334 protein-coding genes, 3 tRNA genes and 2 pseudogenes (2 of these 339 running past the window's edge) are annotated in these 461,373 nt (G+C 60.1%); 173 read left to right on the top strand and 166 right to left on the bottom strand.

What is annotated here, in order from left to right; all coding sequences use genetic code 11:
* Nucleotides 1-1,021, bottom strand: partial view of an alpha/beta hydrolase family protein gene (locus AC3RLQ_RS08240; RefSeq protein ID WP_493036062.1) — the 5' portion only. 998 nt of this gene lie to the left of the window's left edge; the window shows 1,021 of its 2,019 coding nt (coding positions 1-1,021); the start codon lies at nt 1,019-1,021; the stop codon falls past the left edge of the window.
* 582 nt (nt 1,022-1,603) lie between these two features.
* Here AC3RLQ_RS08240 and AC3RLQ_RS08235 point away from each other — a divergent pair.
* The 3 genes from AC3RLQ_RS08235 to AC3RLQ_RS08225 all read left to right on the top strand — a co-directional run bounded on the left by AC3RLQ_RS08235 (nt 1,604) and on the right by AC3RLQ_RS08225 (nt 9,694).
* A complete protein-coding gene (locus tag AC3RLQ_RS08235; RefSeq protein WP_493036060.1) occupies nt 1,604-5,212 on the top strand; it encodes a hypothetical protein in 3,609 nt (1,202 codons plus the stop codon).
* Nucleotides 5,213-5,295: 83 nt separating this feature from the next.
* A complete protein-coding gene (locus tag AC3RLQ_RS08230) occupies nt 5,296-8,784 on the top strand; it encodes a hypothetical protein (RefSeq protein ID WP_493036058.1) in 3,489 nt (1,162 codons plus the stop codon).
* A 46-nt stretch (nt 8,785-8,830) separates the two neighbouring features.
* A complete protein-coding gene (locus AC3RLQ_RS08225; RefSeq protein ID WP_493036056.1) occupies nt 8,831-9,694 on the top strand; it encodes a hypothetical protein in 864 nt (287 codons plus the stop codon).
* Between the two features lie 288 nt (nt 9,695-9,982).
* Here the strand turns inward: AC3RLQ_RS08225 and AC3RLQ_RS08220 are convergent, their stop codons facing one another.
* The 4 genes from AC3RLQ_RS08220 to AC3RLQ_RS08205 form a co-directional block, all read right to left on the bottom strand.
* On the bottom strand, nt 9,983-10,882 hold the full coding sequence (locus AC3RLQ_RS08220) for a hypothetical protein (protein ID WP_493036054.1): 900 nt from the start codon (nt 10,880-10,882) through the stop codon (nt 9,983-9,985).
* A 113-nt stretch (nt 10,883-10,995) separates the two neighbouring features.
* Nucleotides 10,996-12,885, bottom strand: coding sequence for a hypothetical protein (locus AC3RLQ_RS08215; RefSeq protein WP_493036052.1), 1,890 nt, complete (start codon nt 12,883-12,885; stop codon nt 10,996-10,998).
* A gap of 74 nt (nt 12,886-12,959) precedes the next feature.
* A complete protein-coding gene (locus AC3RLQ_RS08210; RefSeq protein ID WP_493036050.1) occupies nt 12,960-14,066 on the bottom strand; it encodes an exo-alpha-sialidase in 1,107 nt (368 codons plus the stop codon).
* Nucleotides 14,067-14,076: 10 nt separating this feature from the next.
* A complete protein-coding gene (locus AC3RLQ_RS08205; protein WP_493036049.1) occupies nt 14,077-14,856 on the bottom strand; it encodes an ABC transporter ATP-binding protein in 780 nt (259 codons plus the stop codon).
* A gap of 335 nt (nt 14,857-15,191) precedes the next feature.
* Between AC3RLQ_RS08205 and AC3RLQ_RS08200 the strand changes: the two genes are divergently transcribed.
* From AC3RLQ_RS08200 to AC3RLQ_RS08175, 6 genes are all read left to right on the top strand, one after another.
* Nucleotides 15,192-18,107 carry a tetratricopeptide repeat protein gene (locus AC3RLQ_RS08200; RefSeq protein ID WP_493036047.1) on the top strand — a complete coding sequence of 972 codons (2,916 nt, stop codon included), beginning with the start codon at nt 15,192-15,194 and terminating at the stop codon, nt 18,105-18,107.
* A 28-nt stretch (nt 18,108-18,135) separates the two neighbouring features.
* Entirely contained in the window at nt 18,136-19,074 is a 939-nt protein-coding gene (locus AC3RLQ_RS08195) for a tetratricopeptide repeat protein (RefSeq protein WP_493036045.1), read from the top strand.
* Nucleotides 19,075-19,085: 11 nt separating this feature from the next.
* A complete protein-coding gene (locus AC3RLQ_RS08190) occupies nt 19,086-19,946 on the top strand; it encodes a MotA/TolQ/ExbB proton channel family protein (RefSeq protein ID WP_493036043.1) in 861 nt (286 codons plus the stop codon).
* 48 nt (nt 19,947-19,994) lie between these two features.
* Nucleotides 19,995-20,423: an ExbD/TolR family protein gene (locus tag AC3RLQ_RS08185; protein ID WP_377169339.1), complete on the top strand. Its 429-nt coding sequence runs from the start codon at nt 19,995-19,997 to the stop codon at nt 20,421-20,423.
* An 11-nt stretch (nt 20,424-20,434) separates the two neighbouring features.
* A complete protein-coding gene (locus AC3RLQ_RS08180; protein ID WP_395734991.1) occupies nt 20,435-20,914 on the top strand; it encodes an ExbD/TolR family protein in 480 nt (159 codons plus the stop codon).
* 81 nt (nt 20,915-20,995) lie between these two features.
* Nucleotides 20,996-23,134: a prenyltransferase/squalene oxidase repeat-containing protein gene (locus AC3RLQ_RS08175; RefSeq protein WP_493036040.1), complete on the top strand. Its 2,139-nt coding sequence runs from the start codon at nt 20,996-20,998 to the stop codon at nt 23,132-23,134.
* Nucleotides 23,135-24,041: 907 nt separating this feature from the next.
* Here the strand turns inward: AC3RLQ_RS08175 and AC3RLQ_RS08170 are convergent.
* The gene (locus tag AC3RLQ_RS08170; RefSeq protein ID WP_493036038.1) at nt 24,042-24,932 is read right to left on the bottom strand and encodes an alpha/beta hydrolase; all 891 of its coding nucleotides are present in this window, start codon (nt 24,930-24,932) and stop codon (nt 24,042-24,044) included.
* A 68-nt stretch (nt 24,933-25,000) separates the two neighbouring features.
* Here AC3RLQ_RS08170 and AC3RLQ_RS08165 point away from each other — a divergent pair.
* The 4 genes and pseudogenes from AC3RLQ_RS08165 to AC3RLQ_RS08150 all read left to right on the top strand — a co-directional run.
* Nucleotides 25,001-25,291 (top strand): annotated as a pseudogene (locus tag AC3RLQ_RS08165) (DUF1501 domain-containing protein); the annotation flags it as partial.
* 1,107 nt (nt 25,292-26,398) lie between these two features.
* Entirely contained in the window at nt 26,399-27,277 is an 879-nt protein-coding gene (locus tag AC3RLQ_RS08160) for a hypothetical protein (RefSeq protein ID WP_493036036.1), read from the top strand.
* A gap of 4 nt (nt 27,278-27,281) precedes the next feature.
* The gene (locus AC3RLQ_RS08155; RefSeq protein ID WP_493036034.1) at nt 27,282-28,178 is read left to right on the top strand and encodes a hypothetical protein; all 897 of its coding nucleotides are present in this window, start codon (nt 27,282-27,284) and stop codon (nt 28,176-28,178) included.
* Nucleotides 28,179-28,820: a DNA/RNA non-specific endonuclease gene (locus AC3RLQ_RS08150; RefSeq protein WP_493036032.1), complete on the top strand. Its 642-nt coding sequence runs from the start codon at nt 28,179-28,181 to the stop codon at nt 28,818-28,820.
* A gap of 30 nt (nt 28,821-28,850) precedes the next feature.
* Here the strand turns inward: AC3RLQ_RS08150 and AC3RLQ_RS08145 are convergent, their stop codons facing one another.
* From AC3RLQ_RS08145 to AC3RLQ_RS08115, 7 genes are all read right to left on the bottom strand, one after another.
* Complete coding sequence (locus AC3RLQ_RS08145; protein ID WP_493036030.1) at nt 28,851-29,096, bottom strand: RNA recognition motif domain-containing protein; 246 nt, start codon at nt 29,094-29,096, stop codon at nt 28,851-28,853.
* A gap of 214 nt (nt 29,097-29,310) precedes the next feature.
* A complete protein-coding gene (locus tag AC3RLQ_RS08140; protein ID WP_493036028.1) occupies nt 29,311-30,411 on the bottom strand; it encodes a hypothetical protein in 1,101 nt (366 codons plus the stop codon).
* Between the two features lie 210 nt (nt 30,412-30,621).
* Nucleotides 30,622-30,942 (bottom strand): type II toxin-antitoxin system RelE/ParE family toxin, encoded by a 321-nt coding sequence (locus AC3RLQ_RS08135; protein WP_493036026.1) that lies wholly within the window; start codon nt 30,940-30,942, stop codon nt 30,622-30,624.
* Nucleotides 30,902-31,114 carry a hypothetical protein gene (locus AC3RLQ_RS08130; RefSeq protein ID WP_493036024.1) on the bottom strand — a complete coding sequence of 71 codons (213 nt, stop codon included), beginning with the start codon at nt 31,112-31,114 and terminating at the stop codon, nt 30,902-30,904. Before AC3RLQ_RS08130 ends, AC3RLQ_RS08135 begins: the two co-directional genes overlap by 41 nt.
* 295 nt (nt 31,115-31,409) lie before the next feature.
* Nucleotides 31,410-32,297: an N-acetylmuramoyl-L-alanine amidase-like domain-containing protein gene (locus AC3RLQ_RS08125; protein WP_493036022.1), complete on the bottom strand. Its 888-nt coding sequence runs from the start codon at nt 32,295-32,297 to the stop codon at nt 31,410-31,412.
* A gap of 6 nt (nt 32,298-32,303) precedes the next feature.
* Nucleotides 32,304-32,819 (bottom strand): TPM domain-containing protein, encoded by a 516-nt coding sequence (locus tag AC3RLQ_RS08120; RefSeq protein ID WP_493036020.1) that lies wholly within the window; start codon nt 32,817-32,819, stop codon nt 32,304-32,306.
* Nucleotides 32,820-33,163: 344 nt separating this feature from the next.
* The gene (locus AC3RLQ_RS08115; protein ID WP_493036018.1) at nt 33,164-33,967 is read right to left on the bottom strand and encodes an SDR family NAD(P)-dependent oxidoreductase; all 804 of its coding nucleotides are present in this window, start codon (nt 33,965-33,967) and stop codon (nt 33,164-33,166) included.
* Nucleotides 33,968-34,269: 302 nt separating this feature from the next.
* Here AC3RLQ_RS08115 and AC3RLQ_RS08110 point away from each other — a divergent pair, with 302 nt between their 5' ends.
* The 4 genes from AC3RLQ_RS08110 to AC3RLQ_RS08095 all read left to right on the top strand — a co-directional run bounded on the left by AC3RLQ_RS08110 (nt 34,270) and on the right by AC3RLQ_RS08095 (nt 39,473).
* Nucleotides 34,270-35,835, top strand: a complete 1,566-nt coding sequence (locus tag AC3RLQ_RS08110) for a sensor histidine kinase (RefSeq protein WP_493036016.1) — start codon at nt 34,270-34,272, stop codon at nt 35,833-35,835.
* Nucleotides 35,813-38,398: a PAS domain S-box protein gene (locus AC3RLQ_RS08105; RefSeq protein ID WP_493036014.1), complete on the top strand. Its 2,586-nt coding sequence runs from the start codon at nt 35,813-35,815 to the stop codon at nt 38,396-38,398. Before AC3RLQ_RS08110 ends, AC3RLQ_RS08105 begins: the two co-directional genes overlap by 23 nt.
* Before the next feature lie 195 nt (nt 38,399-38,593).
* Nucleotides 38,594-38,950, top strand: a complete 357-nt coding sequence (locus tag AC3RLQ_RS08100; protein ID WP_493036012.1) for a cupin domain-containing protein — start codon at nt 38,594-38,596, stop codon at nt 38,948-38,950.
* A gap of 25 nt (nt 38,951-38,975) precedes the next feature.
* Complete coding sequence (locus AC3RLQ_RS08095; protein ID WP_493036010.1) at nt 38,976-39,473, top strand: phosphatase domain-containing putative toxin; 498 nt, start codon at nt 38,976-38,978, stop codon at nt 39,471-39,473.
* A gap of 51 nt (nt 39,474-39,524) precedes the next feature.
* On the opposite strand, the gene AC3RLQ_RS08090 is transcribed toward AC3RLQ_RS08095, so the two are convergent.
* The 5 genes from AC3RLQ_RS08090 to AC3RLQ_RS08070 are packed head-to-tail and all read right to left on the bottom strand — an operon-like array spanning nt 39,525 to nt 47,418.
* On the bottom strand, nt 39,525-40,964 hold the full coding sequence (locus tag AC3RLQ_RS08090; protein ID WP_493036008.1) for a Gfo/Idh/MocA family oxidoreductase: 1,440 nt from the start codon (nt 40,962-40,964) through the stop codon (nt 39,525-39,527).
* Nucleotides 40,965-41,009: 45 nt separating this feature from the next.
* A complete protein-coding gene (locus AC3RLQ_RS08085; RefSeq protein ID WP_493036006.1) occupies nt 41,010-42,275 on the bottom strand; it encodes a hypothetical protein in 1,266 nt (421 codons plus the stop codon).
* Nucleotides 42,276-42,297: 22 nt separating this feature from the next.
* Entirely contained in the window at nt 42,298-43,563 is a 1,266-nt protein-coding gene (locus tag AC3RLQ_RS08080) for a hypothetical protein (RefSeq protein ID WP_493036004.1), read from the bottom strand.
* On the bottom strand, nt 43,560-44,942 hold the full coding sequence (locus tag AC3RLQ_RS08075; RefSeq protein ID WP_493036002.1) for a DUF1552 domain-containing protein: 1,383 nt from the start codon (nt 44,940-44,942) through the stop codon (nt 43,560-43,562). The genes AC3RLQ_RS08080 and AC3RLQ_RS08075 overlap by 4 nt, the downstream gene beginning before the upstream one ends.
* A 31-nt stretch (nt 44,943-44,973) precedes the next feature.
* Entirely contained in the window at nt 44,974-47,418 is a 2,445-nt protein-coding gene (locus AC3RLQ_RS08070; RefSeq protein ID WP_493036000.1) for a DUF1592 domain-containing protein, read from the bottom strand.
* Between the two features lie 266 nt (nt 47,419-47,684).
* Between AC3RLQ_RS08070 and AC3RLQ_RS08065 the strand changes: the two genes are divergently transcribed.
* The 7 genes from AC3RLQ_RS08065 to AC3RLQ_RS08035 all read left to right on the top strand — a co-directional run bounded on the left by AC3RLQ_RS08065 (nt 47,685) and on the right by AC3RLQ_RS08035 (nt 58,246).
* Nucleotides 47,685-49,844 (top strand): TonB-dependent receptor, encoded by a 2,160-nt coding sequence (locus tag AC3RLQ_RS08065; protein ID WP_493035998.1) that lies wholly within the window; start codon nt 47,685-47,687, stop codon nt 49,842-49,844.
* 7 nt (nt 49,845-49,851) lie between these two features.
* The gene (locus AC3RLQ_RS08060; protein ID WP_493035996.1) at nt 49,852-53,790 is read left to right on the top strand and encodes a cobaltochelatase subunit CobN; all 3,939 of its coding nucleotides are present in this window, start codon (nt 49,852-49,854) and stop codon (nt 53,788-53,790) included.
* The gene (locus AC3RLQ_RS08055) at nt 53,787-54,386 is read left to right on the top strand and encodes a MotA/TolQ/ExbB proton channel family protein (RefSeq protein ID WP_493035994.1); all 600 of its coding nucleotides are present in this window, start codon (nt 53,787-53,789) and stop codon (nt 54,384-54,386) included. The genes AC3RLQ_RS08060 and AC3RLQ_RS08055 overlap by 4 nt, the downstream gene beginning before the upstream one ends.
* On the top strand, nt 54,383-54,706 hold the full coding sequence (locus AC3RLQ_RS08050; protein ID WP_493035992.1) for a DUF2149 domain-containing protein: 324 nt from the start codon (nt 54,383-54,385) through the stop codon (nt 54,704-54,706). Before AC3RLQ_RS08055 ends, AC3RLQ_RS08050 begins: the two co-directional genes overlap by 4 nt.
* Nucleotides 54,707-54,800: 94 nt before the next feature.
* Nucleotides 54,801-57,047, top strand: coding sequence for a S9 family peptidase (locus AC3RLQ_RS08045; protein ID WP_493035990.1), 2,247 nt, complete (start codon nt 54,801-54,803; stop codon nt 57,045-57,047).
* Between the two features lie 76 nt (nt 57,048-57,123).
* Nucleotides 57,124-57,600, top strand: coding sequence for a hypothetical protein (locus tag AC3RLQ_RS08040; protein ID WP_493035988.1), 477 nt, complete (start codon nt 57,124-57,126; stop codon nt 57,598-57,600).
* Between the two features lie 46 nt (nt 57,601-57,646).
* Nucleotides 57,647-58,246, top strand: a complete 600-nt coding sequence (locus AC3RLQ_RS08035) for a hypothetical protein (RefSeq protein ID WP_493035986.1) — start codon at nt 57,647-57,649, stop codon at nt 58,244-58,246.
* A 24-nt stretch (nt 58,247-58,270) separates the two neighbouring features.
* Here AC3RLQ_RS08035 and prfA read toward each other — a convergent pair whose 3' ends face one another.
* Both prfA and rpmE read right to left on the bottom strand, forming a co-directional pair.
* Nucleotides 58,271-59,350, bottom strand: a complete 1,080-nt coding sequence (gene prfA / locus AC3RLQ_RS08030) for a peptide chain release factor 1 (RefSeq protein WP_493035984.1) — start codon at nt 59,348-59,350, stop codon at nt 58,271-58,273.
* Between the two features lie 96 nt (nt 59,351-59,446).
* Complete coding sequence (gene rpmE / locus AC3RLQ_RS08025) at nt 59,447-59,716, bottom strand: 50S ribosomal protein L31 (RefSeq protein ID WP_422320899.1); 270 nt, start codon at nt 59,714-59,716, stop codon at nt 59,447-59,449.
* A gap of 308 nt (nt 59,717-60,024) precedes the next feature.
* On the opposite strand from rpmE, the gene AC3RLQ_RS08020 reads away from it, so the two are divergent.
* The 7 genes from AC3RLQ_RS08020 (at nt 60,025) to AC3RLQ_RS07990 (ending at nt 66,244) form a co-directional block, all read left to right on the top strand.
* Nucleotides 60,025-61,848, top strand: a complete 1,824-nt coding sequence (locus AC3RLQ_RS08020) for an arylsulfatase (RefSeq protein ID WP_493035982.1) — start codon at nt 60,025-60,027, stop codon at nt 61,846-61,848.
* 64 nt (nt 61,849-61,912) lie between these two features.
* On the top strand, nt 61,913-62,338 hold the full coding sequence (locus AC3RLQ_RS08015; RefSeq protein ID WP_493035980.1) for a hypothetical protein: 426 nt from the start codon (nt 61,913-61,915) through the stop codon (nt 62,336-62,338).
* Between the two features lie 114 nt (nt 62,339-62,452).
* Nucleotides 62,453-63,874, top strand: coding sequence for a hypothetical protein (locus tag AC3RLQ_RS08010; protein ID WP_493035978.1), 1,422 nt, complete (start codon nt 62,453-62,455; stop codon nt 63,872-63,874).
* Nucleotides 63,875-63,944: 70 nt separating this feature from the next.
* The gene (locus AC3RLQ_RS08005) at nt 63,945-64,415 is read left to right on the top strand and encodes an NfeD family protein (RefSeq protein WP_493035976.1); all 471 of its coding nucleotides are present in this window, start codon (nt 63,945-63,947) and stop codon (nt 64,413-64,415) included.
* Between the two features lie 37 nt (nt 64,416-64,452).
* Nucleotides 64,453-65,463: a flotillin-like protein FloA gene (floA, locus tag AC3RLQ_RS08000; RefSeq protein ID WP_422316261.1), complete on the top strand. Its 1,011-nt coding sequence runs from the start codon at nt 64,453-64,455 to the stop codon at nt 65,461-65,463.
* A gap of 21 nt (nt 65,464-65,484) precedes the next feature.
* Entirely contained in the window at nt 65,485-66,141 is a 657-nt protein-coding gene (locus tag AC3RLQ_RS07995) for a hypothetical protein (protein ID WP_493035974.1), read from the top strand.
* A gap of 19 nt (nt 66,142-66,160) precedes the next feature.
* Nucleotides 66,161-66,244 (top strand) — tRNA-Leu (locus AC3RLQ_RS07990).
* Between the two features lie 381 nt (nt 66,245-66,625).
* Here the strand turns inward: AC3RLQ_RS07990 and AC3RLQ_RS07985 are convergent.
* Complete coding sequence (locus tag AC3RLQ_RS07985) at nt 66,626-67,309, bottom strand: alpha-N-acetylglucosaminidase C-terminal domain-containing protein (protein WP_493035972.1); 684 nt, start codon at nt 67,307-67,309, stop codon at nt 66,626-66,628.
* Nucleotides 67,310-67,452: 143 nt separating this feature from the next.
* Between AC3RLQ_RS07985 and AC3RLQ_RS07980 the strand changes: the two genes are divergently transcribed.
* From AC3RLQ_RS07980 to AC3RLQ_RS07970, 3 genes are read left to right on the top strand one after another with little or no spacing between them, the layout of a single operon-like run.
* Entirely contained in the window at nt 67,453-73,857 is a 6,405-nt protein-coding gene (locus AC3RLQ_RS07980; protein WP_493035970.1) for a DUF1800 family protein, read from the top strand.
* Between the two features lie 6 nt (nt 73,858-73,863).
* The gene (locus AC3RLQ_RS07975) at nt 73,864-75,417 is read left to right on the top strand and encodes a DUF1501 domain-containing protein (RefSeq protein WP_493035969.1); all 1,554 of its coding nucleotides are present in this window, start codon (nt 73,864-73,866) and stop codon (nt 75,415-75,417) included.
* Between the two features lie 29 nt (nt 75,418-75,446).
* The gene (locus tag AC3RLQ_RS07970; protein WP_493035967.1) at nt 75,447-75,935 is read left to right on the top strand and encodes a hypothetical protein; all 489 of its coding nucleotides are present in this window, start codon (nt 75,447-75,449) and stop codon (nt 75,933-75,935) included.
* Here the strand turns inward: AC3RLQ_RS07970 and AC3RLQ_RS07965 are convergent.
* From AC3RLQ_RS07965 to AC3RLQ_RS07945, 5 genes are all read right to left on the bottom strand, one after another.
* Complete coding sequence (locus AC3RLQ_RS07965) at nt 75,925-76,719, bottom strand: DNRLRE domain-containing protein (RefSeq protein ID WP_493035965.1); 795 nt, start codon at nt 76,717-76,719, stop codon at nt 75,925-75,927. The two genes, AC3RLQ_RS07970 and AC3RLQ_RS07965, sit on opposite strands and share 11 nt — an antisense overlap.
* 67 nt (nt 76,720-76,786) lie before the next feature.
* Nucleotides 76,787-79,288, bottom strand: coding sequence for a PQQ-dependent sugar dehydrogenase (locus tag AC3RLQ_RS07960; RefSeq protein ID WP_493035963.1), 2,502 nt, complete (start codon nt 79,286-79,288; stop codon nt 76,787-76,789).
* A gap of 104 nt (nt 79,289-79,392) precedes the next feature.
* Nucleotides 79,393-84,657, bottom strand: a complete 5,265-nt coding sequence (locus tag AC3RLQ_RS07955; protein WP_493035961.1) for a beta strand repeat-containing protein — start codon at nt 84,655-84,657, stop codon at nt 79,393-79,395.
* Nucleotides 84,658-84,679: 22 nt separating this feature from the next.
* Nucleotides 84,680-85,276 (bottom strand): RNA polymerase sigma factor, encoded by a 597-nt coding sequence (locus AC3RLQ_RS07950; protein ID WP_493035959.1) that lies wholly within the window; start codon nt 85,274-85,276, stop codon nt 84,680-84,682.
* Nucleotides 85,277-85,414: 138 nt separating this feature from the next.
* On the bottom strand, nt 85,415-87,661 hold the full coding sequence (locus AC3RLQ_RS07945; protein ID WP_493035957.1) for an Ig-like domain-containing protein: 2,247 nt from the start codon (nt 87,659-87,661) through the stop codon (nt 85,415-85,417).
* A gap of 172 nt (nt 87,662-87,833) precedes the next feature.
* Here AC3RLQ_RS07945 and AC3RLQ_RS07940 point away from each other — a divergent pair, with 172 nt between their 5' ends.
* The 5 genes from AC3RLQ_RS07940 to AC3RLQ_RS07920 all read left to right on the top strand — a co-directional run bounded on the left by AC3RLQ_RS07940 (nt 87,834) and on the right by AC3RLQ_RS07920 (nt 119,819).
* The gene (locus AC3RLQ_RS07940; protein WP_493035955.1) at nt 87,834-88,514 is read left to right on the top strand and encodes a response regulator transcription factor; all 681 of its coding nucleotides are present in this window, start codon (nt 87,834-87,836) and stop codon (nt 88,512-88,514) included.
* 4 nt (nt 88,515-88,518) lie between these two features.
* Entirely contained in the window at nt 88,519-89,907 is a 1,389-nt protein-coding gene (locus AC3RLQ_RS07935; protein ID WP_493035953.1) for a sensor histidine kinase, read from the top strand.
* Nucleotides 89,908-90,806: 899 nt separating this feature from the next.
* The gene (locus AC3RLQ_RS07930) at nt 90,807-118,103 is read left to right on the top strand and encodes an autotransporter-associated beta strand repeat-containing protein (RefSeq protein ID WP_493035951.1); all 27,297 of its coding nucleotides are present in this window, start codon (nt 90,807-90,809) and stop codon (nt 118,101-118,103) included.
* A gap of 45 nt (nt 118,104-118,148) precedes the next feature.
* Entirely contained in the window at nt 118,149-119,051 is a 903-nt protein-coding gene (locus AC3RLQ_RS07925) for a DUF4159 domain-containing protein (protein WP_493035950.1), read from the top strand.
* A 153-nt stretch (nt 119,052-119,204) separates the two neighbouring features.
* Nucleotides 119,205-119,819, top strand: coding sequence for an RDD family protein (locus tag AC3RLQ_RS07920; RefSeq protein WP_493035948.1), 615 nt, complete (start codon nt 119,205-119,207; stop codon nt 119,817-119,819).
* 21 nt (nt 119,820-119,840) lie between these two features.
* On the opposite strand, the gene AC3RLQ_RS07915 is transcribed toward AC3RLQ_RS07920, so the two are convergent.
* Nucleotides 119,841-120,593, bottom strand: coding sequence for an IS5 family transposase (locus AC3RLQ_RS07915; protein WP_493035946.1), 753 nt, complete (start codon nt 120,591-120,593; stop codon nt 119,841-119,843).
* A gap of 100 nt (nt 120,594-120,693) precedes the next feature.
* Nucleotides 120,694-121,434, bottom strand: coding sequence for an IS5 family transposase (locus tag AC3RLQ_RS07910; protein ID WP_493031932.1), 741 nt, complete (start codon nt 121,432-121,434; stop codon nt 120,694-120,696).
* A gap of 234 nt (nt 121,435-121,668) precedes the next feature.
* Here AC3RLQ_RS07910 and AC3RLQ_RS07905 point away from each other — a divergent pair, with 234 nt between their 5' ends.
* Entirely contained in the window at nt 121,669-122,898 is a 1,230-nt protein-coding gene (locus AC3RLQ_RS07905) for an IS481 family transposase (RefSeq protein ID WP_493030338.1), read from the top strand.
* Nucleotides 122,899-123,340: 442 nt separating this feature from the next.
* Here the strand turns inward: AC3RLQ_RS07905 and typA are convergent, their stop codons facing one another.
* The 3 genes from typA to AC3RLQ_RS07890 form a co-directional block, all read right to left on the bottom strand.
* The gene (typA, locus tag AC3RLQ_RS07900; RefSeq protein WP_422316255.1) at nt 123,341-125,182 is read right to left on the bottom strand and encodes a translational GTPase TypA; all 1,842 of its coding nucleotides are present in this window, start codon (nt 125,180-125,182) and stop codon (nt 123,341-123,343) included.
* Nucleotides 125,183-125,420: 238 nt separating this feature from the next.
* Nucleotides 125,421-130,403, bottom strand: coding sequence for a beta strand repeat-containing protein (locus tag AC3RLQ_RS07895; protein WP_493035944.1), 4,983 nt, complete (start codon nt 130,401-130,403; stop codon nt 125,421-125,423).
* A gap of 78 nt (nt 130,404-130,481) precedes the next feature.
* Nucleotides 130,482-130,631, bottom strand: coding sequence for a hypothetical protein (locus AC3RLQ_RS07890; protein WP_493035942.1), 150 nt, complete (start codon nt 130,629-130,631; stop codon nt 130,482-130,484).
* 284 nt (nt 130,632-130,915) lie between these two features.
* On the opposite strand from AC3RLQ_RS07890, the gene AC3RLQ_RS07885 reads away from it, so the two are divergent.
* Nucleotides 130,916-131,494, top strand: coding sequence for a hypothetical protein (locus AC3RLQ_RS07885; RefSeq protein ID WP_493035940.1), 579 nt, complete (start codon nt 130,916-130,918; stop codon nt 131,492-131,494).
* 20 nt (nt 131,495-131,514) lie between these two features.
* Here AC3RLQ_RS07885 and AC3RLQ_RS07880 read toward each other — a convergent pair whose 3' ends face one another.
* Both AC3RLQ_RS07880 and AC3RLQ_RS07875 read right to left on the bottom strand, forming a co-directional pair.
* Nucleotides 131,515-132,777, bottom strand: coding sequence for a glutamate racemase (locus AC3RLQ_RS07880; RefSeq protein ID WP_493035938.1), 1,263 nt, complete (start codon nt 132,775-132,777; stop codon nt 131,515-131,517).
* 68 nt (nt 132,778-132,845) lie between these two features.
* Nucleotides 132,846-134,270: a nucleoside recognition domain-containing protein gene (locus tag AC3RLQ_RS07875; RefSeq protein ID WP_493035936.1), complete on the bottom strand. Its 1,425-nt coding sequence runs from the start codon at nt 134,268-134,270 to the stop codon at nt 132,846-132,848.
* A 98-nt stretch (nt 134,271-134,368) separates the two neighbouring features.
* Between AC3RLQ_RS07875 and AC3RLQ_RS07870 the strand changes: the two genes are divergently transcribed.
* The 7 genes from AC3RLQ_RS07870 to AC3RLQ_RS07840 all read left to right on the top strand — a co-directional run bounded on the left by AC3RLQ_RS07870 (nt 134,369) and on the right by AC3RLQ_RS07840 (nt 139,218).
* Nucleotides 134,369-135,328 carry a MerR family transcriptional regulator gene (locus AC3RLQ_RS07870; protein ID WP_493035934.1) on the top strand — a complete coding sequence of 320 codons (960 nt, stop codon included), beginning with the start codon at nt 134,369-134,371 and terminating at the stop codon, nt 135,326-135,328.
* 43 nt (nt 135,329-135,371) lie between these two features.
* Complete coding sequence (locus tag AC3RLQ_RS07865) at nt 135,372-136,199, top strand: fumarylacetoacetate hydrolase family protein (RefSeq protein WP_493035932.1); 828 nt, start codon at nt 135,372-135,374, stop codon at nt 136,197-136,199.
* Nucleotides 136,200-136,297: 98 nt separating this feature from the next.
* Complete coding sequence (locus tag AC3RLQ_RS07860; protein ID WP_493035930.1) at nt 136,298-137,074, top strand: hypothetical protein; 777 nt, start codon at nt 136,298-136,300, stop codon at nt 137,072-137,074.
* A gap of 67 nt (nt 137,075-137,141) precedes the next feature.
* Complete coding sequence (locus AC3RLQ_RS07855; protein WP_493035928.1) at nt 137,142-137,327, top strand: hypothetical protein; 186 nt, start codon at nt 137,142-137,144, stop codon at nt 137,325-137,327.
* A complete protein-coding gene (locus AC3RLQ_RS07850) occupies nt 137,312-137,488 on the top strand; it encodes a type II toxin-antitoxin system RelE/ParE family toxin (protein WP_493035926.1) in 177 nt (58 codons plus the stop codon). Before AC3RLQ_RS07855 ends, AC3RLQ_RS07850 begins: the two co-directional genes overlap by 16 nt.
* A complete protein-coding gene (locus AC3RLQ_RS07845) occupies nt 137,478-137,621 on the top strand; it encodes a type II toxin-antitoxin system RelE/ParE family toxin (RefSeq protein WP_493035924.1) in 144 nt (47 codons plus the stop codon). Before AC3RLQ_RS07850 ends, AC3RLQ_RS07845 begins: the two co-directional genes overlap by 11 nt.
* A gap of 13 nt (nt 137,622-137,634) precedes the next feature.
* Entirely contained in the window at nt 137,635-139,218 is a 1,584-nt protein-coding gene (locus AC3RLQ_RS07840) for an aldehyde dehydrogenase (NADP(+)) (protein WP_493035922.1), read from the top strand.
* Between the two features lie 215 nt (nt 139,219-139,433).
* On the opposite strand, the gene AC3RLQ_RS07835 is transcribed toward AC3RLQ_RS07840, so the two are convergent.
* Nucleotides 139,434-140,870: an AAA family ATPase gene (locus AC3RLQ_RS07835; protein WP_487688974.1), complete on the bottom strand. Its 1,437-nt coding sequence runs from the start codon at nt 140,868-140,870 to the stop codon at nt 139,434-139,436.
* A 351-nt stretch (nt 140,871-141,221) separates the two neighbouring features.
* Here AC3RLQ_RS07835 and AC3RLQ_RS07830 point away from each other — a divergent pair, with 351 nt between their 5' ends.
* Nucleotides 141,222-141,704: a hypothetical protein gene (locus AC3RLQ_RS07830; protein WP_493035920.1), complete on the top strand. Its 483-nt coding sequence runs from the start codon at nt 141,222-141,224 to the stop codon at nt 141,702-141,704.
* A gap of 80 nt (nt 141,705-141,784) precedes the next feature.
* On the opposite strand, the gene AC3RLQ_RS07825 is transcribed toward AC3RLQ_RS07830, so the two are convergent.
* A complete protein-coding gene (locus AC3RLQ_RS07825) occupies nt 141,785-144,211 on the bottom strand; it encodes a DEAD/DEAH box helicase (protein ID WP_493035918.1) in 2,427 nt (808 codons plus the stop codon).
* A 367-nt stretch (nt 144,212-144,578) separates the two neighbouring features.
* Here AC3RLQ_RS07825 and AC3RLQ_RS07820 point away from each other — a divergent pair, with 367 nt between their 5' ends.
* From AC3RLQ_RS07820 to AC3RLQ_RS07805, 4 genes are all read left to right on the top strand, one after another.
* Entirely contained in the window at nt 144,579-146,366 is a 1,788-nt protein-coding gene (locus AC3RLQ_RS07820; RefSeq protein ID WP_493035916.1) for a 2-oxoacid:acceptor oxidoreductase subunit alpha, read from the top strand.
* 50 nt (nt 146,367-146,416) lie between these two features.
* Nucleotides 146,417-147,325: a thiamine pyrophosphate-dependent enzyme gene (locus AC3RLQ_RS07815; RefSeq protein WP_493035914.1), complete on the top strand. Its 909-nt coding sequence runs from the start codon at nt 146,417-146,419 to the stop codon at nt 147,323-147,325.
* 179 nt (nt 147,326-147,504) lie between these two features.
* The gene (locus AC3RLQ_RS07810) at nt 147,505-148,392 is read left to right on the top strand and encodes an MBL fold metallo-hydrolase (RefSeq protein ID WP_493035912.1); all 888 of its coding nucleotides are present in this window, start codon (nt 147,505-147,507) and stop codon (nt 148,390-148,392) included.
* A 152-nt stretch (nt 148,393-148,544) separates the two neighbouring features.
* Nucleotides 148,545-151,673: a hypothetical protein gene (locus tag AC3RLQ_RS07805; RefSeq protein WP_493035910.1), complete on the top strand. Its 3,129-nt coding sequence runs from the start codon at nt 148,545-148,547 to the stop codon at nt 151,671-151,673.
* A gap of 42 nt (nt 151,674-151,715) precedes the next feature.
* Here AC3RLQ_RS07805 and AC3RLQ_RS07800 read toward each other — a convergent pair whose 3' ends face one another.
* The 3 genes from AC3RLQ_RS07800 to AC3RLQ_RS07790 form a co-directional block, all read right to left on the bottom strand.
* Complete coding sequence (locus tag AC3RLQ_RS07800) at nt 151,716-152,681, bottom strand: hypothetical protein (RefSeq protein ID WP_493035909.1); 966 nt, start codon at nt 152,679-152,681, stop codon at nt 151,716-151,718.
* Nucleotides 152,678-153,412, bottom strand: coding sequence for a DUF695 domain-containing protein (locus AC3RLQ_RS07795; RefSeq protein WP_493035907.1), 735 nt, complete (start codon nt 153,410-153,412; stop codon nt 152,678-152,680). The genes AC3RLQ_RS07800 and AC3RLQ_RS07795 overlap by 4 nt, the downstream gene beginning before the upstream one ends.
* 78 nt (nt 153,413-153,490) lie before the next feature.
* Nucleotides 153,491-156,604, bottom strand: coding sequence for a DUF3604 domain-containing protein (locus AC3RLQ_RS07790; protein WP_493035905.1), 3,114 nt, complete (start codon nt 156,602-156,604; stop codon nt 153,491-153,493).
* 342 nt (nt 156,605-156,946) lie between these two features.
* Here AC3RLQ_RS07790 and AC3RLQ_RS07785 point away from each other — a divergent pair, with 342 nt between their 5' ends.
* The 3 genes from AC3RLQ_RS07785 to AC3RLQ_RS07775 all read left to right on the top strand — a co-directional run bounded on the left by AC3RLQ_RS07785 (nt 156,947) and on the right by AC3RLQ_RS07775 (nt 172,226).
* Nucleotides 156,947-157,303 (top strand): hypothetical protein, encoded by a 357-nt coding sequence (locus AC3RLQ_RS07785; protein WP_493035903.1) that lies wholly within the window; start codon nt 156,947-156,949, stop codon nt 157,301-157,303.
* A gap of 103 nt (nt 157,304-157,406) precedes the next feature.
* Nucleotides 157,407-158,531 (top strand): Ldh family oxidoreductase, encoded by a 1,125-nt coding sequence (locus AC3RLQ_RS07780; protein WP_422320815.1) that lies wholly within the window; start codon nt 157,407-157,409, stop codon nt 158,529-158,531.
* A 153-nt stretch (nt 158,532-158,684) separates the two neighbouring features.
* A complete protein-coding gene (locus AC3RLQ_RS07775; protein WP_493035901.1) occupies nt 158,685-172,226 on the top strand; it encodes an RCC1 domain-containing protein in 13,542 nt (4,513 codons plus the stop codon).
* 44 nt (nt 172,227-172,270) lie between these two features.
* On the opposite strand, the gene AC3RLQ_RS07770 is transcribed toward AC3RLQ_RS07775, so the two are convergent.
* Nucleotides 172,271-173,524, bottom strand: coding sequence for a TIGR03943 family putative permease subunit (locus AC3RLQ_RS07770; protein WP_493035899.1), 1,254 nt, complete (start codon nt 173,522-173,524; stop codon nt 172,271-172,273).
* A 6-nt stretch (nt 173,525-173,530) separates the two neighbouring features.
* On the bottom strand, nt 173,531-174,520 hold the full coding sequence (locus AC3RLQ_RS07765; protein ID WP_493035897.1) for a permease: 990 nt from the start codon (nt 174,518-174,520) through the stop codon (nt 173,531-173,533).
* 194 nt (nt 174,521-174,714) lie between these two features.
* On the opposite strand from AC3RLQ_RS07765, the gene AC3RLQ_RS07760 reads away from it, so the two are divergent.
* The 3 genes from AC3RLQ_RS07760 to AC3RLQ_RS07750 all read left to right on the top strand — a co-directional run bounded on the left by AC3RLQ_RS07760 (nt 174,715) and on the right by AC3RLQ_RS07750 (nt 176,968).
* Nucleotides 174,715-175,518 (top strand): hypothetical protein, encoded by an 804-nt coding sequence (locus tag AC3RLQ_RS07760; protein WP_493035895.1) that lies wholly within the window; start codon nt 174,715-174,717, stop codon nt 175,516-175,518.
* 115 nt (nt 175,519-175,633) lie between these two features.
* Nucleotides 175,634-175,861, top strand: a complete 228-nt coding sequence (locus AC3RLQ_RS07755) for a hypothetical protein (protein WP_422318155.1) — start codon at nt 175,634-175,636, stop codon at nt 175,859-175,861.
* Nucleotides 175,862-176,182: 321 nt separating this feature from the next.
* The gene (locus tag AC3RLQ_RS07750; protein WP_493035893.1) at nt 176,183-176,968 is read left to right on the top strand and encodes an SDR family oxidoreductase; all 786 of its coding nucleotides are present in this window, start codon (nt 176,183-176,185) and stop codon (nt 176,966-176,968) included.
* 5 nt (nt 176,969-176,973) lie between these two features.
* Here the strand turns inward: AC3RLQ_RS07750 and AC3RLQ_RS07745 are convergent, their stop codons facing one another.
* Nucleotides 176,974-178,128, bottom strand: coding sequence for a substrate-binding domain-containing protein (locus tag AC3RLQ_RS07745; protein ID WP_493035891.1), 1,155 nt, complete (start codon nt 178,126-178,128; stop codon nt 176,974-176,976).
* On the opposite strand from AC3RLQ_RS07745, the gene AC3RLQ_RS07740 reads away from it, so the two are divergent.
* Genes AC3RLQ_RS07740 through AC3RLQ_RS07720 form a run of 5 tightly spaced genes read left to right on the top strand, consistent with a single transcriptional unit; the run spans nt 178,127 to nt 183,441 of the window.
* Nucleotides 178,127-178,888 (top strand): RraA family protein, encoded by a 762-nt coding sequence (locus AC3RLQ_RS07740; RefSeq protein ID WP_493035889.1) that lies wholly within the window; start codon nt 178,127-178,129, stop codon nt 178,886-178,888. The two genes, AC3RLQ_RS07745 and AC3RLQ_RS07740, sit on opposite strands and share 2 nt — an antisense overlap.
* A gap of 15 nt (nt 178,889-178,903) precedes the next feature.
* Nucleotides 178,904-180,007 (top strand): sialidase family protein, encoded by a 1,104-nt coding sequence (locus AC3RLQ_RS07735; RefSeq protein WP_493035887.1) that lies wholly within the window; start codon nt 178,904-178,906, stop codon nt 180,005-180,007.
* 7 nt (nt 180,008-180,014) lie between these two features.
* Nucleotides 180,015-181,217 (top strand): SGNH/GDSL hydrolase family protein, encoded by a 1,203-nt coding sequence (locus AC3RLQ_RS07730; RefSeq protein WP_493035885.1) that lies wholly within the window; start codon nt 180,015-180,017, stop codon nt 181,215-181,217.
* A gap of 9 nt (nt 181,218-181,226) precedes the next feature.
* Nucleotides 181,227-182,042, top strand: a complete 816-nt coding sequence (locus tag AC3RLQ_RS07725; RefSeq protein WP_493035883.1) for an HpcH/HpaI aldolase family protein — start codon at nt 181,227-181,229, stop codon at nt 182,040-182,042.
* Between the two features lie 28 nt (nt 182,043-182,070).
* Complete coding sequence (locus tag AC3RLQ_RS07720) at nt 182,071-183,441, top strand: hypothetical protein (protein WP_493035881.1); 1,371 nt, start codon at nt 182,071-182,073, stop codon at nt 183,439-183,441.
* Nucleotides 183,442-183,461: 20 nt separating this feature from the next.
* Here AC3RLQ_RS07720 and AC3RLQ_RS07715 read toward each other — a convergent pair whose 3' ends face one another.
* Nucleotides 183,462-183,797, bottom strand: a complete 336-nt coding sequence (locus AC3RLQ_RS07715; RefSeq protein WP_493035879.1) for a type II toxin-antitoxin system RelE/ParE family toxin — start codon at nt 183,795-183,797, stop codon at nt 183,462-183,464.
* Nucleotides 183,794-184,063 carry an addiction module protein gene (locus AC3RLQ_RS07710; protein ID WP_493035877.1) on the bottom strand — a complete coding sequence of 90 codons (270 nt, stop codon included), beginning with the start codon at nt 184,061-184,063 and terminating at the stop codon, nt 183,794-183,796. Before AC3RLQ_RS07710 ends, AC3RLQ_RS07715 begins: the two co-directional genes overlap by 4 nt.
* A 156-nt stretch (nt 184,064-184,219) precedes the next feature.
* Between AC3RLQ_RS07710 and AC3RLQ_RS07705 the strand changes: the two genes are divergently transcribed.
* From AC3RLQ_RS07705 to AC3RLQ_RS07650, 12 genes are all read left to right on the top strand, one after another.
* The gene (locus AC3RLQ_RS07705; protein ID WP_493035875.1) at nt 184,220-185,170 is read left to right on the top strand and encodes a phosphotransferase family protein; all 951 of its coding nucleotides are present in this window, start codon (nt 184,220-184,222) and stop codon (nt 185,168-185,170) included.
* Nucleotides 185,167-186,459, top strand: a complete 1,293-nt coding sequence (eno, locus tag AC3RLQ_RS07700) for a phosphopyruvate hydratase (RefSeq protein WP_493035873.1) — start codon at nt 185,167-185,169, stop codon at nt 186,457-186,459. Before AC3RLQ_RS07705 ends, eno begins: the two co-directional genes overlap by 4 nt.
* Nucleotides 186,456-187,307, top strand: a complete 852-nt coding sequence (locus AC3RLQ_RS07695; RefSeq protein WP_493035871.1) for an aldo/keto reductase — start codon at nt 186,456-186,458, stop codon at nt 187,305-187,307. The genes eno and AC3RLQ_RS07695 overlap by 4 nt, the downstream gene beginning before the upstream one ends.
* A complete protein-coding gene (locus AC3RLQ_RS07690; RefSeq protein ID WP_493035869.1) occupies nt 187,304-188,041 on the top strand; it encodes a phytanoyl-CoA dioxygenase family protein in 738 nt (245 codons plus the stop codon). Before AC3RLQ_RS07695 ends, AC3RLQ_RS07690 begins: the two co-directional genes overlap by 4 nt.
* Nucleotides 188,038-189,222, top strand: coding sequence for a hypothetical protein (locus tag AC3RLQ_RS07685; RefSeq protein WP_493035867.1), 1,185 nt, complete (start codon nt 188,038-188,040; stop codon nt 189,220-189,222). Before AC3RLQ_RS07690 ends, AC3RLQ_RS07685 begins: the two co-directional genes overlap by 4 nt.
* A gap of 73 nt (nt 189,223-189,295) precedes the next feature.
* On the top strand, nt 189,296-191,812 hold the full coding sequence (locus AC3RLQ_RS07680) for an alpha/beta hydrolase fold domain-containing protein (RefSeq protein ID WP_493035865.1): 2,517 nt from the start codon (nt 189,296-189,298) through the stop codon (nt 191,810-191,812).
* Nucleotides 191,813-191,960: 148 nt separating this feature from the next.
* Nucleotides 191,961-193,448, top strand: a complete 1,488-nt coding sequence (locus tag AC3RLQ_RS07675; RefSeq protein WP_493035863.1) for a hypothetical protein — start codon at nt 191,961-191,963, stop codon at nt 193,446-193,448.
* Nucleotides 193,445-195,112 carry a phosphate ABC transporter substrate-binding protein gene (locus AC3RLQ_RS07670; RefSeq protein WP_493035861.1) on the top strand — a complete coding sequence of 556 codons (1,668 nt, stop codon included), beginning with the start codon at nt 193,445-193,447 and terminating at the stop codon, nt 195,110-195,112. The genes AC3RLQ_RS07675 and AC3RLQ_RS07670 overlap by 4 nt, the downstream gene beginning before the upstream one ends.
* Before the next feature lie 301 nt (nt 195,113-195,413).
* The gene (locus tag AC3RLQ_RS07665) at nt 195,414-196,925 is read left to right on the top strand and encodes a glycoside hydrolase family protein (protein ID WP_493035859.1); all 1,512 of its coding nucleotides are present in this window, start codon (nt 195,414-195,416) and stop codon (nt 196,923-196,925) included.
* Nucleotides 196,926-196,930: 5 nt separating this feature from the next.
* Nucleotides 196,931-199,213: an aminotransferase class III-fold pyridoxal phosphate-dependent enzyme gene (locus tag AC3RLQ_RS07660; RefSeq protein ID WP_493035857.1), complete on the top strand. Its 2,283-nt coding sequence runs from the start codon at nt 196,931-196,933 to the stop codon at nt 199,211-199,213.
* A gap of 14 nt (nt 199,214-199,227) precedes the next feature.
* On the top strand, nt 199,228-200,202 hold the full coding sequence (locus AC3RLQ_RS07655; protein ID WP_493035855.1) for an amidohydrolase family protein: 975 nt from the start codon (nt 199,228-199,230) through the stop codon (nt 200,200-200,202).
* Nucleotides 200,180-200,941 (top strand): SDR family NAD(P)-dependent oxidoreductase, encoded by a 762-nt coding sequence (locus tag AC3RLQ_RS07650; RefSeq protein ID WP_493035853.1) that lies wholly within the window; start codon nt 200,180-200,182, stop codon nt 200,939-200,941. Before AC3RLQ_RS07655 ends, AC3RLQ_RS07650 begins: the two co-directional genes overlap by 23 nt.
* On the opposite strand, the gene AC3RLQ_RS07645 is transcribed toward AC3RLQ_RS07650, so the two are convergent.
* Nucleotides 200,898-202,394 carry a sodium:solute symporter family transporter gene (locus AC3RLQ_RS07645; RefSeq protein WP_493035851.1) on the bottom strand — a complete coding sequence of 499 codons (1,497 nt, stop codon included), beginning with the start codon at nt 202,392-202,394 and terminating at the stop codon, nt 200,898-200,900. The genes AC3RLQ_RS07650 and AC3RLQ_RS07645 overlap by 44 nt on opposite strands.
* 129 nt (nt 202,395-202,523) lie before the next feature.
* Between AC3RLQ_RS07645 and AC3RLQ_RS07640 the strand changes: the two genes are divergently transcribed.
* The 3 genes from AC3RLQ_RS07640 (at nt 202,524) to AC3RLQ_RS07630 (ending at nt 204,659) form a co-directional block, all read left to right on the top strand.
* Nucleotides 202,524-203,042, top strand: coding sequence for a hypothetical protein (locus AC3RLQ_RS07640; RefSeq protein ID WP_493035850.1), 519 nt, complete (start codon nt 202,524-202,526; stop codon nt 203,040-203,042).
* Nucleotides 203,039-203,590, top strand: coding sequence for a hypothetical protein (locus AC3RLQ_RS07635; protein WP_493035848.1), 552 nt, complete (start codon nt 203,039-203,041; stop codon nt 203,588-203,590). Before AC3RLQ_RS07640 ends, AC3RLQ_RS07635 begins: the two co-directional genes overlap by 4 nt.
* A gap of 157 nt (nt 203,591-203,747) precedes the next feature.
* Complete coding sequence (locus tag AC3RLQ_RS07630) at nt 203,748-204,659, top strand: Kelch repeat-containing protein (RefSeq protein ID WP_493035846.1); 912 nt, start codon at nt 203,748-203,750, stop codon at nt 204,657-204,659.
* A gap of 186 nt (nt 204,660-204,845) precedes the next feature.
* Here AC3RLQ_RS07630 and AC3RLQ_RS07625 read toward each other — a convergent pair whose 3' ends face one another.
* From AC3RLQ_RS07625 to AC3RLQ_RS07605, 5 genes are all read right to left on the bottom strand, one after another.
* Entirely contained in the window at nt 204,846-205,622 is a 777-nt protein-coding gene (locus tag AC3RLQ_RS07625) for an SDR family oxidoreductase (RefSeq protein WP_493035844.1), read from the bottom strand.
* A gap of 5 nt (nt 205,623-205,627) precedes the next feature.
* Nucleotides 205,628-206,437 (bottom strand): HpcH/HpaI aldolase family protein, encoded by an 810-nt coding sequence (locus AC3RLQ_RS07620; protein ID WP_493035842.1) that lies wholly within the window; start codon nt 206,435-206,437, stop codon nt 205,628-205,630.
* On the bottom strand, nt 206,434-207,396 hold the full coding sequence (locus AC3RLQ_RS07615; protein WP_493035841.1) for a Gfo/Idh/MocA family protein: 963 nt from the start codon (nt 207,394-207,396) through the stop codon (nt 206,434-206,436). Before AC3RLQ_RS07615 ends, AC3RLQ_RS07620 begins: the two co-directional genes overlap by 4 nt.
* On the bottom strand, nt 207,393-208,382 hold the full coding sequence (locus tag AC3RLQ_RS07610; RefSeq protein WP_493035839.1) for a Gfo/Idh/MocA family protein: 990 nt from the start codon (nt 208,380-208,382) through the stop codon (nt 207,393-207,395). Before AC3RLQ_RS07610 ends, AC3RLQ_RS07615 begins: the two co-directional genes overlap by 4 nt.
* Nucleotides 208,383-208,603: 221 nt before the next feature.
* Complete coding sequence (locus tag AC3RLQ_RS07605; protein ID WP_493035837.1) at nt 208,604-211,306, bottom strand: DUF1592 domain-containing protein; 2,703 nt, start codon at nt 211,304-211,306, stop codon at nt 208,604-208,606.
* Between the two features lie 143 nt (nt 211,307-211,449).
* Between AC3RLQ_RS07605 and AC3RLQ_RS07600 the strand changes: the two genes are divergently transcribed.
* The 3 genes from AC3RLQ_RS07600 (at nt 211,450) to AC3RLQ_RS07590 (ending at nt 214,542) form a co-directional block, all read left to right on the top strand.
* Nucleotides 211,450-211,854, top strand: a complete 405-nt coding sequence (locus tag AC3RLQ_RS07600) for an FKBP-type peptidyl-prolyl cis-trans isomerase (protein WP_493035835.1) — start codon at nt 211,450-211,452, stop codon at nt 211,852-211,854.
* 17 nt (nt 211,855-211,871) lie between these two features.
* Entirely contained in the window at nt 211,872-212,624 is a 753-nt protein-coding gene (locus tag AC3RLQ_RS07595) for an SDR family NAD(P)-dependent oxidoreductase (protein WP_493035833.1), read from the top strand.
* A gap of 502 nt (nt 212,625-213,126) precedes the next feature.
* On the top strand, nt 213,127-214,542 hold the full coding sequence (locus AC3RLQ_RS07590) for a N,N-dimethylformamidase beta subunit family domain-containing protein (RefSeq protein WP_493035831.1): 1,416 nt from the start codon (nt 213,127-213,129) through the stop codon (nt 214,540-214,542).
* Nucleotides 214,543-214,548: 6 nt separating this feature from the next.
* Here AC3RLQ_RS07590 and AC3RLQ_RS07585 read toward each other — a convergent pair whose 3' ends face one another.
* The 8 genes from AC3RLQ_RS07585 to AC3RLQ_RS07550 form a co-directional block, all read right to left on the bottom strand.
* Entirely contained in the window at nt 214,549-215,031 is a 483-nt protein-coding gene (locus AC3RLQ_RS07585) for a hypothetical protein (protein WP_493035829.1), read from the bottom strand.
* Nucleotides 215,028-216,377 (bottom strand): DUF1501 domain-containing protein, encoded by a 1,350-nt coding sequence (locus AC3RLQ_RS07580; protein WP_493035827.1) that lies wholly within the window; start codon nt 216,375-216,377, stop codon nt 215,028-215,030. Before AC3RLQ_RS07580 ends, AC3RLQ_RS07585 begins: the two co-directional genes overlap by 4 nt.
* Nucleotides 216,374-216,817, bottom strand: coding sequence for a hypothetical protein (locus AC3RLQ_RS07575; protein ID WP_493035825.1), 444 nt, complete (start codon nt 216,815-216,817; stop codon nt 216,374-216,376). The genes AC3RLQ_RS07580 and AC3RLQ_RS07575 overlap by 4 nt, the downstream gene beginning before the upstream one ends.
* Before the next feature lie 12 nt (nt 216,818-216,829).
* Complete coding sequence (locus AC3RLQ_RS07570; protein ID WP_493035823.1) at nt 216,830-218,743, bottom strand: DUF1549 and DUF1553 domain-containing protein; 1,914 nt, start codon at nt 218,741-218,743, stop codon at nt 216,830-216,832.
* A gap of 197 nt (nt 218,744-218,940) precedes the next feature.
* Entirely contained in the window at nt 218,941-220,410 is a 1,470-nt protein-coding gene (locus AC3RLQ_RS07565; RefSeq protein WP_493035821.1) for a polysaccharide lyase, read from the bottom strand.
* A gap of 63 nt (nt 220,411-220,473) precedes the next feature.
* The gene (locus tag AC3RLQ_RS07560) at nt 220,474-220,890 is read right to left on the bottom strand and encodes a hypothetical protein (RefSeq protein WP_493035819.1); all 417 of its coding nucleotides are present in this window, start codon (nt 220,888-220,890) and stop codon (nt 220,474-220,476) included.
* 21 nt (nt 220,891-220,911) lie between these two features.
* Nucleotides 220,912-222,675, bottom strand: coding sequence for a M56 family metallopeptidase (locus tag AC3RLQ_RS07555; RefSeq protein ID WP_493035817.1), 1,764 nt, complete (start codon nt 222,673-222,675; stop codon nt 220,912-220,914).
* Between the two features lie 7 nt (nt 222,676-222,682).
* The gene (locus tag AC3RLQ_RS07550) at nt 222,683-223,087 is read right to left on the bottom strand and encodes a BlaI/MecI/CopY family transcriptional regulator (protein WP_493035815.1); all 405 of its coding nucleotides are present in this window, start codon (nt 223,085-223,087) and stop codon (nt 222,683-222,685) included.
* 138 nt (nt 223,088-223,225) lie between these two features.
* On the opposite strand from AC3RLQ_RS07550, the gene murA reads away from it, so the two are divergent.
* The 6 genes from murA to AC3RLQ_RS07520 all read left to right on the top strand — a co-directional run bounded on the left by murA (nt 223,226) and on the right by AC3RLQ_RS07520 (nt 231,758).
* Entirely contained in the window at nt 223,226-224,491 is a 1,266-nt protein-coding gene (gene murA, locus AC3RLQ_RS07545; protein WP_493035813.1) for a UDP-N-acetylglucosamine 1-carboxyvinyltransferase, read from the top strand.
* Between the two features lie 937 nt (nt 224,492-225,428).
* Entirely contained in the window at nt 225,429-226,331 is a 903-nt protein-coding gene (locus AC3RLQ_RS07540; protein ID WP_493035811.1) for a sugar phosphate isomerase/epimerase family protein, read from the top strand.
* A 171-nt stretch (nt 226,332-226,502) separates the two neighbouring features.
* Entirely contained in the window at nt 226,503-227,078 is a 576-nt protein-coding gene (locus AC3RLQ_RS07535) for a DJ-1/PfpI family protein (protein WP_493035809.1), read from the top strand.
* 43 nt (nt 227,079-227,121) lie between these two features.
* Entirely contained in the window at nt 227,122-229,278 is a 2,157-nt protein-coding gene (locus tag AC3RLQ_RS07530) for a c-type cytochrome (protein WP_493035807.1), read from the top strand.
* Between the two features lie 80 nt (nt 229,279-229,358).
* Entirely contained in the window at nt 229,359-230,828 is a 1,470-nt protein-coding gene (locus AC3RLQ_RS07525; protein WP_493035805.1) for a DUF7133 domain-containing protein, read from the top strand.
* Between the two features lie 54 nt (nt 230,829-230,882).
* Nucleotides 230,883-231,758, top strand: coding sequence for a DUF4159 domain-containing protein (locus tag AC3RLQ_RS07520; protein ID WP_493035803.1), 876 nt, complete (start codon nt 230,883-230,885; stop codon nt 231,756-231,758).
* A 229-nt stretch (nt 231,759-231,987) separates the two neighbouring features.
* Here the strand turns inward: AC3RLQ_RS07520 and AC3RLQ_RS07515 are convergent, their stop codons facing one another.
* From AC3RLQ_RS07515 to AC3RLQ_RS07480, 8 genes are all read right to left on the bottom strand, one after another.
* Nucleotides 231,988-234,030, bottom strand: a complete 2,043-nt coding sequence (locus AC3RLQ_RS07515) for a M56 family metallopeptidase (RefSeq protein ID WP_493035801.1) — start codon at nt 234,028-234,030, stop codon at nt 231,988-231,990.
* A gap of 108 nt (nt 234,031-234,138) precedes the next feature.
* Nucleotides 234,139-234,522 (bottom strand): BlaI/MecI/CopY family transcriptional regulator, encoded by a 384-nt coding sequence (locus tag AC3RLQ_RS07510; protein WP_493035799.1) that lies wholly within the window; start codon nt 234,520-234,522, stop codon nt 234,139-234,141.
* Between the two features lie 87 nt (nt 234,523-234,609).
* The gene (locus tag AC3RLQ_RS07505; protein ID WP_493035797.1) at nt 234,610-235,551 is read right to left on the bottom strand and encodes a hypothetical protein; all 942 of its coding nucleotides are present in this window, start codon (nt 235,549-235,551) and stop codon (nt 234,610-234,612) included.
* A gap of 42 nt (nt 235,552-235,593) precedes the next feature.
* Nucleotides 235,594-236,763, bottom strand: coding sequence for a class I SAM-dependent rRNA methyltransferase (locus tag AC3RLQ_RS07500; protein WP_493035795.1), 1,170 nt, complete (start codon nt 236,761-236,763; stop codon nt 235,594-235,596).
* A 363-nt stretch (nt 236,764-237,126) separates the two neighbouring features.
* Nucleotides 237,127-238,125: a zinc-binding alcohol dehydrogenase family protein gene (locus AC3RLQ_RS07495; RefSeq protein WP_493035793.1), complete on the bottom strand. Its 999-nt coding sequence runs from the start codon at nt 238,123-238,125 to the stop codon at nt 237,127-237,129.
* A 243-nt stretch (nt 238,126-238,368) separates the two neighbouring features.
* Complete coding sequence (locus AC3RLQ_RS07490; RefSeq protein ID WP_493035791.1) at nt 238,369-239,313, bottom strand: L,D-transpeptidase family protein; 945 nt, start codon at nt 239,311-239,313, stop codon at nt 238,369-238,371.
* 12 nt (nt 239,314-239,325) lie between these two features.
* Nucleotides 239,326-240,276 carry a polymer-forming cytoskeletal protein gene (locus AC3RLQ_RS07485; protein WP_493035789.1) on the bottom strand — a complete coding sequence of 317 codons (951 nt, stop codon included), beginning with the start codon at nt 240,274-240,276 and terminating at the stop codon, nt 239,326-239,328.
* 215 nt (nt 240,277-240,491) lie between these two features.
* Nucleotides 240,492-240,857, bottom strand: a complete 366-nt coding sequence (locus AC3RLQ_RS07480; RefSeq protein ID WP_397382798.1) for a bactofilin family protein — start codon at nt 240,855-240,857, stop codon at nt 240,492-240,494.
* Between the two features lie 280 nt (nt 240,858-241,137).
* On the opposite strand from AC3RLQ_RS07480, the gene AC3RLQ_RS07475 reads away from it, so the two are divergent.
* The 3 genes from AC3RLQ_RS07475 to AC3RLQ_RS07465 are packed head-to-tail and all read left to right on the top strand — an operon-like array spanning nt 241,138 to nt 244,220.
* Nucleotides 241,138-242,283 (top strand): beta-ketoacyl synthase N-terminal-like domain-containing protein, encoded by a 1,146-nt coding sequence (locus AC3RLQ_RS07475; RefSeq protein WP_493035786.1) that lies wholly within the window; start codon nt 241,138-241,140, stop codon nt 242,281-242,283.
* The gene (locus AC3RLQ_RS07470) at nt 242,255-243,109 is read left to right on the top strand and encodes a glycosyltransferase family 2 protein (protein ID WP_493035784.1); all 855 of its coding nucleotides are present in this window, start codon (nt 242,255-242,257) and stop codon (nt 243,107-243,109) included. Before AC3RLQ_RS07475 ends, AC3RLQ_RS07470 begins: the two co-directional genes overlap by 29 nt.
* A gap of 7 nt (nt 243,110-243,116) precedes the next feature.
* Entirely contained in the window at nt 243,117-244,220 is a 1,104-nt protein-coding gene (locus AC3RLQ_RS07465; protein WP_493035782.1) for a glycosyltransferase family 4 protein, read from the top strand.
* Nucleotides 244,221-244,261: 41 nt separating this feature from the next.
* On the opposite strand, the gene AC3RLQ_RS07460 is transcribed toward AC3RLQ_RS07465, so the two are convergent.
* The 10 genes from AC3RLQ_RS07460 to AC3RLQ_RS07415 are packed head-to-tail and all read right to left on the bottom strand — an operon-like array spanning nt 244,262 to nt 254,084.
* The gene (locus AC3RLQ_RS07460; RefSeq protein WP_493035780.1) at nt 244,262-245,488 is read right to left on the bottom strand and encodes a type II secretion system F family protein; all 1,227 of its coding nucleotides are present in this window, start codon (nt 245,486-245,488) and stop codon (nt 244,262-244,264) included.
* Nucleotides 245,489-245,530: 42 nt separating this feature from the next.
* The gene (locus AC3RLQ_RS07455; RefSeq protein ID WP_493035778.1) at nt 245,531-245,989 is read right to left on the bottom strand and encodes a hypothetical protein; all 459 of its coding nucleotides are present in this window, start codon (nt 245,987-245,989) and stop codon (nt 245,531-245,533) included.
* Entirely contained in the window at nt 245,986-247,608 is a 1,623-nt protein-coding gene (locus AC3RLQ_RS07450) for a hypothetical protein (RefSeq protein WP_493035776.1), read from the bottom strand. Before AC3RLQ_RS07450 ends, AC3RLQ_RS07455 begins: the two co-directional genes overlap by 4 nt.
* An 11-nt stretch (nt 247,609-247,619) precedes the next feature.
* On the bottom strand, nt 247,620-248,603 hold the full coding sequence (locus AC3RLQ_RS07445; protein ID WP_493035775.1) for a PulJ/GspJ family protein: 984 nt from the start codon (nt 248,601-248,603) through the stop codon (nt 247,620-247,622).
* Complete coding sequence (locus AC3RLQ_RS07440) at nt 248,600-249,463, bottom strand: hypothetical protein (RefSeq protein WP_493035773.1); 864 nt, start codon at nt 249,461-249,463, stop codon at nt 248,600-248,602. The genes AC3RLQ_RS07445 and AC3RLQ_RS07440 overlap by 4 nt, the downstream gene beginning before the upstream one ends.
* A gap of 3 nt (nt 249,464-249,466) precedes the next feature.
* Entirely contained in the window at nt 249,467-250,069 is a 603-nt protein-coding gene (locus AC3RLQ_RS07435; RefSeq protein WP_493035771.1) for a hypothetical protein, read from the bottom strand.
* 20 nt (nt 250,070-250,089) lie between these two features.
* Complete coding sequence (locus tag AC3RLQ_RS07430) at nt 250,090-250,644, bottom strand: hypothetical protein (protein ID WP_493035769.1); 555 nt, start codon at nt 250,642-250,644, stop codon at nt 250,090-250,092.
* A gap of 13 nt (nt 250,645-250,657) precedes the next feature.
* Entirely contained in the window at nt 250,658-251,527 is an 870-nt protein-coding gene (locus AC3RLQ_RS07425; RefSeq protein ID WP_493035767.1) for a hypothetical protein, read from the bottom strand.
* A complete protein-coding gene (locus AC3RLQ_RS07420) occupies nt 251,514-252,578 on the bottom strand; it encodes a type IV pilus twitching motility protein PilT (RefSeq protein ID WP_422320712.1) in 1,065 nt (354 codons plus the stop codon). The genes AC3RLQ_RS07425 and AC3RLQ_RS07420 overlap by 14 nt, the downstream gene beginning before the upstream one ends.
* 6 nt (nt 252,579-252,584) lie before the next feature.
* The gene (locus AC3RLQ_RS07415; RefSeq protein ID WP_493035765.1) at nt 252,585-254,084 is read right to left on the bottom strand and encodes a choice-of-anchor K domain-containing protein; all 1,500 of its coding nucleotides are present in this window, start codon (nt 254,082-254,084) and stop codon (nt 252,585-252,587) included.
* 265 nt (nt 254,085-254,349) lie between these two features.
* Between AC3RLQ_RS07415 and AC3RLQ_RS07410 the strand changes: the two genes are divergently transcribed.
* Complete coding sequence (locus tag AC3RLQ_RS07410; protein ID WP_493035763.1) at nt 254,350-256,398, top strand: type II secretion system protein GspD; 2,049 nt, start codon at nt 254,350-254,352, stop codon at nt 256,396-256,398.
* 1 nt (nt 256,399) lies between these two features.
* Here the strand turns inward: AC3RLQ_RS07410 and AC3RLQ_RS07405 are convergent, their stop codons facing one another.
* From AC3RLQ_RS07405 to AC3RLQ_RS07390, 4 genes are all read right to left on the bottom strand, one after another.
* A complete protein-coding gene (locus tag AC3RLQ_RS07405; protein ID WP_493035761.1) occupies nt 256,400-257,374 on the bottom strand; it encodes a ThuA domain-containing protein in 975 nt (324 codons plus the stop codon).
* A 79-nt stretch (nt 257,375-257,453) separates the two neighbouring features.
* Nucleotides 257,454-259,874, bottom strand: a complete 2,421-nt coding sequence (locus AC3RLQ_RS07400) for a DUF1549 domain-containing protein (protein WP_493035759.1) — start codon at nt 259,872-259,874, stop codon at nt 257,454-257,456.
* Between the two features lie 157 nt (nt 259,875-260,031).
* Nucleotides 260,032-261,036 (bottom strand): hypothetical protein, encoded by a 1,005-nt coding sequence (locus AC3RLQ_RS07395; RefSeq protein ID WP_493035757.1) that lies wholly within the window; start codon nt 261,034-261,036, stop codon nt 260,032-260,034.
* Nucleotides 261,037-261,063: 27 nt separating this feature from the next.
* Nucleotides 261,064-261,468 (bottom strand): hypothetical protein, encoded by a 405-nt coding sequence (locus tag AC3RLQ_RS07390; protein WP_493035755.1) that lies wholly within the window; start codon nt 261,466-261,468, stop codon nt 261,064-261,066.
* A gap of 175 nt (nt 261,469-261,643) precedes the next feature.
* Between AC3RLQ_RS07390 and AC3RLQ_RS07385 the strand changes: the two genes are divergently transcribed.
* The 5 genes from AC3RLQ_RS07385 (at nt 261,644) to AC3RLQ_RS07365 (ending at nt 266,209) form a co-directional block, all read left to right on the top strand.
* The gene (locus AC3RLQ_RS07385) at nt 261,644-262,513 is read left to right on the top strand and encodes an alpha/beta hydrolase (protein ID WP_422320603.1); all 870 of its coding nucleotides are present in this window, start codon (nt 261,644-261,646) and stop codon (nt 262,511-262,513) included.
* 107 nt (nt 262,514-262,620) lie between these two features.
* On the top strand, nt 262,621-263,499 hold the full coding sequence (locus AC3RLQ_RS07380; protein WP_493035753.1) for an SMP-30/gluconolactonase/LRE family protein: 879 nt from the start codon (nt 262,621-262,623) through the stop codon (nt 263,497-263,499).
* A 110-nt stretch (nt 263,500-263,609) separates the two neighbouring features.
* On the top strand, nt 263,610-264,974 hold the full coding sequence (asnS, locus tag AC3RLQ_RS07375; protein WP_493035751.1) for an asparagine--tRNA ligase: 1,365 nt from the start codon (nt 263,610-263,612) through the stop codon (nt 264,972-264,974).
* 24 nt (nt 264,975-264,998) lie between these two features.
* Nucleotides 264,999-265,880: a protein-disulfide reductase DsbD domain-containing protein gene (locus tag AC3RLQ_RS07370; protein ID WP_493035749.1), complete on the top strand. Its 882-nt coding sequence runs from the start codon at nt 264,999-265,001 to the stop codon at nt 265,878-265,880.
* A 137-nt stretch (nt 265,881-266,017) separates the two neighbouring features.
* Nucleotides 266,018-266,209, top strand: a complete 192-nt coding sequence (locus AC3RLQ_RS07365) for a hypothetical protein (RefSeq protein ID WP_493035747.1) — start codon at nt 266,018-266,020, stop codon at nt 266,207-266,209.
* Nucleotides 266,210-266,222: 13 nt separating this feature from the next.
* Here AC3RLQ_RS07365 and AC3RLQ_RS07360 read toward each other — a convergent pair whose 3' ends face one another.
* Nucleotides 266,223-267,239 carry an IS630 family transposase gene (locus tag AC3RLQ_RS07360; protein ID WP_493032190.1) on the bottom strand — a complete coding sequence of 339 codons (1,017 nt, stop codon included), beginning with the start codon at nt 267,237-267,239 and terminating at the stop codon, nt 266,223-266,225.
* Nucleotides 267,240-267,403: 164 nt separating this feature from the next.
* Between AC3RLQ_RS07360 and AC3RLQ_RS07355 the strand changes: the two genes are divergently transcribed.
* The gene (locus AC3RLQ_RS07355) at nt 267,404-267,829 is read left to right on the top strand and encodes a transposase (protein ID WP_493035745.1); all 426 of its coding nucleotides are present in this window, start codon (nt 267,404-267,406) and stop codon (nt 267,827-267,829) included.
* 113 nt (nt 267,830-267,942) lie between these two features.
* On the opposite strand, the gene AC3RLQ_RS07350 is transcribed toward AC3RLQ_RS07355, so the two are convergent.
* Nucleotides 267,943-269,154, bottom strand: coding sequence for a radical SAM protein (locus AC3RLQ_RS07350; protein WP_493035743.1), 1,212 nt, complete (start codon nt 269,152-269,154; stop codon nt 267,943-267,945).
* A gap of 139 nt (nt 269,155-269,293) precedes the next feature.
* On the opposite strand from AC3RLQ_RS07350, the gene AC3RLQ_RS07345 reads away from it, so the two are divergent.
* The 4 genes from AC3RLQ_RS07345 to AC3RLQ_RS07330 all read left to right on the top strand — a co-directional run bounded on the left by AC3RLQ_RS07345 (nt 269,294) and on the right by AC3RLQ_RS07330 (nt 277,343).
* Nucleotides 269,294-271,141 (top strand): tetratricopeptide repeat protein, encoded by a 1,848-nt coding sequence (locus AC3RLQ_RS07345; protein WP_493035741.1) that lies wholly within the window; start codon nt 269,294-269,296, stop codon nt 271,139-271,141.
* Entirely contained in the window at nt 271,138-273,801 is a 2,664-nt protein-coding gene (locus AC3RLQ_RS07340) for a hypothetical protein (RefSeq protein ID WP_493035739.1), read from the top strand. The genes AC3RLQ_RS07345 and AC3RLQ_RS07340 overlap by 4 nt, the downstream gene beginning before the upstream one ends.
* A 98-nt stretch (nt 273,802-273,899) precedes the next feature.
* Nucleotides 273,900-275,828 carry a DNA polymerase III subunit gamma/tau gene (gene dnaX / locus AC3RLQ_RS07335; protein WP_493035737.1) on the top strand — a complete coding sequence of 643 codons (1,929 nt, stop codon included), beginning with the start codon at nt 273,900-273,902 and terminating at the stop codon, nt 275,826-275,828.
* A gap of 54 nt (nt 275,829-275,882) precedes the next feature.
* Nucleotides 275,883-277,343: a peptide MFS transporter gene (locus tag AC3RLQ_RS07330; RefSeq protein ID WP_493035735.1), complete on the top strand. Its 1,461-nt coding sequence runs from the start codon at nt 275,883-275,885 to the stop codon at nt 277,341-277,343.
* A 94-nt stretch (nt 277,344-277,437) separates the two neighbouring features.
* On the opposite strand, the gene AC3RLQ_RS07325 is transcribed toward AC3RLQ_RS07330, so the two are convergent.
* On the bottom strand, nt 277,438-280,305 hold the full coding sequence (locus AC3RLQ_RS07325; protein ID WP_493035733.1) for a DUF1549 domain-containing protein: 2,868 nt from the start codon (nt 280,303-280,305) through the stop codon (nt 277,438-277,440).
* 87 nt (nt 280,306-280,392) lie between these two features.
* Nucleotides 280,393-281,625 (bottom strand): M48 family metallopeptidase, encoded by a 1,233-nt coding sequence (locus AC3RLQ_RS07320; RefSeq protein WP_493035731.1) that lies wholly within the window; start codon nt 281,623-281,625, stop codon nt 280,393-280,395.
* A 114-nt stretch (nt 281,626-281,739) separates the two neighbouring features.
* On the opposite strand from AC3RLQ_RS07320, the gene AC3RLQ_RS07315 reads away from it, so the two are divergent.
* On the top strand, nt 281,740-282,651 hold the full coding sequence (locus tag AC3RLQ_RS07315) for an alpha/beta hydrolase (protein WP_493035729.1): 912 nt from the start codon (nt 281,740-281,742) through the stop codon (nt 282,649-282,651).
* 23 nt (nt 282,652-282,674) lie between these two features.
* On the opposite strand, the gene dusB is transcribed toward AC3RLQ_RS07315, so the two are convergent.
* Entirely contained in the window at nt 282,675-283,709 is a 1,035-nt protein-coding gene (gene dusB / locus AC3RLQ_RS07310; RefSeq protein ID WP_493035727.1) for a tRNA dihydrouridine synthase DusB, read from the bottom strand.
* Between the two features lie 37 nt (nt 283,710-283,746).
* Here dusB and AC3RLQ_RS07305 point away from each other — a divergent pair, with 37 nt between their 5' ends.
* On the top strand, nt 283,747-283,938 hold the full coding sequence (locus tag AC3RLQ_RS07305) for a hypothetical protein (protein ID WP_493035725.1): 192 nt from the start codon (nt 283,747-283,749) through the stop codon (nt 283,936-283,938).
* 41 nt (nt 283,939-283,979) lie between these two features.
* Here the strand turns inward: AC3RLQ_RS07305 and AC3RLQ_RS07300 are convergent, their stop codons facing one another.
* The 3 genes from AC3RLQ_RS07300 to AC3RLQ_RS07290 all read right to left on the bottom strand — a co-directional run bounded on the left by AC3RLQ_RS07300 (nt 283,980) and on the right by AC3RLQ_RS07290 (nt 290,343).
* The gene (locus tag AC3RLQ_RS07300; RefSeq protein WP_493035723.1) at nt 283,980-284,708 is read right to left on the bottom strand and encodes a segregation and condensation protein A; all 729 of its coding nucleotides are present in this window, start codon (nt 284,706-284,708) and stop codon (nt 283,980-283,982) included.
* A 133-nt stretch (nt 284,709-284,841) separates the two neighbouring features.
* Nucleotides 284,842-287,241 carry a hypothetical protein gene (locus AC3RLQ_RS07295; protein ID WP_493035721.1) on the bottom strand — a complete coding sequence of 800 codons (2,400 nt, stop codon included), beginning with the start codon at nt 287,239-287,241 and terminating at the stop codon, nt 284,842-284,844.
* A gap of 165 nt (nt 287,242-287,406) precedes the next feature.
* Nucleotides 287,407-290,343, bottom strand: coding sequence for a DUF7133 domain-containing protein (locus AC3RLQ_RS07290; RefSeq protein ID WP_493035719.1), 2,937 nt, complete (start codon nt 290,341-290,343; stop codon nt 287,407-287,409).
* A gap of 50 nt (nt 290,344-290,393) precedes the next feature.
* Between AC3RLQ_RS07290 and AC3RLQ_RS07285 the strand changes: the two genes are divergently transcribed.
* From AC3RLQ_RS07285 to AC3RLQ_RS07275, 3 genes are all read left to right on the top strand, one after another.
* Nucleotides 290,394-290,663 (top strand): Precorrin-3B methylase, encoded by a 270-nt coding sequence (locus AC3RLQ_RS07285; protein ID WP_397384293.1) that lies wholly within the window; start codon nt 290,394-290,396, stop codon nt 290,661-290,663.
* Complete coding sequence (gene rlmF / locus AC3RLQ_RS07280; RefSeq protein WP_493035717.1) at nt 290,660-291,568, top strand: 23S rRNA (adenine(1618)-N(6))-methyltransferase RlmF; 909 nt, start codon at nt 290,660-290,662, stop codon at nt 291,566-291,568. Before AC3RLQ_RS07285 ends, rlmF begins: the two co-directional genes overlap by 4 nt.
* Nucleotides 291,569-291,705: 137 nt before the next feature.
* Nucleotides 291,706-293,277 carry a hypothetical protein gene (locus AC3RLQ_RS07275; RefSeq protein WP_493035715.1) on the top strand — a complete coding sequence of 524 codons (1,572 nt, stop codon included), beginning with the start codon at nt 291,706-291,708 and terminating at the stop codon, nt 293,275-293,277.
* A gap of 9 nt (nt 293,278-293,286) precedes the next feature.
* Here AC3RLQ_RS07275 and AC3RLQ_RS07270 read toward each other — a convergent pair whose 3' ends face one another.
* From AC3RLQ_RS07270 to AC3RLQ_RS07240, 7 genes are all read right to left on the bottom strand, one after another.
* On the bottom strand, nt 293,287-293,583 hold the full coding sequence (locus AC3RLQ_RS07270; RefSeq protein ID WP_487688118.1) for a type II toxin-antitoxin system RelE/ParE family toxin: 297 nt from the start codon (nt 293,581-293,583) through the stop codon (nt 293,287-293,289).
* A gap of 6 nt (nt 293,584-293,589) precedes the next feature.
* A complete protein-coding gene (locus AC3RLQ_RS07265; RefSeq protein WP_493035713.1) occupies nt 293,590-293,877 on the bottom strand; it encodes a hypothetical protein in 288 nt (95 codons plus the stop codon).
* Between the two features lie 73 nt (nt 293,878-293,950).
* Nucleotides 293,951-295,015 (bottom strand): cytochrome-c peroxidase, encoded by a 1,065-nt coding sequence (locus AC3RLQ_RS07260; protein WP_493035711.1) that lies wholly within the window; start codon nt 295,013-295,015, stop codon nt 293,951-293,953.
* 6 nt (nt 295,016-295,021) lie between these two features.
* Complete coding sequence (locus AC3RLQ_RS07255; RefSeq protein WP_493035709.1) at nt 295,022-298,099, bottom strand: fused MFS/spermidine synthase; 3,078 nt, start codon at nt 298,097-298,099, stop codon at nt 295,022-295,024.
* A 201-nt stretch (nt 298,100-298,300) separates the two neighbouring features.
* Nucleotides 298,301-299,596 carry a Gfo/Idh/MocA family protein gene (locus AC3RLQ_RS07250; protein ID WP_493035707.1) on the bottom strand — a complete coding sequence of 432 codons (1,296 nt, stop codon included), beginning with the start codon at nt 299,594-299,596 and terminating at the stop codon, nt 298,301-298,303.
* Between the two features lie 105 nt (nt 299,597-299,701).
* On the bottom strand, nt 299,702-299,890 hold the full coding sequence (locus AC3RLQ_RS07245) for a hypothetical protein (protein ID WP_493035705.1): 189 nt from the start codon (nt 299,888-299,890) through the stop codon (nt 299,702-299,704).
* 671 nt (nt 299,891-300,561) lie between these two features.
* The gene (locus tag AC3RLQ_RS07240; RefSeq protein ID WP_493035703.1) at nt 300,562-301,185 is read right to left on the bottom strand and encodes a hypothetical protein; all 624 of its coding nucleotides are present in this window, start codon (nt 301,183-301,185) and stop codon (nt 300,562-300,564) included.
* Between the two features lie 63 nt (nt 301,186-301,248).
* Between AC3RLQ_RS07240 and AC3RLQ_RS07235 the strand changes: the two genes are divergently transcribed.
* Nucleotides 301,249-301,857: a hypothetical protein gene (locus AC3RLQ_RS07235; RefSeq protein ID WP_493035701.1), complete on the top strand. Its 609-nt coding sequence runs from the start codon at nt 301,249-301,251 to the stop codon at nt 301,855-301,857.
* A gap of 71 nt (nt 301,858-301,928) precedes the next feature.
* Here the strand turns inward: AC3RLQ_RS07235 and AC3RLQ_RS07230 are convergent, their stop codons facing one another.
* The 4 genes from AC3RLQ_RS07230 to AC3RLQ_RS07215 all read right to left on the bottom strand — a co-directional run bounded on the left by AC3RLQ_RS07230 (nt 301,929) and on the right by AC3RLQ_RS07215 (nt 304,450).
* The gene (locus tag AC3RLQ_RS07230) at nt 301,929-303,035 is read right to left on the bottom strand and encodes a prenyltransferase/squalene oxidase repeat-containing protein (protein ID WP_493035699.1); all 1,107 of its coding nucleotides are present in this window, start codon (nt 303,033-303,035) and stop codon (nt 301,929-301,931) included.
* Nucleotides 303,036-303,063: 28 nt separating this feature from the next.
* A complete protein-coding gene (locus tag AC3RLQ_RS07225) occupies nt 303,064-303,783 on the bottom strand; it encodes a metalloprotease (protein ID WP_493035697.1) in 720 nt (239 codons plus the stop codon).
* 73 nt (nt 303,784-303,856) lie between these two features.
* Nucleotides 303,857-304,153 carry a type II toxin-antitoxin system RelE/ParE family toxin gene (locus tag AC3RLQ_RS07220; RefSeq protein ID WP_422316893.1) on the bottom strand — a complete coding sequence of 99 codons (297 nt, stop codon included), beginning with the start codon at nt 304,151-304,153 and terminating at the stop codon, nt 303,857-303,859.
* 3 nt (nt 304,154-304,156) lie between these two features.
* Nucleotides 304,157-304,450, bottom strand: coding sequence for a ribbon-helix-helix domain-containing protein (locus AC3RLQ_RS07215; protein WP_493035695.1), 294 nt, complete (start codon nt 304,448-304,450; stop codon nt 304,157-304,159).
* 109 nt (nt 304,451-304,559) lie between these two features.
* On the opposite strand from AC3RLQ_RS07215, the gene AC3RLQ_RS07210 reads away from it, so the two are divergent.
* From AC3RLQ_RS07210 to AC3RLQ_RS07200, 3 genes are all read left to right on the top strand, one after another.
* Entirely contained in the window at nt 304,560-308,573 is a 4,014-nt protein-coding gene (locus AC3RLQ_RS07210; RefSeq protein ID WP_493035693.1) for an outer membrane protein assembly factor BamB family protein, read from the top strand.
* 4 nt (nt 308,574-308,577) lie between these two features.
* Entirely contained in the window at nt 308,578-309,600 is a 1,023-nt protein-coding gene (locus AC3RLQ_RS07205; protein ID WP_493035692.1) for a hypothetical protein, read from the top strand.
* A gap of 195 nt (nt 309,601-309,795) precedes the next feature.
* On the top strand, nt 309,796-310,671 hold the full coding sequence (locus tag AC3RLQ_RS07200; RefSeq protein ID WP_493035690.1) for a hypothetical protein: 876 nt from the start codon (nt 309,796-309,798) through the stop codon (nt 310,669-310,671).
* 84 nt (nt 310,672-310,755) lie between these two features.
* Here AC3RLQ_RS07200 and nth read toward each other — a convergent pair whose 3' ends face one another.
* The 6 genes from nth to AC3RLQ_RS07170 form a co-directional block, all read right to left on the bottom strand.
* The gene (gene nth, locus AC3RLQ_RS07195) at nt 310,756-311,409 is read right to left on the bottom strand and encodes an endonuclease III (protein ID WP_493035688.1); all 654 of its coding nucleotides are present in this window, start codon (nt 311,407-311,409) and stop codon (nt 310,756-310,758) included.
* Between the two features lie 24 nt (nt 311,410-311,433).
* The gene (locus tag AC3RLQ_RS07190; RefSeq protein WP_493035686.1) at nt 311,434-311,913 is read right to left on the bottom strand and encodes a 3D domain-containing protein; all 480 of its coding nucleotides are present in this window, start codon (nt 311,911-311,913) and stop codon (nt 311,434-311,436) included.
* A 207-nt stretch (nt 311,914-312,120) separates the two neighbouring features.
* A complete protein-coding gene (locus AC3RLQ_RS07185; RefSeq protein WP_493035684.1) occupies nt 312,121-312,570 on the bottom strand; it encodes a thioredoxin family protein in 450 nt (149 codons plus the stop codon).
* 64 nt (nt 312,571-312,634) lie between these two features.
* Nucleotides 312,635-313,330, bottom strand: coding sequence for a CDP-alcohol phosphatidyltransferase family protein (locus AC3RLQ_RS07180; RefSeq protein WP_493035682.1), 696 nt, complete (start codon nt 313,328-313,330; stop codon nt 312,635-312,637).
* Nucleotides 313,331-313,355: 25 nt separating this feature from the next.
* Entirely contained in the window at nt 313,356-313,844 is a 489-nt protein-coding gene (locus AC3RLQ_RS07175) for a hypothetical protein (protein ID WP_493035680.1), read from the bottom strand.
* A 45-nt stretch (nt 313,845-313,889) separates the two neighbouring features.
* Nucleotides 313,890-315,230 (bottom strand): MFS transporter, encoded by a 1,341-nt coding sequence (locus AC3RLQ_RS07170; RefSeq protein ID WP_493035678.1) that lies wholly within the window; start codon nt 315,228-315,230, stop codon nt 313,890-313,892.
* Between AC3RLQ_RS07170 and AC3RLQ_RS07165 the strand changes: the two genes are divergently transcribed.
* The gene (locus AC3RLQ_RS07165) at nt 315,214-316,185 is read left to right on the top strand and encodes a hypothetical protein (protein ID WP_493035676.1); all 972 of its coding nucleotides are present in this window, start codon (nt 315,214-315,216) and stop codon (nt 316,183-316,185) included. The genes AC3RLQ_RS07170 and AC3RLQ_RS07165 overlap by 17 nt on opposite strands.
* Before the next feature lie 32 nt (nt 316,186-316,217).
* Here AC3RLQ_RS07165 and AC3RLQ_RS07160 read toward each other — a convergent pair whose 3' ends face one another.
* Nucleotides 316,218-316,856 (bottom strand): DUF2490 domain-containing protein, encoded by a 639-nt coding sequence (locus AC3RLQ_RS07160; protein ID WP_493035674.1) that lies wholly within the window; start codon nt 316,854-316,856, stop codon nt 316,218-316,220.
* Between the two features lie 8 nt (nt 316,857-316,864).
* Nucleotides 316,865-317,239: a group I truncated hemoglobin gene (locus tag AC3RLQ_RS07155; RefSeq protein ID WP_461527902.1), complete on the bottom strand. Its 375-nt coding sequence runs from the start codon at nt 317,237-317,239 to the stop codon at nt 316,865-316,867.
* A gap of 157 nt (nt 317,240-317,396) precedes the next feature.
* Here AC3RLQ_RS07155 and AC3RLQ_RS07150 point away from each other — a divergent pair, with 157 nt between their 5' ends.
* Nucleotides 317,397-319,064 carry a putative transporter gene (locus AC3RLQ_RS07150; protein WP_493035672.1) on the top strand — a complete coding sequence of 556 codons (1,668 nt, stop codon included), beginning with the start codon at nt 317,397-317,399 and terminating at the stop codon, nt 319,062-319,064.
* 77 nt (nt 319,065-319,141) lie between these two features.
* Complete coding sequence (locus AC3RLQ_RS07145) at nt 319,142-320,083, top strand: tetratricopeptide repeat protein (RefSeq protein WP_493035670.1); 942 nt, start codon at nt 319,142-319,144, stop codon at nt 320,081-320,083.
* Between the two features lie 140 nt (nt 320,084-320,223).
* Here AC3RLQ_RS07145 and AC3RLQ_RS07140 read toward each other — a convergent pair whose 3' ends face one another.
* The 3 genes and pseudogenes from AC3RLQ_RS07140 to AC3RLQ_RS07130 form a co-directional block, all read right to left on the bottom strand.
* Nucleotides 320,224-320,964: an IS5 family transposase gene (locus AC3RLQ_RS07140; RefSeq protein WP_493031932.1), complete on the bottom strand. Its 741-nt coding sequence runs from the start codon at nt 320,962-320,964 to the stop codon at nt 320,224-320,226.
* Nucleotides 320,965-321,053: 89 nt separating this feature from the next.
* A pseudogene (locus AC3RLQ_RS07135) lies at nt 321,054-321,593 on the bottom strand (IS630 family transposase); the annotation flags it as partial.
* Complete coding sequence (locus AC3RLQ_RS07130) at nt 321,575-321,991, bottom strand: transposase (protein WP_493031933.1); 417 nt, start codon at nt 321,989-321,991, stop codon at nt 321,575-321,577. The pseudogene AC3RLQ_RS07135 and the gene AC3RLQ_RS07130, both read right to left, overlap by 19 nt.
* Nucleotides 321,992-322,240: 249 nt before the next feature.
* On the opposite strand from AC3RLQ_RS07130, the gene AC3RLQ_RS07125 reads away from it, so the two are divergent.
* Both AC3RLQ_RS07125 and AC3RLQ_RS07120 read left to right on the top strand, forming a co-directional pair.
* Nucleotides 322,241-322,618 (top strand): BlaI/MecI/CopY family transcriptional regulator, encoded by a 378-nt coding sequence (locus tag AC3RLQ_RS07125; protein WP_493035668.1) that lies wholly within the window; start codon nt 322,241-322,243, stop codon nt 322,616-322,618.
* 12 nt (nt 322,619-322,630) lie between these two features.
* Complete coding sequence (locus tag AC3RLQ_RS07120) at nt 322,631-324,520, top strand: M56 family metallopeptidase (RefSeq protein WP_493035666.1); 1,890 nt, start codon at nt 322,631-322,633, stop codon at nt 324,518-324,520.
* Between the two features lie 42 nt (nt 324,521-324,562).
* Here the strand turns inward: AC3RLQ_RS07120 and surE are convergent, their stop codons facing one another.
* Nucleotides 324,563-325,252, bottom strand: a complete 690-nt coding sequence (surE, locus tag AC3RLQ_RS07115; RefSeq protein ID WP_493035664.1) for a 5'/3'-nucleotidase SurE — start codon at nt 325,250-325,252, stop codon at nt 324,563-324,565.
* 4 nt (nt 325,253-325,256) lie between these two features.
* Entirely contained in the window at nt 325,257-326,240 is a 984-nt protein-coding gene (locus tag AC3RLQ_RS07110; protein ID WP_493035662.1) for an MDR family NADPH-dependent oxidoreductase, read from the bottom strand.
* 160 nt (nt 326,241-326,400) lie between these two features.
* On the opposite strand from AC3RLQ_RS07110, the gene AC3RLQ_RS07105 reads away from it, so the two are divergent.
* Nucleotides 326,401-327,174, top strand: a complete 774-nt coding sequence (locus tag AC3RLQ_RS07105; protein WP_493035660.1) for a leucine-rich repeat domain-containing protein — start codon at nt 326,401-326,403, stop codon at nt 327,172-327,174.
* 36 nt (nt 327,175-327,210) lie between these two features.
* Here AC3RLQ_RS07105 and AC3RLQ_RS07100 read toward each other — a convergent pair whose 3' ends face one another.
* Entirely contained in the window at nt 327,211-329,736 is a 2,526-nt protein-coding gene (locus AC3RLQ_RS07100) for a right-handed parallel beta-helix repeat-containing protein (RefSeq protein WP_493035658.1), read from the bottom strand.
* A 225-nt stretch (nt 329,737-329,961) separates the two neighbouring features.
* Between AC3RLQ_RS07100 and ileS the strand changes: the two genes are divergently transcribed.
* Together ileS and AC3RLQ_RS07090 are read left to right on the top strand one after the other, a co-directional pair.
* Nucleotides 329,962-332,799, top strand: coding sequence for an isoleucine--tRNA ligase (ileS, locus tag AC3RLQ_RS07095; protein WP_493035656.1), 2,838 nt, complete (start codon nt 329,962-329,964; stop codon nt 332,797-332,799).
* A gap of 14 nt (nt 332,800-332,813) precedes the next feature.
* Nucleotides 332,814-333,287: a DEAD/DEAH box helicase family protein gene (locus tag AC3RLQ_RS07090; protein WP_493035654.1), complete on the top strand. Its 474-nt coding sequence runs from the start codon at nt 332,814-332,816 to the stop codon at nt 333,285-333,287.
* On the opposite strand, the gene AC3RLQ_RS07085 is transcribed toward AC3RLQ_RS07090, so the two are convergent.
* Nucleotides 333,284-334,147, bottom strand: a complete 864-nt coding sequence (locus tag AC3RLQ_RS07085) for a hypothetical protein (RefSeq protein WP_493035652.1) — start codon at nt 334,145-334,147, stop codon at nt 333,284-333,286. The genes AC3RLQ_RS07090 and AC3RLQ_RS07085 overlap by 4 nt on opposite strands.
* Nucleotides 334,148-334,364: 217 nt before the next feature.
* Nucleotides 334,365-335,579: an alpha-hydroxy acid oxidase gene (locus AC3RLQ_RS07080; RefSeq protein WP_493035651.1), complete on the bottom strand. Its 1,215-nt coding sequence runs from the start codon at nt 335,577-335,579 to the stop codon at nt 334,365-334,367.
* A 179-nt stretch (nt 335,580-335,758) separates the two neighbouring features.
* Here AC3RLQ_RS07080 and AC3RLQ_RS07075 point away from each other — a divergent pair, with 179 nt between their 5' ends.
* Both AC3RLQ_RS07075 and AC3RLQ_RS07070 read left to right on the top strand, forming a co-directional pair.
* Nucleotides 335,759-336,814: an ROK family protein gene (locus tag AC3RLQ_RS07075; RefSeq protein ID WP_493035649.1), complete on the top strand. Its 1,056-nt coding sequence runs from the start codon at nt 335,759-335,761 to the stop codon at nt 336,812-336,814.
* An 8-nt stretch (nt 336,815-336,822) separates the two neighbouring features.
* Entirely contained in the window at nt 336,823-337,284 is a 462-nt protein-coding gene (locus AC3RLQ_RS07070; RefSeq protein WP_493035647.1) for a CYTH domain-containing protein, read from the top strand.
* On the opposite strand, the gene AC3RLQ_RS07065 is transcribed toward AC3RLQ_RS07070, so the two are convergent.
* The gene (locus tag AC3RLQ_RS07065) at nt 337,271-338,155 is read right to left on the bottom strand and encodes an ADP-ribosylglycohydrolase family protein (RefSeq protein WP_493035645.1); all 885 of its coding nucleotides are present in this window, start codon (nt 338,153-338,155) and stop codon (nt 337,271-337,273) included. The genes AC3RLQ_RS07070 and AC3RLQ_RS07065 overlap by 14 nt on opposite strands.
* A gap of 207 nt (nt 338,156-338,362) precedes the next feature.
* Here AC3RLQ_RS07065 and AC3RLQ_RS07060 point away from each other — a divergent pair, with 207 nt between their 5' ends.
* Entirely contained in the window at nt 338,363-339,106 is a 744-nt protein-coding gene (locus tag AC3RLQ_RS07060) for a dienelactone hydrolase family protein (protein WP_493035643.1), read from the top strand.
* A gap of 6 nt (nt 339,107-339,112) precedes the next feature.
* Here AC3RLQ_RS07060 and AC3RLQ_RS07055 read toward each other — a convergent pair whose 3' ends face one another.
* Together AC3RLQ_RS07055 and AC3RLQ_RS07050 are read right to left on the bottom strand one after the other, a co-directional pair.
* Nucleotides 339,113-339,472, bottom strand: coding sequence for an SH3 domain-containing protein (locus tag AC3RLQ_RS07055; RefSeq protein ID WP_493035641.1), 360 nt, complete (start codon nt 339,470-339,472; stop codon nt 339,113-339,115).
* Nucleotides 339,473-339,516: 44 nt separating this feature from the next.
* A complete protein-coding gene (locus tag AC3RLQ_RS07050) occupies nt 339,517-341,253 on the bottom strand; it encodes an ABC transporter ATP-binding protein (RefSeq protein ID WP_461527880.1) in 1,737 nt (578 codons plus the stop codon).
* Nucleotides 341,254-341,323: 70 nt separating this feature from the next.
* Between AC3RLQ_RS07050 and AC3RLQ_RS07045 the strand changes: the two genes are divergently transcribed.
* Nucleotides 341,324-342,091 carry an RDD family protein gene (locus AC3RLQ_RS07045; RefSeq protein WP_493035639.1) on the top strand — a complete coding sequence of 256 codons (768 nt, stop codon included), beginning with the start codon at nt 341,324-341,326 and terminating at the stop codon, nt 342,089-342,091.
* Here the strand turns inward: AC3RLQ_RS07045 and AC3RLQ_RS07040 are convergent, their stop codons facing one another.
* Both AC3RLQ_RS07040 and AC3RLQ_RS07035 read right to left on the bottom strand, forming a co-directional pair.
* Nucleotides 342,092-342,442: a hypothetical protein gene (locus AC3RLQ_RS07040; RefSeq protein ID WP_397384852.1), complete on the bottom strand. Its 351-nt coding sequence runs from the start codon at nt 342,440-342,442 to the stop codon at nt 342,092-342,094.
* 82 nt (nt 342,443-342,524) lie between these two features.
* Nucleotides 342,525-344,087 (bottom strand): glucose-6-phosphate isomerase, encoded by a 1,563-nt coding sequence (locus AC3RLQ_RS07035; protein WP_493035637.1) that lies wholly within the window; start codon nt 344,085-344,087, stop codon nt 342,525-342,527.
* A gap of 88 nt (nt 344,088-344,175) precedes the next feature.
* Here AC3RLQ_RS07035 and AC3RLQ_RS07030 point away from each other — a divergent pair, with 88 nt between their 5' ends.
* The gene (locus AC3RLQ_RS07030) at nt 344,176-344,547 is read left to right on the top strand and encodes a Dabb family protein (RefSeq protein WP_487688029.1); all 372 of its coding nucleotides are present in this window, start codon (nt 344,176-344,178) and stop codon (nt 344,545-344,547) included.
* Nucleotide 344,548: 1 nt separating this feature from the next.
* On the opposite strand, the gene AC3RLQ_RS07025 is transcribed toward AC3RLQ_RS07030, so the two are convergent.
* From AC3RLQ_RS07025 to AC3RLQ_RS06965, 13 genes are all read right to left on the bottom strand, one after another.
* Nucleotides 344,549-345,295 (bottom strand): HesA/MoeB/ThiF family protein, encoded by a 747-nt coding sequence (locus AC3RLQ_RS07025; protein ID WP_493035635.1) that lies wholly within the window; start codon nt 345,293-345,295, stop codon nt 344,549-344,551.
* 245 nt (nt 345,296-345,540) lie between these two features.
* A complete protein-coding gene (gene ispE, locus AC3RLQ_RS07020; protein WP_493035633.1) occupies nt 345,541-346,383 on the bottom strand; it encodes a 4-(cytidine 5'-diphospho)-2-C-methyl-D-erythritol kinase in 843 nt (280 codons plus the stop codon).
* A 6-nt stretch (nt 346,384-346,389) separates the two neighbouring features.
* On the bottom strand, nt 346,390-347,034 hold the full coding sequence (locus AC3RLQ_RS07015) for a purine nucleoside phosphorylase YfiH/LACC1 family protein (protein WP_493035631.1): 645 nt from the start codon (nt 347,032-347,034) through the stop codon (nt 346,390-346,392).
* Between the two features lie 102 nt (nt 347,035-347,136).
* Entirely contained in the window at nt 347,137-347,583 is a 447-nt protein-coding gene (locus AC3RLQ_RS07010) for a MarR family transcriptional regulator (RefSeq protein ID WP_397383518.1), read from the bottom strand.
* A 230-nt stretch (nt 347,584-347,813) separates the two neighbouring features.
* On the bottom strand, nt 347,814-349,352 hold the full coding sequence (locus tag AC3RLQ_RS07005; RefSeq protein WP_493035628.1) for an MFS transporter: 1,539 nt from the start codon (nt 349,350-349,352) through the stop codon (nt 347,814-347,816).
* A 125-nt stretch (nt 349,353-349,477) separates the two neighbouring features.
* Complete coding sequence (locus AC3RLQ_RS07000; RefSeq protein WP_493035626.1) at nt 349,478-351,199, bottom strand: SUMF1/EgtB/PvdO family nonheme iron enzyme; 1,722 nt, start codon at nt 351,197-351,199, stop codon at nt 349,478-349,480.
* Nucleotides 351,200-351,315: 116 nt separating this feature from the next.
* Nucleotides 351,316-352,092 (bottom strand): formylglycine-generating enzyme family protein, encoded by a 777-nt coding sequence (locus AC3RLQ_RS06995; protein ID WP_493035624.1) that lies wholly within the window; start codon nt 352,090-352,092, stop codon nt 351,316-351,318.
* A gap of 174 nt (nt 352,093-352,266) precedes the next feature.
* Complete coding sequence (locus AC3RLQ_RS06990; protein WP_493035622.1) at nt 352,267-353,256, bottom strand: tRNA dihydrouridine synthase; 990 nt, start codon at nt 353,254-353,256, stop codon at nt 352,267-352,269.
* A gap of 90 nt (nt 353,257-353,346) precedes the next feature.
* A complete protein-coding gene (locus AC3RLQ_RS06985; protein WP_493035620.1) occupies nt 353,347-354,237 on the bottom strand; it encodes a hypothetical protein in 891 nt (296 codons plus the stop codon).
* Nucleotides 354,238-354,261: 24 nt separating this feature from the next.
* Nucleotides 354,262-357,237: a Kelch repeat-containing protein gene (locus AC3RLQ_RS06980; protein ID WP_493035618.1), complete on the bottom strand. Its 2,976-nt coding sequence runs from the start codon at nt 357,235-357,237 to the stop codon at nt 354,262-354,264.
* Between the two features lie 405 nt (nt 357,238-357,642).
* Nucleotides 357,643-358,761: an iron-containing alcohol dehydrogenase gene (locus tag AC3RLQ_RS06975; RefSeq protein ID WP_493035616.1), complete on the bottom strand. Its 1,119-nt coding sequence runs from the start codon at nt 358,759-358,761 to the stop codon at nt 357,643-357,645.
* 72 nt (nt 358,762-358,833) lie between these two features.
* Nucleotides 358,834-360,264, bottom strand: coding sequence for an aldehyde dehydrogenase family protein (locus tag AC3RLQ_RS06970; protein WP_493035614.1), 1,431 nt, complete (start codon nt 360,262-360,264; stop codon nt 358,834-358,836).
* Between the two features lie 96 nt (nt 360,265-360,360).
* A complete protein-coding gene (locus AC3RLQ_RS06965; protein ID WP_493035612.1) occupies nt 360,361-361,344 on the bottom strand; it encodes a lysophospholipid acyltransferase family protein in 984 nt (327 codons plus the stop codon).
* 174 nt (nt 361,345-361,518) lie between these two features.
* Here AC3RLQ_RS06965 and AC3RLQ_RS06960 point away from each other — a divergent pair, with 174 nt between their 5' ends.
* Together AC3RLQ_RS06960 and leuS are read left to right on the top strand one after the other, a co-directional pair.
* Nucleotides 361,519-362,520, top strand: a complete 1,002-nt coding sequence (locus AC3RLQ_RS06960; protein WP_493035610.1) for a M20/M25/M40 family metallo-hydrolase — start codon at nt 361,519-361,521, stop codon at nt 362,518-362,520.
* Between the two features lie 329 nt (nt 362,521-362,849).
* A complete protein-coding gene (leuS, locus tag AC3RLQ_RS06955; protein WP_493035608.1) occupies nt 362,850-365,528 on the top strand; it encodes a leucine--tRNA ligase in 2,679 nt (892 codons plus the stop codon).
* 22 nt (nt 365,529-365,550) lie between these two features.
* Here leuS and AC3RLQ_RS06950 read toward each other — a convergent pair whose 3' ends face one another.
* Nucleotides 365,551-366,036, bottom strand: coding sequence for a hypothetical protein (locus AC3RLQ_RS06950; protein WP_493035606.1), 486 nt, complete (start codon nt 366,034-366,036; stop codon nt 365,551-365,553).
* A gap of 35 nt (nt 366,037-366,071) precedes the next feature.
* A complete protein-coding gene (locus AC3RLQ_RS06945; RefSeq protein ID WP_493035604.1) occupies nt 366,072-366,602 on the bottom strand; it encodes a hypothetical protein in 531 nt (176 codons plus the stop codon).
* Between the two features lie 547 nt (nt 366,603-367,149).
* On the opposite strand from AC3RLQ_RS06945, the gene AC3RLQ_RS06940 reads away from it, so the two are divergent.
* From AC3RLQ_RS06940 to AC3RLQ_RS06930, 3 genes are all read left to right on the top strand, one after another.
* Entirely contained in the window at nt 367,150-368,130 is a 981-nt protein-coding gene (locus AC3RLQ_RS06940) for a glycosyltransferase family 4 protein (RefSeq protein WP_422321015.1), read from the top strand.
* A gap of 9 nt (nt 368,131-368,139) precedes the next feature.
* On the top strand, nt 368,140-370,311 hold the full coding sequence (glgB, locus tag AC3RLQ_RS06935) for a 1,4-alpha-glucan branching protein GlgB (RefSeq protein ID WP_493035601.1): 2,172 nt from the start codon (nt 368,140-368,142) through the stop codon (nt 370,309-370,311).
* A gap of 63 nt (nt 370,312-370,374) precedes the next feature.
* Nucleotides 370,375-370,926, top strand: a complete 552-nt coding sequence (locus AC3RLQ_RS06930) for a glutathione peroxidase (protein ID WP_493035599.1) — start codon at nt 370,375-370,377, stop codon at nt 370,924-370,926.
* A 373-nt stretch (nt 370,927-371,299) separates the two neighbouring features.
* Here the strand turns inward: AC3RLQ_RS06930 and AC3RLQ_RS06925 are convergent, their stop codons facing one another.
* From AC3RLQ_RS06925 to purH, 5 genes are all read right to left on the bottom strand, one after another.
* Nucleotides 371,300-372,487, bottom strand: a complete 1,188-nt coding sequence (locus AC3RLQ_RS06925) for a S1C family serine protease (protein ID WP_493035597.1) — start codon at nt 372,485-372,487, stop codon at nt 371,300-371,302.
* A gap of 40 nt (nt 372,488-372,527) precedes the next feature.
* A complete protein-coding gene (locus tag AC3RLQ_RS06920; protein ID WP_493035595.1) occupies nt 372,528-372,989 on the bottom strand; it encodes a hypothetical protein in 462 nt (153 codons plus the stop codon).
* The gene (locus AC3RLQ_RS06915; protein ID WP_422321020.1) at nt 372,986-373,561 is read right to left on the bottom strand and encodes an RNA polymerase sigma factor; all 576 of its coding nucleotides are present in this window, start codon (nt 373,559-373,561) and stop codon (nt 372,986-372,988) included. Before AC3RLQ_RS06915 ends, AC3RLQ_RS06920 begins: the two co-directional genes overlap by 4 nt.
* Nucleotides 373,562-373,640: 79 nt before the next feature.
* Nucleotides 373,641-374,606, bottom strand: coding sequence for a prolipoprotein diacylglyceryl transferase (gene lgt / locus AC3RLQ_RS06910; RefSeq protein ID WP_493035593.1), 966 nt, complete (start codon nt 374,604-374,606; stop codon nt 373,641-373,643).
* A gap of 165 nt (nt 374,607-374,771) precedes the next feature.
* Complete coding sequence (gene purH / locus AC3RLQ_RS06905) at nt 374,772-376,310, bottom strand: bifunctional phosphoribosylaminoimidazolecarboxamide formyltransferase/IMP cyclohydrolase (protein ID WP_493035591.1); 1,539 nt, start codon at nt 376,308-376,310, stop codon at nt 374,772-374,774.
* Nucleotides 376,311-376,482: 172 nt separating this feature from the next.
* Here purH and AC3RLQ_RS06900 point away from each other — a divergent pair, with 172 nt between their 5' ends.
* Together AC3RLQ_RS06900 and AC3RLQ_RS06895 are read left to right on the top strand one after the other, a co-directional pair.
* A complete protein-coding gene (locus tag AC3RLQ_RS06900) occupies nt 376,483-377,037 on the top strand; it encodes a hypothetical protein (RefSeq protein ID WP_493035589.1) in 555 nt (184 codons plus the stop codon).
* Nucleotides 377,038-377,052: 15 nt separating this feature from the next.
* Nucleotides 377,053-377,586, top strand: a complete 534-nt coding sequence (locus AC3RLQ_RS06895) for a metalloprotease family protein (RefSeq protein ID WP_493035587.1) — start codon at nt 377,053-377,055, stop codon at nt 377,584-377,586.
* 111 nt (nt 377,587-377,697) lie between these two features.
* Here the strand turns inward: AC3RLQ_RS06895 and AC3RLQ_RS06890 are convergent, their stop codons facing one another.
* Nucleotides 377,698-378,138: a hypothetical protein gene (locus tag AC3RLQ_RS06890; protein ID WP_493035585.1), complete on the bottom strand. Its 441-nt coding sequence runs from the start codon at nt 378,136-378,138 to the stop codon at nt 377,698-377,700.
* Nucleotides 378,139-378,162: 24 nt separating this feature from the next.
* A complete protein-coding gene (locus AC3RLQ_RS06885; RefSeq protein ID WP_493035583.1) occupies nt 378,163-378,585 on the bottom strand; it encodes a hypothetical protein in 423 nt (140 codons plus the stop codon).
* 340 nt (nt 378,586-378,925) lie between these two features.
* On the opposite strand from AC3RLQ_RS06885, the gene AC3RLQ_RS06880 reads away from it, so the two are divergent.
* The gene (locus AC3RLQ_RS06880; protein ID WP_493038831.1) at nt 378,926-379,999 is read left to right on the top strand and encodes a Gfo/Idh/MocA family protein; all 1,074 of its coding nucleotides are present in this window, start codon (nt 378,926-378,928) and stop codon (nt 379,997-379,999) included.
* A 138-nt stretch (nt 380,000-380,137) separates the two neighbouring features.
* Here AC3RLQ_RS06880 and AC3RLQ_RS06875 read toward each other — a convergent pair whose 3' ends face one another.
* The 7 genes from AC3RLQ_RS06875 to AC3RLQ_RS06845 form a co-directional block, all read right to left on the bottom strand.
* Nucleotides 380,138-380,551, bottom strand: a complete 414-nt coding sequence (locus tag AC3RLQ_RS06875) for a hypothetical protein (RefSeq protein ID WP_493035581.1) — start codon at nt 380,549-380,551, stop codon at nt 380,138-380,140.
* An 877-nt stretch (nt 380,552-381,428) separates the two neighbouring features.
* Nucleotides 381,429-382,343 carry a YegJ family protein gene (locus AC3RLQ_RS06870; RefSeq protein WP_493035579.1) on the bottom strand — a complete coding sequence of 305 codons (915 nt, stop codon included), beginning with the start codon at nt 382,341-382,343 and terminating at the stop codon, nt 381,429-381,431.
* Between the two features lie 251 nt (nt 382,344-382,594).
* The gene (locus AC3RLQ_RS06865) at nt 382,595-383,047 is read right to left on the bottom strand and encodes a hypothetical protein (RefSeq protein ID WP_493035577.1); all 453 of its coding nucleotides are present in this window, start codon (nt 383,045-383,047) and stop codon (nt 382,595-382,597) included.
* Between the two features lie 826 nt (nt 383,048-383,873).
* Complete coding sequence (locus AC3RLQ_RS06860) at nt 383,874-384,359, bottom strand: FMN-binding protein (protein WP_461527148.1); 486 nt, start codon at nt 384,357-384,359, stop codon at nt 383,874-383,876.
* 116 nt (nt 384,360-384,475) lie between these two features.
* On the bottom strand, nt 384,476-384,787 hold the full coding sequence (locus AC3RLQ_RS06855; RefSeq protein ID WP_493035575.1) for a hypothetical protein: 312 nt from the start codon (nt 384,785-384,787) through the stop codon (nt 384,476-384,478).
* Nucleotides 384,788-385,410: 623 nt separating this feature from the next.
* Nucleotides 385,411-386,130 (bottom strand): hypothetical protein, encoded by a 720-nt coding sequence (locus AC3RLQ_RS06850; RefSeq protein ID WP_493035573.1) that lies wholly within the window; start codon nt 386,128-386,130, stop codon nt 385,411-385,413.
* Nucleotides 386,131-386,285: 155 nt separating this feature from the next.
* The gene (locus AC3RLQ_RS06845) at nt 386,286-386,639 is read right to left on the bottom strand and encodes a hypothetical protein (protein WP_493035571.1); all 354 of its coding nucleotides are present in this window, start codon (nt 386,637-386,639) and stop codon (nt 386,286-386,288) included.
* 167 nt (nt 386,640-386,806) lie between these two features.
* On the opposite strand from AC3RLQ_RS06845, the gene AC3RLQ_RS06840 reads away from it, so the two are divergent.
* A complete protein-coding gene (locus AC3RLQ_RS06840; RefSeq protein WP_493035569.1) occupies nt 386,807-388,936 on the top strand; it encodes a right-handed parallel beta-helix repeat-containing protein in 2,130 nt (709 codons plus the stop codon).
* A 39-nt stretch (nt 388,937-388,975) separates the two neighbouring features.
* Here the strand turns inward: AC3RLQ_RS06840 and AC3RLQ_RS06835 are convergent, their stop codons facing one another.
* The 3 genes from AC3RLQ_RS06835 to AC3RLQ_RS06825 form a co-directional block, all read right to left on the bottom strand.
* Entirely contained in the window at nt 388,976-389,623 is a 648-nt protein-coding gene (locus tag AC3RLQ_RS06835; protein ID WP_493035567.1) for a dihydrofolate reductase family protein, read from the bottom strand.
* Between the two features lie 34 nt (nt 389,624-389,657).
* The gene (locus AC3RLQ_RS06830; protein ID WP_493035565.1) at nt 389,658-390,038 is read right to left on the bottom strand and encodes a DUF3997 domain-containing protein; all 381 of its coding nucleotides are present in this window, start codon (nt 390,036-390,038) and stop codon (nt 389,658-389,660) included.
* A 125-nt stretch (nt 390,039-390,163) separates the two neighbouring features.
* Entirely contained in the window at nt 390,164-390,817 is a 654-nt protein-coding gene (locus AC3RLQ_RS06825; RefSeq protein ID WP_493035563.1) for a DUF3592 domain-containing protein, read from the bottom strand.
* Nucleotides 390,818-391,373: 556 nt separating this feature from the next.
* Here AC3RLQ_RS06825 and AC3RLQ_RS06820 point away from each other — a divergent pair.
* The 3 genes from AC3RLQ_RS06820 to AC3RLQ_RS06810 all read left to right on the top strand — a co-directional run bounded on the left by AC3RLQ_RS06820 (nt 391,374) and on the right by AC3RLQ_RS06810 (nt 393,006).
* Nucleotides 391,374-391,691 carry a hypothetical protein gene (locus tag AC3RLQ_RS06820; protein ID WP_493035561.1) on the top strand — a complete coding sequence of 106 codons (318 nt, stop codon included), beginning with the start codon at nt 391,374-391,376 and terminating at the stop codon, nt 391,689-391,691.
* A gap of 215 nt (nt 391,692-391,906) precedes the next feature.
* A complete protein-coding gene (locus AC3RLQ_RS06815) occupies nt 391,907-392,644 on the top strand; it encodes a hypothetical protein (RefSeq protein WP_493035559.1) in 738 nt (245 codons plus the stop codon).
* A 170-nt stretch (nt 392,645-392,814) separates the two neighbouring features.
* Nucleotides 392,815-393,006, top strand: a complete 192-nt coding sequence (locus tag AC3RLQ_RS06810) for a hypothetical protein (RefSeq protein WP_493035557.1) — start codon at nt 392,815-392,817, stop codon at nt 393,004-393,006.
* A gap of 735 nt (nt 393,007-393,741) precedes the next feature.
* Here AC3RLQ_RS06810 and AC3RLQ_RS06805 read toward each other — a convergent pair.
* Nucleotides 393,742-395,025 (bottom strand): Gfo/Idh/MocA family protein, encoded by a 1,284-nt coding sequence (locus AC3RLQ_RS06805; protein ID WP_493035555.1) that lies wholly within the window; start codon nt 395,023-395,025, stop codon nt 393,742-393,744.
* 46 nt (nt 395,026-395,071) lie between these two features.
* Between AC3RLQ_RS06805 and AC3RLQ_RS06800 the strand changes: the two genes are divergently transcribed.
* Complete coding sequence (locus AC3RLQ_RS06800) at nt 395,072-397,183, top strand: alpha/beta hydrolase family protein (RefSeq protein WP_493035553.1); 2,112 nt, start codon at nt 395,072-395,074, stop codon at nt 397,181-397,183.
* Nucleotides 397,184-397,207: 24 nt separating this feature from the next.
* Entirely contained in the window at nt 397,208-398,419 is a 1,212-nt protein-coding gene (locus tag AC3RLQ_RS06795) for an MFS transporter (RefSeq protein ID WP_493035551.1), read from the top strand.
* A 99-nt stretch (nt 398,420-398,518) separates the two neighbouring features.
* On the opposite strand, the gene AC3RLQ_RS06790 is transcribed toward AC3RLQ_RS06795, so the two are convergent.
* Nucleotides 398,519-398,595: transfer RNA gene (locus tag AC3RLQ_RS06790), tRNA-Pro, on the bottom strand.
* Nucleotides 398,596-398,771: 176 nt separating this feature from the next.
* Here AC3RLQ_RS06790 and AC3RLQ_RS06785 point away from each other — a divergent pair.
* The 8 genes from AC3RLQ_RS06785 (at nt 398,772) to AC3RLQ_RS06750 (ending at nt 408,957) form a co-directional block, all read left to right on the top strand.
* On the top strand, nt 398,772-399,848 hold the full coding sequence (locus AC3RLQ_RS06785; RefSeq protein ID WP_493035549.1) for an ABC transporter ATP-binding protein: 1,077 nt from the start codon (nt 398,772-398,774) through the stop codon (nt 399,846-399,848).
* The gene (locus AC3RLQ_RS06780; RefSeq protein ID WP_493035547.1) at nt 399,845-401,542 is read left to right on the top strand and encodes an ABC transporter substrate-binding protein; all 1,698 of its coding nucleotides are present in this window, start codon (nt 399,845-399,847) and stop codon (nt 401,540-401,542) included. Before AC3RLQ_RS06785 ends, AC3RLQ_RS06780 begins: the two co-directional genes overlap by 4 nt.
* Nucleotides 401,543-401,554: 12 nt before the next feature.
* Nucleotides 401,555-403,249, top strand: coding sequence for an ABC transporter permease (locus AC3RLQ_RS06775; protein ID WP_493035545.1), 1,695 nt, complete (start codon nt 401,555-401,557; stop codon nt 403,247-403,249).
* Between the two features lie 143 nt (nt 403,250-403,392).
* Nucleotides 403,393-405,720 (top strand): hybrid sensor histidine kinase/response regulator, encoded by a 2,328-nt coding sequence (locus AC3RLQ_RS06770; RefSeq protein ID WP_493035543.1) that lies wholly within the window; start codon nt 403,393-403,395, stop codon nt 405,718-405,720.
* Between the two features lie 89 nt (nt 405,721-405,809).
* Entirely contained in the window at nt 405,810-406,367 is a 558-nt protein-coding gene (locus tag AC3RLQ_RS06765; protein WP_493035542.1) for an AlkZ-related protein, read from the top strand.
* On the top strand, nt 406,364-407,341 hold the full coding sequence (locus AC3RLQ_RS06760) for a helix-turn-helix transcriptional regulator (RefSeq protein ID WP_493035541.1): 978 nt from the start codon (nt 406,364-406,366) through the stop codon (nt 407,339-407,341). Before AC3RLQ_RS06765 ends, AC3RLQ_RS06760 begins: the two co-directional genes overlap by 4 nt.
* Before the next feature lie 82 nt (nt 407,342-407,423).
* Nucleotides 407,424-407,882, top strand: a complete 459-nt coding sequence (locus AC3RLQ_RS06755; RefSeq protein WP_493035540.1) for a VOC family protein — start codon at nt 407,424-407,426, stop codon at nt 407,880-407,882.
* A gap of 226 nt (nt 407,883-408,108) precedes the next feature.
* A complete protein-coding gene (locus AC3RLQ_RS06750) occupies nt 408,109-408,957 on the top strand; it encodes a hypothetical protein (protein ID WP_493035539.1) in 849 nt (282 codons plus the stop codon).
* 209 nt (nt 408,958-409,166) lie between these two features.
* Here AC3RLQ_RS06750 and AC3RLQ_RS06745 read toward each other — a convergent pair whose 3' ends face one another.
* A complete protein-coding gene (locus AC3RLQ_RS06745; RefSeq protein ID WP_493035538.1) occupies nt 409,167-410,333 on the bottom strand; it encodes an NAD(P)/FAD-dependent oxidoreductase in 1,167 nt (388 codons plus the stop codon).
* On the bottom strand, nt 410,330-411,385 hold the full coding sequence (gene mnmA / locus AC3RLQ_RS06740; protein ID WP_493038829.1) for a tRNA 2-thiouridine(34) synthase MnmA: 1,056 nt from the start codon (nt 411,383-411,385) through the stop codon (nt 410,330-410,332). Before mnmA ends, AC3RLQ_RS06745 begins: the two co-directional genes overlap by 4 nt.
* 154 nt (nt 411,386-411,539) lie before the next feature.
* Between mnmA and AC3RLQ_RS06735 the strand changes: the two genes are divergently transcribed.
* The 7 genes from AC3RLQ_RS06735 (at nt 411,540) to AC3RLQ_RS06705 (ending at nt 417,278) form a co-directional block, all read left to right on the top strand.
* The gene (locus tag AC3RLQ_RS06735) at nt 411,540-413,237 is read left to right on the top strand and encodes an FAD-dependent oxidoreductase (protein WP_493035537.1); all 1,698 of its coding nucleotides are present in this window, start codon (nt 411,540-411,542) and stop codon (nt 413,235-413,237) included.
* 62 nt (nt 413,238-413,299) lie between these two features.
* A complete protein-coding gene (aroQ, locus tag AC3RLQ_RS06730; protein ID WP_493035535.1) occupies nt 413,300-413,827 on the top strand; it encodes a gamma subclass chorismate mutase AroQ in 528 nt (175 codons plus the stop codon).
* A gap of 64 nt (nt 413,828-413,891) precedes the next feature.
* On the top strand, nt 413,892-414,548 hold the full coding sequence (locus AC3RLQ_RS06725) for a hypothetical protein (RefSeq protein ID WP_493035533.1): 657 nt from the start codon (nt 413,892-413,894) through the stop codon (nt 414,546-414,548).
* Nucleotides 414,549-414,565: 17 nt separating this feature from the next.
* Nucleotides 414,566-415,129 (top strand): NUDIX domain-containing protein, encoded by a 564-nt coding sequence (locus tag AC3RLQ_RS06720; RefSeq protein ID WP_493035531.1) that lies wholly within the window; start codon nt 414,566-414,568, stop codon nt 415,127-415,129.
* A gap of 66 nt (nt 415,130-415,195) precedes the next feature.
* Nucleotides 415,196-415,438: a DUF4404 family protein gene (locus tag AC3RLQ_RS06715; protein ID WP_395732524.1), complete on the top strand. Its 243-nt coding sequence runs from the start codon at nt 415,196-415,198 to the stop codon at nt 415,436-415,438.
* A gap of 98 nt (nt 415,439-415,536) precedes the next feature.
* Nucleotides 415,537-416,025, top strand: coding sequence for a 50S ribosomal protein L9 (gene rplI / locus AC3RLQ_RS06710; RefSeq protein WP_422314894.1), 489 nt, complete (start codon nt 415,537-415,539; stop codon nt 416,023-416,025).
* Between the two features lie 200 nt (nt 416,026-416,225).
* Nucleotides 416,226-417,278 (top strand): Gfo/Idh/MocA family protein, encoded by a 1,053-nt coding sequence (locus AC3RLQ_RS06705; protein WP_493035529.1) that lies wholly within the window; start codon nt 416,226-416,228, stop codon nt 417,276-417,278.
* Nucleotides 417,279-417,371: 93 nt separating this feature from the next.
* Here the strand turns inward: AC3RLQ_RS06705 and AC3RLQ_RS06700 are convergent, their stop codons facing one another.
* The 5 genes from AC3RLQ_RS06700 to AC3RLQ_RS06680 all read right to left on the bottom strand — a co-directional run bounded on the left by AC3RLQ_RS06700 (nt 417,372) and on the right by AC3RLQ_RS06680 (nt 423,204).
* Nucleotides 417,372-417,941 carry a GNAT family N-acyltransferase gene (locus tag AC3RLQ_RS06700; RefSeq protein WP_493035527.1) on the bottom strand — a complete coding sequence of 190 codons (570 nt, stop codon included), beginning with the start codon at nt 417,939-417,941 and terminating at the stop codon, nt 417,372-417,374.
* Between the two features lie 324 nt (nt 417,942-418,265).
* A complete protein-coding gene (locus AC3RLQ_RS06695) occupies nt 418,266-419,438 on the bottom strand; it encodes a hypothetical protein (protein ID WP_493035525.1) in 1,173 nt (390 codons plus the stop codon).
* Nucleotides 419,435-420,673 (bottom strand): hypothetical protein, encoded by a 1,239-nt coding sequence (locus AC3RLQ_RS06690; protein ID WP_493035523.1) that lies wholly within the window; start codon nt 420,671-420,673, stop codon nt 419,435-419,437. The genes AC3RLQ_RS06695 and AC3RLQ_RS06690 overlap by 4 nt, the downstream gene beginning before the upstream one ends.
* A gap of 13 nt (nt 420,674-420,686) precedes the next feature.
* Nucleotides 420,687-421,730, bottom strand: coding sequence for a zinc-dependent alcohol dehydrogenase (locus AC3RLQ_RS06685; RefSeq protein WP_493035521.1), 1,044 nt, complete (start codon nt 421,728-421,730; stop codon nt 420,687-420,689).
* Nucleotides 421,731-421,800: 70 nt separating this feature from the next.
* The gene (locus AC3RLQ_RS06680; RefSeq protein ID WP_493035519.1) at nt 421,801-423,204 is read right to left on the bottom strand and encodes a phenylacetate--CoA ligase family protein; all 1,404 of its coding nucleotides are present in this window, start codon (nt 423,202-423,204) and stop codon (nt 421,801-421,803) included.
* 167 nt (nt 423,205-423,371) lie between these two features.
* On the opposite strand from AC3RLQ_RS06680, the gene AC3RLQ_RS06675 reads away from it, so the two are divergent.
* The 7 genes from AC3RLQ_RS06675 (at nt 423,372) to AC3RLQ_RS06645 (ending at nt 435,663) form a co-directional block, all read left to right on the top strand.
* A complete protein-coding gene (locus tag AC3RLQ_RS06675) occupies nt 423,372-424,271 on the top strand; it encodes a sterol desaturase family protein (protein WP_493035517.1) in 900 nt (299 codons plus the stop codon).
* A 75-nt stretch (nt 424,272-424,346) separates the two neighbouring features.
* Nucleotides 424,347-424,421 (top strand) — tRNA-Arg (locus AC3RLQ_RS06670).
* A gap of 120 nt (nt 424,422-424,541) precedes the next feature.
* Nucleotides 424,542-425,342 (top strand): SOS response-associated peptidase, encoded by an 801-nt coding sequence (locus AC3RLQ_RS06665; protein ID WP_493035515.1) that lies wholly within the window; start codon nt 424,542-424,544, stop codon nt 425,340-425,342.
* A gap of 161 nt (nt 425,343-425,503) precedes the next feature.
* Nucleotides 425,504-426,451 (top strand): FecR family protein, encoded by a 948-nt coding sequence (locus AC3RLQ_RS06660; RefSeq protein WP_493035513.1) that lies wholly within the window; start codon nt 425,504-425,506, stop codon nt 426,449-426,451.
* 87 nt (nt 426,452-426,538) lie between these two features.
* Entirely contained in the window at nt 426,539-431,701 is a 5,163-nt protein-coding gene (locus AC3RLQ_RS06655) for a beta strand repeat-containing protein (RefSeq protein WP_493035511.1), read from the top strand.
* 37 nt (nt 431,702-431,738) lie between these two features.
* Entirely contained in the window at nt 431,739-433,487 is a 1,749-nt protein-coding gene (locus AC3RLQ_RS06650; RefSeq protein WP_493035509.1) for a ShlB/FhaC/HecB family hemolysin secretion/activation protein, read from the top strand.
* Between the two features lie 7 nt (nt 433,488-433,494).
* On the top strand, nt 433,495-435,663 hold the full coding sequence (locus AC3RLQ_RS06645) for a CHASE2 domain-containing protein (protein ID WP_493035507.1): 2,169 nt from the start codon (nt 433,495-433,497) through the stop codon (nt 435,661-435,663).
* Nucleotides 435,664-435,752: 89 nt separating this feature from the next.
* Here the strand turns inward: AC3RLQ_RS06645 and AC3RLQ_RS06640 are convergent, their stop codons facing one another.
* A complete protein-coding gene (locus AC3RLQ_RS06640) occupies nt 435,753-436,271 on the bottom strand; it encodes a hypothetical protein (RefSeq protein ID WP_493035505.1) in 519 nt (172 codons plus the stop codon).
* A gap of 98 nt (nt 436,272-436,369) precedes the next feature.
* On the opposite strand from AC3RLQ_RS06640, the gene AC3RLQ_RS06635 reads away from it, so the two are divergent.
* The 3 genes from AC3RLQ_RS06635 to AC3RLQ_RS06625 all read left to right on the top strand — a co-directional run bounded on the left by AC3RLQ_RS06635 (nt 436,370) and on the right by AC3RLQ_RS06625 (nt 441,697).
* Nucleotides 436,370-439,480 (top strand): PVC-type heme-binding CxxCH protein, encoded by a 3,111-nt coding sequence (locus AC3RLQ_RS06635; RefSeq protein WP_493035503.1) that lies wholly within the window; start codon nt 436,370-436,372, stop codon nt 439,478-439,480.
* 45 nt (nt 439,481-439,525) lie between these two features.
* Nucleotides 439,526-441,001 (top strand): hypothetical protein, encoded by a 1,476-nt coding sequence (locus AC3RLQ_RS06630; RefSeq protein ID WP_493035501.1) that lies wholly within the window; start codon nt 439,526-439,528, stop codon nt 440,999-441,001.
* A gap of 72 nt (nt 441,002-441,073) precedes the next feature.
* Nucleotides 441,074-441,697: an LON peptidase substrate-binding domain-containing protein gene (locus tag AC3RLQ_RS06625; protein WP_493035499.1), complete on the top strand. Its 624-nt coding sequence runs from the start codon at nt 441,074-441,076 to the stop codon at nt 441,695-441,697.
* Here AC3RLQ_RS06625 and AC3RLQ_RS06620 read toward each other — a convergent pair.
* From AC3RLQ_RS06620 to AC3RLQ_RS06610, 3 genes are all read right to left on the bottom strand, one after another.
* Entirely contained in the window at nt 441,694-442,497 is an 804-nt protein-coding gene (locus tag AC3RLQ_RS06620; RefSeq protein WP_493035497.1) for a fumarylacetoacetate hydrolase family protein, read from the bottom strand. The two genes, AC3RLQ_RS06625 and AC3RLQ_RS06620, sit on opposite strands and share 4 nt — an antisense overlap.
* Nucleotides 442,498-442,541: 44 nt before the next feature.
* Nucleotides 442,542-443,315 (bottom strand): phosphoribosylformimino-5-aminoimidazole carboxamide ribotide isomerase, encoded by a 774-nt coding sequence (hisA, locus tag AC3RLQ_RS06615; protein ID WP_493035494.1) that lies wholly within the window; start codon nt 443,313-443,315, stop codon nt 442,542-442,544.
* 97 nt (nt 443,316-443,412) lie between these two features.
* Nucleotides 443,413-445,857: a VIT domain-containing protein gene (locus AC3RLQ_RS06610; protein WP_493035492.1), complete on the bottom strand. Its 2,445-nt coding sequence runs from the start codon at nt 445,855-445,857 to the stop codon at nt 443,413-443,415.
* Between the two features lie 293 nt (nt 445,858-446,150).
* On the opposite strand from AC3RLQ_RS06610, the gene leuA reads away from it, so the two are divergent.
* Together leuA and AC3RLQ_RS06600 are read left to right on the top strand one after the other, a co-directional pair.
* Nucleotides 446,151-447,815, top strand: a complete 1,665-nt coding sequence (leuA, locus tag AC3RLQ_RS06605) for a 2-isopropylmalate synthase (RefSeq protein ID WP_493035490.1) — start codon at nt 446,151-446,153, stop codon at nt 447,813-447,815.
* Nucleotides 447,816-447,940: 125 nt separating this feature from the next.
* Nucleotides 447,941-448,534 carry an HAD family hydrolase gene (locus AC3RLQ_RS06600; protein WP_493035488.1) on the top strand — a complete coding sequence of 198 codons (594 nt, stop codon included), beginning with the start codon at nt 447,941-447,943 and terminating at the stop codon, nt 448,532-448,534.
* A 9-nt stretch (nt 448,535-448,543) separates the two neighbouring features.
* Here AC3RLQ_RS06600 and rsmA read toward each other — a convergent pair whose 3' ends face one another.
* Nucleotides 448,544-449,890, bottom strand: a complete 1,347-nt coding sequence (gene rsmA / locus AC3RLQ_RS06595; RefSeq protein WP_493035486.1) for a 16S rRNA (adenine(1518)-N(6)/adenine(1519)-N(6))-dimethyltransferase RsmA — start codon at nt 449,888-449,890, stop codon at nt 448,544-448,546.
* A gap of 71 nt (nt 449,891-449,961) precedes the next feature.
* Between rsmA and AC3RLQ_RS06590 the strand changes: the two genes are divergently transcribed.
* Nucleotides 449,962-450,333: an aspartate 1-decarboxylase gene (locus tag AC3RLQ_RS06590; protein WP_493035484.1), complete on the top strand. Its 372-nt coding sequence runs from the start codon at nt 449,962-449,964 to the stop codon at nt 450,331-450,333.
* 2 nt (nt 450,334-450,335) lie between these two features.
* On the opposite strand, the gene AC3RLQ_RS06585 is transcribed toward AC3RLQ_RS06590, so the two are convergent.
* Nucleotides 450,336-451,118, bottom strand: a complete 783-nt coding sequence (locus AC3RLQ_RS06585) for a putative polyvalent protein kinase domain-containing protein (RefSeq protein WP_493035482.1) — start codon at nt 451,116-451,118, stop codon at nt 450,336-450,338.
* Nucleotides 451,119-451,265: 147 nt separating this feature from the next.
* Between AC3RLQ_RS06585 and AC3RLQ_RS06580 the strand changes: the two genes are divergently transcribed.
* From AC3RLQ_RS06580 to AC3RLQ_RS06550, 7 genes are all read left to right on the top strand, one after another.
* Nucleotides 451,266-454,367: a PVC-type heme-binding CxxCH protein gene (locus tag AC3RLQ_RS06580; RefSeq protein WP_493035480.1), complete on the top strand. Its 3,102-nt coding sequence runs from the start codon at nt 451,266-451,268 to the stop codon at nt 454,365-454,367.
* A gap of 66 nt (nt 454,368-454,433) precedes the next feature.
* Entirely contained in the window at nt 454,434-455,348 is a 915-nt protein-coding gene (locus AC3RLQ_RS06575) for a dihydrodipicolinate synthase family protein (RefSeq protein ID WP_493035478.1), read from the top strand.
* Nucleotides 455,349-455,504: 156 nt separating this feature from the next.
* Nucleotides 455,505-456,398 carry a sugar phosphate isomerase/epimerase family protein gene (locus tag AC3RLQ_RS06570; RefSeq protein ID WP_493035476.1) on the top strand — a complete coding sequence of 298 codons (894 nt, stop codon included), beginning with the start codon at nt 455,505-455,507 and terminating at the stop codon, nt 456,396-456,398.
* Nucleotides 456,399-456,485: 87 nt separating this feature from the next.
* Entirely contained in the window at nt 456,486-457,283 is a 798-nt protein-coding gene (locus tag AC3RLQ_RS06565) for a PIG-L deacetylase family protein (protein ID WP_493035474.1), read from the top strand.
* A gap of 94 nt (nt 457,284-457,377) precedes the next feature.
* Entirely contained in the window at nt 457,378-457,812 is a 435-nt protein-coding gene (locus tag AC3RLQ_RS06560) for an NYN domain-containing protein (RefSeq protein WP_493035472.1), read from the top strand.
* Nucleotides 457,813-457,839: 27 nt separating this feature from the next.
* The gene (locus tag AC3RLQ_RS06555) at nt 457,840-458,553 is read left to right on the top strand and encodes a tetratricopeptide repeat protein (RefSeq protein ID WP_493035470.1); all 714 of its coding nucleotides are present in this window, start codon (nt 457,840-457,842) and stop codon (nt 458,551-458,553) included.
* Nucleotides 458,550-461,373 carry the 5' portion of a hydantoinase B/oxoprolinase family protein gene (locus tag AC3RLQ_RS06550; RefSeq protein ID WP_493035468.1) on the top strand. It continues 752 nt past the right edge of the window, so 2,824 of the gene's 3,576 nt are visible here — the first part of the coding sequence; its start codon is at nt 458,550-458,552; the stop codon falls past the right edge of the window. The genes AC3RLQ_RS06555 and AC3RLQ_RS06550 overlap by 4 nt, the downstream gene beginning before the upstream one ends.

The following is a 461,373-nucleotide window of genomic DNA, read 5'->3' as shown; positions in this document are numbered from 1 at the left end:
CATTGTCCTTCTTGCCAAAGGTCGTGTACAGCTTCTGCAGATCCGGAAAGCCCTTCGTCGCCATCTCCTTCGTCCAGTCGTTCGCCGTGTTCATCCCTTGCGGTTTCGGCGCAAAGAGCCCCGCAAATTCCACATTCCCCGTGCCGATCCGCAGCAGCGAAGTGTTCTCGCACGTGCAGCCACCCTGCATCGCCGTGCTCACCATCACACACGGAAAGGAAAGCTTGATGCGGTCATCGATCGCCGCCAGCAGCATCGTCTGCGTCCCACCACCGCTCGCACCCGTGATCGCCGTGCGCTCCGGATCCACCTCTGGCAAAGACAGCAGGAAGTCCAGCCCCCGCACCGCGTTCCACGTTTGCAGACCCATGATCGACTGCAAATGAGCCTCCGCCTGAGGACTGTACAGCCCCCAGTTCTCCGCCGTGTTCATCTCCGGCCGCTGCTTCGCAAACGTGTGCACGATCTCGCGCGGGATCTGCACCGAGTCCGAATCACTCAGCATGTCCCACTGCCACACCACGCAGCCCATCCGCGCCAGTTGCACGCAGAGCGATTGAAAAATGCTCTTCCCGCCCCGCTCAAAGCGTTCGCCCCCCGCCGCGATCTCCGCCCGCACCTTCGCATCCGTCTCAATCGAAAGCCGCGCATCCTTCCAGTGCCCGTGCGCAAACATCACCCCCGGCACCTTGCCCTTGATCACCTTCGGCTTCCACAGGCTCCCCGTCACAAAAAATCCCGGCGCGCTCTCAAAGTAAACCTTCTCCACCGTGAAGCCATCCCCCTCCACCTTCCCATGCACCACCGCATTCAGCGGCGTCTTCGTCGGCATCGGCCACAGCCCCTCCGCCACCAGGATCTGCCTCCTCACATAATCCCTCCGCGCATCCCACTCACTCAGCGAAGACGGCGGATTGAAAGGAAAATACCCGTTCAGATCCTTCGGCGCCTGCAGACGGCTGTCCTCAGCACGGACAATGGACGACGCGAGAACGGCAAGGAGAAGCAGCTTGGATTTCATGGTTGGGAAAAAGAGAGAGCCCAAACAAACGCCCCAAACCCGCCAAGTTCATCACCAAGCTCACAAACAAGCCATCACGCCGCATTCACTAGTTCCCAGCTGCGTTTCCACCTGCTGAGATGCTCCATTATATATCCCCGCCAAATCCCTTAAGAATTGCAGTTGTTAATAAAAAGATTGGGGAGAGGCCGAGGGATGGGCTGCGGTAAAAAGACCGCTGCATTTTACATGATTTATTGTCAATAAGATAAAGATTTATTTTAGTTGACACAAATATTTGATGTATTTTTGGTTTGAAAAACATAACTCACATGAGAATGGATACGCCCTTTGCCTAGACCTATGAAACAACACCGTGTAGATTTCCTTTTATTTCTAATCAGTATTTTGTTGTGGGTGACCCCTTCTTATGCTGGTCCCACCTTCGGTGGCACCACTTTCGTGGTGCCCGTTGGAGGGTTCAACTATACTTACGCTTGGTACACATCCAATTCGGCTTCTCCCCAGCGTAACGATGGCTACAGGAATACGGCGGGTGGAGTTTACACACTCATTGTGACGGGATTAGTCGCTAACCCGACTTTGGCGACGGTCACTGGCAGCAGGGGCGCGGTGCCCATCAATGGCTACCTGCAAAACGGTGTCTATCATGACAAGGCGCAGGTGACCACCAGTGACATTGCATTGACATTCAATGGTGTAAACTACACTTCAGTAACCACCACCACGAACAATGTAGTTTCTCTTTCTGCAGGTACTGTTGACACAACCACGACGCAGGTCTACACAGGACAGGGCACTCTTAACGTGGCTGCCGATGGGAAAGTTACCGGAACGGAGACGGGTTACTTTGTGAATGGCACGTGGTATCTAAACAATCACGTTACCAACTCAGCAAATTTGACCTTGCCCAATGGGCATGTTTACACTTGGTACGACTACTTCACCAATTACATTAAAGATGCCAGTGGTCAGGTTGTTCCCGTCGTTACCGAAACCTACAGCCACTACGATGGCAACCAGACTAACCAGTTCACCGTCGCAGCAGACGGCACTCTCAGTGGCTCTGAGAGCGGCTGCGTGGTGAATGGAATGTGGTACGTGAATTACGCGCACGATACCGAGACTGTCGATTACACTGCACCAAATGGGGCGCATTACATTTCACGTACCCTGCTCACTTCCTACGTGCCAGATGGCAATGGCGGAGTATCCAGCAGCGTTTCGGAGGCCTATTCAATGTCGGCCTCCTACAACGGCCCCTACGTCGGCACCTTCATCGTGGATCCCAATGGCCGTATTACAGGCGATCTGACGGGCTACAAGATCAATGGAAACTTTTATATCAATGGCTACTCAGCAGCACCCATTTCAGGGCTTGCCAGCCTCAATTTGCTTGGAGCCACTTACACTTTTAGCCAGGGGTCGGCTAGCTACGCCTTTGACGCTCAAAACAATCCCACGTCCACCCACTGGACGGACAACTATTCCAGCCCGGCTGGCGACCAGGTCCAAATCACCTATTCATGGGCTGCGGGTGATGCGCAGCCGACACAGCGCATTACCGGATCAGACCCCTATGCAGGCAGTTTTTCCGCTGATTTCACTGGGGGTATCAACAATTTAGTGTGGCAGGCACGCACCGCGCCCAGTTTCACTCAGGCGACGCTCTATCTCAACGGCACACTGCTGAGCTGGCAATCCGGGGCGATCGATACGGCCGGTGTGGTCACCGACACCTATGGGCCTGACTCCAATGGCAGGACGCTGGTCTTTAAGGGATCAGTGCGCGATTTCATGCAGAATGCAGGCAGTGCTGATATCAGCCTCAATGGTACCAGCGTAGGCAGCTATGCGCACGGCGCTCCGCTTAGCATCGCTGGCTGGGATGTCGAGGTCAGCGCGCCGAACCGCGAAACCCCTTTCTTCACGGTCGCCACGCTTTGGGTGGACGGCACTCCCTACTCCTTCAGCAATGGCTACGGTGATGCCGGCGGCAATCGCAAAGACGTTTACCTGACCAGCGGTGGGACGGTGAGCATCAGTGGAAACACCGCATCTGTTCCCAATGCGAGCGTGCAGGTAAACCACAACGGAGAAATCCACACGGGCACTGCTTATTTCCAAAAGGGCGGCAGTTTTACCGTGCAGGGGGTGGCCATCTCAGCCATTGCGCCCGATTCCGGCCCCCCGGCGTTTTGGGTTGGAGACGTGTTTTACCGGCGCACCGCAGGCACCAATCAATACACCTCCTTTCCCACAGCGGGCGACAGCCTGAGCTTGGACGGTACAGATCCTGCAGCAATGCGTGTTTCAGGCACCCAGGGAGAAAGTCCCATTTCTGGCACATTTGATCCCTCTGTGGGAGTCTTTCTTGTTTACCTGCAAAATACCCAGAGTCGTCTGCCAGCATGTCCCTCTCATACAGATGGCTCGCAGATTCCCACTGGCAATGAGTCTCCCTTTGCGCCCGCTGTGCATGTGGGCACCGAAGTATGGAATTTCCTCGGAACAACGATGGATGACGGCGCTCCCGCCAGCACGGCCGCCTATTATGGCAATACACGGAATGCCGTGTACACCGCCGATCCTGTAGCGGCACCCCTCACACCAGATGACCATCGCCGTCTGCTCAAAATTAGAATTGACCCAGTGACGAATGTTCCGGGTCCTGTGACATTGACCGACTACCGCACAAACACCAGCGCCAGTGGTATATATCTTAGTACCAACGGCATCTTTCAAACTGGCACCTCCAACTCGTTGCCGATGCCCATCTACAGCGTTGACCCCAATGCCAACGACACGCCTTGGCAGCCAAATCCGGCTCCCACTGCAGGCAGCGGCGCACCCGGCAGCGGTCCCGCCACGATACTCGTCGGCAATCAAGTATGGCGATATAATTATCAATACGACGGTAATGCTTACTATATGGGTTATTACGATGGTCAGCAGCTGGCCCTCAGCGCCCCCAATGCCGGCGGCGTGCGCACCATCACCGTCACCGATCCCGTCAATGGCAATGCCACCGGCATGCTCAATGACGTCAACGGCAGCACCACACTCAGCAATGGTCAGACCATCAATTCCGGAACTCCGACAGGAGCTCAGGTTCAGCCGCAAAACCTCGCCACCGTCGGCGGTGATCTCGGCGTTCCCGGCAACATCATCAGCATCGGCAGTTTAAACGGAGCTCCAACCACCGCAGGGGCCATCCTGCAATTCAGCGATTCCGGCACCCAGGCCATGTTTGGCACTGCGCTCGGCCGTAGTGCCGCCCAGTGGGTCTGGTGGCGCGTGGATCCCGCCAATGCCGCCAGCTTTGTCCCCACCATGGTGGTGGACAGCGCCTTCGGCCTCGTTCTCTATGATCCAGCCCATCCTTCCACCTCCACCGTCAAGCTCAACCCCAGTGCCAGCACGGCCTCCGAGCTCCCCAAGCTCAAGCTGACCAACCAGACGCTGGATGAGTCAGGCAGCGTTGTCACCCAAGCTCTTGGAGATGAGCGTTACTTACGTGTTTCGGGTTCCAATATAGCGATTGGGGACTTTGATGTCAGAATAGGGTCAGGAGCCAATGCCGAGAATACTGGTATAAGCATCGGTCAGGGTGCCTATGCGGGGCAATACGCTATCTCTATTGGCATGGGTGCTGGTTCAGGTAATAGTTCTGGATTACGTTCCATCGCTCTTGGTACTTCGTTTGCCGGGGGCGAAAAATCCTTCGCTTCAGGATACGGAAGTATTGCTGCACAGCGAGGTGGCATTGCCATTGGCGAGGCTGCTTATTCAAATCACGTGGGACAGGTGGTGCTTGGATCATTTAACGAAGTTAACATTGGAACAGACACCCCAGAAGCCAGCGACAGCATCTTCATCATCGGCAACGGAACCGCAGAAGACGCCCGCAGCAACGCCTTCGTCATCAAGCGTAACGGCGACACTCAAGTCTTCGGCACCCTCACCGTAGGCGGCAAAACCGTCCTCACTCAGGACGCCGCAGACACCCGCTACATCCAGACCAGCCAGGTCGGCGGCGGGGGAAACAGCGCCATCCTCACCCAGGACGCCGCAGACACCCGCTACCTCCAAAAAGGCCAGCCCATCCGCGTCGCCCCCGCCGGAGACATCCCCATGAGCGACGATTTCAAGGCCCTCCCCCCCGGAGTTCCGGACCCCACCGCGCCTTGATCCACCGCCTCCGCCACACCCACGGCATTCTCCCCAGCCTCGCTACGAGTGATTGCTGACCCCGGACCTTTTTCTTGGACTCCATGAATTCAAATTCCCTCCGCACCCTGCGCGGACAACTCCTGCGCGAAGTCATCACCCTGCTGCTTTTCGCCGGGCTCATGCTGCAAAGCGCCACCGCCGTTGCCCCGGACTGGTGGAGCACTCGCGGCGCTCTCATGCCCGATGCTGACTCGGATGACTTTGCTGTCGCCAATGTCGGTCAGCTCAAAACCATCGCTCAAAAGGCGGCACAGGAAATGAATGATGCTTTTCCCGGCGGTGCTGGCACCGCGCTCAATGCCATGGTCAACGACTGGCTCGCTCCGCCCGCCTCCGGCGTCTCGCGGGATGACTACGCCGCCCTCACCCTCGGCCAGCTCAAGACCATCGCCAAGCCCTTCTACGATCGCCTTGCCGCAGTAGGCTTGCGTCCTGCCAATACCTATCCATGGACCGGCACGAATCCTGACGACTACGCCTTGGCAAATCTCGGTCAGGTGAAAACGGTCTTCGCCTTTCAAGTCCCCCCCCTTGTGCAGCTCGCCACCCAGACGGGCATACCATCCTCTCAGCTGCTGGCGGCAGTGCAGGTATGGCTAAACATCTCCTTGGACCAGCGCGCCGAGGATGCCACGCTCGATGATCTGGATGGCGACGGCATTTCCAATCTGCAAGAACACCTCATGGGCACGCCCATCTTCGATCCAGCCGACATCGACGGCGACCGCATCCCCAACACCGTGGAGGATCTCTATCCCGGCATCCTCAGCAAAAGCCGCTTTGCGGATGCCGTGGAGGACTACGATGGCGACGGCGTGATGAATTTCGAAGAAATCCAGCTCGGCCTCAGCCTCAGCGCCGCAAGCTCCGGCCGCAGCGATGGCTTGAACGATGCCCAGGTCCTCGCCACCCACCTCAAGCAGACCCTTCCGGGCACCGTGCGCGAGATGGCCCAGCGCCAGCTCTGGGACTTCAGCATCTACCTCCTCACCGACTTTGACACGGACGACGGTCTGCTCACCGACCACCCCGAGTGGCAGATCCAGGCAGATGCCAATGCCAATGGCCTGCCCGACGGCTGGGAGGCCTACATAGCCGCGTATGTGCCACCGATCATGCGCACCTCCTACACCGACTGTGATGGCGATCGCATGCCCGACTCTTGGGAGTACCGCTACCAGCTCGATCTGCGCGATACGGGCGACGCAGGCTATGCTCTCTTCTATTCCGTCACTGTTCCTCAGGCCCCGGTGGCCCCAATCCCAGCGGACTACAGCCCAGAGGACTACACGGTGGCCCTTGCACAGTATCAGAGCGCCCTCGCCGACTACACCTTCACGGTCCAGACAGACCCCGATCTCGACCGTTTGTGCAACCTGCGCGAGTACTACCTCGGAAGCAATCCCCGCCTAGCCGACACCAACGGCGATGGCACCGCTGATGAAGCCACAGTCCTCGCCGGAAACGACCCCAGCGGCGGAGGTCCCAATCAGGGTAAAGAAGCTCAGGCCGACGATGACGGCGACGGCGTCCCCAACGCCCAGGAGCTAAAGCTCGGCATCGATCCTTCCCAATCCAATGCCGGACAGGATCAGGACAACGACGGCTTCACGGATGTCGAAGAAGCTCTTGCTGGCAGCGGCATCTTTGATTCATCCAGCAGATCAGGCCCTGCAATCTTAGCCTCAATAAAAAGCTATGGTTTCCTTTATGACGAAACCCAACCTTTTCCCGGCGGAACAATATACAAAAGGTTTAGTGGTAGAGCATATAATGACTATGGTGTAGAATTCATAAGTATTTCGGAGTGGGATGCTGGAAATTCATCTGATCAAGGCGATGCTGTGCGAGGTGCATTCAATACAGGAACTTTTGGAGGCACCGAACAACTCACGCAACAGGCATTTCCCCAGATTTTCTTCGGAAATATGGAGCTCTATAGGACGTGGGTCAGCGCTTCCACCGGCGGGTCATTCACCCATGAGGGTGGCGGGGATGCCACGAAATTCACCATCGTCAAAGCCACGATTCCTAACCCACCGAAGGTCCCTTGGACCCGACTGTATCTTGTAAAGAAATACACTGGAAGCACTCAAGACTATGCGTCTGAGAGCGATATGATTTTTGGCGATGAGATGGGTATCGTAGTATTTAGTCAGGACGCTGAAGGCAATCAAAGCGTCACATATCAACCCACTGTCGCTGACCCAGCGATCTCCAACGACGGAAATAGTCTGATTATTACCCCTCCCCAGGTGGAGAACCAGATTATCAGCTACCGGCTGATGCCCTTAGAAATTGAATTCTCTGTTCCCGACCTGCCCGAAGAGTATGTAACGCCCCTTCCGGGTGCACCTCTGCAAGACAATGTTTACGCAGACGAAGTGGGAGCTGAGAGTTCTCAAGAAAAGGTTGCAACTGCAGGGGGGCCTGAACCTATAATATTTAAGGGAACTAATCGTTTGAACATTGCTAAATTGGAAAATTCTTTGAACGATGGACCTCCGCCTACAATTGATTTTGCCAGCACTGAGCCGGAACAGTTTAAAATTAGAATCAGGGCTAAAGATGGTAGCACGATACAAAATTGTTCGATTATAGTTCAAACGTATGATGCGGACGGAGATCCAGATATAACACCCAATGTCGTATCCTTACAGTGGGATGACTATAATAAGGTGTTATCAAGTAAATCATTGTTGTTGGTTAGTGACTACTATGACCGGGATCAGGCGAGAGATTGGAATGGAAGAGGGCTGTTATACAACTCAAGCACCAAAGAATCTCGTGTCTTCAAGGCTTCTGGCGGCGGATTTTTAAAAATCAAGAGTCTTACGTGGGCGGGTAATTCAAATCCGGTTCCTATAGAATATCAAGTTGATGTGGCGAAAGTTTTTAAAACGATACCTGTGACTTTTATTGTGTTAGATAGTGCGAGTGCGGACAAAGGATTAAGTGCAGTTGCCAGAGTTTATAGTGATATTCAGGTTGCAAACGAAAGATTACTGCAATCAGGAATTCAAATTAAAGGTGTGGTGATAGGACCTGTGGCAACTCCGGATAGTATCAAGAGTAACACCGGAACGGTGGAGGCTCCAAGTAACGCTGATGGTCCAACTGAATCTCCCGATGAATTAGCTCTTGGAAAGATAGGTACGCCCGAAAATGGTGATGATTATGTTGTATTTTATGTGTTCAATTTAAAATACCGAGGTGATACCACGGGAGGTCATTTGCGAGGCATTGCGCGCAATGTGCATCCCAACAAAGTTGTGTTAGGCAATGCTATAATTAATTTTTCGCAAACAGCAGGTGTTCCTTATGTGCTGGCGCATGAGTTATTTCATTTATTTAGCAAAAGAGGGCATTATGGAGGTCCTTTAAAAGGGGACTATCTTGGAGGTGTAAATAAGGTTCATAATTTGATGTTGCCGGGTGGGACTAGTGAAAATATGGATATAAATGGCACCAAGAGGATTTTTCCTGTTCAGCAGATTATGATTGATAGTAACTTTAAATTTCACTATTAATGCTTAATGAAGCGAGTCTGTGATTAGAACAATAAATAAATCTGAAATGCGACTCATCATAATAGTGTTAATATGCTGTTTGGGGCGGCTTTCTGCGCAGCTTTCGCGTGCGGATCCATTTTTGGATGAGGCGAAAATGCGACATGTTAAAATGCTGGTGGATCTTTCGTATGACGATTCTAGGCCGGCGGATGCCAAAGAGTTAGAGTTGATGGAAAAAATTCGGGAGGCAAAAGAACTGCGTCGCTTACAAGCCATTCAAACCGAGCCTAATCTTGGTCCGTATTTGATTGCCCTGGCTGGAAAAATTTCAATGGAGAAGTCAGGCGGATTGACGGGTGTTCTTCAAGCAATGGCTATGAGGAAAGATATAGACGCGGAGGTTATTCAGTTATACACTCAAAAAGCTGCTGATTTGGTCAAAAAAAATCCTAAGAATTTGACAGGTTATGAGTATGATCTTTTGCTTGGTGTTCCTGACTTGCTTAAATTGCATGCGTCGGCTGAAAACGAAGATGCACTGGTCGGGATATTAAAATTGGGGGAAAAAATGAATGACATTGGGCTGGCGTTTTCAGTGGCAAGGGCGCTTGCCAAGATAGGCACAAATCGTTCTCAATTACCCTTCGAGGAAGCGTTGGAGTGGCTTCGGTTGCTTCGAAGTAGCCCGGATGATGCGGGGCTCCTCGTGGAATTCCGAGGATATTTGCTTGAAATGATCGATCGGATCAAGAGTAGCAAAAATGCTGAGTCAAATATGAATGGAGCCTCCCCTGCAACAAGGGGTAAGCAGGTGGTAACAGTGGATGCGAGAGTTCAGCAAGCCACCTTATGGATGGCCTCACTTGGCATCATTTTTTGCTTCTTTTTGGTGATTGTTTTTCTGCGCATTCGAAAACCAGGCAAATAAATGACTTCACGATTCTAGCAATACAAGAAATGGGGATAAAAAACATGCAGGCATTTATTAGATTGACTGCACTCGCTTGCAGATTGAAAACAAAAGTTCACCGAGAAAAACATGCCAGACATCATGTGTTCCATTCATAACGTAGAGGATTGTGGTGCAATGCTAAATCGAAGCATGCGCGCCCATCAAAGAAGCTCGTGATCTCGCAGTCCCCGTTTCCCCGCTCAGCACAAAGACATCTCCATCTCATCCCACCTCCCTCACCGAAGTCCGCATTCGCGATCCCCCTCAAGCCACCGCCTCCACCACCTTCGTCTTATCAATCTTCGCCACGTTCGAGTTCGACACCTTTTTATCCTCCGTGTAATTAAACAGGTTCAAGTCCAGGTGGTGCGCATCACACCTTGGGCACTTCTTCAAAGTGTAAGTAATGCGTGCCGCAGCATCCTTCTGAATCGTCTGATCCAGCGTGGCAAGGGCCGCTTCCGTCTCCGCCAGCGGCGCAGCGGCAATCGGCGCGGTGAACTCATTCGCGCGTGCAATGAGCTCTTTGATCGATGCCTGCAGCGCCGCGAGCCGTTCCTTCTTTTTCAGCTTCTTCACCACCGACCACTGCTCCGGCGCATGCAGGTATCCGGTGCGGTGTTTCTTGAGGTACTGCTGGCAGTCCTTGCAGTAAGGCATGCCAAAGACCAGCGCCGAAGGCACCATCGCACCGCCCGCGTAGCCGCAGATCTCCAGCAGCTTGTAGAAGTAGCCCCACATCCCCAGCGGACTGCCTGCCTCACCCGAGCTGCGGCTCTTGAAGGACATCCCTTCACTGATCTCGCGGAAGTAATCGATGAACCCATAGCGCTCCGCCGGAATGTGATGCAGCTCGATGATGCTCAGGTAGGTCAGATAGTGCGCGGCGAAGTAATCCACCACCGCCGTGGTCAGCATCCCAAGCACAAACGCCTTGCTCAGCTTCACCTGCAGCAGTCGCGATCCCACGGCATAGCCCACACCGCTCGCGATCCCCACCAGAAACGCCCCCGCTGGAATGATCCCATTCGCATACCAGCCCATGATATTTTCACCGTTGTCATTCGCGATCTGCACCAGCCACAGCGCCAGCGCCGATGTGCCGAGACCGCAGAGGTAAACGATGAGACCGGGTTGACGAAGAGGCTGGCTGGGCGTGCTCATGGAATCCGCCCGAATTATCAGGTGGCGAAAATAATGACAAGCCTTTTGTCGTTTCACCGTGCACGGCATCAAAATTTCATTGATTCGCCACGCACGTCACCAGCCCCCTCACCTCAAGGCCCGATCCTCTTGTAGTACCCGCCGCTTTCACTCAGCACACTGCCATCAGCCTTCGTCGTCTTGGAGTGAAACTCAATGCGCTCCGGTGAAAGAATCCGCCGCGTCCCGCGATGCTGCACGCCCGCAGCCCCTGGCACCGCATTCTTGACCATGGAATAAGTCTGCGTCTTCGCATCCCATTCCACCTCCTGCCTTGCGTCCCCCTTGAGGGAGGAGGAGTAAGTCTCAGCATATTTCTGGGTCGCTGGATCATAAGTCGTGAGCGAGGCCTCCACATACGGCTTCGATTTCCCCTGCGTCGCGCCGCCCGTGCCCGTGAGGATGCCCTCCGGCAGATGCACCTCGCGCCACAGTCCCGTACCGTCGTTGCTCCAGAAGTAATGCACGGTGATTTTGTCATTCCGGTCCCGGCCCGGACCCGTCGTCCAGTGCATGCTCCATTCGCCAATGAAGGCCGAAAGCGCGCGCATCGCATCGGTGCTGGGCAGCGCCACAGACCCTTCCGCCGGTGGCTGATACTCCTCCGCCAGCGCCGCCGGAAACTCATACGTCGTGCCAGGATTGAGCCGCTTGGCAAGACGCAGCGCCAGCTCCCAGTCATCGTCACGCGTGTGATGGATGTTCACCTGCCGCTGATCCACCCGCTCCACCGTCGCTGTGAACGAGTTCGCATTGAACTCAATGTGAGTGACCTTCCCGCGAAACGGCGGCAGCTCGCGCATCTTGAAAAGGTCCGTGTAAATCACAGGCTCCATCAGCGCATGCGGTGCCATCACCTTCTGCGGCGGGGTCACCAATCCAGAGGTGCTGGAGATCGCCGTGTAGCTGCCGTTCCCGCTGATAGGCTGCACCGCAAGCACGGCCTTCGCGCCAACAGTCCGTAGTTTCACCGGCGGCACCTTCTTGGCCGTGCGCACATAGCTGCCTCGCTTCGTCGAGATCACTTTGCCGCTTGCATCCTGCGTCACCGTTTTCCAGTCGATCCGGGCCTCCGTGGTAAAGGTGGCCGAGTTGATGCGCGTCTGCCCGTTCATCGGCGTGGGCAGCGCTGTGGTGAAAGTCCGTGTCGCCTCATCCCAGGTGCTGCTCAGCGCCCCGGCACCGCCCACCGCAGGATCCGCGCTCACGTAAGCCTTCGCTCCCGCATCATAACGGATACGCGCAATGTCCAGCGTGGGAGCTTCCTCGCTCCCCTCATGGTCAAAGCGCAGCTCCCGCCAGATGCCCGTGCCATCCGCCAGCCAGTGGCAGTTCATCTGTACCTTCGCCGTCGCATCACTCTCCAGCGTGCCGCTCCATGCTCCGATGTACCGTCCCAGCACCGCGATCTCGGGCGATTTGGGCCGCGCCTTCGCCGCGCGTTGATCTTCGGAGAGCAGCACATCCTCCAGCGCTGCGGGAAACTCATACATCTCACCCCGCTTCAGCTTCTCGGCGATCTTTTGGGCCGTGTCGCTCGTGTACGGGCCGCTCGCAAGATACAGCCGCGAATCCGCGCCCTGCAGCACCATCGCGCAGCTTTTTTCACCCAGGCCCGGATCCAGCACCGTGGCCCGGAAGGGATGCTCGCGCCCCAGATCCATCAGCCCGCTCGGCACACTCGGCGTTGAGGGAAAGAAAGAGGCCCTGCTCGGCAGCGTGCGCATCAGCCTCACCGTTTCATCCAGCCCCAGGAAATCCATCAGGCACTGCGGGAAGGCGTAGCGCTGGTGCGCCTTCAGCTGCGCCACAAACTGCTGCTCTGGCGTCGGGATGGAGCTCAGGTACTCAAACTTGCTCTCACCGCCATCATCCGCCCGCAGCGCCAGCTTGAAGCCGCTCGCACCGCTGCTCACGCTCGTCACCTCCGCCACAAAGGGCTTCGTGTGCAGCAGCGTGAACACTCCGCTCGGAGACTGTGCCCTCAGAGAAGTGGCAAACACACAGCAAAGGAGGATGACCGCGCGCATGACTGTTATTAATAGAGAATGACAAAACGATCGCCCTCCGCATAGGCCGCAGTGAAGCCCCAGACGGGAACACCCGGCTTGATACCACGCCTGTCTGTCGCTTGGCCAGAAGAATCCAGCACCAGCCAGCCAAGCTGCCCGCCCTTCTGCCATCCCGTGCCCACGCTCCAGGTGATCAGCGTCTCACCCCGCGCATTCACCGCCAGAGCAGGGTGCCTTGCCTTGTCTTCTGAAACAGCCAGCGCCGCAGACGTCTCATCCAGCAGGGAAGTGTGGACCTTGCCCTCCGCCTCCCACGCCGCCCGCGTTTTTGCTCCAGCCGCGATCACGCTCGCACTGCTCATCGGGCACGCGTTGATCGCCCAAGGTCCTACGTTCCGGTGCTGAAAAGTCGCCCCGCCATCCGTGGAAATCATGAGCGTGATGTCCCGCTGCGCCACGCTCCGTGCCGCCCGGTACAGCGTGATCAGCTCCCCCGTCGGGCTCACAAACGTCTTCAGCGAGCAGCACGCGCACACCCCGGGATCATCCCCGTTCGCAATCCGCGGCTTCGAAAACGTCCCGCCATTGTCCGTCGATTTCAGCACAAACACCCGCCGGTTGATCTCCCCCGGCGCCGCGCCCGCCGGCGCACCATGCCAGACGATGTACACCTCCCCCTTCGCGCTCGCCGCGATGGAGGCCCCGCCATCCAGCCCCTGTGTGTCCGCCCGCAGATCACGCTGCTTCTCAAACGTGCCTCCATGATCCAAAGACCGCGTGTAAAGCAGCGGCGCAGGCTGGTTTTTGCCCCCGGGTCCGTTCCACACCACATGCAGAGTATCATCTTTCCCCACCGCGATCTGCGCTCCACGGATCGTCCCGGCAGCCACCGCCGTGGCTGGTGTGCTGTTAAGAGTACGCGGCGCGCTCCATCCGGCGGCACCGCTCTTTTTAGTCACATAGCGCACATCCCCGCCACCGGGATTGCCTGTAAGGTACACCAGATGCAGCGTGCCATCCCGCGTGGTGGCCACCTGCGGTTGCACCCCTCCCTCCGGCACCCGCTCAAAGCGCACCTCCTCCGCTCCATGGGTGAAAACCGTCAGCAGCAGGAAGGCGATGCATCTTTTCATGGCAGTGGGTTCAGGCAAGTCGCAGCGAATAACGCTCCCCACGCCGGCCCAGTTTCACGCGCGCACCATAGATCTCGCTCAGGTTCCGGCTCTTCAGCACCTCCGCCTTCGGCCCGGACGCATGCACCTGCCCGTCTCTCAGCAGCAGGCAGTGGGTGATGCTCGGCAGGATTTCCTCCACATGATGCGTCACCAGCACCAGGGAAGGGGAGTGCGGCTGCACCGCCAGGGACTGCATCCACTGCAGGTACTTCTCCCGCGCCACCGGGTCCAGCCCCGCGCAGGGTTCATCGAGAATCAGTACATCAAACTTCGCCATCAGCGCGCGGCAGATCAGCACCTTCTGCTTCTCCCCCTGAGACAGCGGTCCCCACAGGGCCTCGCTCAGGTACGCGCAGCCCACCTGCGCCAGCAGCCCCGCCGCCTGACGCAGCACCGCCGCCGGCGGCTCGTCGATCAGGTTCAGCTTCGCCTCCCGGCCGCTCGCGATCACGTCGATCACCGGCTCTCCGCTCTCCAGGTACGTGGTCAGCGTGTTCGTCACCAGCCCCACTCGTCGCCGCACCTCGCGCCAGTCATCCTCGCCAAACACACTCTCGCCGATCCTCAGGCTCCCGCCCGTCGCACTGTCATACCCCGTGATCAGGTTGATGAGCGAGGTCTTGCCGCAGCCGTTCGGGCCCAGAATGCACCAGTGCTGGCCGGGATCCACCCGCCAGGAGATGCCTTTGAGGATGGGACGGCCGCGGCGGAAAGTGAGATCAGAAACTTCGAGTACAGGATTGGACATGTGGGTGCATGATTGAATGACGAACAGAGAATGTCGAGTCGTCTTGAACGACTCCCTCTAAATGCTAATGCCGGCGCTTCCTGGCCACGAGATCTTTGAAAGGACTTTCATTCTCAAACACTTCTTTGTGTGGATAGAATTTGTCCTTTTGATTTTTCTCCCGTGACAAAAATGACCATCCTGCTAATCTCAAATCCCTTTCTCAAAAAATGTCAGTTTCCCCAGATGCCCAACCACATTGCGCCATCACATCCAATGAAGTGCGTAAAATCAAGCTTGTGCATCACCGTAGTTTTTTAGTACCTTGTGCTGATGTGCAACGCACCCTGCAACTCATGAGACCCATTTTCTGTGCCGCCCTGGCTCTGGCCGCTGTCACACCTGTGTTTTCACAGGCTCCTCCGCCTGCACCTCCTGCACCTCCAGCAGCCCCTGCCGCTCCCGCCGCGCCTGCAGCCCCCGCTGCTTTGAACATCCAGCAGGAAACTGAGGCCCTCATCAATGCTGCCAGCGCCCTCTTTGCCGAGGCCAAATACCAGGAGGCCCTTTCCAAGCTCGCCATCGCCAAGAAAAACCTCAACAACAAGCCCTTCGAGAGCATCCTCTTCACCGAAGGCGCCTGTTACTACAATCTCAACGACTACCCGAAGGCCATCGAATCCCTCGAAGCCTACGTGAAGGAGTTCCCGCAGGGCTCCGCCATTATCGATGTCCGCATGGCTCTGGGCCGCTCCTACATCGCCAGCAAGAAGGAGGACAAGGGCATCGAAGTGCTCACCAACGTCGTTCGCGATTCACCCGAGAAGAAAGCCGAGGCCGGTCTCATCATCGCCGACACCCTCAACAAGCAGGACAAGAAGGACGAGGCTCTCAAAATTCTCACCAACGTCCTCGCAGACGGGATCCGCAGTGCGGAGTCCATCCAGGCCGCCATGCTCGCAGCCAACATCTACGTCAGCAGCGGCCAGCTCGATCAGGCCACCGCCCTCATGGACAAGGTGCGCAACTTCGCCTCCGGTGGCGACAGCATTGCTCAGATGAACAACATCTATCTCAAGCTCGGCGATGAGATGATGGAAAAGAAGTCCTACAAGGAGGCTCTCGGCGCCTACCAGCTCGTCCGCAAGAAGAACGAAATCTCCCGCATCCAGACCGAGCAGGTGGCCAAGCTGGAAGCCCAGCTCAAGACCGCCAAGGGCGTGCGCAAGGACGAGATCGAAACCAAGCTCAAGGCCAACAAGGAAATCATGGCCGAAATCGAGAAGCGCACCGATTACGATGCCTCTCTTTACTACCGCCTCGGCCGCTGCTACTATGAAATGGGTTCCCCCACCGACGCCGGCGCGGGCGATCCCTCCCGCCTCTGGCAGGCCATTCTCGCCTTCGAAGTCGTCGTCAAAGACTTCAAGCAGTTCGCCCAGCGCGACAAGTGCATGTACGGCCTCCTCATGGTCAACGCTTCCTTGAAGCGCATCAAGGAGGCCCGCGAGCAGTGCTTGGAATTCATCGAAAACTTCCCGGACAGCGACATGGTCGGCGAGGTCTCCATGATGTTCGGCATGCTGGCCTACCAGAACAAGCAGCTCAAGGAAGCCATCGCCGCCTGGAAAAAAGCCCTCAGCTTCCCCAAGGCCGACAAAGAGCGCCTCTACTTCCTCATCGGCAGCGTCCAGTTTGAACTCCAGAGCTTCGACGAGTGCCGCACCACCTATGAAAAGGTGCTCCAGGACTTCCCACAGACCACCTACAAGGACGATCTCCAGTACCGCATCGCTCTGACTTACTTCTATCAGAACGACTCCAAGAGCGTGACCAAGGCCCTCAAGACATACATCAAGGACAACCCCAAGGGGCAGTATGTCGTCGATGCACGCTACCGCCTCGCCTTCATTGATTTCCAGGGCGGCGACAAAAAAACTGCGGAATCTGAACTCCTCAGCATCGTCAAAGACTCTCCGAACGATCAGAACATCGGTCAGGTGCATGCCCTCCTCGGGGACATCTACAATCAGCGCGCCGACTATGAGAACGCGATGATTCAGTTCGCCCTCGCTGTGGACAAGGCCAAGACCGATGACGTGCTGACCTACGCCATGGATCAGCTGACGGATCTCTACGTCGGAGCCAACAAGTGGAAGGAACTGGCGGAAATGTGGCAGCGTTACTACAACACCCACAAGGACAACGACGACCTCGCCCTCAAGGCCATCCTCTGGATCAGCCGCGCTCTCATCAAGGAAGCCAAGGTGGAGGAAGCCAAAAAGCTCCTCGCTGAACACATCAAAACCCGCATCCCCATCGTCGCCAATCAGCAGGTGGAAGGCTTGATCCAGCAGCTCGTTTCCATCAGCGCTCCAAAACGCCGCCGCGTCGCCGCAGCTTCTGCTCCCACCACACCGCCTGCGGATGGTGCCAAGGCCGCCGAAAAAGCCCCTGTGGTCGCTGCCGCTCCCGCGCCAGAGGTCACTTTTGAAGACGTCGAAAAACAGCTCGAAACGCTGCTCAGCCCGCCGCAGGCCGCCATGAACGGCACCGCTCAGATGCGCATTCTCTTTGCCAAGGCATGGCTCGCCAAGACCATGAAGCTGCCTGAAAAGGCCGAGAAGTTCCTCACCATCATCGTCGAAGTCGCCAAGCCGGATGACCTCAGCCCCATGCTCCTCAGCATCGTGGGTGATGCCGCCCGCAAGAAAGGCGATCTCGAGAAAGCCAATGGCTGCTACGTCCGCCTCAGAGACTTCTTCAAGACCAGTGAATTCTCAGACGGCGCTCCTGTCGGTCTGGCTGAAATCGCCTTCGAAAAGGGCGAATATGACAAGGCTCTGGAACTCTTCCGCGATGCCCTCAACAACTATCCCGGCAGCTCCCACGTGCTTGATGCCACGCAGGGGGAGGCCAAGACCCTCGTCAAACTCAAGAAGTATGACGAAGCCAAGAAGATCTTCGAGACCATCTCCAACACCAAGGAATGGCGCGGCCACGCCACCGCCAATGCCCTCCGCATGCTTGGCGAGATCGAGGCTCTTCAAGGCAAGCACGAAGCTGCCATCGCCTACTTCCAGCGCGTCTTCATCGCCCACCAGAAATGGAAGGACGAAATGGCCAAGGCCTACCTCCTCTGCGGCAAGTCCTTCAAGGCTCTCGGCAAGAGCGAGGAGGCCAGAAAAACCATCCAGGAGATGATCGAACGCAAGGATCTTGAGGCGCAGCCGGAAAAGAAAGAGGCTGAGAAACTCCTCCCCACCCTGTAATTTCACGCGAACCCACTCCACGATTTTCATGCACTCGTTCGCCCGCTTTTTGCTCGCTTTCGCCGTCCTCGCCGCTGGTTCCGCCTTCGGCCAGGCCATCGTCCTCAAGGACGGCAACCGCGTCTTCTCCTCCGAGTTCTCCATTCAGGACGGCAAGATTGTCCGCACCGTTCAGATCGGTGAAAACAAAGCCACCACCATCCTGGAAAAGAAAAACATTGATTCCCTCGAGTGGCCCTATCCGGCTGAACTCACCGAATCCGCCGACCTCCTCGCCAAAGGCAAGACCGATGAAGCCATCGCCGTCCTCAAGAAGGGCCGTGACTTCTTCGAGCATTTCGAAGGCATCGAGGGCAACTGGTACATCGACATCTACTTCGCCTACATCGAAGCGCTCAATCAGGGCGGCAAGTTCGACGAAGTCGTCAAAGCCCTCCCGTCTCTCCGCGCCCTCAAGCTCACCGACGCTCAGAAGATGCGCCTTCGCATCATTCAGCTCGACATCGAGCGCCAGACCTCCTCGGACTACGCCGGCATCCTCGTGGAAGCCCAGAGCATCCTCAAGGAAACCGACGACTCCGCCATTGGCGCCTCCCTCTGGGCCCTCATTGCAGACGTCTACTCCCGCAAGAAGGAGTGGGAAAAAGCCCTCCTCGCCTACCTCCGCATCCCCGTCTTCTACGGCACCCAGATGCAGCGCGTCCCTGAGGCCGAGCTCAACGCCGCCAAGATCCTCATTAAAATGAAGCGCTATGAGGACGCCAACGCCTTCCTCGCCCGCATCAGTGAATCCTACCCCGGTTCCCCGGTCGCAGAATCCGCCACCAAGGAGAAAGCCGCGATTGCCGGAATGAAGAATGTCCCCGAGGAAGAGGCTGACGCCGCCGCTGCCGATGGCAAGTCGGACGCAGCCAAACCCAAGGAAGGCGAGCCCGCCAAACCCACCGACTCCAAACCCAAAGCCTGATCCATTTCCCCATGCAAACCAACACTGCCACCATCATGACCCGCCACATCCCCAACGGCCCTGCCCGCGCGTTCCTTTGCGTCCTGCTGGCTCTGGGTGTCCTCACCTCCTTCAACCTGTATGCTGAAGACGCCGCTCCCCCTGCGGAAGGTGCTGCAGCTGAAGTTCACACCGAATCGATGATCGATCGCTTCATCGAAGGTGGCTGGGTTATGTATCCCATCACCGCCTGCTCCATCGCTCTCGTCTGGCTCACCGTCGATCTCTGGATGCGCACCGGCATCAAAAAGGCCGCCCCTCCTGCCCAGGTCGCCCAGGTTCAGGATCTCTTCCGCGCTGGTGACTACGTCGGCGCCTACCAGTTCTGCAAAGGCAATCCTTCCGCCTTCACCAACACCACCCGCGTCGGACTCAGCTTCCTCGGAGACGGGCATGACGCCACCGAAGCCGCCCTTTTCAGCGAGCTCAACAAGGTCAACGCCGCCGTTCAGACCCGCATCAACTACCTCTCCGTTATCGGTGTTTGCACCCCTATGATCGGTCTCACCGGCACCGTGACCGGGATGATGCGCGCCTTCTCCACCCTGAAGACCAGCGGTGCAGGGGACCCCGCCAAGCTCTCCGGTGCTATCGGTGAGGTGCTCATCGCCACCGCCTCCGGTCTCTTCATCGCCGTTCCTGCCTTCATGTTCTTCTACTTCCTCCGCAATCGCCTCCAGGTCAGCATGAGCGATCTCCAGGAAATCGTCATGGCCCTCTTCCGCAAGATGCCCTACGCTCATCTCAAGGACGCCCACGTCGGCGAAGAAGAATTCTACGCCGCCATCCCAAATTGGGTCGCTGGCGACGTTCAGCCTGCCACTGCAGCCTGATTCATCCTCCTCTTATCTCTTATACTCAACCCTTGACCTTCTAACACTATGGGCGGCGGCGGCGGCGGTGGTGATGGCGAACCGGAGTTTCAGATTGCTCCGATGATTGACGTGCTCTTGGTGTTGCTCATTTTCTTTATGAGCATCACCTCGGCGCAGGTGTTGAGTATCGACAAGGAGATTCAGCTCCCTGTCGCCAAAGATGCCAAGAAAAAGGAAAAAGACGTTCAGAACGAGGCAAACATCAATGTGCGCTGGACCAATGGCAAGGCGACCATCCTCTTTGAAAACAGCTCTTATGACGTCGTGGAGCCGCTCGTGGAAAAACTCCGCGCCCGGCACGACGCCAACGCCAAGTACCGGGCGGTCATTCGTGGGGACAAACGTCTCCCTGCGATCGAAATCCAGCGCGTCATGAGCGTCATTGCCCAGGCGGGCATTGATGACATTTCCTTCTCTGCCTTGAACAAAGAGTAACTCTTCCCCTCATGTCTGAACCCGGCAAAAAAAAGCATCGCGAAATCGAAACTGAACAGCTCGCTGTCGGCTTCCAGATCGCTCCCATGATCGACGTCGTGTTCGTCATCATGCTCTTCTTCATGGTCATGGTTGGTTCCGTGAAGGTCGAGCGCGAGCTCAAGAGCCAGCTCCCCGGCCTCGCCCCGCCCAGCGCCGATGCCCCCACCGAAATGCCGGACGAAATCATCGTCGGCGTTGAAGAATCTGGTGCCGTCACCCTCAATGAAGAGGAATTCGACAGCAACCGTCCCGACAAAGCTCTCCCTGACTTCATCAGCACGCTCAAGCGTCTCAAGCAGGAGGCTGACAACCGCAACGCCAAGGTCATCGTGACCATCCAGGCGGAGGAACAGGCCACCTATGAGCGTGTCATCGATGTGCTCAACGCCCTCGCAGTCGCGAAGGTCGCCAACGTGACCTTCACGGTTGGCGGCGACGAAGGATTCTGATTTTTTTGTCAGTGTTTGAATGTCTGCACCCCAAGAAAAGGGGGCGCAGTTCCGTCCTCGTACTCTGAAAAGGTCATCTTCATGAATCCGTCGCAGCCAGGAACCCCGGAAAATCCGCAGAATCCCCAGCAGCCACCACCCCCACCGGGTGTCACCCAGCCGCTGCCGCAGGGGCATCCCCAGGGCTATCCGCCCCCGCACGGCTACCCGCCGCAGATGCCCGGCTATCCACCCGGCTACCCCATGCCGCAGGGCTACCCGCCGCAGATGCCCGGCTATCCCCCAGGCTACCCGCCGCCTCAGGGGTACCCACCGCAGATGCCAGGTTATCCCCCTGGCTACCCCATGCCGCAGGGCTACCCCCCGCAGATGCCCGGCTATCCGCCCGGCTACATGCCGCAGATGCCCATGCCGGCCATGATGCCGCCGCCCGCACCTTCCACCGGCACCGTCCCCACCGCCGCCCCGGCCCCACGGCCCGCCAGCGCCGCCGTCCCCGTGGCCATGCCCGTGCCCGCCGCAGCGGCCCCCGCCATGCCAGCTCCTTCCGGTGCCCCCGTGATGCCCGCCCCTAGCGTGCCCGTGGCAGCCGCCGTCCCGACCGACGACGCCGGTGAAGCCGCCGCCGTCATCCCCGAGCACATCGAAGGTCAGGTCTATCACCCACCAGCCCTCACCCACATCGAAGTGGGCAAGCCGCCAAACAAGTTCGTGCAGCTCTGGCGCAAGGCCGGCGCCAGCTCCCTCCTCCTCAGCATCCTCATCCACGCCGGTCTCGGCGTCCTCGCCCTCTTCATCGTTTTCCAGAGCGGTGTCATGGATAAGCAGGTGGACTTCCTCCCCGGCGGCGGCACTGCGCAGGGCGCGAAGGCCAGCGCCGATCTCCAGCACAAAGTGCAGCAGAAGAAGCGCAGTTCCATCAACAAGACCATGCCGATGAAGAAGCTGGTCAGCGCCAGCACCAATTCAGCCATCACCCTCCCAGAAGCCCCGCCCGACTCGCTCGACATGCCCGACGTCAGCGCCATGATGGGCGGCGGCGCCCTCGGCGGCGCAGGCGGTTTCGGCATGGGCGGAGCCGGAGGCGGCTTTGGCAAAGGTCAGGGACTCGGAGCCGCAGGCGGCTTCGTCACCCTGCCACCCTCCATGCGCAGCCGCTGCTCCACGCAGGAGCGCCTTGAAAAGCTCCGTCAAAACGGCGGCTCACCCGAGTGCGAGGCCGCCGTCAGCGCCTCCCTCGAATGGCTCAAGACCAAGCAAAACCCCGACGGCTCCTGGGGCCGCACCACCAAGTGCGCCTTCACCGGCCTCGCGCTGCTCTGCTACCTCGGCCGCTGCGAGACGCCCGAGTCCCCCTTCTACGGCGACAACGTCACCAAAGGCATCATGTTCCTCATCGAGGCCCAGAAGAAGAACAAAAACAAACTCTTCAGCCAGGCGGAAAAAGGCAACGCCCCCGTCTACGAGCACGGCATCGCCACCTACGCCCTCGGCGAAATGTACACCCTCGCCCGCCTCGGCAGCAAGAGCCTTCCCGGCATGCGCGAAGCCTTCGAGGCAGGCGTCAAGATCATCATCGACAATCAGCAGGACAGCGGCAGCTGGGTCTACGACACCGAAACCGGTTTCTATGCCGGCAAAAAAAGCCGCGAAGACCTCTCCGTCGCCGGCTGGCAGTTCCAGGCCCTCAAGGCCGCCAAGAACTCCGGCCTCAAGATTGATGGCCTCCACAGTGCCATCACCAAGATGACCAAATACCTCGAAGACAAGCAGACCAAGGACGGCGGCTTCGGCGTCGCCAATCGTGACGCCCATTACAATCAGTGGAGCCTCTCAGGCGTCGGCATCCTCGGCCTCCAGACCATGGCCAAAGGCAAGACCACCCCCATCAAAAAAGGCATCAAATTCCTCACCGATTTCCTCACCGCAGAGCCCCTCGACTGGAACAAAAACTGCAATCTCTACTGCTGGTACTACTACACCCAGGCCTTCTTCCAGCAGGGCGGCGAAGACTGGAAATTCTACAATCAGCAGTTCCTCCCCCAGATCCTCGGCGCCCAGCAGGCCGACGGCTCCTTCAAGCGCGGCCGCCCCAACTGGCCCGCCGGAGACGCCGCCGACGAAATCTACCGCCAGTGCCTCTGCACCCTCCAGCTCGAAGTCTACTACCGCTACCTCAAAGTCGGCGACCGCGAAGAAGCCAGCTTCTTCGAAAAGTAACAGCGAGCCTCTGAAAGTACGATGGGCATTGCCTCACGGCGTTCGCCCTCCGGGCAGCCTGCGGCTGGCCATCTCCGCTGCGCTACGGTTCCTGCCCGTCGGCCCCCAGCGCTCTCATTGACTCGCTGCTCCCTGTCAACGTCAGGTGCGTTTCGGAGAGCAGGGCTGAGGTCTTTTGCCTTGATCAGTTAAAACGAGTTGGAAGATCAGCGAGAAGACAGGCAAAGGCCGTCGTAGGATGGGTGTGGCGACAGCCCGCCCGTCCATCAGCGTGCAGCAAACGTACCATGGCGTCCGAACGCCCTCGAAGTCGGGCCGTTTGGCGGAGAGTGCTGTGAGCACGATACGCGCCCGACGCCAAACACACCCAACCCATGGGCCCTGGGTGTCGCGCTGTTCACCTGTTCGATTGCAGCCTCTGCTACACCTGCAGCGCGCACTTCCAGTCCGCCCTGGCCTTCGTAGCCTCGGCGTAGAAGGCAGCACTCCGCAAACACACCCACCTCCACATGTCTCGTCAGCTTCCCAGCCTCCAGCGCCCCCTCCCCATTTGTACTGCGGTCGCGCACCGAGGCACAGCCTTTCCTCCGCAACTCGTAGAGCCAAGGAGGAAACGCAGCCTGCCCTTCGTAGCTTCAGCGAAGAATGGGCCACCGCGTTCATCGTCGCCACACGCCCATGCATACCAGAAAATACCCGAATGCGGCAGCCCCCCAGTCTCCGCTAGCCCCCAAACATCCGCCCACCCCAGCCCGGGTAGGGCGGCTTGTCCCCAAGCCGCCGCCACACCCAAATCTACCACCCCTCCAGCACCGCCGCATTCCTCCCACCACACACGCGCACCACACCCCTAATCCTGAAATTCTGCCATCCTGTTAATCCTGTCCATCAACCTCGCCCACCCCCTTTACTTGCCACCCGCCTTCGGCTGCGCCTCCGCCTCCCCCTTCGCCAAAAACCCATTGTCCCCCAGCCAGTCCGTCAGCCGCTGCGTCCACGTCCGGATCGAAGCCAGCTTCGATCGTCCCCCCATCCCAAAACCATGCGCACCCCGCGCATACAGGTGCACCTCCACCGGCCGCTTCGCCTCCTCATACTTCGCCAGTTGATCCAGCACCGGCTTCACGTGGCTCGTGTCATCATTCGCCACCAGGAAAAACGCCGGCGGCGCATCCGCCGGGATCGGCCCCGCAGGCACCCCCAGCGGCCCCGGATAAATCGACACCTGAAAATCCGCCCGGCAGCTCGCCCGGTCGATCACATCCGCCGCCCCTGCATCACCCCCCGTCGGGCCGTACACCACCATCGCCACCACCTCACCACCCGCAGAGAATCCCAGAATCCCGATCCGCTTCTCATCCAGGTTCCACTCCGCCGCACGACTGCGGATCACCCGCATCGCCCGCTGCCCGTCCTGACGCGGATGAATGTCGATATTGTAGGGCGATCCCTCCTCACGCGGCAGCCGGTGCTTCAGCACAAAGCACGTCACCCCCAGCCCGTTCAGCAGCTTCGCCGGCTCCACCCCCTCGCCACCAAACCCCAGCTGCCGGTGCCCGCCCCCCGGCACGATCAGCACCGCCGCACCATTCGCCTTCTCCTTTGGCGCCGGAAACACCGTGATCGATGGATTGTTCACATGCGTCACCGAGCTCCCCTTCATCACCTCCGGCTCATCCCGCAACTTCTCAAACCCCGGTGCCCCTTTTTCCCACAAAGGAATAACCTGCGGCTCCTCCGCGCAGAGCGGGCCGTGCAGGACGAGTGCGAGAGACAGAAGAAGTTGGAGGTGTTTCATGAGGTTGGTTGTGACGAACGGATTGATCGAAGGAAAATGAAAAAGTTACCAGCAATATTGCAGATGACGGCGAATTCTGCCGCACATCAGACTCCCAGGGCAGCGTCGGCCGCGATCACAACCCCAAAGGCTTCACCATCTGGATGGCCGGCGGCAGCATCAAAGCCGGCGTCCACCACGGTGCCACCGATGAGTTCGGCTACAAAGCCGTCGAAGACAAAGTCCACGTGAATGACCTCCACGCCACCCTCCTCCACCTCCTCGGTCTCGATCACGAAAAACTCACCTACCGCCACAACGGCCGCGACTACCGCCTCACCGACCTCGGCGGCCGCGTGATCCACGAGATTTTAGCGTGAACGGCTGGAGACGCTAAGCCGAGTCGCAGTACTTTTGCAGCCTCCCTTCTTCAGCCCCAACGGAGCATCGTAATTCAGCCCAGGTGACAGGCAGCGCATGTATTGTAGTCCCGGCTTTAGCCGGAATCTGGGAAGCACAGTTCGTGCAAACGTCCCTCCTGCAACACTCCGCTCCACAATCCAGCCGCCTTGAGTTCAGGTGCTTCGAAGCATGAGGCGATGTTTGTAACCCGTGCTCAATGCCCGGAGAAAGTTCATGCCATCTTATGGTAGACTCCAGTCCACACACTCTCCCTCCGAAAGCCCGTAGGGCTGGCACAACCGTAGCCGTGGGTGCCAACCCACGGAACCTCATCACCCACCCCTCTCAAAGGTCATGTAACCGCATAGCGGTGACACAAAACGCCGCCCCATCCAAACGTGACATCGTCAGCGACAAAAACACGTCTTCAAACATCGCCCAATGACGCATCCTTTTTTTTTTCCCCACTGCACTCCTCCGCCATGTCGCCACCAGACGCGCCGCGTCATGCGCAACTCTTGACTGGGTGCGCCGACATTTTGTCGGCTCCGGGGGGGGAACCTCACCAGAATACCCTCAAACACACACACACACTTTCTTCTCCGATCCAAAAAATCCATGCCCGTCCCACAGCCAAGGCGGTTCGTCCCAAAATGAAGTCTTGCCGCGATCAGCGGTATCTTCCACTGGCGGGCGGTGGATGAGTCCACACACCGCGCATTTGGAGTGTTCAATCGGAAGTCGATGCGCGTGACGCCGTGATCAGCGTCGTCGTACTCACGCGCCTTATCTGCCGGCGCCTCCGTCTTAATTTAGCTTTGACTGACAATGTTTTACGTCAGTTTATGTGTACATAATGCCCGACATGTTTTTTTTGTGGCAGCCTACCGCTCATATAGTCAGAAAAAGAAAGAAGCGCAAAAAGAGCTCAACCGTTGCAATTGACTGTCCATCAGGTGAAGAGTTTTCACTAGGGCGAAGGCGTTGTGGTGGATTTTGCCTTACCGAAAATGGCCTCAAATGCCGCTGCATGCCACAATTTCCTATTTTGCATCAAACCGACAACGGTTCAAGTTTGCCAGATAATGAACAAGACTCCTTCAAAAAGAACAGGCGTGCATAGCGTTCTTGCCACCGGCATCGGTCAATCAATAAGCCAAATGAGTAGCCTGTTCCAGCCAGGCGGATCTCTTTCTGAGAAGAAGACGTCTCTGTATGGAGCACCTGCTTTTGTGTCGGCCATGACAGCGCTTCCGGCAATTGGAAGTGCCTTTTCACTCCCTTCGCAAATGGGAAAGGCTTTGAAGTCTCTTAGCAAAACCACATCGTTGTTTGAAAAACTAGACCGGCACGTGGCGAAGTTCCGGGAAGCGATGGAAGAGCATGAAAACGAACTGCCAAATGTATTGGAAGTCATGATTGAACATTCTTGGTATCCAGACTTTGAATTTGATCTTTTCAACATGCGACAATTGGAAGAACCGGCAAAGGTTCGTGACATTGCCGCAATGGAAGTTTGGCTCATTGAGCATTTTCAGGCGCGACGAAAATCTTTGGAACAAGACCTTGTGGCCGAATTCCCAGAGAGAGAAAAGCCGATTAATGCGGCTTTTGAAGCCTATGATGCAGAAAAGTATCTGCTCGCGATTCCTGTGTTCCTTGCACAAGCCGATGGAATTAGCATGTCGATATTGGAATCTAAAACCTTTTTCTCATTTGGGAAGTCTGAAGCACCAGCGAAACGGCGGAGAAATTCAGAAGTTGGGAGCTACGCGAGAATTCTGCTTGAACCGCTAGTTCAACGTGGAACGCTGCGAACCGGCACAGACCGCCTCCATAACATTGCCTTCGATTTCAACAGGCATGCAGTCATGCACGGAATTGCCAGCGATTATGGCACAAGGATTAACGCGTTAAAGGCAATATCGCTGCTTGCGTATCTACACTATCTAGTAAAAAAATAGAAAAGTGAATTCAAATTTGCCAAGGCATGGCTGTTCAGTTCTAAAAAACAGATTGTGCATCTATTGCGGGAAGGATTTGGCGGAAAATGAAGTAACGAAAGAACATGTCGTTGGTCGCAACTTTGTACCTAAAGGCAAGTTGTTTGCCCAGTGGAACTTGATAGCGAATTGCTGTGAAAGCTGTAATCGGAAAAAGGGAGATCTTGAAGATGATATTTCTGCCATAACGTTATTCACGCTGGCGTCAAACAGTCCCAATGATCACGTCATAATTGAGGAGGCGCTGCATAAAGCTAAAAAAAGTCTCAGTAGAAAAACAAAAACTGTGGTGGCCAAGAGCCAGCAGCGTTTGACTGTGAATGCACAGTTTGGAGGCTGCCAAATGTCTTTCAGCTTCGTTGGGCCGCCCGGAATGGAAAAAGAGCGCATCGAAGAGCTATGCCGATTCCATGTAACGGGATTTTTTTATTGGATGACATTCAGCCAAGAAAATCAGGCAGGAAGCCTTTTGCCTGGAACGTTTACCCTCGTCCAGGAAACATCCAGACTTGATTGGGGAAACACTATCAAAATCGGGTTTATGAAAGCCGTTATAAAATGGCAGCCAAACGTCTTAATTCATACAGCAAACGAGCATTTTAAAATCATAATTCGTCAACACCCATTGAATAGGTTGTGGGCCTGGGCGCTGGAGTGGAATAAAAGTTCACGCTGCATAGGATTTTTTGGAGATGATGCAGATGTAAAAGGTATTATTGATTCTCTGCCTTCACGTGTATTCCAAGATCCAATTTCAAATGGAAATGAAACCATTGGAATGTCGGCAGAAGTGGCGCTTGATGAAGCCGAGGACATTCTCTTTTTAGAAAATCAAACATTGCATAACAAACTAAATTCATAAATGGCATCTGAAGATCCAATTCTGGATGCATGGAAAGTAGACAGCCATGCACGTTGGGAAAGCGTAAAAGATAATCCACATGAAGAGGCGGTTGAATTCGCTCTCGAAGATCTAAAATGGGATTGGAAAGAGGCATACGTGGCCAACACAAAACACGAAACTGAGATTTTTGAATCCCCTGAAGGAAGTCTCTTTTACCAGTTCGACACGTTGTACGTGGAAGAAAACGAAGTGAATTTGAAATCCGCCCGGCTAGTGGCGGTGTATGGCAGAGTTGGAGATTTGGCAGGCTTGAAATTGCCTTCGGCAAAACTGCGGCAACGCTTTATGGGACCGACGGAGAAATGGATCGGCCCGGTTGACAAAGGGCACTTCATTGCTCACACGCTTGGCGGTTCATCAAACATGAATATTTTTCCGCAGGTGCGGGCAACAAATCGTGGATGGAATGAGGAAGGCCGGAAATACCGAGAAATGGAACGCCTCGCTGCCAAATGTCCAGGCACGATGATATTCAACCGGCCGATCTATTCCGATGGAACGTATTGGCCGCGTTATTTCGAATTCGGTGTTCTGAGGCCGGATGGTCAGCTTTGGGTTGAAACCTTCGACAATGAGAGGCCAGCGGGGGCAATTGTCTGAGAGTGGTTGATACGGTTGCGACTTTCAGGACTAAAGCGCAGCAGTCGAAATTTTTATCGCAATGTCACTCCCATCAAGATCTTTACCATTCCACATGGAAACAATGGCTTCTGCCGCGGCTGGATCTTGTATATCAGCTATGGCAAAGCGCTTTGAGCGTCCTGTATCTACATCAATATACAAATGGACAGATTCCACTGGGCCGGCTTGTTCCAACGCTTCGGTAATTGACTGCTGCGTCGTGCAATAGGCTAAATTATTGATGTATAGTCGCATAGAACAATGGATGGCCGCTATTACAGCCCAGAAATCGACTTTTCGCAACATGTCATGCCTCAGCATAAATTGAGGCCGACTTCCGTTATTTGCTGCTGAATCGACTCCGCCCTGTGCAGGCTCCTGCTAGTTGTCCTCAAAACTAGAGCCGGTCGTGAATTCGGGCATATGAAAGCCGCTTCAAAAGATTTTCAGCAAGTTTTGTCCTGCTGCGTCAATCATCGTTGTTTACAGTTTCTTTAATTTTGGAGATCAGGAAGTCTTTAATGGTGTCATCTTTCGCTCCGGCTTTAGCCATTCTGTGAATGATTTCCCAAAGCTGGTTGAGATCTTCTTGGAATTTGTCAGGGAGAATTTCAGGCGGATCATATTGAGCGCACAGAGTATCGTAGGATATTCCGAGGCTGTAGAAACGGTAGTCAGTCTCTGGCGGAATTGGTGGTAAGGGCTCTTGTCCGCTGCCCGGCTGTGTGCACTCCGCCGCCCAATCGCTGACATAAGGCGCTATTTGATTGAAGATGGGGAACCGGTTGGCGATCCATGAAAATCTTTGCCTGGTGGTGGAATAAGGATGGTCAGATCCAAAAACAGGCAAGGCCCACGGTCCTTCTGAGTTCACTCGTTTGCAGGAAACCACTTTTCTTGTGTATACTTTATTGTTACCGCAATACGCTATCACCTTGGGAAAAACTGGCTTTGAATTCCAGCCGTTTGCCAAATCCTGCATTTTGATCAATGGCATGAAAAAAATGTGAGGATCTACACATGAAGCGAAGTCATAAAATTGATCTTTGTAATGTGGATGGACCTGGAGACACGGCACGATATGGATCTCTGGATGATTTTCGCTAAGCCCGTCAATGAAGTTCAGGACCTCAGTGAAACGATAAAACTTTTTCCTTCCAGATGAACTGCCTTTGCAAACACTCGCGATGAGCTTTTTGTGATCATTGCTCCCCTTGAACTCAATCACGAAGTTCCTGCGGCTATCGCTGCGGTCGGACACGTGGTTCATTACGACAAAACAAATGAGCTGATCCTGGCAGTGTTCCACCAAATTTGGACCAAACTGCCCACAAGTAATGGTTCCTTCTGCCATGAGTATGCTCTCGCCTGATTCCAGGGTGATTTTATAGCCGGTGTGCTTCTTCTTCGATGTGCGAACCTCACCTGTAGGAAAATACCACGTGCTACCCACCTGACCAAGCAGATCGCTAGGTTTAAGCGCAGACAGCTTTTTATGATAAACTTTTTTCTTTGCGGATAATATCTCGACCTTTGAATTTGGGTCTACGCCTCCATCGAATGAACTCATAGTGATTTGTCGGAACGTTGAGCGGGATCAGGCTGGCGCAAGCGTACTTGAAAAAGATGCCAAGAATTATATGCGCATCTCAAGAAGTATATAATTGAAAATCAACGGCCAACTGACGCAACCGCTCCGACCGATCAGGCGCGTGAGCGCAGCAAAAATGGCTGGGCATGATATAGCAACGCCCGACTTCTTGCCCATGGCACACTCCCGTTAAAAGCGCTTCAAGCCCCAGCTTGGATTGCGGCGGTTGTGTCTCACAACCCAGATGCGGGCGTAGTCGCCCCGAATGTCGTAGAGAAAGTGATAGGGAAAACGGTCGAAGTTGCAGCGCCGCAGTCCACAGGCGTCGAAATGGAAAAAGCGTGGATTCTCCGCCACCTTCAGAAGTCCCGTTTGGAACTCAGCAAAGAAGTCCTCCGCCAGGGGTTCTGCGATCTCCCCGTACTGTTCTAAAATTTCGTCCAGGTCGGCTTGAACCCGTTGGTGAAACCTAACGCGCACGGAAGCGAAGCCCTGAAACGAGTTGGTCAAAAGTGATCATCACATCAGGGTTGGCCTCAGCCTCACGCACCCGGCTCAGCACCTCCTCATCGGAAACGCTGTAGTGGGGTTTCTCCAAGCCATGAAGCAGGCGGGCCGCCAATGAAGCCCGTTCATCCTCCGGCAGCTTGTCCGCCTCTGCGCTGAGCTCATCCAGTTTCATGAGCCAAGAACTACCCCACCACCGCTCTTTTGCCAGTGAGTTTTATGGGTTGGCTTTTGAATGGCAAAGAGCCTCCCCATCAGCGCCCCACCCAGGGCCGGACCCTGATTCTGAATCAGCGTCCTATCAGCAGTTAAAAACTCTGATCTTCAATCACGTCAGTGACAGTCCGTGTCCCATCAGTGTTTCAAAATCCGACTCCGTCTTTTTGGATCGGTTCTGTTTTTTTTTGCGGCCACTCCACCATTCCGACGAACCAACAACAAAGAACAAAGAACCAAAAACAACGCCCCCCTCACCTCGGCCGTCCCACCACGATCCCCGCATGGCTCTTCACCGAGTTCAAATACTCATGAATCGTCTTGTCCACCACGACCTTCTTATAAGTCGCCGAGGCATGCATGAAATGGCAGGCCCCGTCACCCGTCCGTAGCGCCAGCCCCACGTGCGAGCAGTACACATGCGCCCGGTTCGTCACGATGCCGATGATGTCGCCGCTTTGAATGCGCGACTCACACGCCGCCACCTGGTCCTTCGGAATGAAATCAAACGGCACCTTCTCCAGCCTCGCCTCGAACTGCCTCAGCTGCGGCACCAGCGCCGGATTCGCCCGTAGATAGCGATACAGCTTCGGATTCAGCGACATCTCATCATTGCCACGTCCCGTCAGCCTCACCACCGGCCCCACCTCACGCGTCACATTGCGGATGTTCCCACGCGCCGCGTTGTCCGTGTACCACTCATCCAGGTAATGAATGCGGTCCAGGTAGTTCCCACGGCACACACCCCCGCGATACCGCGTCTCCTCAATCTCCCTTAACAGATCGCTCGGCGCATAAGCACGCTGCCTCTTCCCAATCATCCGCGCCAGCCCCAGTGAAATCTCAAAAAACGTCCAGCAGTCCAGCCCCGTGAAATTCGCCGAAGGCGACTCAATGCGATCATCAATCTCCAGCGTCCAGCCCACATATTTGATGCCCCGCAGCGCCTGCCCGAACTGCGCCACCCGCGCACCCATCGGCAGCGCCGCCCAGTCACCCGCCACCGCCTGCGCCACCACCTGCTGAAATTTATCCACCCCTTTGAAAGTCACCGACTGCGGCAGAAACTCCGCAGCGCGGAGCAGGGGAGAAGCCCCTCCACTCAGAAGGCTCAAAGACAAAAAGTGGCGACGTGTCAGCATGCCACATCAATACAGATTTTCCGCCATCCCCAAAGCATCTTCTCCCGCAGCACAGGCATTCAGCCACTGCTCTTCTTTCACCAGACCAAACTGCTTTGGCACCAGACGGCACAGCTCCACCAGCTGCCGGTCCAGCTCCCGCGCAAAAGACTCAATCGCCTGCGCATACCGCCTCCGCCGCAGCGGCTGCTCCGCCGCCTGCAGGCACGATTGCAGATGCACCTCCTGCATGAACGGCTCCAGACCATAGCCCACCATCGTGATCGCACGATCCGTGCTCGTATCAATCAGCAGCATCACCAGATGATTCGCCCCACCCTTGTCCACCGCACTCGATAAACTGCCACGGTTGAACAACCAAAACGCATACGGCAGCAGCGGCGCCTGCGCCGGCACATCCATCAGCACCACCGCGATGCTCAACTGCGGAAACCGCCGCTCCACCTCCGCAATCACATGCGCCGCACGCCTCAGAGAAAACGCCCCCAGCACCCCCGTCATGTCCGCAATCGGACGATGCAACGCCGGAGCAATCCCAAACGCCCGGTCTGCCGCCTCCAGCGAAAACCCGCACTGCCCGCAGGCAGCATCAGTTTCAATCGCAGGAGCTCGGCAGGCAGGACAACGCACACCTTAAATGTACATCACTCCACCACCCCCGCGCAACGATCATTAAAAAGCTTCTCACCTCACGATCCATAGAAACAAACCCGCTCTCTCCAAAAGGATGTCTCCCGAAGCCATCAATCCAAATCATTTGACCCTCCATCATTCTACCAATCCGTCACTCCTCCCATCTGGACCAAACTCTCGCATAACAATCTCATTCCACACACACGGCATACACCCCGAATCCCATCACCAGCTTAATCCTTCGCACTCCGTCTCCGCAGCACCCACCTCATGATCCCCCGCGGCATCAGCCGAAACACCCGCCCCGCAATCGCCACACCCACACCCGGAAACACACATGCCCGCCCCGCCTGCAGCGCCCCCAGCGCCTCACGCACCACCTGCGCAGGCGGAATCCGCAGCAAAGCCTGCCCATCCCGGTTCGTGTCACTCCCGTCCGACCGTTTTGCCGTCTGACTAAAATTTGTCGGCGTCGGCCCCGGGCACACACAGCTCACCGTGATCCCCTTCGTCGCCAGCTCAATAGCCAGCGCCTCCGAAAAACTCGTCACATACGCCTTGCTCGCCGCATACACCGCCAGGTCCGGCATCGGCAGCGTGCTCGCCAGCGAGCTCACATTCAAGATCCCCCCCGGTCTCTGCATCAGCGGCAGCAGCGCATGCGTCAGCATCGTCAGCGCCGTGATGTTCAGCTCGATCAGTCCCCGCGTCTTCTCCGCCGCCGAATCCGCAAAGCACCCGTAGTCACCCATCCCGGCATTATTGATTAGCAGGTTCGGTTCCACCCCATTCGCGGCGAGAAACGCGCACACCTCACTCCGCCCCCCCTCCGTTGCCAGATCCGACACACAGCACAGCACTTTTGTCCGCGTCCCCGCCACCTCCATTTTCACCTTTTCCAGCGCCTCCGCCCGCCGCGCCACCAACACCAGCACCTCCGCACCCGGTGCCAGCTGCCGAGCAAACTCAGCCCCCAGTCCGGAAGACGCTCCCGTAATCACGGCACGGCACTGTTCGAGGGAAAATCCATGAGGCATAACTCAAGGAGTAGCCAGCAGCCACGCTCCCATCAACTCGCATTCCTCTCAATGCCGCAGGCTGCCGTCTTTTTCCAAACCCCGCAGAGCCGCGACCGAACGCGCTTAAGGCAGAACCAACTCAATCGCTAAATGGAAATTTAGCAGCTGAATCATGGTTAAAATTTGGGCAAAGCAATGCTTATATTAATTTACAGTAATTATAAGTAATGCTAAATTTACAGGCAAAACATGCCGAAAGTCACCCTCCATCGAGCTGAAAAAGGATTGCTTGCGAACCACTACACGCAAGGAGGGGCTGCATGTACTCGATAGTCGGTCGCAACAATGCCGAACTGGCATCGGTCGAGGAGGATCGCACCGCCCGACTTTACCGCATTTCCCAACGCCGCAATCACATCCTCACCGACCGCCTGTTTGCCAAGCTGATGGTCATGCAGTGGCTGGGCGGGATCGTCATTGCCATGTGGATCTCCCCCATGGCTTGGAGTGGCTCAAAAATCCAGCCCCTGTGGCATGTCTGGGCGGCCATTTGTCTTGGAGGCGCCATCAGCGCTGCCCCCGTGCTGCTGGCCTGGCGCCGTCCAGGGCGGGTGGTCACCCGCCATGTCATCGCGGTGGCGCAGATTCTCACCTCCGCGCTCCTGATCCATCTCACTGGCGGTCGCTTTGAGACTCACTTCCACATCTTTGGTTCGCTCACCTTTCTCGCGTTTTATCGCGACTGGCGCGTGCTCGTCACAGCCACCCTCGTGGTGGTGGTGGACCACGTGGTGCGCGGGACGATGTGGCCACAGTCCATCTTTGGCGTGATGGATGCCGGCCAGTGGCGGTGGCTGGAGCACGTCGGCTGGGTGCTGATTGAAGACGTCTTCCTCATGATTTCGATTCAGCAAAACCTCACCGAGACCCTCGAAGTAGCCAAACGTCGCAGCAGGCTGGAGAGCATCAATGCGCAGATCGAAAACCAGGTGGTCGAACGCACGGCAGAGCTGACCGAAGCGCACAAGCAACTCGTCAAAACCTCACGGCAGGCCGGCATGGCAGAGGTTGCCACGAATGTCCTGCACAATGTGGGTAACGTGCTCAACAGCGTGAATGTCTCTGCAGAGACCGTTGCTGGAAAAATACGGCACTTCAGGATCTCCAGCTTGAAGAATGTGGCCCAGCTGCTGCGGGAGCATGAGCACCACCTCCCGGTTTTTCTCACGCAAGACTCCCGTGGCAGAGAGCTGCCCAGTTATCTCGTCCAGCTGGCGGACAATCTCGCAGAACCCCAGAAAGCGATCTTGGATGAAGTGCGGCATCTGCAAAACAACATCGAGCACATCAAGCAGATCGTCTCCATGCAGCAGAACCACGCACGTGTGGCGGGTGTCCTTGAAACACTCGACGTGGTGGAAATCATCGAAGACGCCATCAATATGACAAGCACCAGTCTTTCGCGTCACGGAGTATCCCTGGTGCGTGAGTTTGAGGAGGTGCCGCCCGTCGTGGTGGACCGGCACAAAATGATGCCGATTTTGGTAAATCTCCTCAGCAATGCCACGCAGGCGCTCGCTCCGCAGGAATATGCCAAACAGATGAAGGTACGAGTCGCGCGGAGTGGTGAAGACAGCGTTCAGATCAAGGTCATCGACAATGGCACCGGCATTGCGCCGGAGAATCTGACGCGGATTTTTCAACACGGATTCACCACCAAAAAAGACGGCCACGGCTTCGGCCTGCACAGCGGCGCCCTGGCGGCCCGTGAAATGGGCGGAAAGCTCACCGCCGAAAGCGACGGCGTCGGCTGCGGCGCTGTATTCACCCTGGAACTTCCCCTGTTGCCTTTAACCAAACAATATGATGAAAAAAACGACCGATAATCTCAACCGCCGAATTCTTGTCATCGATGACAACCAGGCCATCCATGACGATTTTCGGAAAATCCTAAGCGAGTCTGATTCTGAAGACGCCGCACTGCGGGCGGCTGAGGCCCGGATTTTTGGCGCTCCTGCGGCCATGCTCTTTGAGATCGACACCGCCTCCCAGGGAGAGGAAGGCCTGAAAATGGTGGAGAGGGCGCTGGCTGAGGGCCGCCCCTATGCCATGGCATTTGTGGATGTGCGAATGCCCCCGGGCTGGGACGGCATCGAAACCACGCAACGCATCTGGAAGGTCTGTCCGGACCTGCAGGTGGTCATCTGCACGGCCTTTTCCGACTGCTCATGGAATGACATGCAGGACCAGATCAATCCGCAGGACCGCCTTCTCGTATTGAAGAAGCCCTTTGATACCATCGAGATCCTGCAGATGGCCAATGCGCTGACGCAGAAATGGCTGCGGCTGCAGGAATCGAAGGTCGAGTTTGGTGATCTACACCACATGGTGAGTGAACGCACCCGCGAACTGGAGGAGTCACAAGCCGCAGCCGTCAGCATGATGGCGGATGCCGTGCGCCATCGTGAAAAAGCGGAGCAGGCCTACGAGGAGCTGAAACGCGAGATGGCAGAGCGGCGCATGCTTGAGGAGAAATTCCGCGAGCAGGCCTCCCTCCTCGACAAAGCGCAGGACGCGATCCTTGCGCATGATTTGGAACAGCGCATCACTTACTGGAACAAGGGTGCCGAGCGGCTGTATGGCTGGAGCGCGCAAGAGGTGGCGGGCCGCCCGCTGGCCCAGCTGCTCTACAAAGATCCGGAGGCGTTTTACCGCGCCAGCGAGCAGGTCATTCAGACCGGCGAATGGGTGGGGGAACTGCAGCAGATCGGCAAGGACGGACGCGGTTTGGTGATCGTCGGTCACTGGACTCTCGTACGCGATGCCGCAGGCCAGCCCAAGTCCGTGCTCGCCATCAACACCGACATCACCGGACGCAAAAAGACGGATGAAGCCCTGAAGATGCAGGGACGGGTGCTGGAAAGCATGGCCGAAGGTGTGACCGTCTGCGATGAAGACGGAATCATTGTTTTCAGCAATGACTCCTGCAACACCATGTTTGGCTACAAGAGCGGAGAGCTGATCGGTCAGCACTACTCAGTGATCAGAAGCCTGCCGCAGGATGAAGGCCGGCGTGCCATGGATGAACTCTTCGGAGTCCTGCGTGAGAAGGGGGCCTGGATGGGGGAAATGAACTCCCGGAAAAAAGACGGCACTCCATTCATCACACGCTCACGCATCAGCGTTCTGGAAATGGATGGCGTGAGATCCTTCGTCGCCGTGGTGGAGGACATCACCGAGAAGAAAAACATGGAGGCGCAGTTCCTGCGCTCTCAGCGCATGGAAAGCGTGGGGCGGCTGTCCAGCGGCATCGCCCACGACATGAACAACATTCTGACGCCCATCTTCATCTCCTCCTTCATGCTGCGCCGCAAGCTGCCGCCGGAGGACTTTGAAAAAATGCTCGGCAACATCGAGACCAACGCCCAGCGCGGTGCGGATCTCATCAAGCAGCTGCTCACAGTGAACTGTGACATGAGCGGCCAGCGTCACGTCGTGGAGACCAGCCAGCTAGCCTCGGACATGATGAAGATCATGTCAGGCACATTTCCCAAGAACATCACCCTTTCGGCCAGCACGCCCGAAGACGTCTGGCCTGTCATTGGCGATCCGACGCAGCTCCATCAGGTGCTGCTCAATCTCTGCGTCAATGCGCGTGATGCCATGCCCGCCGGCGGTGTCCTGACACTCACCACGGAAAACACCCGGCTGGATGAAAACTTCGCCGCCATGAACGTGGATGCCATGCCCGGCCCCTATGTGGTTATCCGTGTTTCCGACACCGGAGATGGCATCCCGGCCGATGTCATTGACAAGATCTTTGATCCCTTCTTCACCACCAAAGAGACAGGCAAAGGCACCGGCCTTGGACTTTCCACCGTGATGGGCATCGTCAAAAGCCACCAGGGATTCGTCAATCTGCGCAGCCGTGTGGCGATGGGCAGTGTGTTTGAGATCTATCTGCCCGCCGCCCCGGATGCAGTGGCAGCCAGCAGCGCCGCACCCGCCATGCAGGCCCCGCGCGGTCAGGGAGAGCTCATTCTCGTGGTGGACGATGAAGAGGTCATCCGTGAAGTCGTGCAGAAGACTCTGTGCGCGCACGGTTACCGTGTCATCACCGCAGGGGACGGCACGGAAGCCATCGCCCAGTTCTCCCAGAACCGCGGAGAGGTCAAAGCCGTGCTCACCGACATCATGATGCCCTTCATGGATGGCGTCACTCTGTCGCGCACTTTGAAAAAGATGGACCCCAACATCCAGATCATCGCCACCAGCGGCATGGGAAGCGCGAAGGGCCGTCAGGACAAGGCTGCTGCGCTGGCCTCCCTCCAGATCAATACCTTCTTGAACAAGCCTTACTCGGCCAACGAAATCCTCACCGCCATCGGCGACTTGCTCGCATCCGACCGCTCATCCCATGCTTGTTCGGAGCTCGGGCTGGTGGCCTGAGTTTGAGATAGAAGAGAGAGACTGAAGATTGACTACTGAAGACACGGAATACACGGAAGAAGAACCAGACTCTGGTTTCTGTGTGCTCTGTGTCTTCCGTGGTTGATCCCATCTGATTTACTCTGCGGCCTTCAAATCTGACGGCATGCAAATCCGTGTTTTCCAGCCTCTCGATTGGGGCTAAGAGTGCGCCGCATGACCCTCAACCAGCTTTCCCAGCAGACGCCTTTCACCACCAAGGACGGCAGTACCATCCGCAGCATCCTGGACCGAACCAACGCGCCGGTGCAGAACCAAAGCCTTGCCGAGGCCACCGTCCCCGTGGGACAACCCACCGACCGCCACTACCACAAGCTCAGCGAAGAATTCTACTTCATCCTCGAAGGGCAGGGGATCATGGAGATCGACGGCGAAACCCGCCTCGTCGCCCCCGGCGATGCCATCCTGATTCCGCCGAACGCGTGGCATCAGATCACTGCGTCACAGACCTTGCGCTTTCTCTGCTGCTGCGCGCCGCCTTATGCGCATGAGGATACCTACTTCACGGCCTAGCTGAGTTTTAGAGAAGTCGAACCCTATGTCGTCATTGATCCGCCCCTGGTACTGGCCTGAACGAGGTCAGCCTGAACGCACCGATCCCTTCACCTGGATTGTGGAGGGGGTGATCGCGGCGTCGTGGTGGCCGGATCCGTATGTGTTCGATCTTTACGACGAGCATGGCATCCGGGCGGTGGTGAACTGCTGCGAGTTTGACAACCGCAAGGACGTGCCGCCTCACTTTGCCTACCATCACATCAATGTGCCGGACTACGGGGTGCCCACGGATGAGCAGATGGAACGCTTCATCACGCTGATGGATGCGCACCATGCGGCCCGGGAGCCCGTGGTGGTGCACTGTGTCGCGGGCTGCGGGCGGACGGGGCAGTTTATCGTGGCCTGGTGTGCCAGGGCTGGGTTGATCCCCGCTGGCAGCGATCCTGTGCAGTGGATTCGCGCGCGCCGGAAGTGCTGTCTGGAAACCCGCGAGCAGACGGACTGCGCGAAGCGGTGGATGAGCAAGTATCGGGTCAAATAAGGAGATCATCCTCTGGACCGCCAAGGAGCAGTCCAGAGGCGTCATGCTCCTTTATGCCAGCTTGTAGCAGTCGGCCCACTCGGCGCGCGGGGGCGGGCCTGCCAGGCGGGCGTTGGCGGCGTCGTTGTTGATGAAGCGCTTGGTCTTCGGGTCGAACTGAAGATCGACGTTCAGATACTCGGCGATGGTGCCGAGGTTCAGCACCTGGGTGAGCGCGCCGCCGATGCTGAAGGGAGACTCGGTGCTGCCATTGCCCATGCAGGCCTGGACGAAGCTCTGGAAGTGATTGTACTTCGGCGGATGGAGGGCCATGGCGTCCTTGAACTCGACCATCTTGGCGCGTGGATACACGATGGAATGCCGGTCATGGGAGCCGCGCTGAACGATGTAGTCGTTCTGTTTCCGATAGAGCAGGGAGCCGGCGCTGCCGAGGTTTGGGGGGATCAATTTGCCGTCCGAGTCGCGATCGAGGAATTTTTCCGCGAGGTCGATCTTGGTGTCGCCGCCGGCTTTCCAGTGCAGCTCCACGGCGGGCAGTTTCTCGCCGCGCTCAGGGAATTCGAAGCGGATGTCAGAGCTCAGCGGGTAGCTGATCTGATTGTAGTCGGCGAGCGCAATGGGCGTGATGCGCGTGGGCAGGCCGAGCTTGAGGTGGTGATGGGCGAAGTCGATGATGTGTGCGCCCCAGTCGCCAAACATGCCGCCGCCATAGAGGTGGAAGCCGCGCCAGTTGAAGGGATGGTACATCTTGCTGAAGGGCTTGACCTCCTGCGGGCCGCACCAGAGGTCCCAGTTCAGGGACTCGGGCTTTGGCTCTTCGGACGGATAGCCTTTGACGAGCGCGCGCTCGGCGGCGTTCATGAACCACAGCGAGGGGGACTTCCAGGCGTCAATTTTGACGATGTCATCAACGATGCCCGCCGCGAGCATTTGCTTGAACTGGTCCGCACCGGCGGAGGTGTGGCCTTGGTTGCCCATCTGGGTGACCACCTTGAACTTCTTCTCCGCGCGCATGAGGATTTCCGCTTCCTCAAAGGTGTGGGTGAGGGGTTTCTCCACATACACATGCTTGCCCAGTGCCATGGCGTGAATGGCGGCGGTGAAGTGGGTGTGGTCAGGAGTAACGACGCTGACGGCGTCGATGTCTTTGCCCATCTTGTCGAGCATCTCGCGGAAGTCGGCGAAGCGCTTCACGTCCGGGAAGGACGTGAGGTTTTTCTCCAAGCCCTTGGCGGTGGTGAAATCGACATCCGTGAATGCCACGGGGACGGCGGTGCCGCCTTCAGTGAGCCCGGGGATGACGCTGCCTGCACGCCCGCCGATGCCGATGCAGCCGAGATTGATGCGTTGGCTCGGTGGCAGTTTGGGATTGTCCGCGGCGCGTGCGCTGGTCAGGTAAGCAGGCAGGAAATTGAAACTCAATCCTGCGGCGACAGATTGTTTGACGAAACCGCGGCGGGTTGAGATGGGAGAGTTTTCAGGTGTGTTCATGGTTTGGAAAAGGGGCGAGACTATATAATGGAGAACGCAGAGGACTCAATATTTGGGAAAGATTGAGGGCGTTGGGAAGCGGTCTTCGAGGCTGAAGTTTCCGCTGTCGAGGTACTCTTCCCGTGGCAGGTGGAGGTCGGGCCAGGTGGCGGGGCGGATGCGGATGACGCGGGTGGGGCGGAGGCCTTCGGTGATGAGGTCGGTCTCAAAACGGATCTGGATGCCGCTGCTGCCGAGAGGGGCTTCTCCGGGGGTTTTGGTGACGTCGAGGATGGAGCCGCGTGCGGCCATCTGAGAGGGGCCTGCGGTGCCGCCTTCGGTGTGCTTCAAGGTGTTCTCGACGCCATTCACCAGCACCGGGCTGCGTTTCTGGAAATCGGCGTAGAGGGTGGGGTCCATGCCGCCGAAGAGGGTGGCGGTGACTGTCGCGCGGCCGAACTTGCCGTACTCGACGGCGTCCACCCACGCGGGCATCCAGCGACTGCGAATGAAAGTTCTGTGGGTCTCGGTCTGGCTTTGTGCGGCGCGCTGCGTGGCGGCATCGTCCAGCCAGATGTCGGAGATGTGGAAGCGGGTGAACACAGCGCCGGGCGTGGGCTTCCACATGAGGCCGAGCAGGACGGACTGGCTGCCGAGTGATTTCTTGCCGCTGCCGGGCCAGAGGCCTTCAGCGATGAGGTCTGCCGGTGCCAGGCATTCGCGACCGCGCCAGATGCGGGTGGCGGCGTCGAAGGTCAGCGTTTCGTCGGTGGCCTTGCCGTCTGCGCCAGACTTGGGTTCGCGGCTGGCGATGACCATGCCTTCGTTGTTTTTGAGGTCGAGTTCTTTGAGCTTCCAGACCAAGCCCTCGCGCTGGCAGTGGCTGGGTTCGTCTTCAAGCAGGAGGACGTGGTTTTCGGCGGGGGCGATGCCGACGCCGCGACTATGGTTTGCGTCCTTGTCCTTGTTGTTGACCGGCAGCACCGGCACGGCGGAGATCTGCGGGTCAGGCGGAAGAAAGGCCCGGACGTGGAGAACGGTGCCGAGCGGGATGTCCCGCAGATCGGCCGGTGCGCCGTGATAGCAGACCATGCCATAAGGCAGCATGGCGAAAGGGTGCGGATCGTTCCGGCGAAACACTCCATTGCCCGCCACGCGGATGCTGCCGCGACGGTTGGCATGATCCACGAATACGAGTTCGCCCCGGTAGGAGTGTGCTTTTTCCAAAGGCGGAAACTGGCCAGCCACAGGCCGGAAGGGCTCGTCTGCAGCAGGTGCGGCGGTGCTGAGCACGCACCCTAGGGCGGTGAGGAGGGCAGGGGCGAATCTCATGTCTTGGGGGCTTCGTTCCGCCTTAATATTTCGTGAAGATGGATGGCGTCGGGAAGCGCTCGTCGATGCTGGTGGAGCCGTCGCTGAGGTATTCTTCGCGGGGGACGTTGACGAGTGGCCAGGTGCCGGGGCGGATGCGCACCGTCCTGCCGGGGCGAATGCCTTCGATGATGAGGTCGGTCTCAAAACGGATCTGAATGCCGCTGCTGCCAAGAGGGGCTTCTCCCGGTGTCTTGATGACTTCCTGAATGGTGCCGCGCGAAGCCATGTGACCGGGGCCGTAGGCACCATGGGTGTGCTTCAAGGTGTTCTCGACCGCGTTCATCATGGCAGGGCTGCCTTTGGTGAAATCGGCGTAGAGCGCGGGATCCATGCCGCCGAAGAGGGTGGCGGTCACCGTTGCGCGGCCGAACTTGCCGTACTCGACGGCATCAATCCAAGCGGGCATCCAGCGGCTGCGGATGAAGGCCTTGTGTGTTTCGGTCTGGTGGTGGGCGCTGCGCTGCATGGAGGCATCATCCAGCCAAATGTCCGAGATGTGGAAGCGGGTGAAAATGCCATCGGGGGTGGGTTTCCAGGTGATGCCGAGCTGCACGGCCTGGCCACCGAGGGATTTCTTTCCTTCCGCAGGCCAGGTGCCTTCGGCGACGATTTCTTCGATGCTGAGGGCTTCTTTGCCGCGCCAGACACGCGTGGCGGCATCGAAGGTCAGTTTTTCCTCCGCAGCCTTGGCGTCGCCGCCTTTCTTGGGCTCACGGGTGGCGATGATCATTCCCTCGTTGTTTTTGATGTCGAGGTCCTTGAGTTTCCAGACCAGGCCCTCGCGCTGGCAGTGGCTGGGCTCGTCTTCGAGGAGGAGGACGTGGTTCTCGGCGGGAGCGATGCCAGCTCCTCGATTGTGGTTGGCGTCCAAGGTCTTGTTGTTGACGGGCAGCACCGGCACGGCGGAGTTCTTGGGGTCCGGGGGAAGGTAGGCCCGGACGTGGAGCACGGTGCCGAGCGGAATGTCCCGCAGATCCGCCGGTGCGCCGTGATACCGCACCATACCATAAGGCAGCATGGCGAAGGGATGCGGATCGTTGCGGAAAAACATGCCCGAACCCTGCACACGAATGCTGCCGCGGCGGGTTGCATGATCCACGAACACGAGCTCGCCGCGGTAGGAGTGTGCTTTTTCCAAAGGAGGAAACTTGCCCGCCTCCGGACGGAAGGGCGCGTCCTCCGCAGATGCGGCGCATCCACCAAGAACCAAGAACGAGGAGCCAAGAACAAGGAGGAAGTGCTTCATAGTGCGATCACTTGATTACTGTCGCCGAACTGGTCGATCTCCACGCCAAAGCGCTGGGCCATGAGGAGGAGGAGATTGCTCATGTGGGCGTCGGAGTTCGCCGGGCGGCTGCAGAGCTGGTAGTGCGCGGTGGTCAGCGCGCCGTCCGCACCGAGCGCGTAACCTTGGAAGCTGGTGCTCTTTTTGTTGAAGTCGAGATGGCTGCCGTGCTTCAGGCCGAGGTCCGTGCCGCCGGCGAACACCAGCGGGAGGTTGGCGTTGCCATGGCTGTGGCCGTAGGACATGCCGCTGCCGAAGAGCGCCATGGTGGTGCCCAGAAGCGGCTTGCCACTGAGGTCATTCGTTTCCGCGAGGCGGGTGAGGAAGTAGCCGAACTGCTCGATGGCGAAGGTGTCATAATTGGTGAGCTTCTCCATGTAGCCGAAATCGCCGCCATGGTGACTGAGCTGATGGCGCGACTCGGTGATGCCGATCTCAGGAATGGAGATGGCGTCTCCCTCACCGCCGAGACTGAAGGTGGCCACGCGTGTGACATCGGTCTGGAAGGCGAGTACCATGAGGTCATAGACCGTGCGGAAGTAATCGCCCGCCCGGGTGGCGGCGATGTCGCGGTTGGTGCGCTGGCGGTCGGCCTCGGAGATGACGGGCAGGGGAGTGTCGAGCCAGGCATCGGCCCTGCGCGTGCGGATTTCCGCCTCACGCACGGAGGTGAGGTACTGTTCCAAACGGCCCTTGTCTGCGGAGCCCATCTTTTTCTCGAGCTGGCGCACTTCCGCGAGGTTGGCGTCCAGCACGCTGCCTTTGCGGCGCAAGGCTCTGCGCTGGACTGCTTTTCCGCCTTTCGGCTCTTCAAAGAGGGAGGCGAAAATCTCGCTACAACGACGCATCGCGGGCAGGCGCACGCCGTCCGCCGTCCACGCCAGGGAGTCCTGCGTGATGGCGACCTCCATGGAGGGGTAGCGCGTGTGGGGCGCGGAGACCTCGGCCATCTTTTGGTCCACCGAGATGGTGTTGCGGTCTGACGGGCCCAGCTTGCCGCCGGTGAGCCAGACCGAGATGCAATTGTGGTGATGGCTCAGCGCTCCTGGATGATGGAGACCGCTGATGGGCGTGATGACCTCACGGTGCTTTTCCAGAGGCATGAGCGACCGCGAGAACTTGTAGTCCTTTCCAGCCGTGGTGATCTGGTAGTTCAGCGAGTGCACGCCATTGGCCAGATAGATGAACGCGCTGCGCTTCGGCGTTGCCGTGATCTTTTCCGCTGCCGCCGCCTTCAGCGGCACCATGCACTCAAGCAGGGGAAGCGAGATGAAGCTGCCCAGCGCCTTGAGAGCGTGACGGCGATCGATCAGCCAGTTTTGGGAGAGATAGTTGCTCATGGTATGAATGGGTGGCGTGATGGTGGTCGGTTCAGCGTTTGCGGATGAGGTCTGAAAGGGCGACGGCGCGGATGATGTCTTTAATACGATAGCCGTTTTTCTTTGATTCAGTCTGGATGGCTTTGAGGTCGTCTTGGTCGTCGAAGGAGAGGGCGCGGCGGAGGCCGTAGGTGCAGAGGTGTTCGATGAAGGCGAGGGCGACTTCATCACGATCTTCGAGGAGCAGGCGTTTGAATTCGGCGGCGTCCTTGAAGGCACGGCCATCGGGCATGGTCCCAGATGGATCGATCAAGGGATCTTCGCCGACACCGGCGGGGACTTTTTCACGGGTGCGCCACTGGCCGATGGCATCGTAGTTGTCCCAGGCGAGGCCCAAGGGATCGATCTTGGCATGGCAGGCGGCGCAGTTCGCGTCACTGCGGTGGGCTTCGATTTTTTGGCGGAGGGTTGCCTTGGGGCTTTGCGCCGTTGGGGGTTCGATGGCGGGCACGTTCGCCGGGGGTGGGGGCGGCGGCTTGCCGAGGACGACCTCGCTGAGCCACACGCCGCGATGCACCGGACGATGGCGCGTGCCATCGGAGGTCAGTCCGAGCACCGCGCCCATGGTGAGCAGGCCGCCGCGACGATCTTCGGGCTTCAGCGACACACGCTGGAAGGCGCCGGACTTGGGCTCGGGCAATCCGTAGAATTCACAGAGCCGGGCATTGGCCATGGTCCACTGGGAATCGATGAAACTGTCGAGGGAGAGGTTCTTGCTATACATCTCGCGGAAGAACTCCACCGGCTCTGAGCGCATGCTTTCCTCCAGCCACGCGTCGTAGGCGGGGTAGAGCTTCTTGTCCGGCGGGAACATGCCCACGCGGTTCAGTTGCAGCCACTGCCGTGCGAAGTCGTCGATGAAGCGGCTGGCCTTGGCGTCCGTGAGCATGCGATCCACTTCTTTCGCGAGGGCATCGCCCTTCAGCGCGCCGCCTTTCGCTGCGGTGGAGAGCGCGTCATCCGGCATCGAACTCCAGAGGAGGTAGGAAAGACGGGTGGCGAGTTCCGAGTCGGTGAGCTGCTCGCGGGCCACGGTGTCGCCCTCGACGATGTAAATGAAGTGACGGGAGGTCAGCACACCCTGCAGCGCAACACGATAGGCATCGGCCATTTTTTCGCCTGCCGCGCGTTCATCACTGTAGGATTTCAAATACTCAGCCAGCTCTTCGGTCTTCACCGGACGACGCCAGGCGCGCTCGGCGAAGCGCTGCAAATGCTCCGCGACCACTTCAGGCGTGGCATCATCAGGCGGCACCACATCCTTGCGCCGTGCTTTTTCCGCGTCCGACACCAGCGGGCCCTCCCATTCGATCCAATCGAGCAGTACGGTGGAGAAAAGGCCGTTTCCTTTGTCATCGAACATTTGCGGCGCGTTCGGATTCAGGAGTGTGGTCTCGCTGCTGTGGGTGAAAATGTATCCGCCCCGGCTGCTGAGCGCATTGCGGAAGGCGGCGCCCTGCCGGCGGTCCACCACATCTGTGGCCACCACGCAGAAGTCCAGCGTTGCGGGCATTTCGAGAAACACCTCGAACTCATAGACCTGGGGCTTGTCTTCCGTCGCGGTGATGTCGAACTCCACCATGCCATCCACCGTTTCTTCCCCCGTGCGTTTGCCGATGCTCAGATGGGCGGTCTGGCCGCCGAGCGGGCGGATGCCGCTGGCCTGGATGCGGAGCTTGTAGAGCCCGCTGTGCTCCGGCCCGACCTTGCCGAACCAGTTGGGCGAAAGCGCATTTTGAGTGTTGCCAGGAAACATCAGGTAGCGCAGCGGGCGCTTGATGCCGAAGCGGTCCAGCGCCGCCTGCTGGTCCTTGCCGCCATTGTAGCGGATGTCGGCAGCGGTCTTGTGGACTTTGCGCGACTCGGCCGAGGAGGCAGTGGGAAAGGCGCGGTCCAGCACCAGTTCCGCCGCGCGGTAGTAGCGATCCACATGCGATGGCGAGAGCGAAAGCTCCGAGCCGATGCGCTCAAAACCGTGCCACAGTGTGTCCTCATTCAGCTCCCCGGGTTTGGCCGGATCATAGCGCACGCCGAGAAGATCATAGACGGTGTTTTGATACTCCTTCCGGCTCAGCCGATACAGCGCCACAGCCGGCCGTGCCGCCATGCGTGTCGCACGGCCTTCTTTGATGTGCGCATCAAGACTCGTCACAAACACCGCGATCTCCTCCTGCGTCGGTTGCTTCTCCTTCTTGGGTGGCATCTCGCCGGAATTGACCTGCTCGATCATCTCCGCCCAATGATGGGTGTCGGCACCCAGTTTGAAATCGCGCGAGAGCTGGTCGATCCGCAAATCTCCCTTTTCCTTTTTGGGGCCATGGCAGCTGATGCAGTGTTTCTGCAAGAAGGCGTCATACGGCTCGGCTGCGAGGACGGCGTCTGGCAGGCCAGTGCTGACGATGAGGAGGGTGGAGAGGCTGAAAACGTAACGGGTCATGGAGTCTTGATCAATACGTAGCCGGCTCAGCCTTTGTGCGACGACCCCGAGTTTTCGGGGGGGGGCGGAGAGGGTGAGGTTCGTTTAACGAGCCTACTGGGGCAATTTTGCTGAGACTGGGATGGAAAGGAATGGCTCTTTCTCCAGCCTGCAGTGGGCGATTTTTGTCCATACCTGCATTTTCGACCAGCGCCCGCATTGCACCTTCTCCTAGTGCTGCCAAAGCGTAAGGAATGGCTGTCTCCCATTTTCGTTTTCCCAGACTGATGTTTTCGCTGAGCGCGCTCCTTGCTGCGCATTTGCAGGCGGCTGAAAAGCCGAAGAAGAATGAGGCCGAAGAGCTGCCCACGATGGTGATCACGGCGTCCCGCACGGCACAGGATCAGAAGAAGGTGCCGCAGTCCACCAATGTGGTGGAGCAGAAGCGCATCGAGCGCTATCAGGCGACGAGCCCCTCTGAAATGCTGCAGGAGCAGCCGGGGGTGTGGGTGAATCAGGTGGCGGCGCAGGGCTCGCCGGTGATCCGCGGCCAGATGGGCAACAAGCTGGTGTATCTGTGGGATGGCGTGCGCATCAACAACGGCGGGATCTTTTCGGGCCCGAATCCGTTTTTCAATCAGTTTCCCATCGATGCCGTGGGCCGCATGGAAGTGGTGCGCGGTGCAGGCTCCGTGCAGTACGGCAGCGATGCCATCGGCGGGGTGATCAATGTGTTTTCCAAGCGGGGCGAGTTTTCCGAAAGCCTGAACGTGGGCGGCGATGTGTACTCGCGCTACGGCAGCAACAACACGGAGTTCACCAACGCAATGAATGTGCATGCGAGCAATGACATGTGGGCGTTTGCGGCGGGGTGGTCGGTGCAGGATGCGGGGAATTATCACAGCTCCTCAGGCCCCTTGCAGCCCACCAGCTTTCACACCAGCGGTGGGTATGCGAATCTGGCGTTTCAGCCGGTGAAGGGGCATGTTTTCCGCCTGTCATGGGTGGGCAATGAACGCACGGACGTTAACAGCTACGTGCAGTCAAAGCTGAATGCGAACGGTGTGCCGCGCATCTACAGCCCGCTGGAGCGCCGAGGCATTGTGAAGCTGGACTACACCGCGCAGGATCTGGGATTCCTGAGTGATGAGCTGAAGGTGTACGGCTACTACCAGTACTACGATCAGCTGCGCGAGCGGCGGGTGCAGACGGCGACGCAGTTTAACAATACCATCACGAATTCAGACCAGGATGTGTGGGGCGTAGGTATTCAAAATGCAGCGACGTTTGGCCGGAACAAGAACACGCGGCTGGTCTATGGCATGGACTACCGGCATGAGAATTTGTCTTCGGCGCAGACGCTGAATTCCACCGTGCTGGCTACGGGCGTCACCACCGTTTCCCAGCCGGCAGGCATCACGCCGGACGGCACGTATGAGGTCTTTGACACGTTTGTGACGCTGGACTTCAAGCCTGTGGAAAAGCTTCTGATGAATGTGGGGGCACGCTATGAGAACACGCATCTGCACTCGCGGCCTGAGGCACTGGATGTGATTCCCGGAGCAGGCTACACTGTGAATGATCTGGCGGCGAACAAGTATTGGAATGCGGTGACGTGGAACGTGGGTGCCGTTTATCAGGCAACCAAGTCCTTTGATCTGGTGGCCAACGTCGCCACGGGGTTTCGTTCGCCCACTTACAGTGATTTGCTGAGCGCTGGCACGCCGGTGTTTTCTAGCCTGACGGCATCGCTGCCCAGCACGATGATCAACCCGGAGAAGAGCATCACGTATGAGATCGGGGCGCGCGTGCACACGGACAAGCTCAAGGGATCGCTGACGGGATACCTGACGAAGCTTTCGGATCTGATCACGTCCACGACTTCGGGGACAGTGGTGATCGGCGGCGTGACTTACAATGCGACACGGAATTCGAATTCGGCGCAGGGTTACATCACCGGCGTGGAGTTTGCGCTGAGCTATGATCTGGACCGCCACTTCACGATCTTTAACAACACGACGTGGACCTATGGACAGAACCAGTCGCAGAATGTGCCGCTGCGTTTCATTCCGCCGTTGTACGGGAATTTTGGTGTGCGCTTTGAAAGCGACGAGAAGCGCTACTGGGTGGAGCTCTCCGAGCTGTGGGCGGGGCCGCTGATCCGGCACAATCCGAGCGATGAAATCGACGCGGGTTTCTCCACCGATCCGGCCTACGGCTCTCCCGGCGCGACCAACCCGCCGATCAATCAGAACTTCCAAATCCCGGGTTTCTTCGTGACGAACATCCGCACCGGGTGGAAGGTCTGGGAAGAGGGGAACCGTTCGTTCTCGCTCACCGTGAATCTGAACAATGTTTTCGACACCAAATACCGCCAGGCATACTCCCAGCAGCAGCGCCAGGCGGCGGGCTTCAATGTGGTGGTGGGCGGACGTCTTACTTTTTAAACGAGTCATGCGTGGCATCTTCTGCTGGCTGAGTTGTTTCCTGCTGCTGGCCGGGCAGATGGTTGCTGCGGAGCCCCTGGACTGGGCCTTCATCGGTGTGTGGGATCGCTCGATGCCGCAGGTGGAGGCGGCGTGCCGTGAGAACGGCATTCGTGCGGAATTTTTCAAAGGGCAGAAATTCAATGAGACGCAGAAGGCGGAGTTGGCGGCGCGGTTTCGGCTGGTGTTTGTGCTGAACCTGGAGGCGGAGCAGGCGCCTGCTCTCACGCAACGGCTCAAGGAGTCGCGTGCTCTGAACGCTGAGCAACGTGTGATCCCGCTGGATACGCGCGGCAGCCAGATGGATCTGGAAAAAGCGGGGCTGCTTCTCAAAGACGAAGCGGTGCCGGCGTACTGGCGGCCGAATGGCACGGTGAATGTGCGGCGGCTGATCCGCTACGGCATGGTGAAGTACTGCGGACAGCCGGGGGAGATCGAGCCTCCGGTGCTCATCCCGGATTCAGGTTACTATGATCCGGCGCGTGAGGAGTCCTTTTCAGACATCGGCGAGTTCATCGGCTTCAAACGCGGGAAGCAGCGCTGGGTGGAAGGGGCGTCTGTGGCGGTGCTGCTGCTGCAGCAGTCGTTTTGGATCACGCATGATTTGCGGGTGATCGATGCACAGATCGCCGCGTTGGAGAAGCGGGGGCTGAATGTGGTGCCGGTGTTTGGTGATCGTGAGGAGAACGTCACGAAGCTGACGCGTGCGGCTGCGCCGACTATTCTCATCGAGGATCGCCATGGAGCGATGTGGCAGAGCACCGCCTTGCTGAAGGAACTGGATGCGCCGTATCTGCGGCCCATTTCGATGCTGGCCACCACGAATGAGGAATGGCTGAAGGATCCGCGCGGGCTGTCGCATCGGGACGTGGGAATGTTCATGGCCTTGCAGGAATCCTGGGGAACGCTGGAGCCGGTGGTGGTGGGCGGATTGAAGGAGAACATCCAGGGCTTTAGGCTGCATGAGCCGATCCCGGATCGCATCGAGGCGTTTGCTGCACGCGCGGCGCGCTGGGCCTCCCTGAAGCGCAAGAGCAATGCGGAGAAGAAAATCGCGCTGATCTATTACAACAAAGGGCTGGGACAAGATGATCTGATGCGGGGAAGTCCCACGGGCGGATTTCTCGATGCGCCGGAGAGTTTCATGCGCTTCCTGCCACGCATGCAGGGGGCGGGCTTCGCGCTGAAGAACACTCCGGCGAACACGGCGGCGTTGATCGAGGCTATGAAGCGCGGCGGTCGCAACATCGGCCCGTGGGTGCAGGGTGATCTGGAAAAGCTGGTGGATGAATCGCAGCCGGTGCTGGTGCCGCTGCATCAGTATATGGAGTGGTTTAACACGAAGCTGAGCGAAGCGGCGCGGAAGACGATGGTGGAGAAGTTTGGCCCGCCGCCGGGACGCATCATGGTGGTGAAGCGCAACGGCGAACCGCACATCGTTTTGCCGAAGCTGGAGATGGGAAATCTCATCCTCATGCCGCAGCCGGAGCGTGGCGAGAAGCAGGATGAAAATCTGCTGCACAACCGCGACGTGCCCCCGCCGCACAACTATCTCGCCTTCTACTGGTGGCTGGAGGAGCAGTATCATGCGGATGCCATTGTGCATTGGGGCACGCACGGCACGTTGGAACTGCTGCCGGGCAAAGAGGCCGGGCTTTCCAAGGACTGCTGGAGCGACATCTGCGTGGGGCACATGCCTGTCGTTGATTTGTGGATCACTGACAATCTGGGCGAGGCCACGCTGGCGCGCCGCCGCTCCTACGCCGCGCTGGTAGATCACCTTCCGCCGCCCACGCTGGCTGCGGGACTGGATGACGAATTCAAAAATCTGCATGAGGACATTCACAAGTTCCGCACCCTGGAAGATGGATTGCTCAAGGAGGAATATCGCAAGCGTGTGAGCCAGCAGGCGCGTGATGCAAAGCTGCATGGCAGTGGTGCTGAGGTGCTGGATGATGCGGCGGTCACACGGCTGGATGAGCATCTGCACAATCTGTTTGAGTCACGCACGCCGCTGCGCCTGCATGTGCTGGGCGAAGGACCGCATGAAGCGGAGATGGTGCCCTATCTGGCGCAGATCCTTGGTGAGCCGCTGCTGGATCATCTGGCCGCGACGCGTGGGATTCATCGTGCCGCTTTGGAGCACAAGCAGCAGGATCGCGCCAAGGCGGTGGAATTTCTACGCGCCGCGCTGGACCGTGCACCGCCTGCAGACGTGCGCATGACGACAGAGTTGCAGAAGGATGTGGAATTCGCACGTGATGTGCGCGCCCGTCTGCTGGATGCAGGCAAGGAACACGCCGGTTTGCTGACGGCGCTGGGTGGTCATTACATCGAGCCAGGCCCCGGTCCTGACCCAATCCGCAATCCGGCGACAGCTCCTGGCGGGCGTAATTTGTACTCGCTCAATCCTGAGGAAATCCCGACGCGGCCCGCGTGGGAAACCGCGCGCAAGCTGGTGGATGAACTGCTGCGCACGCGGAAGCCGAAGAAGATCGCGATGGATCTCAATGGCATGGAAACGATGCGCGACTTTGGCGTGATGGAGGGGCAGATCCTCGCGCTGCTCGGCGTGCGTCCGATCTGGAACCAGAACAACCTTGTCATCGATGTGGAGCTGATTCCTGCGGAAGAACTGGGGCGGCCGCGGGTGGAGGTTTTCATCGCCATGGGTGGTCAGTACAAAGAGAACTTTCCCACGCGGGTGGCGCTGCTGGACAAGGCTGTGCGTCTGGCTGCCACGGCCTCGGAAAGTGTGAATCCGGTGCGTGAAGCAGTGGCGGCAACCAAGGAGCGTTTGCTGAAGCGCGGCTTCTCCGCTGCGCGTGCGGATCAGTTTGCCGCGGCTCGCATCTTTGGCACGAAGCCGGGAAACATGAGTGGGACGCACATCCTCTACCTCGTGCCGCGCTCCGGTGTGTGGGACAAGGATGATGAGATCACTGATGTGTACACGGACAACATGAGCTTTGTATACACGCAGGACACGTGGGGAGAGAAGGTGGAAGGGCTGTATGAGGAAGCGCTGCAAAACACGGACACCGTGCTGCGCGTGTGGGCCTCCAACATGACGAGCCAGCTTTCCAATCACCACGCCTATGAGTATCTGGGCGGTCTCAGCATGGCAGTGAAGAAGGTCACCGGTAAATCGCCTGCTGCTGTCATCTCTGATGTGCGCGATCCCGCTGGTGCGCGGGTGCGCGACTTTGAGGAAGTGCTGGCAGCCAATTTGAAATCCGAGCTGCTGAACCGCCGCTGGCTGGAGGGTATGAAGTCGCATGATTACGCCGGAGCAGGGCACATCGCCGAGTTGGTGAAAAACACCTTTGGCTGGTCGGTCACGCGGAGGGAGAGCGTCACGCAGGAAACGTGGGATGAGGTCTATGACGTGCTCGTGAAGGACAAGCACAAGCTGAACCTGCCTGAGTGGTTTGAGCGCGTGTCGCCGCATGCCATGCAGGAGATCAGCGCCACGCTGATCGAGGCTGCGCGCAAAGACCTGTGGAAGGCCACGCCGGAGCAGTTGCAGACATTGACAAAACTTTATGCCACCTCGGTGAAGGCACATGGCGACTCGGGCGGACTTGTCAGCGGTGGAAACACACGCATGGCGGACTTTGTGAGTGCCAAGCTCACCGCGCCGGGAGATCAGGAATCCGCCGCGCTGGCGCAGGAGATGAAGGCGAAGCTGCAGCAAAGCGCCGCCGCACCGGATGCGAAGGTCGAGAAAGTAAGCGGACCGCAAATCGGTGAGGCGAAGGAGCAGGCACCGCCCGCTGAAAGCAAGCCGCAGCCTGAGGGACCCGTGCTGGAACCGGCGTGGAATTCATTCGCTTGGTTGATCGGAGCCGCAGCTGTGCTTTTGATGATGTTCGGCTTCTTCAAGAGGGCCGGATCCACTTCATGAAGCTGCTCGAACAACTCCTTTCCCTGATCTCCGAGGCCGTGCTGCTGCCCACGCTGGCGGCCATCATCATCCTCGTGGCGTGGAGCGCCATGCTGCTGGGCGGGCTGCTGCGCGAGTGGCTGGGGCGTCGGCAGGTAGGAGCCGTCATCACCGCCTTGCGCCGCGCTCATGTGGAAGGTGGGGATCAGGTGCGGATGCTGAGCATTCTCAGCACCGCCACTACAGGGCTGCCAGCGCGCCTGCATCAGCTCCTCGCGCAATGGGGCGGGGCGGGGGATCTGGCGCATTGTTTGGTGGATCTGGAGATCGAGGTGGCGGCTACGCTGTCGCGACTCACATGGATGACACGCATCGCGCCCATGCTCGGACTCATGGGCACGCTCATTCCGCTTGGGCCGGCGCTCACAGGTCTGGCCTCTGGGGATCTCGCCACGCTTTCCAGCAATCTCGTGGTTGCTTTCACCGCCACCGTCGTGGGTGTGCTGTTGGGCTGCTGCTCTTATACGATGAACCTCGTGCGCAAGAACTGGTATCAGCGTGATCTTAGCACGTTGGAGCATCTCTTCACCAACGCCAACAAGCCTGCTCTGCCATGAAGAAGCGCCTGTGGGACGACTCCGAAGGGGATGACCCCGCCGCCGGTCTGATCAATCTCTTTGATGTGTGGATCGCCTTTGCCGCCGCGCTGCTGCTGGCCGTGGTGAGTTTTTTCAATCTGCCCAAGACTGCGCCCACTGCATCGACAGATGCGCAGGCTGACAAATCGCCCACGGCAGAGAGCATCGATGCCGCGCGCACGAAGATCGAGCGCTTCCAGGAAAGCAAAGCCAGCAAGAGCGGCGAAGGTGAACGACTGGGCACCGCCTATCGCCTGAAGTCCGGCGAGATCATCTACGTGCGGGACAAGCAGAAGTGATGAGGCGGATCGCTCCGGCAGCATCCTGCATCCGCTGCACGGGCCCAATTCAAGGATTGATGCGCGGCGTTCAATGTCGCTAAATGGCGGCTTTATGCACTTCCGCCTGCTTTGTCTCCTGCTGGCTGCCCTCCACGGGGCCACATTCACCCATGCTGCGGCTGATCCTGCGCAGCTGACCCTGGCCGCCATCTTCACAGACGAAGTGTACAAGGATGACAAGATGGAGGCGCTGCACTGGAGCAAGAAGGGGGCGTATTACTTTGCGCTCGAACCGCTCGGTAAAGACAAAGATGGAAAGGACATTCCCGGCAAAGATCTGGTCCGCCATGATGTTGCCCCGGGCCTGCAGACGGTCATTGCTTCCGCAAAAACTCTGACCGCTCCCGGCGAGAAGAAGCCGCTGAGCGTGGACAGCTTCGAGTTCTCCAAGGACGAGTCGCAGGTGCTGCTGTTGGCCAACACGCGCAAGGTGTGGCGAAAGAACACGCGTGGCGACTACTGGGTGCTGAATGTGGCGACCGGAGCTCTGCGCAAGCTCGGCGGAACTGCCGCGCCCGCGACGCTGATGTTCGCCAAGTTTTCACCCGAAGGCAGCCATGTCGCCTACGTGCAGAAGAACAACCTGCACGTGCAAAGCCTGGCGGACATGAAGATCACTGCGCTGACGGCGGATGGCTCCACCACACTTATCAATGGATGTTCTGACTGGGTGAACGAAGAGGAACTGGACCTGCGCGACGGCTTTCGCTGGAGCCCCGATGGCGCGCGCCTGCTGTTCTGGCAGTTCAATACCCAAGACGTGAAGCGCTTCACGCTGGTGAATCATGCCGATGACCGCTATCCGCGCATCACCACCTTTCCTTATCCCAAAGCAGGAGAGAAAAACTCCGCCACGCGCCTCGGTGTTGTCTCTGCGGCAGGAGGTGCCATTACATGGCTGGCCGTGCCGGGAGATCCGCGTGAGCATTATCTGCCCCATGCGGAATGGACGCCTGATGGCAAAGCGGTGCTGCTGCAGCAGTTCAATCGTCTTCAAAACACGCTGCATGTCATGCGCGCAGATCCTGCCACGGGTGCCACGCAGATGGTGTTCACCGAGACGGACAAGGCCTGGGTGGACAACAAGAACAGCATCCGCTGGATCGGTGATGACTTCCTCTGGCTCAGCGAGCGCAGCGGCTGGCGCCATGCCTATTGCGCCACCCTGGCGGGTGAAGTGACACCCATCACGCAGGGTGAGTTTGATATCATTGATGTGAAGCAGGTCGATGCCAAGGGTGGCTGGCTGTACTATTACGCCTCTCCCACCAATGCCACGCAGCGGTATCTCTATCGAATCAGTCTCAAGGGTGGTGAGCCGCAGCGGCTCTCGCCTGCGGATCAGCCGGGCACGCATGGCTACGACATGACCGAGGATTCGCAGTTGGCCGTGCATACGTACTCGACTGCGATCTCGCCACCTGTGATTCAACTGGTCTCGCTACCAGATCATCACACAATGCATGTACTCAGGACTCAGAAGAACCTGCGTGATAAGCTGGAGGCGCTCAAGCTGCCGAAAGTCGAGTTCATGCGCGTGGACATTGGCGGAGGCATTTCGTGCGATGCTCTCTGCATCACCGCGCAGGACATGGACAAGTCACGCCCGCATCCGCTGCTCATGCACGTCTATGGCGAGCCCGCCGGGCAGACGGTCCGCGATGCCTGGAGCGGGCAGCGCGGGCTTTGGCACTGGATGCTGGCGCAGCAGGGCTATGTGGTCGCCAGTGTGGACACACGAGGCACGCCGAGTCCGCGCGGACGTGACTGGCGCAAGAGCATCCATCTTCAACTCGGCATCATAAACTCCCGGGAGGAGGCGGCCGCCACGAAAGCATTGCTGGAGCGCTTCACGTTTCTCGACCCGCAGCGTGTGGGCATCTGGGGCTGGAGCGGCGGTGGCAGCAGCAGTCTGGATGCCATCTTCCGCTATCCCGATCTTTATCAAACGGCCATGGCAGTGGCACCCGTGCCAGACCGCCAGCTCTATGACACCATCTATGAGGAGCGCTACATGGGCCTGCCCAAAGCCAACGCAGAAGGCTATCGGCTCGGGTCTCCCATCACCCATGTGGCGGCTTTGAAGGGGAATCTCCTCATCGTGCACGGCACGGGCGATGACAATGTGCACTACCAGGGCACGGAGAAGCTCATCAATGAACTCGTCGCGAAAAACAAACACTTCACCGTCATGCCCTATCCGAATCGTGACCACGCCATCAACACCGGCAAAGGCACCCAGCGTCATTTGTATGAGCTGATGACGAACTATCTGCATCAGCATCTCCCCGTGAATTGATTTTCCAACTCATGAACAGGACACGCGCCTGTCAGAACGAGGTTGAATGTTCAAGGGCAGGGCAGAAGATGGCATCATGAATGAGTCCATTTCACCTCCTGCCACGCTGCGCTGCATGACGGTAGTTTTCATGGGGGCGCTGCTTGTCTTTCTGTGCAGCTGCATGCAGGGCCCGGCAGATCCAGGATCAACGTTTCACAAAGGCCTGCAGCGAGATGCCTGGAGAACTCTGTCGGCATACGATGCAGCGCTCCTGACACATCGCGAACGAAACCGAACTGAAGTCCCTCCCGCCTATTGGGATCCCGGCATCCAGCAGCTGCAACCCCTGAAGGTGTATACGCATCGGGGGAACCTCGTCGTCGTTCAGAGCGTGGTCGATGGTGTGGAGCACGGGAAATACATTGACCTGCCGGTCGCGCCCTTTCACCCCGTCTCCGCCTGGTTTTCCCACAAACACGCCGTGGACGGCTTTGTCTTCCTCCCGGCTCCGGGGAAAGGGGTGTTTGATTATACGCGCACGCTGCCAGCGGGGCCACACCACGGGCGCTGAAGGGCTGGCAGCCGGGAAGGTAAAGCAGGCAAAACATCCAATTCTCATGAGTGAATACAAAAATATTTGGGCGGATGAATTGCGGGGTCTGGTGCAGGAGTGCTTCAAGCTGGAGCCGATCCCTGCACGGGAGAGCCTCACGCCGTTGCAGGAGATGCAGTGCCGCATTCTCGGGGGGCATCTTTTGAACTGGCTCGACAACTGGGGGCCTCAGCTCATTCTGGAGCGGAATGTTTATGCGGACCTGCGCCCCCCGGATGAAAGGCCGGAGGACAAGGAACCAATCATCGTTTTTGTCATGGATGAGCCTGGCTTGGTAGCCGCCCGGGAGATCATCCGGGATACCAGCGGAAGGTTGGTCTATGTCCGAAAGAAGGATTTTGACTTCTGCATGGCGATCAACCCTGACCCTGGGTATGTCTGCCACTGCGTGCTGCAGTCGCTCTTCTTGGAGGAAGGTGAGCAAGGCGTGGATTTCACGGCGCTGCGCGAGCGGTTTAACCTGGACGCGGACACCCCCATCGGCGTGCACTATGACTGCTCCACCATGGGTCCGCTGTTTGCCCGGGGCGGGCTTCACCTGTGGGCCTTCACCGAGGACGGCCCCAAGCTCATCGAAGAAGCCTTCGAGAGCTGGGTTTCCTGATCAGGGTTTGAACGCCCGTCTCTATCAAGACAGCCCGGCTTCTGCCAGCCGCTCCTTGAGGTCGCTCGCCAGCAAGGCTTGAAGGATGCCTTCGATGCGGCCTTCCATGAACTGATCGAGGTTGTACAATGTCAGCTCGATGCGGTGGTCCGTCACACGATTCTGCGGGTAGTTGTAGGTGCGGATTTTCTCCTCTCGGCCACCGCTGCCGATGAGGTTTTTGCGGTTCGCGGAGTACTTGGCGGCTTCTTCCTGCTGCTTCTTTTCCAGCAGGCGTGAGCGCAGAATGCTCAGGGCCTTTTCCTTGTTCTTGATCTGGCTGCGGCCGTCCTGACAGCGCACGATGGTGCCGCTGGGAATGTGCAGCACCTGCACGGCGGAGTCCGTGGTGTTCACGCCCTGACCGCCTGCGCCGGAGGAGCGGCAGACTTCGATGCGGACCTCGTCTGACTTGAGTTCGAAATCGACTTCCTCGGCCTCGGGCATCACGGCCACGGTGGCGGCGGAAGTGTGGATGCGGCCCTGCGCTTCGGTGGCCGGCACGCGCTGCACGCGGTGCACACCGCTTTCGTATTTCATCACGCGGTACACGTCTTCACCGCTGATTTTGACGATGACTTCCTTGAACCCGCCGACTTCGGAGGGGCTGGTGTCGAGGGATTCAATCTTCCACCCACGGCCTTCCGCAAAGCGCGTGTACATGCGCAGCAGATCGGCGGCAAACAGGGAGGCTTCATCACCGCCGGTGCCGGCGCGGATTTCGAGAATGATGTCGCGGCCTTCGAGCGGATCGGGCGGCAATATGGATTCCTGGATGGCCTTTTCGAGATCGACGAGGCGCTGCTCCAGCACGGGGATTTCTGCAGCGGCCATCTCGGCGAATTCCTTGTCCTCCTGCGACTTGGCCATCACACGGCTCTCGGCCAGTTCCACCTGGGTTTTCTCAAACGCATCCCATGAGGTCAGCAGGTTTTGCAGGCTGCGGTGTTCGCGCAGCATGTCGCCCGCCTTCTTGGCATCGTCGTAGAAATTCGGGCGGCCGATGATGTCTTCGAGATCCGCGAAGCGGGTGCGTTTGCCGGCGATGACGCCTGAGTAGTCCATGTGGGGGGAAAGAGAAGGGAGGGAGCAGAGACAAAAAGAAAACGGTGCCCAGCACGAGGCATGGACACCGTTTGACTAAAAGGAGGGGGCTGTGAGCTACGCTTCGGCAGGAGCTTCGGCGGCGGCAGGAGCAGCGGCTTCGAGCTTCGGAGCAGTGCGGCGGGCGCGGACGGAACCGTAGCGCTGGGCGAACTTGTCCACACGGCCGGCGGTATCAATGAAGCGCTGTTCACCGGTGAAATACGGGTGGCAGGCGGAGCAGATGCCGATACGGAGGTTTGGCACGGTCGAGATCGTGTTGTACACGGCACCGCAGGTGCAGGTGATCGTCGTCTCGGTGGTCTTGGGATGGATGTTTTCTTTCATGGTGGTGGGGAACCACGTGGTCGGGCGAGGCGCGGAATGCAGCTTTCGCCGGAGCGTGGGGATGAGCAGATTAGTGGAAATTGAGGCGGGGTCAAGGGGGAGTGAAGGAGGAAATAGGGCGACGGATGGGGCGTGGCGAACGTAGAAGGGCGGAGTTTGTTCGTGTGGCGGAGCTACCCGGAGCCGTTTAAAAAACGGCGCTCCCAGTACAGAATGGTGTTGGCGAGAGCTGTGACGCCCGAATGCGGCTCATGGCGCATTCAACCCGCTGATAGCATCACTCCCTTGGCTGCGTTACCGCGCACACCATGATCCACCGACTTTGTCTCCTCCTCACCCTCGTCGTTTGCACCCAACTCCATGCGGCGGGGCCGAATGTGGTGGTGATGCTGGCGGATGATTCGGGGTGGGGGGATTATTCGATCAATGGAAACACGAATCTCAAAACACCGAACATTGATTCGCTGGCGCAGTCGGGGGCGCGGTTTGATCGCTACTTCGTTTGTGCGCTTTGCGCGCCCACGCGGGGCGAGTTTCTCACTGGGCGCTACCATTCGCGCGGCGGTGTGAAGGGGGTGTCCACGGGGCTGGAGCGGCTGAACGCGGATGAAAAAACCATCGCGGACGCCTTTCTGGCTTCGGGGTACGCCACGGGGGCCTTTGGGAAATGGCACAATGGCAGCCAGTGGCCCTACCACCCGAATGCGCGCGGGTTTCAGGAATACGTGGGCTACACCTCGGGGCACTGGGGCGAGTACTTTGACCCGCCGCTGGAGCACAATGGGAAGATGTTTCGCGCCAAAGGCTTCATCGTGGATGTGCTGGTGGGCAAGGCGATGGAGTTCATCGAGACCAACCGAGAGAAGCCGTTTTTTTGCTACATCCCGCTGACGACGCCGCACTCGCCTTTCAGCGTGCCGGACGAGCATTGGAACAAGTTCAAAGACTCACCGGTGACGATGCGGGGTGCGGATGGTGAAAAGGAAGACCTCGCCGTGAGCCGCACGGTGCTGGCGATGATGGACAACATCGATGTGAATGTGGGGCGGGTGCTGAAGAAGCTGGATGATCTGAAGCTGAGCGAGAACACCATCGTGGTCTATTTCAGCGACAACGGCCCCAACAGCGTCCGCTGGAACGGCGGCATGAAGGGGAAGAAGGGCGTCACGGATGAAGGCGGGGTGCGTTCCGTGCTCTTCGTGCGCTGGCCGGGCAAGATCAAGGAAGGCAGCACGATCACACGCATCGCAGGGGCGATCGACCTGCTGCCCACTCTGACGGCACTCGCTGGCGTGAAACCCGTGAGCACCAAGCCGCTGGATGGCTGGGATTTCTCCACCCTGCTGCTCGGAGGCGAGTGGAAGCGCGGGCCGCGCGAACTTATGAATTACAACGGTGGCAAGCTCAGCGTGCGTTCGGAGACCTATCGCCTTGATGCGAGTGGCGTGCTGTTTGACATGGTGGCTGATCCGAATCAGACCAAGGACATCACGGCCGAGCAACCGCAGATCGCCGCTGACCTGGCGGCCAAGGCCACGGCCTGGCATCAGGAAGTCTTTGGGAAACCCTATTTTCCCACTCCTGCCGGTGCCAAAGGCAAGGGGCAGGGGAAGGCCAAGGGGAAAAATCCGGGGGCTGAACCCTTCGCGGATGACCGGCCCTATCCGGTGGGTTACGCCGAGTTTCCCATCACGATGCTGGAAGCGCGCGATGGCATTCCGCATGGCGAGGTTAAGCGCAGCTCGAATGCGCCAAACTGCTCCTACTTTGTGAACTGGAAGACCAAGGAAGATGCCATGACCTGGGACATCGACGTGCACACCGCCGGTGAATATGAGGTGAGCATTGATTATGCCTGCCCGGAGGCCGATGCCGGATCGACCGTGGAACTCAGCTTCGACACCGCCAAAACGACTGGCAAAGTGACCCCCGGCTGGTTTCCGCGTCTGCTGGATGACCAGGACCGCGCCCCACGCAAAGGCGAGAGCTACATGCGTGATTTTCACAGCCTGTCACTGGGCACGATCAAGCTGCCGGCCAAGCGCGGACTGCTGACGCTGCAGGCGCTGGAGATCTCCGGGCAGACGGTCATGGAGGTGCGGCGTGTGACGCTGACCCTGAAGACAAAGTGATTCATGGCATGAATCCTGATGTTGCAAGCTGTCTCCGGCCTGTAAGAGTTCCCACCCATCCCGTATGAAATTGACACGTGCTTTCTTTCTTGCCCTCGTCCCGATGCTCATGACCGCCTGCGGCTCCTTTACACCAGCGACAGCCAGTGGGGGCCCGGGGATCGTGGTCGGTGCGGGAGAGATTCGTGAATGCGGACAGGGAAGGGTGCAGTTCCCAGGCGGGGTGTACACAGCGGAGCTGGTGTCAACCCGAGGCACCTACTATCTGGCTCCCGAGCCGCTCAAGACTCTGGGGGTGCTGCTGGGCCGTGCAGAGCGTGGCGGCATTTATGTTTCCAACGGTCCAGGCAATCCGCAGTCTGCCTGGTTTGGCGATCTGAGGGACGCTGCGACTGCCACCAAGCCCAGCACCTTGTTTGAGGCCGTCGGAGCCCATTCGACGAGACTGTGGCCTTACGCGCCGCAGATTCCCTTTCAGGTGAAAAAATAACGACGGCACCGTGAGCAGTCCCCCCGCAAGTGGAGGATTCAAACGTAAGTACTTTGTCTTAGCGCCCGGTTTTCGTTGCGCGCAACGTTATAAAAACTATAATTCGGGGCGTTTATGAACAGCCGCCTCATCACATGGTCAGTCGCCTCCGCCGTCCTGCTGGCGGGGGGGATCGTCGCAGTGAAGGAGGGCTGGCTGAATGGCTGGGAAATGCGGCTGGGCGAACTGATGACGAGCCCCGGCGCCCAGTATTCGGCGGCCAAATTCCGCCTCGATCTGGTGGACCAGTTCAATTATTCCCGCATGGCGGAGAAAACGCCGACCCTGCGGGTGGATCCTGAAATGGAGGCCTGGCTGGCCCGTGAGTTTCCGAAAATCGACACGACCAACCTCGATAAAGTCACCGAACTGGTGCAGGAGGGCATGCCACGCTACTACCGCGTCTCCGTCTGCTCCGCCAGCAGTCCCAGCCTGCGGGAACTGCTGCAGCGCTTTCATGAGTATTCGCATCGCTCCCAGCCGGAGATGACGCATATGGCCATCGCCCTGCGCCCACGCGCCAGCGGACTGATGCATGAGGCACTGCTCGTGCTGGGCCAGCGCCTGCGTGATTTCACACCTGAGGAACTGACCCAGTCCGGCGATGAACCGTTTTTCAGCACCTGCGTCCACTGCAAGCAGCCGCACTTCATGAAGCTCTCACGAGCGCAGCGCAGCATGGCCCTCGAGTGCCCGAAGTGTCACCGCAAGTACGCCGTGATCGCGGCGGACAGCGCAGGCCGCTTCCACTATGTGAACGAGTTTCTGACGGGCTACGCGCCCCCGGCGGCGTTTGCGAAAAACCAGTCGCGGGTGCAGCAGCTTTTCACCATCTGGTCCGCCGTCCATGCCAACTGCCGCTACACCAATGACCCCGGTGCCAAGGCGGGCAGCAGCTTTGCCAAGCCGGAGCAGACGGACTGCTGGCAGTTTGCGGATGAAACTCAGCGCCTGCAGCATGGCGACTGCGAGGATTCCTCCATCTTCCTGGCCGACTGGCTGATGTCCCGCGGTTTCCAAGTGCGGGTGGCTTTGGGCCGTTATGGCGATCTCGGCGGGCATGCCTGGTGCGTGGTGAAGATCGAGGACAAAGAGTATCTGCTGGAATCGACGGAAAGCCGTCCGGATCCGAGCGATCCGCCGCTGGCGAGCCGCGTGGGCAGCCGATATGTGCCTGAGGTGCTGTTTGACCGCTTCGCCATCTATGTGCCCACCAGTGCCAATCGCTCATGGAAGGGCGACTACTGGTCCGCAAACACCTGGACACGGGTGGAACCACGTGCCGAGCTGGGTGGCGATCCGATCCTGGCCCGGGCCCCGCTTGGCAGGGGTAAACCGGGGCAGAATGTTCTCGATCCTGCCACTTCAGCCGATGCCACCCGCCTCGCGCGCACGACCTTCGCCAGCCCCGCTTCACCCACGTTTCTCAACATGGGGGACATCCCTGTAGGGGCCAAAGACTGGCGGCAGTCCATGGTGCCGAAGCGCACTCCCTGAGCCAAAGTGGAGCGCGGGGGCGTCATCATAAGTTGACGCCCTGTCATGACGCATCCAGCATCTTGTTCTCATGCTTGCCAGTATTGCCATCCTTACGCTGTTCGGCATCCTGCTCATCATGCTGGAAACCTTCCTGCCCGGCTGGGTGGCTGGCATCCTAGGCACCCTTGCCATATTCGCCGCCATCTGGCTTGCCTTGATGTCAGAAGAGCTGGTCGGCTGGACTTCCAACCAGCGGGTGGGGCTTGCGCTGGCCATCGTGGTGTTTGCCATGGCGGTCTTGATCATCTGGCTGCGCTGGTTTGCCGTGAAGTTTTTCCGGCGTGCGCTGACTCTCACTACGAGCATTGAGACCCCGCCTGCTCTCGGAGCCGCACCAGGCACCCAAGGTGTGGCGCTCACGGAGCTTCGCCCGCTGGGCCGTGCTGAAATTGACGGCCAGCGCTACGAGGTGCGCTGCCAGAACGGCCTCGCCGCCGCCGGCACCCGTGTCGAGGTGATCGCTGCCGAACCCGGCAATCTCCTGGTCCGCATCGTCTGAAACATTCTTCCATCTTCAACCCACATACCACCCACTCATGTCCACTCTCGAAATATTCCTCATCGGCGCCGTCATCATTGTCGCGCTCGTCCTGTTCCTGATGGTTGCGAAGTTTTTCAATCTCTGGCTGCGTGCCCGCATCGCCAATGCGCCGGTCAGCTTTCCCACCCTGCTGGCCATGTGGCTGCGGGGTGTGCCGAATGCCTTGATCGTCGATACCCGCATCACGGCTGCCAAGGCCGGCATCCCCATCGGCACCGATCAGCTGGAAGCGCACTTCCTCGCCGGTGGTGAAGTGACTCACGTCGTGCTCTCCTTGATCGCCTCCGACAAGGCCGGCATCCCGCTCGATTTCAACCGCGCCTGCGCCATCGACCTCGCCTGTAAAGGCACCAGCAAAACGGTGCTCGAAGCCGTACGCACCAGCATCAATCCCAAGGTCATCGACTGCCCGCACCCCGACATGGGCCGCGGCGGCAAGATCGACGCCGTTGCCAAGGATGGCATTTCCCTGCGCGTCCGTGCGCGAGTGACCGTGCGCACGAACCTCGACCGCTTTGTGGGTGGTGCCACGGAGGAGACCGTCATCGCCCGTGTGGGGGAAGGCATCGTCACCTGCATTGGTTCCTCGTCCTCTTATAAGGACGTCCTCGAAAATCCGGACGCCATCTCCAAACTCGTGCTGCACAAAGGCGTAGACGCCGGCACCGCCTTTGAAATCCTTTCCATCGACATTGCCGACATCGACGTCGGCGAAAACGTCGGTGCCAAGCTCCAGACCGAGCAGGCCGAGGCCGACAAGAAGATCGCTCAGGCCATGGCCGAAATGCGCCGCGCCGCCGCCGTGGCGCTGGAGCAGGAAATGTCCGCCCGCACCCAGGAAATGCGCGCTCGCGTGGTGGAAGCCGAAGCGCAGGTGCCGCTAGCGATCGCCGAAGCCTTCCGCAACGGCCAGCTCGGCGTCATGGACTACGCCAAGTATAAAAACGTGCTCGCCGACACGGACATGCGCAGCAAGATCGCCGGGGAATCCTCCGGCGCCAAATAACCACGCAGGCGTTTTTTGACCATGCATCCACTACTGCTGAGCAGCGAGTTCGATCCTTTCCAGGTGGCGATCATTGTCATCGCGGTCTTGGCAGGCTTCGTGAAATGGCTGTGGGAGACCTTTCAGCAGAAGACCGGCGCTGCACCCGCACCACCGCCCGACCCCGAAGAGCAGCGCCTGCGCGAAGCCGCCTGGCGCAAGCAGACCGGGCAGCCATCGGCCGCTCCGCCCCGCCCTCCCCCCTTGGCAGCGCCGTCCCCCTGGGATGAACTGCGCAAGGCATGGAAAGAGCTTCAGGATGTGGCCAAGTCCAGCCAGGCACCATCCCAGCCCCGCCGACCGCAACCCCAAGCCCAGCGCCAGCAGCCGCAGCGTCCAGCGCCACCCCTGCCGGCCCAGCGACAGCAGCCCCAACGCCAGCGCCAGCGTCAGCAGCCGCCCGCCCTTGCGGCTGCCGCACCCGTGGAAGTGCCCCCAGTTGCCGCCGTCAAAACTCCCGCTGTGACGCCCGAACCGCCAGCGGTTGTCCTGTCCAAGCCCGCAGCTCCCGCGGGGTCCATTCTGGCCAGCTTGCGTCAGCTTCGCCAGGATCCCGCCCTCATGCGGCAGGCAATTTTGATGCAAGAGATACTTGGTCCGCCAAAAGCCTTGCAATCCTCCCGCGATTTAGCTATCTAAGGATCCTTCTTTGAGAAATGCCGGCGTGGTGAAATTGGTAGACGCGCTAGACTCAAAATCTTGTATCCGTGAGGATGTGTCGGTTCGAGTCCGACCGCCGGTACTCTAAGAAGCTGTAGCTGGGGTTTTGAGGGGACGAAAATTGGCCTGAATCAGGTGGTGGCAAAAAACCTGATGGCAGATTTGGAAGTCCCTGTGCGACGGTGCATCCGCACATTGTGTTGGAGAAAAGGACTGGCTTATCGAGCCGTGGTGAGCACTTCAGCCAGGGAAAGACTGCCATGCCGCCTTTGACGCTGCCAAAAACTGGACCTTTAAAAGTCGCCGCCAATGGTTGAAAAAAGCCGGGTATCAGCACCATGAGGGCGGGCTTGGTGCTTCTTTGTCTGCTGCGGCGATCATCTCCCGGTAATGGTCAAAAAGCTTTGTTGCCAGAGCTACAGCATCATTACCGTGGTTGCGTGGTATTCACCCACTCAAGCTCCTACTCACCTAATGCCTTGCTGAAGTCGTTCGCAAGAAAGCCTTCGCGGCCATACGCCATGGGCAGTTCTTCGTCACTGTAAGTGGTTCCGGCTGCAAGATGGCCGCGGAGAAAGGTGTGAAACTTCTGCCAGCGCGCGAGGTAGTAATCTTTGACGAGGCCATTCCACTCGCGCCAAGAGTAGTCGAAGATGGTGAGAGCGTTGTCTTTTTGCAACGGTCCCCCAACGGTGACCAGACCGCGAGCATTTGTTTCATAAAGGTTCTTCTCTTCGGTGCTGCTGCCCCAGAAGCGAGCGTCATTAATCAACTTGGGGAGGGATGATCCGGGACGCGATGAGAGGAGCGCATCCAGATCAACGAAGAGCTGCTCGAAGTCCGCCACCGCCTTGTCGAAGGTTGCGAGGTCTCTTTTAAACCAGGCATTGCGCACGCGGGGCTGGAGAGGCTGCGCGTAGTTGCTGAGTGCTTCGCGGCCAATGTCCTCGATGTCGTAAAGATATGCGTCAGACGGTTTCAGCCTGTCCTCAACTGCAAGAAGCAGTCTGAAAAATTCCATAACATAACGATGATTACGTAGGGGATGGTTGAGAGCCCACTCAATGAAGGTGTTTGTCAGGGCAGGAAGGACGTAATGCCGCGGATGCCTGCCAGGGGTCCGCCCAAGCTCATTGGCAGGCAGCATGCCGCCGTTCTTTAAATTATAACCTCGACTTTGAAGGGCCGTTTTGTTTTTATCTTCAAGGTTCTCAGCCGCTGCCCATCCAACCTAAATATTCTGCGTCGAGAAATCCAGAGAAACCACGCAGAACCGATTTTTGTACACCCATGTCGTCATTCACGCATCCTTTGATTCGCCGCAGCCCGGTGTGGGCGCTGCTCCTGTCGGCCTGCCTGTTCTGTGCGTGGAGCCTGAGAGTGATGGGAGATCCCGACATGAACGTCACCAAGGCGGTGTGGAAGTCGCTGTATGGCGTGACGGACGCACAAATCAATGACCAGGCGTGGCTGGGGCGCGATGATGACGGCGACGGTATGAGCAACGGGTCGGAGATCATTGCGGGCACCCATCCCTTCCGCTCCGGCTCCGTTCTGAAGGTCTCTTCAATGAATTTGACCGGCGGCATGGTGAACGTGGTTGTCCCCACGCAGATCGGCAAGCTCTACATCCTGCAGGCCTCTTCCAGCCTGACGGGCGCGAGCTGGGCCGCTCTGACGCCCAATGTTCAGATCATCGGCGATGGCAGCACGCAGACGCTCTCCGGGGCGGCGTCCGGCACCAGTTCCTTTTACCGTGTGCTGGTGCAGGATGTGGACTCCGCCGGTGACCAGGTGGGCGACTGGGCCAAAAAGGTGCTCGGCTATACGCCCGGCACGCCCATTGGCTCGCAGTCCAGCTACGACCACACGCAGCTCGCGACGAACCTGCAATCACAAAACGTGGTCAGCCTGACGGCGGTGGATGCCTCGACCACGCAGCCGGCAGACGCCGCGACGCCTGCGGGCGACGTAGGCGTGATCACCGTGCAGCGCACCGGCTACAATCTGCTGAATCCCATCACGGTGCCTCTCAGCAAGGCAGGCTCAGCGGTCGAGGGGACGGATTACGCGGCCATTCCCTCAGCAGTGACTTTTCCTGCAGGAGTGAACTCGGTGGACATCAAAATCACGCCGCTCTACAACGCCAGCCGGATGACGAGCTGTGTGGTGTCTTTGACGGCGGGGGCTCCGGGCACGGCGGGGGCCTCGGGGAATTACTCACTCAGCCCGTTGTCGATCAGCGCCGGGGTGACGATCAACCCATCCGGCAATCCCACGGGCACAGGGCTCACGGGCAATTACTGGGTCGGAGCCAGTACGAACTATGCCAGCAGTGCGAACTTCGGCGGCAACGGCGCGACCTACACCTACACCAAGTTGACGGGCACGACCGGCACCGCCGTGATCACCTACACCGGCACGACCGGTTTTTCGACGACCTCTCCGAACAACCGGGTGAACATGACCTTTTCTGCCGGCAGTCTCGCTGGCGGCACGTATGATGGCATCAAGACGATCACTTCAGTCTCCGGGCAGACGATCACGGTGTCCATCACGGGGGCCACGGTGCCCAGTTCGCAGACTGGCAGCGCTGCCTGCCTGCTAAACCCTCCGGTCGTGACACGGCTGGACCCGACGGTCGCGTTCAGCTGGCTGTATGGCTCACCCAACGGCACCAACTTCGTCGGGGCGGACAATTATTCCGTGGCCTGGGATGGCTATCTCTCGCCCTCCACTGCGGGCACTTATGTGTTCCAGCTCGATGCGGATGACAAGGCACGCGTGTATCTCGACACCGGCAGCGGGCTGACCCAAATCCTGGAGAATGGCTGGGACACCACAGCGACGGGAGCTTTCAAACAGAGCGGCCAGTTCACTCTGGCCGTGCCTGCTGCTCCAGCCAACCGCTACCACATGCGGGTCGAGTTTGTGGAAACCACTGGGAACGCGAAGTGCAAATTGCAGTGGCAGATCAATGGCGGAACCTTCGCAAACATTCCCAGTACGAATGTTTACACCAACAACACCGGCAGCACGACGGGCTGGGCTGCCAGCTACTACGCCAATACAACTCTGACAGCACCTGCGGCAGGGACGCAGACGGACAGCGCCATCACCAACGGCAACAACGGCGACTGGGGGACGGGGTCGCCCGACCCACTGATCTACCACAATTACTTCTGCTGCCGCTGGACCGGGCAGATGCTTCCTCAATATAGCGAGACCTACACTATCACCGTGAACGCCGATGATTCGGCCAAACTGTGGATCAACGGCCAGCCGATGGTGCTGCGGCGCCTGACGAATGACAATCCCAGCGTCACCTACACCTACACGCAGAACTCCTCAACCAGCGGCACCATTGTGCTGCCTTACACCAGCGCCGCCGTCAATGTGGGGGATGTGATTCCGTTGAAGTTCACCACCGGCAATCTCAGTGCGAACTACAACATCTCTCTGCCCTACACCGTCAGTGCGGTCACAGCAGGGGTGAACTTCACCACCGCACTCTCAGGCATGAGCCTGCCTGCCTCGGGCACGGGAAGCGGTACCCTCGACACCACCAATCTGCCCATTGACTGGCCGGTGTATTCCGGAGCCGACCGCTACGTCACCCTCGCCCTGCAGGCAGGGGTGCTATATGACATCAAGCTGGAGACTTGCGAATTCAGCAGCGCTGCAGGCGCAACGCTCTCTTGGTACAGTCCGAGTCAGTCGAAGCAGGCCATTCCCACCGCGCGCCTGTTCCCGACGATGACCGGACAGACGCCACTTGCGGGCAATCCACCTGCCGGGCCGCCCGCAATCACCAGCCCGACGAATGTGATCACGATGCTGAATTCCGGCTCGCCGTTCAGTTTGACCCTGACAGCGAGCAATGGCGCAGGGACATTCACCGCCAGCGGGCTTCCTGCCTGGCTCACACTCACCAATGGTGTGCTTAGCGGCACTCCGCCGCAGGCAGGCATCTACCAGTTCACGGTTTACGCCTCAAACAGTGCCGGCAGCACCAGCGCCGTGGTCACAATACAAGTGAAGGACGGTGGGGGCCAGTTCACGCGTGAACTCTGGACTGCGGGAGTCACGGGGGCGACGCTCAACGATGTGCCCTGGGGCTCCGCACCGACGACCACCAATACCATCACCAGCGTCGAGGACAACACGACAACCTATGGTGCCAACACGGGGGAAAGGCTGCGCGGCTATTTCACCCCGCCCATGACGGGGAACTACTATTTCTGGCTGTCAGCCGCCAATGTTGCTGAGCTGTGGATTTCCAACAACGGAGAGCCCGTCAACAAAGTCCGCCGTGCTTATGTGACCGGCCCTGCTGGAACCTCCACGCGCACGTGGAACACGAATGCCAGTCAAAAATCCGGCTGGCTCGCGCTGACAGCAGGGCAGCCGTATTACATGGAGGTGCTGCACAACACCGGAGCCAGCGGCGGTGCAAACAATCTCTCGGTCGGGTGGTTTCTGGATCCCACCGGGAACTCAACAGCGATCTCTAACGGCAGCGGACCTGCGGATGCTTCGTCGGGAGGGGTGGTTCCTGGCTTCGTGCTCTCGCCATGGGACAATCCGCCCACCACCGCCATCCCGGGAGCCTTGTATGTCACCAATCTTCAGGGAGCGGCCGGGCTTTCAAACATCACCGGCAACGGCGGCGCGTTCATGCGCGTCAGCGGTTCCACGGCGGTGGTGCATCTGAATTACTCGGGGCTCACCTCCGGCAGCATTTCCCGCCGCATCTATGCGGCGCAAAGCGGTGGAAATCCGGTGATGCTGTTTGATTTCGACGCGCAGGACCGGAACTACCCCACGCAGCGAACCTCAGATGGCGGCTACACCTGGAACATGCAGGCATCCGACCTCACCGCGCTGGGAGACGGCACCGTTTTTGTCAGCATAGGCACCGTCAACAATCCCAACGGTGAGCTCACCGGCACGTTCGGGGCGGTTCCAGGCTCGCAAACCCCGCCTGCGCTGCCCAGCTACCCCGCCTGGACGGACGACCATGGAACGGATGCCGGAGCTGTGCGCTTTCTCACGCAGGCCACGTTTGGCCCCGGACCGGATGACATCACGTATGTCAAGGCGAACGGCTACCGGAGCTGGATTGAAAATCAGTTCGGCCTGTCCGCCACACACAACGTTCCCTACATCCTCTCCAACCTCAGCAGCGACCCGCAGAACCCGTACAACAGTTCGCTCTTCTTCAACTCCTGGTGGAAGAACTCCGTGACCGCGTCGGATCAGCTGCGTCAGCGTGTCGCCTTCGCGCTGAGTGAAATCCTCGTCGTGTCAGACACCGGCCCGCTCAACAACAACGGCCGCATTCTTGCCGACTACTATGACAACCTCGTGGACTCCTGCTTTGGCAACTACCGGGACATCCTCAAGCAGGTCACGCTCACTCCTGCCATGGGCCTGTATCTGGACATGCGCGCCAATGACAGGGGCAGTGATGCAACGGGCATTCACCCCAATGAAAACTACGCGCGTGAAATCATGCAGCTCTTCTCCATCGGACTGTACCGCCTGTGGCCGGACGGCTCGCTCGTGCTCGACTCGAATGGCAACGCGGTGCCGACCTATGATCAATCCGTCATCACCGGCATGGCCCGCGTCTTTACTGGCTGGACCTGGGGGCAGGCGATGAGCAACGGCAGGCTGCCGACCAACTTCTTTCCCAGCGCCAACTACCTGGACCCGATGGTTCTGGTGCCCTCGCATCATGAGCCGGGTCCCAAGGTGCTGCTCGACAATGTGGTCATCCCTCCTGCTGCCGTCACCTTTGTGAACGACTCCTCGCAGGATCCAAACCCAAACCCGATCACGATTCAATCCACGGACCCCGTGCTCGGTGCCGGCAATCTTGTCAGCACATCGATCACCAATTCCTATGATCTCAATGGACTGCGGGACTTGGAAATGGCTCACGACAACATCATCAACAACTCCGCCGTGGGGCCCTACATCTGCCGCCAGCTTATCCAGCGCCTCGTCACCAGCAATCCCAAGCCCGCCTACGTCCAGCGGGTCGTCCGTGCGTTCAATGGTGAGCGCAACGTCGATGGGGTGGCCACCGGGGTGCGTGGAGACATGAAGGAGGTTGTGCGTGCCATCCTGCTCGACTACGAGGCGCGCAGCACCACTGCCGCAGCAGATGTCGGATTTGGCAAGCAACGCGAGCCGCTGCTGCGCCTCACCGGTCCTGCGCGAACCTTCCCGGCCTCGGGCATCGCCGGCTCCCGCTATCGCCAGATCGGCTACCAGCAGATTCTCATCACCACTCCCACAGCGCACAACCTGATCAATAATGACGTCATCCTGCTCGACAGTTTTGTTGATGACGGCGCTTTGACGAACAAACTTCCCAGCGTGGGTGGATACAGCGTCACAAACATCACGCCAAGCTATAGCACCAACAGTTCCACCGGTGTCGTGACGGTGACCGCGCCGGGTTTCCAAGCAGGTGACAGCGTGACGCTGCAGTTCACCTCGGGGACGCTTGGCACCACCACGCCCTACAACTCTGCAAACACGTACACGGTGGCCAGCGCGACCGCGACCAACTTCACGGTCAACATCGGCGCCAACAGCGTGAGCGGCAACCCCACCGGCAATGCCCTTCTGCCCAACAACTTCACCGTCAACACCACCGGCCTCGTCACTCCGAGCTACAATGGCGTGAACAACATCGTCACCATCACCGCCTCCGGCTACACCGCCGGTCACCAGGTTTATGTGAAGTTTTACAACAATGGTCTGGCCGGTGGTGCCTACGACGGCGTTTATACGATCACCTCGGCCACGAGCAGCACCTTTACCATCACACTCACAGGCAGCCCGCCGGCCACCAGCAGTGGCACGGCTTACATCCCGCGCTTCACCGGCGGCTACAACATCACCACCACAGGGGGTGTTTCGACCATCAGTCTGCAAACCAGTGGCAATCACAATCTCAAGGCCGGTGATCAGGTGTGGATCGACATTCTGGTGGCCAACGCCGGCACCCCCGCGCCGAGCCAGGTGTACACCGTGGTCAGCGCACCGCTGCCCAATCTGTTCACCGTCACCACTCCCACAACGGTGTCGAACGGATCTCAGAGCACGTCCGGCCAGGCGGTCTATCCGCTCTCCATCGGCCAGTGGACGCGCTCCGGCGGCTGCGCGGTGCAGAAGGGGACCTGGAACATGGGCTACAGTCAGAGTGACCTGACGCAGACACCGCTCGACTCCACCACGGTCTTCAACTTTTTCTATCCCGACTATCATTATCCTGGAGAGATGGCGAAGGCGGGCATGACGACGCCGGAGTTCCAGCTCACCAATGATTCGAACACCATGAACCTCACCAACACGGTGGCCGTTGGATTCCTCAACGGTGGCAACACCAACGGCTTCCAGAGCTTCCGCAACGGCGGCGGGGCCATCCCCATGGACATCAGCCCTTACATGACCGCAGGCCAGACCAGCAACGCAGGCATTCCCACGCTCGTGGACACGCTCTCCACACGTCTCATCGGCGGCAGTCTCAATTCAACCGCGCGCACGGCCATCATCAACTACGTGGCCAATACCACCAATTTCCCTTACACCACCCCCACCACGACCCAGATGCGTGACCGGGTGCGCGCCATCATCCATCTCATCGTCACCTCTGCCGAATACGCGATTCAGAAGTAACTCCGCATGAACAAGCCACTTCACGCCCCCTTCATTCCACGTCGCCGTTTTTTGCAGCGCTACATTCCCGCCGCCATCGGCCTCGGCGCGCTTGGCAATTCGCTCCGCGACCTCAAGCTGATGAGCTCGGCGATGGCCGCCGGTTCATTCTCCGACTACAAGGCGCTCATCTGTGTCTTCCTCAACGGCGGGAACGATTCGAACAACATGATCATCCCCACCACGGCGGCGGACTGGGCCAATTACAGTGCAGGGCGTGGCACGCCGCTCGCTATTCCCAACACTGACGGTGGACCGGCGACGGCGCAGGCGCTGAACTCACGCAATGGAACGACCGGCTATCCCGCCAGCGACGGACGCACCTACGGCTTTCATCCGGCGATGGCGGAACTTGCCACCCATTTCAACAACGGCATCGTCGCGCCCGTGTTCAACATGGGCACGCTCAGCTTTCCGCTGACCAAGGCTCAGTACAGCGGCAAGTCCGTGCCAAAACCACCGCAGCTTTTTTCCCACAGCGACCAGCAGACGCAGTGGCAGACCTCGCTGCCGGACCAGCCCTATATCAGCGGCTGGGCCGGGCGCATAGCAGACCTTTTCTCATCTCCGCCAGATGTGAACTCGGGCGGCCAGGTGTCGATGGCGGTGACGCTGGCCGGCTCGAACATTTTTGAGGTGGGCTCGCAGAACTACGCGCCTCAGTATGCCATCACCACTGGCGGTGCCGTGCAGCTCAGCAGCGTCACCGGAGCCAGGCAGACCGCCATGCAGTCCATCCTGAATGCCGACAAGCTTTCCGCCGACCTGCAGACCAAAGCCTATGCCGGCGTGCTGGACCACGCCATCACGGAGGCGAACATCCTCAGTACAGCGCTTTCTGCGCAGGGCAGCCCGGCCTGGTTCAGCCGCTTCCCCACCACAGTCACCACCCCGAACGGCGGCTCCACCTTCACCTCCTCGCTCATGTCGCAGATGAAAATGGTGGTGCGGCTCATTGAGCTGGGCAGCAAGGCCGTCGCCAGCGGTGGTCTTGGCATGAAGCGGCAGGTTTTCTTCATTCAGGTGGGTGGTTATGACACGCATACAGGCCAGACCAGCAATGCAGGATCGAGCACTCCCGACGACACCAAGGTCATCATTGGCGCCCAGGCCAATCTCCTGGCCGAACTGAGCCAGACACTCAACGGCCTCATCCTGTCATTGGGGGACATCGACACCCTGCGCGGCGGCGGCTCCAACCTCAAGAGCGCTGTCACCGCCTTTACCGCGAGCGATTTCGCCCGTACTTTCCCCACCAACGGCTCTGGCAGTGATCACGGCTGGGGCGGGCATCATCTCGTCATTGGCGGCGCGGTGAAAGGCGGCGCCACGTATGGCAAATTCCCCACGCTCGCTGTGAACGGGCCGGATGACACCGGCATCGGCCGCTGGATTCCCACCACCGCCGTGGATCAATATTCGGCCACTTTGGCCTCCTGGTTCGGCGTGGACGACACCAATCTCAGCACCATTTTCCCCAACCTTGGCCGCTTCTCATCCTCCAATCTCGGATTCCTCTGAGACCGCATGCTAAGTTCCATTTTCATCCGATGAAGCGGACGCAGTTTTTTTTGACCATTGGCTTGCTCGTGATGCTGGCGGCCGCCGTCTGGCTGGTGACGCGCTCAGCGCAGGAACCTTCAAGCAAGGTTCCCTCACCGGCGCTGCCCAGACCCGCAGTGCCGGTTGCTGCACAGCCGCAAGCTCAGGCCCCGCTGCCCATGCAGCCGGATGTCGGCGTCGAAAACGAGGCCGCCTCAGATCTTCAGCGCATCACCATCATGCTGCGGGATTACCGCACCATTGCGGGAGACAACCCCATCGGCTCCAATGCCGAAATCGTTCAGGCACTTTCTGGCGACAACCCAAGGCAGGCAAAAATTCTGCCGGATGATCTGCCCCGCAACAGCAGCGGTGAACTGGTGGACCGCTGGGGCACGCCCTATTTTTTTCATCAACTCTCCCGCAACAGCATGGAGATCCGCTCCGCCGGTGCTGACCGCCGCATGTGGACCAGTGACGACGTCTTCACTCGCTGAGGCGTCTGGAAGTGCGGCGGCGGAAGGTTGCGGCAGCAGCACCGATGAACAGCAGCAGCATCCTGTCAGGTTCGGGGGCCATTTCGTATGTCACGCTCAGCGTTGGTGCCGGGATGCCTCCGCCCGGCTGCTCAGCCGAGGCAAAGCGCCGGGCCGTGCCAGCCACGTTCTCACTCTCGCTGATGAGGGCGAAACCATAATTGGTGGACGGAGAGCTCAGCCACGACTGCACATCCGCGACCAGTTCGGGCGATGATCCCCAAAGATAGAGACCCACGTCGCCCACGGAGGTCGTGGCGCTGGGAACGCTGGCAAAGTCCGTGCCGATTTGACCTCCGGGAGTGGCCCAGTTGTCTCCCGTGGTATTGTAGTGGAGATCGTTCCATGTGGTGTCACCTGTGGCGGCCGGAGAGCCGGTCACTGCACTGCCTGTGCCTTCGGTCCAGCTTTGCAGCGCACGATAAAGGCTGAAGTCAGAGTTCACCGGCCCGCCGTGCTGGTCTGGATCAGGACGGCGGGTGACGTAGAGCGACACCTGCACGGACGTCACGATAGCGCCCGCCGGAAGAGCGCTGAGATCGAAACTAAACAAGGCGCGCGAGTTCGAAAACTGCTGGTTGGTGCCGGAGACGAGTGTTGTACCGCCCAGATTGTAGTCAGGGTGGTTCTGGTAGATGGAGGTGTCCGCCGCTGCAGTGGCGACGAAGGTTGCACCCATGGCCGGCATGCCAAGCAGTCCCATGACCAAGCACAGCCGCACGAGCGGTGGCAGGAAGGGATTCATGAACAGCGCGACGTTTGGCACGCGGGCAAGGTAATACAGTCGAAGTCCCTATCAATGTGGAATCCCGTCATTGCGAGACGCGGATGAGCCGGAGCCGGGCGAAGCGCCGTGTGTTTCCGCTCAAGGTTTCCGAGACAGTGACGTTTTTCACCGGAGCCTCGCCCGGTGCGTCAGATTCAGACACAAACCCGGCCCCCGAAGGTGTGGCCCCCCCTGCACTCTGCGTGATCGTGTTCCAGACCACCAGATCATCGCTGGTCTGCATCTGGTAGGTGAGGTCGGTCGCTCGCGGATCACGGCGGAAGGTGAGCGTAAACATCGTGGTGCCGACAGCCGTGGCCACGCCAGCCTGCATGCCAGCACCGGGGCTGTTGGGACTCAGCGGTGAAAACGCAAAGGCGTACTCAAACAGGTTCGTGATGCCATCTCCGTCCGCGTCAGCGTTGTCGTCCAAAAAGGTGCCTGGGGTCGGATAATACTGCCGCAGCCATGAATCACGCCTGTTAAGGGCTGGAGCCACCGGATTGTAGCTGATGACCAGCTTCGGCTGCACGGACGCACTGCCTTCGCGACTGTTGAAGCCCCGTGCCGTTGAAGTGGTGCTTTCATCCCCCACGAGAATCCAGCCGAAGTTGTTCGCGGGTGTGCCAAACCAGCTCTGCACGTCCGCCGCCATCTGCTGCGAACTCCAGGAATAAGAACCCAAGGTGGTGCCCACCGTCGTGGTGGCAGATGCCGTTGCATTGAAAACACCACCCGCAGTGCCCCAGTTCGTGGGATTCGATGCATCATAAAAACGTGCGTTCCAGGTGGCATCACCCGTCGTCGCCGCCGTGCCAGAGCCGCCCCCGCTCCCTGCCAGGGAGGTGCCCTCTCCCCAGCTTGTGCTCAATCGGTAGAGCGACATGGTCGCGTTTGGGTGGCCCGGATTGTTTGCAGCAGTTTTTAAATTCAGCATCATGGACGCCGAGGTCACCTGCGCTCCACCTGGCAGCCCGCCGCTGACATCAAAGGACAGCACCGCACGGCGTGGCGCCCCATTGGCATTGTCCCCGGAGAAGAGATCACCCAGCGCGTTGCTGTTGTTCGGAAAGTCCGAGTAGATCGAGTTGTCATGTGAGGGAGCCAGTGTGGCTGTGGAAACCTGCGCCTGTACGATCTTGTAAATGCCACCGGTCGGTTTGCCGTTCGAGTCGAGCTCAAAGGGCCCTCGCGTGATTTTGGTCGCCACGTAAAGCTCTCCAGCCTCATCACGTCCGAAGGCATAAACACGTGTCGTGAGCGGGTTGCCGCCGGCGATCACCAGGCTGCTGAAGTTCCAGATGCCAGAGCCTGGGGAGGTCTCCTCCACGCCGAGCAGCGTGCCGTTGGCAGAGGCGATCGACTGGCTGTAGTCGCCAAACACATACTTGCCCTGCAGCGCAGGAATCGCCGTGCCACGATACACGAACCCGCCAATGATCGAGGCGCCGATCTGTGGCAGCGCGGGTGAGCCGGCAATGACACCGATGTGAGCATACTGGGCGATGGGCGAGATCAGCGGCAGCCCGCTGTTTGGCGCCGTGCCATCGTGGGTGAGTGTGCCTTCCATCACGCGCCAGCCGTAGTTTCCGCCAGCGGTGATGATGTTCACCTCCTCCACTTTGTCCTGCCCCACGTCAGCCTCAAAAATTCTGCCGCTTCCTCCCGGCCCGTCATCAAAGGAAAAACGCCACGGATTACGCACACCAAAAGCATAGATCTCCTCGCGCACGCCGCCGCCGGCACCCACGAAGGGGTTGGCCGGAGGAATGCCATACTGGCCGCCGGGCCCGTTGGTTCCCAGCGGATCGATGCGCAGAATTTTTCCCAGCAGCACCGTCTTGTCCTGCGCATTGCCGAGCACCCCGGATGGACCCGGTGAACTCGTGCCGCTGCCACCTGTGTGGCCGTATTGATTGTCATGCTGGCCACCGCCGTCACCCACGCTGATGTAGAGCAGTCCCTCCGGCCCAAAGCGCAGCTGGCCGCCATTGTGGTTCGACTGCGGCTTGTCATAGGCCAGCACCACGCGCTCTGAACTGACGTCAGCTGCGTTTGGATCCGTCGCGGAAACAGAAAATTCGGAGATCGTGCTCCGACAGTTCACCGGGCTGCTGCCGCCCGCCGCGTTCGGGGATGGGGCGCTGTAAAAAAGGTAGAACTTGCCAAAACCCGGGAGCGGCTGGCCCAGCCCATCACGCTGGCTGAAGTTGGGATGAAACGCGATGCCCAGCAGCCCGCGCTCCTCGTAGCTCGAGCTCAGCGGGAAAGGGTAGGTGGTAGGGGCCTTGGGCACCAGTTTGGCCCGCACATCCAGAAAGGGCTGCGGCAGCACCATGCCATCGCGAATGATGTAAACGATCCCTGCTTGATCAGCGACGAACAACCGGCCCGAGCCATCCCCCGCATTCGTGATGTCCGTGGGTGACACGATCTGCTGCAGGCTCACTGCTTTAAGCGCCAGCGGTGGAAAATCCGCCCGTCCTGCCGTGGTCAGCATATAACTCAGCCATAGGATCAAGGCCCCGGCGGTATTTCGTGAATTCATTCCAAGTACATTCTCCCAACATCCGGGTGCCGCTGCAAGCCATTATCGCCAGAGCGGCCCCTGACCGCCTTGCCCGTCAGGCGCTAATCAGCAGGCAACAGGCTCTAAGGCCGCACCAGTCTGAAGAACTTTGAGCCAGAGTTGATGGGAACCAGCACGCTGTTGTAGCCGCCCGACGATGTCATCGGACGAGTTGAATTAACCCAACTCGATGGATTTAGATCCACCGCCTCCTGCAGAGTCCAGCCTGTGAACGAATCGGGCCAGGTCACGTTAAGTGAACCAGGAGTGGAAAGGGAAATCTCCACCTGTGGCTTCACGACCACGTCATTCACTCCGAGCACAAAAGGAGAGAGGCTGGGAGTGATGGCCTCGATGACATTCTTCGCAGCGTCCACTTTGCAGCTCAGCTTCTCCCATGTGCCGTTGCGGAAGTGGTAGATGACGAGTTGGTTTTCATCATACCCTGCCGGCAGCAGGCTCGGATCGTAGGCAAATTTAAGCTTGATGTTGCCCGTGTGAACGCCGTTGTAACTCAGCTTCCATAACTGTCTGCGTGTGGTGTTCGGAGTCTGAACCGTTGGCAGCACGAATTCACCCTCTGCTTCTCGTTCCGCCATTTCTGCGTCATCAGCCTCGGAATGTTCACCGAAGAAGGTGCCCTCCTGACTGATGTCGTCGAATTCGAAATCGACCCCTCCAACATGCGAGGATCCGCCGTTGCAGCTGCCTCCACCGCCTTTGCCGCCGGAACCGCCGCCGGTAATGACCACCTTCGTGCCGGTAAGCAGGCTTAACACGATGTCCAGGCTCGCACTTTGCCCCGGAGCCAACGTGCCCAGGTCCCAGCGCTGGCCGCCAGCAATCCAGCGGTTGGCTGGAGCGAAAGAGTCACGTCCCACTCGCGCGGCATACGGGGCGCTCTGCCAGTTGTTCTCAATCGACAGATGAACCCCGTCCGAAGGCTTGCCCGTGACGTGATCGTCAACGCCATTGCCCTCGGTTCCATAGCTGCCGATCTCGAATGCCGTAGGTGCCACTTTGGCATGGAACCCGATGAGATCCTCAAGCCCGATGCTGGAGCTGTCAGTTCCAGCCGCGCTGGTGTCCACTCCCGACATGGTGGCGTCGTATCGATACTCCGAAAGCTTCCCCGCATAGCTGCGGTTGTCATACTGACCATGCTGCGAGATGAAACCATGCAGGAGTTGGAACAGCTGCAGATTGGTGATGCTGTCGCCACAGATGTTCTTCACGATGAATGTCTGATTCATCACATATCGATTGCTCTTGATCGCTGCGCCCGCATTGGCCGCGCTTGCTGGCGTGACTCCCATGGGCGTGCCCACGACCGTGTCCACCATCTCAAAACGCAGTGTGATTTCGAGATCGTTGTTGGCGATGACTGATTCCGCAATGGGCAGGCCATCCAGGTTTCTGCCCGCCAGATGAATGCCCGTGACGACATGGAAGTTCGAGTTCGTCTGCCAGTCGGGATAGAGAAAATTGGGATCCAGCCACGTGGGTGTCTGAGTCTGTCCGTTGCGTTGGTAAGCCACGGCGCTGCCCCACTCGCCAGAGAGATACTCACGCCCGACAAAACCGGGCGTGTTGTCGAGCAGGAAATCCGAGTAGCCGAAATCTGTAAGCGTGATGTTCCAGTTGGGATTGGTCAGTGTCAGGGTGCCTCCAGTACTCGAGGCGGGACTCACCTGGATGTTGTCCACCAGGAACCGAACCGCTCCAACCGGCGCGTCCGGCAGTTGCAGCACGACTTTGTCAAAGGCTCCGCCTGTTGAATTAAAATTAATCGTGCCGGCCGGCAGCGTGTCACCTGCCGTCACAGTGCCGTGCGCGATGCCCGTGCCCACGCTCACCGGTGCACCACTGCTGGTGTCGTAGGCCGTGATCTGCACATTCGAAGGCACCGCCACGTTCAGCGCTTCCACCGTGGCAAAATCAATGCTCACACCTGTGACGGGAACGTCAAGCTGAAGCACGAGCGTGGCATTGTCCGCGAGCGGTTCCAGATAGTTCCCGCTAAACAATGACAGCACACGCCCGCTGGCGCCCTCCGTGGTGATCTTGAAGGCATCTGCCGCCGGTGAGCTGAACGTGACCGTGTAGCCCGCCTTCGTCTGGACGAGCGGCAGCGGTGCATTCTCCGCTGGCACAGGCGCTGCCGTGTCGAAATCAAAATCAATGCTCAGCGGTGCCGCGACAAAGTTCGCCGTCAGCGTGGCGTTGTCATTCGCGGTGAATGTATAGCTCGCGCTGCTGCTCACCTCCGTGCCAGTCAGGTCCGTCCAGTTCACAAAAGTGTAGCCGGGATTCGCCGCCGCAGAAAGTGTGACGCTCGTGCCCGGATTGACGATGCCCGCTCCATTGATGCTGCCCGCATAAGTGGGACTAGGAGCGGCTGAGATCGTGTAGCCCGAAACAAAATGAGCCACCAAGGTGCGGTTGGCGCTCACGGTGAAGGTGTAGGACGCGCTCGTGCTCGCAATGGTCGTGCCATCCGTCCAGTTGAGGAAACTGTAACCAGCCCCTGGCGTCGCGGTGACGGTGACGCTCGCGCCGCTTGCATAATCTCCACCGCCGCTCGTGGTCCCGCCGATCGCTGGCGCAGAACTGGTTGTGATCGTATTCGCCGTCGCGAAATTCGCCACGAGCACTCGGTTCGCACTCGCGGTGAAAGTATAACTCGCGTTCGCGCTGACAACGGCCGCACCTGAAGTCCAGTTCACGAAAGCATATCCTGCATTCGGCACCGCGTTGACGGTCACACTGTCCCCAATCAAGTAGCTGCCGTCACCGCTTGTCGAACCTCCCGCCGCCGGACCCGCACTCGTGGCGATGTTCACCCCGCCTGTCAGTGCGAAGTTCGCCACATAGCCATGGTTAGCCTGCACATTAGTAAAACTAAGCGTCGTCCCTGTGCCAACGATGTTGCCATTCTCCGTCCAGTTCACAAACTGCCAGCCGGCGGTGGGAAAGGCGATGATGTTGCCGCCATCACCCGGATTGTAGCTGAGACTGTCCGCCTCCGTGGTGCCACCTGCGGGCGGATTCGACGTCCCGGTGACGTAATAAACGGGTGTGAAGGTCGCCACGAGCGCACGGTCTGCGTTGGCGGTAAAGGTGTAGCTCTCAGCGCTGCTCACATTGCTTCCGCCCTGTTTCCATTTGCTGAATTTGTAGCCCGGTGCCGCCGTCGCCACCACGGTGACGCTTGTGCCATCACCATACGAGCCACCACCGGTGGTCGTGCCTGAGTTTGCCGGCGTAACAGAGGTCGAGATCGTGCGGAGAACGGTGCCTATGACGGAGAAGTTGGCCACCAGCGTACGGTTGGCCGTCACATTGAAAGTGTAGCTCGCATTCGTGCTTACCTGCGTCCCGTTCTCTGTCCAGTTCACAAAAAAGTAGCCCGCATTGGCCGTGGCCGTCACCGTGGCGCTGCTGCCGCTGATGAACCCGCCGTCACCGCTCGTTGTGCCACCCGCCACTGGCGCAGCGCTGGTGCTCACAGTATAGGACGGCAATGCGGCGAAATTCGCCACAAGCACGCGGTCCGCGGTCGCATTGAAGGTGTAGCTCGCGCTGCTGCTCACGATCGCCGCGCCCTCAGTCCAGTTCGTGAAACCGTAGCCCGCGTTCGCGGTGGCTACGACCGTGGTGCTCGCACCATCATTGATGAGACCATCTCCCGTTGTGGTGCCGCCCGCCGCAGGGGCGGCGCTCGTCGTGACGGACCACTGCACCACGTCCGGCACGAAGTTCGCCACCAGCGAGTGGTTCACATCCATGGCCAGCGTGTAGCTGCTGTTCGTGCTGACGATCTGACCGTTGTCCGTCCAGTTCTGGAACAAGTAGCCGGCGGCGGGCGTGGCGGTGACGGTGGCATCTGCACCGACGCCGAAGGAACCATCGCCGGTGGTCGTGCCCGCACCCACAGGGGCTGCAGCCGTGTCCAGCAGGCTCTGCGCAGGCAGCGCCGCACCCGCCGCCGCGATGGTCATCGTGTAGTTCTTCTGCACGTCGGGATTCACACCATCGCTGGCAGTCACGGCAAAACTAAAGGTGCCCGCGCTGCTCGGCGTGCCGGAGAGGACGCCTGTTGCCTCGTTGAAGGTCAGCCCCGGCGGCACGGTTCCCGATTTCGAAGCAGTGAATGGCAGTGCGCCTTCCACCACCACCGTGCGTGGCGCAAAGGCCTTGCCCACCTTGCCTTCGCCTGCGTGATCAATGAGACCCACTGCGGCATTCACATCCACCGCAGCCATTTGCGATCCGGTGAAATCCCCCACCACCACTTTCGTGGTCATGTCTGTGGTGACAGTGACCCACTCTCCCAGTGCGCCGTCAAAATGATCCGCATACGTCGCGGAGCCAGAGCCATGCTGCCCGTCTGCTCCCACCGCCGTCGCCATCGCCTCGCCCGTCTCCGCATCCAGCGGCCCGGTGTATTTGTAAAATTCGTAGCGCCGTGTCACGACTTCATTGCCGTTCGGCAAATCTTCAGCGGCAGCAGCAACGTTGTTGTTCGGGCCACCATCAGCCGCACCACTGTTCTTCTGCAGGATGCGCCATTCCGTCTCGACCTCATCGGGTTCGCCGTTCTTCCAATTCTTGTCGTTCGCGTTGTCGGGGTCATCGGAGACTAGTTCGCGCAGTTTGACCTTGTTGGCGTTATGCGTCTTGGTTTTGATCTCTTTCACCCACACCGCTTTGCCAAACTGCAGCGGTGGCGGAACTGGCGGTGGTGGCGGGACGATCACCGCCTGCACCTGCGCCGGCGCTGCGGCCGCTGGAGGATAGTAAGTAAACGTCGGCGTCGAAACCTGCACCGCGCCACCATGCACCAAGGCACCAGCTCCGTTGTCGATCAGCCAGTTGTAGAGCACCGCACTGGGTTGCGCCCGATAGCCAACTCCAAAGTGCTCCCCGCCAAAGTTCACCGCAGGGTTGGTAAACTGATGCCCCTGCGTTGGCGGGATCGGCGCCGCAGGAATGGCCGTATAGGCCGCCCAGGTGCCATCGGCATTCTTCTTGCTCTGCCAGCGAATGAACACCTTCGGATGCCCCGCCACCGAGTTGTCCTCCGTGATCTCCGGCACTCCGTAATGGTTGTAGTTATAGGTGTACGTGATGTCCGTGCTGTGGATGTCATCGAGTTCGATCTCAAACCCGTGGGCCTCGCTGCCGGTATCATTCACCGTGTCAAAGTTGTTGATGCTCCCGTAGGCGATGCTGGCCTGTGCCGCATCTGAGCCGAAGGTCAGCATGATGACCGTGATCAAGCATGCAAAGAGGTGTCCCTGAGACATCTTCCTGGTGGTTGGCTGGCTGTGAGCAGTGTGTTTCATAAAGGGTTGGATCGTTAGACAATCAGGCTGCTAACTTCTTGGACTCATGGCAGGCACGGCCCCGCCTTTGTGAAGACTCGATGTCCGTGCGCAGCTTCTGGCAGAGACGGTGCAAATGGACCGCCACAGCGCTCCGCGAACGGCCATGCATCTCCGCAATCGCCCGGCTGGTTTTTCCTTCGAGATAATGAAGCTCCAGCAGTTCGCGCTCAGGAGCAGGCAGCGCCGCGAGAGAAGACTCCAACCTCTCAAGATACGGCGATGACTTGTACTCCTCATCCTCACCCGCCTGCTCCAGTTGCAGATAGGCCTGCTCGCGTGCCCTTCTCCGCGAGTCATTGCGCAGGATGTTCAGCGCACGGTGCCAGGCCAGTGTGCGTAGCCAGACTCGAAAAGAATGCCCCGGCTTGAAGCGGTCACCGTTGCGAAATGCCAGCACCATCGCCTCATGCGCCATCTCTTCTGCGGCATGGGCGCAGATGCGCTGCGCAAGCCATCCCGACAGCGGCGGCACGCATTGGGCATAGAGCTGCGTCGCGGCATCAGCATCCCCGCGCAGAGCTTGCGCAAACAAGCGGCTGCATTCGTCGCTGACAGCATGGGGGACCGTGTTGTTCATGGCTTGGTGGTTGTGCCCCCATTGTCGCCACACACCCTGCCGCTCAGCACGTTATCGTTTGGTAATGAACAACCGCCTCACTTTGCGTGCCTCTACGCCTGCCCATTCCTGGGTTGGCATTTGCTGTGCATATCTTGCTCACGGACCAGGTGTTGTGCGGACAGCCTCGACGCGAATGAATCGCGCAGGCGCGGCATTGGCTGGTGTCGTATCGCGTGCCTTCAGCTCGACTGCAGAATTGGTGATGACGGCGGCAGGCGTCCAGTGGATCAGGTCCCCGGAGACCTGGATGCGGGTGCTCATGTCAGCCGGCAGCAGCGGCCCGCGAAACACACGCAGCGTGAGATATGACGTGCCGTTGGCACTCTCAAACAACTGCTGCGGCAAAAGACTCGTGCGCAACAGCGGATCGAGCCCCAATGCGTATTCGATCCAGTCACTGAGACCGTCGCCATCCGAATCTCGGCTGTAATCCGTTCCTCCCACCGTGACGGAAACCGTTGCGGGTTGTGAATCGACAAAGCTGCCCGAATCACTCGCGATATACGTGAACACATCCGGTCCTTGATAGGCCGCATCCGGGAAATACGTCGCCACCTTTGCCGCGATGCCCACGGTGCCATGCGTGGGTTGCTGAATGACGCGAAGCTGTGGATTCGTGCCGCTGGCGGTGAGCGCTATGCTCGTGGGCGTGTCCTTCGGTACCGTCAGCTGCGCATTCGCGACCGTCGGGCCCACATGCGTGCTGGCGTTGCTGCTGCCCGGACCGTTGTGGCAGTAGTAGCAGCTTACCTCCATGCCGCGCTTCAAGGTGAACGGACCGAACTTGGTGCTCAACGCCCGGTCCGCCTGCGCACGCGACAACGCTGTGCCGCGCAAGTCGGCGCCGTGGCATTCACGGCACGCGGTGTAGTTGGGGCTGATGGCCCGCGCAATGTCGGCATGATCCTTCACCCATGTCTGGCTGCCGATGGGATGGATGCCGTGCGGGCCGCCGACACTGTTCGTGGGCATCGATGGATGACACACCGTACAGTCCGCGAGCTTGCCGCGATGCCCTTGCTTGTTCCATGAGTAGAGATTGTCGTCACGATGCAACGATGGGTACTCCGCATGCGTGCTGCCATGGCACGCGCTGCACACCAGTCCACCATGCCCTTTTGAAAAACGAAACAGCGAGAGCCCCGCCGCCGGCGTGTTTGCATTCGTGGCAAATCGCTGATTCGCCGGCACGCGCATCACGCCTGGCGCAGTGAAGACGGATGTGAAGCGGATCGCGCCTTCATTCGCCTCCGCATCGCCGCTGTGGCAGGCCTGGCAGTTCGGCTCCATGAGCCAGCCCGTGCGCGCGGTGCTCCCCACATCACTCATCTGCCCGTGACAGCTCTGGCATTGCATGACGAGCGATCCGTCGCTCGCGTTCACCGCGCCGCCCATCGCGCCGCGCAGGCAGCGTGTGGTCGAGCCGGGATGGCAGAGGTAGCACGAGTTGCGGCTGAGAACGTTGTCCAGCTGCAGTCCGTTCGTCGGGTTGGTGACGGCCGCGTGCTTAGAATGCATCGCCGCCGTCAGCGCCTTCACTCCCGCCGCACCGCCCGTGCCCAGCGCCTCGGAGGCATGACACGCGGCGCACAGCACCTGCTTGTTCGCGTTAGTGACGCTGTGATACAGCCCCTGCGGCGGATATCCCATCACCGCGAGTGCCGCCGCGTAGTTGGGATCAGCCGCATTTTTTTCATCATGCAGCCGCAGGATGTTCAGCCGGAAGTCACGCTTGTCGTTCGGGTCATTGACCCAGCCTGCGGCAGGCATGGCCGCGGCACCGGATCCGGACTTGTGGCACGCGCGGCAGTCCATCTCATCCGACACCGGCACCACGATGTCAGCGCTGGCCAGCACGACGTTCGAGGAATTTTTCACCGTCACTCGCATCAGCGGATACGGATTCTTGTTCCCCGCATCGTCCTTCGGGCACAGCGGAATGCCCGCCGCCTCAAACCAGTTCATGCCCGCCACCCAGTTCATCGTCTGCGGCGTGTTGCCCGCGCCCGGCATCGCCTTGCCGGCCAGTCCCTGGTCCATGCCCACGTTCGCCCCAAAGAGCACCGCTGCGTAGTCATAGAAGTTCGTCTTGCCAGCCGATGTCGTGTTGATCGACCCATCCGGATTTGCGACGGCATGATACGTGACCGTGACACCTGCGGTCGTCGGATCGGTGATCAATTTTCCCGCCGCGTCCATCACCTGCGCATTGATCGTGTTGAACGGCGGCAGGATGGAGAACACCGAATAATCGTCGTCCATGCAATGCATGCCGAGATTGTTCCAGGCTACGACCGTCCACTGTCCGCCCCCTGCCAGCAGCAGGGACGGAAACAGGAGCACCAGTACGGCGCTTGCAGCACCTCGGCTTCTCCAACAATGAAATGACCTGTTCATGCCTGCGTATTGCTCCACACCCCCAGCCGCTCGGCACGTTATCGTTTGGTAATGAAGTGAAGCCCCGGCTCAATTTTCGTGCCTTTTTTCCAGCCCCATGCCTATGTTGGCTCTGACCATGCATATCCTGCTTGTTGAAGACGATGCCGAACTCGCGCGCCAGACCCTCCTGTGGTTGCAGGAGGCAGGTCACACCTGCACTCATTGCACGGACGGCATCACCGCACTCTCACGCCTCACCCAGCAGGCCTTTGATGCAGTCATCCTCGATGTCGGCCTCCCAGACATGGATGGCTTCACCGTCGTCGAACAAATGCGCGCACGCGGGTTCGGCCTCCCGGTACTCTTTCTCACCGCCCGTGACAACGTCACCGATCGCGTGCGCGGCCTCAAAGCCGGCGGAGATGATTACGTGACCAAACCCTTCGCCATGGAGGAATTGCTCGCACGGCTGGAGGCGCTCCAGCGTCGCGCCGCAGGCAGCGCCGCCGCTCCTGCCGCACGCCACATTGGCAAATGGACGCTCGATCCCATCAAGCGCCGCCTGCTCCATGCCGACGAAAAAATCGAGCTCCAGCCCCGCGAATGGACGCTCCTGGAGGTGCTGCTCGCCAATGAAGGCCGCACCCTCACCAAAAAATTCCTGCTCGAAAAAGTCTGGGACATCCAGTTTGACCCCGGCACCAATGTCGTGGATGCGATGATCTGTCGCCTGCGCCGGAAGATCGACCCACCCGGCCAGCCGTCCCACCTGCAAACCGTCCGAGGCAAAGGCTATGTTATCAAAACTGTTCCCTGAGCGCATGCCGTCCACCTGGCGGCTGGGTCTGCTGCTGGCAGTGCTCATGGCCATCAGTACCGCCCTCTGCATCACCGTGGCCGGTTGGGCCATGCGGCAAAATCTCAGCAGCATCGCCCGTGCCGTCGTGCTCGATGACCTGGGTGAGTACGCCGTGCTCTACAACCGCAACGGCCTCAAGGAACTCACCGAAGTTTTTGCCGCTGGCAAACACGAGGAAAGCCAGGCCGTCCGCATCACCAATCCTGCGGGCGAGACCATTTTCGAGCAGACCCCGGACGCCGTCGCAGGCTACAACTGGCCCAAACGCCCGCCCAAAAAATTGAAGCCATCCGAGACCTGGCTCATGACCATTCCACACACCGAACGCCAGCAGCAGCTGCTCGTCGGCTGTCAGATTCTCGATGATAAAAATGCTCTCTGGTTCGGTCGCACCGACGCCGAAGACCTCGCCTACGTCGATCACATCCGCCGTCATCTCTGGTTCGCCGGACTCGCCTCCACCGTCCTCATGCTCCTGCCCCTCTGGTGGTTCGTGCGTCACGTGCTGCGCCCCGTGCAGGAGATGATGCTCAGCACCCGCAAGCTCGCCCAGGGCAGCACCGAGGCCCGGCTTCAGGCACCCGGCGCCGTCCCCGAACTCCAGGCCTTCGCCACCGCCTTCAACACCGGCCTCGACCGCATCGATGCCCTCACCGCAGAGCTGCAAAGCGCCAATGACAACCTCGCCCATGAGCTGCGCACCCCGCTCGCCCGCATCCGCGGCAATCTCGAAACCTTCCACGATCACATCGACAACCCCACCGCCCGCGACGCCGCCGCTCGCGGCCTCGAAGAGCTCGACCGCGCCACCGAGCTCGTGCAGACCATTCTCACCACCCGCGCCGCCGAGCACAAAGCCCTGAAGCTCCACCTCGAAATCATCGACCTCCGCCAGCTGCTCGCCGATCTGTTCGAACTCTACAAAGCCGCCGCCGATGAACGCGGCCTCACCTTCATCTTCGAAGCCCCCGACACCCGCTGGGTGCTGCTCGACCGCCAGCGCATCAACCAGGCCGTCGCCAACCTCCTCGACAACGCCTTCGCCTACACCCCGCGCGGCGGCATCATCACCCTCGCGCTTAGCATCCATGGCGAACAGGCACGCATCTCCGTCCGCGACACCGGCCCTGGCCTCACCGCCGCCGATCAGACCAAAATCTGGCAGCGCTACATGCGCGGTTCCGCCGCCAGCGCCAACACCCCCGGCATGGGCCTCGGCCTCAGCCTCGTGCAAGCCCTCGCCCACGCCCACAACGGCAGCACCGGCTGCCGCAACCTGGATGAATCCGGCGCCGAATTCTGGATCGACCTCCCCGCCGGCGATCCCCTCGCCTCAGCCAACGTCGTCTGATTTGAAAACAAAGCGCGCTTCTCTTTCAACGCGTGGCTGCCCGCGACCGAAATGGATGAGTTGGCAAAAAGAGCAGCGCGTGCGCTTTCCGATATTCTGCTCATGCATGCATGGGACCTGAACCATCTGCAGCAGGATTCCCGTTAAAGTTGGAGAAAGCTGTGGGGCTAGAATGGATGTACTCCCTGACGCTCGATCACTCGGATGACGTAGTTTGGATTGGCGATTTAGATGATTCAGGGAGAGCAGCCCACCGACACCGCTTTAAAAAGGTTTCCGGATGGCTGGAAGCAGGGCTGCATAAAGCTCCAGGGTCATTTATTTGTGCTTCCACTTGAAGCTGATCATCGACAATGCCCATCTACCTGGCATCACACGCCAGGGACCGCTGCCCTTCAACTGCAGACTCAAAATCTTGTATCCGTGAGGATGTGTCGGTTCGAGTCCGACCGCCGGTATCATCAAAGAAGAGAGGCTGAGGTGCGCGGGCCGCGCCTCAAGGTGCTGCCAGATGAGCAGCACTCGTTTGGAAGGAGGAACTAAAATACCTCGCCCGGGTTTCATAAATGAGGCTCATACTTGCTCTGAAGAATTGGCACGGGTGCACAGGCGAACTGCAAAGAGGCACAAAAGTACCAAGGTGCACAAATAGCGTCTAATTAGCGGTATTCGGGGTCTTGGAGAACCGGGGATTGGATCAGCGTATGCTCAGGTGAGATGCGCTCGTCCACCCCACTATGAAGCGCTTTTCTTCTGTTTTTACCCGGCATGCTCATGCCTTGCACAGCTTAACACTGTTCAAGAAAAGAGGCCTTTTGCACCGTCCAAAGTCTTTGGATGCCCGTCTTTCTCCACTGGCCCGTTTGACTGGCATCTGCCTGTGCTTGCTGATTCCTTTGATGACGCTGCCTGTCCCACTGAATGCAGCGATCTTCGTTTGGGATCCGGCTCAAGATCAGACAGGCAGCGGAGGTGCCGGCACCTGGGACCTGTCCACTTCCAACTGGCTGACCGGTGGAGCCGATGACCTTTGGACGAATGTCGGCGGCAACACGGCGGCCTTTCAGGGCACGGGTGGTCTGGTCACGTTGGCCGCAGGCATCACTGCTGGCGGGCTGAGCTTTGATGCCCCCGGCTACACGCTGGTCAGCAACGGCTCGGCGCAGGTGCTCACTCTTGGAGCGGGCGGGATTGTGGTGGGGGCCTCCAGCGGAATGATCACGATCGGAGACAGCAATCTGACTTTGACGCTGGGGGCAGCCGGATCATTCACCAACAGCTCCAGCGGTCTGCTCTCCATTGCCGGGAGCCTCAGCAATGGCGGCAATCTGCTCACTCTCAGCAACACATCCAGCGGTGGCATGACGCTCAGCGGTGGCATCAGCGGAACGGGTGGTCTCACCGTCAACAGTTCGGGCGCGGGCATCGTGACACTTTCTGGTATCAATTCCTACACGGGTGCCACCAGCATACTGGCGGGTACTTTGAAAGCAGGAAGCGCCTACTCTCTCAGTTCGGGCTCGGCGCTGTCGCTGGCCAATGTCGCCGGAGCCACGCTGGATCTCAATGGCTTCAATCAATCCGTGGGCTCTCTCTCTGGCGGCGGTGCTCTGGGTGGCAATGTGGTGCTCGGCAATGGCGCAGTGCTCACGCTCGGCGGCGCGCTCACCTCGGCGGTGGGCGGTTATTCAGTGAACACCAACATCGCCAACTCCAGCTCATGGAACACCTTTGCCGGCCTGCTCTCAGGCAGCGGTTCCATCGCGCTCACGGGAGGGGGCGTGGTTTACCTGACCAACAACAACAACAGCTACACCGGCTTTACCAACGTCCTTGGCGGCACCCTCGTCGTCAGCAACATGGGGCAGCTCGGGGCTTCCACCACGACGATCACGGTTTCAGGCTTGAACAGCTCGCTGGCCGGTGGTGCGCTGGTGGTTCAAGGCGGCACCACCGGCATGAACTTCACGCGGAATCTCAGCGTTGCCGGTTACGGCATCAGCGGTGCCAACAACAGCGCCGGTTATGCGTTGGTAAACATCGGCAACAACACTTACAGCGGCATCTTCACCTCGGCGTCGAACACTGAGACGCGTGTGGGGTCTGTCGCCGGCACCATGACGTTTAGCAATACGTCCACCATCAACATTGCAGGCAGCACTGACCTGATGGTCAATGGTTACGGCAATTTCCTCTTCAACGGTTTCGTGACCGGGGGGGCGGTGGGCGCGCTTTCTTTCTACCGCTGGAGCGGTGGTGGCCTGCTCGGGCAGGTGACCCTGGCCAATCCCTACAACAACTTCCTCGGTGCGGTGGAAGTGACAGGCTCGTTTCTGCGCACCTACTCCCCGGGTGCCTTGGGCGCCGCCGTTGACAACAAATCCATGTATTCCTACGCCGGCACCTACGAGCTGCGCGTGGACCCAGGCAACACGGATTTCTCGAAGAAGACAGTTTCCTATGTCAGTGCCTCAGGCACCGCTATCTATGCAGGTCGCGCCGTGGGCGGCGTGGGCATCAATCAAACCGTCGCCCTTGGTGGCGCTAGTGTGAACGGCGTCATCTCACCAGGTCTCAATGAAGCACTGACATCCACCAGCGCGCTCGTCACCACTTTCAACGGCAATGACGGCTATGGAATCACGATCGGATCCGGTGGGACGATCGCTTACGGCTTCTCTGCCACGACAGGCAACAACCACAGCTATACCAGCAACCTTAACGGTTTGCTCACCCTGAACACCAGCTTTCTATCCCAGGACAGTTCCGCCACCCGAACCTACACCATCACCGCCAACGGTGATGTTCTGCTGACGGGTAATCTCCTGAGCTCCGTGGGCAATGTGGATCAGATCTGGTCCAAGGCCGGGTATGGCGCACTGGCCATTCAAGGCACCGCCTCCACGAACGTCGGTGCCTTCAACATCACCAACGGCAGCGTGTACGTCAATGCGCTGAGCGCGCTCAACGTGAACACCACCACGGGCACAGGCAGCGGCGGCATCCAGATCGGCAGCACCACCACCAATGGCATTCTGAATTATCTGGGATCAGCCGCAGGCGGTGTCGGTGAAACCTCCAACAAGGCCGTCATGTTGTCAGGCACGTCAGGGGGCGCTGTCATTTTTGCCAATCAGCAGCAGGCAGCCTCAAACACGGGCGCCACGGCACTCGTGCTGACCAGCAACATCGCCGCTCCAGGGGCGGGTGCCAAGACACTCTACCTCGAAGGTTACAACAACACCCTCAACACTCCTGCGGTGATCAATCAGATCACCGGTGTCATTCTGGACAACGGCGCTCTCGCGACCAACCGGACATCATTGATCAAAGGTGGCTCCGGCACCTGGCTCTATGCGCCCACGGCCTCTTCTTATGCGGCCGCGGCAGTCGCGGCAGGCGCCACGGTGGCGACAAACAACACCACCTCCAGCGGCGGAACGGTGCTGAATTTTGCCAGCACCACCGGTCTGGCGGTCGGGCAGCAGGTTTTCGGCACCGGCATCGCTGCGGGGACTTATATCAGTGCGCTGACCACCAACACGGTCACGCTGAGCGTGGCCACCTCCGGTGCCATCAGCAGCGGTGCCTCGATCGTCTTTGGTGGAGAGGCCTCGTCGGCGTCCACCATTTCCACCATCAGCACCAGCGGCAGCACGGCCTCTGGCAGCACCACGGTCACGCTGGCCAGCACGGCGGGGCTCAATGTGGGGATGGTTGTCACCGCAGGTGCCGGACTTCCGGCGGGCGCTTCCATCATCGCGATCAACAGCGCCACCAAGACCATCACGCTCAGTGCCGCGACGACCGCAACCATCGCCACCTCCACCGCGCTGACCTTCAACGGCGCCGCCAACACCAACGTGGTCACCCTCACCAACGCCTCGGGCCTGGTCGTCGGCCAAAGCGTGACGGGAACCAATGTGCCTGCCGGGACGGTCATCACGGCCATCTACGGCAACAATGTGGTGCTCAACAACACCATCGCCACCGCCATCGGTGCAGGCAGCACGCTTTACTTTGGCAGTGTCGGGGCCGCAGGTGTGGCGCAGAGTTTCAGCGGTACTGTCACGGTGGCCGGGGGCACGCTCCAGGTCCAGCCCACCGCAGCCAGCGGCAGCGGCTCCGCCCCGCTGACCAGCAGCAACAACCTCGTGTTTGCCACGGATGTACTGACTGGAAACGGCTATGCTGGCGGTACTTTCCAGATGCTCGGATCAGCCGATGCAGGCACCACGGCGATGACCGTCGGGCAGCTCATCCCCACCGCAGGGCAGGGGAACATCATCACCACGGCCAATGGTGGCACGCCCACGCTCACCTTTGGCAATGCCATCCCCATCGGCGCGCGCGGTGCGGGTGCGGTGCTGAACTTCAGTCCAGGCGCTGGCACCACCATCCGCTTCACCACAACGCCCACTCTGGTGAACGGCATCATCGGACTCACCGCCAACAACGGCTTCGCCTACTACACCAATCCCACCACGAGCGCGGTGGACTTCGCCACGGTCACCGGCACCGGGCCCTACGTGGTTTCAGCCTACTCGGGTTATGTGTCCGGACTGCCCACCTCGCTCTCCACCGCCACCAGCACCTACTGGCTGAGCAGTGGCAGTGTAACCACCACGGCGGCGGAAACGATCAATGCGCTCAAGATCTCCGGCAATAATACCACGCTGACCCTCGGCGGCGTGCTGACACTCGGCACCGCAGGCAGCACCAGCGGCGTACTGTTTGACAACTCCAACGGTTCCGCAACGATCAGCTCCAGCTCCTCGGCATTCACTCTTGGCGGAGCAGGCAGTGAAATCATCGTCTACACCGGTGGCAGCACCAATGCCAACACCCTCACCATCAGCGCGGCCATCAGCAGCGGCGCAGGTTCGCTCACCAAAGCAGGCGCAGGCAAGCTGATCCTCAGCGGGGCCAATGCCTTCACCGGCAACGTCAACATTGCCGCGGGTACTCTGCAGCTTTCGGGTGCAACAGCTACGCTGGGCGCCATCACCACTGCTGGCAACATCACCGCCGTCCGCCAGGATGCCGTGCTGGATCTCAATGCCGCAGGCGCAGGCAACACCATCACGATCGGCGCGCTCACCGGTGCGGGCACCATCACCAACAGCGGTGGCGGCAGCAACACCGCAGCCACGTTAAACATCGGATCATACAACGTGACCACCACGGCCAGCGCCACTTTCTCCGGCCTGCTGAAGGATGGTGACGGTGTGCTCAATGTCACCAAAAACGGCTCGGGCACCCAGTATCTGAATCCTCTCAACGGCGCAGTCGCCAGCACCTCTCCCACCGGTCAGACCTTGGGTAGCATTGGCTACAACACTTACAGCGGCGTGACCACCATCGCCCAAGGGACTCTGGCCGTGACTCTGCTGGCCAACTACGGCAGTGCCAGCAGCATCGGCACCGGCAGCGCCCAGGGCAATGCAGCCAGCCTCGTGCTCGGAAGCTCTGCAGGCACTGCGGCAGGGGTGCTTCAATACATCGGTCAGAACAACAGCTCCTTCCTCACCACCATCCAGTCACCGTCCGTGCAGACGAACCGCCTGTTCACTCTCGCGGGCAATGGTGCCTTGGATTCCTCCGGCGGCTACGGGAACGCAGCTGTCGGCAGCGGCACCAGTAACAACGCAGCCATCTGGTTCACCAACACGGGCTCCATTGCCTTTTCCACCTCCGGAGCCAAGACGCTGACGCTGCAGGGCACCTCCACCGGAGACAACGAGATCGATCTGAAACTCATCAACAACACCATCGACAGCACGGCGCTCAGTGTGACCAAGGCGGGCACGGGCTTGTGGATCCTCGGCAACACCGCGAACACCTACAGCGGCGCCACCACCATCTCGGCGGGCACACTGCGCGCTCAGGATGCAGGCTCCACCCTCACCACCGCCGCCACCGTTTCCAACGCCATCGCCTCCACGGTGCTGGATCTCGCCAGCACAGCGGGACTCGCGGTGGGCCAGACCGTTACAGGGCTCGGCATTGCACCCGGAACCACGATTGCCAGCATCCTCGGGCCTTTGCAGATCCGCTTGAGCACCGCGAACACCGTGGCCAGTGGAACGTCGCTGACCTTTGGCAATGTGGGCAGTCTGTCTGCCAACAGCAATCTGGTGCTGGCAGGCGGCGTGCTGGAAACCTCCGGCACTTTCACCCGCAGTCTCGGCACCGGGGCAGGGCAGGTGCAGTGGCTCTCGGGCACCTCCAGTGGTGGCTTTGCGGCATCAGGCTCGGCGCTCGTCGTCGCCATCGGGGGCGTTTCCACTCTGTCGACGCTGACTTTCGGCAGTACCAGCTTCACCAACGGCACCTTGCTGCTGGGCTCTGCCACAGCCCTCTCAGACACCACCATTCTGAATCCCATCGATCTCAACGGCGGAGCCAGAACCATCACCGTCACGGACAATGCCACCACCGCCGCAGACATCTACACGCTGGCTGGTAACATCAGCGGGGCCAGCGGCAGCTCGCTGACAATGTCCACGCCCGCCGGCTCCATGCTCCTCATCAACGGCGCCAACACCTACACCGGCAACACCTTCATCAGCGGAGGTGGAGCCTTTGCGGTTCAAAGCATCGGCGCAGGCGGCGCATCGAGCTCCTTTGGGGATGCCACCGGCCAGTTAAACCTCGGCAACGGCACCACCGCCGGCGCTTACCTCCTCTATGTAGGCACGGGCGAAACGGTCACCCGCACCATCAATCTGAACACGACCACCGCAACCAACACCATCGACTCCAGCGGCAGCGGTGCCTTGAATATCACCAAAGTCGTCACTCTTGGCACTGGCACGAAGACCCTGACTCTCACGGGCGAAAGCCGCGATGCCAACATCGTCACCTCCGTGCTCGCTGACAACGGTGGAGCTCTCACTGTGACTAAAGGAAACGGCGGTGTCTGGATTCTGAATGCCGCCAACACCTTCACCGGTGGTGTGACTGTCTCCGACGGTTTCCTCGGCATTGGCCCCGGCTGGAGCAACATCTCCTCCACCACGGCCAATCCCTTGGGCATGAGCACCGGCACTCTGCTGACCTTGGGGGCCACAGGCGGGATGTTCACGCTCACTGCAGGCGGCACCACCATCGCCAGCACCGTTTCGCTCACCGGCACTTCCGGCATCAACTTCACCTTCAACGGTCTGAACTCCATTGCCTTCAGCGGCTCTACCATCATCAACCTGGGAGCTGCAGGCTCCATCTTCAACAACATCGCCCCCAGCGGTACTCTCACCTTCGGCGGCCCCTTTAGCGTCGCCGCCAGTGCGGCGCTGACTCTGGGCGGTACAGGAAACACCGTCTTCAATGCAGGCCTGCCTTCCAGCTACACTTCACTGCTGACCTTCAACACCCTCGGCAACGTCACTTTAAATGCGAGCAATGCGCACCTCGGAGGTGTGACCTTGTCACAGGGCAACGTCGTCGTGAACGCCAAGAATCCCTTCGGCACCGCGGCGGGCACCTTCACCTTTACCGGTGGTACGCTCAGCGCCGGATCTCTGGCGCTGACGGGGACCAATGCCATCGTCAATCCTGTGGTTCTCTCCTCTTCGGCGGCGGTGCTCTCCGGGAGCAATTCCATTGAGTTTGCCGGTGTCGTGGCCCTGGCAGCCAGCCGTGTGCTGACCAACAACATTGCCAGCGGATCCTCATTGATTCTTTCCGGCGGGATCACCAATACCGCCGTCTCAACACTGACCATCGCAGGTTCTGGCAATGCACTGATCAGTGGCGTTTATAACGCAGGCACCGGCGCTAACGCTCTCGCCTACTCAGGCACAGGCACACTGACGCTCACAGCCACGAATCTCTACACCGGCGCGACCACGCTGAACGGCGGCACGACGGTGATCAGCGGTGCGGCCGGAGCTCTGAATGGCACGTCCGCCATCACCGTGAATCCTTCCGCGACGCTCACGCTGGACAACAGTGGTTCCGCCCTGACCAACCGTCTGGCCAATCATGCGCTGACACTCGCCGGCGGCACGCTCAACTTCATCGGCAACAGCGCCGGATCCATCGAAGGCACGGCAGGCACCGGTGCTGGTGCCCTGATCATGGGGGGCAGCGGTCAGAGCGCCATCAACATCACCAGCAACGGCGGCACGACCAAGCTGAACTTCTCCTCATTGACCGTCAGCGCCGGCAGCACGCTGGACGTCACCTCCAATGTGGCTCTCGGTACCGCCACCAATCAGGTGAACTTTGGCAGCTTGTTGAACACAAGCGCGGCCGCTGTGACAGGGACCACTTTGACCTTTGCCTCGACCACGGGCCTCGTTGCGGGTCAGGCTGTGACGGGTGTGGGCATCTTGAACGGCACCACAATTGCCAGCCTTACCAGCACCACGGTCACGCTGAGCCAGGCCGTGGCCGCCTCTGGCGTGGCCTCCGGCAGCGCGATCACTTTCGGCGTGCCCTCCTATGGAGCGATCACCACCTCCGCCAATTCGCTCCTTCCCCGCATCACCATCGGCGGCACCTCCTGGGCTTCCATGGGGGCCAGTGGTCTCGCCACCTTCACGAACTACAGCACGCCTACAGATGTCACCCTCGCCAGCCTCATCGCCACACCGACGGTCACGTTGCAGGTGTCTGGCACCACCACCAATGCGCTCTACTCCGCCGGGGCTGCTCCTGGTAGCCGCGTTCTCAATGCGCTCTCCATCAACGGCAGCGGCCTCACCGTGGGCGTGGGCAACGATGCCGCGACAGGTCTGGCCAGCGATCTCTCACTCACCCTGAGCAGCGGGGGCATTTTGGTGAACGGCGGCACGAACACACTGAACGCCACACGCATCGTGCTCGCGCCGGTGAACGTCACCACCACTGTCAATCCTAGCACGACAGGTACAGAGGCCATCATCCAGGTCGCCAGCGGTGCCACCTTGAATCTGGGCGGCACTCTCGTGGGCACTCTGATGGTCAATCAAAATCTGGCGGGCACCAATTTCTTCCAGAACAGCGCGAGCCCCGTGGCCAGCGTGGCCACGGGTGGCCTGACCAAAGGACTCAGCGGGAACCTCAACATCACCGCCCGGCAGTTCTACACCGGGGCCACGATCCTCAACGGCGGCACCACGAAGCTCTCAGCCGGGAACAACACCTTGTTCGACAACGGCGGCGCACTGACGGTGAACTACGGAGCCACGCTCGATCTGAACGGCACAGTCCAATACGTTGGCAACTTCACCAGCAACGGCGGTGTGGTTCCTGGAGCCGGCGGTACAGTCACCAGCAGCAACGGTCCCGCTCTGCTGGTCACAAACGCCACCACCAGCTTCTGGGCCGGCAGCATCACCGGAAGTCTGGCCAACGCCATCACCTTTGCCCGGGTCAACGGCGGCACGACCACGATGCTCTCGGCCAACAACTACTACGGTGCCACGATCATACTCGGCGGCGGACTCACGCTCCAGGACAACGCCACGCTTGCGAACACATCTTCCATCACGTTGAACTATGCGAACCTCAGCCTGAACAACAACATCGACCTGTTCATCAACAACAATGACCGCGTCAACGATGCCGCGTCGATCTTCATGAATGGCGGCAACCTCTTTCTCACCGGACGTGCCAACACCTACACTGCAGAGAGTCTGGGGGCGCTCACGGCGGCTTCTGGCGTCAACAACATCACTGTGGCGGTCGGTGGCACGGGGGCCTACACGAATGCGGATTTGGGTTTCGCAAGCATCACGCGCACTTCGAATGCCATCTTGAACTTCATCGGCACCACGCTAGGCGCTGATGGCTCCAATCCGCGCATCCTCGTCAGCAACAGCGCCAGTCTTGGTTACAGCACCGCCACAGGCGTCATCGGTGCCTGGGCCATTGCCAACACCGATACTTGGGCTGGTTACAATCCCTCCATGGGCATCGGCGCGGTGGGAACCGTCGGTTATCAGGGCTACGCCGGTGGCTACATGTCCGGCGGCACGGTCACCACCACCACGGCTCTGCTGGGAGCCAATGTGCTGAACACCTACTCCGGCGGCACGCTCAATGGCTTTGGTGCGGGCAATGTGACCAACATTCTTAACGGCATCACCGGCATCAATCAGGTGATCACCTTGAATGCAGGCGGGGCCACCACCGACTACCTGCGCTTTGCCGGTGCCACTGAAAATGACCTGGCCTTCACCAGCGAGGACGATGTGCTCAACATCATCAAGGGCGGCCTCCTCCACAGCAACAGCGGCGTGGGCTCCACCATGATCGGCACGCCCGCCACCCGCGGCTTCCTCACCACCGGTGGCACGGACACCTCGGGCATCACCGAGCTCGTGGTATACAATACCACCAATGCGGTCACCGGGACAGGCGTCGTGGGCACCGGCACCGTGGCCAACAGCAATGTGGTCACCGTCACTTCGACCACCGGCCTCTTTGCGGGCATGGCGATCAGCGGCACGGGCATCCCCAACGGCGCTTACATCACCCAGGTGCTGAATGGAACCCAGTTGTCCATCAATTACAATGCCCTCTCCACCAGCGGCGGGCAGACCTTGACCTTTGTCTCCGACATGGTGATCAACTCCATCATCCAGGACAATGGCTTTGGGAATGTGACGCGCCTGAACAAGGCGGGCACCGGCACCCTCACGCTCACCGCTGCGAACACCTACACCGGCGGAACGATCATCAATCAGGGCACTGTGAACCTTGCGGCCGCCACTGCGGGCACCATCGTGATTCCCGGGGGCGGGCTCACGCTCGTGGGCGGCACCACCGGCGTCACCGCCACCACGCTGAATATCGGCGTCAGTGCTTCCGGCGGCAATGCGGTCGGCATCGGCGGCCAGATCGATTCCAGCAACACGCTGACCATCATCGGCAAGTCCACGGTGAATCTGGCCGGCACGCAGACGCTGAACAGTCTTGTGTTCAACAACAACGGCGGTGAAGCCGCTCCCACCGTGACCACGGCCGCCACCATCCCCGTCAGCGTGCTCAATCTGTCCAGCTCCGCTCCCATCACGGCGAGTTCAAGCAATCCTGCCACCGTGTCGATTATCAGTGTCGCATCCCTTGGTCTGGCTGCGGGCAACAACACCATCACGGTGAACCCCATCCAGATTGCGGGCAGCACGATCACGCAACTCACGGCGGCACTTTCCATCACCTCGCCGATCATTGGCATCGGCACCACCGGCACGGGCGTCGGCATCACCAAGGCGGGCAATGGCCTGCTGCAGTTGAGCGGTGCCAGCACCTTCGATGGCGGCGTGAACCTTTCCGCAGGCGGCATCGCCATCGGTGGCAGCAGCATCACTGCCGGCCTGGGCGGTCCGGTGCTCAGCGGCCCTCTCGGCACGGGCACCTTCACCATCGGCACAGGCACCTATCTGACTTCGACAGCAACCACCAATGTGATCTCCAACGCGCTGGTGCTGGGTGGCAATGATCTCAGCTACAAGGGGCCAAACGGCCTCACGCTCAACGGCTCCTTGACCCTCAATTCTGGCAACACCACCGTCAATGTGGATGTGCCCGGCAGCTTCCTCACGCTTGGCGGTGTGATCACCGACAACGGCGGCGCAGGTGGCGGAACTTCGGGCATCATCAAGACCGGTCTCGGCACCTTGGCTTTGACCAACAACAACAGCTTTGGCGGCTCCATCATCGTCAACGAAGGCGTCATGGTTCTTGGCGGTGCCACGGGCAATGCTCCACTGCCTCTGGCCAATGCCAATGTCACCATAACCAGCAACGGCACACTCGCACTTGAGAACAACGGCCTCAGCAACAGCGGCCTCATTGTTTATCAGGGCCTGTCCATCACCGTCAATCCGAACTCCAACTATGCGAACCTCTTCGTCAGCAATGCCTCCAGCATCGGCGTGACCGTCTCTGGCAATGGCACCGGCAACGCCATCAAAATTCCGCAGCTGACCATGAGCGGCACTCAGGTGCTGAATCTCGCCAGCGCGAATGCCTATTCGATCATCTTCCAAAACGTCACCGACACCACCGGCGCTCCTCGTTTCAACGTCGCGGCTGGCACGACCGCCTACGTCTACGGCTACACGCCGGGCAACAAGCCGATCAACATCGGCCTGGGCTCCCTCTATTTTCCCGACATCGTGACTCAGGGCACAACGACCGCCGTCTCCACCAATCCCATCGAGCTTTCCAGTTACAATGGCAGCAACTACTACCCGCTGCTGATTCAGGCTCCCGCAACCGCGCCATCTTCCACGCCGTCGGGTTACTCAGTCGGTGGCTTGAATGCGGCCTACAGCAGTCTGGCCGCCGCGCAGGGCGCTCTCAATGTCAACGTGGCGGGCATTGGCTTCTCGGGCACTGGCACCGTGAGTCAGATGAACGACGCCGGCATGAACAATCGTGCGGCGGCGACCACCTCCTCAAACACCAACGGCATCATCACGCTGCAAGGTCTGCTGATGATCAACACAGCCGGCACCTACACCTTCCGCAGCGCCTCGGATGACGCCAGCCTGCTTTACATCGACGGGCAGCTGCTCATCAGCGACCTCGGACCTCATGCCGGACTCACCGAGGCCACGGGCAATGGGCAGATCACTCTGAGCAGCGGCTACCACACCATCACTTACACCGCCTACAACGCCACTAACTCCGGCTCCTACCGTCTGCTCTACGCAGGCGCTGACACCTCCGGCAATGGCGTCGGCAATACCGTGGCAGGCTCCACCGGCGGCTTCCAGTCCATTTCCTCCAGCAATCTGTATTATGCCGCTGCCGCGCCGACTTCGGCCAACAGCTACAACTTTGCGGCGATCATCAACAACAACTACACCCTCGCCGCCGGTGCTTCGGCCACCATCGACACGCTCGCCTCGCCGCTGGGCGCTGTGATCGCTCCGACTTCAGGCACGGCCATGGTCTTGAACAACAACTCGATGCTCAACATCGTCAACGGCACCAATGGCATCCACGGTGCTGGATGGGTCGGCGTGGATGGAGCCATCACGATTGGAAACGGCGTGGTTGTTGCCACAACCAACACCGCCAGCCAGGGCGCGGGCACGCTCAATTTGATCGGCACCATCACCCATGCCGGTGCAGGCGCAGCCAATGCCATGTTCAAGGCTGGAACCGGCACATTGATCCTCGGTGGCAGCAACACCGGCTTCACCGGTGACCTCGTCATCCAGTCCGGCTTTGTTCAGCTCAACAACGCCGCTGCCCTGAGCACTGGAACCACAGCCAGCCTCGGCGGCACGCTCATTCGCAACGTCAACACCGCGACGACATCTCTGCCAACCGTCGCCAGCGGTTCCACCACGCTCACGCTGGCAGGCGCAGACACCGCCAGCAATCTCTCCCTGCAGGTCGGCATGAGCGTTTCCGGTGCAGGCATTCCCGTCGGCACCTACATCACCGCCATAAGCGGAACCACGGTGACGCTCTCCCAGGCCGCCACCTCCAGCTCTTCGGGCACCTATTACTTCAATGCCTCCGGCATGCTGGATCTCAATGGTCAGTCCGCAGTCGCTGGCAATGTGACCATCAATGGCGCGGGCGCTCTCATCCCTTCAGCTTCCGCCACACCCACGGTCGTTCTCGCCGCAGGCTCCAGCGGCGCGCTGTGGAACAGCAGCCTCACCGCCGCCAGTTTGAGCGGCATTCTCACCTTGGGCTCCAGCTCCACGGTGGGCGGCAATGGCGACCTCACCCTGAACTCCATCGTGGGCGGCAGTGGCATCACTTTGACGAAGCAGGGGACCAACACCCTGACTCTCAATGCCAGCAACGGCTCCCAGGTTTTCAACACCAGCATCGCACTCGGCACGCTCAAGCTGGGCAACGCCGGAGCCCTCGGCGCTGCCTCCAACACGCTCACCATCGCCAGTGGTGCGGTCCTCGATTTGAACGGCATGACTGTGGCCAATGCCAACGCACTGACCATCACCGGGGTCGGCTACGGTGGCAGCGGCACGATCACTGGCTTCGGCAGCGTCAGCTCACTCGGCGCATTGATCAACACCTCCACCACTGCGGCCAGCTATGCAGGCGCCGTCACGCTCGGGGGCGCGACCAGCATCGGCACGAACTACATCAACACCACCAGCGGCCTCGGCAGCACCACCTTTGGCGATCTCACCCTGGGCGCGCAGGTGACTGGCAGCGCCACGCTCACCAAAGTAGGCGCGAACACCCTGAAGCTCACCGGCGTGACCGCCGCCTCCACCGTGACAGGTCTCACCGTGGCCATGGGTAAAGTGGTGATCTCCGGTGCATCCACCACGGTGCTGGGCACCGCCACCACGGCCATCAATATCAACGGAGGCCCCGTCTCCGGCCTCGTTCCTTCAAACACGCTGCAGCTCGACTACACCGGACTCGGCGCCACTTCGGTGAACCGGCTCAATGCCCACGCCATCACCATGAACGGCGGCACCCTGCTGCTCACCGCCAATACCGGCAATATCACCGCACAGAATGAATCCCTGGGGGCCAACAGCCTGACCATTGCCGGCGGCTTCAATCTGATCACGCTGGATGTCAATACCACCTCCACCCTGGCGCTTTCCACCACCGGTGCGGGCACCATCACCCGTGCGGCCAACACGGGCACCGTGCTCGTGCGCGGTACCGGTTTGGGCACCGCGGCTGTTCTCACTGTGGGCAAGACCAATGTGGTGCTCGCCACCGCACCTACGGCCATCGGTCAGGCGGGAGCCGCCGGTGCCAAGACCGCCGCCATCCTTCCGTGGATGATCGTGGATGACACCGGCAGCGGCGGCTCAGGCGTTAGCTTCGCCTTCAACGGATCGAATGGAATCCGTGCGCTGGTGGCCGGCACCGAAATGGACACCGCCTTCACCGCCAACAACAACATCCTGCTCAACACGACGACGGCGCTCACCGCAGGTGCCGCCATCGCTTCTTATGCAGGCACGGCAGCGACTGCTTACACATCGACGAATGTCAACTCCCTGACCTTCAGCACCGCCTTGAATCCAACGCTGACGATCAACTCCGGCCGCAATGTGACCGTGGAGAGCGGCGGCATCCTGGCCACCGTGAGCTCCACCATCGGCGTGGTCGGCGGCGGCTTCATCAATGCGGCCAATGCCAGCGGCACCACTCGTGAAATCATCATCCACACCGCAGGCAGCAGCACGGTGCTGACGGTCAATGCAGCCCTCGGCGGCATCATCGCTCCATCCACCAGCGGCCTGACCAAGAGCGGTAATGGCACTCTCGTTCTGGGCGCAGCGCAGAACAACTACACCGGTCAGACACGCATCAATCTGGGCACGCTGCAACTCGCCGCACCGACTGCCACGACCAACAGCCTCTTCTATCTCCTCACCACTGGCCCGACGATCTCCACGCTCACCTCCACGCTGAATGCCAGCGCGCTCACCGTGAATGCAGGCGGCACGCTTGACCTGAATGGCAACACGCAGACCACCGGCAATTTCACCAGCGTGGGCGTTCTCCCCGGCACCGGTGGCATCGTGACGAACTCCTCCACCACGGCCTCCACCCTCACTGTCGCCAGCAGCGCCGCCGCCGACTGGGCGGGGCAGATCACCGGAGATGCCTCTCACGTCATCAACTTCGTCAAGACCGGTGCTTTCACGCTCTCCATGCGTGACAACAACAGCTACGCAGGCAGCACCACGATCCAAGGCAATGTGGTATCCTTGATCGATCAGGGCAGGCTCTCGGGCACCAGCGGCATCTTCATCCGCAATGCCGTCCTGCAGTGGAACGACACCGGCATACAGGCCATGAGCAATCGCCTCGCCTCAAACGTGCCGCTCACTCTCGATGGCGGCGCCTTCCAGTTCATCAGCCGCAGCGGTGCTGCAGGCTCTGCTTCCATTGGAAATCTCACTTTGACCGGCGGGGCAAATGAGCTGCGGCTGGATGTGGGCGCCAGCGCCGGGGCAGGGACGGGCATCGGCACGGCCATCTTGAACATCACCGGCAGCTTCTCACGCAGCCTCGGTGCTACCCTGAACTTCTACGCAGGCTCCGGCACGATGGGTGACAATCCATCCATCCTATTCACGGACACACCCGTTTTGACCAATGGCATCATCGGCGGCTGGGCCACCGTCATCGGGCTGGATTCCACCGTGGCCAGCACCACGGCTAATGCTGAATTTGCCACCTACGATCCCGTCGCCGGTGTGCGTGGGCTGACGGCCGCCATGCAGACCACCAGCTTCGCCACCTCCACCAGCACCAGCAATCTGCGCTTTGGAGATACGGCCATCACCGTGCCGCTCGGCGGCGCCATCGTGAACACACTGACCTGGAACGGACTCAGCACCACGCGCGCTCTTTCCTTCGCCGCTGGCACCGATACGCTGACGCTCACCAGCGGCGGCCTGCTTGTCGGCACCAACAACGCTGCGACGTCGATCGGCAGCACGAGTGTTCGCGGCCAGCTCACCGCTGGCTCCGATCAATCGGAACTCTTCCTTCATGTGGGAGCCAACGTTCTCACGGTGAACTCCGCCATCATCGACAACGGCGTGAGCGGCGGTTTGAACCTCGTCATGGATAGCCTCAGCCAGAGCACCAGCACACCGACGCTGACACTCGCTGGAGCCAACACCTACCTGGGCACCGCTTATGTGAACGCCATGGTGGTGAACCTCAACAACCTCACCGGCGCGGGCAATGCCATCACCGGCAATCTGACCATCAGCGGCGGCAACAACAACGCCACGGACTCCATGCCCATCGCCAACGCCGCAGTCGTCAATCTGGCCTCGCAGCAGGTCGCCGACACCGCCACCGTGACCGTGCGCGGAGGCGCGCAGTGGACGCTCAATGGGTTCAATGAAACCATCAGCAATCTTGTCTTCAACAGCCAGGGCGGTGGCACTGCCGGGAATGGCCCCATCGTCCTCACCGGCGCTGGCACGCTGACTCTCACGGGCGGCATCACTTCCACCAACCTTGATGATGTGCGCGCAGTTCCGGCCTTGCTTGGTCTGCTCAGCCTCGCCAGCACCACCACCACTGTCACCGTGGATCCTGTCACCAATGCCGCCGTGAATGGCAACAACCAGCTCGGCCTCACGATCAACAGCAACATCCTCTCCAGCGGCACGATCCTCAAGGCCGGCACCGGAGCAATGCAGTTTGGCGGTGTCAGTTATACCACGAACACTTTCGGCTTCACCGACGGCTCCAGCGGTGTGATCGTCCTCGGCGCAAATTCCAACTACGCCAGCACCACGATCAATCTCGGCTACAGCGGCAACATCCTCGACATGCGCGGCCAGACCAATCTGCAAGTCGGCACCATCACCGGCGTCGCCGGATCCATCATCAAGAACTTCAGCGTGGTCACGGCGGGCACGCTCGTCACCGGCGACAGCACCGGCGGCACGTTCGCGGGCACGTTCAACAGCGACTACTTCACCACAGGCTCCACAGGCGGCGTGCTCAATGTGACCAAGATCGGCTCTGGCAACTGGGTTCTCACCGGCGACAGCAGCGCAGGCGTCAGCGGCACTTTGCTGGTGAATGCCGGCACAGTCACGGTCAGCGGCACTACCGGCAAGCTTGGCTTCGCCGTTGAAACTCTCTCCCAGGGCGGCGTGCTCACATTGGATAACAGCGGCGCGGTCACCAACGCAATCAGCAACCGACTCGGTGGCGCGGTGGCGATCTCCGGCACCACCCGCATCCTGAATTTCCAGGGCGGCACGCTGAACTACCTGGGCAACAACAACGCGTCGCTCACTGAAACTCTCGGCACCATGACTCTCGTGGCAGGCCAGAGCCTCTTCAATCTCACGCCAAGCACGGGCGCCTTCGGCACGACGGTGAGCATCTCCACCGTCACAGCCCAAAGCGCCACCAACACCGGCACGCTTGTCATTTCTACCACGGGCATCCTCGGCGGTGCCACAGCCGGCACGGGCCGCGTCAATGTCTTCGCCACCACGCCTACTTTGGTGGGCAACATTCGTCCCGACATCATTGGCTCGGACAGCACCGGTGCTGGCCTCGTCACTTCGGATGCCAACGGCTTCCGCCTCCTCACCTCTGCGGACACCGCTCTCGGTTACTTCGCGCCCACTGGCAGCTATCTGGGCACCGTCACACCAGGAGCCATCACCGCACTGGGCGGCACGGCCTCCAGTGCGGCTGCCGGATCGAATGTCTTTGCCACTTCGCAAAATCTCAATCTCTACACATCGAGCACCATCAACTCGCTGACTCTGAACAGTGGTGGTGGCGTGACCTCGACCGGCGGTGGCATCGCCGTGAACTACGCCACCAGTCTTGCCACCGGCTCCATGCTCTTCAATGCCTCGGGCGCCCTCAACACGCTGACAATCACCAGCGGGGCCGTCGTCTCCAAAACGGGCAACGTCGGCTTCACCGGCGGCGCGCTCACTCAGGGCTCGGCTGGTCTCATCTTCCACACCCTGGACACGCTCAACGTGAACTCCTACCTCGTTGGCAGCGGAGCGCTGGTGAAGGCAGACAGCGGCATTCTCAATCTGCAAAAGTCCAGCCTCATCTCCGGTGCCACCTTTGTGAACGCCGGTGAACTCGATCTCACCAGCGGTGCCAACACCCTGCTCGTCATCCCAACTTCCACCGTCGTCACCACCGCCGCGCTCAACCTCAACGGCGGCACCGTGGATCTCAATGGCTTCAACCAGGCCATCGCATCCCTCACTCAGACCAATGGCAACATCCTTCCGGGTGGTGCTGGCACAGTGACCAACACGGGCACGACCTCCACGCTTTACACCATCCCCAGCACGGCGACGACGATCTTCCTCGGCACGATTGCCGGAAACATCACTCTCGATAAATCAGGTGCGAACAACCTGGTGCTGACCAATGCGGACGGTCGCAACGCGGACATGCTCACCAACATCCGCGGCGGCACGCTGACTCTCAAGGACAGCGGCACGATCACCAATGGCGGTGCCATCACGGTGTATAATTCCACGCTGACCTTGGACAATGCAGGCTACTCTGCTCTGGCTTCGCGCACGGGCTCCTCCTCCATCAGTCTGAACGGTGGCACGCTGACGTTTGCATCGAAGCAGGGCACGGATGCCATGAGCATTGCCGGCGCTCTCAATCTGGTCTCCGGTGGCAGCATCATCACCGCGAATCTTTTTGGTGCCAGCGCCACCGGCACTGGGTCTGCGGTTTGGACGCTCGCCAGCCTCAATCAAAGCGGCACCGCGACTGTCAACTTCACCGTGGGTGGTGGTACGCTCGGGGCTTCCGTCCTCGGCATGAATGGTCTCTCGCCCGCCTCGGCGTCGTCCAATTCCCAGATCATCATCACTTCTGCACCGACTCTGGTGAATGGCATCATCGGTGGCTGGGCGGTGGTGGGCGGCGCGGACTTCGCCACCTATCGCTCCACCGTTGATCCCGTAACCGGAGCCATGGGCGTGGGTGCGCTGGGTCTCTCGCTCAATGGCACCAATCCGTTTGGCGCTTACTCCGCCAGCCTGCTCACCGCTGGCGTTGCCACCGACAACATCAGCATCGCTGCGAGCGTCTCCAACGTCACCAGCCGCACGATCAATTCTCTGCGCATCTCCGCCGTCTCCACCGTGACGCAGAGCACTCTGGGGGATGCGCTCGACATCGCCTCAGGCGGTCTGCTCACCAACGGCGCGGCCAGTGTCATCGCCGGTGGGCGTCTCACCGCCGGAGCCCCGACCAACACGACCTCCACTCTTTACAATTACGCCAACAACACGGCCACCATCAACAGCGCCATCACCAACTACAGCAACAGCAACCTGCTCACGCTCGTGAAGTCCGGTGCCAGCACCACGACGCTCAATGTTCTGCCGACGGTGTGGACGACCGCAACCACCACCGGTTCGAACATCGTGACGGTGACAGGCACCGCCGGTCTGGCAATCGGGCAGGTGGTCAGTGCCGGTGTGGGGCAGACCGCAAGCGCGGTGATCATCGGCATCACGGACGCCACGCGCTATACCCTCAGTGCCAATGTCGTCACGGGCAGCACCACGGCCGCCAGCACACAGTTCTCTCTGCCCACCTCGCAGGTGTTGACGATTTCAAACAGCAGCTTCACCAGCAACACGATCACCGTTCCTGCCGGCAGCGTCATCTATCCCGGCATGAACGTGAGCCTCGCAGCCGCCGCTGCTGGCGGTGGTGCGCTCACCGCCACCACGGTGGCCAGCGTCTCGGGAAACACCGTGACGCTGAATGGTTCCTTCACGACATTGCCCACCAGCGCGGCCACGGTGCTGTTTGGTGCCATCGCTGCGGCAACCCCCACCAGCACACTCGCCAGCACCACCGCCGGTAGCAGTGTCGTGACGCTTTCTTCTTCCACCAGCGGTCTCCACATCGGCGAGGTCATCACCGGCAATGCCAACATCCCGAATGGTGCGACGATCACTTCCATCACCAGTCCGACCACGTTCACCATCTCCGCTGCCGCCACCGGCACCGGCAGCAGCGTGGCCACCACGATCACCACCGCAGCCACGGCCCCGGCTGCACAGTCACTCACCGCGAGCACGGTCAATGGCAGCAACACCATCACCGTTCTAGGTACGCCCACCTTGTTCATCGGTCAGCCGGTGCAGGGGAATGGCATCCCTCAGGGAGCCACGGTCACCGGCATCGTTCAGGGCGCGGGCGTCACCATGGTCACTCTCTCCCAGAACGCCACGGCGACCGGTGCTGCGAATGAGTACTTCGGTCTGCAGCCTGTGGGCCTCACGGTAGCGGGCGCCACGCTCGCTTCCAGCGCCACGGTCACCGTGGCGAGCACTGCCGGTCTCGTTCCAGGGCAAAGCATCAGTGGCGCGGGCATCCCCATCGGGGCCACGGTCAGCAGCATCACCGACAGCACGCACTTTGTGCTCTCCGTTCCTGCGCTCATGACCGTCTCGTCAGCTCCGTTCACCATTGGTGCCGCGCTCAATCCCTCCAGCGGCAGCATCACCGGAGTGCAGGCCAGCACCACGGCAGGCTCTGCCATCGTCACGGTGGCCAGCACCAGTGGTCTCTATGTCGGCATGCCGGTCACTGGCAATCCCAGCATTCCAGCCGGTTCATTCATCACCGCCATCACCAGCGCCACCACCTTCACCATCACCACGGGCGTGGGCGTCACTGCGGGGACCAACGTGGCCACCACGATCGGTGCGCCTGCTGTGGGCGGTTATTCCAATTCCTACTCGGGACCGACGATCGTGAATCAGGGCGCAGGCTCACTGACCTTGAGCGGCACTCTGGGCAGCGTCCAGGTGCCAGGAGATTTGATCCTCAACAACGGCAACGTCACGGAAACTCTCAACGGTCAGATCGCCTCCAGCAGCAACATCACCTTCAATGGCAACGGTGGCCTGCTGACCCTCGTCGGCACCAACACCTTCGCCTCCCTGACCTTCAACGGCACCGGCGGCACGCAGATCGCTACGAACATCACGGGCGGTACTTTTGTTCTCAGCGGCACAACGAATGCCATCACAGCCGTGAACGACAACTACGGCGGCACGCCCACTCTCTCAAACACCACCATCTGGGAGCTCGCGGCCCTGAACCGCACCATCACCACCTCCGGTCTCTCGCCGATCAATCTGATTTTGAACAACGTCATTCAGAACCTCATCGGCGGCACCAGCACGGCGGCAGGCATCATCAAGGCGGGCTCAGGTTCGCTCGTGCTCGGCGGTGCCAGCACCTTCAATGGCGGCGTGCAGCTTACTGAGGGCACGCTCATCCTTGGCACCAGCAGTTCGCTGACGGCGGCGGGTGTTCCGCTCATTCAGAGCAGCACCGGTCCGCTGGGCATCGGCACGCTGACGATCGCCGGTGGGACCACCCTGCAGTCCGGAGCCGCCATTCAGACCGTTTCCAACAACGTGACCGTCAATGGCGACTTCACCTTCGGTGGCATGGTGGCCGCCAATGGCGTGATCCTCAATGGCGCTGTCAATCTGGGCAGCACCACGCGCACCATCACTGTCAACAGCCCGCAGACCACCTCCACGCTTGGCGGCGCGATTTCCGGTTCTGCCGGACTGAGCAAGGCGGGCAACGGCATTTTGAAACTCAGCAGCGGTGGCAACAATTACACCGGCACGACAACAGTCAGCGGCGGTCTGCTCCAGATGGGCGTGGCCAATGCGCTGCCTCTCACCGGTGCTGTGTCTGTGGGTGCGGGCGGTGTCTTTGACATCGCCAGTGTGGCCACCACCATCGGCTCTCTCACGGGCTCTGGCCTTGTCACCGCCTCAGGCACGGCGACCCTCACCGTGGGCAATGGAGCGAGTGGCAGCTATCAGTTTGATGGCATCCTGGCGCAGGGCACTTCACTCGGACTCACCAAGATCGGCAACGGCACGCTGACCCTGACGAACCTGAACACCGCCACCGGCAACATGACCGTTTATCAGGGCGGAGTGACGCTCAATGGCGCCTTCGGCATGATCTCCTTTGCAAACACCGTGGCCTCCACCGGCACGCTGACCCTTGACAACACCTTGAGCAATCTGACCAATCGTCTCGGTGGCAAGGCGCTGACCATTCAGGGCGGCACGGTGATTCTGAACGGCACCAACGTGGCCGGCACCAACACCGCTGAAACCATCGCCACTCTGACCGTCTCCAATGGCGGCGGCGTCCTGACCCTCAACGGCGGCACTGGCGGAAACACCACCTTCGCCGCCACCGCGCTGACAGCAGAAGCCCTGACCAGCGGCGGCAGCCTGCTCATCCGCGGCCTGTCCACCACCACAGGAACTGGCCTGGCAAACATGACCACGGCCAGCGCCTTCAGTGCCACGGCCGGCGCGGCCATCACGGGTGTGACTCAAGGCGGCGGCGCCAATGGAACCACCACCATGACCATCCGCGCGGACATCATCGCTGACGCTTCCGCCACCGGCATGGGCACCGGCTTCCTCGTGAAAGACACGGGCACAGGCACCTACCTGCGCGCCATGGCCACCAGTGAACTGGCCTCCACGCTCACTAGCAGCCTGACCACCAACTTCGGCAACTTCAGCGCCACACAGACCTACAACTCTGCGACATCGCTGAACAGCCTCACCTTGAACACCGCCTTTGGTATCACCTCCACCGGCGGTGGCCAGGTGGCCCAGGGCTCGGTCATTCAAAACTACACCAACACCGGCCTGCTCAGTTTGCTGACCCTCAACACTGGCGGCATCCTCGATACCTACGACGGCACCAGCACGATCAACGCTGGTTCCATCAACACCTCTGGAAACGTGCAGTTCCAGATTCACGTCACCGGCACCTCGGTCCTCAACATGAATGCCTTCCTGCTGGGCACCACCGGCGGTCTGGTCAAGGCGGATGGCGGCACGCTGAATCTGAACAACGCCGCCTACTACGCCGGACCCACGACGATCAACGGTGGTGTGCTCAAGCTCAACAGCGGCTTCGCCAACACCCTTCTCGTCGCCCCCACGGCCACCGTGGCCACGCTGCAGAATCTCTTCGTCAATGCCGGCACGCTGGATCTCAATGGCAATGATCAAGCCGTGGCCAATCTGAGCAACAACAACACTGCTGGCGGCAGCGGTGGCTCAATCATCAGCGCGACCACGGCCAACCTCTTCACCTCCTCTGGCACTGCCACCACCTTTGGCGGTGTGATCGGCGGCGGCGCGGACAACAACGCCATCAATCTCTACAAGGCGGGCACTGGTTCACTCACGCTCACCAGCGCCAACACCTACACCGGCACGACCAATGTACAAGGCGGCTCCCTTGTGCTGCAGGACAGCGGCACACTCGCCAGCACCGCGTTCACCGTCAGCGGCGCCACGCTCTCTCTCGTGAACAGCGGCCTCTCTGCCAGCAACAATCGCATCTCCAACACAGCGGCGATCACTCTGAACTCCGGCACCATCAACCTCACCGGCGCTAATCAATCATCCACCGCTGAAACCATCGGCACCGGCACGGGCGTGGCGCTCAATCAGGGACTCAACACGATCACCGTCACCGCTCCTTTGGCCGCCACCAACAACGCCGCCGCGCTGACCATCGACAACCTCACGCGCAGCATTGGCACCGGCGCTCTTGCTGTGTTCAGTGGCACGACCCTTGGCCAGACCCTGCCCGGCAGCGCGCAGATCTTTGTGAACAGCCTCAATGGCAGCACGCTCGCCAGCGGTCTGCTCGGTGGCTGGGCCACGGTAGGCGCGACAGCCGCGACCAATGACAACTGGGCCACCAACGTCGCCGCTCAGACGCTGACCGGAAACGTCGCAACGATTTTCAACAGCAACACCGTGACCCTTACCTCAGGGAACACCACCAACATGATCATCGGCCAGCAGATCACCGGCACGGCGATCCCCGTTGGTTCCTACATCACGGGCATCACCAGCGCGACGGTGTTCACGATCTCGCAGAACGCCTCCGCAACCAACGCCACCGGCAATGCCGCTCTCACCGCCGCAGGAATCTCCGCCCTGAACGCTGCGGCCTACACAGTCATGAGCACCACTGGCGCGCAAATCACCACCACCGCCAGCGGCAACTACCAGTTCAGCGGGATCACCGCTGCGATCACTCTCGCCGCTGGTGGCAACACGGTGAACTCCCTGCAACTGACCGGGGCCGCCGCCGGAGCGCAGATTCTCGATCTGGGAGCCGGCAAGCTGACCATCACTTCAGGTGGCATCATGCGCACCAGCATCGGCACCACGGGGACAACGACCCTGCAAAACGGAACTCTGACGGCGGGCTCAGGCAACGGCACCGCAGCGGAACTGGACATCTATGCCAACAACACCGGCCTCATGACGCTCGCCACCGGCCTGGTCATCGCCGACAACGGCACCTACAGCGCAGGCGTCAGCGGAAACATGGTCACCCTGGTCAAATCCGGCACGGCAGGCCTCACGATCACCAGCGTCAGCAACAACACCTACACCGGCGGCACGGTGGTCAATGCCGGCACGCTGACCCTCAGCAACGCCAGCGCGAATGGCACCAGCAACGTTTCGATTTCCGCCGGTGCGGGCACGAATGGCAGCTCCACCCTCACGGGTTACAGCCTGGTCATCAACAACAGCGCAACGGTCACGGAAACAGTCGCCAATCAGATCGCCCAGAGCGCCAGCGTGCTGATCAATGGCGGCGGCACGCTGACGATGTTCGGCACCAACACGCTCGCCAGCCTGACCTTCAGTGGCAACGGCGGCACGGCCACACCGACGGTCGCCACCGCCACCCAGCTCAATCTCAGCGCCGCCAACGCCATCACCGTGACCAATGACAATCTGGCCAGCACACCGACCATCAGCGGCACGGGTTTGACGCTGACGAATGCGGCTCCCGTCATCACCGTGAATGGCCTCTCACCCGAAGGCCTCATCATCTCCGCACCGCTGACTACCACGGGCGGTGGCACAATCAAGAAGCGCGGCACCGGCTCGCTCGTCCTCAGCGGCGCCACGGCCAATGTGTTGACCGGCGGTCTGAACATTGAGCAGGGCACGGTCATCTTCGACAACACCGCAGGCACGACTCCCTACGGCACGGGAACCATCACGATCGGCACCGGCACCACCATCATGGCCGGGACTGCCGCGCGCAGCATTGGCAATGCCACCAGCGTCGTCGGAGACTTCACCTTCGGCGGCACGGCCACCACGAACAATCTGACTCTCGTCAACACCATGAACCTGGCGGCCGGTGCTCACACCATCACCGTCACCAGCCCGCAGGTCACCGCCACCATCAGCGGTCAGATCACCGGCGGCACAAACCTGACCAAGGCGGGCGCGGGCACATTGATCCTCAGCAGCGCCACCGCCAACAACTACGGCGGCTCCACCACCGTCTCCGGCGGCGTGCTCCAGCTCGGCCTCGCAGCGGTGATTCCAGATGCTTCGGCACTCATCGTGGCCGCAGGCGCTGCACTTGATCTCAATGGCAAGTCTGAAACCCTCGGCTCGCTCGCTGGCGACACCACCACCACGGGCGGCATGATCACCAGTTCAGTCACCGGCACCTCGGCCACGCTGACCATCGGCGCAGACAACACCAGCACGACCTACGCAGGCATTCTCACCGACACCAAGGCTGGCGTGGCCACCTCCGGGAATCTCATCCTGGTCAAGACCGGCACGGGCCTCCAAACACTCACCGGAAGAAATACCTACAGCGGAGCCACCACCATCGGCGGCACCGCAGGCGGATTGCAGATCCAGAACACCAGCAGCAGCAACACCTTCGCCACACTCGGCAACACCGCCATCACCGTCGGCTCCGGTGTCTCACTCATGGCCACCGTGGCCAGCGGCGCTCCCACCACCGTGATCAATATCGGCAGCACCACCGTCAATACTGAAGGGGCCAGCGTGAACCTGGGCGCAGGTTCCAAGCTCGACATGCGCGACAACGCTCTCGGCACTTTCAACATCATCGAAGGCTCCACCTTCGCGCTGACCGGCCTGACGGCGGCCGCCACCTCAAACCTCTACTTTGACATCGGCAGCGTGGCCGCCTTGTCAGGCACCTATGGCGGTGCTGACAAGATCACCGTCACCAAGAGCGCCGCCATCACCTCCGGTGCCACCATCAATCTCAACGCCGTTACCGGAGCCACGGGCATCACCACGGGCGTCATTCAGCTCATCACCGCAGGCAGCGGCTTCACCGGCACGGGCACCAACAACTTCACCCTCGCCAATCCGACCCTCACGCTTTCCGGTGCCTGGGGCAGCAAGACCTACAACCTGACACTCGAAGGCGCACAGAACACCACCACGCAGACCGCGCTGAACGTCTCCATCGTGGCTCCCACCACGGCCTACTGGTCCGGCGCTCTCGATGGCAGCTGGAGCACCAACAACGCCGGTGGCGTCACCAACTGGCGCACCGATGCCACCAGCGACGTGGACACCCAGGCCACACCGGATGCGACCACCAATGTGTTCTTCAACACCACCACTCCCGTGGCCTCCAATCTCACCACGAGCAACCTCACCTCCGCCACCTCCATCGCCAGCCTCACCTTCACCAGCTCCGCCACCGGCGCTGTGACCATCGGCAACAACGGCAACAGCGCCAACACCCTCACCATTGGCGCAGGCGGCATCACCCACAGCAGCAGCTCAGGAACCAGCACCCTCGGCATGAGCGTCATTCTCGGCGCCTCACAAACCTGGACCAACGACAGCACCAACGCCCTCGCCGTCAACGGCTCCACCATCACCGGAGAAGGCATGAACCTCACCGTGGCAGGCACCGGAGACACCACCATCGCTGCCGCAGTGCAGACAGTCGGCGGCGGTGTCACGAAGCAGGACTCCGGCAAACTTCTCCTCACCGCGACCAACACTTACACGGGAGCCACTCAGGTCACCGGCGGCAATCTTCAGGTCGGTTCAGCTGGCGTCGGCTCGGCCTCCTCCTCCGCCGTCACGGTCTCTGGCACAGGCACCACGACCACCGTTTCCGGAGTCTCCGGCACACCGGTGACCACATCTACTCTTTCGGCAAACCAGCTCGCCGCTCCCACTCTCTCCGGCACCGGTTCCGTCGGTGCAGTGACCTTGGGCAGTCTCTCCACCGTGGGCGTTCTCCGTCCGGGGGATGCCGCCGGCACACCCGGCACGCTCACCCTCACCGGGGCGCTCACGGTCAATTCCGGTTCGCAGATCCAGTTTGAAGTCACCTCCAGCAATCACAATGCTGTGACCCTGGACTCCGGCTGGAGCTCGGACGTGACGGCCGCCACTTACCTCGGCACGCACGCCACGGCTTTAGCTGGCACACCCGATTCCATCTACACCCAGTGGAACACCGTCAGCGGCACCTACAGCTCGCTCAGCCTCGCAGGCCAGACCGTGAGCCTCGGGGCCAGCATCGGTGGCACTCCCACCGTCCTGATTCAGACCGCAGGAACTCCCACCATGGCCTTTGGAGACATCTTCAAGCTGATGGACTGGTCCTCCGTCGGCTCCGGCACCGCAGGCAGCATCGGCACCCCATCCGGCAGCTCCGCCTTCGACACCGCCAATGACCTGGTCCTTCCCGAGCTCACCTCCGGCCTCTTCTGGGACACCTCCGCCTTCGCCACCTACGGCATCGTCGTCATCGTCCCCGAACCCGGTCGCATGGTGCTCATGCTCTTCGGACTCACCGCCCTCTTCCTGCGCCGCCGCCGGACTCAGGCAAGATCCATCGGATGAAAAAGAAGTGCGCAGGAGTCAGCGACGAGCCACGTTATCAGACTCATGCGAAAACCTCGAGCCACCCCCGTTCTTCTCCTCACCCTAGCTTTGCTGGGCTGTGTCGTCTGGGCGGTGGAGCAGGGCAGGGAAGGCGGGCGTCCCACCCAGTTCGGCGTCAAGGATGGCAGCGTGCCCGAAGATCCGCGCGACACCCGTCGCGGCCAGGAGGAGGGCTACCCCACATGGCCGGTGAACAAAGAACTGCCCAACGACACCTTCACCTTTGCCCGCATCCGCTACAATTCGATGAGCCATGGCGGGCGCGGCTGGGGCAGGGGAAATCGCAAATGGTCCACGGACTATCCCGATTCCGACATGAACATGTCCTACCGCCTCCAGCAGCTCACCTCGCTGCAGGTGAATCCGAACGGGGCCATTGTCGACATCGATCCCGAGCAGTTTCGCCACTTCCCCTTCCTCTACATGATCGAGGTTGGCGACATCGACATCACCGATGACGAAGCCAAGACCATGCGCGAGTACATGCTCAACGGCGGCTTCATCATGGTCGACGATTTCTGGGGCACGCGTGAGTGGGACAACTTCGAAGTCGCCCTCAAGCAAATCTTCCCCGACCGCAAAATGGAGGAGATCCCGCTGGAGCACGAAATCTTCCACATGGTCTTCCCCATCAAGGTGAAGCCGCAGATCCCGCACATCCGCTTCGCCGAGTATGTGATCAACCAGGGCATCACGTATGAGTTCGACAAGCCCGGCTCCGAGCACGTCCACTATCGCGGCTACTTCGACGACAAACGCCGCCTCATGATGGTCATCTGCTGGAACACCGACACCGGCGAAGGCTGGGAGCAGGAAGGCAGCGATCCCTGGTACTTCCGCGAATTTTCTGAGAAGTATGCGTACCCGCTGGGGATTAACATTATCTTCTACGCGCTGACGCATTGAGGATGGAATGGATGAACTGTTGCTGTCCTCAAATCTGCGCGCAGGCTTTCTGTGCTGGGAGCGCCGGTTTTTAACCGGCTCCGGCTTCGCCCTATGTGGCACTAAATACCAGCATGCTTCATTTCTTCACGCTTAAGCGGCAGGCCTGTTGGAATGGCAAACATCCGCCTTAACGAAGGGGCATTTCGGAATGGTGTTTTGTTAGACTCTGTTCTGGGTTGTATTAACCTTTTTAGAATGAATCCAGAAAATGTTAATCCCTACGCCGCGCCTAAATCCAATCTGGAAACCTGTGCGTCTGCCGCTTTCGTAGAGGCGCCGAACGCAGGTCTGGGGAAACGCTTTCTCAACTCGTTCCTCGATTTTATCGCGGTGCTTGGCGTTGTTTTCGTGCTCTTCTTCGTGCTGGCTGTGATCGAGGAAATGGGATATCGCATAAATAGTGAAGAGTTGTTCGCCAATGCCGGCGAATTTCAGCAAACGGTTATCGTCTATCTTCTGTTCTTTGGGTATTACACTTGTTGCGAAGGTTTTTTTGGCAGGTCGTTCGGCAAGCTGATCACCGGAACAAAAGTAGTCACTTTGTCAGGAGCAAAGCTAACCATCCGCAGTGCAATGCTTCGCAGTTTCATCCGGCTTCTGCCATTTGAGGCGCTTTCATTTTTTGGAAGCTTTGGTTACGGCGTAGGCTCGGGCTGGCATGATAAATGGACCAGCACCCGCGTCGTCGATCTGCGCGCCATACCCGTGATAAGCCACGGCGCATGAGCACTGGGAGCTTGTTACGCATTACATGCTCTCAGAATGCCGGCGAATAGCAATGTGCCGTCGCCGCGTTAGCGATACGTCAACCACGCCACCTAGGCGGTGTTTGAAAACCCTCATCGGCCGTATTGAAGCCAGTCGATGACGGCAGAAGTAGTTCTCAATGCGATAGCGCTGTCGGTAAAGTTTACGGCTGACCTTGCGCTGGATTCCACATCTGGCTCTGCGTGGAATGCAATGGGTTGCCCCGAGCAGTTGAAGCTGCTGACGTAGCTTGTCACTGTCGAAGCCTTTGTCGCCAACCACGCACAGCCCTGCAGGGTTTCCCAGCAGCGGCAGAACATGGTGCCCTTCATAGGCCTGTCCTGCGATGAGCAGCAGGTTCACTGCAAGCCCCCGCCCATCAGTAAGGGCCATGATCTTGGTATTGCGGCCTCCTCGCGTTTTGCCCATGGCCTGCTTGTCTGCGCCACCTGCAGGATTTGCAGCACACTGATGAACCACCACATGCGTGCCATCCACAAGCCTGATGCGGTTCCTGGTTTTGCGGGAGACCATGGTGAGCATGCGCTTCCAGAGACCTTCGCGCGCCCACTGCCGATGCCAGCCATAGATGGTGCGCCAAGGACCAAAACATTCGGGCAGGTCACGCCAAGGACCCGCGTTGCGCAGCCGGTAAAACAAGCCTTCAAGAACAAGATCCAGCGACGCTCGCGGACGGCCGCCAATGTTCAAAGCACCATTTTTTTGAGTCGCTTTTTGAGCGGCTCCCACCATGCAAAGCGTTGTGTTTTCATCGGTTTTCTCTCATGCCACAAATGCTTTCCTTGGGCAATCGAGGGTTTTCAAACACCGCCTAGGCGGTGTTTGAAAACCCTCATCGGCCGTATTGAAGCCAGTCGATGACGGCAGCAAACTCGATGAGCGAGAGGAAATGTGCGGCGAGTTTGTCTCGCCGAGTGCTGGCACAAGCCCAGCGCTTCAGACGGCAGAAGTAGTTCTCAATGCGATAGCGCTGTCGGTAAAGTTTACGGCTGACCTTGCGCTGGATTCCACATCTGGCTCTGCGTGGAATGCAATGGGTTGCCCCGAGCAGTTGAAGCTGCTGACGTAGCTTGTCACTGTCGAAGCCTTTGTCGCCAACCACGCACAGCCCTGCAGGGTTTCCCAGCAGCGGCAGAACATGGTGCCCTTCATAGGCCTGTCCTGCGATGAGCAGCAGGTTCACTGCAAGCCCCCGCCCATCAGTAAGGGCCATGATCTTGGTATTGCGGCCTCCTCGCGTTTTGCCCATGGCCTGCTTGTCTGCGCCACCTGCAGGATTTGCAGCACACTGATGAACCACCACATGCGTGCCATCCACAAGCCTGATGCGGTTCCTGGTTTTGCGGGAGACCATGGTGAGCATGCGCTTCCAGAGACCTTCGCGCGCCCACTGCCGATGCCAGCCATAGATGGTGCGCCAAGGACCAAAACATTCGGGCAGGTCACGCCAAGGACCCGCGTTGCGCAGCCGGTAAAACAAGCCTTCAAGAACAAGATCCAGCGACGCTCGCGGACGGCCGCCAATGTTCAAAGCACCATTTTTTTGAGTCGCTTTTTGAGCGGCTCCCACCATGCAAAGCGTTGTGTTTTCATCGGTTTTCTCTCATGCCACAAATGCTTTCCTTGGGCAATCGAGGGTTTTCAAACACCGCCTAGAGCATTTTAAAATATATTATAGCCTTCTCGGCTCATAACTTTGCGCTGGCATAAAAGCGAATCCCCTCTCCCCACCGATGGCAGGGCAATGGGTATGTTCCGGGCACGTTGGTGACACTTTCTCCCGGGGACATGGGTGACAGGGTGACTGATGCCCTGGAACCAAACAAACGAGATGAAGGAACGGTTGAAGATGATCGGCGAGTATTTGAGCGGCGGCTATGGGCCAGCGGAGCTGGCCCGGCGATACGGCGTGAGCCGCAAGTCCGTCTACAAGTGGATCGCTCGCTACGAGCAGGCAGGAGCGGAGGGATTGCAGGAGCGATCCAGCGCACCGCATCACCATCCCAACGCCACGGAGTTGGAGGTCGTCGAGCATATCCTGCGGCTCAAGGCTCGCTGGCCACACTGGGGCGCGCCAAAGCTTCTGGCACGGCTGCAGCGCGAGTCTGAAGTGGGGCCGCATCCTGCGGAGAGCACGGTCAGCGACATCTTGCGCAGGCATGGGCTGTCCAATTCGATCAAGCGACGCGCGCATGCCAGCGCAGTGCCCAGCAGCCAGCCGCTGGGGCATGCACGTGCACCCAACGAGGTGTGGTGCGTGGACTTCAAGGGATGGTTCCGCACGGGCGATGGCAGCAAGTGCAGTCCACTGACGCTCACCGATGCCAGCAGCCGTTACCTTCTGCGCTGCCAGTGCCTGGGCAGCAAGACCGGAGGGCCGCTGGTGCAGCCCATCATGATCAGCGCGTTCCGGGAACATGGGATGCCGTGCGCGATACGCTCGGACAACGGGCCGCCCTTTGCCAGCCGCACGCTCGGCGGGCTCAGCGCACTGAGCGTGTGGTGGTTGCGGCTGGGCATCAGGTTGGAGCGCATCGAGCCGGGCAAGCCGCAGCAAAACGGACGGCACGAGCGCTTTCATCGCACGCTGGAACAGCACACCGCATCACCGCCAGCACGAACGCTCAAGGCGCAGCAGCGCTGCTTTGACGAGTTCCGCCGCGAGTACAACCACGAGCGCCCGCACGAGGCGCTGGGCCAGACCACACCTGCGGAACACTACAGGCCATCGAGCCTTGAGTATCCTCAGCGACTGCCTGATGCGCGGGAGTTCCCTGAGGAGTGGCACCGGCGCAAAGTGAAGCCAGGAGGCACGATCAAGTGGAGCGGCCATGAGGTGCATCTCACACAGGTGCTCAGCGGCGAAGATGTGGGGCTGGAGCCGGTGGGAGACGGGCGCTGGGCAGTGTGGTTCCAAGACCTTGAGCTGGGCGTTTTTGATGAGCGCACCATGAAGGTCAAAGGGCATAAAAATCTGCCAAAACAGGCTGGGGCCAAGCCACGTGAAGCCGAGGATGGGAGGGGCGGTGTTTTGTGAGCCTGCGCTACGGGCGTCTTCCCGGCTCGGCTGAGGCCTCGCTCGGAAAGCCACCCTGCGCGCAGGCTCACAAAAACAAGGTGCTGCATGCGCTTGGATGAGCCGCCCCAGCCATAAAAAAGTGTCACCTATGTGCCTGGGAGAAAATGTAACCCTTGTGCCCGAGTGCACAAACGTCCAAGACGTCCTTTGGGGAGAGGTAAGGGTGAGGGGCATCCCATGCAGGCGAAGAGTGCCAGTCGTCCCCCTCACCCCGACCCTCTCCCCGAAGAGAAATATTCGGTGTCGTCGTATGTCATGGACGGGGAGAGGGAGAGCCGCTTTTGGCGCCCTGGATTTATAGAACACATAATTATTTAAAATGCTCTAAACGCAAAAAAGCCCGACGGACACGAAGGTCGGTCGGGCTTCAGAGGTGGTTTGCTCTGCTGTCAGCGGGCGGTTACGCCGCGCCTTCGAGCTGGGCTTCGCTCTTCTTCTTCTCGCGCTGACGCTGGCTGCTGTCGAGGATGCGCTTGCGCAGGCGGATGCTCTTCGGTGTGCACTCGGCGAGTTCATCGGGGGCGATGTACTCGATGGCGCGCTCGAGGCTGAAACGGACTGGTGGTGAAAGCGCGATGGCCTTGGTGCCGCCGGCTTCACGGAAGTTCGTCAGGTTCTTGCTGCGCGTCGGGTTCACCGGCAGGTCGTCTGCACGTGGGTTTTCACCGATGAGCATGCCGTCATAGACGAGCTCACCCGGGCCGATGAAGAGCTTGCCGCGGATCTGGATCGTATCCAGAGCGTAGCTGGTGGCTTCGCCGCCTTCGGTGCTGACGAGAGTGCCCGTGGAGCGAGTCTGCATCGGTCCGGCATGCGGGGCGTACTCCTTGAAGAGATGGCTGTGAATGCCGTGACCACTGGAAAGGTTCATCAATTCAAACTCAAAGCCGATCAGGCCACGAGTCGGCACCACGGCCTGCAGGGTGGTGCGTCCGGCGTGGGCGCTCATGTCCTCCAGCTTGCCTTTGCGCTCGTTGATGCACTTCATGATCGGGCCGAGGTATTCATCCGGCACGTCAAGGAACAAAGTTTCAAACGGCTCGCACAGCACATCGTTGATGCGCTTCATGATCACCATCGGGCGTGAGACCAGCACTTCGAAGCCTTCACGGCGCATCTGCTCAACAAGCACGGCGATCTGCATCGCACCACGCGCGCTGACATCAAAAATGCCGGCGGTGTCGGTGTCCTTGACGCTGATCGTCACGTTCATCTTTTGCTCGCGGTCCAGGCGGTCGCGGATCTTGCGGGAGGTCACGTGTTCGCCTTCGCGTCCGGCCAGCGGGCCGTCATTCACCGCGAACTGCATGACGATGGTCGGAGGATCGATGGCCACGAAAGGCAGGGCGGGGGCGTCAGGGGATCCGGCCACGGTCTGGCCGATGTCCACGTCTTCAAAGCCTGAGATGCCCACGATGTCGCCAGCGGTGCCTTCCACGGAGTCACTGGTGGTCAGCGTGGTGTATTGGAAGACCTTGGTCACCTTGACCAGCTTGGCCTTTTCTTCCGGCGTCTTGCCGAGGAGGTAAACGCGATCGCCCAGCTTCACGCTGCCGCGGGTCACTTTGCCGATGGCCACACGGCCCACGAAATTGTCCCAGTCGATGTTCGAGACCAGCATTTCAAAGCTGCCTTCGACTTCCGCCTTCGGCGCCGGGATGTGCTCCACGATCTTGCCCAGCAGGAAGGTCATGTCATGCTGCTCGCCTGTTGGGGAATCCGTCACCCAGCCGGCGCGTGCGCTGCCGTAGAGGAAGGCCGCATTAAACTGCTCTTCCGTGGCGTCCAGCTCAAGGAACAGTTCGAGAACCTTGTCATGAACTTTCTTCGGCTCGATGTTCGGGCGGTCCATCTTGTTGATGAGCACGATGGGCTTGATGCCCTGCTCCAGCGCCTTCTTCAACACGAAACGCGTCTGCGCCTGCGGGCCGTCATAGGCGTCCACCACGAGCATCACGCCGTCCACCATCTTCATCACGCGCTCCACTTCGCCGCCGAAGTCGGCATGGCCGGGAGTATCGACGATGTTGATGATGTGGTCGTTCCAGTGAACGGAAGTGTTCTTCGCCTTGATGGTGATGCCTTTTTCTTTTTCGAGATCCATGGAATCCATCGCGCGTTCAGCGATGGCTTGGTTTTCGCGGAAATTGCCACTGGAGCGCAGCAGGCCGTCAACGAGCGTGGTTTTGCCGTGATCGACGTGGGCAATGATGGCGATGTTGCGAATTTTATCAGGGGTCATGGGCAGTTTTGAGGGAAGGGGGGGTCGAGAGAATAGCAGCCCCAGAGCCATAGGCAACCACTTCGCTGCACCCGTTTTGTCGCTTTTGAAAGACCGGGGGCGGGTTTGGGGGGACTGCAGGGGCCGGTTTCTGCCCAAAAATTCAAGCTGCGCCGCAGTGATTGCGGCGATTTCGTGCGGTCACCGCGCTTGGCCTGCACGGTGGTTTTTTCGCATTCCAAGCGTTCGAAAAGCGTCTTCAGCGGCGGCGTCTCGTCACGAGCAGCGCCAGGCTCAGCCCCAGCAGCAGCGCCCGGGAAGGCTCGGGAGCATTGGCCACCACGATGGAGAGATCCCCCGCGGTGGTGAAGGCGCTGAAGTCCCAAGCAAAGCCGGTGCCGGTGAGGTCTGGCAGGATCAGCCCGGCAGGGGTGTCGCCACTTCCATACACCAGACCGGTGTAGTTGTAGCGGCTGTCAAACGTCGGCGCAGCTCCCAGTCCGGACCAGTCCAGCAGATGGAACGTGGCCGTGGCAGTCGGAATGAAGGCTTCGGCTGTGATGGTGAGGTTCCCGTTGAAATTGACGAGGGTGCTCCCCGTGCCGGTGATCTGCAGCATGTCCGAGACCCCGCCGGGATTGATGCTGAGGATGATCGTGCTGCCCGCCTGGAAGTCGATGCTGCCCGAGCCCGAGGCGGGCGTAAAATGCAGTGTGCCGTAGCTGCTTTGAGCCGTGCTGTCTCCCACCTGCACGGTGGACCCGCTCGCTGCGGTGAAGCTGCTGCCCTGCAGATACCCGGTGCCCAGCAGCATGCTGCCTGATTGCACATCGACGGCTCCGGTGCCGGTCTGGCCTGCGCCATTCGCGCCGACCTGCAGCGCACCGCCGCTCACCACCGTTGCGCCGGTGTAGGTGTTGGCGCCTGTCAGAGTGGTTGTGCCCGTGCCCACTTTCGTCAGGCCATACGCACCGGAGATGACGGCATTCACCGTCAGGCTCCCGCTGCCACCGATGCTGGAGTCGGATACCAGCGCCACCGAGGTGACGTTCGCCGTGGCTGTCGCCGTGCCGCCTGTGACTGTCACCGTGGGCGCATTGCTGTAACCGCTGCCGCTGTCCGTGAGATCGACCCCGTTGAGCACGAAGTTGCCGTCCACCACCGTGGCTGCCGCGCCTGTGCCGCCGCTGATGCTCACTGTCGGCAGCGAGGTGTAGCCCGTGCCACCATTGATCACATTGAGACCCACGATGGTGAAGTGCGTGCTGTTGCCAGAGCCGGTGGGATCGGTTCCTTGAGACAGCACCGTGCCGCCGGTGAACTTGATCGTGGGCGTGCCGGTAAAGCCGCTGCCTGCTGTCAGCAGCGTGATGCTGGTCACCTTGCCGTTGGCGTCGAGGTTGGCCGTGGCCGTGGCCCCGTTGGAAAGCGTGACCGTCGGCGCGGAGCTGTACGTCGTGGTGCCCGACGTGACCGTGTACGAGGCCGTGGTGACGCCCATGTTCGCCGTGACCACCGCGCCCGTGCCCCCGCCTCCCGAGACGGTGACCACCGGCGCAAGCACATAGCCGCTGCCGCCTGCAGTGAGGTTCAGGCTGGAAGCAGAAAGCCCCAGCAACGCCGTGGCTGTGGCGTTTGTTCCCGTCGTCGGTGCATCCAGGCTCACCGTCGCTCCCACGGACCATCCCGCCGTGGTGGCGGAGGGAACGGTCAATGCCGCAATGCCGTTGCCGATGCTGGCCGCAGTGTCGCTGTTGTTCACCAGCGCCCCGCCGTTGCTCACGCCCGTGCCGTTTAGGGTGATCACTCCCTGCACATTGGACTGCCCATTCAGATCCAGCGTGGCACCGGCGTTCACCACCGTGCCTGTCGCGCTGGTGGCCAAAGTGGCGCCGTTGTTGCCCAGTGCTGCGGCATTGCCCAGGGCCAGCGTGCCCTGCGCCACCGTGGTGCCGCCCGTGTGGTTGTTTGCTCCGCTGAGCACAATGGTTCCTGCTCCATTCTTGATGAAGCCGAGATTGTTGTTCGCGCCCGTGTTGTTGGTGCCCACACCGCCCAGCGTGCCGCTGTAGGTCTGTGTGCCTGACGACACGTTGACGTTGAGCAGACTCGTGCTCGTGCTGCTGCCGCCGAGCACCGAGTTCGCCGTGCCTGTGCCCGAAGTGCCGAGTCCGGCGATGCTCTGAGAGAAGCCGTTGAGCTGCAGGATGCCGGAGTTGCTGCCACTGCCCAGCGTCACGCTCGTGCCCGTCGGCAGGCGGTCATTGCCCAGGTTCAGGATCAGCATGCCGGCCTCCACATTGGTGGCTCCGGAGTAGGTGTTGTTGGCACCGCTCAGGATCAGATTGCCCTGTCCCGATTTGCTCAAGTTCCCCGTGCCGCTGACGGTGCCGCTGAGCGTGAGCACGGAGAGGCTGCCCGCCACGCTCGCCGTGCCGGTATAGCTGGTATTGTCCACCTGAATCAGTGAATCGGTCTGCAGCACGATCTCATTGCCGATGGTGGTCCGGGGGTCCAGTAGCGCGGTGCCACTGCTCTGGTCCGTCAGTCGCAGCGCGCCATTGCCGCCCAGCCCCCGGCCGTTCAGAAGAATGCGTCCGCCGGTGGCAATGTTGAAGGTGCCGATGCCATCATCCTCGACGCCCCACGTCGCTCCGCTGGCCACCGTGACCGAGGCTGCGGATGTGAGCTGAGAGCTGTTCGAGTAGATCGCTGCATTGATGAGAAAAATGTTCCCGGTGAAAGTGCTGACAGAAGAGCCGGTGGTGAATCCGCCTCCGCCTGTCACCGTCAAATTCCCGCTGCCACTGAGCGCGGCGCCAGAGATCCCCTGCACGGTGGCAAAGCTCAGGGTGCCGCCTGCCGGACCGATGTAGATGGTGTGCAATGCGGACGTGGGCGTGGTGAACGAGAGGTTGCCGGTGGTCTGCTTCAGGGTGCCGCCATTCAGCGTGATGGCAGTCGTGGCCGCGCCCAGATTTCCATTCGCACTCACCGCCACCGTGGCTCCATTGTTGATGACAAGACTGCCGGTGAACGTGTTGGTGGCCGTCAGTGTGACCGTGCCTGTACCAGACACCGTCAGTCCGCTGCCGCTGATGACCGAGTGGATGGTCAGCGGGCCTGAACTGCTTTGCTGATGAATGATCACTTCACCCGTGCTGCTGGTCAGTGTGCCTCGTGTGGTCGAGCTGCCGATGCTGGTGGCTCCCGCCGTGCTGGCAATAAGAATGCCGCCGCTTTCCAGTGTTAGCGTGCCGGGCGTGGTGGCATTGAAAGTCAAAGCCCCGCCGCTGGTGAAGCGCAGCGTGTTCGTGGTGGCACCTCCGCTGGCCAGCGCGGTGCTGCCGCTCAGGCTCGTGGCCAGTCCGCTGCCAAAGGAAGTGGTGTAGCTGCCTGCCGCCAGCGCCGTGATGTTGCCCGCGCCGTCATTCACCGCCCAGTCATCGAGCTTGTAGGTGGCATAACCGCCCAGGATGCCGCTGGCCGTGTTAGCGGTCGTGGTCGTGATGCTGGCCACGCCAGCGCCAGTGTTGCTGGCGGAGAAATCCACCGTGGCTCCCGCGTTGCGCGTGATCGCCCCCAGATTGAGCGTGGCATTTTGATCCGTGCCACTGGTCACATTGATCTGCGCGCTGCCGCTCAGTGGGGTGGCACTGTTGCCCAGCGTGAGACCAGCCACCGTCTGTGTGGTGGCCGTCGTGCTGCTGCCGCTGAGGCTGAGCGAGCCGCCGTTCAAAACCAGCGCCGCCGTGCTGCTGAGCTTGGCGTTGTTGGACACGGAATGGTCCAGCAGCAGCGTGCCGCCGCTGACCGTCGTGTCACCTGTGAAGGTGTTGCCACCGCCCTGCAAAACCACCGTGCCACCCCCGGTGACGGTGAGTGTGTCCGTGGTGCCCGTGGCTGAGACCGCACGCAGCAGGTTGCCGGAGATCTGCACCGTGCCACCGCTGGCCGAGTAAAGCGTCAGCCCCTTGGCCGCAGCACTGCCGCTGCCCAGCGTGATGCTGCCGCTGTAGGTCACCGTGCCGGAGGTGTTGAGCCCGCCCACCGTGGCGGTGCCGGTGTTGCCAGATTGCAGGGTGATGTTGCGGCCGATCGTCACTCCCTCGGTGTCCATCAGCAGTCTGGCTGAAACAGCACCGCTCGTGTTGCCCACCAGTACGAAGGTGGAGGCATTGCCCAGGGCACCGGCGCTGCCGCTTGGAGCATTGGCCGAGACGATCAGGGTGCCGCCCAGCACAGAAGTCGTGCCGGTGTAGTTGCTCGTCGAACCAGACAGCACCAGGGTTTCCGTGCCTGCAGAGACCGCAAGAGCACCCGATCCCGTCAGCTTCCCGGAGAAGACGTAGTATCCGGCCAGATTGGTGGTGATGCTGGCCCCCGAGGTCATTGCGATGGTCCCAGCCCCGGCGATGGCGCCCATGGTCTCGCCATTGCCATTGAAGTCAAACGTCGCCCCGCTCTGCACTGTCAGCAGCTGGGCGGCGCTGAAGAGATCGGCGTTGATGCTGCCGGAGAAGCGCACCGTGCCGGTGCCGCCGATGTTAAGATAAAATAGATTGGAGCCACTGCCCAGTGCTCCCAGATTGCCCACGTTGAAACTGCCGGTCGCGCTGTTGTTGTTGATCAGGTTCAGCACGATGCCACCGCCGCTCACGCCGCCCGTGTTGGCATAGGTGACCGCATCCGCCAGCGTGATCGTGCCGGTGCCGCTGTTGATGAAGGTCTGCTTGGTGCCGTTGTTGTAGGTCTGGTTGCCATTGAACAGCAGCGTGCCAGAGCCCGAGTTCGTCACCGCCGTCTCGCCGCTCCAGGTCATCGGTACGGAAACCGTGGCATTCCCCGCGCCCGTGAGCGCCAGCGTGGGCAGCACCGTGTTGCCATTGAGCGGATTGACCACGTTGAGCGCATTGCCTGCGAGCGTGACCGTGCCTGCGCTGTTGTTAAACAGCAGCCGGTTGAATTGAAACGTCCCGCTCAGGTCATTCGTCGCGGTGTAGCTGGAGCTGCCGCCGAAAGTCAGCGCTGCCGAGTAGCCGCTCACGGGCGTTGTGGCCGGCAGCCAGCTGGCCGCGTTGCTCCAGTTGTCAGCGCCTGTGTTCCAGACAGATGACTGCGCCCTGATCTCAGCGGCGCATAAAACAGCGGCCAAACCTGTGCACCAGAAGAGCCAGGTTTGAAGTTTGCGGCGGTTCGCGGGCGTGGACTTCCAAGCCCGGGTGAGGGGGGGGGGTTTCATGGGAGATGATGCCGCGTGCGGTTCCGATCTTGGGGGCAAGACTCGAAGCCAGCATTGAGGGGGGGATTTGCGGCGCGCCTACATCGCGATTCCAAGGATGTACTCAAACAACAAGATCGTCACAATGCCCCGCCGCATAAGCGTTTGCGCTTCAACAGCTTCGGCATTCAACCAAAGCCAGGTTGTTGCGACTGTGAACTCATGCATCAGGCAATCGGCGAAACGCATTTCCGAAAAGTTCGCCGGGAGTCTCAGAGCGCTGGCAATACCCACGGGAAGTTATCTTAGCCGTTGATTACCCAGGGTCAGGGTCACTAGGGCCAAAATGGGGTCATTTGGCCCTCATGGCCCTGCGCGGGTTTGGCACCTTGGCACCAAACCCTACCTCTCCAATGGGGATTTAAACTCGCCGCCGGTGCCCCGCTGCCATCTCTGATTTCACTTCCTGCTGGGCGTTGCGGGGGCGCCCGCAAAAAACAGTGGCATCCAATGTGAAATCATTAACTTCCATCATGGACACTTCGCTCAAAGACTTCCTCATGAGTCATCCTCCCGGCTCCGATCTCGACCGGGAGCAAATCGAATTCCTGTTGGCGGACGCCTGGCCATCTTTACGCGGTTCGCGCGCAGGTGGCATGCAGCCGCACAAGATCCGGGGACGCACGGAAGGCTTGTGCTGGAACCCGCCGCAGCTGACTTTCGAGATTGAGCGCCACGGCGGCACCGTGAACGGCTCCACTCGTGCCGAGATGCAGCAGTGGTGTGTGGACGTCTCAGCTCATACCGCAGAGATCGTATCCACCCGCAGACGCCAGCTCCACGCCATGGCCAGCAGAGTGAACGTCAAACAGCCCGCCGCGATCATTGCCGAGGCCATCTTGAAAAATCAGGAGTCACCTTCTCTCAAAAGGTATCCGGATGGCCGCGTGAAGGTCTTGATCAGCGCACTCTTCCCGCATGGAGAAGACTTCAAACAGACCGTGTCCGGCCGACGGAAGCGATTCCGCGCTGCGCTGGAGGCCCTCATTCAGCCCCACGGCTGGTCAGAGGTGTCCACCAACACCTACCAGCAGCGCCCATCGGGATCTTGATCCTTGTCCGCGCCGTCACCTCACTTCCCCATACTCTTCCACACCGCAGGCAGTCTCTCCCTCACCAGCTTCGCGCTGTTCACTGGAATCAGCTCTGCCGTCAGCGGTACGTTCTTCGTGTCTTCAAAGTCCAGATGGCCCGGGCTGCGTGAGTACTTGTAGTCCTTGTCCAGGCTGCCATCGCCGGAGAGCTGGATGCCCACTTCCTCCACACGCGGCACGGAGAGGTAGAACAGGCCCTGTTCAAGAACGCATTTCTCACCGGACTTCAGTCGCAGCTTCGCCTGCGCCAGTTCGCGAAACAACTCACGGGCCGTCGCTTCAGCAGGATTCACAAAGGTGCGCTGCTCGGCGATGAGATCACGAAATGCAGCGTCCTGACGCAGCGCCGTGAATGCCGAGTCGATCTCCTCCTGGGCCAGCGGGTAGTGCGTGCAGCCCAGCACAATCGTTTGCAGCGGCGCCGTCGGCTTCTCCGCCCGATATGCCTCCGCCAGCGCCCGTGCCTCCTTCATCGCATACGCCGACACCGAATCCGGAAACGCCGCATCTCCTTCGATCGCTCCCGCCAGCGTCGCGCTGCCCTGCTGTGCGATCACCGGCACGCTCTGCCCGGCGCGTCCCAGCGTGCTGGCGATGGTGCGCGGATACACCTTGCTCGCGCAGGTGCCGATGGTGGCCAGCACGCCGATGCCGCCCGTGCCCTTGGATTCCAAAACACCGCGCGCTCCTGCCTCAACCACGCCCACCACGATCACCGGCACCTTCCATGCCGTCATGGCCTTGCGGACCTCTTCGAGTCCATAAGCCGTGGCCGTGTTGCACGCGATGACGATCGCCTTCACCGGCGGCTTGTCATACTTCGGTTCGCCGCCCTTGGCAGGCCATGCGCGGCGGCCCAGCAGAAAGACCGCATCCTTCACGATCAGCTCACGCAGGTAATCCGTGCGGTTCACCGCAGAGTAGTTGCCGTAGGGCATGTTCGCCTGGTCACCGAAGTAGATGAAGCGCTCCTGCGCGAAGTCTGGCACCCCATCCGCCCCCGGTTGCAGAGTGTCATTATGAAAAGCGTCCAGCTTCAGCAGCGCCTCCAGCACCGTGAGTCCGCCGATGCCGGAATCAAACACGCCAATGGGCAGATGGCGCGTGGCCTCGGCATCGTTCCAAGCGCTGGCATCGAAAGTGAAAGCAGCTTTGCCATCGGGATGTGCCCGCGCGTATTCGACAAGGTCTGCGGCGTGAACTGCAACGGCGAGCAGGAGCAGCGCGGTGAGGGTTTTCATGGGAAAGCTGGCGACGAAGGGGTGGAGCTATACGCAGCAAGCATGCCAATTCATTGCATCTGTGAGCCTTAAGTAAACGCAAACAGCAGCCGTCCAAAGAACACGGCGGCCACCATGCCGATGAAGTCGGCGGTGAGACCGGCGACGAGCGCATGGCGGAAGCGGCGGATGCCCACGCTGCCGAAATACACGGTCAGCACGTAAAAAGTCGTCTCGGTGGAGCCATACAGGATGCCTGCGGTGAACTTCACCATCTCGCTCAAGTCTGGCCGCGTGAGGATCTCATTGAGGATGCCCTGCGCACCGGAACCGCTGAGCGGGCGCATGAGTGCAAGCGATAGCAGTTCCACCGGGAAGCCCAGCATGTTCAGCAAAGGCGCGAGCAGGTATTCCAGCAATTGAAACGCCCCCGACTCTCGCAAAATGGCCAGCACTGCCAGCATGGCCACGAGGTAGGGCATGATGCGCACCGCCACCTGAAAGCCCTCCTTTGCACCATCCACAAACTCTTCATACACCTTCACCCCGCGTGCCCAGGCCACGCTCACGGCGAGAATCAGGATGGCCGGAATGGCGAGGCCGGAGGCCCCATCCATGACACGACGCCACACGGGCGGCTCCACCTTCGTCTGCGTCGCTGCAGCGGCTTTCGCCTCCTCCTTTTTCAAGGCCAGCGTCTTCTCCGCCTCGGCTTTGCGCTGGGCCGATTTGGCCAGCACGGTGGAAAGTCCCGTTTGATCCAGCACCGTCTGCCGCCAGGAGGGCGGGCCGAGTTCCAAGGCCGAGACGCCGATGAACAGCGTGCCCAGCAGCGTGAGCCAGAACTTCGCCTTGGGCGAAATGCCCGCAGGTTTGACGGCCGTGCTCTGGGTTTCAGAGATGATTTCATCCGGCTGCGCCACAAATCCCGGCAGGCGTTGGAAACTCTTCGCAGCGATCACCGCCGCAACCGACGCGCAGGCCGTCGCAAGAATGGTAGGAACGATGACGCGGAAGCTGTGGCTGACCCCGGCGGCGTTGAGGAAATTCATTGCCGTCATCGGGATCAGCGTGAAGGCCCCGGTGTTCAGGGCCAGGAAGGTGATCATCGCATTGCTGGCGCTCTGCTTGTGTGGGTTCAGCTCCTGCAGGTGGCCCATGGCCTTCAGCCCCAGCGGCGTCGCGTTGTTGGAAAGGCCCAGCATGTTCGCGGAAAGATTCATCACCATGGCGCTCATGGCCGGGTGTCCCGTGGGTACGTCCGGGAAAAGGCGGCGGAGCAGGGGGGAGAGCAGGCGCACCACGGCCTCCAGCACGCCCGCCTTTTCCAGCAGGCGCAGCACCCCCAGCCAGAACATCATCATGCCCGCCAGCGGCAGGGCGATGCCCATGACGGCCTTTTCAGCGCCTTTCATCGCGGCGTCGATGACACTGGCGTCTCCAGAAACGCGGCCGACCAGGCCTGCAACGAGAAGTCCGATGAAAAGTAGGGTGGCCCAGATGTAGTTCAGCATGTCGTAGTGGAAAATGTGACAACGTAGTAGCCAGATGCGGCGGCAATGCGTAAACGTTTCTACGCCAGCCTCAAGTGGCAACTCCCATACATTTGTTCATGCCTTGTCCTATCCAGCTCGCCAGCAAGCTCAGCGGCCTCAGCCAGCATGTGATCCGCATCTGGGAGAGGCGCTACAGTGCGCTCAGCCCCAGCCGCACCGGCACGAACCGCCGCATGTACTGCGACGAAGCCGTGAAAAGACTGAAACTGCTGAAGATTCTCACGGAAAATGGCCACCGCATCGGCGGTGTGGCACGGCTCTCCACGGCGGAGCTTGAGGAGCTGGCCCAGGGCACCGTACCCGTCGCACGGCCTTTGTCCGCCCTTCCCGCAGATCCCACCGCGCCCGTTCCCGCAGAAGTTCCGACATCGCAGAGCCCGCCGATGGAGCCGGCGCAGTTCATCGATGACGCCATCGCCGCCTCCAAGCGCTACGATTGCGAAGGGCTGCGCCAGGTGCTTTTGCTGGCTCGCATGCAGCTCGGCCAGCGTGGCATGCTGCATCAGGTGATCTGCCCTCTGCTCATTCAGATCGGCAACAACTGGCGGGATGGTCAGTTGCGGGCAAGCCACGAGCACATCGCCACGGCGATCATCCGCGAGTTGCTTCTCACCCCCGTGCCCGGCAGTCAGACGCCTCTGAATGCGCCGGAGCTGGTGGTGGCCACCCCTGCGGGGGAAGTGCACGAACTGGGAGCTTTGATCGTGGCCGCCTCCGCGCGGGATCTGGGCTGGTACGTGACCTACCTCGGCCCCAACTTGCCAGTGGAAGAGATCGCCGCATGCGCCATCGCCCGGCATGCCACGGCGGTGGCGCTAAGCGTAGTGTACCCGGAGGGCTGCTCCATCATCGTGGAAAAACTGCGCCGCATGCGCGAACTGCTGCCATCTGCCATGCGCCTCATCGTAGGCGGTCGTGCGGCTGCAAGCTACCGTGCGGTGCTGCCTGACATTGCTGTTCAATGGGTCAGCTGCCTGCACGGCTTGGACGAAGCTTTATGCAAGAATCAGGCGTGAGCCAAGTTGCATGAGGGCTGACTTTCTCTAGTTTCCTTTTCTCATGCTTTTATACCGCACAACCTCTGGCAATTTCATTCAGACCCCAAGTGCCTGGCACACCGTGCCAGAAAACAACTGGGATGCCTTGCTGGAAGTCGTGGGCCTTTCCGCCTATCTCTCACAGATTGCCGTGACCACACCGGTGGTGGCAGCCCCCGCGCCGGAGACCATCCTCGCCCCCATCGTTTCCCAGGAAGTCTGGGCCGCAGGCGTCACCTACTTCCGCAGCCGCACCGCGCGGATGGAAGAAAGCAAGGACGCAGGCGGCGGCAGCTTTTATGACCGCGTGTATGCGGCAGAGCGCCCGGAAATTTTCTTCAAGGCCACGCCCCAGCGCGTCGCGCACCCGGGCCAGGCCATGCATCTGCGCAGCGATTCCAAATGGATGGTGCCCGAGCCCGAACTCACGCTTTGCATCAACAGCCGTGGCGACATCATTGGCTACACCGTGGGCAATGACCTTTCCTGCCGTGACATCGAAGGCGAAAACCCGCTCTACTTGCCGCAGGCCAAGTGCTTCAAACTCTGCGCCGCTCTCGGCCCGGCCATCCTGATTCAAAACGAACCTCCCGCACCCACGACCCGCATTCATTTGCAGATCGACCGCGCTGGCGTGGCCGCCTTCGAAGGTGAAACCACCGTCTCCCAGCTCAAGCGCACCCCCGTCGAACTCGCAGGCTTCCTCTTCCGCGACAACACCTTTCCCACCGGCACCTTCCTCATGACCGGCACCGGCATCGTTCCCGGAGATGAATTCACCCTGCAAAGCGGTGACGTCATCAGCATCACCATCGACGGCATCGGCACGCTGGTGAATCCGATCGCGTGAGGTCACACTCAGGGAATGGCGGCCGTGCGTCGCCATTCCTTTCCTGGGCGTGAATTTGAATAATCGGTTTAAGGCTGCGTCTGAGGTTATGCGCTGCCATGACACCTCACGCCCTTCTCCTGATCTTCGTCGCTGCATGGCTGGTAAGCTGTGCCGCAGACCCCACCCTGGCCGTAAGCAGCAGCTTGGGCAGGCATGAACTGAGAGGCAAGACCATTGCCGTCGGTGGTTTGACGGCTCAGGGGGTGATGGTGTATCCGGGGCGGACGGAGGAAGGCCTCATTCTGCAAGAGGCAGAGAAAGCGCTGCAGCACAGGCTGCGGCACTCACGTGTGCTCACCATGGAGGCTGCGCGTGGTGCGGTCGGGTTTCCGCCGTCCCAGTTCAGCGCGGGTGTGCCCATCGTTCTCGGCAGCAAGCTCAGCCCGGGCTTCATCGGCAAAGCGCACGCGGGGGGCTTGGACTACCTGCTATGGATCGACCTGCGCGACAACACGGTGGATCATAGCAACAGGCAGCGTCAGAACACGCGCACCGTCTATTCATCCTGTTCCTGCGGTAAGATCGGCGACAAAACCTGCCGCACGGGCTCTTGCTGCAGCGGCTGCTCCAGCTCCTGCCGGAGTAGCACCACGGTGACCGTGTATTCCGCGAGTGAATTCGCCACACGCAGCATCGCGGCCAGTTACACAATGCTGAACACGGCCTCAGGCAAGACGGTCTGGCAGGCCGAATCCCTGCGGTCCGATCCGAATGTGAACACCGCCACTTCCGAGTCAGGCCTTCCCAGGCCGCCGAGTGTGCCGCTGCCGCCCACGGAATCGCAGATCATGAAACGGATGACCACCTGTGCCATTGCTCGGCTGCCGAAGTGACGGGGGGAGCAAAACCGGAGGCATGAATTTGTATTGCCGTGCTACGTAAATCAGGCAGGTTGGAGCTATGAGCAATCGCCAGATCGCCATCAACCTCCTTGAGAAACTTCCGGAAGACATGTCGCTTAAGGACATGGCCCGTGAGATTGAGTTCGTGGCCGGGATTCGTGAGGGCTTTGACCAGTTGGAACGCGGTGAAGGCATTCCCATTGAGAACGTGCGTGAACTGATGTCGTCATGGATTGTCGGGTGATCGTCTCGCCGCGTGCGCTGCTCGATTTGAAGGAGATCGTTCGCTATATTTCCATGGACAATCCGCCCGCCGCCCGTCGCTTTGGCGAAAAACTGGTCTGTGCCGCCGAGTCCCTCGCGCAGATGCCTGAGCGGGGGCGCATCGTTCCAGATGCTGGATGACGGCTTCACAAGGGAGATCGTTGTCTATCCCTATCGGATTGTTTATCGCTACGACAAAAACGAAAACACCGTCGGCATCGCACGCTTCTGGCATGGCGCACGAATGCTGGACGAAACCGCATTTCTCTTTTAGAGACTCCCCAACCATGACACTCACTGGACATCACTACATCGCGGGCCGTGAAGCGGCTCCCCACGGCCACCTTTTTCACGCCTTCAATCCCACCACCAGCGCCCAGCTTGAGCCTGCGTTTGGAGATGCCACCCATGCCGAGGCTGATGAAGCCATGCAGGCGGCTGACGGCGCCTTTGATGCTCTTCGTTTCGCCACACCGGAAACTCGTGCGACTTTGCTCGACACCATCGCCGATGAAATCACCGCCTTGGGCGATGCGCTGATCGAGCGCGCCCACGCCGAGTGCGCGCTGCCACTGGCACGCCTCACCGGCGAGCGTGGTCGTGCAATTGGCCAGCTCAAGCTCTTCGCGGCCCTGATCCGTGAAGGCTCCTGGGCCAATGCCTGCGTGGATCATGCGCTGCCAGACCGCCAGCCCCTGCCGAAGCCGGATGTGCGCCGCGTGATGATGCCCATCGGCCCCGTCGTGGTGTTTGGCGCCAGCAATTTCCCTTTCGCCATCGGCGTCATCGGCACGGATTCCGTCTGCGCCCTGGCATCTGGCTGCCCAGTCGTCGTCAAAGGCCACCCGGCACATCCCGGCACCTGCGAGATGCTCGCACGTGCGGTCCTGAACGCCCTGCATAAGGTGGGCCTGCCCGCAGGCTGCTTCTCACTGCTGCACGGCAAGTGCAATGACATCGGCACCACGCTGACCAAGCACCCGCTCACCCAGGCCGTCGCCTTCACCGGCTCCCTGCGTGGTGGTCGTGCGCTGATGGACGTGGCCTCCGCCCGTCCGCATCCGATTCCAGTCTATGCTGAAATGGGTTCGGTGAATCCGGTCTTTGTGCTGCCAGGGGCGCTCAAGGAGCGTGCCTCGAAAATCGCTGAAGGCTATGTGGGTTCCGTGACAATGGGCGTGGGCCAGTTCTGCACGAACCCCGCCGTCGTTCTCGGTCTGAAGGGCGACGATTTGAACCAGTTCATTAGCAACGCAGCCGCCCTCGCGGCCAAAGTGGCCCCGCAGACGATGCTGCATCGCGGCATCTGCGAAGCCTATGACGCCGGCACCGCCGTGTGGCAGACCGTGAAGGGACTGCAGCTTGTCGGTGAATCCGAAACTCCTTCCAGCGAAACCGCCTCCCAGGCCGCATGCCGCATCTTCACCACGACGATCGACGTGCTGGAAGCCAACGAAGAGCTGCGCCGCGAGGTGTTTGGCCCGTGCTCCATCATCACGCAATGCGCCACGCTCGAAGACATGCTGCGTTATGCGAACAGCCTTGATGGCCAGCTCACCGCCACCCTGCAGGGCACCGAGCAGGATCTGCGTGATTTCGCCCCGCTCATCCGTGTGCTGGAGCGCAAGGTGGGCCGCATTATCTTCAACGGTTTCCCCACCGGCATCGAAGTCTGTCCCTCCATGCACCACGGCGGCCCGTATCCCGCCGCCAGCCACAGCTTCTTCACCAGCATCGGTACCGGCAGCATCTACCGCTTCGTGCGTCCCGTCTGCTACCAGGGCTTCCCCGAAGAGGCGCTGCCTGAGCTGCTCAAGGATGCCAATCCTCGCGGTGCCATGCGCATTGTGGATGGCGTGATGACGCGCTAGGCTGGTTTTTAGTTCGTAGTTCGGGCTTCAGCCCATTCTGGAAACCCAGGACGGGCTGCGATCTCGAGCTATGAATCGATGATGAGAATGATTTTGCCGCTGGCCATGTCTTGATTGCTTGAGCATGACTGACCCTTTGATCAGAACGGGCTGAAGCCCGAACTACGAACTCAGATCCAAGCTCCCGAGTTAAAGCTCGGTACTACTTTCCCAGCTTAGCGCTCTTTCTTCGTATTCGACGGCGCATTGAGAAACTTGCGCATGTCGTTGAAGATGCTGTTCGGGCCCTCCTGCGACTGCGCATGGGTGCGCACGCCTTCAAACCATTCCGCAGTGCTGGGCGAGTGCGCTTTCGCCACTGCAAGCAGCAGCTCAAGCGTGATCGGCACGGGCTGGCCGGTGTGAATGGCGGCGGAAAGGGCGAGTTCGGCGGCGCGATCAAAGACCCACTTCAAATCGGCACCGGAGAAGCCGTTGGTGGCTTCGATGAGCTCCGTGTTGTCGAATTCGGCGATGGGCTTGTCCTTGGCCAGCAACTCAATGATCTGCGCACGCGCAGGTGCATCCGGCGGGGCGACGAAGATGGCCTGGTCGAAGCGACCTGGGCGGCGGAATGCGGGATCAAGCGCCCATGGCTGGTTCGTGGCGCCGATGACGAGGATGCGCTGGTTCTCGCTGCGGATGCCATCCATCTCATGCAGGAACTGGTTCACCAGATTGCGCATCTGGCTTTCGCGGATCTGACGGCGATCCATGGCGAGGGAGTCGATGTCATCAAAGACGAGTACGCAGGGCGCGTTGGCGCGCGCGGTCTCGAAGATCTGATGCAGGTTGCGCTCCGTGCTGCCGAAGTAGGGATCAAAGATCTCATGCAGGCCCACGGAGAGGTAATTGCAGGGCACTTCACCCGCGACGGCGCGGAGGATCAGCGTCTTGCCACAGCCGGGCGGTCCGTAAATGAGTATGCCACCGCCGGTTTTGCGGCCGTAGGCTTTGTACAGATCGGGGAACTGCAGCGGGTAGGTGATCTTGAGGCGGATCTCCTCCTTCAATTCTTCCATGCCGCCGACATCGGCAAAGGTGACGTTGCCACGCTCGGGGTCACCGGGGGCGTAGAAGGTCTCGGGGCGCCAGTCATAGGGTGGGTCATCGAAGGGATCTTCGAAGAATTCGTCCTGATCGGGGCCGCCGGCGATCTGCGGTTCCTGATTGGGAGGTTCCGGCGCCGGGGCAGGGGCAGTTTTGCGGGCATCACGCGCGGTGCGGCCAAGTTCACGCTCAAGGGCGGGATCGCTCATGGTGCCGTCGATCTGTGCGGCACGGTCAAAATGCTCGATGGCTTTGGGACGGTCGCCCTCGCTCAGATACACACGGCTCAGCAGCAGGTGGGCCTGGGCGTTGGTGGGCTCCAGAAAAATGACGCGCTCGGCCCGCACGGCGGCTCCGGAGGTGTCTCCCTCCATGAACAAAACTTTGGCGATGCCCAGCATGGCATCGGTCTGGTCCGGGTCCTGTTCCAGGGCACGGGTGAAGACCTCACGCGCCTCGTCCAGATGCAGTTCTTCCAGACACGCACGACCGTAGAGCAGCAACAACGACAGATTGTTCGGTGACTGGGTCAGGGCGTCGCGGAGTGCGGTGGAGTTTGGCATGGGTTTAATGATAGACCACCGCCGGGGTGATCCTGCTGAGATTTAAGAGCGCACGAAGCATGCCGCCAATGATTTCTTGGTACAACTCAAGCTCTGCAGGCCGGCTGCCACCCGTGGTTTGAGGCCGGTCGAACGAACTTGAAGTTTGCCTGTGACGATCCATTTTCTTTGGGGTTACTGCCTTGGATGACGATGAAAATGAGTTTCTTGTTTTTACTGACCCTGGGGATGACTCTGCCGGCTGCGGCGGAAGATCGTACAGGTGACCCTCTGCATTCGCCGACCCTTGTACTCTGCCTTAGACCATTACGGCTGGCGGAGCAGCCGGGACTCTCGGAAGCGTTGGAAAGCGTGAAACGCCTCAATTCGTTTTCCCAGACGCAGGAAGGCCTGTCCAAGCGTGCCATCGATGCGCTGGTCTTCATTTTCAAAGACCTCTTCCTCAAGGAGCAGGAACTCACCGCCGCAGAGAATGCCTTGGCAAAAGCCGAACGGAAGGCCCTGAGCCAGGAGCAGCTGGCCGAGCGCACCGAGACCATTGGCAGCCCGCTCAGTGGGCCGAACCCGCAGCTGGCTGTGATCTATCGCAAAGAGGCGGCGGACCTCCGGGGCAAGGCGACCAAGCGGCATGAGGCGGCACTCAAAGCGCTGAAGGAAAAAATCACCGCCTACAACGTGTCGGTGGGCTATTTCCAAAGCCAGGGATGCACTGAGGTGGTGATTGCGCTGGCGAGCTCGCTGTTCGCCGTGGTTGACCGCCACCTGCCGGAGTTTGACTTCAAACCCACCGTCTCACGAGAATGGATTGAGAACCAAAAGCGGGTTGCGGCATAGTGCAAAGAGAAGGACCCAGACGCTCCGTCGCTGTGACAGGTCGTATGGGTCCTCAAAAGTGCCTTAAGGGCTGTTAGCGATTACCACTTCTTCTTGAAGCCGCCGCCACCGCCGCCATAGGGGCGCTTGGGTGGGCCGCCGAAGCCGCCGCCACCACCGCCGCCTGCATCTTCACGACGTGGGCCGTCGTCACCACCGCCACCGTAGCCGGGGCTTGGTCCTTCGCCTTCACGCTGCTGCCAGGGTTTGCTGCCGAAGCCGGGCTTCTTGAAGCCGCCGCCACCAAAGCCACCACCGCCGCCGCCGAAGCCGGGCTTTTTAAAGCCGCCGCCACCGCCTTGGTATCCGCCGCCGCCACCACCACCACCGTAGCCTTTGAAGCCAGTGCCTGGGCCGCCGCCTTTGTTGAAGCCGCCACCACCGCCGCCGTAGCCGCCTTTGTTAAAGCCGCCACCGCCGCCGCCGAAGCCGGGTTTCTTGATGAAGCCGCCGCCACCGCCGAAGCGCTTGGGGCGGATGCCGCTGATGTCGTCCGGACGGTCCGCATGGTCCATGCGCACGTCACGGCCGCGGAGCTGCGCGCCTTTGACGCCTTCCAGGACGGATTCCACGGAGTCTCCGGGGACTTCGACGAAGCTGCATTTCTCCAGCACGTCGATGGCACCAATACTGCCAGGGGTCAGGTCTTGAATGGTGTTGTAGAGCATGCCGGCGATGTCCTGCGGACGTACCTGATCCATGCCACCCACGTTGATGAAGAGACGCACCATGCCGGAGCGCGGGCCTTTCTGCACGTAGCTGCTCTGCTTGCGCGGCACGCGTTCTTCCCCGTGGTCAGTGTCGAATTCGTTGTCAAACTTGGCTGGACGCACTGCGGGGGCGGCGGCCTGATGATTCGTCGGGCCGGAGTCTTCTTCGTGGCCGGACTCTTCGCGCTGGGCTTGGGCCTCGGCTGGAGCTGCGGCGGTGTTTTCCGCCGGAGCTGAGCCTTCGGCCGGAGCTTCCGTGCCTTCCGCGGCTGGCGCTGGCGCTTCGGCAGAGCCTTCGGTCGCTGCGGCTGCCGGGGCAGGGGCTGCCTGCGGAGCCTGAGCGGCGACGGATTGCGGAGTCGGTCTTGGAGCAGGAGCGGTGGCCTGCGCGCGGGGCTTGAAGTCACGCTGCGGATAGTCGGGCTTCCGGCCGGCGCGGTCTTCCACGATCTGCTCGGTCTCGCGCACCTGGTCTTTCATGAGCAGGTCCATGAGCGCGCTGGCGATCTCCGTGGGGGAGAAGCCGATGTCCAGCAGGCGCTGGATGCTGTGCTCGTGATTGGCGTAGCTGGCGCCTTCCAGCACGGCCTTGACCTTGTCGAAGGTCTTGTCCACGCGGGTGGCTTCCAGCTCTTCCTGGGAGGGCACCTTGGCGCGTTCCACGCGGATGTTGATGAAGCGCTGGATGCGCTGCATCAGGTAAATTTCACGTCCGGCCACAAGGCTGAAAGCCTTGCCGCTGCGTCCGGCACGGCCCGTGCGGCCGATACGGTGCACGTAGTCTTCCGCGTCATACGGGAGCTCCAGATTGACGATGAGATCGATGTCGTTCACGTCCAGACCACGGGCAGCCACGTCGGTAGCAACGAGGACTTCCACGTTGCCGCTGCGGAAGTTGCGCATCACGCGCTCGCGCATCGTCTGATTGATGTCCCCATGCAGGCGGTCGGCGGCGTAGCCACGGGCCACAAGGGCATCGGTGGCATCATCCACGGCGCGCTTGGTGTTGGCGAAAACGATCGTAAGGCGCGGGGCCTCGATGTCGATCACGCGGCAGAGCACTTCCAGCTTGGATCGGCCCTGCACTTCGTAGTAGCGCTGCTCCACGGTGGCCACGGTCAGCGCCTTCTGCTGAATGGTGATCGTTGCGGCGTTGGTCGTGTAATTCTCCACCAGGCGGCGGATGCGCGGCTCAAAGGTGGCGGAGAAGAAGATGGTCTGGCGCTCTTTCGGCACGGCGGCCATCAGGCGGTCGATGTCGTCGCTGAAGCCCATGTCCAGCATTTCATCGGCTTCATCAAAGACGAGCATCTTGAGGGCGTCGAACTTGATCAGCCCGCGCTCCATGAAGTCAAGAATACGACCGGGGGTGCCGACGACGATCTGGGAGCCGCTCTGGAGGGCACGGATCTGGCGGTCATACGAAGCGCCGCCGTAAACTGGCGTGGCGCGCACGCCTTCCTTGAAGGAGGCCAGCTTGTGGATTTCCGCGCAGACCTGCATGGCCAGTTCGCGGGTAGGGCAGAGGATCAGAGCCTGCACCGCGCGCTTGGTGCCATCGACGCCTTGCACCACGGGAATGCCAAAGGCCATCGTTTTGCCGGAGCCGGTCTGGCTCTGGCCCACGACGTCACGTCCGGTGATCGCCACAGGAATAGCTTCAGCCTGGATGGGGGAGGGTTGCTCGAAGCCGAGTGATTTAACGGCTTCAAGAAGCTCGGGCGAAATTCCCAATTCAGGGAAGGTGTGGGTACTCATAAAAACAGAAACGAAACGTAACCCTCAGAATTTGAGGGGTGTCATACTGGCACCAATAGGGGGAGATAGCAAGGTGTTTGATCTTGAGCCCCCGGGGAGAGGACAGCGCGCAGCGCCGGCAAGACCGCCGCGGGCTCTCGGGGAAGGGGGGGCGCCCTCGTCCTCAAGCAGATACTCGTCATCGATCAGGCTTCTTCTTGCCTTAGTTCCGCCTCAACAGCGGCTTCTCCTGTTTACGCGCCCTTGTCTTAAGCCCCCGCCACCGCAGAAAAAAGCCATTCTCCAGCATGGACGGCTGCAAAAGCCCTTCTAGAATCGCGTTTCCTCAGCCAACCAATCTGCGGGCGTGCATGCCCGTACCCCAACCATGTCCACCGCCTCCGCTCCTTCGTCGTCTTCTCCCACCTCTCTGCGCAACGCCGTCATCCGCCTCGCGGGCAATTCTCAGGATGGCATTCAGTCCATCGGCGGTTTCCTGGCGCGTCTGGCCGGTCGCACGGCGCAGGAAGTGATGACCTACATGACCATCCCGTCCACCATCTCGGGCGGTCCTTCCATCTTCCAGGTGCATCTGGGCTCCGGCGAGGTGCTGCATGAGGGCGACGAAGCCGACGTGCTCGTGGCCTTTTACAAGCACAGCTACGAAAACCACATCTCCGCCCTGCGCGATGGCGGCATCTGCTTCTACGACACCGCGGACATGGGCCCGGAAGACGTGAAAAACGAGCGCGGCATCGTCCACATCGGCGTGCCCTTCACCTCCGCCACCGTGGAGGCCGTGGGCGGCTCCACCCGTGACCGCGGCAAGAACATGTTCGTGCTCGGCATGGTCTGCGCCGTCTTCAATCTCGACAAAGAAAAGCTCGTGGGCATCGTCAGCCGCCAGTTTGGCCGCAAGGACGAAAGCGTGCTGCGCAATGCGCTGCTGGCCTTTGACGCCGGTTTTGCCTACCAGGTGGGTGATGTCGAAAAATTTGCCTTCGTGCCCGGGGAAGCGCATGGCGCTCACCGCATCAGTGCGGATGGCAATCAGATGCTCACGCTAGGCCTCATCGCAGCAGGCGTGCGCTACGGCTCCGCCTATCCCATCACCCCATGGTCTTCCATCATGGAAACGCTGCGCGTCGAACTGCCGAAGTATGGCGGCCTCTACGTGCAGGCAGAGGACGAACTCGCCGCCGTGGCCATGACCATCGGTGCCGCCTTTGCCGGGCACCTCGCCATCACCGGCAGCTCGGGCCCCGGCCTCAGTTTGAAGATGGAGGCACTGGGCTATGCCAGCATGGCGGAAATCCCCCTCATCGTGGTGAACGTGCAGCGCGGCGGTCCTTCCACCGGCCTGCCCACCAGCGTGGAGCAGTCCGACCTCATGCAGGCCATCTACGGCAGCCATGGCGACAGCCCGCGCATCGTGCTGGCACCAAAGGATGTGGAAGACTGCTTCTACATCGCCCTGGAGGCTGGCAAGCTGGCCAAGAAATATTCCTGCCCCGTCATCATCCTGAGCGATCAGGCCCTGAGCAGCCGCATCGAGGCCTTTGAAGAGCCTGACCTCGACAAGCACTGGGTCGAACCCACCCTCGACATCTCCACCCGCCCCGAGGGCTTCAAGCCTTATCCGCTCGATGCCATCACGCAGCACGCACCTCCCGGCTCCAAGATGGCAGGCGGCAAGTACCCTGTCTCCACCGGTCTTGAGCACGATGAAATGGGCCACCCGAGCGGCAGCCCCAAGATGCACACCCTCATGACCGCCAAGCGCCGCAACAAGCTGGTGCAGCTTTCCAAGGAACTCCCGCTGCCCGTCATCCATGGCGACCAGACCGGCGACGTCCTCGTCATCGGCTGGGGCAGCACCTACGGCCCCATCAAGGAGAGCGTGGACCGCATGCGCAGCGAAGGCCACAAAGTGGGCGCCCTGCACCTGCGTCACCTGCACCCCATGCCGGACGGTCTGGACGGGCTCTTCAAAAAGTTCAAGCACGTCGTCTGCGTGGAGATGAACGACTCCGGCCTCTACGGCTACGGCCAGCTGGCCACCCTGCTGCGCGCCAGCCTCGCGGACCCACGCATCCAGTCCGTGTGCAAAACCGACGGCCTCGCCTTCCGCATTCGCGAGATCGTCACCGGCGTGGAAAAAATCATGAGCGCCTAGTCCGGATCCGCACCCGCAGCACTTCCAACCTTTTCATTTTTCAAATCATCATGTCCTCCGCCCTCGTCACTCCAGCAGCTCCTGCCACGGACAAGCTCACCAAAAAAGCACTCACCGCCGACCATCCAACGTGGTGCCCCGGCTGCGGCGACTTCGCCGTGCTGAACATCTTCTACCGCGTGCTGGAGAAGCTCCAATACCCGCATGAAAACATCGTCTGCGTAGCTGGCATCGGCTGCTCCAGCCGCTTCCCGTATTTCATGAACACGCACGGCATCCATTTCATCCATGGCCGTGCGCTGCCGCTGGCCACCGGCATCTCCCTGAGCCGTCCGGACGTGCACGTCTTTGTCTTCGGCGGTGACGGCGACGGCTTCTCCATCGGCGGCAATCACCTCAACCACGCCGCGCGCAAAAACATCAAGCTCACCTACGTCATCATGGACAACTTCGTCTATGGCCTGACCAAGAAGCAGACCAGCCCCACGAGCCCCATCGGCTTCAAGAGCAAGACCGACCCCACCGGCAGCATCGACCGCCCCATCAACCCCATGCGCCAGCTCCTCGCCAGCGGCGCCACCTTCATCGCCCGCACGCATGCCGCGCAGGTGAAGCACATGGAGGCCATGTTTGAGCGCGCCATCCTGCATGATGGTTTCAGCGTCGTGGAGTGCCTCAGCGAGTGCGTCATGTTCTACGCTGGTGCGTTTGACGACAGCACTCCTCGCAAAGGCGGCACCTTCGACACCATCGACGAAACACAGCACGACGTCACCAACGACGTGGCCGCCTACCAGATGGCCGAAAACCTCGCCCCCGGAAAATTCGGTGTGTACTACCAGGTCAACCGGCCCACGAAAAACGCCCTCGAGCAGAAGTGGATCGACGACACGCAGTCCAAGCTCGGCGGCGTCTCGCAGAAGGACGTGCTGAAGAAGCGTTTCGAAGCGATGCGGTAGGATCAGCGCTGGACGTGCGGGCCTCCGAGCCTGCAGCATCCAGCGGTCCGCTTTTGTCACTGTCCCTGCTTTTCTGCCGGATCGGTCTGATCCGGCAGTTTCGCTGCCCATTGCCTTCGATAAGGCATGCGCCGCCCCCTTGACGCCGCACTCATCGTGCCCTTCTTGATTTCTCCCCCATGCGCATTCACACCCTCGATCTCCGCTTCATCGGCATCCCCGGTCTCATCGCTTCCTTCCTCGTGGAAAGCGGTGGCGAGTACGCACTGATCGAAGCCGGCCCAGGTTCCACGCTGGAGACGTTGCGCACCGCGATCCGTGAAGTCGGAGTCGATGAATCCGCCATCAAGAAGGTCTTCGTCACTCACATTCACCTCGACCACGCCGGCGCTGCCGGGTGGTTCGCGCAGCAGGGGGCCACGGTGTACTGCCACCCCAATGCCGCGCGGCATTTGGTTGATCCTTCCAAGCTCATCGAAAGCGCCCGCATGGTCTATGGCGATCTCATGGACAAGCTCTGGGGCGACATGCTGCCTGTGCCTGTGGAACGCGTGGTCGCATTGAAGGACAAGGAAAGTGTGCGCCTTGGCGAGATTGAAATCATCGCCTGGGACACCCCGGGCCATGCGCGGCATCACCACGCCTTCATCATCGGGGACGTCTGCTTTGCAGGCGACGTGGCCGGCATGCGGCTGGAAAACAGCCGCTATCTTTCCGTCACTGCCGCGCCACCGCAGTTTGATGCTGTTGCTTATGGGCAGTCCTTGGATCGCCTCCTGGCTGCCAATTTCAAGACGCTCTACCTGACGCACTTTGGCGCGGTGAGCGATGTGGCATGGCACCTGAGCACCTATCGCCAACGCGTTGCCGAGGTTTACGAACGCGTGGCCGCCGATTTCAAGGCGGGCGTCAGCGTGGAGGAAAACCGCCGCAACTACGCGCTCGCCGAGCATGCAATCGCCATGCAGGCGGGTGTGAGTGAGGAACTCTGGCGCAAGGGTGAAGACGCCAACGTCACCTCGATGTGTGCTGACGGTGTCCGCTTATATTGCGAAAAGGGGCGCTAAAGCTTGCACCGAGCGGCAGTCAGGCACCGAGCCGTGCCGAAAAATGGCATTTTTTGCAAACTGGTCCGTTTAAGTACAAAGAATTTCAAAAAACTACTTAACCAATCCGTAATATTGATGTAAGTTGAGGAATTGCTGCAACGAAGTTACTTATGAGCAACATCGCTTTTGAAAAAGACGGAAGTCGGGAAGCCAAGGCGCCTAAGTCGTCAGGCATGCCAGTCGGGAGATTGGTGGAACTCAATGCCGCCGCCGCTGATGCCCAGGCCACCTGCGAACGCTGGCACTCTGAATTGCAGTCCGTGCAGGAGCAGCACCGGGCGCTGACCCATGAAGTGCGGCAGATGTCACGGCTGCATGAACAGAAGACTTCGGAAGTGAACCGTCTCCTCAGTCTTGAGGCCAGCCAGAACGAGCAGCTGGTCAAACTGAACGGGCACCGGGAGCTGCTGCAGAGCCGGCTTCAGGAAATCAATGCCCGCTATCTGCAAGATCAAGGTCGGCTGCAGCAGACGCAGCAGCAGTTGAGCGAATGGGAGAACCACAAGCAGTCGGTGGAGGCGCAGGTGGCTGCCGCGTCCAGGCAGCTTGCAGGGCTGAAGGCGGAGTCGGCTTTGCTGGAAGAGCGCAGCTCGGAACTCTCCGACCTGCTGCAGAAGGCCATTGATGAAGTGACCCGCCAGCAGGAGCGCATCGTCGAGGCGCGCGGACTGGTCGTCCGCCATGAGACGCGCCAGCAGGAGCTGACGATCAACATTGCACGGCTGGAGGTGAGCGCCCAGCAGACGGAGGCCAACCTCAAGCTCAAACAAGATCGCCTCAATTATCTGGAAGAAGCCGGCAGCCGGGCCACCGGTCATGTCGTGGATCTGACTTCGCGCTATCAGGCCCTGGAGCAGAATTTTACCCAGCTCACCGCCCAGTGCCGCGAAAGCGAAGCCTCCCTCAACATCACGCGCAGCGCCATCGCCGATGAGCGGGCGCGACTTCAGGAAGCCCGGCAGGCCGTGCAGGAGACCCATCAGAACCACGCCGATTTGCAGAACGCAGTCAGAGAGCTGGCGGGTCAGCGAGTGGCAGCCGCAACTGCGCTGGGTGAACTCAAGTCAGAGGCCGTTCAGCACGAGCAGACCTTGATCATGCTCCGCCAGCAGCGGACGAAATGTCAGGCAGAAATGGATGAATTGCGCGCCTGCCAGCAGACCCTCGCGCAGGCCGTGCTGTCCCGTCGCAGCGAACTCGCCCGCATGGAAGAGAAGCTGGGCATCACTTTGAATGAGTGCACGGAAGCCACCACGCAGCTGGCCGACCTCGGCCGGGCCGTGGCCCAGCATCAGCAGCATGAGGCGGCGTCCGTTCAGCAGATTCAGCAGCTCACTCAGGAGATCGCGGATCTTGGTGTCAAACGCCAGCAGGTGCAGGATCAGACCGCCGAGACTGAAACCTCGCTGGCAGCGCTGGAGCAGCGCCACCACGCCCTCGGAGAAGAGATCGTCGTGCTGGTCAACACCCGGCAGTCCACCGCAGATGCGTTGCAAGCCTGCCGCGCTGAACTTGCCACTACGGAAGAGCGTCTGAAAAACACCCAGGATGACTGTCAGGCCGCCGAAAAACGCCTCTCCTCCCTGAATCAAACCCTGCAGGAACGTCAGGAGCAGGATGCCATCCTAGGTGATCACATCCACGTGCTGGAGCAGCAGTCACACCAGTTGGAGGCCCAGACTCAGGAGCAGTCCGGCAAGCTCGAAGCCATGCGTCAGGAGCGCATCAGCACTGAGATCGCCTTGCAGCGTCTCAGCCAGCAGCATGAGGAGGCGGGCATCCGTTTGGAATCCCGCCATGCAGAGATCGACACCACCTCTGTGCGACTGCAGCAGGCGATGCATGACTGCCAGCAGGCCGAAGAGCGCCGCATGGCCTTGAATCATGAAGTGGAAAATCTGCTCATGCGTCAGCAAAACCAGGAGATGATCCTGCGTGAAGTGGAAGCCCAGATCGCACGGCGCGAACAGGAACGTGAAGCTTCCACTGCAGGCGCCCGCCAGGCCCAGCAGGAGCATGAGGCCACTGCGGCAGCGGTCGTGGCCGCACGCAGGGAACTGGCGGAGCAGCAGGCAGGCATCACCGCAGCCACGGCGAAGCTTTCAGAACTTCAATTGGCAGTGCAGGTGACTGAGCAAAACCTGACCACCACGGGTGCCACCTTGGCCGGCCAGGAGCAAAAGCTCGTGGAAACACGCAGCGCCCTTGATGCCGCATCGCAGGAACTGCAGCTGGCGCATGACCTCAAGGTCACGCTGGAAGCGCTGACATCCCGGCAGGCCAACGTGGCTGCCGCAGAGCAGCACTTGGGAATTTTGGGACGTCAGGTGGAAGAGGCTTCACAGCGCCGCACCCAGCTCGATGCCACTCTCAAAGACATCACCCAGCAGCTTGCCACCGCGACCGCGAGCTGCGACGCCGTCAATCATCAGGAGACCGAGACCCGCCAGCGTCTGGATCAGATGACTGCGCAGGAAAAAGAACTCCGCCAGGAAATCGCCATACTGACCGCCTCCGCACAGCAGGAGCGGGTGATGTATGATGAATTCCGTTCCTTGTCGAAGGATGCCCGCGAACTGCACGATCAGGAAAGTGCCGCACTCAATGTTCAGATCAAAGATCTCCGCCAGCAGCTCAGCGGCTGGGAAACGCAGATCACCACCTTGCTGGACTGGAAAGAGCGGATGGATCTATGCCTGAATCGGCTGCAGCAGGCCGAGGCGGATTCACCGGAATCTCGCAACGCGAAGGATGAAATCCTGATGGCACTCGGCGCTCTGCGTCAAATCATGGAGCGCCTCCAGACCAGCAAAATGGAGCCATCGCGACAGACCTCTGCCGAGGGTTCTGCATCAGCCAGGACGGTGAACTCTTCCACTTCCACATCGTCCTCAGAGATGAAAACGGGCAGCGCTCTGCTCAGCGAAGTCAGGCCAAACAGCCGTCTCAGCCGCCTGCGTGAAGAGCTTCAGCGGGAAGAAAGCCGTCTGAATTTCCTGCGCCAAAATTCACGTGCACTTGAGCTCCGTGCCCGCATCCGCCCCTCGCTTCCTTCACTTCAGGAGGGTCAAAATGCTGGCAATCAGGAAGGCTCGTCTCAATGGGAGGAGCGGATCAAGCGCGCCGCGGTCGACGAAACGAACCTCTTGGAAAAGATAGCCACTCTCAAAGGGCAGATCGCGGAACTGCGTGGCGAAGTCCCGTCGCCGTCCGCAGTGGTCATGGACACGAGCGGTTGATGGTGTCGGCCCGCATCGCAGAGCTTCAAACTGCCTCGCAGCTTACCTTGGCCGTGGCCGGGGGCGGCGACGGCTGCTGACGAGCCGAGCTCGGGCGCTGAGCTGAAGTTTGCGCCCGATCACAAGCATGATCATGATCACCAAGGCGCGGACCATCCACCAGCGTTCCGAACTGGGGGCTGCGGCGGTGTCTTTGGTTTCGATGGGAGTGGCGAGCTTGACCGCAGGGTTGCCTGCAGGTCCAGATGCGATGGTGGCCGCAGGCTTGCCTGGAGCGGTAGCCGCCGGTGCCGCATAGCTCGATGCGGCGGCGAGTGTCGCAGCGGGTCGTGCAGGCATCTCTTCGGCGGGCGCGGCAGTGAGGCCGGACTTCTGCTTCTTTTCCTCCTCCTGCACAAAGGGGTCGTCCGCAAAGCCGGTGTCGTAGAGATACTCCGGCTCCTGCACGCTGAAGGTCACGTCTTCGATCTGCCCGTCCTGCTCAAAGACGCCGTGGATCGTCTGCATCGGCCCGGTCTGCTCGAAGATCTCGAAGCCCAGCCAGAAGTCCTCCAGCACCTTGCCCTCGATGGTTTGCACGAAGGTCACATCCACATTGCGCGCTGCATATTCGATCTCGGTCATCGGCGGCGTCTGCGCGGCGTCCGGCCAGAGTGATTCAAAGCGCACGCTGGAACCCAGCAGGCCTTTCTGCCGGTTGATCTCCACATGGATGTGCTGGTTCAGATACGTGCCAATGCGCGGCTGCGCGGCGGTCAGTTCCGCCATGCTGATCTTCATGTTGCCATCCGTGTCGATGCCGGTAAACCGCGTGAGCGTCAGGATGTTAAACGTCAGCCGGATCTCCAGCTGATGCGGCTTCGGCCGCACGCGCATTTCGCTCTGGTCAGCGGGGTGACCAAAAGCGAAATGAGGAAAGAGGAATGACAGAATGGCGAATGCCAGTACTAAGATGTGTCTTGGTCTCTGAAGATTTTTCAGGTCGTGGTTCGTGCTGTGTGTGGTCATGATTGCACAGACGCTCCCCACCCGTCATACTCAATGTTCAAACGTTGGCATTCCTCCCGATGCGAAAGGCTCTCACTGAAAATCGCCCCGACATCCAAGGGCATGCTGCAGGCCATGATCAATCGAGATTCTGATGCCGACAACTCCAGCAATGAGTAGTCTTTGGCTGCCAGGACTGCTTGCATCTGCTTCAGGCCATCAGGGGCACCACGAAAGACAAACTCCAGCGAATGAGGCTTTGTTCGGTCACTGCCTGCCTCCACAAGATTGTCCACCACGCGACGGTCAAAAATGAGCATCCATGAAGTTTCGGATGGCCATACGGACTCAAAGAAAAAGCCCCAGCCATCGTGCTCCGAAACGTCGATCTCATAGTTGTCATGAGCTCCCATCCAACGTCCGACGGGTGGGCGGAATGGGGTATAGTCGGCAACCTGAAAAACCAGCTCCCTTGTGCCATTGTGTGTCAAACGACCGAGCATCAGGCATGGCACACTTTCAGAGTTCAGGAGTTCAACCAAGCGATCCTCCATGTCCCATAGAACCTGAGCCTCCTCATTTGAGGGCCCTCCGTTTTGATTGGGAGTCTTGATGGTGATCAAGACACGAGCACAGACAGGATACTGACTCTGCTCCACCTTGTTCGATCCAGTATGGAACCCGACAATGACAGGGCCATTGTCGGTGCTGTAAGAATAGGATTCCCAATCATGTTCGGGGCAGACGTTCATGCTGTTGTGAAAGTGGATTCTATAGACTGAGCTCCTCGAGTTCAAGAGCGAGGACGAGCATAAGAACCACACCATTCGTCATTCCAGCGTGATCCACATCGGAGACACCCACACCAGTTCGCCATTCGTCTGCTCACCGCGGAAGTAGTAGTAGCTCGTCTTGCCCTTCTCAGGCTTCGGATCGGTCCACGTGAGATTGATCTCCCTTTCCTTCGGCGCGTTCATGGGGATCTCCACGTTGTCTTTGATCAGCGTCACTTTTTCAAACGGCATCGTGCCGATAAGTTTGAGCGTGATCGTGGGTGCGCCCTTCACGGCGAACTCGTCTCCCATCATGCGCTCCTTGCCGTCTGCGGCGGTGCAGCGGCTGTCGGCGATGATGTTGTCCGTGGCGCCGTAGGTGTGGCGCTGCTTCATCGCTTTGAGGATGCCCTCGCGGCTGTAGTCCTCAGCCAAAATCATGGCGTAGCTGATGTGCGTGCTGCCGTGATCGCTGCTGCTCTGGAAGCTGAACTTGTAACCTTTGGCAAAGGCGTCAGACACCCAGCCGCCGGGCTCCCAGCCGCCGATGGCGTCGTTCTCCGTGGGGCAGCGCGGGCAGCCGGGGTACTCGTAGTTTTGGCGTGCTCCTTGGTAGATCTCCACCATCGGTTCAAACTCGCCGCCCCAGTTGCGCCAGTCGGTGCCCATGCTGCCCACGCTGGTGTGGCTGGCGCAGACGCCGTTGAATTTCCTGAGGTACTTGTAGAGCATGTTCGTGTCCGGCGCGGGCTCATGCACGCGCACATCGCTCAGGGGCAGGCGGGGCAGGGTGCGCACGCCGCGCTGGGCGAAGACCACATTGCGGTGCCCTTCGGGATACACAACGCTGCGCTCATAGCTGAACATGGGCGTGAAGGCCTTCGGCAGGAAAAACGCGTCCGTCGTTTTCTGCGTCAGCCACCAGGTGTACTCGCGGCCGTTGCCGTTGTCGTGGTCACCATTGCCGATCCAGTCCATGGACGCGGCATCAATGGCGTAGCGCCACATGTCCTCCAGCGGGCCGTCATTCGCGCCGTCTCCGCTGATCTCCGTATGCCGGTGGAATTCACCGCGCAGGATCTGCCGCTCCGTGCCGCCGATGGTGGATCGGAAACTGCGGATGGCGCTGAGCTCAGAGCGCTCGGCCTGCGTGCGCTTGCTCGGCGCGGGATTGTCCTGCGGAGCTTCCGCGATGGGCTTGAGCACTGCGGCCTTCACCTGACCCACGCTGCTCAGGCGGCTGAAATAGACATCGTTGTCAAAAGGGTCCTTGGTTGCGTCCAGCGAGGCGTTACCGCCCTTGCCGCCCGGATTCTTGGCGCGGTTAAATTCGTTCATGCGGTCCATGCGGTGGTCGCTGCTGTGCGCCACGAAGAGGTTCTTCGGTCCGGCCGCGAGAGCAGGGAAATTGTACATCAGGTTGTCGCTGTGCGGAATCGTGATGGGGCCCACCCACTCGGCACCGTCGAGATACGCCGCCACGCTGCCCCAGCTGCTGCCCAGCGGGCTGCGGAAACTGTTCAAGCGCGTGCGCGCGATGAGCCAGATGCGCCCTTCGGCATCGCAGATGAGGCGGCCCAGATTGTTGTAAGTCTGCGGACTCGTGGCCTCAGCATGCGCGCCCGGCGCACCTTTGCGCACGGCGGGCTGCTCAAAGGCCAGTCCATCCGGCACTTCAGGTGATTTCGGCGGTGCAGGGGCGGTCACATCCGCGCCGCGTCCTTTGCCTTTGCCTTTTCCTTTTCCTTTGCCTTGCCCCCGCGCGGCCACCGCTCCGGGCAGCGCCTCAGCGATGTTTCCCTGCGGTTCCTGCCACGCCTTGCCATCCCACACGGCGATGCCGATTTCACGATTGCGGTACAATCCTATGCCGTCATTGCTGTCATACGCGCCCCAGTCCTTGCCCCAGGTTTCGCCGCTCTTTTCATAGGCCACCCACACGCTGCCCTGATGATCATACGCCACGGATGCACGCGCTTCATACTGAGCGGTGTTCGCCACCGGCATGGGCTTGGATGGGCCCTTGCCATCGGCTTCCAAAATGGCAAGCCAGATGTCGTAGTCGCCCTTCTCATAGGTATCCCAAGCCAGCGCAAACTGCCCGCTGCCACCCTCGGCGCGTGGGTCAGTGCTGAGCGCGGGATTCCAGCAGTTGCCGCTGCTCTTGGAAACAGTCTGCGTCGGAGCCCACACATCGGCGGCATGCGTGCGCGTGCGAATCTCAAACTTGCCCTCATGCGCCGCCATCCACGCCACCATCACAGTATTCTTCGTGGAATGCGCGATCACAGGGCAGAGATCATTGCCGGGAGAGTTCGAGAGGTTTTCCGCCGCGCCGAGTTTGCCATCGCTGAAGTGACGCGTGAAGATCTCAAAGTTCCCGTCCACGCGCTCGCTCCACACGATCCATGCGCCGCCTTTGCCATCCACCGACACCGCAGATTTGTAGATGTCCTTGCCGGCTTCGGTCACGGCGATGCGCTCGTCCTCCCACTTGTTGGTCTGGCGCACATGCAGCCAGAGCTGATCACCGCCCGTGGGCTGTCCTAGGAAGGCGAAATCCTCCGGCTCCTTCTCCCAGCGCTTCGCGCGTTCATCGCGGTCCAGACCCGGCGTGAAACTCTGATACACCAGATAGGCATGGCCAGTGGCACCCACGGCCAGGGCAGGGAAGTCATCGTCCGTGCGCTCCGGCGACATCTTGCGCAGGTTGAAGGCCGTCTGCTGCACCGCCACACGGCCCTCCAGCAGATCCAGCGCCTCGCCGGGTTTCACATCCGCCAGCTTGAAGGAGATCTTGCCCTGCACCGTGGTGACCTCCACGCTGCTTTCCGGCGTGACGTCCTTCAGTTTCACAAACACCCCGTTTTCAAAAATGGGGCCGAGTTGCCTGGACATCGCGCCGATCTTCTTTGGATTGTTCCCGCGTGCCTTCGTATTCGCGCCCTGCGGTGTGCGGCTGCTGGCCTGCCACGCGTCCTTGCCCTTGATCGTGTCCTTCTGCTCAAAACGGTAGCCGCTGACCTCCTGCACCTCTCCCGGCTTTACGGTGATGGAGCCGTCCCACACGGTGGTTTCTTTATCATTCAGACCCAGCTGGATCAGCAGTTCGGTGTCTGCGGCAGCGGCCATGCCGCCAAGCATCAGGATAGGGAGAAGAAAGAGTTTCATGGGCAGGAGGCCGCGTAAAACGCAGTCCAACCACCAATCTCGCGCCGAGTTTTAAAGAAGAGCATCATCAAGCCAAGGGGGGCATATGAGAGGGAGTCTCATGTGCAGCTTGCGGGCTAAGTCACAGCGACGGGCACATCCCTGCTCTCATTTTGGGAGAAGAATGCACCGCTTGCCATTCCTGCATTGACTCAAAGCGCGTGGCTGAATTAAAAAACTTGAATTGGAAATATTGCCCTCAGTTCTTGGTAAAAGAACTGCTTGGAATGCGTTTTTCCAATGCCGTGCGCGCTGCGGCTTCTCCTCCAAATACATCACATCATAAAACACGTCAGACTCCCCATGAAGAAAACAGCACTCTCACTCCTCTGCCTTGCCATCAGCCTCAGCACCGCTTCGGCAGACGACCTCATCAAAGGCGCGATGAAGAAGAATTGGAAACCCGAAGACGCCGTCGCCAAGAAGGTCGGCAAAGGCGAAGCCACCGACGCTGAACTCGACTCCCTGATCAAATGCGTGCAGACCATCTGCGCCGCCACACCGCCACGTGGCGAGAAGGCCGCCTGGGTGGAAAAGTGCAAAACCTTGGTCGGCGCGCTGCAGAAGGTGAAAGCCAAGGACGCCGCCGGCATCAGCGAATTCAAGAAGGCCAACAACTGCAAGGCCTGCCACGACGTCTTCAAGCCTGTCGCCAAATAAGGCTGGCTCAGCCCTGACTTCCGGAGGCTCCGCTCGCAAGAGCGGAGCCTTCTTTATTTCTGCTTCTTGCGTGTCCGGGCGGATGCTCCAATATCCGCCAACCATGCCCACCACGTACCACATCGTCCCCACTGAAGCCCACAACGATCTCGTTCGCGCCGCCTACAAGCATCGCGGCTACACCCAGGCGGAGGCCGATGACGGCGCACGGTTTTGCGAAATGGCCTCGGCCCACGGCATTCGCACCCACAATGCCATCAAGGCCCTGCATCTCGATCACCTCTTCGGCAGCGCCACTGGCGGCTGCAAGCCGGGCGCAGAGATCGAAGTGATCAAGAAGCCCTTCGCCGCCAGCGAAGCCTGGGACGGCAAGCTCAAGCTCGGCCAGAGCGTCGCCTTCAGCGCCATGGAGCGCTGCATGGAAATGGCCGACAAGTACGGCATCGGACAGGTCAGTGTGGACAACGCCTTCCACTACCTCTGGGGCGGCGGCTATGTGATGGATGCGGCCAAGAAAGGCTACATCGCCTACACGAATTGTACGTCCACCCTGGGCGAGGTCGTTCCCTTCGGCGGCAAATTCCCCGTGCTGGGCACTAATCCCCACTCCTGGGGCCTCCCCACGCAAGACGCCTGCGGCTTTCCCATCGTCATCGACTGGGCCACCTCCACCGTGGCCATGGGCCGTGTGCAGCAGCTCAAGCGTGAAGGCAAGCCACTCCCTCCCGGCGCTGCCGTGGACGCTGCTGGCAAACCCACCACCGATGCCAATGAAGCCGCCTGGCTGCTCCCCTTCGGCGCGCATAAAGGTTACGGCCTCTCCCTCCTCATCGAAGTCATGGGCGGCATGATCGGCGGCGGCCTGCCCACCCTGCGCGGTGGCGGTGCCCATCCCGACATCAAAGGGAAGCCATTCCCAGCCGGCGAAAAGCGCACCAGCAGCTTCTACTTCCAGGTCATCCATCCGGACGCCATCAGTACCGGCCTCTTCTCGAACGGCCGCAACTTCAATGAGAACATCAAAGCGGTGATCGACGACATTCTCGGCCACGGCAACGAGAGCTGCATGCTCCCCGGCCAGCCCGAAGCCCAAAACGCCGCCCACACCGCCAAAGCAGGCGGCCTCCTCTTCAGCACCGCCGAAGTCGAAGCCCTCAACGAGATCGCCGATGAAGCCGGCATGCCCCGCTTCGATGTCGCGGCCCTGGGCACGTATGATGTGCCGTAAGGTGACGTCCACAGCATGAAGTTAGGGGAGGCTGCTCGCCAGCCTCCGCTATGCGCAGGCCTGTGGCCCTCTCTTCCGAGGGGGGCTAATGCAATGGATTAGGCAGATGAATTTGCTTGAGTGCTCCTCTCGGGGATTCTATAAGAATATTTAATGCCTGCTACTTTTGGTGTTTTCCTACGCGCGGTCTCCATTTTTCTTGTGCTGACCCTGTCCGCTGAAGCCGCGACGGTCAATGCCATCTGGAACTCCGCCACGGATGTGCCGCTCAGCGCCAGCAGCTACACAGCCACAGGGAATTCGGTGAATTTCACGCTGAACTATGCACCTGCGACAGGCACGAATCTGACGGTGCTGAACAACACCGGGCTGCCGTTCACCAGCGGCACGTTTGACAACCTGGCGCAGGGGCAGGCGGTCGACCTCAGCTATGGCGGGGTGACGTACAACTTCGTCGCAAACTATTATGGAGGGACAGGGAATGATCTGACGCTGGTATGGGCGAATAATCGTGCGTTTGCTTGGGGCAGCAACGGCGTCGGCCAGCTGGGGGACGGCACACTAACAAACCGCGTCCTGCCCGCCCCTGTGGCAACCGCAGGCGTGTTGGCAGGCAAGACGGTCATTGCGCTCGCCGGAGGTTACGGCCATATGCTGGCGCTGTGTTCGGATGGAACACTGGCCGCATGGGGAAACAACGGCACTGGCGAGCTTGGAATCAATACCAGTGATACGTACAGTTCGGTTCCAGTGGCTGTTAACACGGCGAATGGCACTTCGGCTCTCTATGGCAAGACCGTGGTCGCCATTGATGCGGGGAGTTCTTACTGCCTGGCTTTGTGTTCTGACGGCACTGTGGCCGCTTGGGGATCGAATAATTTCGCGGCACTCGGCACCGGTGGGGGAAGCACTCCCACACCTGTGGCAGTCAACACAACCAGTGGAATCTCAGCCCTCTATGGCAAAACGGTGGTGGCCATCGACGCAGGCAATGACCATGCTCTGGCTCTGTGTTCCGATGGCACAGTGGTGGCCTGGGGAAACAACGAGTATGGAGCGGTGGGCAACAACAGTACAGCAACAGCATGGTCTCCCGTGGCCGTCAACGTGGTCAACGGCGTCTCCGCTCTTTACGGCAAATCTGTGATCGATGTTACCGCAGGAGACGGCTTCAGCATGGCGCTTTGCTCGGACGGTTCGGTGGTGGCCTGGGGCAATAACTATTATGGAGAGCTTGGTAACACCACCACTACTAACAGCCTGGTCCCTGTGGCTGTGAACACAGCCAGCGGGACTTCCGTGCTTTTTGGCAAAACAGTGACTGCCTTGTCAGCCGGCCGGCTGCATGCGCTGGCATTGTGCTCTGACGGTACGCTGGCCGCCTGGGGCTACAACTATGACGGGGCGCTGGGCAACGGTGCCTGGGGCATTAGCGCTGTCCCGGCACCCGTGGCTGTCAACGTGGCCAGCGGAACCTCGGCGCTCTATGGCAAAACAGTGCGAACAATCACTGCGGGTGACGATTTCAGTGCCGCCGTGTGCACGGATGGCACTTGTGCCGCCTGGGGTTACAATTTGTTCGGGCGGCTTGGCGACGGCACCACCGCAACGCGCAAAGTGCCTGTGAACGTGATTCCCAACAACTTCGCGACCGGGGAAGTTTTTGCCGGACTGTTTTCAGGACAGCCTCCTAATTCCGTCATGTGCGTGGTTGCCACTCCAGTGCAGGCCTCAGCCGTGACTCTGGCCGCCACCGGGGTTGATGCAACGAGCGCCACCTTGAATGGCGTCGATGTGGCCGCTCATGACAGCGTTGCCCTCTCATTTGATTACGGCCTCACCACCGCCTATGGCACCACCGTCGCCGGCACGCCAGCGACAGCCACCGGCGGCGGCGCCACCCCGTCAGTTGCCAGTTTGACCGGGCTTGTCCCAGGCGCGACGTATCATTTTCGGTTCAAAGGCGCGGGCGGCTCCGGGGCGCTTTATGGGGCCGATCAAAGTTTCACGACGCCTTATAACGACGCCCGTCTTGCCAGCCTGGCGTTGAGCATTGGCTCCCTGAGCCCGGCATTCTCCAGTTCCACCACGACCTATTCCGCCGTACTGCCCAGCACGGCAAGCTCTGTCCAAATCACTCCCGGTGCCGCAAACAACACTGCTGTTGTGAGGGTCAACGGGGCGATCGTCGCCTCCGGTGCGAGCCGCACGGTCAGCCTGGTTTATGGTGACAATGCCATCAGCGTCGTGGTCACCGCGCAGGATGGAACGACCGTGCAGACTTACTCAGTCATCCTGACCCGTTCGACTCCCAATCCCCTGGGCGCCGACTATGCCTCTGGCAGCACCGTCCCCCTCACGATCAAAGACTTCACCGCCACCGGCAGCACGGTGAATTTTTCCCTCTCGTATGCACCCGCAGTCGGTGGCAGCCTGACGGTGGTCAACAACTCAGGAGTTGGCTTTATCCAAGGAGCGTTCGACAATCTGGCCCAGGGTCAGCTCGTCACCATGAGTTTCAATGGGATGACGTACAAGTATGTTGCCAATTATTACGGCGGCACCGGCAATGATCTGGTGCTGCAGTGGGCGGGCAACCGCGCCTTCGCAACAGGATACAATAACAGCGGACAACTGGGCATCGGCAGCTATACGAGCAGCAACGTGCCCGTTCCAGTCACCGCCACCGGCGTGCTCGCTGGAAAAACGATTGCCGCACTGGCGGCAGGGGCGTATCACAGCCTGGCGCTATGTTCGGATGGCACCCTGGCCGCATGGGGGGATAACAACAGCGGGAAACTCGGCAATAACAGCGCCACCAGCAGCAGCACCCTTCCTGTCGCAGTGGACAAGACCAGCGGTTTGTCATCGCTTTATGGCAAAACCGTGGTCGCCATCGCGGCGGGTTCGTCCCATAGCATGGCGCTCTGCTCGGATGGCACCGTTTCCGTCTGGGGTTCAAACGCCAGTGGCCAGCTCGGCAACAATGGGAGCTCAAACAGCTCCGTTCCAGTTGCGGTCAGCACCACCAGCGGTGTGTCCGCCCTCTATGGAAAAACAGTGGTCGCCATTGCGGCGGGCGATTCGCATTGCCTGGCGCTGTGTTCGGATGGAACTCTGGCAGCCTGGGGGGGCAACGACAATGGGCAAATCGGCAACAACAACTCCACCACCTCCTTTTACAATATACCGGTAGCTGTAAACACCGACAATGGCGTGTCCATCCTTTATGGGAAAACTGTCAGAACGATTGCAGCAGGTGGCGCTCATAACCTTGTCTTGTGCACGGATGGCAGCATGGCGGCATGGGGCAGCAATATTTCCGGACAATCAGGAAGCGTGTACACAGGGCAAAAATTGTACCATCCTGTCTGGGTGCAAAATAATTACGGCACGGGGCTGTATGCCAAAACAGTCGTCGCGGTAAGCGCTGGCAGCGCGCACAGCATGGCCTTGTGCTCAGACGGCACTGTGGCGGCCTGGGGCAACAACTATTATGGTCAGCTCGGCATCAACAGCACCACCACCAGCACCATCCCGGTGGCGATCAATACCGCGAGCGGCGTTTCCGGCCTGTATGGCAAAACAGTGGTCGCCATCACAGCTGGAAATTACCACTCCTGGGCACTGTGCTCGGACGGCACGGCAGCCGCCTGGGGCTACAACAACCGTGGTCAGCTCGGCATCAACAGTACCACCAGCAGCAGTGTTCCGGTCGCCGTGAACCGCACGCAGTTGTTCGGCGGGGAGTCGCTCATGAACGTCAGCGTCGGCCCCGTTTCCAGCCACATGCTCGCCATGGTGGCCGACCCTTCGCCCAGCCTGATCACGCAGGCGGCGGGCATGATCGGAAGTACTGGCGCCACCTTGAATGGAACGGTCAACGCCCATGACGGCACAGCTGTGGCCGTCTCCTTTGACTACGGCACCACCACCGCCTACGGCAGCAGCGTGACTGCTTCTCCCGCAAGCGTCACAGGCGGCAGCGACACGGCCGTGAGTGCTGCGCTCACCGGACTGGCACCCAGCACCACCTACCACTTCCGCGTGAATGCAGCAGGTTTCCCTGGCACTGATCAGACCTTCACCACTCTCAGCAATGACGCCACCCTGGCCAGCTTGACCAGCAGCACGGGTGAGTTGAGCCCGGCCTTCGCCAGCGGCACCTTCAGCTACACTGCTCCTGGTGTGGGCGATTCGACCAACTCCGTCACTGTGACTCCCACCTTGGCAGACAGCAATGCAAGCGTCGCGGTCAATGGCGTCAGTGCGACTTCTGGCGGCGCTGCGCCGGTGAGTCTTGGGTATGGACTTAATATCATCAATGTGCAGGTGACTGCGCAGGATGGAGTGACAAAGCAGACTTACATTCTCAGTATAACCCGAGCCGCTCCCATCACCATCAGCGCCAGCTATGCCTCAGGAAGCGATGTGCCGCTGACGACCAATGGCTATACCGCGACAGGAAAAATTATCGGTTTAGCACTCAATTATGCCCCCGCCACCGGCACCAACCTGACCGTGGTGAACAACACCGGCGTGCCCTTCATCAGCGGCACCTTTGACAACCTTGCGCAAGGACAGGCGGTGCTGCTTTCCTACAATGGTGTGACTTACAAATTCGTCGCCAACTACTACGGCGGCACCGGCAATGATCTCGTGCTGGCCTGGGCTGCCAACCGGGCCTTTGCCTGGGGAGACAACAGCACGGCACAGATCGGGGACGGCACCGCGACGCAGCGCAATGTGATGGTGCCGGTGTCTGCCACGGGAGTGCTGGCTGGCAAAACGATTCTGGCCCTGTCACAAGGAAGAGGTCACAGTCTGGGGCTCTGTTCGGACGGGACTTTGGCCGCATGGGGCACCAACTACTACGGCACGCTCGGCAACGGTAACAATACCAGCATCAACTTTCCGGTAACGGTGAATACGGCGAGTGGTGTTTCTGCCTTGTATGGCAGGACAGTGGTGGGCGTCTCGGCAGGAACCTATTTCAGCCTGGCCGTGTGCTCTGACGGCTCGGTGGTTTCCTGGGGTTACAACCCCTATGGACAGCTCGGCAACAACGGTACCACCAACACCAATGCACCCGTACTGGTGAACACGACCAGCGGCACCTCGGCCTTGTATGGGAAAACCGTGGTGGCGGTCTCCGCAGGAGCTTATCATTCGGTGGCGCTTTGTTCTGACGGCACTGTGGCAGCCTGGGGCTACAACAACACCGGGCAGCTCGGTAACAACACGACCACCAACAGCACAGTGCCTGTGGCGGTGAACACAACGAACGGCATCTCGGCCTTGTACGGGAAAACCGTGGTGGCCATCTCGGCGGGCGATCAGCATACGATGGCTTTGTGCTCGGATGGCACCGTGGTGGCTTGGGGAGACAACATCTTTGGCGACCTCGGCAACAACAGCGGCGTGCAGATGAAAGTGCCGGTGGCGGTCAATGCCACGAACGGAGTTTCCGCGCTGTATGGCAAAACGGTGGTGGGCATTGCTGCCGGCAACTGGCTGAGCCTGGCCCTGTGTACGGATGGCACCGTCGCGGCCTGGGGCTACAATAACGCCGGTCAGCTGGGCAACAACACGACGACCAACAGCAGTGTGCCATTGCAGGTCAGCACTGCCAGCGGCACCTCGGCCCTGTATGGCAAAACGGTGGTGGGCATCGCTGCAGTTGGTTCCAGTTGCACGGCTTTCTGTACAGATGGTACGGTGGCCACTTGGGGCTACAATTATTACGGCCAGCTGGGCAACAACACGACGAACAACAGCCTGGTGCCCCAGCTTGCGCTCACCACTCCGCTCAATGCGGGTGAGCGCGTGATCAATCCCTCCCAAGTCGCGAATGACGGACAGTCGCTGGTGCTGGTGGCGGAGCCAGTGCCGACCGTCACAACTCTGGCGGCGACAGCGGTTGGCTCCGCGAACGCAACGTTGAACGGCACGGTGAACCCCAACAACGGCATCGCAGTGGCCGTCTCCTTTGCCTACGGCACCACCACCGCCTACGGCAGCAGCGTGACCGCAACTCCTGGCAGTGTCACAGGAGGCAGTGACACCGCCGTGAGTGCTGCTCTCAGCGGACTGGCACCCAGCACCACCTACCACTTCCGCGTGAATGCAGCAGGTTTCCCTGGCACTGATCAGACCTTCACCACTCTCAGCAATGATGCCACCCTGGCCAGCTTGACCAGCAGCACGGGCGAATTGAGCCCGGCCTTCGCCAGCGGCACCACCAGCTACACCACTCCTGCGGCGGGCAGTGGCACGACCTTCGTCACCTGCACTCCCACGGTGTCTGAAAGCCATGCAACGGTGACGGTCAATGGCATCGCCGTCACCTCAGGCAGCACCAGCGGGCCGATCAGCCTGGGGTTTGGCACCACTGTTATCAATGTGCAGGTGACTGCGCAGGACGGTGTGACGAAGCAGACTTACACCATCGCTGTCCCCGGCTCCACTTCAGCTACCTTTGCCGCTGCAACGGATGTGCCAGTATCTGCAAACGGCTTCAGTGCCGCAGGCAGCACGGTGGATTTTACACTCAACTATGCGCCAGTCACTGGAGCAAGTCTGAGGGTGGTGAACAACACCGGGCTTGGCTTCATCAGCGGCACGTTCAGCAACTTGAGCCAGGGGCAGGCGGTCACGCTTGTCTACAACGGGGTGCAGTATAATTACGTCGCCAACTATTATGGCGGCACCGGCAACGACCTGGTGCTGGTGTGGGCCGGCAACCGGGCGCTCGGCTGGGGGGACAATCTCAATGCGCTCCTGGGAGACGGCACTTCAACCAGTCGCCTCGTTCCGACGCCGGTCACGGCCACCGGGGTGCTCGCAGGCAAGGTGGTTGTGGCGACTTCTGCAGGCTACTCCCACGGTCTGGCCCTGTGTTCGGACGGCACGGTGGCCGCCTGGGGCGGCAATTGGTACGGACAGCTCGGGGACAACACCTACAATTCACGCGCCACGCCCGTGGCGGTCAATACCGCCAGTGGTGTTTCCGCCTTGTATGGCAAAACGGTGGTGGCCATTGGCGCAGGGTACGAGTGGAGCATGGCCCTGTGCTCTGATGGAACCGTCGTCAGCTGGGGCTACAACAGCATTGGCCAGCTTGGGGACGGCAGCACGACCAACCGCGTCGCGCCGGTGGCGGTGAGCAGGGGCAGCGGGGTTTCCGCCCTTTATGGCAAATCGGTCGTTGGCATAGCGGCGGGAGCTTCCCACAGCCTGGCCCTGTGCTCTGACGGCGCAGTGGTGGCATGGGGATCCAATGCCAGTGGACAGCTGGGCAACAACAGCACCAACAACAGTGCAGTGCCGGTGCTGGTCAGTTCCGCCAGCGGTGTCTCCTCCCTGTATGGCAAAACTCCGCAGATGCTGGCGGCGGGTGTTTCATTCAGCGTGGCCTTGTGCTCTGATGGCAGCCTGGCTTCATGGGGGACCAATGCCTCCGGCCAGCTGGGGGACAACACCCTCAACAACCGCTCCGTGCCAGGAGCCGTCAATGCCGTGAACGGCACCTCCGCCTTGTATGGCAGAACCCCTGCCGTCATTGCTGCAGGATATAACCACACCATGGCGCTTTGCACCGATGGCACTCTGCTGGCCTGGGGCAGTAATGCCTTTGGCCAGCTCGGTGACAACAGCACCACCAACCGACCGGCGGCAGTGGCGGTCAATGCTGCCAGCGGCTCATCGGCACTCTATGGCAGAAAGGTGGTGGGGCTGACCTGCGGCAGTTCTATAAGCGCGGCGTTTTGTTCAGACGGCTCAATCGCCACCTGGGGAGCCAACAGCGTGGGACAACTGGGGAACAACACCACCTCCAACAGCAGCGTGCCAGTGGACGTCAGCACCAGCACGCTTTCTCCCGGAGAGCGGTTCGCGAGTGTGGGCACGGGGATCTACTCCTCCGCCATGTTTGCCACAGCTGCTGCTCCGCCCGCAGCGCCCGCAGCCGCCACATTGGCCGCCACCTCCATCACGACCACCGGTGCGACCTTGAACGGCACCGCCAATGCCAGCGGCAACACTACGACAGTGAGCTTTGAGTTTGGCCCCACCACTTCCTACGGCACCACGGTGGCTGCCACGCCTGCCACGCTGACTGACAGCAGCACGACTGCGGTGGCAGCAAGCCTGACCGGTCTGACACCTGGCACCACGTATCATTTCCGCGTCAAAGCGGTGAGCGGTGCGGGCACGGCCAATGGCAGCGACCAGACTTTCACCACGATCAGCACCAATGCGAATCTGACCGGACTGGCCTTGAACAACGGCACGCTGAGTCCAGTCTTTGCAGGTGGCACCACGAGCTACACGGCCACCGTGGCTTATCCTGTCACCTCCATCACCCTGAGGCCCACGTTGGCGAATGCCGGCGCAAGTGTGATGGTCAATGGGCTGCCGGTGTCTTCGGGCAGTGCGAGTGCGCCCGTTTCCCTCAGCGTGGGAGACAACACGCTGACCACCGTGGTGACTGCACAGGATGGCACCACCACTCAAACTTACACGGTGACGGTCACGCGCGCGGCACCCTCCACCAATGCGCGGCTGGCCAGTTTGACTCCCAGTGTCGGCATCCTCTCGCCTGCCTTTGACAGCAGTGTCACGAGCTACACCGTCACGGTGCCTTTTGGGACGACATCGATGACCTTGACGTCCACCGTGGCAGACAGCACTTCATCGGTGCAGGTCAACGGAACTCACGTCAACTCGGGCAGCGCCAGCGGTCCTTTGGCCGTCGATGTGGGGAGTAATTTCTTCAGTGTGGTGGTCACCGCGCAGGATGGAGTCTCCACGCAAACCTACTCCATCACGGTGGTGCGCCCTGCGCTGCCTGCGGTCTGGAGCACCCTCAGTGATGTGCCGCTCGTCACCACTGGCTTCACCGCCACCGGCAACACCCTCGGTGCCCTCACTTTGAACTTCGCACCCGCCACCGGCACCAACTTGATGGTGGTGAAAAACACCGGGCTGGGCTTCATCAGCGGCACCTTCAGCAATCTGTCCCAGGGGCAGGCGGTGGCCATCGTGTACAACGGAGTCACCTACAACTTCGTGGCCAACTACTATGGCGGCACAGGCAACGATCTGGTGCTGCAGTGGGCCGGCAATCGCGCCCTGGCCTGGGGCTACAATGGCGATGGCGAACTGGGGGACGGCACAACGACCCAGCGCAACACCGCCGTGTCCGTGACCGCCACCGGTGTGCTGGCCGGCAAAACGATCCTGTCCCTCGCGATGGGTGCCAAACACAGCCTGGCCCTCTGCTCTGACGGCACGCTTGCAGCATGGGGGGCCAATACCAGCGGCCAGCTTGGCGACAACACCACCACGGATCGCCTTGCACCGGTGATGGTAAACAACAGCATCGGGGTCTCGGCGCTCTACGGGAAAACGGTCATCGCCATCGCGGCAGGGCAGAGCCACAGTCTGGCGCTGTGTTCGGATGGGACCGTGGTGGCATGGGGTGAGAACCTTTATTATCAGCTCGGAGACACCACCACCACGCAGCGTAACGCCCCCGTGCAGGTGAACAGCAGCAGCGGCATTTCAGCCCTGTTTGGCAAAACGGTGGTGGCCGTGGCGGCAGGAGCGCGCCACAATCTGGCGCTATGCTCTGACGGCAGCGTGGCTGCCTGGGGGGCGAACACCAGCGGTCAGCTCGGCGACAACACGACCTCACCGCGAAGTGCCGCCGTTGCAGTGAATGCGTCCAGCGGCCTCTCTGCTCTGAACGGCAGGAGTGTGGTGGCCGTGGCGGCAGGCGGGCTGCACAGTCTGGCCCTCTGCACCGATGGAGCCGTGCTCGCCTGGGGCAACGACGTCAACGGCGAACTCGGCGACGACAACGCAGCGCAGTTCTATACGAACTCACCCGTGGCCGTCCTGGTGAATGCCAGTTCCGGCTCCGCGCTTTTCGGCAAATCCGTCGTGTCCATCATGGCAGGCTACGCCCACAGTCTGGCGCAATGCTCAGATGGCACTCTGGCTGCCTGGGGCAGCAATGCCTTTGGCCAGCTCGGCGACACCACCACAAACAACGGCTACGTGCCCGTAACGGTGAGCACAGCCAGTGGAGTCTCCGCCTTGAATGGCAAAACAGTGTCTGCCATCTCGGCGGGTGCGCGTCACAGCATGGCCCAATGCACGGACGGCACTCTGACCGCCTGGGGCATGGCCACCAGCGGCCAGCTCGGCAACAACAGCACCACCAGCAGCAGTGCCCCCGTGGCGGTGAGTGCAACTCCGTTGGCGGCGGGGGAAGTCTTTGTCCGTGCCGCCAGCGGCCCCTATGCACTGCATAGCTTGGCTGTCATCGCGGCACCCACGCCACCACCCACCGTCAGCACTCTTGCTGCTACGGGAGTCGGCAGCACCAGCGCCTATTTGAACGCCACCGTGAATGCGAACAACAGCATCACCACCGTCTCCTTTGACTACGGCACTACCACAGCCTACGGCAGCAGCGCAGGAGATGGTTACCTCGGTGCCGTCGGCACCTCCAACACGTCCATCACCGCTCAATTGATCGGACTCGCTCCGGCCACCACCTACCACTTCCGTGTCAAAGGCTCCAGCGGGGCAGGGTCCTCCACCGGCAGTGATCTGACCTTCACCACACTGAACAACAACGCAGGTCTCGCTGCACTGGTCCTCAACAACGGCACCCTCACTCCCGCTTTTGCCACGGGCACCACGAACTACACGGCCTCTGTGCCGTATTCTGTGTCATCCATCACCCTGCGGCCGACGCTCGCAGATGCCAATGCCACTGTGAAAGTCAACGGCCAGTCAGTTGCCTCAGGCAGCGCCAGTACGCCCATCGCGCTCAACGTGGGTGACAACGCGCTCACCACCGTGGTGACAGCGCAGGACGGCACCACCACGCAGACCTACACCGTGGTGGTCACACGCGCCGCGCTATCCACCAATGCGACCCTTGCGGCATTGACCTCGAACATCGGTGCCTTCACGCCTGCGTTTGACAGCGGCACCATCAGCTACACAGCCACCGTGCCGTTTTCGACGACGTCGCTGACCCTCACGCCAACCGTGGCAGACAGCACCGCCACGCTGAAGATCAATGGCGTGAGCGTCGCTTCGGGCAGCGCGAGCACGCCTCTGACTCTCAATTTGGGAAACACGGTCTTCAATGTGGTGGTCACTGCGCAGGATGAGATGACGACTCAAACTTACTCACTGACTGTCACACGACAGACCGCACTGGCGGCCAGCTTCAATGCCGCCACCGATGTGCCTTTCAGCACGAATGGCATGACCGCCACCGGCAGCACGGTCAATTTCACCCTGAATTTCGCCCCGCCTACCGGCACGAACTTGACCGTGGTGAACAACACCGGCCTGCCTTTCATCAGCGGTACGTTTGACAACCTTGCGCAGGGCCAGGCCGTGGAGCTCAGCTACGGCGGGGTCACCTACAACTACGTGGCCCACTACTACGGCGGCACGGGCAATGATCTGGTGCTGGTGTGGGCCAGTCAGCGCGCCTTTGCCTGGGGCAGCAACCCCTATGGCGATGTGGGAGACGGCACCACGACCGCCCGTAAGATCATGGTGCCTGTCACCACCACCGGTGTACTGGCGGGCAAGACGATCGTGTCTCTTCAAAATAATTCTGCCATCAGTCTGGCGCTCTGCTCAGACGGCACTCTGGCGGCCTGGGGTAGCAATTACAATGGCCATCTTGGCAACGGCACCACCACCGACAGCCTCGTACCCGTCTTGGTCAGCACCGCCAGCGGCTCCGCCCTGCATGGCAAGACCGTCGTGGCCATCGCGGCAGGCGGATGCTGCATGGCGTTGTGCTCTGACGGCACGGTGGCCACCTGGGGCTACAATGAGTACGGCAATTTGGGCAACAACTCCAACGTTCAGAGTAACGTGCCGGTGAAGGTCAATGCCAGCTACGGCACCTCCGCTCTGTATGGCAAAACTGTCGTGGCCATCGCGGCGGGCGCCTTCAACTGCATGGCGCTATGCTCGGATGGCACGCTGACATCCTGGGGCCTGAACAATGGGCAGCTAGGCAATAACGCTTGGACGGACGCTTGGGTGCCGGTGCAAGTCAGCGCGGAGAGTGGTGTTTCATCTCTGTATGGCAAAACCGTGTCTGCCATCGCGGTCGGCAGCTACTTTTCCATGGCCTTGTGCACAGATGGAACGGTATCCGCCTGGGGCGACAACTATTACGGCCAGCTCGGCACCAATCGCACAACTTTGCGCAGCTTGGTTCCGGTGCTGGTCAATACCACCAGCGGTGTCTCGGCTCTCTACAACAAGACGGTGGTTGCCGTGGCTGCCGGTTACTCGCATGCCCTGGGCCTCTGCTCAGACGGCACTGTGGCCGCCTGGGGCAGCAATTACTTCGGCCAGCTCGGCGACAACAGCACCACGCAGAAAAATGTGCCGGTGCTGGTGAATACGACGAGTGGCACCTCCGCCTTGTATGGCAAAACCGTGCAGGCCATCACCACAGGGGGCAACAATTCCCTCACTTCAAGGGCGCTGTGCACGGACGGCACGCTCGCCGCCTGGGGAGGAAACACGTTTAGCTTTCTCGGCAACAACAGCACGACGGACAGCAGTGTGCCCGTGAAGGTGATCACCACGCCGCTGGCTGTGGGAGAGCGCATCGTCAATCCCGCCAACGGCAGTTATGCGGCTCTCGTCGCCACGCTGGTGGCCGAGCCGCCTCCTACGCTCACCACGCAGGCGGCATCAGCGGTCGGCAGCACCACGGTGGTGCTCAATGGCACGGCCAATCCCAATGGTGGCGCGGTGGCTGCCTTCTTTGACTACGGCACCACCACCGCCTACGGCAGCAGCATCACCGCCGCACCTTCCCTAGTCTCGGGCGGCAGCACCACGGCGGTCAGTGCAGCACTCGGCGGGCTGGCCCCGTTGACTACCTATCATTTCCGCATCAAAGGCGGCACTTACCTGGGTGGCGATCAAACCTTCACCACCCTCAACAACGACGCAACCCTCAGCGGCCTGACTGTGAGCAGTGGCACGCTGAGCCCTGCTTTCGCCTGCGGCACACTGGCCTACGCGGTGGTGCTGGACCGCAGCGCCACCTCCATCAGCCTCACTCCCACGGCGAATGACGGCAGCGCGTCGATCACGGTGAATGGTCTTGTCGTGGCGTCTGGATCGGCGAGCGGTGCCATCGCCCTTTTTCCCGGCAGCAACACGGTCACCACGGTGGTGACCGCCCAGGATGGTGTCACAAAAACGACGTACGTTTTAAATGTGGCGTGTCTGAGCACCGTGCAAAACTGGCGTCAGCAAAACTTCGGCACCGCCGCCAACACCGGTCCCACCGCCGACACCGCTGACTACGACGGTGACGGCATCTGTAACCTGCTGGAATACGCTCTCAATCTCAGCCCCACCGCTGCCAGCAAGCTGCCGGTGACCACCGCTGCGAACGGCGCGAATTTTGAATACACCTACACCCGCAGCACCGCCGCCGTGAATGCAGGCACCATCTTCACCGTGGAATGGAACGCCACCCTCTCTGCAGCCTCGTGGAGCAGCAGCGGCGTGACACAAACCGTGCTGAGTGATGATGGCACGACGCAGCAGGTCAAAGCCGTCATCCCCATGAATGGGGCCAGCACGATGTTTGTGCATCTCTCGGCGACCGCTCCGCCGTGACGCGGAGAAGCAGGCCGGACGAAAGGTTGATCTGAGCGGAAGCCTCAGTAAATCATCGCATTATCCGGTGCTGTGGTCTCTTCCACCTTGGTGGCTTCGATGATCGGGACGGTCTGCGTCCCCTCCTTTTTGTAGCCCATCTTGCCGACGACCTTGACCCAGGTCATGTCCTTGAAATCGGGAGCCTTCTTGCCGAAATCCACCGGCACGGAGTAGGGGCGTGCATCCGCAGCGCAGCACTGCACCAGCATGCGGAAAATGCGCAGGCGGTGGCCGTCGGCATTGTTCACTTTCTCCGGCAGGATCTGCGCCACGGTCTCGACCATTTGCCCCGTCAGCACCTTCTGAACTTCCACGTCCCCACCAGTGTAGTACAGCTCAGGCACTTCGAGGATGAAGTTGCCTTCCTTGCTCTGCGGCACCTGCTTCTTGAGGTCTTCGAGGGTGAAGGTGCCATAGCTCTTGGAGGCTTGTGCGGGCGGCGGGATGTTCTTCGGCGGCGTTTTGGTTTCTGCAGCAGCGGCAGAGGCTGCAGCCACTCCGGGTGGCGGCGTGTTGGCAGGCTTAGCCGGGGGTCCAGATGTGCCAAGAGTCTGCGGACTGACCATGGCGGGAGGCTGATCGGCCACCTTCTCCGTGGTGACTTTCGCCGTCGTGGTCGCGGCAACCGGCTGCCCGGCGTTCTTGACCTTGTTTTGCAGCGAGAACTGCTCCGCACGCGAGGTGTCCGTGTAGTTCGGGTCGTACAGCCCCTTGTTCACGATGGCGTTCGCACTGTAGCGGTCCGGCGTGGAAAGCGCAGCCCAGGAGAGCGGCGCGGCAAGAATCAGCAGCACCGCGATCCGGCCCGGCCAGGAGCTCTCATCGAGAATCCCGTGCGCATGCCCTTCATGGCTGTGTGCATGCCCGTGATCGTGCCCGCAGCAGCCCTCTTTCTTTGCATGCTCGTGCGAGTGGTCATGCCCGCAGGTGCCATGCTCATGGGCGTGTTCATGACCGCAGCCTTCGCCATGCTTGTGCGCGTGGTCGTGACCGCAGTCCTTGTGATCGTGATCATGGTCGTCATGCGAGTGGTCAGGCCCTTCGCAGCCGGCATCCTCGGCTCCCATGGTCAGCAGGTTGAAGAGGCCCAGCACAGCCAGGCCGATGCCGGACACCAGCACCATTGGGCGGAAGATGCCATCCGGCGGCAGATAGTTGATCAGACGGCCGCTGATATAGAAATACAGCAGCACACCGCCCCACAGCAGGAGCATGGCGACACTGAGGAGATGAACGAGGGTGCGGGTTCCACTCATGGCAGTTTAGGGTTTGATGTAGAGATGTTGAATCAGGTTCATCCACGGCCCCGAAAGCAGACCGATGAGGATGAAAAGACCGATCAGAAGAGATACGACCACCTTGCGCTGGAAGACGCTGGAGTACATGAACAGCAGCTTGATGTCCATCATCGGGCCGAAGACCAGGAAGGCCAGCTTCGCCGCCATGGAGAAAGCCGTCATCGGCGCAGCAATGAAGGCGTCCGAGGTGCTGCACAGCGAAAGCACGATCGCCAGTCCCATGAGGGAAGGGACAGCCAGCCAGTCATTGCCAGCCACGGTGTTCAGCAGCCCCTGATTGATCTGAGTGTTAAACACAGACGTGATAGCCACGCCGATGGCGAAGTACATCGCCGTGTCCAGGAAGTCGCGCATCGAGCTGCGCATGGCATGCACCAGCTTGCCATTGAAGCCAGCAGCCGGAGCGTGCACATGGCCGTGATCGTCTTCAGCCGCAGCATTCGCAATCTTGTTGGCAATGCTCGCCCGCAGCACCTGACCCGGCTTGAAGCGCAGCACCACCAGCCCCACGATCACCGCTACGAGGTAGCCCAGCGACAGACGCGCGATCGTCATCGTCGCATTGCCCGCCGTGGCCCAGCTCAGGCCCTGAAACTCCTTGAACGCCGTCAGCGTGCTGATCGCCACGATGGGGTTCATGATCGGCGCGGAAAGCATGTATGTCACCGCGCAGGAAAGCGGCAGCCCCTTTTGCACCAGACGCCGGATCACCGGCACCACCGCGCACTCGCATACAGGAAACACCAGCCCCAGAAAGCCCGCAATCAGCGTCGCCAGCACCTTGCTCTTCGGCAGCACCCGGTCCAGCAGTTTGGCCGGCAGGAAGGCATCAATAATTCCGGAAAACACCGTGCCGATGAGAATGTAGGGGGCGCCTTCGAAGACAATGCTCAGGAAGGCCATGAGGATGTCCCCCATGCGGCTGGGTGCGGGCAGATCGGCGAGAAAAATCATGTGGTTGGAGAGAAGACTTCTAAACGCGCCGAAATGGCGGGTTCAAGCGAGAAAGAACGGGGGATTGGAGGAATGTCGAATGCGGAATGAGGAAAGGGGGTAAAGTGATAAACGCTGTCAAGAGGGGACAAGGAGAGCCAAAAGGTCAAAACTCGCCGCCAGCCGGAATCGTCCTCGTCCTCCTACTCGAACTCGTGCTCGATCACTTCGTGTGGAATGCACCCCGGAGGCGCGAAAAGATGCACCCGCCGATTGCGATTGCCTTGCAGGCCCAGTTTTGCTGGAATACGCCCATGAATGAGCCGCCAAAAGTGCGCTGGGGATGCCTGCAATGGGGGATTGTGCTGGGCCTGGGTTTGCTAGCCTGGATATTTATAGCGTCTTTTCAGCCTATGATCTCAAGACAAGGAACACAGATGCAGGGAGTCAACAACTGCAGGCAGATCATCATCAGCCTGAAACTGCATGCCCGTGATAACGGATCCACCTATCCAGATGCCGGGCTTGAGACCTCCGGGGGTGAATCTGCCAATCAGGTTTTTCGCAAATTGTTCCAGGAAAAGATTCTGACGGCGACTAAGGAGCAAATTTTTGGCTGTCCCAACAGCGTGTTCGTCCCTGATGGCGATATTGGGACTGCACCTGACTTTTCCAAAGCTCTGACTCCTGGTGAGTGCCACTGGATGCTGCTCAAATTTCAAACGGATTCTTCAAACGGAGATATGCCCGTCGTTGTGGAAAACGCGCTCAATGCCACATGGCCGCCAAAATGGGACGTCTCGGACCCATCGGGCAACAAGCGTGGCCGAGTGTGGAAAGGGAATAAAATCATCATTGGTCGCAATGATGGCTCTGTCGCCGTGGAGAAATTGAGTCCTGATGGAACCATGGATTGGCGTCGCATGTTCAATTCTGGAGGCGGCAACAAAAGCTGGATCGACACCCTGTCTCCCGAGCAAATCGCCAAGCTCTCCTACTGGGACATCGAGGAGAAATAACCCCTCATTGTGCTTGCCTTGCGCATCCATGGGCGGGATTTGCGATGTCCTATGAGGACAGGGAAGCTGTGCGTTCATGGAGTAACGCGCACCAACTCCAACTCGACTCCCATCCATGAAATCGCTTCTTGCTCCTTTGCTGCTCAGTCTGGCCATGACCGCCACCGTGTTCGCCGCCTGGCCCATCAATGACGAATGCCCGGTGGACCATAAGCCGGCGCGTCCCATTTATCGCGTGAAGACAGACGAGGGCTTTGTCGCTTTTTGCTGCACGGAATGCATGCAAAAGTTTGCCAAATCTCCCGGCTCCTACCCGGTGAAGAAGAAGGAAGTGGCGAAGTGATGCTTCGGCATCGGCGCTGACACAGAATAAAAAGCACGGGATCTGCCGCGATCCCGTGCCAGTTCGCCGTCCGCATGCGGCTCTGGACGTAGGTTGGGTGTATTTGGCGGGCAGGACACTCTTCATCACACAAACGCTCCTTCGCCAAACCGCCCGACTGCGAGGACGCACCCACGCCCCAGCATCTGCAGCACGCCAATGGACGAACGGGCCCTCGCCAAACCCACCCCAAAATCACCCAGACCTCGCTGATCTGGCTCGGACAACAGACCAGCGACGCAGCCTTGAGCCCGGTGGCATGCGCAGTCCTTGTTGCCACCCATGTCCTCATCTCATCCGTTTGATCTCAAGGAACGCAGCATCTGGGTCTTTGGCGGCGCTGGTTATCTCGGCGCTGCCGTCATCACACAACTTGCCGAAATGCAGGCCCGCGTGCTGTGCGTGGATCTGGCAGACCGTGCCGCAGACATGGTCAAAACATCCGGCCTGCAGGCTCAAGTGAGCGCAGCCTCCCTCAATGCCGCCGACACCACCGCTGTGGAAGCCTTCGTTCAAGAGCAGATCGCCATTCACGGCGTGCCGCACGGCCTCGTGGTGATGACCTATGCTTCAACGGCCAAGCGTTTCGAGGACCTCACCGCCGATGATTTTGACATGGCGAACCACGGCAATCTCACCGCCACCTTCGCCCTCGCACGCGCCGTCGGTCAGCACATGGCGGAGCAGGGCAGGGGCAGCATGGTCCTCTTCTCCAGCATGTATGGCAGCGTCGCGCCGGATCCTTCAGTGTATGCCGCGCCCATGAATCCGAACCCCATCGAGTACGGCGTCGGCAAGGCGGGCATCCAGCAGATGGCGCGTTACCTGGCCGTGCACTGGGGCAGGCAGGGCGTACGCTGCAACAGCATCTCGCCCGGTCCATTCCCCAATCCCACAATCCAGTTTCAACAGCCCGAATTCGTCGAACGCCTCGCACAAAAAATCCCCCTAGGCCGCGTCGGTCAGGCACCCGAAATCGCCGGTGCCGTGACCTTCCTCCTCAGCGACGCCTCCTCCTTCATCACCGGCCAAAACCTCGCCGTGGATGGTGGCTGGACATCGTGGTAAATGATTCACACCGTCTCCCCCCGGATCAGCTTGGGCATCAGCCGCATCGCCTTTGGTGGCAGTGAGCCGGACTCCGCCAACTGCCGTGCGGCCTTGCATACACTGCGGGCAAACTGGCCGGTGTTCGCCGCGTAGCGCGTGATGGGCGGCACCGTGTGCTGGAGAAACGTTTCATCATCGCGTGAGATCACCGCCACGTCCTGCGGCACGCGTTTGCCGCGCTGCGTGAGAAACATCATCACCGTGAGCACATGCATCGCCCGCGCCACCACATAGGCCGTGGGTGGCCGGGCCGAGCGCAGCGCCTTGTCCAGCAGCGCGCACAGATTGGCAGCGGTGCCATCGTGCGGGATCACCTGCAGCGTCGGCGCATGGCTGCCGCCCAGCGCCTCGCGCAGTCCTTGCTCGCTCTGCACGTCACCACCGTAATCTCCCAGTGGTCGCACGAAAGCGATGTGCCGGTGGCCCTTGCCGCACAGCATGCCGCCCGCATGCCGGCACAGCGCGCGGTAGTCGGTGTCGATGGACGGCAGGCTGATCTCCGGCGCGCAAGATCCCACCACCAGGCAGGGCAGCTGGCGGCGCATGAACCAGCTCTGCACCGGCTCCAGTGAGCCAAACACCAGCCACGCCGCCGCAGGCGACCGCGTTGTCAGCGCCTCCAGCGCACGCGCCGGTTTGGCCGTGAAGCATGCGGTGCTCACATGGATCTCAAAGCTGAACCCCACGCGCGAAAGCTGATCCCGCAGATCATCCACCATCACCACCGTGGAGGGAGACATCTCCAGCAGCGGCCGTGGCGAGATGAGCGCGATCACCCGTGAGTGCGCCGCCTTCTTCGGTTTCTCCGCCGTCTTGATGCGCCGCCGCTGTCGGTCAGACACTTCCAGGAAGCCGTCGCGCTCCAGCTCATGCAGCGCGCCGCGCAGCGTGTGGCGGCTCACCTGCAGGCGTGCGCACAGCTCCCGCTCCCCCGGCAGATGGCCATGCCAGTGCCCGGCCTGCATGGACTCGCGCAGGCTCTGCGCCGTCAGGGTGACAAGAGAGATGCGCTGAGGCAATCTGGGACTGGAGGAGGTCGCGGGCTTCATCTGGTTTGGACAACAGACCAGAATCAAGCCGTTGTGACAAATCGTTTCAGCAGCCTGTTTCAGTTCCATGTCTTCCAAAGCACGCCACCTCTCGCACAGCGACCTGCTTCAGCTCAAACGCTGGAACACTCCCACCATCTACAACGGCTGGGAGCAGATCACCCGGCACAATGCAGGTGCCGATGCCTTCAACATTGAGGAAACCCGCGACTTCATGCCGCAGATGGGGCCCATGGTCGGCTACGCCGTCACGCTCGTCATCGAGCCCTCGAACGCCTCACATCGCCAGACCAATCCAAACGCCGGCGCCGAGTTCCGCCGCTACATCGCCAGCGTCCCCGGACCCAAGATCATCGTCGTCCAGGACCTCGACAAACCCCGCGTCCTCGGCTCCGCCTGGGGTGAAGTCAGCGCCAACATGTTTCGTGCCCTCGGCTGCGTCGGCACCATCACCGACGGTGCCATTCGCGATCTCGATGAAATGACCAACGCAGGCTTCAAAGCCCTCGCCCGCCGTCTCTGCGTCGGCCACGCCTTCGTTCACCCCGTGCGCTGGGGCTGCGAGGTTGAAGTCTTTGGCCGCACCGTCAAGCCGGATGATCTCATCCACGCCGACAAACACGGCTTCATGGTCATTCCTCCTGAAGACCAGCCCAAGCTGCTCGAAGCCGCGCGCTTCATGGACGCCAATGAATGCTCCACCGTCATCCCCGCCGCTCGCAATGCAGCAGGCCTGAGCACGGACGAACTCGTCGCCAATCTCGAAGCCGGCATCACCCAGTTCAGCGCCAACGTGAAAAGCCAGTTCTCCCGCCAGGGCGAGTGGTAAACCCAAGCAAGCATCATGAAACTCATCGCCCTCTGTTGTCTCGCCATCGCCTGCATGGCGCACGCCGAAAGTATCATCACTTTCAATCTCGATCCCACCAAGGAGAACCCGCGCAACTCCGAAGGCTCATTCGCCACGCTCGCATCCGGCCGCATCATCTTCTGCTACTCACAGTTCTATGGTGGCGCGGGGGATGAGAGCCCCGCCCGCATCGTGCGCATTCATTCGGACGATCAGGGCCGCACCTGGAGCCCGCCCGTCACCGTGGTGGAAAACACCGGCGGCGACAATGTGATGAGCGTCTCCCTCCTGCGCCTTGCCAGCGGCAAGCTCGCCATGTTTTTTTGCATCAAAAACAGCTGGATCGACTGCCGCCCGCACATGCGCGTCTCCACGGATGACGGCGAGACCTGGACCGAGCCCAAGCTCGTGCAGCAGGCCCCCGGTTACTTCGTGATGAACAACGACCGCGTCATCCAGACCAGCAAGGGCCGCATCATCATCCCGCTGGCCTTCCACCGCTCACGCGGCACCGATCCCAACACCAGCAAATCCTGGGACGCACGCGCCATCGCCATGTGGATCTATTCCGATGATGACGGTGCCACTTGGACGGAATCCTCCAGCTGGTGGGCCATGCCCGTGCGCAGCGGCAGCGGCCTGCAGGAGCCGGGCGTTGTCGAGCTTGCGGACGGCTCGCTCTTCTCCTGGTGCCGTACGGACCAGGGCGCGCAGTATGGCATGTACTCCACCGACGCGGGCAAAACCTTCTCTCCGCCGGTGCCCACGGAAATGAAATCTCCGAACGGCCCCGCCAGCATCAAGCGCCTGCCCGGCAGCAGCGACCTGCTGGCCATCTACAACGACCACTCTGGCATGTTCCCGTTCCCTCCCAAGAAGCGCAATCCCTTCGTGGCAGCCATCTCCACCGACGGCGGCAAGACCTGGCCCAGGCGCAAGCTCATCGAGAATGATCCCGACGGCCTCTATCACTACACCGCCATCCATTTCGTCGACGATGCCATGCTCATCGGCTACTGCGCTGGCGACAGCAAAGTGGGCGCGCTTAACCGCCTGCGCATCCGCCGCATCACCCTCGACTGGCTGAAGCAGCCCTGAACCGCCCATGCGCACACTCATTCTCCTCCTCTGCTTCGGTTTCGCAAACCTGCTTCCCGCAGCACCGCTCAAAACCGCAGCCTTGCTCGCCGCAGGCAAGGAACCCGTCCGCATCGTCTGCATCGGCGACAGCATCACCGGCGTCTATTATCACAGCGGTGGTCGCCGCGCGTATGCCGAAATGCTGCAGCTCGCCCTGCAGCAGCTCCACCCGCAGGCGCAGATCAGCGTGCATAATGCCGGCATCAGTGGCGACACCACCACAGGCGGCCTCAAGCGCCTTGAGCGTGACGTACTCGCGCACAAGCCCCATCTCGTGACCATCATGTTCGGCATGAACGATCTGGTCGGCACACCCGTGGACACCTTCAAAAAGAACCTTCATGAAATGATCACCCGCTGCCAGAAAAGCGGGGCCGAAGTCGTGCTGTGCACGCAGAACTCCATCGTCGAAACCCCGCAGCGGCCCCCCGCCCGTCTCGCCGAATTCACCCAGGCCATTCGTGACGTGGCCAAAGAGGAGACGCTCGTCGTGGCCGATTGCTACGCCGCATTCGAGGCCGTGCACGCCGCCGATGCCTCCGAATGGAATCTCCTCCTCAGCGACACCATTCATCCCAACATGGCAGGTCACAAACTCTTCGCCGAAACTATCGCCCACGCCATCACCGGCCGCACCGTTTCACTCCGCGATGTCGGGCCACCCGCGTCTCCGCTGTCGCACACCTTCGCCACGCTCAAAGCCGGCCAGCCCCTCCAGGTGCTCGCCATGCCGCCGTATGACGCCCTTATCACGTCTGCCTTGCAGCGCCTCTATCCCGCTGCCGTCGTCAAGGTCATCCCATGGCCCGTTGCAGGTCAGACGCTCGCGCAGCTTGAGCTCTTCGCCCGCAAGGTGCGCAGCATGAAGCCGGATCTCGTCCTCATTGCCGTGCCCGCTGAACTCCCCTTGCGGGATCCGCTGCAGTTTCATCACGACTATTCATGGATCATGAACTGGTCACTCAGCTTTGGCCCGCAGCAGTGGGATGTGGTTGTGGCTCTGCCATCGGTGGCAAAGCCGGTGCTCAGCCAGGAAGAAAGCCGCCATGAGGCATTCGCCCGGCGCCTCATCCAAGCCCAGGACCTCTCCATGATCACACGCCGCAGCGGCGACACCACGCCGCTGCTCGAACTCCTCTCCACCTGGCTCTCCCAAAATCAACCCTGACCCCTTTTTATGAGACGCTCCAAAGTCCTCGCCAAAATCCGTGCCGGCCAGGTCGCCCGCATCTGCTGCACCGGCTCGCCCATCGCCTTCTTCCCGGCCATCGCCGCACATTTCAAATACGACGGCATCTGGCTCGATGCCGAGCACCGCGTGTGGGATCCGCGTGAAGCCGAAACCATGCTGGGCCGCCATCACGCCGCAGACATCGACTGCGTCTGGCGTCCAATCACCAAAGAAAAAAACAGCCTCTACCGCCTCCTCGAAGACGGCGCCGCCGGGTTGATGATCCCCCACGTCGGCAGTGCGGATGAAGCCCGCGCCTTGATCAATGCCATCAAATTCCCACCCCTCGGCGATCGCGGCTTCTGCGGCGGTGGCCGCGATGCGGACTACTGGATCGGCAAGCCCGACGACTACATCGAGCAGGCCAACCGCGAGACCTTCCTCACCGTGCAGATCGAAACCCCCGCCGCTCTCGCCAACGCCGAAGAGATCGCCGCAGTGCCCGGCGTGGACATCCTCTTCCTCGGCCCCGGAGACATGTCCCTGCGCCTCGGCTGCACGCCTGCGGTGAATGATCCCGTCATGCTCGATGTGCAAAAGCAAATCGCCGCCGCCTGCCGCAAACACGGCAAGACCTGGGGTCGTCCCGTGGGCTCCGCCGCAGATGCAAAAACCATCATCGAACTCGGCGCGCAGTTCGTCGTGCTCGGCAGCGAATTCGGCGCGCTGCACGCCCATCTCAGCGCCTGCGCTGCCGACTTTGACAGCGTGCTCAGTGAAATCTCTGCGCAGACCGCCATTCCCACGGGCAAGACCTATTGACGAGGCGCGTTTGATTCATCTCGTCATCATGAAAGCCCTCCTCGTTCTCGCGTTTCTCCTTTCGCCCATCTGTTTGTGGAATACCGCACACGCCGCCGAGGCTGTGCGCATCGCCACCTTCGATGTGGATGCTACACCGCCGCTCGGTGCCGCGATGGCCTATGATCCGGTGAAGCGCGTGGATGATCTCACCCTCCGCTGCCGTGGCATCGTCATTCTGGGTGGCGGGCAGCCCATCGTACTCTGCGCGGTGGATTGGATCGGCATCGCCAATGAAGGGCATGATGCCTTTCGCTCTGCGCTCGCAGAGGCGGCGGGCACCGTGCCGGGTCGAGTGGCCGTGCACACGCTGCATCAGCATGATGCCCCCGGTTGTGACTTCACAGCGGAGAAGCTCATCAAGGAACTCGATGTGAAAGGCTACACCCGCTTTGAAGGCACCTTTCATCGCCAGGTCATCCAGCGCGCAGCGGATGCCATTCGCGCAGCCTTGCCCAATGCTCAGCCCGCCACCCATTACGGCTACGGCGAGGCCGTGGTCAAAGAAGTCGCCTCAAACCGCCGTGTCGAGCGCACCCCAGAAGGAAAGGTGGGCCGCATGCGCGGCAGCGCCTGCAAAATCGAAGGCCTCATCTCCCTGCCCGAAGGCCTCATCGATCCCGTCGTCTCCCTGCTCAGCTTTTGGAACGGCGACAAACCCATCGCCGTTCTCAGCGCCTACGCCTGCCATCCGCAGAGCTACTACCGCCTCGGTATTCCCAGCCCGGACTTCCCCGGCATCGCACGCTTCATTCGCGGGCAGGATGTGAATGCCGCGCTGCATGTCCACTTCAACGGCGCCGGTGGCAACGTCGCAGCAGGGAAATACAACGACGGCGCGCAAAGCAATCGCGTCATCCTCGCCACCCGTCTCGCCGCCGGAATGCGCGAAGCCTATGACAAGACCACGAAGCTGCCGCTCACAACCGCAGACATCGGCTGGGCCAATGTTCCCGTGAAGCTGCCCCTCTCACCCCGGCTCAACGAAGAAGATCTGATCGCCAAGCTCAAAGCCACCGAAGCCAAAGGCTACATCTCCTTCGCCGATCAGCTTGCATTCGTGCGCCGCAGCAAAGCCGGACACGAGATCGACATCACCTGCCTCCAGGTGGGCGACTCACGCATGCTGCACCTCCCCGGCGAACTCTTCGTCGAATACCAGCTCGCTGCCAAAGCCATGCGTCCCGATCTCCACGTCATGATGGCCGCCTACGGCAACTACGGCCCCGGCTACATCGGCACCGCCGCAGCCTATCCCGAAGGCGGCTACGAAACCGGCCCCACCTCCTCCAACGTCGCCCCCGAAGTGGAGCAGGTGCTGACTTCAGCGATGCAGCAGCTTTTGGGCAAAAAACCCTGACGCATGTATTGCCCAAAAGTTTAGAACAGCTTCTTGGCTTCACCGATACGCTTGCGCCAGTAAAAAGGGCGTCGTTTCGCGTGGGCGACGGCGAGTATAACGACCTTTTCCCGCCATATCATGTAAGCGATGTAGTGCTCTCCAAAACGAGGTGTGAGATTGACGCGACGGGTATTGCTGCGGCGGATGTTGTAAAGCAGCGGGTTGTCGATGATGGCATCCGCGTAATGGTAGAAGGTGAATTCGAACGCCAGGGCTAATTCTCCCTGGCCTTCACCGTCAATGACTGCGTAGTGGCGTATGGTCTCATAGAGTTCTTCGCGTGCCGCAGGATGAATTTGCGGATCGATGCTCATGCCGGGCGCTTGATGCCAAGCTCTGCAAAGAGTTCATCCGTTCCTTTTCGAAGTTCGGCATAGGATATCAATTCCACTTTCCCCTCCTCAATCTCCTGCACACGGCGGTCGATCTCCGCGTCCCACTCGGCCTCCACTGCGGCTGCATCGTCTTCATCCGGCGAAGGCATGACGTATTCCTGCTGAAGGTCACGCAGCAGATGATCCACGTCTTCGGGGGCGAGGCTGCGGATTTCCTGTTTGATGTGTTCAATGGTGACGGCCATGACTGGATTGTAGTCAAAGAGTGGATTTTGTCGAGGAGGCTAATCAATACGTCTGCCTGGAATTAATTAGCTTCTCTTCGACCGCTCAACGCTGGAATAATCACCTTTCATGTCCGTATTCCTGTGCCGCTCTTATTGACTGACTTCTTTTCCAGCATGACCACCGAGGACCTTCTGCCACGCCTGCAATCCGCCGGCTTGATCCACGGCACCGACCTCCGCGTCACCCCTCTCACCGGCGGTGTCTCCAGCGACATCGTGCTGGTGGAATCCTCCACGCAACGCCTCGTGGTCAAGGCGGCCTTGGAAAAGCTGCGAGTCAAGGATGACTGGTTTGTCGATGTCTCGCGCAATCGCGTGGAGCAGTCCTTCTTTGAATACGTCTCGCCCCTCATGCCCGACGCCGTGCCGCGCATCCTCGGCGGTGGCGCTGGCTGGTTCGCCATGGAATACCTCGGCGATGAACTGCAAAACTGGAAGTCTCTGCTGCTGGCAGGTCACTTTGAAACCGAGACCGCAAGGCTCGCAGGCGATGTCCTCGGTCGTCTTCATGCCGCTTCATGGAATGATCCCGTCGCACGCGATCGCTTTGACACCCTGCCGAATTTCCAAGCCCTGCGCATCCACCCCTACCTGCTGACCACCGCCGAGCGCGTGCCAGCAGCCGCTGCCGTGCTCCGCGCAGAGGCCGCACGACTGGCGGAAACCAAGCTCGCCCTCGTGCATGGAGACTACAGCCCCAAAAACCTCCTCGTCGGCCCGCATCGCCTCATCGTGCTCGATGCAGAATGCGCATGGTTTGGCGATCCCGCCTTTGATGCCGCCTTCATGCTCACCCATCTGCACCTGAAGGCCCTCCTCAACCCGCAGGCCCTTCAGCTCGTGCCCGCCTTTTGGTCCGCCTACACTTCCGCCTGCGGTCACGATATTGAAACGAACACCGTGAAGCTCCTCCTCTGCCTGCTCCCCGCCCGCGTGCATGGAAAATCACCCGCCGAGTATCTTTCCGCAGAACAACGCGACCTCGTCACACGTTTCGTTCTCTCCCATTTATCTCAACCGCCCTCGCTTGCCACTCTCACGGCAGCCTGGGCTGCGCACGCATGAAAATCTCCTCTCTCGACGCCCTGCAAATCTTCGACAGCCGCGGCAACCCCACCGTGGAGGTCATCGCCACATTGGAAGATGGCACGACAGGCCATGGTCTGGTGCCCTCAGGCGCCTCCACCGGCCACCATGAAGCGCTGGAATTGCGCGATGGCGACAAAAGCCGCTTCCGTGGCAAATCAGTGTTCAAGGCCGTGTCTCATGTGAAAGGAGAAATCGCCAGCACCACCCTCGGGCGCGATGTCTTTGATCAAGCGGGGCTGGACGCCGCCCTTATCGCGCTCGACGGCACACTCGGGAAATCACGCCTCGGTGCCAATGCCATTCTCGGCACCAGCATGGCCGTGGCACAGGCGGCGGCAAATGCGAAACGCATCCCATTGTTTGAATCCCTCGGAGCGGGGCAGGGGACTCTGCTGCCGCTGCCCGAGATCCAGATCTTCGGCGGGGGCAAGCACGCGCAGGGCCGCATCGACATCCAGGACTTCATGATCATGGCGCTCACCGCGCAGACCTATGAGGAGACTCTCGAAGTCACCGCCAATGTTTTCCACGCCGCCGCCGATGTCATGCGCGAGCGCGGCCTCCTCGCCGGTGTGGCGGACGAAGGCGGCTACTGGCCCATGTTTGACCGCAATGAAGACGTCTTCGATGCCCTCATGGCCTCCATCGAACGCGCGGGCTACACCCCCGGGCAGGAGGTCGGCATCTCGCTTGACATCGCCGCCACGGATTTGTTTCATGACGGGCACTACACGCTCGGCCTCGAACAGCGCCGCTTCACCTCCGAGCAGTTCGCCGCGCTCATGATCGAGTGGGTCGATAAATATCCCATCGTCTCCATCGAAGACCCCATGGCCGAAGACGACTGGGCGGGCTGGCAGATCGTGCGCGAGGCCATCGGTCATCGCTGCCAGCTCATCGGCGATGACCTCTTCACCACCAACCTCGAACGCATCGAGCGCGGCATCGCCTCCAGCACCGCCAACGCCGTCCTCATCAAGCTCAATCAGATCGGCACCGTCACCGAAACCATCGCCGCCATTCACCGCACGCAGGCTGTCGGCTGGCTGCCCGTCGTCTCAGCGCGCTCCGGCGAAACCGAGGACTCCTTCATCGCCCATCTTGCCGTGGCCACCAATGCGGGTCAGCTCAAAGTCGGCTCCTTCAGCCGCAGCGAGCGCATGGCGAAGTGGAACGAAGTCCTCCGCATCCAGCGCCTGCTCGGCTCACGCGCCCGCTTCATCGGCGCAGGCATTTTTGCCAGTGCAGGCATCCAGCTTCCATGAAACTCGCCGCCATCACGCCTGCTGCATTGCCGGTCAGCCAGATCGGTCTCGGCTGCGTGACGCTGGGTCGCGAGATCGACGAGGCAGCCTCCTGCGTGCTGCTTGACCACGCTCTCGCGCGTGGCGTTCGTTTGTTCGACACCGCAGCAGTCTACGGCCAGGGCGCTTCGGAAAGCATCCTCGGCCGCTGGCTGGCCTCCCGTCGCCCGCATGGCATCACCATCGCCACCAAGATTCTCCCGCCATATGACCGCATCGACATCAGTGCCAGCATGCAGCGGCTTGGCGTCGATCAAATCGATCTGCTATATTTGCATCAGTGGCATGACAGCGTGCTCGCCGCAGGCCCCGCGCTCGATGAACTCCTGCGCTCCGGCAAAGTGAAAGCGCTCGGTCTCAGCAATGTCACGTTGGATCAACTGCGCGCTGCAGGTCCGCGCTTCAGCGTCTTGCAGAACAATCACAACCTCGCGGTCAGCGACGTGAGCGATGCCTTGCGTGCACACTGCGCTGAGCACGGCATCGCCCTTGTCACCTACAGCCCGCTGGGGGCCGGGTTTCTCACGGGCAAGCATCAGCACGGCGTGCAAAGCGGCTCGCGTTTCGATCTCGTGCCCGGGCATCAGGATGTCTATTTTCACAGCGGTTCGTATCGCCGTCTTGCCACACTCGAAGCCGTCTCCGCACGCACCGGTCACTCGCAGGCGCATCTGGCCCTCGCCTGGGCGCTGCATCAGCCGGGCGTCGCCTCCGTGCTCGTCGGCGGCCGCACACCCGCGCATCTCGACCAGGCCTTCGCCGCGCTCGACCTCGATGACCCCGCACTCTTTGCCGAACTCACCGCATGAAAACAAACTCCACCCAGATCCTCGAAGACTATGAGCGAGACGGCGTCGTGCTCGTCCGCCAGCTCCTCACCGCTGACGAAGTCGCCGCCGTGCGCGCCGAACTGGAGCGCTACATCCGCGATGACCTCGCCGCGCAGCCCGTCGATGCCCGCACCTTCGAAAAGGATGAGAAGACCGTGCGCAATCTCTGGCGTCTCGAAAAATACAACGAGTGGTTCCGCCAGCTCGGCGAACGCGCGGACATCCGCTCACTCGTCGCTCCGCTGGTCCATGGCGAGCCCGTGCTCGTCGGTGTCGAGACCTTCAGCAAGCCCGCCCGCATCGGCTCCGGCGTGCCCTATCACCAAGACAACGCCTACTTCTGCCAGTCTCCACCGGACATGCTCACCGTCTGGATTGCCATCGATGCTGTCACCGAGGCAAACGGTCCGGTCTTCTTCGTCAGAGGCTCGCACAAGGACGGCATGCAGCCCACCAAACCCAGCGGCGTGCGCGGCAACAGCATCGGCATGGCCACTCCATCTCCCATGCCGTTGAGCGAACAATTCTGCGGCCTGCTCGCTCCCGGAGATGCTACCATCCATCAGTGCGAAACGATCCACCACTCCGCACCCAACACCACCGACCACTCCCGCCTCGGCCTGCTGCTCGTCTATCGCGGCAGCCACACGCAGACCGATCCCACGTTGAAAGCCGCCTACTCCGCCGCCGCCGCCCTGACACCACCTGCATGAAAACCAGTCTCCTCTTCCTGCTCCTGATCGCCGCATCTGCCGCCGCGCGTGACATCCACGTCGGCAAAGACGCGCCCACCATCGCGCAGGCCATCAAAGCCGCGCAACCCGGAGACGTCATCCATCTCGAACCCAAGGTGTATCGCGACTATGCCGGCTTCTACGCCAAGAAAGGCGAACCCGGCAAACCCATCACGCTCGATGGTCATGGCGCGACCTTGGAAGGCAGCGATCCTCTCGACCCCGCGCAGTGGACTGAGGTGTCGCCCGGCCTCTTCGCCAATGACCATCTCATCGCCCGCAATGACGACGCCATCATCGGCCGCTGGTTCTTTCTATGGAACGGGCAGATGAACCACATGGGCCGCACCTCCAAAGGCCGCAGCGCACCGCTCAAGAAACCTGAAGAACTCCAGCCCGGTGAATGGACCTTCGTCAAAGACCCCTCACGCGAGAAGCCGCCATCCAGGCAGATCTATGGCAGCTTCTACCTCAAACTACCAGCAGGTCAGAAACTCGCCGATGCCCAAATCTTTGCTCCCCTGCGCAGTGCCGGCGTGCAGTTCAGCGGCGACAATGCCCACCTCGTCATCAAGAACCTCACCGCCACCCATCCCTACAACGACGGCTTCAACATCCATGGCGACTGCCGCGACGTGATCTTTGAAAACATCGCCGCCATCGAATGCGGAGACGATGGCATCAGCGCGCATGAATCCGCTCAGTATCGCGTCGATGGCTTTGTCAGCATCGGCAACAGCACCGGCATCACCGATACCGGCACCGCGCAGACCAGCTATAAAAACGTCTTCCTTGCAAAAAACATCGGCTTCGATCTCTTCTTCCTTGACGAAGGCCGCTACACCCTTGCCAATGCACTCGTGCTCTCGATGGCGCAGAACCCGCTCTCCATCACAGGCCGCACAACCGGCGACTGCCGGATGCAGATGAAGAACGTCTTCATTCGCCGCCTTGCAGAGCCCCGCACCGGCAGCGTCGCCCTGCGGGCCGTGCTGGAGGCAAAGCACTGCACCTTCGAAAACATGGACATCACAGTCGCCGGCGCCGCCACCTGGGAAAACTGCCTCATCAACGGCAAATCCTTTCCTGAAGGGGGCGGCTCAGTTGGCGCTGATCTCCATGAACTGATGAAGCTCGTGCCGAAAGACTTCAAGCCCTGAAAGGCCGCCTGGTATGATCAAAGGACCAGATGCTTGCACTGGTGGTGGAGGGCTGCGAATTCATACTCTGCTCATGAGGCTTTTTTTCTGCATTCTCGGCGGGCTTGCCCTTCTGCTCCCTGCGGCTGGGCAGGAGCCTTCAGCTTCTGCTGACGGCAACGCGAAGCTGACGCAGCAGGCCTATCCGCCCATGCACCGCCTCACCTGGGAGGAATACGTGGGAACACTGACCCACTGGCGGCAAAAGTTCCCCAAGGCCATGTCGCTCGAATCACGCGGCATCAGCGGTCAGAACATGCCCGTGTATCTGCTAAAAATCACCGACTCCACGGTCCCCGCCGCCGACAAGCAAATCTGCCTCATCACCACCCTGCACAGCGGCCCGGAGCGCACCGGCACCACGGGCGCACTCGCCTTCGCCGAATGGTGCCTCAGCGATGATCCGCTGGCCATAGAAACGCGGCGCAAGCAGATCATCCTCGTGATGCCCTGCGTGAATCCGCTGGCCATGTTTTACACCGACCGCTTCCGCAACGAGCACGGCGTCGATCCCTACACCGGCGGCGGCCGCATCGGCAAACTCTGGGATGTAAAGACCCTCACCCTCACCAAGCCCGAGGACGCCCCCGAACTCACCGCCGTGCTCTCCGTCATCGACGACTACCAGCCCGAAGTTCACGCCGACCTCCACGGCACAGGCCTCCAGGAATACGCTCCCGCTCAGCTCGGCTCACGCCGCATGTATCACGGCCAGATCATGACGGAGGTCACCGGCGGCGCTTATTCAAACTACGCCCTGCGCCCCTGGGACTGGCGCGTCACAGAGGCCATGATCGATGCCGGACGCTCAGCAGGGTTCCCCTCGGATCGCTTCGAGGCAGATGCCCAGCGCACCTTCTGGGGCCCCGAGCTCGCACCCTTGGGGCGCAAGCTCTGGCACGGCATGCCCATGTTTTACTCCGCGCACTACGGCTACGCCAAATACCACACCATGCTGCTCACGCAGGAAGTCGCCTGGGAGCAGAGCCTCGTCGCCCGCATGCAGGGCCTCATGCGCATCGGCAATGGCGCTTGGCTGGATGAAAAATCCCCCGGCTATCCCGTGAACCGCCTGCGCCACTTCGTCGGCCACTACGTCACCGCGTATGGCACCACAGCCTCCGCACGCCGCACCAGCCGCGTGGAGCTGTGGAATCAGCAGAGCGACTTCGCCCTCGGCTTTCTCTATCCGCAAACCGTAGGCCGCGAGACCTTCGTCGTCGCCACCACCGCAGCAGCCAAGCACGCCATCGCCAGCAACGACTTCCGTTCCCTCCTCGGCGACTCCGCCACCGAGGTCGAGGGCTTCATCAAAGCCGGCCCCGAACTCAAAGTCGCCATGGAGCAAACTCCAGAGCAACTCCTCGCCGCCAAGACCGACGCCCAATTCACCCACGGCATCGGCTTCCGCCTGCGCCTGCCCTATCCCGCGCCCAAACAACTCGAAGTGCGCCTCAATGGTGCCGTGTTAAAGACAGATGCCACCGACGGCTACGAAAGCTGGTTCGCCGATGGCTTCACGCAGGTGCAGGTAAACGTGCCCCCGCACAAGCTCCCCGCCCACGGCCTCTACTTCATCACCTGCGCTTACACGCCCGATGTGCAGCGCCCCACTGGCTGGATGCCGCCTGCGGAAGTGCAGAAAAAATTCGCCACCGCAAAACTCGATGCCACCCCCGCAACCTTCACCGACATGCCCTACGGCACCCATTTCCGCCAGACGATGGATGTGTGGCTCGCAAAATCACCCCACCCCACCCCGCTCGTATTCTACATCCACGGCGGCGGTTGGAATGCGCAGGACAAGACGGACATCCATCAGCATCTCGATGTGCGTGCCTTCCTCGCTGCCGGCATCTCCTTCGCCTCCATCAACTACCGCTTCCTCATGGATGCGAATGCTGCCAAAGTCACACCACCGCTCCAATGGCCCCTGCAAGATGCCGCGCGCGCTTTGCAGTTCCTCCGCTCAAAATCGGAGGAGTGGCATCTTGATAAAACACGCATCGCCGCCAGCGGAGTCAGCGCCGGTGGCTGCTCCTCTCTCTGGCTCGCCATGCACGCTGACATGGCCGATCCGCAAAGCGCCGATCCCATCGCCCGCGAATCCACCCGCCTCCTCTTCACCGCCACCAAAGCCCCGCAGGCTTCGTTTGATCCACAGCAGCTCATCGAATGGATCCCCAACAGCGAATACGGCGCGCACGCCTTCGGCTACCCGCTCAATAAGTCGCGCAAAGAAACCTTCCCGCTCTTCCTCGCGAACCGCGCACAGCACCTCGCAGACATCCCCCTCTGGTCACCCATCGCCCACGCCAGCGCCGACGATCCACCCGCCTACATCCTTTACACCAAGGACGACAAGCCACCCGTCAAAGGCCAGCCACAGACCGATCCCAGCCACAGCGTCCTGCATGCCCTCATGCTGCAAGAAACACTGCAGCCCCTCGGCGTGCCCTGTGAGGTGCACTATCCACAGGATGGCAAACCCGCCACCACCATGCAGGATCTCCTGCTGCAACACCTCAAGCCGACCAACCATGGCAACTAGTCTCAAAGCCATCCAGCGCAAATCCCCTCTCCCCGTCCTGGACATCATAGCTCTGGGCATCCTTCGGGGAGAGGCCGGGTGAGGGGCGGATCAAAGTTCCCATAATCTGCCGTCCCCAACTCCTCCGAAACGAGAACAGTTACCAACCATGAAGCCCCCATACTCACTCTTTACTTCTCTCCTGCTGCTCGCCAGCACCCTCGCCGCAGCCGATGCGCCAATCAACATCGGCAGCCGCCGCGAACTCTTTGCCGATTCCTTTCTGCTCGAAAGCTTCAGCGGCACGCACCTGCAACAGCAGACCCCGCGTGATGAAGGCGTGGCCTTCAAATTTGACCAGCCATGGGAAGGCCTCTTCAGCGGCTATGCCACCCTCGTCACACTCGCAGACGGCCGCCTGCGCGCCTACTACCGTGGCAAGGCCGTGGCCAACAAAGACGGCAGCGAGGAGGAATTGACCTGCGTCGCAGAATCCGCCGATGGCCTCCACTGGACCAAGCCCGAGCTCGGCCTGTATGAAGTGATGGGCACCCGCAAAAACAACGTCGTGCTCATGAAAGCGCACACCGCCACGCACAACTTCAGCCCCTTCCGCGATGCGCGCCCCGGCGTGCCTGAGGACGAGCGCTTCAAAGCCTTCGGCGGCACGATGGAGGGCGGCGGCCTCACTGCCTGGAAATCCCCCGACGGCCTGCGCTGGGAAAAGATCAGTCCCGAGCCTGTGATCACCAAGGCCATGGTGCCCTACAAATACATGTTCGATTCGCAGAACGTGCCCTTCTGGTCCGCAGCAGAAGACAAATACGTGGCCTACTACCGCGTCTTTGAGGGCGGCATCCGGCGCATCGTCCGCAGCGAGAGTAAAGATTTCCGCACTTGGTCCGCCCCCGTGCTCATGGAGTACCGCAATCCCTCCATGCAGGCCCCGGTCGAGCATTTGTACACGAATCAAACGCATCCCTACTTCCGTGCGCCACACCTGTATGTCGCCATCGCCGCGCGCTTCATGCCGGGCCGCCGCGTGCTCACATATGAACAGGCCGCCGCCATCCATGTGAACCCGGGTTACTTTAAGGACACCTCAGACGCCATCTTCATGACCACACGCCCGGCGCAGGGCGCTGCGCATGCCGGTGTGTATGACCGCACCTTCCTCGAAGGCTTTATCCGTGGCGGTATCGGCGCGCAAAACTGGGTCTCCCGCACGAACTACCCCGCCCTCAATGTGGTGCCCACCGGGTCGCATGAAATGTCCGTCTTTGTGAATCAGGACTACGCGCAGCCCACCGCCCACATGCGCCGCTACTCGCTGCGCACGGACGGCTTTGCCTCACTGCATTGCGGCTACGCTGGCGGCCACGCCATCACCAAGCCGCTCATCTTTACCGGGCGCGAGCTCTCCCTGAACTTCTCAACCTCCGCCGCCGGTGGTGTGAAGGTCGGCTTTGAAGACGTGGATGGCAAACCCGTCCCCGGCTTGGGCTTGGAGGAGTGCGTGATGCAGATCGGCAATGAACTGGACCGCAAAGTCACTTGGAAGTCGGGCGCGGATGTCAGCTCACTCGCCGGGAAAACACTGCGTCTGCGTTTCTCCATGAAGGACGCCGACATCTTCTCATTCCAGTTCATCCCATGAAACTTCGCTTCATCCTCCTCGCACTCACGAGTCTGGCGGGTGCTGCGGATACAGCGCCAAAAATCTCCGGCATCTGGATGATGGGCCAGTCCTTGTGCGATGGCTCGGAGTCACTCCCCATCGTCACCCGTGAAGACACCGGCTGGGGAAACCTCGCCTTTCAGCGCGGCGTGCGCACCTGGCTTCCCAAAGACAATTCCGCTACACCAGAGCTGCGTCCCGCAGAGTTGTTCAAGTTCGTGCCCCTGCACGCGCAAACCAACGGCGGCCTCGGTGAGACCGTGGCAAATGGCATGGCCGATCACTGGCAGTCCGCGCGCTTCGGCAATGACAAAGCACGCGCAGCTCAGTCTGTCTCACGCTTTCTCGTCGCCTATGCAGGGCAGGGTGGTCGTCAAATTCAAGAGCTCTCCATCGCCGATCTCTCCACCGATCCACGCACCCCCGAGTCACGCCGTCACGGCGGCGGCTACTATCGCACCAGTCTCGACGATGCACGCCGCGCCATGGCACAGGCCAAATCGATGGGCGCAAACTTCCGCATCGCCGCCCTCTACTGGATGCAGGGAGAAGGCAATGGCGGCCCCACCGGCAGCCTCGTGCCCACACGCTGGGACGCCGAACTGCCACGCCCCGCAGGACTCGCCTGGTATCGCGATCAACTCATCGCCTATCGCAAACAATGGTCGGCAGACCTGTGCGCCATCACCGGTCAGAGCGGCGAGTTGCCCATGTTCACCTATCAGACCCTCGGCCCTGCCGGCGAAGCTCAGCTCATGGCCGCAGATGTCGATCAAAACATCTGGCTCGTCGGCCCCCATTACGCTGTGCCCAGCGCCATCAACAGCCGCACCAAACCCGACCGCCATGGCGATCCCATCCATCTCTCTGCCGATGGCGAACGCTGGTGGGGCGAGCAAGTCGGCAAAGTCATGCGCCGCGTGCTAGATCGCAGCGAAGACTGGCAGCCCCTGCGCCCTCGCTTTGCGAAGCTGGAAACCGCACGCGACGCCATCCTCATCGACTTCACCGTGCCACATCCACCTCTCGTGCTCGACACCACCTTCCTCGCACGACAGGAAATCGCCACCAAGGATGGCTTCACTTCGCTCTCCGGCTTCCGCGTGCGCGACACCACCGGAGCATTGCTCACCCTCACGGAAGTGGAAGTTTCCGCCCCCGCTCAGGTGCGCCTCCGCTTCGCCCGTCCACTGCCCGCAGGCCAGACCTGCAGCGTCAGTTACGGTCATCCATTTGCACAGGCGCTCGGCCCAATAGCCTCACTGCGCAGCGGCCCGGATCATACCGAAGAACTGCTGCTCAAGAGCAGCTTCACCGCGCAACTCAAGCCCCTGCTCGCCGAAGGTGCCTTCTTCGTCACCAGCTTATCAGGCCAGACCACCCGCGTCGCCATCCGGGGCACAAGTGAAGAAAACGGCGTCACCGTCCTGCGCTACGATCCCCGCGAACTCCGCAACAACGTCCCCTTCGCAGCCGGTCAGGAAATCGTCGCCCAGCGCTCCTTCAGCTACGGCAATCTCCGCGACTCCGACCCCGAGCGCTCCACCCACACCTTCGCCGACCCCGCCTACGGCACCCGCAACGGCCAGCCCTATCCCTTGTGGAACTGGTGCGTGTTATTCTCAGATCTCAACGCCGATTAAAGTACACGCGAGCTTCAGCTCGTTCTGGAAAGGCCTTGGAGTTCTTGATGGCCAAATTGGCCCATGACTTCGTGCGGAGACAAAGCGACTCTCCTCTCCCAAACCATGATATCGCAATGTCCAGCTTGACCTTTGGGGAGAGGCTGGGGTGAGGGGCCATCCCATTTGTTTGCTGACGAAAGGGAGAGCCTCAGTGAAGGGAAATGAGTTCGTCGTTGTTTACCACTATACGTTAGCTGGTCCGTACACCGGACCAACGTTTTAAACTCGCAAGACCCTCTCAGGGCATCACAATTCCCCCATGAAGCTCACCCTTTGCATCCTCAGCGCTTTGGCCCTCCATCTCCAGGCCGCTGAACAAGTCTTCTTCGCCTTCGACGATCACAACATCGCTTGGCAGCACAATCTCAAACTCACCCTGGAGACCGCGCAAAAACATCCGGGCAACCCCGTGCTCCGCAACGGTCCTCCAGGCTCGCCCGATCACGGCCACGCCGTGCTCTACGGCACCGTCATCAAACAAGGCGACACCTTCCGCATGTGGTACCTCGGCATGCACGAGCCAAAGATTGAGAAAGGCCAGGCCCCCGGCTGGTGGCGGCCCATGTGCTACGCAGAAAGCAAGGACGGCATCACCTGGACCAAGCCCGATCTCGGCCTCGTCGAATTCAATGGCAGCACCAAAAACAACATCTGCCAGATCGAAGGCGAGCCCTACTCAATGACCCGCGTGAATGACTTCCTCTCCGTGCTCTACGAGCCCAATGAGCCGGACGCGACGAAACGCTACAAGTGCGCCTACATCGCCCACATGCCGTTTGATGAAGTGAAAGGCGGTCGCAGCAAGATCGGGCCCAATGAGAAACGCTGGGGCTCTTTTGTCACCGCCACCAGCGCAGACGGTTTGAAGTGGAAATGCGTCGGCGACCGCCCGGCCAATGCAGGAGGGGAGCGCTTTGAAGTCAGCGGCCTCTATCGCTTCGGGGATTTCTACTATGCCACCGGCCAGCTCCTCAGCCCCTGGTCATGGCGCGCGGACGGCAGCGACATCGGGCGCGACATGCTCGCCTATCGCTCCTCCGATTTCGTCACCTGGTCCAAGGCCAAAGCCTTCTCCTACGCGCGCCCCGGCCAGCTCTCCGATCCCCCCGTCAAAGGCCAGCAGATGCACATGGGTGCAGGACTGTGGAATCGCGGCAATGTCATGGTCGGCCTGCACGGCATGTGGCAGGATGCGGAGCAGGCACCACCCAAAGGCAAAAGCTGGAACTACGGCGTGCGCGTGGATCTCGGCCTCATGATCAGCAACGACGGCGTGCACTATCGCGAGCCCGTCCCCGGCTTCAAAGTCATCCCACGGGGCAAAGAGGGCGAGTGGGACGACATCGCCATCCTTCAGGGCCACGCCTTCGTGAACGAGGGAGACAAGACCATGATCTGGTATTCCCACTGGAACACCGGCGGTGATCTGGAGAACATGGACATCGGCCTCGCCACCCTTCGCCGCGATGGCTTCGGCTCCCTCTCCCGCAAGGTCGCCGAGGAGGAAGGCCACTTCATCACCAGCCCTTTCACCGCCAAAGAGATCGCCCTGAATGTGGACGGCGCCACCCCCGAATCCCCCCTCACCGTGCAACTCCTTGACCCTCTTGACCACCCGCTCGACGGCTACGAAGTCAAGCTGACCACCAGCGGCGTCCGCGTCCCCATCACCTGGCCCAAGCCCTTGCCCTCCGGCAAAAAGCTCGCACTCCGCGTGCACTTCCCATCCGGCAGCGCCGCCAAGGTCTATGCCATCTACCTCAACGACTGACCTCCATGTCCCTCACCCTCGTCACCGAACTCAACGAAACAGATCGCAAGCTGCTTCACCGCGCCATTGACGGCTTCGTGCCGGCTAAGGTCTTTGATGTTCACACCCATCTCTTCCACTCGCGCCATTTCGCGCAGGGAAACCGTCCGGTGTTTCTGGATGCGGATCGCGGCTACGGCATGCAGGACTTCCAGGCCGCCATGCGCCTGTGGCTTCCAGAACGTCAGGTGGAGGGCCTGTTCTTCGGCTACCCCAGCGCAGGCAATGACAGGGCAGGGGAGAATGCCTGGCTGCAGTCCCAGGTGGATGCCACGGGCAATTCCCGCGCCCTCGTCCTCGCCGCACCCACAGATGACCCTGCCGAAGTGCGGCGTCTCCTGAGCACCGGCGTCTTCGTCGGCATCAAACCCTACCGCCTCTACGCAGACGTGCCAGATACGAAAGAAGCAGAGATCGAATCCTTCGCCCCTGAATGGATGTGGGAGCTCTGCCATGAGTACGACGGTATCATGATGCTGCACATCATGCTCGCCGATGGTATCACCGACCCGCGCAATGTGTCCGCAATCCGCCGCCTCTGCCGCCGCTACCCACGCTGCAAGCTCGTGCTCGCTCACGTGGCCCGCTCGTTCAATTACCGCCACGCCCGTGAAGGCCTCCATCATCTCATCGATTTGGACAACGTCGTCGTGGACACCTCCGCCGTCACCCAAGCCGGAGCCTTCCGCGCTGCATTGGAGATCCTCGGCCCCCGCCGCGTCCTCTGGGGCAGCGATTACATGGTCAGCGAACTCCGCGGCTCCTGCATCACCCAGGGCGATGGCTTTACCTGGATTCATCCGGAGATTACCGGAGACAAGCTCACCATCTTCGGCCAGTACACCACCGTGGGCATCGAATCCCTCCTCTGTCTGCGCGAAGCCTGCGAAGACACCGGCATGACGTCGGGAGATATGGAAGACATCTTCCGCGAAAATGCGCTGCGTCTCCTCAAACCGGAACCCGATGCACCCAGCGGGCCCAAACTCTGGGAAGAGGCAAAAACCAAAATCTCCTGCGGCACCGGCCTCCTCTCCAAGCGCGCGCATCTCTTCGATCCCCAGTCCTGGCCCTCCTATTTCTCCCGTGCCAAAGGCGCATTTATCTGGGATCTCGATGACAAACGCTACACCGACTTCACCGGCGGCGTCGGCGCCATCCTGCTCGGTCATGCCGATGATGAAGTGAACGCCGCCGTAAAGCGCCGTGTGAATCTCGGCAGCTACGCCACACTGGCATCCCCAGACGAAGTCAAACTCGCCGATGTCCTGCTCGATCTCCATCCCTGGGCCGGCAAAGTCCGCTACGCACGCGGCGGCGGCGAGGCCCTCGGGCTCGCCGTGCGCATCGCACGCGCTGCCACCGGCAAAAGCGGCATCGCCTTCTGCGGCTACCACGGCTGGAGCGACTGGTATCTCGCCGCAAATCTCGGCGATGACGCCGCACTCGATGGCCACCTGCTTCCTGGCCTGCAACCCCTCGGCGTGCCACGCGAGCTCGCCGGCACCGCCGTACCCTTCCGCTACAACGACCTCGCCTCCTTCAAGGCCGCCATGCAAAAGCTCGAGGGCAAACTCGCCGCCGTGGTCATGGAACCCATGCGCTCCGAACTCCCCCGCGATGGCTTCATGCAGCAGGTCATCGATGCCTGCCATGCCGCCGGAGCCGTCTATGTGCTCGATGAAGTCACCAGCGGTTGGCGCTATGGTTTTCCCGGCGCCGCTCCCGTGCTCGGCATTGAGCCCGACATCGCCGTCTATGCCAAGGCCATGAGCAACGGCTACCCCGCCGGAGCCATCATCGGCAAAAACACGGTCATGGATGCCGCAAACAGCAGCTTCATCTCCAGCAGCTACTGGACCGATGGCGTAGGCACCGCAGCCTCGCTGGCCTGCATCGCCAAAATGCGGCGCGAGGGCGTGCAGAAAAAAGTGTGGCAGATGGGCGAGCGCCTGCAGTCCGGCCTGCGCGAAGTCGCCGCACGGCATCCCGACCTCCAGCTCAAAATCGGCGGCATGCCCTGCGCACCCTCTCTCGCCTTTGCCAATCCAGCGGCCAAGCAGCACATGATCCGCCACATGCTCCAGCGGGGCTTCCTGATGTCCAGCCAGCTCTATGTGACCTGGCCCCACACCGAGGCCATGCTGTCAGACATGCTCGCCGCTCTGGATGAATCCCTCGCCATCGTTTCCAAAACTCCCCTGGAGGCCGCACAAGGCCCGCAACAAGGCTTTGCACGACTCGTTTAAAAACTCCTTCTGCCATGATCATTGACTGCCACAACCACGTCGGCTCAGACCTTCTCTTCTACCTCCACGGCGATTTCCCCTACGCCCAGCACCTCGTCGCCATGCACGATGAAGGCCGCGCCCTCGGCGTGGACCGCTGGATCGTCTTCCCCTTCGTCAGCCATCTCGCGCTGGACGTCACCGTCTTCATGCAAAATGAGATCAAGGACGAGAAGGGACGCCTGCAGGACATCCCCTACGCATTTGAAAACCGCCGCCTCATGAAGGAATGCTACGAGCTCTTTCCCGAAGAGGGAAAACGCATGCTGCCCTTTGTCATGGCCGATCCCATGCGCAACACCGCCGCGCAAGCCGTGGAACTGCGCAAGCTGCGCGCCGACTACCGCTTCTACGGCATCAAGATGCAGACCACCATCCTTCAGGCCGACATCAAGCACCTGCGGGATCTCGGCAAAGTCTTCGTGGAACTCGCGGCGGAATGGGACGTGCCATTCTTGATCCACTCCAGCGTGGCCGAGAGCGACCTCTGGGCGCAGGCGCACGACATTCTCGACATCGCCGAGGAAAACCCCAGCGTGCGCTTCTGCCTCGCTCACTCCTGTCGCTATGACAAAGAGTGCCTCGACCGCGTGCAGGCGCTGCCAAACACTTGGTTCGACAACTCCGCCCACTGCATCCACTGCGTGGGCGCGGTGCAGGATCTGCCCTACATTGCCCCCAAAGCCCGACGCTTCGACTCGGATTACACCGATCCCGCCCGGGTTATCGCCGATCTCGCGGCGGTCTATCCGAAAAAATTCATGTGGGGCAGCGATTCACCGTTTTATAGCTACGCCGCCGAGATCAATGGGCAGGTCGTACGCCTCATCAGCACCTACAAGGCTGAGGTGGAGGCCCTGACAGCTGGCGGAACAGAAATGGTGGAGCGCATTGCGCACACCAATATCCGCGATTATTTGAAGCTGCATGACGAAAGCATTCTCTCTTGAAGGTCGGGCCGCATTGGTGACAGGGTCATCTCAGGGCATTGGATACGCGATGGCAAACGGCCTCCATGAGGCCGGGGCGCGTGTGGTGTGTCACGGGCTCACCGCACGTCCTGCGGATTTCCCAGCATGGGCCTCCTACCTCTCATGCGATCTCTCCCCCCCGGAGGCTCCTGCGCAGTTGGTGCAGCATGCCTTTGAAGCCGAGCCCGGCCTCGACACCCTCATCTGCAATGCCGGCAGTTTTTTCGATGTCCCCTTCCTTGAGATGACGCGGGAACGCTGGGACAAGACCGTGAATCTCAACATGGCTTCAGCCTTTTTCGCCGCACAGGCTTTTGCTCGTCGCCTCGTGGCGGAGAAACGCGGCGGCAGCATCGTCATCACCTCCTCCACCAATGGCTTTCAGGCCGAGTTGGATTCCGCTGCGTATGATGCCAGCAAAGGCGCGCTCGTGATGCTCACAAAATCTCTCGCCGTGTCCCTCGCGGATCATGGCATCCGCGTGAACGGCGTAGCCCCAGGTCTGATCAAGACGCCCCTCACCGCGGGCCTCCACCATTCCAGCGATGGCGGCATGGTGCAGCACTATGAGAAGAAGATCCTCCTTCAGCGCCTGGGCACACCGGAAGATGTGGCAGGCGCCGCTGTCTTTCTTTGCTGCAGCGCCGCCAGCTACATCACCGGCGAGACCATCATCATTGATGGCGGCCTGACGACAGGGCAGATCGGCCGGAGGTAAGCAGGCCCACGGTCATCGTGATGATCGTGCCCAGCAGGCTGAACCAGATGAAGGAGACAAGCATCGGCGGCTTCACCGCCGTGAAGACACCGTTTTGATACATGAAGATTCCCAGCAGGCTGACGAACCCCGCCAGACAGCCGAGCAGTGCTCCACGCGTGGTGGCCCGCTGCGTGAACATGCCCAGAAAGAACAGCCCCAGCAACGGCCCGCCAATCAGTCCGATCACCGTGTTGACAGACTCCACCAGATTTCCCGGCATGAATGACACCGCAAAGGCGAGCCCCACGACGATGATGCCGTAAGCCACCGTGATCCACCGCGCATTGCCGACCTGCTGCGCTTGCGTGCCCTCCGGGGCCGAGGAGAGGCGCTGCTTGAAATCGACCACCGTCGCGGAGGCCAGGGAATTGAGTCCCGCAGAAATCGTGGACATGCTGGCCGCGTAGATCGCCGCAATGAGCAGCCCCGGCAGTCCGGCCGGAAGCTGCGTCACCACAAAGTAGGGCAGGATTTGATCCTCTTTGGCGATCAGGCCTGCAGCCATGGGATCTCCATGCGTCTTGTAAAAAGCGTAGAGCACCAGCCCCGTGCCGTAAAAGAGCACAAGCACCGGCAGGATGAGCCAGAGCTTGATCCACAGCGATCGCTTCGCTTCCTGCAAGCTGCCAGCTGTGAGGTAGCGCTGCACAGAGACCTGGTCCGTGGCCATCTGCACCAGATGCAGGAAGGCGCCGGCCACCAGCACGGCCCAGATATTGACACGCTCAGACAGGCTGAAAGAGAGGCTCAAATCCATGCGCCCATCCGCCATCGCCGTGTCCCACACTCCGCCGAGACCACCGGGGATTTTGCCAATTGCCACAAACACAATGATCATCTGCCCGCCGAAAAGCACGATCAGCTGCATCACATCCGTCCAGATGACCGCACGCATGCCTCCGAGCGCGGTGTAAAGCGTGGTCAGCGTGCCCGTCGCAAGAATCGTGATCCACAGCGGCATGCCGGTGACTTTTTCCAGCGCCAGTGCTGGCGCATACGTGGCCGCGGCCAGCCAGAGCGCGACGCGGAAGATGAACAATCCGGAGGCAAGAAGCCGCACGGACAGCGAAAAGCGCTCTTCAAGAAACTGATACGCGGTGAAGAACCGCGACTGATAAAACTTCGGCAGCATGTAAATCGCCGTGAAGGGTGTGGCGATGAAGAACGCCAGCACGATGTAGGCAAACGCAAAGCCGTTCTTGTACACATCCGCCGGACCCGCAAGATAGCTGATGCCTGAAAACAACGCCGCCAAAATGGACATGGCCACCAGGATGCTGTTCATCCCGCGCCCGGCCAGAAAGTAGTCCCCCAATGATTTGGACCCGCGTGCCGAGAACAAACCAATGCCGACTGATGCCGCGAGGTAGCCGCCAAAGAGGGTGTAATCAAGCCAGGAGAAGTGCGTCATGAGGAAGCGATGATCGTGGATTCAACGATTTGCGAGACCATTGTTTGCTGGTTTGTTTTTAGAACCAGCCGATTAAACAAGAAACTGGAGCAGTCCCATCGTATGGATGATGGCCGCCAGTCAATCCTCATGTCAGACGCCGAGACGCCATCACCTCTGCCATACACCGACACCAAGCCGGTGGGCCACGCGGATTTCTATTTCGCCATCAATGCCACCTTTCGCTTCATTCAGCGGCATCACGGTGAAGAGGCTTTGAAAAAATACTGGCGCGACATCGGCGCCAGCTACTACCGCCCCGTGTCACTGAAGTGGGCAGAGCAGGGGATGCGCGGCGTGGCAGATTACTGGCGCTCCTTTTTCAAGGCAGAGCCAGGGGCCGAGGTCGAGGTCGAGGTCATCGAATCTGCTGATAAAGTCCGCCTCGAAGTCAAACGCTGCCCCGCCATCCATCATCTGCGCGATCATGGCCGCGCCATCGTCCCCAATTTCTGCCAGCACTGTTACTTTGTAAACGAAGCCATCGCCGAGCCCTCCGGCCTGACCGTTCGCATCTGCGGTGGCAACGGCACCTGCACCCAGCGCTTCACCAAACGAACAGCAGAAGCCGCTCCGCAAAACCTGGAGGACATCGCCACAGCATCATGATCGGTTGTTACGATTTCTGCGGGCACTACGAGTGGACCTTTGAATGGCTCCGTGCGCAGGGCGGCCATGACCTCGTGCGCGCCTACTGGGACGAGGCCATCCATCAGGACTCCCAGCTCCACGCTTCGAAACTCATCGAAGCCAAAGGCTTCGAGGGCATGAAGGAATACTGGGGCCCCACGCTCGCGGACGAAGGTGCCGTGTACGAGCGCACCGTCACCGACGACGTCTTCCGCATCGACATGCACGAGTGCCCCTCCAAGGGCTTTCTCCTGCGCAATGGCCTCAATCAGTACACCGACTACTGCGACCACTGCATGGGCTGGATCGGCCCCCTGATGCAGAAGGCTGGCTTCGTCATCAATCACGAGCACAACCACTGCGGCCAGTGCTGGTGGGAGATGCGCAGAGCAGCAGACGCCACGCCCCCAAGCCAGCCCGGTGAACTCGCCGGCAAAGGCGACGTCCGCCTGCGCCCCGACTGGAAATCACCCCACACCGACCACTATGAACGCGCAACCGACCCGGATGACAAAACGACTGTTTAATCTGGCTCAGCGCACGTCGCGCCAGCGTCTTGGAGTGCGCCAGTCTTCTGGCGCTTTCGAGAATCCGAAGGCCTGCGAAAAACTCCCGCGTCTTGGCGCGCTCCAGAATGCTCTCATACTCTTATGCATCATGCTGTTTGCGTTACACACAGTCACCATGCACGCCGCCGACTGGCAGCCGCTCCCTCCGCTCCCCGAGCCAAACGGCGGCTTCCTGTCCGGCGTGAGCAATGGTAAAATCGTGATTATCGGTGGCACCAACTGGGAGGGCGGCAAAAAAAACTGGCTCCGCGCCATCCATTCCTTTGATCCAGCCGCAGGCAAGTGGACCAAGCTCCGTGAATTGAACAGTCCCGTGGCCTATGGAACCAACCTTCAAAGTGACACGGCGTTCGCATATCTCGGTGGAACAGACGGCACGCAATCACTGAAAGCTCTTTCGGTCACAGAAGGAGAAAAGACCCGCGTGCAACTGCCCGCACTGCCCGCCTCGGTGATCCTTGCTGCCGGGGGAACGGTGAATGGCAAACACGTCCTGGTCGGTGGCACCGATGACGCCGCAAACATCGCCGGTGTCCAGCGCTCTGTGCACGTCGTGGAATGGATCAAAGGCAGTTGGCAGATAACCAAGCTTGCCGACTACCCCGGCAAACCCTTTGCCGTCGCCGCCTCCGCAGTGGTGGGTTCCGAACTCTTCATCTTCGGCGGCATGAACTACGACTCCACCGCCAAAGCTCCATTAAACTCCGTGGAAGCCTATGCATTATCACCCGCAAAAAACACCTGGCGCAAACTGCAGTCCCTCGCCGCGCCCAATCGCGGCCTCAACGCCGTCACGCTCGATGATCAGCACATCTACCTCGCCGGTGGCTACACCACTGATTTCACCGCCGATGCTTTCATCTACGACGTAAAGTCCAACACCTACACCAAAGCCAAATCACTGCCCTACGCCGCCATGGTCGGCCTCATAAAGCTCGACAGCTTCATCTACTGCCTCGGCGGCGAAGACAAGCAGAAGTCCCGCACCGACAAATTCTTCCGCATCCCCGTAGCAGACCTAAAGTAATCCCGAGCTTCAGCTCGTTCCGGAGCCCCCACGCAGAACAATCCGTGCCGCAGCCCCAAGGCTGGTAGGGACGCGTTGTGCGCGTCCCTGGAATCCTTCGTCCCAGCGCCACCTGCAATCCCGACCGCTCACCCCCTTTCCTAAAGCGCCCGCCCTTCAGCGCCCGCGCAAACGGTCCGCTCAAAACTACTTCGCCGTATACCCTCCATCCACCGGCAGGTTCACTCCCGTGATGTACCTCGACGCATCACTCAGCAGAAAGATCACCGCGCCACCCAGATCCGTCTCATCTGCCATGCGTCCCAGCATGGTATGCTCACAGTACCTCTGCAAAAACGGTTCAGGCTGGTTGTTGAAAAAGCCCCCAGGAGCCAGGTTGTTCACCCGCACCCCCTGCGGACCATAGAGCGCCGCATAAAAGCGCGTGAGATTCTCCATGCCTCCCTTATGGAAGAAATAATCCGGCGGCATGTCACCCATGTTCGTGCCCGTGTACAGCTCGTAGCTCGGGCCGATCATCCCCTGAATGCTCCCGATGTTCACGATGCTGCCGCGTCCCGTCTCCGCCATCGTCTTGCCAAAGTGCCGGTGCATCAGCATCACACCCGTGGCATTCACTCGCATGGATTCCGCAAACTGCTCCGCCGCGCCATTCGCCCCCTTCATCGGCCGCAGCACCGCGTTGTTCACCAGTCCGTGCAACGGACCATGCTGCGCAGTCACTCGCTCATGCAGCGCCACCACAGAGCCTTCATCTCCCTGATCCAGCGACTCCGCAAACACACGATTACCCTTCGCCGTCTCCTCCTTCGCCACCACCTGCAGCTTCGCCACATCACGCGAGGCCAGGATCAGCGTCGCCCCAGTCTGTGCCAGCATGGCCGCCAGACCACGGCCATAAAGTCCCGCACCTCCGGTGAGAAGAATCGTTTTGCCTTGAAGAGAAAAGAGATCGTTAGACATGGCGCTTACTTGGATTGGTAAATTGAATCACTGCCGTTCGCGGAGCCTGCCCCACCAAAATCACCCACCAGCTTCTTGAACGCATTGCCCAGTTCCAGCACATCCGCCCCCAGTGTAAAGACCCGCGTTCCTTCCGCCATTACCTCCTCCTTCTGCCCGTAGAGCGAAGCCACTGCTGGATATTTCCCGTATTTCAGCGCCGCAGCCGCCACCCGCTTGCGCGCAGCCACCACTTCCGGATGCGTGGCCTGTCCCAGCTTGCCGATGCGATGACTGAAATCTCCCGCGCCAAACAGCAGCATGTCAAAACCCGGCACCGCCGCGATCTCCTCCACCACCTCCAGCGCCTCGGGACTTTCGATTTGCAGAATGACAAACTTCTCAGTGTTGCAGTGCTCCGCGTACTCAGCCAGCGGCACCTGGCAGAAAAGACCGTCCATGTTGCCAGCATCCAGCGCCTTGCTGCCCAGCGGGCGGCAGCGCACCATGTCCACCACGTTGCGCGCCTCGTCAGCACTCGTCACATGCGGCACCATGATGCCCGTGGCATCGCATTCAAAAGGCTTCACGTACTCGCTGTAGCCGCCCTTGTTCACACGCACGATGGTGTCCATGTCATACAGCTTCGCCGCACGCACCTGATGCTCCAGATTAAGCCAGCTGTTCGGCACATGCTCATTGCACAGCCACACCGCACTCGCTCCGGCAAGGCCCGCCAGCTCCACGATGCGGGGATCACCCATGTTCAGTTTGATGACCGTACTGTTTTGACCAGCGCGAATTTCGCGAAGGATGCGGGAGGGGCGGAGTTTCATGAATGTGTTTCGGAAAGGATGTCGGCAATGTGGATGACCGCGCCATTCTGCTCGCGGCTGCGCCGTCCAGCAATGATGACTGCCATCAGTTCCACGGTTTCATCAAAGGGCAGGGGACGCGCACCCGTTTGCAGCATGTCGATGAACGCCACCAGCTGCCCGCGGAAAGCGTTGTAAGTATCCGTGAGCCGCAGCGGCAGCTGCCCTTGCGTGCCATAGAGATGCACCGCACCAAAGCTGCCATACGCATCATGCAGCGCGCCGATCGTCACCCGCACGCCGCTGCGATGCGTCAGGTGCATCACATCACCTCCCGCATCACTCAGTGCCTGCACCTTCAGAAACCCCGGCCCCAGCAGCGGCTCCACCGCCTCCAGCGCATGGATGCCATAGCGCTCCCACGTCTTGCACGTGAAGCTCGTGATCCACCGCAGCTCGCCCAGCTGCGCACGCTGCTCATCACTCAGCCTCATCTCCGGCGCATAGCGCATGCCGCTCGTGGAAAGAATCACAGCCCCCGCCTTGTGCCACTGCACAAACTGCCGCAGGTCCGCGATGTTCGTCGCCATCGGCTTGTCCACAAACACCGGCAGCCCCGCCTCAATAAATGGCTTCACGCGGCGGATATGGTCATCCCCGTCATCCGTCGAAATGATCACCGCATCCACGTGGCCGATCACATCCTCCGGCTTCGAAACCACGTTCGGGATCAAGCTCGCCGCAGCGACCTTCGGTGCATCCGCCGGATCATCCGTCCACAGATGCGTCACCCGCGCCCCGGGAATCCGCACCTCCTCCACGCGTTGCTTGCCCAGATAGTTCAAGATGGCGGGGTAGGGGCACTGCGCCATCGCGGTCGGATCAAATCCGTTCACGATCGCGCTCCACGAATATGGATGCCCGTTTCCTTCAATCATGCCCAGCATCGCCAGGCGGAGTTCTTTGCGTCCGTCGTTCATGAAATCGTGATGGGCAGGCCGGTGGCGGCAGAGTCAAGTGCGGCACGGTTAAAGCGCAGCGTCTGCACCGCTTCTTCAAAGGTGCTCAGCGCGCAGGCCTTGCCCTCCATGCCATCCAGAAAAGCGTTCGCCTGCGCAATGAAAAGATCATCACGCTCCAGCGGCGCGGTGGTGTTCCATGTCCACGCTGTCTCACCGCGCTTCATGTTGCCCCAGCGCTGCGCATGAGATTCAATTTTGAGGCTGCCACCTTCGCAGTGAATTTCAAACACCGTCTCATTCGCCGCCTGAAACTGCGTCATCGCATAGCTCGCCAGCACATCGCCATGGCGCGCCGTCACATTCACCGTGTCCTCCACGCTCACCCCTTCCAGTTGCTGATGCGCCGCATCACAAAAGACCCGCGTCATCGGCCCGATCATCCACTCCAAGGCATTCACAATGTGCGTCAGCGCATCCTGGATCGCCCCGCCACCCGTCTCGTGTCGTGCATAATAAATATCGCGATACGCCGGTCGGAACGTGGGAAAATGCTGTCCCGCCACCACGCTCGCATGCAGCGGCCTCCCCAGCACGCCACTTTGCAAAAACTCACGCGCCGCCACCACCCACGGGAAGCAGTGGTACACATACGCCACCGCCACAAACCGTCCGCTTTGGGCCATGGCCTCACGCGTTTCCTCCAGCCCGTCCAGCGTCACAGACAGCGGCTTCTCGATCAGCAGTGCAGCACCCTGCGCCGATCCTTCACGCGCTATCGCCAGATGCGTGTGCGCAGGCGTGCAGATCACCCACGCATCAAAGCGCCGCGCCTGCGCCGCCTCCGCCAGGCTGCCAAACGCAGGCACTCCGTAGCGCTGGCTCACCTCGCCCAGCAGCTTCGCATTCGCATCACACACGCTGACCTCACAGCGGCCGGTCTTTTGAAAGCAGCGCAGATGGCGTTCGCCGATGCTGCCGCAGCCGATGATGAGGATGGAATGCATGTTTCCCAGTAAACGTCGCCACGAGGCCGCTCAAAGAAAAATGATCTGGTCCGATCATTGAACCAGTACGCCCAGACTCATTTCACCATGCCGCTTCGTTTCGCCGCGCGGTGCTCTTCGATGCGCCGCTTGGAGTCGTCGGTGAGTTGCTCCAGCGGCAGGTCAAAGGTCTGACCGTCCTCTCGGCGAATCAAGACCGTCGTCTTCAAATGGAAGTGTCTCTAAGGAGCCACCCGCATCTTCTGAAACGGCACGCTCTCGCACACGGCCAGGATGATGTCCTGCATGCGGTTGCCGGAGGCTTTGGCCTTGCGCAGGATCTCCTCCGTCGTGGGCTTGTCGGAGTATTCCAGCCCACGCCCCAGCGCGTAGATGAGAAGATTGTCCGCCACGTTTTTCACAAACTGATCGCTCATGTCACGCACCAGAATGCTGCGCAGTTCGGCCAGATTCGCAAAAGTCTGCCCGCGCACCAGCGACCCCGAGGCATCGATCGGCTGCTTCTTCTCCTCGTCGCGCCAGCGGCCTATGGCGTCGTAATTTTCAAAGGCAAATCCCATCGGGTCCAGGAAGGCGTGGCATCCGGCGCAGGCCGCATTGCTCCGGTGCTCGGAGAACTGCTGCCGCAGCGTCAGCTTGCCAAACTGCTGCTTCCGCTCATCCAGCGGCGCCACTCCACCAGGTGCAGGCGGCGGCGGAGTTCCCAGAATGTTTTCCAGCAGATACTTGCCACGCTTCACCGGCGAGGTTCGCGTCGGCGTGGAGGTCAGCGTCAAAATGCTCCCCTGCGTCAGGATGCCGCCACGTGGCGTGCCCTGCAGCGACACCTTCTGGTATTTGTCGCCCTTCACGCCTTGGATGCCGTAGTAGCGGGCCAGCTTTTCGTTCACGAAAGTGTAGTCCGCATTCAGGAATTCGATCACGCTGAGGTTGTTTCGCAAAATGTTGTCGAAGAACGTCTGCGATTCCTTCTTCATCGCGTAGCCCATTCCACCCTTCCAGTCCGGGAAGCGTCTCTCGTCCACATCCACGATGTCCATGTCACGCAGTTGCAGCCACTGACCCGCAAAATCCTCCGTCAGACTCCACGCACGGTAGTCACCAATCATCCGCTTCACTTCCGCAGCCAAGTTTTTGCGCAGCTCACCCTTGGCCGCCAGTTGCAGCAGCTTGTCATCCGGCGGCGCGGACCACAGGAAATACGAAAGCCGCGAGGCAAGGCTGTACTCATCAATCAATGCGACGCCATTTTGCACCGCTCCGGTCGGCGTGGGAGATCCCCGATACAGAAACCCCGGAGACATCAGCATGCCGCGCAGCACGTAGCCCATGGCCTCCAGCGGCGGCAGGTTTTCTTTCAGCCCCAGATCCGCGATGCCGTGCCACTTGGCCTTTTCAGCATCACGCAGCGGGCGGCGGAACAGGCGCTGCCCCAGCTTGTCCACAAGGCCATGCACGTCCGCGACAGCGATGCCTCCCGGCTGACCGAGCGGTCCTTCCACCGTGAGCTGATGCAGCCAGAAGTTGCGGTCCTCGTGCGTCTTCTCATCATAGTAGTCATTGAGGAACCACACCTGGATCTCATGCTTGCCCGCCGGCAGTTCGACTTCCGTTTTGAAAACCTGCGGCGTCTGATCCTTGGCCGTGATGGAAAACGAGCCCGCATTTTTGCCACCGATGCGCACATCAAATTTCGCCGGTTCGCCACCCGCCTGCTGCGCACCCGCTTTGATGATCAGGCGGTACTTTCCGGCCATGGCCAGATCCAGATGATGCTTCACATAGCCGTTCGAAGGCAGTTCAATGGTGCCCGTGTCCCGCGACGCATTGCCCTGGCCGTTTTCGAAATCCTCACCGCTCAGGTTGATGGCGGGCAGGCCCGCAGGCTTGCCATCCAGCAGCCATTGCACAAGCCGGGTGCCACGCGGCGGCAGCAGCCCGTCAGGCCCTTCCACCTCGATCTTGTCCAGCGCCAGGTTCCGGTCGCGCTTGTCAGGATCAGGATTCTGTGGATCAGCAAAATCATTCAAGAACCGTACCACGATCTTGTGCTCACCACTTTTCAGCGGAACCACCTGCTTGATCGTCTGCCACGGGCCCTTGTCGCCGTGATAAGGAGCCGTCACATCAAAGGTTCCCAGCTCCTTGTCATCCACGCGCAGCGCCACCTTCGCCGCATCCGGTCCGGCCTGCGTCGCAGAGAGGTGGAATTTCAGCAGGTAGTTGCCATACGCAGGCGCGGTGAATTTTGTCGCCGCATCCGCGTTGCTGTGAAACCACCTCACACCCTCCCACTCCTTCGTTTCGCCCTTCTGGTTCCAGAATTTCTTTGCACCCAGCTCCAAGTCCAGCCGCGGCACATCAGAGGTGTCCAGCGCCTTCACCGCCACCGCATTCGCCGCGCGGATGTACTTCTCCATCAGCATCGGCGAGATGCTCAGCACGTCGCCAATGTTGTCAAAGCCGTAGCCCGTGTCGTCCGGCGGGAAATCGTTCGCAGGCTTCATGTCCACCAGCAGCAGATCCCGGATCGTGTTGTTATACTCCGTGCGGTTCAGTCGGCGGTAGGTGATGTGCCCCGGATCGATCTTCTGCGGGTCAAACCAAAATACCGTGTTGTCGATCCACGCCACGATCTCATCGCGCTCCGGCAGCGAAGGCTTGTCCTTCTTTTCCGGCGGCATCACATGAGTCACCAGCTGCTGCCTCGCATGATCCCACAGCACCTTGTCGCCGATGAGCTTGGAGTACTCCGGGTACTCATCCAGCGCGAAGTCGCCTTTGTCCGTGCCGTCGCCATGGCAGTCATAGCAGAATTTTTGCAGCAGGGGCAGGATGCGCTGATTGTAGGCATCCTGGCCGCGTTCAGCGGCGGACAGCAGGGAAGGAATCGCGAAGGAGACGAAGATGAGGCGTCGAAGCATGAAAAAGGTGGAATGGGGGTATCAAAGATACGCAAGCAAAGTGGCAGGGATTTCGCCAAAACCAACGTCACATTGCGCATCATTTGCGGTTGCATGCGCCCTGGCTTGCGGTGATGAAGCCCGCCCCTTTCACCCATTTTCCCATGTCCCAATCTGCTCTCGAATCCGGCAGGGCCTTCCTCGCCGCAAACGCCACCAAAGAAGGCATCACCACCACCGCCAGCGGCCTGCAGTATGAGGTTCTCACCCCCGGCACCGGCAAAAGCCCCAAGGTCAAGGACACCGTCGTGGTCAACTACCGCGGCACCCTGCTCAATGGCGTGGAGTTCGACAGCTCCTACCTCGCCGGACGCGAACCCGCCGAGTTTCCGCTCAAGCGAGTCATCAAAGGCTGGACCGAAGGCCTCCAGCTCATGCAGGAAGGCGCGAAGTACCGCTTCTTCATCCCCTCCGAGCTCGCCTACGGCAAGCGCGGGGCCGGAATCGACATCGGAGCGAATGAAACCCTCATCTTTGAAGTCGAACTCCTGAAAGTCTGGGAGGACTGAGTGCGATTGCTCTGCCCATGAATCAAATCGACCTCAAGGATAGAGTTGCCATCGTCACCGGTGGCGCACGCGGAATCGGCCACGCCATTGCAGAGCGCATGCTGCGCTCAGGTGCAGGCGTCTGCCTCTGGGACATTGACGCAGCGGCGCTCGAAGCGGCCAAAGCCGAACTCTCCGCACTCGGCAAAGTGCACACCGCCACCGTGGATCTCACCAGCATCACCTCCGTGGAAGCTGCCGCCGCATCCACCATCGGCGCCTTCGGCAAGATCGACATCCTCGTCAACAACGCAGGCATCGCCGGCACAAACGCCAAGACTTGGGAAACCGACCCCGCCGAATGGCAGCGCGTCATGGCCATCAACCTGAACGGCCCCTTCTACTGCTGCCACGCCGTCGTCCCGCACATGCTCAAAAACGGCTACGGCCGCATCGTCAACATCGCCTCCATCGCCGGGAAAGAGGGCAATCCCAACGCCGCCCACTACAGCGCCTCCAAGGCCGGTGTCGTCGCTCTGACCAAGTCGCTCGGCAAAGAACTCGCCACCAGCAACATCATCGTCAATGCCGTCACCCCTGCGGTGATCGAGACCGACATCCTCAAGCAGCTCACGCAGCAGCACATCGACTACATGCTGTCCAAGATCCCCATGGGCCGCTTCGGCAAAAAGGAAGAAGCCGCGGCGATGGTGGCGTGGCTCTCCTCCGAAGACTGCTCCTTCACCACCGGCGCCGTCTTCGATCTCTCCGGCGGCCGCGCGACGTATTGATCTCAGGTCAAAAAGCTCGTCAAAAGATCCACAGCCAAGGTGTCGGGGTCTCCTGACCCCGACACAATCCGGCTCGTGCCTGGTGATCCTAAAAGGATCAGAGAGATTAGGTATGGTGAAGCGAAACCGCGAAGCGGTGCAGCGTGAACCACCGGACCCTTCGCATCATGTTCCCCATCTTGGGGCGCATGCCGGAGGTATGCGAGAAGCCTTCTGCTATCCGATCTGCACGCCTCCATTCTTTCGTCACTTAGCTTCGCCACACACCAGCCCCAACGGGGCTGCGTATTTGAGCCCAGGGTTCGCCGAGCCTCAGCGAGGCAACCCTGGGTTTCAGGCATCATGCCGGTGAAGCAAACCCAGTACACCGCTACACCTCACATTCACCAGCAGCGTCTGCAATGCGCTCCGCCGCGCACCCGCTCCGCGATCTTCAAACGCCTCTTGTCATCGGAAACTCTCTCCTCTGATCGTTTTACCCTCCAACCCGCGTATTCTGCAAATGTCCCTGATCACCGCTGAAAACTCCAAGCCCGGCTCGCACGACTGGCAGCTCACCCGCATGCGCCTCGACAAAAACGAGGGCTTTCGCACCCCCTTCATCGAAGGCTACTGCTCCCGCCAGTCCGTGAAGGCAGGCGAGATCCTCGACATCTTTGTCAGCACCCAACCCACCGCCCGCTTCAAGCTCGAAATCTTCCGCACCGGCTACTACGGCGGCTGCGGCGCGCGCCTGATGACCGAACTCGGCCCCTTTGAAGGCAAAGAGCAGCCCGTGCCCGGGATCGGCGAAAAACGCCTCCGCGAATGCCGCTGGGAAAAGACCACCTCCATCACCATTCCGCAGGACTGGCTCAGCGGCGTCTATCTCGGCCGGCTCACCACGCTGCCAGCCTCAAAAGACGAGCCCTACTGGCAGAGCTACATCGTCTTCATCGTCACCGACGACCGCAAGGCCGACATCCTCTTTCAGTGCAGCGACAACACCTGGCAGGCCTACAACAAGTGGCCGGACAATTACTCCCTCTACACCGATCCGAAGGGCAATCAGGGCCCGTGGTCCGATGTGAGCTTTGATCGTCCCTATGCCAAGTATGCGCAGATCTACGAGAATCCGCAGTCCGTCGGCAGCGGCGAGTGGCTGTGCTTTGAATTTCCGGCCGCCTACTGGCTGGAGAAGGAAGGCTACGATGTGACCTACTGCTCCAATGCCGACATGATCACCCCGGATCACGGCTTGAAGTGCAAGGCCTTCATCAGCATCGGGCACGACGAGTACTGGGACATCCGCCAGCACGACAGCGTGGCGAAGATGCGCGATGCAGGCGTCAATCTGCTCTTCCTCTCCGGCAATTCCGTCTGCTGGGTCACACCTTTCTCACCGAATGCCGACGGCGTTCCCAATCGTCGGATCTTCCGCGGCGGCCCCTATGGGGGCGACTACAAGTATGCCGTGGATCGCGAGAAGGATCACGGTCCCTATCCGCATCGCGGGCCGGACGAAGGCTATCTCATGGGCGTGCGCAACATCGACCCCGTGAACGGGGGTGGCGACTGGATCTGCACCAAGCCCGCGCACTGGGTCTTTGAAGGCACCGGCATGAAGCAGGGCGACACCCTTCCCGGCATGATCGGCTGGGAGTATCATGGCGATGCACCGAAGGATCTGCCCGGCCTCGAAATCCTCGCCGCAGGCACCGCCTTCCAGGGCGGCAGCAATCCGCAACACTGGCAGGCCGTGATCTTCGACGGCCCGAAAGGCAACTTCATCTTCAATGCCTCCACCATCTGGTGGGCCCAGGGCCTGAGCAAACCGCCCGGCCACATGCCCGTCTGGAGCCACTACTCCCGCCCCCACGGCACTGACGCCCGCGTCCAACGCATCACCGCGAATCTGCTGAAACGGGCGATTGGTTGAACAATCTTAATCCTCGGATTTTGTCAGCTCTGAATAAAGTATCGTGTCATTCGTGGAATCCTCGGCGGACTCCCACTGGACTTCCAATGATGCCGAAGTCATGCCTTTAACTGGTGCAGGCTTCAAAACGCTAAATTTACCTCTCACAAGAATGGCGTATTGAGGGTTTATTTCCAAACGACCTTCTAGCAGGGTTTGAAGGTGTTGATGACGCGGCAGATCGGACGGCAAAGCTGGATGAGTTCCTTGTGAGGTCTGACCGCTGTAAAATGCTTGTTCCCAACGAAGCCATATTTGCCAGTCTTCCATGGCGAGTGCGAAGGTCTCATCATCCAAGCGCATGAGATAAAACAAATCAGTCCAACATCCGCCTTCTCTAGTACTCCACAGCGACTCATACACATGCGGTTTTCCCAAGTAGTCCGCAATGCCACCTCTGGGGCCATCATACCAATCAGACATGGTATGTACTTTTTCTGGATTCATCATAACAAAATCGCCTTCGCCACCTCACCGCTCACATCCGTCAGCCGGAAATTCCTTCCTGCATAACGATACGTCAACCGCTCATGGTTGATCCCCAGCAGATGCAGCACCGTCGCATGCAGATCATGCGTGCCGATGATCCCCGTCTCCGCCTTGTCACCCATGTCATTCGTGCTGCCATAGGTAAACCCACCCTTCACGCCACCACCCGCCATCCACATGGTATAGCCCCCACCATTGTGACCACGACCATTATACGGCTCATTGTCATAGCCGCTGCCACGCCCAAACTCCCCCCCCCACATAATCAGCGTGTCCTTCAGCATGTCCCGCTGCTTCAGATCCGCGATCAATCCCGCAATCGGCTTGTCAATCGAAGTACACTGCCGCGCTAGATTGTCCCGCAATCCATTGTGATGATCCCACCCCGGCGATGTCAGCTGAATAAACCGCACGCCCTTTTCCGCCATGCGCCGCGCCATCAGACACTGCGTGCCAAAGCGTTCCGTAGCGCCGTCATCCAGGCCATAAAGTTCACGAATGTTCTGCGGCTCGTTGTCGAGATCCAGCACCTCCGGCACACTCGTCTGCATCTTATAGGCCAGCTCATAGCTTTGAATAATCCCCTCGATCTCCGGATTCCCCGGATCTCCGCTGAGCAGCTTGCGATTCGCCTTCTGAATGAACTCAATCTGCTTCCGCTGCTGCGCATCGCTGAGCCGTCCATTGCTCAAATCCGGCACGCCTCCGCCGCCCGTGCTCAGGCGCGTCCCTTGAAACGTCGCCGGCAAAAACGCCGATCCATAGTTCATCGCCCCGCCATTGTCCGCCGCCGGATTGATCGTGACAAAGCCCGGCAGATCCTCCGCCACTGTGCCGAGACCATAAACAATCCAAGCCCCCATCGAAGGCCGCACAAACGTTTCACTCCCGATGTGCAGCGCCACCGTCGCCATCTGGTGCGCATTCGTTCGCGTCTGCATCCCGTTCAGCAGGCACAGCTCATCCGCATGCTTCGCCAGCTCCGGAAACGCCTCCGAAATCATGATCCCGCTTTTCCCCCGCGGCTTGAACTCAAACACGCTCCCCATGTATTTTTGCACCTTGTTCGCCTCCGCCTTCGCCAGCTCCGGCTTGTAATCAAACGTGTCCAGATGACTCGGCCCGCCCTGCATGAACATGAAAATCACCCGCTTCACCCTCGCCGCAAAATGCGGCTCCTTCGGCGCCAGCGGATTGATCGTCTTCGGCGGTGCCGCAGCCCCCGCCCACTGCTGATGCAGCGCATTAAACGCCAGCCAGCCGAAGCCGGTGCTGGTAGATTGAAGGATGGAACGGCGTGTGGTCATGGCTTCTTGGTGATGGGTTCAGATGCAGCGGCTTCCACCGGGAATGGAATGGGCGTAAGCCTGTCTCCTTTTCGCTGGTCCTTTGATTTCCAGTCGCCCAGAGGCGAGCGGCGTATGATGGTCCAACCACGTGCTGCATCAAAATCGAACAGCACTTTCTCCGTCGTATGTCCTTCATCGAAGTCCATCGCCACGAGAGAGTCTTCGAGAATGAGGAAGTGTGAGATTAACAGCCGGTTGTTCTTCAACTCTGACAGCAAATAGGGATGCATGTCCATGGATTGAATCTTGCGCACCAATTTCTGAACTTGGGGCGGCATATCAGCAACTCGGGCTTCCCAATTTTCCTCACTTGAGTGAACAAGGGTTTCGGCTTTGAGCTGAGCGGCGAAACTCAGTGCGCACATCATGAGAAGAGGCCGGGTAAACAGTGAATTCATAATGGTAGGGAGCTAAAATACATATCGAAACTCCGCCGTGCCCAGCAGCGCCTGCACCAGCGTCTGCACATCCAGCTCACCCGCATCATGCACCTCCTCAACGGACGCCTCTCGTCCCAAGACGAGTCGATAGACCGCCTTAACATCCTTCCCGGCTTTATCCGTGATCTCACCCGCCAGTTCCTCCACCATCGGGTTGTTCATGAAAAACAACGCCTGCGGTGCCACCGTCGTCACATCACGCTGCCCCTTGATCTGCGTCGGCCCAGGAAAATCAAACGTGCTGAAAAGCTCCGGCACATTGTCCCTCACCACCGGCAGATAAATCGTGCGATACCCATCTTCAACACTGAGCAATCCACGCGTCAGCCCATGCCGCCCCTTGCCACCCGTGCCCACCACCTGAATGCCTTCAGGGCGGTCAAACGTCAGCTTCCCCGCAAGCTGCAGCAGCGTGTCCCGCAGCGGCTCCAGCTCCAGTCGCTTCGCATTCATGCGCCACCGCAGCTTGTTCCCAGCATCCGGATGCTCAGGATTTCCCGTGCTCGCCAGCCGATAGGTGCGGCTTAGCATCATCGCGCGGATCATCTTCTTCACCGACCACCCACCCTCAACGAAACGAATCGCCAGATGATCCAGCAACTCCGGATGCGTCGGATCACTCCCCGTGATGCCAAAATCATCCACCGTCCTCACAATCCCTTCACCAAACAGATGCTGCCAGATGCGGTTCACCGCCACGCGTGAAGTCAGCGGATGTGTCGGCTGCGTCATCCATTGCGCCAGCTCCAGCCGCCCCGAGGACTTCGCCGGAACCTTCGGCAGCGGGGGCAGGGCAGGCATGCCCAGCCTGCCACGCTCCGGCGCCGTCTTGCGATCATGCGGATCTCCCCCCACCGCCAGTTCACAATCTTTCGCCTCACCCTCGATCACCCCCATGCAAAAGTGCGGATCCACATCGTAGCGGATCGTGGTCTTCGGATTTCCCAGCGCCCGGATGTCATCCATCGAATGAATCCCCTCTGGCAGCTTCGCAGGCGGGCCCACCGCCTCATCCAGCTTCGTGGGCAGATCCACCAGCATCTCAGGATCCACATACCCAGAACCGTTCATGTCACTGCGATTCGCCTGACCCGGCAGCGTGCGACTGCTGTAAAAAATGCCCGCCAGCGCATAATAGTCCTTCTGGCTCACCGGCTCCGTTTTGTGATCATGACACCGCGCACAGCTCAGCGTCAGCCCCATGAACGCACGCGACACCACATCAATCTGGTCATCCACCTGATCGAGCACAAACTGCTCATAGTCCCCCTCCTGCAAATTCACGCTCCCCAGCGCCAGCATGCCCGTGCCCACAATCTGGTCACGCTTTTGCAGCACAGTCGTCGCAGGCAGCAGATCCCCCGCAATCTGCTCCGCCACAAACCGATTGTAAGCCTTGTCCGCATTCAGCGAATCAATCACCCAGTCACGGTAGCGCCATGCATACGTAAACGGCGCATTCCACACCCGGCCCACACTGTCCGCATACCTCACCACATCCAGCCAGTGCCGCGCCCACCGTTCGCCAAAACGCTCGCTTTGCAAAAACGCATCCACCACCTTCGCAAACGCCACATCATCCGCCGCCGCATCCTTCACAAACCGCTCCACCTCCTCCTGTGTCGGCGGCAGTCCGCGCAGATCAAACGAAGCCCGCCGGATCAGCGTCAGCCGCGACGCATCCCCAATCGGATGCAGATTATCCTTCTCCAGCCGCGCAAGAATAAAGCGATCAATGTCATCCTTTGGCCACGCAGCATCCTTCACCACCGGCACCACCGGACGCAGGATCCGCTGATACGACCACGGCGTGTCATTTTCATATTTCTCTGCAGCGAGAAGAGGCAGGCTGGAGATCAGAAGAGCGAAAAAAACGGCAAACACGGTTCTCCCTCTCCCCGCCCCTGATGCACAACGACAACAAATAGTTATCTTCGGGGAGAGGGCTGGGGTGAGGGGATCGCCTTTCCGCCACGCCCGATAGCATGAGCCAGCACGGCTGTGGAAGAATTTAAAAACGCTCATGGCCTGAAGTTTTCATGGCTTGGATCATCAGTGAAGTCAGTGGTTCAAAAGAGGTGTTACTTCTGCGCCTTCAGCCACACGCTCAAGGCCCTCACATTCTGCACAAAGTCCAGGCTATAGATCACACCACCCGCAGGCCGCGTTTTCTTCCCGCTCGCATCGCGCATCCACCCGCGCTCCTCATCCGTCACGGGCCACGAACCATCCGCCTGCTGCTCCTTCAAGATCGTCCCAATCTCCCCCTCCGTCGGCGGCGAACTCCACCGCTCTTTCTCCACCCGTGGAAAAACAACACTCTCACCGCGCCCGATCTTCCGCCCCATCGACTCAATCGCATCCAGCTCACTGTCCCATTTCCACCCATAGTTGGATGAAGCCTTCTTGTCCGAATAAGTAAGCACAAATCCCTTGCCGCCCTCACCACGCTCAAAGTACAACGGCTTGTTCGTCTGCAACTCATAGTACCGCGCGATCCTCCCATCCGGCAGCTGCGACTTCCGCAAATACGCCAGCGCCCGCGGCAGCGGTGCCAGGTACTTCTTGTCACCCGTGGCCGCCGCCAGTCTCAGCAGCGCCCACATCGCGGATTGGCTTTCGCGCCCGCAGATCGCACTCGGCTCAAACGCCCGGCTCCAGCTGGGTTGCATCTCCTTGTCATACTGCTGCGCCCACGCCGGCTGCGGCTCAGGCATTTGCGCCGTGACAAGAAAATCCCCGCCGCGCTTCGCCGCCTCCAGATACTTCGTATCCCCCCGCAGTTGCCACGCCAGGATGAGCGTGCTCATCAGCGTCGCATGCGTGTTGTCATTCAGCACATAGCAGCCCGTGAAATCCTTCGGCCACTTGCGCGGCCAGTCAGCCGGATAACTCCCCGCCTTGATCGGATAAATCGCCACCGGCGGCGGCGCACTCGGCCAGGTGTCCCAGTTCGCGCTCCACCCGCCCGCCGGGTACTGCGTCGCCATGATCGCATTCAGCGCAAAATCCGCCGACTCCTTGATCTCCGCATCCTTGCCCCCCAGCGCATGGTCCACCCGCACCAGCAGTCGAGTCGCCGCCTGCGAGACATCATCATCAAACGTGGAGTAGTTGTTCTTGTTCGCGTGTCTCTTCCACACCTCCCACCCACCTTCACCTTCGGGCACCTTTTTCCGCTCGATCAGCCTGCCCTCCACATCACGCCGATAAAGCTGCGCTGCACGATTCTTCGCATCAAAATGCCCCGAGTAATCCCAGCCCCCCGAGGCCAGTTGCGTGCGCGCTACCGCATGCGCTGCCGCCACTGCCGCAGCCAGGCACTTCTCATCCTTCGTCGCCTCATACGCATCCAGCATCGCCATCCCCACCGCCGGAGTCCCCGGCGGCTGAATCCAAATCGTGTCCACTCCCGGAATCCCCTCCGCCTCCCTCAGCGTGAAGTCAGCGCTGTAACGATACACATACCCTCCATGAGTCACTGCTTTGGCATGATAAAAGGAAACAGCCCTCGTGATCGCCGCAGTGACTTCCTGAGGCGTCGCAGCCATTGATCGAGCTACAAAGCTGAGTGCAAAAAAGAAGAGTGCTTTTTGCATGAGTGCCATGGTTGTTTATATGTGCCGCGCGGTCTTGACCGAAGAATACCAGTATCTAGCCATCTCGGATTTTTTCTGAACGCTGGGCGAGTTTATTTCATGAGCAACGAACCAATCATCCACCGCCTCCACTCCAAAGCTCTCTAAACAAGGAACAACAAAGGATTTAATGGTGCTGGCATCCCCAAACTGAATCCCAGCAATGAGAAACGGCTCCATGAGAATTTTTGGGATAGGATGTTTTGCGAAAACGCAGGCCACAAATCCGCAAGTGTCCCGAGACTGAAGGGCATTCACGAACCACTGCCATTTGTCATTACCCTTGGTCTTGGGGATCGATTTGCGTGCTTCTTCGAGAAGCCTATTGGCTTCGGCAAACTTGTGTTCAGCAAGAGATTTATGCCATTGCTCGAATTGTGACAGCCAGTCCATGGAGGTTGGTGTGGGTGAATCTCACTCCGCCTTGATCCCCACATTCTTGTTCCCGTTATCTCTCACGGCATCCACCGTGTTATGCAGCGCCCCTAGCGGCACATCCTCATCCCCCGTCACCACGACTTTGGCACTAGGATGCTCTGGCAAAAAGGTGCTCAGGTGCCCCCGCAGTCTTCCCATGGACACTTCCTGGTCACCCACCATCACCGCCTCGCCGTTCTTGATCACCTTGAGGGTGATCGTCTCGCCTGAAGAGGTGGCCTTGTCGCCATCACGCGCCCCTGTCTTCCGGCTGCCTTCACCCTCGCGTTCACCTCCTGTGCGTGGTTTCTCACCATCACGCATGCCGGTTTTATTTGCACCTTCACCATCGCGGGCTCCCGTTTTCTTGGCCCCGCCTTCGCCATCACGCGCACCCGTCTTTCTTCCGCCATCGCCATCGCGCTCTCCTCCTGTGCGTGGCTTCTCGCCATCACGCATGCCAGTCTTGGCAGAGCCCTCACCATCTCGTGCACCTGGCTTCCTGCTTCCGCCATCACCTTCGCGGGCACCAGGCTTGCGCGCACCTTCACCATCACCCGTGCCTGGCTTCCGGCTTCCACCGTCACCTTCACGCATGCCGGACTTCTTCGCACCGCCATCACCTTCACGTGTGCCTGCTTCACCGGTTTCAGTCTTCGTCTGCTCAGCAGCAGGTGCGCGCGCACCCTCACGGCTGCGCTCTTTCGCCGGCACTTCCTTTTCCACCGCACGCGCGGTCGTGAATGAGTAGCAAACAAGCACGCTGAGCGTAAGAACGAGCAGCGTTTGAATCACAGGCTGGCGGGTGGTTGGATGGGCAATCATGAGGATGCGTTGGCGCAGGGTAGGGTGGTTGCGCACACATGGGGCCAACCCTGCCATGGCCGGTGGTGCGAAAAAGCTTTCCTGAATGCGCAGCAGCGTATGCCCGTAGTCCAGCCGCTCCGTGGGGGAGAGCAGCGCCAGCGCCCCCGCATCGCAGCGCAGCTCGCGGTCCGCCTGAAAGCGCGACACCACAAACCACACCAGCGGATTAAACCAATGCAGCGCCTGCACTGCCGTCGCGGCCCAGTTCCAGATCAGATCATGCTGCTTCACATGCAGCAGTTCATGCAGCAGCACATGGCGCAGGCTGTGTTCATTGAAGCGCGTCTCCCAGTCCTCCGGCAGCAGGATGCTCGGCTGCGCCATCCCCACCACCGCCGGTGTGGTGCCCGCAGGCATGAGAAGAATGCGCACAGTCTTCTGAATCCCCGCCTTCTGGCAAAGACTCGCCACCAGCGCACGCAGCAGCGCAGCATTGGCATGCGGACGCTGACTTAGTTCCAGTTCAAATTGCCGCTGCCGATACAACGCCGCCGCAAAGACCCATAGCGCCCCCATCACCCACACACCCAGCGCCAGCGTGTATCCAGAAATCATTCCCGCAGACTCAGACCCACCACCGATGGATTCCGCAATCATCGGCACGTTCTCCCCATCAGCAGTCCTCACCACATCCGCCGCCGCCATGGCTGGCGCAGCCGATACCGCACTCATACGCGCCGCTTCATCCTGCTGAAACCACGCCCCCAGCCCAAACCCCGCCGGAATAAAAGCCGGCAGCATCAGCTTCGTCCCCACCAGCAGCCACAAGCCAATGCGCCATGCCGGGCTCAGCCGCGTCCCCAGCATCAGCCGCAGCCCCAGCACGGCCAAAATCAAGAGGCTCGCTTCGAGCGAAGTGCGCAGCAGCCAGTGGAGGAGAGCGTCGGCATTCATGGTTGGATTACTTTTTAAGTTTCTTCTCGGCCTGATTCAGCACTTCACGCAGCGCAGCCAGGTCATCTTGCGTCACATCTTCACGTTCCATCAGCCCGGCTACAAAGGGCGTCAGTCGGCCGTTGAACACGCGATCCAGAAAACTCCGGCTCTCCTCATGCTGGCACTGGTCCTGGGCCACCGCGGGTGAGTACCGAAACTCGCGCCCCACCGCCTCCACCGCCAGCGCCCCTTTGTCAGCCAGTCGGCGGATCAGGCTCTGCACCGTGCGTGGCTTCCAGAGCAGCCTTCCTTCCAGATCCTTCACCACTTCAGCCAGCGTGCTCGTCCCACGCTGCCAGAAGACATTCATCACCGTCCATTCGGCGTCAGAAATCTTCGGGGCGGGTGGATTGGGAGCGCGGCGTGACATGGTTGGATTACAAATGTGATCCGAGGATTACGCATGTAATCCAACTCGGCAAGAACTTTTTTCAAGCGGTCTTTCTTGTGTGAGGATTTCGAAGAATGGCTTGCCACTGCCTCTTTCCGCAGCACAAAGCACTCACACATGGAAAAACTCATCGTTCACGGCGGCGCACCTCTGAAGGGCCGCATCAACATCAGCGGCTCAAAGAACTCCTCGCTGCCCATTCTCGCGGCCACCCTCCTTACCAAAGACACCTGCACCATCCGCCGTGTGCCCGATCTCAGCGACACCAATTACATGGTCCGCATCCTCGGCGAGCTCGGTGCCGAGGTCGAGCGCGCCAGCGGCGTCGTCGTCGTCAAAGCAGAGAAGATCAAATCCGTCGCGCCCTACGATCTCGTCCGCAAAATGCGCGCCTCCATCTGCGTGCTCGGCCCCCTCACAGGTCGTTTGAAAAAATGCACCGTCTCACTCCCCGGCGGCTGCGTGATTGGTGACCGCCCTGTTGATCTCCATCTCAAAGGCCTCGAAGCTCTCGGCGCTCAGATTACCGTCGAAGGCGGAGACATCTTTGTGAATGCCAAGAAAGGCTTCAAAGGCGGCCCCATGAATCTCATGGGCAAGCACGGCTCCACCGTCCTCGGCACGGACAATGTCATGATGGCCGCGGTCCTCGCCAAAGGTGCCACCATCATCGAAGGCGCTGCCGCCGAGCCCGAAGTCGAAGACCTCGCAAATTTCCTCATCAAGATGGGCGCCAAGATCGAAGGCGCAGGCACAAACCGCATCACCATCGAAGGCGTCAAAGAACTCCACGGCGCAGAGCACGTCGTCATTCCAGACCGCATCGAGGCCGGCACCTTCCTCGTCGCCGGTGCCATGCTTGGTGATGGCGTCACCCTCAAGCGCGTCATGCCGGAGCACATGAAAGCCGTCACCGATGCCATGATCAAATGCGGCTTCCCCATCGACATCACCAAGGACAGCATCACCGTCCGTCCGAATCCAAACGCCAAAGGCTTCGATCTCACCACCCTCTGCTACCCCGGCTTCCCCACCGACATGCAGGCCCAGATGTGCGCCCTCGCCTGTGTCATCAATGACACCAGCACCATCACCGAGACCATCTTCCCGCAGCGCTTCATGCACTGCGCCGAAATGAAGCGCATGGGCGCCAATATCGACCTCCAGGGCGCCACCGCCCGCATTCGCGGCGGCAGCGTCATGAAAGGCGCCCCCGTCATGGCCTCCGATCTCCGCGCCTCCGCCGCCCTCGTCCTCGCCGGCCTCGTCGCCGAAGGCAAAACCGAGATCAACCGCCTCTACCACATCGACCGCGGCTACGAACACCTCGACGACAAACTCGCCGCCCTCGGCGCCCAGCTCGAACGCGTTCAGGACAAGTAAGGACGGACAGTTAATTGAGAGGCGAGGCCGGAGACAGTCAGAGCATGTCAAAATGCATGGCACCCGCGCATACCACACCGAGCCGCAGCCCCAGGGCTGGTAGGGACGCGTTGTGCGCGTCCCTAGAATCCTTCGTCCCAGCGCCGCCTGCCGCCCCAGCCACTTCCCACTTTCCTAAAGCCCTGCCTTTCAGCACCCACGCATACAGTCCGCTCGCACTCACTCCAAAATGCCGCGCATCATAAACTCATTTGGAGAAAGCGCACTTTTGAAGATTTATGATGCGTGGCCGCATAATCACAGGTCGCCGCGAAGACGATAGTAAAGGGGGCGCTCAGTCACTCTGCGCCTCGGGAGACCTGCGTATACACTGAATCGCAAAATTCATTTCCAGCATGCCGAGCTTGAGGACGTTCGATTCGCCTCATAGGGGCCAAGGTGCCGAGTTGGCTGAGATTGAATCCAATCTCTGCTCCCTCTGCCTCTCCGCCCCTCTGCGGTAAAATCGAATGTCCCTTCTACCTCGAAACGGTCTGTCGCCAGGTACGCTTTTCCGCTATAAGTCTTGGCAAATGCAATAAGGTCAGCTTTTTAGGTCAGCTTTTTGTGCGCCTGGCTGCTTGAATGGCTTCCATTCATGAAGGCCAACGGCCTTCCGTATTTCAGCCCAGGGATGCCGAGCTTTAGCGAGTGCTTCCCTGGGTAAGCAGCAAACGAGCGGAAAGCAAACCCAGCGGCCCGCCACACACTGCGCCCACCAGCAGCGTCTGCAAAGAGCTCCGCTACGCATTAGCTTCGCAGTCAGAATGCGCTCCGATATCACCCAAGCTCCCGATGTCCTCCCAAATAACGGAATGTCCACACCCCCGCCGCAAAACCTGAAGAACCCAAATCAAAGTCTGAATGAAGACGCGCCCGCCCCGTCGTTTACTCCCCCATGACCAGCCGCCGTCGATTCCTGCAATCACTCTCCGCTCTCGCCGCCGCTCCCGCGTTCACGGCCGAGCCGACGCCGTGGAAGCTGAATTACATGCTCGCCTCCTCCATGTATGGCAGCCTTCCTCTGGCAGAAATCCTCCCCGAAGTCAAAAAGACCGGTGCCACCAGCATCGAACTCTGGCCCAAAAAACACGGCACCCAGCGCGAGGAGATCGACACCATCGGCCACGACAAATTCGCCGCCATGCTCAAGGACCACGGCCTCACCTTCGGCGGCACCACCCGCTATGATCTCGGCCCCTTCCGCCTCACCGAAGAGATCGGCGTCGTGAAAAAACTCGGCGGCACCTTCATCGTCGCTGGCGGGGCAGGGGACTACAAGGTCTCCCCCGAGCAGCTCAAGCTGAACGTCAAAGCCTTCGTGGAAAAGATGAAACCCCACGCCGCTCTCGCCGCCGAAAACGGCCTCACCCTCGGCATCGAAAACCACATCAACAACCTCATCGACACCCCCGACTCCCTCCGCTGGCTCGCCGATGACATCCGCAGCATCCCCGGCATCGGCATCGCCTTCGCCCCCTATCATCTCCCGCAGGAAGAAAAGCTGCTCTCAGACCTCATCCAGCACATCGACCAAAAGATGACGCTTTTCTACGCCTGGGAGTACGGCAAGAGCTGCTCCAAGGCCGTGCCCAAGGAAGACGAACTCCAGCAGATGCCCGGTCGCGGCAAGCTCGACTGGAAACCCCTGCTGCAAGCCCTCAAAGCCATCAAGTTCACCGGCCCCACCGAAATCTTCATGCACCCCACCCCCCGCGGCATCCCCATCATGCCCACGGCGGCGGAGACCACGGCGGAAATCGTGCGCGCCAAACAGCATCTCGATAGCCTCATCGGCTAACACCACATTTATGATTTACGATTTATGATTTATGATTTGGCTTCGCCTAGCTCGTAAATCGTGACAAAAATAGCCCCCCCAAGTTTCCCCAGCCTCATCCATCTCGCCCGCCACTAGCAAAGTCCCCCATCTCCGAAATCGTAAATCATAAATCGTAAATCATAAATAAATATGTCCGAAGCCAAAGTCCTCATCATCGTCGGCGACGCCACCGAAACCGTTGACACCCTCTACCCTTTCTACCGTCTCATCGAGGGCGGCTACAAGCCCGTCGTCGCCGCGCCGGAAAAACGGAAATACCAGATGGTGCTTCACGAAATCAAGCCCGGCTGGACCATCACCAAGGAGTGGGAAGGTTACAGCATCGACGCCGACATCGCCTTCAAGGACATCAATCCCGAAGAATACGTCGGCATCTTCTTCAGCGGCGGCCGCGCCCCCGAGTACATCCGCGAAGACGTCGATCTGCTCCGCATCACCAAGTGGTTCTGGGAGCAGAAGAAGCCCTGCGCCAGCGTCTGTCACGGCGTCGAAATCCCCGCCCGTGCAGACATCGTCAAAGGCCTCCGCATGGCCACCGTCGCAAAGTGCAAGTTCGACCTCGAAATCTGCGGCGGCATCTACGTGAACGAACCCTGCGTCATCGACCAGCACATGTACTCCGGCCGCACCTACCACGACTCCGGCCACTTCATCGCCCCCTGGATCAAAGCCCTCGACGCCGAGCGCGCCAAGATGGGCATCTAAATCGGATCTGAACGGCCGCAAAGCGACGCAAAGAAAACGCAAAATGAATTCATCAAAACTCTGGACCCTTTTTGCGGCCTCTGCGTTTTTTTGCGGCCATCTCCAGGCGCATCCTCTCCAGGCCGAGCCTATCAACCACGCCTTCGTTTACACCTTCGATCAGTTCCACATTCCCGAAGACCCCGACGAATCACTGGTGAATGGCGGCCTGCTGCTCCTCGCAGAGCTGAACTGCACCACCTGCCATGCCGTGCCGAAGTCATGGGAAGAGCGTCTCAAGCCAAAGCCCGGCCCCGACCTCAGCGCCGTGGGCTCCCGCCTCGATCCAGACACCCTCTGGCTCATGATACGCAGTCCGCAAAACCGCAAGAAGGGCACGCAGATGCCCGGCTTGTTCGCAGGTGCGGAAGGCGATGACGAAAAAGTCGAGGCCCTCGTCGAATACCTTAGCAGCCTGAAACAGCCCCAGCCCAAAGTCCCCGCTGGCGATGTTGAGCGCGGCAAGGACCTCTACCACAAAGTCGGCTGCGTCGCCTGCCATGAGCCCGCCAAAGACGTGCGCCCGCCCAAGGTCGCCGCAGATGCCGAAGTCGAAAAACCCGGCAATGCCTCCGTCCCCATCGCCCTCGCAGACGCCTACGACTTCACCGCCCTCTCCCACTTCCTCCACAATCCTCTGTCCGTCCGCCCTTCAGGCCGCATGCCCGACATGCGACTCTCCGCCCAGCAAGCCTCCGACATCGCCGCCTACCTCCACGTCGGCCGCGTCGCCGAAAAAGCCACCGCCCGAGCCGCTCTGAAAATCCCCAAGCAAGGCATCGAAAAAGGTCGCGAGCTTTTCCGAACGATGAACTGCGTGGCATGCCATCAGATGGGTTCAGGAACTCAGGCGAATGTTCCTGTGCTGGGTGATATCCCAATAGTTTCGCCACTTTTCAGCACCAGTCGAAATCAGTTGGCTGAGATGAAAAAGCCCCTCAAAGACCTCTCCCAAGACCAAGGCTGCCTCGCCGAAAAACAACCCTCGGGCACCCCGCGCTTCGATCTCAACGCCCTCGAAAAACGCGCCATCAAACTCGCACTGGCACTCATCCAAAAAGAAGACGCCCCCAAGCTCACCGCGCAGGAGAAAGTGGACTGGCAGCTCACCCGTCTCAACTGCTACGCCTGCCATGACCGCGATGGCAAGGGCGGCCCCGAAGATCCACGCGCGCAATACTTCGGTGTGAACGATCCCGGCGCTGAATCTCTTGGCCAGCTCGCCAACGTGCCGCCCATGCTCGACAAAGTGGGCCGCAAACTCACTCACGGCTGGTTCGAAAAAATCCTCTGGGGTAAAGACGGCAGCGTCCGCCCCTACATGGACACCCACATGCCCAGCTTCGGCCGCGAACAAACCGAAATGCTCATCGCCTGGCTGAACGAAGCCGACGCCCTGGAAAAACCCTTCACCATAGATGTCAGCGGCCTCGCCAAACACCACCGCGCCGAAGCTGGACGCCAGCTCCTCGGAGCCAAGGGCCTCGCCTGCGTCGCATGCCATGGCATGAAGGATCGTAAATCCCTCGGACCACCCGTCATCCGCCTCACCCACACCGTGGAGCGCCTGCAGCCCGAATACTTCAAAGAGCTCCTCCTCAATCCCCAGGTCACCCAACCCGGCACCGTCATGCCGCCGATGTTCGTCGGCCGCAAAAAAGCCGATCAGGAAATCGAAAGCATCTGGACCTACCTCCGCGAGATCGAAGGCCAGCCGCTCCCCGAAGGCCTCATGTCATCCGCCGATTTCGAATTGAAGCCCGATGCCGAAAAGCGCCCCATCATCTTCCGCAGCTTCATTGAAGGCGTTGGCACCCACGCCATCGGCGTCGGTTTCCCCGGCGGACTCAATGCCGCCTTCGATGCCAAGACCAGCCGCTGGGCCATCCTCTGGAAAGGCCGCTTCCTCGATGCCATGAGCAACTGGCAGGACCGCTCCATGCCCCCCATCAAACCCCTCGGCACCGATGTAAAGCCCATGCCAGCATCTACCAGCGAACGCACCTTCGGCGGCTACACCCTCGGCAAAGACGGCGTCCCCACCTTCCGCTATCTCGAAAACGGCCAGCAAATCGAAGACACCCTCCGCCCCGTCAAAGGCGGCTTCGAACACATCATCAGCAGCAACGGCAAGCAAACAAAGGAGATCCTGTCATGGTAGTCGCGAAGCGTCTTGGAGTGCGGTGGCAGAGAGGCAAGCGCAGTCTTGCCTCGTCGACACCGCTTTGGTCTATCTCATCGTTGCTCCCAAGGTTTCGAGATAGCCTTGCTGCATTTCTCCTCCTCGCCACCTCCGCCCTCGCCCAGGATCAATCCACCTACTACCGCACCGAAACCTACGAGCTCCCCAAAGGCGTCAATTTCGAGGCCAGCGGCATCGCCATCCTCCCCGATGGCAAACTCGCCGTCGGCCTCCGCAAAGGCGAAGTCTGGATCGCTCAAAATCCCTCCGACACTTCAAAGCCCGACTTCAAACTCTTCGCCAGCGGCCTCCACGAAATCCTCGGCCTTGCATGGCATGATGGAGCACTTTATGCCACCCAGCGCTCCGAAGTCACCAGGCTCCGCGACACCGACTCCGACGGCAAAGCCGACGAATACCTCAGCGCCTCCACCGGCTGGGGCGTCTCCGGCGCCTACCACGAGTACGCCTACGGCCCCGTCTTCGACAAAGAAGGCAATCTCTACACCTCGCTCAATTGCAGCATGGGCAAAGCCTGGAAAGGCGCAGGCGATGAAGAAAAGCATCCCCTCTGGCGCGGCTGGGTCGTCCGCATGACCAAAGACGGCAAACTCGAACCCTTTTGCGCCGGATTCCGCAGCCCCTGCGGCATCGGCCAAAACGCCGAAGGCGACATCTTCATCACCGATCAGCAGGGCAACTGGATGCCCACCACGCCGCTGATGCACGCCCGCAAAGGCGCCTACTTCTCCCACGCCGACTCCATCCCCGACGCCATGCGTCCCGAGTCCCCGGTCAAAATCGCCGCCAAGCAGCCCGATGGCATCACCGTCGCCGAAGCCATGAAAACCGTCCAGGGCTACACCCCGCCCGCCGTCTGGCTGCCCTACGTCAAGATGGGCCAGAGCGGCACCGGCATCGCCTGCGATCTCAGCCCCGGCAAATTCGGCCCCTTCGAAAAGCAGATGTTCCTCGGCGAATTCGTCCTCAGCGGCGTGAACCGCGTCTTCCTCGAAAAAGTCGGCGGCGAATACCAGGGCGCCTGCTTCCCCTTCATCGATGGCCTCCAGTGCGCCGCCCTCGCCCTCAATTTCCTCCAGGACGGCTCCCTCGTCGTCGGCCAGTCAAACCGCGGCTGGAACAGCAAAGGCAATCGCCCCTTCGGCCTCCAGCGCATCGTGTGGACTCAGAAGACCCCGCTCGAAGTCCAAAAAATGGAGCTCACCAAATCCGGCTTCCGCTTCACCTTCACTCTCCCAGTTGACCCCGCCACCCTCACCACCCTCACCGGCCAGAGCTACACCTACCCCTTCCAAAGCAAATACGGCGGCGACGAGCTCGATACCCAGCCCCTCGCCATCACCACTTCCAAACTCTCCCCAGACGGCCTCGTCCTCGACGTCACCTGCACCACCCTCCGCCCCGGCTACGTCCACGAATTCGAACTCCCTCAGCTCAAGTCCAAAGACGGCACCCCACTCTGGCACCGCATGGCCTACTACACCGTCAACAAGCTCATCACAGACTGACCCCTGCGCAAATAGGTCTCGCCACACCTCCCCCTCATCGGGTAAAACCCACCCATGAGATTCTGGAAATGGCTCCTGCCATGCCTCGCGCTTTTCACCTTGGGGCAGTCCCATTCCCAGGGCGTCCCCGAAAATCGCCGCGCCACCTACCGGGGCAGGGAAGTCCAGTTCCCCAATGACGCTCGCCAGTTCAAAGGCTGGCGTCACTACGGCCAAAAACTCCCCGTCTGGGACCTCCCTGCAGACCTCCCCAAAGACGTCTTCACCTTCGCACGCCTCTGCTATCCCTTCCGCCGTGGCGGCCGCTGGACCGCTGATTACCCCGAGGCCGATCTCAATTTCTCCTTCCGCCTCCACCAGCTCACCTCCGTCCAGGTGAATCCTTACCCCGTCATCCTCGACATCGATCCCGCCCAGCTCCGCCACCATCCCTTCCTCTACGTCTCCGAGCCCGGCCACATGGACATCACCACCGCCCAGGCCCGCGTCCTCCGCGACTACATGCTCAATGGCGGCTTCATCCTCATGGACGACTTCTGGGGCAACGATGAATGGAAAGGCTTCGAGCCCTCCTTCAAAAAAATCTGGCCCGACCGCAACTACGAAGAACTCAAGCCCGATCACCCCATCTTCCACAGCGTCTACGATCTCCCCTCGCCACCCCAGGTCCACAGCAACGTCTACTGGGCCGAGATGAACCAGCATGGCCGCACCAACATGCACAACGAGATCCGCAAAGACTCCGCCACCCCTTACTTCCGCGCCGTCTTCGACGATCGCGGCCGCATGGTCATGCTCATCTGCCTCAACAACGACCTCGGCGACGGCTGGGAGCAGGAGCAAAGCGATCCTTGGTACTTCACCCACGTCTCCGAAAAACACGCCTACCCCCTCGGCATCAACATCGTCTTTTACGCCCTCACCCATTAGCACATGGGAGCGCGCCCCTCCGAAGCCGCCCCCGCCTTCGTAGCCTTGGCAAAGAACAAATCCGCTCCGCAATCACCCACTCCACCGCGCTTCCAACCCCTCCGGGAAGTACGACAGACACTCCTGTCTGTCGGTCAGCGGCACCGCAAATTTCCTTCGTCCACGCTCAGTCCCAAGCCCCGCAGACAAAATTTGCCTGTCATGCTGCAGGCCGCGCACCTTGGTAGCCTCACTTCTCCGGCACCGTCAGCACATCCCCGTCTTCCAGCGCCTTCGCGCCATCCTTCTCCAGATCCACAAACGAAAACTGAAACCCCCGTTTCAGCCGGATCAGCCCGCCTGCCGCCCGTTCGCTCAGCCCCTGCGCCTCCTTCACCAAATCCCCCACCGTCATCCCCGGTTTCAGCACATAGAGCCCCTGGCGTTTCACCTGCCCCAGCACCGTCACAGTCAGCTCCTTCGGCACCGCCGCAGCACCATCCTTCGGCTTCACCGCCGCCGTCACCTTCGGCACCACCGCCACCTTCCCAGGCTCCACCGCATTTGCCTGGATGATGAAAAACACCAGGTCCTTCGTCTTCGGCATGCTGCTCGTCAGCGGCGTCGCGTCCGGACTCCCCAGCCCGCCAAACACCACGCTCTGCCCAGACTCCATCACAAAGCTCGCCGTCGTCTTCAGCGTGTGAAAGATCGGCTGCTTGACCACATTGTCAGACACCACCTTGCCATCTTGCGTGATCGGCTTGCCGTAATCAATGAACCCCTCAAAGCTCGTCACCTCCGGTGCCACCGTCAGGTCGATGCTCCCATTCTCCGCCAGCGTCGGCACCACCTCCATCCGCACTCCCACCGGCTTCATTTCAAAAGCCGTCGGCGTCGTCGGGATCAGCGGCTCGGTCTTCGTCGCCTGCTTCGGCGGATCAAATTCCGTGGGATAGATGAACTCACGCACCACCTCCACCGTCGCCTTCTGCCCGCTGCGCGTCGTCACTGAAGGCGCGCTCATCAGGTTCACGCCCTTCTGCTGGCTCAGCTTGCGCAGCAGGTTGTTGGCATGCTCCTCGTTTAAAATACCCAGGCTCTGCAGCCCGGACTTGTTCCCATCCAGCGTCAGCCCCGCCTCCGCCAGCACCGGTGAGTCCATGGGAATGCTCACAAACCGGCTCTTCACCATGATCTGCCGTGGCACCGCAGCATCCGCCACCGGCTCCGCCTTCCGGCACGCACTCAGACCCGCCAGGCCAAACGCCCCCGCCACCGCCGGCACCAGCAGCCCCAGCTTCTGCATCAAAGAGTACCCACCGCGTCCTCTGCCTGACTGCACCAGGCTCGCAAGCCGTCCGCGCATCGCCTTCGCGCTCGCAGACACATAGACCGCCAGCGCCAGCGGCAGCCACGGCCTCGTCGTGCTCCCCAGTCCCGCCACCGCCGCCAGCAGCTCCTCCGCAAAATCATCCGCACACACCCCGCTGCGCTCCAGTGCCACATCATCACACGCCTGCTCCCGCGCCCTCGCGCTCGCCCTCAGCACCACCCACACCAGCGGGTGAAACCACAGCAGCAGCGCCGCTACCGTCGTCAGCAGCGTGACCAGCACATCCCCGCGCGCGATGTGCGCCAGCTCATGCCGCAGCACCAGCCGCAGCCGCTTCTCCTCCCACCCCGCCGCCTGCACCGGCAGCAGCACCGTCTTCTGGGAAATCCCCCACGTCATCGGCACCGCACACGCCGCGCTCATCCGCAGGCAGCCCTCCGGCAACTCCAGGTGCAAAGCCCCCGCCTCCTCCGCAAAACACCGCTGCATGGTAGCATCTACCACCATGTGGGATTCTGCTCTCAGCTTCCGCAGCGTCCAGGCAGAGACCCCCAGCACCACCGCACCCGCGCAGATGCCTCCCAGCCACAGCACCGCCCACAGCGGGGAAGGGGCCACCTCATCCTGAGCCTTCGCCTTCAGCGTCACAGTCTGCGCCACCCTCGGCGCAAACGGATCCGCAACCTCCTCCAGCGCCTTCTTCGGCACCTCATCCATCATCGGCACCGCACGCCCCGCCTCCCACGGAATCCGCCACGCCGGAGCCACCAGACTGCACCCCATCACCACCGGAATCAGCATCAACGCCGAAGCCAGAATAAAATGCCGCCGCGCCGCCGCCATCCGCCGCACGCACAGCGCCACCCCTCCCGCCAGTGCCAGCAGTACCGTCGTTTGCAGCGTCACATCCAGCAGCCAGCCAGGTGTGAAAGAAAATAGATGCTCAATGATGCTCATAAAAATCTTGGCGTTGTGTCTAGGTTACCTGGCAACTGCAAGCTCAAGCGATTCATTCGAGCCCAGTCATTCTGCATTCGTCATTCGTCATTCGTCATTCGTCATTCGTCATTTCCTCCCCGTCTTCGCTTGGTCCAAAAACCCCCTCAGCTCCGCCACTTCATCGTCACTCAGCTTCGTCCCTGGCGCGCTCAGGTACGCCGCCAGCGCCTGCGTCAGCGATCCCCCGAAAAACGTCCCGATCACCCGGCTCAGCGTGCTCTGCCCCACCTCCTCCCGCGAATGCACCGGCTGGTAGATAAACTCCCGCCCCTCCTGCCGGTGCTTCAGCTGTCCTTTCCCCTCCAGGATCGTCAGGATCGATCTCAACGCCGCCCGCGTCGGCGGCTTCTCCATCCCCTCCAGAATCTGCGACAGTGTCGCCTCCCCCTGCGCAAACACCAGGTCCATCACCTCCCTCTCACGGCGGCTCAATTGGGCTATTTTCTTCATGGATTGAAATTTCAACCCATGTTGGCCCAAGAGTCAATATCAAAGATTGAATTTTCAACCTTTCAGCAAACTAGCCACCGCCTTAGCCTATTCTTCAGCGGGTATTACAATCTTAAACACCCTGCGAGCATCGAAATGCTCAATTACTTGCTCGTAACACTTTTCAAACACCATGGCATCTGCTCTCGCGGCATGCATTGCCTCACTGAGGGAGCTATATACCTCGCAAAGGGTAGGGAAGCGTTCCTTGAATGCCGTTGGAAGAGTCGCTTTGTAGGCATCGCCGATCTCATCTCCGCTTGGGCGGGGGATATTACTTATTGCTTGTGCAACTTCGGGAATTGACTTCCAAAACTGTTCCACAAAAACACGCATCAAAAATATGCCGGCCAGAGTCTGGCCCGCATGGTTAGCGATAATCGCATTTCTAAAATTTGACGCATGCAGCTTCGGGATAAACGAAGGAATATCTATCGTCTCAAACGGGTCGCGACCGGATAGGGTGAGCTTATCATTACTGCGTCGAATCAGAAATCGGATGGGCTCTTTTTTGCAGTTTTGGCATTGATACGAGACGAATAACCATTGTTCTGTTGCTGCAGACTTTGAGGTCTCAACCAATGCGCCAATTGGATTAAATGGCCACTTTTCCAGGCAGTGATTGCATGCAGTTTTGATCGTTGGTAGATCGTATTTTTGAACCTCGGTATTATTCTGGTATAAAACATCACTCGAAGTTGAAATAAGTGGTGCAATGTTTGCTGGAAACCAAGCGCATTGTGAGTAAGTGTTTAGCTCAGCACGAAACTTGTGTAACGGTTCGGTATAGTTTGCTCCTCCGCCTGTAACTGTTGCGCGTAATGAAATTTGCTGGGCGCGCTCATGCTTTTCAGAAGCAATTGAGTCAAGAAATCCAAAGCCGATTTTTACAGATTGATAAAGATGTTTTTCTGACAAGAGCGTCTTTAACGCCTCGGAAATTGCTGTTCCGACTCGTTGGGTGATTGCGGCATCTTTCATGGCTTTCATTTCCTTCTTTAACTTCAGGTGCAGTTAGTAATGAATTGTCCCTCACCAGCTCGCCACCACCTCGTACGCATACCCGCGCAGATACTCCGTCTCCGGAATCGTCGCCAGAATCGGATGATCCGGCCGCTGCGTGTACGTCGTCACCCGCCGCAGCGTCTTCTTCGCATCCACCGCCGCATCCGTGATGCTGCTGTGAAACTCCTCCGCGCTCACATGATGCGAGCACGTGAACGTCGCAAAGATCCCGCCCGGCTCCAGCATCTTCATCGCCCGCAGGTGAATCTCCTTGTACCCTCGCAGTGCATCCCGCACCGAACTCTTCGTCTTCGTAAACGACGGCGGATCCAGGATGATCAAATCATACCGCGCCGCCGCCGCCTCGTTCCGCTTCAGGAAATCAAAGCAGTTCTCCGCCACGCAGTTGATCTGCACCCCCGCAATCGCCGCATTCTGCCTCGCCACCTCCGTCGCCTGCTCGCTGATGTCCACCGCCGTCACCTCGCTCGCACCCGCCAGCGCGCAGGCCTGGGCAAACCCACCCTGATTCGAAAAACAGTCCAGCACCCGCCGGCCCTTCGCCAGAGCAGAAACAAGCTGGTAGTTGTCCAGCTGGTCCAGATACAGCCCCGTCTTCTGACCCTCCAGCAGGTCCGCATGAAACGCACTGCCCTGATAACGCACCACAAACGGCTCAGGCATCTCACCGCTGATCACACCCTTGATCTGCTCCATGCCCTCCGCCTTGCGCACCGCACCTTCATTGCGCTCCACGATGCCCCGTGGCTTCAGCACATCGTTCAGCGCCTGAATAATCAGCGCCTTGCGCAGATCCATCGCCAGCGTCAGCGTCTGCACCACCAGGAAGTCACCATAGCGATCCACAATCAGCCCCGGCAGTCCATCCGACTCACTCCACACAATGCGGCACAGATTCAGATCCACCCCTGATGACTCGCGCACCTTGATCGCCCGCTGAATCCGCCGCGTGAAAAAGTCCAGATCCAAATCCTGACGCCGGTAGGAAAACAACCGCGCCGAAATCTGCGACGCCGGATTGTAAATCGCACTCCCCAGCGGCTTCCCCCTCACATCCTGCAGATGCACCACATCCCCCGGCTTCGGATCCCCAAACCTCTTCTGAATCTCCGTCGCATAAACCCAAAGGTGACCGTGAAAAAGACGCGCGCGTGGCTGAACAGTAAGAGTAGGCATGGTTGTCGGGAAGGGGAGTGAGGTTGTTAAACAGTTCTTAACGGAAGGAGCTATAGGCTGCCCCATAGGGGTGAGCAAAGCGAATCAATGTCCAAGGAATGCCAAGCCCCTGAATCCAGCACCAAGATCACTCATCAAGCCGTGAAACCCGGCTCTGCCGTCAAGGACACGCTGAAATTGGCAAAGGAATGAGAGAGCAAAGGAATGATTTTTCCGGCACATTCCTTTGCTCTTTCATTCCTTTGCCAAAATCAAACCACCCGCATGCTCTATCCCGTTGCATGACTGGTGGCAAAAGCACCTTTCTCCGAGACTCCGTATTCGTCGTTCGTGCTTGGTCATTATTTCGACATTCGGATTTACTCATTCGTCATTCCTGAGTGAAACGACGGCCTTGATCACCCTCGAGTCCGGCAGCAGCCACGCATCCATTTGAGTGGGCAGCTCCCCAAACTCACACCGGTGACTGATCCACGGCCTCGTATCAATCTGCCCCGATTGAATCATCCCCAGAATCCTCGGAAAATCCGCCGCCACCGCATTCCGGCTCGCCAGCAGCGTCAGCTCCCGCCGATGAAACAGCGGATCATCCAAAATGACCGGCTCCTTCGTGATCCCCACATACACAATCCGCCCCGTGAACCGCGCATACCGCAGCGTCCCCGCCATCGATCCCGCATGCCCCGTCGCATCAAACACAATCTGAAACGCCGCCTCATCCGGCAGCTCCGCCACCACCTGGACACCCGGATAATTCTGCTCCACGAAAAGCCGCCGCGCCGGATTCAGCTCCAGCACCGTGATCGCCGCCTCAGCCGCCCGCGCAAACTCCAGCACCGTCAGCCCGATCGGCCCCGCGCCAATGATCAGCACATCATCACTCGGAGCCACCTGCGCCCGGTTCACTGCATGGCAGCCGATCGCCAGCGTCTCCACCAGCGCCAGCTGCTCAAAGTCCAGCGCATTGCATACATGCAGTTTGTGCGCCGGCAGCACCATCCGCTCCCGCATGCCCCCATCACAATGCACCCCCAGCACCTGAAGCGTCTCACAGCAGTTCGTGCTCCCGCGCAGGCACGCATGGCACGTCCCGCAGTTCAGATACGGCTCCACCGAGCACCGATCCCCCACCTGCAAATGCGTCACCCCATCCCCCACCGCCAGCACCTCCACCCCCAGCTCATGCCCAAGAATCCGCGGAAACTCAATGAACGGCATCTTCCCCAGATACCCGCTGAAATCCGTCCCACAGATCCCAATCGCCCGAATCCCCACCAGCGCCTCCCCCACACCCGGCGCCGCAGCCTCCGGCAACGTCGTCCATTCAAAAGTCCTGGCAGCAGTAAGTGTGAGCGAGCGCATAAAATGAATAACGGAGGATAGGGCGTCCCGCCTGTCAGGTCGAACACCGAATAAAATCCCCTTCAAAAAATTCCACCCCCCATCATCCCACCGCCCCCGTCCTTTGGGTCCTTTCCGTCCTTTAAGTCCTCTCCCTCTACCGCTCCCACTCCACCCACCACCTCACCTCCGTCCATCCTGCAATCCTGCATCCTGTGAATCCTGTCCATCTTCCCCCGCGCTTCCCACAAACACCCCGCATCCTCACCTCACCAAATACTGCCCACCCTCAACCATGACCTGCGGCACGCGGTGTTCCCTCTCAAACACCTCATACCCCGGCACCAACTCCTCCCAAAACTCCCGGTGCGCCTCCTCCGCATCCTTCATCCGCTCCCCCGTCATCCGAAACGGAAAACAATGCACCGCCACACTCCCACCACCTCTGACCGCCGCCTCCACCACCAAATAAATCTCCTCGATCACCGCATCCGTCATCGCAAAGCACCCCACGCTGCACACATCCCCATGCACCATGATCAGGCTCCCCGTCCGCTGCTGCGCCAGGTCATACGCATTCGGATACCCGATGTTAAACGCCAGATGGTAGCTGCTGGCAGGATTCAGCATCTTCTGCGTCACACTGTAAAAACCCTCCGGTGCCTGCATGTCCCCCTCACGCGTCTTCGGCCCCAGCGTTCCCGAAAAACAAGCGATGGGATAAGTTCGAAACAGTGTCCATTCGCCCGCGTCCCCCTTCAGCCACAACTCCAGCTCACGGCTCTCCTTGAAAAGACGAATAAACGCCGCCTGACCCAGCGCACACTTCTTCGCCGCAAGTTCCTCCTGCAGTTTCGGCAGCAGCCGCGCACGCACATCAGCCATCCGTTCCGGAGCCTTCAGTCCACGCCATATCTCCGCCGCAGGCGGCACAGGGTAGGGAAGGGAGATCCCGGCAGGAACTGAAACCACAGGCGCATGTTTTGGCGATTCTACGTGCGGGACTGATGGAGCCGCCGGTCCTCTGGGCTTCATCTGCTCGCTGGTTTCCGGTGTTTCCATGGCTCTGTCGGAAGTAGATCTGCTTTGAGGAGGAGACTGTGCGACTGCACCCAGTTCGCGAAAGGCGATCTTGAGCACATAAGCGCACAGCACAAGAACTGCCGTGGCAAGGATGACCGCCGCGAGATCTGATGTGCGCAGCTTCATGGCGCAGCCGAATCAGGCCACAGGCGGCGGCACTGTCGGAGGCGAAAGAGTAATCTGCTTGCCGCGCACAATGTTCATCGCACCATTCAGTTCACCACCCGGTTCGATCGAAACCGACCGCGCAGTCACATCGCCATTGATGGAGCCGTTGCTGCCAATCAGCACCGGACCCGTGCTGTAGATCGTCCCCGTGAGACGTGCCTGAATCTCCACATCCGTGGCATGCACCGAATTGAGGAAAGCCACATCCGCACCTTTCTCCACCACAAAGCGCTGGCAGTGAATTTCACCAATGATGCTGCCCGTCGTACGAAAAGTCGCGTCACCTGAGCAAGTGACATTCGCCTCGATGATGCCATGGCACTCAAGGTCCCGGCACTGCACGCTGCTGGCCGAAAGCCTGCCGCGTTTGCGTATGAGAACATTGCCGCGCGTCTTGATCGGCTGCGTGGAGGTCATGTTGATCTCCACATCTTCCAAGGAGATGTAGGCGCCGCAGGCCGGGCAGTTAGCCGACTTGGCGGAGCGACCAGTTTTAAACTTATGCCCGCAGTCAAAGCACTCCGCGTCTTTGAAATACTGGTTCCGGTACATGCCCTGCTCCTTCATCTTCTGCAGAGAGGTCGCCGTTTGCGGCGCAGGGGCGGGCGTGGGGGGCGGGGAATTGGACTGCGGCCGGCGCGCGGCCGTCGGCATGGAATCCTCAGCAACACTCACAGGCGCGGCTGCAGATGTGGGGGCGGATGCTTCAATCGAAGCAGGGGCAGGAGCAGGGGCCTCGGCCTCCGCAGCCGCCGGGGCATCCGCAGGCGGTGGCAGATTCTGACTCTGCAAAAACGCACCAAACCCATCCGCAGCCGTCGGCGCGGGCTCAGGAGGTGGGGGGGGTGCAGCAGGTTTGGCTTCCGGTCCTTTGACCGCAGGGCTGGCCGCTTCCGGGACTTTCTCCCAGGAATCGTTCATGCCCACGCCTGATCGCGTCACCGCCGATGCAATCACACGGCGCTTTTCCACGGTCAGGTGGACCCCGCATTTTTTACAAAAGGTGGAAACAACGAGGCGCGGCTCATACTGAGCCGCGCCACAAGAAGGGCACACCACTTCGATTTGATTCTTAGGTGGTGTGGGAAGGATGCTGGTCTTCGTGCCGAAGAACCGTCCGAACACTCAGGTAGGAGTTAAGATTGTTTAGGAGCGCCGCCGAAGGCAGGCTTGGTTTCTGCCTTTTTACCGACCTGGGACTGACCCATGAAGGTGGCGCCTTCTTCGATGGCAAGGGTGCCTGCGGCGATGTCACCGACCAGGATCGCGTTGCTCTTGAGTTCGCAGCGCTCTGCAACGGTGATGTTGCCTTCGACTTTGCCGAAAATGATGACGGAACGGGTTTTGACTTCGCCTTTGATCAGGGCGTTTTCACCCACGGTCAGGCTGCCGTCGGAAATGACTTCGCCTTCGATCTTGCCGTCGATGATGAGGTCGTGGGAAAACTTGATGGAACCTTTGATTTCGACGTCGTTGGCGAGAACGTTTTTACTGGTGGTCATGACGGGAGATTGATGTGAGCGTTGGGGTTGTGCAGCAGGAGCGGATGCGGTGGAGAGAATGGGTGCGCGTTCGGCTGCAGGAGCCGGTGCGTGTACCTCAGAACGCCTGTCTTCCTTGTGCCCTTCGGGTTGTCCTATGATTTGCCTTAACATGAGGTCTAAAATATAGCTGGTTATTAACTTGAGTGTCAATCTTCGGCTTGCTTATTTTTTGTCAGGTTGGTGTAAAGGTTTCAATGACTTGGGTTGCGCCGGGGTGGTTTTGGGGCTGTATCGTATCATGATGGAAAATGTGTTCATCACAGCCGCGGAGACGGCCTGTGTTCTTGGCTTGCGGACGGAGGAGTGCCTGCACTCGCTGCGTGAGCGGCGCGGCGGTCTGTCCCTGTCCGCATGCGTGCCAGGCGCGGGCTTTGCTTCTCTGCCCGTGGGCGCATTTCCTTCACGCGATCTCGTGAAAGGCCGTCGCTATGGCGCAGCCAGCAATGCAGCCGTGAAAGTAGCCGCCGCTGCCATGCGCCGCGCAGGCTGGACTCCTGAGCAGATCCGCCAGACCTGGCTGTACGGTGCCAGCAGTCGCGGCAACGCAGGAGAAATACTGGGGGTGAATGCATGGCGCAGACCCCTCCGCAAGTTCAGTGCCAGCAACACCATGCACTGTGAAATACCTGCCGCTGTCAGCATCGAGCTCGGCATTCACGGACCCTGGCAGATGATCTCCAACGGCTGCTCCTCCGGCCTCGATGCCCTCGGCATGGCCTGGATGGCCGTGGCCAGTGGCGTGGCCCCACGTGCCCTCGTCGTGGCCGTGGATCTGCCTCTCGTCACCGCACTGCTGCAAGATTTCCAAGACACCGGCCTCCTATCCACCAACGGTGTCAACGATCCGTTCTCCCTCCAGACCAGCGGCTTCTTCCCAGCCGAAGCCGCCGTGGCCGTCACCCTGGAACGCGATGCCAAAGGACTTTGCCGCCTCGAACATTACTCCGCCAACAGCGACGCCTACGACACCCTCATGATCCCCGATGATGGCGGCGGCATCGAATCCTGCATCCGCACAGCCCTCCAATCAGGTGCTCCAGACAAAGTCGTCGCCATCTGCCCCCACGCCACCGGCACCCTCAACCACGCCCGCGTCGAACCTCCCGCCCTCCTGCGTGCATTGGATGGCCGCAAAGTCCCTCTTCTCCCTCTCAAGCCCCAAACCGGCCATACCCTCGGCGCCAGCGGCCTGCTGGACGTGGCCCTCCTTGCCGCCTGCATGGCCGACCACTGGCTCCCCGCCACACTCCCCGGCCTCACCCCACCCGCCTGCGGCCTGCCCTTGATCGACTCCCCCCTCCAGCTCTCAACAGGCGACCGCGTGATCAAACTCGCCTCCGGCATGGGCGGTCACAATGCCGCCGTTTCCCTCCGGGTCGTTTGATTCCGTGCTTGGCACCGGCGGTGGATTCGCGAAAGTCGCCCACCGCATGACCCGCCTGCCGCTTTCGATTTCCATCATCTCCCTTAATGAAGAGGCCAACCTGCGCCGCTGTCTCGCCAGCCTCGGAGATCTGGCTCAGGAAATCGTCATCGTCGATTCCGGCTCCACCGACCGCACCGCCGAAATCGCCGCCGAGTTCGGCGCCAAATTCATTCACCAAGACTGGCTCGGTTACACCGCCCAAAAAAACCACTGCCTCACCCTGTGCTCCCAGGAATGGGTTCTGGCGCTCGACTGTGACGAAGAACTCACCCCCGAATTGCGGAATTCGATACAAGCTTTCTTCGCCAATGGCGACAACCAACGCTTCGACGGCGCCTGGATGTCCCGCCTCGTCTGGTTCATGGGCCGCTGGATTCATCACGGCGACTGGTACCCGGATCGGAAAATACGCCTCTTTCGACGCACGAAAAGTCAATGGGCCGCAGATGGAGGCGGACAGGTGCATGAGCGGCTGGAAGTGGCAGGACCCTGCACCACGCTGAAAGGAGACCTCCTGCATTACTCCTTCAAGAACATCCAGCACTACTTGGTGAAACACGTGCAGTATTCCAGCGTCTTTTTGCAAACCCAGGCAAGCAAAGGCAAACGCTGGTCACTCCTGCACACCTTGTTCCGTCCCTGCTGGCGCTTCACTCGCGCCTATTTTCTAAAACTGGGCTTTTTGGATGGCTTCCCAGGCCTGTGGATCGCCGCCGCCACCGCCTTCTTCACCTTTGATCGCTACAGCCGGATGTATGAAAGCGCAGCGGAGGGCAGGAAATAGCAAACGGATGAAATTGGCTCTCATCCATCCTCAGATCATCCGCGGCTCCGGTGTGGAGAACTTCCTCATCGAATTTGCCAAACGCCTCGCCTCCGCCGGCCATGAGCTGACCTACATCACCTCTCTGACCACCCCCGAGATCGGTGCCCTCCTGCCCGGCCGCTGGGAACTGCTTCCCCGCCTGCGTGGTTCGGCCACCGCACGCATGTGGTACTTCAACCGCGTCGCTCCGCGTGCAGCTAAGGCGGCAGGTGTGGATCTCAGCATCGGTTTTGGGCGCACCACGTTGCAGGACGTGCACCGCAATGGCACTGGGTGTCATCGGCTCTATGGCAATCTGCTGCCGCTCTGGCAGCGCTACAGCGTGAAGCATCTGTATGAACTGCACCTTGAGCGCCGGCTTTATGCAGGAAAGGGGACTGCGAAGTTTGTCTCCAGCTCCGCCCGTGTGGCGGCGCAGCTGCAGGGTGTTTATGGGACCGATGGCGAAAGCTTCCGCATGCTTTCGCCACCGGTGGAAACGCAGCTCTTTCGACCGGCGGAGAATCGCGCCAACACTCGTGAAATTTACTGCCGCAAGCTGCAAACGGATGCAACGAAGCCCGTGCTGCTGTTTGTTTCGCTCAGCCATCGTCGCCGCGGACTGGAGCCTTTGCTGGAGGCGATGGCTCAAATTGACGCCACGCTCTGGATCGTGGGCAAGAGCCTGAGTCCCGTCATGCGAGACAAGATCAAGCGTCTGGGCATCGCCTCACGCATTCGCATTGTGCCGGTGACGAGCAACCTGGTGGAACTTTACCAGTCGGCGGACTGGTTTGTGCATCCCACGCAGTATGATGCGTTTTCAAACACCGTATTGCAAAGCATGGCATGTGGGCTGCCGGGAATCATCTCTGTCATGGATGGGGCGGTCGATCACGTGCGCAACGGCGAGAACGGACTCATGCTCTACCATCCGCAACAGGCCCGGGAACTCGCTGCCCGCATTCAGGAGGCGCTGGCCTTTGATGCCACAACCTGGCAGTCGCTTTCCACCGCTGCACGGGAGACTGTGCTCCCGATGACGTGGGAGAGGCACATGCAGGAGTGGGCCGAGCTGCTCGAAGAATAAAATTGGCGCTCCGCTCGTGAGCGGAGCACCGGGGTCAGTGACTACTTCTTCTTCAAGATAACGTCGCCGAGGCTGAACATGGGGCCGTAGATGGCGTAGATGAGGAAGCCGACCATGACGCCGAGAATCAACATCGTGAGCGGTTCGATCATCTTGTCGAGAGTGGCGGCGAGGTTGTCGAGATCCTCCTCGTAGTCGTCGGCGATTTCGGAAAGCATTTCGGTGCCGGAGCCGGTTTCGGAGGCGAGTTCGATGAGACCGCAGAGATTGCGGGCATCAGGCCCAAGCCAGTGAGACTCCATGAGGAAGGCTTCATGCAGCGTGCGGCCGACGGCGATGTGCTCGCGCAGGCGGACGAACAGCTCCTTGTAATGGTAGTGCCAGCTGGCCTGGGCGGTGATGTCGAGCGCGCTGCTGAGACGCACGTTCGATTCGGTGAGCATGGCCAGGGTGCGGAAGCCGGTGGCGGCGGCGGATTTGCGCACCAGGACTCCGACGACGGGGATCTTGAGAAAGAGATCCTGCATGGGCCGCAAGGCGGCTATTTTGCCCCAGTTGGAGAAGAAGACGTACAGACCGATGAAGGGCAAGATGGCCAGATAAGGGCGGTGAAGAAAGAGATCGGAAAGAGCGATGAGCACCTTGGTGCCCATGGGGAGATCGGTCTTGAACGAAGTGAAGAGCTTGGCCATGGCAGGCACGAGCGTGAAACTCATGACGATGACGACGCCCACGCCGAGGACGATAACCACGGCGGGATAGATGAGCCCGCCCTTGAGCTTCTTGATGACCTTGGAGGATTTTTTCTGCGAGACGGCGATGCGTTTGCAGACCTTGGAGAGCTGACCGGCTTCTTCACCCGCGAGGATGAGGGAGAGCATGTCATCTGGAAACAGTTTGGGAAACTTGGCGATGGCATCGCTGAATTTGTCGCCCACGGAGATGGCGTGAACGACCTCGGCGATCATGCCTTTGTAGGTCGAGGATTTGACGCGGTTGGTCTGGAGCAGCAGCGATTTGGTGAGCGAGATGTTGCGCTCAAGACAGCGGCCGAGACCTGAGAAAAAGGCGGCACTGTCATCGGTGTTGGCCTTCGGACTGGTCAGACGGTGAAGCTTTTCATCAACGCCGGTGATGGTTTGAACCGTGGTGGTTTCGTTCTGCGCGACTCCGGCGCCGATGAGGGCTTTTTCATCGGTGTCCGTGTCCACCAGGGCTTCGGAGGATTTGCCGGAATGAACGTTGGTGATTTTGACTTTTTTAAGCATGGCGCTGAAGGCTGGGAGATTTCAACATGGCAACTGCGGCTGTCATGGCGGAGGGGTGCGGAGATCCGTGACGAGATGCGGGCGGTAGGCAGTGAGAGTGAAGGAGGCTCCGGCGGCTTTCGTGGCGGGATTCTGCGAGATGTTCACGATGGCGGTGCAGAGGGCGGTCTCCATGACGACGCCGTTGACGGTGGTGAGACCGTTTTCAACCAGCGCCGGATTGTTGAACATGGCCTGCTGAAGGATGGTGTTTTGTGCCAGAGATGGCATGAGCGCGGTGATCTGCACGGACGAGAGTCCGAGCTGCCAGAGCCGCACGGTGTTTTCCTGATAATTGCGTGTGATGGCGACCCGGTTGGCGAGCTCCTCCTGCAGCATGAGCGTGGAGGAGAGGCTGACCATGGCGGTGGTGCCGATGGAAATGATGCAGGCGGCGGCAAGCACCTCAATGAGGGTGTAGGCTGCGCGCTGCGCCCGCTGGATGTGCTGGTGAAGCTTCATGGCGGTGCGACGGGGAGGAAGTAGGATTCAAGCCAGGCATCACGCGGCAGAAAGGTGGCGAAAGCGGGGCCGCCGTTGGTGGCGGCGGGGACGGCGGGATCGCTGTCGCTGGTGAACAGCAGACGGCCGGGGTTGACGCCGCCGGCGGCGCGGCGTTTGACGGTCCAGTTGGTCATGACTCCGCCGATCCAGCGCACGTTTTGTGTCAGATTGGAGGGCATGTTGAACATGATGCTCTGGTATTCGTTCACCAGGACGCAGCGCCAGCGAAACTCGGAGCCGCTGATGGGATTGCTGACCCATGAGAGTTCGACGGGGCGGCCGTTGTCATCCTGAAACGCGAGGACATGGCGGCGGTTGTTTTCACGCTCGAAACGGATGTCACGCACCCAGCGGCCTTTGGCGCCGTTGGGCATGATGGTGATGATGACAGGCTTCAGGGCTGCGGCGTTGGAGAAGGCGGTGGCGTTGCTCTGGCCAACGAAGATGATTTGATCGACCACGCCATAGATGCGCATGTTTTTGAGATACTGGCTGTCGAGCTTGATGAAGAGCACCTTGAGCTTGGTGTCATAGCCTGAAGGCCAGCCTGGCGGGGTGTAGGTGGGCGTGGCCTGCTCGGCGATCCAGTAGGCCTCGGTGGCGGAGTTGAAGACGCTTGCGACGTCAATGGTGATGGTTGGGGTGCGGCCAGCGGCGGCTTCGCGATCTTGAAAGTGCCAGAGCGAGTTGTCTGGATTGTTGTTGTTCCGCACGACATTCAGATAACCGAGAAAGTTGCTGGCACCGGTGCTGTCTACGGGGCCGGTGGTGCTGGGGACCACGGACATGTTGGATGGCAGCAGCGCCTTGCCATTCATATCAGTGCCATAAACGGGGTAGGGGATGGAGGGCGGCTCAACCGTGGAGTGGGACTGGATGTAGAGTGATTTGGTGAGAAAGGGCAGCTGCAAGGGGCTGGGCGTGGTGCGGACGAACAAGGAAGGCGGGTGATGAAGGACGGTGCGTCCCTGGACCGTCCAGTTCGCGTTATGCCCGGCGCCTCCAGAGCCGGCGTTGGCGTAAACGTCGAGTTCTGTGGTGACGCTGTCGGGCTTGCGATAGATGCAGAAGACGTCCCCATTGAGAACGGGCGGCATGGTTTTGAGAAACTCCCATGAGTTGTAATCATCAATGTTGCCCGCGAGACTGGCGTCGGGGCGGGTGAACTGCTTCACATCAATGTAGGTGGCGCCGGGGCGCAGTCCGGTATGATTGAACGGGAAAACGGTATTCATGCCTCCTGCGGTGCTGCTGGAGGTGTACACATTGAGATTGTCCCAACCGTTCTTGGTGTTGAATCCGCCAATGTCGCTGCCGAGCATGGTGTTTTGACTGGCGGGCAGGGTGTTGTTGGGGGTAAAGGCCTTGCTGGTGATGCACTGCCAGGCGAGAAGACGTGAGCTTTCGACGCCGATGTGGCGTTTGCAGACATCTTCCAGATAACTGACCTGAGAGGCGCGTGTGCTCATGAGCGTGACCCAGGAGGTCACAAAAATGCCGCCGACAATCATGAGCATGAGCGCCGCCGCCATGAGGGCGCCGCGTGTGCTGCGATGAGGATGTCTGGTGATGCGCATGAAAGGGTGATTCAGAGCGCCGGAAACATCGGCACGGTAAACATGAAGGCGGAGCGCCCGGCCATTTGATTGTAGGCCTGGCGCGGATCGGTGGTGGCCAGGGTGTTGGCGATCTGGCCGAGATGGCGGGCGGCGGGATCCGGCCACCAGATGAAGTAGAACGGACGTTCAGACGCACGTTTGAAGCGGTCGATGGTGGCGGGCGTCTCGCGCAGGGCCAGACGCGAGGCGCGTTCAAAGGTGATGAAGAGCGGAGTGAAGCCATCCGTGGCCCACTGGGAGGAGCTGGTGGGGCTGGGGATGGAGGGTGGAAAAAACACATCGTAACCGCCCATGTAGGTCAGTGTGGACGGGGTCAGGCTGGATGCAGCGTCAGCGTAGCGTTTGACCGAAGCGTGAATGCCGTTGGGTTCCGTGGCACCGGTGAAGCGGATGAGGTCGATGTCGTAAATGGCATTGACCTTGAGGAAGCCGGAATATTTGCTGTAGCCGAGCACGAAGATGCTGGCGTTCTGGGGGACAACCGTTCCGTCATTGAGCGGGTTGCGATAGTCGCGATAAAGAGAACTTGAAACACCGGCATGCGCGATGATGTGGGCGCGAAATTTTTGCGGGGTGTCGAGTTCGTCGTCGGTGGTTGAATTGTAAGCGATCACCGAGGGCCTCCAAGTGTTCATGCCGTCACGGGGCAGGCAGTAAACGGCGGTGGCGCTGAGCGTGTCCGTCAGAAACTGTTCACGGAGTTCTTCGGCCAATGACAGCGCGCCGTATTGTGGCGCCATGCCCACATCGACCGTGGCGCTGGAGGTGCCATAAAAATTCTGCGAGCGGGTGATCCCCAGCGGCACGGCCACCATGGAGGAGACGCTGGGCTGGCTGCGCATGAGCGTGCCATAAGAGACGACGGCCCCGCCGAGGATCATGGCAGAAAGCGCGAGCACCAGCAGGAGTTCCACGGAGGTGAAGCCTCCGTGCTGATGGACACGGCGGATCATTTGGGTGCGGGTGTAGGATTGCCAAAGAGCATGCGCACCACGGACTCAACCGCGGGAGAGGCTGGAGGTGGGGTGGTAGGAGCGGGTTCCAGCGGCTTTTCGGGCATCGATGTCACCTGCGGCGCAGGTGCGGGCGGGGCAACAGGGACGGCTGCGGGAGGCTCCACCAAGCGGGGCGGAGAGAAGGGCTGAGGATCATCCGCGATGACTTGCGCGCGTGGTGGTGCGGGTTCGTCAGAGATCATGGATGAAGGGGGGCTTTGAGGCGGGCCAGGCGGGCTGCTTGAAGGATCGCGCAGCGGCATTTCCATCTTCGCATTGGGGCCCTTGCTCTCTTTTGATTCAGCATCGGTCTGCCCAAACATCTGATAGCGGACCTGGGGTGCGATGTTGATGGGAATGGTCATGAGCTTGGGCGGCAGTCCGGTGAGACGCTTCTCCTGCCAGGCGAGCTCGATGTACTGCGATGTGATGTTTTTCACCCGCAACTCGACCATCTGATCCGGCAGCACCGGAGGGACGATACGGCCCGTCTCCAAAATGATGTCTCCCAGCAATACGCGCATGCGTCCGTCCGCCATGCGTTTGGTGCCGACCACGGGAAGTTTGAGAAGCTTGTCGCGAACGCGGTTTTCCTCGGTGTCCCCGGTGGATTTCCGGCTGAGGGCCTCGGTTTCGGATTCAAAGGGGTTGTGCTCCTCAGGCTTCACATTTTCCGGGGTCTTCTCCTCCGGCAGAACGAGCTGATATTGCACGCGCTTTTCCGCCTCCTCGCCGGTGGCTTCCTGGGCATGGCTGGAGGCAGCAGCCATGATCGTGAAGATCAGGCCCGGCAGCAGCAATCTGTATGCAAAGTTCATGGACTAGGATTTGGTGGCTTTTGGCTTGGGCTTTGGCGCGACCTTTTTCTTGTCCGCATCTGCGGCGGCAAGATCAAAAATCGGGGTTTCAAAAGAGACATCCATCTTCAGCTGTGTGCCCGTGCTGCCGCCGGTGATCTGCACCACTTTCATGCGTGCGGTGGGCAGGCGGCGTTCGATGTCTCCGAGCCAGTTGAGCACCTTGGCAAACTCTTCCTCAATGGTGAGCGTGGTGATGACGGATTTGGGGATGAGCTTGTTGCCCACGGACTGTTTCGATTCAGTCTTGATTGAGCGCACAAGGCTGATGCCGCGCTCGCGCAGGCTGAGCTGGATGGTCTGCTCCGCCTCCTGCTGGGTCTGCACATGCTCGATGGCCGGCAGCCAGGAACGGAGAAAACGCCGCAAATCTTCGGTGTTGGATTTGAAGACCGCTGTTTCGATTTCAGCCGTGGAGCGTTCGTTCTCTGCGGTGACGGCGGCGGTTTCGGCATCCTCGGCCTCGGCCCGTGTCGTGGCCACCGTTTTGTGGATGACCTGAGCGGTGTAGGTCATCGCACCGATGATCATGAGCAGGATGACGCAGGCAAGTTGCTTGGGATTCATGCAGGAAAGGGTGAGAGGGGTTAATCCGCCTGGCGGACGAGGGTGGAATGGTATTCGACGACGTCGCCGTTCTTGGTCTGTTGCGGTGAGAAGGAGCGGTAGAGCAGCTGACCGAGCGATGCCTCGATGGCGGCAAGCTCCATGGAGACCTTGGAGCCGTTCAGATGGATGGTGAGAGCTATGTTGGAGGGAACCTGTTCGCTGCGTTCAAGCGCCACCTGGGTGATGCGTGTGTCAGTCTGCACTGCACGGGCGATCTTGACGGCGATGGGCTGGATGTTGCGCGCGCCTTCCATCCATTGAGCGACCTTCTCGGCCTTGGTGGCCTCGGACTCGAGATCTGCCTTTTCATTTTTGAACGAGTCACGCTGGGTTTCGCTGAGCGCCTGGCGCTCCTGGGCGTCCACTTTCTGCTTGAGCGCCTTTTTGTAGTTGAAGTAATCCATGGTCATCACGTAGGCGCTGCCGACCAGGGCCACATAAAAGATGATGGGAATGGCACGGAATGACGAAGGCAGGCGGCGCGAGGTGTCGATGCGCGGCGATTTGAAATCATGGCAGAGATATTCGTTCATAAGAGTGCGTGGCTTAGTGTTCCCCGATGATGGTCCAGAGCAGATCATCCTGTGTCAGATCTGCGGCACCGACCTTCTCAAGATGCAGCATCAGTTCCGTGCGGAATTTGCTGTCATGGCCGTCGCCGACAAAGTAGACGGGGCTGCCCTGGGGGACCTTGGCAAGCAGGGGGCTGATGATTTGGAGGGCGGTTTCCACCGCCTCGGGGCCAAGGCCGCTGCGGCAGCGAATATCACGCCACTGGCCTTCCTGCTGCACCAGCACGGCGAGTGAGCCTTCGCATGCGGCAATGAGGACGAAGTCTGAAGGGGTTCCTCCGGAACTTGCGCGAAAGATGCTGAGGATGGCGTGCTCCAGCATGGCAAACAATCCGCAGCACACGCGACCCGGCTTGAGCTGAACTGTTTTGAGCACATCCTCGGTGACTTTGACGAGGGATTCCTCCACGGCGAGCAGCAGGCTGGCGGTGGTCTCGGGATGATGGCAGATGGCGTAGCGCTTGCCGCGGTCATACTTTGGACCCAGCACGGCACGAGGGTTGGTGCGCAGCAGGCTGACGCAGTTGTCCCCGCGCATGAGGTTGTTTTCGAGGCTGATGATGAAGCGGTGGTTCACGGAAACGGAACACCAGCCACCATCCGCCATGCCACGCCATTCTTCGCCTTTGAGCGGGGCTGCGTCGGGGAGCTCTCCTTCCTGCGTGCCGCTTTCCTCAAAGCGTCCGCGTTTATTGACAGAACGCCAGCTCACCGAGCCGCGGCTGACATTGATAAGAAGAGATTTGCGTGATTCGAAGCGTTTGGCCCACGGGACTCCAGAGTCGTCGGGGTCGGCTTTGAAAGCGGCAAAGGTCAGGACAGATTTGATTTCATCCAACAGCATAAATAGAGGTCAGTTGTTCTTTGGAAAGGAAGTCATACACCTCATGTTCGGTGTAGCCGGTCTTGCGTGCGGTGGAGGGCTTCCAGCCGTCGGCCATGCGCATGTTCAGGCAGCGTTCGAAACTGACCATGCCGCGGGTGAAACCTGCCTCCAGCTCCTGGTCGAGGTTCTTGAACTCGCCACGGCGGATCATGCCGCAGACGGAATCATAAGGCAGCAGGAGCTCGTGAATGGGAAAGCGTTTGCCCTTGGCCTCGTCGAACAGGAGGCGCTGACAGAGAATGCCGCGAATGGAGTCGGCGAAGGAGAGCATGGCGTTTTCCATGCGATCACTCGGGATGAGCTTGAGATAGCGCTGCACCGTCTGCGCGGCGGAGGAGGTATGGAGGGTGGCCACGACGACGTGGCCGGTTTCCGCCGCCTGCAGGGCGATTTCCGCCGTTTCGCCGTCACGAATTTCTCCCACGAGAATCACGTCGGGCGCCTGACGGAGGGCGGCGCGCAGGGATTTGTTGAAGTCGAGTTCGTCCGTGCCGATCTCACGCTGGGAGACCAGCGAAGGAATGCCGGAGGGATAGACGAATTCGATGGGGTCCTCGAAGGTGAGGACGTGTTCCTGGCGGCGTTTGGCGCGCTCAAGAATCATGGAGGCAATGGTCGTTGATTTACCAGAGCCGGTGGCGCCGCAGACGAGGAAGAGGCCGTTTTTGGCTTCCAAGAACGCCTTGATGGCGGGAGGGGGGACCATCAGCTTGGCGATGTCAGGAATGCTTTCCGGCAGCAGACGCAGCACCCAGCGGGGACGCCCGCGTGTGACCATGCGATTGACGCGATAACGACGCGGACCGAGCTGCAGCGCGTAGTCGATGCAGCCTGCAGTGAACTCCAGCGGGCGCTCCGGCTGGTAGATGAAGGAGTCATAGAAGAGCTTGCCGTTGCGCTTGTAGGTCAGGGCCTCCCAGGGTGTGACATAGAAGTCGCTGACGCCTGAATCCTTCGACAGGTGAAGCATCCGGTAACCAAGCTGACTGCGTTCGTGAATGTCTTCCATGGTGTTTTAGAAATTGCTGGTGAAGCGGGCGCGCAGTTCCACTGCGGCGTTGGCGCCTTCATAGACGAGGAGGTTGTTGCCCTGGACGACGCTGGCCGTGGGGTCCTTTGACACCCATTGAAGCTCCAGGCGGTACTGAACCCCGTCGATGGTGACGGTGAAATCCGTGGTTGGGTTGATCAGCTGAATGATGTCGGCGCTGGCCAGACGGTCACTGGTGTTGGCGGTGCTGACGAATCCGAGATTGATGTAGGTGGTGGCCGTGACCGAGGGCTGGGTCAGGTTCAGATTGACGGTGAGGGTGACGCCGGTGGCTTCGCTGTTATAGAAAGTGGTGCCGTTCAAAACCTGCAGCGCTCCAAAATCGAACCAGGTGTTTGGCGTGATTTTGTCAAACGTCTCCGGAGTGAAACTGAGTGAGTTTTCGATGCCTGCATCGAGGTAGGTGCCATTGCCGAGATCGAGCTTGGTGTTGCCGGATTTGAAGGTGGAGGTGGTGCCGCTGTTTTGAATGTTGGTGACGAGATTGGAACCGCCGAGGGCATTGCCCCAGCTGCCCTCCTCGGTGCCGCTGAAGCCGCTGGTGAGACGGTAGTAAGTCTGCGTGTTGGTGAAACTGGAGGCGTATTCGGCAGGGCGTGTTGAGAGGTTGTATGCCTGAAGACTCATCGCAGGAATCACAGGAATGCTTGTGCCGGCATACTCCTGCCAGGCTCCGCCATTGATGCTGTACATGACAACGGAAACCTCTGCCGGGGCACCTGAAGTGATGGTGAGTGTGTTTGGAAAGCTCGTGAACGAGAATGTGCCGCCCAGAGGGGTGATGATAGGAATTGGCAGAAGTGCGAGCGTGGGCTGCGGAGAGCCGCCGCCGCCACCACCGCCGCCGCTGCCTCCACCGCTGCCCCCGCCTGAGTCTGAAGGAGGACCGGATGAATCGCTGGCAGTTTCATTGGGATCGAATCCCGTGGCGGGAGAAGGGGGGGAGAAAGGCGGCGGGTCCAAATAGTTGGGAGTGGAGTTTGAAACTGAAGTCCCCCAGACCCAGCCGCTGCTTGAATTAAAAGAGACGAGGGACTTGGTGCGTTTTTCGGTGCCGAAGTCGGCATTGACCAAGGATTCATCGAGATAAAAATCAGACACCCCACTGCCAGAAGCCTTGCTCATGACAAAGCGTTGTTTGGTGCGATCCCAGAAGGCGCGAGGATTGTTGGAATTGTCCGGCTTGCTGGTCATGAGGGCCCGCAAGCGCACATCCAGAAGCCTGCCTGAAACAATGCCCACATGCTGCTGCCATTCTGACTGCGGGCGTGAGCGCTTCATTTTATCAAGCACCGACTGGGGGGTGGTAAGACCCGCCAAACTGCCGCCATCTGCCACATAGAGGGCCACCATTTGATTCAATGTAGCGACGTCCGATTGAAGCTTCGCGACACTGGAGGACTCGGAGTCATCGGAAAGGAGTGCTGCCCCCAATCCAGCAATCACTCCAATGATGGAGATCATGATGACCAGCTCCAGCAATGAGAATCCGCCACGACAGTGTGAACTGCGTCCATCCGAGCTCAAAGCTGTGACTCTAGCGGCTATCATCGATGTTGTACTAAATAGTTAAAGTTCCCTAAATTCAAGGGAAAGATATGGAAATTATAATATCATTGGGGAATAATGTTCGGTTGGCTAAATATTCGGCACAAAACATAAAATCAATACACTTCACTGATAAATGTTATTTGATTTGTTTTTCCATTTCAGGTATAATTACCATAATATGCGCCATTTTATAGCACTGTTCCAGTTCAATCTCCTGGTTTGCCTCGTTGTGACGGGCATGTCGGGGACGACGTTGCGCGCTCAGTTCAATCAGAGCAATATGCATGTGATGTCGCCGGAGAATGAGATGGAAGCGAGCCGACTCCGCTCAGCCCCGCCGCAGCAGTATGACTTTTCAAAGGCGATGCTAAGCGATGTGCTGAGGTTTCTGGCGACGGACGCTGGAATCTCATTCTTTTCACTCCCGGATGACAGCACTGACGGCAGCCGCTTGATCACTTTTTCCATCAGATCCAGCCCGTTCCAAGTGCTGGAGACCCTGTGCAAAGCCAATGGGCTGGCCATCATTCCGGACAACGGCATCTGGTATATCCGCCCAGCGGATGATCGTGAACTCATTGGCAAATCTTATGAGATCAAGAACAATGCAGTCGAGCTTGTGGAGCGTGTCACCTCTGGTTCGACTTCGTTGCCCACGCGATCCGGCAGTGGTGGAGGTGGCGTCAGTGGAGCTGCGGTGGGGATGGACCTGCAAGGAACCAGCCAGACGTTTTCAGTCAAACGCAGTGAAGTGATCAATGATATTCGTACGCTGCTGGGCCTGCCACCTGAGGAAATGGATGGAGCGCAACTTACAACGGGAATGCCTGGCATGGGTGCCACCGGGACCGATGAAAATGCCGCACGGGCCATGAATTCCAATGAGATGAGCTCAGTGCGGAAGCCGAAGGTGATCTGGAAATCGGATTCTAATACTCTCTACATTGTGGCCACGCGGCTCCAGCACCTGTGGGTGGAGGGCTACATCGCCGCAGCAGACAAACCGCAGACCATGATCGCCGTGGAGGTGAAATTTATCGAAACTTCGCGTGATCCTTCGCGTGAATTCGGCATCGACTGGACGGGCACTTTGGAGACCGGCACATTCCGCCAGGTGAGCAAGGTCTCACCCAAGGTCACCGATTATGTGGCCGCAGATGGCACCGTCGTGAAAAGCAACCAGCTGGACGTCGAGTACACACAGACGCCCACAACCGGCGGCTTCCGCACGGATCTGGCACCTCTGCTGTCGGGCGTTAATTTAAACAATGTGGGCAGCACCCTTGGCTTTCCCGCCACGAGCATCCTGAGTGCACAGGATGTGAACGTGAAACTGCGCGCGATGATGCGCGATCAGGAAACCAACACCACATCCTACCCTCGAATGGTGACTCTGAGCAACCGTGAGGTGGCCATCCGTGCGGTGGTGAACCAACCGGTGCTGGACGCGAGCTCCACGGCGAGTTCAGGATCGGTGGGGGCGACGACCACCACGAAGGTCGCCTATCTGCCAATCGGCACCGTGTTGAACATCCTGCCCAAACGCATGCAGGGCGACAAGGTGCTGCTAAACATGGCGGTGACCGTCTCAAGCATCATTGGTACGCAGGTCATTTCCGGCAATCCGTATCCCATTGCTTCGTCACGCGTTTACAGCGCGCCGGTGGAGATTGATTCGGGATACACAGTGGCAGTGGGCGGACTGGATGAGGCCACTGAAAAGGAGTCTGAAGCGGGTGTGCCATTCCTGAGCAAGATCCCAGGTCTCAAGTGGCTCTTCGACTACAAGAGCCGGAGCAAGAACCACAAGAGCCTCATGCTCTTCATCACCCCGACGATCATTGATGGACGCAACGGCGGCCTGCCTGCGGAGCCGCAGTCAGTGGTGCCCCAGAGGCCGCATCTGGCCGGCAAGCCGAAGGTGGACACCAACACCGGCGCGCTGATTGGCGGCAGCAGCGCGCTGCCGAAGACGGTGGAGTATCTCTCGCGCGAAGCTGAGATCCTGGGCAACACGATCAAGGAGAGCCGGATCACGCCTGAAGTGAGGACGAAACTCAAGGAACTCAAAGTCGCCGTCTCACGTGTCGAAGAACAGTGTGAAAACATGAAGCTCTCGGAGCCCGCGCAGTTTGCGATGATCGACCAGCATCAGCAGATGCTTAAAACCATCCACAAACGGCTCGAATCTTTCGCGAGCATCCTGTTCAAGAAGGAGCACTTCTAAGTCAGCGGGAGGCCACACGCTGAAAGACGCGTGGTGTTTCGCTGCTGGCGTTCTTGGGCTTGGGGGCGGGTTTAGGATCCAGATTTTGGGTGAGAGCTTCAGGGCTCACGACTGATTCGACGCCTTTTTCAGGCACTTCGACCTTGGAGACCCAGAGGAGGGCGTTGAGCACGGCTTTGCGCACGTTGTCGTTGCCCCAGTTGGCGTGGAAATGACCGCCGGTGAAGCCGAAGCCGCGGCCGCCGTCGGCGCGTTCGATGGTCCACATCATGGTTTCGGGGCTGCCTTTTTCCGCCTGGATGTGGGGGTAGGGGCCTTTGGGGGCCACGTAGGGGCCGTCACGAGTTGCGTCGCTGGGAGTTGCCACCAAGATGGGGACAAACTTGGCTGCACCATCTTGTGCAGGGGTCACGCCGTGGCCGAAGGCGGGGCGGAAGCGCATGTGGATGTACCATTCGTCCTTGGTGGCGAAGGGCAGCACTCCGTTTGAGATGGGGTGTTTTGGCAAAGCCGTGTAGTTGGCGTCCCAGATCGGATTGCAGGAATAGGCGTTTTCATAATGCCCGCCGAGCCATTCCTGGAATTCTTTGCCGGCCTGGCCTGCCACGACTTCGACGCCGTAGTGCATGCAGCCAAAGCCGACGCCTTTGGCGATCAGCTTGCGCAGTGTTTCGAGGTGGCCGTCCACCACGGCAGGGTGCTTGCCGCCACCGTCGGCGTAGATGACGACTGCATCTGCGTCTTCGAAGGTTTTTTCGTTGCTCACCCAGCCCATTTCGTGGCGGTCCACCACGAGATTGGGCACGCTCTTGAGGCATTGTTCCAGCAGCATGGTGCCTGCGCGGAATTCATGCATGCCCGGAGGATGCGAGGGCTTGCCGGCGATGAAAACGAGCTTCTGTTTGCCCTCGGGTGTGACTGCCTGGAGTGAAACAACGGTGGCGAGTAGGGCGGCGAGCAATGGGACTGGCTTCATAGGTTGGGTGGAGAGAGTCGCATCATTCCCATCCTCCGACTCAAATCAAGAGCCGAAGCCGTGGAACATGGGCGACTGATTACCGCACGACCTGAAACTCGGGGAGCATGCAGACGGCCCAGAGCAGGTCTTCGAGCGACTGCTGCGTGGGCTTTTCACCGATCAGGCTTTGGGCCGTGGCGAGTTCGCTGGCGGAGGGTTCGCGGCAGAGGGCCTGGTGGTAGAGATCGGCGATCAGGGAGGCTGGTGACTGGGCGTGTGATGCGAGCAAACGCTGCGCTCCTTTGGTGATGCTGGTGGAGAGAATGCTGCCGTTTGCGAGGTCGATGGCTTCAAGAGTGGTGAGTTCATTGGGGCGGGCGGTGACGATCTGGTCGCGGTTTGGGCGGCCGAGCGTGCGCATGAGGAAGTCTGACTTCATCAGCGAGGCGCGGATCATGCGATTTGAGGCTGCGGCTCCTTGGGCGAGCAATGAGGGAGCCTGGGCATTGATGGTCTGCTGCCATGCGCCGAGGGCATTCACGACGGTGACGGGCTGCCAGTCCTTGGGGTCGAAGGCCGGGATGCGGCCTTCCTTGGTTGCCGGAGCTTGAGGCGTCCATTCCCAGGAGGCATCGCTGTTGATGGCGGTTTCCTTGCCTGCGGCATCGCGCACACGGGCGTCGAAGAAAAATCCGGCGGGGTTGGGGCCTTTGCCGGCGTTGGTGGCGATCACGAGGATGGAGTTCGGGCCTTTGCGCAGGGCGGTTTGCAGCGGGACGGCGGCGAGCTTGGTCCAGTCATCTCCGGCGCTGACCTTGCGGTTGTTAACGAAGAGGGTGTAGCCGTTGTCGCAGGTCACGACCGCGCTGGCGCTGGCGGGATCGGTGTCGAGTTTGATCGTCTTGCGCAGTGTGATCGTTTCGCCGGAGGGCGGCGTGCTGCCGGGCTTGGCGCTGTGGCCCCAGATCCACTGGCCTTGGATCTTGATCTGTTTCGTGAGTTCCGGATCGACTTTGCCGCGCAGAACTCCGGCATCCATCTTCGTGGGAGCTGCGCCGGTAATCTGCCAGATGGCATCGACAAACTGCTCGGCGGTGAGGCGTTTGGCGCGTGGGCCGGCATAGACGTAGCCGTGATCGTCGATGCCTTTGGTCACGACCTGGGAGTGAGATTGATAGGCCTGCGAAGTGGCGATGAGGGCGAGGGTCTGCTTCAGATCATACTTATGTTCGGCGAGGTGGGCGGCGAGGTAGTCAAGAAGATCTGCGTTCCATGGCTCCGTCTGCATGGCGTCCGCGGGATGGACGATGCCGCGTCCCATGAGGCGCTGCCACAGGCGGTTCACGATGGTGCGTGTGGTGCGTCCATTCTGCGGGTGAGTCATCAAGGCGGCCAGTTGTTTCAAGCGCTCGGGTTGTGCCGCTTTCGGATCGATCTGGCCGATCTCTGGGAACAGCCATGACGCCACGGCCTGCTGGCCGATGGGTTTGTCACAGCGATTGATCTCCAGCGGGCGGCTGGAATAGATGGCGGCGAGTCCGTAGGCTTCGCTGAGCTTCCAGCGGTCGATGAAGCTGTCGTGGCAGGATGCGCACTTCATGTTGATGCCGAGGAAGCTCTGGGAGACGCTCTGCGCGAACTGGATTTCCACGGTCTGCCCGGCGCTGACATCACCGCGCCATTTGATGCCGTCGATGAATCCACGGCTCTCATCATTCGGGGGTGCGATGAGTTCACGTACGAACTGGTCGAAGGGCATGTTGGTGATCAGCGCATGGTACAGCCAGTTGCTGATCTGCTTGCGCCCGCCGGTGACGAAGCCGGTGCCGCCGTAGTCGTTGCGCAGGAGGTCGTTCCAAAACGTGAGCCAGTGCTCGGTGTAGTCCATGTCGCGCTTGAGCAGGGACTCGATCAGGCGGGCCCGTTTGTCGGCGGAGGTGTCTTTGGTGAAAGCCTCAAGGTCTTTAGGAGACGGGAGCAGGCCGATGAGGTCCAGGCAGGCGCGGCGCACAAAGGTGGCATCGTCGATGGCCGCAGGGCGGGGGAGTTTCTTTTGGTCGAGGTATTGATCAAGAATGCGGTCGATGGGGTTGCTGCGTCCTTCCACCACAGCGGGCAGGACGGGCATGCGGGGTTTGAGCGGTGGCTCATACGCGGGCTTCTTGAAGGCAAAGCCTTCCTCCCACGCGAGGCCTTCATCGACCCACTGTTTCAGCAGCGCGATTTGCTGGGCAGGCACGCGCTTGCCCTTGGGCGGCATCTGGTCATCGGGATCGGTAGAGAGAATGGCCTTGATCATGGCGCTCTCCGCGCTTTTGCCGCTCACCACCACCGAGCCGTCTTCTCCGCCTTCCAGCAGGGATTCGCGATCATTGAAGGAGAAGCCGCCCTTTTTCTTGTCCCCTGCATGACACTCGGCGCAGTGCTCCCGCAGGATCGGGACAATCTGGTGGGAGAAATCGACGGCGGCGGAGGCAGTGAGGCAGGCGGAGAGCTGGAGGAGAATCGAAAGTCGCATTCAGAAACACGAACGTGTCACGAAGATGGAATCTCGCGGGTTGGTCCTCAAAAGTGTGCCCAGAGCCCCATGCTCGCAGTCAGTGCTGGAGGTATTCACCGGTTGACTCAATTCACCCTCGGCTCCATTCGCCGAGGAGATGCGATGGGTGAGCGCATCAAGGCGCGGGCCCGATTTTCACCGATGAAAGAATGTTTTCGGCGATGGCATGTCCCGCCTTGGATTTGCTCGAGAAGATCACCTGGACCACCCACATCTCCTCCCCGTTGAGGATGAACAAACTTTCGGCGAGAAGTTCACTGCCCAAGCGATTGGCGGAGAAAGAAACCCGTTTGGCCGGAAAAGTGGAAACCTTGGTGCCCTTGACCTGCTGCTGAGGATTGGTGATGCCCTCAAGGGCGGACACCGATTTCATAGTGCCGGCGATCGCTCCGTCCAAGTTGAGCGTTGTTCCCTTGGCATAGCGAATCTTGTTCACGCTCACCTCCATTTCTTCTGCGGCTTTGCCCTGGAAGCTTTTGGCCATAATCACCGCTTTAAGGTCAATCCTGTATGGCTTTTCGACCAACGGAATGGGGCAAGTCAAGCTGAGGCCGTCCAGAAGCTGTGTTTTGGCCATCAGACCTGCTGCCGTGACGTCGATGGCGCCAGTCAAGCTGGTGGCACCCAGGTCAAGCTGCTCCAGCACGGAAGGTGGCAGCTGCGCGACGGGTACGGAGCCAATGCCTCCTGAATGCATGAACGACACCTGGGTCTCTTCGACCTTCCGAACTTTGGCATCCTTTAAAACCCTGCCATCGGTGAGCCTGATTTCAGGGAAAGTCATGCTGGCTTCAGTGGTTCGCACTTTGGTTGCGGCATCGTTCATGGAAGCGGCCAGGACCGTGAATTCACTCAAGGCAGTTTTCAGGTTTTGCTCCCCGGTTTCCTGCTGGTGTTTGAGCGCGGCTGTGGTGGCGGCTGCCTGATCTGCTTTGATCCTGAGAGCTTCATATTTTTGCCATGTATCCTTGCTGTAAACCAGGGCTTCCTGTGCTTGGGAGAGCTCAGGTCTGAGCTCCTGCAACTCTGTTTTGGCCTTGTCGATTTTGTGGTAGCAGTCAGCGCCGTAAAATGCGCCGCCGACTGCAGCCAGGAATAGAAGGATTTTTACAAAAGGCATGATGAGCTGGAGATGGTGAGAATGAAATCAGCGCAGATACTTTGCCTTATAAGCCTCGATTTTGGGGCGTAATGTTTTGACCGCATCCTGCAGGCGTGTGGCTTTGCTGTTAAGCTCGCTGACTGCCTGAGTGAGTTCGGCGTTGGTTTTTTCGGAGGCTTTCAGCTGTTCTTCCAGCGTGATGGCTGCGGCGGGGACGTTTGGTACGACAGTGTTTATTTTAGCCTGATAGGTGTCCAGTTCCGCCCTGGCTTGATTGAGTGCGAGTTGCAGATCAGCCTGTTCCTTTTGCAGGGCGTCTTTCTCTTTGCAGGAGCAAAGCAGCATAGATACGGCAATGCTCCCGGCGACCGCCCAATGCGAGGGTGATTTCCGCTTGAACGTCAGCGCTCTCACCGGGGTTGAAACTAAAGGGTCTGACTCATGAAGCATAAAAAATGAATTGAGGTTATTCTCGGTTTAATCCGGAGATTTCAATTAGCGTCAACAGCATTGATCGAAGTTTTCAAATCCTCCCATCTCAAAAGACTGCCTGAGTACGCTCAGTGAAATCATGTCAGCGCATGGCTGCAAGATGTCCCTTTGTCTTGTCGTTCGGATTCGTCCCATGAAGTTTCTCCCCCTTGCCGCCGCATCGCTGCTTTTTGTCTCGCTCGCCCATTCTGCTCCGCAGGATGACCAGTATGTCCTCGGACCTGATTCCCAGGTCAAGGAAGGCGTGCCGCAGGGGAAGGTGACGCAGATGCCGGCCTGGACGAATTCCAAGATCTACCCGGGCACGACGCGTGACTGGTGGGTGTATGTGCCTGCGCAGTACAAGGCCGAGACGCCTGCGAATGTGATGGTGTTCTGTGATGGGGGCGGCTTCGTGAAGACCGACGGCCAGTTTCGCGTGCCGGTGGTGTTCGACAATCTCATCGCCAAGGGTGAGATGCCGGTGACGATCGCCATCTTCATCAATCCGGGGGTGTTTCCCACGACCAACCCGAAGGAGAAGCCCCGCAGCAACCGCAGCTTTGAGTATGATTCCCTGGGTGATCTGCATGCCCGTTTTCTGATCGAAGAAATTCTGCCTGAAGTGGCCAAGACCTACAAGCTGACGGACGACCCCGAAGGCCGTGGCATCTGTGGCAACAGCAGCGGCGGCATCTGCGCCTTTACCGTGGCCTGGGAGCGTCCTGATGCCTTCCGCAAGGTGATCAGCCACATTGGTTCCTTCACCAACATTCGTGGCGGTTATGTCTATCCTGCACTGATCCGCAAGGCGGAGAAGAAGCCGATCAAGGTCTTCCTGCAGGATGGCAAAAACGATCTCGACAACCAGTTCGGCAACTGGCCGCTGGCGAATCAGGACATGGCTGCCTCGCTAAAGTTTGCGGGCTATGATTTCCAGTTCGTCCTCGGTGAAGGCACGCACAATGGCAAGCACGGCGGTGCCTTGCTGCCGGACACGCTGCGCTGGCTGTGGAAGAAATAACACGCTTTGCTGTTCAGGGTTCCGCTGTTCTCGGTTCGCAGTTGTCTGCGAAGAACTGGTTGAAAACCGTGAACAGAGAGCCGCGAGCCTAGAACATTCTTAAAATCATGAAACGCATCCTCCTTTCCCTCTGCCTTCTTTCCGCCCGGCTGTTTGCCCAGGACACCTCACTGCATGACTACCTCATCGAAGGTGAGCCATGGCGGGAAGTCGCGGGTGGGTATGTCTTCACCGACGGCCTGTGCTGCGACGCGGCGGGCAATCTGTTCTTCACCGATGTGAAGGGCGGCAAGGGAATCTACAAGCTGGATGCCAGTACCGGGAAGGTGGATTTGTTTCTCGACAACCTGCCGGGGATCAGTGGTCTGCAGATCGGTCCGGATGGTCGTTTTTATGCCTGTCACAACAAGGAGGGGCGCATCATCGCCATCACGATGAAGGGAGAGGTGGAGGTGCTGCTCACGGATGTGAAGTGCAATGATCTCGTCGTCAGCAAAACGGGGAACCTGTATTTCACGGAGACACCCACCCAGCGCATCCATCTCATCACCAAGGACAAGAAACACATCATCGCGGATGAAGGCCATGTGGTGAAGCCAAATGGAATCACGATCTCCACGGATGAACGTACGCTGTTTGCGTCCGAGTACGGCGGCAAGCATGTCTGGGCCTGGCGTATTGAGGACGACGGCACCCTGACCGGTGGCGCGCCCTACATGACGATGTGGCTGCCTGTGGGCAAGGAATCCGCCGCAGGCGATGGCTCGACGACGGAAGCCGCAGGCCGCACGTTTGTGACCACCGAGCTTGGCGTGCAGATTTTCGATACGGCTGGGCGTCTGGCGGGGATCATCGCCAAGCCGGAAGCGAATGGGAAAGTCGTCAGCGTTGAGTTTGCTGGCAAGGATCACGACATCCTGTACGTGGCTGGTGGCGAGAAGATCTATGGGCGGAAGGTCAAGGTGAAGGGGTATTTCGGGAAGTGAGGGGCGGGTTTGGCCTTACTGCGCGTAGTCCGAGAGGATAGGTCCAATACGACCTATCTATGACTGGCTCTTGGCTTGCTCCATCGCGCTCACGCGCTAGCTTTCTGCGCATGTCTCTCGACACCATCAATTCCCTCATTCATTCCGAATCCGCACGGCCAGGCATCGTTGCCCGTGGCTGGGTGCGCACGAAGCGCGATTCGAAAGCCTGCTCATTTCTTGAAATCTCCGACGGCTCCTGCTTCAAGGGGTTGCAGGTCGTCGTTGATGCCGCGCTGCCTTCGGCGAAGCTGCTGCCGCGTATTTTGACGGGTGCCTCTGTGGAAGTGACGGGGGATCTGATTGCCTCGCCTGCTGCCGGGCAGAAGTGGGAGATGCAGGCGAAGGAGCTGCGCCTGCTGGGGGAGGCGGATGCGACGTATCCGCTGCAAAAGAAGGGGCATACGCCGGAGTTCCTGCGCACCATCGCTCATCTGCGGCCGCGCACGAATCTGTTTGGCAGCGTGTTCCGCGTGCGCAGCAAGATGGCCTACGCCGTGCATCGCTTTTTCCAGGAGCGCGGTTTCTTCTATGTGCATACGCCCATCATCACCAGCAGTGACTGCGAAGGTGCAGGGGAGATGTTTCAGGTCACGACGCTGAAGCCGAACACGCCGACGAAGCCCGAGCAGGATTTCTTTGGCCGCCCCACCTACCTCACCGTCAGCGGCCAGCTTCAGGGCGAGGCCTTTGCCTGCGCGCTGGGGAACATCTACACCTTCGGCCCCACCTTCCGTGCGGAGAACAGCAACACCACGCGCCACGCAGCGGAGTTCTGGATGATCGAGCCGGAGATGGCCTTCTACGATCTCGCAGCCGACATGACGCTGGCGGAGGAGCATGTGCGCTATCTTGTGCAGGCGATGTTTGACGAGTGCCCGGACGAACTGGAGTTCTTCAACAAGTTCATCGACAAAGGACTCATTGAACGCCTCAAGCAGACCTTGGCCAAGCCCTTCGAGCGCATCAGCTACACGGATGCCGTGGAGATCTTGCTCAAGAGCGGGCGCAGCTTTGAAAACCCCGTCGTCTGGGGCGAGGGCTTACAGACGGAGCATGAGCGCTACCTCGCTGAGGAACACGTCAAAGGCCCGGTGACCATCTTCAATTATCCGAAGGAGATCAAACCCTTCTACATGCGCCAGAACGATGATGGTAAAACGGCTGCCGCCATGGACTTGCTGGTCCCGGGTATTGGTGAAATCGTCGGTGGCAGCCAGCGCGAGGAGCGGTTGGAAGTGCTTGAGGAGCTGATGGCCAAGCAGGGGCTGGAGCCTGAAAACTACTCTTGGTATGCTGATCTCCGCCGTTATGGCACTGTGCCGCATGCAGGCTACGGCCTTGGCTTTGAGCGCCTGCTCATGTTTGTCACAGGAGTTCCCAATATTCGGGATGTCATTCCTTTTGCGCGGACGCCCGGACATGCTGCATATTGAGAAATGACGAATGCAGAATGTCGAATGACGAATGGTCCGAGCCGCCGCTTCCTGCTGCTGCTCATCATTCTGCATTCTGTATTCGTCATTCGTCATTCCGCATTGGCTCAAGAGGGGCTCAAACTCCAACTCGTCTCCGAGCAAACCGCCATCGTGCCCGGCCAGCCTTTCACGGTCGGCCTTTGGCTGGAGCATGACCGTGGTTCTCACACCTACTGGCGTTTCCCCGGCATTGTCGGGGTGCCCACACAGATGAAGTGGAATTTGCCGCGTGGCTGGAAGGCGGGAGAACTGATCTATCCTGAGCCGGAGCGCACGCTGATGTTTCAGATCAAGGCGCAGGGGTTTGACCGTGATGTGATGCTGCGCGCGGAGATCACGCCGCCTGCGAATTTGAAGGTGGGTGAATCCGTGACGCTCACCGGCCTCGCGTCATGGATGTGCTGCGGCAACACCTGCCACCCGGGCTCGATGGAGCTCAGCCTGACGCTGCCGGTGGCTGCGACTGCTGAAGTGAATCCGAAGTGGCACAAGCTGCTGGATGCTGAACGTGCGCGTGCCGAACAAACCAGTGAAGCGTGGACATCCAGTGCCAGCGAGAAGGGCGATACGATCACCCTCGTGCTCAAGCCTGCGACTGCGGAGGCGCGGGTGAGCAAAAACCAGCGCGAGGCTGATCGGATCATTGTCTTTACGGAAGATGGCTGGTTTGATTCAGACAAGCCGCAGACGGTTTTGCGCGAGGCTGATGGTGCCCTTACGATCACGCTTATCAAAGCGGATGCTTACCTGGGCAACAAGCCACCGAAGACGCTGCGGGTGATTTTGAGGAATGATGAAGGGTGGTTGTTGGGTGGGAAACTGAGATGTTTGGAGATTGGGCCGCGCATTCAGCGCGGAGGTTAGGCTTCCAGCCTGACTACGGCCTGGGGCGTCTCGCCTCAGTTCTGATCTGATCATAGGCTGGAAGCCTCGATCCGTCTGACAGGCCGGAGGCCTATCCTCCGGTTGACAGCCGGGACGGCTATCCTCCACTGTGCTCAATGAGCTTCCGTGATGGGCCGCCGAACTTTGAACCGCTGGACTGGCAGCGGCCCATTCTTAAAACGCGGCGCAAGCTGCCGCATTGGACTCAGGACGGGGCGACATACTTCATCACATTTCGGCTCGCGGATTCACTGCCTGCCGAAAAGCTGCGCGAACTGGAGCGTTTTCGCGAAGGGTGGCTGCTGTAGCAAATCGCAAAACTCATTTCCGGATCGAGCAGATGGAGGCGGTCTGAGAGGCCGATGACATGAAGTGGTTGAGAGCGTGGCAGAGACGGTCTTCGAGCTCCGCGCCGCTGCGTGCGATCCAGTCGGCAAAGAAGTCGGCCTTCAGGCGCAGCCACAGCCGCTCAATAGGGTTGAAGTCCGGGCTGTAAGGCGGCAGGAACAGCGCTTCGAAGTGGTGCCAGTTGAGCGTTTTGACCTTGTGCCAGGAGGAGTTGTCGAGCACCAGCACCCGGCGCAGATCCGGTTTCGCTGGCACGCTGCGCGCCAGTTCGTCAAGCCAGCACTGGAAGACAGCGCCATCGACGCCATCAAACATGAGGCTGAAGAACTCGCCGCTCTGCGGACAGACGGCCCCTACGACGCTGCGGCGGATATGCTTGCCGAGATGCGGCACCTTGGGCTTGCTGCCCGGCTGCACCCACCGGCGTCTTGGCCGGGGATCGCCATCCACGCCGCACTCGTCACCGAACCAAAGCTCGACCTGTGGGTCTGCGGCCAGTGTGGCGATCTGCGTGCGGAAGCTCTGGCGCTGCGCCTCACGCTCGGGTTCATCCAGCAGGGGCAGCGGCCAGGGACGCGGCACGCGCAGGTGAAAGTCCAGGTCATGGAGATAGCGCACCACGGTGCTGTAGCTCAGCTCGGCCTGGAGCCGCCCGAGCAGCCAGCCGTGGACCTTCACGCCGGTCCAGTGCTCCATGGCCGCCTGGGCGGGGTCTTTGAGCACGGGCACCAGCACCTCTTCGAGCCGTTGCAGGGCGATCTTGCGTCTTCTGCCTCCCGTGGGTTTGCTGATGAGCGCGTCGATGCCTCCATGGTTGTATTTGATGATCCAGAGCCGAACCATGCGCTCGCTGCGGCAGAAGGTTTCGCAGACATCCACACGGTCCATGCCTCGCAGCAGGCAGCGCATGGCGGCCAGCCTGATATAGCTGCGCTTGTTGGGCGCGGCCTCCATCGCCGCCTGGAGTTGCTCCAGCGTGGCGTTGTCCACATCAGGTCTGAGTTCTTGCGCTCTCAACAACCATCCTCAAAGCACTGCCGCACGTTTTGTACAGCACTTTTTGCTCCGCTATCCGGAAATCAGTTTTGGAAATCGCTATGACGCATGCGGAGCCGCGTGATGAGTCGGCCTGGGCTGAACTGCATCGTGAGACCATGCGCCGGGTCGATGACTGGCTGGACGCGGGCAGCGGCGAATGCTGGCTGCGCGATCCGGCCTGCTCAGGCATCGTTGGTCATGCGCTGCATCACTTTCATGAGCAGCGGTATTTTCTATCGTGCTACTGCGTGATGCCCAATCACGTGCATGTGCTGGTTCGTCCGTTCGCGGGTTTTGCGCCGACGGATCTGCTGCATTCGTGGAAGAGTTTTACCGCGAAGGCCATCAATCAGCACCTCGGACGCACCGGGGAGGTATGGGAGGCGGAAAGTTATGACACGCTGGTGCGTGACAGCGAGCATCTGTGGAAGGTGATTCGCTACATTGGTAAAAATCCTGGCAAGGCGGGGATGCCTGAAGCGCAATGGGTGCAGTTTGTCCATCCCGAATGGGAGAAGGCTGGATGGGGATTTGGAGGTTAGGCCTCCGGCCTGACGATGGACTGGGGCGTCCCGCCTGAGTCCGGAATCAAAGGCGAGACGCCTCGATCCGTCTGACAGGCCGGAGGCCTATCCTCCGCTGACTGCCCGGACGGCTATTTTCCGGACTTCAGATTCTTATACACCCCAAAGTCGTTGAAGAAGAACTTCTTTGCGAGCCAGTACATCCAGTGCTTCTCGGGGATCTCCTCGCCTTCGCGCCACTGGCTGGTGCGCGGGGTCATGGATTCAATTTCGGCCATGGCGGTCTGGCGGATGGTGGAGTCTTTGGCGGTGTGCTTGGTGACGACGGCTTTGACGAGATCTGGGCGCTCGAGGACGATGCAGCCGCGGGTGTTGGCGGAGGCGATGTTGCGGAAGTCGCGGAGGAATTCGCTCTTGGTGAAGACGTCAAAGAGGTCGTCGTTGGTGCGGACGCTTTCCTTGGCGAACTGGATGATGGGGCAGGGCTCGATGGCGCCGGTCGGGCTGATGTGATGGCTGATGCCGTTGGCCATGGGGCAGAGGGCCTGGCCGTTGTGATCGTAGTAGGCGTCCACGATGGCGATGGGCATCTTGGCGCGCATGTTGACGACGAATTTGCGCACCTGGGTGATCTGCTCAGGCGTGAGGGCGAGATCGGCGCTGATCTTGGGTCCCACAGGACGGTAGGTGTGATACCAGGCGTAGTGCACGCCCATGTCGATAAGGCGGCGCAACCATTTTTCGGTGAGGAGGTCGTCGATGTTCGTTTTGCAGAGGCTGGTGGCCACGCCGGTGAGGACGCGGGCATCCAGGCAGTTTTGCAGGCCGCGCAGGGTACGGGTGAGCACGTCCTTGTTGCCCCGGCGTTCGTTGCTGACGATCTCGGTGCCTTCGATGCTGACGAGCGGGGTGATGTTGCCGAGCTTGCGCATGGTTTCGGCGGCCTTGGCGGTGATCATCTGGCCGTTGGTGAAGACCTGGAAGAATGCGTCCGGGTGCATCGAGAGGAAATCGAAGAGCTCGGGATGCATGAAGGGCTCGCCGCCGAGGATGCCGAAGAAGGCATTGCCGCGCCTTTTGGCGTCGTTCACGATCTTGTTCAGCTCATCGAGATTCAATGATTCGCGGGGTTTGTCCACGTCCACCCAGCAGCCCTGGCAGCGGAGGTTGCAGGAGTTCAGGATGGAGATGTAGAAGAACGGGGGGAAGTACTGGCCCTGCTTCATGCGCTGCTTGTGCAGCATGACGGAGCGCGCCCCCTTGTAGCCGAAATTCCAGCCGATTTTGGCCAGGCAGAGCGGATCGACGGTTTGCAGGATGCGGGAAGTGAGGGAAAGGAGCATGGGGCAGTGAGGTTACGTTCAAGAGGTCATGTTGTGTACAAAGGTCAAGGTGGGAGGCCACAAAAAGCAGTCGAAGTATCGCAAGGGCTGACAGGCAATGACCGGGAGGCGGGCGTACCTATGTGCAGCGAGGCACGCCATGAACCACCAACCTCCAACGGATGATCTGGGATCACGCAATCACTGGCGCAGGGTGCTGTGGGTGGTGCTGGTCGTTCTGATCGTCCTGATGGCACGGCGAATGGCCGGGGCTGCGGATGCGTGGCAGACGGCGGACAGCCTGCTCACAGGAGGGAAGGCCAAGGAGGCGGCCGCTGCTTATGAAAAGCTGATGCGGCAGAAACCCAACGATGCGCGGGCCTACATGGGGCGTGGGCGTGCACGCTGGCGGCTGAATGAACTGGACGGCGCGATTGCGGATTTCACCCAAGTGCTCACTTTGACGCCAAAGGATTCAACGGCCTACAACAACCGTGCCCTGGCCTATGACAACAAGGGGCAGCGTGATCTGGCCTTGGCGGATTATTCCAAGGCGATCGAGTTGAACCCGAAGAACGCGCTTTTTTACTTCAACCGGGCGCTCACGTGGAGCGCGGTCAAAGAGCCGGACAAGGCGCTGGCGGACTACACGGCGGCCATTGAGCTGGATCCCAAAAACGGACTTTTCCACACGAACCGCGCAGATGTGCTGCTGCTGCGCGGTGAATATGAGAAAGCGGTGGAGGATTGTGACAAGGCCATTGCCTTGAACGACAAGAACGCGGCGGCGTATTTCAACCGAGCCACGGCGTACGATCAGATGGGCGAGAAAGAACGTGCGCTGGCAGACTATGACAAGGCGGTGGAGCTGGATCCGAAGGTGGCGAAATTTCACAACAACCGCGGCTTCTTTCTGATGAACCGCGGCGACAACGAGGCGGCGATCGAATGTTTCACCAAGGCGCTGGAACTGATCCCGACGGGTTCGATCTATCTGAATAATCGCGGGCAGACATGGCTGAACCTGGGGCAGCGGGAGAAGGCGATGGCGGACTTTGACAAGGCCCTGCAGATCAATCCGCAGCACGCCAAGGTGTATCGCAATCGTGCGGGTGCATGGCTGGCCGCTGGTGAGTTTCAAAAGGCCGTGGCGGATGCCACGAAGTGCCTTGAGCTGCTGCCCACTGAGTCGCGGGCGTTTCAAATACGAGGAGAAGCCCGGGAATCCCTGGGTGACAGCGCCGGAGCCAAGGAGGATCTGGAACGTGCGACGATTTTGGGGCCGCAACCGCCGGTGGGTGTCGCGGCCTGGGTGCCGGTGGAGATCAAGAAGCGAGAGGAGCAGGCGATGAAGGCGCTGCTTGCAGATGCCTCGCCTGAAAACCGCCACACGATGGCCGTGGTGAGGCATGACCATGCGTTTGCGATTCTTGATCAACCGCAGCGAGAACCGGATCAGGCCGCACTGGAGGAGGCTGTGGGGTATGCGCGGTCGGCCTCGGCGCTGGAACCGGGAAATGCCGCGCACTTGTTTCTGACGGGGCTGCTGTATCAAGAGCTCGCTCCGTTTGATGAGCGTGCGCTGGTGATGGCGGAGAAGATGTTCACGCAGGCTGTGGATGCGGATGCCGAATATGCGGCGGCATGGCTGGAACTGGGACTGCTGATGGCGGCGCAGGATCGCGGCATGGAGGCCATCGCGGCGCTGGAAAATGCGCTGGAGAATGATCCGGCGGGTTCGGCGGCGCATGCCGTGGGCCCTTTGTGCGCGGAGTATGCGGCGAATGACGAGGGGTATCGTGGGGTGGATTTCTTTGAGGAGCAGTATGCGGAGAATCCCGAGGTCTCGGCGCTCGGAGTCGGCCGAGCGATCATGCTGAACTACCTCGGAGATCGGGAGGCGGCGCTGTCACAGGCGCGGGACATTTTGCTGATCGAGGAGGCAGGCACGCCGGAGCATGATTACGCCGCTAAACTGGTGGCCGAATGGGAGGGAGCTAAGCCATGAAACGAATCATGATATGCTGGGCCTTGCTGAGCCGTGCGGTTTTCGCGCAGACAGGAGAGGTGATGGTGAGCTTTGAATCCATCGAGGCGGCGCAGCAAGCGGAGCGTCAGGCGTTTCAGGAGCGGAAGGCGGCGCTGCAGCAGCAACCAGCCAGCCCGCAGCGGGATGCGCAGTTGCGGGAGGAGGTGCTAAGACATCAGGCCGAAGCCAAGAAGCTTTCGATGCAGCAGCAGGCGGCGCGCAAGGAGGTGATCTCCGACCTGAAACAAAAATGGAACAAGGTGGAGTCGGACTGGCAAAGCGAATGCGTACGGCATGATGCGGCGCAGAAGCAGATCGAAAAAATGCCGGAGGGTCCGGCGAAAACGGCGCAGATCGAGGCGGAAAACGCGGCGCACCGGACGACCAGCAAGCAGATCGCCACCCAGAGGAATGTGGTGCATGAAGGAGTGATCAATCAGGCGAACCGGGATGTGATGGGCGGGACGAGCAACGCCAGCAACAGTGCGAAGCAGACGGCGGGCACGACGATCACCGATCCGAATCATCGCGGCATGAACGGCGACTTTGACGCTGGCGGCGGCTACCGCACGACGGAGAAGGCGGGAAAGATTCTCAATGAGATTGGAGTGAAGGGGCCCAACGGCGGACCCGTAAAAGTGACGGGCGGAGTGCTGGAGACCTCGCCTGAGTTTGGCATGACGGTGAATGCCGCGCCGGGCACCGACCGCATCGGCAGCGCGGGGCATCAGGCGCAGGTGAAGATGGGCGCACAGCATGGCGAGACGTATGTTTCAGAGACAGGCGGCTCGCTGAAACCAGGGGCGCTGAAGGACCATGTGGCCACGATGGACCACGCGAAAAAAGCGATGCACGGCACCAGCGCGCCGCCGGAGGCTCTGGTGGGCGGAGCACCGGAAGGACAGATGATGGCCAAAGGCGCGCTGAAGGCGGCGAACCAGGCGGGACTGGACCCCGAGATGGTCAAAACCATCGCCAAACAAAATGGCGTCAAGAATCCCGATGACATCCTCGACAAACTGGGGGAGATCAAAACAGGCCGCACGACGATTTCGAACGCTGATGAAGCCGCCAAGCTGCAAAAAACCACGCGGGACATTTTGAATGCCGCCGAAGCCAAGACCAAGACCGCCGCAGCGGCGGAAGTACAGCAGACGCAGACAAAGATCAACGAGCTGGAGGCAAAGGGAATGAAGGCGGAGGCGCAGCAGGCCCGCAATGAACTGGCGGATTACAAGGCCAAGGCCAATGCCACCACCGAGGCGGTGCGAGGCCCGAATGAACCCGTGACGAAAGCCGGTGGTCCGATCGAACCTGTAACGAAGGCAGGTGGCACGAAAAGCGTGGCGGTGGAACCTGAGGCGAAAGCGGCCTCTGGAGGCCGGTTGATGAAGGGCGCTGGGCTGGCTCTCGGCGCCTACGGCATCTACGAAGGGTACAAGACCGCCAAGGAGGAGATGGAGGCCAAGAAGCAAGGAGAGCCATCGGGCGCTCTTGGCTGGAGCAAGGAGAAGGCTGAACTGGCCGGGCGCACGCTGTGGCATGGCCTGGGATTCGGAGCGATGGCGGACATCGGCACGAAGGCCGGCAAGGACGCGTTTGATCAATACCAGAAGGACATCGCTGCGGGCAAGATCTCCCCCGATTCGTGGAAATCCTATCTGGAAATGAAGGGCAAGGCCGTGCTTGGCGGTCTGTATGGCGGTGCGAAGGCCATCACCTATGACGCGGCCAAGCAGAGCGGCACGAATTTGGGCAATGCGATTGGCGAGGGACTCGGAGCCGGGAAGGGGCTGTTTGACCAGCTGAAAAGCGCCAGCAATGAAAAGCAGATCAACGAGGAGCGATCAAAGGAGATCTACGACAAGCTCATCAAGAACGGGGCCTCCCCCGTGGGCGCGCAGCGTGCCGCAGATGGAGTGAAAAACGGCGATTTCACCGAGGCGAAGCGGCTGAACAAGGTGCTGGAGGGCAAGAAGGCCGCGAAGCTGGCGGCTGCGGAGCCTGAGCCGAAAACGCGGACCTATCGTGAGCGTAAGAAGCGAGAGGTCCGCAAGGAGAACACGACCAAAGAAATCGCCTCGCAGGATAAAAGCACGGAGGACGAGTTAAAACAGCGCGAGATCGTGGCGGACAAACTCCGTGCCAAGGGGCTGCCGACGGCGGCGGACTTGCTCGACCGGCTCGTCGCGGTGCTGCAAAAGGAAGGCATGGCGGGGCTGGATGCCGCCATCGCTGAGTTCACGCAGATGCAGGGAGCCTTCTCCGGAGTGGTGCCCCTGTATGGCAATGCCAAGGCCACGCTGCGCCTCCAGATCACTGGTGGAAAGGTTGCCGGCAGCTTCAGTCAGAATTCCATCACGAAAGAATCCATGGTCACGTCAACCCAGAGCATGAATATTCCCCTCCAAGGCACGGTGGATCTGGTTTCAGGTGCCATCGAGGTGAAGGGGAAGGGGAAAATGACCACCACCACCAAGATCAACGCGAGCGCTCTGGCGGGACTCTCGCCAGAGGCATTAAAAGGCGTGCAAACCACCAGCACGACTGTCACGGACAGCGTGTGGCTTTTTCGCGGCAGTTACTATGGCAAAGGCTACAAGGGGACGGCGGCGCAACCCTGGAGTGTGTCCCGTTGAGCGGGCGCAAGCGTTCGCTCTGAAAAAATTGGCCGCTCAATTGAGGTGAATGAGGTGGAAGCTCTTGCCCCGGCTGGCGGGTTCGCTAGCCTGCTGGTGTGAGTTACCAAGTTTTTGCCCGCAAATATCGCCCCAAGACCTTCGCAGACGTTCTCGGCCAGGATCACGTCGTACGGACGCTGCGCAATGCCATCGCCCAGCAGCGGCTGGCGCATGCCTATTTGTTTGTGGGGCCGCGTGGCACGGGGAAGACCTCCACGGCGCGTATTTTTGCCAAGGCGCTGTGCGCCAAGAACGGGCCGACCATCGATTTTGACCCTGAAGACGAACTGAGCATCGAGATCGCCGAAGGGCGCTGCATGGACGTGCTGGAGATCGACGGTGCGAGCAATAACGGCGTGGAGCAGGTGCGCGAGCTGCGGGACAACGTGAAATACGCCCCTTCCCGCTGCCGCTACAAGATCTACTACATTGACGAGGTGCACATGCTGACGACGGGGGCCTTCAATGCGTTGCTCAAGACGCTGGAAGAGCCGCCAGAGCACGTGAAGTTCATCTTTGCGACGACGGAGCCAAACAAGATCCTGCCCACGATCATCAGCCGCTGTCAGCGCTTTGACCTTAGGCGCATCCCGAATGCGGTGATCGCGAAGCATCTGCTGCACATCGCGAAGCTGGAGAATGTGAACCTGGACGAGAAGGCGGCCTATGCGATCGGCAAAGGCGCGGAAGGAGGGATGCGCGATGCACAGTCCATGCTGGACCAGCTAGTGGCTTTCTGCGGTGGCACGATCACCGAGCAAGACGTGCTGGATGTGTTTGGCTTCACTTCCGGCGAATCCGTGGCGGCACTGGCGCGGCACATTCTCGAAAGCGACACCGTGGGTGCGCTGCGCGCTGTGTATGAGCAGAACGAAGCTGGCAAGGAGCTGGGGCGTTTCCTGGGAGATCTGATCCAGCATTTCCGCACGCTGCTGGTGCAGCAGGCCGATCCTGAAGCCGCAGCGGAAGATTTGAGCCCGGAAGTGGCCGAAGAAGTCGTGGCGCAGGCGCAGATGGCCAGCACGGAGCAGCTGCTGCGCGTGGTGGATGGTCTGGCCGATGTGGATGCGCGCATGCGCTGGGCCAGCAACAAGCGCCTGCACTTTGAACTGGGCGTCATCGCCTCCGTGCAGAGCCTGAATGAAGTTTCGATCAGCGATGTCATTGACGCGCTGGATTCCGGCAGTGCGGAGGGTTTGACCCGGCCAGCGCCGCGTGTGCAGGCGGCACCGCCACCGCTGCGCCGTGCGGCAGAGCCGGTGAAAGCCGCCCCTGCGGTGATGACGCAGCCCGTGGAGCGTGCTGTGGCACCGGCCCCTACTGTGGTGAGAGCACCGGAGCCTGAGCCGCAGCCTGTGGTGAGGGCCGCGACTCCCGTCGAGAAAGCGCCTGAGCCCGTTGTGGAGAAGGCACCAGAGCCGGCCCCCGCACTGCCTCCTGCGGCGGCGGCGAAGGTCAAAGAGGCTTCTGCGGTGGATGAACCGGGAGAGCTGTTTGGCCAGGATGTTTTCTGGACGAAGTTCATTGCTCAGGTGCAGGCGCGTCGTCTCCTCATCGCGCCGTGGCTGCAGCCCGCGACGCTGCTCGACATCTCACGCAACACGATCAAAGTGGGGTTTCCGCCCAGCGAGAGCTATGCACGCGACAGCCTGATGCGCCCTGCGCAGGTCAATTTCCTCGAAGGGCTGGCTCAGGAGCTGACAGGGAAGGCGATGAAGTTTGAGTTTGTGCTCGATTCGAACCTCAAGGCACCGGCATTTGCCGAGATTGATCTGGGGCTGCTGAATGAACCCGAGCCACCGGCCAAGCCTGCGGCTGAAGCCAAGGCGGAGCCGAAAGCCGAGGTGAAAGCCGCGCAGCAGGAGGAACTCATGAAGGCGGATGCGCCTGCTGCAGCTCCCAAGCCCCCCGAGGATTTCTACAACGACCCGCTGATTCAGCAGGCGATGGTGAAGTTCAAGGCGAAGCTCGTGACTGCTGAGTAAGGAAAAGCTCGCAATGAGGAGCGTGCTGTCTTTGGATGGCGGACTTCTCACGCCATGACTTCCGAACCCACCGGCCATCCTCGCGGAATCTACACGCTGTTCTTCACGGAAATGTGGGAGCGGTGGAGCTACTACGGCATGCGGGCATTGATGGTGCCATTCATGACCATGGCGAGTGGCGGCATTGGCTTGGAAAAGAAGCAGGCCATGGCCATTTTTGGACTCTACCTCGCCACAGTGTATGCTTCGGCATTTCCAGGCGGATGGGTGGGGGATCGGCTTTTGGGAACCAAACGCGCTGTGTGGTGGGGCGGAGTCGCCATTGCCCTAGGACACCTCATCCTCGCCATGCACGGGAGGACGACCTTTTTTCTCGGCCTGCTGATCATTGCGCTCGGCTCGGGTTTGCTGAAATCAAACATGAGCGCACTCGTCGGTCTCCTTTATCCCGAAGGCGGTCAACGACGGGATGCGGGTTTCACGATCTTTTACATGGGGATCAACTTGGGAGCGTTTGTGGGGCCGCTGATCAGCGGATGGCTGCAGCAAAGTGAAAGGCTGGGGTGGCGCTGGGCTTTTGGATCTGCGACGGCGGGGATGTTTCTCGGGCTGGTACAATGGCAGCTCACCCGCAAAGCACTGGAGGGAGTGGGGGATAGAATCGCCCATCCGGGGCAGAACTTGAAACGTGAGTGGGTAATCTTCTACATGGCGCTGATTGGTCTGGCGACGGTGGTAATCCTATGTGTTTCTGGTGTCATCACGCTTGATCCGGTGTGGCTGGCTCACGCGGTTACAATAGTCATCTCGGTGGTGGCAGCGCTGTTCTTTGCGTGGCTGCTGCTGTTTGGGGGGCTGGACGGGGATGAGAAAGCGCGTGTCGGGCTCATCATCATGCTGTTTGGCGTTTGCGCCTTGTTCTGGGCGGGCTTTGAGCAAATGGGCTCCTCTTTCAATGTGTTTGCCGAAGAACACACGCTCCGTGAGTTTGGCTCATGGGTGATTCCCACGGCTTGGTTTCAATCCGTCAATCCGCTGTTTGTGATCCTACTTTCGCCGGTGGTGGCGCTGCTCTGGCAGGGAATGGACCGGCGGGGTATCAGCCTCTCCATGACCACGAAAATGGGCGTGGCAATGCTGCTGCTGGCCTTTGGGTTCGGTCTGGCAGTGATTGCTGCTCATCGTGCGCTGGATGTTGGAAAAGTCTGGCCGCTGTGGCTGCTGGGCATTTACCTGTGTCACACCCTGGGCGAACTCTGTCTCAGTCCGGTGGGGCTGAGTGCGGTCACCAAACTTTCTCCGCATCGTTATACAGGACAGATGATGGGCATCTGGTTTCTGGGAACCAGCCTCGGAGATGTGCTCTCCGGCATCATTGCCGGAGAAGTCTCCGGTGATGCAATGACTGCCATGCCGGTCATCTTCACGCGCGTGGTTTGGATTTCCTCTATTGCGGGTCTGCTGCTTCTGATCTTTGCAAAGCCGCTGCAAAAGCTGGCGAGGGGAGTGAAGTAGGCCCGCAAATGCGGGCAGCCTCCGACAAGTACAAAAAACGGGCGGGGAGCTTGATGCCCCACCGCCCGCTTCGCAACTCGGATCAGTCAGTCGATCAATGGTTGAAGTAGAACTCCTTGGAGTTCAGCAGGGCCCAGAACAAATCTTCGAGGACGTTTTGACGGGCGGCTGGGTCTTCGGTGATGGCCTGCTGCACGTTGGCCCATTCCTTGTCCAGAGGCATGCGGCCGAAGACGCGGAGGAAGAGGTCTTCCACGATTTCGCGGTCGTTCTTCTTTTCCTGGATCATCTTGGCGACGACGCGGCCCTGCTTGATGCGGTCATTGACGGCGTCGCCGTTCATGAGGTGCAGAGCCTGGGAGAGGGTGGGTTCCATCTTCACTTCGCAGGAGCAGACGGATTCACGCTTGGCACGGCCAAAGGTGGTGAGGAAGTAGTTGGAGACGGCACCGTCGGCGATCTGCACGGCACGGGCACCCAGTGGCAGGCCCTGGAACTTGTTCGGCGTGTCGGTGATCTGGGAGATGGCGTCGAGCAGAACTTCAGCGCGCACACGGCGGACCTGGGCGTGGGAGAAGTTGCGTTTGTCGCCTGCATTGGTCTCGTTGACCTTGGTGCTGCGCTGGTAGGTCTGAGAGGTGCAGATGTCGCGGACGAACTTGCGCATGTCGTACTTGTACTCGGTCAGGTGCTCGGCCAGCGCTGCGATGAGGGCTGGATTGGACGGCGGGTTGGAGACGCGCACGTCATCGACGGGTTCCACCACGCCGACACCGTTGAAGTGCGACCAGATGATGTTGGCAACGTTGCGGGCGAAGAAGGGATTGCGCGGGGAGGCCATCCATTCGGCGAGCACTTTGCGGCGGTCTTCGCCGGGTTTCATTTCTGGAGTGTCACCACCCAAGAACTTGGGCTTCATCACAGCCTGAGTGAGGAAGTGCCTCGATTCACCGCCCTTGCTGTTGTAGATGATGACTTCAGCCGGGTCGTCGGTCGGCTTGCGGCCGATCTGGGAGAAGAAGGCTTTGAAGCCGTAGTAGTCATCCATGGTCCAGCGGTCGAAGGGATGATTGTGGCACTGGGCGCACTGGATGCGCATGCCCATGAACACCTGGGCGACGTTTTCGGTCAGCTTGAGCTGGTCGAGCTCGGTCTGGTAGAAGTTCACCGCAGGATTGGAGACGGTGCCGCCGGTGGCCGAGAGGAGCTCCACCACGATTTCATTGATGGGGACGTTCTTGCCGATGCGCTCGGAGAGCCAGTTGTAATAAAGAAGGGCGTTCTTGTAGAAGGGCGGGACGTTGTTGTTGCCGGCGATGCCGGAGCGGATCTGCAGCAGTTCGGCCCACTTCATGACCCAGAGTTCGGTGAACTCCTTGCGTTCCAGCAGGCTGTCCACCAAGGCGGCGCGCTTGTCGGGGTTTTTGTCGGCGAGGAAGGCGCGCATGTCTTTGGCTTCAGGGTAGACACCTGCGATGTCGATGAAGGCGCGGCGCACGAATTCTTCGTCCGTGCAGATGCCGGAGGGCAGGATGCGGAGCTTGTGGAGGTTCTCATCGACCAGGGTGTCGATGTAATTGGTCTCGGCGAGGTTGGGCCGCTCATACTTGAGCTGCGCAGGGATCACAAGGACCTGGGCGGTGACGGAGTAAACGTTGAAACGGGCGAGCATGAATGCAGCACCACGATCACCGGAGGTGACGAGGCCCTGTTTGTCGATGGTCGCAGTCGGGTCGTTGTTGGACATGAAGAGCGCGAGGTTCGTCACATCGCGGTCGGTGCCGTCGGAGTAGGTGGCACGCACAGTGATCTGCTGCGTGGCGTTCTTGCCTTCCATGACGATCTGGCTGGGGAAGACTTCGATGCCGGTGACCTTGGCCACGTCGGCGGCGTCATCGGGTGCACCTGCGGAGATCCACTCCAGCAGCGCCTTGTTGTAAACGGAATCTGGCTCGAAGCACTGGTTGCCGGAGTGTGGCACAGCGCCCACGGCTTTCTCGATGAGGGAGCTTTCCTCGGGGATGGCCAGATTGATGCGGCGGCCGGGCATTTCACGCGTGATGCGGATGTAGTCGCCAGCGGGGTCCATGCCGAAGAGGGAGGTGCGGAAGCCGTCCTTGCCGCGTGCAGCACCGTGGCAGCCACCTTGATTGCAACCACCGCGCATGAACACGGGCATGCAGTCGAGGCGGAAGGAAATGGCGCGATCTTTGGTGCCGTTTTTCACTTCGACGGCGGCTTTGACCGTCTGTCCGCCGAGGGTGGCGATGACTTCGGTGCTGCCTGCGTCGGCGACGGGCTTCAGCGTCAGATTTTCGAGGGATGCGATCTTGCTGTCGGCGACACGGAGGTCACAGACGTTGGTGACGTCCTTGGTGGTGGCATCCTGGAAGGTGGCCAGCACGACGACGCGGTGGAAATCGCGCTTGGTTTCCAGGGAATACTTGTCCGGCAGGATCTGGATGTTCTTCAGCGTGGGCAGCTTCTTCTGAAGCTCGGCCAGCGCCTGACGCTGCTCGGGTGTTTTGTACTGAAGCGTGAGGTTCTGCGGCCACTGGGCACCGGCGGCGATCCAGCGCTTGAGCACGTCGATCTCCTTCGCGGCGAGCGGCCCGCCTTTCGGAGGCATGATGTCGTCATGGTTTTTGGGAAGCAGGACGCGCTTGATCATCTCGCTGTCATCGGGCTTGCCGACCACGAGGGCGGGGCCGTCTGCGCCGCCTTTGAGAAGGGCGGCAGCGGAGTCCATCAGGAGCTTGCCTTTGATCTTGTTGGGATTGTGGCACTCCAAGCACTTGGTTTCCAAGATGGGCTGCACATCACGCACGAAATCAATGCCGGGAGCTGCGGCTGTAGGGGCTGCTGCTACAGCGGGCGCAGTGGCAGGCGCCGCAGGATCAGCAGCAAAACCGAGGGATGTGATGGCGAGTGTGAAGAGAGAAGCTCGCAGGGGGCTTTTCATAAAGGGTAGGATCAAGGGGTTAATCAAGCTACGGGCTGGAGGGGAGGCATTTATCACGGATGCGAAAAAACACTGTGAATAAGCTCTTTAGGCCTCCAGAGCCGCCAGACGCTGACCGATGGGCGGGTGGGAATAGTGCAGCCAGACGGTCAGGGTGTGCGGATTGGGGTGGGTGAGGTGGTCGAGCGAGAGCTTTTGCAGGCCTGCGATCAGAGGGGTGTTGCCGCAGGCCGCACGGGCGAAGGCGTCGGCCTGGAATTCGTGCCTGCGGCTCAGGGCGCTGCTCACCAGACCCAGCAGCAGGCTGGCGGGCTGATAGAGGATGCTGAAGAGCACCAGCCCCAGACCGAGCGGCTGGCCGGTGACGCCGAATGCCTGGAAAAAGGCGGGCGACTGCAGGGCGGCGTGCAGCAGGTAAAACATGAGTCCGCTTTCCAGCAGGCCAAGGATGAGCTGCTGGGGAACGTGGCGGCATTTGTGGTGCCCGATCTCATGGGCAAGGATGGCTTCCAACTCCTCCTGCGAGTGCTTTTCGATCAAGGTGTCGAAGAGGGCGATGCGCTTGTTTTTGCCGAAGCCGCTGAGAAAGGCATTGGCCTTGCTGGAGCGGCGTGAGCCATCCACGACTGAGACATCGACGACGGGGAACTTTAAACGTGCGGCCAGCGCCAGGAGCGCCTCGCGCAGGGGGCCATCGGCCAGGGGCTTGAATTTGAGAAACAGGGGCATCAGAAGCCGAGGGGAGAGCCAGGCCATGACGATGCTAAATCCTGCCACGGTGAGCCAGGTGTAGAGCACGGCATGAACCTGAGTTTGGAAGAACCAGAGGATCAGCGCCAGCAGCGGACCACCGAGCAGGGCGGTGAGCAGCAGCCCTTTGAGGCGGTCACTGATGAAGGTGCCCACGGTGGTGCGGTTGAAGCCATACTCGGCTTCGATCTTGAAGGTGTCATAGGCATCGAACGGCAGGGAGAGGATGTTTTGCACCAGCATGAGCAGGCCGATGACGCCCACGCCTGTCTGGACTGCGTTCATTCCCCAACTAGCACTCCAGCGCTGCAGCCAGTCAAAGCCGCCGCTCCACCAGAACAAGACCAGCGCGCCCACGGTAAAGGTGCTGCGCAGCAGATCCAGCTGGGAGGATTTGCCGGCGTATTCACCGGCCTTCTGCACTGTTTCCTCCGAGAAGATCGCCTTCAATCGCTGGGGCAAAGCATGGCGGAACTGAGCGAGGTTCAGAAAGGTGGCGATGATCTCAAGATGAAAGACGCCAAGAACGCCGAGGACGGCGGCGATGAACCAGGGATTGGAAAGAGACATGCGAAGGGAAGGGGCGCAAAGGCCCGTGAAGGGGTTGGTTTCAGGACGATGGAGCAGTGCTGCCAGATTCCTGAAATTTTGTGTAACCACTCGCGCTGTGCGGCATTTCAGTCAATGACCACCTCCAAGCCCGCCATGTTCAAAACCCTCATTCTACTCTTCACGTTTCTCAGCATCCTTCCAGCGTGTGCCCAAATCGGCGGATCGTTGCGAGAGAGGATCGCCCAGCGCATGCAATCGGCTGCTGAACCTGGCGGCGAGGAAATGAGCTATGGCTCGGACCCGCTGCAAAAGCTGGATTACTGGAAGCCGACGACGCCGGGATCACCGATCATCATTTATGTGCACGGTGGTGGCTGGAAGCGTGGCGACAAGCGGATGGCCTCAGGAGAGAAGGGGACTCACTTCGTGCAGCAGGGGTATGCCTTTGCGTCGCTCAATTACCGGCTCGTGCCCTCCTGCACCGTGGAAGAGCAGGCGCAGGATGTGGCGAATGGCATCGCTTATCTGATCAGGAATGCTGAGAAGCTGGGCTTTGACGGCAAGCGTGTGGCTTTGATCGGACACAGCGCCGGGGCGCATCTGGTTGCCTTGGTGGGCACGGATCTGAGCTATCTGAAAATAGCGGAGGTGGGACCGAAGGCCGTGCGTGGGGTGATCCCGCTGGATGGTGCGGCCTACGATGTGTCGCGTCAGATTGCCGAAGGCGGCGACTTCATGCATGACACCTATTTGCAAGCCTTTGGCACCGATCCGGAGCGCCAGAAGAAGCTTTCTCCGACAGCGCAGGCCGCCGCACCGAATGCACCGGCTTTCCTCATTCTTCATGTCCAGCGTGTGGACGGCACCGCCCAGTCGATCGCGCTTGGACAAGCCTTGCGCAAAGCGGGAACTCCCGCTGAGGTCAAAGGCTTCGCGGGTCAAGGTCTCAAAGGGCACATGGAGATCAATCGCGATCTGGGCAAGCCTGACTATCCGGCGACGCCCGTGGTGGATGCTTGGCTGAAGAGCATTCTGGCGAAGTGAAGCGGCGTCTTGCCGCTCCGGATTCAATGTTCAGCGTTCAAAGTGGGCTCTTCGACGTTCGAAGCGTGCTCATGTCCATGGTCTGCCTGATGTACGAGGTACGCGGCAAAGATGTCCTCCAGCTCCATGACGCTGCCGATCTGGGAGAAGCGCTGGCGCAGCCACTTGCCGCCGGGGATCGACTTGGTGTAGTTCATGAGACGGTTGCGCATGGAGCGAATCGTTGGCAGTTCGCACATGTGGGCGTTGCGGGCGATGGCCATCTGGCAGTGGCGGCGCATGAAGTTGAAGCGCTCCTCCACGGTCGCATGCGGGGCATGGGTGCCGGTGGCGAGGTAATGCTTTGCCTCTTTGAAGACCCAAGGATTTGCCATGGCCGCACGACCGATCATGACACCCTTCACGTTGGTTTGCGCCCGGCGGATTTCCACATCCACACCGCTGGAGATGTCGCCATTGCCAATGACTGGAATTTTCACGGCATCCGCCACCTGCCCGATGACTTCCCAGTCCGCGAGACCGGTGTAACCCTGCGCCCGTGTGCGACCGTGGACGGCGATGGCCTGCATGCCGCAGTCTTCCAGAATGCGTGCGACTTCGATGGCATTGACGAGATTTGCGTCCCAGCCGATGCGCATTTTGGCGGTCACGGGAATGGGCACGGCCTTGGCCACTTCATGCGCCACGCTGGCCAGCAAGGGGCAGTCTTTGAGCAGGGAGGAGCCGCCATTTTTGGAGACGACCTTGTTGACGGGGCAGCCGAAATTGATGTCGATGAAGTCGGGCTGCTTCCAGTCGATGATTTTGCGGGCGGCTTCGCCCATGCGTACGCCATCGGAGCCGAAGAGCTGCACGCCGAGCGGGCGCTGGGCATCGTCGAAGTCCGTGTAGTGGCGCGTACGGTCGTCGCGCTGCAGGATGCCCTCGGCGCTGACGAACTCGGTGACCATGACATCTGCGCCCTGTTCCTTGCACAAATGGCGGAAGATCACGTCCGTGACCCCGGCCATGGGGGCCAGATAGAGGGGAAAGCGGTCATTTTCGAACCAAGGAAGCATCTATAAGCATAGCCGCACTGGCACAGTGCGGCAAGTCGTGTCACATTCCCCGATGGCAAGACGCCGCCGCTTCCGCAAACCGCTCCTCCCCGGCCTCTGGACCGTGGTGGCCGCGTTTGCCCTCATTGGCAGCATCGGCGGACTGTCCTGGGTGCTGGGAAAGAAGACGAAGATCAGCCGTGTGAATCCATCACCGGCTGCTGTGGGCGCTGTGGCGAAGCGGAAGTAGTAAGAGCGTCCAGATTGTTTCAGGCAATCGGGACGATTGCGCTACACCGCCGGACGCACCACGACGATCTCTCCCAGCAGCTGCTCCTGCTCCACCTGCAGGTGGTTGAGTTTGATGAGTTCCAGCATGGCCAGGAAAGTCACGATCACCTCACCACGGCTGGCGGCGCTGCTGAAGAGGTCTTCAAATTTGATCTTGCTGCCTGCGGGGACGATCTGGAGCAGGTGCTCGATCTTGTCCGCCACGGTGTAGCGGTCATTGACGATTTCGCGGAAGTCGCTGGCGTTTTCGAAGCGCTTGAGAATGCGCTGGAAGGCGCGGATCAGGTCAAAGATGCCCACCTGGCCGATGGTCTCCACCGGGGCCTCAAGGTCTGGCAGTTCGGGAGTGGTGACGAAAAGTTCATCTCCCTTCACCTCCTGCGCGCCGAGGAAATGGGCGACTTCCTTGAACTTCTTGTACTCCATGAGCTGACGGATCAGCTCCCAGCGCGGGTCATTCTCCTCCGCATCCTCCTCCGGCGGCTGCACAGCCTGCGGCAGAAGCTCGCGGCTTTTGATGTACATCAGGTTGGCCGCCATGACGATGAACTCGCTGGCAAGCTCGATGTTCAGGGCCTTGAAGGTGTCGATGTAATCCAGGTACTGCCGCGTGATGCGCTCCAGCGACACGTTGTAGATGTCGATCTCCTCCTTCTTGATGAGGTAAAGCAACAGGTCCAGCGGGCCTTCAAAAATCTCGAGTCGAACTTTGTAATCGGTGTCTTCCACGGATCGAGATAGAGCGGGGAATCAGGGATGGCGAGGGGAAAATGGTGGGACGGGGTATGGGGAGATGGCCGCAAAGAGGTACAAAAAACAAAAAGGGATCAGGCGGAAGGAGCCTCTTGTTTTGAAGCCAGCTTCATTTGGCAGGCCGAACGCGTACCCAGATGCTGCGTGTGGTTTGGGCACCGTCAGCGGCGGCGGGCGAGCGGAGGTGATGGAACAGGCCGGGAGTGAGGTGAAGGGTGTCCGTCCATTCTTCCAACTCGTGCTTCGCGCCGGGATAGGGCGCTTTGCTGTCGGCAGAGATGCGGAGGGTTTCTTCCAAGCCGGGCTCGACGGGCCTGGCCAAGGAGTTCTGGAGCTTGACCTTGAGGCTCACATTGCCTTCGGGGTCTTCCGTCAAGTCGCCTTCAAATTGCAGCCCGACGGGAAGCATTTGCAAGGCAGTGGGTCGCATGCGGTAGGGAGCCCCGTGCGAGGGGGGATCAAATTCGGTGGCAGTCAGATACTCCTCCACGACTGACAGTCTGAGCGACGCGGGCCGGGTGCGCAGCAGGCTATGAGACTGAAGCCGGGCGCGGCCGCTTTTGAGCTCCTGCTGGGAGAAGTTTTCAAAATCATCGGAGTTCAGTCCCTCCCAAGCGGCTGCATTCTGGGCTGAGATTTCAAAGATCAGGGTGTCGATTTCAAAATCGGTTCCTTTGATCGCAGATGGATCGGTGCTGGCGTCGAGATGGCTGAAGAAGAGAAAGGTCTCATGCGCAGGAAGATCAGTGCCGGCCATCACCGCAGGAACATCCGCCGCTGTCAGCAGATGGGTGCCGGGTGTGGTGAAAGCGAAAGCCGAGGTGATCATGGACATGGCTCGAAAACGCGGCTCCCACATGATGGCCTCCGGCATGTCGCGCGCGAGTTTCCACTCGGTGCGCCCGGGCGGAGCGAGGTGCTGGGTGAGGGCCACGGTGTCGCCATCCATCTCCAACTGGGTGCCGACGGGAATCTCGTTCCAGGCTGAGGGGATGCTGGGCATTTCCGTGGGGTAGGCATGCATGCGGGCGCTGGTCTGGCTGAGGCGGTCGGGATTGTGGGATGCCAATGCGCAGGACATGACGCGGGCTTTGCCATCTCTGGCGCGTGCCAGCAGCTCGCGGAGAAGCGGGGCTTCATCCTGCCCTAGCTTGCGCGTGGCGAGCAGGGCATGCGCGGCATCTGTGTCGAGAGCGATGCCGATGAACAAGCGGCGTGGAAGTTTGTCAGGTTCTGATCCTCTGACAAATTCAACGATGTCTGCCGGGGAGGGCGTGGCGGTCCAGCCCGGTTGCTGCATCACGGTCACATCCAGCCAGCGCCCCTGGCGATCGGTGCCCCAAACTTGATCTGCGGCGGGCATCATCGCCACTAGATGCGGAGCCGCATTGCAGAACAAAATGGTTCCCTGAATCTGATCTTCAAATTGATCGTTCCAGTCCATCCAGCCGTGAAGGGCTTTGCTATTCTTGTTATTTTCATCCCGCACCCGCAGCCATGAGGTGGGCCACTTCACGGCCAGCGGGGCACGTGGTGCGTAGGTGCTGGTGAAGTTGGCGCTGCATCCAACCACCTTCGCTGACAAGCGAGTCCCTTGCAGTGACGGCTTAAAAGAGACGGGTGTCATGTATAGCAAATCGAAGTTTTGATCTATCTCCGTGGTCAACCAGTGTTCGGTGCCGATCTGCGTCTCAACAGGGGTGCGGGATGCCATCGAGAGAGTCGTGCTGGAGACGACGCTGGCCTTTCCGGCCGCCACGGCTTCTTCCAGATGATGGATGACTGCGGTATCATCGCGGGAGGTTTTCAGCAGCCAGTCGAGCATGTCGAGTTCAGGCACGCGGTAGATTGTTTGCTGCAAGGTGGTGCTAGCATTGGCCTTGCTGACACCAGCGCCGCCCTGGAGGAAAACGACGATCCGCGTGGCAGCATCCTGCGGTGACTGAAAACTGGCGATCATTCGCTCCTCGGGTCTTGCCATGACGTCGCCCTGCCAGCGCAGGCGCTCAAAGCGGGGTGCGGTGACGCTGAGCCTGTCACGGTCGGCTCCCACCGCGGCCGTGGCATAGGTGATCTTCTGCAACTGCGGCGGCAGGAGGTCATGCGTCAGCGTGATGTGCAGGCGAACCTTCGTGCCGTCATCATCGAGCATCTCGCGTTCCACCCGCATCTCGGTGCCGATGAGCTGCTTCTCGGTCTTCTTGGCTTCGACGCCTTGGTGATCTGCGGTACGCCCCCATTGGGTGACGAAGTCACGTTCCTGCCCCACGCTCAGGAGTGTCACCTCATCATCGGTCATCGCTCCTGCGAGCTCCACCAGGGTGCGCGCCTGCAGCCGCTCGCGCAGTCCGTCTGGTTTCCCAGCGTGGGCCATTTCACGCTGCCAGTCGCTTTCCTTCACGGTGGTGATCCGTGCCGTGATGAGAGTCACAGGCTCCTGCGCGCTGCTTTTTAGATGGGAGACAAATCCTAAGCAAAGCGCCAAACCTAGCTGCCAATAAGTGCTCATGGTGAATGTGTATGAGATCAGGCGGCTTCATGGCAATGCAAATCGCTGCGGCTGTCGCTTTTTACTTGGCTGTTCTTTTGGCACCACCTGCCAGGGTGTGTTCACCCCAAGGCATACCAGCGCAAAGTCGCGCAACGCAGAATCCGCCGGAGTCAAGGCTCTTGCTCACTTGCGCACCAACCGCACGGCACGCACATCTGCCAGTTCCTGCTTCAGGCCTCCTTCGGGTCGCATCAGCAGGGATTGGATGCCTGCCTTGAGCTTGAGGGTTCCTGCGGACTGCTCCTTGAAGCTCTCGTAGCCGCCGGTGGCCTGCACCACGCCCTGCACGCTGGTGCTTTCAGCCTCAATCACATAGGCATCGCCTGCGGAGGCTTCATCGGCCGCCAGTGTCACGCGCACTTCATATTCGCCCGTTGCTGGCACCTGGATCAACCACTCGGCCACATCGGTGTCGATGCGCCAGGGGGCGAGCACATTGAGCGCGGCGCGGTAGGCAAGCTTCTGCCCATAGGTCTTCGCCAAACTGGCGGGAAGCAGCAGCACGCCATCGGCATCGGCTTGAATGGCGTTGCCGCCTTTCACATCTACTTGCAGCAACGTGTCCGCCGTCCAGGGCATCTTGCGGGTCTTGGTCTGTGCACGCACGGCTGCGACTTGGGCGGCATCGATCACGCTGGCTTCATTGCCCCAGGCATTGCGCACGTAGCTGAGCACGTCGGCCAGCTTTGAATCATCCAGCATGGGGTTTTCACCCTGGCCGGGCATGGCGAGGTTCCACTTCTGGCCGTTCACTTCGATCTCGCCATACAGGCCATGCAACGCGATGCGGATCATGCGTTCCGGTTCGCCGGTTGCCCACTCGCTCTCGGCCAGAGGCGGCGCCACGTTGGGGATGCCGTAACCCGTGGGCTGATGGCAGAGGCCGCACACGGTTTGATACACGGCAGCACCTCGCTCGATCTGCTGGTGGGCGGCAGCGCTGAGCGGTTGCTTGCGTGTCGCCGTGACCACGCTGTCGGCACCCGGCCACGTCAGGCACATGCGCAGACGCTGCATGCGTTCGCGGGCGGTGATGTCGCGATTTGCTGCCAGTTCATCGAGGAATTTGGGCTTCGCAGCGAGCTTCACGGGTTTGATCTGCCGTGGGTCGTTCGGTTGTGTGGCCAGGAAGCCGTCCACCAACGCCATGCGCTGCCAGTTGGAGGTCTGCTCGATGCGTGAAACCACGGCTTCATGCTGATCATCCATTCCAATGAGCTGGGTGAGCAGGCGAAGTGTCTCGCGGCGATGCGCGGATTCCTGCTGCCAGTCCGTTTGCTTCAGCAGCAGGTCCAGCAACTCCACTTCACGGCCATGCACGCCGGTCATCGCAGCGATGCGGCTCAGATCATCTTCATGCTGCGTGAGATGCTGAGCGATGGCGGCAGTGCTCTGCGGCGTGAGCAAGGCCTGCAGGCGCACGCTCGCATCCGGTTCGGTCAGGAGTGGGATCTCCGCGCCCAATCTCGCCGATGCAGCGCGGACGCGTGGATCGGCATCTTGTGCGGCCTTTTGCAGTGTTGGCTTGGTCAGCCTGCCGGTGCCTTCCAAGGTCCACAGCGCGTGCAGGCGCTGGAGTGGCGCTGCAAAGCGATTGGGGTCTCCGATGTCCTCCTGGCGTTCCACCAGCAGCCGCTGCGCGGTGTTTCGCTGCCAGCCATTCGCATGACCCAGGGCATCCACCAGCTCTGCGGTGCTGGCTTTGGAAAGAGAGGGGCTTTTCCGCAGTGGTGGGCCGTCGTGCACGATGCGCCAGATGCGACCGTGATCGTTGCCTTCGTAGAGTTTGCGCTGCTCGATCTGCTTGGTCAGCCATGGCACGATGAAGATCACATGCTCGATGATGCCATGATACATGTCCGCGAGATACAAAGTGCCATCCGGCCCCACGCGGGCATTCACGGGACGAAAGCGTTCGTCGGTGCTGGCGATGAGTTCCTGCTCGGGCGGGAAGAAGCGCTGCGCCTGCGGGGAGATGCCGCCGCTGAGTTTCAGCGTGCCGACCAGATGGCCGGCGGAGTCGGGCACGAAGACGTTGCCATGCATCTCGGGTGGAAACTGATCCCCATCATAGAAGCAGGTGCCGGAGACGATGGTGTAGGTGCGCAGGCGGCCGTCATCGCGAAGTTCGAGGGCACCGAGCGTGACGGCCGGCGTCACGCGGATGGGGAAGCATTCGGCGGCGTCCTTGGCCACGTTCACATTCACCCCGAAACTACCGCGACCACCGCGTTGCGCGAGTTTGGCGAGGTTTGGATGACGCAGCAGCGCCTCAGCTGGGATGAGGTCCATGTGCATGGCGCTGTTTTCGTAGCAGCTGATGAAGCGGCCGGTTTCATCAAAGCTGACGCCAAACTGCCCGCGATGCAGCGTGGGCTGGTCGATGAGCTTGCCGTCCTTCCACTGGTAGCGGTGTGGCCAGTCGGCGCAGTGCAGCCAGTTGTCGATGCCTCGGCGCAGGCCGTTCGCCGTGTGCTGCGGATTTCCGCCCACGCCCATGGTGCCGACCTCGGTGCGCTTGTCGCAGCGGAGATCGCCATCCGTGTCTTCGCAGAACCACAGCTTCGGCGGTTCCTGCAGGAGGATGCCGCCTTTCACGAAGGCAAAGCTGCGAGGCATGACGAGCTTGTCGAGGAAGACGGTGCTCTTGTCGGCCTTGCCATCGCCGTTTTCATCTTCGAGCACCACGATGCGGCAGATCGGATCGCCTTCGCCGCTGCCCTGCACATCGCGCATGTAGCCCTGGTATTCGACGACCCAGATGCGCCCGTCGGGATCGAACTCGAAGAAGATGGGGCACTGCACCATGGGCTCGCACGCCACCAGTTCGGCGCGGTAACCTGGGGCGAGCTTGAAGGTCTTCGCTTCATCCTCGGCGGAAAGCACGGGTGCTGGAGGCACGTGGATGCGTTTGAGCAGTTCCTCGCCTTTCTCCCAGTCCGCCCAACCAGTCAGCGCGGAGGCAGGGCGCGCTCTGGGGCGGTCGGCGGGAATGGTGCCGCTTTGCGCAAGGGCGTGGGTGGCAAGGATGAAAGCGAGAGCTGCGATACGGGCGGGCATGGAGCTACTACGCATTGCCTCAGGCGGTTCTGTAAGCCAAGATGATCCCCATGCCCGCGAAGAAGAAACCCAGCACCCAGCCGCTGACCGGCGCCGCCTTGATCAAAGAGGTGTGCCGCCGCATCCGTGTGGCGCGGGCGTATTGGGATGCGCACAACAACCGTGCGTGCCGTGGTGAGCGTGAGAAGGCGATGGCGCTCTATGAGACGCTGAGCGAAGCGGAGCGTGAGAAGGTGCCGCAGGTGCTGCGCGTGTGGCTGCGCTACCGCAGCGAGAAATATTTTGGCGATGACCGCACGCCACCGGGAGGTGGAAGATGAAGAAAGAAAGCGCACCCAAAGCAGGGCTGCACCCGCGCAATCGATTCAACACGCGCTACGACTTTCCGCAGCTCATTGCGTGCAGCCCGGCATTGGCCGCGTTTGTGAAACCGAATGCGTATGGCGATGACAGCATAGACTATGCAGACCCGCAGGCAGTGAAGGCGCTGAATCAGGCACTGCTGAAGCATGCCTATGGCTTGGAACATTGGGACATCCCGCCTGGGTATCTTTGTCCGCCGATTCCGGGACGCAGTGATTACATTCATCATCTGGCGGATCTCATCTCAATGCGGCGCGGGCCGACGGTGCGGGTGCTGGACATCGGCACGGGGGCGAACTGCATTTACCCGCTCATCGGTGCGAGCGAGTATGGCTGGAGCTTTGTGGGTGCGGAGGTTGATCCTGAGGCGCGGCGCTGGGCGCAGAAGATCGTGGCGACGAATTCAAGTGTGGCGGACTTGATCGAGTGCCGTTTGCAGAAGTCGGCGGCTGCGTGTTTTCGAGGCGTGATTCAGCCGGGCGAGTACTTTGACCTGACGCTGTGCAATCCGCCGTTTCACGGTTCGGCTGCTGAAGCGGCGGAGGGCACGCAGAGGAAGCTGCGCAATCTCGGTGGGAAAACGTCGGGGCTGAATTTTGGCGGTAAAGCAAATGAACTTTGGTGCGAGGGCGGAGAGCTTGGATTCATCCGACGCATGATCGAAGAGAGCGCGGAGTTTGCAGCCCAATGCGGATGGTTCACGACGCTGGTGTCCAAGAGCGAGCATCTGCCGCGACTTGAACAGGCGCTGCGCAAAGTGAAGGCGGCGGAGGTGAAGGTCATCGACATGGCGCAGGGGCAGAAGAAGAGCCGCATCCTCGCATGGAGGTTTGGCGGCACGGAGGTCAGGCATCCTGCCTGACAATGGACTGGGGCGTCCCGCCTGAGTCCGGAATCAAAGGCGAGACGCCTCGATCCACTGACAGGCTGGAAGCCTGTCCACCATCATGCGTGCGTCTTGCGCTAGATTGTCCCCGCTCGTTCGTATAGCCCTCACTCATGAAATCATCGCTCGCTTTCTGTTCGCTCCTCCTGCTGGCTTCCGCATTGCAGGCGGAGGTGAAACTGTCAAAAGTCTTCACGCCGCACATGGTGCTGCAGCGCGGCATGGCGGTGCCGGTGTGGGGCACGGCGGCTCCGGGTGAGAAGGTGACGGTGGAATTTGCGGGACAGAGCAAGACAGCCACGGCGGATGACAAAGGCGCGTGGAGCTTGAAGCTGGATGCGCTCAGGGCCAGTGCGGAGCCGCGCACGCTGACGATTGGCAGCCAGAAGATCGATGACGTGCTGGTGGGCGATGTGTGGATCGGTTCCGGTCAGTCGAACATGGACATGGTGGTGGCCAGTTATATCAAGGATGACCCGGTGCTGGATGCAGCCGCAAAGCAGACCTATCCGCACCTGCGCCTGCTGCGCAAAGACGCGAACGCCACGTGGGAGCAGGCTACGCCGGAGACGAATCCGAAGTTCAGCGCGCTGCTGTTCTCGTTTGGTTTTCCTTTGCAGAAGGAACTCGGGGTGCCGGTGGGACTGATGGTGGGCGCCGTCGGTGGCACGCCTTCGGGCTTCTGGCTGAGCGAGGAGATGTATCGCAGCGATGCCGCGAGTGCTGCGGCGGTGAAGGCGTTTGCGCCCACCTACAAGTATGACGAACTCGTGGCCAAGTATGCCGTGGACAAGGCCAAGTTTGATGAGGAATTCGCCAAGTGGAAAACCAGCGCGGATGCAGCCAAGAAGGAGGGCAAGGAGCCTGCCCGCCCACCGCGTGCGCCGCAACCTGTGGGCAAGGCGGGGGAGACGAATTTTGGCAAAGTGGGCCAGCTTTTTGAAGCTTACATCAGGCCCTACGTCGGTTACGGTATCAAGGGCGTGCTGTGGGACCAGGGCGAGAGCCGCACGAACATCGTGGGTGTGGATCAGGTGACGCTCATGGGCGCACTCATTGGCGGCTGGCGCAAAGCCTGGGGCCAGGGCGATTTCCCCTTTCTCTATGTGGAGAAGCCCAGCGGTGGTGGCTGCGCTTTTGACTATTCACAGCCGATGAACCGTCTCGCGGAAAAGTTTGCGCCATTGCCGAAGACGATCCCGAACAACCCGGACAAGGAGTACTCGCATGTGGCTTTTGAGCAGATCATGAAGTATCCGAACACGCACATGGTCATCAGCAGTGATCTTGGCAACGGCATTCATCCGCCGAACAAGTCCGGCTACGGTGCGCGCGCCGTGCAGGTGGCGCTGGCGGTGGCGTATGACAAAGGCAATGAATACCTGGGGCCACAGCTTGCTTCACACACGATCTCTGGTGGCAAAGTGACGCTGAAGTTCAAGCACAGCGGCAAGGGGCTGGCCTTCAAGAAGGGCGACAAGCTGCAGGGATTTTCCATCGCAGGTGCGGACAAGAAATTCGTGTGGGCTGATGCTGCAATCGAAGGCGATGCCGTGGTTGTTTCCAGCAAGGACGTGCCGCAGCCTGCCGCAGTGCGCTATGCGTGGAGCAATGCGTTTCAGTGGGCGAATTTGTTTAACCTGGATGGCCTGCCAGCGCAGCCGTTTCGGACGGATGCGTGGTAGGCGTGAAGGTCACTCGGAGAAATTGATCTGGTCGAGGTCGCGTGCGGAATGGAGGATTCGCAGCACCTCGATGCCTGATTCTGTGGGGCGAAAGTAGAAGCAGTATTTTTCGAACGGATAGCTGCGACAGTTTGCGCAGAGTTCGAATCGTGGCCGCCCAAACGTGTTCCACTTGGCGAGGTATTCCAGCCGAGCTCTAAAACGATCCCAAAGCCTGTCAGCCTGAAGTGCGCTGTCTTGAGCGATGTAGTCCCAGATGTCGTCTAGATCACGATCTGCCTGCTCTGAGTAGATGACCGTGGGCATGACGGATCAGGCGGTCTGCTGCCGAAGCGCAAAAGCCGCATGCCTGCGTGCCAGCTTGGCATCCCAGTCGATCTCAATGCCTTCTCCGCGATCAAGTCCGTCAGCCGCCAGCTGAATGTCCTGGCGCAAGGCCGCGATCTTGGCTTGATCTGCCGCGTTGAGTTCCTCGACTTTGATCTCAGTGTGGACGACTCGGATGGCGTAGTCGCATTCAAGTCCGGCGAAAAGCTCCTTCACCTCCTCGGGCGCAAGGCGGTCAATCTGCTGACGGATATTTTCCACGACGGCTGTCATAACGCTTTCAGGGTATCAAAGAGTTGCTGCTTTGTCGAGTCCCAGCTGCCCTTCCGTCTCTAGGGAACAGGCATCACTTTAAACCACTAGGCACCCGCTCAGGCACCGACTTGTCGTAGTCATCGCTGTTGAGTGATTCGAGGAAGGCCTTGATCGGCTCGTGGTCTTCGGGGAGCATGTTCATCTGGCGGAGCAGGGGATCGAGCGGGGGCAGGGTGGTATCACCGCCTTCGAATGTTTCGGCGGCTTGATCCATGAGGCGGTCGTAGAAGAGCAGCACTTCATCGAGCGTGGTGCTGCCACCATGGTGCATGTAGGGAGCGGTGTGTTTCAAATTGCGCAGAGAGGGCGTGCGGAACTCGGTGCGATTCGTGGCGGAGTCGGTGAGGCCGATGGCGTGGAGCTTGAAGTCGGAGAGCATGGGGCCGTTGTGGCAGAGGGCGCATCCGGCTTTTTGGAATGCGGCCATGCCTTGCTGCTGCTCGGTGGTCATGGCAGATTTGTCGCCGCGCATGAAGCGGTCAAAGGGGGAATCGGGAGTGATGAGCGTGCGCTCATACGCGGCGATGGCCTGCGTGACTTTATCGGCGGTGATCTCGGTTTGAAACAGCCTCACGTATTCGGGAATGCTTTTCACGCGCTCGACCATGGCGGGAACGGCTTCGGCTTCGCGGCATGCATCGCCGCGCATTTCCTCGCGCTGGCGGATGGGTGCCAGGGCCTGCGCTTCGAGGCTGCTCACGCGGTTGTCCCAGAACATGGGGGACTTGGCGGGATCAAAGGGTTTGCTGGATTCGATGCCGTTGAAGGCGGTGTTGAGGATGGTGGGTGTGTTGCGTGTCAACGGCAGGAAGGGGGCGCCTTGGATGAGTTTGCGCGTAGGCCCGATGCCGCTGGCATGCACGCCGATGGGCGTCGGCCTGCCATCCGCCCAGCCGTGCTGCGGATGGTGGCAGGTGGCGCAGGCGACATCGCGCGTGGCGGAGAGGATGGGATCAAAGAACAGAAGACGACCGAGAGCGATCTTCGCAGGTGTGTCGCCGGGCAGCGCGGCCGATTTCGGCAGCGCCTCGATCTTTGTATTCGGCAACGGTTCAACCGCCGCAGCCGCAAGGATCACGACAAGGGTGGTGAGCATGGTGTATCAACGTTCGCTGGTCGGCGGTTCATCCAAGCGGCGGTCGGCATGGCGCAGAAATTCCTGCAAATCACGCTCTGCCTGCGGCGTGAGCGCATGCGTGGCGGAGCGATAGGTTTTAACGCGGAACTCTAGGAACTGCCGCTGCCAGGGTGGGTTGGGTTCAAACTCGGAAAGCACTTCAATCTGCTGTTCTGGGGAGAGCAGGGTGATGATCTGAATCAGCGTGTTCAGGCGACTGGGCTCGGCCAGTCCACCGGGAAACGGCTGCTGCAATGCGGCCATGAATTGCGGCACGAGATCACGATTGTTGGCTGCGAGGGGCGGTACCAGCGAGAGCGCGGTTTGCACGGAGGAGAGTCGCACCCAGACCTGTGATCGCATGTCTTTGAATCCATCGAGCAATTGAGATGCGGCGTCGTCATAGGATTCATGGCGGAAGGCGGACAGCGCGGCGGCGAAGTGTGCGTCGGCCGGCCAGTCCTGGCGGACGGCTGCCATGTAGGGAGGCAGTTGCTCTGCGGTGCCCGCTTGGGCGGCTGACTCCAGCAGCATCAGTTGCTCAAAGGGACTGGCCGGTGTGCCCGTCCATGTCGTGAGGACTTGATCAAAGTTCCCTTTGGCAAAGGCGGCGACAGCGTCCGCACGGCGCTGGTCGTCGCCATCGAGATCGGATGGAATGGAGGATGTGGCACCATCTGCCGCGAGCATGCGCAGGCGTTCATAGGTGAGGCGTGTGCGGTCGATCTGTGCGGCGAGATGAGCGGGCACATCCATGTCTTGCTCGATGGCCATGCTGAGCACCTGGGTGGTCTCAAAGGTGTTGTCCTTGGAAAGAGCACGGGCAAACCCGTACTCGAGCAGGTTGCGGTCGTCGGTGTTGATGTTGGCTGGCGTGGCCTTCAGCAGAGCGCGGGCAAACTCTGGCGAGGCGAGATGATGGGCCAGCATGCCTTCGACGGAGTTCGTGAGCCACACGCGCTTGAGAGCCTCGGCAAACAGTGGCTGCGTGATGCGCGTGCGCAGCTGCTCCATGGTATATTCTGGTGGTGTGAGGTGGCCGATGAAGAGCAGATCGTTGGGGCCGGAGATCCACGTCTCCACATGCGGAAACACGGAGGTGAGCGTGGCATACACCTGACGGATGGCCTGGGCGTCCACCTCATAACCCTGCACCCACTGGGCAAAGAGACCGTGCTCATGGAGCCGGGCTTTGGCAGCGGCGTAGAATTCCCGCGTGAACAAGGTGGAGACTCCGGCGCGGTAGGGGTTGGAAGGTTCGGAGATGATCAGATCATAGCGGCTGCCTGCAGCCAGCAGAGCTTCGCGTGCATCGCCGGGAATGAGGTGGACGTTGGCTTTGGTCAGCACATCGCGGTTCACGGGCGCGAATTGATGGCGCGCGAGTCCGGCCATGGCGGGTTCCAGTTCCACCACATCCACCTGCTTCATCTCGGGCACATCGGCCACCCAGCCGGCCGTCGTGCCGGTGCCGAGACCGACGATGAAAGCGGTGTGCGGCGCGGGATGCAGCATGGCGGGCACGAGGCCCTGCATGACCTGCGTGTCGGCATCGCCAAAGGCGGAGCCGTCGGATTTGCCGTTCACGTAGAGGCAGTAGCCGTCATCGCTGTCCACAGCGGCCACGCTGGCCTCACGGCCTTCGAATTCATGGGCGATCTTCCAACGGCTGGCATGCAGCCATCCGCGCAGGCCATTGATGGAATTCGGCAGCGACTCCACGCGACCGTAGCCGATGGGTTTGTGCCGCCAAGCTGCCGTGGGGCCGGTGGGAATGAACATAAGGCTGCCTGCGCTGAGCCATAACGCCGCCATCATTGGCCATGCCCATTTTGAGGTGGAACGCGCTCCGAGCACTGCCGCGCCCAGACTCAGCAGCAAGGTGAGCACAAAGACCCAGCGCCAGGCACCGAGTGCGGTCAGCCATGGAAGCAAAATGAAACCTCCGGCGAGCGAACCGGTGATGGCTCCGAGGGTGTTGGCTGCATACGCGAATCCTACATGCCTGCCCGCATCACGGCTGCCGCTGCCCAGCAAACCGACGAGCAGCGGAAACTGCACGCCCGCGAGGATCGACGGCCCCAGCACAAGCAGGCTGGCGATCAAGGTCCAACCGGTGATCTGGCCCGGCAGGCCTAGGGAACGAAGTTGATTCACATCGATGGCGAAGACGGCGATGCGATCTCCCAGCGCAAAGGGCAGGGCTAGAAACAACGCCTGCCATGCCGCCACACGTGCCAGTGCCGCCAGCGTGACCGCACCTGCCCGCGACGCCCACAGCATGCGGTAGAGCAGTCCGCCCAGGCCGATACCAGCAAGTGCCAGCGCGAGGATCAAGCCGAAGCCATAGACCGAACTGCCGAGCAGCGGCGCGAGGATTCGGAACCAGACAAGTTCACTGAGGAAAAACGTGAAGCCTGTGATGCCTGCGGCGAGGTAGAGAAAGCGCGCTGTCAGCGTGCTAGGAGCCACGGTTGCATCTTGGGCAGTTAGCGGCGCTGGCTTTGGCGAGGTCTCGTTGCGCGAAACGAACCACGCTGCTGCACCGATGAGGAGGTTCACTCCCGCAGCCGCCATGACGGTGGTGCGGATGCCCCAGAGTTCCAGGAGCCAGAAAGTACTGACGAGCACGCCAGTGAGGGCGCCGAGGGTGTTCACGCCATACAGCACACCGAGGCAGCCACGCTGCGTGTCCTGATCTGTCTCCACCCACTTGAAGGCTGCTGGCAGACTGCCGCCCATCAGCAGGCAGGGCGGTGCGAGCACCACCGTCGCGAGCAGAAGCTGCAGCAACGTCGCAGGCACCTGACCCAGCGCAGCGATGCCACCGGTGCTGAGATAGAGGGAGCGCACCACGGAGAGCAGCAGCGGCGTGAGCAATGCCGCGACACCCACACCGAGTTCGATCAAAGCATACAGCCGCAGCGGATTCGTGGAGGCCTCCGCCTTGCGGCCAAACAGTGCGCTGCCTGCGCCCATCGCGCCCATGAAGATCGCCAGCACCGCAGCGGTGGCAGGCGTGGCCCCGCCAAAGACCAGGCGAAACTCTCGCAGCCAAGCCATTTGGTACACCAGCGCGCAGGCACCGGACAATGCCAGCAGGCAGGCGAGGAAGGGCAGGCGCAGAGAAGAAGGTTGACGGTGGTTGACCGTTGTTGACGATGGTTGACGGTTGATAGCGATGGGGCCTAAGGTGGTTTGAGTGGTGTGGATAAACAATCGTCAACTACCGTCAACCATTGTAAACGACCGTCAACGGTTCCCTTATCCGACAGGCGTCGCCCAATGCTCTCGGTATTCCCGCCGGAGCAGCCTGGAGGTGTCGGCGTTGCCGATGAACTGCTCTTTGGCGGGATCAAACACCAGGGCGCTGCGGGTGCGGGCGGCGATGTTGCCGAGGTGGCAGAGGGCGGTGGAGATGTGGTTGATCGTGATGTCGGCGTTCAGTTTGGCACCGGTGCGGATGGAGTCGAAGAAATTCGCATGATGCGCGGCCAGGTCGGGGCCGGAGGTGGGTTTGATGTCTTCGATGAGCTTGTTTTTGCGGCCATAGATCTGCCAGCTTCCTTTCTGCTTGCCGCCGATGATCATGCCTTCGGTGCCGTACCACGCGCAGCCGTTTTCGTGGCCTTCCTGCACGTAGGGCGACCAGTCGCGCTGCTCATAGATGAGCTGCTTCGTTTTTCCTGCGATGTCATACTCAAAGGCGCAGTAGAGCGTGTCCGGCCATTCCTGGTCGTCGTCAAAGAAGAGCTTGCTGCCCTGGCCGATGATGCGGTTCGGGTGCTGGTCCACACCGAGGCCCCAGCGGGCGATGTCGATGTCATGTACGCCGTCATTGCCGAAATCTCCCGCGCCGAAATGATGAAACCAGCGCCAGCTGCCGGGATGGTAGGTGCTCTTAAACGGCACCTTCGGCACGGGTCCGAGCCACAGTTCGTAGTCGAGATTCGCGGGCGGGTCCGTCTCAGGCTTGTGGCCTTGATTCCCTCTTAGCTGGCTGTTCCATGCCTTCGCCACCAAGACCTCGCCGATGACGCCGCTGCGCAGTTTTTCAATGATCTGGCTGATGCTGGCGGTGCTGCGGCTCTGGGTGCCCACCTGCATGGCCACCTTGTTTTTTGCGGCTGCCTCGATCATGAGCCGCCCTTCGTGCAGATTGTGCGAGCAGGGTTTCTCCACATAGACATGCTTGCCGGCATTCGCGGCTAGGATCGCTCCCGGGGCATGCCAGTGGTCCGGCGTGGCCATGAGAACGGCCTGCACGGCTTTGTCATCAAACACCTGCCGCATGTCCTTGGCGATCTTCGGCATCTGTCCGGTGAACTCCTGAATCTTCTTCGCCGCCGCCTCCGCCTTTTTGGAGTCGGCATCGCAGACCCAGGAGTAGATCACATCATCGCGTTTGCACATCGTGTTGATGTGGTTCGTGCCCATCCCGCCGGGACCGATGAAGGCGAGGTTGATCTTGTCAGCGCCTGCCGCCTTCAGAATGGCGGGAGCAGCGAACGATGCCAAAGCGGTGCGACGGACGAACTGACGGCGGTTGAGCGTGTTCATGGTGCCGTGACATACGGTGGGAAACGGGCGGACCATGCATGCCGAGCTGCCTTTGCTGCCGCCCAAAGGGGGTATTGGCGGTTTCGGCGGTTTTGGCAGTGACTTTTAAAAGGGGGAGAATATTTTCGCGAGCGGCGGAGCGTGCAAAAGCGAACCAGCAAAACCAGCAAAACCAGCAAAACCGGGGGTTTTGAGGGTTTTGCTGGTTTTGCTGGTGCTTTTTAAAAGGGGGACGAATTTTGTATTCGCAGGCAGGGAAGGCTGAAACATCAACACGTAGCCTTGATGTTTCATCGTCTATGGCCGTGGGGGAGCTGGTGGTGAGCTAGATGGTAGATGTGAGCTCAAGCAGAGCCGGATGACAAACCGGCCTGTGGTGGGAGGGCTGGTCAGGATAGGATGAGGTATTCAATGCTTTATAGTAGCACTATGTGGTAAATAGAAGCATGGTGTTCCCTTGTGGAGCAGTCATCTTGGCTACGCAGCAGCAGGGCTGCTTTACTGCAAGTCATGGCAGGAAGTAGAATGAGGGTGATTTTACCCCTCACTTACCTGGTTTCTCCATTCATCCACCCCTTACTGGCCATCCTCATGAATGGTGTACCTCTTGGAAAAGGAACTGCCAAAACTGACGAAACTGTCAAAACCCTCTGGACCGCCTCCGGTGTGGTCTTCCTCGCAAGCCGATAGAAAAACACTCCCCCTTTCAAAAGGAACCAGCAAAACCAGCAAAACCCTCAAAACCCCTAGTTTCGTTGGTTTTGCTGGTTCTCTTGAGCACGCTCTGCCTCTCGCGAAAAAATAGTCCCCCTTTTAAAAAGCACCGCCAAAACCGCCGAAACCGCCAATACCCCCTCGCGGTGGTGCTCGGTTAAATAATACGTTCCCTCCAAAATGAACTGCCAAAACCGCCGAAACTGACGAAACCTCTGTATCGGCGGTTGTTAGTGTTGTTTCGACGGTGTTCACCGCTCCCGCTTCTGCCGCTGATAGACCGGCTTCAGGGTGCGGTCGGCAGGAAAGAAGCGCTGCGCCAGCTGCACCATGTCGCGACGCAGCAGCGGAGACATGTGGAGCATGAATGAGCCGGATTTGCGGCCTTTGGGCGTGCGGGGTGATTGGACGAAGACGCCATCGCAGGCAAAGCAGACATCAAACTGGTAGCGTCCATGAGGGGCATCCACCGTCACCCGGATGGCGGGTTCGAAGTCGCAGAGATTGGGTTCGCCGTAGCTGTCGTAGTCGAGCAGCCTGCCCAGCACGGCTCCGTCATCCTTGTGATCCAGAACGACCGTCCGGCTCGCGTCTTTGTAATTCGCTGCGCCTTCACCAATGCGCGACACCTCCACGCGGGCCAGATGCATCGCGCCGTATTCGGCCTCAGTGCAGCCAAACATCTCCAGCTCGTTTTTATAGGGGCAGAAATTGTGGGCGGACCTCGGATCCGCATGGTGCCAGGCTCGCAGAGTTTGGTAGCCCGTGACTGGCTGAGAGTGGGTGCAGCTCAGGAGGCTCATGCCGATGAGAGGCAGGAGGAGGCATGCGAATGCGAAGTGACGGACAAACTGACGGCGGTTGCGGGTGCTCATGGTCCTCTTGAGATACGGATCGCAAACACCGCTCCATGCGCTGAGCGGGAGATTTCATTCGCCATGGGAATCGCTCATGTGCAGACTGGGGCCATGAAGCGCTGCATCCTTCTCCTCATCCTGTGGGCCGCCAGTATCGCTCAACTTGCAGCGCAGTGGACGACATCGCCGGAAGAGCGGCAGGCCAAAGCGCTCAAGGTCGTGGCCACGGTGGACGACTACAGGCATCTCATCACCCAGCATGCCAAAACAAGCGAGGCCCCCGGGCCAGGGGAATTCACCGACTGGCTGCTCAACGAGATCAATTGTCCTTCGATGCTTCGCGATCAAATTGCCGAAGACATTGATGCCATTGAGAGCAATGGCAGGAACACCAATTTCTTGGACTCCTACCTCACTACGAATGGCGAACTCCTGCAGCGGCTGGAGTTTGGCAAAGACAATTTGAAGATCCGCCGCATCGGTGGGGAAAAAGAGGTGTTCACTTATCAGGCGATTTTCTTCGCCAAAAATTACTTTCATCGAGGGGTGACCAAGTTCGAATTCGTCTTCACCTTCCAAGTAAAAGTCGAGCCCTTCGTTTACACCAAGGCCCATCAGGTGGAGGTGATCTCCTATCCGAAGTTTGTGAAGAAGAATGAGAAGGAGGAGACCTGGCAGCCAGTGAAGTGAAAGTTCGCAGCATGCCTTAGGTGTGAAGCCGCCTGCCAGCCGCCTGGCAATTCCTTGACCACCCGCCCCCCCTACTTCTGATAAATCGGCAGGAAGTGATGATGCACGCTCAGGCTCAGCAGGGCCAATGACGTGGCATACACGGCTCCGGCGCTCTTCTCGTTGCCATTGCGCGGGTACCAGCTGCCGTCCTGGCCTTGGGCGGCGATGAGGGTTTGCTCGGTCTTTTGGCGGGCGGTGGCGGCGTGGTCGCCGCCGCGCTGGTACATGCCCTGGGCGTAGTAGTAGCAGCCGTAGAAGAACCAGGGTTCGTTGATTTCGGGCGGGGATTTGAGCAGCCAGTTGGCGGAGCCGAGGACTTCGGCGGTTTCATACTGGCCGCAGACCTGGAGGGAGAGCAGTCCGGCGGCGGTGGTGGAGAAGGTCTGTCGTCCGCCATAGGGCTCGTAGCTGAAGGCGGCGGCATCGCTCTTGGGATTGCCGTTGGAGTCGCGCTCCACGCGGTAGCTGCGCTTGATGTAGGCCACTGCGTTGTCGATGGCTCCTTTTGGCACCTCAAACCCGGCGTCCTTGGCCGCACGCAGTGCCATGACCTGCCAGACGCTGACGGAGATGTCGCTGTCGCTGGAGCTTGGCTCATAGCGCCAGCCGCCGCGATTGGCCTCGCTCTTCGGCACCTGCTGGGAGCGGAGGATGAGCTGAATCGCGCCCTCCAGTTGTTTGTGCAGGCGTTTATCGGTGGCTTCATCCGGCGCATGGCCGATCATTTCAGCCATCATGAGGGAGATGATGCCGTGGCCGTACATGCGTGAGCGGTCGCTGCGCCCGAGGTAGCCATTTTCATCGGGCTCCACGCCTTCCACGATGTAACGCAGGGCCTTGCCGCAGGCGATGCCTTCCGGGGTGGGATCATCCGGCATGTGCCCCACGGAGGCCAGTCCCATGAGGGCGAGGGAGGTCATCGCCGCGCTGTGGGAGGGGAGATCGCCGCGCTTGGGCTTGGCGTCTGATTTTTCATCGACGATGAAGCCCGCTGATTTCTGCTGCTTGATCAGCCAGGCCACGGCCTTGTCCACCGCAGCTTTGACCTGCGGGGAGATCAGTTCTGGTTTGGGCGATTGTGCGGCGGCGAGGGTGGTGGCCGCAGCAAGGATAAAAAGTGTTCGGAGGAGACGCATCAGGGGACGAAAACAGTCCAATGCACTCTCAACGCGCGTTCATCCAAGGAATTTGCGGCTCATTCTGCAACTCCTTCCAATTGTTCCAGGCGAGCATGCCAAACACCAGCAGGGTGAAAATGCCGCTGCCCACGCGAATATCCGCGTCGATGTCCAGCAGGCGCAGGACGCCGTTTTGCAGGCCCATCCACAGATCGCTGGTCACTGACAGCAACGCCAGGGCCACCGCACAGGTGAGGCTGATGAGCAGCACCTGCCGCTTCTTGCGCGGGCCGAGGTAAGCCTGGCAGAGGTGACCGCCATCCAGCGGCAGCACGGGCACCAGATTGAGCAGCGCCCAGAAAATGCTGACCACGGTGAAGGCATCCATCATCTGATGCAGCCAGAGCGAGGAGGGCGGCCAGAGAGTCATGGACCAGCCGACGGCCAGGCCAAAAAGGATCTGCAGCCCCGGGCCTGCCGCACTGACAAGGAAGTCTTCCTGCCGGGTGCGCGGCTTGCTGCCGATCGCCAGCCCGCCGAAGGCATAGAGCACGATGCCCACGCGGCGGTCACCGTAGTTTCGCATGGCCAGCGCATGGCCCAGTTCGTGAATCAGGATGGACAGCAGGACGGCCACCACCCAGGCCAGCAGACCGCGAAACCGCTCGGGAGTGTCGGCATTGAAAGCGCCGCCCATGAGCGCAGTGTTCAGCCAGAACATCCCATGGATCTGGACCGGAAAGCCGAAGAGTGTGAAGCGGAGCATGTGTAAGTAAAGGAGTGAGCAGAGCCTGTCACACAAGCGGCGGCTTAAATCCACCATTTCATCTCGTAGGGTGTTATTCGCGGAACTCGATTTGATCGAGATCACGGGCAGAGTGAATCACGCGAATGACCTCAATGCCATTGTCGACAGGTCGGAAAAAGAAACAGTATTTGCCGAAGGGATAGCTGCGGCAATTCTGCGCCATTTCTGGGCGAGGGCGGCCAAGGGTGTTCCATTGGGCCAGGTGTTCGAGTTTTGATCGAATCCGCTCCATGAGCCGGTCAGCCTGGAGCTGGCTGTCGTCAGAAACGTAGTCCCAAATCTCACGGAGATCCGCCTTGGCAATCTCTGAATAGACGACTCTGGCCATGACCTAGGAGACGCCGTGACACTCTGCATAGGCGCGGTGACGATCTGCGAAAAACGCATCCCAATTCATTTCGCTGGCTTCGCCACGGTCGAGTTGATCGACTCCGACTTGAATATCACGGCGGAGACTTTCGAGCTTTGCTTGTTCAGCTTCGCTGAGCCCTTCTTCGACCTGATCCTTGTACATTGATACGACGCTGATGAAAAACTCATCCGCATTGTGAAAATCACCGGCTTGAACCGATTTGTTCACGAACTGATTCAGCTCATCGGGAAGTTGAATGGCTACTCGGGTCATGGTTGTTTGATCATATCAAGGCTGGCGCGGTTTGTCGAGAATCTGATTCGACGTCAAATGGGCGGAAACATCCTGCATCAGCCCTTCGTTACGCGTGACCGATCCCACCATGAAAAGACTTCTGACCTGCCTCCTGTTTTCCTCCGCGCTGCTGGCTGATGATGCCGCCGACTTGATCTCCCAGTCCGGGGTCAAAGGCGGGATCGTGGTGCATGTGGGCTGCGGGGATGGGAAAGTGACGCAGGGGCTGCGCACGAGTGATCGCTATCAGGTGCAGGGACTCACGCAGGATGCGGCGGCGCTGCCGGGGATTCGCGAGACGATCCATCAGGCGGGTAAGTACGGCCCCGTGGCGGTGGATTCCTGGGATGGGAAGCATCTGCCTTATATTGAGAACTACGTGAACCTGCTGGTGATCGAAGATGCCGCTGCGGTGGACAAGGCAGAGATCGACCGCGTGCTGACGCCGCTGGGCGTGGCGATGGTGCGCAAGGCGGGCGGCGGCTGGGAGAAGATCGTGAAGCCGTGGCCGAAGGGAATGGATGAGTGGACGCATTATGCGTATGATTCGAAGGGCAACCCGACCTCCAAGGACATGCTGACGGGGCCGCCTTCACGCATGCAGTGGGTGGGGAATCCACGCTGGAGCCGCCACCATGACCGCATGTCGTCGGTCAGCGCCGAGGTGAGCGCGGGCGGGCGTCTCTATTACATCATGGATGAGGGCAGCCGTATCTCCATCCTGATGCCGGCCAAGTTTGCGCTGATCGCACGCGATGCTTTCAATGGGACCATTCTTTGGAAGAAGTCGATCCCGCAGTGGAGCACTCACCTGTGGCCGCTGAAGTCCGGCCCCACGCAGTTGACGCGTCGTCTCGCGGCGATCGGGGACAAGGTCTATGTGACGCTGGGCATTTCCGATCCCATCACCTGCCTGGATGGAGCCACGGGCGAGGTGATCCGTGAGTTTCCGCAAACGAAGGGCGCGGAAGAGCTGCTGTATCGCAATGGCACTCTCTATGCCTTGGTGAACCCCGAGGCGTGGCGTTTGAACGAAGAGTTTGCCGTGAAGCAGCAGAGCGATCAGAAGCGCGTGGAGACGGAGTTCAACTGGGATGGCAAGACGCGCCACCTGATGGCGCTCGACGCGGAAAGCGGCAAGACGCTTTGGAAAGTGGACGACAAGGTCGGGCCGATCACCCTCGCCCTGGATGACAAGCGCATGGTGTACTACAACGGCGATGGCCTGACGAGCCGCGATGTGAAGACGGGCGCGGTGCTCTTTGCCGATGTGCCCGAGGCCCGCCGCAAGCTCTATGAATTCAACTTCGCGCCGCGTGTGGTGCTCAACAACGACGTGATCCTGTATGCCGGGGGCGATGGCCTGATGAAGGGCATCAACGCGGACACGGGCAAGGAATTGTGGAGTTCCTCGCATGAGAAGAGCGGCTATCGCAGCATGGAGGATGTCATTGTGGCACAGGGACTCGTCTGGAATGCGGGCACCACGCAGGGGAATCAGACGGGTGAATACACGGGCCGCGATCCGCTGACGGGTGTGGTGAAGAAGCAGTTCTATCCGGACGTGCCGCAGGGGACCTATTGGTTTCACCACCGCTGCTACATGGCGAAGGCGACGGAGAAGTTCATCATCCCATCCCGCACCGGCATCGAGTATGTCGATATGGAGAAGCAGCACTGGGATCTGAACCACTGGGTTCGCGGCGCCTGCCTCTACGGTGTGCTGCCTTGCAATGGACTGACGTATGCCGGACCACACAACTGCGCCTGCTACCCCGAAGCGAAGCTGGATGGCATGGCCGCCATGGCCTCCGCGCCGCGCTATCCCATGCCGCCGCACACGGCGGACAGCGCACGTTTGACCAAGGGGCCGGCCTATGCCGAGGTCATTGCGGAGACTCCCGCGGATGCCAAGGACTGGCCCACTTACCGCTCCGACAATGCCCGCAGCGGCTATTCGAATCAGGATCTGAAGAAGGACCTCGGCATGGCCTGGGAGGTGAAACTCACGCCACCGCTGAGCACCACGACAAGCGCCGCCGGGCTGACCTTTGTGTCCGAAGTGGACAAGCACACGCTGCATGCCTTTGACTCCGCCACGGGCAAGGAAGCCTGGCATTTCATCGCAGGTGGTCGCATGGATTCACCGCCCACCTACTGGCAGGGCAGGGTGTTCATCGGCGGGAATGACGGCAATGTGTACTGCCTGCGTGCGAAAGACGGCGCGCTGGTGTGGAAGTTTCAGGGAGCGCCGGTCATGCTGAGCCACGGCGCGTGGGAGATGATGGAGAGCGTCTGGCCGGTGCATGGCAGCGTGCTGGTGGAAAACGGTCTGGTGAGCTTTGTCTCCGGCCATTCCTGCTTCCTCGATGGCGGCCTGTGGTTCTACCGCATCGATGCGAAGACCGGCGAAATGAAGGTCAAAATCAACTACGACGACCGCGATCCTGACACCGGCGGCGACTTGAACGACCGCCACAAGACGCTGCAGATGCCGGTCGCTTTGAACGACATCCTGAGCAGCGACGGCAAGTGGACCTTCCTGCGCACGCAGAAAATTGGGGCCGATGGCAAGCGCGTGGAAGTGGGCCCTGTAAGCGGAGACTTCGACAAGCAGGGCGGCGCGCACAAAGGCGAAGGCCAGCACCTGTTTGCACCGATGGGCTTCCTGGATGATTCCAACTTCCACCGCAGCTACTGGGTCTACGGCAAGAGCTTTGCTGGTGGCCATGGCGGCTACTTCCAGGCGGGCAAGTATGCGCCTGCGGGCCGCATCCTCGTGCATGATGACAAGAACGTGTACTCCTACGGTCGCGAGGCGCAGTACTACAAGTGGACGACCACGATGGAGTACACCCTCTTTGCCACACCGAAAGCACCACCGGAGCAAGCCTATGACACCGAGTCCGCCACTACCGAACGCAAGGGCAACAGCGTGGTGTTGGACAAGGATGGCAAACCGCTCGCCGTGCAGCCGAAGGGGGAAACGCAGGTGGGCCACAGCGAGACTCTGAAGGCGCAGGCGGAGGCCAAGAAGAAAGGCAAGAATGCAGACGCTCCGAAAAAAGGCGGTGGCAAGGGCGGAGCCAAAGGCGCGCCGATCCCTGGCAGTGTGCAGTTTCCGGATGTCCCAGCGCTGGATCCCACGAAGACTCCGATCACCGTGGAGGCCTGGGTGCTGCCGGACAAGCCTAGCGGCACCATCATCAACCATGGCGGGCCTCGCCTCGGTGTGGGGCTCGACTTCCATGACAAAAAACCGCAGTTCCACATCCGCAGTGATTCCAAGGTCACCACCATTGTCTCAGCTGAAGCTCTGACCGACGGCTGGCATCACATCGCGGGTGTCCTTGCGGCTGACAAAAAGATGACTCTCTATATTGATGGCAAGCTTGTCGCCGAAGGCATGGCGGGAGATCTGGTGGCCGGCAAACCGGCGAATCCGCTCATCGTGGGCAATGGCAGTGGCGTGGCAGAAGAAAGTGCCGGTGGCTACAGCGGCCTGCTGGATCAGTTTGTCGTCTATCACAAGGCACTGAGTGCCGCCGAGGTACAGCAGCGCTTCGAGCAGCCGGAGGTGAAGCCCACGGATGCCGTGCTGGTCTGCAACTTCGACAATGGTGACTCCCGCGACAGTTCCGGCAATGAGGTGCACGGCGTGGGTGCAGGGGTGGAATCCGGCAAAGGCAAAGTGGGCGGCGCGCTTTGGTTCAAGGGCGGTGCCGAAGGCGGCAAAGGTGGCAAAGCCAGCGGCAGCTTTGTGAAACACACTTGGGACCGCTTTGTGCCCATCGTCGCCCGCAGCATGGCGCTGGCCGGCAAGACGGTGCTCGTCAGTGGAGCGCCGGATACAATTGACGAGGAGTATGCTTTTGAGCGTCTCGCCGCCAAGGACCCCGCGATCTTGCAGGAACTCAAGGAGCAGGACGAGGCGCTGGATGGCAAACGCGGCGCCAAGATGTGGGCCGTGAACACCGAGACCGGTGAGCAGAGCGCGGGTCTTGAACTGACGAGCCCCGCTGTGTGGGATGGCATCACCGTCGCCCAGGGGCGTGTGTATGTGAGTACGATGGACGGCAGGCTGCAGTGCTTTGGGAAATAGCGCCATGCGACTCGCCACCCTCATCATCGCCATCTGCACGAGTGGTGCCTGCGCCTGCACCATTCCGGTGTTCCGCTTCGCACTGGATCGCTGGGAGGCGGACAAGTTTCATCTGGTGATGCCTGCCTCCGTCGCGCAAACGCCGGAGGTGCAGGATCTGCTGCGCCCCTTGCGCGCCAATGGCAAGGCCAACCTCGACTTCTCCACCTCCAAGGACCCCGCGCAGCAGGACACCATCCTGCGCTATTCAAAGGAGAGCGAGAAGCAGGTGTGGTCGGGCAAGCTGGATGCGGCCACGCTCAGTGCCGTGCTGGATTCTCCGGCGCGCAAGAAACTCGTGCAGCAGCTGCTGGCGGGGGATTCGGTCATCTGGGTGATCGCAGACAGCGGATCGCCGGTGGATGTGCTGGAGGTGGAGCGGATCGAAAAGCGGCTCAAATTCTTGGAACAGGTGGCCTCGTTGCCGATCCAGGATCCGAACGACCCAGACAGCCAGCTTGGCCCCGGGCCGCCGCTACGGCTGAAATTCAGCACGCTCAGGCTGCGGCGCGATGATCCTGCAGAGGCCATGCTGCTGCACATGCTTGCCGGACCGAGGGGGACCTTTGATCCCACCACCACCAGCTTTGCCGGGGCGGTCTTTGGCCGGGGCAGGGTGCTGGGAGCCTGGCCGCTGGACATTCTGGATGACGCGTCGCTTGAAGACGCCTGCATGTTCCTCGTGGGCCGCTGCGGCTGCCGCCTGAAAAACGAAAGCCCCGGCTGGGACATCCTGCTCAATCTGGACTGGGAAAAGGCTCTGCCAGCAGCGGCCGCCAGCGGGGCCCCGTCTGCGGGAACTGAAGCGGCCAGCCCTCCGACTCCGCCTACGACCATCCCGGAGTTCAAACCTCTACCGGTTCCTGAGCTGGTGACGATCCTGCCCGAGATTGAAAAACCTGCTGAAAGCCACAAAGGCCGACTGATTGCCGGTTTGGCAGTGGGACTGGCCTTGCTGGTCCTGATCCCGCGCTGGCTGAGAAAGTAGCGGCACGCTTCACGAGCCCGGACCCGTTATAGGACATATAGGTCCTGTAAGGCCCATTCCATGACTGGTCGTAAACATAACGTCATAGCGACTGGATTGAATGGAAATCTCAAAGCCAAAAAAATGATTTGCCCAATCTATTGATTTGAGAGATTATTTAACATATCTAAATAATCAATAGATGCCCCACTTCTCATGAAAAGGATCCTATTTTACGCTTTCAGCGTCAGCGTTGCCTTTTGTCAAAGTGCCGTGGCTCAGACTGGTTATGGCGTCATGGGGGTTCCTCCTCCCGGCTATGGTACGCCGCCTCCGGGCTATGGCACTCCACCGCCCAATGTTCCTGCGTATCCCAATTCTTTGCCACCAGCCTCTGTTACGCCGGCAGTGACGGCCCCTCCCGGCTATGCAGATCCGTACGCCGCAGCTCCACAGCCAGGCGGCGTCTCATCGTACACGCCTCAGGGAGTGAGCAATTACAGTTCACCGCCAGCAGGTGCGGGTGCTTACGGCACACAGCCAAGCGGACCTAACATGGTCAATTTCAACAACTTGGAAGCCTATTACCGCTACGTGGCTCCCAAGGCTAACAATCTTTCTGGAGCCAACACCATTGGCGCAACGTTGACGGTGGCCCTGTTCAATCCGCTCTATTTGAAATTTGGCGCTTCATGGGGCAGCGGCGGTGGTGGCAGCATCACTGGTGCGACCAAGGGGAATTATGACTTCGCCAGCATCCAGGCAGGTGCCGGTTTCCACACTTCTTTGATCAATGAGAAGCTCACCTTTGTGGCTGAAGCTGGTCTGGTTTACGCCAGCTTGAAAGCGCAGGACACCTCCGTGAGCTTCAGCGATGGCTCCATCTATGTGCGTCCCGCATTGCGCTTCACTCCTTTGACCTGGCTGGAAGTGCAGGCTGGCGTGACCGTGAGCAGCGCGGACAAATACGACAGCAAAATGATCGATTTGTCGACTTACTTCCGGGTGCTGCCCATGTTTGATATCGGTATCGGCGGCGATTTCGGCAACACCACCCGCGCCTTCCGCACCAGTCTGCGTCTGCGCTGGTAATTTGAAAAGTGCTCATGAGCTTTAGCTCATTCGGGGCATCAGAACGTTCCTTCCTGAACGAGCTAAAGCTCGTGAGTACTTTCCTCAAGCTTTCTTGGTGCTGACGGGATTCTTCCGTTTCGCGTAGCAGGTGCGGCAGATTTCACACACAGTGCCATCGCAGCCGCGTGCGCTGCAAAACTCCCTGCCGTAGAAAATGATCTGCAGGTGCAGCTTGTTCCAGGATTCCTCTGGAAAAAGATGCTTCAAATCCCGTTCGGTCTGCAGCACGGACTTGCCATTGGTCAGGCCCCAGCGCTGGGCCAGTCGGTGGATGTGGGTGTCCACGGGAAACGAAGGAATGCCAAAGGCCTGAGCCATCACCACTTGAGCGGTTTTGTGACCGACGCCCGGGAGGCGCTCCAAGGCCTCCAGCGAGTCGGGAACCTGCCCTTGGTGCTCAGCCAGCAAGATGCCGGAAAGTTGCTTGATGGCCTTGGCCTTCTGCGGTCCCAGGCCACATGGACGCACAATGGCTTCGATTTGATCGAGCGGGGCGGCGGCCAGCGCTGCCGGGGTTTTGCCAAGCCGAAACAAGGCTGGCGTCACCTGATTGACGCGGACATCAGTGCACTGGGCTGAGAGCAGGACGGCTACCAGCAGGGTGAATGCGTCCTCATGATCCAGAGGAACAGGAGGAGAGGGGTACAACTGCCCCAGCCGATGCCGAATGTAATCCGCGCGCTCCTGCTTGGTCACTGGAGTAGGTCAGAAAAGCCGGGACTAGGAGCTGCGTTCAATGCGCGCCACCATGCGGCGGATGTGCTCGTAGCCGGTGCGCTCCTTCATGATGGACAGGCTCTTGGAAAACGATCCCCATTTGATGACGCGAATGTTCACGTTGCGCACGCCCCAGGCATTCATGGTGGCCTTGTCCGGCTTGTAGAGGTCGATGGTGTTGGTGCCCACCAAAGCAGAACCATAGTCATCCACCTGATAAACGTAGGGGAGTCCTTCGATCTGGAAAATGGTGCCTACCGGATACACCGACCAGTCGGCAGCAGCACTGCGCACATTTCCATATTTGAGCTGGGTTCCGACGGCCGTTTTGGCTCCGTAAATGATGTGGTCAGACTCGCCATGAGTGTAGGCGGTGGTGCGAACAGAGGTGATCCGAGTGCCCCGGCCGATGAAGCCTGAGGATTCACAAGACGCCAGAAGAAAAGCGGAGAGGCCGAGGAGAAGGAGTGTGTGGTATCGCATTTTTATTAACAATATCTGATTGTTAACTTTCCTTTTAGAATACTTATTGTGGGGTAAATCGCCGCTGAAATCAATCTTTGATTTTCGGACCACTTTTGAGAAAGGGGCCGAATAGGGTAAAAAAGGCAGAAGTTCCGGCCGGGAAAGGGAACTCGGTGGGCATTCCTGGCTGTGATTGAGCCAGCTATTGCGGTGGCAAAATCAGGCTCAGCTTCCGCTGCCGCTCTTGCGGGCGGCTTCAGCTTTTTTCAGCACTTTGGTCAGCTTTTTGGCGAAATCCTTGGGGGCGGTGACGTCTTTGAGGTCGTCCAAGGTGGTCTTGCCCGTTGAATCGAGGAAAAAGAGGTGGGGGATGGTGTCCACCTTGAAGCCTTCGGCGAGGTTGCTGTTGGCTTCCTCGTCGATGTCGAGGTAGGCCCAGTTGAACTTGTCCTGCAGCGGCTGCACCTCGCTGCTCGGGTAGACCTCCTTTTTCATTTTCTGACAGGGGCCGCACCAGGCGGCGGAGAAAACGAGGATAACGGGCTTGCCGTTCTCCTTCGCGGCCTTCAAAACCGCGCCAGAAGAGGTGAAGAACTTCGGGCTGCCTTTGGGGAAATCAGACGCATGGAGGCTGAGCGAGAACAGGGCGGCGAGTAAAAGGAGCGCTTTTTTCATGGGAGGTACAGGGATAGGGACGCAAGCCACGGCACGAATATTTCAACTCCTCGCGGGCACGCCATCAAAGCGCCGACTTGTCACCTGAGCGAAGCGCCTGAGCCATGACGGACAACCGTCTCCAGCACGTCCAGAGTCCGCCGAAAAAGATCAGCGTCAGCGCCAGCAGGATGCCCCAGCGTTCGTGCCCGGTCAGATGCTGGATCATTTCGATCAGAAGCCCGCCGCACAGCACGGCCATGCGGTGTTGTTTGGCCATGGGGCCGCGGAAGTCGTGCTTGCCGGTGAGGGAGGCACCCAGCACGCGGATGTAGGCTGTCCAGACCGCCGTCACCGCGCAGCACCAGCCCAGCGGAATCACATGGAAGAGCTTCACCACTCCGGGGGCTCCCGCGCCGCTGTAGCCCGCACCCACCATGATCAGCACATCTGCCACACGGTCAGGTGCGTCGTTATAAATCGCTCCCACAGGTGAGCCCTTGCCGCCTTCCACCGCCACCATGCCGTCCATCAGATTGCATACCAGCCTCATCTGGATGCAGACGAGGGCACCCAGCCAAGCTGCGAGAATGCCGGTGATGCTGCTTTGATCTCCGGCGACCATGAAGCAGGCCATGGCTCCGCTAGCAAAGACCACGCTTAACAACGAAATGGCATTCGGTGTCAGACCGGAGCGCACCAGCCATCCAGCCAGCTCATGCGCCCAGCGGGTGTCGCGGGATTTCAGACTGCGGCGTGACGCCAGATGTTCTTCGGGCACGCTCATTGGCGGAGGGAGCTCGAACTCAGCGTGCCGTGGACTTCCAGCTCACCACCCGGCCGTTGACAAAATCCGCCGTGCCTGCGGTGTAGGGAATGTAGGTCACTGAAGTGCCGCTGCCCCACATCGGATAGCCGCCGTAGCCAAAGGGGCCGAATCCACCCAAGCCGCCGTAACCGAAACCGCCATACCCAAAGCCACCGTAGCCAAAACCCATGTTCATGTTCATGGAGCGGACCGGACGCTGGCCTTCATAGGTCCAGTTTTCGCTCTCTCTGCCGCGATTGATACCCACCGAGACGGTGTCAGGACGTCCCCAGGCCAGGAACACGGCATCACGAGTCATGCCCTCACGGATCAGGCCATGCGTCACGAGCTGGCGGTCTTTGTCACTCAGTTTGGAAAACATCTGCGGGTTTTTCTCAATGCGCGTCCTGGGCGTGGAGGCGCATTGAACGAGAAAGGTGGCGATGGTCAGAACCAGACAGAGGCGGACGAAGAAGGACTTTTTCATGGCTGAGAGCATTTTGTTGCCGGTAAAGTTGTTTGTCGAATGTTCTTAATGACCTGAAGACTCTACGTTTCGTTCATCTTTGATGGTTGTAAAAACGCGCAGCATCATCCAGCCGCCTGCCACCAGCACGGTTCCAGCAAACCACCACGGCCACAGTCCCAGTGCTGCGGCAAACACGCGGGGATCGTCCGCGCTCAGGTGCAAATGGCCGCCCACCCAGCTGGTCTGCCAGCCGAAAAGCAGGGTGAGGCTGCCGTAGGCCAGATTGATCGTGAGCCCGCGAAAGCTCAGCGCGGTGGCCCGCTGTTCGGAGTCCACGATCTCATTGAGGTAATGGGACAGGAAGAACTGCAGGAAGCGCATACCGAGGAACAGCGGCGTGACCAGCACGATGCCCGTCCAGCCTTGCTGCGGATGCGCCGCCGCCAGCAGGCCGCCAAACACCACGAGGCCGAGCCAGAGAAAATTCTGCCGCGCGGTCATGACCTTGGCGCTCGTTTCCATCAGGCCTGCGGTCACCAGCCCGAGCAGAGACACCCCGGTGCCGATGACGCCATACCAGCCTTCCTCGATGCCGACGAGGCGGTAGAAATTGCTGGCCACGGTCAGGAAGAGACGGATCACACTGTCAAAGACCAGCCCGAACAGAATCAGCGCGAAGGCGGCTTTCGTGCGCCAGATCCAGCCGCCTGTCTGCAGGATGGAGATCCAGGTTTCGCGGATGCTCTGCAGCAGGGGAGTCTTGGGGGCGGGAGCGCGCACTTCGGTCATGCGCAGGGTCACCACCAGGCATGCCAGCGCCGTGCCCAGGCCGAGCAGCAGCGGCAGCTTCATGGACACCTGCTTGGCCACCGTTACATCCAGGCCAATCCAATGAAGCGCCGTCGTCAGGCTGTTCGCATCATAAAGTACCGATCCGGTGATCGAGGACACCACAAAGCCCAGGGCCATACCACGTGAAAGCTTCGCCATGATCTGAGGCCACAGCGTCGTGCGTTCCGCGGCCGGCAATGAGTCATAAGCCAGCGCCTCATCCGCTCCACTCGCGCAGGCCTCGGCGGCGCCACTGAGCACGCGGTTCAGGACAAACAGCCACAGCACCAGGTCATGGTGGCCCGGCTGCATCAGGCACAACACCGCCATCTCCAGCACCATCAGCACACCTGCCGCCACCACCAGCGGCCTGCGGCCAAAGCGATCGGCCAGCGCCCCTGAGGGCACCTCCAGCACCACGCTGGTCAGCGCCCACACCACATTCAGCGCCGCGAATTCACCGATGCTCAGGCCCAGATCGAGGAACAGAATCGTGAACACCGGGTAGTAAAACCGGCAGTTGAAGAGGATGCGGAACCATACAAACAGGCGTGCATTGGAATGCTCAGGCATGCCTCTCTCTACGCTTCAAATCAGGACGCGGGCAATGCAAAGCGGCGGAAAACCGAACGCGATGCCTTGCAGGGCGCGGCCAGATGCTTCAGGGATTTCCTGCCTGCTCCGGACATGCCGGGAATTGCGCTTCACCCAGCTTTCAATCTTGCCGCGGGACACGGGTCCATTCATTCTCCTTCGCATGCACCCGAGTGATTTTTCTATTCGAGATGATGAGGTTTCGTCGGCCGCTGCCGGGATGACCGCCGTGGTTTCCAAGATGCTCGCACAGCGCGAGACTTATCTTGACCGGGCCAGGGCATGGATCGCATCACCATCCTTTGAGGAAGTTTACCAAGACCTTCACCACGGCGTCCTTTTCAAAGTTTTGCTCACGTTGCTTGGCAAAGGACCGTCGATGAAAATGCGCAGTTCCAAGCTGCGTGCAGGCTATGCGCGTCTTGCCCGGGAGGGGGAGCTCCTGTTTGCAGGAGTGGTGATTGCCAACAAGGGGATTTTCTCAGACGATTTGGACTTCCGCTATCCCATGGCGATTGTGGCTTCAAGACGCCAGGAAATTGAGTCGGTCGTGCAGACGGCCGTTTTGGCGGAGCTCATGGCAGACGCTTACATCGAAGGCGGATCGGAAACCATGCCTCAATGCGCGCGCATTATTGCGAATGACACATACAGGGCCTTGCGCCGCCAGGTGCTGCCCATCGAAGAAACCATGGGACTGCAGGCTGCGATGTTCGATGTCAGAGTCTCCATGAATGAACTGGTGGGAGATGGGGAGCCGTCTGTGTTTGTTCCGCTGCTGGTTCATCCTGGTGGCGGTCCCTTTGCGGTGGTGCCATGGCCCATTTTGCATGGCAAGGCGGTCCCGGCTCAAAAATCACTGCCTCCGCCACTGCCTCAGACCCCGGCATCTGCTCGACAGGGGCCGCCACCCATTCCTGGCGCAAAACCATAAATCACCAGGCAAAGCCGCCATTTTTCCGCGCTCTAAAATCGGATCCTCAAATACGTGCCCAGCACGGATTCGCTTTTCCAGGTCGTCTTGGTGCGCTTGGAGTCGATCATGTAGAAGAGGTCGAGGTCCATCGAATCGGTGAGCTTGAAGGTGAGGCCCAGCGGGATGAAGCGGTTCTCGGTGGGGCGGCGAAGATGCAGATCCATCAGACACTCATCGCTGGCATAGAGGCGTGTCAGCGGGCCCAGCGGCTGCGGCAGTGTCCAGGCGAGCTGCATGCGGTGCCGGGTGCGGTTTGCCGTGGAGGGGGCTCCTTGGTTCTCGCGCCATTCCATGCGGTTGCGCCAGTCCAGACGCACCTGCTTTAGTTCGTAGTGGGGATTGATTTCCAGCTCCGGGCGCAGCTGGTCGTAGCGGTCGTGCGTGGCGGTGTTTTCGAGCCTGAGCATCGACAACCCCAGTCCGAGATCCAGCCATTTGGCTGCGGCAAACTTCACGCGCGGGCTCACCATCTGCGCGTAGAAACCGTCCACTTCATCGGCAAAGTTGCCCATGAACACACTGCCGGTCCACGGCGGCTTGCGGTAATAGTCCACATTCGACCAGGCCCACCACTCATCGGCTTGTGCGGTCAGAGTTGAAAGAAGGCAGAGGAATAGCAGCAGGCGCATCCGGTGAATCAGTAGGAGGCGCCGATGATCTCGTTGGTCATGGCGTTGATTCGTTCGATGACTTCATCCGTTTCCTCCTGGGTCACTCCCATGTCGAGCAGCGTCTCCACCAGATGACCGGTGAAGCGGGCGAAGTGCTGCCGGGTGATGCCCCGCCCATGATGCGTGTGCGCCAGAGGACGGCCGCTGTACTGGATGGGTCCGCCGGTGGCCATGACAAAGAACTCGCGCTGCATGGCGTGAAGTTTCTCCAGTTCGGTGTGGATGAAAAAGGGCCCGAGTTCAGGATCGGCCAGCACGCGGACATAAAAGGCGGGAATGAGGGCGGAGATCATTTCTTCACCACCGAGACGTTCATAGAGAGAGGGTTTGTTCGTATTCATGCAGGGATGCTTTAAGCACAAACAGCGCCGCCATGCCGGGGCAAATCAGTGCAGGCCAAATCCGGCGCAGCGAATGCCAGCCTGCGCGTGATGCCCACACAAGAATGGCACACAATCCCGTTGCGCCACTGGCACTAAACATGCCTATGAGAAAGGAATGTCATTTCTTCAGCAACTGCATCTGGACAATCCCGTGGCCTGCGACCTGCTTACCTTCAGCATCGTCATTCTCGGCGGCATCGGCCTTGGCCACATTCGTTTCCGGGGAGTCAAGCTGGGCACCGCGGGCGTGCTCTTTGCCGGTCTGGCCGTCTCTCATTTTGGGATGCGTCCCAATGCGGAGGTGGCGCACTTTATGAAGGAGTTCGGGCTGGTACTCTTCGTCTTCGCGCTAGGCATGCAGATGGGGCCGGGCTTCTTTGCCTCGCTGCGGCGGCAGGGACGCATGCTGAATGCCTATGCTTTCGCCTTGGTGTTTTTGGGGGCCGTGGTGGCTTTGGCCGGGGGCTGGATGCTGAACATGCCGCTGCCTGCCGTGGCGGGTTTGTTTGCCGGTGCCACCACGAACACGCCCGCACTCGGAGCCGCGCAGCAGGCGCTTGCCTCAGCGCATGTGGACCCGGCGCTGGTCACGCTGCCGGCGCTTTCCTATGCGGCGTCTTATCCATTGGCCATTGTTGGGATCATTGTCTCACTCATTCTTCTGCGGGTGTTCTTCAAGGTGGATGTGACGCAGGAGGCGGAGACCTTCCGCCAGGAGCAGGGGGCTGGCATCGAGCCGCTGCAACGCATGAACCTGCGGGTGGAGAATCCAAACCTTGACGGTGTGGCCATCGCCAGCGTTCCCGGTGTGCAGGAAACCAGCGTCGTCATCTCGCGGCATCGCGCAGCCGCTGAGGCTGAAGTCACCGCCGCCACGCCGGAAACGAAGCTGCATGTGGGCGATGTGATCATGGCCGTGGGGACGCAGACGCATCTGGAGCAGTTCCGTCTGGTCATCGGCAGCGTGAGCGAGGAGAACCTCATGAAGGCTCCAGGCAGGATCACCTACCGGCGAGTGGTGCTCACCAACAAAAAGCTGCTGGGCAAAACGGTGCGCGAACTCGGCCTCGATCACTTTCACGGCGTCGCCGTCACCCGCGTGAGTCGTGGGGATTTGATCTTCACCGCGCTCCCCGATTTACGCCTCCAGTTTGGCGACATGCTCCAGCTCGTGGGCGACGAGGACTCTCTTAGTGCAGCCACGCAAAGGCTCGGCAATGCGGTGCAGATGCTGCAGGAAACGAAGTTTGCCGCCATCTTCGCGGGCATTCTTCTCGGGGTGCTGCTGGGCCTCTACCCCATCCGTATCGAGGGGCTGCCAGCGCCGGTGCGTCTGGGACTGGCCGGCGGGCCGCTCATCGTGGCCATCCTGATGAGTCATCTGGGGCGACTTGGCCCCATGGTGATGCACATGCCCATCAATGCGAACCGCGCCCTGCGTGAGCTGGGCATCATCCTCTTCCTGGCCAATGTCGGTCTGCTTTCCGGTGAGCATTTCGCCGCCACGGTTTTCTCGGCGCAGGGGCTGCAGTGGGTGCTGCTCGGCGTGCTCGTCACCATGCTTCCACTGCTCCTGGTCGGGTTTGTGGCACGAAAATTTCATCGTGTGAACTTCATGACGCTGTGCGGTCTGCTTTCCGGGGGCATGACCGATCCTCCCGCGCTCGCCTTTGCCACCACCATGGCTCGCAGCGATTCACCCGCAGTGGCCTACGCCACGGTGTATCCGCTCACCATGCTGCTGCGCATTGTGGCGGCGCAGGTGATTGCCCAGCTTGCCTGAGGAGGGAGCTGTTTCGTTTCAACTCCCCGCTAAAAATACAAGACATCCGGCGCACTTGGCGTTCCTTGCGGCCTGCCATGAAGTCAACCATCGTCGCTTTTCATCTTGCCGCACTCCTCTCGGGCTCTGCCGTCATGTATTCTGCGGAGACACCGCCTGCTGAAGTCAAGCTGCCGGAAAAACTGCCTGAGGACCTCAAGAAGCAGGCGCTGGAGTTCAAGAAACAGCAGGCGACCGTGCGTGAGTACATGCAGGCGGGCAAATATGCGGAAGCCGAGCCGGTGCTGCGCTCCCTCATCACAGCTTTCAAGAGCTACTTCGGTCCAGGCAATGCACTGCTGCCGGAGTGCCAGGGAGCGCTGGGCACCTGCCTGCGCGCGCAGGGCAGACCAGCGGAGGCGGAGATTGAATTCCGTGCGTCATGGGAAGGACACGTGAAGTACTCAGGGGCGGACAAACCTGAGACGCTGCGCATTCACAACGCTCTGGCGGAGACGCTGCACGAAGAAGGGAAATTTGAGGAAGCGGAGAAGGAGATCCGTGCAGTGGTCAAGGAAATGACCAAAGTGTACGGAGCCGAGCATGCTGCGACCTTGCTGAACCGCACCAACCTTGCCGTGGTGCTGGGCGATCAGAAGAAATTTGCCGAAGCGGAGAAAGAACTGCGGGACGTGGTCGAGATCGATGTACGCGTTCTCGGCATCGACAAGCAGCCGACCCTCATGGCCCGGGGCGCTCTGGCCGTCAACCTGCGCGAGCAGGGCAAGCTGGCGGAAGCCGAGCAGGAGTTCCGAAAAGTACTGCTGTTTATGGACATCAATCCCGGCGAGGCGCACGTGGACACGCTGACGTTCCGCTATCAGTTCGCCCTTTGCCTGACGCTGGAAAAGAAATATGCCGAGGCCAAAAAGGAAGCCGAGGCGGGGCTGGCGATGGCGAAGAACAAACTGGGTAATGATCACCCCACAACGAAAGAGCTGCAGCAGCTCGTCACGACTCTGCAAAACGCTCCCAAGTGAGCTGCATCAAAGCTTAGGACGAAATCTTCCAAGGACGCGCAGAGCGCATCCTTGCCGTCCAGCATGGCGCGTGCCGTAGGGCTGGTAGGGAACCGCTGTGCGGGTCCGAAGTTTCGGGTCTAGGCGGTGTTTGAAAACCCTCATCGGCCGTATTGAAGCCAGTCGATGACGGCAGCAAACTCGATGAGCGAGAGGAAATGTGCGGCGAGTTTGTCTCGCCGAGTGCTGGCACAAGCCCAGCGCTTCAGACGGCAGAAGTAGTTCTCAATGCGATAGCGCTGTCGGTAAAGTTTACGGCTGACCTTGCGCTGGATTCCACATCTGGCTCTGCGTGGAATGCAATGGGTTGCCCCGAGCAGTTGAAGCTGCTGACGTAGCTTGTCACTGTCGAAGCCTTTGTCGCCAACCACGCACAGCCCTGCAGGGTTTCCCAGCAGCGGCAGAACATGGTGCCCTTCATAGGCCTGTCCTGCGATGAGCAGCAGGTTCACTGCAAGCCCCCGCCCATCAGTAAGGGCCATGATCTTGGTATTGCGGCCTCCTCGCGTTTTGCCCATGGCCTGCTTGTCTGCGCCACCTGCAGGATTTGCAGCACACTGATGAACCACCACATGCGTGCCATCCACAAGCCTGATGCGGTTCCTGGTTTTGCGGGAGACCATGGTGAGCATGCGCTTCCAGAGACCTTCGCGCGCCCACTGCCGATGCCAGCCATAGATGGTGCGCCAAGGACCAAAACATTCGGGCAGGTCACGCCAAGGACCCGCGTTGCGCAGCCGGTAAAACAAGCCTTCAAGAACAAGATCCAGCGACGCTCGCGGACGGCCGCCAATGTTCAAAGCACCATTTTTTTGAGTCGCTTTTTGAGCGGCTCCCACCATGCAAAGCGTTGTGTTTTCATCGGTTTTCTCTCATGCCACAAATGCTTTCCTTGGGCAATCGAGGGTTTTCAAACACCGCCTAGAGCATATTAAATAATACTATAGCCACAAGAAGCAAACCAACCTGCAGCGTCTTTGGCTGTGATTTTTGAGAATGCCAGACTGATGGCTTGGTCGAGTTGCTCGGGGGTGCGGGCCTCGGCGCTGCGCAGCAGCGCTTTGATCTTGCTCCACATTTTCTCAATGGGATTGAGGTCGGGCGAGTAGGCCGGCAGGAACCGCACCTCCGCTCCTGCTGCCGCCACCAAGCGCAGCACTTCCGGACTCTTGTGCACCGCGAGATTGTCCATCACCACAATGTCACCTTGCTTGAGTGTTGGGCAGAGCACCTGGCCGATATAGGCCACAAAGGCGTCGGTGTCGGCGGCTCCTGCCAGGTGCATGCAGGCCGTGGTGCCATCGAGCCGGATGGAGGAGATCATCGTGGTGCTCTGCCAGCGGCCACAGGGGGCTGCGGCATGCAGCCGCCGCCCACGGGGTGCCCTGCCGCGCAGGCGCGTCATGTTGGTCTTGGCACCGCTCTCGTCGAGAAAGACCAGCCGCCAAGGCTCTAAGCCGCCTTGCCGGCGCTTCCAGCAGCGGCGTGCTTTGCGGACGTCCTCCCGGTCCTGCTCGGCGGCGCGGAGCGTCTTTTTTTATATGTCAGCCCCATGTCCACGAGCACATAATGAATCGCGGGCAGCGTGCACTTCAGCCCCAGAGCGTCGCGCAGTTCGGCCAGCGTCATGTCGGGCTTGCGTTTGAGCTGCTGCCTAATGGTCATGCGGTGCTCAGCCACAATGAGCTTCTTGCGTCCGGCGAGGTGGTGCCGGGACTTGATGCTGCCGGTCTTGCGACGCTGCTGGAGGAGCTTTTTGACCATGCCCAGCGAGACGCGAAAGCGCCGTGCGATCTCATCACGCGTGCCTTCACCTTTGTCATACGCGCTGACGATGCGTTCACGCAAATCAAGGGAGAGTGTTGCCATGCCCAATGCATAGCATATCCCCGCCCAATGGCTACATTATTATTTAAAATGCTCTATGGCGTCGCGGGCGTTCAAACAGGTGCGCCGCCCTGGGAATGTGGAGAGGCAGCAGATGTGTGACGCCTGCCACGCAGGTTTGCAGGTGTGATTTGACCACACTCCAGGGAAAACAGCTCTGCATGAATCATGTGCTAATTATTTAGCACATGGGGCTTGCGTTGATCCGGCTCGATGTGCTAATAATTTAGCATGTCAGGGAAAGCCAGCCAGTTAAGCCGTCGCGAACGCCAGATAATGGACATCATCTACGCGAAGGGAGAGGCCACCGCCTCCGAGGTCGCGAGTGCCATGACGGATGCCCCGAGCTACTCCGCCGTGCGCGCCTTGCTGCGCATCTTGGAGGAGAAGGGGATGCTCAAGCATCGCGAAGACGGCAAGCGCTACATCTTCCTGCCCACCGAGCCCATCCAGAAAGCCAGCCGCTCCGCGCTCAAGAACATCGTGAACACCTTCTTCGAAGGCTCGCTGGTGAACGCCGTCGCCGCGCTGGTGGATGGGCGTGAGAAAATTTCCCCCGAAGAGATCCAACGCCTCGAGTCCATCATCAAACAGGCCAAGAACCGCTAAGCCAACCCTCCTATGAATCCATTGCTGTTCCACGTCATCGACTTGCTGGCCAAGAGCGCCGGCATCGTTCTCCTCGCTTTCGCCACGCAGAGCCTCTGGCGCAGCGCCTCCGCCGCGCAGCGTTGCGCGGTCTGGCTGGCGGCGTTTTTGGTACTGCTCCTGTTGCCGGTCACACTGCTATGGCAGCCGCAATGGTCCATTGCTCTCATGCCGTCAGCGCCGGAGATGCCATTGCCCGCACTTAGCGGTGCGATCACGCAGTCAGCTTCGAACCCCACTGTGCATACAGCCTCACCTGAAGCGCAAAGCTGGCTGCCCAGCTTGAGCGCTGCGCAGTGGATCGCGCTGGTATGGCTCACAGGCTTTGCCTCCCTCCTCGCTCATCGGATTGTGGGCAGCCTGCAACTGAGCCGTTTGAGATCCCAAAGCCATCCTGTGCAGGACGAGCACGCACTCGCACTCACCGCACGCGTGGCGGCGGATCTGGGCGTGAAGCGGGGCATCTCGCTGCGCATGGCGTCCAACGTCGCAGTGCCGCTGACATGGGGCTGGATGAAACCGGTGCTGCTGCTGCCGACAGAGGCGCTGGATTGGGACGAGGCGCGTCTGGAAGCCGCGCTGCGTCATGAGATGGGACACATCCGCCACTGCGATGCGCTGACCCGTTTGATCACCTGTTTCATCACGGCTGCCTACTGGCCGAATGTGCTCGTTTGGCTTGCGGCCAAATCATGGCGCATGGCGCAGGAGCAGGCGGCGGACGATTTGGTCATCAGTGCGGGTGCGGTGGCGGAAAACTATGCGCTGCAACTGCTCGATGCTGCACGCACCGTGCAGGCAGCCGGGGGGCTGCGTGCTCCTGCCATGGCCATGGCTCAGCCGTCAACTCTTGAGACACGGCTCTCGGCGATCATGGACGATTCGCGAAACCGCAGTTCCTACAGCCTGCGCGGCGCGCTCACCGGTCTAGCCACTGCCTTCGCGGTGCTCGTGCTGTGCGCCACAGCGCAGTTGCGTGGGGCTGATGAAAAACCGGCGCAGGCTACGATTCACAGCAGCAAGCTTCGTGACAAAGCCAGGGAGATCATCCTGACAAAAGTCAAATTCAGTGACACCACTCTGCTGCAGGCCGTTGAGTACCTGCAGGCCAAATCCATTGAACTGGATCCGCAGCACACCGGACTGAACCTCGTCATCGAAAAGCCCGACTATGAAAAGGGTGCTCTAATCTCGCTCGATCTTACCAATGTGCCGGTCAGCGAAGCCCTGCGTTACGTCGCTTCCTTGAGCAACCGGGAGGTGCGTTATGAGGCCATGGCCATCGTGATCGCTCCCATGCCTGCGCCAGGAGACATGGTCACCCGCTCCTACAAGCTGCCTGCGGGTGCAGCCGCAAAAGTCGCCAATGCCAAAGAGTGGCTGTTCAGCCAGGGAGTGGTCTTTGATGGAGGTGCCTCAGCAGCACTCGTCGCAGGCGGCACTCAACTCGTGGTCAAAAACACCCAGACGCAGCAGCGGGTTGTGGAAGACCTGATCAGCACTCTCGTGACAGGAGACGCAGGTGGGCCTCCAGGAACTGCGGTCCCTGCTGCGCCCGCAGCTAAGCCGTCACCACTGATTGCCAAAGCAGAGTCTATCGTCATTCCGACAGTGCAGTTTCGCAGCGCGACGCTGCCTGAAGCGCTGGAGTACCTGCGCGCCAAAGCGCGTGAGTTTGATCCCGGCAAGAAAGGCGTGAGCATCCTGATCCGCGAGTCCGACGTGCCGCCGAATGTGGAAATCTCCCTGGATCTCAAAAACGTCCCGCTCACCGAGGCGCTCCGCTATACGGCGGAACTCGCGGGGCTGGACCTGGCAGCTGAATCCTACGCCTTCATCCTCAAACCCAAGGCTCCCAAATAGACGGCTGCATGGGAGGGGGCTGCCTGCTCGTAGCAGGCAGTCTCAAACATGCAGCAACGACACGGAGACCTTGCCGCTGAAGCAGGTCTCCACATCCGAGCCGGGATCACGCGGGCGTGAGGCATAGGAGGCGGAGTAGGCATAGCCGTGCTCCTCTTTTCGATAGCTCACATTCAAAGGTGAACGCGCCGGATGGCAGAGGATGCGCGGCGGCAGCACGCTCTGATCCACTGGAAGATGGGGGATATTAATGTTCCAGAAGGTGCTGCGTGCATGGTCTTGAGCGTGCCTTTCCTTCACGATCTCCGCCATCCAGGCGGCGGTGCGCTGCCAGTCCACGGTGAGTTCTCGGATCATGTAGTGAGACAGTGCCATGGAGCGAATGCCATGGTAGGCGGCCTCGCGGGCTGCGGCCACGGTGCCGGAGATGACGATGTCCTGCCCCATGTTGCCACCCGCATTCACACCGGAAAGCACCAGATCAGGTTTCAAATCGAGCGCAAACAAGGCCAGCCGTACGCAATCCGCCGGGGTGCCATGCACAGCGTGGCGGTTCTCTCCGAGTGTTTCCACCCGCAGATGCTGATGCGTGGTGACGCGGTGCCCGCACTGGCTCTGCTCCGTGGCCGGAGCCACGATGGTGTATTGCCAGCCAATCTGCTGCACCGCATTTTCCAAAGCCTGCAATCCCGGGGCGGAAATGCCGTCGTCGTTCGTGAGGAGGACGTGCATGGGTTTACGCGAGATCAAGAATGACTTTGCCGCCGCGTGAGCCTTCCTGCGCGCGTGTGATGGCTTGTTTGAAATCAGCCAGCGGCACGATCTCGTCGATGGCGGTGACGAGTTCGCCCGATTGAATCAGCGTGGTCAGCGGATCCAGCACTTCGTAAAGTTCTGCCGTGCTGGCTTTCTCAAACCATTTGGTGATCCACAAGCCGTGAAGCTGCAAGTTTTTGAAGATGAGGAATTTGTTCGGCACCTTGAGGCTGCGGCGGCTCATGGCGCCGTAGGTGACGAGGATGCCCTCGGGGCTGAGCAGGTCCATCATGTGGATGGCGCTGTCACCACCCACGGCATTCGTGGCCAGCATCACGGGCTCGTCGCCAATGATTGATTTGGCTTCAGCCACTCCTTCGTCCGTATCGAGCATGACAAGGTCTGCCCCCAGCGTTTTCAATTCATCGAAGAGCTCGACGCGACGCACGAAATTGATGGTGCGCAGGCCGAAGTGATGCGCCAGCTGGATGAAGGCACGGCCCACGCCGGAGTTCGCCGCATTCTGCGCCACCCAGGCACCTTTCGGGAGGTCGGTGTAGTGCTTGAGCAAAGCCCAGGCGGTGACGGGATTGACACGCAGCATGCTTGCCTGCACGGCATCCATTTGAGAAGGAACCTTGGCAAAGTGATGCTCCGCCGCCGTGAGGTGCTGCGTCCAGCAGCCGGTGCCCACCAGCGGGATGACGACATCGCCTTTCGCCAGCGATGTGACTGCACTGCCAACTTCCTCGACTTCGCCACAACCTTCATGCCCCGGAATGCAAGGCGGATGCGCCGCACGGCCATAGGTGCCCTCGATGAAATTGAGATCCGCCGGATTCACCGGCGCATAGCGCATGCGCACCCGCACCTCATGCCCTTCGGGAGGCGTGAGCGTGCGCTCGTGGAGTTGCAAAACTTCAGCAGGATTGCCGGTGCGGTCGAATTGAAGAAACTGGGACATGGTGAAGGAATTACGTTGGGGAAAGGGAATGAGGCTGTGCTTTCTGCACAGTGGGGCGGAGTGGCCGCGTGGCAAACTTTTGGTGACAGATGGAGGCGCACGAGCCATGATCAGCATAAGCCTTGCAACCCTCCGGCCTATTTTCACCATGAGACCCCTCATGCCCTCTTTCACCAAGAAGCGGATGTTTTGGATCTCAGCAGCCGCAATCATGTTGGTGCTGGGTTTTCTGGCCTGCCAGTGGATTCTCAAACGTGGGCGGGCTCTGGCGGCGCTGGAAAAAGAAACTGCGGCCGGGCTGTTTGTTGAATGGCGCGTGCCTTCCTGGGCGGAGGATCAGCCTTATCTGGCCAGGCTTTGGCCGGGCTCCACTTTGAGCAAGGTCCAAGTTGATTACCCAATGAAGGATGCTGCCGCATTGGGCGATCTTCTCTGCCATTTTGGCAGCCTGGAAACGCTTTCTATCGGTGCGGGAGAAGCGGATAAGATTCATCTTTTGCTTTCTCATTGTGGCGACCAGCCTCACCTAAAATCGTTGTTGATTTTCAATGTCGAGGTGGATGATCGCATTCTGCCTGTGCTGGCAAAATGGCACACCCTGGAGACCCTCGCGATGGTGCCGAATGAACTGACAGGTGAAAGGTTTCCTTCGATGCCCCATCTGCGCAGCATCGACATGGCCTATACGCGGATCAATGACAAAGGACTTGTGCAACTGACTTCGTGTCCAGCGCTGGAAGATCTGCATTTTTCCTCCACGAGCCTGACATCATCTGCCATCATTCAGGCTGTTAATGCTGGTCGCGCACATTTACGCAGTTTGAATGTGAGCAACATCGAACTGACGGACGGCAAGACTGCCAACGACCAGAACAAGCTGATTGAGGCGGTGCATCAGACGGCACCAAAGCTCAAATTCAATCTGAGCTTCTGAAGCTGATGGCTGCATCTTGAGTGTTCCCAAGTCTCCTTATTTACGAATCCCAATCTCCTCCACCGGGATTGCCTTGAAGCCCAGCTTAAATGCAGGTGATTCAGGCTTGAGGCGGAAGTCGTCGTTCTTCCAGTCGATGAACAACGGATCGGCAACCATGCTGTGTTTGTCCCATCCGGCGTTTTGCCAGGCGGCCCATTCGTCGAGGGGTTCGGCTTCGGTGATGCGCACGTCGTCGAAGAAGACCTGGCCTTTGGGCTCGTGGCAATCCACGCGCAGCCAGAAGGCGGTCATCCAGGGTTTCCAGCCGGACTCGTTTTCGCGCAGCATGCGGCCGGTGGCTTCGACTTCCTTCCACTCTCTGGTGGCGGTGATGCTGGTGCTGCCGTTCTGCCAGTAGCCTGCGCCGTTTTTGAAGGAGGCAAAGGCAAGGCTGATCTTGGCGGTGGGTTCGCTGGATTTGACGCGGAGCTTCACGCGATACGCGGCGCCGGGCTTGATCGGCACATCGGGGCTGTGGAAGACGCTCTTGGGGTTTTTGGGATCGGTGCCGAGGGCGCAGTCCACACGCAGGGCACCATCGGCGACGACGAGTTGCACATCTTTGTTCGGGCGGTGGTTGAAGCCCCAGCCCGGAGGTGTTTTGCCAGGTGCGACGGTGTCGAAGTTCTCGGTGGCGAGTGGTGCGCCTTTGTCCGGGCCGACTTGATTGATGCCGGTGACGATGGGGTGGCCGCTGTTCCAGGCGATGTTGTAGTCGATGGTGTTCCATTTCGGCGTGGCGTTGCGGATGTCGCCGTATTTCACGCCGGGGGTGTCGCCAAACATGATGTTGTGCTGGAAGCTGTTGCCGCTCATCATGGTGCCGTCGTCGCGGATGGCGTTCTTGGGGTGCAGGTCCATGTTCCGCATGTGCTTCCATGCGGGCAGGCCGGCCACGGATTCGTAGCCTTTGATCATTGTTTCGATGTGACCGGTGTAGAAGCGCTGGTCTTTGGTCCAGCCGTGGAGGTCGAACTGAAACTTGCCGCCGAGGGCGAAAATGTTGTTCTCCACGATGCAGTCGCGTGAGTTGTGCATGTGGATGGGCGTGTGGGCCACGCGATAAACAATGTTGCCGATGATGTCGAGGCCGCCGCTGTTGTCGTCCGGGTAGATGCCAAAGGTGAACCATGGGTGCTTGAGGCCGCCGGATTCCTGGCCGCAGCCGATGACGTCGTGGATCAAATTGTAGCGCCATTTGCTGCCGCGGCTGCTGATCCAATCCCGCCCGCCGGTGTAGATGGCGCCGCCGTCCTGGGTTTCGAGGCAGAGGTGGTGCAGGTGGTTGTATTCCACGATGAGGTTGTTTCCGCTCATCTGCACGCCCATGCGCGGGCCGTCGTGGATGTGATTGTGCGCGGCGGTGTTGTCCACGCCATAAATGCTGATACCGCAGGCGTTCTTGTTGAAGACACCCATGTGGTGGATGTGGTTGTCCTCCGCAATGTGGCCGGGGCCGGTGAGCGTTTTGCGGTCTCCGCCGCTCAGGCTGATGCCGTTGCTGCCGGTGTAGCTGATTTCGTTGTGCGAGAGGCGCACGTTTTTGCCATCGCTTACGCCAATGCCGCTGCCATTGAAGGCACCCACCTGCGTGATGATGCATTTCTCAACGAGGCAGTCCTCCGCGCGCTCAAAGGTGATGGCGGAACCATGGCAGCCGGTGAGCGTGAGGCCACGAATGACGACGTTTTTCGCGCCCGCCTTCACTTTGAAAAAGCTGTCGAGAGTGGGGATGCGGACCTCAAGCGAGGTCAAATGTCCTTGAAGAGGCCAGAAGTAGAGCGTGCCGGTGTGCTTGTCGTAAAACCACTCGCCGGGCGCATCGAGTTCTTCGAGGGCGTTTTGAAAATGGTAGCGGTTGTGCGGATGCAGATCATAGCCGCAGTCCTTTTTCAGCGTGAGTTTGCGTGTCTGGGGATCGAGCGAGGCCACGGGCTCGATAAAGTTCCACCAGCCGTATTGCGCGAAGATGTCGAGCTCCACATCCTCAGGGTGCGCCCAGTTGCGCACGTCCTCGGGCTTCACATACAGCGTGCGTTTCCACAGGTGGCCTTCGGGAGCGCCTGCGGATGGGAATTCAGCTACAAAGGCCCAGCCGCCGTAGAGCGGGTCCTTGGCGTCAAAGTTCGGATACCGCGCCAGGATCTGACGCTCGCCGTTGCAGAGGAGTTGCTTGGGGATGAAACCCTTCGGCAGCAGTTTGGAGACATCTGCCTTGAAGATAGCGCCTGCCACCGGCCCCCAAGTGGTGACGAGCGGCGCGCCGATGAGCGTGCTCTTCGTGCCTGTGATGGTCAGGTTCGAATCCTGCGCTTCGAGCTGGATCGGCTGCGTCAGCTCCGTGACGCCTTCCGGCAGAAGAATGGTCGCCGGGGAGTTGTCGCCGCCTTTGCGGGCGGCGCGCACTTGTTCCAGCGCCTGAGGCAACGTGAGGGCAGGGGAGACTTTGACCTCCAGGGCATGGGCGGTGGAAAGCAGGGACGCAGTGAACGCGAGGAGCAGAGAACGGGTCGGGAACATGGTTGCGGAGCGATACGCCATGCGGGCGGGAGGGCAAATGGGTGTTGTGGGCGGGAATTGGCCTGAGGGAGGTAGATTTGAGGCAATTGCGTGAGCTTTGTGTCCCAGCGGAGTGGTAGGATCGAGGACGAGAACGAGCAGGAGCACGAGGACGAATTTCCCAACTCCCTCCGTCCTTGCCACACGCCCCCATCTCGCTAGGCTTCGTGCTCCTTTTCCCGAACCATGAGCGCCCCTGACACTGCCAAGAACTACAAAGACACCGTCCTGCTGCCGAAGACCGACTTTCCCATGAAGGCCGATCTCGTCGCACGGGAGCCGCAGCGCCTGGCGAAGTGGCAGGAGGGGAAGCTCTACCAGCGCATCGTGGCGCAGTCCAAAGGCAAGCCCACCTTCATCCTGCATGACGGCCCGCCATTTGCGAATGGCGACGTGCACATGGGCACCGCTTTGAACAAGATCCTCAAGGATCTCATCGTGAAGTCGAAGACGATGGCAGGCTTTCACACGCCCTTCATCCCCGGCTGGGACTGCCACGGGCTGCCCATCGAGTTCAAGGTCGTCAAATCCGCCGCCGGGCTCACCCCGGTGGAGGTGCGCCAGCGCTCCGAGGCGGAGGCACGCAAGTACATCGACATCCAGCGCAACAGCTTCAAGCGGCTCGGCGTCTTTGGCGACTGGGATAATCCCTACCTCACGCTGGATCCCGGCTACGAGTCCGGCATCCTGCGCACCTTTGGCAAGGCCGTCGAGCAGAAGCTCGTCTATCGCATGAAGCGCCCGGTGCTCTGGAGCTACGGCGCGCAGACCGCACTGGCCGAGGCCGAGGTGGAATACAAGGAGAAGACCTCGCCTGCGGTGTACGTGAAGTTTGCGCTGGTGAATCCGCCGCCCGGCTGCGATGGCGCATCCCTCGTTATCTGGACCACCACGCCGTGGACACTCCCGGCCAACCTCGCCATCGCGCTGCACCCCACGTTTGACTACGTCAGCGGCAGCTTCGCGCATGCGGACGGTCGGGTGGAGAAGCTCGTCATCGCCAAGTCCCGCGTCGAAGCCTTCGGGGCCGCCACCGGTTTCAAGCTGAACACCGAGCACGCCAACGAGGAATTCAAAGGCAACGCGCTCAATGGCCTCGACGCGCAGCATCCCTTCCTTCCACGCACCTCGAAGGTCATCAACACCCTCTTCGTCACCGACGACACCGGGACCGGCGCGGTGCACATCGCCCCCGGTCACGGCGCGGACGACTATCAGGCCGGCCGCGAGCACGGGCTGGACATCCTTTCCCCGGTGGATGCCGATGGCAAATACACCGCCGAGTGCGGCCTGCCTGACTTCGTGGGCAAGCATGTCTTCCAGAGCAATGACGGCATCATCGAAATTCTCACTGCCAAAGGCGCGATCCTCGGCAACGAGAAATACGTGCATCAGTACCCGCACTGCTGGCGCTCCAAGACGCCGATCATCTTCCGTGCGGTGGAGCAGTTCTTCATCAAGATCGACGACATCCGCGCCAAGGCGCTGTACGAGATCGACACCGTCCACTGGATGCCCGCCTGGGGCCGCAACCGCATCTATGGCACGGTGGAGAGCCGTCCTGACTGGTGCATCAGCCGCCAGCGCACCTGGGGCGTGCCGCTTCCCGTGTTTTACTCCGCCAGTGGCGAGATCATCATGGATCCCGAGGTCATCGCCAAGGTGGCCGTCGTCATCGAACTGCACGGCAGCAATCTCTGGTTTGAAAAAGACGACGCGTGGTGGGCTGAGGAAGTGGGCCTGCCTGCGGGCACGAAGCGTGGCAATGACACGCTCGACGTCTGGATCGATTCCGGCTGCTCGCACGTCAGCGTGCTGGACCGCCATCCTGAGCTCCACGCTCCGGCGGATCTCTACATCGAGGCCACCGATCAGCATCGCGGCTGGTTCCAGAGCAGCCTCATGATGAGCATCATCGCCCGGGGGCACGCGCCTTACAAGGCGGTGATCACCCACGGCTTCGTCGTCGATACCAGCGGCAAAAAGATCAGCAAGAGCGACCAGGGCGCGGGCAAGAGCTCCAAGCCCATGACCGCCGACCACTATTACAACACCTACGGCGCCGACATGGTGCGCCTCTGGGTGGCCAGTGTGGACTATCAAAACGAAGTGCCGTTCTCCGAAGACCTCTTCAAGCAGAACAGCGAAAACTACCGCCGCATCCGCAACACCCTGCGCGTGCTGCTTGGAAATCTCAGCGGAGAAGCAACGCAAGGCTCCCGCCTGCCAGATGTGGACGTCGAGCAGGCGTCTCGCTTGCCCGATGAAGACGTGCCGCAGGGCTCCCACACGCCGCGTGCAACCGCTGCGGTCGCCCCCCAGTACACCCTTGTTGACCGCTGGATCCTCGAGCGCCTGCACGCCATCACCAAGGAGTGCGTGGACGCCTACGCGCACTACGACTTCCGCAAGGTCTTCAGCGTCATCAACAGTTTCATTACCGGCGACCTCAGCTCCCTCTACATCGACATCACCAAGGACCGGATGTACTGCGACGCCGCCACCAGCCCGCGTCGCCTCGCCACGCAGGCCGCCATCCGCGAGATCACCGAGACCCTGTGCCGCCTCCTCGCCCCCATGCTCGCCTTCACGGCGGACGAAGCCTGGGAGCACCTCGGCTACACCGACAGCGTCCACCTGCAGTCCTTCCCGCAGCCCAATCCTGCCTTCCCCGGCAGCGATGCCACCCTCGCGGTGAATGAACTGCTCAAGGTCCGTGGCGTCATCCAGCAGGCCATCGAAAAAGCCCGTCAGGAAAAGAAGATCGGCTCCAACCTCGAAGCCACCGTCGCCCTCACCCTGCCTGCCGAAGGCTTTGACCACCCCGTCTTCAACGACCCCGCCACCCTCCACGAATTCCTCATCCTCAGCGACCTCAAGATCACCCGCGGTGGCGATCTCTCCGCCGTTGTGCAGGAATCCACCCACTGCAAATGCGGCCGCTGCTGGAAGTATCTGCCGGATGTCGGAGCCAATGCCGAGCACCCGACGCTTTGCGGACGGTGTGTGGAGGCGGTCGGGTGATCATTTAGTGCCATATGCACGATAAATTCATCATCTATGGTCCGCCCGCTTCTGGGAAATCGACTCTATTGAGGATTTTACCAACTCTGTTTGAAAACTGCACTTCCATTGACCTCGAGCACGTTGAAGACAAGGAAGGGCGGCTTGTTATGCTCCAGCAATTAGTAGGTTTGCAATTCAAAGGACCGCTCTTTATCGGTGCAGCTGATATTGCTCCGAAGGATTTTCCCGACGCTTTCAAAGTCGTGATTCTTCTCTACAAGGAGAAGTCACTATACCTTGAACGGGTTGTGCGGAGAAACAAAATACGACCAAGCAAAGCTGGGCAAAATGAAGACCACTTGTTTGATTGTTTTACAAGCGTCTCGGCGGGCAAGACGCAATGGCTACATGTCGATCCAGCATGTTTCGAGGAGGAGCACGAATTAATGGCCAAACACATTCTGGAAAAAGCCGGATTGTCTCCTAAGAATGAAGTTGTCTGTTAGCTTTGAGTACCGAGAAGGTGAAAGTGCTCTAGAATGTAATCGATCGAATTCTGAATTCGTGGTGCTGCATCGGTGGCTTCATAAGCGCGCAGACGGTGTTCTGCTTCATCTTTGGGGGGGAGTCCCTGAATGGGAACATGCATTTTCCATCTTCCATCCTCGGCAGCTCTGGCCACGCCGATCAATGAATCCAAAGCCACAAGACTCATAGGGCGCCCTGATTCGAGCCACTTAACCACACGCTGCCATGCCATGCCGGATTGTGACGCCAAGGCTCCCCAGTGATCGGTAATTGGAGGCTCAATATGGGCCTCAATCCAGTCGAGCATTTGAGCATTTTTGAAATCGTACATGTACATCATGCGGCTCCGCTGCTCTTTGAGCGGCAGTTGCTTGAATACTGCAAAGCACCTGCTGAAGCCTTCCTCATTCGGAAGGCATGCCACCGATGCCTTTGCCAAAGCTCCGAAGTACATGCATTCAGGGTAATCAAGCCATGCTCGGCGCACGAGTTCAGCCGCCCCAGCCCCCAAACAATTCGAAACGAGTTCTAATATCGTTGATTTCCAATGGGCGTTCTTCGGTGCTTCATAGTTACGAGTCAGCAAGTCGAGCACTAATGCCTGGGGGTGCCGTCTCCAAGCCTCGTAAATGGCTTCGTTCAAGGCATGCCGGGTTATTGTGAACTCCCACAGATCATTCAAATTTGCCGTTTTGTCGCTCAGGCTTGGGGCCGGAAACAAGTCCGCATCAACAAGCTCTTCCTTGGGTTGATCCGCCGTTCCATCATTCAAATAAAAGTCGTCATGGAGCGAGAAGTTGTGAGGACAGTGATGTAGCGCGAGGCGATACCATTCCATGGGTCTTAGCGAGCGCTTCACAAGCCTGTGCAGGCAGGCTGCGCATAGCCGATAGGGGCGGGCCTCGTCATCACATGGCTCGAAAACTGTTGCGGGAGATGAGTCACACGCTTCACACAGGTTTGGCAATTGGACAGGGGACATGCGCCGATAAATGGAACTCTCGGACGAGAGAGGCAAGCAGGCGCTCAAATCGATGCTGTTATTTTCTTCCAGGTCACCTCACCAGAAAATCCGGCGTGATCTGTGCAATCGACGCAGCACCAGCCTGTCGCATGTCGATTTGCAGTTCTTTGCGCAGAAGGGTGAGGACGGTTTCGACTCCGGTCTGGCCGAAGGCGGCGAGCGCCCAGAGATAGGGGCGGCCGATGCAGACGGCGCTGGCTCCCATGGCGAGGGCTTTGAAGAAATCGGTGCCGCGCCGGAAGCCGCCATCCACGAGCACGGGCACCTTGCCGTTTACGGCGGCGATGACCTCGGGCAGGCAGTCGATGCTGGCGCGTTTGCTATCTTCGCTGCGGCCACCGTGGTTGGAGACGATGATGCCATCCACACCGTGCTGCAGCGCGAGTGTGGCGTCTTCACGCGTGACAATGCCTTTGATGAGCAGTTTCATCGAAGTGAGCTCCTTCAGGCGCGGCAGCACCTCCCACGTCATGTTCAGCGGGAGCTGTGTGGTGACCTTGGAGAGATCAAGCCCGGCAAACATCGGCCTGCGGCTGGCGACATTGTTGTAGGCAAAGCCGCCGACGTGGCAGTCGGTGCACTTCACCGGAGCAGAGCGGCGGACCTTGAAGAGTGTGTCGCGCAGCGCGCCGTTTTGTGAATCGACGGTGAGCACCATGACCGGGCATCCGGCCTTTTCCGCGCGCTTCACCACGGCGCGGGTGACGTTCCAATCATCCGTAGGATAGAGCTGAAACCACGCGGGGCGGTCCATGACTTTGTTCACCTCTTCAATGCCGGTGGAGGCGTGTGTGGAGACGATGAAGTTGTGCTTTTGCGCAGCGGCAGCGCGTGCCGTGGCAAGCTCCGCCTCAGGATGAAACGCACGCTGACTGCCCACAGGCGAGAGCATGATGGGGGACTCCCACTCGGTACCGAAGAGCTTTACGGACATGTCCACCTTCGCCACATCGACGAGCCGACGCGTGCGAAGCTGATAGCGGGCAAAGGCATCTCGATTGGCCTGCAGCGTGGAGTCATCCGTGACGCCGGTGGCGAGGTAGGCGTAGTGCCAGGGCGGGAGGCTTTTGCGCGCCACGGCTTCAAATTCGAGCACGTTCACCGCCTGATCTGCCGCAGCAATGAGGTCTTCCTCCGCATGAGCGATCCCGCTGAAAAGACTGCCCAGGCCAAAGCCACCCGCGAGTGCCGGACTTGTTGCAAGCATGTGCAAAAACCGACGACGGCCGAGCTCGTGTGTGATCATGGTGAAGGGGAAGAAAGTGCTGCCAGTCGTCCGCTCCCGGCGGGCTGTCAATGTGCTTCCAAGGGCAGCCAGGGTGGAGTCGTTTGGTCGCTGTTAACGGGGTTGCATAGGTCTCTTGCGCATCCACACGCATTCTTCTCGACCACCGGCCATTTGCTCTCCAAATTCACCGCCCCGATATGCCTACTGCTACCCGCGACATCTATCTTGGCACCGATTCCGGAGCCACCACTTCCAAGACCGGCGGCGTCTTCGCCAATGGTGAACCCGTCTCCACTCACCTCCGCCAGAGCTCGACCAATTCCCAGAATGGAACGGCTGCTGTGGTGGCTGGTTGGGTCGAAGGCGCGGAAGGTTTCCTCAAGGACAATGGCCTCACCTGGGACCGCGTCGCTGCTGCTGGTCTTGCTCTTCCGGGACCCTATCAGGTCTATGGCGTCCTCGATAAGTCTTCCAATCTGCCGGACAGCTTCATCGGCTGGAATTTCCACGCTGAGTACTCGGCGGCCATCGCCAAGGCCGCAGGCCGCGAGATCCCGCTCTACGTGGGGAACGATGGTGACTTTGGTGGTGTGGGTGAGGCCGCACGTGTGCGTGGCGACACTAAAGCGAGCGTGCTTCTGCTGGCTCCGGGTTCCGGCCTTGGTGCTGCCTACATTGATGCCAATGGTCTGCCGCTCAGCGGCGATCACCTGGCAGGCATGGAGGGTGGGCACATGCCCATCCCACGTCACCTCCTTGGCCATGGCTTGGATGAAGTGCCGGCGTTTCGCTGTGGCTGCGGTCGCGACTGGGGTTGCATCGAGGCCTACTCCACGATCTCCGGCCTCTCGCAGTTCCTGGAGTTCTTCCTGCCGAAATATCCGGATCACGAACTCGCCCTCAGCAACGATACGCTGAGGAGCAAAGGCTTCTCCCTGCGCGGCCGTGCGCAGAATGGTGACCCCCTCGCGCTTGAGATCTTCGACATCCAGGCGCGTGCCCTTGGCATCCACGTCGCGAATTTGTCGATGGCTCTGGACCCTGGCATCATCGTCATCGGCGGTGGTTTGGTGGATCCCGAAAGCACGACACCCGAATTCCGCGAGCGCTACCTCGGCGGCATCCGTGCCGCAGCGCTGCCTTACCTTTTCCCGAAACAGCGCGATGAACTCCAGCTGGTGCCTGCGACTCTGGGTGAGCTTTCTCAATCCATCGGTGCCGCACTCGTGGCGCTGTATTCTTCCAAGGATTGAGTTCCCCCATGGGTACTGAGATCGAACGCAAATACCTGCTTAAGCCCGGCCAGTGGCAACCCACGGGCCCGGGCCGCCGCATGGCGCAGGGGTATCTGTCACGCGATCCCGACCGCACGGTGCGTGTGCGCCTTGTCGGCGATGACGCCTTCATGACGGTGAAGAGCCGCCGCACGGGAATCACGCGCACGGAGATCGAATTTCCCATCACGCTGGAGCACGCGCGGGATCTTCTGCTGCTGTGTCATCAGCCCTTGATCGACAAAACGCGGCATCATGTCGTGCATGAAGGCATGCTGTGGGAAGTGGACATCTTCCACGGCGCGAACGACGGCCTCGTGGTGGCGGAGATCGAACTGCCTGCGGAAGACACGCCGTTTGCGCTGCCCGAGTGGGTTGGCGAGGAAGTGAGCCACGACATGCGCTACACGAACTCGAATCTCTGCGCGGTGCCGTTTAGCGAGTGGTAAGAAACTCTTCCAAGAGCGGCTTGGCGAGTAGTCCTGCGCGCCAGGCTGCGGGAATGGCTTCGATGCCATGGGCCGCTCCAATGAGCATGCCGAGCGCGAGGGCGCGGGCGCAGTTGTCGCCGCCAGCCATGGCGTTTTCGATGATGGCGGTCTCGAAGTTTTCGCCGTGATGGCGGATGAGCCAGAGCACGGCGGGCAGTGCCTGAGGAATGGGGCAGGCACGGCCGAGCTGGCCGATGGCATCGCTATCCGTGGCAGCCTCGGCGGCTTTCAAAGCCCATGCGGGCGCGGTGGCGGTGATGACGTTTTGCAGTTCGCCGCCCTTCAGCAGGCGATGCGTGGCGCGGGCGAGGAATTCGGCGCATTCGATCGTCTCGGGTGAGCGATGGGTGATCACCGTTTGCTCAATGGCAGCGGCGACGGCTTCAGACTCGGACTTGTCCGCGAGGAAGGCCATGAGGGGCGCAATGCGCGCAGGTCCGGCGAGTTCATCAGACGGTGCGCCGCTCGTGGCGGCGGTGGCACCGGCCTGGAGATTGGCGAGCGTTCCTTTGGTGGCCTTGTCCACGTAGTCGTTGTAGGCCGGCCACATGGCCTGCCAATCGGCGAGGAAGGTGGTGGCGTCCCAACGGCGCTCGCGCTGAAGGAATGTGAGCAGGCGCAGGGCTTGATCTCCCGCATGACCTTGGGCACCGGCCTGCTTGTGCGGGTGGTAGGACTCCGAACCCGGGGCAAGGTAGCCTGTCACACGGCCATGCTTTTTGAGGATCAGCGCGGGATCGTAAATCCAGTGAACGCCGAGAGAGATGGATTCAGCAATGAAGCTGCCCTGCAGCATGCCGGCAAGGCGGGAGGAAAAGTCGGGAGTCATGGAATAGGAAAGGAGTGTGGACTGATGGGAGCGTTACGCGCATGCGGCGTTGTGAGGGACTGAAAACTGCGAACTGAATCGAAGCGCAGCGAAGATAGACTGCCGCAGGCAGCCCGAAGGGTGAGTGAAACGAATCAAAATTGAAAACTGTGAATTGAGGTGCTTGCAGTCATCGGCATCGTGCCCGCTCATTCCACTCTTTTCTCCATGACTCTCCGCGAACCTGAAATCGTCGAACTCACCACACCCACCGGTCCGATGCGCACGCTGGTGCTGCGTCCAGCGGGGGAGGGCCGTTTTCCGGGGCTGCTGTTTCACTCGGAAATCTTTCAAAATACGGGGCCCATCTGCCGCACGGCTGCTTATCTGGCCGGGCATGGCTTCATTGTGGCGCTGCCGGAGATCTACCATGAATATCTGCCTGCGGGAACGGTGCTGGCATACGATCAAGCGGGCTCAGATGTGGGCAACAAACTGAAGACGGAGAAACCTGTGGCTGCCTACGATGCGGATAACCGTGCGGTTCTCGATTACCTGAAATCTCACGCCGATTGCACAGGGCGGCTCGGGTCATTTGGCCCCTGCATCGGCGGGCATCTGACCTATCGTGCAGCCTTGCAGCCGGATGTTGCTGCTGCCACGTGCTTTTACCCAACGGACCTGCACAAGCGCAGCCTGGGAGCTGGGATGAACGATGATTCGCTGGCTCGTGCTGCAGACATCAAAGGCGAGTTGATGATGGTGTTTGGCCGGCAGGACCCGCATGTGCCCGCCGAGGGGCGTGCCATGATCTACCAGACGCTTACGGCTGCTGGTGTGAATTTCACCTGGCATGAATTCAATGCCGCCCATGCCTTCCTGCGCGATGAAGGCCTGCGCTACGATGCCGAGATCGCCCGTCAGGCCCTGGGCATGACGGTGGATTTCTTCCGCCGGTGTTTGTGTGAGTAAATGACGTTACTTGCAGGGAACGAGGTAATCGTAGGGACTGCTGCCGCTGACGCGATAAAGCACGTAGCCGGCCTTGGGGGCGGAGATTTGAATCCAGGAAGCTTCTGGGTCCTGGGCATCTTGGGACACGACGGGAAGAACCTTGGTCTTGTCATTGGTCACTGCCTTGCCTGCGAGCGTGACCTTGGTACCCTCCTCAAGTGCTCCGAGGCGTTTGCCATCGGTGCCGGGCTTGCTGCGGATGACGAGGCCCACCGGGGCATTGACCTTGTGGCAGCGGGTCACGGGTTCATCCGCACTGGCCAAGGTGGCAGAGATGCAGAAGGCAAACACGAAGGCTGCACGCAGCAGAAGGGAGAGAGACATGTGGGATGGTTGTCAGCGAACGGACTGATAACTCAACACAAATCTCACTCAGCCGCCACTTCGGCGGCGATTAAGGAGGTGCGGCAGAGTCGGGCGTACATGCCTTCCTGGGCGATGAGTTCGTCATGCGTGCCTTGCTCGATGATGCGACCGTGATCGAGGACGTAGATGCGGTCCGCATTGCGCACGGTGCTGAGACGATGCGCAATGACGAAGCTGGTACGGTGCGCCATGAGGTGCTCCAGCGCTTCCTGAATTTGGCGCTCGGTTTCGGTGTCCACGCTGGCGGTGGCTTCGTCCAGCAGGAGAATGGGCGGATTGCGCAGCAGCGCGCGGGCGATGCTGATGCGCTGCTTTTCACCCACGCTGAGTTTCACGCCGCGCTCGCCCACATGGGTGTCGAGCAGATCAGGCAGGCGCTTGACGAAGGCATCCGCATTGGCGCTTTTCAGAGCCTCCCAGAGCTGCTCATCGGTGGCATCGCGTCGGCCGATGACGAGGTTCTCTCGCACGGTGCCGTTGAACAAAAAGCTCTCCTGTGTGACGTAGCCGATGTGGCGGCGCAGCCAGGCCTTGTTGAGTTCGTGAACGGGCGCACCATCGATGGTGATGACGCCTTCATCGTATTCATAGAAGCGCGTGAGCAGATTGATCAGGGTGGATTTGCCTGCGCCCGTCGGTCCAACGAGGGCGATGGTCTGACCGGGATGTGCGTCGAGCGAGACGCCATGCACGGTGGGCGTCTTGCCTGCGTAGCTAAAGCCGACATTCTCATAGCGAACATGGCCGGTGACGCCGGACAGCTCGCGTCCACCTGTGGTGTCGGCTTCCGGTTCGGCATCCAAGATGTCGAAGACGCGTTCTCCAGCAGCACGACCGGTTTGCAGAATTTGATTGAGCTGGTGCAGGCTCTCGATGGGATCGTAGAAAAACTTGAGGAGCAGCAGGAAGGCGGTGAGGTCGCCTGTTTGAATTCTGCCAGCCATGAGCTGGCGTGCGCCCACCCAGAGCACGATGACCATGCCGGTGCTGGTGAGGAAATTCATGCCCGGGCGGTAGATGGACCAGATTCGCATGACGTGGAGCGTGGCGGTGCGCAGAGCGCCGCTGGCGCGGTTGAATCGTTCATGCTCCTCGCGCTCCATGGCGTAGGCTTTGATCTGGCGCATGCCGGAGACGTTGTCTTGCAGCAGGGAGTTCATGGCGCTGCTGGCCTTGCGCACCTTCCTGTGGCGGTTCTTGGAGGTGCGGGTGTAGAGCAGGGCACCGGCCATAAGAAAGGGCAGGGGGATGAGGGCATAGAGCGTCAGAGTGACGTCTGCCTGCAGCATGAAGCCTCCCACGACGATGATCTGCAGCACGGAAATGAGCCCCTGCTCAAGGCCATCAATGAGCACACGCTCCACAGAGGGGATGTCCTCGGCGACGGTGGTCATGATGTCACCGGAGGGGCGGTTGTCGAACCAACGGAGGGGCAGGGTCTGCAGGCGCTGGTAGATGTCGCTGCGAAGGTCATAGATGACCTTCTGCTCAAAGGTATTGTTGAGCTGGATGCGCAGGGAATTGAACAGATGCTGGGCAAAGTAGGCGGCCAGCGCCCAGCAGGCGAGCGGACCGAGGCGGTCCCATTGCTTGCCGGGCACGACGACGTCCATAACCTCGCGGGTGATGTGCGGAAAAACGATGACCATCAGTGTACCGATGATGGCACAGGCGATCTGGGCGGAGCCGAGCCAGGGGTAACGACGAAGGTAGGAAAAGACGCGGGCGATGGTTTTCAATCGGGATGGGAGCTTGATGCGTGCGGGTTAGCAGCTATCTAGCATACGACATACAGCAACAGGCATATACATGAAATACCATCTGGCACGCGGCGAAGAACAGCTCGGCACATTCAACGATCTGGATGTGAGCGCCGGACTGCGGGAGGGACGTTTCAAACCCACCGATCTTTGCTGGACGGAAGGCATGAAGGACTGGGAGACTTTGAAGGATCATTTGCAGGAGCTAAATCCCGAGGTGGTTGCGCCGTCCATCTCCGAGCAGCCCTCCATCACAGCTCTGCGCGCCGAAGTCAGGCAGGATCAGGTCATTCGCCTTGAGATGGCGTCATTGGGCCAGAGGTTTGCCGCCAAAATGATCGATTTCGCCCTGATCATCGTGCCGCTTTGGGTCGTCCTTACCATGGTTTTTGATCAGGCATTTGTGGAGGAAACCCAGAAGCTGCAAAACGATCCGACGGCCATGGTGAACGCCATGCAGAAGCGGGCGGAAAAGCTTCAGGCATCGGGCGGCATGAAACTGCCGCTCGCGAGTTTGGTTTTTGACATGGCCTTGATCGTGAATGTGGTGTTGCTCACCCTGCGTGGTCAGACGATTGGCAAGCTTTGCCTGGGCATTCAGGTGGTGCGTTTTCCTGATGGTGCGAGAGCCGGCTTCATCAAGGCCTTGCTGCTGCGGGCGATCCTCTTCACCATTCTTGTCTTCACCAGCCTCATTTACTTCGGAGGCATGGGATGGGCTTTGCTGATGGCTGACTACCTCATGATCTTCCGCAAAGACCGCCGCTGCCTGCACGATCTGGTGGCAGACACTCTGGTGACCAAACGGAAAGCCTGATCACATGGGGCCGCCCGATTTGCTGCTGTTCTGATACTTGTTGATCTCCTGAATGCTTTCACGCTGTTCAGGAGTCAGATCACGCATTTTGTCACGATAGCGGTCGGTCACACCGAGGACAAAGCAGGAGACATCGATCACTAGAATGACCATGGCAATCACGATGCCATAGCGCTTCAAGGCTTCGTCGATGACTTTGTTCTTGTTGACGGAGAAGGTCTCCGATTTGGAGAACATGGACTGAAACAGCCGCCGCCAGCCTCGTGGTTCCCGCGCAATGCTGAACGACCAGATGAAAAGGGCGGTCAGTATGACGCAGGCGATTTGGTAGGGGATGGGAATATCACGCATGACTTTATCGCCGAAGGACGGCTGGCTTCACAGGGGGCGCAATTTATAGGTTGCCCATGTAAGGTGTGCAAACGGCGATTTGTCACGGAGCTGCGAATTGATCGCGCGCCGGGCTGTCCCCAGCGGCAACAATCCGGGCCTGAGCATTCGCGGCCAGGTGATTGAGCATGTGGAATGCATCCTCGGCATCAATCCCAAGCTTGGAGGCCACCTCGTCAGCCGTGCTGCCTGTAGCGGTGAGTGCAGCGCGCACCTTGGCAAGCTGAGTCAGGAAGTCTGTGGCGGCTTTCTTTCCGGCCTCAACGCCGGGCTGGTGGTAGGCGTTGATGTTGACCAGGCTGGCGTAAAAGCTGACAGCGCGCTCAAACAGAGCGATGAGCATGCCCAGGGTGAAGGCGTTGAGCTCGGGGATGGTAAGCGTGATCGATTCGCGGCCTTTCTCGGCCAGCGCCTTGCGGGTGCCGCGCAGGAAGCCCTGAAGGTAGTCGCCCGTGGTGAAGCCGGGATCGACTTCGAGGGAGGCGGTGTCGCGGGACTTGGACACTTCGATGAAGGTGACGAAGAAATTGTTCACCCCATCGCGGAGCTGCTGCACATAGGCGTGCTGGTCGGTGCTGCCTTTGTTGCCATAGACGGCGATGCCCTGATTCACCACGGCGCCGTTCAGATCGTGCTCTTTGCCCAGGCTTTCCATGACCAGCTGCTGGAGATACTTGCTGAAGAGAACCAGCCTGTCCTTGTAGGGCAGCACGACCATGTCCTTCAGACCTTTGCCTTTGCCGGCCTGGTGCCACATGAGCGCCAGCAGCATCGCGGCGTTTTCGATGGCGGGACGCTGGCGTGTTTCCACATCCATCGCTGCGGCTCCGGCGAGGAACTGCAGCACGTCCACGCCTTGCAGGGCTGCGGCCAGAGTGCCCACGGCGCTCATCAGGCTGGTGCGTCCGCCCACCCAGTCCCACATGGGGAAACGGGTCAGCCAGCCCTGCGCGGTGGAGTGCTTGTCCAACTCGCTGCCCACGCCCGTCACGGCGACGGCATGCTTGGCAAAGTCGAGCCCTGCGGCCTTGTAGGCGGTTTCGGCTTCGAGCATGCCGTTGCGAGTTTCCTTGGTGCCGCCGGATTTGGAGATCACGATGGTGAGAGTCGTAGCCAGTTCGTCACCGATCTGGGCCATCACGCGGTCGATGCCATCCGGGTCCGTGTTGTCGAGGAAGGAGATCGCCAGTGGCGGATTTGCAGGGGTGATGGCATGCGCGACAAGCTGAGGGCCGAGCGCCGAACCACCAATGCCCACGACGAGCACGCGGGTGAACTTCTGGCCATTGGCTGCCGTGATCGCGCCGGAGTGGACATCTGCGGCGAATTTCAGCGTCGCTGCGAGGGTCTCGCTGATTTCATGCTGAAGCGCGTCATTGGGGGCGAGGCGGGCGTTGCGCAGCCAGTAGTGGCCGACCATGCGCTGCTCATCCGGATTGGCGATGGCACCGGCTTCGAGCTCGATCATCGCCTTGTAGGCAGACTCGATGCGGGGTGCCATTTTGCTGAAGATGTCATCCTCGAAAGCCATGCGGCTGATGTCGATGGAGAATCCCAGGTTGGAGTAACGAACGAAGTACTTTTGAAAGCGGTCCCAATGGCTCATAGATAAGGTTAAGGAGCATGCGCGATGCCACGGCGCAACCTGTTTGAAGCGTTGACTCAAAGTGCTCTTTGCGACATTCTCGCGCACCATGAAAGCTGCTCTCTTCGCCCTCGCCATTCTCTTTTCCGCCATGACCACCCTCGCCACCGCTGCAGACGCCCCCTACCGCCACGTTGTGTTCTTCAAATTCAAGGACAGCGCCACACCGGCCGAGGTACAGGGCATTGAAAACGCCTTCATCGAGCTCACCAAGAAGGTCAACACCGTCACCGCCTTTGAGTGGGGCACGAATGTGAGCCCTGAAGGCCTCAACGACGGCTTCACGCATTGCTTCCTCGTCACCTTCAAAGACAAGGCGGGCCTTGACGTGTATCTCCCGCATCCAGAGCACTCAGCCTTCGTTGCCAAGCTCAAGCCTCTGCTCGACAAGGTCTGCGTGGTGGACTTCGTGGCGAAATAAATCAGCCGCACACCGCACAGTCATCACGCTTCGGCAGGCGGATCTTGCGGAACTGCATCGTGGAGAGATCCATGGAGAGCAGCACCCCGCAAAGCGTCTCGCCGACGCCGGTGATCAGCTTGATGACCTCCATGGCCCCGATGCAGGCCGCAGTGCCTGACACCGCGCCAAACACCGGGAACTGCCGCTTCCACGTGGGAGGCACTTCGGGCACGTAGCAGGCCAGACAGCCCGTTTTGCCGGGCACAAAGGTCGTCACGCTGGCTTCCAGCGTGTGCATGGCGCATTCCACCATCGGCTTGCCTGCACGCATGGCGGCGGCGTTCAAAGCCAGCCGCTCCTGAAACAGTGGCGCGGCATCCACCACGAAGTCCGCCTGAGCCACCAGTGCATCGGCGTTTGCCGAAGAAACGTTTTCCGCGACGCCCACGATTTCACAGCGGGGATTGAGTTCCTGCAGGCGGCGCACGATGGAATCCATGCGTGGTTTGCCGATGTGATCGTGCGTTTGCAACAGCTGCCGGTTCAAATCTGACGGCTGCAGATCACCGCCGTGGGCGAGCACCAGCTTTCCCACGCCCGCTGCAGCGAGTTCCAGCGCCACCAGACCGCCCAGTCCGCCGACGCGGGAGATCAGCACCGAGGCTCCTTTGAGCTTGCGCTGGCCCTCCTCACCCACGCCTGGCACCCACATCTGCCATTCATAAATAGCGCGTTCGGGATCGGTCAGTGGGGGGAGTTCGGGCATGGGAGGATAAGGTGAACAGTCTTCAGCAAAAATATTTTCATCATTTTTCAACACTCTGCCATCTACCCCTCACTAACCCCGGTACAGTAAATGCGAGGATTTCAGCCCTCCATAGACTGGGTCTTGAGAGTGATTGGTTGTTGACTAAAACCCCTGCTTCACCGCAGGGCCAAGTTGAGGTTGAACAAACCAGAGGCCGGGCGGAATCGGGAGCCGCCCGGCCTCAATCTTTTCAGCAGGTGCTGCTAAGCCGCCGCCGTCATGGTGGATTGGACCCAGGAAGTCTCGCCGCACCATTCACGGGCTTTGACGGCCAGTTCTGCCGCCTGAGCTGGTGTATCAGTGATGGCAAACATGGTGCTGCCGGAGCCCGACATCAGGGCGGCGTGGACCTCGCTTTGCTCCAGCAGCCAGGTCTTCAGGGTGGGCAGAAGCAGGTGTTTTTGGAAAACGGGCCGCTCCAGATCATTCGACATGGCACCCCAGGGGCAAAGCTGCGGGGCATAAAGAATGCTGGGGATCTCCTTGGAGTCGGCCCAGTTCTTGTAGGCCCAAGGGGTGGGGATGGGGAAGGGAGGCTTGATCAGGACCAGCGGCAGCTGCCAGGGGAAATCCACCCCGGTGACCTGCTCGCCTCTCCCGGCACCGTCAGCGGCGGGGCTGTCGAGAATGAAGCACGGGATGTCCGAACCAATCTGCGCTCCCAGTTCGATAAGCTGCGCCTGCGTCAGCGGTGAGCCTGCGAGTTCATTGGCCCCCATCAGCACCGTGGCTGCATTGCTGCTGCCCCCGCCGAGACCTGCGCCTGCTGGTATTTTTTTTTCCAGATGCATGCGCCAGGAGGACTGCCTGCCGGTGCGGCTTTCAAAGGCACGCAGGGCGCGCATGGCCAGATTGGTTTCATCCAGCGGCACGGTGGGATCTGAGCAGGTCAGGGTCACATTGGTACCTTTGCCCAGGTGTTCGATTTCGACCGTGTCGCCCAGGGCCAGCCGGCACAGACGGGTCTGCACCTCATGAAAACCGTCCGGCCGTTTGCCGAGAATGCGCAGCCAGAGATTGATTTTGGCGGGTGAATGAAAGGTCATGGTTGATCAAGCAGTGCGACCGAGCAGCGCCAGCATGCGCCCGGTTCGGCCTTTCTCCATGCGGTAGGAATAAAAGCCGCGCAAATCCAAAGAAGTGCACAGCCCGGTGTCATGGATATGCGCTGCAGGAACGCCGGCATCCAGGGCCTGCTGGCGAATCTGCGCAGCAAAATCGATCTCATAAGCTGGAGGCCGAATGCAGGGACTCAACTGGATGTGCAGATCCTCCGGGTGCGTCCCATAATGCTGCTGCATTTTCTCGATCGCCTGCGTCGTGATGCCAAACTCGGAACCTTTTTTGCCCGAATGTACGACGCCGAAGGCTCCAGTGCGTGGATCGGCGAGATAAACAGCGCAGCAGTCGGCGACGTAGATACCGATGACCAGGCCTGGAACGTTGGATATAAGACCGTCGGTTCCTGAAATGACCTCGCTCGTGGGTGCCGTGAGCACCGCCACCTCCCTCCCATGCACCTGTTCGGCGATGCACAGAGCAGTACCTGAAAAGCCGAGTTCCTCAGCCTGGGAGCGATGCCAGTCCCACAAGCGGCTCACGACGACAGCGCGCTCGTCGTTCACATCAATGTCGGGGTGCCGCAGGGTGAAGCGATGCGCAAATCCGGGCAGTGCTTCGAGGGCAGGGAAAGTCATCCAAGGTTGATTGTGATTCATCACAGGACTGTTCTGCCATGAAAAAAACAAAGGCGCACGGATAAACCGAGCGCCTTTGCAAAAGAATGGAGAAACAGCTGCTTAGCGGGTCGCCGCTGTGTCTAGCGCACGATAGGAGTTCATGAAGCTGTCGGCATCTGCGGAAGAGGTTTCGCTCATGGCGTCAGCGATTTGATTCTGCAGCTCGTCACGCAGGCGGCTGACGAGTTCGATGCCACGGGAGGTGATGCGAACGAGCACCTTGCGGCGGTCATCCACAGCGTGGGTGCGCTCCATGAGGCCGAGCTTTTCAAGACGGTCCACGAGGCCGGTGGCGGCAGCGGTGGAATGTCCCATCTTGCGGGCGATGTCTGTCATGGTCAGCTCTTTCGACGTAGCGAGGTAGCCGAGCAGGAAGAATTGAGCAAAGGAGATGTTATCTCGGTTCAGCTCACGGGAGAGATTAAGCAAAAACTCGCGCTGACTGAACAGGATGAAATCTGCCAGCTTGGCGTGGTCTTTGGCGGGGTTTTTGGTTCCGTTAATCATGGAGGGTGTCCTTAGAGCTATGGTTTCCGAGAAATTCTTGAATAATGACTAATGTAACAAGATCCATTGGTAGGATCAAGGTAAAATCATAGAATCCATAAGTTTTTACTCAGTGCGGTGAATAACTTCTTATTTGTGAGAGGTTAATGTACGCTTATTATTATCTATGAAAGGAGAATTGGCAAACATTCTTTCAGAGAGAGGTTTGAGTCAATGTCCCCAATTGGGGGTTATTGCAGAGTGCGGCCCTTGGTCTCGGGTGCGAACCACACCAGCACCATTCCCACGAGGTAGATGCAGGAGAGGACCGAGTAGGCATTGGCGGCGGACTGCACCACGGTGACGGTGTCTGTCTTAAACATGGCCGTCAGATTTCCGAGTTGCAGCGCGCCGATGGCGGCTATGAGGCGGCCAAAGTTGAAGCAGAAGCCCTGACCCGTGGCGCGCACGCTGGTGGGGAAGAGTTCCGGGAAGTAGAGCGGGAAGAAGCCGTAGAAGGAGGCCGTGATGCCACCCAGCAGGAATGCGGTGGTGATCAGCGTGGTGGGAATCTCATTGCCAACAAAGGGAACATTGAAACGGAAGAAACCCAGCGAAGCCGCGAGGGCGGCTGCGCAGAGCAGGGTGTAGGTCACGCGGCGTCCCAGCTTGTCGGCGATGAAGGGGGTGATAAGGGTGGCGATAATCGCACCAAGGGCGGTGGAGATAACCACAAAATCGATCACGGGCAGAGTGCTGTTCTTGGGTGCCAGATCGGAAGCCCAGCGGGCGGCCTGCTGCGCGGAGCCCCAGGTGCCGAGCAAGGCCACGGCGGCGAGTCCGGCACCGATGAAAAGATTGCGCATGATGACGCTGCGGTCAGCCGTCAGCGTGCTGCCGGCTGCCACGGAGCGGGACATATACTGGCGCATCGGGTGCATGTAGCCCCACAAAGCAATGGCAAGACCCACCAGCGTCACCAAACCAGCTCCGATACCGCCAATTTTTGCCAAGGGTGACCACACATAAATGATACCCATGGCCGCGATGCAGGCAATCAGCACGCCCAGCAGATCCATCGTGGCCCAGTGCGAAGTGCTGCCGGATTTCTTTTCCGCCTCCCATTTGTGGGACTCGGGTACAAAGACGAGGATGAAGAAATTGATGATGGCCGGAAGAGCGCTGCTGACGGCAATGAAACGCCACGCACGGTTGTGCAGCAGATACTCGGTGTTCTCCGGGGAAAGACCCATGGCATGAATCCAGCCGGTGACGACGTCCAGGCTGGCGTTCAGCTTCCAACTGATGAGACCGGTGAGCAGGAAACCGATGTTTGAAGCGGCGCCGATCATGCCGGCAATCCAGGCGCGGTTTTTGTTGCCCCAGATTTCATTGACCAGAGCAACGCCCAGAGCCCACTCGCCCCCCATGCCGAGAGAGGCTACGAAACGCAGACCGGCGAAGTGCCAGGCCTCGGTGACGAAGGCGCAGAGGCCGCTGAAGATGGCGTAGGTGAAAATGGCCAGGGTCATGGCCTTCACGCGTCCGAGCTTGTCTCCCAGCCAGCCGAAAAGCACGCCGCCGGTGGCAGCGCCCACAAGGAAGACGGCAATGATGACCGTGAACCACTGGGTCTGCACGATGGCGCTCGCCTGCGGCAGCAAGTCCTGCAACGCCGGTTTGCCGATGAGCGGGAACAACCCCATTTCAAAGCCGTCAAAGAGCCAGCCGAGGAATGCGGCGATCAGTGCGGCCATGGCACCATTGTTGGAGGATTTGGGCTGGGTCATGAGTGCGTCAGTGGGGAGTTTGAGGTGAGAGTGGCAGGCTTGAACGTATCGGGGAATCGTGGGTGATCAAAAAACAGGCCGCTGGGGAGCAGCGGCCTGTTTAAGATCAGAGGAAAAGCATGTCGTTATTCTTTGGCGACACCGTTGTTCCAGGCGGCGAACATCTCTTCCACCGTGGGGATTTCCAGAGGGCGCACGATGCGGAAGCCGAGCCAGGTCGCGTCCGTGAGGTACCAGATGCTCTTTGGAAGCTGCGGGTCCTGCTGTTTCCACAGCGGATCGGAAGCCTTGCGGGCGGCGCTGCGGAGAAGTTCCGGATCGTCGTCATAGGTGCCGCCACGAGCGACATGCGGGTAGGGGGTCTTGGAGCGCACCCAGTCGTTGCCGAGAATCGAAGCGGCTGGGGTTGTGGGGGTGTATTGATCAAGGCACCATTCGCAGACGTTGCCGTAGATGTCGTAGAGGCCCCAAGGATTGGGCTTCTTCAGGCCGATCTTCGCGTACTGGAAGTTCGGGGCGTTGTCGAAGTACCAGGCGTAGTCTTTGAGCTGTGCCTTGTCGTCGCCGAAGAAATAAGCGGTCTTGGTGCCGGCACGGGCGGCATATTCCCACTCGGCCTCAGTCGGCAGGCGGTAGAACTGGCCGGTCTGGGCGCTGAGCCACTGGCAATACTTGTTGGCAGCGTGCTGCGTCATGCAGATGGCTGGGTAGCGGTCACGGCCCATGCCGAAGTCCATCGGCTGATACGGCGGGGTCGGCTGGGAGATGAGGTCTTCCGGTTTGTCGGTCGGCTTCCACACCTGGCGGGAGCCGTCTTTGTTGCGGCCGATGCTGGTGAGCTGGAAGGGTTCATACTCATCCCAGGTCACTTCGTATTTGCCCATCCAGAAGGGCTTCATGGTCTTCTTCACCTGCGGGCCTTCGTCATCGCCACGGTTGGCTTCGCTGTCAGGGCTGCCCATGGTGAATTCACCGCTCTTGATCACCACCATGCTGAATGGGATGCCCGTCTTCGGGATCTTGGAATCATAAGGCTTCATCTCCGCCTCTTTCTTCTCCTTGGAGGTCTGCACGATGAAGGCGTGAATCTTCTTCACCAGTTCCAGGTTGTCCGGGTTGGTCGAAGCCGGGCCTTTCTTTTCCTTCGCGGTCAGCTTGAGGTCTTCAGGCCATGGCGCGCCTTGCAGGACCCACAGGCGGAGGAAGTTGATGTCTTCCTTGCTCAGAGGGCCGCCGCTCTTCTTCGGCGGCATCAAATCGTCGTCATCAGCGGCCAGTGTCGTGGCATGGTAGATCGCGCTCTTGAGGTCAAAGGGGAGAATGTTCGGGGCGTTTTCGCCGGTAGTGAAGGCTTCCTTCCGCGTAGTGATGATCCAGTCGCCCTTGGCCTTGTCGGCATTGTGACAGGAGACACAGTTCTGCTCCAGAATCGGCTGGATGTGCTTTTCAAACTTGATGCGCGGGGTCTGCTCCAGCACCACGCCATCGGGCCACTCAGCGCCTTGCTCGATCCAGGTCTTGATCACTTCGATCTGCGACTTTTCCAGAGCGCCTTCCTTCTTGGGCGGCATGGCCATGTCTTCATCGGCGCCGAGCAGCAGCGTGGTGTAGATAGCGCTCTTTTTCAAATCGCCGGGCGTGAGGCCGGGGCCATTCTCATTGCCCTTCTTGATGTCTTCCAGCGTGTGCATGCGGAAGTCGCCTTTGTCCTCTTTCGCGCCGTGGCAGTGGGTGCAGGCACCTTCGAGCAGGGGCTTGATCTGCTTGTTGAAATCAATCTTCTCCGCAGCGCCAAGAAACGCGGGAGCCAGGGCTAGAAGTGGAAGGAGTGTTCGGGGAGAAAACATGGGTGCGGGCGATAGCATAGGCTTGGGCGGATGTCCAATACGAGGAAAGACTGTGAAAATTACGGCGGAATCTGGGCAGGGGCGAGCAAAGGCCCGGCGCAGGTGGATGGAAGGCATCAGGGACTCACCAACACACACCGGAATCCCCGATACATATCCCGCGTGGACGGCGCGTTATACAGCCGGTCGGATGACAGCAGGCTCAGCGGATCATAGCTCCACGATCCGCCGCGCAGCACTTTCTCCCTGCGCGATTGGTTATACCAATCCTCACACCATTCCCACACGTTGCCGCTCAGATCATAGATGCCTAATTTGTTAGGCTGAAAACTCATCACCGGCGCCGTCGTCACAAAACCGTCCGTGTATCCCGGAACCACGACCAGTCCCGGAATCTTCGACGCCCCGGCCGTGTCTGCCAGATTGGCCACACCCGTCGGCGGCGGCCACGTTTTGCCCCAGGGGTAAATCTCCTTCAGTTTCGCATCCAGCTTCTCCGGAGTCAGTCCTTTTTCCTCCTTCGTCCCAATGCCCACTGCATAACTCCACTCCCGATCCGTCGGCAGCCGATAGACCTTGCCTTCTTTCTTGCTCAGCCATTCACAAAACGCGACCGAATCCTCCCAGTTCACATTCACGACTGGGTGATCATCCCCCTCGCTGACAGGCACCCCATAGGCCTCGATCTTCTCCCACGACATGTCGATCTTCGGGCTCTCCTTCGCATAGGCCGCATAATCGCCCTTCCGCGTTTCATGGATGCACATCCAAACCTTCGTTCCAGGCACCTTCACAAACTTCATTCCCAAAGAATTCACCACCGCCTCTTCTCCCCACGCGCAATCCGCGACCATGCCCAAACCCACCAGCAGTATCAATGGAGCCAATTTCATTCTCCAAAAGAATAACCCAGCGGATGTCTTGTCACGCCTAAACTGATAGGGATCTACTTTTTAGGGTGCACATGGGTGCCCCCTCGGCTCCGCTGCTGCCAATCGTTTTTCGCATGTTCATCTCGCTCTCGGCGGAGGGCTGGGGGCAGCCCTCCCAACCTGTTGAATGGCGAATCATTCCCCAAAATGTCGCGCACACACCTCCATGATGCCGGCACGCGTGGTGCAGCGGCGCATGGCGCTGAGAAAGCCCTCGGCATCGGCCAGGCCCCAGGCGAAGAAATTGAGGTGTTTTTTGATGCGGTTCACCATGTCCAGCTCGCGGGTGTTCGGCAGCGTCACGCATTCGTACAGTTCTTCCACGTAGCGCAGGCGGTCGGCGGGGGTGGGCTGGAAGACGGGCTGGCCGCGCACGTGCTGGCGGATCTGGTCAAACATCCACGGATTGCGGATGGCGCCGCGCCCGAGCATGAGCCCGCGCACGCCGGTCTGCTGTGACACCTCGGCGGCATCCACATGGGAGCTGATGTTGCCATTGGCCAGTACGGGGCAGGGGAGGTTTGAGGTCGCGGTGCCGATCAAGTCATAGCGCACGCCTTCGCGATACATCTGCAGCACCGTGCGGCCATGGATGGTGACGAGGTCCACGCCATGCTTGGCAAACAGCGGCACCAGGGCGTCGATCGTTTCCGTGTCATCAAAGCCAAGGCGTGTCTTCACGGTAAACTTGATGGAGATGGCCTCGCGCAGCGCGCCCAGAATGCCTTCGATGCGCGGCACATCGCGCAGCAGACCGCCGCCGGCGCACTTCTTATACACGATGGGTGCCGGGCAGCCGAGATTCAGATCCACCGCCGCGATGTTGTAATGCTGGAGTTCCTTGGCGTTGCGCACCAGAGAAGGGATGTCATTCCCAATCATCTGCGCGATGGCCGGTTTGCCCGTGGGATTGTGAATCAGCGAGGCGAGGATCGGCTTGTCCAGGTGCGAGTCTGCATGCACGCGGAAGTACTCCGTGTAATAGACATCCGCCCCGCCGTAGCGCGCCATCAGCCGCCAGAACTCCAGGTCGGTGACATCCTGCATTGGCGCCAGCGCCAGCAACGGCTCAGGCCGGGCCAGGAGGGCATCCAGATGTTCGGTGGGGGAAGTGGGGGAAAGCAAAGTACTCGCGAGCTTTAGCTCGCTCTAGCACGCTCGCAAGACCTTGAAGAACGAACTCAGGTTCGAGAGTCCTTTCCCACCATCGCTGGCTCAAGGATAACTCACCTGCACGCGGTAATATTTGCGGGTCGAGATGGTATCCGGGTCGGTCACGGTGCGGGTCTGGCCGTTGTCCTGGATGATGGCGCCGGTGAGCGGCTGCCAGTGGGTCAGGTCGGTGCTGTATTGCACGGTGTAGGTGCGATCGGGAAGGCGCGGGCTGAGGGTGATAGTGTGTCCATTGCCGCTGCTGCCCACTCCGGTCAGAAAGCGCGCATGACGGTCGGTCGGGTCAAGGCCCGAGGTGTATTTGAAAAGATTGGTCTGCCCTGTGCCGGTGGGGTCGGCGCTGGCTGAGGCCAGCGGATTGTTGAGCCCAAAGTACTGCACCTGCCACGTGTCAGGAATGCCATCGGCGGAATAGATTCCGAGATCGTCAGTGCCGGTGTTCACCACGGTGAGGTGAAGGGTGTTGCTCACGCCGCAATAGCTGCCGAAAACAGGAAGGACCGTGGTTTGATACACGTTCCCGGCGGTGGCCAGACCCGCGCTGTTAACGCTGAGAGCACCATCGCTGAGGGTGAGCCAAGACAGATCACTCCAGATGAGGACGGACGTGGTTGCATCGTCCAAAGTCGCCGTGGCAGTGAGCGGCTGCGTGGCTCCTTCATTGAGAGTCGTGGACGTTGCGGCGATTTGTAATGCTGTCACTTCCGTGAGTTGGCCGATGTAGCCGCCCTTCAGCGTCTCCGCCGGAGCAGCTGCCGTGGCGATGCCGCTGATGCCGCCGAGGTTGCCATCTCCGCTGTAGCTGGTGCTGGTGGCCTGCCCCCCGCCGCTGCTTAGAGTGTCTGCGGTGATGCTGTAGCTCGCGCTGCTGCGCGGAGCGGAGCGGGCATGGGGCACGAGCAGGAGAAGGGGGAATATCCAGAGGTGCTTCATGAGCAGGGAGAGTGAGTCGTTGAATCAGGGCCTGCGGTAGAGGTAATAGGCCTGGGGCGGGTGGTAACGGTAGCCCTGGTCCGAAGCTGTGCTGCTGTTGATGCCGCCGCTGCTCGTCGTGCCGCCCCACATGAGCATTTCACCACCAGTCCAGACGGTGGTGCCAAAGGTGGTGGCGGGGGCTCCGGTGGAAAGGAGGCTGCTCCAGGTGTCAGTGGCGGGGCTGTAGCTGCCGCCGGTGTAGCTGGCGGTGGGGCCCGTGGTTCCGCCCCAGACGATGAGGGAGCTGCCCGTCCAGACCGTCGAGAGGTTTTGCAGAGATCCGGCAGGCCCGCTGCTGGCGGTGGAAAACTGCCAGTAGTCCGCCGTGGGAGAGTAGAGGGCAAAGTTTCCGGTGGAGCTGGTGCCCGATCCTGGCAGAAAGAGGGCCATGCCGCCGCCTGCCCACACGGGAGTCGCCACTGGGTTGGGGCCGTTGCTCAATGGCGTGGGAGAGGCTGCCATCGCCGTCCAAGTGTCGGTTTGCGGATTGTAGCGGGAGCCTGTGCTGTTGAAGAAGCTGGCATTGAAGACGAGCATCTCATTGCCTGACCAGACGAAGCTGGGCAGGCTGCTGCCGAGAAAGCCTGCAAACGGCGCATTGGTGGTGGAGAGGGCGCTCCAGGTGTCCGTGCCTGGGTCGTAGCGGCTGCCATCGCTGACCTCTATGAAAAAGCCGTCTGAGAGACCGCCCCAGACGATCATCTGATTCACGGGGGCTCCGGCCCAGACCATGCCCGGCTGGGAGCGGGCGGAGGGTGCGGAGGCTGTGGTGATGGGCGTCCAGGTGTTGGTCTGCGGATTGTAGCGCGCACCGGTGTTCAGCGTGACATAGGGGGGCATGTTCCCGGTCATCCCGCCCCAGACGATCATTTCCGTGCCCGTCCACACGGCGCTGTGGCCGTAGCGGGCAGAGGGGGCGTTGTTGGTGGGCAGCGGCGTCCACACGCCGGTGCTGGGGTTGAAGCGTGCACCATCATTGAAGGTGAAGTCCAGGCCATTGGCGGGGCCGATCAGATTGCCGGCCGAGCCGCCCCAGACGATGAGCTCCGTGCCCGCCCACACGGCGGTGTGCCCAAAACGCGGGGCGGGGGAGCCATTGGTCAGGGCCGTCCAAGTGCTGGTGCTGGGGAGGTAGCTGCCACCGTTTTTAAGGAATTTCGTGGTCACGCCCAAATCCGGTGTTTGCAGACCGGCCCAGACGATGATGCGATCGCTGGCGGCGGTGACTGTGGCCTCGCTGCGGTAGGGCGGAGCATTGCTGCCGCTGATGTTCTGCCAGGTGTTTGCCACGGGATCATAAATGCCGCCGTCCTGGTAGAGCGTCACCACAGGGGACCCGCCGTCAGAGGCGCTCTGTCCGCCCCAGACGATCATTTTGCCACCCAGCATGACTGCGGAATGGCCGGTGCGTGCGGCGGGTGCGCCGCTGGTGCTCATCGTGGTCCACGTGGAGGTGGTGGGATTGAAGCGGTAGCCGGCATTGCTGTAGGTGGAGGTGCCATCGTAGCCGCCCCACAGGATCATTTCCGTGCCCGTCCACACCGTGGTGAAGCCACTGCTGGGGATGGCGGGATTTCCCGGCACGCGCGGCAGCGTCTGCCAGGTGTCCGTGGCGGGGGTGTACATGCCTGCGGCGGGCAGGGTGGAGTCTCCCACGCTCTGGCTGCTCCACAGGATCATGGAGGTGCCGGTCCAGACGCCGGACCAGGAATTGCCGGGGCCCATTTCCGCCGGAGTGGCCGCCATGCTGGACCAGGTGTTGTTGGCGAGGTTGTAGCGCTTGCCGGTGCCACCGCCGCCGGGAAAGCTGGCACCCAGGATCTGCGGCATGACGTTGCCGCCCCAGATGAGCAGATCCGTTCCCGTCCAGAAGGCCTGGGCGCGGCTGCGGCCATCGGCAAAAGGGATGGTTCCAGTGGGAGCCATGGCGCTCCAGGTGTCCGTGGCCGGGGTATAGATGCCTCCGGTGGCCAGCGTCATGCCAGGCGCAGCGCTGGCCCCCAGGCCTGGGGTGGTCTGCCCGCCCCACACGATCATCTGAGTGCCAGTCCATACCGCATTGTGGTAGAAGCGCGCCTGGGGTGCTCCCACGGTGGAGAGGGGCGTCCACACGCCCGTCGTGGGATTGTAGCGCACGCCGCGGTTGATGGCGGTGAAGAGGGCGGCGGGCGTGGCACCGGCACTGACGGCGGGTATTACGCCGCCCCAGATGATGAGTTCCGTGCCAGTCCACACAGCGGTGTGTCCGGCCACGGCGTCTCCACTGGGCATGGGCGTCCAGCTTTCTCCCAGGGTGGTGGTGCTGGGATCACGCACAAAGCCCTGCGCGATCAGCGCGGCGCTGGCGGGGTCATTGGAGGCGACGATGCCGCCGCTGGGCACCGCGCTCATGCCGCTGGCAGACAGATTGGCCGCTGCTGCTCCAGAGGCGAGCTGCGTGCCGCCCACGGCTCCGCTGGCAATGTTGCTGCTCTGTACGGCTCCGGTGGCGAGCATGCTGCTGGTGATGGCTCCGGCAGGCACACTGCCCGCCGTCATGGCATAGCCGACAGACGCAATGCGCTGATCCGGCGTCAGCATCTGGAAGCCATTGACGCCATCATTGAACCACACCCGCAGCCGCACGTCGGCATTACCAAACACGCTGGCGGGCACGGCGGTCATGTTGGTCAGAGTGGTGTCTCCCAGCAGCACTGAATAGAGCCCCTGGGTCACCGTCAGTGGCACCGCCGCTGCCGGTTGGCCGCCCGCAGTGCTGGTGCCATCGTTGCTCCAGTAGGTGGTGCTGCCGTTCGTGTTCACCAGTGCAAATTTGAACTGGCCCGAACCATTGAAGTTTACGGAACCCACCGCCACGCGGCCTTGGTAGCTGAGGAGGCCTGGCACCTGCGCCTGTGCGCCACAGGCTAGCAGGATCAAACAAAGGAGAGCGAATGCCTGTTTGCGGAAAGTGGTCATGCGGTGGTTCTCGGACTGAAATGGGCGGACAGTTTTTACACATGCAGCGAGATCTCCATAGGGTCAAATGCTTATAGGGAAATTGCCAATAAGTGACTGTGGCTGCGAACTGTCTTAATCACTCCGCATAAGTTGAAGACTGATTTTAATGCGGTTGCTGGCGAAGTGTGATGGTAAGGCGCAGGGGGATGCGGAACAAAAGATCCGTGGTGATTTGTTGGGTGATGTCGGGGCTTTTGGAGATGGTGCGTCTGTGCAACGACGCTGAAACCGTTCTGTTTCCCTGGTCACCGAAAAGAGGCGTTAGTGGACACTGAGCCTGCGAAACGTTGCTTCGGGCAGGTCGAATGGATTCGATGTCGGCTTTTACGCACGAAACAGCCCCCCCTTGGTGTCACCTGAATATTACAAAGCTGCGCGATACAGCTCCACGAAATCCGCCACGCTGGGCAGGCGCGGATTGAACTGCGCGGTCCACTGCTTGGCGGCCATCTCGGCGAGATCTTGCAGGTACTCTTCCTTGACGCCGTATTCGGCGATGTTGCGGGGCATGCGGGCTTCCCAGAGGAGCTCGCTCACACGGTCGGCGAGGTCGCCGTCGAAGTAGCTTTTGTAGATGGCGGCGATCTCGGGATCGTGCGAATTGAAGCGGATCACATGCGGCATCATCACCCCCACGGCTTCGCCATGGACGACGTGAAACTTGGCGGTAAGTGGATTGGCGCAGGAGTGGGCGGCGCCGAGCATGCTGTTCTCAATGGCGATGCCCGCATACGCGGCACCGAGCTGCATCATGCCGCGTGCTTCCAGGTCCTTTGGATCGCGCAGCACCCGGCTGAAGCCGCTGTGGCAGAGGCGGAAGCCTTCACGGGAGTAAAGGGATGAAAACGCATTCCGCTTGTTGGTGACGGCGGTTTCCAGCGTATGCGTCAGCGCATCGATGCCGGTGCAGACGGTCACGCGATGCGGCTGGGAAATGGTGAGCTCAGAATCGAGGATGGCCACCTTCGCGGCGGCTTTGGGATCGCCGCAGGCCATCTTCACATGCGTCACCGCATCAGAGATCAGCGCAAAGCTCTGGCACTCGCTGCCCGTGCCGGAGGTGGTCGGGATGGCGATGATCGGCAGCATCGGCTTCGTGGCCTTGCCCACGCCCCAGTAGTCCTGAATGCGGCCGCCATTGGTCAGGATGAAGTTGCAGCCCTTCGCGGTGTCCATGCTGCTGCCACCACCGAGACCGATGATGATGTCCGCCTTGAACTCACGCGCCACGGCCACGCAGGCATCCACATCTTCCGTGCTGGGATTCTCCCGCACGTCTCCAAACACACGCGCCTGAAGTCCGGCTTCGATGAGGAAAGAGACAGCGCGTGTCACGTAGCCCGCCTTCACAATGCCCGGATCACTCACCACCAGCGCCCGCGTGCCGCCGAGTCCACTCGCCAGCTCGCCCACTCGCGCGAGCGTGCCGTTGCCGTAGATGAGACGCGTGCGCGGCTGGTAATCGAAAGGTGCGAGGGACATGCAGTTCGTGATTGGAGTATGAAGCTTGCAGGCGGAACCATTAACGGACCGCCTGCAGACAGGATGACGAACTCAAGCGCAGTCGATGGAGCGGCGCTTGTACAGGAACTCGAACATGTTGCCTTCGTGCGGCTGGTCCCAGCTGATCTTCATCGTGCTGATCGGCCCGATGTTCAGACGGTCGATGTCGCCGCACTCAAGGAGGTCGTTGATGAAGGCCGGGTCCTGCGTGATGGCGGTGACGATGAGGGAGTAGCCGATGCGGCCGAGCACTTCGCTCTGCGGGATTTCCAGCACGCTGGCGTAAGGGCAGAGGAATTCGCGGTTGGCGAGCGGGTGCTTGTTATCCGAGCACCAGATGATGGTGGGGCGCAGGAAGGTGCCGCCTTGGAATTCCACTTTGCGCGGTCCCTCGCGGAACTTGGCAGTCATGTCTTCAGCGCCAGGAGTCTGCAGATCGTTGTCGATGGCGCTGTCGATGTAGTCGGCCATCTTCACGTTCGCAAAGCCTGCGAGGCGTGCGTTTTCGTCCTCCGGCGTGGTCGGTCCCACAGGGCCCAGGCGTTCAGCCAGAGCGGTGGCGATTTCCTTGCCATACTTCGGCACGATGATCGCGGAGGCGTTGATGCAGGAGCGGCCGCCGTTGTCGCTGATGGAGGCCACCATGACATCGAGGTAGTCCTTCCAGTTTTCGATCTTGTCTTCGCCGATGATGATCTTGCTCCAGCCCGGGCCATGCACCTGCACGGCGGGATTGCCTTCATACATCTTGGCCATGGCCACGTCACCAAAGACGAGGTTGCGCCCGCTGAGCTTCACCACTTCGCCGCTGCCTTCGTGGTCGGTCGGATAGAAGCCGAAGGCTTCCGCCGGTGCGCCTGCAGCGATGAAGGCCTGGATGAGACGGTAAGGGGTCCAAGGCTCTTCACGGCCTGGCTTGATGACCACCGGAATTTTGAGCGCGATGGCTGGCAGCCAGAGGGAGTTCACCGCAGGGGAGTTGCTCGGCATCACCAGGCCGAGGGATTTGGTGGTGGGGAAGTAGGAGACAGGGCAGCCGGACTGCGTGCCAAAGCCGCGATCAATGACGCTCAAATCAAGGCCGCGGGTGAGGCCGTTGAGGATCATCTTCATGTTTGTCAGCGCAAAGTGCAGCTTGGCCATGTTGCGCTTCACCATCACGTGCGGCAGGCCGCTGGTGCGGGAAAGGGTGGCGATGTATTCTTCCGGACTCTGCGTGTGACCTTTGTCGCCCAGGGGCAGGGTGCCGTTGAGGAAGAGCTCGCCTGCTTTCGCGGTGATTTCGATGAGCTGCTCCACGGTGAATTTCTTCAGCGCGGCGCGTGCTTCGCCGATCTTCGCCAGATCCTTGCGCACGATGCCGGCATTCACCTGGCTGATTTCGGCGCAGACCTCGCCGGTTTTGTGATCTTTGACCTGAGCCTTGTCGAGCGACTCATAGGGGCGGCCTTTGCGGAGGGCAGGAAGATGGGGAATGGACATTGGCGGGTTGTTTTTTGGAAGGTGTGAGGGTTACGAGCGCCGATCACACTGGGCAATGGAAAAACAGGCGCATTTGGCGAACTCTTTCAGAGACATTTACTCAGCCTTCGGCTGCGGACGCAGGCCTTCGGGAATCATCTGGATGAGGGCTTCGCTGAGATTGGAATAATACGGGTAATCCGGGTGCGGCACGCCGTGCTCGCCCACCGGGCGGTAGCGCCACTGCTTGTACATCCAGAGCCAGCATTCGGGGTGCTTGCGAATCTCGGCCTCAAAGAGGTCCCAGATGCGCTGTGTCACCTCACGTGTGTCATCCTCCGGCTTGGGTTCAATGGCTTCAAACAGGTGGGCCTCATAGCGTCCATCCGGCAGCGGGCGGCACACCCCGGTGATGACGGCAAGGCCGAGACGCTTTGCCAGCTCCACATGCAGCGTCGGCACGGAGGTCCACAGGCCGTAGCACTGGATCGCCGTCGCGGCCCTGCCGGGAGCGATGCTCAGGTCTGTGAGCAGTCCCGCGTGCCCCTTGCGCTTGAGCGCCTTCATCAGCTTGATCATCGCATTGTCCTGCGAGATGAAGGTGTGCCCGGACTGCTCCCGCAGTCTTTTAAAGAGGTGCGTGATGGCCGGGTTCTTGAAATCCTGCGCAACGACGGTGAAGGGGAAGCCACGAAAGCCCCAGATCTGGCTGATGAGTTCAAAATTGCCGTAATGCGGCGTCACCCACACCGCGCCGTTTTCACGCGCTTTTTCTTCCGCGGCGGCATCCGTGATGATGTCGAAATGCGGCTGCCAGTTGTCCGCCCTTAGTTGCGGAGACCAGAACAAATCCACGAAGGTGCGCGCGAAGACCTGATACGAGCCGCAGGCAATCCGCCGCCTCTCCTCCAGCGTGTATTGGTCGCCAAAAGCGCAGCGCAGATTGTCCAGCGCCGTGGTGCGTCCGCGCGCATCAAGCCAGTAGGCCAGCCTGCCGAGGACGCGTGACAGCACCATGAGCACGTGACGCGGCAGTCGTGGCAGCAGCCACACGGCCAGATCCAGCAGCATGATCTCAATAGAATATCGGAGCTTCTTCACAAAGGGTATAAGAGGGACGTTTCGTGTTACGACGGCGCACGCCTGCGATCAACCACAAAGCCTTGTCGTGACAGCAACCACATGACGCAGCCATCCTGGCGGCGGGCTCGAAGAAAAATCGAAGCAGCTTCACGTGGCGTTTGTTGTTTGCATAAATTCGCTTTAGGATGGCGCATGCCCGCCACCAACCTCAACAACATTCTCAAGCGACTCCTCAAGCAGCCGACGGCCCCGTTTCATGAATACCATGTCCGTGCGGAAATCGAGGCGCTGCTCAAAGACTGTCCGCATGTGAAGTTGAAGCATGACAAGTTTGGCAACCTGCTGGCCACCTACAAGAACGGCAAATCCAAGAGCAAGCCTACCTGGGTGCTTGGTGCCCACATGGACCACCCCGCTTTCATCAAGCCACCCGGCAGCACCAAGCGTGACGAATGGGATTTCCTCGGCGGCGTCGGCCAGCTGGAAGTGGACGCCGGTGTGAAGCGCGGCCTGCGCAAGGCCAAGGGGCAGATCGCCACCTGGAATTTCCCGGTGAACATCACCAACACCCGCATCGAAGCCACCGCCTGTGACGACATCATCGGCTGCGCGGCCATCGTGATGACTTTCCTTGATCTCGCCCGTCTGAACATCCAGACCACCGTGCATGCGGCCTTTACCCGTGCGGAAGAAGTGGGCTGGCTCGGAGCCTGGCACCTCGCGCAGAACTGGCCCTTCGGTGCCGACAGCGTTTTCCTTTCCCTCGAAACCAGCCGGCCCGTCAATGGTGCTGTCATGGGCGGCGGTCCGATCCTCCGCGTTGGAGATCGCGTTTCCATTTTCGACAGCGAAGCCATGGCCGTGCTGATGACCACTGCCAAAGAGCAGGGCATCCGAGTGCAGCGCTGCCTGCTTGACGCCGGTGCCTGCGAAGCCACCGCCACCCAGGCCGCAGGTGTCCGCAGCGCGGGCATCTCCATTCCGCTGGGCAACTACCACAATCTCAACGACGCCCGCCAGATCGTTCCTGAGTACGTCATGATGGACGACTTGAAGTCCCTCATCGATCTTCTCAAAGCCCTCGTCGCCACCAAGCACGACGGCATCGGCGAACGCACCATCCGTGAGCGCGTGGAACTCCGCATGATGGAGCACGAAGCGCACCTCAAGGCGGGAACGAAGCTGTTTAAGTAGAAGGGGTGCCGTTGCGCGCTCTCCGATATGGACTGCGGTCGCGCAGTGAGGAACGAACGCAGCTACCGCTTTCGCAGGCCGGGCGGCTGGCGAAATGCTACACACCTTCGGAAGAACCCGGTCCACGACGCGAGCGGGCCGATCGGCTCCACGCACACAACGAGACGCTCGAAAGCGGTGGCTGCGATGCAGGCTTGCGCCGTGCATCTGCGCGACCGCACTCCAAACAGCCCCCGTCTCATTCGACGGCCGAATCTCCCGTCGCGCCTCAACTTGCCCACGCAGCGACCTTGACCTCTCTCCGACCCTCGCCTTCTTTCGCGCCCCCTATGAGCAGCGAGCAGCGCAAAGCCTTCCCATTCTCTGAGTTTGAACCCAAGTGGCAGGACGTGTGGGAGGCCAAGAAGGCCTTCCGCACTCCGAATCCCGGTGATGCCGACTTCGACGCCTCGAAGCCGAAGTACTTCGTGCTCGACATGTTCCCCTATCCCAGCGGCGCAGGCCTGCACGTCGGACATCCGGAAGGCTACACCGCCACGGACATCATTGGCCGCTTCAAGAAGATGTCCGGTTTCAACGTGCTGCACCCCATGGGCTGGGATGCCTTCGGCCTGCCGGCTGAGCAGTACGCCATCAAGACCGGCCAGCATCCGCGTGCCACCACGGAGAAGAACATCGAAGGCTTCCGCGGCCAGCTCAAGCGCCTCGGCTTCGCCTACGACTGGGATCGTGAAGTGAACACCACCGACCCCGGCTACTTTAAGTGGACGCAGTGGATCTTTCTGAAGCTGTACAACTCGTATGTCGGTGACGATGGCAAAGCTCACCCCATCGCCGAACTCGAAGGGAAGGGGCTGAGCCGTGAAGAGATCGACTCACGCCGTCTCGCCTACGTGTCCTCCGCGCCCGTGAACTGGTGCCCGGAGCTCGGCACCGTGCTGGCCAATGAAGAAGTCGTGGACGGCAAAAGCGAAGTCGGCGGCTTCCCCGTTGAGCGCCGCCCCATGCGCCAGTGGATGCTGCGCATCACCGCGTATGCCCAGCGTTTGATCGATGAACTCGACGGCCTCGACTGGCCTGAGAGCATCAAGTTGCATCAGCGCAACTGGATCGGCCGCAGCGAGGGCGCCGAGGTTAAATTCAAAGTGGCCGGAAGCGAAGAGACGATCACCGTTTTCACCACACGCCCGGACACTCTGTTCGGTGCCACTTACATGGTGCTCGCGCCAGAGCATCGTCTGGTGGACATGCTGGTCACCGAGGAGCAGGCCACTGCTGTGGAGGAGTATCGCGAGAAGGCTGGCCGCAAGAGCGACATGGAGCGCACCGAGCTCGCCAAGGACAAGTCTGGCGTCTTTACCGGCGCGTACGCCATCAATCCCGTCAACAACGAGCAGATCCCCATCTGGACCGCCGACTACGTCCTCATGGGCTACGGCACCGGCGCCATCATGGCCGTGCCTGCGCATGACGAGCGTGACTTCGAATTCGCGAAGAAGTTCGAGCTGCCGATTAAGTATGTGGTCGGGAAGCTGTTTTCAGAACTGTCAAAAATGGAGGAGGATTCCATGAGCGAATGCATCCCCGGCATTCCAACCGCCACCGTGGCGGTAAAAGTGACTGGGCCAGACAATCTCAAACTTGCATGGTTTGATGGTCGTTGCTTCAGCTACGAGGGATACGCATGTAACTCCTCACCATTGATTGACGGCTTGCCTACACTGGAGGCGAAGAAGAAAATGGCCGCCTGGCTTGAAGAAAAAGGCCTCGGCAAAGGCACTGTGAACTTCAAGCTGCGCGACTGGCTCTTCAGCCGTCAGCGTTACTGGGGCGAGCCCTTCCCAATCGTGTGGGAAGACGGCAATCACCGCAGCATTCCTGAAAGCGAACTGCCGCTGCTGCCGCCGACGCTGGAAGACTTTAAGCCCACGGGCACGCCCGAGCCTCCTCTTTCCAAAGCCACCGACTGGGTGCGCTACTCCGACACCGCCACGCGTGAGCTCAACACCATGCCGCAGTGGGCGGGCTCCTGTTGGTATTACCTGCGCTACTGCGATGCGCAAAACAGCGAACGCTTCGTCGGCGAAGCGGCGGAGAAATACTGGATGGGTGGCGGCAAACCCGGCGGCGTGGATCTCTACGTCGGCGGCACCGAGCACGCCGTGCTGCACCTGCTGTATGCCCGCTTCTGGCACAAGGTGCTCTTTGATCTTGGCTACGTCAGCACGCCGGAGCCTTTCCAGCGTCTGGTGAACCAAGGCCTCATCCTCGGCGAAGACGGCCAGAAGATGTCGAAGTCACGCGGCAACGTGGTGAACCCCGATGACGTCGTGCGCGAGTACGGCGCGGATTCGCTGCGCCTGTATGAGATGTTCATGGGCCCGCTGGAACAGGTGAAGCCCTGGAGCATGAAGGGTGTCGAGGGCGTGTATCGCTTCCTCGCCCGCGTGTGGCGTCTCGTCATGGAAGTCAGTGAAGAAGGTGTGTGGAGCGTGTCCCCCGCACTGCAGGACGTGCCTGCCAACAAGCAGGTCACCAAAGCCCTGCACGAGACCATCAAGAAGTGTGGTGAGGACATTGAGAAGCTCAGCTTCAACACCGCCATCAGCCAGATGATGATCTGCACCAAGACCTTCACGGCAGAGGAAGTGATGCCCGCATCCGCTGTCGTGACCTTCCTCAAGGTGCTCAGCCCCTTCGCGCCGCACATCGCGGATGATCTGAATGCCCGCATCGCCAGCAAGTTCCCCGCGCTGGCCGTGCAAGGCCTGCTCAGCGACGCCACCTGGCCGAAGTACGATCCCGCCGCCCTCATCGAGGACGAGGTGGAGATCGTCTTCCAGGTCAATGGCAAGCTGCGCGACAAAGCCCGCCTGCCCATTCAGGCCACCAAGGAGGAGATCGAAAAGGTCGCCCTCGCCAGCGCCCGCGTGCAGGAGTTCATGGAAGGCAAGACGCCGAAGAAGATCATCGTCGTGCTCGGCAAGCTGGTGAACATCGTGGTGTGAGCCACGCTGTTCAGCTGCCTGCTCACTTCTTCAGTTTCGGCTCGCCGACGCCCAGTGCCTTGAGCTCTGTGCGTACGGCGTCCAGATCCTCAGGTGAGACGAAGAGCATGGCGTAAGCACCATTTTCCCGAACGATGAAAGCTGGCTGACGGCCGAGCTTGATCTCAGTGTTGAGCTGGGTCTCCATCTCCTTTTCATCAATGAACGCCCGCCAGGAGTACTCGCCCTTAAACTTCAACTTGCTGGAATGGATGGTGCGCCACTGGTTCTGGGCACTGTCATACTCGAAGTAAACCAGCTGCTGGCCCTTCTTCCACATTTCCTCGTTATAAGCCATGGCGGCCTGACCTGACATCCATTTGGAAAAGAGCTTCTCGCGCTCCTTGCCTTTTGAAGACTCGACTTTGGACGGATAGGACACCCTTAATTCGTCTTTGGCCTGTGCCGGGTTCAAGACGACCAAAACGAGAGACAAGGCAAACCAGACAGAATGTGCAATCGTTTTCATGGCTTCAAGAATAGGAGACATTCAGTCCAGTGCGATCACTTCTTCAGCCTCGGCTCACCAATGCCAAGTGTCGTGAGTTCCGCACGCACAGCCGTCATGTCCTGTGGTGAGACGAACAGCATTGTGTAGCCGCCGCTGAGATTGCGAACGACGAAAGCGGTCTGCAGGCCGCCCTTAGTCTCGCTGTTGAGTCTGTCCTCCATGGCCTGCTCGGTTGCCATATACCAGCGTGAGTAGGGGCCGTTAAGCTTAAGTTTGTTCACAAAAATGGCGCGGGCCTGGGAGATGCTGCCATTGTATTCGAAGTAAATGATCTGCTCGCCCTTGGCCCGCTTCTCCTCGACCTGGATGCGCAGGGCGTCGTAGCTCATCCACGGCGTAAAAAGCTTCTCGCGCTCTTTGCCCTTCGATGACTCGACTTTGGAAGGGTAAGACAGGCGCACCGTTTCGTCTTTGGCCTGTGCTGGCATCAAGGCGACGATAACAAGAGAAAAAACAATCCAGGCTAAGTGTGTAGTCGTTTTCATGACCTTAACGTCATAGGTTAAAATGCTGAGGTCTGTCAAGCATCATGCGTACACCTTTTTCTATGCGGGTCGTCATCACTCACTGCCTCCCAAGCAGACAAACTATGGTGGAATACGGAAAAGTCCGGCAAAAACTTCATTGTCATGCGGGGCAGGGTGGGAGGATCGTGGTTCGAGTCTGGCCCATAGAAGAGGATGTGGTGAGCTGCCTAGTTTGGTCTTGGGGCTGCGAAAGAATTCCATTTCTTATACGTCATATAAAGCTCCTACAAATAGCACCGAACTTAAAAGTTAAGATTGGTGGTAAAAAAAATGAGCCTTTGAGGCCGAGTGCTGTCTTACTCAGAGTGAATGGACTGCCTGCACTTTTCCCATGTAATAGCATCAGTCACAAAGATATCTTTGCAGGTTAACTCATTGGCCGTGAGTTTCTTGCATTCATTCCTATTCTAGGTTTGGAATTGGAAGAACAGGGTAGGCGGATTTCGAATCTGGCTTAAATAAAATAAATCAATCCACACTCAAATAAAGCTCGTTCCTCAGACATCTATAATTACCATAAAGTGACACTATTGCCCCCTCTTTCATGTTGATAGCTATTCTTCATTACTCAAAACCTCCCGTCATTGGTGGCGTGGAACGTGTCATTGGCGAGCAGGCCGCCGCGCTGCGCATGCTGGGACATGAGGTGGAAGTCCTCACGCGTGAGGAATGGCACATGGCAGCTTGGGATGCGGTCATCGTTCATAACGTCTTCACCATGCCCTTCGATCTTGCCTGGACGAAGAAGCTTATCGCACTCACACGCTCACGCCCCGACATCCGCTGGATCAACTGGGTGCATGACGTGCGCTGGTGGGATCAAGTGCCGGAGGCCGTGCATGTGGCGGTTTCCGAGTTCCGGCGGCAGGACTACGCGCTGGTGACGGATGAGCCGATCCACGTCATTCCCAATGGCTGTGACTCTGCCGCCATTCTGGGCCTTACTGAACGTGTTCGAGACCTGAAGCTCGAGCACGAGGGGTTGGTACTGCTGCAGCCCACGCGTTTCGTGCGGCGGAAGAACATCGAACTCGGCCTGCGGCTGCTCGCAGAACTGCCTGAGGCCTTGTACATTGTCACGGCGGCTCCTGATCCGCATCAGTCCGATGGAGCGAAGTACTTCCGCGAATTGAAGCAACTGGCCAAAGAACTTGGCGTGACCAAACGCGTACGTTTTCTCGGTGAAAAGGCCCCTTTGACCGACAATGACGTGCGCAGCCTCTACCACATGGCGGATCTGCTGTTTTTGCCCAGTACGCAGGAAGGCTACGGACTTCCTCTGATCGAAGGCGCGATGCATGGTGTGCCCGTGTACTGCTCCTGCATTCCGGCGCATCGGGAAGTGGCGGTGGGAGCCACTTTTTTCAAGCTCACAGCCTCCCCCAAGGCTCTCGCACGCAAGATCAAAAAAGACACCGCCATCCAGATGAGGCAGTCGCAGCGGCAGATGATGGCGCGGCTCGCCTGGTCACGAATTGTACAGGAGATGCTAGAGCCGTTGCTTTCTGGTCGAAAGGCTCCATGAGTGCCTTCAATGAGTCCATATTCCAAGAATGCCGAGATCGAAGCCGTGCTGGCTGCACGACATCAAAATGTGTTCGCGTTCCTCGGGGCGCATGAGGCCGGGGCAGGGAAGCAGGTGGTGCGCACCGTGCAGCCTTACGCCAAGGAATTGGCGGTCATTGTGGGCAATGACCGCGTCGTGGCCGAGAAACTGCACAAGGATGGCTATTTCGAAGCCGTCACGCCCAAAGGTCTCTACGAGCTCGAGGTGACCCCGTTTGAAGGTGAGACCACCCGTCTCAGCGATCCCTACTCCTTTGGCCTGCTGCTCGGCGATCAGGACATTTACTTTTTCCGCGAAGGCAGCCATCAGCGCCTGTGGGAGGTGCTGGGCGCAAGACTGAAGACGGTGCATGGCATCGCCGGCTGTCAGTTTGCAGTGTGGGCTCCGAATGCCAAGCGCGTCTCCGTGGTGGGAGACTGGAACCGCTGGGACGGCCGCATGCACGTGATGCGCAACCGCATCGAAGCCGGCATCTGGGAGATCTTCATCCCCGGCATCACCGAGCTGACGCATTACAAGTTTGAGGTGGTGGACGCTCACGGCCACATGTGCCTGAAGAGCGATCCCTACGCCGTCTTTGCCCAGCATGGCACGCTGACCTCCAGCCTCGTCTTCAACATGGAGCGCTACCGCTGGTCCGACAATGAATGGATGCAGAAGCGGGCGAAGTGCGATCTCTACCACGCCCCCATGAGCGCCTACGAGGTCCACCTCGGGTCTTGGAAGCGCAAAGAAAGCGAGGGCAACCGCTGGCTGTCCTACCTTGAACTCGCGGACGATCTCATTCCGTATGTCAAGAATCTTGGCTTCACGCACATCGAGATCATGGGCATCGCCGAGCATCCCTTTGACGGCTCCTGGGGCTACCAGGTCACCGGCTATTTCGCGCCAACCAGCCGCTTTGGAAACCCGGACGAGTTCCGTGAATTCATTGATCGCTGCCATCAGGCTGGCATCGGCGTCATCCTCGACTGGGTTCCCGGACACTTCCCGAAAGACGCCCACGGCCTCGCCAAGTTCGACGGCACCGCCCTCTATGAGCATGCAGACCCACGCCTCGGCGAGCACCAGGACTGGGGCACCCTCATCTTCAATTACGGTCGCCATGAGGTGAAGAACTTCCTCATCTCCAACGCCCTCTACTGGCTGGAGCAGTTCCATATTGACGGCCTGCGCGTAGATGCTGTGGCGTCAATGCTTTACCTTGACTATTCACGTAATGCTGGTGAGTGGATTCCCAATCATCTCGGTGGCCGCGAGAACCTGGAGGCCATCGCCTTCATGCGTGAGCTGAACTCCGTCTGCTACGCCAAGCACCCCGGTGCCACCATCATCGCCGAAGAAAGCACCGCGTGGCCCGGCGTCTCCAAGCCCGTCAGTACCGGCGGTCTCGGTTTCGGCTTCAAATGGAACATGGGCTGGATGAACGACAGCTTGCACTACATGGCGGAAGATCCCGTGCACCGGAAGTATCACCATGGCGAGGCCACCTTCGCCATGATCTACGCCTTCGACGAGAACTTCATCCTCGTGCTCAGCCACGATGAAGTCGTTCACGGCAAAGGCTCCCTCATCAACAAGATGCCCGGCGACCGCTGGCAAAAGTTCGCCAACCTCCGCATGTTCTTCTCCTGGATGTGGACGCACCCCGGCAAAAAACTCCTCTTTATGGGCGGTGAATTCGGCCAGTGGAATGAGTGGCGGCATGACAGCAGCCTCGACTGGCATCTCTTCCTGGGTGAAGAGCACAGCGGGCTGCAAAAGCTCGTCAAAGACCTCAACCACCTCTACACCACCCGTCCTGCACTCCACGCCAAGGATCACGAAGCCGGCGGCTTCCACTGGCTGGACGCCAACGATGCCGACAACAGCATCTTCGCCTACACCCGCTCTTCGTCGGACGGCGACCAAGTGACCGTCCTCGTCAACGCCACACCCGTGACCCGCAAGGATTATCGCGTCGGCGTTGCCGATGCCGGCAGCTACCGCGAACTCCTCAACAGTGACGCCCCGAACTACGCCGGCTCAGGCGTCAGTGCCGGTGCAGGTTTCCAGGCCCAGCCGACTCCGTGGCAGGGCCAGCCTTGGAGCATCGTTGTTGATCTTCCGCCCCTCGCCACGCTGGTGCTGGGGAGGTGATGTTCTTGTCGGAGCTGCGATTGTTGCAAAGAGGAGCGAGGTTTGGCGCGTAGGTGTCGTCCCATGAAATTGCTCACCCTCGCCTCCTCTCTTCTCCTTGCCGTTGCGCTCAGCGCGGCTGACGCTCCCAAGTCTGTTTACGATGTGCCGCTGAAAGACATCGATGGCAAAGACACCTCCTTGAAGGCCTATCAGGGCAAGGTGCTCTTGATTGTGAATGTTGCTTCCAAGTGCGGCAACACGCCGCAGTACAAGCAGCTCGAAGCGCTGAATCAGGAGTTCAAGAAGGATGGTCTGGCCGTGCTCGGTTTTCCTTGCAATGACTTCGGCGGCCAGGAGCCCGGCACCAATGCCGAGATCAAAGAGTTTTGCTCCCTCAAGTACAAGGTGACCTTCCCGATGTTTGACAAGGTGGCCGTGAAAGGCCCCAACAAGAGCGAGCTCTATCAGGTGCTCAGCGGCCCGACCTCTCCCTTCCCGGGCGATGTGAAGTGGAACTTCGGCAAGTTCCTCGTCGGCAAAGACGGCAAGATCCTCAAGCGCTTCGAGCCCAAGGTGCAGCCAGACTCCCCGGAAGTCACTGCCGCGATCAAAGAAGCCCTGGCAGCGAAGTAAAGCGGAGCTGCTCTGTAGTTGCATTCCTCCAAGCGGCGATGACTCAATGAGTTGTCGCCGCTTTTTATGTGATGAATCGAACAGGAAGATATCGCCGCATGCTGGGGCCAGGACATGGGCGCTGGGGGCGAGGGCTCTTGGAAAGAGGGCATGCGATGAGACCGCAGCCCAGGATGGGACGAAGTCTTCCAAGGACGCGCACAGCGCATCCCTACCATCCAGCTTAGCGCGTGCCGCACGGCTGGTAGGGAACCGCTGTGCGGGTCCGAATTTTCGGGTCTGCGGCATCGCGGGCGCTCAAAAAGGTGCGCCGTCCTTGGAACTTGGAAGGCAGCAGATACATGGCGTTTGCCACACTCCCCAACCCCAGCCCCTAAGCCGAAGTCGTCTGCGCTTTGACCGGTGGCAAAGCCGGCGCGTTGCCACTCCCAGCAGGTGCAGGATTGCCCGGTGCATTCATGCCCGGACGGGGATGAATCTCGATGCGGACGCCGCCGTTCGCGCCATCCATCATGCGCAGTTTGTCGCGAAACTCCTGCGGCACGGCCTCGCGTTCTTGGTCATTGTTGATGGGCCAGCTCTGTTCCTGCCCGTTGTTCGGACGGGCGATGAAGGTCTTTTTGCCGTCTTCGTTCTTGAGGGTGTACTCACCGGTATCGTCACGCCGGGTCACATTGGCGTTGGATTGGGACTGGGAGAAATGGAAGCGCTGCAGGTCGGTTCCCGGTGGAATGGAGAGGCCGGTTTGTGGCTGATGGCCCTTGCGGTGGTGTCCGCCACTTTCAGGCTGCTGACCGCGGCCGGGGAGTTGGAGCATGGGTGCCTGAGGCACGGGGCCTTTGCTGCCGCCCTTCGACCACTCCTGAATGCGCTCCTGATATTCGCGCAGCTCCTTCTGAAAATTCCGCAGGCGCTCGAACTGCTCATGCAGCGCATTGTTCTGATTCTGGAAGCCATGCTCACGCTGCTCACCACCGTGAAATATGTCGCCATTGAAAGGATGCATGCCATTCGGCGACACCCCTCCCATATGATGCTGATGGTGCTCATGGGCCGCGACCATGTGCTCGCCCAGCGTGACTGATACTGCAGTTTCCTTGCCACCGGTGATGACCTTGAGCTGCACCACATCGCCCTTCTTTTTCGCCCGCACCAGCGCCATGAACTGCTCCATGTTCACGAGCTGCTGATCCTCAAACTTCACCAGCACATCGTACACTTTCAGTCCGGCGGTCTTGGCGGGAGAGTCCGGCAGCACTTCATCCACCAGCAGGCCAAAGCCTTCCGGCAGGGAGAACTGCGCCCGCAGCTCCGGCGGCACCTCACGGGTGAGCACACCGATGTAGGCCACCGGTTTCTGCTCCGGAGGCTGGGCATTTGCGTGTGAATGCCGATGGCCCGGCTGTGGTGGCGGGAGTGGGTTGTCGGTTTTCACCCCGCTGCTAGCACCGGCACCTTCAGCAGGGGCCGTTTTGGGAGCTTCCGTTTTAGGCTCCACCTGCTGGGCACACAGCGGTGCAGCGCCGAGACAGGCGATGAGGAATGTGTGGGGGAGTTTCATGGTTGGGAAGGGCTGAGCTAAAGACTGGTTGGAGCCTTGCTTATCTAAAGGAGACAGGCTGCAGGAGCTGCTGCTTGCTGGAGATGTCCACGGTCATCTGTGAGCTGTAGCGGGGATCCACCCACGTCCCGAGCTCGCGGGACACGACGAGAGCGAGCTTGTCGTCATTGAGGCTGCGGCCACGGTGAATGCTGTTGCCATGCTCGTCATCCCATTCACGAATGGTGGCGGGCGCAGCGGCCAGCGAAGCTACACCGCCCTGAGTGCGCTGCGTTGGCAGGTAGCTCATCACGGCAAAGGCTGCGGCGGCACCCATCGCGGCCCAGCCGGCCGACATGAGCCAGCGCGGCTGACGATGCGGTTTCCGGCGGCTGGTGCTGAGCCAGCTCATGTCCAGTTTCAGTTCATCATCCACCCGCTGCATCAGGGCAGGGGAGGCTGCTGCTGGCGCGAGACCGCGCAGCAGATTTTCGAGTTCTTGTTCGTTGATTTCGTTGTTCATGACATGGCCTCCGTGGTGGGTGAAAAGGGTAGGATGTTGATGGCGGGAGAGGGGGATTCACCGAGAAGATCGGCACGCAGGTGCCCCAGCTTCTTGTGCAGGGCCTGCAGCGCGTAGCGGTAACGACCGGCGATGGTGTTGATCGAGCTGCCGGTCATGGCGGCGATTTCGTTGAAGGTGAGATCGCCCCAGAGCTTCAGCGTGATGACTTCGCGCTGATCTTCGGGCAGGGTCTGCAGCGCCTTGTCCACGATGGCGGCGGTCTCTTTCTGTTCGGGTTTGGGATCAAAGGCAGGCGCGTTTTCCCCTGCCACAGCGATCTCAGACTTCGCCTCCCGGTTCACCCGGCGGTGGTCGGAGCGGCGCTGATCCAGGGCGATGGTGCGGACGGCGGCGTAGAGCAGGGGGATGTGGCTGGAGTCTCCCTCTGGAAAACGCCGCCACCAGCGCACAAAGGCCTGCTGCACAACGTCTTCGGCATCGGCTTTGGAGTCGACCAGTTGGCGCGCATATAGCACCAGCTGCGGAGCTAGGTGATCAAACGTTTGTTTCCAATCGAAGGCGGATTCCATGCGGGAAGGTACATGTTCAACACATATACGTCCACCCTAACGCCACAAGGCCCGGCTTTTGTATAGCCTTGCTGAAAAATCAAGCCTTGGCCTCATCAGGCCCGGGCGGGCTCTTGCCCCACTTCAGCCCGTAGCCGATGAAAAGACCGCCGACGATGAACATGAAGGTGGAGAAAAACTGCCCCTTGGTCAGGCCCAGGATCATCGCTGATCCGCTGTCCGGCTGGCGTACATACTCCAGTGCGATACGGGCGATGGCGTAGAGGATGAAGAACAGGCCGGCGATGATGCCCTGGCGCAACCGTGGGAAGCGCAGGCGGATGAAGATCAGGATGGCGCTGAGCAGCAGGCCCTCGCCGAACGCCTCATAAAGCTGGGAAGGGTGGCGCGGGTGCAGGATCTGCTCCAGCTCGGCAAGGCCGCCGCGACGCTTCTCAAAGTAGGCGATGATGTCTGGGCTGTGCTGCAGGCCGTTCACATAAATCTCGTGCATCAGGGCCGGATCCCCCCCTTGTTTTACGAAGTCCTCGTGCAGCAGCTCCGTCGGAAACTTCACCGCCCACGGCACCGTGGTCACGTGGCCAAAGAGCTCGCCATTGATGAAGTTCGCGATGCGGCCCAGAAAGATGCCCAGCGGCGCACCGCACACGATGGAGTCGCCGATGCCTGCCCAGGAGATTTTGTGCTTCCATGCATACCAGCCGCAGAACAGCGTCGTGCCCGCGATTCCCCCATGGCTGGCCATGCCGCCCTGGTTCAGCAGGAAGAACGTCCACGGCGCATGGATGAACTCGTCAAAATTGTACAGCAACATGTAGCCCAGCCGCCCGCCCAGCACGAGGCCGAAGAGCGACACCAGCGTGATGAAGTCCGCCACCGCCTCGGGCTTGATCTCAGACAGCCCCCGTTTCGCCAGAAAATACATCACCCGGTAGGTGAGGTAGAACCCCAGCACATACGCGAGGCCATACCAATGAACGGCGATCTTGTCCGTGAACTTGATCACAAACGGGCTGAGGTCGTGCAAGTAGTATGCGAATATCATGGGTCGTAGGCATGGACGGGAGCAGCGTCCGCACAAGGAACAAAATACAGCAGGCTGCTCTCCTACCTGCTGGGGCAGTTCCTCTCAATTTAATATAGCTTAACTATTTAAAGTGGTTAAATAGTTAAGCCTGAGTGGAATGGCCACCTTTTACACGCGCCAATCCTAGTGCAGGAAGTGGCGCACGCCGGTGAAGCACATGGCCATTTTGTGCTCATCGGCAGCCGCAATGACCTCGGCATCCTTCACGGAACCGCCGGGTTGGATGGCGGCCGTGGCTCCGGCTTCGGCAGCGGCGATCAGGCCGTCAGGGAAGGGGAACATGGCGTCTGAGGCGACGATGCAGCCCTTGAGTGAAAGTCCGGCTTCCTTGGCCTTCCAGATCGCGATGCGGCAGGAGTCCACGCGGCTCATCTGACCGGCGCCGATGGCCAGTGTGCGGTCACTGGTGGCGAAGACGATGGCGTTGGACTTCACGTGCTTCACCACGCGCCAGCCGAAGCGCATGGCTTCGAGCTCGTCGCGGGTCGGCGGACGGATGGTTTTCACTTTGGATTCCAGATCGTCCAGGCCCAGGGCGCGGGAGTCGCTGTCCATCACCATCACGCCGCCAGGGGCGGAGCGGATCACGGGCTCGGTGAGGGCTTCGGCCACGCCGGGCAGCATCTGGATCAGGCGCAGGTTCTTTTTCTTCTGCAGCAGCGCGCGTGCGTCCGCATCGAAATCCGGCGCGATGATCACATCGGTAAAAATCTCCGAGATGATGCGGGCCAGGCCCAGCGTCATGCTGCGGTTCACCACGATGACGCCGCCAAACGGAGCCTGCTTGTCCGTTTCAAAAGCCTTCTGCCAGGCCTCGCGCAGGTCTTCATCCGCACAGCCCACGCCGCAGGGATTGGTGTGCTTGAGGATGGCCACGGTGGGGCGGCGGAATTCCAGGGCGATCTCGGCCGCGGCGTGGATGTCCAGCACGTTCGTGTAGCTGAGGTCCTTGCCGTGCAGCTTCACGAAGTAGTCGCCGAAGTTGCCGTAGAGGGAGGTCTTCTGATGCGGGTTGTCGCCGTAGCGCAGTTCGGCGTAGAGAGGCAGGCTGAGGTTGAAAGTCTTCTGCGTCGTCTGCTCCTTGTTCAGGTAGGCGGCGATGGCGGTGTCGTAGGCGCCGGTGCGCTGAAACACCTTGCAGGCCAGGCGCTCGCGGGTGCCCAGGGTGGTGTCTCCGGCGTGCTCCTTCATCTCTTCCAGCACGACGCTGTAATCGGCGGGATCTGTGATCACGGTCACCCAGCGGTGATTCTTCGCCGCGCTACGCAGCATGGATGGGCCGCCGATGTCGATGTTTTCGATGGCTTCTTCCAGCGTCACGTCCTTCTTGGCGATGGTCTGCTCAAAGGGGTAGAGATTCACCACCACGAGGTCGATGCACGGGATGTCGTGCTTTTGGGCGTTCTTCTTGTCCTCTTCATTGTCACGGCGCTGCAGCAGGCCGCCGTGGACCTTCGGGTGCAGCGTCTTCACGCGACCGTCAAACATCTCCGGAAAGCCGGTGTGGTCGGACACATCCGTGACCGTCAGGCCGCCATCCTTCAGGTGCTTGGACGTGCCCCCGGTGGAAAGCAGCTCCACCCCGAGCGCCGCCAGTCCTTTGGCGAAGTCGAGGAGGCCGGTTTTATCAGAAACAGAAAGCAGGGCGCGGGCGATGGGCATGTGTGTCTTGGGAGGAAGTTCGGGGGCGCGGACTAAAGGGAGAATTATGGGGGTGCCAAGCGCATTTCACGAGCCAATTTTGTGCCTTGCGAAGGGAGGAATTTCTTGAGGGTGATATTTGCTTGTCAATACATCCCGGCTGCTGAAATGGTTTAAGCCATTGCTTTAACCCATGAGCCTGCCGCCACCGCCGCACCCTTCGTCCGAACCCACAGACGAGGTCTCGCCAAAGGCCTGCGTGAACTGCGGCTCCATCCGCCTGAGCACCCAGACCAAGCTGCCGGTGTGCGAGCCCTGCCGTGTGGAGCTGATCAAGTTTCCGTTCCCATTCTGGGTCAAACTGGCCTCCGCGACAGTGGCCGTTTTGCTGTTGAGCTCGCTGGCTCTTTCTCGCGAGCGCTTTCATGTCGCCCTTCACCTTGCCACCACCAAAAAAATGGTGAAGCAGGAACGCTGGGAGGAAGCCTATGAAAACTATCGCGGCCTCATAGCCACCCACTCCGACACTGAAACCCTGCTGGACTACGCCGAAGCAGCCTTCAGCAGCGGGCATAAACGCGAGGCCGCGCAGGCTCTGGACACCCTGGCTGGAAGGGTGGCAGGCAAAGACGAGGAGCGCCGCTACAACACCCTGATTTACAAGTTCCAGTTGGAGCAGCAGCAGAAGCGCCAGCCGGTCATGCCGCTGGCTCCTGTCAATGTCTCGCCGATCCGGCTTAACCCTTGAGTCGTCCTTGCCGTCATGTTCTTCATTCCTGCCCCCGTCATTTCGTTCCTCACATTCCCCGGCGTCATCGTGCATGAGGCGGCGCATCAGCTCATGTGCCGGGTGACGAAAACCCCGGTGCTCAAGGTCTGCTACTTTCAGCTGGGGAATCCCGCAGGCTATGTCATGCACGATGCGCCCTCCTCCGGCTGGAAGCACTTCCTCATCTCCGTGGCACCGTTTTTGATCAACTCCATCCTCGGGATCCTGATCTGTCTGCCGGTGGCGCTGGCGACGGCCGCCAAGACCGCTGTGGGACCGGTGGACGTTTTGCTCGGCTGGGTGGGGATTTCCGTGGCCATGCATGCCTTTCCCAGCACCGGAGATGCCTCCAGCCTTTGGCGCGCCTTGAAGGCAGACAACACCTCATGGCTGCTGCGCATCATCGGGTTTCCCGTCGTCGGAGTGATCTATATCGGCGCCGCGCTCTCCATGGTCTGGTTTGACGCCATCTACGCCGCCATGATCTGCTTTGGTGCTCCGGTGGTCTTCTTGGAGATGATCGCATAGCAAGCCACGAGCAGCTCACTCATTCTAGACCTCTGACATTGGCGTCATATCAGCGTCTAATCAGCGGTTAAAATCCGCCCTTTCACCCACCGCATTCAATACGTCGCGCCTTCAAGGCCCCGCCTTCGGCACAAACGGCGGGTAAAACTTCCGCGCTCCGAACTCCACGTAGCGGTTCTCGCCGCTCTTTAAATAGACGGGCAGGGGACCCTTCTCTCCAGCCCCCTCCGGCTGGTAAATGAAGTGCCGCCCCGTCGCATCCAGCCCCAGCTTCATCATTGTCGCGTCATCCATTTCCACCGCCTCCTCCACCCGGCGAAACAGCCCTTCGTCCTGCCCGGCAAAGCGCAAGTTCGGCTCGTAGCGATCGTCCTTGCCCAGCGCGGTGTTGTAGTACCGCGTGTCTCCCAGCGCCGTGGGGTATTCCGTCCACTCGTAATCGGCCGGACGCAGGTGGATGCGCCACGAAAGAATCACCAGCGAGGTGAGCAGCACCGCCCAGCCCAGCAGCAGCCGGCCGGGGGTGTCGCGAATCTCATTGTTGGCAGCCATGGGGACGGCTATCCTGAAGCACGTCTAGCCCGCCTGGGCAAGTTTGCGCGTGGTGACAAACACCACCAGCGTCACCACGATGCACTGCAGGATGCCAAAGACCGCCCACTTCAGGCAGATCATGGCGGGAATGGGCATCACGGCATAAAAGATCGGGGCATACGATGTGGCAATCAGGCCGATGAAAAAGCCGAAGCGCGTCGCGGACCTGAACGTGGTGGTGTTCGGCGCGCAGCGGTTGATCCAGATCACCGTCAGGCCTGCGGCCGCCATGAACTGCCCCACCATGAGCCATTTGATGAAGTGCGGCATGGACGCCCGCGAGCGCCACAGGCTGCCCGAGGCGACGTAATCCGCCTTCATCGCCAGCTCATGGATTATCATGTCGGTGATCCAGATCGCGGCAAAGGTGGTCAGCAGGATGACAATGGTGCGCTTGGGATTCATGCGGGCAGGGGTGGGTTGGTGGTTGGACCGTCAATTAACGGGCAGAGAATACCAAGCCGCCGCGGCCATGGCCATTCTCGAATCAGAACATTGTCATTATCCATCGCACCTCGGCTTCGATGCGGCCCTATGCGCAAACCATGGCGCATGCTCCAGCCAGGCTGCCCAGGGCACGGGTGAACCACGGATTTCACGACCAGCACGTAGGAGAACAAGGGGCTTCCGGCCTCAGTTCAATCCGTGAAAATCCGAGTGATCCGTGGTTGTTCAGCCGCTTCATCTGGCCGTCTCAAAAATGAAGGTTGTCATCCCCGCGCCCTTCGGCTTCGATGCAGCCCCTATGAGCAAAAAATGGCGCATCGCCGGCATCAATTTCGATCACTTCCACATGGGCGACCTCCTGCGCCAGACCTCCGAGCATCCGAACGCGGAGATCGTGGGCATCTGCGATGAGCAGCCCGCACGCCTCGTGGACGCCCAGCGCAATTTCAGCCTCACCGACGCCCAGGTCTTCACCGACTATCGCGCCTGCATGGAGCAGACCAAGCCCGACATCGTCATCCTCTGTCCCGCCGCGTCCAATCACGGCGACTGGGTCTCCAAGATCGCCCCCTTTGGCACCCACATCATCATGGAGAAACCCTTCGCCGGATCGCTGGCCGAGGCCGATGCCATGATCGCCGCCATGCAGCCCCATCGAAAACTCCTCACCGTCAACTGGCCGCTCGTCTGGGATGCCGGCCAGCAGACCGCCCACCGCCTCATTCAGGAAGGCCTCATCGGCGAAGTCCGCGAATTCCACCACCACGGCGGCAATCGCGGCCCGCTCTACCACGGCGCCGACAAGATCGAAAAAGAACCCAGCGCCGCCGAAAAAGCCGCCAGCTGGTTTTACAGCAAGGGGCAGGGCGGGGGCTCCTTGCTCGACTACATGGGCTACGGCACCACCCTCGGCACCTGGCACCTCGGCGGCCGGGCCCCGCTGGAAGTCACCGGCGTCTGGGACGAACCCGCCGGGCTGGAGGTGGACGAGCACGCCGTCGCCATCATCCGCTACAGCTTCGGCCTCAGCAAAAGCGAAACCCGCTGGGGCACCTTCACCGATCCCTGGACCCACCAGCCCCAGCCCAAGTGCGGCTTCGTCCTCAAAGGCACCGATGGCACGATTTCGTGCTACGACTACGAACCCACCGTCCGCGTCCAAACCCGCGCCCGCCCGGAAGGCTACGAGATCCCGGTCGACCCCGTCCTCGCCCCAAACCGCAATCCCGTCGAGCACGTCATCCACCACCTCGAAACCGGCGCACCCCTCATCGGCCCGCTCCGCCTCGACATCTCCCGCATCGGCCAGCAGATCGTCGATACCGCATTCCAGAGCGCCCAGGAGAAACGGACGTTGAAGCTGGTGGGGTAGGCTGTCGTTCGGGGAGGCTTCTTGACTGGCACAGGCCAGTTTCAGAAGCCTCCAAACGACCTGGTTATTAACTACCAACAATCAATGTAATGTAAAGTATTGACCGCTGACGGCCGGGCTTGCTTCATTAGCTTGGCACTAGATCTTGGGGTATCCCGCTGGCTCGCCTGTCTCGGGCCAGATCTGCAGGATGACCTCTCCGCATCGGCGACGTTCAGGACAATCCGACGTGAGCAACCTAGACACGTAACTTTGGAACGACTCGACAGGCTCACCGCGGATCAACAAGTGCGAGATGATCAGATGGGAAATGTAATGCTCGTTTTCGAGGCGAGACCTCAAGGTGGCGACATCGCACTGATTGAAGTCGCGCTTCAGCAAACCCGTGGTAATCGCTAATGGAAGCCGTCCCGCCATCCCTCCGACGTAGAATCCGACCACAGCCCCCACGGTGCCACCAATCCAGCCAAACCAATGATGACCGGCGGCGATGCCGACAGACACGCCGAGGAACGTCCCCATCCACTGGAGCAAATGAAAGAGGGTTATCATCGCAATGCTGGAGGTAATTTAACGAGAAATAACCTGCCCAGCAAGAATGGAACTCGGTGTCGGCGGTCTTTTGCTGGTGTCGCTTTCGGCTTTTCAGCCCGAAAAATGCAGAAAGAAAATGCCAGACATTTATTTAGGCCGTGACCCCGTGAACCTGAACCTGAAATGAACCTGCGAGTCGGCAGGCCACCGTCAGGTAAACCTACGACGGACGCATGGCTTGGACCGATGGCCCCTGCTCTACCTCGAATCCTCCTTCTCGGCTCCCCCGCCAAGGCGGACGCCGGGACGCTGGCTGGAAAAGTTGCCGAGTTGCCACGCCTAGAGGTGGAAACTCGGCAACTTTTGGGCTCCGGCCAGCCGGGGAAAATGCCGGGCATTGTGCAGGTCGTTGGGCCTGTGATTAAAGGCGTGGGTCGGCATGGTGCTTGAAGTTTGGGTCACTCCCATGCGAGAAATCGACGTGGTTCCACGCGGAATCGTGAGGTTTGAGTTTCATGTCTGCTGGCCACCAAAAGTCTTCCCGCAGCGTGCCATCAGGTTCATAGCCGCGCTGTCTCACACGTCCGTCCCAAAAGAAGAAGTAGATCGCACAGGGGTGCTTGCCCTCCCAAAGGTGTTGATCGTAGGGGCACTCGCCGAACTGTTGGACCTCGACCCCGGCAAGGCTCGGGTCGCCTCGAAACGGGTTCTCCCAGTGTCCGACTGAAAAATCGTGGATGGGTTGAGCCTTCGGCGTTTTTGCGGTCTTCTCTGAGTGATGACTACACGCAGCTAGGCTCACAAAACAGACTGCTGAAAACAAAGCTTTCACAGGGGGGGAATGCCATTCATGCCAGGCATTTGGTACGCGAGCCTCCTGCCTGCATTCGTTTTGTTAGTCCAGTGGTGCAAGGTGAGCGGCATACTTGATCGCTTCCTCTCGGGGCATCTTTGGCAAAAGGACGCGGAGCGTGTAATTTCCATGCATGAGACCGTCTTTCAGATGCATCCAGTCAGTCACAGACTCGATGGGTGCCTCATAAACTTGTCCTTCAGTGATGCCGCTGACAAGCTGCGGCTGAGCTTCTATCGTTCCGACAAATGTCCCGTTGTTGTATTTTGTGTCAGAGAGCCAAAAATGTTCATTGTTCTTTCCATCTGACACACGAACCTTGACGGTAAATGCCTGCAACTCGCCAGCAATGAACCGTTCAATGGCAGCGGGCAAGCTTGCACGGGCGCTCTCAATCGCATGTTCCATTTCTTCATCTTCGGAGCGCACGGTCACAATGCTCGAGTCACGGACCGCAGCGTTCATCACCCATTCGATGAACAGGTGCAAGTCAGGTTCGGGGCCAGGTCCATGACTCAAAAATGAATCGTCCGACAACTCTTCGATCTCGGTTCCGGCCTCGGTCGCCGTAGCAACGAAATAGCGGTAAGGAGCTGCATCCAAAGCCGCCTGATCCCATTGGCCGTTCTCTGTGGGTCCAATGACCGCCGCAGCATAGTATGGCTCACCCTTGCAGTTGGGAGTTGGAAGGGTTACTACAATCACCACTTGTTCGCCTTCCCGGAAGACGTTCACCTCCATTCCAGCGGGCTCAATCATCTGACTCTTGGCGAGATTGGACTGTCCAAATTTGACCCATCCACGGGAAAGCACGCCTACAGCGTCGGGAGAGGCCATCGCGTTGACAAACCCAGACCGCATTTCACGGATCGAGAATGGCAGGTATGTCTTGGCAAAGTGAACCTTCAGCGGATGAGGTTCCGGCAGGACATTTTTCTTTTTGAAGAAACTGAACATGGTTTGGTGAAACTTTGGGAGGCTGGCTTTCTGGACTAACAAGGAGGATCAAGGACAAAATCGGTGGGATCGTCCCAACGCCTTTATAGCAAACGGTTTTGTTGTCATATGCGCAAAGTTAACAAATTTGGAGGTGGCATTTGATGCCTTAACAGTTCCAGAGCAGGCGACGGCGAGCGGAAAACGCCGATGACACGGCAGATGCCATCCGAGCCTCCCGCCTGCATCCGTTTTGTTCGGCGTTTTGGTGTTCACTGTGGTGGCGTTTTGGAAAAACGATAGCCAGCCCACTTTTCCAGTTGATCATCGAGTGTGCGGTTGCCCTTCAACTTGACGAATTCCTTCCGAGTCACCACGTCGTGCGAGTCGAACGCCAGAAACAGGGCTCGCCATCGGGTCAGTTCCCAGACGTCGCCAGCTGCATTCATCCTGTCCATTAAGAAAAAGAAGCCGTAACCTCCTGGCATCTCCCATCCGTAACCCATCGCGGCAATGAGGAGGGATTCGCGGCAGTGTTTCGTGCCGAGCCTGCGGATGACCTCGGCACGAGTCGTCCTTCCCGGCACGATAAACTCTGCGTCGCTCTTGGTGATCTGTTTTCCACTAACTGGCACTTTCGAGAAAGAAGGCACGTAGCCAACGCACCCGCTTAGCAAGAGGCTTGCTGTGGCAACGCTGATCGAAAGGAAGGTCCGGAGCTTCATGGTCTAGGGAATTGGAGAACGCCTGACTTCTCGGATCAGGCGACGGCGAGCAGGACGCGTCGATGACACGACAGATGTGATACGAGCCTCCTGTCTGCATCCGTTTTGTTCGCCCTTGTTGTTTTTAGGCGGCATACACTGTGCCCTCCATTGATGGGTCGGCGAAGGCGTCTGCGTTGCTCACATGTCCGTCAAACTGTCCAGCCTTGCTGATCAAGTTCCCATATGTGGATGGTGAACAGATGTGTTGGGCTTGTCCCAACCGCTTTATGGCTGGCGGATTTGTTGCCATAGTGGGCAAAGCTAACAAATGTGCCGGCTTGTGTGCAAGAGGCTTGTGATTTCGTGTCGCGGACAGTGGCGGGCATCCTTGTGCAAGTCCCCTTCCCAGTTCCCCGGCCAAGGCCGCCGGGACGCTGGCTGGAAAAGTTTCCATGCTTCCACCTCTAGGGCTGGAAACTTTTTCCCCTCCATCCAGCCCGGAGGATCAAGAGTATCCTCGTCTGCCAGTATCACCCATTGGGCTCTGGTTTGGTATCACGATACCGATTTTGATACCACGGTGATACTTGATACCATTTCATCACATACGGTGGCTGGAGGGAGGTCCCCTGCCCTTTGCGTTGCTTTGGCGTTACATTTTTTGGAGTGCGGTTGCGGAGTGAGGCACGAACGAAGCTACCGCTTTCGCTGGCCGGACGGCGGGCTGAGGCGGGAGAACGTTCTTCACCCCGCGAAAGCGGTGGCTCCGATGCATGCTTGCGCCGTGCATCTGCGCGACCGCACTCCCTATCGGAGGGCTTGCCAAGATGGAAGGAGTCTTGGATTACTTGAGCTGCTTGCGAACGGACTCGCTGAAGGCCTCCCCGAGAACGGTGCTGCCACTCACCACCTGCACATGGTAGCCGTGATACTTTTTCCCGGACTCCTCGACGAGCTTGTAACTCCGCCGGCCGGAGCGCTCGCTGTGCGTGCGGACGTACTCAAACACCACCTTGGGGGTCTCCACGTCCAGGTACCGGCCGTTGGAGTCCACGGTGATGGTCATATCACCGGATTTCTCCACGGTGACGCTGTCCGCACCGCGCCGGAGGTTGGCGGCGTACAGAGCCCATTTCAGCGTCACTCCTTCGAGCTTGGTGGGAGAGGTGTTGGTGATGCGTACTCGGAGCCAATTGGCGGTGGCGTATTCCTCTTTGACGATGTCGGCTGATTTTTTTTGGACCTCGGGTTTGACGGCGACGGTGACGGAACCGGCCGAGGCTGCAGTGGCCAACAGAAGACTGCAAAGAATGGCAAGACGGGTGTTCATGGAATTGGTGTGTGTGGAGTGATGACCTCACTGGGCTGACTGGCACGGCGGCATGGAGTGACGAGGTCGGATCGGACCCAGCCGCGATGAAATGGAGACGGAAGCAGACCGTCTCTTCAGCAGCGCTCCTGGCACAGCCAGCGGTGCAGGCGTATTCCTGCGGGGACTTTCCAGTTTTCAGCCCCTTGGAGCGGCGCCACCACGTCGGCATGCGCCAGCCGGATCATCTCATGCCAGCCCGGCATGGCGGGCATGTCGCAGGCCGAGAGAGAATCCTCATCCGCCAGGCCCAGCTTCAGTTCACCTTCAGTTTCATCGTCATCCAAGACGCAGACCAAGTGCGAAGCGTCCTTCACCCCTGTGGCAGCGCACCAGCAGCACTGCTCCATGCCCAGCGTGAGCAGGATTACGAGGTTCGTGATTAACAAGCACCAGCGCATGGAATGGGCGGATGCCTCAGTAAACGAAACGATATCGTGCTGGCTATCACAGGGCTTTAAAGTTTCTACGGGGGCTGGAAACGACCTTCCAGGGAGCCGTCGGTGGTTGCGGTGGAGGAGTCAGTCCTGCCTCCTGTCTGCCCCGCAGGGTCATAGGGTCAAACCGGGGTCAAAATGGATTTTGACCCTCAGGGTCACAGGTTCACAGGGTCACGACCTATATATAGGTCGTGACCCTGTGAACCTGAACCTGACCCATGGGTGAACCTGAAATGAACCTGTGAACCTGAACCGCCTCGCAGAAATGAAAGCTTGGTCGGCTATGGAAGCTGTCATTGATCCCGCCGGGGGAGCATGGCTGGAAGGGCTGGCGCTGTGAGGGCCATGGTGCCAAAAGGCTATGTTTGGCACCTTGGCACCAAACCCTACCTCTCCGAAGGGTTTTGACGGCCCGCAGGGTCATGGGGTCAAAAGGCGTTTTGACGCAATGACCCTGAACTTGTCTCTGAAATGATCGCGGGTAAGCCAATGCGTCTGCAGCACATGCACTCGCCGAATGGCATTCAGGGAAAGGAAAGGCCACCTCTTTTCATCCGGGCGCACCACGGGGTTTACTTGGCTGGGGGTGCCGGCGGGAGGAGGTTTGTCGGCAGTGGCATTGCGGCGCGGATCTCCTCGGCTATCGGGGCGACTGGGGCTGCGGCGACGCGTGGCAAATCGAGGCTGATCGGCGTGAAGCTGCGTTTCGTGCCCTGAGGGATGACCTTGGGTGTCTGCGGGCCTGCCTGGGGGATGACGGTGGGCGCCTGCGGCACACCCGCATGCCTCGAGAGCAGATGCGGCTCCGTCTGGACGAGCGGTGCTTGCAGCACCGTGCCATCCGGCGCGCGATCCAGCACAAAACCACTGAAGTCCAAAGGCAGCGGCACGAGCTGGCCCTCCGCCGTCAGCACCTGCCCCTCCGGCACCAGCGCCGCATTCACACGCTGCATGCGGCCATGGCGGATCAGGTAAGCCTGGCCTAGCACGGCGAAGAGGCCCTCGCGCAGCGTCGTGGTGGTCGCATTGGCAAAGTCAGACGGCAGCGCCACGAGCCGCCCTTCTGCGGTCAGCACCTGCCCCTTTGGCACCAAGGTGACATCCACCAGCGCCGCACGGCTGTGGCGAATAAGATAGGTTTGACCGCGATGGAACACGATGCCGTCGTGCACCGTGGTCGTCTCCCTCGCCTTGGGCTGGTATTCCAAGGCGCGTGGGATGCCGCTCTGGGCGGCGGCAGGGCCGTAGCAGACCAGCACCGCAGCAAGGAGGATCAATGGATGAGGTTTCATAAGTCGGGATCGATGAGCAGATGCGCACTGCACTCAGTCCCAGACTAACCAGCCACGGTCTCTCTCACCATGGGGTGACCACCCCAACCCCATGCCGCCGGGGTTTCCCAAGCATGCAGGTCTCCCAGTCAGGTGAATCGCGTTGGAGCTCGCGCTTACGCCTCCGGCAAACGCAGCTTGGTGGCGGGGCCGGTGACCTCGAAATGAAAATGGGGGTCTTCGCAGTCGGAGTGGATCTCCGTGACGCGGATGGGCAGGAGATGAGGCACTTCCAGTGAAAGGTAGAGGGCGGTGGCGGCCAGCGTTTCCAGAGAGGCGGAGTCGTCGGGCTCAAACAAACCTTGGGTCACCTGATCCAGAGAGGGCTCGCAGAGGATTTCTCCGCTGGCCGGCGGAAGGTCGCCGCTGCACCACAGGGTGGCCCGTGCGCAGCGTTTCTCCAGAGGGTCGCCTTTAAGTTTCGCCACAAACTGGAGACTCATTTCCCGCCGCGTTGCTTCGTCGCTCATGGGGACACATCAAGGCATGAGGTAGGTCCACCATGCAAGGGGTTTTGTGCCCGACTCGCCTGCCCTTCCCCCTGCGGGTTGGTGGTCTGCACTGGCTGCCGCCCAAAAGCGCAGGCGCGGGCAGTTTCGGCCACAAAAGGCCGAGGAGAGTTCGTATGACTCCACCCATGAAATTCCCCGCAGTGCTCCAGGTTTCCCGTCGGTCATTTCCCCTCAGGGCGGCCATCCTTGCGGTGGCGCTGGCGTGGGCCACGCCGGGCTCTGCCCTGACCCTTTATGTGGGGCCGGATGGCAATGATGCGTGGTCCGGCACTCTGGACGCACCCAATGCGGCGAAGACGGACGGCTGCTTTGCCACGCTGGGCCGGGCACGCAATGAGATCCGCAAGCTCAGGAAAACCCAGGGCCTGCCGGCGGGCGGCATCGTGGTGGAGATTCGCGGCGGGGTGTATCCTCTGACGGCCAACTTGCTGCTGGAGCCGGAGGATTCCGGCGCGGAGGGCGCGCCCATCGTGTGGCAGGCACGGGCGGGCGAGGTGGTGCGGATCACGGGCGGAGTGGAGATCCAAGACTTCAAGCCGGTGACGGATCCCGCGGCGCTGAAACGCATCGACGAGGCGGCGCGGCCGCAGGTGCTGCAGGCAGACTTGAACGCCCTGGGCGTCAAAAAACTGGGCTCGGCGGTGGGGCCGGATGATGAGAACCATGACCGCCTGGAGCTGTTCTTTCAGGACAAGGTCATGACGCTGGCGCGCTGGCCCAATGAGGGCCCAACACGGATCAAAGACGTGGACGATGACAAGGCGGAGACGGCACCCGGAGGCCTGAGGGTCAGCAAGGCGGGGCGCATCGTCTATGAGGGCGACCGCCCCAGCCGGTGGGTCCACGAAAAAGACGCCTGGCTCCACGGCTCGTGGTACTGGGAGTGGAACGATGCGCGCCAGCCCATCGAGTCAATCGATGAGAACCGCCACGTCATCACACTGGCGCCGCCCTACCCGGCCAAAGGTTACCGGCAGGGGCAGCATTACTATGCCTTCAATCTGCTGCCGGAGCTGGACAGCCCCGGCGAGTGGTACCATGACCGCGATACCGGCATCCTCTACTTCTGGCCGCCCGCGCCCCTCAGCCAGGGCCAGGCGGTGGTGTCCATCGCGCCCACCCTGCTCTTCATGCACGACCTCGCGCACGTGAACTTTCGCGGCCTCATCTTTGAAGCCTCTCAAGGCACGGCCATCCTGCTCAAGAACGTGGAGCACGTCCAGATCATCGGCTGCACGGTCCGCAATGCGGGCCGCTGGGCCATCGATGTGCGGGGCCAGAACTGCAGGATCGCCGGATGCGATCTCTCAGAGCTGGGCTACGGCGGCATCCACCTCACCGGAGGAGACCGCAAGACGCTGACGCCGGGAAACTTGGTGATCGACAACAATCACATCCACCACTTCTCACGCTGGAAGCGCATGACCAAACCGGCGCTGAAGATCAACGGCGTGGGGAATGTGGCCAGCCACAACCTGATCGACAACGCCCCGCATCAGGCCCTGTGGTGGACCGGCAACGACCACCGCATCGAGTTCAACGAAATCCACAGCGTGTGCTACGAGGCCAATGACGGCGGCGCGGTCTATGCGGGAGAAGACTGGACGGAGCGCGGCACCGTGATCCGCCACAACTACCTCCACCACCTCAGCGGCCTGGATGGGCGCGGCTGTCTCGGGGTCTATCTCGATGACATGAACAGCGGCACGGAGATCACCGGCAACGTTTTCTACAAGATCGAAAACTCCGCCAAAGCGATGAAAGCGGCGGTGTCCACCTGTGGGCGGGACTGCACCATCACCAACAACGTTTTCGTGGACTGCCAGCCTGCGGTGGAAGTGGCCACACGCGGCCCGGTGTGGTTTGACCGCCTGAAGGCCAAGCTGGACCAGATGCCGTATAAGAGCGAGTTGTGGGCCGGCAGATACCCCCGGCTGGTCACTCTTCTCGATGACGAGCCGATGCTGCCGAAAGGCCACCTCATCGCGCGGAACATCTGCGTGGGCGGCGTGTGGAGCAGCCTGGCCAACGTGGCCAAACCGCTGGTGACCTTCCAGGACAATCTGCTCGATGCGGACCCCCGCTTTGTGAATGCCGCGCAGGGAGACTTTCGGCTCAAGGAGGATTCCCCGGCCTGGAAGCTCGGCTTCAAGCCCATCCCGCTGGAGAAAATAGGCCCCTACCCCAGCCCCGAACGCGCCTCCTGGCCCCTGAGCCACACCGTGCGCCCTGCGGTAGTGTCAGGTGGAAAATAAGGGTGCATTCACGTCCTGTGACCGAATAGGATTCACCCATTACGTGCGGCTCAGCACAACATGCGTGGCCCGCTCCGATCCCACATGCTGGGTGCAGGTGTATCCCAAGTCTGGCAGGTGGAGGCCCTCGAACAAGCGCTCTCCTGTGCCGAGGAGGACGGGAGAGATGGCGAGGTGGAGTTCGTCGATCAGGCGGGCCTGCAGGTATTGCCGGATGGTGGAGGCACCGCCGCCGATGCGGACGTCCTGGCCGTTGGCGGCGTCTCGGGCGCGTTCCAGCGCGACGTGGATGCCCTCGGTGATAAAATGAAAGGTGGTGCCGCCTTCCATGACGAGGGGCGCACGCGGGTGATGGGTGAGCACGAAAACGGGCTTGTGATACACCGGATTGTCGCCCCACCAGCCGCGCCAGCTTTCATCCGGCCAGGGGCCGCGCACGGGTCCAAACATGTTCCGGCCCATGATCCAGGCGCCCACGTTGTGGAAACCGCGTTGAGCAAAGTCGTCATCGATCCCGGTCTCTCCGCCCTCCTTGCCGAAGAGCTGCGTCTGAAACGTGCGTGTCGGGAAGGCCCAGCCATGCAGGGTCGTGCCGCCGATGCCCAGCGGATTCTCCAGACTCTGGTCCGGGCCGGCTGCGTAGCCATCAATGGAAAGGGTGAAGCTCTCGACGCGGAGTTTGCTCATGGGGTGGATTGGGTGGGCGCTTGCGACGTTCGGTTCATTGCAGTTCGTCGAAAACTTTGGTGAATGGCGGCAACGAAAGCGAGGTGCTCAAGGCGTCAAACTGTTCTTTGGTGAGCGGTCCTCGCACAGTCTTGTCTCGCGCAACAATGAAGTAATTGGTGACTGAACGATCGAACTTCCTTCCGCCTTCGGTTGATGGATGCTGCTTGAGAACGATGTGCTTCTCGTCGTCTCCGACAGCGAAGATTGTCGATTCGACGAGGAACATCGACGAAGGCTCGTGCAATAGGGTCATCTGAGACAGGGTGTCGATAGCGATGAGACGAAAATCGCCGCTCTTCCAGTGGGTGTCGTACGACCACTCGGAACACGCTGCGAGAACAATCAGCAAAAGCGTGGTTAAAAGGATACGCATGGCATGTCGCCTGAAAGGTGGATGGTGAACTGATTTGCCGGGTTTGTCCCGACGCCATTAGGGCTGCCGGATATGATTCCCTGTTATCCCAACCTAACCAAGCTGACGGCTTGGGCGCAAGAGGCTCATGATTTCAAAAAGAGGTCCCCTGGTGGTACCCGGGAGTAACGCAGCCGGCTGTAAAGTCCGGCCACGACGCTGAGTACCAGTCCGGCACCGAGCAGGGCCAAAGTCCGCTGGGGCTCAAGGGTCGGCGGGAGCAGGAAGATGATCACGAAGCCAAGCAGGCACATCCCACGGGTCAGCCCATACAGCACATGGCTTTTGGGCCTGCGGTCCTCGGAGTCAAAAACATAGCTGCCGAGCCACATCCCCCACACAGCCAGGCTGAAACCCACACTCCACTTTGGCCACCCATATTCAAGCAGGGCAAAATCGGGATGATGCGAGTCATAGCGAACGCTGACCTGACTGCCTGGGCGCAGGGACTTGGCAAGGCCTCCGGCACCGGACTCGTAAGCCTTGTTGCTGATCCAGCCTGCCCGCACCCGGTCGCTCTCGTAGCTGCGTCCAGCCACCGTGTAGCGGTAACGGATGTGGGAGCGCGTATTGCCACGATGACTCTGCGAATCGGAGGAGATGACCCTGCCCTCCGTGGCCGCATCGGCCCGCCACAGATGCCATGAGGACACAAAGAACTCCAAGGGCATCATGAAGAGCAGCGCCAGCAACAAGGGCACAAAAATGAGTGCTGCGGCTATTCCGAGGAGGTATCGCATGGAGAGGCTGTGGCTGCGGCGAACAGATGGTGGGTGAACCGATATGGCGAGGGCATGTCCCTGCGCTTTTCGGGCGGACGGATTTCTTGCTCTAAAGCGCCAAGCTAACCCAAACGCCAGTTCGTGAGCAAGAGGCGTGTGATTCCAAAAAGAGGCCTTCTTTCTCTGCTTCGGTACTCATGGCTTCAACGAGAGCAAGCGTCGCGGAGCGTCTTGGACTGCGTGCGGCAAGCCTGGGCGCGACGCCGCTTTCGCCGACTGGACGGTGCTCTGAGGCCGTAGAACACCCCTCATCCGCTCCAAAGCGGTGTCGCCGAGGCAAGGTGCGGCCTTGCCTCTCTGCCACCGCAGTCCACGACGCTGCCCGTTCTTATCTGTACTGGCTTGTTGCGGGGATGTCCACGCACCCAGCGGAGGCCGTGGGCTGGAAGGGACAGGCCAGAGGCGGGTCACATGTGACTAAAAAATACATTTAAAACCCCAGGTGCTGGTGAAAATCCTGCTATGCTTGAGGCTTGAATTATGCGCCCTTTTCTTACCGAACCCTGAGCTACTCATGAGCGACTCAGTCCTGACCAAAAAACTGCGTGAATCACTGCGCAAAGCCGGACATTTTGTCTCCAGAGCCATTTTGATCACTTCTCACAAGGTGGAAGGAACCGTGATTTTTGATCCGAAGGGAGAAGCGCCGGTGATTTGCGGAGATTTTATTCCCTCCCAAACGAAGATTTCGATCTCCGAAAACGAACGCTGTCAGCTGCTTCTGGAGAAGTCGAACGTGGTCCTGAACGTGCGGGTGTCCCCCGGTCTGTCCAAGGCCCTCGGTGAAGAACATTATCGGTTCGAAGTCGTGGTCTGGGAAGCCATGCAGTGAAGTCTTTTTCCAAACCAGGCCTCCGGGATAAAAACTGCCAGTGTGCCTGATGCGGGGCCTCAGCTCACCACTTCTGCGGAACTCTTGTGTGAAACCCTCACCCTTTTTCCACTCCTCAATCAAGAGGTTGACTATGCCAGGGGGCTGGGGTGAATATGCGGGGCATGAGGTGCTTTACTTTTGCCTTAATACTGCTGCTTACCACCGCAGTGTGCATGACTCCTGTCCTGGCGCAGGTGATCGTGGTACTGCCCCCGGCCTGGGCTTATCAGATCGATGTGGGCATGCGGTTGTCTGAACTCCGGACTGTTTCTGGCAAGCACTATACCCGGGTGAGGGTGGAGGCTCTCGATACGCAGCGCATTCAGTTCACCCATTCCCAGGGCCGGGCCATCGAATGGCTGGTCAGTATCATCGATCCGAATACCTATGGCAACCCTGCCGCAGGTCAGAACGGTGGCGGCGGACGCAGACCCGTGGCGGTGCCTGGTTGCCTGGCGGCGATGATGACAGACCAGCAGCGTGCTGAAACCGGGGTGGACAAGCTGGTAGAGAGCGAGCAACTGACCCTCAAAAACTGGCTGGGCCAAGGCACGGCCTCGTTTCCGATGGCGAACAACGGGACGCATAAGCTGGACCGGCACGAAAAGGCGACCCTGATGAGATGGTTGAACCAGAAACGAGTCGAGACGAATCCGGGGCAATCCCCGCCAGTGCCGATTCGTCTGCCGGTCAACAGCTCGATCGCCGGCCAGGAATTCACCGGCTTTGAGCAGGGGCGGGTGTTCAAACTCAACAATGGTCAGTTATGGCAGCAGACCGACACCACGACCCGGCAGTATTCCCGGCAGTTTGGCGGTGCGCCGATCCGCGTGCACATCCGCGCCGCTGGCTTGCATTACCTGATGAACATTGAGGGTGCCGGAGAGATCATGGTGAAGCCATACTGGTAAGCCACGCCGGGGGAGAGTGTTTGGCCGGTGTGAGTCGGGCATGAGGCATTGTTTAAACGAACAGTTATCAATGCGGAGCCTCTCGGTTTTCGTTCAATCCTTTCGTAAGTTTTCGCCCGCTATCCTGCATCCCATGCTTCGATTTCACGGGTGTTAGGAGATAAAAGACCATGAAAAACTTCAAAGTAATCCTCAATATCGGAGGCGCCTCCTTCATCCCCGCGGACCGCTGGGAGAAGGAGGGGGAATGGTTCAAGTTCTACCGGGAAGATTCCTTGGTGGCCGAATTCGCCGCCCCTTGGGTGGTCAGGATCGATGAACGTGACTTCCCGAATGGAACCAAAGACACCGACGCCCAGTAGCAATACCTCCACCACGGACATGGGCCTTTCTGGCGAATTCCATGATCCGACACATGCCCCCATCCCCATGGGGACCCGCCAAAGGAACGCCGCAGAGCAGGCAACGCAAGCAGCCCTCTGCGGCGTTTCCTTTTCCTGCAAGGAGGGGGATAAGCTTAGCCTCCAGAGCGGGCGTTCATCGATCCCGGGAGGAAGGTGGGTTTGAAGCTGCCTGCCCCGCCTTTTCAGAGATCAACCTAGCCCTCACTTATCATTTTCCGAGCCTTTTCGAATACATGATTAAGATGTGTTAAATAATTTTAAATCATTAAAGATGAGTCGATTATATGGATTAAAAGACCCGTTGTGAGTGCCTTGCTCCAATGTTCCACAGCCGAGGAGTCGGTATGAAGGCCGCCTTTTTCAGAAGCTGGAGGCGGGACGCCTCAGGCCAATGTCAGGCCAGAAGGCTAATCTCCACTTCGTCCCGGAGGATAGCCGTCCTGGCTTTCTCTGGCGGAGGGGCCTCTGGCCGTCTGGTCTGAGGCAAAGCGCTGCTCAGGCATGGCCAAAGCCGTCTCTTATCCATCGCATGCCCAACACATACTTAATATGTGTTAATATTCGATATATCCTTCTTAATGTGGCGATTAAGTCTATTCACAGCCTCAAGCCCAAGCTGGCAACCCCACCTTGGGCTGCTGATTCAGAGAAGGCCCCGCGCTGTGACGCCACGGGGCCGCTTTGCCCCTGCCCTCACGCGATCTTCCACGCTTCCCGCATCGGCCGGAGGAGCATCTGATTGGCCTGATCGTCGGTTTCGAAGCGCTCGGCCTTGGGGTCGAACTTCAGCGGGCGCTTCAGCACGGCGGAGATGGCCCCCATATGGCAGGTGGTGGCGGCGCGCTGGGCGATCTCGGCGGTGGCGGCGGTGCGGCCCCGGGAGTACACGGCGTCGATGAAGTTGCGGTGGTGGTTTTTGGACTCGTAGAGCTTCACGTCGCTGTCCTTGAGCTTGGCGCGCAGGATGTTGTCGTCGCTGGCTTTGAGGACTTCGGACTCGGTGTAGATCCAGCCCTCGCTGCCGATGAATTTGGTGCCCCACTTGGTCTTGTCGTCCGTGCTGGTCATGACCACGCGAAGGCCGTTGGCATAGTGGTACTCGATGCGGAAGCTCTCGGCGGCATCGTAGATGCCCTTGTCACGGCGCTTCACCTCGGTGGCGCTGACTTCGGTGGGCGTGGTTTCGTCCATGCCGGCACCCCATTGGGCAACGTCCAGGAAGTGGGCGCCCCAGTCGGTGATGTAGCCGGGGGCGTACTCCTCGATCCAGCGGAAGTTGAAATGGCAGCGCGCCGCCGTGTAGGGCTTCTCAGCTGCCGGGCCGAGCCACATGGCGTAGTCGAGGTGGGCGGGCACGGGCTCGGTGGCCTCCAGGCCGGTGTAGCCGCCACGGATGGCAAACTTCCCCGGCACGCCGATCTCGATTTCCTTGAGCTGGCCGATGTAGCCGTTGCGCACGCGCTCGCAGGCCATGCGCACCTTCAGACCGGAGCGCCGCCAGGTGCCGCACTGCAGCACGCGCTTGTTTTCCTCCACCGCCCGGCAGATGGCCCGGCCCTCGGCGATGCTGGCCCCGAGGGGCTTCTCTGAATACAGATCTTTCCCCGCCTTCGCGGCGGCGATGGCCACGTTCGAGTGCCAGTGGTCGGGCGTGGCATTCATCACGGCGTCCACATCCTTGCGGGCCAAAACCTCGCGGAAGTCCTTGAAGATCGCGCCCTCGGGCAGTCCGGCCAGCTTGGCAGCAGCAGCGGCGTGCTGGGAATCGACATCGCAGATGGCGACGACCTGCACGCGTTCATCCGCCATCAGCGCCCGCAGGTTGCTTGTCCCCTGCCCGCCTACGCCGATGCAGGCGAGGCGAATTTTTTCATTCGGAGAGACGGCTCCCGCACGGCCAAGCGTGGCGGCGGAGACAATGAAAGGAACGGCGGTGCTAAGAAATTGACGACGATTTGGAGTAGCAGGCGTGTGCATGGGAAAGAAACGCACATTGGTTCCGATATTCATCAAGCTACCTCTCATGGACACCTCTCACCTTCCCCGCCGTCGTGACTTTCTGCAAACCACCGGCCTGGGCCTGATGAGCCTGCCTGTGCTCCAATCCTTCTTCGGCAGCACGGGCACCGCAGTGGCACAAACCGCCGCCAAAGCACCAGCAGCAGGCGCTGCACCAGCCGTCCCCGCCTTGAACCGCTTCCCCCGCATGATGCAGGACTGGCTGGTGGCCGAGGTGCGCGCCGCCGAGCAGCGTGGCAATGCGCGCCGCGAAGCTTTGAAGACCAAGGCGGACGCCGAGGCCTATGTGAAGTCAGTGCAGGAGCGCATTCGCGAGTGCTTCGGCCCGTTACCGGAAAAAACACCTCTCAATGCTAAAGTGGCGAAGACCCTGGAGCGCGATGGCTACCGCATTGAAAACATCATTTTTGAGAGCCGCCCCGGCTATCTGGTCACGGGGAATCTTTATCTGCCCACGAATCGCAAGGGCAAGGTCCCCGGCGTGATCGGTGTCTGCGGCCACTCGCTCAATGGCAAGGCGGCGGAGGCTTACCAGAGCTTTGCGCAGGGACTCGCGCGGCAGGGACAGGCCTGCTTCCTCATTGATCCCGTTGGTCAGGGCGAGCGGTTTCAGTATTTGAATGAAAAGCTCGGCTCCCGCCTCGGCGGTGGCACCACGGAGCACAATCAGATGGGCGCACCGCAGGCGCTGGTGGGAGAGTTTCTCGGCACTTGGTTCGCGTGGGATGGGATTCGTGCGCTGGACTACCTCATCACGCGGCCGGAGATCGACACCAAGCATCTCGGCATCACCGGCAACTCCGGCGGGGGCACGCAGACCACCTGGCTCTGCGGGCTGGAGCCGCGCTTCACCATGGGCGCGCCCTCCTGCTTCATCACCACCTTCCGCCGCGATGCCGAAAACGAACTGCCGCAGGACATGGAACAGTGCCCGCCGCGTGTGCTGGCAAACGATCTCGATCATTGCGACTTCCTCGCCGCCATGGCACCGAAGCCGGTCATCATCCTGGCGCAGGAAAAGGACTTCTTCGACAATCGCGGCTCCACGGAAAGCTACGAGCGCCTGAAGAAACTCTACACCCTGCTCGGCAAGCCGGAGAACATCCAGCTCCACATCGGGCCCGATCCACACGGCTACACGCAGTCCAACCGCGAGGCGATGTACCGCTTCTTTGGCAAGGCCGCCGGCATTCCCGCCGCAGCCGCCGAACCGGCGATGACGATCGAGAAAGATGCGGACCTGCTCTGCACGCCCAAGGGCCAGGTGGCCGAGTCCGGCTCCCGCACGCTGATGAGCTTCACGCGTGAGAAAGCAGACGATCTGGCCGCCAAGCGCAAGCCACTGAGCGGCGCAGCTTTGCAGAAAGCCGTGCGTGCGGTTTTGAAGCTGCCGGCGCTCGCGGATACACCGCCAGATTACCGCATCCTGCGCAGCGTGGGCTCACGCAAGTATCCCACCAAAGGCTACTGCACCTACGCCGTGGAGACGGAGCCGATGATTTTCGCGCTGCTCACGCGCCTGAGCGCCGAAGCCCTCACCTCGCGCCTGCCACGGGGGCAGAGCAAGGCCGTGCTGTACATCTCCCACCGCTCGGCGGATGCGGAACTGCGCAGCGATCCCTTCGTGCAGGAACTCATCGCCGCCGCGCCCGATGCGGCATTCTTTGCCTGCGATGTACGCGGCATCGGCGACTCCCAGCCCGACACCTGCGGCGCGAATCAATTCCTCGGCCTCTACGGCAGCCACTACTTCTACGCCGCCTACAGCCAGATGCTCGACCGCCCGCTGCTGGGCCAGCGCGTCTTCGATGTGCTGCGCGTGATCCAGCTTCTTACCGCAGCGGGTCACACGGAGATCCACCTCGCCGGTCAGGGCTGGGGTGCGCTGCCTGCCGCGCTGGCCGCCGTGCTCAGCCCCGGTTTGAAACAGGTCACGCTGAAGCATGCGTTCAGCTCCTTCCATGATATCGCGTCTCACGAAGACCAGCAATGGCCCACCGCCTTCATGCTGCCGCAGGTATTGCAGCTTTTAGATTTACCTGACTGCTATCAGGCGCTTCAGAAGCAGAACCTCCAGCTCATCGAGCCCTGGTCCGCCGCCGACGGCATGAAGTGAATCTTTTCCCACAACACGCACACCATGCAATCATCCCTCAAGATCAAGCTCTCCCTCTTCATGTTCCTCCAGTACTTCATCTGGAGCAGTTGGTACATGACGCTGGGCAGCTACCTCGGCACGCTGGGCTTCACCGGCACCGAGATCGGCGCGACCTATGGCGCGTTTGCATGGGGGGCCATTCTCTCGCCCTTTATCGTGGGCTTGATCGCCGACCGCTTCTTTGCCTCGGAAAAAATCATCGCCGTGCTCGGCATCGCGGGTGGACTGGTGATGTTCTACGTCCCGCAGTTGAAGACCTTTGGCAGCGTCTATCCCACGCTCATCCTCTACTGCACGCTCTACGCGCCCACGCTGGCTTTGGGCAATTCCATCTCCATGACGCATCTGGCGGATGCGAAGAAGGACTTCCCCTTTGTGAAGATCTTCTCCGCCGTGGGCTGGATTGCCGGGGGCGTGGTGCTCAGCCAGTTGAAGGGCGAGCAGTCTTCGCTGCAATACTACCTGGCCGGCGGCACCTCGCTGGTGTTTGGCCTGTTTGCCCTGACGCTGCCGCACACGCCGCCGAAGAAGAAAGGCCAGAATGTGCCGCTGAGCGAAGTGCTGGGCCTGGATGCGCTGGCGCTGCTGAAGAAGCCCACCTTTGCCATCTTCATCCTGTGCATGTTCCTCATCTGCATCCCGCTGTACTTTTACTTCGTGAACATGGGCACCTACCTCACGCAGTTGAAGTGGGAAGACATGGCGCAGAAGATGACGCTGGCCCAAGTCTCTGACATCGTCTTCCTGATGCTGCTGCCGCTGATGCTCAAAAAGCTCGGCTACAAGAAGACCATCTTCCTCGGCATCCTGTCCTGGGCCGTGCGCTACTTCATGCTCAGCGCCAGTGCTGATAGCACCGGCACTGTGCTCATCTTTGGTGCCATCCTGCTGCACGGCGTCTGCTACGATTTCCTCTTCATCGCTGGACAACTCTACGTGGACAGCGAAGCCAACGAGCGCATTCGCGGCGCCGCGCAGGGCCTCATCGCCATCATCCTGTGGGGTTTCGGCTCCCTCGTCGGCACCTACCTCGCCGGATACTTCATGGATCAGCACAAACTGGCCGCGCCGAAAGGAGCCATCACCCACGATTGGTCCGCCATCTGGGCCACGCCTGCATGGATCGCCGTGACCGTGCTGGTGGTCTTCCTGCTCTTTTTCCGCGAGCCGAAGAAAGCGCCTGAGGGAGCATGACGGGGATGGTTTGCCGGTAAGAGCTCGGTGCTTCGGCGGAGAGCTGCGGACTCAAGTTCCGCGCCCCAAGCGCCATTCATGGCGCTGAAACGTAAACCGTGGTCGGGCTGGCGAGATTCGAACTCACGACCTCTTGCACCCCATGCAAGCGTTCTACCAGGCTGAACTACAGCCCGACCTAGGTTTGACGTTCTCTCCAGCGGAGCCGTTTTGAGGTGGCTGCCGGTTGGCGAGAGGACGTGCATTTTGGACAGAGCCGCAGGCTTTGCAACTGCGATGTTGAGTTCTTGTGAGAATGTCTGCGAAGCTTGCCATTGTACTGCGGCTCAAGTAGAACCGTAGCAAATCCCGCATGGTCACGATCACAATTCAGGAACTCACCAAACGATTCAGCGGCAGTGTCGTGCTGAGCAGTGTGAACCTGCAGATCGAATCCGGGGAATTGTTCTTCCTGCTGGGGCCCAGCGGCTGCGGCAAGACCACCCTGCTCCGCCACATCGCCGGATTCTACACGCCGGATGCCGGCAAGATCTGGTTTGATGACGAGGACGTGACCCGCCTGCCTGCGCACAAACGCGGTACTGGCATGATGTTTCAAAGCTACGCCCTGTGGCCGCACCTGAACGTGGCGCAAAACGTGGCCTTCGGGCTGGAGGAGCGGAAGCGCCCCCGCCGCGAGATCGAGCACCGCGTCTCGGAAGCGCTGGAGCAGGTGAAGCTGGACGGCCTCGGCTCCCGCAAGATCCAGCAGCTTTCCGGCGGGCAGCAGCAGCGCGTGGCATTGGCACGAGCGCTGGTGATCCGGCCCAAGTGCCTGCTGCTGGATGAACCGCTGTCCAATCTCGATGCCAAGCTGCGCCTGGAGATGCGCACGGAGATCCGCCACATCGTCAAGCAGCACGGCCTCACCGCCATCTACGTGACGCATGACCGCGATGAAGCCCTGAGCATGGCCGACCGCATGGCGATCATGGACGCCGGCAAGCTGATCCAGGTGGGGGCGGCTCCCGAGATCTACCTCAATCCCGCGTCCCGCATGGTGGCCGAGTTCATCGGCGAAACGAACTTCGTCGAAGGCCGCACCCTGCGCGAAAGCAGCCGGGCAGGATTTTACGATGTGGAAACTCCTTTCGGTGTACTGCGTGGCCGTACCGACGCCACCTGGCAGCCCTCCAGCGGCCAGCCCGTGATGATGAGCGTCCGGCCCGAGGCGCTGACCTTTGGCAGCGTGCTCGATTCCCCAAACCGTTTCCCCGGCCGCATCATCGACACGACCTATTTGGGGGCAACGGTGCAGTATCTCGTCCAAGTGACAGGCGGTCCGCTGATCAAGGTCTGCGAGACCAACCCGCAGGACCTTCGCATGCCCGGCGAGGACGAAGTGCGTGTGATGGCAGCGATGGGTGATGTCGTGATTCTGCGCAAATGAACGAGCGCCTCACAACTCTGCTACACCATCCGCGCACCCAAGCCGTGCTCGCATGGATTCAGCAGTGGCGGAAGGAACTCGCGGTCTTTTTCCTGATGCTGGCCACGCTGGCGGGTCCGTTTTTGCTGAAGCCAACCCAGAGCACCGCCCCCGCGCACTACGACCGGCGGCTGGTGATCATCTCCCCGCACCATGACCGCATCCGCGAGGAGTTTGGGCACGCCTTTGCCAGGCACTGGAAAGCCACGAAAGGAGAAACGATCTTCATCGACTGGCGCGTGCCCGGCGGCACTTCGGAGATCGCGATGCTCATCAAGTCCGAAGCCACCGCAGCGTTTCAAAACTACTGGCAGTCCAAGCTGCATCAGACATGGACTCCCGCCGTGGCGCAGTCCTGCCTGAACCCCAAGGCCGCAACTGAAGATGCCGCACGCAAAGCCTACCTCGCCTCAAACATCGGCACCGGTATCGATGTGTTCTTTGGCGGTGGCGCGTACGATTTCGAGCAGCAGGCCAAGGCGGGCACGCTGGTGGCGGGTGACGGCGAAAAAACCGGCCTCAGCGGTCTCGCGAAAAAGCACCCGGAGTGGTTCAGCGATACCGGCATTCCCGAGAAACTCAGTGGAGAGCCCTTCCGCGATCCGCAGTTCCGCTGGTGCGGCACCTGCCTTTCCAGCAGCGGCATGGTTTTCAATCGGGATGTGTTGCGCCGCATCGGCATCCCGACCGATCCCGTGGCCTGGGACAACCTGGCCGATCCGCGTTACTACGGCCAGATCGCCCTGAGTGATCCCGGCAAAAGCGGCTCGGTCACAAAGGCTTTGGAAATGCTGATCCAGCAGCAGATGCAGCTCGCGTATGATCGCCTCAAAGCAGTGCCGAAATCAAAGCTCACCCCGGATCAACTCGAAGCGCATGCTGTCGAGGAAGGCTGGAATGAAGGACTGCGCCTGATTCTGCGCATCAGCGCCAATGCACGCTACTTCACCGACTTCTCCACCAAGATCCCCCTCGAAGTCGCCAAGGGCGATGCCGCTGCGGGCATGTGCATCGACTTCTACGGACGCTCGGCTGAAGAGGACGTTCGGAAAGCCGATGGCACCTCACGCGTGGGATTCATCGCACCTCTGGGCGGCACCTCGGTCAGCGTGGATCCCATCGGCCTGCTGCGCGGCGCTCCTGAGCCGGAGCTGTCCACCGCGTTCATCGAGTTCGTGCTAGGAGACCAGGGGCAGAAGCTGTGGAGCTACCGCGTCGGCGAACCCGGCGGCCCGAAGGAGCACGCCCTGCGCCGCCTGCCCGTGCGGCATGATTTCTACACACCGGACAACATCGCCCGCATGAGCGATGGACGTGAGGCGCCCTTTGAAAAAGCCCAGGCCTTCACCTACCACCCGGCGCGCACCGCCGCAGCCTTCAATGCCATCCGCTTCATCGTCCGCATCATCTGCGTGGACTCCCACAATGAACTGCATGCTGCGTGGAAGGCCATCATTGATCACGGCATGCCGGAGCGTGCCATCAAGGTGCTGGAAGACCTCACCCGGGTGAAATACGAAGCCGCCACCGGCAACATCGCCAAGATTCTCGCCGCCCGTGACAAGGTGCAGGAAACACGCCTCGCGCGTGAACTCGGAGACGCCTTTCGCAATCAATACATCAAGGCCGGCCGCATGGCGCGGAATGGTGAGTAACCCTTCAACCCCATGTCGAAAACCCTCTCGCTGCTGATCTTTCTGGGCATGACCGCGTTCTTCGCGTGCTTCTTTGCCTACCCGATCTGGGCGGCGCTGGAGGCGGCGTTTCGGGGGCCGGATCATCAGTTCACACTGGAGTATGTGTCCGAGGTGTTTCTCAACGAGTTGTATCGCGACGGGTTGTGGAATTCATTCATCATCGCGGTGTGGACGACGCTGGGCTCCCTCTGCGTGGCCCTGCCGCTGGCGGTGTGCTACGTGCGCTTTGCCTTTCCAGGACGTGCGCTGATGAACTCGCTGGTGCTCATGCCCATGATCCTGCCGCCGTTTGTGGGGGCCATCGGCATCAAGACGATGCTGGGTCAGGCGGGCGCGCTGAACAGCCTGCTCATCAATCTCGGGCTCATGGACGCCCTGCATCCCACGGACTGGCTCGGGCAGCATCGCATGCTGGGCATCATCGTCATGGAGGTGCTGCACCTGTACCCCATCATCTATCTCAATGCAGCGGCGGCGCTTTCAAACCTGGATCCCGCGCTCGAAGAAGCCGCGGCAAACATGGGCTGCAATGCCTGGAGCCGCTTCTGGCGTGTGACTCTGCCGCTCATCATGCCCGGTGTCTTTGCAGGCGGCACCATCGTGTTTGTGTGGTCATTCACCGAGATGGGCGTGCCGCTGCTGTTTGACTACGATCGCGTCACGGCCGTGCAGATTTTCCGCAGCATCAATGACCTGAGCGGAAACCCCTTCCCCTATGCCTTGGTGGCAGTGATGCTGGTCTTCAGCACGCTGTTTTACCTCATGGGCAAGCTCTTCTTTGGCAGCGCGAACTCGGGTGGCGGCGGACGTGCCACCACGGGGCGTGAAACCATCGCGCTGCCTGCGGGACTCGGCTGGATCTGCACCGCGTTCTTTGCCAGCGTCACCTTCCTGGCGGTGCTGCCGCATCTCGGCGTGGTGCTGCTTTCATTTTCCAAAGACTGGTATGGCACGGTCATCCCGCACTCGCTAACGCTGGAGCATTATCGCGATGCGCTGGGTCATGAGCTCACGCTTTCCTCCATCACCAACAGCCTGAAATACTCCACGCTGGCGATGCTCGTAGCGCTCGTCCTCGGCATCGGCGTGGCTTACGTCTCCGTGCGCACCCGCATCTGGGGCCGCCAGCTTCTCGATGCCATGGCGATGCTGCCGCTGGCCGTGCCCGGCATCGTGATGGCTTTTGGTTATCTGGCCATGACACGGGAGGGCCAGCCCTTCCACTGGCTGATGCTCGGCGAAGATCCGCTGCTGCTGCTCGTCATCGCGTATGCCGTACGCCGGCTGCCCTACGTCGTGAGGTCTGCCGCCGCCGGCTTTCAGCAGGTCAGCCCCACGCTGGAGGAAGCCGCGCAGAATCTCGGTGCGCGCCCGGAGAAAGCGCTCTGGCGCATCACCCTGCCACTCGTTGCGCCGAATCTCGTCGCCGGTGCCCTGCTCGCCTTCTCCTTTGCCATGCTGGAAGTGAGCGACTCCATGATCCTCGCGCAGCAGGCCGCCTACTTCCCCATCACCAAGGCGATCTACTCCCTCGTACTCTCTCTCGGCAGCGGCCCGAATCTCGCCTCCGCCCTCGGCGTGTGGGCCATGATCTTCCTCGCCGTGACCATCCTCGGAGCCGGGGTGATCTTGGGAAAGAAACTCGGGGCATTGTTTCGGGGATGAGGACTCCGAGGCTGGTTGCGAAAAACCGCTGCCAAATTAAAAGCCCCATCCACGTCAGTTGTAGCGGCAGTACTGCCGCAGCATTCCGCATTCCATGTTGCTGCTCAGGTGGTTCAAGCTAGGCTCGCTGCTGCTGCTGATTTATGCCGCGCGCACGTATCACGACCTCCCTGCTGTCCTTTGGCAAAGCCCTGCTTATTATGCTTGGCTCAGTCGTCGTGAGGGCTCTTCTCGCTCCTTCGCTGGGGGATCGCCTGCCCTTCCTCGTTCTCATCTTCGGCATCGCCATCGCAGCCCGCTATTGCCGCTGGCGGGCCACTGCCGCCGCCGCTTTGATCGGCTTCTTCCTGACCCTCTGGCTGTTTGTTCCGCCGGATCAGCCCGATCTCAAGCCCTCCACCTGGGCGGTTGGCGTCACCGGCTTTGTCCTCATGGCCACGGCCATCATCGCCCTGGGCGAGATGCTTCACCGCTCCCGCGCCCATGTGGATCAGGAACTCCGGGAGCGTGAACAACGCGAGCGCTCCCTGCTGGAGCAGACACGCCTGATGCGCGAGGCCCAGCAGCTTTCTCATCTGGGGAGCTGGTACTGGGATGCACGCACGGATGCCATCATTGGCTCCGAGGAGCTTTACCACATCTTTAACATCGACCCCACCGGAGACCGCCTCCCTTCCTTCAGCGAGCAGCGCGGCACCCTCTATTCCGAGGAGGCCTGGAACCAGCTGAACGAGGCCATGCAAACCACCGCCCGGACGGGCAAAGGCTACCGGCTGCACCTGGAAGCACGCTGCGGAGACAAGAAAATCTGGGTGACCACGCGCGGCGAACGCGTGACCAGCGCGGATGGCAAAGTCCTCGGCCTCCGGGGCACCGTGCAGGACACCACGGAGCTCAGAGCTGCGGAGGAGGCCCTGCTCCGCACCACCCAGCGCATGGAAATCGTCAAGGACATCGCCGAGGTGGGCTTCTGGTTCTGCGATCTCCCCTTTGGCACCCTGGAGTGGGACAGCCTCGTGAAAGAACACTTCTGGCTGCCACCGGAGGCAGGCGTGGATATTGCTCTTTTCTACTCGATCCTGCATCCTGACGACCGCGAAAGAACCCGCCTCGGGATCGAGCAGTCGATCGCCAACAAGCAGCGTTTCGAAATCGAATACCGCACCGTCAGCCCGCAGGACGGCAGCATCAAGTGGATCCGCGCCGTCGGTCATCCGTTCTATGCCGAGGACGGCCGGCCGCTCCGCTTTGACGGCGCCAGCTTTGACATCACGGAAAGCCGCAGAGCCGAGGCCCTCCTGCGCGAAAGCGAGACCACTGCCCGCGCAGCCTCCGCCGCCAAGGACGTCTTCATCGCCCAGCTCTCCCATGAACTGCGCACGCCGCTGACGCCGGTGCTCATGACCGCAAGCGCGCTCAAGGAGGACGAATCCCTTTCCGAAGACGTGCGCCAGCAGCTTCGCATGATCGAGCGCAACATCGCGCTTGAGGCCCGTCTGATTGACGATCTCCTGGACATCACGCGCATCACCCATGGCAAGCTCTCCCTGCGGACCGAGCCCTGCAATGTGCACGCCCTGCTCAGGCATGTGGTGGAAATGGTGCAGGACGAAGCCCGTGAAAGGGGCGTTCGTTTTTCCCTGGAGCTGCGCGCGGCGAAACCCCAGTTGCAGGGAGACTCCACCCGTCTCCAGCAGGTGTTCTGGAACATCCTGCGCAACGCCGTGAAGTTTTCCCCCGCTGGCTCCTGCGTCACCATTCGCTCGCTCGATGTTTCTTCCTGCCCCGACGCTGGGGATGCGCTCTGCATTGAGATTGACGATGAAGGCAGAGGCTTCGATGCAGCCCTGAAGGAGCGCATCTTTGAGCCCTTCGAGCAGGCCGCCACCTCCCGCGACTCCCGCGTCCCAGGCCTCGGTCTCGGGCTCGCCATCACCCGTGCCATCGTGACCCTGCATGCCGGCAAGGTGGAGGCCCATAGCGAAGGTCCCGGCAAAGGCGCCCGTTTTACCGTGAGCCTGCCCGGTGCAGCCCAGGAGTCTCCTGGCACCGAGCCGGATGCCGCTGGCGGCGGCAAACATGCCGAGGTGGCCCAGGCTCCGCTGCGGCTGCTCCTCGTGGAAGACCATGAGCAGAGCCTGCAGGTGCTCTCCCGCCTGCTGACCCGCGGCGGTCATTCCGTGGTGGGGGTGGGCACCAAGGCGGAGGCCCTGACGCAGGCGCGCCAGAAAGAGTTTGATGCCGTCATCTCCGACCTCGGCCTCCCGGATGGCACCGGCCACGAGCTCATGCGAATCCTGCACACGCAGCATGGCCTGCAGGGTATCGCCCTCAGCGGCTACGGCACGGACGAAGACCTCCAGCTTTCCCGCGAAGCCGGCTTCGTCGCGCACCTCATCAAGCCGGTTCGATTCACCGAACTCCGCCACGCACTGCATGCCCTGAGCCATGCCGAGCATCGGGCGAATTGAGAAGGCGGGGAACAGGCGATTTTTGGAAAAGAAACTCGGGGCGCTGTTTCGGGGATCAGTGTATGGCGCATCATAACTGCAGCCCTCTCATGAAGCCGAAGCGCTCCGCCAAAATCAAAACCTTCGAGCAAGCCTACGCCTTCGTCTTGAAAGCGAAGACCTGCCTCATCTTTGGCTCGAAAACCTCCGACCTCCCCAGCCTCTGGGATGTGGTGGACCTGCCCGGGAGACAGCCCGGGCAGCCAGGATGGGGTGCGAAAGTGGAGGCGGTGTGGGCATGGAAGAACGAACTGCCGGCGCAGTTCCCCGATGAGATCTTCTACGGCAAGCTGCCCGGCGGACTCGCGATGCTGATGAGCATTGAGAACTTACGGGACGTCCACTATCCGGCGCATCATCGCCCCGTTTCCACATGCAGCCCGCTGGCACGGCGCGCCTTTGAGCTGATCCGCAGTGAACCGCACACCACGGCGGAGCTGCGCAAGGCGTTGTCGCCTTCGGGCACAATCAGCAAGAGCAAGGTGGACAGTGCGCTGGTGGAGCTGCAGGTGACGCTGAATATCACCCGCTCGAACGCACCGAACCTGAAGCGCGACACCTGGCTGCCTTTTGCGGAGCAGTATCCCGACATCGGAGGTGAGGCATGAACCGCACCGACCGCCTCGTCTCCATGGTGATGCTGCTGCAATCGCGCCGGGTCATCACCGCTGCTCAGCTGGCCGATCATTTCGAGATCACCGAGCGCACCGTGTATCGCGATCTCGCGGCACTGGGTGAAGGCGGTGTGCCCATCGTGGGTGAGCCGGGTGTGGGCTACAGTTTGATGAGCGGCTACTGCCTGCCACCGGTGATGTTCTCGCCCGAGGAAGCCTTTGCCTTCGTCACCGGCGGGCTGCTGGTCGAACGCATGACGGATGCCTCCATGCGCGATGCCATCCGCTCCGCCATGGGCAAGGTGACGGCCGTCCTGCCTCCAGGCCTGCAAGGCCGCGTGGACCGTCTGCGCAAAACCATGGTGATTGGCGGGCGATCCCCGACCAAGGGCAGCGTGCCTTTGAGCACCGTCCAGCGGGCCATGGCCGAGGGCTGTGTGCTGCGGCTCAACTACCTGGGTGCCGCACGTGGCGCACCCACCGAGCGTCTGGTGGAGCCACGGGGGCTGGTGTTTTACCTCGACCACTGGCACCTCATCGCCTGGTGCCGCTTGCGCGGAGACATGCGGGATTTTCGTGTGGACCGTATCGTCCGTTGCGAGACGCTGCCGGAGCCGATCCCCCCGCACCCGGATTTCAATCTCACGCAGCACATCGCCAAGTGCATGATGCCGGAGCGCAGTGAGTGCGCGGTCATCGAAGTCCCGGAAAGGCTCATCGAAAGTGTCCGCCGCTTCTGGGGGCCGACGATCATCGAGGAGGAAAGCATGGGCAACGAAGTGCGCGTCCGCTTTGTCTTCCGCTCGGATGGCTTCGACTACGTGGCCCGCTGGTTGTTGAGCATGGGAACCGATGCCGAGATTCTCTCTCCCGAAGTTCTGCGGATGAAGGTGACCGAACTGGCCCTCGCGACTGCGGATCACCATCAGCCGAAAAAATCGGCACGGGTGAAAACACCCCTGACATAAGGCTGTCAGGGGGTGGTGCGATGAATGGCGCGTGATCGCAAAAGATGGCGATCCGCATTCACAACCCACCGAAATACCACCCATGAGCCAAGCCAACGAACCCACCGTCTCCTTCTCCCTCACCTGCAAAAGCGCCGCCGCTGCACTCGACTTCTACGCCCGGGCCTTCGGTGCCGTGGAGCTCTACCGCCTGTCTCCTGCCCCGGGCATCGTGCCGCATGCGGAATTCATGATCGGCAACACCCATATCTATATCTCCGATGAGTTTCCTCCAGGGCACGCCTTTGCCATCCCGGAGGGCGCTCTGGCCCCCTGCGTGTTCACGATCCAGGTCGACGACTGCGACCAAGCTTTTGCCCGCGCCCTCGCCGCCGGTGGCTCCCCGCTGAGCCCGTCACGAGATCAGTTCTGGGGCAAACGCACTGCCATGCTCCGCGATCCCTTCGGCTACCGCTGGAGCTTCAGCCAGCACCTCGAAGATGTGCCGCCGGATGAACTGCTCAAGCGTGCTCAGGCCTGCATGAGTGATGGGGCCAAGTAGATTGATTGCTATCGTCTCCGCCAAGTGGGCTCGCTCACTTGACGGAAACGGTGGCGTAGTTACCTGATCCAGACCGCCAGCAACCCAGATATCTCAAGCTGAGTTTGGGTGGAGTTGTGTACGGGCGGCAACGGCATGTGTTCGACGAGTTGTTCACAAAACAACAATGTAACGTTAATAAGGTTTCCTTGACCTGAGTTCCCCTTCCCTGCAAGCTCTTGCAGCCATGAGACGCCCCTGGATCAAGATCGAAATCTGTACGCCGGACAAGCCCGAGATTTGCAGTTTGGCCACCCAGTTGCGACTGGATGATGACGCGGTCGTGGGGAAGCTGGTGCGCTTGTGGTCCTGGGCGGAATTGAACCGCATTGATCCTAACGACCTTGGCGTTACCAAAGAATTCATCGACAAGATCGTGGGACGCAAAGGTTTCGCCGCAGCCCTGGAGAAAACCGGCTGGCTTATTGAAACGAATGAGAAACTCTCCTTCCGTAACTTCAAACGTCACAACAGCCCGGTGGCGCAGAACAAAGCTCTGACCGCGAAACGGGTGGCCAGACACCGACTGCGCAAGGCAGCAGTGACAGAAAAAGTGACGGACGAGCCGTTAGCGCCAAAGCCTGTAAAGGCCCCCAAGGTGAAGAAAAGTGCCGCTCCGGTTCATCCCGTTAATGAAGTAATTAAAACAGATTCCCCTTTGATTGTCAGTGAGGAAAATGCGCCAAACATTGAGCTAGAGGTCATGGAAAATGTCACGGCACATACTGAGGTTGTCATTGAATCTCAGAGCGTGGCGGAAGAGCCTGAGATGTTGCCACCAGAGGCTCCTGAAGAGGTGGCTGAACCTGAAGTGATCCATGAGGCCCACCTTGAGGAGATCGTAGTTGCTGCTCCTGAAGTGGCCATGGAAGAAGTGACTGTCGATGTTGCTGAAGCGCTCCCTGAAGTGGCCGCAGTTACGGCTCCTGATGCACCCGCAGAAAACGTCGCCGTCCTTGCCCCTGTTGAAGAGCCTGCTCCGCGCAAAAGACGCAGCAAAGCGGCTGAGATCGATGATCAGCCCATGCTGTTTTAACCTTGCTCCTGCGGCATCAATGGCGTTTCATTTTGAAACGCTCAGATCGTTTCTTCAGGCAGTCTGTGTTCATTTCTTGGAGACACGATGGCTCAACTAGAGTTATATAAATATTCAGTGATAAATAATTATTAACTATTGTTAACTAGTTATTTGCGCAGTGTTTCAAGCCAGCCTCCCCACACCCATGTGCAGCATGGAAAGGCGACCTACGTTGAGGCGCGGGCACCATCCGAACTGGTGGCAATTTTTTCGCGCCAGCGGTAGCGATCCGCCCATGGGTTCGGCTTTCGCTCGACGACGTCGGCGATGATTTCACCCAAGACGGGCGTGAACTTGAAGGCGTGGCCGGAATCTCCGGCGGCGATGATGAGGCCGGGATGACTGGGGTCGTGATCGATCCAGAAGGCTCCGTCAAAGGTGTCGCAGTACAGGCAGACGCGGGTGGAGTGCAGCGGGGCATCGGCCAGGGTGGGAAAGGTTTCGCGGAGGAAGGCACGGTAGCGCTCCTCCTCCCCTGCCGGCAGTGTTCGCGGATCTGAGGCATTCACCCGGCGGCCGGGGCCGTGGTTGGCCACTTTGACAAGTCCGGCGGCATTGGCCGGAAAGCCATACCAGCCGGTCCGACCGATGTCGGCTCCCCAGACGGGAAACTGCGGCGGGGTGAATGGGCGCGTGTCCTGCGGTTGGAAATGGAAGACCGTCTGAGCGGTGGCCCACATGACGTCCTGCAGGTGCGGCAGCAGCGTGGGCGTCCAAGCTCCGGCGGCTACAAGGGTGGAATCGGCCTGCCAGCTTTGCCCGTCTGCGGAGGTGATGCCGGTGCAGCGGGAGCCCGTGAACTGCGGGCGTGGCTGCGGCACGTTTTCGGAGATTTCCACTCCGGCCTGCCGGGCCTCGGTGGCCAACTGCGCAATCACCCGACCGCTTTCCACCCAGCCCCCGGCGGGATTCAGGTAGCCATCGCGGTAAAGCGCGTGATTCCAGGCCGGGTGCAGTTCCCGCAGCATCTCAGCCGAGGTCCGGCGCAAAGGGTGGCCGCGTGGCGTGAGGAAGGCGCGGCTGTCATGTTCAAAGCCGCCAGGCTTCATCGTGTCCCGGGACATGACGAGGAAGCCGACCTCGTGGTAGAGTTCTTCTCCCCAGCGGGCGTTCCACTCGCGCCAGCGTCGCAGGCTCAGCTCGCCCATGGCGGTGTGCTGCTCGTCGTTGGTGTAGTCCATGCGCACCACCTTGCTGATGTCCGTGGAGGCAGCATCGGGATGCGGGAGCGGGCCTTGATCGATCAAGGTCACCTGCCAGCCCCGAGCGCGGAGCTCAAGGGCGGCGGTCAGGCCAAAGCAACCGCCGCCGAGAATGAGGATGGTGGGGGTCATGTGTACTGGATGGTTTCAAACACCGCGCCACCGAGCAGACGATCCCCATCATACAAAGCGCAGATCTGTCCCGGCGTGAGGGCGCGCTGCGGCTCCGAGTATTCGAGTTCCGCGCGGCCATCGCCTAGAGGGCGGAAGACAGCATTGCCCGCCGGGCAGCGGTAGCGTGGCTGGGCCTGCAGCAGACGCTCCTCCTGCAAAGGGGCGCCGGTGCTGGAAATGGAGTGTAGTGTGGCCTTGCGCGCCCAGAGCAGCGGTGTGTCCGAATTTTCAATGGCGACGACGAGTTCGTTGGTCTGCGGCCGCTTGGCCACCACGACATAGGCCTGCTTGTGGATGGGGCTGGCCACGCCGTGACCCTTGCGCTGGCCCAGCGTGTAGAGGTGCAGGCCGCGGTGCTCGCCCAGCACCTTGCCTTCAAGATTCACAATGGGCCCCGGCTGGTCCGGCACAAAGGTGCGCAGGAAATCCTCCATCTTCACCTGGCCGATGAAGCAGATGCCCTGGCTGTCCTTTTTCTCCGCCGTCTTGAGACCGAACTCGCGGGCTTTCTCACGCAGCTCCGGCTTGAGCAGATGCCCGATGGGGAACTGCGCGATGCGCACCTGATGCGGCTGCATCATGGCGAGGAAATAGGTCTGGTCCTTGTTGGGGTCAGCTCCGCGAAGAATATGCTCATCCACCTTGCGTGCATAGTGCCCGGTGGCGATGGCCTCAAAGCCATGCTCCTGCGCCCAGTCCCATAGGACGCCGAATTTCATCTCGCGGTTGCACATGACGTCCGGATTCGGCGTGATGCCGGCCTGGTAGCCTTCGATCAGGTATTTCACGACCTTCTCGCGGTATTCAGTCATGAGATTGACCACCCGAAACGGGATGCCCAGCTGCCTGGCCACGGCCTCCGCATCGGTGATGTCCTCCTCCCATGGGCAGTGGCCGATGATGTTCTCCTCGTTGATCCAGTTCTTCATGTACACGCCGGACACGTCATGCCCGGCGCGCACGAGTTCGGCGGCGGCCACGCTGCTGTCCACGCCACCGGACATGGCCATGAGAATTTTCGATGGGGAAGTTGGTTTCAAGATGAAGATGCTGACGAGCCTTAGCTCGTTCTGGAAAACTCCTCAAGCAGCCAGAATCCAGAACGAATTAAAGCACGTGAGTACTTTACGTTGCGCCTGCCCCCGAGTGCGGAAGAATTCACCCATGACTGCTGAAGAGAAAGACGAACTTTTTTATCGCGACACCGAAAGCATCGCGTTTCCGAAACTGGACGATCATCAGCTCGCGCAACTGGAGGCGCTGGGCGTTCGACAAACCATCCGCGCAGGAGAGATCATCGTCAAAGCCGGGCAGCGGGAGTTCCCGATGGCGCTCGTGATCAGTGGTGAGCTGGAGGTGTATGAGAATCGCGATGGCGTGGAGCAAATCCTCGCAAACCCGAAGCCGCGCGATTTCGTTGGCGAAGTCTCTATGCTAACGGGCACCTCGTCGCTCGCCAGCTACCGGGGAAAAGCCGAGGAGTCCGAGGTCCTTCTTGTGCCTGCCGACAAGCTGAGATGGGCGCTGGCTGAACTGCCGGGCGTGGGTGAGCCGCTGGTGCAGGCCTTCATGATGAGGCGCGAGCGCCTGATGCGGGACAAGGAATTCGCGGGCCTCCGTATCCTCGCCAGCCCCCGCTGCAGCTTGGGACATCGCATCGACGATTTCCTCGATAAAAATCATGTCATGCATCGCCTGATCGATGCCACATCCACCGAAGGTCTGGCCATCTGTGAACTGCGCGGACTCACGCCTGCCGACCTGCCCGTGCTGATTGCCAGCGATGGCACCGTCACGCATGATCCCAGCATTCTGGATGTGGCCCGCGTGGCCGGACTGCTGCGCCCGCTTTCCACCGATCAAGACCCCGAGCTGCTGTGTGATCTAGCCATCGTCGGCGCTGGCCCTGCCGGACTGGCGGCGGCGGTGAATGCCGCTTCGGAGGGCTTGGAAACCGTGGTGCTGGAAAGCTTCGCGCCGGGAGGCCAGGCCGGATCATCTTCATTGATCGAAAACTTCTTCAGCTACCCGACCGGCATCAGCGGCGGTGCGCTCACCAGCCGCGCCCAGCTCCAGGCACATCGCTTTGGCGCGAAGTTCTCCACCCCATCCCGCGCACTGACGCTCTCGTTTGCGGAGGGTGAGTATGGCGCGGAGTTGCGGATCGAAGGCAGCATGACCGTTCTGCGGTCAAAATGCGTGATCCTCTCCACCGGTGCACAGTACAACCTGATCGATGCCGAGGGCCGCGAGAAATTCGAAAGCATGGGCGTGTATTACGCCGCGACGAAGATGGAATCCAAGTTCTGCAAAGACAACACCATCATCGTCGTCGGTGCCGGCAACTCCGCTGGTCAGGCGGCGATGTTCATGTCGGAAGTGGCCCAAAAGGTCATCATGGTGATTCGTGGTTCAGACCTGACCAAAAGCATGTCCAGCTACCTCTCCAACCGGGTGACCACGAGGTCCAACATCGAGATCCTCTATCACACCCAGGTGCAGAAGATGATGGGAGATGAGCGGCTGAAGTCGGTTGAAATCCTCAATACCAAGACCGGTGAAGTCCGCACCGTGGAAACAGCGGCGGTGTTTTCCATGATCGGTGCCCGCCCCTGCACCGAGTGGCTGCCGCCCGAAATCCTGCGTGATGAAAAAGGTTTCATCAAAACCGGCCAGGCCGTGGCCGATGCTCCCGCCTGGAAAAACGCGAATCGCAAGCCCTACCCCTTTGAGACCAGCCGTCCCGGTGTGTTTGCCGCAGGCGATGTGCGCTCGGGTTCCGTCAAACGTTGCAGCGCCGCTGTCGGTGAAGGCAGCATGGCCATCGAAAACGTGCATCAGGTGCTCGGCACCTATAGCTGAGACCGCTTGGCATCGTGCCAAAGCGGTGGACGACTTCAGCCATCAGCGCCTAATCTCGCATCATGAAATCTGTCACTCTTTCTATCCTGTCGTGTGTGCTGGCCCTGATGCCGTGCGCCTGTTCTTCACCCAAGACCCTGCCTGCCCTGATGGTGGAGCGGCTGGACTGGATGGATGAGGTGGCCATGGCCAAGCAGGTGCGGTCATTGCCCATCACCGATCCTGTGCGTGAGGTGGAACTGCTCCGCACCATGACTCAACGCGGTGTGGCCGCTGGATTGAAGGCTGAAAGCGTGCAGCGCTTTTTCACCGGGCAGATGGTGGCGGCCAAAGTGGTGCAGGAGGAATGGCTGCAGAAGCATCCGCAAGGCGTGACATCTGACGTCATGGTGCCTGATCTCAACATGACGGTGCGTCCGGCTTTGGATGCCATTGGGCAGAAGATGATCGCCAGCCTCGCCCAGCCACGCACTCCAGCAGCATCCGCCGCCATTCTTGTGGAGGCAGGCCAGCGCCTCGCCCGTGCAGGTTACTCGAAGACGGTCAGTCAGCCAGCCTTGGAAGGGCTTGAGGCCGGGCTTGCTCCCTGAGCAGTTCATAACCTCCCGGACGAACCCCGGCTTGATCTTTGCCAGCGCCGCATTCAGATGAGGGATGGATAAGATTCAAAAAGTTCCCACCAGCGAGTTCCACTCCGGCTACGGCTGCATCATCATGAGTGCGGTGGTCGGAGTCTTCGTCTTCATCATCTGGTGGGGCTATTACACGCTGACCACCATGGATGCGGCGATCGCGGCGATCACGCAGTCGGCGCCTGCCAAACTGCCTGACGTGGCGGCGGTGCCCGATCTGGAGAAAAAGCTCACCGACTTTGCCGCCTTGGCGAACTCAGGCAAACCGGCCACGATGAAGCTCAGCGTGGCGGACCTCAATGCCATGCTTACGCTGGCTCCAGACGGCGGCAGCGGCAGTTACAAAGACATGATTCGGGTGAAATCACTGGATGCCGCGAAGCAGACGATCGTCACCGATGTCAGCCTGCCGATGAATAAAAAGTTCTGGGAGGACTCGAAGCGTTACCTCGTCGGCGAAGTGGACTACACCTTGGAGATGACCGAGCTGGGACCCGATGCCAAAGTCAGCGCTGTGCGGGTGCCTGGCAAGACGGTGCCGGAGGAAATGGTCAAAGGCATGGCCATGTATGGAGCCATGGGCCCTTATCAGAATGACAAGACGCTTGGCCCGGTGCTGAAGGCGATCAAGAAGTATCAGGTGGAGGCAGACGGGGTGGTGCTTTCCACAGAAAAGTGAACCCTCCTTCCCAGACCATGAATCTCCCCCAGCACCCCAACCCTTGGAAAACCGTTTCCACCCGCGAGACCTATGCCAATCCATGGATCCGCGTGCGTGAGGATCAGGTGCTCAAACCCACAGGCGGCCCCGGCATTTACGGCGTGGTGGAGTACAAGAACATCGCGGTCGGCGTCATTCCTGTGGATGACGAGGGCTACACCTGGCTCGTCGGCCAGTGGCGCTACTGCCACGGACGCTATGAGTGGGAGATCCCTGAGGGCGGCTGTCCGGCTGGTGAATCCCCTTTAGAGGCAGCAAGGCGTGAGTTGAGGGAGGAAACCGGCATCATCGCCACCACCATCAGTCCCCTGCTCTCCGGCATCCAGCTTTCGAATTCCACCAGCAATGAAGTCTGCGACATCTTCATCGCCACAGGTCTGACCCATGCCGAGGCGCAGCCCGAGGACACGGAAGAACTTGAAATTCTGCGCCTGCCGCTCAGTGAAGCGATTCAAATGGCCCGCGATGGACGCATCCGCGACAGCATCAGCGTGCTCGCGCTGCTGGCAGTGGCAGGACGTGGCGATTTGACCGCATGACTTGCACATTCTTGCGGCATCAAAACTCTTGTCGGGACATGCTCGCGGTGACACAGTGGGAAAACCATGAACACAGAGCAACTGGAACAACTCAAGACACTGGTGGCAGACGCAGGCGATCTGCCAGAAGCCGCGAAAACCAAGCTGCTTGAGCTGCTGGCACAGACCGAGGCTGAAGCCCCCACCGCAGAGCCCGGGCAGGCCCAGGGCCAGTGGCTCTCTTCGGTCGAGGAACTCGAGGCCGCGCACCCGGAAGCGACGGGTTTTATGAACCGGCTGGCGACCACGCTGGCCAACATGGGGATCTGAAGTGGAACCCACACTTTCAAAAGAACCTAGAATCCGCCTTTGACAGAACTTAGGAGGCGTGTAGTTTCGCGCCCCTTTTTCCCCGAGGGAATGTCGCCATGCCAAACACACAAGTTATTCTCAAAGAACAAATCAAAGGCCTCGGAGCCGAAGCTGACGTCGTCAGCGTGAAGCGCGGTTTTGCGCGCAATTTCCTGCTTCCCCAGGGCAAGGCTTATGAAGCCACCAAGGGCAACCTGCGCTACACCGAGCGTCTCAAGGCCGTGCGTGCCGAGCGCGAAGCCAAGGAAGTCGCTGAAGCTGAAAAGATTGCCTCCAAGCTGAAGAAGGTGAAGCTCAAGCTCACCCTCTCCACCGGTCAGGGCGGCAAGGCTTTCGGTTCCATCACCACCATCGACATCGCCAAGGCTCTTTCCGAAGAGTCCAAGATCGAAGTGGATCGTCACATGATCGTCCTCGAAAAGCCGATCAAGAACACCGGCAACTTCGAAATCGTCGTCAAGCTCGGCCACGAAATCACCGCCACCGTCAAGCTGAACGTCTCCGCCGCTGGCGAAGCCGCTCCTGCTGAAGACGACGCTGAATAAGCCGGCCTCCAGTTTAAAACCCCTCTGCAAAGCCGCGTGAACAACGCGGCTTTGTTATTTTTTGGCACAGCGCGGAAAATAGGGATCAGGGCTGAAGTCGTTGTGCGCCGCCTAATGCGTGCTGGCTGGCGCAAAAAGACTCGAAAGAGACACTTCCGTACCGGGTATTGATATTGACAATCATGCCTCCGGTTTGGAGCATGCCCCCACTCACCATGAAGAAATACAACGTCGGAATCATCGGATACGGCTGGGCCGCCAGCGCTCACATTGACGCCATCAACAAAACCAAGCAGGGACAGGTCACCGCGATCTATTCCTCCCGCAAGCTGGACGACGCTGAGCTGACCGCGAAGCACGGCACGCCCATCAAGAGCTACCAAAACCTCGACGAGATGCTGGCCAATCCAGACATCCACGTGGTGGACATCTCCAGCTACCCGAGCCAGCACCGGGATCAGGCCATCAAGGCAGCGAATGCGAAGAAGCACATCATCCTAGAAAAGCCTATGGCCAACTCGCTGCAGGAAGTGCGCGAGATCGTCGCCGCTGCCAAGGCCAACGGAGTGAAAGGCTGCGTGTGCTTTGAGTGCCGCTTCTCGAATCAATTCCAAGTGACCAAGGCGCTGATCGATGAAGGCCTGCTGGGCAGCATCCATTACGGCGAAGTCGATTATTACCACGGCATCGGCCCTTGGTATGGCCAGTTCCGCTGGAACACCGGCAAGAAGGATGGCGGCAGCGCATTGCTCACCGCCGGCTGCCATGCGCTGGATGCCCTGCTCATGGTCATGGGCGGCGAGATCGAAAGCGTCACCAGTTTCTCCACCAAGACGCAGAGCGAGATCTTCAAGCCCTACGAGTACGACACCACCAGCGTCACCCTCATTCACTTCAAGAACGGTGCCGTGGGCAAATCCGCCGCCGTGGTGGACTGCCTGCAACCCTACTACTTCCACACCCACCTGTGCGGCAGCCAGGGCAGCCTGCTGGACGACAAGTTCCACTCCATGAAGCTGCACACCGACAAGCACGCCTGGAGCAAGCTCTCCATGAAGATGCTCGACTCCGGTGATGTGAGCGACCACCCTTACGAAACCCAGTTCCAGGCCTTCTTTGACGCTCTGGACGAAGGCAAGGACATGCCGCTCACCAGCTTCCCCGAAGCGCTGCGCACCTTCGAAGTCATCTTCGCCTCCGACAAAAGCGCCGAACAAGGTGGCAAGCCGGTGCGTATTGCGGATCTCGGCTGAATCTGATCCCCCCCGTTGCGATCACTCACAACCGCGTGGCGCTGCAGCGTCACGCGGTTTTTTGTGCCCGCACTGCCACTTCACTCAGTCGTTTTACCACACCAGTACTTCTTCTTCCTCATGCTGCTGGGGCCGAGGCACGGCCACCGTGGGGGCACTGCTGGGTTTGACGAAGTCGTAGATGATCGGGATGCTCATCAGCCCGGTCTTGCGGTCGTCAAACCAGTCGGAGTAGAATGGCTTGCCGAAGACACGAAAGCCCATGGTCTGGTACAGCGGCAGCAGGCGCTTGCCGGATTTGGTGACCACATGCGCGGCATTGTGAAGTTTGGCGTAGTGCTGCATCGCCACGGCCAGCTGCATCAGCGGCATGCCGGCGAGGCTTTTCCGGGCGCAGCCGCGTGAGACTTCCATGATGAGCCCGCTCTGGGGGAACACCAGGTCCTGCGCATCAGATTCACATTGCAGTTCCAGTCGCGGCACTTCATCACTGCGCAGCATGCGGACCACACCGGTGATGTCTCCGGCGGCGTTGAAGAGCGCAAAATGATGGGCGAATTCATCAAATTCATCGATCTCATGCAGCAGGCCGGTCGTGTAAACTTCACGCCGGATCTGCGCTATGATGGATCGATGTTCGTGAAAAGGAATCTTCTGGACCATGATTTGATAAACTGCCTCTCTTTATGATAAAGAGAGTGCCTGAAGCAAAACTAAATACGCCTAAATAAAGATTAAAAATCACAATTCACCGCTTGCTGCGGTCTCGAAGACCCGTGCGTCTGGAGCGCTTTGGCGTGCGGTGTCACATCCGGCACAGCCCAGGTGATTCCCGCACAATGGGTTCTAGGTTCACTGGGTTCAATGTGGATTTTGAACCCACTCCCCCCTCCAACGGTGAACCTGAGTGAACCCAGGACCTGCCGCAGCCACCGCCTCCAAACCTAGGATCAACATGCCAGTGCTGCCACAACAGCGGTTTTCAGGTTAATCGAGGCCGATGATGCCACCCGCCCCGGCCTTTTCCGCTGCCGCCAGTTCGATCAAGCGCACCTCCGGCGGGCCCACAAAGCCAGGCGGAACCTTGCCTGGCAGCAAGATGCGGAAACGATATAGATCTTTTAATTTCAATGCTTCGCAATGCTTTTTCAGGGTTTCAGCACTCAGGGGCAGATGACTTGGAAATGCCCAGAGCGCGGAATAGCCGGACTGTTCATGATGAATAGGTCCTGCGCTGCTCAAAAACTCCGCCACGGGCCCAGCCAGCCGGTTCCACCGCAGCAGCAGAACGTGGTTGGCGGTGATGTGTCCATCATCCTGATTGAAGCCGTGCATCCACTTGCCCTTGTAGCGCGTCAGACCATCCTGCAAAAAGGCTCTGCTGCTGCCCAGAAGGATGCGGGTGCAGCCGAGCTGCCTGGCATGATCCAGCGAATGAACGTAGAGGGCGGCCAGAGCCCCCTGACGCAGGAGATCCTGCCTCCCATCCTTCACTCCTGTCACCACCAGGTTGTAGCCCCTGCCCTGCTTCATCACCAGGTCTGCGGCCACACGTTCCCCATTCAGTGTCAGCCACTGAATGAAACCGAAAGCATAAACCAGCCGCAGCATCCACCGGGGTGTCAGGCGGGCATTCGTCGTGTGCCTGCCTAGAATGTAGGGCTTGTAGAAATGCTCGTAAAACAGATCAAAATCACCGGCGGCCTTGGAAAGCTGGCTGGTATAGCCTTGCTTTTTAACACGCCGTAAATCCGACGCCACGCTGCTGCGCTTCAGAGAGAAATCCGACGCATTCTCAGGGACCGACTGCCAGGTGGAGATCAAGGGCGGCATCGCCAGAAAGTCCTTCCCCAAAAACAGCCGGGCTGAAATGCGGTCAATCCCCACGAGGGTCAAGTCGGCTGAGGCCTGCCGCTGGCTCAAATGCCGCCGCAGCTGCCACACCGGCACCTGGGTGGTTTTCTCCACCACGGGCTCCCCTGCAAAAAAGTAGGGGCCGACTTGCGCAGCCCAGCGTGGCATCCCGGCCGTGAGCATCCGGACTTCCTGCCCAGACACACGCGAGGTGCCGCAGAGCTCCTGCACGGAAACGCGCCAACTGGTGAATGGCAGGCGCAGGCCCACCCACCAGCGCAGCAGGGTATGCAGAAAGACAATCATGATGGCTGAGCGTGGCTTGGGCGAGTTGACTTCACATCGGGCAGAATGGTTTCATGGGGCAATGCAGGAGCTGCAAGTTCGCAAAGCTTCAACTGTTCAGGCCCACCCTCACGCACCGCTGTCAGGGGGATAAGGCGGACATTGGCGGGGCAGACGAAGCCTGCGGGGAGATCTCCTGGCAGGAGGATGTCAAACCGATGAAGGCCTGCGGCAGCGAGCTGGGCATAGTGCTGCTGCAGAGTCTCCGCTGTGAGCGGCTCATGGTGTGGAAAGGCCCACAGGGCCGAGTAGCCGTCCTGATCATGATGGATGAGGGAGGTCTGGCTCAGAAACTCAGCCACCGGCCCCGCCAGGTGATTCCAGTCCAGCAGCGTGACGCAATTGGCGGAGATGAATCCCTCATGGCTGCGGAGGCCCGAGGCCCATTTGCTTTTGTAGCGAAAGACTCCGTCATGCAGCGAAGGCATGCTGCCACCCATGTTGATCTCGGTGCAGCCCAGCCGTCTGGCCTCCTGCATCGAATGCACGTAGAGGGCGCTCAGCACGCCTTCTTTGAGCAGATCCGCGCGGCCATCCAGCACGCCGTTGACACGTTTGGTGAGCACTTTGCCTTTGATGGTGAGAATCCCGCCGGCCAGTTTTTCCCCCTTGCGAGTCACCCACTGGATCATTCCCTGGCGGAACACGTACCGTAACATCCAGCGGGGGGAGACCATCCTCATGCTGCCATGCCGTGCCGTGGTGTGAGGACGGTGAAACTTTTCACAAAAGAGAGCGAAGTCCTTCGCCTCCCGGCTGAGGTGGCATTCAAAGTTTCGCGTGCGGATGCGGCGGAGGTCTGTCTGGGCATTGCGGTGCGTGCGCCCAAACTCCCGCAGATCCTCCGGGACTTTCATCCAGCTGGTGATCCACCGCGGCAGAGCGATGTACTTCGTGTCCAGAAACAGACGTGCAGACACCCGGTCAATCTCGATATCCACCAGGTCTGCGATAGCGCGACACTCGTTAACAAAGCGCTGCAGCCGCCAGACGGGCACCCGTGTGCGGCGCACCACGGTGGGCTCCTGCGCAAAGAAGCGTCCGATGATGAAGGCGGACGGGGAGCCTGCGCTGAGCATCATCACCTCCCGGCCAGAAGCCCGCGCAGGTCCGCGCAGCAGAACCACCGGCACACGCCAGTGGACGAACGGCAGAACGATTTGCATGCACCAGCGCAGCAAGGTTTGCAGCTTCATTTGAAGAGCCGCCTCATGCGTATTCCAGCAGCGCCTTGATGACCTTGCGCTCGGCCACGGCTTTGAATGCGGCGGTGATCTCATCCAGCGGGAAGCGGTGCGTGATGAAATCCGCCGAGGTGAGCCTGCCCTCACGAATCCACTGGCAGAGAGCGGTCTGCGATTCCTTCTCATAGCGGCGTGTGGGCCACTGATGGACGAAGAGGTTGAAGTTGAAATCGGCCTTCGCTTTGTCGATGTGCAGCACGCCGTGGGTGAGCACGCCATAGATGCAGTGGGAGCCGCCACGGCGCAGCAGCGGCAGTCCCTGCTGCACGATGTCGGGATGACCGACGGCATCGATGACGGCATCCAGCTTTTTGCCACGAATCTTGGAGAGCTCGCCGATCTCCAGGTCGCCCGGCGCAAAGGCCGCATCCGCACCCAAGGCCAGCGCCTTGGCCTGCTTGTCCGCATGCCGGTCCACGATGCCGATCCAGCCGAGGCCAAAGAGGCGGCCGAGCTTCACAAAGCTGAGGCCCACCGGCCCAGCGCCGTAGATCAGTATGTCATCTCCGGGCTGGAGGTGAAAGTCACGAAAGGCACCGAGGACCTCTCGCCAGGTGCAGAGGAGCACGGCCTGCTCCGGTGGGATGTCGGCATCAACACGAGTCTGGATTTCGAAGACCTCCACCCAGCCGTGGGCCTCATCGGCCACGCCGTCTGCGACCATGGCGTCATGATCATTGGCCAGGGTGTATTCACCGAAGCCGCCCCAGCCGGAATCAACGCCCTCTGTTTGCAGATCGAAAACAAGACCGCCGACCGCACGATCTCCCACCTTGAAGTTTTTCACCTTGTCTCCCACCGCGACCACGATGCCGACGCTCTCATGGCCGAGGGCAAAGGGGAACTTGTCCTCCATGCCGGGAAATTTACCGGCGAGCAGTTCGGAGTCCGTGCGGTTGCACAGGCAGGCGCATTCCGTGCGCACCAGCGCCTGATACGGCCCGGGCTTGGGCTGCGGCGTGTCGAGGATGGCGAGTTCTCCTGGAGCGATGGCGATGACGGACTTCATGGGGCGGAGAGAGTAAAAAGGGATGAAGAAGTGAAAAGAGGAATCCCGGAGTCAGGCCCTTTTCACTTCTTCAAGCCGTCTCATCCGGCAGCGGCACGTTTTGCTCCACCTTGCCAGTGCGCGGGTCCGGGCTGAGTTGAGCCACCGTGCGTGCCGAACATTTCACAGTCGTGCAGCCCCCATCATCCAGGCAGCGGCGCATCAGGGTTGCCAGTTGCTGCTGCAGCACCGGGACATCGACACCCGGTTGCGGGACGAACAGACATTCCACGGCATCTGGCGCCGTCTGGCGAAACTGGTAGATCGCCACTTCCTGCTGCTCATCCATGAAGAACAGAAAGTTGGTGCCGATGAACACGCGCCGCTCCGGAGTCTTGAACACATAGCACATCGTGCTGCGGCCAATGATCTGCTCGATGCGCTTGAACGGCCAACGGGCATCCACCGGCCCGAGTTTGACACGGTCATGGACGCGGTAGCGCAGCAGCGGCAGCGCCTTGTTGATGAGCGGCGTCACCAGCGCGTGGTCGGAGAGAACGCCATCGGGCACAGGTTGATCGGCAGCGTCCACCGCTTCAAACACCAGCATGTCATCATGGCAGTGCAGGTGCTCCATGCCCCGCCACTGCCGGGCAATGCCGAGCGTCTCGCCGCAGCCATACATGTTGAAAGGCTCAATGCCGAAGGCCCTGCGGCAGAGGTCGCGGATGCCGGGCGTCACGGCATCTCCTCCGGCCCAGATGTAGCCTTTGTCCTTGGGCATGCGGAGATTCAGCTCGCCATTGAGCTGGGCCTGCGCCAGCCGGCCGAACAAGGAGGCATAGCCCATCATGGCATCCGGCTGGATGCGCTGCACCTCGGCGAGGATTTCGCTCCAAGGCGCGGTGATGTTGATGCGGTGATAAGTGCAAAACAGCGCGCCAATCCAGGGCCGAGTCGCATACAAAGCCGCAGAAACGGAGGGTGAAGTGGCCGTGACGAAGGCCAGGACCTTGAGCCGCCTGCGGAACACCGGCAGAGGAGGCTGGCTGGCGCTGTGCGGAGAGGTGGAATTGCGCAGATTCTGGCAGGCATGCCCCCAGTCCACGGAGGCGATGTCATGCGAAACCGCAAAGCCCGGGCCGGTGGTGCCGGAAGTGGTGCTGACCATCCAGCGGCCATGCAGCAGCGTCCCCCAGTTTTTCGGGTCATGCAGAAACTTGTCCAGCTCAGCGCGGCGCAAACGCTTGTCTGGGACGATCTCATCCCAGTTCTCCACCATCAGCTCCTTCGTCATGGGCGGAATGTCCGTGATCTGGCAGCGCTCCACATCGATGCCCGCGAGATGCCTCCGGTAAAAGGGGCTCACCTCCAGAGCATAGCGCGCCATGGCACGCCAGCGGCGCTCCTGCAGCTTCAGCAGGTCCGCACGGCACATGAAATGGGCTTCCTTCACGGCCCGGCGCGCGCGGAGAATGTTGAACAAGCGACTCATGGGAGATGGCTGTCGAGCGGGGAGGTCGTGAGGTCAAGGAGCGAGCCGCAGTTGGACAGTTCTTGTGTGATAAATAATTGCCTCTCCCTGCCCCCGCAATCTCCGCGCATCATCTCCCCACATCTGCACTGGAAATCCGCACAATTCTTGCTTTGTAAAACAACCCCATGCTCCGCAAGATATTCGAATACCTGCTCTGGCCCCTGATCCTCATCGCAGCACTGATCCCCACCGGAATCGGCATCGCTCACAAGCAAGGGCCGCTGGCTTTTAACATCACCTACTTCAGCCTCGCAGCGCTGCTGTACTTCCTTGAACGCGTGTATCCGCATGAGAAGGCCTGGCTGCAGTCAGACGGGCAGGAGTTTCCAGACCTGGCGCACACGGCCTTCACCAAATCGTTTGTGCAGCTGCTCATCATTTCCGCCACCTGGCTCGGCCTTGCCTCCGTGGTGGGAGGGGACCTGGGCACAGGGTACTGGCCGAATCACTGGCCCATGTTCTTCCAGGTGGTGCTGGGTTTGGTGATCGCTGAGTTTGGCCTCTATTGGGCGCACCGCATCGCGCATGAATGGATGCCGTTGTGGTGGTTTCACGCGGTGCATCACAGCTCCAAAAAGCTGTGGTTCTTCAACACCGGACGCTTTCACATCATCGACACTCTCAAGAGCGCCCTCTTCTCCGCACCGCTGCTGGCGCTGGCTGGCGCGCCGCAGAGCGTGGTGCTGTGGTTCGGCGCCATCACCGCCTACATCGGCTTTCTCACGCATGCCAACATCCAGATGCGCTTCGGCTGGCTGAACTACATCTTCAACACCCCTGCCTTGCACCGCTGGCACCACTCCATGGACCTGCGCGAAGGCAATAAAAACTACGGCGAAAACCTCATGCTGTGGGACATCATCTTCGGCACGTATTACGACGACACCAACCGCCGCCCCCCGGTGGAGATCGGCATCAAGTCCGCCATGCCCCGCACTTTCTGGGGCCAGGTGGTGGAGCCGTTCCGCTGGCACAAATTTCAGTCCTCCGCCAAAGCAGGCACCCACAAGCACGAGTTGTTGTGAAAAAGGTGGGCACCCCACCCCGAAAACGACTTGCTGCACTCCGGTGCCCATGCGAAGCATCGCTCCCCGAACAACGCGCCCGTAGTTCAACGGATAGAATGGTGGTCTCCGAAGCCGCATATCCAGGTTCGATTCCTGGCGGGCGCACCAGCTTGCTACATGGCTGGAACTTGGTTGCAGTAGAAGTGGCTTTGCCAAACAGCGTCCTTTAGAGCTTTGTCGCACTAGTTCTGATTTGCCTCTCTGGCTGAGTGCGCTTTTCTGCCCTGTATGTGTGGCCGTCTGAACCAGTTTGCGAAGATCCCCGCGCTTTCTCTCGCGGGGAAGAAGCTGCGCATCGAACGACGGCCCCAAAAGAAGGACGAGGATACGAAGTCCGAGGTGCCGGTGATCCACAACATCTGCCCCACGGATTACGCGGACGTGCTGACCATGCAGGCTGATGAGATCGGCATCGAGCGCATGCGCTTTGGTCTTGTGCCATCATGGGCCAAGGGCAGCAAGAGGGAGGTCGCGAAGAAGTTCGGACTCACGTTCAATGCGCGGTGTGAGAGCATTTTTGAGCTGGCCTCCTACCGCGGCCCCATCCTGCGTCAGCGCTGCCTCATTCCTGTGCAGGGCTGGCATGAGTGGCCCGACCGCACCACGCCCTACTTCATCCACCGGACGGACGATGCGCCTGTCTTGCTGGCTGGCATCTGGGATGTGTGGGAAAGCCGCAGCCCGGAAGATGTCGAGAGCGGTGCCGTCATCACTTCCATGAGTGTTGTCACCACGCCGCCGGGGCGCTACATGGCCAAGTTTCACGATCGCAGCCCGCTCATTCTGGAAGGCGAAAACGCCCTTGCATGGATGCAGCCCGGCATGAGTGCCGACGACTTGCGCGCCCTCTTTCGCCCCTATGAGAGCGAGATGCTGGAGGCCTACCGCGTCTCCACCACCGCCAATCGTTCCCGCGACAAAAGTGAGGAAACCCTCCGTCCGATCGCACTGCCCGTGCCGCAGGCTGGAGATGAGCCGGTCAAAGTGGACGTGGATCCCGGTCCACAAATGATGCTCTTCGAGCCCTGACCGGGCTAAATTTCTCGCTTAGTTTACGAAGCTCTTACAAGCGCATATCCTATAATGGATGTTATAGTAAATCTTGAGAATGATGCAAAATAGCGACGCATCATTGATCTTGGTGCATTTAATTTTTTGACGAACATATGAAGTGCGACACATTCAATATCATGAAACTCCTCATAGCCATGATGGTCTTTGCTCTAATCGGGCACGGCATGGCTGCGGAATCCAACGGCACCGTTTCGGTGGCCGTGGGCAAGGTGACACTCATCCCGATGGGTGGCAATGCGGAGACAGCGCTGAAGGTGGGTGATGCGGTGCCTGTGGGCTCGACGGTAAAAACCGGGCCTGCTTCACGTGCGGTGATCAAGACGACCAAGCAATCGGCCATCCGCATCGCGGAAAATTCACAGGCGGTCTTCATGGAACTCGTGGATTCCGACACAGCGCCGAAGGTGCTGGTGGATCTCAAGTCGGGCAGCTTGGGCGCGCTGATTCAGCCGCAGGCGCAATCCACCATGGACTTCAAGGTGAAGACCCCCAGCGGCATCGCGGCTGCACGCGGCACGATGTTTGCGGTGGCCGTGGAGGATGGCAAAGGCTTCGTCAAAGTGGAGCATGGCAAGGTGGACGTGACTCCGAACGATGTGAAGAAACAGGTGCCGCAGAGCGGCAAGGTGACCATCGTCAAAGGCAAGGTGACCGAGACTCCCCCAGGCAAGCCTGAGCATGCGCTGAAGGAGGGTGACATCGTGACGGTGGGCAGCACGCTCAAAACTGGTGCGGATTCAAACGCCACGGTGACCATGACGACAACTTCCGCAATTCGCCTTGGCCCGGATTCCGAGGCCGTGGTGGCTGAGATTGTCGAGTCCAAGGACGCGCCCAAGGTGCTGCTCGACCTGAAGAACGGCACCATCGGTGCGCTGGTGAAGCCTGAGACCTCTGGCAAGATGGATTTCAAGATCAAGACACCCAGTGGTGTCGCTGTGGCAAAGGGTGCCTTCTATTCCGTATCTGTCGAGAACGGCAAAGGCTACGTGCAGACGAAGGACGGCGAAGTCGTCATCGTTCCGCTGGAAACCGCCGCCACCACTCCCAAGCCTCAGGAATAAAACGAAATGGTTTTGGTGTGTCCATCTTTGAGGACTGTCCGCGCCCTCGTTTGGGGGGCTGCGTTATGGATTTTCCTGCACGGATCAGTGGCTCGAATTTTTGCGAATCCCACCGGTGGCGTGGTGGTGCTGGGAGATGCGCAAATCCAAAGCACCTTCCCTGGCCTGACGACGATCCACCAGCAAACAGACCGTGCCGTCATTGACTGGAGCACCTTCAACATCGCCAGCGGAGAGCACACAAACTTCATCGTGCCGGATGTCAATTCGGCCACGCTCAACCGAGTGCTGGATGGCGGCCCTTCTCTCCTGAACGGCACGCTGACTTCCAACGGGCAGCTCTTTCTCATCAATGCCAGCGGCATCGTGTTTGGCCAGGGCTCGGTGGTGGATGTGGCGGGCCTCACGGCCTCCACGCTGGATCTGAGCAACCGCATGTTCATGGCGGGTGGAGAGATGGTCTATCAAGGAAACACCACCGCAGGCGTCAGCAATGCAGGCTCCATCCGCGCTTCCAGTGGCGATGTGTTTCTCATCGGTTTTCAGGTCAACAACTCAGGTGCCATTCGCGCGCCTAATGGCACGGTGGGACTGGCCGCAGGCACGGATGTACTCATCATGCCCGCTGGCGATGAGCGCGTAATCGTGCGCAACGCCGCAGGACCTCGGCGCGGTACGGGCGTGACCAACAGCGGACTCATCGAAGCGAACGTCGCAGAACTCAAAGCCCATGGCGGCAATGTGTATGCACTGGCCATTCGCAACACCGGGCGAATCGCCGCCACCGCCGCCACGAGGCAGGGCGGTCGCATCATCCTCAGTGCCAACGGCGGTCGCATCGAGAGCACTGGCAAACTGGTGGCACGTGGTCCCTCTGGAAATGGCGGGCAGATCAGAATCAATGCCGGCAACAAGGGCAGTGCCAGCCTCGGCGGACAAGTGGATGCCAATGGCACCACGGGTCGCGGTGGCAGCATCGCGGTAACGGGCGGAGAGGTCACCATACGGCGCGCTATTGTCGTTTCAGCCGATGGGGAAACCGCAGGCGGACAGATCGAAATCAATGCCCGGCCGCAGGGCGACGCAGATACTGACACACCGCCGACAGTCACATTCATCGACGGCACCATTCATGCCGATGCTGCCAGCGGCAACGGCGGAGTCATCCGGCTGGGCGGCAGCACACTCACCCTCGGCGGCGCGGCCATCATCAGCGCCAGCGGAGCCACGGGGGGCGGCAGCATCTTCGCAGGTGGTGGGGTACAAGGTCTGGACGCCAGCATGGCGAATTCAACTCAGGTGGAAATTCAGCAGGGAGCGATCCTTGCAGCCAATGCCATTCAGAGCGGCAACGGCGGCAACGTGGTCGCCTTTGCCAGCGGCCAGCTCACATTCAGCGGTACCCTGCAGTCACGCGGTGGCGTGACCGGCGGTGATGGCGGGCAGGCGGAGCTTTCCGGCAAGCAGGCGTTGATCATTGAATCACTGACGGGCCGCGTTGATCTCAGCGCGCCGCAAGGAGGCGCAGGCACTCTGCTGCTCGACCCCAACGACATCCTCATCACCAACTGCGTGGCAGGAAATACCATCACCAATCCCGCACAGGCGAACACGCTCAGAGCCTCGGACATTTCCACGTGGCTCGACACCAACTGCGGCAATCTCATCATCCAGACCGACCGCAATGCCACCGGCGGCGAGGGCAATATCACACTCGCGGGGCTCATTCAGTGGAGTTCTTCCACCACACTGACTATTAATGCGGATCGTGATTTCATCATGACCACGCAGGGCGGCGGCACGGGTGTGATTCAGTCCACTGGCAGCGGCTCAATAGTCATCAATGCCGGCCGCAGCGTGCAGATTTTCGCGGGGTCGCAGATTCTAACTCACTCGGGCAACGTCACCCTCAATGCCAATCAGGGCGCCACTTCGTTTGAGGGCGATTTCCAGGCCATCCTCATTGGCGGGCAGATCCTTTCAGAAAGCGGCAACATCACTCTCGCTGGCAGGACAGGCACCAGCAGCAGCGCTCAAACGGCGGCCATCCTGCTGGACAATGGCGGCGCAGTCAGCGCAGGCGCCTTTGGTGTGGTCACCCTGCAGACGACGGGCGGCAGCGGCAGCGTGCTGGGCCACGGCTCCATCACGTCATGGGGGCTCAAGCTCGCTGGCAACAGCGACTTCATCCTCACCAGCCCCGACAACGCCGTCCAGACTTTGACGACAATCGGCACGATTGGCTCCATCCAGATCTTGAACACGCTGGGACTCACCATTGGCTCCATCGGAGTGGACAGCGGACTCAGCGCCTTCGGCGGTGTCAGCATCATCACCACCAACACGGACCACATCCGCATCAATACCGACCTCTCCTCACAAGGCGGTGTGATCACTTTGACTGGATACGGCATCGAAGTGAATGGCAGCCATGTTTCCAACACCGGCGCCGGCTCCATCTACCTGGCAGCCACGCGCGAGATCAACGCCAACTCCGGGGCCACGATCTCTGTGGTGGATGGACGCATGCAGTTGGATGCCAACCAACTCCCCACTGCCACAGGTGGCAACTTCGCTGGCATCATCCTGAACAACGTCACGCTGACCACCTCTGGGATGGGTGCCATCGCGTTGAACGGTCGCAGCGGAGACACAGGCGACGGCAATGTGGGCATCCTCATGATTCATGGGTCCACCATTCGCTCCACCTCCACTTTGCCCACGGCGGGCAGCATCACGCTCCTCGGTGTGGCAGGTGGTGGCGATGGCAGCGGCAACCATGGCGTTTCCCTTCAGGATGCGGGCACCGCCATTACCAGCGCAGGTGCGGCCATCGCAGTTACCGGCAGCGGCACTCCCACCGGCTATGAAAACACCGGCGTGGATCTTGGCGCCAACACCGCCATCACCAACAGTGGCGCGACCATCATCACCACCGACACCGTCAGCATTTCGGGAGCCGCCACGATTGGTGGCACTGGCACACTGGCCATCCGCTCAGTTTCGGCGGGCACGACCATCGGGCTCGGAGACGGCGCAGCGGGCACGCTGCTGATCAATTCCGCAGGCATCGGCGCCCTCTCCTCCAGTTTGAGCCACATCACCATCGGCGCCGCCACTTCGGGAGATGTTGAAATCCGTGCCTCGACATGGCGCGCACCTTTGACGATCCTGACCCTCGGCGAGATCACCGTGAGCGAGCAGATCATCGATCTCGGCGGTGCCGTGACCTTGAATGGATCAAACACCCTGCTTTGCGCGGGCATCACAACTGCGGGAGGAGAAATCATCATCAGCAGTCCAGTCACCCTCGCGGCCAATGCCACGCTGGACACCACACGCAGCGGTGCCGTGCCAAACGGAGCATCCATCACCGTCAGTGGTGCCATCAGCAACGGCGGCAGCACTGGCCGTGATCTGACGCTGAATGCCGGCCTCACGGGTGATGTCACCTTGCAGAGCAGCGTCGGGCAGTCGGCGGCACTGCATGCTGTGAATCTCACGGGCGGCAGGATGGCAGGTGCGCCGCAGATCTTTGCGCAAGCCTTCTCCGCCACCTTCAACGGCGTGATCGATCTTTCCCATCTGACGGCTGACACAGTGTCAGTCACCGGGCGCGCAGGCAACGACACCGTCACTTTCGCCTCCGCCACAGGCCCGGTCAGCATCAGCACCGCCGGCTTCACCAGCATTGAAAACCTCATCGGCTCCGCCAGTCATGCGGACACCCTCATCGGTGCAGAAGGTGGCAATGTGTTTCAGATCACCGCGAACAACTCAGGAGCCCTGGGCGCAATCCATTTCAGCTCATTTGAAAACCTCACCGGCAGCAGCACGGGTGCGAACCGGTTTGTTTTCTCCAATCAGGCCACCATCGACGGCAGCGTGATCGGCAGGGGCAATCCCCTCGCGGTGCTGATCCTTGATGACACCGGCCTCCAGACCGGACAAGGTTACGTCATCGGTGCGTCTTTGATCACCGTCGGCACTCGCAGCTATGCCTTCACCGGCGTGAACACCATCGGCCTCAATCTCGGCGCCGGGAATGATAACACGGCCACCAGTTTCTTCACCTTCACGCAAAACTTGAGCGGTGGCGGCGGGGACAATCAGCTCTTTGTGGACGGCACCAAGGTGGTGACTTCACCGCTCAGCAAGCCGGGATTCGGCACCATTACCACCACGGGCTTTTCCACCAGTGCCGTCATCACGCCAGTGACGAATGTCTTCCTGCAAAACTTCAACCCATCGAGTGGATCTACCTCCTCAACATCCTCGCAGACCAACAATTTCAATTCGACCTCCGTTTCAGGCGTGGGTGGCATTGGGGCCCAAGGTATCTCCGGGGCTCTGGCTGGTGGCGCGGGCATTGCAGGCACGGCCTCCACTTCGGCCTTTCTCGGTCAGACCTTCGGCAGCGGCAGTGGTTCGATTGGCGGCGGAGGTCCTGCCAGCCTGGGAATGCAGTCGCAGATAAATTCCAGCACGTCTGCCACCGCTGAGCGCGAGCTCAACTTGAGCCTCGGAGGCGATGGCACGATCCGACTGCAAAATGGAGGAGGACTTTTCTCCGTTGGCTCTGCAGTGGGTGCGCCCAGCGCGGCTTCCGTGGCGCAGTTGGAGGGCAACATGAGCCTGCTGGCCCAGAGCGAACTCTCCATCGGCGCAATCGGCACGGGCGAAGTCCCGCTCACCGTGCAGGCAGGCGCACAATCCATCCATTTGGGAGATCCCCTGCCCTCGCTCAATGTGCAGCAGTTCCTCAATCAAGTGTCCACCCCCGAATCCTTCAGTACCCTGGTCAGAGCATTGGGTGGCGATGGCACGGCGCGGCTCGAGTTTGTCTCTGGCAGCACCACCGTGGAGGTCAATGGCAGGCCGGTTCCCGCCACAATCGAAACCGCTCTGCGCGCCAGTATTTCACCGGGAGCCTTTGGGGAGCTCTCACTCGCTCTCGGTGGCCTGGGTGAGTACATCGTGAACGAATCCAACGGGCTGGCCGTCATGGATGCGGGCGGTACAGCCGCCACGCTTGCGGTGCAGAGCCGACTCCACTCGCTGCTCGCCCCCTCAGGTGCGCAGGATCTTTCCCTGGCGCTGGGAGAGGACGGAACCGCGCTGCTGCTGTCATGGGACGGCATGATAAACACCGCTCTCGATGGCGTCCCCCCAGGACCATTTGTCATCCTCAAACTCAACAACGCCACCACACCTCAAAGTCAGGAGGAACTCGATCATGCGCTCCGCTGACCACGCCGCCACACACCTTATGCCATCGTTCTCATTCATGCAGTTCCTGCTGCTTGCCATGATCGCTTGCGCGCTGCCTTGCAGCCTGCGTGCCCAGGAGTTCCCCGATGCAACCGGCGCCGGCACACTGGTGGACAGGCTGCAGATTCCCCGTGCGCAGAAAGCCACGGATGTTGCCGCCGCCGCCCCCAAGAAGCCTGAAGCCGACAATGCCGAAGGAGATGCAAAACCGCTCGGTGTGAATCTCAAGGGCCTGCACCTGATTTCGAAGCCGTCCAAGTCCATGCACAAGGACATGAGCCATGTTCTCGTGGTCGACCCCGCACTTCATCTGCCTGCCGGTCTTGCGGACACTTTGCAGAAGGACTTCATGGGGCAGCCTCTCAGCATGGCCGTGCTCAACCGCATGGTGAAGAGCATCAACAAAGCCTATCAGGCCACCGATTTCCCACTCGTGGATGCCTACCTGCCGCAGCAGGACATCACCCGTGGGCATGTGCAGGTCATTGTGCGCGAAGGCGTGCTGGGAGAGGTAAAGGTGGAAGGAGCCAAACGCTCCAACCCAGCCTATATGGCCCGGCAGATACGCTTGCAGCCCGGAGAGCGCATCGACACCCGCAAAATCTCCAGCGACGTCGCCTGGCTCAACGAGAACCCCATCCGCAACGTCAACGTCATCTACGAGCGCGGTAAAAAAGACGGCACGAGCGACGTCGTCTTGAAAACGACGGAAAGCAATCCCGTCAAAGCCTACATCGGTTATGCCAATTCCGGCCTGCGCTCCACCGGACTGAATCAAATCTCCGGCGGCATCAGCATGATGCAGTTGTTTGGCACGGAGCAGTCAGTGAATTACAATTTCACCGGCAATCAGGAGCTCGACCGTCTCAAGGCGCATGCTCTTGCGTGGGACATTCCTCTTCCATGGCGTCATCGGCTCCAGCTTCTCGGTGTGTATGTGGACTCCGCCACTCAGTCCGGACAGGCCGCAGGACTTCTCGGTGTCAATGGCAGGAACCGCCAGCTTTCAGCCGCCTACACTGTACCACTGGCCAGCGCCTGGAGCAAAGTGCAGCACAAAGCGACCTTCGCGCTCGACTACAAGAGCACCACCTCAGACATCATCTTTGGCGGCCAGACCTTTTCGCAGAATTCTGCCGAAGTGTTCCAATTCCGCGTCGGGTACAATCTCCTCGTCCATGACCCGCTGGGCTACACCCGCTTTGGCATTTCCGCCATCCACAGTCCGGGCAATGTTCTTGGTCACAACAACTACGCCGCCTTTGACAGCCTGCGCGCGGGTTCGCAGGCAAAGTACTGGTACGCGAAGGCGGAGCTGGACCGCCTCATCCGCCTGCCGTTTGGCTTCTCCGCTCTCATGCACACGGCGGGGCAGTATTCCAATACACGTCTCCTTCCCACTGAGCAGATGCTCGCAGGCGGCTACCAGACCGTGCGCGGCTTCAACGAAAGCTCCGCGCGTGGAGATCGCGGCATCGTTGCCAACATGGAGCTGAATCTGCCCATGATTCATTTCACCACCTGGGGCGGCAAGAAGGTGGACAACCTGAACACCTTCGTCTTTTACGACTTCGCCTATCTGGAAAGCGTGGGTTCAAATACCACGGAGCCCAATCTCAATCTGCAAAGCTCAGGCGTGGGCCTGCGCTACAGCCTCGGCAGCAATCTCGATCTGCGCCTTGCCTACGGCTGGAATCTGCGCAGCACCGGGCTGGTCGGTGCACCTTCCGGTCGCCTGCACTTCGGCATGAACATGAAGTATTAGACTGCGCATGAGAAAACGAAAACTCGGCAGCCTGCGTTTTGAATTCATCCTGCTGCCGCTGGTGCTGCTGCTGGCGCTGGGTTTCAGCACAACGCGCCTCGGCGAAGAATTGGAAAACCTCACGCTGGACTGGCGTTTTCAGGCGCGTGCAGCTTCTGACCCGCCTGCGGATCCTCAGGTCCTTGTCGTGGGCATTGATGAAGATGCGCTGGCGAAACTCGGCCGCTGGCCCTGGTCGCGCGAAGTGCATGCGCAGTTCGTGACGCTGCTCGGCTCACGCCCGCCTGCGGCGGCAGCCTTTGATGTTCTTTTCACCGAACCGAGTGCCGACCCTTTGAAGGATCAACTGTTTGGCGATGCTCTGGTGCAGTCCGCGACCTACATCACCGCAGCCGCAGCGGAAACGCTGGAGAACAGCAAAAAATTCGAAGCCGAGTACGCAGGCAACACCAAGGCGATCTCGAACATCCTGGGAGACATCAGCCGCCTCATTGGCAACGACACCGTGCTGCTCCCTGTGCCCATCATTGCGGAGAGTTCTCATGCCGGTTTCGTGAATTCGCCTCCAGGTGCCGATGGAGTACGCCGTCAGATCCCGCTGGTGGTGCGCTGCGGCACACGCGTCTTCCCCAGCCTCGTTCTGCAGTCCCTCCTCACCCGTGAAGCCGTGGAAACCGATGCCGTGCAGGTGGTGCTCGGTGATTCAATTCGCATCCAAGGCGCCCATAAGCTGTGGCAGATCCCCATCGATGATCGCGGGCAGATGACGATCAACTACCGTCATCCTGATACCTTCAAAGTCTTTCCCTATGCCGGACTGATGGCCAGCCTGCTGGAGTTCAAAGACAAAGAATGGCCCAAGGATCGTCCGCCTGTGGCAGGCCAGATTCTTTTCATTGGCCAGACCGCCGCAGGTCTCGCGGATCTTGGCCCCACCCCGCATGGCCCGCAGACGCCGCTGGTGCTCACGCATGCCAACGCGCTCAGCAACATCCTCGGTGGCGACTACATCAAGAAGCCTGACCTTCTTCAGCTGATAGGTGTCTGGGCTCTGCTGGCGCTGATCACCATCATTCCTGTGCGCTTTGGCCCCATCTGGCTCGCATTGCTCGTTCCCACATTGGTCGTCAGTGCTTATGTATTCACCGCGTTTTATTACTTTCAGATCGAGAGCCTTCACATGCCACTTGCATGGCCAGTGTTTGGTTTTGCCCTCGTTGAGGGTGGTTCGATTCTTCACCGCCTGATCATTGAGTCACGCGCCAAGGGACGCATCACAGGCATGTTCGGCACCTTCGTGTCACCGCAGGTCGTCAAGCAGATGATTTCCTCCGGTGAAGAGCCCAAGCTCGGCGGACATCAGGCGGAGATCACCGCGTTCTTCAGCGACATCGCCGGGTTCTCCTCCTTCTCTGAAAAGCTGACGCCTGAACGCCTTGTCACGCTGATGAACGACTATCTTTCAGAGATGACCGACATCCTGCACGACAACGGCGGCACGCTCGACAAGTTCATTGGCGATGCAATCGTCGGCATGTTCGGAGCCCCCCTGCCCTTTGCCGGTCATGCCTATGGTGCCTGCTGCGCCGCCCTGCTCATGCAGAAGCGCCAGATCGAACTGCGCGAGAAATGGCGGAAGGAAGGTGGCTGGCCTGACATCGTCTATGAAATGAAGACGCGCATCGGCCTCAACTCCGGCGAGGCCATCATTGGCAACATGGGCTCCCGTCGCCGATTCAACTACACCATGATGGGGGACACCGTGAACCTCGCCGCCCGCAGCGAGAGCGGTGCAAAGAGCTACGGCGTGTACACCATGATCACCGGAGAGACGAAGGCGCTCGCAGAAAAACACAAGCAGGACATCACCTATCGCTTCCTCGATCGCATCGTCGTCAAAGGCCGCAGCCAGCCCGCCGAAGTTTACGAACTCGTGGACTTCACCAAACACGTTTCCCCCGAGACCGAGGAGTGCCTGCATCTCTTTGAAAAAGGCATCGCCGCATATCAATCTCAAGACTGGAACGCTGCCAAAGCCCTGTTTGAACGCTCAGCCAGACGCGAGATTCATCAGGATGCGAACCCCTCTCTTGTCATGATCGAGCGCTGCGAGGCCATGAAACTCAATCCTCCTCCTGCTGATTGGGATGGAGTCTATGTCATGAAGACAAAGTAAAAAAAAGCACTCCCGAGCCTCAGCTCGTTCGGGATTCTGGGTGTGACGCATGCGTTTCCCAGAACGAGCTAAAGCTCGATACTACTTTCTCAGAAGCTTCTGCCGCCAAACCCCGTCCCGTATCCAGTATAGCCTGACTGTGGCGTCGCCTGCATGAGCGCCGAGTTCTGCTGATACGACGAGCTCTGGCTGTTGATCATCGCCGATTGATTGAGATCGTCCGCCGCTGCCTGCTGCTCGGCCAGCTTGGCTTCGGCGAGCCTCTCCTCCTGCCCGCGCAGTACATTCACTAGAATCACCCGCTCCTTTTCACTGATCTTCCCCGTCGTGGCCGCCTTGTTGATCTCCATCAGGCGCGGATGTTCCGCCGCATACTGGTTCAGGAAGTTGTCAATCTTCTGCGGGCTCCATTTGCCTTCGAGCGGCCGGCCGACGGACTTCTCCGCGACCAGCGCCGCTTCTCCTCCCGCGTGAATGTAGCCCACCTCCACCGCTCTCCTCGCAAACGCTTTCGCCTCGGCCACGCTGCCCACGTTGTATTCCTCGGAGGTGGTGGTCTGGCAGGAGGAAAGCAGCGCAACAGTCAGAAAAAGCAGGAAGGATTTCATGCGCCGAATGTGGAGAATGTTTTCCGCCCCACAAGCCAAAGTAGTTGAGAGCTTCCGCTCTCTCTGGAAAGGTCGCTTCCCTCCCAGAGCCCCCATCCATGACGTCCCGCCCATTGATCCTCCTAGCGCTGCTCGCCTCCGCCTTCTGCGCAGTCGCGGCCACTCCTGTCTTCGAAAGCCCGAAGCTCACCACCGCCAGCACATCTCGTCTGGTCAAGGTGGATGCCTCCCTGAAAGGCGCGAAGGAACTCTACCTCGTGGTCTCGGATGAAGACGGCATCAGTTGTGACTGGGCGGACTGGCTGGAGCCCAAGCTCATCATGGCCGACGGTTCCACCAAGGAGCTGACTAAGCTGCCATGGAAAGCCGCCAGCCAGGGCTCCGGCGGCACACGCGTCGGCAAATCCGCCATGGGAGATGCACTTCTCGTGAAAGGCCAGAAGTTTGAAAGCGGCATCGGCACGCATGCGCGTTCGGTGATCGTTTATGATCTGCCGCAGGGCGTGGTCGGCTTCACCGCCCAGGCAGCCATCGATGACGGCGGCATGGAGCGCGGCGGCAAGGCCAGCAATGCGTCGGTCAAATTCCAAGTCTATACTGAAACACCTCCGAATGCGCCCAAGCCCGCGCCACCCATCGTGGACGACGGCAAGACCACCGTGCCTGCGGACATGTTCACCGTGCCCGAAGGCCTTGAAGTCACCGTCTGGGCCACCTCACCCGCGTTGTTCAATCCCACCAACATTGACTTCGATGCGCAGGGCCGCCTGTGGGTGGCTGAAGGCGTGAACTACCGCAGCAAAGGAAGCCGCAGGCCGGAGGGCGACCGCGTCGTCGTGCTCGAAGACACCACTGGCTCGGGTCGTGCAGACAAAAGCACCGTCTTCGTGCAGGAGTCCGCACTCGCCGCCCCTCTCGGCGTTGCAGTGCTGGGCAACAAAATCGTCGTCTCTCAGCCTCCGGACCTGCTCGTTTACACCGACGTGAATGGCGATGGCAAATTTGATCCCGCTGTGGACAAGCGCGATGTGCTGCTCACCGGCTTCGGTGGTCGTCAGCATGACCACAGCCTTCATAGCGTCACCGCCGGACCCGACGGCCAGTGGTATTGGAATCAGGGCAACACAGGCGCAAAGTTCACCGACCACTCCGGCAAAACCTTCCGCATGGGCAGCCCCTACATGATGCAGGAGATCGCCGGACAGAAGAGTGATGACGGTCACGTTTGGATCGGCGGATTCGCCGCACGCATGAATCCCGATGGCACGAACGTCACCATCATCGGCCACAACTACCGCAACAGCTACGAGCAGACCATCACCTCCTTTGGCGATGTCTTCCAAAGCGACAACGACGACCCGCCTGCCTGCCGCGTGTCCCCCGTGATGGAAGGCGGCAATGCCGGCTTTGCCTCCGCCGACGGCCTGCGCTCCTGGGGTGCGGACAAACGCCCCGGCCAGGACACACCCACCGCCGAGTGGCGCCAGGAAGATCCCGGCACCATGCCAGCAGGAGATGTGTATGGCGGCGGCTCCCCCACCGGCGTAGGCTTCTATGAAAACGGCGCGCTCGACAAGAAATGGAACGGCCTCCTCCTCGCTTGTGAAGCAGGCAAGAACGTCGTCTTCGGCTATCTGCCAAAGCTCGACGGCGCAGGCTGGAAAATGGAACGCTTTGATTTCATGACCTCCAACAAGGAGAAGGAATTCGCAGGCTCCGACTTCCTCGGCGGCAAACCTTCAGGCGAACTCAAAACCCGCTTCCGTCCCAGCGATGTCACCGTCGGCCCCGATGGCGCAATCTACGTCGCAGACTGGTTCGACGCCCGCGTCGGTGGCCACGGCACGCTCGATGAACGCTACACCGGCACCATTTACCGCATCGCGCCAAAGGGCTTCGCATCCAATGTGCCAGCGCTCAAGCTCGACACCACGGAAGGCCAGATCGCCGCGCTGAAAAGCCCCGCACCCAACGTGCGCTACAACGGCTTCACCGCCTTGAAAGCCCAGGGCGCGAAAGCCGTGCCTGCCGTCGCCGCCTTGCTCAAGGACGACAACGCCTTCATCGCCGCACGCGCCGCATGGCTGCTCGCCCAGATGGGTGAAGAAGGCGTCGCTCAGGTGAAGCCCTGGCTCGAATCCAAGTCCGAAGATCAGCGCCTCGTCGCCTATCGTGCACTGCGCCGTGCTGGCGTGGATGTGCTGGCCATGGCTGCCAAGATGGTCACAGATTCTTCTGCCGCCGTGCGCCGTGAAGTCGCACTGACACTTCGCGAAATCCCTGCCGCCCAAAGCCTCCCGCTGCTGGTGAAACTCGCGCAGCAGTTTGACGGCAAAGACCGCGCCTACCTCGAAGCTCTCGGCCTCGGTGCTGAAGGCAAGGAAGCCGAACTCTATGCCGCTATCTGCAAAGACAAGCCCGCCGCATGGACGGAGGCAGAGGCATGGATCGCCTGGCGCATGCACCCTGCCGCTGCGGTGGAGGCCTTCAAAACTCGCGCGCTCGACAGCGTCCTCAGTGAAGAACAGCGCAAACTCATGCTCACCGGCCTCGCCTTCGTGAAAAGCCGCGAAGCAGCAGGCGCGATGATCGAACTCGCCAACACCAAAGACTTCCCCATGAAGGATCTCGCGAAGTGGTGGCTGCTCAATCGCAAAGGCAACGACTGGCAGTCCTACGATGTGGAAAGCGGCATGAAGGCCCTGGGCTTGTATGATCCTGCCAAGGTGAAGCTCGTCGCCGTCGAAATGCCCCCTGAACTCAAGGATGCAACCAAGCTGCCCACCGGCGCAGAGATCGCCCAACTTCCCGGCGATGCCAAGCGTGGCCAAGCCGCCATCGCCGTCTGCTTCACCTGCCACAAGGTCGGCAAGATGGGGGTCGAGTTCGGCCCCGACCTCAGCACATTCGGCAAGCAGCAGCCAAGCGAAGTCATCGCCAACGCCATCGCCCATCCCTCGGCCGACATCTCCCATGGCTATGAAGGCAGCGAGATCAAAACCAAGGACGGCCTCACCATCAGCGGCATGATTCTCTCCAGCGGCGATCCCGTCATGATCAAATGCATGGGGGGGCTCGTGCAGACCGTGCCGAAAGAGCGCATCGCCAGCATCCAGAAGATGACCCGATCACTGATGTACCAGCCCCAGCAGCTCGGCCTCACCCCGCAATCCATCAGCGACATCGTGGCGTATTTGAAGAGCCTGTAAGGCTGCTTCTGCAACATCCCAGCATCACCGCGTGTATGAGAGAGCATGCTCCGCTCCCTCCTGCCCTTCATTGTCATCTGCACCGGCATCGCCTCCGCTGAAGTCACTAACATCGGCTCCCGCCGTGAGCTGTTCGTGGACAAACTCCTCATCGACCAGATGAAAGGTGCCACGCTGCGGCTGCACCATCCCGAAGAAGCCGGAATCGCGGTGAAATTTGACCAGCCCTGGGAAGGCCGCTTCAGCGCCTACATCACCGTCATTCACAATGACGAGGCGAACAAATTCCAGATGTATTATCGTGGCAATGCAGGCTTCAAAGACGGCACCAGCGGCGAGGTGACCTGCTACGCCGAATCTGCTGACGGCAAAACATGGGTGAAGCCCAAGCTCGGCCTGCACGAGATCAATGGCAGCAGAGACAACAATGTGATGCTGGCCAATCTGGCTCCCTACACGCACAACTTCGCTCCCTTCATCGACCGCCGTCCCGGTGTGCCCAAAGAGCAACGTTACAAGGCTCTCGCAGGCCTCGGCGGCAAGTCCGGCGGTCTCAGCGCCTTCGTTTCCGCAGATGGCCTTCACTGGCAGAAAATGCAGGAGGCGGCGGTCATCACCAAAGGGGCCTTTGATTCCCAAAACGTGTCCTTCTGGTCTGAGGCGGAGCAGTGCTACGTGGCCTACTTCCGCGTCTTCACCGCTGGCGTGATCGATGAGAAGACATGGAAACCCAAAGGCGTGCGCTGGGTCAGCCGCGCCACAAGCAAAGACTTCCTCACCTGGACCGACGCCGTGCAGATGACCTGCGACCAGCCGTTGGCAGACCACATTTACATCAGTCAGACGAACCCCTATTTTAATGCTCCTCACCTCTACATCTCCACCGCCGCACGCTACATGCCCGGAAAAGCCGTGCTGGATGATCAGGCCAAAAAAGAGCTCGCTGACGACACGAAAGCCTATCCTGCCCTGATCAAGGACTGCTCTGAAGCCGTGCTGATGACCAGCCGCGCCGGCACCACCACCTACAATCGCAGCTTCATGGAAGGTTTTGTGCGTCCCGGCCAGGATTTCCGCGACTGGACCAGCCGCAGCAACTATCCCGCCTGCGGCGTGGTGAAGACCGGACCTGCAGAGATGTCATTGTTCGTGGAGCGCCATTACGGCCAGACCACCGCACTTCTACAGCACCTCACGCTGCGTCTCGATGGCTTCGCATCGTTGCACGCGGACTATGCAGGCGGTGAAATGACCACCCAGCCCTTCATCTTCACTGGCAAGGCGCTGCACTTGAATCTGTCCACCGGGGCCGCTGGCTCCGTGGCGGTGGAAATCCAGGATGCCGAAGGCAAGCCCCTGCCTGGCTTCACGCTGGATGACTGCAAGGCGCTCTCCTACGATGACATCGACCGCGTTATTGGCTGGAAGACCGGCAACGATGTCTCCGCGCTCGCCGGAAAACCGGTGCGCCTGCGCTGGGTCCTCAAGGACGCCGATGTGTTTTCCTTCCGCTTTGAATGATTCGTTGGCGTTTGCGCAGGAAACAAGGAACCATCGGGCGGATGCACGCGTATCCCGCGTGTCGTTTCATTCATGGACATCTCGTCAAAAACATTCTCTGCCAAAGGTTTCGTGCTCCCGCACACCCTCCCCGTGATTGTGCTGGACGACTGCTACCATTTTCCCGCCTGCCATCTGCCGCTGTTCATCTTTGAGGACCGCTACCGCCGCATGCTGGATCATGCGCTGCAAACCGATCGCATGTTCTGCGTCGGTGTTTCTGACGGCGCGAATGACGTGCTTCCCGTCACCACGGCGGGACTGATCCGCTGCTCGGTTAAAAATCCCGACGGCACCTCGCAGGTCATGCTCTACGGCGTCTGCCGCGTACGCATCACCGGCTGGGATCAGATCAAGCCCTTCCGCATTGCCCGCGTGGAGCCTGTGCTTACCCAGCACGCCCCCACCAAAATCCTGCGCCAGCTGAAATCTCGTGCCCTTGATCTCCTGCCTCCTCCTACGGACGACAGTTGTGAAAGCATGCAGCAGCTGCGGCATGAACTGGAAGAAATGGATGAAGCCGAAGCAGTCTGCGACATCATCGCCTTCCACTTCGTGCGCAACAAAGCCGCCCTTCGCGTCCTCCTTGAAGAATGCTGCCCGCAACGGCGCTACGAGAAGCTCATCAGCGAACTGGAAAAAGCACAGGACTGCTAGGACTCATTCTGCACGGGATTCGTCAGCGTTCCGATCTGCGCGATCTCCACGCTCACCGTATCCCCGTCCTTCATAAAAACTGGCGGCGTGCGGGCCGCCCCCACACCATGAGGTGTTCCGGTGAGGATCACCGTGCCCGGCATCAGCGTGGTGCTGCCACTGAGAAATTCGATCAGGGTCGGCACATCAAAGATCATGTCATTCGTGTTCCAGTCCTGCATCGTCTCGCCATTTAGCACCGTCTTGATCGCGAGTGTGTTCGGATTCGTGATCTCATCCGCCGTCACCAACACCGGCCCTAGCGGGCAAAAAGTATCAAACGACTTGCCGCGGCACCACTGCCCGCCGCCACCATGCTTCTGCCAGTCACGCGCGCTCACATCATTACCGCAGGTGTAGCCCAGCACGTACTTCAGAGCGTCTGCCTTGCTCACGTTCTTCGCCTTCTTCCCAATGACGACCGCCAGCTCCGCTTCGTAGTCCACCTTGTCGCTCTTCAGCTTCGTTGGCAGCAGAATCGGCTCTCCTGGATTTTGCACCACGTTCGGCAGCTTCATGAACACCACCGGATGCTTTGGCAGTTCCGCCTTCGTCTCCTCCGCGTGCTTCTTGTAGTTCAGCCCGATGCACACAATCGCAAACGGCTGCACCGGCGCCAGCAGCTTCACCACCTCCGCCTTGCGGTCGGTCACACGATGCTCACCAAAGATATCTCCTTCAATGACCAGCGCCGTGCCATCGGCCTGCTGCGCTGCATGCGCGATGTTTCCCTGCGAGTCGGAGTACCGGATGATTTTCATAAGTTCGTAGTTCGGGCTTCAGCCCGTGATTGGAATGCGGAAATTTAGATATTCTGACGCCTATTCCACGCCACCAGCTCCTCATACTTCGCGCCCGTGCCGCCAAACAGATCCAGCGCGCTGCCCACCGTGCCGTCCACGCGGCCATGGCTCAGTTCATCGATGCGCTTCAGATCGTCCAGATGTCGGATGCCCCCGGCATAGGTCATGGGAATCGGCGAATGCTCACCGAGGAAACTCACCAGCGCCTCATCGATGCCTTCGCACTTGCCCTCCACATCCACAGCATGGATCAAAAACTCCGCGCAATGCCCCGCAAGAAAGCGCAGAGACTCCGGCGTCACATCCAGCGTCGTCAGCGTCTGCCAGCGATTCATCGCCACCGTCCAGCCCGTGGCCGTGGCCTTGCAGCTCAGATCGATCACCAGACGCTCTTTGCCTGCGGCTTCGACCATTTTGTCGAGCCGTGTCTGATTGAAGGTACCGTCTGTTTCAAACAGGTAGCTCGTCACGATCACATGGCTCGCCCCGGCCTCCAGATACTCCGTTGCATTGCACGAGCGAATCCCACCTCCGACCTGCAAGCCGCCCGGAAACGCCCCCGTCGCCGCCTTCGCCGCGTCTTCATTCCCCTTCCCCAGCAGGATCACATGCCCGCCCGTCAGGCCATCGCGCTTGTATAGCTCGCCATACCATGCCGAATCCCGGTCGCTCACAAAGTTCGTCTTCAGCCCCGTCCCATCATCCCGCAATGACGAACCCACAATCTGCTTTACGCGGCCGTCGTGGAGATCAATGCATGGGCGGAATTTTGTCATAAGAAGGTCAAAGATTAGTCAAGAGGGGCAAGGAGTGGTCAAGCAGGTCGTGCTGTACCTTCTTGACGATCTTTAACCACTCAGCCTTTGGAGCCCTTCACCGCCGACGTCTCCGCAGGGACAGCACTGACAAACCGAGCATGAACAGCAGCATTCTGGACGGCTCCGGCGTTCCCAAGGTTGGAATCTGCGGCGTGCTTCCTGCATCCACAGGCTTCAGGCCCGCGCGGTCGTATTGCTGCTGATTTTCGAGCACCACTGCGCCAGAGTACGGCGTGACCAGCTGATGCAGCGCGGCGCGTTTGGCCTGGTCTTCAGGCACGCGATCACGCCCTTGGAAAGACGCCATCACCTCGCGAAACACCGCATGCCGCGCCAGTTGATCCCACACCTCCTTGCCATCGGCTGGCGCGCTGGCGGAGCGGGACATGTTGGCTGTGGTCGTGGGGCCATTACGAATGGAGAGCAGAGTCTTGGCCAGTTCATTTGCTCCCCAGCCGCTCCAGCGCAGGCCACCGAAAACGGGCGTGGCATCGTACAATTCCTCCAGGAGCTTGTTGCGCCCATGCTCCAGTTCGAGGGCATGAATCGGTGGCGGAGAGCCGCTGCGTTCGAGCAGTTGCTTGATCCCTTCCTCTCCGGAGAGCTCCACAGGCTGGGGGCCGTGCAGCCAGATCAATGTGGCAGGAGCAGCGGTTGTGCGGAGACGCTGCAGCGCCGCTTTAAAAGCAGGCACCACATCGCGTCCGCCTGCAAAGCTGGAATCCTGCAGGCGACTGCCGATCTCCGCCACAGCGACCTCGGTCGCTTCCCCATCCGTGGTGGCCCAGATCGTCAGTGGTGTTTTCTGCGCCAACTGCTTCAACGCCTCGCGGATCATGGCTGCATGTGGGCGCAAAGTGGCGGAAGCATCCACGATGACAAAGACTGGGCTGCTGGCTGCCTGCGGTGCAGCCTGGGTGCGCTCCACGATGACCACAGGTGACTCGTTTCCCGCTAGCTTGTCCGTCGTCCACACCTTCGGCAGGGGGGGCTGCTTAACGCCAAAGTTCAGCCCGGCCAGATCTGCCTGCGGCACCTCCGCCTGCCACGTCCATCCGCCATTCTGAGTGGCGGCAGCCTTTTGCCACTCCTGCGGCACCTCCAGTGCCTGCGGCGACTGCACCCATACCGCATGCGAGATCCCCGCCGGGATGCTGAAATTGCGCTCCACAATCAGGGGCATGAACAGGGCCGCCGGAGCCTGCGCATCCAGCGGCGCGGTGATGCCAAGCCGGATCTTCATACTGCCACCGGCCGGCACCGGAAAGCATTGCGTCAGCACACGGTCCGGTCCCACCATGTTGACCAGCACGGGGTCGCGGCGGTCAACCACCACCGTCTGGCGATAGGCCTGTGTCACCTGTGAGCGCGCACCGAAGGCGGCCTCGCGCGGCTCGCCATTGATCCACAGCGTCAGTCTTGAAACACACGCACCCGGCGGCAGCAGCATCTGGCAGCGCGCCTCCTGCGCGTTGCGGTGCTGGTTGTGAAATTCCAGTGTCCATTCACCATGCGCCAGCGCGGAATCACTATCCACATGCCAGTCCATGCGTGAGGTCTGCATCGAAAGCCCGCGAATCCGCGCCCCCACCTCCGCTCCGCCGCGGTCCTCATCCCACGCAAAACTGTCCAGGCTCTCATCCCTTGTCATGCGCATGCCGGACCGGGTTTGCGTCATCCCTTGCGGTGGCGGCGCATCGCTGAACGGGACTCCCGTCACACGGAAGTAGAGCTCGCGCAGGGCTTCGCGGTCAAAGGATGAGGTGCTGCTCCAGAGCCCTTGAGCGAAGAGCGTGGATGAGCCGAACCCCAGGTGTGTCAGCGGTCCGAAAATACCCGCCTGCCCTCCGGTGTAGCATAGATTCAGCAAAAAATCCTCCCGCCACTTTGTCCGCAGCCTGGGCAGTGTTTTTGCGGTGCTGCCATCGTGCGCTCGCGCCGCCTTCATGGCGGTGCCAATGTCGGCATGCAGGCTCACCATGCGCCATTCCGCAGATGCGATTGCGATCAGGCCCAAGGCCATGCCGACGAGCCATGGCCTGCGCCTTGTTGCCGCCGGCAGCTTCCACAAGCTTTTGCAGGTGATGAGCCACGCCACCAGTGCGGCCAGGGGGCCAGTCATGGCCATGGCGAATGGAAAAGCGATCAGTGCACCCGCAGGTGAGAGCGCAAAAACCAGCGCGAATGGCATCATCATGAGACCCATGACATTCAGGTGTCCCATGGCCAGCGTGTAAAGGATCGAAGGAAAGAGTCCTGCCCCGTGCAGGAATACTCCAGCCGACTCCCACGCCGTGCCCGGCCGCTTTCGGCCCATCCAGGGAAAGAAAATGGCAGCCGGCATGAGCAGCACCAGTCCCACGTGCGCCCAGGTGGGAATAGGGTCAAAGAACGACGAGGCACAACCACGCGTGCCCAGTTCCGTGCCCAGGGAGATCAGCGGGAAAATGATGCCTGCACCGAGCAGGAAACGTCTGCAAAAATTCAGGAAACCCTTCATGGGGTTGAGTCTATGAAACACCGCCCCTGCAAGTCATGTCTTTTTATGTGAAATCCGCATGAAGCCTTGGTGAAATATCTGCTCTCTTACCCCGCTTGACTACTCCCTCTTCTCTGCTTTCTTCCACTTGTCCATGACCACCACCGCCACGGCTCTGCTTCTTCTCTCCCTGCGACTTACGCAAGGGTAGGCGGCCCGTGTTTCCTCGTCATGCCCCTTGCCGTCACGTCACGGCAGTTTCTAATGCCGGAATATCACCGGCCCCCTCTTAGTCTCTCTACTTTCGTATTCTCATGTTAAAAGATCCGTCTTCCAAGTACCAGCCCTTTCCGCTGATCAACATCCCCAACCGTCAATGGCCCTCCCGCCATCTGACCCACGCTCCCATCTGGTGCAGCGTCGATCTGCGCGATGGCAATCAAGCGCTCGCCGTGCCGATGAATGTCTCCCAGAAGCTCGAAATGTTCGATGCCCTGGTGAAATGCGGCTTCAAGGAAATCGAAGTCGGTTTCCCCTCCGCCTCGAATACCGAGTTCCAGTTCAACCGCCGCCTTATCGAGGAAAAGCGCATCCCAGACGACGTCACCATCCAGTGTCTGGTGCAGGCGCGTGAAGATTTGATCGAGAAGACCGTCGAGTCGCTCGTCGGAGCCAAGAAGGTCGTCATCCACATGTACAACAGCACCTCGCCCGCGCAGCGGAAGTATGTGTTTGGCAAATCCAAGGAAGAGATCATCGCAGTCGCCGTCAAAGGCGCGCAGATGATCAAGGACCGCCTGCATCGTCTTACTGAAGGTGGCACTCAGGTGACCCTGCAGTACTCGCCCGAGAGCTTCAGTGCCACGGAAGTCGAATTTGCCAAGGAGATCAGCGAGGCCGTCATGGACGTGTGGCAGCCGACGCCGCAGCACAAGATGATCCTGAACCTGCCCGACACCGTCGAGGTGGCCATGCCCAATGTGTATGCGGACCAGATCGAATGGATCTGCACGAACATCAAAAACCGCGACAGCCTCATCATCAGCCTGCACACCCACAACGACCGCGGCACCGGCACCGCCGCCACCGAACTGGGCCTGCTGGCTGGCGCCGACCGCGTGGAAGGCACCCTGTTTGGCAATGGCGAGCGCACCGGCAATCTGGACATCGTGCAGGTGGCCATGAATCTCTACATGCACGGCATCTCCCCGGGCCTCGACTTCAGCGACATGAGCGGCCTCATTCACATGTATGAGCGCACCACCGGCATGACCGTGGCACCGCGCCATCCTTACAGCGGTGAGCTTGTCTTCACCGCCTTCAGTGGCAGCCATCAGGACGCCATCAAGAAAGGCCTCACTGGCTACGAGGAACACAAGACCATCTGGGATGTCCCCTACCTCACCATCGATCCGAACGACATCGGCCGCGAATACCGCGAAGTCATTCGCGTGAATTCGCAAAGCGGCAAAGGCGGCGTCGCTTACTTGCTGGAAAGCGAGTTCGGCATCGAACTGCCCAAGGACATGCAGCGCGAATTCGGCCCGCTGGCCAACGACATCGTGGACAAACTGGGCCGCGAAGTCACCGCCGCCGAATTGAAAGGCATGTTCTGGAAGGAATACATCGAGCGCGAGACCCCCTTCGCACTCCATCACTTCCATGCCGATGGTGTGGACGGCGTCTTCACCTGCCGCAGCAGCCTCGTCATCAACGGCAAGGAACGCGGCATCGCCGGCAAAGGCAACGGCCCCATCGCCGCCTTTGCCCAGGCGTTGATTCAGGAAGCTGGAGCACCCGCCTTCGAAGTCGCCACCTACCGCGAGCAAAGCCTCAGCTCTGGCACCGAAGCCAGCGCCCTCGCTTTCATCCAGATCAAAACCGCCAGCGGCAAAACCATCTGGGGCGCAGGCGTGGACACGAACATCGAACTCGCCTCGATCAAAGCGGTGCTCAGCGCGGTGAATCGCGCATCGTAATGCAGACTCAGTGTTTGCGAGAGCCACTGTGGCTCTCGCAAAACTGGGCACCTTCCGTAAGACACAGGCTCCATCCGAAAAGTTGGTTGCCGCCCGCCGTCGTGTGAGGTTTATGAACGCAACCCATGCCCCTCGAAATCCCCGACTACCCCTTTCAAGCCTACATCTTCGACTGCGACGGCACCCTCGTTGATTCCATGCCGCTGCACTACATCGCCTGGGTGGAGGCTTTGAAGCAGCATGATGCGCCGTATGAGTTCACCGAGGAGGAGTTTTATGCACACGCAGGCATGAAGGAACAGGACGTGGTCAAGCTGCTCAATGCAAAGCATGGTGCCTACGTGGACCCCGTGAGCGTGGATGAGCTGAAGATGGAGATCTTCGCCAGGCGCATCCCCGAAGTGCAGGCCGTGAGCCCCGTGGCAGAGTTTGCCAAATCACTCTTCGGCCGCTTCCCCATCGCCGTGGCCTCCGGCAGCGAAGAATCCACCGTGCGCGGCTGCCTGACAGCCACCGGCTTGATCGATCTCTTCCCCATCATCATCACTCCCAAGAAGGTGAAACACGGCAAACCCGCGCCCGACATGTTCCTTCTCGCGGCGGAGCAGATGGGCATCGCACCCAGCGAATGCCTTGTCCTCGAAGACGGCAACAGCGGCATCCAAGCCGCCAATGCCGCCGGAATGCAGTCAGTGTTTATTCCACGAACAATGCGGTGAAAATCGCGGCTACTTCTGTATCCACGCCTTCCAGCACGTCACGAAACCCTTCGCAAAGTCCTGCGGACGCGCATCCACCCACGCGCTGATGTCCTCCGGCTTGAACCAATCCCCCGTGGCGATCTCCTCGGGCAGACAGCGCACCGGGCCGTCGTGCCGCGCGATGCGTAGCTCCACGAATTCATGGTCCGTATTGTCCCCTGCCGGGATTTGCGCCGCCAGTTCCGTGGCTTCCACATGGATGCCAACCTCTTCTCCCAACTCCCGCACTGCAGCGCTGGCATAGCCTTCCCCGGCATCCAGATGACCCGCAGCGCTGCTGTCCCACTTCAGCGGTGACACATCTTTGAGATGCGAACGTTGCTGCAGGTAGATGAATCCGCGTTTGTTGATCACAAAAATGTGCACCGCACGGTGCAGCAGCTTGCGCTTGTGCACCTCGCCTCTCGTGAGTTGCTCGATGACCTCGTTGCGCTCATTCACCACATCAAACATCTCGCTCGCCTTCTGGCCCGCATCGGCTTCGTGCCGCTGCTCATAATGGCGCGCAATCTGAATCCACTGCGTCAGCGACAGCGCCTCCGCACGCACCATTCCCGTGACGCCGAGCGCCTGAATCAGCGCTTCCCAGCCGCCAGGAGCTTCGGGCAGGAGATTCTTCAATTGCTTGCGCCGCTGGGAGAACCCCATGCGCACCAGGCGGTCAAACAGCACATGGTCAAACACTGGCAGCGTGGCGGGATCTCGCGGCGTGAGGCGGATGATCGCGGAGTCCACCCGCGGCTTCGGCACAAAAACCTCCGGCGGCACCACCCGCAGCATTTCCACATTCCAGTCCTTCTGCACCAGCAGGCTGAGCGCACCGTAGGCATCGTCTTCACAGGTGGCCGCAAGGCGGTCGCACACCTCTTTTTGCAGCATGAATACCGCGCAGCCGACCGGTGACGGCGGCGTGAGCCAGTGCTTCAAGATCTCGCTGCCGACGGAATACGGCAGATTCCCCACAATGCGCAGCGGGCCATGTTTGAACCACGCACGCAGGTTGATACGCGTGGCGTCATTGTGGATGACTTCCACATCGTCCCGGCCTTCAAACTGGCTTTGCAGCTCCGGCGCGAGCTGGGAATCTTTTTCAATCAAAATAAGTTTCTTCGGCCTGCCGACGAGATGCTTCGTCAAAGCCCCCATGCCGGGTCCGATTTCCACCACAATATCAGCCCCGTCCGGCTGCACCTGATCACCAATCCAGCGGGCAATCTCCTCATCCTGCAGGAAGTTCTGCCCCATGCTCTTGCGCGGGGTGAAGTGCGGGCGGGGCGGCGGGGCTTCGGAGCGGCGTTGGTCGCGGTATCTCATTGCCTCATCATCCACCGTTCTGAGCTTCCATCAAACCAATCCATTCAGGCAGCCAATACTTGACCCCCGGCATGAATGAAGCACTCTTGAGGGTGCTTAGAACCTGCCTCAAATCCAAACTTCACCGTGCCGCCATTACCGATGCCAACATCGCCTATGAAGGCAGCATCACCATTCCGACCGATCTCATGGAAAAAGCCGACCTCTGGGTGGGCGAAAAAGTGCTGGTGACCTCCATCACCAACGGTGCCCGCCTGGAAACCTACGTTATCCCTGCTCCCGCCGGCTCCGGCCAGATTGTCGTCAATGGCGCCGCCGCCCATCTCATCAACACCGGCCACCGCGTCACCATCATGGCCTGGGGCCAGAGTGAGCACCCGATCATCCCCAAGCGTCTGCTGCTCAATGAGCGCAACGAAGTGGTGAACGACACCGTGCTGTAAGTTCAACAAAAGCGTTCGATTGTTTCGCGCAGGAAACCCTGCGGACGCATGGGAATGATGTCGATGGGCACAAGCTGTCCGTCGCAATATAGGACATTGCTCTCGCCGACATCAAACAACGCGAGATTCTGCTCTGCGTGATACCAGCGAGTGGGATCATCATAGATGTCGTCACGGACAGGCCGGAAACCGAGATCACGCAGCCAGCGGCCTATCTCCGCCCAGGTTGCGTTGCGTGCGGCATACCAGGATTGTGAAGTGATGATGGAGAGGTGGCCATCAATTTGTGAGAAGCCTTCCAACCGGTTAATGTCCGGATAGAGCGTATCGAGCAGGATTAGGCGTGAGATATATTGCGCCGGAGTGCCTGGCCGCATGACCAAATATTCGTCAAGCCGGGTGGAGACCACCTCACTGGCCACAGACGGCCAGAATCCAAACTTGGCACCTTTCGTAGCCTTAAAGGCAAGGTGTCCGGCTGTCCGTCCGCCAAAGACTGCATGCTCCATGCGTCCACTGTTGCGAGGCCCCAGTTTTTCTATTGGAATCCAGAGTTGCTTGCTTGCCGCCCATTCAGACAAAAGGCCAATCTGCTGATCGCGGATTACGGCGTACCCTGCGGGCGTCCAAGGCTCCGGTTGATCTGTGCCACTTTCTCCTCCCAGGACATCAAGGGCTGCTTGGAGGCCAGGGCCGCCGCTTCCTCTCGCGTGATCCACGGTTTGACCGGCAGTGATGATTCCTGGGTCTTGGCGACTGGTTTCAGAAGGGACGTCTCCAGGCATGATGTGGCAAGGGTGGCCATATTTGAAGACTAATGGCAAGGCGGCGCACGGCAAATGCCTTTTTACTTGGATCCGTCCATCACAAGAATACCACCATGGGCCACTTTCGGCTGTTCATGCTGCCGCAGGACTCCGTATGATCTTGTCATGACTCAGACTGCCGCCTGTTCTCTCCTGCTGCTGCTCGCCTTAAACACCTCGCTTTTCGCGCAGGCGGATGGCATCAAGACGAAGACCACTTACGCCAAGGCCTACGGCGAGACGAAAAATCCCGTGGCCGTAGATCCGGGCAAGGACCTGCCACGCTACCCCGCTGTGGAACCCAAGGACGCCATCGCATCCTGGCAGGTGAAAAAAGGCTTCAAGCTCCAACTCGCCGCGCATGAACCGCAGGTGCGCAGCCCCATCGCCGTCTGCTTTGACGAAAACGGCCGTATGTTTGTCTGCGAGATGATCGACTACAGCGAGATGCGCGATGTCACCCCGCACCTCGGTCGCATCTCCATGCTGCAAGACAAAGACGGCGACGGCCACTACGAAACGAGCCAGGTCTTCGCCGATGACCTCCCCTGGCCCACCGGCCTCGTCTGGGCCAATGGCGGCCTCTATGTCGGTGCCACGCCCGACATCTGGCGCTTTGAGGACAAGGACGGCGACGGCAAGGCCGAAGTGCGCGAGAAGGTCTTCACCGGCTTCGGCACCGGATTAAAAATCCTCAATGTGCAGGGCCTCATGAACAGCTTTCAATGGGGGCAGGACAATCGCATCCACGTCCTCGCCGGTGGCGGTAACCGCGGCGTGATCACCTGCCTGAAGCGTCCGGACGACAAAGGCGTGGAACTCGGCGGCAAAGACTTCTGGTTTGATCCTCTCACGCTCGAGTTCGGCCTCGAAGGCGGCGGCGCGCAGTATGGCATGAGCTTTGACAACTACGGTCGCAAGTTCGCCTGCTCAAACTCCGACCACCTTCAATACTGGGTTTACGACGACAAGTATGCGAACCGCAATCCCTACTACCCCATGCCCCCCGCACGCCAGAGCATCGCGGCGGACGGGGGTGCAGCGGAGGTTTTTCGCCTCAGCCCAGACGAACCCTGGCGCATCATTCGCACGCGCTGGCGCATCGCCGGTGTGGTCAAAGGCGCGGTCGAAGGCGGCGGACGCGTCAGCGGCTACTTCACCGGCGCCACCGGCACCACCATCTATCGCGGCGATGCCTATGGCCCCGACTTCGTGAACAACAGCTTCACCGGAGATGCGGGCGGCCAGCTCGTGCATCGCAAGATCATCAAGCCCAGCGCTGACGGCATCAGCCTGATCGGCGAACGTCCCGCCGACGAGCACGGCTTTGAATTCGCCGCCAGCAAAGACACCTGGGTGCGCGTGGTGAACTTCGCCAACGCTCCCGACGGCTGCCTGCACATCTGCGACATGTACCGCGAGGTCATCGAGCACCCCTGGAGCATTCCCGACGAGATCAAAAAACACATCGACCTCAACAGCGGCAACGACCGCGGTCGCATCTACCGCATCGTGCCCGACAAAGGCGCCGAGCGCATCGGTCAGAAGGTGGCCTTGGGCAATGCGAGCACCGAAGACCTCGTCAAGACCCTCGGCCACCCCAACGGCTGGCACCGCGACACCGCGCAGCGCCTGCTGTTTGAGCGCAAGGACAAGGCAGCAGTGCCGCTGCTGACAGCACTTTTCCGAAATGCTGACAGTCTTGCAGCCAACCAAGGCACTGAAGCTTCCTCTCTTCCTGCGCTAGCAAGGTTGCACGCACTCGGCGTGTTGAAAGGTTTGGGAGAATTGACCTGGAATGTGGTCAATGCGGCACTCTCAGATGCCGACGTCAACGTGCAAATAGCGGGATTGCAGATGAGTGAAAGCAATGTGACCAAAACCTCCGAACCAGCCATGCCTGGCACCCAAGGCTGGAAAAAAGTCGAACACTCTTCAGACGCCCGGTTGCTTTATCAGTACGCATTAAGTTTGGGGGCAGCCCCTCGCTGTTTGGACATGCTTGGAACCTTGGATATGCAGCAGGCAGGTAGCGACAAAATTCTCGATGCCTATCTCGCATCGGCTCCAGATGCAGCACTTCCCATTGTGAATTCACGCATGAACAAGAGGAGGGCCCCGTATATCAACTTTACAGTTCAACAAAGAGCAAGAGTCTTTGAAGCCGCAGCAGCTTATGTGGCGGTCACGGCAAAGAAGCCATCTCCCAATGATCCGCCATCCTCGCTAACTCCAAGCTCACTAGTTGCATTCGTTTCAAATTGGCCGGAACCAGAGGCGATTGCGGCACTGGCCAAGGGTTTTAAGCGGGGTGGTTTGACCATGGAACAAGCAGATGCCGGCCATCATTTGACTGCGGTATTCACCAAGGCCGCAGCAACCATTCAGGACACCAAGGCTACGGAGGCAATTCGCATCAATGCCATTGAACTTCTTGGCTATTCTTCCTCAAAAGAGTCGTTGGACGCGCTGATCCATTGCCTCGGCGAGAAAGAGCCGGACGCGATTCATGCAACCTCGATTCGAGTACTGGCGCAGAACAGCTCACCTGAAGTGACAAAGTCGCTCATCTCAAACTTGCCCGGCTTCGGCCCCACCGCCAAAGAAGCCGCTCTCGAAGCGCTCCTCGCCCGCGAAGATCGCGCCCTGGCCCTGCTGGAATCCGGCACGGTGAAGCCCACGGAGTTCTCTGCCTCCCAAGTCCAGGCGCTGCTCAAACACAAGTCCCCCAAAGTCGCCGCAGCAGCAAAAACGGCTCTAGCCTCCGTTATTCCGCCATCACGTGAAGAGGTGACAGCGAAGTTCAAACCCGCCATCGCAGCACAAGGGGATGCCAAGAAAGGCCAGATGCAATACATGGCACGTTGTGTGGCCTGTCATCGTGCAGGAACCATAGGATTGCAGGTGGGCCCGGATCTTATTACGGTAAAAACCAAGGGTCGCGAAGCGCTTCTTACGGCAATCCTTGAGCCCCATAAGGAGGTTGCCTCTCAGTTCATTGCCTATACAGTCAATACGAAGGATGGCCAGACACTGACAGGAATTATTACGAATGATACTGCATCCAGCATGTCCATCAAGATGATGGGCGGCATTGAAAAGACACTCCAGCGTTCGGAGATCAAAGGCAGCAGCTCCACTGGGCAGAGCCTGATGCCGGAAGGTTTGGAGACTGGCATGAGCGTTGCAGACATGGCTGATCTTCTTAGCTTCATTGAGGGACAATAACCCTCCCTTAAAACTGAACCGGTTTTTCTTTGCAGCCTGCGCTGTCTGCGCTCCTGTGATCCTATCATGAAGACCACCCCCGTTACCTTCGAAGACCTGCAGTCCTCCGTCATCGCCGTGCCACCACTTTGCCGGAACAAAGATCTGTCTTTGGCCAAGTCGCAAAACAGCCGGCTGATCAAGCACATGTACAAAGGTGGCATCCGCACGCTGCTGTATGGTGGCAATGCCAATCTCTACAACATCGCTCCCAGCGAGTACCACTCCCTGCTGAAGATGCTCGTCGATGTGGCGCCTGAGGACATGTGGATCGTCCCCTCCGTTGGACCGATGTACGGCACAGCGATGGATCAGGCCAAAATTCTCAGCGAGTTCGCCTTCCCCACCGCGATGCTGCTGCCCACGCTCTTCCCCTCCAAGCCTGCCGGTGTCGCCACGGCCATTCGTCATTTCGTGGAAAAGTCAGGCATCAAGGCCGTGCTTTACATCAAGGACGGTGCCTACATCACTCCTGAACTCGCCGCCGAACTCGTCAATGACGGCCTGATCTCCTGGATCAAATACGCCATCGTCGAGCCCGATCCCAAGAAGGACCCTTATCTCAAGAAGCTCATCAAGCTGGTGGACACCAAGCTCATCGTCAGCGGCATCGGCGAGCAGCCATCCATCATCCATCTGCGTGACTTCGGCGTCACCGGCTTCACCGCAGGCTGCGTCTGCATCGCCCCTTCCCGCTCCACCGCCCTTCTCCAGGCCATCTTGAAGAAAGACTGGGATACCGCCGAAAAGATCCGCGAGGAATTCGTCGCCCTCGAAGACCTGCGCAATGCACACAGCCCCATCCTCGTGCTGCATCACGCCGTCGAACTCTCCGGCGTGGCCCAGACCGGCCCCGTGCTGCCTCTTCTCACCGAACTTCCAGCCAACCTGCTGCCGAAGATCGAGAAAGCTGCCAAGGCATTGCTGGCCAAGAACGGCTGAGCCGGGAGTTTGCGATGGTTATCGGTGGCTCCAAGCCACGGCTGACCATTGCTTCAACAAAGCACTTCACTTCCCGCATTAGGCATTGCCTAATGCGGGAAGTTTGTATTGACGGTTTGTGACAACTCACGCCATGGATATGCGTATTCTCACACCATGACTTCACGCCGTCACTTCATCCAGTCTCTCTCCACCACCGCTCTCCTTGCCGCTTCCGGTGGCATCACTGCCCAGGAAGCCGCCAAACCCGCCCGCAAGCTGCGCAAGGCCATCATGGGCGGCACGCTCGGCATTAAGGGCACGCTGGTTGAGAAATACAAATTCGCCAAGGAGGCAGGCTATGAAGGAGTCGAGCCCGCAGGCGGCCTCAATCATCAGGAAGTGATCGATGCGCTCGGCCAATCCGGCCTGCAAGCCGCCAGCGTGTGCTGCCACACGCATTGGAAGCAGACACTCACCCATGACGATCCCAAGATCCGTGAGGAAGGTTTGCAGGGCGTGCTCACCACTCTGCGCGATGCCAAGGCCTACGGCGCTGATTCCATCCTCGTGGTGCCCGGCGTGGTGAATGAAACAGTGCCGTATGATGTCGCCTGGTCCCGCTCCATTGCTGAGATCAAAAAAGCCGTGCCGCTGGCCAAAGAGCTCGGCGTGAAGATCTCCATCGAGAACGTCTGGAACAACTTCATCCTCAGTCCGCTCGAAGCCGTGCGCTATCTTGATGAAGTGGGTGATCCCATCGTGGGCTGGCATTTCGACATCGGCAACGTGCTGCGTTTCGGCTGGCCGGAGCAGTGGATCAAGGTGCTTGGCAAGCGCATCAACCGCATCCACGTCAAAGAGTACAGCACCAAAAAGATGAAGGAAGAAGGCATCTACAAAGGCTTCGACTGCGACCTCACCGAAGGCGACAACAACTGGCCCGCCATCATGAAAGCCCTCGATGATGCAGGCTACACCGGCTGGGCCATCAGCGAACAGCGCGGCGGCATCAACCCCAACGGCCTCAAGATGCTCACCGAACGCATGGACAAAATCTTCGCCATGTAACAAACAGTTTAGCGGTTCTCAGTTCTCTGTTCGCCGTTAACAGAGAAACATGAACCGAGAACCGAGAACCGAGAACAATTCCCCCCAATGCCTTCCGCCCTCGCCATCTTCGCCCATCCTGACGACATCGAATTCGTCGCCGCCGGAACCCTGCTGCTGCTCAAAGAGCGCGGCTGGGACATCCACTACATCAATCTCTGCACCGGCAACGGCGGCTCCGTGCAGATGGACGGACCCACCACGACGCAGAAACGTCTCGAAGAAGGAAAAGAGGCCGCGCGCATCCTCGGCGCCACCTTTTATCCACCGATTTGCGATGACCTGGAGCTGACCTACTGCGTGCCTTACCTCCGCAAAGTCGCCGCCGTCGTGCGCATGGCCCAGCCCAGCATCGTCCTCACCCATGCCCCTGCTGACTACATGGAAGATCACATGCAGGCATGCCGCCTCGCTGTCACCGCTGCGTTTTCGCACTGCATCCCCAACTTCCAGACTGATCCTCACCTCCCTTCCTATTCGCACGACGTGACCGTCTATCACGCCATGCCGCACGGCCAGTGCGATCCCCTGCGCCAGAAACTTCAAGCCGGGCAGTATGTGGACACCACCAGCGTTCACGACCTCAAGCGTGAATCCCTCGCCGCTCACGAAAGCCAGAAACACTGGCTCGACGTCAGCCAGGGCATGGACTCCTACCTCATCAGCATGGATGAATCCTCCCGTGCCATCGGCAGGCTCTCTGGCCGGTTCGAATACGCCGAAGGCTGGCGCAGACACCTCCACCTCGGCTTCAGCGCCAAAGAAATCGATCCTCTCAAAGACGCCCTCGGCGAACTTTGCTTCATCAATGAGGAATACGAGCGGGCCAAAGCCACTCCGGTCTGAGCACCCAGTTCGAAGGTTTAAGCGAAAAGTTTAAAGTTGGCAGCACACTGGCTCCCAGCTTGAAAACTTGAGCTTAAACCTTTAACTCGGCCCCATGCCCGCTCCGCTGACCTACTTGCTTGTCGACGGTCACAGCGTCATCCACGCCTGGCCGGAACTGAAGCGTGAGCATCGTGTCGCCTCCCGGCGCCATCTTGCCCGCACAGAGCTGCTCAAACGTCTGCGCAATCTTCAGGACATGAGCGGCATGCAGGTCGTTGTCGTGTTTGATGGTGCCAGACAAGGCACCAATGAAGAGCGCGAACCCCAGGGCCTTCAGATCATCTACGCCGATCCCGGCACCACGGCGGACACCATCATCGAGCGCCTCGTGGCCAAATACATTCAGGAGCGCCCCATGCGCGTCGTTTCCGCCGACGGCATGGTGCGTGAAACGATTCTGTCACTTGGAGCTGAGTGGTTCAGCCCTGAAATCCTCCGCAGCCTGTGCGATGGTGCCGAAACCAGCATGCGCACCCGCCTTGCCTGATTCCCATTCACGTTCTAACCTTCTGCCATGAGATTGATCTTTCCCCTTTTGTTTTTGATGCTTGGAGTTTCCGCCGCTCTGGCGCAAGCCCCCGCCAAGGCTCCCGTTTCAGATGAGGTCAAAAAACTCCTGCTGGAAGCCCGCGATATGCGCGTGAAGCAGCGCTACACCGACGCGCTCGAAAAGCTGGATGCAGCCGAGAAACTCAACCCCAACCTTGCCGACATCTACGCCCTGCGCGGCGACATCTACCTGGCGCCACGCCGTCGTGATTTTGACCTCGCCCTGCCCCAGTTTGAAAAAGCCGCGCAACTCCAGCCGGAGAGTCCGCTGCCCAAGTTCAATCTCGCCGAGTTCTACTTTGTGAAACACGATTTCACCACAGCGCTCCAGTCCTTCACCAAACTGGCCACGGACTACCCCAAGCTGCCCATGGTCATCCGCCACCTCGTGCATTACAAACGGGCGCTGTGTGAACTCAAGCTGGGCCACCGCCCCGCCGCCGACCAGATCATCGCAGAAAATTTCACCTTCATGGACGACACCCCGGCCTACTACTTCAGCAAGGCGGCCATTGCTTTTGACCTGGGTGATCCCAACAAAGGCAACGAATGGGTGAAGCGTGGCGTGGCTGTCTTCAAAGCCCCGAGCTGCGAACCGTACTACGATGCCTTCAAGGAACTGCGCTGGGTGCCTGACCTGGACTTCGCAACTCCCCCGGATGCGCCCAAAAAACCGTGAAGTGGCGCATCGCAGCCGATACCGGTGGCACCTTCACAGATTGCCACGCTCTCGACCCTCAGGGCCGTGAATCACGCTGCAAAGTACTTTCCACCGGTCACCTGCGTGCCGTCGTGGCCAGCAGGACGAACATCCATGTTCGTCTCTCCGGCCTTCCTCCCCTGCCCGCCAGTTTCCTTGCAGGCTTCCACATCAATGACATTGGCAGCACGGAAGGCCGTACCATCACTGCCTTCAACAATGACACAGGAGAGATCACACTCGACTCCTCTCCATCATGGCAACCCGGCACCCTGCTGGAACTCACCACCGGTGAGGAGGCTCCGGTCCTCGGCGCGCGCATTCTGACCAACACCCCGCCCGGGCGCGAGTTCCCACCCCTCAACCTCCGCATCGCCACCACGCGTGCCACCAATGCGCTGCTGGAACACAAGGGCGGCCGCATCGCCCTCTTCATCACCCGCGGCTTCGGCGACCTCCTGCAAATCGGCGACCAGCGCCGCAGCGATCTCTTCGCGCTGAAGCATGAACCGCGCGTGATCTTCCACGAGATCGCGCGCGAAGTCCCCGAACGCATCAGCGTCTCCGGCGAGGTTCTCGAACCCCTCGATGAAACCCACGTTCGCACGTCCGCCCTTGAGTGCATCGCGCAGGGCATCACCACCGCCGCCATTTCCCTCCTGCATGGTCACGCGCATCCGCAGCATGAGCTTCGCGTCGCCACCATTCTGCGCGAGTGCGGCTTCACGCATCTCACGCTCTCGCATCAAACCGCCGCCTTTGCCAAGCTCCTGCCACGCACCCAGAGCACCGTGGCCGATGCCTATCTGCACGCTCCAGTGCAGTCCTTCCTCAATGGCATCCGCCGCGTGTCCCCGGACATGCAGGTGATGACCAGCGCGGGCGGTCTCAAATCCGCCGATGAGATCCGGCCCAAGGACATGCTGCTCAGCGGTCCTGCTGGAGGAGCCATCGGCGCCGCCAATGCCGCGCGCCGCCTCGGCATCACCAAGATCATCACCTTCGATATGGGCGGCACCAGCACCGATGTGGCCCGCATCGACACCCGCCCCGGCTACCGCTTCTCTCAAAACGTGGCCGGCATGCAGTTGCTCGCGCCCTGCGTCGCCATCGAAACCGTCGCCGCAGGCGGTGGCTCCATCTGCCACCTCACGCACCACGGTCTCGCCGTCGGTCCGCAAAGCGCAGGCTCCAATCCCGGCCCCGCCTGCTATGGCAAAGGCGGCCCGCTGACCATCACCGATGTCAATCTGCTACTCGGCCGCTTCGATCCCGCTCGCGCTCCCATCCCACTCGACATCGCAGCCGCACAGCGCCGCCTAAGCGAACTCCACTCTCAAACCGGCAGCCCCGGCACGGAGGCAGACCTTCTGCAATCCCTGCTGCGCCTCGCCATTGAGCACATGACCGATGCCATCCGCCGCATCTCCATTGGCGAAGGATTTGCTCCCGCAGATCACGCGCTGCTCGCCTTCGGTGGTGCCGGTCCTCAGCACGCCTGTGCCGTGGCCGAATCCCTCGGCATGCAGACAATTCTCGTCCCTGAGCACGCCGGCATCCTCAGCGCCGTCGGTTTGCAGGAGGCCGTGCCAGAACGCATCATCGAAAAAGAGATCCGCCTGCCTCTGGAAGTAGCGCGGGCAATCTTGCCCGCTGAGCTTGCATCTTTACCGCACGGAGAGCGCACACAGATTGCCGAACTTCGCCTCAAAGGCCAGGACACGCCGTTGCAGGTGGAGTTTCAAGACCCTGCCGACTTACCGCATCTCTACGCCGCAGTTTACGAACGCCTGTTTGGTTACAAACCGCCTGCCGAACGCGAGATCGAACTCGTCAGCCTGCGCATCATTCTGCGCGAGCCCCAGAGCGCCACTCAGGGCTCACCACTTCTCGCCCAGCCTCTCGAACCAGCCCCCGCGCTGATCCAGGATGCCTTCAGCACCATCGTCATCGCACCCGGCTGGCGCGTGGAAAAGGTCGCAGGCTTCGGTCATGTGCTGCGCTGCGATCAGGCGGCAGGCCCGCCCCCCACGTTGGGGCGCGATCTCCTGCGACATCGCTTCCACTCCATCGTCAGCGACATGGGTGCCCTTCTCTGCCGCACCGCTATTTCCACCAACATCCGCGAGCGCCTCGACTTCTCCTGCGCGCTGCTCGATCCCCACGGACGCCTGCTCTCCAGCGCCCCGCACATCCCCGTGCATCTCGGCGCCCTCGGTGTCTGCGTGCGCGAAGTCGCACAAGCCGTCGCCATGCAGCCGGGCGACACCATCATCACCAATCACCCCGCCTACGGTGGCTCACATCTTCCCGACGTGACGCTCATCACGCCCGTGCATGATTCAAAGAATGCGCTCATCGGCTACATCGCCAATCGCGCGCACCATGCCGAGATCGGCGGCATCACGCCCGGCTCCATGCCCGCCAATGCCACTTGCTTGATCGAGGAAGGCGTCGTCATCGCACCACGTCACCTCATTCGCGGCGGCGTCTCTTGCTTCGATGAGCTCAGCACCCTGCTCACCTCCGCCATCCATCCCACGCGCAATCTCGCTGACAACCTCGCCGACCTGCACGCCCAGCTTGCCGCCAACCTGCACGGCGCCGAGCGTCTGCGTGCGCTTTCAGACGACTCCTTGCAGCCCATGATGCAAAGCATCCTGGATCATTCCGCCCAGGTCATGCGTTCGCAAATCGAGCGCCTGCCCGCTGCGATTTCAGCAACGGAGAAACTCGATGACGGCTCCACCATCGCCGTCTCCATGCGCAAGTCCGACGGCAAACTCATCCTCGACTTCA

This window comes from Prosthecobacter sp. GW821-HT29F12, from assembly GCF_058803405.1.
The sequence above is the reverse complement of the archived record's forward strand: the minus strand, read 5'-3'. Positions and strand labels throughout refer to the sequence as shown.

Excerpts from the sequence above, each read along its gene's own strand:
- AC3RLQ_RS08230 (WP_493036058.1), top strand. The coding sequence starts at position 5,296 with ATGAATTCAAATTCCCTCCGCACCCTGCGCGGACAACTCCTGCGCGAA.
- AC3RLQ_RS08225 (WP_493036056.1), top strand. The coding sequence starts at position 8,831 with ATGCGACTCATCATAATAGTGTTAATATGCTGTTTGGGGCGGCTTTCT.
- AC3RLQ_RS08220 (WP_493036054.1), bottom strand. The coding sequence starts at position 10,882 with ATGAGCACGCCCAGCCAGCCTCTTCGTCAACCCGGTCTCATCGTTTAC.
- AC3RLQ_RS08210 (WP_493036050.1), bottom strand. The coding sequence starts at position 14,066 with ATGAAAAGATGCATCGCCTTCCTGCTGCTGACGGTTTTCACCCATGGA.
- AC3RLQ_RS08205 (WP_493036049.1), bottom strand. The coding sequence starts at position 14,856 with ATGTCCAATCCTGTACTCGAAGTTTCTGATCTCACTTTCCGCCGCGGC.
- AC3RLQ_RS08200 (WP_493036047.1), top strand. The coding sequence starts at position 15,192 with ATGAGACCCATTTTCTGTGCCGCCCTGGCTCTGGCCGCTGTCACACCT.
- AC3RLQ_RS08195 (WP_493036045.1), top strand. The coding sequence starts at position 18,136 with ATGCACTCGTTCGCCCGCTTTTTGCTCGCTTTCGCCGTCCTCGCCGCT.
- AC3RLQ_RS08190 (WP_493036043.1), top strand. The coding sequence starts at position 19,086 with ATGCAAACCAACACTGCCACCATCATGACCCGCCACATCCCCAACGGC.
- AC3RLQ_RS08185 (WP_377169339.1), top strand. The coding sequence starts at position 19,995 with ATGGGCGGCGGCGGCGGCGGTGGTGATGGCGAACCGGAGTTTCAGATT.
- AC3RLQ_RS08180 (WP_395734991.1), top strand. The coding sequence starts at position 20,435 with ATGTCTGAACCCGGCAAAAAAAAGCATCGCGAAATCGAAACTGAACAG.
- AC3RLQ_RS08175 (WP_493036040.1), top strand. The coding sequence starts at position 20,996 with ATGAATCCGTCGCAGCCAGGAACCCCGGAAAATCCGCAGAATCCCCAG.
- AC3RLQ_RS08170 (WP_493036038.1), bottom strand. The coding sequence starts at position 24,932 with ATGAAACACCTCCAACTTCTTCTGTCTCTCGCACTCGTCCTGCACGGC.
- AC3RLQ_RS08160 (WP_493036036.1), top strand. The coding sequence starts at position 26,399 with ATGAACAAGACTCCTTCAAAAAGAACAGGCGTGCATAGCGTTCTTGCC.
- AC3RLQ_RS08150 (WP_493036032.1), top strand. The coding sequence starts at position 28,179 with ATGGCATCTGAAGATCCAATTCTGGATGCATGGAAAGTAGACAGCCAT.
- AC3RLQ_RS08145 (WP_493036030.1), bottom strand. The coding sequence starts at position 29,096 with ATGCGACTATACATCAATAATTTAGCCTATTGCACGACGCAGCAGTCA.
- AC3RLQ_RS08140 (WP_493036028.1), bottom strand. The coding sequence starts at position 30,411 with ATGAGTTCATTCGATGGAGGCGTAGACCCAAATTCAAAGGTCGAGATA.
- AC3RLQ_RS08130 (WP_493036024.1), bottom strand. The coding sequence starts at position 31,114 with ATGAAACTGGATGAGCTCAGCGCAGAGGCGGACAAGCTGCCGGAGGAT.
- AC3RLQ_RS08125 (WP_493036022.1), bottom strand. The coding sequence starts at position 32,297 with ATGCTGACACGTCGCCACTTTTTGTCTTTGAGCCTTCTGAGTGGAGGG.
- AC3RLQ_RS08115 (WP_493036018.1), bottom strand. The coding sequence starts at position 33,967 with ATGCCTCATGGATTTTCCCTCGAACAGTGCCGTGCCGTGATTACGGGA.
- AC3RLQ_RS08110 (WP_493036016.1), top strand. The coding sequence starts at position 34,270 with ATGTACTCGATAGTCGGTCGCAACAATGCCGAACTGGCATCGGTCGAG.
- AC3RLQ_RS08105 (WP_493036014.1), top strand. The coding sequence starts at position 35,813 with ATGATGAAAAAAACGACCGATAATCTCAACCGCCGAATTCTTGTCATC.
- AC3RLQ_RS08100 (WP_493036012.1), top strand. The coding sequence starts at position 38,594 with ATGACCCTCAACCAGCTTTCCCAGCAGACGCCTTTCACCACCAAGGAC.
- AC3RLQ_RS08095 (WP_493036010.1), top strand. The coding sequence starts at position 38,976 with ATGTCGTCATTGATCCGCCCCTGGTACTGGCCTGAACGAGGTCAGCCT.
- AC3RLQ_RS08090 (WP_493036008.1), bottom strand. The coding sequence starts at position 40,964 with ATGAACACACCTGAAAACTCTCCCATCTCAACCCGCCGCGGTTTCGTC.
- AC3RLQ_RS08085 (WP_493036006.1), bottom strand. The coding sequence starts at position 42,275 with ATGAGATTCGCCCCTGCCCTCCTCACCGCCCTAGGGTGCGTGCTCAGC.
- AC3RLQ_RS08080 (WP_493036004.1), bottom strand. The coding sequence starts at position 43,563 with ATGAAGCACTTCCTCCTTGTTCTTGGCTCCTCGTTCTTGGTTCTTGGT.
- AC3RLQ_RS08075 (WP_493036002.1), bottom strand. The coding sequence starts at position 44,942 with ATGAGCAACTATCTCTCCCAAAACTGGCTGATCGATCGCCGTCACGCT.
- AC3RLQ_RS08070 (WP_493036000.1), bottom strand. The coding sequence starts at position 47,418 with ATGACCCGTTACGTTTTCAGCCTCTCCACCCTCCTCATCGTCAGCACT.
- AC3RLQ_RS08065 (WP_493035998.1), top strand. The coding sequence starts at position 47,685 with ATGTTTTCGCTGAGCGCGCTCCTTGCTGCGCATTTGCAGGCGGCTGAA.
- AC3RLQ_RS08060 (WP_493035996.1), top strand. The coding sequence starts at position 49,852 with ATGCGTGGCATCTTCTGCTGGCTGAGTTGTTTCCTGCTGCTGGCCGGG.
- AC3RLQ_RS08055 (WP_493035994.1), top strand. The coding sequence starts at position 53,787 with ATGAAGCTGCTCGAACAACTCCTTTCCCTGATCTCCGAGGCCGTGCTG.
- AC3RLQ_RS08050 (WP_493035992.1), top strand. The coding sequence starts at position 54,383 with ATGAAGAAGCGCCTGTGGGACGACTCCGAAGGGGATGACCCCGCCGCC.
- AC3RLQ_RS08045 (WP_493035990.1), top strand. The coding sequence starts at position 54,801 with ATGCACTTCCGCCTGCTTTGTCTCCTGCTGGCTGCCCTCCACGGGGCC.
- AC3RLQ_RS08040 (WP_493035988.1), top strand. The coding sequence starts at position 57,124 with ATGAATGAGTCCATTTCACCTCCTGCCACGCTGCGCTGCATGACGGTA.
- AC3RLQ_RS08035 (WP_493035986.1), top strand. The coding sequence starts at position 57,647 with ATGAGTGAATACAAAAATATTTGGGCGGATGAATTGCGGGGTCTGGTG.
- prfA (WP_493035984.1), bottom strand. The coding sequence starts at position 59,350 with ATGGACTACTCAGGCGTCATCGCCGGCAAACGCACCCGCTTCGCGGAT.
- rpmE (WP_422320899.1), bottom strand. The coding sequence starts at position 59,716 with ATGAAAGAAAACATCCATCCCAAGACCACCGAGACGACGATCACCTGC.
- AC3RLQ_RS08020 (WP_493035982.1), top strand. The coding sequence starts at position 60,025 with ATGATCCACCGACTTTGTCTCCTCCTCACCCTCGTCGTTTGCACCCAA.
- AC3RLQ_RS08015 (WP_493035980.1), top strand. The coding sequence starts at position 61,913 with ATGAAATTGACACGTGCTTTCTTTCTTGCCCTCGTCCCGATGCTCATG.
- AC3RLQ_RS08010 (WP_493035978.1), top strand. The coding sequence starts at position 62,453 with ATGAACAGCCGCCTCATCACATGGTCAGTCGCCTCCGCCGTCCTGCTG.
- AC3RLQ_RS08005 (WP_493035976.1), top strand. The coding sequence starts at position 63,945 with ATGCTTGCCAGTATTGCCATCCTTACGCTGTTCGGCATCCTGCTCATC.
- floA (WP_422316261.1), top strand. The coding sequence starts at position 64,453 with ATGTCCACTCTCGAAATATTCCTCATCGGCGCCGTCATCATTGTCGCG.
- AC3RLQ_RS07995 (WP_493035974.1), top strand. The coding sequence starts at position 65,485 with ATGCATCCACTACTGCTGAGCAGCGAGTTCGATCCTTTCCAGGTGGCG.
- AC3RLQ_RS07985 (WP_493035972.1), bottom strand. The coding sequence starts at position 67,309 with ATGCTGCCTGCCAATGAGCTTGGGCGGACCCCTGGCAGGCATCCGCGG.
- AC3RLQ_RS07980 (WP_493035970.1), top strand. The coding sequence starts at position 67,453 with ATGTCGTCATTCACGCATCCTTTGATTCGCCGCAGCCCGGTGTGGGCG.
- AC3RLQ_RS07975 (WP_493035969.1), top strand. The coding sequence starts at position 73,864 with ATGAACAAGCCACTTCACGCCCCCTTCATTCCACGTCGCCGTTTTTTG.
- AC3RLQ_RS07970 (WP_493035967.1), top strand. The coding sequence starts at position 75,447 with ATGAAGCGGACGCAGTTTTTTTTGACCATTGGCTTGCTCGTGATGCTG.
- AC3RLQ_RS07965 (WP_493035965.1), bottom strand. The coding sequence starts at position 76,719 with ATGAATCCCTTCCTGCCACCGCTCGTGCGGCTGTGCTTGGTCATGGGA.
- AC3RLQ_RS07960 (WP_493035963.1), bottom strand. The coding sequence starts at position 79,288 with ATGAATTCACGAAATACCGCCGGGGCCTTGATCCTATGGCTGAGTTAT.
- AC3RLQ_RS07955 (WP_493035961.1), bottom strand. The coding sequence starts at position 84,657 with ATGAAACACACTGCTCACAGCCAGCCAACCACCAGGAAGATGTCTCAG.
- AC3RLQ_RS07950 (WP_493035959.1), bottom strand. The coding sequence starts at position 85,276 with ATGAACAACACGGTCCCCCATGCTGTCAGCGACGAATGCAGCCGCTTG.
- AC3RLQ_RS07940 (WP_493035955.1), top strand. The coding sequence starts at position 87,834 with ATGCATATCCTGCTTGTTGAAGACGATGCCGAACTCGCGCGCCAGACC.
- AC3RLQ_RS07935 (WP_493035953.1), top strand. The coding sequence starts at position 88,519 with ATGCCGTCCACCTGGCGGCTGGGTCTGCTGCTGGCAGTGCTCATGGCC.
- AC3RLQ_RS07930 (WP_493035951.1), top strand. The coding sequence starts at position 90,807 with ATGACGCTGCCTGTCCCACTGAATGCAGCGATCTTCGTTTGGGATCCG.
- AC3RLQ_RS07925 (WP_493035950.1), top strand. The coding sequence starts at position 118,149 with ATGCGAAAACCTCGAGCCACCCCCGTTCTTCTCCTCACCCTAGCTTTG.
- AC3RLQ_RS07920 (WP_493035948.1), top strand. The coding sequence starts at position 119,205 with ATGGCAAACATCCGCCTTAACGAAGGGGCATTTCGGAATGGTGTTTTG.
- AC3RLQ_RS07915 (WP_493035946.1), bottom strand. The coding sequence starts at position 120,593 with ATGGTGGGAGCCGCTCAAAAAGCGACTCAAAAAAATGGTGCTTTGAAC.
- AC3RLQ_RS07910 (WP_493031932.1), bottom strand. The coding sequence starts at position 121,434 with ATGGTGGGAGCCGCTCAAAAAGCGACTCAAAAAAATGGTGCTTTGAAC.
- AC3RLQ_RS07905 (WP_493030338.1), top strand. The coding sequence starts at position 121,669 with ATGCCCTGGAACCAAACAAACGAGATGAAGGAACGGTTGAAGATGATC.
- typA (WP_422316255.1), bottom strand. The coding sequence starts at position 125,182 with ATGACCCCTGATAAAATTCGCAACATCGCCATCATTGCCCACGTCGAT.
- AC3RLQ_RS07895 (WP_493035944.1), bottom strand. The coding sequence starts at position 130,403 with ATGAAACCCCCCCCCCTCACCCGGGCTTGGAAGTCCACGCCCGCGAAC.
- AC3RLQ_RS07890 (WP_493035942.1), bottom strand. The coding sequence starts at position 130,631 with ATGCGTTTCGCCGATTGCCTGATGCATGAGTTCACAGTCGCAACAACC.
- AC3RLQ_RS07885 (WP_493035940.1), top strand. The coding sequence starts at position 130,916 with ATGGACACTTCGCTCAAAGACTTCCTCATGAGTCATCCTCCCGGCTCC.
- AC3RLQ_RS07880 (WP_493035938.1), bottom strand. The coding sequence starts at position 132,777 with ATGAAAACCCTCACCGCGCTGCTCCTGCTCGCCGTTGCAGTTCACGCC.
- AC3RLQ_RS07875 (WP_493035936.1), bottom strand. The coding sequence starts at position 134,270 with ATGCTGAACTACATCTGGGCCACCCTACTTTTCATCGGACTTCTCGTT.
- AC3RLQ_RS07870 (WP_493035934.1), top strand. The coding sequence starts at position 134,369 with ATGCCTTGTCCTATCCAGCTCGCCAGCAAGCTCAGCGGCCTCAGCCAG.
- AC3RLQ_RS07865 (WP_493035932.1), top strand. The coding sequence starts at position 135,372 with ATGCTTTTATACCGCACAACCTCTGGCAATTTCATTCAGACCCCAAGT.
- AC3RLQ_RS07860 (WP_493035930.1), top strand. The coding sequence starts at position 136,298 with ATGACACCTCACGCCCTTCTCCTGATCTTCGTCGCTGCATGGCTGGTA.
- AC3RLQ_RS07855 (WP_493035928.1), top strand. The coding sequence starts at position 137,142 with ATGAGCAATCGCCAGATCGCCATCAACCTCCTTGAGAAACTTCCGGAA.
- AC3RLQ_RS07850 (WP_493035926.1), top strand. The coding sequence starts at position 137,312 with ATGGATTGTCGGGTGATCGTCTCGCCGCGTGCGCTGCTCGATTTGAAG.
- AC3RLQ_RS07845 (WP_493035924.1), top strand. The coding sequence starts at position 137,478 with ATGCTGGATGACGGCTTCACAAGGGAGATCGTTGTCTATCCCTATCGG.
- AC3RLQ_RS07840 (WP_493035922.1), top strand. The coding sequence starts at position 137,635 with ATGACACTCACTGGACATCACTACATCGCGGGCCGTGAAGCGGCTCCC.
- AC3RLQ_RS07835 (WP_487688974.1), bottom strand. The coding sequence starts at position 140,870 with ATGCCAAACTCCACCGCACTCCGCGACGCCCTGACCCAGTCACCGAAC.
- AC3RLQ_RS07825 (WP_493035918.1), bottom strand. The coding sequence starts at position 144,211 with ATGAGTACCCACACCTTCCCTGAATTGGGAATTTCGCCCGAGCTTCTT.
- AC3RLQ_RS07820 (WP_493035916.1), top strand. The coding sequence starts at position 144,579 with ATGTCCACCGCCTCCGCTCCTTCGTCGTCTTCTCCCACCTCTCTGCGC.
- AC3RLQ_RS07815 (WP_493035914.1), top strand. The coding sequence starts at position 146,417 with ATGTCCTCCGCCCTCGTCACTCCAGCAGCTCCTGCCACGGACAAGCTC.
- AC3RLQ_RS07810 (WP_493035912.1), top strand. The coding sequence starts at position 147,505 with ATGCGCATTCACACCCTCGATCTCCGCTTCATCGGCATCCCCGGTCTC.
- AC3RLQ_RS07805 (WP_493035910.1), top strand. The coding sequence starts at position 148,545 with ATGAGCAACATCGCTTTTGAAAAAGACGGAAGTCGGGAAGCCAAGGCG.
- AC3RLQ_RS07800 (WP_493035909.1), bottom strand. The coding sequence starts at position 152,681 with ATGACCACACACAGCACGAACCACGACCTGAAAAATCTTCAGAGACCA.
- AC3RLQ_RS07795 (WP_493035907.1), bottom strand. The coding sequence starts at position 153,412 with ATGAACGTCTGCCCCGAACATGATTGGGAATCCTATTCTTACAGCACC.
- AC3RLQ_RS07790 (WP_493035905.1), bottom strand. The coding sequence starts at position 156,604 with ATGAAACTCTTTCTTCTCCCTATCCTGATGCTTGGCGGCATGGCCGCT.
- AC3RLQ_RS07785 (WP_493035903.1), top strand. The coding sequence starts at position 156,947 with ATGAAGAAAACAGCACTCTCACTCCTCTGCCTTGCCATCAGCCTCAGC.
- AC3RLQ_RS07780 (WP_422320815.1), top strand. The coding sequence starts at position 157,407 with ATGCCCACCACGTACCACATCGTCCCCACTGAAGCCCACAACGATCTC.
- AC3RLQ_RS07775 (WP_493035901.1), top strand. The coding sequence starts at position 158,685 with ATGCCTGCTACTTTTGGTGTTTTCCTACGCGCGGTCTCCATTTTTCTT.
- AC3RLQ_RS07770 (WP_493035899.1), bottom strand. The coding sequence starts at position 173,524 with ATGAGTGGAACCCGCACCCTCGTTCATCTCCTCAGTGTCGCCATGCTC.
- AC3RLQ_RS07765 (WP_493035897.1), bottom strand. The coding sequence starts at position 174,520 with ATGATTTTTCTCGCCGATCTGCCCGCACCCAGCCGCATGGGGGACATC.
- AC3RLQ_RS07755 (WP_422318155.1), top strand. The coding sequence starts at position 175,634 with ATGAAATCGCTTCTTGCTCCTTTGCTGCTCAGTCTGGCCATGACCGCC.
- AC3RLQ_RS07750 (WP_493035893.1), top strand. The coding sequence starts at position 176,183 with ATGTCCTCATCTCATCCGTTTGATCTCAAGGAACGCAGCATCTGGGTC.
- AC3RLQ_RS07740 (WP_493035889.1), top strand. The coding sequence starts at position 178,127 with ATGTCTTCCAAAGCACGCCACCTCTCGCACAGCGACCTGCTTCAGCTC.
- AC3RLQ_RS07745 (WP_493035891.1), bottom strand. The coding sequence starts at position 178,128 with ATGGAACTGAAACAGGCTGCTGAAACGATTTGTCACAACGGCTTGATT.
- AC3RLQ_RS07735 (WP_493035887.1), top strand. The coding sequence starts at position 178,904 with ATGAAACTCATCGCCCTCTGTTGTCTCGCCATCGCCTGCATGGCGCAC.
- AC3RLQ_RS07730 (WP_493035885.1), top strand. The coding sequence starts at position 180,015 with ATGCGCACACTCATTCTCCTCCTCTGCTTCGGTTTCGCAAACCTGCTT.
- AC3RLQ_RS07725 (WP_493035883.1), top strand. The coding sequence starts at position 181,227 with ATGAGACGCTCCAAAGTCCTCGCCAAAATCCGTGCCGGCCAGGTCGCC.
- AC3RLQ_RS07720 (WP_493035881.1), top strand. The coding sequence starts at position 182,071 with ATGAAAGCCCTCCTCGTTCTCGCGTTTCTCCTTTCGCCCATCTGTTTG.
- AC3RLQ_RS07715 (WP_493035879.1), bottom strand. The coding sequence starts at position 183,797 with ATGAGCATCGATCCGCAAATTCATCCTGCGGCACGCGAAGAACTCTAT.
- AC3RLQ_RS07710 (WP_493035877.1), bottom strand. The coding sequence starts at position 184,063 with ATGGCCGTCACCATTGAACACATCAAACAGGAAATCCGCAGCCTCGCC.
- AC3RLQ_RS07705 (WP_493035875.1), top strand. The coding sequence starts at position 184,220 with ATGACCACCGAGGACCTTCTGCCACGCCTGCAATCCGCCGGCTTGATC.
- eno (WP_493035873.1), top strand. The coding sequence starts at position 185,167 with ATGAAAATCTCCTCTCTCGACGCCCTGCAAATCTTCGACAGCCGCGGC.
- AC3RLQ_RS07695 (WP_493035871.1), top strand. The coding sequence starts at position 186,456 with ATGAAACTCGCCGCCATCACGCCTGCTGCATTGCCGGTCAGCCAGATC.
- AC3RLQ_RS07690 (WP_493035869.1), top strand. The coding sequence starts at position 187,304 with ATGAAAACAAACTCCACCCAGATCCTCGAAGACTATGAGCGAGACGGC.
- AC3RLQ_RS07685 (WP_493035867.1), top strand. The coding sequence starts at position 188,038 with ATGAAAACCAGTCTCCTCTTCCTGCTCCTGATCGCCGCATCTGCCGCC.
- AC3RLQ_RS07680 (WP_493035865.1), top strand. The coding sequence starts at position 189,296 with ATGAGGCTTTTTTTCTGCATTCTCGGCGGGCTTGCCCTTCTGCTCCCT.
- AC3RLQ_RS07675 (WP_493035863.1), top strand. The coding sequence starts at position 191,961 with ATGAAGCCCCCATACTCACTCTTTACTTCTCTCCTGCTGCTCGCCAGC.
- AC3RLQ_RS07670 (WP_493035861.1), top strand. The coding sequence starts at position 193,445 with ATGAAACTTCGCTTCATCCTCCTCGCACTCACGAGTCTGGCGGGTGCT.
- AC3RLQ_RS07665 (WP_493035859.1), top strand. The coding sequence starts at position 195,414 with ATGAAGCTCACCCTTTGCATCCTCAGCGCTTTGGCCCTCCATCTCCAG.
- AC3RLQ_RS07660 (WP_493035857.1), top strand. The coding sequence starts at position 196,931 with ATGTCCCTCACCCTCGTCACCGAACTCAACGAAACAGATCGCAAGCTG.
- AC3RLQ_RS07655 (WP_493035855.1), top strand. The coding sequence starts at position 199,228 with ATGATCATTGACTGCCACAACCACGTCGGCTCAGACCTTCTCTTCTAC.
- AC3RLQ_RS07650 (WP_493035853.1), top strand. The coding sequence starts at position 200,180 with ATGACGAAAGCATTCTCTCTTGAAGGTCGGGCCGCATTGGTGACAGGG.
- AC3RLQ_RS07645 (WP_493035851.1), bottom strand. The coding sequence starts at position 202,394 with ATGACGCACTTCTCCTGGCTTGATTACACCCTCTTTGGCGGCTACCTC.
- AC3RLQ_RS07640 (WP_493035850.1), top strand. The coding sequence starts at position 202,524 with ATGTCAGACGCCGAGACGCCATCACCTCTGCCATACACCGACACCAAG.
- AC3RLQ_RS07635 (WP_493035848.1), top strand. The coding sequence starts at position 203,039 with ATGATCGGTTGTTACGATTTCTGCGGGCACTACGAGTGGACCTTTGAA.
- AC3RLQ_RS07630 (WP_493035846.1), top strand. The coding sequence starts at position 203,748 with ATGCACGCCGCCGACTGGCAGCCGCTCCCTCCGCTCCCCGAGCCAAAC.
- AC3RLQ_RS07625 (WP_493035844.1), bottom strand. The coding sequence starts at position 205,622 with ATGTCTAACGATCTCTTTTCTCTTCAAGGCAAAACGATTCTTCTCACC.
- AC3RLQ_RS07620 (WP_493035842.1), bottom strand. The coding sequence starts at position 206,437 with ATGAAACTCCGCCCCTCCCGCATCCTTCGCGAAATTCGCGCTGGTCAA.
- AC3RLQ_RS07615 (WP_493035841.1), bottom strand. The coding sequence starts at position 207,396 with ATGAACGACGGACGCAAAGAACTCCGCCTGGCGATGCTGGGCATGATT.
- AC3RLQ_RS07610 (WP_493035839.1), bottom strand. The coding sequence starts at position 208,382 with ATGCATTCCATCCTCATCATCGGCTGCGGCAGCATCGGCGAACGCCAT.
- AC3RLQ_RS07605 (WP_493035837.1), bottom strand. The coding sequence starts at position 211,306 with ATGCTTCGACGCCTCATCTTCGTCTCCTTCGCGATTCCTTCCCTGCTG.
- AC3RLQ_RS07600 (WP_493035835.1), top strand. The coding sequence starts at position 211,450 with ATGTCCCAATCTGCTCTCGAATCCGGCAGGGCCTTCCTCGCCGCAAAC.
- AC3RLQ_RS07595 (WP_493035833.1), top strand. The coding sequence starts at position 211,872 with ATGAATCAAATCGACCTCAAGGATAGAGTTGCCATCGTCACCGGTGGC.
- AC3RLQ_RS07590 (WP_493035831.1), top strand. The coding sequence starts at position 213,127 with ATGTCCCTGATCACCGCTGAAAACTCCAAGCCCGGCTCGCACGACTGG.
- AC3RLQ_RS07585 (WP_493035829.1), bottom strand. The coding sequence starts at position 215,031 with ATGATGAATCCAGAAAAAGTACATACCATGTCTGATTGGTATGATGGC.
- AC3RLQ_RS07580 (WP_493035827.1), bottom strand. The coding sequence starts at position 216,377 with ATGACCACACGCCGTTCCATCCTTCAATCTACCAGCACCGGCTTCGGC.
- AC3RLQ_RS07575 (WP_493035825.1), bottom strand. The coding sequence starts at position 216,817 with ATGAATTCACTGTTTACCCGGCCTCTTCTCATGATGTGCGCACTGAGT.
- AC3RLQ_RS07565 (WP_493035821.1), bottom strand. The coding sequence starts at position 220,410 with ATGGCTGCGACGCCTCAGGAAGTCACTGCGGCGATCACGAGGGCTGTT.
- AC3RLQ_RS07560 (WP_493035819.1), bottom strand. The coding sequence starts at position 220,890 with ATGGACTGGCTGTCACAATTCGAGCAATGGCATAAATCTCTTGCTGAA.
- AC3RLQ_RS07555 (WP_493035817.1), bottom strand. The coding sequence starts at position 222,675 with ATGAATGCCGACGCTCTCCTCCACTGGCTGCTGCGCACTTCGCTCGAA.
- AC3RLQ_RS07550 (WP_493035815.1), bottom strand. The coding sequence starts at position 223,087 with ATGTCACGCCGCGCTCCCAATCCACCCGCCCCGAAGATTTCTGACGCC.
- murA (WP_493035813.1), top strand. The coding sequence starts at position 223,226 with ATGGAAAAACTCATCGTTCACGGCGGCGCACCTCTGAAGGGCCGCATC.
- AC3RLQ_RS07540 (WP_493035811.1), top strand. The coding sequence starts at position 225,429 with ATGACCAGCCGCCGTCGATTCCTGCAATCACTCTCCGCTCTCGCCGCC.
- AC3RLQ_RS07535 (WP_493035809.1), top strand. The coding sequence starts at position 226,503 with ATGTCCGAAGCCAAAGTCCTCATCATCGTCGGCGACGCCACCGAAACC.
- AC3RLQ_RS07530 (WP_493035807.1), top strand. The coding sequence starts at position 227,122 with ATGAATTCATCAAAACTCTGGACCCTTTTTGCGGCCTCTGCGTTTTTT.
- AC3RLQ_RS07520 (WP_493035803.1), top strand. The coding sequence starts at position 230,883 with ATGAGATTCTGGAAATGGCTCCTGCCATGCCTCGCGCTTTTCACCTTG.
- AC3RLQ_RS07515 (WP_493035801.1), bottom strand. The coding sequence starts at position 234,030 with ATGAGCATCATTGAGCATCTATTTTCTTTCACACCTGGCTGGCTGCTG.
- AC3RLQ_RS07510 (WP_493035799.1), bottom strand. The coding sequence starts at position 234,522 with ATGAAGAAAATAGCCCAATTGAGCCGCCGTGAGAGGGAGGTGATGGAC.
- AC3RLQ_RS07505 (WP_493035797.1), bottom strand. The coding sequence starts at position 235,551 with ATGAAAGCCATGAAAGATGCCGCAATCACCCAACGAGTCGGAACAGCA.
- AC3RLQ_RS07500 (WP_493035795.1), bottom strand. The coding sequence starts at position 236,763 with ATGCCTACTCTTACTGTTCAGCCACGCGCGCGTCTTTTTCACGGTCAC.
- AC3RLQ_RS07495 (WP_493035793.1), bottom strand. The coding sequence starts at position 238,125 with ATGCGCTCGCTCACACTTACTGCTGCCAGGACTTTTGAATGGACGACG.
- AC3RLQ_RS07490 (WP_493035791.1), bottom strand. The coding sequence starts at position 239,313 with ATGAAGCTGCGCACATCAGATCTCGCGGCGGTCATCCTTGCCACGGCA.
- AC3RLQ_RS07485 (WP_493035789.1), bottom strand. The coding sequence starts at position 240,276 with ATGAACGATTCCTGGGAGAAAGTCCCGGAAGCGGCCAGCCCTGCGGTC.
- AC3RLQ_RS07480 (WP_397382798.1), bottom strand. The coding sequence starts at position 240,857 with ATGACCACCAGTAAAAACGTTCTCGCCAACGACGTCGAAATCAAAGGT.
- AC3RLQ_RS07475 (WP_493035786.1), top strand. The coding sequence starts at position 241,138 with ATGATGGAAAATGTGTTCATCACAGCCGCGGAGACGGCCTGTGTTCTT.
- AC3RLQ_RS07470 (WP_493035784.1), top strand. The coding sequence starts at position 242,255 with ATGCCGCCGTTTCCCTCCGGGTCGTTTGATTCCGTGCTTGGCACCGGC.
- AC3RLQ_RS07465 (WP_493035782.1), top strand. The coding sequence starts at position 243,117 with ATGAAATTGGCTCTCATCCATCCTCAGATCATCCGCGGCTCCGGTGTG.
- AC3RLQ_RS07460 (WP_493035780.1), bottom strand. The coding sequence starts at position 245,488 with ATGCTTAAAAAAGTCAAAATCACCAACGTTCATTCCGGCAAATCCTCC.
- AC3RLQ_RS07455 (WP_493035778.1), bottom strand. The coding sequence starts at position 245,989 with ATGAAGCTTCACCAGCACATCCAGCGGGCGCAGCGCGCAGCCTACACC.
- AC3RLQ_RS07450 (WP_493035776.1), bottom strand. The coding sequence starts at position 247,608 with ATGCGCATCACCAGACATCCTCATCGCAGCACACGCGGCGCCCTCATG.
- AC3RLQ_RS07445 (WP_493035775.1), bottom strand. The coding sequence starts at position 248,603 with ATGATCCGCCGTGTCCATCAGCACGGAGGCTTCACCTCCGTGGAACTC.
- AC3RLQ_RS07440 (WP_493035773.1), bottom strand. The coding sequence starts at position 249,463 with ATGAACTTTGCATACAGATTGCTGCTGCCGGGCCTGATCTTCACGATC.
- AC3RLQ_RS07435 (WP_493035771.1), bottom strand. The coding sequence starts at position 250,069 with ATGAATCCCAAGCAACTTGCCTGCGTCATCCTGCTCATGATCATCGGT.
- AC3RLQ_RS07430 (WP_493035769.1), bottom strand. The coding sequence starts at position 250,644 with ATGAACGAATATCTCTGCCATGATTTCAAATCGCCGCGCATCGACACC.
- AC3RLQ_RS07425 (WP_493035767.1), bottom strand. The coding sequence starts at position 251,527 with ATGCTGTTGGATGAAATCAAATCTGTCCTGACCTTTGCCGCTTTCAAA.
- AC3RLQ_RS07420 (WP_422320712.1), bottom strand. The coding sequence starts at position 252,578 with ATGGAAGACATTCACGAACGCAGTCAGCTTGGTTACCGGATGCTTCAC.
- AC3RLQ_RS07415 (WP_493035765.1), bottom strand. The coding sequence starts at position 254,084 with ATGATCTCCATCATTGGAGTGATTGCTGGATTGGGGGCAGCACTCCTT.
- AC3RLQ_RS07410 (WP_493035763.1), top strand. The coding sequence starts at position 254,350 with ATGCGCCATTTTATAGCACTGTTCCAGTTCAATCTCCTGGTTTGCCTC.
- AC3RLQ_RS07405 (WP_493035761.1), bottom strand. The coding sequence starts at position 257,374 with ATGAAGCCAGTCCCATTGCTCGCCGCCCTACTCGCCACCGTTGTTTCA.
- AC3RLQ_RS07400 (WP_493035759.1), bottom strand. The coding sequence starts at position 259,874 with ATGCGACTTTCGATTCTCCTCCAGCTCTCCGCCTGCCTCACTGCCTCC.
- AC3RLQ_RS07395 (WP_493035757.1), bottom strand. The coding sequence starts at position 261,036 with ATGCCTTTTGTAAAAATCCTTCTATTCCTGGCTGCAGTCGGCGGCGCA.
- AC3RLQ_RS07390 (WP_493035755.1), bottom strand. The coding sequence starts at position 261,468 with ATGCTTCATGAGTCAGACCCTTTAGTTTCAACCCCGGTGAGAGCGCTG.
- AC3RLQ_RS07385 (WP_422320603.1), top strand. The coding sequence starts at position 261,644 with ATGAAGTTTCTCCCCCTTGCCGCCGCATCGCTGCTTTTTGTCTCGCTC.
- AC3RLQ_RS07380 (WP_493035753.1), top strand. The coding sequence starts at position 262,621 with ATGAAACGCATCCTCCTTTCCCTCTGCCTTCTTTCCGCCCGGCTGTTT.
- asnS (WP_493035751.1), top strand. The coding sequence starts at position 263,610 with ATGTCTCTCGACACCATCAATTCCCTCATTCATTCCGAATCCGCACGG.
- AC3RLQ_RS07370 (WP_493035749.1), top strand. The coding sequence starts at position 264,999 with ATGACGAATGGTCCGAGCCGCCGCTTCCTGCTGCTGCTCATCATTCTG.
- AC3RLQ_RS07365 (WP_493035747.1), top strand. The coding sequence starts at position 266,018 with ATGAGCTTCCGTGATGGGCCGCCGAACTTTGAACCGCTGGACTGGCAG.
- AC3RLQ_RS07355 (WP_493035745.1), top strand. The coding sequence starts at position 267,404 with ATGCGCCGGGTCGATGACTGGCTGGACGCGGGCAGCGGCGAATGCTGG.
- AC3RLQ_RS07350 (WP_493035743.1), bottom strand. The coding sequence starts at position 269,154 with ATGCTCCTTTCCCTCACTTCCCGCATCCTGCAAACCGTCGATCCGCTC.
- AC3RLQ_RS07345 (WP_493035741.1), top strand. The coding sequence starts at position 269,294 with ATGAACCACCAACCTCCAACGGATGATCTGGGATCACGCAATCACTGG.
- AC3RLQ_RS07340 (WP_493035739.1), top strand. The coding sequence starts at position 271,138 with ATGAAACGAATCATGATATGCTGGGCCTTGCTGAGCCGTGCGGTTTTC.
- AC3RLQ_RS07330 (WP_493035735.1), top strand. The coding sequence starts at position 275,883 with ATGACTTCCGAACCCACCGGCCATCCTCGCGGAATCTACACGCTGTTC.
- AC3RLQ_RS07325 (WP_493035733.1), bottom strand. The coding sequence starts at position 280,305 with ATGAAAAGCCCCCTGCGAGCTTCTCTCTTCACACTCGCCATCACATCC.
- AC3RLQ_RS07320 (WP_493035731.1), bottom strand. The coding sequence starts at position 281,625 with ATGTCTCTTTCCAATCCCTGGTTCATCGCCGCCGTCCTCGGCGTTCTT.
- AC3RLQ_RS07315 (WP_493035729.1), top strand. The coding sequence starts at position 281,740 with ATGACCACCTCCAAGCCCGCCATGTTCAAAACCCTCATTCTACTCTTC.
- dusB (WP_493035727.1), bottom strand. The coding sequence starts at position 283,709 with ATGCTTCCTTGGTTCGAAAATGACCGCTTTCCCCTCTATCTGGCCCCC.
- AC3RLQ_RS07295 (WP_493035721.1), bottom strand. The coding sequence starts at position 287,241 with ATGAGCACTTATTGGCAGCTAGGTTTGGCGCTTTGCTTAGGATTTGTC.
- AC3RLQ_RS07290 (WP_493035719.1), bottom strand. The coding sequence starts at position 290,343 with ATGCCCGCCCGTATCGCAGCTCTCGCTTTCATCCTTGCCACCCACGCC.
- AC3RLQ_RS07285 (WP_397384293.1), top strand. The coding sequence starts at position 290,394 with ATGCCCGCGAAGAAGAAACCCAGCACCCAGCCGCTGACCGGCGCCGCC.
- rlmF (WP_493035717.1), top strand. The coding sequence starts at position 290,660 with ATGAAGAAAGAAAGCGCACCCAAAGCAGGGCTGCACCCGCGCAATCGA.
- AC3RLQ_RS07275 (WP_493035715.1), top strand. The coding sequence starts at position 291,706 with ATGAAATCATCGCTCGCTTTCTGTTCGCTCCTCCTGCTGGCTTCCGCA.
- AC3RLQ_RS07270 (WP_487688118.1), bottom strand. The coding sequence starts at position 293,583 with ATGCCCACGGTCATCTACTCAGAGCAGGCAGATCGTGATCTAGACGAC.
- AC3RLQ_RS07265 (WP_493035713.1), bottom strand. The coding sequence starts at position 293,877 with ATGACAGCCGTCGTGGAAAATATCCGTCAGCAGATTGACCGCCTTGCG.
- AC3RLQ_RS07260 (WP_493035711.1), bottom strand. The coding sequence starts at position 295,015 with ATGCTCACCACCCTTGTCGTGATCCTTGCGGCTGCGGCGGTTGAACCG.
- AC3RLQ_RS07255 (WP_493035709.1), bottom strand. The coding sequence starts at position 298,099 with ATGGCTTGGCTGCGAGAGTTTCGCCTGGTCTTTGGCGGGGCCACGCCT.
- AC3RLQ_RS07250 (WP_493035707.1), bottom strand. The coding sequence starts at position 299,596 with ATGAACACGCTCAACCGCCGTCAGTTCGTCCGTCGCACCGCTTTGGCA.
- AC3RLQ_RS07245 (WP_493035705.1), bottom strand. The coding sequence starts at position 299,890 with ATGAAACATCAAGGCTACGTGTTGATGTTTCAGCCTTCCCTGCCTGCG.
- AC3RLQ_RS07240 (WP_493035703.1), bottom strand. The coding sequence starts at position 301,185 with ATGAGCACCCGCAACCGCCGTCAGTTTGTCCGTCACTTCGCATTCGCA.
- AC3RLQ_RS07235 (WP_493035701.1), top strand. The coding sequence starts at position 301,249 with ATGGGAATCGCTCATGTGCAGACTGGGGCCATGAAGCGCTGCATCCTT.
- AC3RLQ_RS07230 (WP_493035699.1), bottom strand. The coding sequence starts at position 303,035 with ATGCGTCTCCTCCGAACACTTTTTATCCTTGCTGCGGCCACCACCCTC.
- AC3RLQ_RS07225 (WP_493035697.1), bottom strand. The coding sequence starts at position 303,783 with ATGCTCCGCTTCACACTCTTCGGCTTTCCGGTCCAGATCCATGGGATG.
- AC3RLQ_RS07220 (WP_422316893.1), bottom strand. The coding sequence starts at position 304,153 with ATGGCCAGAGTCGTCTATTCAGAGATTGCCAAGGCGGATCTCCGTGAG.
- AC3RLQ_RS07215 (WP_493035695.1), bottom strand. The coding sequence starts at position 304,450 with ATGACCCGAGTAGCCATTCAACTTCCCGATGAGCTGAATCAGTTCGTG.
- AC3RLQ_RS07210 (WP_493035693.1), top strand. The coding sequence starts at position 304,560 with ATGAAAAGACTTCTGACCTGCCTCCTGTTTTCCTCCGCGCTGCTGGCT.
- AC3RLQ_RS07205 (WP_493035692.1), top strand. The coding sequence starts at position 308,578 with ATGCGACTCGCCACCCTCATCATCGCCATCTGCACGAGTGGTGCCTGC.
- AC3RLQ_RS07200 (WP_493035690.1), top strand. The coding sequence starts at position 309,796 with ATGAAAAGGATCCTATTTTACGCTTTCAGCGTCAGCGTTGCCTTTTGT.
- AC3RLQ_RS07190 (WP_493035686.1), bottom strand. The coding sequence starts at position 311,913 with ATGCGATACCACACACTCCTTCTCCTCGGCCTCTCCGCTTTTCTTCTG.
- AC3RLQ_RS07185 (WP_493035684.1), bottom strand. The coding sequence starts at position 312,570 with ATGAAAAAAGCGCTCCTTTTACTCGCCGCCCTGTTCTCGCTCAGCCTC.
- AC3RLQ_RS07175 (WP_493035680.1), bottom strand. The coding sequence starts at position 313,844 with ATGAAAAAGTCCTTCTTCGTCCGCCTCTGTCTGGTTCTGACCATCGCC.
- AC3RLQ_RS07170 (WP_493035678.1), bottom strand. The coding sequence starts at position 315,230 with ATGCCTGAGCATTCCAATGCACGCCTGTTTGTATGGTTCCGCATCCTC.
- AC3RLQ_RS07160 (WP_493035674.1), bottom strand. The coding sequence starts at position 316,856 with ATGCGCCTGCTGCTATTCCTCTGCCTTCTTTCAACTCTGACCGCACAA.
- AC3RLQ_RS07155 (WP_461527902.1), bottom strand. The coding sequence starts at position 317,239 with ATGAATACGAACAAACCCTCTCTCTATGAACGTCTCGGTGGTGAAGAA.
- AC3RLQ_RS07150 (WP_493035672.1), top strand. The coding sequence starts at position 317,397 with ATGTCATTTCTTCAGCAACTGCATCTGGACAATCCCGTGGCCTGCGAC.
- AC3RLQ_RS07145 (WP_493035670.1), top strand. The coding sequence starts at position 319,142 with ATGAAGTCAACCATCGTCGCTTTTCATCTTGCCGCACTCCTCTCGGGC.
- AC3RLQ_RS07140 (WP_493031932.1), bottom strand. The coding sequence starts at position 320,964 with ATGGTGGGAGCCGCTCAAAAAGCGACTCAAAAAAATGGTGCTTTGAAC.
- AC3RLQ_RS07130 (WP_493031933.1), bottom strand. The coding sequence starts at position 321,991 with ATGGCAACACTCTCCCTTGATTTGCGTGAACGCATCGTCAGCGCGTAT.
- AC3RLQ_RS07125 (WP_493035668.1), top strand. The coding sequence starts at position 322,241 with ATGTCAGGGAAAGCCAGCCAGTTAAGCCGTCGCGAACGCCAGATAATG.
- AC3RLQ_RS07120 (WP_493035666.1), top strand. The coding sequence starts at position 322,631 with ATGAATCCATTGCTGTTCCACGTCATCGACTTGCTGGCCAAGAGCGCC.
- surE (WP_493035664.1), bottom strand. The coding sequence starts at position 325,252 with ATGCACGTCCTCCTCACGAACGACGACGGCATTTCCGCCCCGGGATTG.
- AC3RLQ_RS07110 (WP_493035662.1), bottom strand. The coding sequence starts at position 326,240 with ATGTCCCAGTTTCTTCAATTCGACCGCACCGGCAATCCTGCTGAAGTT.
- AC3RLQ_RS07105 (WP_493035660.1), top strand. The coding sequence starts at position 326,401 with ATGCCCTCTTTCACCAAGAAGCGGATGTTTTGGATCTCAGCAGCCGCA.
- AC3RLQ_RS07100 (WP_493035658.1), bottom strand. The coding sequence starts at position 329,736 with ATGTTCCCGACCCGTTCTCTGCTCCTCGCGTTCACTGCGTCCCTGCTT.
- ileS (WP_493035656.1), top strand. The coding sequence starts at position 329,962 with ATGAGCGCCCCTGACACTGCCAAGAACTACAAAGACACCGTCCTGCTG.
- AC3RLQ_RS07090 (WP_493035654.1), top strand. The coding sequence starts at position 332,814 with ATGCACGATAAATTCATCATCTATGGTCCGCCCGCTTCTGGGAAATCG.
- AC3RLQ_RS07085 (WP_493035652.1), bottom strand. The coding sequence starts at position 334,147 with ATGGAATGGTATCGCCTCGCGCTACATCACTGTCCTCACAACTTCTCG.
- AC3RLQ_RS07080 (WP_493035651.1), bottom strand. The coding sequence starts at position 335,579 with ATGATCACACACGAGCTCGGCCGTCGTCGGTTTTTGCACATGCTTGCA.
- AC3RLQ_RS07075 (WP_493035649.1), top strand. The coding sequence starts at position 335,759 with ATGCCTACTGCTACCCGCGACATCTATCTTGGCACCGATTCCGGAGCC.
- AC3RLQ_RS07070 (WP_493035647.1), top strand. The coding sequence starts at position 336,823 with ATGGGTACTGAGATCGAACGCAAATACCTGCTTAAGCCCGGCCAGTGG.
- AC3RLQ_RS07065 (WP_493035645.1), bottom strand. The coding sequence starts at position 338,155 with ATGACTCCCGACTTTTCCTCCCGCCTTGCCGGCATGCTGCAGGGCAGC.
- AC3RLQ_RS07060 (WP_493035643.1), top strand. The coding sequence starts at position 338,363 with ATGACTCTCCGCGAACCTGAAATCGTCGAACTCACCACACCCACCGGT.
- AC3RLQ_RS07055 (WP_493035641.1), bottom strand. The coding sequence starts at position 339,472 with ATGTCTCTCTCCCTTCTGCTGCGTGCAGCCTTCGTGTTTGCCTTCTGC.
- AC3RLQ_RS07045 (WP_493035639.1), top strand. The coding sequence starts at position 341,324 with ATGAAATACCATCTGGCACGCGGCGAAGAACAGCTCGGCACATTCAAC.
- AC3RLQ_RS07040 (WP_397384852.1), bottom strand. The coding sequence starts at position 342,442 with ATGCGTGATATTCCCATCCCCTACCAAATCGCCTGCGTCATACTGACC.
- AC3RLQ_RS07035 (WP_493035637.1), bottom strand. The coding sequence starts at position 344,087 with ATGAGCCATTGGGACCGCTTTCAAAAGTACTTCGTTCGTTACTCCAAC.
- AC3RLQ_RS07030 (WP_487688029.1), top strand. The coding sequence starts at position 344,176 with ATGAAAGCTGCTCTCTTCGCCCTCGCCATTCTCTTTTCCGCCATGACC.
- AC3RLQ_RS07025 (WP_493035635.1), bottom strand. The coding sequence starts at position 345,295 with ATGCCCGAACTCCCCCCACTGACCGATCCCGAACGCGCTATTTATGAA.
- ispE (WP_493035633.1), bottom strand. The coding sequence starts at position 346,383 with ATGACCTTTCATTCACCCGCCAAAATCAATCTCTGGCTGCGCATTCTC.
- AC3RLQ_RS07015 (WP_493035631.1), bottom strand. The coding sequence starts at position 347,034 with ATGACTTTCCCTGCCCTCGAAGCACTGCCCGGATTTGCGCATCGCTTC.
- AC3RLQ_RS07010 (WP_397383518.1), bottom strand. The coding sequence starts at position 347,583 with ATGATTAACGGAACCAAAAACCCCGCCAAAGACCACGCCAAGCTGGCA.
- AC3RLQ_RS07005 (WP_493035628.1), bottom strand. The coding sequence starts at position 349,352 with ATGACCCAGCCCAAATCCTCCAACAATGGTGCCATGGCCGCACTGATC.
- AC3RLQ_RS07000 (WP_493035626.1), bottom strand. The coding sequence starts at position 351,199 with ATGTTTTCTCCCCGAACACTCCTTCCACTTCTAGCCCTGGCTCCCGCG.
- AC3RLQ_RS06995 (WP_493035624.1), bottom strand. The coding sequence starts at position 352,092 with ATGAAATTGGCTCCATTGATACTGCTGGTGGGTTTGGGCATGGTCGCG.
- AC3RLQ_RS06985 (WP_493035620.1), bottom strand. The coding sequence starts at position 354,237 with ATGAAGCACCTCTGGATATTCCCCCTTCTCCTGCTCGTGCCCCATGCC.
- AC3RLQ_RS06980 (WP_493035618.1), bottom strand. The coding sequence starts at position 357,237 with ATGACCACTTTCCGCAAACAGGCATTCGCTCTCCTTTGTTTGATCCTG.
- AC3RLQ_RS06975 (WP_493035616.1), bottom strand. The coding sequence starts at position 358,761 with ATGTCCCTCGCACCTTTCGATTACCAGCCGCGCACGCGTCTCATCTAC.
- AC3RLQ_RS06970 (WP_493035614.1), bottom strand. The coding sequence starts at position 360,264 with ATGTCCATTCCCCATCTTCCTGCCCTCCGCAAAGGCCGCCCCTATGAG.
- AC3RLQ_RS06960 (WP_493035610.1), top strand. The coding sequence starts at position 361,519 with ATGCCCGCCACCAACCTCAACAACATTCTCAAGCGACTCCTCAAGCAG.
- leuS (WP_493035608.1), top strand. The coding sequence starts at position 362,850 with ATGAGCAGCGAGCAGCGCAAAGCCTTCCCATTCTCTGAGTTTGAACCC.
- AC3RLQ_RS06950 (WP_493035606.1), bottom strand. The coding sequence starts at position 366,036 with ATGAAAACGATTGCACATTCTGTCTGGTTTGCCTTGTCTCTCGTTTTG.
- AC3RLQ_RS06940 (WP_422321015.1), top strand. The coding sequence starts at position 367,150 with ATGTTGATAGCTATTCTTCATTACTCAAAACCTCCCGTCATTGGTGGC.
- glgB (WP_493035601.1), top strand. The coding sequence starts at position 368,140 with ATGAGTCCATATTCCAAGAATGCCGAGATCGAAGCCGTGCTGGCTGCA.
- AC3RLQ_RS06930 (WP_493035599.1), top strand. The coding sequence starts at position 370,375 with ATGAAATTGCTCACCCTCGCCTCCTCTCTTCTCCTTGCCGTTGCGCTC.
- AC3RLQ_RS06925 (WP_493035597.1), bottom strand. The coding sequence starts at position 372,487 with ATGAAACTCCCCCACACATTCCTCATCGCCTGTCTCGGCGCTGCACCG.
- AC3RLQ_RS06920 (WP_493035595.1), bottom strand. The coding sequence starts at position 372,989 with ATGAACAACGAAATCAACGAACAAGAACTCGAAAATCTGCTGCGCGGT.
- AC3RLQ_RS06915 (WP_422321020.1), bottom strand. The coding sequence starts at position 373,561 with ATGGAATCCGCCTTCGATTGGAAACAAACGTTTGATCACCTAGCTCCG.
- lgt (WP_493035593.1), bottom strand. The coding sequence starts at position 374,606 with ATGATATTCGCATACTACTTGCACGACCTCAGCCCGTTTGTGATCAAG.
- purH (WP_493035591.1), bottom strand. The coding sequence starts at position 376,310 with ATGCCCATCGCCCGCGCCCTGCTTTCTGTTTCTGATAAAACCGGCCTC.
- AC3RLQ_RS06900 (WP_493035589.1), top strand. The coding sequence starts at position 376,483 with ATGAGCCTGCCGCCACCGCCGCACCCTTCGTCCGAACCCACAGACGAG.
- AC3RLQ_RS06895 (WP_493035587.1), top strand. The coding sequence starts at position 377,053 with ATGTTCTTCATTCCTGCCCCCGTCATTTCGTTCCTCACATTCCCCGGC.
- AC3RLQ_RS06890 (WP_493035585.1), bottom strand. The coding sequence starts at position 378,138 with ATGGCTGCCAACAATGAGATTCGCGACACCCCCGGCCGGCTGCTGCTG.
- AC3RLQ_RS06885 (WP_493035583.1), bottom strand. The coding sequence starts at position 378,585 with ATGAATCCCAAGCGCACCATTGTCATCCTGCTGACCACCTTTGCCGCG.
- AC3RLQ_RS06880 (WP_493038831.1), top strand. The coding sequence starts at position 378,926 with ATGAGCAAAAAATGGCGCATCGCCGGCATCAATTTCGATCACTTCCAC.
- AC3RLQ_RS06875 (WP_493035581.1), bottom strand. The coding sequence starts at position 380,551 with ATGATAACCCTCTTTCATTTGCTCCAGTGGATGGGGACGTTCCTCGGC.
- AC3RLQ_RS06870 (WP_493035579.1), bottom strand. The coding sequence starts at position 382,343 with ATGTTCAGTTTCTTCAAAAAGAAAAATGTCCTGCCGGAACCTCATCCG.
- AC3RLQ_RS06865 (WP_493035577.1), bottom strand. The coding sequence starts at position 383,047 with ATGAAGCTCCGGACCTTCCTTTCGATCAGCGTTGCCACAGCAAGCCTC.
- AC3RLQ_RS06860 (WP_461527148.1), bottom strand. The coding sequence starts at position 384,359 with ATGAACACCCGTCTTGCCATTCTTTGCAGTCTTCTGTTGGCCACTGCA.
- AC3RLQ_RS06850 (WP_493035573.1), bottom strand. The coding sequence starts at position 386,130 with ATGAAACCTCATCCATTGATCCTCCTTGCTGCGGTGCTGGTCTGCTAC.
- AC3RLQ_RS06845 (WP_493035571.1), bottom strand. The coding sequence starts at position 386,639 with ATGAGCGACGAAGCAACGCGGCGGGAAATGAGTCTCCAGTTTGTGGCG.
- AC3RLQ_RS06840 (WP_493035569.1), top strand. The coding sequence starts at position 386,807 with ATGAAATTCCCCGCAGTGCTCCAGGTTTCCCGTCGGTCATTTCCCCTC.
- AC3RLQ_RS06835 (WP_493035567.1), bottom strand. The coding sequence starts at position 389,623 with ATGAGCAAACTCCGCGTCGAGAGCTTCACCCTTTCCATTGATGGCTAC.
- AC3RLQ_RS06830 (WP_493035565.1), bottom strand. The coding sequence starts at position 390,038 with ATGCGTATCCTTTTAACCACGCTTTTGCTGATTGTTCTCGCAGCGTGT.
- AC3RLQ_RS06825 (WP_493035563.1), bottom strand. The coding sequence starts at position 390,817 with ATGCGATACCTCCTCGGAATAGCCGCAGCACTCATTTTTGTGCCCTTG.
- AC3RLQ_RS06820 (WP_493035561.1), top strand. The coding sequence starts at position 391,374 with ATGAGCGACTCAGTCCTGACCAAAAAACTGCGTGAATCACTGCGCAAA.
- AC3RLQ_RS06815 (WP_493035559.1), top strand. The coding sequence starts at position 391,907 with ATGACTCCTGTCCTGGCGCAGGTGATCGTGGTACTGCCCCCGGCCTGG.
- AC3RLQ_RS06810 (WP_493035557.1), top strand. The coding sequence starts at position 392,815 with ATGAAAAACTTCAAAGTAATCCTCAATATCGGAGGCGCCTCCTTCATC.
- AC3RLQ_RS06805 (WP_493035555.1), bottom strand. The coding sequence starts at position 395,025 with ATGCACACGCCTGCTACTCCAAATCGTCGTCAATTTCTTAGCACCGCC.
- AC3RLQ_RS06800 (WP_493035553.1), top strand. The coding sequence starts at position 395,072 with ATGGACACCTCTCACCTTCCCCGCCGTCGTGACTTTCTGCAAACCACC.
- AC3RLQ_RS06795 (WP_493035551.1), top strand. The coding sequence starts at position 397,208 with ATGCAATCATCCCTCAAGATCAAGCTCTCCCTCTTCATGTTCCTCCAG.
- AC3RLQ_RS06785 (WP_493035549.1), top strand. The coding sequence starts at position 398,772 with ATGGTCACGATCACAATTCAGGAACTCACCAAACGATTCAGCGGCAGT.
- AC3RLQ_RS06780 (WP_493035547.1), top strand. The coding sequence starts at position 399,845 with ATGAACGAGCGCCTCACAACTCTGCTACACCATCCGCGCACCCAAGCC.
- AC3RLQ_RS06775 (WP_493035545.1), top strand. The coding sequence starts at position 401,555 with ATGTCGAAAACCCTCTCGCTGCTGATCTTTCTGGGCATGACCGCGTTC.
- AC3RLQ_RS06770 (WP_493035543.1), top strand. The coding sequence starts at position 403,393 with ATGCCGCGCGCACGTATCACGACCTCCCTGCTGTCCTTTGGCAAAGCC.
- AC3RLQ_RS06765 (WP_493035542.1), top strand. The coding sequence starts at position 405,810 with ATGAAGCCGAAGCGCTCCGCCAAAATCAAAACCTTCGAGCAAGCCTAC.
- AC3RLQ_RS06760 (WP_493035541.1), top strand. The coding sequence starts at position 406,364 with ATGAACCGCACCGACCGCCTCGTCTCCATGGTGATGCTGCTGCAATCG.
- AC3RLQ_RS06755 (WP_493035540.1), top strand. The coding sequence starts at position 407,424 with ATGAGCCAAGCCAACGAACCCACCGTCTCCTTCTCCCTCACCTGCAAA.
- AC3RLQ_RS06750 (WP_493035539.1), top strand. The coding sequence starts at position 408,109 with ATGAGACGCCCCTGGATCAAGATCGAAATCTGTACGCCGGACAAGCCC.
- AC3RLQ_RS06745 (WP_493035538.1), bottom strand. The coding sequence starts at position 410,333 with ATGACCCCCACCATCCTCATTCTCGGCGGCGGTTGCTTTGGCCTGACC.
- mnmA (WP_493038829.1), bottom strand. The coding sequence starts at position 411,385 with ATGGCCATGTCCGGTGGCGTGGACAGCAGCGTGGCCGCCGCCGAACTC.
- AC3RLQ_RS06735 (WP_493035537.1), top strand. The coding sequence starts at position 411,540 with ATGACTGCTGAAGAGAAAGACGAACTTTTTTATCGCGACACCGAAAGC.
- aroQ (WP_493035535.1), top strand. The coding sequence starts at position 413,300 with ATGAAATCTGTCACTCTTTCTATCCTGTCGTGTGTGCTGGCCCTGATG.
- AC3RLQ_RS06725 (WP_493035533.1), top strand. The coding sequence starts at position 413,892 with ATGGATAAGATTCAAAAAGTTCCCACCAGCGAGTTCCACTCCGGCTAC.
- AC3RLQ_RS06720 (WP_493035531.1), top strand. The coding sequence starts at position 414,566 with ATGAATCTCCCCCAGCACCCCAACCCTTGGAAAACCGTTTCCACCCGC.
- AC3RLQ_RS06715 (WP_395732524.1), top strand. The coding sequence starts at position 415,196 with ATGAACACAGAGCAACTGGAACAACTCAAGACACTGGTGGCAGACGCA.
- rplI (WP_422314894.1), top strand. The coding sequence starts at position 415,537 with ATGCCAAACACACAAGTTATTCTCAAAGAACAAATCAAAGGCCTCGGA.
- AC3RLQ_RS06705 (WP_493035529.1), top strand. The coding sequence starts at position 416,226 with ATGCCCCCACTCACCATGAAGAAATACAACGTCGGAATCATCGGATAC.
- AC3RLQ_RS06700 (WP_493035527.1), bottom strand. The coding sequence starts at position 417,941 with ATGGTCCAGAAGATTCCTTTTCACGAACATCGATCCATCATAGCGCAG.
- AC3RLQ_RS06695 (WP_493035525.1), bottom strand. The coding sequence starts at position 419,438 with ATGATTGTCTTTCTGCATACCCTGCTGCGCTGGTGGGTGGGCCTGCGC.
- AC3RLQ_RS06690 (WP_493035523.1), bottom strand. The coding sequence starts at position 420,673 with ATGAAGCTGCAAACCTTGCTGCGCTGGTGCATGCAAATCGTTCTGCCG.
- AC3RLQ_RS06685 (WP_493035521.1), bottom strand. The coding sequence starts at position 421,730 with ATGAAGTCCGTCATCGCCATCGCTCCAGGAGAACTCGCCATCCTCGAC.
- AC3RLQ_RS06680 (WP_493035519.1), bottom strand. The coding sequence starts at position 423,204 with ATGAGTCGCTTGTTCAACATTCTCCGCGCGCGCCGGGCCGTGAAGGAA.
- AC3RLQ_RS06675 (WP_493035517.1), top strand. The coding sequence starts at position 423,372 with ATGCTCCGCAAGATATTCGAATACCTGCTCTGGCCCCTGATCCTCATC.
- AC3RLQ_RS06665 (WP_493035515.1), top strand. The coding sequence starts at position 424,542 with ATGTGTGGCCGTCTGAACCAGTTTGCGAAGATCCCCGCGCTTTCTCTC.
- AC3RLQ_RS06660 (WP_493035513.1), top strand. The coding sequence starts at position 425,504 with ATGAAACTCCTCATAGCCATGATGGTCTTTGCTCTAATCGGGCACGGC.
- AC3RLQ_RS06650 (WP_493035509.1), top strand. The coding sequence starts at position 431,739 with ATGCAGTTCCTGCTGCTTGCCATGATCGCTTGCGCGCTGCCTTGCAGC.
- AC3RLQ_RS06645 (WP_493035507.1), top strand. The coding sequence starts at position 433,495 with ATGAGAAAACGAAAACTCGGCAGCCTGCGTTTTGAATTCATCCTGCTG.
- AC3RLQ_RS06640 (WP_493035505.1), bottom strand. The coding sequence starts at position 436,271 with ATGAAATCCTTCCTGCTTTTTCTGACTGTTGCGCTGCTTTCCTCCTGC.
- AC3RLQ_RS06635 (WP_493035503.1), top strand. The coding sequence starts at position 436,370 with ATGACGTCCCGCCCATTGATCCTCCTAGCGCTGCTCGCCTCCGCCTTC.
- AC3RLQ_RS06630 (WP_493035501.1), top strand. The coding sequence starts at position 439,526 with ATGCTCCGCTCCCTCCTGCCCTTCATTGTCATCTGCACCGGCATCGCC.
- AC3RLQ_RS06625 (WP_493035499.1), top strand. The coding sequence starts at position 441,074 with ATGGACATCTCGTCAAAAACATTCTCTGCCAAAGGTTTCGTGCTCCCG.
- AC3RLQ_RS06620 (WP_493035497.1), bottom strand. The coding sequence starts at position 442,497 with ATGAAAATCATCCGGTACTCCGACTCGCAGGGAAACATCGCGCATGCA.
- hisA (WP_493035494.1), bottom strand. The coding sequence starts at position 443,315 with ATGACAAAATTCCGCCCATGCATTGATCTCCACGACGGCCGCGTAAAG.
- AC3RLQ_RS06610 (WP_493035492.1), bottom strand. The coding sequence starts at position 445,857 with ATGAAGGGTTTCCTGAATTTTTGCAGACGTTTCCTGCTCGGTGCAGGC.
- leuA (WP_493035490.1), top strand. The coding sequence starts at position 446,151 with ATGTTAAAAGATCCGTCTTCCAAGTACCAGCCCTTTCCGCTGATCAAC.
- AC3RLQ_RS06600 (WP_493035488.1), top strand. The coding sequence starts at position 447,941 with ATGCCCCTCGAAATCCCCGACTACCCCTTTCAAGCCTACATCTTCGAC.
- rsmA (WP_493035486.1), bottom strand. The coding sequence starts at position 449,890 with ATGAGATACCGCGACCAACGCCGCTCCGAAGCCCCGCCGCCCCGCCCG.
- AC3RLQ_RS06590 (WP_493035484.1), top strand. The coding sequence starts at position 449,962 with ATGAATGAAGCACTCTTGAGGGTGCTTAGAACCTGCCTCAAATCCAAA.
- AC3RLQ_RS06585 (WP_493035482.1), bottom strand. The coding sequence starts at position 451,118 with ATGCCTGGAGACGTCCCTTCTGAAACCAGTCGCCAAGACCCAGGAATC.
- AC3RLQ_RS06580 (WP_493035480.1), top strand. The coding sequence starts at position 451,266 with ATGACTCAGACTGCCGCCTGTTCTCTCCTGCTGCTGCTCGCCTTAAAC.
- AC3RLQ_RS06575 (WP_493035478.1), top strand. The coding sequence starts at position 454,434 with ATGAAGACCACCCCCGTTACCTTCGAAGACCTGCAGTCCTCCGTCATC.
- AC3RLQ_RS06570 (WP_493035476.1), top strand. The coding sequence starts at position 455,505 with ATGACTTCACGCCGTCACTTCATCCAGTCTCTCTCCACCACCGCTCTC.
- AC3RLQ_RS06565 (WP_493035474.1), top strand. The coding sequence starts at position 456,486 with ATGCCTTCCGCCCTCGCCATCTTCGCCCATCCTGACGACATCGAATTC.
- AC3RLQ_RS06560 (WP_493035472.1), top strand. The coding sequence starts at position 457,378 with ATGCCCGCTCCGCTGACCTACTTGCTTGTCGACGGTCACAGCGTCATC.
- AC3RLQ_RS06555 (WP_493035470.1), top strand. The coding sequence starts at position 457,840 with ATGAGATTGATCTTTCCCCTTTTGTTTTTGATGCTTGGAGTTTCCGCC.